Origin of the sequence: Mangrovimonas yunxiaonensis, assembly GCF_000733475.1 — a bacterium.
In the GTDB taxonomy this organism is placed as follows: domain Bacteria; phylum Bacteroidota; class Bacteroidia; order Flavobacteriales; family Flavobacteriaceae; genus Mangrovimonas; species Mangrovimonas yunxiaonensis.
In genome coordinates, this window is record NZ_JPFK01000003.1 from 1 (window position 1) to 397861 (window position 397861).

Below are 397861 nucleotides of genomic sequence, written 5' to 3' on the forward strand. Positions count from 1 at the left end.
GGTGGTTTTGGCGGTGGCTTTGGCGGTGGCGGATTTTCTGGAGGAGGCGCTGGCGGCAGTTGGTAACATTAATCCATAATAAATATCCCACCTTTACCGGTTTCACCTTTTTTACCAAGGCTGTTAAATTTCCAGCTTAAACTTAACATAAAGTACTGCTTTAACACAGTGCTTTGGCTGTCTTGAATATAATTTTGTGTTGCAGTTCTTTTAGCATTTGTATTTTGGTTTAATAGATCGTACACTTTTAATGTGGCCGACATTTTATCGTTTAAAAAAGCATACGCTAAAGTGGCATTCCAGAACCAAGCACTCTTCTGGAAACCTGCGGCTACATTAGGATTGTAAACATAATTTATGTCGTTTCGCCACTCGAAATTTTTAGGTAAGAAAACCGCTGTTCGCAGTCTAAGTTCATGAGATAAAAACTCACGATCGTCAAAAGCTTCGATGTCGTAGGTGTTTTTTGTGAAATTAAGACTGTACCTTGGTCTTATTTCAAAAATGTCCTTCCACTCGAAAGTAACATCTAATTCTGGCGATAGCGATCTTACCTTTCCAGCGTATTGTACCTCGTTATTATAATTTATATGTCTATCCAAATTACCATAAATGCCTACCCCCACTTTTACGGCTCTTAAAGAATCCAGTTTTATGCGTTTATCATAATCAAATCCGCCATAAACATGGTAGTTACCATTAACATTAGTGTAGGTGGTTTCGCGAACCAAATCCTCGTTAATGGTTGTTTTAGAGATCACTTGGTTATCGGTAATTTGCGCACCAAAATAACTGTAAAAGCCTGTTCTCTCCTGAAAATTGTAAGCGTTAAACCCAAGATAAATTTGGTGGTTGTTTGAAGGGGCTAAATTGGGATTACCAACAACGGTATTTAAAGGGTTAGATACATTTTGAAAGGCCTGTAATTGTGACAACTGAGGCGCCTCGTTACGCAAACGGTAATTAAAATATATCGATGAATTTTCACCAAACCTATAGTTTAAATACGAGCTTAACTGCATGTTCTCAAACTTGCGCTTAATGGAAAATTGTGGTCTTAAAAAGTCGGTATTTGCCATGGTTCTAAACAAATAACTCACCCCCACACTAGAGTAAAACTTGTCTTTATTGTAGTTAACAGACATTCCCGGGGTGCTCTCTTCATCTAAATACTCAAAATCCGTGCTTAAGGCTTCATTAAAATCGGTATACCCAAAACCTGCATTATTTCTGTTTAGGGTTGTTTTAACATCGTTGGTTTTACTGCGGCTATAATTGTAATTAACGTTTAAAAACAAGGTTTTTGCAATAATGGGGAATCTATAGGTCACACCAGAGCTTATCCTGTTCATCTCATAATCAGAATTGGTATACTGGTCTCTTGTTTCCTGATCTATTAAAACATAATCGGGATTATTAGGATTGGCCACATCCTCACCATAAATATGGGTTTCAGAATTTAAGTAATCATCGCCCGCCCGGGTGCTTATTTCATTGTTTAAATTAAACCTTACATACCCACCTTTATCCCCAAAACGCTTTGTAATACTTAAGCGGTTACTAAAGCTTCTTGCCTGATTTTCTACGTAAGAATCGGTATGTGATTCATTGGTTAATTGCCCGGCCTGACTTTTGGAATTCTCACGACTGTTGTAGGTGGTTTTTCCATCTGAAAATCTAAAAGATGGTGCCACATTAATGAGAAATGTCGAGTCTATTTCCACATCAAACCCCATGTTTACATTATGGCTATTACTATCGCTTTTAGACGCTGAACTGCTATTGGTAAAGTACCTTGAGTCTGGTAAAATATTTTCGCGCTGCGAGGCGGTTTCGTTTTCAGAGCTGCTTCCTGAATGAAAATAATCGGCAGAAATATCGATATTTTCTTTTTTACCAAACACATCGGCATAATTGGCTCCTATGCTTCTTGATGTGGTAATGCCTTGCCCACCACCAAATGTTCTTCCATCTATGGTAAATGTGCCGTTACTAGACCTAGACATGCTTCTTGCGCCACCAAACATTTTACGTATTTCGCCAAAACTAAACCCCGGCGAATTAATGTTATTCCCGCCCGCCAAAACACTTATTCGCCTGTCGTTATTAAAGTAATTAAACATTCCGGCGGCTTCGTAACGCTGGTCTGTACCTATACCGGCGGCAGCACGCCCAAAAACACCTTTGTTCTTCTCCTCGCTTATTGTTAAGTTAATGGTTTTATTTTCGCCATCGGTGGTTTCTCCTGTAAAGGCTTCCGATTTTGTTTTTGTATCAACCACTTGAACTTTATCGATAATGTCCTTGGTTAGGTTTTTGGTGGTTATGGTAGGATCATCACCAAAAAACGGTTTACCATTGACCAATATTTTGTTTACAGACTTACCATTTACCGTAATCTGCCCCTCGTCATCTACCGCTACGCCGGGAAGTTGTTTCAGCAAATCTTCTACCGTTGCATCTTTTTTGGTTTTAAAGGACTTTACATTAAACTCCAGTGTATCCTTTTTAATGGTTACAGGAGCCGATGAGGTTAAAACAACTTCGCTTAAAGCATTGGAATTTACCTGCATTAAAAGCTCTTTAAAATGGATTTTGCCCTTGCTTAAATCAACTTTTTTAAAGTAGGTGTTATAGCCAACATACGACACAAACATGTTGGCCCATTTTTCGTTCGTTTTATTTTTCAGCAGAAAATTACCATTCTTATCAGAGATGGTGTAGGTAATTAAAGTACTGTCTTTTGCTTTCTGCAAGTATACGGTTGCCGATTCTAGTGGCGTACGGCCTTCTTCGGTGAGTAAGGTTCCTGAAATTTCGAACTGCCTAGATTGGGAAAAAGACATGGACACGCAAAGCAAGGCCACGGCAACTAATAATCTGCTCATACGGTTTTGGTTGGATGTATTTCGTTTAGCTTAGTTAGATTAAGTAACGAATATATGACCTTTTTCGTATGACTTTTCTTAACAAATGTTTAAAAAAGGCTATTTCTTACGCATATAAACGGTTACGGGAACCCCGTGAAAATCGAAATTCTCGCGAAGTTTATTTTCCAGAAAACGCTTATAGGGCTCTTTAACATATTGTGGCAAATTACAGAAAAACGCAAACTGCGGCTGCGGTGTTGGCAGCTGGGTAATAAACTTAATTTTTACGTATTTCCCTTTGTAGGCCGGCGGTGGGTAACGCTGAATAATAGGCAACAACACATCGTTAAGTGTTCGGGTTTTTATTTTCTTGCTGCGGTTTTTGTAAACCTCAACTGCCGTTTCTATCGCTTTGTATATCCGTTGTTTGGTTAAAGCCGACATGAAAATAATTGGCACATCGGTAAAAGGCTCGATTTCCTTACGAATTTGTTTTTCGAAGGCTTTCATGGTCGAATTGTCTTTTTCTACCAAATCCCATTTGTTTACTAAAATTACAATGCCTTTACGGTTGCGTTCTGCCAGCCAAAAAATATTCTGTACTTGACTATCAAACCCGCGTGAGGCGTCTAGTACCAGTAAACATACATCGCTATGCTCTATCGCTCTAACACTTCGCATTACCGAGTAAAACTCTAGGTCTTCTTTAACTTTTGCTTTACGACGAATTCCTGCCGTATCGACCAAATTAAATTCAAACCCAAAACGGTTGTATTTGGTATCTATAGAGTCTCTTGTTGTGCCTGCTATGTCGGTAACAATATAACGGTCTTCGCCTATAAGAGCATTGATAAACGACGATTTTCCAGCATTAGGTCGTCCTACAACAGCAAATCTGGGTAGCTCTGTTTCTTGTACCGCTTCTTTTTCTGGCAAAGCTGCTACCAAAGCATCTAACAAATCGCCGGTACCGCTTCCGTTTATACTGGCTATGGTGTAATACTCGCCTAGGCCTAATGCATAAAACTCGACCGCATCTTCGGCACGTTTGGCATTGTCAACCTTGTTTATAGCAAGAAAAACAGGTTTTTCAACCTTTCTAAGCAACTTAGCAACGTCTTCATCCATGCCTGTAACGCCAGCTTCTACATCAACCATAAAAATAATGGCATCGGCTTCATCTATGGCCAACTCTACCTGCTTGTCTATTTCTGCTTCAAAAACATCGTCGCTTCCAACAACATATCCTCCTGTATCGATTAACGAAAACTCTTTTCCATTCCAATCGCTTTTGCCATAATGGCGGTCTCTGGTTACACCACTTACCGCATCGACAATAGCTTCGCGACGTTGAATTAATCTGTTAAAGAATGTAGACTTCCCTACATTTGGCCTTCCTACTATGGCAACTATGCTACTCATAAACTTTATATTGTTGGCAAAGGTACGGTTTCCTGTTCTAAGAAAAAATACTATTTTACACACTTAAAAAATTCAACCCACAACATGTCCAACATAAACGATCTTGTTTTAAGGCCCAGGTTTAAAAAAACGCTGCCTAAGCCCAACACCGTTGTATTAGAAACCTTTGAGGAATTAAAAACCACACAAAAGGCCTTTATAGTAACTAGGATAGACGATCATATTTTTATTAAACTCCCTAAAAGCGAGCAGCATTTTTGGACTCCACAACTACATTTGGAAGTTAATGCTATAACTGCTTCAAAAAGTATGCTGCATGGCCTTTTTGGCCCCAACCCTACCGTTTGGACCATGTTTATGTTCTTGCACTTTATTGTAGCTTGCCTGTTTATGGGCTTTGGCATTTGGGCCTATACCAACTGGAACCTTAACCAAGGTTTTGCCATGCAACTTTTAGTTATGTTTTTAATGGTTGTGCTTTGGTTTTTACTTTATTTTATAGGACGTATGGGCAGACAAAGAGGAAAACCAGACATGTACCGTTTGTATCATTTTATGGAGAAAACCTTAAACTTGTCTTAATAAAATAATTTTTAATCTTAAAGAACGTTACCTTTACTTACAAAACCTTACTTATGAAAAATAGTATTACGGCCATTATATTCTCTATAGCGATTGTTGTTTCGGCATTTTTATTGGGCGACGCGTTTATGAACAGAAATAAAGCAGATGGCACCATTTCGGTGACAGGACTGGGAAAAGCCGATTTTAGCTCGGATTTGATTGTCTGGGAAGGCTCGTTTTCTAAAGAAAGTTATGACCTACAACAGGCGTATAGCGACCTGGAAGAGGATAAAAAAATCATTTCAGATTATTTGTTTTCAAAAGGCATTACCCAAGACGAATTGGTTTTCGATGCTGTAAAAAGCCGTAAAAACACCCGCGGAAAATACAGTAATGACGGGAAATACATGGGCGAAGAGTTTTTAGGCTACGTGCTTACCCAAGCCTTACAAATAGACAGTAAAGACGTAGAAAAAGTTGAGGCTATTTCTCGTGAAATTACAGAATTACTAAACAAAGGCATACAGTTTTACTCGCAACCACCAAGGTACTACTACACCAAGCTTTCTGACCTAAAGATTGAAATGATCTCACGGGCAACCGCCGATGCCAAAGAACGTGCCGAGAAAATTTCGATAAATTCTGGTGGCAAGCTAGGCAAATTGCTTTCTGCAAAAATGGGGGTGTTTCAAATTACCGGACAAAATTCTAACGAAGAATACTCTTGGGGCGGCACTTACAATACCTCATCTAAAGAGAAAACAGCCTCTATTACCATGAAATTAGATTACGAAGTAAATTAAAACTACGCCTACTTTTGGTTGTACCCAAAACGCCTTAGCTGATTTTGGTTGCTGCGCCAGTTTTTGTTCACCTTTACGTAAAGCTCAATATGTATTTGCTTACCAAAAAAGGCCTCTAAATCTTTTCTAGCCTCGGTACCAACACGCTTTATGGCTGTGCCCTTATGGCCTATAATAATGCCTTTTTGGGTGTCTCTTTCAACCATAATTACCGAACGTATCCTGATGATGTCCTCATCTTCAAAAAACTCTTCGGTTTCTACCTCTACGGCATAGGGGATTTCTTTTTTATAGTGAAGAAGGATTTTTTCACGTATGGTTTCGTTTACAAAAAAACGTTCTGGCTTATCGGTTAGTTGGTCTTTGGGATAAAATGCCGGCGATTCTGGTAGCAATTCAACAAGGCGGTTAAACACATTTTCTACATTAAACCCTTCGAGGGCCGAAATGGGATAAATCTCGGCATTGGGCACTTGGTCTTTCCAGAGCTCTACCTGGGCTTCCAACTGCTCCTGGTTAGAGGTATCTATTTTATTCAACAGCAACAATACCGGAATCTCTGAATGGGTAATTTTATTAAAAAACCTTTCATCCTTTAAGGACTTCTCCCCAACCTCTACCATATACACCAACACATCGGCATCTTCGAAGGCCGATTTTACAAAGTCCATCATCGACTCTTGCAACTCGTAAGCTGGTTTTATAATGCCTGGGGTATCGCTTAAAATGACTTGAAAATCTTCGCCATTCACAATCCCTAAAATACGATGTCTCGTCGTTTGGGCCTTAGAGGTAATAATAGATAGTTTTTCCCCCACAAAGGCATTCATTAATGTAGATTTCCCCACATTTGGGTTGCCTATAATATTTACAAAGCCTGCTTTATGCGCCATCGTTCAACGTTTAAAATTACTGCAAAGTTACGACCTTGGTTTGTTTATTCCCCTATCATACATCACAATACTTCCTGCAACAGACACATTTAGGCTTAATTGCGACTTAAATTTCACCAAAAAATGGCTCTTTTCAATGGCTTGCTTGGACAGTCCGTGGTCCTCGGCGCCCAATAAGTACACACAACGCCTAGGGTGGTGAAAGGTTTCCAAAGCTTCAGCTTCGTTTGTTAGCTCTACTCCTACCAACCGCGCGCCCTTGGGCAGGTTGTTGTAAAATTCCTCGAAAGTCTCGTAGTGAAAATACGGCATGGCCTTTACCGCATTATGGGTATCGCAAGCTTGCTTGGCGTAACGGTTGCCAATGGTAAAAATAAAACTGGCGCCTAAATTTTGTGCCGATCGCCACAGAACGCCCAAGTTTTCTGGCGTTTTACCATTTTGTATTCCAATACCGAAAAACTCGTTTGTAAAGTTATCCATAGAACGCAAAAATAAGAAAGTCTGTAAGCTATGGCAAAATAACTTCTGGGTTAGATGCCGCTTTTAATTTAACACCAAAAAAAAAGAGCCCTCAACAGGGCTCCAGTTTGTTTTATTAATGGTTGTGCCCGTGGTGTGGGTCTTCAGACGCTTTAGTACCAGATTGGTTCATTTCCATAGCGTGGTCGTACTTGCAGCATTCAGGTAAATTTTCATAGGCATCTAAATTGCCCGCTACTTGCTCTGTATCGTACCCAGAGGCCGCAATAGCATTATGAATGGCCGCCACATCGGTTTTTGTATCATCAAAAGAAACATCGATTTTCTTTTTGGCTACATCCCAGTTGGCGCTTGCCACACCGTCTACACCATTGGCTGCTTTCTCTATGGTTCGTTTGCACATGCCGCAGTTTCCTCTTACACCAAAAGCAGCACTTGCCATAGCTATGTCGCTTTGTGTTGCTTCCGTTTCGGCTGTTGCCGTTTCTCCGGCTTGTTTTGCTTCATTTTTGCAGCTTGTTAATCCCATAGCCGCAATAACAGCTAGGCTTAAAATTACTTTTTTCATGTTTAAAAATTTAATGGTTATTGTTTACTTATTCTATAACTTGTTTGACTTCGCCGCACTTTAGCATCTGATCGCCAAAATACGGATTTAACACCTCTTTTTCCTTACTTAGCCAATAGGCGCCTTTATCGCTATTTGCCATTGGACAATATTGTTTATAGGCTGTTTCGTTAATTCCAAACGATTGCACGGCCGTAATAAAATAATCTGATAATGTTTTAAAATGTTTGCGTTGGGCTTCTATGTTCGCCGCTTGTGCTATGGCATTGTTGTTTGTGTTTATTGGTTTATACAGCGCCATCCACTGTTCATGAGCAGCTTCGTTGGTCAGCAGCTTCATATCCATTCGCCCCAAATCTTTTTTTAGAGATTTAGCACTAGTAGTCGCCAATGCCATATCGGTTTTTACCAAGGCGTCTTTCAGGCTAATATAACTATTATACACTTGCTGTAATTGTGTTTTAAATTCCTGAGGAACTTCAAAATTAACAGCTATTTGCTTGGTGTGGTTCATCATCGATTTTTTACCTTGCAACTGCGCAGCAGCATCTACAGTAAAGGTGCCATTGGTTACCACTTGGTCGCCAACATTCAACCCCTTAAGCACTTGGTATCCGTCGCCTATTTGATGGCCTAAAACAACCTCACGCATCTCGAAAACAGGTTGATCTAAACTAGATTTTACATAAACCACAGAGCGTTCTCCTGTCCATAAAACCGCCGATGTTGGCACAGTTATGGCCTCTTGATCCTTATTCGCTACCCCTTCTAAGCGTGCCGAAACAAACATCCCCGGTTTAAATATTTGGTCTTGGTTGTTTAGTACCACGCGCAAAACTACAGTTCGGGTTTGGGTGTTTAAAATGGGATCTATAAAATCGACTTTGCCCTTAAATACCTTATTAGGGTATGCGGCTGTACTTACCGAGATGTTTTGTCCCGTTTTAAATGCATTTATCTGATTTTCATAAACATCAAAATTAGCCCAAACCGTATTAAGGTTAGCAATCTTTAACAAAGGCTGTCCTTGTTTTATATAATCACCTTGGGCCACCAGCTTTTCGGTTACCGTTCCCGAAACCGTAGCATATACCGGAACATGCTCTTTTACATTACCCGTCTCTTCTATTTGATTGATTTGATTTTCTGAAAGCTTCCAAAGCTTAAGTTTGTTACGTACAGCTTGGTACAATGCGGGTTGCGATTCTTTTAACCCGGCTGCCGTAAGCAGTTCCTGTTGCGCAGCATACAACTCTGGCGAATAAATGGTCGCTAACAGCTGCCCTTTACGAATGTCTTCGCCCGTAAAATTGACATGCAAACGCTCTATGCGTCCCGAAAAGTAACTGGCTTGAACGGTATTGGCTTGTTCGTTTGCTACAATCTTCCCTGATAATTTAATGCCGTTCTGCCCAACATGTCCTGCTCCAACTTCTGTTGTTTGGATGTTGGCTAAGGCCATGGCATTTTTGGTTAGTTTAAACTGCTCTGCCGACACCCCTTCTGCCCCGGCTTCTGCTGGAATTAAATCCATGCCGCAAATGGGGCAATCGCCTGGTTCTGGCTGCATGATTTGTGGGTGCATAGAACAGGTCCACATTTGTTTGGTTGCCGATGCCTCGTGGTCGTGCGTTTTTGTGTTGTTTGAAGCCCCACCAAAAAGCAACCACCCTAAAAATAATCCGACAATTAAAATGGCTATGTAAACGATGTATTTTTTCATGTTACTATAATTTTATGTTTTTTAATCGTAAAGCATTGGTTATAACCGAAACCGAGCTAAAGCTCATGGCCAAGGCCGCTATCATTGGAGACAATAAAATCCCGAAGAAAGGAAATAGCACTCCTGCCGCTACCGGCACGCCCAAAGCGTTGTAAACAAGTGCAAAAAATAGGTTTTGTTTAATGTTTTTCATCACAGCGCCACTTAGTCTCTTAGCCTTTACAATACCGTGCAAATCGCCTTTTACCAGAGTTATCATGGCGCTCTCTATAGCAACATCGGTACCGGTTCCCATGGCAATTCCCACATCACTTTTGGCTAGTGCTGGGGCATCGTTAATACCATCGCCAGCCATGGCTACTACTTCGTTTTTGGCTTGTAGTCTTTCCACTTCTTTTAGCTTATCTTCGGGAAGCATGCCAGCCTTGAAATCTGCCAGATTTAGTTCGGATGCTACGGCTTGAGCTGTATCGTGATTGTCGCCCGTAAGCATGATTACTCCTACACCTTGATCCTGAAGTGCTTTAATGGCTTTTTTGCTCGTTGCTTTAATTTTATCACCTATTGCCACATACCCCACAACAATTTCATCTACTGATAAAAAGGAAACGGTCTTGCCTTGTTGCTGATATTTCTTGGCTTCGGTTTGCATTTCGGGTGTTATTTTGGCCTTGGCATGCGCCATCATTTCCGTATTGCCCAAAGCTACTGGCTTGGTGTTTATAACTGCTGCGACACCCTTTCCTGTCACCGCCTTAAAACCTTGAGCGTTTTGCCCTTTTACCTGCTGCTCTTTACCATAACGAACAACAGCTTCGGCCAAAGGGTGCTCGCTATTTGCGTTTAACGACACCATATATTCCAACACCTCCTTATCGTTAAAATGGCTATTGAATGCTCCAACTTTTTCCACCGTTGGCTTGCCCTCGGTAAGAGTACCCGTTTTATCTACAATTAAAGTTGTTACTTTATCCATGCGCTCCAGAGCTTCGGCATTTTTTATCAAAATACCATTCTGGGCACCTTTTCCAACCCCAACCATAACAGACATAGGGGTTGCCAAGCCTAAAGCACAGGGGCAGGCAATAATTAATACAGCAATGGCATTTACCAGAGCATACACGTACGCTGGTTCTGGCCCCCAAATAGCCCAAACACCAAAAGTTAATATGGAAACCCCAACTACAATGGGTACAAAGTACGCCGATATTTTATCGGCTAGTTTTTGAATGGGCGCCCGACTTCTGCTGGCTTCATTCACCATATGGATAATTTGGGACAGCAAGGTATCGCTGCCTATCTTTTCGGCTTTCATTAAGAATGCTTGGTTGCCATTAATGGTCCCACTACTAACCTTATCGCCTATTGATTTGTCTACTGGAATGGGCTCGCCCGTAATCATCGACTCGTCTATACTAGCGGTGCCTTGGGTGATAACACCATCTACGGGAATTTTATCGCCAGGCTTTACTTTTAGAATGTCGTGTAACACAATACTGTCTATGCTAACCTCTACATCTTCGCCATCAACCACTTTTACAGCTTTACTGGGCGCTAATTTTAACAACTCCTTTACTGCCGAATTGGTTTTACTATGCGCACGCGCCTCTAACAGTTGGCCTAGTAATACTAAGGTTAAAATAACCGTTGCCGCTTCGAAATACACATGTACAGCCCCCGATTCGGTTTTAAACTGTGCCGGAAACACGTTGGGAAACAACATACCAACCACGCTAAACAACCAAGCCACACCTGCCCCTATACCGATAAGAGTAAACATGTTAAGGTTGCCTGTTTTAATGCTTTTGTAGGCCCGCTCGAAAAACATCCAAGTGGCATAGAATACTACGGGAATGGACAACGCAAATTGTATCCAGTTCCAATATTTTTGCTCTAAAACAGCATACAAAGGGTTGTTGTTAAGCATTTCGCTCATGGCAATTATAAAAATGGGCAACGTAAATGCCATGGCCAACCAGAATTTTTTTAGCAGCTTTTTATAGGTTTTTTCTTCTGCCGAAAGGTTTGCTTTGGGCACCAAATCCATCCCGCAAATCGGACAAGAACCCGCCTCGTCCTTTACAACCTCCGGATGCATGGGACAGGTCCACTCTTGCCCTGTACCTGAGCCTATTTTTTGCTCTTCTACCAAATCCATTCCGCAAACGGGGCAATCGCCTGGTTTGTTATAGGTTTTATCGCCTTCGCAGTGCATGGGGCAATAAAATGTGCCTGTTCCCATGCCTTTTGGTTTTTCTTTTTTCTCTTCCTTTATCTGGTGGCGCGCTTCTAACTTGTGAATGCTATACCGCCCGCCATCATTTTTCAGTGCGTCCTGAAAAACTTCAATGGGTAAATGTTTATCCATTTCAATGGTCGCTTCGGCCTTTTTTAAATCGACCGTTGCCTTTAAAACGCCTGCAACCTTAGACAGCGTTTCTTCAACGTGGCTGCGGCATCCGTTACAGGTCATTCCGTGTATGTGATAGGTGTGTTTCATGATGTTTTCTTTTTAAATTAACCCTCTAAACTACTGCAAAACGCCAGGTGTCGTTTTTCTAATTCTGGTTAATTTTTATACAATTTTATCCAGTCCTTTTCTGTCGCTTTCTTGCAACTTTTTATAGGCTGTCATCGACATTCCGGTTATACTTTTAAACTGTTTTGCCAAATGACTGCTGCTCTTATAATTAAGGCTGTATGCTATTTCTGAAAAATTTAATTGCTTTAACTGAATGTATTCTTTTACCTTTTCTATTTTTAAATTAATTAAGTACTTCTCTAAAGTTATTCCTTCTAACTGGCTAAATGTTTTGCTGAGAAAAGAATAATGCTTTCCTAAATCTTCGGCGATTTTTGAAAGGATAAAATCGGCATCTCCTTTATCCATCTGTTTAATTAACGCCAGTTTCATTTTTTCTACCAACACATCGGCTTCTTCCTGTATCAATTCAAAACCTATTGCTTGCAAAGCCGTTTTTAGCCTGATATCGTCTTTCTTTGAAGCGTCTTTTACAACCACCTCTCCCAAAGCTACCGATTGCACCTTAAAGCCTTCGGTTTTTAACAACTCTAGAACAGTTGTTTTACACCGATCGCAAACCATATTTTTAATCAATAATGTACGTTCCATGTTTATTGAATTAAATAATTGATGATTGCACTTTGCTCATAATAGGCTTTTACCGCTTCAATTTGATTGATTTGAAACTTCAATTGCAGCTCTTGAATATCCAGAACGTCGTTAAAATCAATCGTTCCTGTTTCGTAGGTTTTAACAAGTATACGCTCTGCATCTTGGGTTTGCTTTAAATTATCGGCCTGCGCATAATATGTAATGCGCGCTTGGTTGCGTTGCGAAACTGCTTTTGACAAATCGGCCCTTAACCCGTTTAGGCGGGCTTCTTTTTGAAACTGAAGCTCTTGTTTACGCCACTGGTTCTGTTTGGTTTGCGACTTATATTTTTTATTAAAAATAGGGATAGAAACCGATAGCATGGGCATGACCATATCTTTATACGAACTGGTAATCATTGGGCTGTCTTCTTGGTTAATGTAGCCAACCCCAACCCCTAGCATGGGGCCACTTTCTTTTTGGTTTAATGCTTCGGCTTGCTCGATAGACCGATACAGTTTATCATACCTAAGAAGCTCTGGGTTTAAAGCCAACGAATCGTAATGGACAACCGCATCTGTTTTAGGCATTTCCATAACGGGTACCACAGTCACCTCGCTATCATAATCCCTATTCAACAAACTGTTTAGTGCTGCTTGTATGCCTTTATCCTGCTGCATTAAAACCGCTTTTTTTTCCTGCAATTCGTTCTGCCTTACCTGCAACCGCAACACATCTACCGCCGATGCCTTTCCAACTTCTACAGCCGTAAGTGCAAGCGTTTCATAAGACTGTAAAAGGCTCATGTTTTTATCCAGCACCTGCTGTTTCGCCCTAATGTTATAAAGCTGGTAATACCGTTGGGCAACAGCAAGTACAAGTTTGCGCTTTGCTAGGGCAACCTCGACGTATTGCGCATCGGCCATTGAAGTTACATAATTTTCCCGCGCCGTTATGGTACCAAACCAAGGTAACATTTGCATGACAGAAACCCGATAACGTTCCATGGGCATTTCCATTTCTGGAGATACTGCCATAACACTAAAATTGAATTCGGTATTGGGCAACGTATTAACTTCGTTTACTTTCTCTGAAGCAATTTTATATTGAACATCGACCTTTTGAATCTCGGGGTTGTTGCTCAAGGCCTCTTGAATGTACCCTTCCAACTCTTGCGCATGCCCTTGAATCGCAAAAAAGAAAGATGCCAAAAACCAGCCTGTTTTTATATAGGTTTTCATCTGTTTTATTTTATTTTTTTCACTTTTAATTCTGCTTTCCAGCTATACAGTACCGGCACCACAAATAACGTTATGAGCGCGATAAGCATGCCGCCAAAACTTGGTATGGCCATTGGGATCATGATGTCGCTCCCTCGTCCGGTAGATGTTAATATGGGCAACAGCGCCAAGATGGTCGTTGCCGTAGTCATTAAACACGGACGGATGCGTTTTTCACCGGCTTCGACCACAGAAGCTCTAATGTCTTGTTCCGTTTGAGGTATGTTTTTATTAAACGTCTGGGTTAAGTAGGTCGCCATAACAACGCCATCATCGGTTGCAATTCCAAAAAGGGCAATAAACCCTACCCAGACAGCAACACTTAAATTAATGGGATGTATTTGAAACAAGTCCCTAAGATTTTCCCCAAAAAAGCCCACATTTAAAAACCATTCTTGTCCATATAGCCAAATCATTAAAAACCCGCCGGCAAAAGCAACAGCAATGCCCGTAAACACCATTAACGAAGTGCTTACCGAACGAAACTGGAAATAGAGGATTAAGAAAATAATCAGTAAGGCTAAGGGCACTACCACCGACAAGGTTTTTTCTGCGCGCAACTGGTTTTCATAGCTTCCTGTAAACTGATAACTTACTCCCTTAGGAACCACTAATGCCCCAGAGGCTATGTGTTCATGAATTAGTGCTTGTGCATTTTCGATAACGCTCACTTCGGCATAACCTTCCATTTTATCGAACAGCACATAGCCCACTAAAAAGGTGTCTTCACTTTTTATAACTTGCGGTCCTTGCTCATACCTAATGGTGGCCAATTCGCTTAATGGTACTGGGCTGCCATTTTCTACAGGCACATAAATTTTTTGCAAATCGGTTGGATTGGCACGCAATTCCCTTGGGTAGCGCACCCGTATACCATAGCGTTCCCGCCCTTCTACCGTTTGGGTTAATTCCATACCGCCAACGGCCACTTGAAGCACGTTTTGCACGGCTTCTATGGTAATGCCATAACGAGCCACTTTATTCCTATCGATGTCGATTAACAAATAGGGTTTTCCTACAATACGATCGGCAAAAACAGCTTCGGTCTTTACACCTTCGGCTTGTTTTAGCAGGTCTTCCAACTGCATTCCAAAAGCTTCAATCTGTTTTAAATCCTGCCCTTTAACCTTAATACCCATTGGCGCACGCATTCCTGTTTGCAGCATGACCAATCGGGTTTCTATGGGTTGAAGCTTAGGGGCAGAAGTGACGCCTGGTAATTTGGTTACCTTTACGATTTCGTTCCAAATATCGTCGGGCGATTTGATCTCCGGGCGCCAATTGCGATAAAATTCGCCGTCATCATCTGGAATAAGCTGTTCTTTTGCATTGATGGCTTGCCACGCTTGGTACTGATTGGCCCGCAATGCCTGCCCGTTTTTTAAGACATACTCTCCATTATCATTTACTTTGTAGCGTTGCCGCTCGCCATGTGCATTAAGCATATACTCGGGTTTGTACTGAATAACATTCTCGTACATGGACAACGGTGCCGGATCTAGAGCCGATTCGGTACGGCCCGCTTTTCCTACCACGGTTTCAATTTCCGGAATGTTGGCAACGGCCATATCCAATTGCTTTAGCACCCGCTTGTTCTCTTCAATGCCCGAGTGTGGCATAGACGTTGGCATGAGCAAAAAGGAACCTTCGTTTAACGAGGGCATAAACTCCTTGCCCGTATGTTTCATAATAAAAAACCCTGCAACTACAATGGCTGTCGGCACAGATAGGAACAGTAATTTATTGTTTAAACACCAATTTAAAATACGGGTGTAAAACCTAATGAACAAGGAAAAAACGCCTAATAGGCCAAAACAGATGACTCCAACAAAAACCAAGTTCCAAAAAAGGCTTTTGTCTACTCCTAATGGGCGCCAATATTCGGCCAATAAAAACACAATGGCCGCTGCCGAAATAATAATATTTATTGTATTTACAGAAATGGCACCCCTGAAAAACGGGAGTGAAACACGAAACGCATCCTTTTGAAAATACAAACTTAAGAGGGCAACCCCTGCAAAAGCCATCATTATAATGCCTAACCCATTACCATAGAAAAGCGCAACCACACCCAGTGCCATTAACCCCACATGTAACACATATTTTATAGGCGTTTTAACGGATTTTTTTCCGAATAAAAAGGCGGCAAAAGGTGGGATTAAAAACAAGGCCACAATAATTGAAGCCGTTAAAGCGAAGGTTTTGGTAAACGCCAATGGGCGGAACAGTTTTCCTTCGGCCCCAATCATGGTAAATACAGGGATAAAACTGATAATGGTTGTCATTACCGCGGTAACAATAGCCCCAGACACTTCTGCCGTAGCGTTGTAAACAACCTGATTGATTGGTAACTTGCCATACTGAGTTTTGCTCGGCATCTTTCTTTGAGATGCCTCATCACTTGCTCCTTGTTCTCTCGGGATGATCTGATTATTATCATCCAAATGCCTGATGATATTTTCTGAGAGAATAACCCCCACATCGACCATGGTTCCTATTGCAATGGCAATTCCCGAAAGGGCTACAATATTGGCATCTACCCCAAAGAGTTTCATGGCAATAAATACCATTAACACTGCTACTGGTAACAAGCCAGAAATTAGTACCGATGCCCTTAAATTAAACACCATAACAATAATAACCAAAATGGTGATTAATATCTCTAAGGTTAACGCCTCGTTTAGGGTGCCTAAGGTTTCTTGAATAAGCTCGGTTCTATCGTAAAAAGGCACTATGGTAAGTTGTGAGGTTCTTCCATCGGCCAATACTTTTGAGGGCAATCCTGCACTCAGCTCGTTAATTTTATCCTTAACGTTGTTAATAACCTCCATGGGGTTTGCCCCATAGCGCGCTACAACCACCCCGCCAACAACTTCGGCGCCTTCTTTGTCTAAAATCCCCCTACGTGCGGCAGGCCCTAGCGATACCTTGGCGATGTCTGAGATTTTGATTGCCGTAAACGTTTCTGAAGCCACTAAAGCATTCTCGATGTCGGCTATGGATTTTACATACCCCAAACCGCGCACCAAATATTCGGCTTGGTTGATTTCTAAGGTTTGGGCACCAACATCCCTATTGCTCTCTTTTACAGCTTTAACCACTTGGTTTAGCCCAATATTATATTGGCGCATTAGTTCTGGGTTAACATCGATTTGGTATTCCTGAACATACCCCCCAATAGACGCCACTTCGGATACCCCGCTTGCTGCCGACAAGGCATATTTCACATAAAAATCCTGAATACTCCTTAGTTCGTGAAGGTCCCAACCACCTGTTACCTGGCCTTTTTCGTCGCGCCCTTCTAAGGTGTACCAATATATTTGGCCTAGTCCTGTTGCATCGGGGCCTAAAGCGGGGTTAACACCATCGGGCAACAGACCACTTGGCAAGGCGTTGAGTTTTTCGAGAATGCGACTGCGGCTCCAGTAAAACTCCACATCCTCCTCAAAAATGATGTAGATACTAGAGAAGCCAAACATAGAAGAGCTGCGTATGGTTTTCACCCCAGGAATTCCTAAAAGCGTGGTGGTTAACGGATAGGTGATCTGATCTTCGATATCTTGGGGAGACCGGCCGTTCCACTTGGTAAATACAATTTGTTGGTTCTCGCCAATGTCGGGAATGGCATCGACCGCCACAGGGTTGCTAGGCAAAAATCCGGTATCCCAATTAAAAGGGGCGTTTACGGTTCCCCAACCGATAAAAAACAGCAGCAGCAAAACTGCTACAAGTTTGTTTTCTATTAAAAATTTGATGCTTTTGTTTAGCATTGCTAAGTGTTTTAGTAGTGAGTACAAAGTATTGAACCTAATGTGTACCAATGCGTTTTGAGGTTATAACACATAACTTCAAAACACAAAAAGCCGCAACACAACACCTGTTGTATTACCGCCCATTACTAAAATCAAATTAAATATGTCTCATCAAGCTTAAAAATGGGCTTGACGACGTGTGGAGGTTTGTACTGTTTGTAAGTAGATGCCTTATTGTCTACATGCTCTAGAAGATTTAGATACGTATAAACAAACGACGTTATGAATACTTGCTGTTGAAAGGAAATTTTATCTATAGACAGCTGCAATTCGTCTTGACCATCGACCACCAACTGCTTATCGTCGCAGCAGTTTTTTTTGGTGATTTCGCAATCATTCGCCAAAGGTGTTTTCATGTCCATGCCACAACCTTTGGCTTTTTGAAACACCGCTGTTTCTATCAGCATATCGCCACAATAATGCATGTTTACTGTAAATGACAATGTAGAGCACAGCACTACAAAAGCCATTACCATTGACATTATTTTATGAGATATTTGTTTCATACCAAAAACAAAGATACAAAATTTAAAAAAACATTGGTTTTATTAACAAAAGTTTAGCCTGCGTTACAACCTTTGTAGTAATGCTTAACTAAATTTTAAGCTTATACCCAAAAGCCAATTTGGCCATAGACAAATTAAACAGGTACTTATTATCGCCCCCCAATTGGGTTGAATAGATACCGGTATCGTACATTAGGTTAATGTAGTAGCGTTCCACATTGTAGCTTAGAGCCAATGAGACATCCAGCTTGTACAGCATGGGTTTTGAAGGCCTATAATTTCCTTCCTGCAAGATTACATTTTCGTTGATTACTGCAATTCCGGGCATGATGTTGCAGGTTGCTATTAAGTTTTTAGGTAAGATAAATGCCGATAAAAGGCCCGTTAAAAGACCAACTGCACGCCCATTATAGCGTTTAATGTTGGCTTTCTCGTTAAAATAGAGCAACCCATTTTCGGGCAAGACAGAGCCGTCTGCCGAGAAATAATCAAAAACCGCAAAAGTACCTATCCCGCCAGTAATGTACACATTCTTATTTGTTTTAGACAAGCCGGCCTTTAGCAAGGAATACGAAAATTCGATTTCTGAAAATGTGTAAAGGTAATTAAACCCTATGGTTTTAGATTTTATATCGCGTCGAAACAAACTAGGATCGCCATAATTGTTTTTGGTATTAAAACCTTTGTAAAGCTGCAAGTAGCCATTAAAATAATGCTGGTTTTTAAGCACCAAACTGCCTTGGGCGTCGAACCGCTTGGTAACCTCCTGCTGCCCGCTTTTTATATTAAAAGCAACATCGATTAAAATTTTACTGTTGGCAATACCAACCCCTAAACCGTAACGGTTTTTAGGGACATACTGCATTTTAAAGTGGTCGTTTACCAATCGAAACCGCTTGACCTTATAATTAGAAAATACACGTGCTGAATAATTTCTGAGGTCGTGATCGATAAAAAGGGAATCTACTATTTCAAAAAAACTTAAGGGGGCCTTTTTTTCTGTTTGCGCGCGCACTGAGAATGAGGCCAAACAAAAAACAGCAAGAAATAAACATCTACTAATCATGTAATCTTAAACAACTTATTTTTTCGGGATTTATTATGCGAGTCTTGCGAAAGGCTAAAATTACACTAATTAACACAAAATACAAGGTGTTTAACGTTATTGTCACACGAAAGGATTGTGTGGAAAATTCGTGCGAGAGTTAAGTGATTTTTATAGCTGTTTTAGTAGAAAATCTTTTAATCTTCTTTAAAAAAGAAATCATGGATATCTATAATATCACCACGGCCTATTTGTACTAAATCCATGGTTTCCTTTAAATAAATGCCTAACGACCGCTCATTATAAAGTAGTTTAAGCCTTGGAGAATAATCTGTTACTACATACATATCTCCAGACAATTTAAAGAACGGGACAGCTACTTTACCTTCGGCCTTTACTCCTCGATTAACAATTTTACCTTGTTTTAAAATAGCTTGTAATTGCGCATCGTCTTTTTCGTTTGATGCTACTTTAGTGTAAGCTGTCATCATACTCATCCATTCACTTTCATCAATTAAAAACCAATTTACTCTATCAAAATCAATTCCGTAATCACTTATCCACCCAGGACTAGTAAACCCAAACAGCACTTGTTTTTTACCATTGAGCACTGGGGTCATTTCTGGCACAAACTCCTGAATTTTGTATATAATAACTGTAGCACGAGACATATCCTTTACTTTTTTGCCATTGAAAGACAATGTCTTTAATGAAAAACTTGTCAATTCAGGATTATTATAAAGTATCCATTGGGTAGCATTAAGTTCTGCCTGCTCTTCCATTTGTTCTATTGATGCAATAGCCGCACCAATGGCAGCCATCCCTCCTACAGCTGCTGCAATAGCAACACCATCATTTTGGGCATTAACAGGTTTGGATATTATAAAAATGGCAAGTAAGATAACAATGCTTCTTGGCAAGATATAGTTTTGTCTAGGTAAATTAAAAGTTAAGATTTTCATGCTATTTTGAGTTTAAATTATTATTTCGTTCTTACCTACCTCTGCTACCTTACGAATCCTTTCGTGTGGGCTTATATTACTTTACAAAATAGTCCCTAAATACAAGCAATGTGCTTTACCTTAATAAGCATTAACAACTAATTGTGTTATAAATTATAATGCTTCAATAGAAGTTAATTTAACTAAATCGAAACTATAACTTGCATTGCTTGGAGGAATGTAGCATATTTTTTTTAGCTTCCCAGAAAAGGCAATTTGAGGACGTTCACCTTCATAAGTTTCCTCTTTAAGGTAATCAAATTCATTATTTAAAAAATCTTCATTACATACAACTATAATCCATATAAGGTTTGACGGTTCAGAAGTTCTGACAACTATCATAAAATGGTTGTTATATTCAACATCATAAGCGCTATAAAATTCTTCATTATGCCTATATCCAATAGTAGCTACTAGATTATCAACTTCCGCTACAGAAACATCATTAATAGTTTTAGAATCACAACCACAAGTTGGTGGGGTATCGTCGTCATTATTGCAAGAAACGAATACAAAAAATAATGATAGTAAAGATATAATTAAATATTTTTTCATGTTAATACTTTAGGTTAATCTTATTCCCAAACGAATTTTTCGTGTGGTTTTATAGCACTTTATAAATCGCCCTCAAACATAAGCAATATGCTTTAATAACGACTACGTTGGCTTCAATTTTAAATTATAAATTGCCTGAAATCTTATTTACAAAAAAAGCCAAACACTTTCGTATTTGGCTTGTTGTAGCGGGAACTGGACTCGAACCAGTGACCTTCGGGTTATGAGCCCGACGAGCTACCTACTGCTCTATCCCGCGATATTGGACTGCAAATATACCATGTTTTTTTGGTTTCACAAGAAAATTTCTAAAAAACTATGTTATAAAAAAAGAGCGATCGCAATCGCTCCTTAATTAAACACAAAATTAGGCAGGGTAATTTTTTTATTAAACTGTTATTAGGCTGGTTGAAAGGGTTGCTTTTTAAAAACATTAAAACGTCTGCCCAGCCAACACATGTCACTACAGATAGTTTTGCGTAGCAATAAAAGCAACCATCCATTCGTGAGTCAATTTCTTCAATGTTATTTAAACCGATACATGGGTCATGACCAAAGGAATATCCATGTACCCTCCTCTTCGGTCTGTTAAACGCCACGCGTCTAAATGCATAAGCTTGCAAATTTCGGTTGGAATTTCTCCTGTTATAAAATTGCTCCCCTTTAAAAACATTTTCAGTTTTGATAAGTTTTTAAAGGCCGTAGGCATATCACCATAAAACGTATGGTCGTACAACTGTAGGGCCTCTAAATGGTTGGTAATAGGGGCATGCTGCACTTTAGGACTTGAATGCCATGGGCTAGCATAATCATTACCATGTGTTGTCTGATGAAAAACCGGCAGGGGGTCTTTTTCCTGTGCAGATGTGGTTACGAACGTTAATAATGCTAGTGAAAACAATAAAAAAACAAGCGTATTTTTTTTCATGGCTATCTGGGGTTTTGTCGCTATGTAACATGTTTAAAAATAGCCTTATTATTGGTAAAATGCAATTTTTTTCGATGAACTACACGAGTGTTTTCTATGGGCGGGCTTATTGTTCTTACTGCCATACCATTTCGAAAAAAAAAAGAGGATACCCGCTCTGGAATATCCTCTCTAATAAATAATGGTATGTGCTTTTTCTTAATCGTCGAAATAATCTGTAGCCAAAACACCGTCATCCTCTGGAATAATCATTAATCCTGGAGGGGTTGTTTCGTGTCCGGTTACAGTAACATATTCTTGGTCTAAATTATTGTCGCTAATCATCATAACATCTAAATGTCTTAATCGGGCAACTTCAAAAGGAAGTGTTCCTGTTAGCTGGTTGCTGGAGATTACCAATTCCTTTAAGCCTTTTAAACGACCAATCTCTACCGGTATCTCACCTTCAATATTATTATCTAACAAAACCAATTTTTCCAATTGGGTTAAATGCCCTATAGTTTGCGGAATGGTTCCTGTTAAATGGTTGCTGCCTAAAGAGAGTTCTTTTAAATTTGTAAGTGTCATTAAGCTTTCTGGAATGGTTCCTTCTAAGGCATTGCTGTAAAGTTTTAAAACTTCTAACTGCTTTAGGTTTCCTAGGGTTTCTGGAATTTCACCATCTAACCTATTCATAAAAAGCGCTAAAGTTTTAAGTGCTTTTAGCTGGCCTAGTGCTTTAGGCAAGTTTCCAGATAACTTATTAAATCCTAAGTTTAATTCTCTTAAATAGATAAGGTCTTTAATGGCATTAGGCAGAGTGCCTTCTAGATTATTCATATGAAGGTTTAGCCCCACAACATGGTTGTTTTCTACAACAACACCATACCATGTACTTACCGGTGTGTTTAAATCCCATGTGTTGGTCCACTGCTCGCCCTTGGTTGTTTTGTACAGCTGCTCTAAAGCTGCTTTTTCTGCATTGGGCACACTAGAAAAAGATAAAAAAGGCACTAACAGAAACAAGTAGATTAGTTTTGAAGGCTTCATTTCTAGTAGGTTAATTGGTTAAACATGACCAAATTAAACAAATTAAAAGCTTAAAAGCAAAAAAAATCGATGAAATGCATCTGAAAGTCAGATATTTATTGAAATATATGCCGTTTAAAAGTGCTCTAGGCCTTCTTGTATGGTTTCCCATTCCTCCATTAACGTTTCCAAACGCGCCTTCTTTTCTTGATAAGCTTCAAAAAAACCTGGTTTAGAGACAGTTTCGTCGTAGTTTACAGCCAATTCCACATCAATTTCCTTAATATCTTTTTCCAATTGGGTGATTTGTGCTTCTACTTTACTTAGTTTATTCTTTAAGGATTTTTGTTGTTTCTGTGCTTCGTAAGATAAATTGTTATCCACTTGCTTGGGTTGTTCCTTCACCACATCGCGCTTTTCAACCTCGCGAAGGTTTTCAACATTGCGCTGTTGCAAATAAAAATCAATATCGCCTAAATACTCTTTAATTTTCTGGTCCTTAAATTCGTAAACCAGATTGGTAAGCCCTTGTAAAAAATCACGGTCGTGCGACACTAAAATTAACGTGCCCTCAAAACGGTTAAGGGCATCTTTTAACACGTTTTTAGATTTGATATCTAAATGGTTGGTGGGTTCGTCCATAACCAACACGTTAAAAGGCTGTAGCATCAGTTTGGCCAAAGCCAGACGGTTCCGCTCGCCCCCAGAAAGCACTCTAACATACTTATCCACCTCTTCACCTCTAAACAAAAAAGCACCCAAAATATCACGGACTTTGGTGCGGTTGGTTTCGTTGGCGGCATCAATCATGGTATCGTGAACGGTTTTGTTACCGTCAAGGTACTCGGCTTGGTTTTGGGCAAAGTAACCTATTTGTACATTATGCCCTAGGGCTAGGTGTCCTTGGTGCTCAATTTCATTAACGATAATTTTTGCCAAAGTCGATTTTCCTTGACCATTTTGCCCAACAAAAGCAATCTTGCTATCACGAGCCACGGTAAGGTTAATGTTGTTTAGCACTTGTAATTTACCGTAATGCTTAGACACATCGTTCGCTTCTATAACCACTTTTCCCGGGGTAATCGAAATTGGAAAATTTAGCGTCATAACGCTGTTGTCCTCTTCGTCTACCTCAATACGGTCTATCTTATCCAACTTTTTAATAAGCGATTGGGCCATGGTGGCCTTAGAGGCCTTTGCCCTAAACTTTTCAATAAGTTTCTCGGTTTGCTGAATTTGCTTCTCTTGGTTTTTATGGGCGGCCATTTGCTGCTCGCGAATTTCCTTACGCAAGATTAAAAACTCGCTGTAAGGTTTTGGGTAATCGTATATTCTTCCCAAAGAAATCTCTATGGTACGGTTGGTAACATGATCTAAAAACATCTTATCGTGCGATACGATAACCACTGCGCCGGAATAGCTCTTTAAAAAGCCTTCTAACCAAATTATCGATTCGATGTCGAGGTGGTTTGTAGGCTCATCCAAAAGCAACACATCGTTGTTTTGCAAAAGCAGTTTGGCCAGTTCTATACGCATGCGCCATCCGCCAGAAAACGTATCGGTAAGCTTGTTAAAATCGTCACGTTTAAAACCTAAACCCTGTAAGATCTTTTCGGTATTGCCCTGGTAGTTGTACCCACCTAAAATTTCGTACTGGTGCTGGGCTTCGTTTAAATCTACCATCAACTGGTTGTAGCTCTCACTCTCATAATCGGTACGCTCTGCCAACTGCACATTAATGGCCTCCATGTTGGCTTCCAAGGCCTTTATTTCCTTAAAAGCTTCGTAAGATTCTTCTAAAACGGTTTTTCCAAACTCGAAATCGATATCCTGCTTTAAAAAGCCAATGCTTAAATTCTTATCGGCCGCTATTTGGCCAGAATCGGGTTCTAACTCTTTAGACAGAATTTTTAGCATGGTCGATTTTCCTGCACCATTTTTTCCTATTAACCCTACCCGATCACCAGCACCCAGCTTAAATGTAATTTCCTCGAAAAGATATTCGCCTTGAAAACTAATGGAAAGATTATGAATGTTGAGCATTTGTGATATTTGTTACAGTTAATGAAGGATAATGTTGTAATTTTGTAGGACAATATCCAGCGCAAAAGTACAGTTTTAATTATGATTAAAAAAGGCACAAAACTTTATAGCATTTTTACGGGGAGTTGCCCAAAATGCCATCAGGAATCGATGTATCAAACCAAAAACCCGTACATTTTAACCGATGTTTTAAAAATTAATGAGGCCTGCTCGCACTGCCACACCAAATACCGTATTGAGCCCTCGTTTTTTTATGGGTCTATGTATGTAAGTTATGCTGTAGGGATTGCGTTTGGTGTCGCTGCCTTTGTAATTAGCTTCTTGTTTCTTGGCAGTAGTTTAAAAACAGCCTTTTTTGCCATTATAGGCACCTTAGTGGTTTTTGCGCCTATTATTATGCGCTTGTCCAGAAACATTTGGATAAATATTTTTATGCATTACGATAAGAGCTTGGCTAAGCCGTAAAGCGTGCGATATTAATTTCGGGATCTAAGGCTGCGTGTTTCTCTATAAAATTAAACAGCTGTTGGGCAACGTAAGGCGCAATCATAACACCACGTGTTCCCAAACCATTTAACACATAAAGCGCCTTGTGGCTGCTGTGCTGGCCAACCAAAGGGCGGCGGTCTTTTACCGTTGGACGAATGCCTGCTTCGTGGCCTACAAGATTAAAATCGCAATTTAAAAACGTTTTCACCTTTGTTAACAATTCGGTTTTTCCTGCCTCTGATGGCCGATTGGTTTTATCGGTCCAATTGTAAGTAGCCCCCAGCTTGTATAAATCCGCTCCCAATGGAATGAGGAATGCATTAGACTTTAAAACAAAGTCTATGTTTAAATCTGGGGCGTGTATGGTAAGCAACTCCCCCTTGGTTCCGTTTAATGGCAAGGTGTTAAAATACGGGTTCTTTTTAAGTCCGAATCCCTCGGCAAACACCACATTCTTGGCCTTTATCCCCTTATAGGAAACGCTGTTTTCTAAAAGCTGTAGACTGTCGTAATCGAATGCTTCTGCTATAAAAGCATCGGCTACATACTGTTTAAAGCTGCTTATTAAGCCGTCGGTATCTATTCTTCCAGTATGAAGGACTTCTCCCAACCCGTAAGGCGCTGTTATGCTGCTATTGGTATTGGATATTATGTTTGGCGATAAATACTTTTGTAGGCCGTATTTATCAGCTGCTACGAACCAATTATTTTGTTCTTCTACCGAGTGAAACAATCGCTTAACCGGAAGCTTATAATCTAGTTTAACCGCTAATAAACGTTCCAAATCTGGATAAACTTGGGCTGCTAAAGTTAATTGTTCGTCGCTTTTCCAAACAGGAGTAAACCGCTTTAAGACTACGGGATTATACAGCCCCCCGGCTACCGTTGATGATTGCTGCGACCCATTGTCGAAAACTACAAAGCTTTTTTGGTTTTGCTTAAGGGTATGGCAAAAATGTACGCCCGCTAGCCCACAGCCTACTATTAAATAATCTACCGTCATGTTTTATGTTATATAAAAAAACGCCCACTTTTCAGTGAGCGCTTTTGTTTTATTTGCTGCTGGCTTAGTAAGCCCACATGTCCAATTCGAAGTTTCGAATTTTCTCTTTAATTCTTTCAGATTCTAAAAGCTGCATTAAAGCGTTATCAGAAATATACTCGGTAACTTTTCTGTCGCCATAAACGTTTTCTTCTTTGTACACGTAGCCGTTAAAGCGTCGTGAGTTTAACAAATGGTCGAAAGAAAACGGCATAGCACTGTTCTCGTTATTAAACGATTTGGCTTCGTGCAATACTTCTCTTGCATCTGGATAGAAAATCCAGAATAAAGGGATGGGTTCTTTGTTAGCCTCGTCGTCCGATTCTAAGAAGTTCACATCTGGTGCTGCTGGTGCAATACCTAGAAGTCTGTACTTTAATTCGCCTTGACGCTTGTCGAAATACCACAAACCTTTAATTAAATACGCGCTAATATGGTAAGATGTAATATCGGTTTTTACCACATACTCTGGGTCTACGTAGCCATCGGCATTGAACTGCTCGTAACCGATATCTAAGGTATCAACTTTAGACATTGAATAACGCAGGTCTTTTAATGTGCGTTCTGCTGTGAAGTAAGAATCGTCGTAAATTTTTTCGATTTTTCCTTCTTTAATAGATTTCCAAAGCACATCAAATAAAGAGCGTCTGTTTTTACCGATGTTATTTGTATCTATTGGATAATACAATGGAAAGTTGGCACGTTCGTCTAGAACGACTCTTTCCCAAGTCATTTTAGAGAACATGATGTCTCTATCATCTACATAACCATATTCTAATGGTTTATCATTATCCACAGCTATTTGAGCCTCTGTTTTCACTCCAATTTCTTCTGGAGTGGTTGCATTCAGGATATTTGCTTGAGAATAAGCAGATACGGCGAATGTAAGGCCTAAAACGGTTAATACAATACTCTTTAATTTCATCTTTTGTTTTTTAATATTAGGGCTGATTAAAAATCAAGCTTTTAGTTTGTAATTTCAACCACTACAGGCGAAACGCTTTTTAACTTGTAGCTAGAGTTTCCTCTAATCTGGGCTTTAATATCAAAGATTGCAACTTGGTCTCCACGTCTTGCTTTACGTAAGGCGTTCTTTGCTTGAGAGTTTAACTTGGTTCCTCCAATTCTTACAGAAGGTTGTCCAGGTACTTTAATTTTAAACTCGGTAACTTGAATTGGTAATTCGAAGTCGAAATCTTCTAAAACTGCTCCAATGGTAGATATTTCTACACTATTTCTAGGCAATTTAACAATACCTGTTTGTCCTGAAATAGATCCTGTTGGCTTAGGAATGTCTTTAATACGGAATGTTTTTCTGTCTGATACTGCAGATCCATCGTCTAAGGTAGCGGTTACGTTAATGGTAACTTCTCTACCTGTTCCTGGGCGCATTTCAAACTTGCCATTTCCTACTTTTTTCAATCCAGCGGCACTAGCATTTACTTTGTGATCTGGCACACCGGCAAATGAGATGGTCATTGGGTTTACAACCCCTCTGTATACCACATTCATTTTATCGGCAGAAATAGTTGCTGAATTTGGACGTGGTACTACTACATACTTACCGTTGTAAGAAATTTCTAAATCTTTTCCGTCTTCTAAGAATGTGAAGCTTCCTTCTACATCGTGCTCGCCTACGTTACCTACGGTAAACTCGATACGAGCTGCACCAGTAGAATCGATAGCACCTTCTCTATCTAAGTCTAAAGCCTCGCCACCTACGCTTAATTTTGTTGGGGTAACGTTAGCGTATTTACCTAACACTACTTTTCCTGTAAATTTCTCGCCAGCGAAAAAGGCATTCTTATCTGGAATTACAATAGCGGTGTAGTTTTTTAAAGATACTGCTTCGTCTAGTGTATTTCCTAAGAAAAGGTTGTACATATTGGTTTCGGTAGCCTTTACGTCGTTTTGCATAGCGGTAAGCTTCGTGTACGATGCAATGGCTGGGAAGCCTTGGAAGTGGTAATCTAACCAGTTAAGTTTTTTTCCTTCTTGGTTGGTAATTGGTGCTGTACTAAAACGCTCTTCGAAGTTTTCGATAGCTTTTTGGTACTTTACATCATCGCCTAAAACGGCTTCGATATCTGTTTTGTATTTGTTTAAGCGATCCATAAAGGCTTGACCATCTTTTGTAAGACGATCACCTGTAAACCAAGCTTCATCTAAAAAGTCGCCTTTATCCATCTTTTCTGATGGTAGGGAACCATCTTCTTCTCTTTCAAAGTTTCCTTTTTCAAGGATCATTGTTTTTTGAGCCTCTAAAAAGGTAAAGAAATCTTCAGAAATCTTGTTTATTTGTTGGGCGTTGTTCGACGCTACTCTAAACTCTTCTGGTTTTTCTTCAGCCTTTTGTTTTAGGCCTTCAAGCATACCTACATTTGATGTTGATGCTAATTCGTTTGCTCTTACAAATTTATCATTCATTAACCCAAATGCAGAAAGTACTTCTTTACTCATGGTCATTGCGATCATCGCAATAAACACCAAGTACATTAGGTTAATCATTTTCTGTCTTGCAGATAATTTTCCTCCTGCCATGTCTTAATTAGTTTTAATCGTTAGAATTGTTGTTTTAATGACTCTAGTATATTAATACTAATTACGACTTGTTCATTGCAGAAAGCATTCCTCCATATACACCGTTTAACGATGATAGGTTAGACGCTAAAGATTGCATTTGCTCTTTTAACTTTTGTGCATTTTCTACAGTTTCTTCGTTGATGGCCGCTTGGCGGTTAACGCTATCTAACTGTACTTTGTACAAGCTGTTTAAAGATTCCATTTGAGCTGCTGCTAAAGATAGCTCTTCACCATACTTTTTAGTGGCTGCTATAGAGTCTACCGTTGGAGAAATTCCTTTGGCAGCACCTTCAAAATTCTTGATGCTATTTCCTAAGCTTGACATTAAGTCGGCGTCAATCTTAGCTTCTTTTAATAAGTTGTCTAATTTTTTCGATAACATACCGTCTGCATCTTTAGGCTCTTCTTTCTTGGCTTTCTTGCCAGTAGCTTGCCCACCTGCTAATTCTGGGTAAACTAAAGACCAATCTAAATCGCTCTGTTGTCTTTCAAACGCCGAGTATGTAAATACTAGAGCTTCAACGATCATACCGATGGTAAGAATTAAAGATCCGTAAGGCCAGTGCTGAATTTTGAATAACGCTCCAACAATTACAATTGCTGCCCCTAATCCGTAGATCATGTTAGTCATAGTTAATTTCCCTTTTTGTGCCATAATTTTAGTTTTTAGTCTTAAGCCGTTACGCTTAATTTGGTTTAATATTTAGTTAATTGTTAATTGATTTAATGTTTGTGCTGTTATTAGTTGCTCGCGTTTAAGGTTACATCTGTTCCCATGTAATCTTGTACGGTTCTAAAGCCTATATAGCTTCTAGCTGAGTCTGCATATTCGTAGTCACGAGAGCTTACTTGTAAGAAATAAGCAACGTCTTTCCAAGATCCACCTCTAACAACTTTACGTTGGTTGTTTACATCGTTAACACTTGGGTTAATTGTTGAAACAAATTCGTAAGATGACGGATCGTAAGAGGCGTTTACCCACTCTGATACGTTACCTGCCATATTGTACAGGTTAAAATCGTTCGGGTCGTAAGACTTCGCTTCTACAGTATATAGGGCTTGGTCGGCAGCATAATCACCACGTAATGGTTTAAAGTTTGCCATAAAGCACCCTCTGTCGTTTTTAGTGTAATACCCACCCCAAGGATAGGTTGCTGCTTGCAAACCACCTCTAGCGGCATATTCCCATTCTGCTTCTGATGGAAGACGGTAAGAATTTACAAAGTGTTGTCCTCTATCTTTTCTGTATGCATTGTGGTATAAGGTTCGCCATTGGCAAAACGCTTTAGCTTGTTTCCAAGACACGCCTACTACTGGGTAGTCGCTATAGGCATCGTGCCAAAAATAGTCGTTGTGCATTGGTTCGTTATAAGAATATGCGAAGTCGCGTATCCAAGCGGTTGTATCTGGGTAGATTTCAACCTCTTCTTTAATAATGAACTCCGAGCGTTTTTTTCCTTTGTTGGCTGCTCTTGCTGCTTTTTCGATATCCATATAAGAGTACTGGAACTTAAACTTGGTTACATCCCAAGTTCTTTGCCCGTTGTACGACTCCTCTATAGGAAGGTACATGGTATCCATAACTTCTGCATAGTACTCGTCTGGGTAGTCCCCGGTATCGAAAATAATATCAACATCGTGGTTTAACTTACGCCCTTCGTACCCTGTTGGGCCCAAACCGGCATAATTGTCGTACATGTACTTTTCATAAACGGTCATTTCTTCTTCATTTGCGTCTTTAAACGCAAATTCACCTATACCGCCGTCGCCAGGGGTAGCCCCAACTTCATCGGCAAGAATGGCCAGCTTAGTTCTAATAGTTGAGTCTCTTACCCATTCAACAAATTGACGGTACTCACTATTTGTGATCTCAGTTGCATCCATATAAAAGGATCTTACGGTAACTGTCTTAGTAGGTGCATCTTGAATTCCAGCAAGATCATCATCTGCCTTACCCATAATAAATGCGCCCCCTGGAATTAATTCCATACCGTAAGGTTTTTCGGGATGCCACTTTTTCCCTTTAACTCCTACTAGCTGCCCTCTATCTCCAGAGCCACAACTAGTTAGTAAAGCTAAAACTGCGATTAATAACGAAATTTTTTTCATATCCATAGAAAACTCGAGGTTAAATTTTATGCCTTAAATTTTTAAGAGCGTAAACATATCTATATATTTTTTAAAAAACAACTTTTTTATCAAAAAAATGCACATTTCGTCGTGAAAAAATGCATTTCACCGATGTAAAGTCTTAAATTCTTCCCATATTTACATCAAACACAATTCTTCTTAAAGGCCTTGTACCAACGCTCTGGAACCACATTACCACACGCCTCTATATAGTCTTGATGTGTGCATGGTAATAACGTATGTTTTTTTAGTTTATTATTAACATCTGATAAAAAAGGAATTTCTACCCACCAACGCCCTGTCATATTGCTTTTAAAAAAGACCAGTTCTTGCTCCTCGACAAGGGTTATAAATTTTTGGTAATGGGCTTCTTTTGAAAAATCGTCGTCCTCTACCCTAAAACTAACCCCTTCTATAAAATACCATAGCATTTGAGCCATTAGCATTGGGGTAATCTCATCGTCATAAGAAGGTTTGTACTCGTAAATACCAAACGAAGATACTTTATTGCTTATACCAGCATATCTTGCAATAGCACATATTTCTTTACCATCCAAACCATTTGGCGATATGCGTTGTCGCATGCCCAGCTCCGATGCCTTTACACTATTTATGTCGATACTTACAATATTGGCGTCTCTTAAAACGGGCTCGACTAAAGAAATGTCATGCGACACCTCTCCCAACCGATACGATTCGAAATAGAGCTTCTCCATTAAATCTATTTCTTCTTGCGAATTAAAATAGGTCTGGTAGCCAATGGTCGCATAATTAAATAGGTTATACGGTTGTTCTATTATAATCTTCCCTATAAAACTGTCGTTTTTTATAGACTTATCAGAATCTCCTAAATCGAACTTCGCATCGACATTAACAATATTGACCATGGGTACAATATTATCGTAAGCCCGATAATTAACATAGGTTAAATCCTGACTACCGCCAATAATAACGGGAATAATTTTTTTTTGAATAAGAATCTCAAGGGCGGTTCTTAAAGCGAAATACGTATCTTCTACGGCTTCTCCTTTATTAATGTCACCAAGATCTGCTAGGTGCAATTGCCAGTTCCCAGGGAATAATTGGTATAGGGATTTACGAACGCTGTCCAAATCGAGGTCTTCGCCCAAGTAATCGATATCGTTTCTGTTTTCCAGAACACCTATTAATGCGACTTTTACCTGACTTAAATCTGGAAGCCCTCCTTGCTTGGAGTGTATTTTAATTTTCCTTCCCAGTGCTTGTTGCGGCAGCAAAGCTGTATGCGCCATTACCGAATCGGAAACAGGAGAAAGGAAATCAAAATTCATAAGCTATTTTACTTCTTTTTGGTCGTTTTTTTTCTGGCAGTCTTCTTCTTAGGCGCATTCTTCTCTAAATGTGCCTCGGCTTCTTCCAAGGTCATATCTGTTACATCTACTGTTTTTGGCAGCTCTACTTTGGTTTTTCCTTTTATAATATTGTGGCGCCCCCAACGTGCTTTTTCAACTCTAATGCCTGCTTCTTCCCAGTTATGTATAAGCTTGTCGCGCTCTTTTTGAAGTTTATCTTCTATTAGGGTTTCTATATCCTCGTTGGATAAGTTATCCCAATCGTACTTTTTATTTACGTTAATAAATATGTTGTTCCATTTTATAAATGGCCCAAAACGTCCTTTTCCTTTGGTTACATCATGACCATTATAATGGTATATAGGCGCATCGGCCTTCTGCTTTTCTTTAATAAGCTCTATGGCGTCGCTCATTTCAACATCCAATGGCTCCATACCCTTAGGCAGTGAAATGTATTTCTTCCCAAATTTTACATAAGGACCAAAACGCCCGTTATTAACTTCAACCGTTTCGTCTTCATAAGTTCCTAATTGCTTAGGAAGCTTAAACAAATCCATAGCCTCCTCAAACGTAATGGTATTTAATTGTTGGTCTGGACTTAAACTGGCAAACAAGGGTTTCTCCTCTTCATCAACAGTACCTATTTGAACCATTGGCCCAAACCTACCCAGCCTAACACTTACTTGGCGTCCTGTTTGGGGGTCGGTACCAAGAATGCGTTCTCCCGATTCGCGTTCGGCGTTTTCCTGAACATCTTCTACCGTTGGATGAAAGTCCTTATAAAACGCTTTCATCATTTTCTCCCAATCGACCTTTCCTTCGGCAATCTCATCGAAATCCTCTTCAACTTTTGCTGTAAAGTTATAGTCTAAAATGGTTTCAAAATGGTTTACTAAAAAGTCGGTTACGATCATCCCGATATCGGTTGGCACCAACTTCCCTTTGTCCGACCCTACGTTTTCCGTTAAGGTAACATCTGCTATGGCACCATCTTGCAACGTTAGTTGCGAATATTTACGTGCCACACCTTCTACAGTGCCTTTTTCTATATAGCCTCTATTTTGAATGGTTGAAATGGTTGGGGCGTAGGTAGAAGGTCTACCAATACCCAACTCTTCCAGTTTCTTCACCAACGATGCTTCCGTAAATCGGTAAGGCGGCCGCGTAAAACGCTGGGTTGCTGTTATTATATTGTTTAATAGTAATTCGTTTACCGTTAACTTAGGCAACATGCCATCTTGCTCGTTATCTTCATCATCTGTTCCTTCAAGGTAAACTTTTAAAAACCCATCAAACTTAATCATTTCGCCATTTGCGGTAAACAATTCGTTATGGGTTGTTGCGTTAATTTTCACATTGGTACGCTCCAATTGAGCCTCACTCATTTGCGACGCTATGGCGCGTTTCCATATTAGTTCGTACAACCTCGCTTGGTCGCGGTCGATGTTTACGGTATGTCTTGAAAAATCGGTTGGGCGAATGGCTTCGTGAGCCTCTTGCGCCCCTTTGGCTTTTCCTTTGTAATTTCTTGGTTTGCTGTATTCCGAACCATAAGCAGCTTCTATCTCGCGTTGCGCACCATTTCTGGCTTCGTCAGATAAATTCACACTATCGGTTCTCATATAAGTAATTAAACCAGCCTCGTATAAACGCTGTGCCATGGTCATGGTTTTGCTTACAGAGAAATACAGCTTACGTGAAGCTTCCTGTTGCAACGTTGACGTTGTAAACGGAGGTGCCGGTGCTTTTTTGGCGGGTTTTTTCTGCAGGTCGGCCACCTTAAACTCAGCCGCTACATTAGCCTCTAAAAAGGCTAAGGCTGCTTCTTTTGTATCGAAATTCTTCGGAAGTTTAGCCTTAAACGTTTGCCCTTCTTGAGTTGAAAATTCGGCATCTATTCTGTAAGAGGCTACCGGTTTAAAACCTTCTATTTCGCGTTCGCGCTCTACAATTAACCGCACCGAAACCGATTGCACCCGACCAGCCGATAGCCCGCCCTTTACCTTGCGCCAAAGTACTGGCGACAGCTCGTAACCTACTATCCTATCCAGTACACGGCGTGCCTGTTGGGCGTCTACCAAATTGTAATCTATACCTCTAGGGTTCTCGATGGCTTTTTGTATGGCCGTTTTAGTAATCTCATGAAAAACAATACGTTTTGTCTTGGCCTTGTCTAATCCTAACGATTCTGCCAAATGCCATGCAATAGCCTCTCCCTCGCGATCCTCATCACTTGCCAACCAAACCATTTCGGCTTTCTTAGCGAGATCCTTTAGCTTTTTTACAACCGCTTTTTTGTCTTTAGAGACAACGTATTTTGGTTTAAAATCCCCGTCTACATCTACCCCTAACTCCTTAGAAGGCAGGTCTGCAATATGCCCAAAACTCGACTCCACTTTAAAGTCCTTTCCTAGGAACTTTTCAATAGTTTTGGCCTTTGCAGGGGACTCTACGATTACTAAATTCTTCGCCATAAATCAATTTTTAAGGTTACAAATGTAATTGAAAAAAAACTTAAGTTCCTAATTTTTGAACACCTCCAACCCAAAATGCAGCCATTTTTAATAAAAAAACACAGCCGTTTTTATGAAAATCTCATTCTGCCACTTTGTCACAATTCCATAAATAAATTGTATCTTTGCACACTTATTGACTATCAAAAATTATTCAATATTGAATATGGAGAAGATTATAGATGAAACCCAACAAGGCAACAGCCTCGTCCTAGAACAAAAAGCAGAAAACACCCGTAAGCTGTTTATAGAAAGCTACGGCTGCCAGATGAATTTTAGCGATAGTGAAATTGTGGCTTCCATTTTATCTGAAAATGGATTTAACACCACCCAAAACCTCGAAGATGCCGATTTGGTTTTGGTAAACACCTGCTCTATTCGCGACAAAGCCGAACAAACCGTTAGAAAACGCCTCGAAAAATACAATGCCGTAAAACGCCAAGGCAACCCAAACATGAAAGTAGGGGTTTTAGGTTGTATGGCCGAACGCCTAAAAAGTAAGTTTTTAGAAGAAGAAAAAATAGTAGACCTTGTGGTTGGCCCAGATGCCTACAAGGACCTCCCTAACTTATTGGCCGAAGTTGAAGATGGCCGAGAAGCCATAAACGTTATTCTTTCTAAAGAAGAAACCTATGGCGATATTTCGCCGGTACGCCTAAACACCAATGGCGTAACAGCATTTGTTTCCATTACCCGTGGTTGCGATAACATGTGTACCTTTTGCGTGGTACCTTTCACCAGAGGCCGTGAGCGTAGCCGCGACCCGCAAAGCATTATCGAAGAAATTAACGATTTGGCCAACAAAGGGTATAAAGAAGTTACGCTTCTTGGGCAAAATGTAGACAGCTACCTATGGTATGGGGGCGGCCTGAAAAAAGATTTCGAAAAAGCCACCGACATGCAAAAAGCTACAGCCGTTAGCTTTGCCAAGCTTCTAGAACTCTGCGCCCAGGCACAACCAAAAATGCGTTTCCGATTCTCGACTTCCAACCCACAAGACATGACCTTGGATGTGATTGAAACCATGGCCAAATACCAAAACATTTGCAAGTACATTCATTTACCTGTGCAAAGCGGTAGCAACCGCATTTTAAAAGCCATGAACCGGCAACATACCCGTGAAGAGTATTTTGAAATGATTGACAACATTCGCCGTATTATTCCAGATTGCGCCATTTCGCAGGATATGATTACCGGATTCCCCACAGAAACCGAAGAAGACCATCAAGACACTTTAAGCTTAATGGCATATGTAAAATACGACTTTGGGTTTATGTTTGCCTACTCTGAAAGACCTGGCACCTTGGCCGAGCGTAAACTAGAGGACGACATTCCTGAAGCGACAAAAAAACGCCGTTTACAGGAAATTATTCAATTACAACAAGAACACAGCCATTATAGAACACAACAACACCTAGGCAAGATTGAAGAAGTTTTGATTGAAAAAGCTTCTAAAAAATCGGATGCCCATTGGTCTGGACGAAACAGCCAAAACACAGTAGTTGTTTTTCCTAAAGGCCCCTACAAACCAGGCGATTTTGTAAACGTAAAAATAACCGATTGCACCACAGCCACACTTATAGGCGAAGCTGTAGGGTGCTCTAATAATAATTAACAACATTATTCCCTTGAAAAGGAAAAATTAAAAAGCCCCACTTCGTGGACAATTATGATGGAATCAGTACAAGCCATAAAACAACGCTTTGGCATTATAGGCAACGACCCCAAACTTAATCGTGCCATAGAAAAAGCCATACAAGTAGCACCAACCGACATCTCTGTATTGGTAACGGGTGAAAGCGGTGTTGGTAAAGAGAGTATTCCAAAAATTATCCATCAGCTATCGCACCGTAAACACGGCAAATACATTGCCGTAAACTGTGGCGCCATACCAGAAGGCACCATAGACAGCGAATTATTTGGGCATGAAAAAGGCGCTTTTACAGGAGCCACACAAACCCGAAGTGGTTATTTTGAAGTGGCCGATGGCGGGACCATCTTCTTAGACGAAGTTGGTGAGCTCCCCTTAACCACCCAAGTGCGTTTGTTACGTGTTTTAGAAAATGGCGAGTTTATAAAAGTAGGCTCTTCAAAGGTTCAAAAAACCAATGTGCGCATTGTGGCCGCCACCAATGTAAACATGTTCGAGGCCATTGAAAAGGAAAAATTCCGAGAGGACCTGTATTACCGTCTAAGCACTGTAGAAATAAACCTTCCGCCCCTTCGCGAACGCAAGGACGACATTCATTTGCTGTTTAGAAAATTTGCCAGCGACTTTGCCTTAAAGTACAAAATGCCAACCATTAAACTTGCAGACGAAGCCGTTAACGCACTTTTAAAGCACCGTTGGAACGGTAATATTCGTCAACTGCGCAACGTAGCAGAACAAATATCGGTTTTAGAGCAAAACAGAACCATCGCACCCGAGGTGCTTCGCGGGTATTTACCAAATACAGGAAGCAACCTGCCTGCCGTAGTAAACCAAACAAAGGCCGAAAGCGATTTTAGCAACGAACGCGAAATCTTATACAAAGTCCTGTTCGATATGAAAAGCGACCTCAACGATTTAAAAAAGCTCACCATGGAGCTTATGAAAAGCGGAAACACTTCGGAAGTCGCTAAGGATAATGAAAGTTTAATTCAGAAAATTTATGGCGACGACGACGACACCGAAGCCACCATAGAAAATCTGGAGGTGCTTTCTATACCCGAAAAATCGGTACCCCAACCTGTAGAGCAAGACCCTATAGACGACAAATATCATTTTGCCGAAGATGTTGAGGAGGAAGAAACCCTATCGCTTCAAGACAAAGAACTAGAACTTATTAAAAAATCCTTGGAACGCCACAACGGAAAACGTAAATTGGCAGCACAAGAATTAGGGATAAGCGAACGCACCCTATACCGAAAAATAAAACAATACGACTTGTAAAATGACACAGCTACCCAAATTTATTGTTGCTGCCTGTACCGCACTCCTACTCTTAGGATGTGGGTTTTACTCCTTTACCGGCGCCTCTATTCCTTCTGGCACAAAAACATTTCAGGTCAATTACTTTCAAAATAACGCCATACTAATAGAACCTGGCCTAGACAGAGACTTTACAAATGCCTTAACCGATTTGCTTTTAAATCAAACCAACTTAGATCTTGTAAAAAGCAATGGCGACCTAGTTTACGAAGGCGAAATTACAGAATACCGCATATCGCCTACCACAGCGACATCGGACAATACAGCGGCTCAAAACCGGCTGACCATAACTGTAAACGTGCGGTTTTTTAATAGAAAAGCCGAAGACGACGACCTAGAACAACGGTTTTCATTCTTTTACGACTACGACAGAAACCAGCAGTTAATTGGCCCCCAAAAGGATGCTGCTCATGAAGAAATTTTCGAACGCCTAACACAAGATATTTTTAACGCCACTCTGGCTAAATGGTAATATGGGAGAGTTTAATTTTAAAGACATATTGCAAAACCCACAGCACATGCTTCCGGCTCATACAGAAGATTTGCTTGCAATAATTAAAGCCTACCCATACGCCCAGTCGCCCAGAGCACTGTTACTTAAAGCCCTAAAAGATAAAGGCAGTTTTAAGTACAACCAAGCGCTTAAAACAACAGCCGCCTACACCACAGACCGCAGCATATTGTTCGATTTAATTACATCTGAAATCTTTCTTCAGAATGAAATTTCAGAAGCCATAAAACAATCCAACTCCAGCATTAAAAAACTAGATGTAACGGCCGAGGATATTTCGGTTGATAAAAACACCACTATCGACGATGTTCTAAAGCAGCAAATCCTAGAAACCAAAAATGTTTTAGACCCAGAGCTGTTCACGCCAAAAACGCAACCAGACCAAGTTGCCCCTGTGCAACCAGCGCCTAAAACCACTGCCCAAGAAGCACAACAAACCTCATTAACGGCTAACAACACCGCTGAAGAAGCCGCTAAAGACACCTTAAAAATAGGCACACCGCTTGAGTTTACTCAAAACGAAAAACACTCGTTTGGTGAGTGGCTTAAACTTACTCACTTTTCTGCTATTGAAAGGGAAGACGCCCCAAAACCAGAAAAAGAAGAGGAGCTTACAAAACACACTGCTCCTACAGAGCGCGATAAGAAATTTCAGCTTATAGACCGGTTTATTTCTAAAAACCCCAAGTTAAAACCAGAAAAAACTCCCGGAAAACACCAAAACCTCGCCGAGCAGCAAATGATCCAGCCAGACATGCTAATGACCGAGACTTTGGCCAGAATTTATGTCGAACAAAAAAATTACAAAAAAGCCATTCAATCTTATAAAATTTTAAGTTTGAAATATCCAGAAAAAAGTGGTTTCTTTGCAGACCAAATTAAAGCAATACAAAAATTACAAGAACAAAATAAATAATACATAATGAGTACGTTTACTATATTTTTAGCATTAATTGTTGTGGTAGCCTTTTTATTGGTTGTCGTAATTATGGTACAAAACCCTAAAGGAGGTGGCTTATCATCATCTTTTGGCGGTGGTGGTACACAGCAGTTAGGTGGCGTGAAAAAAACTACAGATTTCCTAGACAAAAGTACTTGGACACTTGCAGCTTTAATGCTTGTTCTAATCTTGTTATCTAACGTTGCCATAAACAGAGGCCCTAAAGCCGAGTCTAAAGCCTTAGATCCAAATGCTACAACATTGCCTGTAACACCTCAGGAAACGCCTGCTACACCAAGCGAAACAGAAACCAACAGCAACAATGCTGAGTAACAATACCGATTAAAATAAAAATGCCAACTTGTTTAAGTTGGCATTTTTTTTACCCAAAAATGAAAATTTGTCAGTTAGCTTTCGTTGGCACATTTTTAGCTTAAAGCCTAGCATTAATTAATAAAACAATCTAAAAAAAATAACACAAATGGCATTAAACATTAAACCTTTAGCAGACAGGGTTCTTGTAGAACCTGTTCAAGCTGAAACTAAAACTGCTGCTGGGATAATCATTCCTGATAACGCCAAAGAAAAACCACAAAAAGGCAAAGTAGTTGCTGTAGGTAACGGCACTAAAGACGACCCTATAACGGTTAAAGTTGGAGACACTGTACTTTACGGAAAATATTCTGGCACAGAGTTAAAACTTGACGGTAAGGACTATTTAATTATGCGAGAAAGCGACATTTTCGCAATTATCTAGAAGCCTGAGGCAACTAACAGAATGCTATAAACAAAACGTATTAAAAACAAATTAAACGCCTAAAGCATCACGCTTCAGGCATAAAACACTTAAAAAATTATGGCAAAAGATATAAAATTTGATATTGAAGCACGCGACGGCCTAAAACGCGGTGTCGATGCTTTAGCAAACGCAGTAAAAGTAACTTTAGGCCCTAAGGGACGTAACGTTATTATTTCGAAAAGCTTTGGTGCGCCTTCAGTTACCAAAGATGGTGTTTCTGTAGCAAAAGAAGTCGAGCTTGAAGACGAGCTTGAAAACATGGGCGCACAAATGGTAAAAGAGGTGGCCTCTAAAACCAACGACCTTGCCGGTGACGGTACAACAACTGCTACCGTTTTAGCACAAGCCATCGTAAAAGAAGGTCTAAAAAACGTTGCTGCCGGAGCTAACCCAATGGATCTAAAACGCGGAATAGACAAAGCTGTCGAAGCCATTACGGCCGATCTTGAAAAGCAAGCAAAAAAAGTAGGAAATTCTTCTGAAAAAATTCAGCAAGTTGCCTCAATCTCTGCCAATAACGACGAAACTATTGGTGAATTGATTGCTACAGCTTTTGGAAAAGTAGGCAAAGAAGGTGTTATTACCGTTGAAGAGGCCAAAGGAACCGATACGTATGTAGACGTTGTTGAAGGGATGCAATTCGACAGAGGCTACCTGTCGCCTTACTTCGTAACCGATGCCGATAAAATGATTGCCGATTTAGAAAATCCGTACATTTTATTATTCGATAAAAAGATTTCTAACCTACAGGAAATTCTTCCTATTCTAGAGCCTGTAGCACAATCTGGCCGCCCATTATTAATCATTGCCGAAGATGTTGAAGGACAAGCCCTAGCCACTCTAGTAGTAAATAAACTACGTGGCGGATTAAAAATCGCCGCTGTAAAAGCGCCTGGCTTTGGCGACAGACGTAAAGCCATGCTAGAAGACATCGCTATTTTAACTGGCGGTACCGTAATTTCTGAAGAACGCGGCTTCTCGCTTGAAAATGCCGATTTAAGCATGTTGGGTACAGCAGAAACTGTAACCATAGACAAAGACAACACGACTATTGTAAACGGTGCTGGTAAAGCAGCTGATATTAAAGCTCGCGTAAACCAAATTAAAGCACAAATAGAAACCACAACCAGCGATTACGATAAAGAAAAACTTCAAGAGCGCTTAGCCAAATTAGCTGGTGGTGTTGCCGTACTTTATGTTGGTGCTGCCAGTGAAGTGGAAATGAAAGAAAAGAAAGACCGCGTAGATGATGCCCTACACGCCACAAGAGCGGCTGTAGAAGAAGGTATTGTTGCCGGTGGTGGTGTAGCCTTTGTAAGAGCTAAAAAAGTGCTTGAAAAACTACCTACCGAAAACCTAGATGAAACAACCGGTGTTCAGATTGTGAACAAAGCTATTGAAGCCCCTATTAGAACAATTGTTGAAAATGCAGGTGGCGAAGGCTCTGTGGTAATCAACAAGGTTTTAGAAGGTAAAAAAGGCTTTGGGTACGATGCCAAGAACGAACAGTATGTAGACATGCTAGAAGCTGGTATTATCGATCCTAAAAAGGTAACCCGTGTAGCCTTGGAAAATGCCGCTTCGGTTGCTGGCATGATCTTAACTACCGAATGTGCTTTGGTCGATATTAAAGAAGACGAACCGGCTATGCCTCCTATGGGCGGCGGTATGCCAGGCATGATGTAGTCGAGAGTCTCGACACGCAAATAAAAAAAAACGCCTTGAAATATTTCAAGGCGTTTTTTTATTACACAATGGTGTTCTTTTTGTCTAAAACCAATAAATCTGCACTTTTTAAGCCTTTGTTAGCTTATGATAATAAAACGCTGGAAGTAACAGCAGTAACATTATAGGTTGAATTAAAAACCGTCTAACATTAAAAAATAGATAGTAATCTTCTTGTTTTGGGTTAATTACAAAATACAAAAACACCCCAATCAATACAAAATAAGCAAGGCTGTAAACCACAGCCGAAAACTTCACAACAGACACATCCTTAAAAAACAAATACATAATGCCTAAAGAAATTACCGTATTTAAAACATACCGTATGGTTGTAAAAAGGGTAAGCTTAAACACTTCGCGCCTTGGGCTATCTATGTAGAGATAATCATTTTTGAAAAACTGTAAATACGGATCATAAAACAACACATCTTCAAAAGCCCTGATAAGGATTAAAAACAAAATTAAAACGGTTATTAACACATACTTCATCATCACTTACTTCTTGCCTCTTTAACTTTTAAACTAGAAAACCTATTTACCCACACCATCCAAAGCAAAAACATCATCCCATAAATCATCAGCGGAAAAACCACTTCATGCAGTAAGTCCTGGTATTGCGGAAAATGGTACAAACACATAATAATAATTGCAATGCGCAACACATTTGCCGCATATAAAATAACCGCTCCTGCTAGGATAAAAAGAAAAGTAGATTTAAACCTCCCAGAAAAAGCCACTACAAAAGCAATAAAAAGGTTAATAACACTTATTGCATTGCACCCCTCTACTATTCTAGACAAGTACTTTCCATTTACAATTAGTTTCATCGAAGGCTCATCGGGATGCGGTATTGCCGTTGTATGGTAACCAAACCCATTAAGTATGTCGGCAGTCTGGTGTGCCACAAGATTGGTCACGTAATCTGGATAATAAGTCATGCCAGTAGAAAACTTTAGGTAAGCCCTGTACCCTACCGTTAAAACACTGTAAACAACCAAAAAGGTTATTATAAACTTTACAACAGGCCTATATGTTTTAACCAAACTTTCCAATTAAAAATATTTTGATGTTAAAGTTATATAAAATCAATTTTTAAATAATCGCTTTTAAATACTTTTACATAAAGTTTTTAACAATGTCTTTTAACACATTAAAACCAGAAGTTTCCCAAATTATAGCAAGCAACAAAACCGTAGACCAGCGTTTACTGGATCTATGCACCCTTTTAAAAACACATGTCTCCTATTACGATTGGGTGGGGTTTTATTTTAAAAACGGCAACAAAAACGAATTAAAACTTGGCCCCTATGCGGGCGCCCCAACAGACCACACCATCATCCCTTTTGGAAAAGGCATTTGCGGACAAGTAGCGGTAAGCAACCAAAACTTTGTGGTTCCAGATGTTACAGCCCAGGACAACTACATTGCCTGTAGCATTACGGTTAAAGCAGAAATTGTAATCCCCATTTTTGTTGATGGTGAAAATATTGGCCAAATCGATATCGACTCCAACACCAAAGATCCATTTACAAAAGCAGACGAGCATTTCTTGGAGTTTGTCTGTCAAGAAGTTGCTGCCATTTTATAGCTTAAACACCCCTACCGATCACAAATAAAAAAAAGTCTGTTTTTTTACACAAAAACACCTCTCATTTTCAGTTTGAAATAATTACTTTTGCACTCGAAAACAAGCCTTTCAACCGTATTGAAAGCCTATTAAATGCCACACTCACCAAAGGTGGGAATAAAACACACAACAAAACTAAAATGAGTACTACAAAAACCATTAAATCGGCCTTAATTTCCGTATTTTCAAAAGACGGATTAGAACCTATTGTAAAACAGCTAAACGAGCAGGGTGTTACCATTTACTCGACTGGAGGCACCGAAAAATTCATTAAAGACCTCGGTATCGATGTTGTACCAGTAGAAGATGTAACCTCTTACCCATCCATCCTTGGCGGACGTGTAAAAACCTTACACCCAAAAGTATTTGGTGGCATTTTAAACAGACAGCACAACCCTAGCGATGTTGCCGAATTGGCCGAATTTGAAATCCCTCAAATCGACTTGGTTATTGTAGACCTTTACCCCTTTGAAAAAACTGTAGCCTCTGGCGCCAACCACCAAGATATTATCGAGAAAATCGACATAGGTGGTATTTCTTTAATTCGTGCAGCAGCCAAAAACTACGCCGATGTAGTTTGTGTATCTTCGGTTAACGATTACAACGAATTCCTAGAATTGCTAAAAGCAAAAAATGGCGAAACCTCCGAAGCAGACAGAAAGCGCTTTGCAGCAAAAGCCTTTAACGTGTCATCGCATTACGACTCGGCCATTTTTAACTACTTCAACGCCAACAACGACATTACCTCGCTAAAACTAAGCGAAACACAAGGGCAAGCCCTACGCTATGGCGAAAACCCGCACCAAGAAGGTTTTTTCTTTGGCGATTTCGAAGCCATGTTCACCAAGCTGCACGGCAAAGAACTAAGCTACAACAACCTTTTGGATGTTGATGCTGCCGTTATGCTCATGAACGAATTTAAGGGTGAAGCACCTACTTTCGCTATCCTAAAGCACAATAACGCCTGTGGCCTAGCACAACGCGATACCCTGCACCAAGCCTATACCGATGCACTTGCCGGCGACCCCGTTTCTGCTTTTGGCGGTATTTTAATTAGCAATACCGAAATCGATAAGGCGACGGCAGAAGACATTCACAACCTATTCTGCGAAGTGGTTATTGCACCTGCCTTCTCTAATGATGCTTTAGAGATTTTAAAAGGAAAGAAAAACAGAATCCTACTTGTTTTAAATGATATCGAGCTTCCTAAAACAACCGTTAGAAGTTGTTTAAACGGTGTTTTAGTTCAAGACAAAGACAACAAAACCGATCGTCTTGAAGATTTAACCGAAGCCACAAACAATAAACCATCGAAAAACGAATTAGAAGATTTAATTTTTGCTTCAAAAATCTGTAAGCACACCAAGTCTAACACTATTGTACTTGCTAAAAACAAGCAATTATGCGCTAGTGGAACAGGACAAACCAGCCGTGTTGATGCGCTAAACCAAGCCATTCATAAAGCAGGCTCGTTTAATTTCGATCTTAATGGCGCTGTTATGGCAAGCGATGCTTTTTTCCCCTTTCCAGACTGCGTAGAAATTGCCCATACAGCCGGAATTACTGCAGTAATCCAACCGGGCGGGTCGATTAAAGACCAATTAAGCATTGATTATTGCAACACCAACAATGTGGCTATGGTGTTTACAGGAACACGTCATTTTAAGCATTAATATTTCCGTTTTTACGGAAATCTCGTTAAAATGTAGAAATTAAAAAGTGGGGCAATTGTATGGTGCATATATTGCCGAACTTTTATTACATTTACAAGATTTGATTTTTAAACCTCAAAAACTACGTTAAAACGAATGGGATTTTTTGACTTCCTAACTGAAGAAATAGCCATAGACCTTGGTACTGCAAATACACTTATTATACACAACGACAAGGTTGTGGTTGATAGCCCATCTATAGTTGCCCGTGATCGCATTTCCGGAAAAATCATCGCCGCTGGAAAAGAAGCCAGCATGATGCAGGGAAAAACGCACGAGAACATCAAGACCATTAGGCCATTAAAAGACGGGGTAATTGCCGATTTTGATGCTTCAGAACAAATGATAAGCATGTTCATTAAGAACATACCCGCTTTAAAAAAGAAGTTATTTAGCCCTGCCTTACGTATGGTTATTTGTATTCCTTCGGGAATTACAGAGGTAGAAATGCGCGCCGTAAAAGAAAGTGCCGAGCGCGTTAACGGAAAAGAAGTTTATTTAATACACGAACCTATGGCTGCGGCCATAGGTATTGGTGTAGACATCATGCAGCCAAAAGGAAACATGATTGTTGATATTGGTGGAGGTACCACCGAAATTGCCGTAATTGCCCTAGGGGGCATTGTATGCGATAAATCGGTTAAAATTGCCGGTGATGTGTTTACCAACGATATTATTTACTACATGCGCACACAACACAACCTTTATGTTGGTGAACGCACTGCCGAAAAGATAAAAATCCAAATTGGTGCAGCTACCGAAGACCTTGAGTTGCCACCAGATGATATGAGCGTTCAAGGAAGGGATTTGCTTACCGGAAAACCAAAACAGGTACAAATTTCGTATAGAGAAATAGCAAAGGCTTTAGACAAGTCCATTTTACGAATTGAAGACGCCGTAATGGAAACCCTTTCGCAAACGCCACCAGAATTGGCAGCAGACATTTACAACACGGGTATTTACCTAGCAGGAGGAGGCTCGATGCTACGCGGCTTAGACAAACGTTTATCGCAAAAAACCGATTTGCCGGTTTACATTGCAGAAGATCCCTTAAGAGCCGTTGTACGTGGCACAGGAATAACCCTTAAAAATTTAGCGAAATACAAAAGCGTCTTGATAAAATAGCGGTAATACATGCAACAAATCATAAATTTTTTAATAAGAAACAAAACCTTTTTGTTGTACTTATTGTTGCTATCTATATCGTTCGTATTTACCATTCAGTCGCATTCATACCACAAGAGTAAGTTTATAAATTCGGCTAACTTTTTGTCTGGCGGGGTTTACAATTCTGTAAACAACATCTCGGAATACTTTAAGCTAAACGAGCAAAACGCCTTGCTTCAACAAGAAAACAACACCTTAAGAACCCTTATTTACAATACCACAAGGAAAAACGATTCGATCCAAATTACGTATACAGACAGCACCAACATATCTGCTACTACCTATACTTTTACCCCAGCTGTAGTGATTAAAAACAGTTACTCGGCCACCGACAATATTTTATTGCTTAACAAAGGGAAACGCGATAGTATAAAACAGGATTTTGGTGTTATTACGCCCAGAGGCGTTTTAGGTATTGTAGACCGTACCAGCAAAAAATATGCTACGGTTATCTCTATTTTAAACACCAATAGCAGAATAAGTGCCAAGCTAAAGCACACCAACCATTTTGGTTCTTTACTTTGGGATGGCAAATCTCCGTACACCGTTCAGCTTAAGGAAATCCCTAAAATTGCCCCCATAAAACAGGGCGACACCATTACGACATCTGGACTTTCGGCTATTTTCCCAAAAGGAATTCCCATTGGTACAATAACCGATTTTACTCTAGACCACTCAAAAAACTTCTATACCATAAATGTCGCTTTGTTTAACGACATGACCAATGTAGAGCATGTTTACATTATAGAAAACAAAGACCAACCAGAGATTAAACGCTTGTTAAACCCAACATCCGATGAATAGTTTGATTTCTGGACATACCGTACGCTTTATTAGCTTAGTTTTTTTGCAGGTTTTGGTATTAAACCACATTAACTTTTTAGGCTACCTTAACCCCTATTTGTACGTTTTGTTTGTCGCCCTTTACCCAATTAAGAATAATCGTGCGTTGTTTTTAATTTTAAGCTTTTTATTGGGGCTGCTTATCGACATTTTTTCAGACTCTGGGGGCATTCATGCTGCTGCTACGCTTACCATAGCTTATGCGAGACCTATTATTTTAAAGTTTTCTTTTGGCACAGCATACGACCACCAAACCGTAAAATTTAACACCATAGAATTCGGCGCACTGCTCGTGTACTTTTTCATCTTAATTTTAGTGCACCACTTCGTCCTGTTTTCGCTTGAAATTTTTAACATTAAAAGCATACTTTTAATACTCCAAGAAACGTTATTTTCTAGTATTTTTACGATAATACTAGCCATAATAATAACCATAATTTTTAGCAGAGGACGTTAAATGAGACAACTATTACTGTTTATCTCCATTATTGTTGTTGGACTTGTTTTTATTTTCAGGTTGTTCTACTTGCAAGTCTATAATGCAAACCACTATGATTTGTTTGAGGATCCTGCCATTAGAAAGGTTTACGATTATCCCAAACGCGGTTTTGTATTCGATAGAAATGGAGAGTTGTTGGTTTCTAACCAACCTTCATACGATGTGATGGTTATTCCTAGGGAAGTAAAACCTTTAGATACTTTAGAGTTTTGCTCGTTGTTAAAAATAGACAAAGACCAATTCATTAAAACCTATAACAAGGCCTATCATTATTCGCCCCGATTGCCTTCGGTGTTTGTTTCGCACCTCTCTAAAGAAGACTATGCCGTACTTCAGGAGAAAATGCGCAAATACGAAGGGTTCTACATTCAAAAGCGTTCTTTGCGGGATTATCAAACCTCTATAGGCGCCAATGTTTTGGGGTTTATTGCCGAAGTTAACCAAGGGCAAATCGAGAAAAACCCATATTATAAAATGGGCGACCTTATAGGCAAGCAAGGTGTCGAGCTCTCCTACGAAAAGGAATTACGTGGCGTAAAAGGGGTTAAGTTTATTCAGAAAGATCGTTTTAACCGCGATTTAGGCCCTTATAAAAACGGCAAGTTCGATACTGTTCCTGTCCCCGGAAAAGACATTGCCATTACCATAGACGCCAAGCTACAAGCCTATGGCGAAAAACTTATGGTAAACAAGCGTGGCGGTATTGTTGCCATAGAGCCTAAAACCGGCGAGATTCTGGCTTTGGTCTCGGCACCGTCCTACAACCCTAATCTTTTGGTAGGCAGGCAGCGCTCTAAAAACTACAACAAGCTTTACAACGACTCTATTTACCTTCCTTTAATCGATAAAGGGCTGTTGCGTGTTCATGAGCCTGGCTCGCCTTTTAAAGCTTTGGTCGCTCTGGCTGCACTGCAAGAAAACGTTATAACCCCAGACTATACCATTACTTGTGTTGGTGCTTACCATTATGGCGGAAGGCGCCCAATGGGCTGCCATTGCGGTGGCGGTCGCAGAAGCTTAATTAAAAGTATTGCCCGCTCTTGCAACTCGTATTTTGCCACAGCCTTTAGAAGATCGCTTGATAAATACGACAATGCCAGCATGGGTATGGATGTGTGGAGCAACCATATGAAAAGCTTTGGTCTAGGCCAATATCTGGGTACCGACCTCCCTATTGGAAAAAAAGGAAACATGCCCAATGGTGCTTATTACGACAAATGGTACCCCGATTTTAGATGGGGTGCTACCACCATTATCTCAAATTCTATCGGGCAGGGCGAAATTTTAACCACACCCATTCATATGGCAAACTTTACAGCAGCCATTGCCAACAAAGGGTATTATTACACCCCACATATTATTAAAAGCATTTCCAATCAAGATATTAACAAGGACTTTGTTACCAAACACAACACCACCATAAACGAAGAACATTTCGATCCGATTATTGAAGGCCTTTTTGATGTGTATGAAAACGGAACAGCACGATTTTTAAAAGTGCCTGGAATTGAAATTTGCGGAAAAACAGGTACCTCCGAAAATTTTATAAAAATCAATGGCGAGCGCATGCAATTACAAGATCACTCTATTTTTGTTGCTTTTGCACCCAAGGACGACCCCAAAATTGCCATAGCGGTATTGGTTGAAAACGGACATTACGGATCTATTTATGCCGGGCGAATTACCAGCCTTATGATTGAACAATACCTAAAAGGCAGCATTACTAGAAAAGACCTAGAGAATTGGATTTTAACCCATAGCCTAGAAGAAGAATATTTAAAACCTTACTCAGGAAAACCCTTTACCATCAATTAATAATGCAACGAGAAACCAATAGATATTTTAAATTTGATTGGATAACCATTATTCTTTTTTTATTATTGGTGGCTTATGGCTGGCTGAATATTTTATCGGCTTCGCATACAGGACAAACCATTGATTATTTGGACTTCTCACAGCCGTACGGCAAACAGCTGATGTTTATATTTTTAACGTTTGCACTTATTGTTGTTATCCTCGCCATAGACACCAAGTTTTACGAACGCTTTGCCAGTCTTATTTACATCGTTTCCCTGCTCTCCCTTGTTGGGCTTTTTATTTTTGGAAAAAATGTAAATGGAGCCACATCCTGGTACGCCTTTGGCGGCATGACCATACAACCTAGCGAGTTCGCAAAAACAGCAACTGCCCTAGCCGTAGCAAAATATATTAGTGACCTGCATACCGATATTAAAACGTTTAAAGACCAAATTAGAACCTTTATCGTTATTGCCATTCCAGCATTTTTAATCCTCCTACAAAACGATGCCGGCAGTACCATTGTTTACGCCGCCTTCTTTTTTGTATTATACCGCGAAGGCCTACCCAAAATATATTTAACCATTGGTATTTTATTGGTGCTTATTGCCATATTGGCGTTAAAGTTTGGCGCATTAGCAACTAGTCTTGGCGCTACAACACTTATTTTAACCTACCACTTTACACGAAAGCGAAAACCAGCATTTTACAACACGTTGTTTACCATAATAATTTGTGGTATTCTGGCATTTGGCATTAAGTTTTTTTATAGCAATATTTTACAGCCCCACCAACAAAACCGAATTACGTTATGGCTGCGTTTAGAAAAAGATCCTGTAAAACTCGAACGCATGAAAAAACGAGAAGCCTACAACCTTATCCAATCGGAGCAGGCTATAAGTTCTGGCGGTTGGACAGGAAAAGGCTTTTTAGAAGGCACCAGAACCACGGGGAAGTTTGTTCCCGAACAACACACCGATTATATTTTTAGTACCGTTGGCGAAGAATGGGGTTTTGCCGGAAGCGTTTTTGTTATTCTTCTGTTTGTGCTACTCCTGTTAAGAATCCTGCATCTGTCTGAACTTCAAAAATCGCAGTTTAGCAGGGTGTATGGTTACAGTGTTGCCGCTATTATGTTTATACACTTCATGATAAACATTGGTATGGTTATGGGGCTAATTCCAACCATTGGTATCCCGTTGCCATTTTTTAGTTATGGAGGTTCGGGGCTTTGGGGCTTTACCATACTGCTTTTCATCTTTATTAAATTAGACTCCAACAGAATAAACGAGTGGTAGCCCTTAGTCTTTCTTCAGCTCTAATTTTTCTGCAAAGTAATCGCAAAAATCCATCATGGTCGCGCTCATTTTCTCATCTTGAGTCGCCCTTTTAAAGGTGTTGCTCATAGAGACCAATGTTTGATGAAAAAAAACTTTCATCTCATCTACAGGCATGTCTTTGGTCCATAAATCTATACGTAAGGACTCTTGCTTGTTGCTATCCCACACCGAAAGCATCATGGCCTTGGCCGCTTCATTATTAATACCACCATCTTCTGCTGTCCAGGACAATTTCTCAGGAACGCGGTTCTCGTCTAACTCTATATTCAGTTCTATTGTTGATTTTATATTGGCCATTATCGTTTGGGTTTAAATTTTGAATTGTTAAAAATAACTTCGGTAGGCTGCAACAGCATATTGTTTAGGGTAACGGCATTGTTTTCCATATAGGCGTTTACAATTTGCCACCCCAAATATTGCCCTATTTGCCCGGGAGACGCTTTGTCTATTTCCTCCAGTTGAAACTTAGAGAAAGGTGCAGGATTAATAAACCTACCCGGTAATTTCGAATCGGTGCTATAAAGCAATTCCCGCTCTAAAAAGTACCGCCATATGTTGCTTTCGTTGCTTTCTGCCCATTGAAAATCCGCTTCGGTATAGCCCATTATTTCAGCATTAGACGTATTGGGCAGCATGCTTTTGGCAAAGTAAAGTTGCTTGCCATAATACACCATTTCATCTAACAAGGTTTTATTTTGTTCTTGCTGAATATGCTTTTGCGCATAGGCCTTGGCCAAATCGACGGGTATTTGCTTACGCTCAAAATTAGCACGAAGGTACTTTTGTATGCCTTGATAAAACTTATGGTCTTTCCCCAAATACGTGTCTAACGAAATAAGCACAATGGTATCGGTTACAATCACCTTGTTCCTATAATCTACGTTAGATGTTGTTGTAACCACTCTAGGAGTCTTAAAATTGGGGTAGTAGTATTTTAAATGCTGAAACACGCCTTTCAGCGCTAATTTTTCCTGCTTTAAATCTGGAAATTCCTTTTTGGTCTCTTGGCGAAGTTCTACCTGAATGGTATCGGTCATTCTATCTATCCAAAATGCATCTTCATAACGATCTGAAAACATAAACGGATAAGCCTTCTTTAGTTTTGGAAGCTCTTGAGGAGTTGCTGCACCAAAAGCCAGATCGAACCGCTCTATAGTAAAATCAACTTGTATTCCTGCAACCTCTGCTTCTATTTTGCTTTCGGTATTGCAGGCCAATAACACTCCTATAACAACCAAAAAGATCATGTATTTTTTCATGTAAACTTCCCTAAGTTAATTTTTTATTAATACAACGATTACCCTATTTTTGTGACGCAAAGGTAATATTCTTTGCCTTAACTTTATTAAATATGCAAACAGAAAAAGTTATCGATCATATTGTAAATTGGCTAAAAGACTATGCCACTAACGCTAAAGTAAGTGGTTTTGTTGTGGGGATTTCCGGCGGAATAGATTCTGCCGTAACCTCTGTCCTTTGTGCCAAAACCAAGTTGCCGGTACTTTGTTTGGAAATGCCCATTCACCAAGCCCAGACCCATGTTAACAGGGCGCAAGAGCACCTTACTTTCTTAACGCACCAGTACAGCAATGTCTCTAGCCAACACGTCGACTTAACACCTACTTTCGAAACGTTTAAAACCAGCGTTACCCTAGAAGGTTCACAAGCGGTTGTCGATATGGCTTTGGCCAACACTAGGGCTAGGCTTCGCATGACGACGCTTTATTACTATGCAGGATTAAACAACCTGCTTGTTGCCGGCACCGGTAATAAAATTGAAGATTTTGGCGTTGGATTTTACACCAAATATGGCGATGGCGGTGTCGATTTAAGTCCGATAGCAGATTTATTGAAATCTGAAGTATACGCCCTTGGCGAAGCGCTTGCTGTGCCGCAATCCATTATGAAAGCCGCTCCTAGCGATGGCTTATTTGGTGATGCAAGAAGCGACGAAGACCAAATAGGCGCCTCGTACCCAGAGTTAGAATGGGCCATGGCCATGACAGAACAAGGTAAATTAGCGCATGATTTTTCGGGAAGAGAGCAAGACGTCTTTAAAATTTACACCCGATACAATGCTAACAATCAGCATAAAATGCGTCCAATTCCCATTTGTAAAATTCCAGAAGATTTAAAATAAAGGATTATTTTTTGTAAAAAATTTATTACCTTTACGTAAGAGCGTATGCTAAATACTTTTTTTGCCCCAACAGTCTAACTAATTAAAAAAAACAATTATGATTAAGCTGTTGGTAGTCGATAACCACCCCATAGTACGAAAAGGAATAGAACTCCTATTTCTCTCCTCACCAAACATAAAAGTTGTTGGTGGTGTAGGAAATGGCGAAGCTATTTTTGAATTCTTAAGATACAATCCAGCCGATGTTATTTTATGCGAAGTCGATCTGCCAAAACTCAATGGCATAACGGCTTTACGCAGGCTAACAAAAGAGTTTCCTAATATTAAGGTGCTTATGTTTACCTCGCAACCCGAGGAGATTTACGCCTTAAACACCATAAAGGCAGGAGCTGCTGGGTATTTGTCTAAAACCGCAAATATTATTACGCTAAAAGAAGCCATTACCAAAGTTAGCCAAGGCGAAACATTTTTAAGTCCTAATTTAAACGAGCAACTCACTTACAGAAGAAAAATAAACAGACGATCGGGGTCGTTTTATAAAAAACTGTCTACTCGCGAAATTGAGGTTTTAAAATTATTATCGGCAGGAAAAAAGAACAAGGAAATTGCTCAGGAGCTTGAAATAAACGAAAAAACTGTAAGCACTTACAAATCGCGGCTCATGAAAAAGCTGGATGTTAACAACATTGTCGATTTGGTTAACCGTGCCAAGTTGTTAGACGTTTAAAGTGGCTTGTCTAGCTTTCTAGACAATAAATTATCTAATTTTTTATAATTCATCACGTCTTCCAGGATATTAGGGTGCTGTTCGTGTAGGTTTTCCTTAACTTCCTGAATTAACTCGTCTATTTTTTTTGAAATTAAAAAGCTACGCAAGTTTAAAATGGTTTGGTTTACCAGTTGCGCTACGGTATCGGTTTTTTCTTTGGGAAAAATATTTTGCACCTGCCAATTAGAAAGCTCATACCTTTCATCTTCCATAAGAATGGTTGTTATTTCTGAGGCTACGTCTGGCGTTACATCGTTTACGAGGTTCTCAATAGCGTATTCCGGGTCTTGGTTAAGCTTTTCAATAATATTGTAGTAAAGTGTTTTAAAATGGTCGTTTGTAAATTCCATTTCATCTTCCTGCAAATCCAAATATATTTTCTGGAACACCTTGGCTTCCATTTCTTCCGATTCTAGAACCAGCTCGCTTTCGTCGTTTTCCTTCAACAACAAATCGTCGAAGATTTCGGTTCGATTGCCATACAGCAATAAAATTTGAATGATTTTTCGCTCGAGCTCGTATTGCACATCGACCGTTTGTTTTTGCGGTTCGTTCTTAACCACTTCAAAAACATTTTTTTGCTGCTCTTTTTTGTAGGCCTTGTTGGCATTACTAAGTGCTTTTTGGGTAAGCTGCTGAAGCGTGCTAAACAGGACTGTTTCACTAATATCCATAATTTTGGAACACTCCCTTAAATAAATCTCCTGCTTAATCCTATCGGGAATTTTTGAGATGCTAACCACAATATCCTTTATGGTTTCGGCGCGCTTTATGGGATCGTTCTTGGCTTCGTCTACCAAAACAGAGGCCTTATACCGTATAAAATCTGTGGCGTGTTCTTCTAGGTAAGTCGTTAACTCCTCTAAGGTATTCTCCCGAGCAAAACTATCGGGGTCTTCACCTTCTGGAAAACCACACACTTTCACATTCATGCCCTGCTCCAGAATTAAATCGATTCCTCTTAAAGATGCTCGTATACCTGCTGCATCGCCATCAAACAGTACGGTAATGTTATTGGTTAACCGGTTAATTAGCCTAATTTGCTCTGGGGTTAAGGCTGTACCAGAAGACGAAACAACGTTATGAATGCCTGTTTGGTGAAATTGAATAACATCGGTATAGCCTTCAACTAGGTAACAGTTGTCTTCTTTGGCAATGGCCTGTTTGGCGTTATAAATACCGTAAAGCACTTTGCTTTTATGGTAGATATCGCTTTCTGGCGAATTAAGATACTTGGCGGCTTTTTTATCGTTGGTTAAAATGCGACCACCAAACCCAAGCACTCGCCCACTCATACTTTTTATAGGGAACATAACACGGCCTTTAAACCTGTCGAAATGTTTATCGCCTTTAACAATGGTGAGCCCCGTTTTTTCCAGAAATTCTATGTTGTAGCCTTGTTTTAGGGCTTCGTCTGAAAACGCTTGCCATTCATCAAGCGAATACCCCAAATCAAACTTTTTAATCGTTTCTGGGGTAAAGCCCCGCTCTTTAAAATAGCTTAATCCAATGGCTTTTCCTGGATTGGTTTTATGTAATGTTTTCTGAAAATAGGTGTTTGCAAACTCGCTTACCAAATACAAACTTTCTCGGGCGTTAGCTTTTTCCTTCTGTTCGTTAGTTTGCTGGGTTTCTTCAATTTCAATGTTATACTTTTTGGCCAAGTATTTTATGGCTTCTGGATAGGTAAAATGCTCATGCTCCATTAAAAAAGCGACGGCATTTCCGCCTTTTCCAGTACTGAAATCTTTCCAGATTTGCTTTACAGGCGATACCATAAAGCTAGGTGTACGTTCGTCGCTAAACGGACTTAACCCTTTAAAGTTACTTCCGGCTTTTTTTAATTGTACAAAATCACCAATAACCTCCTCTACGCGAGCGGTTTCAAACACTTTATCTATGGTGGATTTCGAAATCAAAACAAGTAAGCCTTTAAGGGTGTAAAAATATAAAGATAAAAACAATATATGTAAAAAGGCTTCATTTAAAATGCGGCCTTAAACAGGATTATTTTTTTCTATCGATAACATAATTCACCATAAGTTGCAGTGAATCTTTAAACTGAGAGTCTGGATAACCATCTAAAATGACTAGCGCATCTTTTTGGAATGCTTTCATCTTGTCTATGGCATAATCTAACCCATTATGTGCTTTTACAAAAGCAATCACTTCTTTTACCCGCTTTTTATCCTTATTGTGATTTTTAATGGAGTTAATAAGCCATTTTTTTTCTTTTGGCGAGCAATTATTAAGCACATGAATTAAGGGTAGGGTCATTTTTTGCTCCTTAATGTCTATGCCCGTTGGCTTGCCTATTTGCGCGTCGCCATAATCAAACAAATCATCTTTTATTTGAAAAGCCATGCCTATAAGTTCGCCAAATTTACGCATGGTTTCCACCTCTGGAGAGTTGGGTTTTACCGAGGCTGCTCCCAAACTACAGCAGGCTGCAATTAAGGTTGCTGTTTTTTGACGGATAATCTCATAGTAAACCGTTTCGGTAATGTCGAGTTTTCTAGCCTTTTCTATTTGAAGCAGTTCGCCTTCGCTCATCTCACGAACGGCTACTGAAATAATTTTAAGCAGGTCGAAATCGTTGTTATCGATAGAAAGTAATAAGCCTTTAGACAGCAGGTAATCGCCAACCAAAACGGCAATTTTATTTTTCCATAGCGCATTGATAGAGAAAAACCCCCGGCGTCTATTACTATCATCCACCACATCGTCGTGTACTAAAGTGGCTGTATGGATTAATTCGATTACCGAAGCACCGCGATAGGTTCTTTCGCTTACCTCGCCATTGTTAAGCATTTTGGCCACCAAAAACACAAACATAGGGCGCATTTGCTTGCCCTTACGGTTTACAATGTAGTGCGTAATGCGGTTTAACAACGCCACTTTAGAGGACATGGAAAGTTGGAACTTTTGCTCGAAAAGCTCCATTTCAAAAGCAATGGGTTGTTTTATTTGTTCAACGACCTTCACAAAACTTAGCTAAAAAATCCTCACAAACCTACTAAAAATATCTTTTAAAAATTGCAACTGCACGACACAAAAAAGAAATTTGAGAAAAGCCCTACTGTTTATATTAAAATATTCCATATCTTTAATACATTAACAAACATCTAATTACAACACCTATGAAAAAAATTACACTACTACTTATTATGTTAACCCCTTTCATCTTTTTCGGCCAAACTGTGGTATGGTCTGATGATTTTAACGACGAAGACATTTCGGATTGGACCTTGACTGATAGCGATGGAGATGGTTTTAATTGGTCAGCTGTACAAATCATTGATGCAAACAACGTTCCTGTTGGGACTCCTGTTTTACGCTCGGCTTCATGGAGTAGTGCTATTGGCGCCCTCCAGCCAGATAATTGGGCTATTTCTCCCGTAATAGATTTATCGACTGCTTCTGGCAACATAACATTAAATTATGAAGTCATGGCTATAGATGCTTCTTGGGATATGGAACACTATACGGTTTACGCAGCTACAGGCAACACAATTAATGACTTTACCTCATCGGCTATAAGCTTTAACGAGCCTAACCTAGATGGCGTAAACAGCTTATCCCCAAGAACTTTAGACCTTTCTAGTTTTGCAGGACAGGCTGCGGTATACATTGCCTTTAGACACCATAGCGTTTCTGACCAATTCACCATTGAAATAGACAATGTATCCGTAAATTATACACTAAGCACCGAGGAATTTAATGCTAAACAGGCCTTTTTTATAGGCTGTAAAGACGATATCATTACCGTTTCTAACATTAAGGGCGAGGCGCACTACAGGATTTATAACATTTTAGGAAAATCTGTTATGAGCGGAAACACCAGATTAGAATCGCAAGACATTCATGTTTCTAATTTATCGTCTGGCATTTATGTTGTTGAAGTAAGTGATCCGTCGAGAAACATTACCACAAGAAAGAAAGTTGTTATAAATTAACGCCTAAGATTTAAACACAAAAAAGCCACTTAATTAAGTGGCTTTTTTATTTAGCTTTTATTGGCCAATTGCCCACAGGCGGCATCAATATCCTTACCGCGCGATCGCCTTACCGTTACGGTTATATTGTTTCTTTCTAATGTGTTTATATACATTTGAATGGCTTCTTCGTTGGCTTGCTGAAAATCGCCATCATCTATGGGGTTATACTCGATTAAGTTCACCTTACTTGGCGCAAATTTACAGAACTGTACCAAGGCATCAACATCTTTTTGTTTGTCGTTAACACCCTTCCAAACCACATACTCGTAGGTAATTCTATTTTTCGTTTTGGCATACCAATGCTCCAAGGCTTCTCTTAAGTCTTTTAACGGGAAGGTGGCATTAAAGGGCATGATAGACGTACGAACCTCATCAATAGCAGAATGTAACGATACTGCTAATTTGAATTTCACTGCTTCGTCGGCCATTTTTTTAATCATTTTAGGCACACCAGAAGTTGAAACGGTAATTCGTTTTGGCGACATGCCCAATCCTTCGGGAGATGTTATTTTATCAATGGCCTTTAAAACATTATTGTAGTTCATTAATGGCTCGCCCATACCCATAAAAACAATGTTGCTCAATGGGCGATTAAAATACAAACGGCTTTCGTTGTCGATGGCCTTTACCTGATCGAAAATCTCATCGGGGTTTAGGTTACGCATGCGTTTAAGCCTGGCAGTAGCACAAAATTTACAATCTAAACTACATCCTACCTGAGACGACACACAGGCCGTGGTTCGCGTTGCTGTTGGGATTAATACTGATTCGACAATCAACCCATCGTGAAGCCTTACGGCATTTTTTATGGTCCCATCGTTGCTTCGTTGCATTTGGTCAACCTCAATGTGGTTGATTACAAAATTATCGTCCAACATTTGGCGTGTTTCCTTAGAAATGTTGGTCATATCGTCAAAGCTATGGGCGCCTTTATTCCAAAGCCACTCGTAAACCTGATTGCCACGAAAGGCCTTGTCGCCTTCAGCAACAAAAAAATCGCGTAACTGCGTTTTATCTAATGCGCGTATGTCTCGTTTTTTTGTTTCCATAAATGTGCTACAAAAGTACTATTTACAAATGGCATAAAAAAAACCTTGTTGGCTAACAAGGTTTTTTATGTTATTGGTTTTTATCTTCTTAAAGAATTAACATGGCATCGCCATAAGTGTAAAAGCGATATTTTTCCTTTACAGCCTCTTCGTAAGCGCGCATTATAAAATCATGCCCAGCAAAGGCAGACGCCATCATTAGCAAGGTAGACTTAGGCGTATGGAAATTGGTTACCATACAATTTGCTATACTGAAATCGTAAGGTGGGAAAATAAATTTATTGGACCACCCTTGAAATTCATTTAGTGTTCCGCTAGAAGAGACCGAACTTTCTACAGCACGCATAACTGTGGTTCCAATGGCACATACTTTTCTACCTTCAGCAATCCCTTTGTTAATGGTGTTAACAGCCAATTTATCGATAATAATTTCCTCGCTGTCCATTTTGTGTTTAGATAAGTCCTCTACCTCAACAGGGTTAAATGTCCCTAACCCTACATGCAGGGTCACCTCGGCAAAGTCAATGCCTTTAATCTCCAGTTTTTTCAGCAGGTGCTTTGAGAAATGTAGCCCGGCTGTTGGTGCTGCTACGGCACCTTCGGTTTTGGCAAAAATGGTTTGGTAACGCTCTTCGTCTTCTGGCTCTACCTCTCTTTTAATGTACTTTGGAAGCGGGGTTTCGCCCAGTTCCTTTAATTTATTTCTAAAGTCTCTGTACGGGCCGTCGTATAAAAAACGTAAGGTTCTTCCTCTAGAGGTTGTGTTGTCTATAACCTCTGCTACCAAAGACTCGTCTTCTCCAAAATAAAGCTTATTTCCTATTCTAATTTTTCGTGCAGGATCGACCAAAACGTCCCATAAACGTTGCTCTTCGTTAAGCTCTCTTAATAAGAAGACCTCTATTCTAGCACCCGTTTTTTCTTTATTCCCATAAAGTCTAGCAGGAAACACCTTGGTGTTATTTAGTATTAACACATCATTTTCATCGAAATAATCTACAAGATCTTTAAAAAGCTTGTGTTCAATGGTTTGTTTTTCTCTGTTCAAAACCATTAAACGGGCTTCATCTCTATGTTCTGATGGGTATTCTGCCAACAACTCCTTAGGGAGGTCAAAATTAAAATTAGATAACTTCATTTGTTTGTTTTAAATTTTTTCAAAGGTGCAAATATACAATCTGAATACAGGGGTTGTCAAGTAATTAGCCAATTATTATTGGGAGACCTTAAACCCCAATTGTTTTAAGTCGTCCCAAAAAGCCTTATAAGATTTTGTTACCACAGCAGCATCTTTAATAACCAAAGCGGTTTTAAGGGCTAGTGGCGCAAAGGCCATGGCCATTCTATGGTCGTTATAAGTCTCTATTGCGGTGTTGGGTCTCATCTCTTTTGAAGGCTGTAATGTTAAGGACTCGTTAGTAATGGTTAGCTCTCCACCTAATTTTTCAAGTTCATTTTTTAGAGCCTGTAATCTATCGGTTTCTTTTATACGCAAGGTATGCAACCCTGTTAACTCACACGAAACGCCTAACCCAAAACAAGTAACGGCAATGGTTTGGGCAATGTCTGGGCAATTCACTAAATTAAGTTCGATGCCTTTTTTAAACATCACTTCTGCTGTTTTTTCAAGGGTTATTGTATGCGATTTAAACTGCGTTTGCACCCCGAATTGCTCGTATATGGTTGCCAAAACCGAATCTCCTTGTAAGCTGTTCGCGTTATAAGATGCCAATGTTATTTTTGTCCCGACAGGCGACAGCGCCAGTATGCTATAAAAGTAGGATGCCGAAGACCAATCGGATTCGACCACAATGTCTATCTCATTATCTAAACTAGGCTTGGGGCTAATGGTAATTATGTTATCCTTAAATGTGGTCTTCACCCCTATTTGCTCTAATAGCGACAGGGTCATTTTTATGTAAGGCACAGATGTTATCTCTCCTTTTAATGTTAGCTCTAACCCATTTTTTAATTTAGGTGCAACCAATAATAACGCAGAAATATACTGACTGCTTACATTGGCATTAAGGGTTACCTTATCTTTTACAAGTTCCTTTCCTAAAATTTTTAATGGCGGACACCCTTCATTCTCCAGATAGGTAATGTGGGCGCCAAGACTTTTTAAAGCATCGACTAATATTTTTATGGGGCGCTCTTTCATTCTTTCAGAGCCTGTTAAAACCACCTCTTTTTGTGGTTGGGTGGCGAAATAGGCTGTTAGAAAGCGCATGGCCGTACCTGCATGATGAATGTCTATAACGTTAGCCTGCCCAGACAGGGCGTTTTGCATGACCTGCGAATCGTCTGAATTAGACAGGTTCGTTATTTTTATTTTGGGGTATAAGGCCTGTAAAAGCAGCAGTCTATTCGATTCGCTTTTAGAGCCAGAGATGGTTATCTTACTTGCTTTGTTAACTTGTGCGTGATGTAGCTTTAAATGCATTATAAGGTATAAGGCTATTTTAACTTTTCGTTGCTATGGTGCCTATCGTGGTCGCGTTTGGTTTTTTTATCCATTTTTTTGTTAAAGGCGTCTTGTAGGTCTATCCCTGTTTGATTGGCTAAACACAAGACCACAAAAACAACATCGGCTAGTTCTTCGCCCAGGTCTTTATCTTTATCGCTTTCTTTTTCGCTTTGTTCGCCATAGCGGCGTGCTATAATTCTTGCTACTTCCCCAACCTCTTCGGTTAGTTGGGCCATATTGGTAAGTTCGTTAAAATAACGAACCCCGTGTTCCTTAATCCAGTTATCGACCTCTTGTTGGGCGTTTTTTATGTTCATCGTTATACTTTTTTTAACACGACTTGTTCGTTCATCTTCTCGATTACTTTGGTGTAAAACGTTTTAAAGTGCTCGTAGTGACTTGGCAAAACCAAAGCGTCTTTAAAATCAAAATTAATCAACAATTGTAAGGTCTCGCCATTGTTTTTTAAAAGATATGAAAACATGCCCGAATCGCCGTTAAACACAATCTTTTCATTTTGAGGTAAAGACTCGATATGGTAGCCTTCCGGCAGTTTAATGTTTACCATGCTTTTTATTACTTTCGGGTAATTAAACTGTATGGGATACAACCGCTCACTGTCCTTATACGGGTTGTTTATTTGCCCCAAAAAGAATAAAGGCGAAAAATATAGTTTTCCTCCTATTTCCTCTATGGCATTTTCTAATTTATAATCATAGCTTACCGTTACTGGCTTAGCGCTTGTTTTACTGTGTTTAAAAGCTAACTCTGAAATAACAACATCTCCTTTTTCTTTTTCTAGCTGTTTTATATGGTCATCTTTATTAACGTTTAAAAAGTTTTTGAGATACTCGTGGGCTAAATAGTTTGTATAGTTGCTTCTGGCCTTTCCCGATATTGCCAAATCGCTATTAATATTAACATTTAGCAATGATGTTTCAGACGATAGGGGCAATTCTGAAAGGCTCACCCAATCTGAACTCTCATCCTTTCTTATAACCCTTCCTTGCCAATTTAAAGCATGTTGTGGCAAAACATTAGGGCTTCCATAAGGGTCTGAGGCATCTAGGAGGGTCCTAAAGTTTTCTTCCTCTACCAAACATATAACGTAATTAAACCCACTAACCGTTGGTACTAAAGGAATACCATTACTTATTGTACTTAACAAAACGGGATTGGCGTTAATTCCTGCTTCCCTAAGCATAGCGACCAACAACAAATTTATATCGGCTACGTTTCCTGAACCCTCAACATAGGCTTTTTTTATCCCGTTTTGAGAACCATAGCCTACAAAACTATTCCATTTTACTTTATTCTTTACAAAACTATAAATGTTCGCTGCTGTTTGCATTTTATTTTCGGCAACTGTTAAGCTTTGTAAATCTTTCTTGAAAAAGTTGTTTCTATCTAATTGCTTTCCAAAATCATCATCTTCATAAATTGTTTCAGCAACTTTTCCCCAGCTCGTAGAAAACGACTCTGTTGGTTGGTTTGGAAACCTTTTTGCGACCAGTTCTAAAATTAATTTAGACCTATAATTATCTATGTTGCCTACCATAGGCTCTTGCTTAAGCGCGGGCACATCGCTTGCCTGACTTTTTATTACATTTACGTTGTAATCGGTTTTGCTTTGGGTGAATTGCGAAGCATGGCCGTACATGCTTCTTTCTGTCTTAGATAAGGTTCTTGTTATTTGGGTTTTCTGCAATTCGGGCAAATAAAAAGCTCTAGGATTAAGGTGCTCTCTATAAACATAAAATTCTGGAGTATTAACGCTCAAATCAAACGTCTTTATTGGTATTGTATATTGTAAATCTATATCATCGATACTTAAATAAGGGGAGACAATTTTGTACGTAAACTCTATAATACAGCCTTCTTTAATGTTGGGCATGGTAAACGAGGTTTTTTTCCAGTACTTATTTTGTTTTTCCTCAAATACTCCTTCATTTCGAAGCTTTTCTTTTTCTACCTTACCGTCTACCAAATTGTACGTATACCCTTTTAAGCCTATTAAATTTTCTTCTTTTGAAGCCGAATAATCATACAGTTTTACTTTTTTTGTGGCCCAATCAAAGCCTTCTTTATTATAAATAACAATACGTTCGTGTATTTCGTTTTCTTGCTGAAAACCTTCTCCTTCAACATACGTAAAGTCTATGGTTTGGCTTTTATACAGTACTACTGCGTTGTGTGAACTACTGGGAGTGCCGTATTTTTTAAAATCTTCTTCTGATACTTTTCCAAACTTGTAATTTTGCGAAAAGCCAGACGTTATGGCTAGCAAACAAAAAACTACTTGTAAAAAATTTTTCATTGGTTATGGGGTTATTTTTAATACTATTTTAGCGTTGTCGTATTTTACAATTTCGGCCATAAAGTCCCTAAATGCTTTATAGTCTTCTTTTGGGTAATGGCCTTTATTTAACGCGTAAGCTCGTTTATAAAGCAAGGTTGAATCGTTAATTTGCGAAATGCTATAACGATACGTTCCAAACGCATTAGAAATGGTTACGGGCTCGGGCATGGCTTCTACCATTAATTCGGGGGCTAGGGTTAGCTTAAATTCATCATAATCCTCAAAACCGCGTTCAATTTCAAAGTTTAATGTTCTGCTATCGTACCTGGTTGGTATGGTTGTTACCCTATTAAACGTATTTGGTGCCATTAAAAGTCTTGGACCACTTTTTTTGGCGTGATTGTTTATTGTAATCTTTAAATTTTCAGTAAAGGTAATGGCTTCTTTGTTGTTGTTTAGCGTTACGGCATTTATTTCTAAATTATTTAAATAATCCCAATGTTGTTTATAGAAATAGGCTAATTTCTTCTCAGGAATGGTTTGAATATCTTTATGCATGGCATATTGATATCCGTTTGTTTCAATAGTAACCTCGCCAGTAACATGGCCCGTCGCAAAGATGTTTAGAGTACCCGATGTTTTTTGTGTGTTCTCCTCCCGATTGTAAATTGTTGTGCGAACAATTTCACCTCCTTCGGGCGTTATAATCAGAGCATTCCTATCGTCTGTAAAACCTGCTATAAAACCAAAGGGATTGGTCTGGCTGGTGCACTCTAGCCAAATATAGTCTTCTTCATGAGGTAAACACAAAATGGCATGATTACCTTGTGTTGCAGAAAACTCATCATCTATACTTTTTAGGTTTTTGTCGCCATAAATCACCGTGTAATACGATTCGACACCGACTTCTTTTAACAACGCTTTTGTATAATTGGTAAGACCTTTACAATCGCCATACCCTAGCCTATCTACATCTTCTGCTTTTATAGGTTTCCAGCCACCAATACCAACCTGTACACTTATATAGCGTGTTTTATCTTGCATGTATTGGTACACTATTTTGGCTTTTTCTATGTTGTTGTCAACCCCTTCTGTTAGTTGTTTTATTGCAACCTTAGTTTCATCGGGAAGTTCTTGGGTGTCTTTTAAGAGCGCTTGGTTAACCCACAAACCAAAATCTGCCCAAGTATTATTAACCCCTTTTACACCATTCATATCAAACTCTGTTAAAGCGGCTCTTAAAATAGGGGCATATGTTTTAAAATCTGGACTGTAAGCTTCTGGTTTTATAGCGTTAAGATGCTCCGCCATAAAATGGGTCTCGCTTACCTTTTTAATCTTATAGTTTTCAAAGTTTGACGTCTTTATTTTAAGCGGCACCCCAGAGGTATTGGTAATTTTATACTCGGCGTGTTGAGTGCTTGTATAAAATCCTTCAATAGGTCTCCAGCCAGGAATAAATGCTGTTGAGCTATAAACCACTTCTGTCTCAAACAAAACAGTATAGGGGTAATGTATTGGCGTGTAGTCTAAATACTTAACCCGATTATCGGAGTATAAAGTTCCTCCTGGCACAGCGCTTACATCTTTAAAATCGTTTTTCTTAATTTTTTTGATTTCCTTACCCTGGGCGTTAAAAATACGCGCTTCTAACGATTTAATTTTAACGTTCTCGTCGTAATACTGAAAAGCCCCGACCTTTAAATCGCCTTCTTTATTTAAAACCGTAATTACCCTTTGGTTACTATAAACAAGATTGTTATAGCTTGAAATATCAATATGAATGTGGTCTGATCTTACAACAGCATTCGATTTTTTTCTAAGTTCTAAAGGCACAGTGCTCACTTTAAACAGATCAGTATCCTGTGCTATTGTTTGGGTATAAATTAATATGAAGAATATTAAAAAAAATAGTCTTTGCATGGGGCAATTTTTCACTTGCTTAAAATTACACTTATTTCATTAAAATACCACTTACTCTTTATTTTTAGTATCTATAATTATAGTTACTGGGCCATCGTTTAATAATGCTACTTTCATATCGGCACCAAATTCCCCGGTTTGAATGGGTTTTCCCAAATGGGCTTCAAATTGTTTTACAAAAGTGGTATACAACGGTATGGCAACATCGGGCTTGGCCGCCTTTATATAGCTAGGGCGGTTGCCTTTTTTTGTATTGGCATGCAATGTAAACTGACTTACAACAATGGCTTGGCCGTTAATATCGATTAACGACTGGTTCATGACTCCGTTTTCATCGTTAAAAATTCGGAGGTTGTTAATTTTTTTAGACAACCATGCGATGTCTTCCTCAGTATCGGCATGTTCAATCCCTAATAACACCAAAAGTCCTTCATCTATCTTGGCCACTGTTTTGCCTGCTATGGTAACGCTTGCTTTAGAAACCCGTTGAATAACCGCTCTCATTTACTCCCAGTTATCGGTTCGGTAATGTTCGTCTTCGCCTTCTAAAATCTGCAAATAACTGCGGTATCTTGAATAGGCTATCTCATCATTATCTAAAGCTTGTTTTACAGCGCATTTTGGTTCATCAACATGAATACAATTATTAAATTTGCAGTCTTGCTTTAATTTAAAAAACTCTGGGAAATAATCGCCCACTTCTTCCTTATCCATATCCACAATGCCAAAGCCTTTTATCCCTGGGGTGTCTATCAGTTTGGCCCCAAAACCTAAATCGAACATTTCGGCAAAGGTGGTGGTATGTTGCCCTTGTTGGTGTTGTGCCGATATACTTTTAGTTTTTAACTCCAGACCGGGCTCTAGGGCATTAGCCAACGTTGATTTTCCCACACCAGAATGGCCTGCAAACATGTTTACCTTACCAGCCATAAGCTGCTTTACCGTTTCGATTTTCGTTCCCGTTTCGGCCGAAATTCCAACACACTCATAACCAATGTCACGATACACATGTGCCAGATACCTAACTTCATCTAGCGTGGCCTCGCTATACGTATCGATTTTATTAAACAGCAAAATTGTTTTTATGCCATAAGCTTCGGCCGTTACCAAAAAACGGTCTATAAAACTGGTAAATGTTGGCGGATTATCGATTGTGACTAATAAAAAAACCTGATCGATATTGGCCGCAATAACGTGGGTTTGCTTTGATAAGTTTACCGATTTTCGAACGATATAGTTTTTTCTTTCGTGAATGTTATGGATAATGCCTGTGGTTTCATCGTTTTTGGTTTCCAATTCAAAATCTACAACATCGCCTACGGCAATGGGATTGGTACTTTTAATACCTTTAAGTCGAAACCGCCCTTTTATGCGGCATTGATAACGCCCACCTGTGTTGGTTTTAACGGTATACCAACTTCCTGTAGATTTATAAACTGTTCCTGTCATGCTTTATTTCAATATTTAGCAAAGTAAAGAATATTATTGTTTGCACCTAAACGCATGGTCTACTTATCTTTTAACAATCTTGTCTTGATGGTTAATAGACTCTTGGTGAATGGCTTTAAACACTTTTAAAATAAACTCTTCGCTTAACTTTTTCTCTTCGCCTTGCAGGATCATTTTCCCGAGAATTTCATTCCAGCGCTTGGCCTGTAAAACAGCGACATTGTATTGCTTTTTTAAGCGCCCTATATCACCGGCTATCTGCATGCGTTTTCCCAACATTTCTATTAACTGGTGGTCTACAACATCAATTTGTGTTCTTAGGGTATTTATCTTGTTTTTAAATTCGGCGGCCTCACCTATTTCTTTTCTAATACGCAAATCTTCGGTGTACTTTTTTAATGTTTGTGGTGTGATTTGCTGCGCGGCATCGCTCCATGCGTTGTCCGGATCGTAATGGGTTTCTATCATTAAACCGTCGTAATTAAGATCTAATGCGGTTTGGCACAGATCGAAAATAATATCACGACGTCCAGCAATGTGCGATGGATCTAAAATTAGCGGCAAATCGGGAAAGCGGTTTTGCAAATCGACAGCCAACTGCCATTCTGGGTTGTTCCTATATCTGGTTTTTTCGTAGGTTGAAAACCCCCGATGAATAACCCCCAGGTTTTTTACGTTTGCGGCATACAACCGCTCTACGGCACCTAACCATAAGGCCAAGTCGGGATTTACCGGATTTTTCACCAACACCGTCTTTTGGGTGCCTTTTAGGGCTTCTGCTATTTCCTGAACCACAAATGGGCTAACCGTTGTTCTGGCTCCTATCCATAAAATATCGACATCGTGCTTTAAGGCCAAGTCTACATGGTGGGCATTGGCCACTTCTGTTGTGGTTAGCAAGCCCGTTTCTTCTTTGGCTTTTTGCATCCATTTTAAGCCCAGCGCCCCAACGCCTTCAAAATTTCCCGGACGCGTTCTAGGTTTCCAAATACCTGCCCTAAAAACAGTCGTATCGGTTTGTTTTAGCGCATGGGCAATTTTTAACACTTGCGCTTCTGTTTCTGCACTGCAAGGCCCGGCAATTACCAATGGGTGGTCTAATCCAAAATTATCCAACCAACCTCTTAATTCCTTCTTGTTCTCCATAATCTACCTCTGTTATTCCTTTCCGTTAAGAATGTGTTTTATATAATTTGTGTTTTTCATGTCTTGATAAATAGCATCGAATGCATTAGCCTCCATAAAGTTCTTAAAAGTTTTTAGGTTTTTTATATATTCTTCCAAAGTTTCTATAATGTTTGCTTTATTTTGTTGAAAAATGGGCGCCCACATATCTGGCGAGCTTTTTGCCAATCTTACTGTTGAAGCAAAACCACTGCCTGCCATATCAAAAATATCACGTTCGTTTTTTTCTTTTTCCATTACTGTTTTCCCAAGCATAAAGGCACTTATATGCGATAAATGCGACACATAAGCAATGTGCTTGTCGTGCGATGCCGGGTCCATATACCGTATTTGCATGCCCATGATGTTAAAAATGGCCATCGCAACTTTTTGAAACTTAAACGCTGTTTTTTCAACCTCGCAAATAATGTTCACTTTGCCTTTAAACAGGCCGCTATAGGCAGCCTTGGGCCCCGAAAACTCGGTCCCTGCTATGGGGTGTGTGGCCATAAAATTACGGCGTTTAGGGTGCTGGGCCACAGCATTGCAAATCTCCAGTTTTGTTGAGCCCGACTCCATAACCAAAGCCTCATCTGGTATCAAATCCAATATTTCAGGCAACAACACTACTGTTGCATCAACGGGAATGGCCACAATAACAACCTGAGCCTTTACCACATCCTCCAGCACCGCTTTTTCATCGATAATGCCTAATTTTAAGGCCGTCTCTAAATGCGCTTCGTTTTTATCGATGCCGTATAGTTTAATGTTTGGGTTTAGGCACCTAATGTCTCTAGCAATGCTGCCGCCAATTAAACCCACGCCTACTATGTATATGCTTTTAATATCCTTCATTACCTTACGCGTGCTATAGCTTCTTCTAATACTTCTGTCGATGCACATAGTGAAAACCGCACATAACCTTCACCCTGACTTCCAAAAACGGTTCCTGGCGCTATAAAAATAGCACTCTCCTTTAATAAGAGATCGGTAAACTCTTCTGCCTTTACCATGAGGGGCAATTTTGCCCAAACAAACAACCCAACGCTCGTACTGTTATAGGTGCAATTTAGCAGTTTTGCCAATTGCCATACATACTCGCGCCGTTGCCTATACACGCTGTTCATGCTTTGGTACCACATAGCCGAACAGGACAAAGCCGCTACCGCTCCCTTTTGTACCCCGTAAAACATTCCCGAGTCCATATTGCTCTTTACTTTTAGAATGCTATTAATGTATTCCGATTTTCCTAAAACCATACCAACGCGCCACCCTGCCATATTAAAGGTTTTGCTTAAGGAGTTAAGTTCTAGGCAACAATCTTTTGCGCCTTCGAAAGCCAAAATACTCTTTGGCGTTTCATTTAAAACAAAACTGTACGGGTTGTCATTAACAACTAAAATGTTATGCCGCTTGGCAAAAGTTATAAGGGTTTCAAAAAGGGTATCGTTCATTTGTGCGCCCGTAGGCATGTGCGGATAATTTACCCACATGATCTTAACCTTGCTCAAATCTGTTTTTTCCAAAGCCTTTAAATCGGGAAGCCACTGGTTTGTTTCGGTTAAATTATAGGTTACTGGCTTTGCCCCCACCAATTTAGCTACCGAGGTATAGGTTGGGTAGCCGGGATTAGGCACCAAAACCTCATCGCCAGGGTTTAAAAACGCCATGGAAATATGCATAACCCCTTCCTTACTGCCCATTAACGGCAGGATTTCGGTTTGCGCACTTAGCCATACACCATAATGTTTTTTATAAAACAATGCCATAGCTTCGCGAAGCTCCAGCAGGCCTTGATACCCCTGATAACTATGCGCCAATTCGCTAGACAAACTATGGGTTAAGGCCTGTACAACCCGCTCTGGGGGAGCCAAGTCTGGACTTCCTGTGCCCAAATTAATTATGGGCTTTCCCTGCGCCTTTAAAAAGTTTACCTCCTTTAATTTCCTAGAGAAATAGTATTCCTCTATGGCCTGCAATTTTTCTGCTACTAAAATCATAAGTGCGCTTTTTTATATTCTCCTAATATTTTAAAATCTTCAGTCATAATTGCCATAATGGCAATCGCTTTTTTATAGTCTTCAAAGGCATCAAAAGTCACATCTACAAAAAAAGCATATTTCCAAGGCGTTTCTATAATTGGCAGCGATTGTATTTTGGTTAAATTTAATTTACAATCGCTCATCACATTCAACATGGCAGCCAGACTCCCTTTTTTATGTTCTAATTCAAATTTTAAGGATGCTTTGTTAATCTCACTTTCAGGAATTTCTTGATGCGCTCTTTTAACAATTACAAAGCGTGTTTCGTTATGTTTAATGGTTTGAATGCTTTCTGAAAGAATGTTCAATGCAAATAATTCAGCAGCCAGTTTACTGGCAATGGCTGCAACGCCTTTTAACTTTTTACGTTGAATGCGTTGGGCCACTTCGGCTGTATCTTTATCTTCAATAAGCTTTATGTGTGGGAAATTCTTAAAAAATTCCTTACACTGCAATAACGCCATTGGGTGAGAATGCACCGCTTTAACATCGGCTATGGTTTGGTTTGGCAAAGCCATTAAATGGTGTTGCACATTTAAATAATGCTCCCCCACAATGTGTAAATGATGGGTGTCTATTAACGCATAATTTGGGATTATGGAACCCGCTATAGAGTTCTCCAAAGCCATGACTACAGCCTCGGTTTTGCCAGAAATCAAACGCTGTACAGCTTCGTTAAACGTTAAACACTCCAGTATATGGACTTGACTTTTAAAATATTGCTGAGACACAATATGATGAAAAGACCCTGCGATACCTTGTATGGCAATTGTTTGATTCAATTTTGATTATATTTTAAATTTTTCCAAAAAAAAAGTCCCGATTTATATCGAGACTTTTTTTATATACTTTATTAATTATAGGTTACATATACGCATACAAGGTCTCGTTTCTTTTGTTAAAAAAGAAATAATACCAATTGTTATATGCAAAATGTAATGTTGCGTTCATAATGAGCTGGTAAAAGTAATCAATATTTTAAAAAAACAAACTTTTTTTTAGTAGGATTCCCAAGCTAAGCTATTTTTCCCTGCTCTTGGCTAAACAATTATGCTTATTTTTGACAAAATCATTAATTAGAGAAATATGTCTATAGAAGTAGAACACCTTTCAAAATTTTACGGCCAACAAAAAGCGCTTAACAAGGTCTCTTTTAAAATAAACAAAGGAGAGGTTGTTGGTTTTTTAGGTCCTAATGGTGCCGGAAAATCGACCATGATGAAAATTTTAACCACCTACATTGAAGCCTCTCAAGGCATTGCAAAAATTAGTGATTACGATGTGGTGCTAGACGCCAAGGATGTCCAAAAACGTGTGGGCTACCTACCAGAACACAACCCGTTATACCTGGACATGTACGTTAAGGAATACCTAGCGTTTAATGCTGGAGTTTACAACATTCCCAAGTCTAGAATACAGGATGTTATCGAACTTACGGGATTGGCCCCCGAAGCCCATAAAACCATTGGGCAGCTTTCTAAAGGCTATAGGCAACGTGTTGGGCTGGCCAATGCCCTATTGCACGATCCTGAAGTGCTAATTCTGGACGAGCCAACCACCGGCTTAGACCCCAACCAGTTACTGGACATTAGGAACCTGATTAAAAGTATTGGAACAGAAAAAACTGTTTTTCTTTCCACACACATCATGCAAGAGGTTGAAGCCATGTGCGATCGAGTGATTATTATTAATAAAGGGGAAATTGTAGCCGATAAGAAATTAAACGAACTTCGTGAAGGTCAGCAACAAATAGTGGTTGTAGAATTTGATTACAGGGTTGAAGATGCCTTTTTATTGAACTTGCCAAAAGTAAAACAGGTTGTAAATACACACGATTTTATTTATGAAATCACGTTTTCTACTACAGAAGACATGCGTTCCCATGTGTTTGATTTTGCACATGACAATCAGTTGAAAATCCTTCAGCTAAATCAGAAAAATACAAGCTTAGAAAGTTTGTTCAGGGATCTGACCTCTTAAGGGGCTTATTGAAAAATAAGTGTTCCGGTATACAGTTGCTCTATGGTTACAATTGGTGGGTGGTTTACCGCAATTAAATCGCCTATACCCCGCAACACCCCTTTAAGTTCTTGTTGCGGATTAACCTTAATATCGTTACTGCCTCTGTGGTTTATGGTAACCTTTTGTGCCATTAAACCTGCCCCCTCAAAACGTCCGGTTCCGGCATAAAATGCAACGGTTAGCTCGTTAACGGCACCCGACAGGTAAAAGGAGGAAATGTTGTTCGATACAATACTTACTTGGTTACAATTAAGCTGCATCCTAAAATCGCCTACTGTAAAGGTCTCGCTTTCATTAAAATCTTCGGAATACAGCTTTAGGCTATCGTACCCCAAAACGCCTTCCGATACAATTTCGAACTGGGTAGACGTTCTTATCTCGCTAATGTTTGGGGCTGTAACATACACCTTGGTCGGGGCATAATCCCGCACAAAATTACAGGCATTGTTGTCCAGAAGCACCAATTTAGAATTGACCACACTAACCGCTATATCGCCCATTAAGTTCTTACCTGTTTCAACAACAACTTCGGTATCTGGTCCTTGCTTGAGAATAAGCTGGATGTTTTTGTTTACCAAAATTTTATCAAACCCTGCCACGGTTACTGTTTTTTGCACTGTGGTGCCCGTGGTTTGAAAGCAATCGTTTGCCTGTTCGCTATCGCAAGCAAACACAACCGCTAACATCATTATATATAATAATTTTTTCATCTTACAACCGTATGCCTACGCCTAGTTCAACCGCTTCTGCTTTTGCACCGTGCGACTTAAGTGTTAATGCGCCGAAAATTTGCTTGCTAAAATAACGTTTTAGACCTATTCTAAAATAGGTCTGCCCTTCAAAATCGTAAGGGTAATACACATAATACCCCAATTGGCTAACCACCGACATTTTATTAATAAACAATTCGTGTCCCACAAAAACCCCTAAACGCTTCCAATCTTCATCGCCGCTAACTTGCTCTTCGGGATAGGCCACCGACTGGTAATAAATAAGTTCTTTTAAAAACTCCGAAAAAAAGGCATCTGCGCCCAATTGCAACGCACTTTTGTACCCCAAACGCTTATCGGCATAGGCCGATACCACTAAAAAAGGATATTGCCCACTCCCCACAAAATCGCTTTCGTTAAGGCCACCACGCAATACCAAATTGAATTTTATAGGCTCGGCATACGAAACATCGGTTTCTGTATACAGGTACTCTGGCTCCGTTTCTTCTAGGCTATAGGTTACCCCTACATTAAATGCTATAGAATTTACACTGGTATTTGGCGCCTTTACATTGGCATTGGAATAATGAATTAAACTCAGCCCTGCCTGTAGTCCAAAACGGTCTATCAAGCGCGGTTTTTGGTAATTAAGCATTAAATAGGTACTGCTTAACAAGCGTGACCCAAAAGCCACATTTTTATGATTCTCGACCTTGTGATACGGATTGGTTGTATAGGCCAACCCCTGCCCTATGCGAAACATAACACGCCGTTTTAAAAAATAAAAATTGTAATGCGCATATAAGGCGTAGTTGTTGCCCAAAACGTCGTTCTTTAAATTTTGAAAAGCAAACGACACGCCATAATCGGGGTAATTAAAGCGTTGCTCCCAGGCCTTATGGCCAAACGTTTTTTTGTTCCAACTTAAAATAACCCCTTCTGGGTGGCCTTTTATTAGGTGCAGGATGTCGTTATTATGAAGCGCAATGTTGCCCTTAAAGTAATTAACATCTATTGTTGATGCGGATTGCTGTTTTTGGGCAAACAGTGTTCCCGTAAACAATACTATTATATAGGTTAAAACTTGCTTCATAATTGGGTTTGGAACGCAAAAATAACAGAATATTTAAAACAATTCTGAAGCAATGGCTTTAATATTATCGCTCTTCCCCATAGAATAATAATGCAGCACTGGCACACCGGCGGCCAACAGTTCCTTAGACTGCGCGATACACCACTCTACCCCCACTTGCCTTACCGCCTTGTTATCCTTACAACTCTCTACAGCCTCTATTAACGCTTCTGGCAAATCTATTTTAAATACTTGCGGCAAGAGCTGTAAATGCTTTTTTGTAGCAATGGGCTTTATTCCCGGAATTATGGGTACGTTAATCCCCGCCTGTTTAGCCGCCGTTACAAACTCGAAGAATTTCTTTTTATCGAAAAACATTTGCGTTACCACATAGTCTGCCCCGGCATCTACTTTTTCTTTTAAGCGTTTTAAATCGCTTTTTAGTGAAGGTGCTTCGATGTGTTTTTCCGGATACCCCGCCACGCCAATACAAAAATCGGACTTATCGCCGGCATCAATGACTTCGTGCAGGTACTTTCCTTTGTTTAGGTTCTGAATTTGCCCAACCAGCTGGCTCGCATAGGAATGCCCACCTTGCGATGGCTGGAAGTACTTTTGGTGACTCATGGCATCGCCCCTAAGCGCCATCACATTCTCTATGCCTAAATAATGGCAATCTACCAGCAGGTATTCGGTTTCCTCTTTGGTAAAGCCACCACACAGCACATGGGGTACAGTATCTACATGATACTTATGTTTTATGGAAGCGCAAATCCCTACAGTTCCGGGGCGCATGCGGGTTATTTTTCGGTCTAACAAGCCGTTTTTCTCAATGTAAACATGTTGCTCCCGCGAGGTGGTAACATCAATAAAAGGCGGCTTAAACTCCATTAACGGATCGATTTTGTTGTAGAGTTCTTTAATGCTGCTCCCCTTTTGCGGTGGGATAATCTCGAATGAAAATAATGTTTTACCGTTGGCTTGCTTAATATGCTCTGTTACCTTCATAGTTTCTTATAGCCTCGAAACATTAGGCTATAAGATACGCAATCAATAAGGAAACAGTAGTCATTAAGGCTACTTGAACGGCAAAGCGAATTTCTAATTTTAATTTAGTCATAACGTTCCTTTTTTTTGACAGTACAATATTAGTCTAACATCAAGAGTTTTATTTTAATTTAATTGCAACTATTAGTTAAGTTTTTGTTTTCTATAGTTTTTATTTTGGGCTCTCCCATTTGCTTTACAGGCTGTCTGCCAAATTGGGGTTAAGCCACTTTCTGGCGTGGTCTTCACTTATCTTTCGGCGGTTTGTATAATCTTGCAATTGGTCTTCGGTTATTTTTCCCAGACCAAAATACTTGGCTTCTTTGTTACCAAAATAATAACCGCTGACACTAGCTGCTGGCCACATGGCTAAACTATCGGTTAGCTCAACACCAATGGTTTCTTCAACTTTTAAAATATTCCAAATGGTCTTTTTCTCTAAATGATCTGGACAAGCTGGATAACCTGGTGCCGGACGAATGCCTTTGTAACTTTCGGCAATTAATTCTTCGTTGCTTAAGCTTTCTTCGGAAGCGTAATTCCAATGTTTGGTTCGTACTTCTTTATGTAAATACTCGGCAAAGGCTTCTGCCAATCTATCGGCCAAAGCTTTTATCATTATGGCATTGTAATCATCGTGATTCGCTTCAAAATCTTTGGCTAATTGCTCTGTTCCAAAACCAGCCGACACGCAAAAACAACCTATATAATCCTGCCTACCACTTTCTTTAGGCGCAATGAAATCGGCTAATGCGAAATTGGGAACGCCTTCGCGTTTTTTGAGTTGTTGACGCAGTGTTAGGAATTTTGCAAGACCTCTCGACTGCGCTCGAGGTGACAGTTCGCTTGTCTGTTCGAGTGCGGTCGAAAACTCAATATCATCATCGTTAACTGAATTAGCTGGAAACAGCCCAAAAACTGCTTTAGCTTTCAAAAGCTTTTCATCAAACACTTTTTGAAGCAACAGCTTGGCATCTTTAAACAATTCGGTTGCTTGTTTGCCAACAACATTATCAGTTAAAATATCAGGGTATTTCCCGTGCAAATCCCAACTTCTAAAAAATGGCGACCAATCGATATAATCTTCTAAAATTGTGATGTCGAAATCTTGAATATCTTGTATTCCTAATTGCTTCGGTTTTACAATTTCAGTAGCGTTCCAATCGATTTTAAACTTACGTTTTCGAGCTTCTTCTATAGAAACATATTCTTTCTTTTTACCACGTTTTAAAAACTGCTCACGGAATTTTTCGTATTCCTCACGAATCTGTTCTTTATAAGCTTTGTTATTCTTTTGAAGCAAATTACCAACCACCGTTACAGCTCTTGACGCATCATTTACATGCACTACCGTATTTCCATAATTTGGCGCAATTTTTACTGCCGAATGTGCTCTGGATGTTGTTGCTCCACCAATTAACAAAGGAATATTGATGTTTTTCTTTTCCATTTCTTGGGAAACGTATACCATTTCGTCCAACGAAGGCGTAATTAGGCCGCTTAACCCAATAATATCGACATTTTCCGTAATGGCCGTTTCTATAATTTTTTCTGGCGGCACCATAACACCAAGATCAATGATTTCATAATTATTGCAACCCAAAACCACGCTCACAATATTTTTACCAATATCGTGCACATCGCCTTTTACGGTTGCCATCAGTACACGACCAGCAAATTCTTGTTTTCCATCTTTTTCGGCTTCAATAAAAGGCTGCAAATAAGCAACGGCTTTTTTCATGACACGAGCCGATTTTACCACTTGGGGCAAAAACATCTTTCCGCTTCCAAACAAATCGCCTACCACATTCATACCAATCATTAAGTGACCTTCAATAACCTCAATAGGTTTGTTTACAGCTTGTCGCGCTTCTTCAACATCGTCAATGATAAAGGTTTCAATGCCTTTTACCAAAGCATGCGTAATTCGCTCCTGAAGTGGGTCATTACGCCATTCTAAAACTTTGGCTGCGTCCTCTTTTTTATTGTTTTTTACAGTTTCGGCAAAGTCCAACAACCGCTCGGTAGCATCGTCTCGTTTATCAAATAAAACATCTTCTACGTGTTCTAATAAATCCTTCGGAATTTCGTCGTACACTTCCAACATGGTTGGATTTACGATTCCCATGTTCATGCCGTGCTGAATGGCGTGGTATAAAAATGCGGCATTAATGGCTTCGCGAACGACGTTGTTTCCGCGAAACGAAAAGGACACATTACTTACACCACCAGACACGCTGGCATAAGGCAAGTTTTCCTTAATCCATTTTGTGGCATTGAAAAAATCCAGCGCATTTAAACGATGTTCTTCCATGCCGGTAGCGACCGGAAAAATATTGGGATCGAAAATGATGTCTTCTGGTGGAAAGTTGACTTGATTGACCAAAATACCATAAGAGCGTTTACAAATTTCAATCCTACGCTCATAAGTATCGGCTTGACCATCTTCATCAAACGCCATAACGATTACTGCTGCACCATAACGTTTGATAAGTTTTGCGTGATGAATAAAAGTTGCTTCTCCTTCTTTTAAACTGATAGAATTTACAACCGATTTCCCTTGAACAACTTGCAGTCCGGCCTCGATAATGTCCCATTTAGAGCTATCGATCATAATTGGCAATTTGGCAATATCAGGCTCGGAAGCAATAAGGTTTAAGAAGGTTACCATCGCTTTTTTTCCGTCAAGCATGCCTTCATCCATGTTCACATCGATGATTTGTGCGCCGCCTTCAACCTGATCTCTGGCTACATCCAACGCTTCGGCGTAGTTCTCTTCTTTTATCAATCGTAAAAACTTACGCGATCCCGTAACATTGGTGCGTTCACCGACGTTTATAAAATTGCTTTCGGGAGTTACGACTAGTGGTTCTAACCCTGATAATTTCAAGTATTTTTTACAGTCACTTTCTTTCATTGACATATATTAAGAGATTCCTGCCTGCGCAGGAATGACACGTGGTTTATATTTAGCTGCCACTTCGGCAATGGCTTTTATGTGTTCTGGCGTGGTACCGCAGCACCCCCCAATAATGTTTACCAAGCCATCTTTTAGATAGCTTTCTATAAGCTGCTGCATTTGTTTGGCGGTTTGGTCGTATTCGCCAAATGCATTGGGCAAGCCTGCATTGGGATGTGCCGATGTAAAAAATTCGGTATCGTGAGACAAACGCTTTAAATACGGTTGTAATTGGTCTGCTCCAAGCGCACAATTAAAACCAACACTTAATAACGGAATATGCGAAATTGAAATTAAAAACGCCTCTACGGTCTGACCAGACAAGGTTCTTCCCGATGCATCGGTAATGGTACCAGACACCATAATTGGAATGTCTATTTGACGTTCGTCTTTTACTTCTTCAATAGCGAACAAGCAAGCTTTTGCGTTTAAGGTATCAAAAATGGTTTCGACCAAAAGTACATCTACACCGCCATCAATTAAGGCTTCAACTTGCTGTTTGTAAGCTACGTGTAATTCGTTAAAAGTTACCGCACGAAACTCTGGCCTGTTTACATCTGGGCTTAAACTTGCTGTACGGTTGGTTGGGCCAATACTTCCTGCTACAAATCGTGGTTTGTCTGGATTGGCTTTTGTGAATTCTTCGGCAACTTGTTTGGCTATTTTAGCCGATTGGAAGTTGAGCTCATACACCAAATCTTCCATGTGGTAATCGGCCATACCAATGGTGGTTCCCGAGAAGGTATTGGTTTCTACAATGTCTGCGCCAGCTTCGAAATACTTTCGGTGTACTTCGGCAATAGCTTCTGGTTGTGTTAGAGACAACAAATCGTTGTTGCCTTTTAATGGATAAGGAAAATCCTTAAAGCGCTGGCCACGATAATCTTCTTCTGAAAAATTATAGCGTTGCAACATGGTTCCCATAGCGCCATCGAGCACGAGAATTCGTTTTTGTATTTCTTGATAAATGTTTGACATTCCTGATATTTGGTGTTGTGTTATCAGGAAAAGAGCGAGGAAAATTCTTTTCGTTATCTCTCTGCAACATGCAGTAGAATGTAGCACCTTCTCTGTTTGCACAAAGGGTTGCTAAGGTTTCAAAGGGTCTATTCCCTCCACCTTTCTTGATAACATCAATACGTTAATGAACGGGGCAAAGTTATAGCATTATTTTTTATTTACCCAATTTTTTATTTTAGAATTGGATGTGCGACAGGTTAAAAAGTGTGATTTACCAACCCCGACTAAAACAATTTTGTTTTATATTAGGTGTTATAACGATATAACGAAACCGCCCCACTTCATAATAACCACCCCATAACCAATGATAAAATTCTTTAGGAAAATTAGACAACATTTGATTTCGGAAGGAAATACTAAAAAGTATCTGAAATATGCCATTGGAGAAATTATTCTTGTGGTTATTGGCATTTTAATAGCACTACAAATCAATAATTGGAACAGCGAAAAAAACAGAAAAAAAGCTGAAAAAGTGATTATTGAACAGCTGATAGAAGACCTTAAAAAATCGCAAGTGGAACTTAAGGAGGTAAGAGAATCGCGTGAAGAACAAGCTAAAGCAAGTGCCAAAGTGTGCCATGCTTTCTTTAAAAACGATGTGCCAAACGACAGTATTTATAAATACATGCGCATACCATTAGGCACCGCAGTATATAGCCCAACACTAGGAACTGCCCGATCGATAATTAATTCTGGTAATTTAACATTAATAAGATCTAATGATTTAAAAATTAAAATCACTGCTTATGTAGAAACAGTTGAATATAAACTAAAGGACATAGACCGTTATGAAGAAACCTATTTTAGAAATGGACAATTGTTACTAAAAGAAGCTGTACAATTTACAAATTTAGTCCCTAAAGCATATTTATTCCATCAAACAAAAGGAAGCGACACCTTAAAAACCGACGAATTAAGAGCCATACCGTATGTGATAGAAAAAGTACCTTTTGAAACAGATTTGGAGGAAATATTTCAAAATTACAGCGTATTTTCAGCTTACAATTCTCTACTCGTTGCACATAGAAATAGTGCTTTTAAATATCGTGAGATATTGAAAATCACAAACGAATTATTGAATACATTAGAAGAAAATTAAGAAAGCACAAGCTCTAATTACAAAATCATAAAAGGCAAAAAATAGCGAACACAGCACACTGTATAACGGCAATTATTTCGAATTTCAAGGCATCAAAACCACACACAAAACTCTAGCAACCAACGAAATAAACACTTCAAAAAATGAAAGGCAACTTCTATATTAAAAACAGGCAAAAACTATTGTTTATGGCTCAAGAAATACATAAACGTGGGTTTGGAAAATTGCGAATAATCCCATCAGTATCGCCATCTGGAATGTATTGGCGTTGTAATTTCGTTGATGAAGCAAAAAGAAACTCGTTTATTGCCTCTAACTGGCTGCTTAACTACGAAAAAGAAGATTCTGAGCAAGAAATTGAACTAACAGCACAAGAATTGGCGGACTTGTTTATGAAAGAGAACATAAAATTTATTGACCATTGCAAAGGCAGAAATCAAGCGTATGAAAAATGGTATGCTAACATGTTGGAACAGCTAACAGCAGATGAATTACCATATGCATTTGCAGATTGGGAAATACCAGAAAACACATGGCAAACATCAAAAGGAAACGAAATAAAAACGCTCCCAAACGAGCACAACCATTATTAAGCGTAACAAGGCATGCAACCATGACGAAATGTTCTTGTTTTTTTAGTTAACTTAGTATCAAAACCAAGCAACGACAGCATAGCCAAATCCCTTGGCTGTTATAAAAAAGACCATGCAACTAAAAGAAAAAACAGTTTTAATTACCGGTGGAGCATCTGGAATTGGTAAAATTATGGTGCGTTTAATGTTAGAACGAAAAGCCAAAGTTATTATCTGGGACATTAATCAAGAAAGCATTGATAAAACCATAGCCGAATGTTCAAACAAAGGAGTACTATTTGGTTACAACGTTGATGTTTCAAACCTTGAACAAATTCAAGATACCGCTAAAAAAGTTAAAGCAGAAATTGGGGTTGTCGATGTTTTAATCAACAATGCAGGAATAATCGTCGGTAAATATTTTAAGGATCAGACGACATCCGAGATTTCAAAAACAATGGCCATTAATGCAAATGCGCCCATGTTTATTACCAGGGCGTTTCTTGATGATATGTTGCATCAAAATTCGGGGCATATTTGCAATATTACTTCGTCTGGCGGATTAGTTTCAAACCCTAAAATGTCTGTTTACGTAGCGAGCAAATGGTCGCTCATCGGTTGGTCGGATAGTGTGCGCTTGGAGATGAAACAAATGGATAAAAACGTGCATGTTACCACAATACTGCCTTACTACATTAATACAGGTATGTTTGATGGTGTAAAATCTAAAATTCCAATTCTCGAACCCGAAGCAACAGCATTAACCATTGTTAAAGCGATTGAAAAGAATAAAAAACTAATCAGTATTCCTGGCTACATTTATAGGTTTACGCGTTTTGGCCAAGCGGTCATGCCGATTGCCGTTTTCGATTGGTTTGCTGGAGAGGTGCTTGGGATTTATAACACCATGGCACATTTTACAGGGCGCAAAAAGTAGCTTTTAAATGTTTGGCATTAATTAAAGGGGTTTATCCAATAAAAAATCACGCCTGCCAACACGCACCACACATAAAGACTTGCTCTCGCCTAGCCTTCTTGCTGACCCCGTGCTTAACCAAAACCCACCATCTTTTTCTCCATAACTAGAGGCCACACAAAATAGTTGTGTTATGGCATTAAATGGAAATAATTGTTTTTATTGAAACAGGTCTGAGGATATGTACCGATCGCCTATATCGCATATAACCGTTACAATAACACCCGACTCTAAGGTGTTGGCTACTTGCAATGCCGAAGCGACTGCCCCGCCACTACTCATGCCAGCAAACACGCCCTCTTCCTTAGCCAGTTTATTGGCAATGTTACGGGCATCTTCTTCGCTAACCTCAACAACGGCATCTACTTTTTCCTTATTGAATATTTTGGGCAAATAAGCTTCCGGCCATTTTCTAATTCCCGGTATTTTGGCGTCATCTTTGGGCTGGGCTCCAATTATTGCAATGTTGGGATTTTGTTCTTTTAAATACGTAGAAACCCCCATAATGGTTCCTGTTGTGCCCATAGCCGAGACAAAATGGGTGATTTCGCCCTGGGTGTCTCGCCATATTTCTGGCCCAGTGGTGTTGTAATGGGCTTTCCAATTATCGTCATTGGCAAATTGGTTAAGCATAAAGTATCCGTTTTCTTTATGCAATTGTTCGGCCAAATCACGAGCCCCTTCTATGCCGTCTGCTTCTGAAGTTAATATAAGTTCGGCGCCATAGGCACGCATGGTTTTTATACGCTCTTTGGTAGCATTTTCAGGCATAACCAATATCATATGCACCCCTAGCAATCGTGAAATAAACGCCAGGGCAATACCGGTATTGCCGCTAGTAGCTTCAATTAGGGTATCTCCTTTTTTAATATCGCCACGCTTTAAAGCTTCCGAAATCATGTTATGGGCCGCACGGTCTTTTACGCTGCCTCCAGGGTTTTTACCTTCCATTTTTAAAAACAAACGCACCCCTTCTTTTTTAACAAGGTGCTTAACCTCTATTAAAGGTGTGTTTCCTATTAGGTCTAATACAGACTGGCTATTTATCATGTTTTCTAGTGCTTATTTTTATTTCGGATTGGTAGGTTACCAAGGCGTTTGGAGGCACCGATTTGGTAATCCATACATTTGCCCCAATAATGCTGTTGGCTCCTATAACAATGTCGCCGCCCAAAATTGTGGCATTGGCATAAATGGTCACATTGTCTTCAATTGTAGGATGCCGCTTGGTTTGCGACAGGCTTTTTTTAACCGACAACCCGCCCAAGGTTACCCCTTGATAAATTTTCACATTATTCTTTATAATGGTGGTTTCACCTATAACAATTCCCGTACCGTGGTCTATAAAAAACGACGTTCCAATGGTCGCTCCTGGATGGATATCGATGCCGGTCTTGCCATGAATGCATTCGCTCATCATACGTGCCACAATAGGAAGTCCTAACCTAAAAAGCTCATGGCTCATACGATGAATGGCTATGGCGTGAAAACCAGGGTAGGCCAAATACACCTCATGCAGTCCTTTGCATGCCGGGTCGTTTTTTTCTGTAGCTAGGGCATCAAGCTCTATGCTTCGTTTAATCTCCGGCAGCTTTTCCCTAAAGGCCTGCCATAAATCGTCTGGTTTGTTGGTTGTAATCTCTGAAACCACATTCTTAAAAATATGCTCCAAAGCATCCAATTCCTGTTGCTGGTGCTTCTCCTCATCAAACAAGGCATAAAACAACCGCTTTGTAAAGTTGGCAACGTCCTCTTTGATTCGTAAATTAATTCGCATAGTTATGTTTTATAACCGCTAAGGTACTATTCAAAGTTAGGATTTATAATTTTTTTTTACGAATAATTAAAATAAAACCCCGAAGCACCAAAGCCTCGGGGAATTATCTACTAAAAATCTAGTTTATGGCTTGTACTACGGCTTTAGGTGCTTCTTTTCTTGTGCCATCGAAACCATTAATCCCGCTAACGGTTGTGTATTTAAGCACATATTTTTTTCCGGGGTTAATGATTTTATAAGCCGATTGGCACATTAAAGTTGCCTCATGAAACCCACAAAGGATAAGTTTTAATTTGCCCTCGTAGGTATTTACATCACCAATGGCAAAAATTCCAGGGATGTTGGTTTGATAGTCTAGCGTATCTACTTTAATGGCATTTTTCTCTATCTCCAAGCCCCAGTCTGCAATAGGGCCTAGTTTGGGAGACAGCCCAAACAAGGGGATAAAGTGATCTGCTTCCAGAAGGATGTTTTCGCCTTCTTGCACTATGGTTAGGGCTTCTAATGATTCATTTCCATGCAGGGCTGTTACTTCGGCCGGGGTAATTAGGTTAATTTTTCCTAGCAGTTTTAATTCCTTAACTTTCTCTACAGAATCTAAAGCGCCACGAAACTCATTCCGTCTATGCACCAAAGTAACCTCTTCTGCTATGTCGGCCAAAAAGATGCTCCAGTCTAATGCCGAATCGCCACCACCAGAAATAACCACTTTTTTACCTCTGTATTTTTCTGGGTCTTTAATAAAGTACTCTACGCCCTTATCTTCGTAATGGGCAATGTTATCAATTAAAGGTTTTCGTGGTTCAAAAGATCCTAACCCACCAGCTATAGCCACTATAGGCGCTTGGTGCTTGGTGCCCTTGTTGGTAGTTACCACAAACGACCCATCGTCAAGTTTTTCTATGGTATCGGCGCGTTCACCTAAGGTAAACCCTGGCTTAAACTGTTTGCCCTGCTCCAATAGATTTTTGGTTAAATCGCCCGCCAAAACTTCTGGAAATCCCGGGATGTCGTAAATAGGTTTTTTAGGGTATAGTTCGGAACACTGCCCTCCAGGTTGTGGTAAAGCATCAATTAAATGGCACTTTAATTTTAACAATCCTGCTTCAAAAACAGTAAATAATCCTGTTGGTCCCGCTCCTATTATAAGGATATCCGTCTTAATCATAATACGTTTCTTTTTTGTGTAATTAATCCTTTGGTAATTTTGTTTAACGTACTCACTTTGTACGCAAAATCCCCTTTAATGGTTTGTCTATATAAGTTTAAATTTTGAACCAGTTGATCTATGTTTTCTGGGATAACTTCCTCGAAAAACTGTCGCAAACGTTTGGCTGTTGTTGGTGATTTCCCATTGGTTGAAATGGCGACCTTCACATGTCCTTTGGTAACAATACCGCCTAAGTAAAAATCACATAGTTCGGGGGTGTCGGCGACATTTACCAAAAGGTTTCTGGCCTTGGCATCGTCGTGGATTTGTTTGTTTACCAAAACCCTATCGGTTGCAGCAATTACCATATCCATATCTACCAAAAATGCTCTGTCGTAAGACATTCGAATGATTTTCACATCAAATTGTTCTGCCAATGTTAAAACCGCATCATTAAAAGTATTGGCCACCATAGTAACCTGGGCGTCTGGACTGGACTTTAATAAAAAGGTGAGCTTTTCCAGTGCCACATTACCTCCACCCACAATAAGGGTGTTAATACGATTCATTTTTATAAAGATGGGATATAAATTATTTCTTCCTTCCATTATTTCATATCGTTTTTACAAGATTTTAAATCTGTGTTTCTACAGCTTTTTAAGATGATAATTTATACACCTGCTTTGTTATGGCGCCCAATGCGGCTCTTTCCTTAACCACTTCGCCCACTACGATAATGGCTGGATTGGCCAATTTTTTTTCTGAAACAACCTCAGCAATAGTCGCCACGGTACCCTCGCCATATTTTTCGTTTTCGGTGGTGCCGTTTTGTATGATGGCTACTGGTGTTTCTCCCCGGCCTTCTGCCGCAAAGACATCCATGATGTTTTGCAATTGCCCCATGCCCATTAAAATAACTACTGTAGCGGTTGATTGTGCTGCCAACAGAATGTCGTTGGACATGTGGTGCGATTTGGTGGTTCCGGTAATGACCCAAAAACTTTCGGAGCTGCCTCGTTTGGTTAACGGAATGCCTTGATAGGCGGGCACAGCCAATGCCGATGAAATGCCTGGAACCACATAGCCCGCTACACCGTATTGTTGCGCATAGTCTATTTCTTCGGCACCACGACCAAAAATAAATGGATCGCCGCCCTTAAGGCGTACCACGTGACCTTTAGTCTGGGCGCGCTGTAAAATTAGCTCGTTAATTTGCTCTTGCTGATAGGCATAACAGCCTTTTCGTTTGCCAACAAAAATCAATTCGGCACTAGGAGCTGCATATTCCAATAAGCTTTTATTAACCAAAGCATCGTAAAGCACCACATCTGCCGAAGCTAAGGCTTTAATCGCCTTTAAGGTAATTAATTCTGGGTCTCCAGGGCCTGCGCCTACTACCGTTAATGTTGGTCTGTTATTCTCCTGCTTCATGTATTAAATCCTCCTTTCTATAGCGTTCTATCATCTCAAAGAATGTTATGGCCTTACTTAAGTAATCTGCGGCAAACGCAACGGTTGGTTCGTTTTTATTGATTTGGTACACCACCTCTGAAAAGGTCCCGTTGTGTGCGATCTTTTCAGCAGCAACAAAATGCTCGTCGAATAGAGTGACAATATTGGCTTGGGTGTTGGTTTTAATATCTTCTGCCGTTAGCAGGGCCTTGGCGCCATTAATAAAGGCCGTATAGGCATAATAAATGGCATCGGCATAGGCTTTGTTATCGTAGGCATCTTTAGCATAATCCAGTTTTTCTTTGGCCTCGAACAACAAGGTTTGCACTAAGTCGATAACCACCCCTGCACATTCGCCTACACCAACTTCCTGTACATATTTAGAGGTGTTTCCCCAATCGATAAAATCTGCATCCTGCAAACGATCGGTATTGGAAAGGCCTACCAGAAAATCGTAAAAGTATTTTTGTCCCTGCCTATCGTAATAGCTTAAAAAGGCTTCGTCGTCTATTCTATTTTCAGAAAAGTCGTCCAAAATTAGGCGTAAGGCTTGCGGCCCCTGTTTAGAAGGCAATTTAATAACCTTATCGGCAAATCGCCCGGCGCCGTTTCCTAAAACCCCACCCCCCAAAAGTACTTGTACTGCTGGTGCCACACGTTTATCTTTGGTTCTGATGGACATGCCCTGAAACCCAATGTGCGCCATATTATGTTGCCCACAGGCATTCATACAACCACTAATTTTTATGGCTATTTCTGTATTGCCCACATATTGCGGATACTCCGTTTGCAGCACACGCTCTAGTTCGTCTGCCAAACCAGTACTGCTGGCAATTCCCAAATTACAGGTGTCTGTACCTGGGCAGGCCGTTATATCGGTGGTAGCGTTGTAGCCTAACGCTGTAAACCCTAAGGCTTTTAATTCGTTATAAAAATGCGGCAACAAGGCGGCTTTTACATGGCGGATTAATATGTTTTGACGCAGGGTAAAACGCAGCTCGTTAGCGGCATAGTCTTTAATTAAACTCGCTAATTTTCTGGCTTTTTCTGTTGAAAAGTCGCCCAATTTTACTTTTATGCCTATGGCAAAAAGACCATCTTGTTTTTGTGGAAACACATTAAGCGATTTCCAATGCTGAAAAGCTTCCTTATCTGCTATAACCGTTGTGGGTACATTGGCTTCTGCCAAGACAAATCCGAAGCCTTCGGTATCTATGGCAACCGTGTGCTGCGACAAGGCTTTGGTTTCGGCTTCTACTAACTGTACGAAAGCTTCTAAGCCAATGTCTTTGATTAAAAATTTCATACGGGCTTTTAATCGTCTTGAACGCTCGCCGTGCCTATCGAAAACACGTAAAACACTTTCGATTACCGGAATGATTTTATCGGTTGGTAAAAACTCATACAGCACATCGGCTTCACGGGGCTGCGACCCTAAACCGCCACCTAGCATAACTTTAAACCCTCTTTGACCATTTTGCACTTTTGGAATAAACCCCAAATCGTGAATGTAGCTTAAAGCAGTGTCCTCATCGGAGGAGGAGAATGCAATTTTAAACTTTCTACCCATTTCCTGGCACACTGGATTTCTTAGGAAAAACTGAAATGTTGCATGCGCATAAGGCGTTACATCGAAAGGCTCGTTAACGTCTATCCCAGCCTTGGCACTTGCCGTTACGTTTCTAACGGTATTACCACACGCCTCTCTAATGGTGATATCGTCTTTTTCCAGATCGGCCCAAAGTTGTGGTGTTCGATCTAAACTAACATAATGAATTTGAATGTCCTGACGGGTGGTGATGTGCAATCTCCCCCTAGAGTACTCGTCGGATACCTCTGAGATACGCAACAATTGCTCGCTTGTTACTTTTCCGTAGGGTAATTTAATTCGTACCATTTGAACCCCCTGTTGCCTTTGGCCATAAATACCTCTTGCCAGACGCAGGCTGCGAAACCGCTCTTCATCGACGCTTCCTTCTCTAAACAATCGAATTTTTTTCTCTAATTCGATAATGTCCTTCTCTACAAATGGGCTTTCTATTTCGGTTCTAAAACTTTGCATGGTTTTGTTTTATATGCTTCTTTTTTTACTTTCTATTGAAAATGTATGCCACATTCCCGATTGCTTAAAGCCTTGATGGGATCGAAGTAATCGTAGTTTTTTGGCAAATCGTGTTTTTCTAAATAATCATCTAACTCGCTATCGCTCCAATAATAAAAAGGGCTAACCTTTAAAATGCCATCTTTGCTATAGCTTAAAATGTCTTTTTTATTTCTGTACTCGGTTTGTCTTACCCGAATGTTGGTAAACCACAAATCCGGCTTGAGTTCTTGCAGGGCCCGTCTAAAAGGTTCTAGCTTTACGACTTCTGAAAATTCATCGAAATTGTCATCTTCTAACGAAGGGAATCCAATGGTGGCTTCAATTTCTGCTTTACTTTTTAGCGCCTGATATTTCTGGATGTTTAAATTGAAACGCCCTATTAGCTGAGCCGCATGCTCGTAAGTGCTTGGTAAGTTGTAAAGGGTATCGCACCAAACAACCTTTATGTGTTCGTCTTTTTTTGAGATAGAACTCAACAATACCGCCGAATACACCCCAAAACTGGTGGTTACAATTTTATTGGTCGTTTGGGCTAAGGCCCAATCTATAATATCTTCGGGGGTTTTGTCTCTAAGTTGTTTGTTCCAGTATTCAATATCAATATGCTGTATCATTATGCTTTGTTTTAATACTCCCATAGGAATAATAGGAATTGAGGGCAAAGGTAAAAAAACATTCTTTAAATCCTATTTATTGGGTAGGAAAATCTAAATTAAATCGGCAAGTGATTTATTATTGAAGATATTTAGCGTGCTATCCCGTACTTCTAGCATTAACTTATTTACAGAGCATGTATTCTCATCTGGGCAGTCGTCGCACTTTTCATAAAAATTTAAGCTTACACAAGGCACCATAGCAATGGGGCCTTCCAGAATACGCATGACAGCCACCATTTTTATATCCTTAGGATCTTTTAAAAGATAATACCCACCAGTTTTGCCTTTTTTTGATCCTAAAAATCCATTTTTACGAAGGGTAAGCAAAATACTTTCCAAAAATTTTCTAGAGATATTCTCATGCTCAGATATTTCACTAATCTGAACTGGTTTATCACCTTCCTGTCTCGCTAAATAAGTGAGGGCTTTAAGGCCGTATTTGGTTTTCTTTGAAAGCATGCACCAAATATAACCAAAATCTTAATTCATCCTAACGCCTGTTTTAAATCGTTAATAACGTCTTCTACATTTTCTAAACCTACCGAACATCGTACCAAGCCGTCTGTAATTCCAACTTCTAATCGGTCTGCTTCACTTAACTTACTATGTGTTGTAGATGCTGGATGTGTTACAATTGTTCGTGTGTCTCCTAAATTTGCTGTTAATGAGCATAGTTTTATGCTATTCAAAAAATTGCGTCCAGCTTCAATACCTCCTTTTACTTCAAAAGCTACAATGTTTCCTCCCAATCGCATTTGTTTTTTTGCAATTTCATACTGCGGATGCGATGTTAAAAATGGATACTTTACCAAGTTCACCTTTGGATGTTCTTCTAAAAACTGCGCTACTTTGAAGGCGTTTTCACAATGTTTTTCTACTCGGATTGCTAAGGTTTCTAAACTCTTAGACAACACCCAAGCATTGAATGGTGACATGGCTGGTCCAGTGTTTCTTGAAAACAAATAAATTTCTCTTATCAGTTCCTCTTTTCCTACCGTTACTCCTCCTAAAACGCGTCCTTGACCATCTATCAACTTTGTTGCTGAATGAATTACCAAATCTGCTCCAAATTTGATTGGGTTTTGTAAGTACGGCGTTGCAAAACAATTGTCTATCACCAATAACAAATTGTGCTTCTTTGCAATGTTTCCTAACAACTCCAAATCTAAAATATCAACTGCTGGATTGGTTGGTGTTTCTGCATATAATATTTTGGTATTCGGTTGAATCAAACTTTCAATCTTAGCTACTTCATTAATTTTAAAATAACTCGTTTCGATATTCCATTTAGGCAAATACTTTGTAAACAAGGTATGGGTTGACCCGAAAACAGAGCGACACGATACAATATGATCTCCCGTATTCAACAAAGCTCCAAAGGTTGAAAACACTGCTGCCATACCCGTTGCAAAAGCATATCCTGCTTCTGCTCCTTCCATTGCTACCATTTTATTAACGAATTCTGTGGTATTCGGATTTGAAAATCTACTGTATAAATTCTTCTCCTTTTCTTCGGCAAACGATGCTCTCATATCTTCAGCATCATCAAACACAAAACTTGAGGTTAAGTATAAGGGTGTTGAATGTTCTGAAAATTGAGTGCGCTCTGTTTGCGTTCGTATGGCTTGGGTTTCGAAATGTTGACTCATGTTGTTTTTTTAGATGTTAGACCGCTTCGCTGTTAGAACAAAGAAGTGAGACGCTCTTATTTTTTTTCTCTCTATTCTCACTTCTTTATTCTCTAGTCTATCTAGTTATTATTCTTTGCTAATCGTAAAATATCTCCAAATACGCCTCTTGCAGTAACTTTTGATCCTGCTCCTGCTCCTTGAATGACAATAGGCTGTTCTCCGTAAGACTCCGTATAAATTTCAAAAATTGCATCAGACCCTTTTAAACTTCCTAAAGGCGAACTCTCTGGTACCGATACTAATTTTACATCTAATTCTCCTTTTGATTGTTGTAAGTCTCCGTGTAAATCACCAATGTATCTCAGTACATGCTTCTCTTCTTGTGATTCTTTTTGTTGTTGGAATGTAGTATCTAACTTCTCTAAACTTGATAAAAATTCGTCAGAAGATATCTCTCTAAACTCCTCTGGAATCAGGTTTTCTATCTGAATATCTTCAAATTCATTTTCTAAATCTAATTCACGAGCTAAAATCAATAGTTTTCTGGCAACATCATTTCCACATAAATCTTCACGAGGATCTGGTTCTGTAAATCCTTTATCAATGGCTTCTTGTAACACCCTTGAAAACGGTACGTCTTCCGCAGAAAACTTATTAAACAAATAACTTAAAGATCCTGAGAATACGCCTCGAATTCTGGTTATATTCTCTCCTGAATCGTGCAATAATTTAATCGTATCAATCAATGGCAACCCTGCACCAACATTGGTTTCATATAGGTAACTCTTCTTATTTTCATCTAAGGTTTTACGTAACTCCTTATAAAAATCGTACGAAACGGTATTGGCTATTTTGTTAGAAGAAACTAAATCGAATCCGGCATTGACTAACGGAATGTAATTCTCAATAAAATCTAAACTCGCCGTATTATCTATTGCGATTAAATTTTCTAAATGATGCTCTTTCGCATAGTCAATTACACTGTCAACTATGTACTTATCTTCTACTGCTTTATCAAGCTCGTTTGACCAGTTTGTATCAGCTCCGTTTTTAGTCAACAACACTTTTTTAGAGTTGGCAATGGCAAAAATGTTCAGGTGAATTTTACGTCTTTCTAAAATTGATTTTGAGTTCTCTAGAATTTGTTCAATCAAAGTTCCTCCAACTAACCCCTTACCAAAAACAGCAATATTTATCTTTTTAGCAACCCCAAATACCTGACCGTGAATCACATTCAACGCCTTGTGTAATTGCTCTTTCTTCACTACCAAACTCACATTTTTACCTGTAATGGTATTGTTAAACAATAACGGTACTATTTGGTTCTTAATTAAAGCGTTGTATGGATGATGAAACTCACTTAAATCTTGACCAATTATTGAAATTACCGATACTTCATCTTGAATCGAAATCTGGTTTACATCTTTCGTTTGTATATCGTTTTCAAACTCTTGCTCTAAGGCTTTTACAGCAGCAGTTGCATTCGATTTGTCGACCACTAAACCAATTCCTCTTTCTGAAGAACCTTGCGAAATAATGCTCACACTAATTCCGTGATTGCTCAATGCTTTAAAAATACGTGCATCCACTCCTACTTTTCCTAGTAATCCTCTTCCTTCGAAGTTTATTAAAGCAACCTCGTCTAATACTGATAAGGATTTGATTCCTTTTGAAGTTGATTTCGCTGTAATCAACGTTCCATTATCATTAGGATTGAAGGTGTTTAATATTCGAAGATTGATATTCTTCTCTAACAACGGAATGATGGTTTTTGCATGCAAAATAGTTGCTCCGAAGTTGGCTAACTCATTTGCCTCAGAAAATGATAACTCTTCTATCTTTTTAGCATCAGCTACCAAATCAGGATTTGCAGTAAAAATCCCATCTACATGCGTATAGTTTTGCAACTCTTCAGCATCTAAATAGTTCGCTAACAACGAGGCGGTATAGTTACTTCCGTTTCTACCCAACGTAGTTGTTTCGTTTTTTAGGTTTGATGCTATAAATCCTGCGACTACATTAACCGTTGTTCCGTTGTGCTGCTTAAAGTGATTTAGCACATTTTCTTTAGATGCCTCTACAATCGACTGCCCTTTGCCAACTATCTCATCTGTTTTTAACAACGCTCTTGAATCCGTTGCATGCGCGTTAATTCCTTTTTGTTGCAACAAGTCGGTTACCGTTTTTATAGACAATAACTCACCTTGTGCTAGTACTTCGTCCTTTATTTTTTGACTATAATCACCTAACAAGCTTACTCCTTCAAACAACTTCTCCAAGCGATTAAATTCCGTAGAAAAATCTACCAACGGCGTTAACTTAGTTTGCTCAAATCGAAACGCTTCTAATTGTTCTTTAAAAGCTTCATTTTTAGCAGCTCTTTCTAACAGTTCTTCCAACTCATCCGTAGCATTTCCTCTTGCAGATACTACTACTGCTATGTTTTCTCCTTCATTAATTTTCTGTTCTATGATAGATACTACATTTTGTATTCCTTCATTCGACAAAGATTTTCCGCCAAACTTTAAAATTTTCATTCTCTTATTTGTTGATTTTTGATTGAATATCGGTTCAATAATTTTTTCTAATTGCTTGTATTCTATTAAGAAAGCATCATGCCCATGATCTGAATTAATTTCATTATAGGTTACATTCGCATGAGCAGATGCCAGTTGTTTGTGTGTTTCTCTGTTTTCTTCCGCTGTAAAAAACAAATCGGAATCTACGCCTACAATATGGATGTCTGCCTCGATTCTCTCTAATACATCTAGCTCTTCTCTTCCTTTTATTACATCGATGGTTTTTAATAACTGATTCATCAATTTATAGGATGCTAACTGATAGCGTTCTTGTAATTTTTTTCCGTGATGTAGCAGCCAGCTTTCTACATTAAAAAGCGCTGATTCTTCATTTTTTGAACGCTGAAAACGTTTTTTAAACGACTCTGGTGTTCTGTAACACAACATGGCGTGCATGCGCGCGTCGTGCACCGGATTACTAGAATTGGTTAAAAATTGTTCTTGAATTTGACAATTCGCTATCAACCAATCGGTCGATTTCCAATCAGTTGCTACCGGAATTAAATGCTCAGTAATTTTCGGATTCAACACAGCCATTTCCCATGCAATTCCTCCTCCTAAAGAACCTCCAATTAATGCAAATAACCTGTCTATTTGCAACTGTTGTAATCCTTGTAAAAAGATGTTGGCAATATCGCGTGCTTCAAAACTTTTATAGTCATCAATTAAAAAATCGTCATACCCATTTCCTGGTATGTTAAAGCACAAAATGGTATATTCATTAGTGTCTATAACCTTGTTGTCTCCTATTAAATCTTGCCACCAACCTTCGGCTCCTGCAACATTGCTATTTCCTGTAAGTGCATGGTTAACAAGTACAATTGGCGCCGTACCCAAAGGTTTTCCAAATAATTGGTAAGACAATTTTAACGTAATTGTCTTACCAATTTCTAATTTGAAATTTGGAATTTGGATGTGTTTTAATTTTGACATTTATTAAATAGCATATTGTTTTTCAACCTCAAGACTTACTGGGGTGGCGTTCAATAAATTATCCTTAACCGGACAGCGCTCTTGAACTATTTTCAACCAAGTTACAAGCGTTTCAATAGATGCTTCTGTTTCTGGAATTAGTTTTAAACTAATTTCCTTAAATCCTGCTCTTTCCTTATTTGAAGTTCCAAATAGTTTATCAGGATTTATATTTCCTTCTACTTCAATTTTTAAGGAATTAATTGTAAACCCTAATTCTTTGGCAACCAAATGCCCAACTACATTTACACAGCCAGCCAATCCAGCTAACAGATATTCTACAGGATTTGCATGTTCATCAGTTCCGCCTAAATCTTCAGGTTCGTCTATAATTAATTTGAAATTCCTTGTTTTTGCAATGAATTTTGCTGGAGATGCACTTTCTCCATGTACTTTAAATATTAAATCGCTCATTAGTATCTTTTTTATAAGTTAGATTCAATTTCCAAAACAGTTTCTTTAACTATTTTGAAGGTTGCTTTTAAATCGGTTTTTAAATCTTCAATACTTTCCAAACCAACCGATAAACGGATTAAGCCTTTCGTAACACCTGTACTTTCTTGTGCTTCGTCACTTAATTGTTGGTGTGTAGTACTCGCTGGATGGATAATTAAGGATTTAGTATCGCCGATATTGGCTAGTAATGAGAACAATTTTGTGTTATCAGCAATCGTTTTAGCGGCTTCGTAACCTCCTTTTACACCAAAAGTTACCAATCCACTTTGACCTTTTGGTAAGTATTCATCTGCTAAAGTTTTGTATTGATTTCCTTCCAATCCTGGATAGTTTACCCAAGCAACTTCTTCTTGCTCTTGTAACCACTTAGCTAATTCCAAAGCACTTTCACTATGCTTTTTAATTCTCACGTCTAAGGTTTCCAATCCTTGAATGATGTTGAATGCGTTTGTCGGACTTAATGCTCCTCCAAAATCACGTAAACCTTCTAAAATTAATTTAAACGTGTACGATGCTGCTCCTAAAGCTTCGTGATATACCAATCCGTGATATCCTGCTGAAGGCTCTGTAAACTCAGGAAACTTTCCATTTGCCCAGTTAAAAGTTCCTGCATCAATGATTGCTCCACCTAACGAATTTCCTTGTCCGCCAATATATTTTGTTAACGAGTGAATTACAATATTAGCTCCGTGTTCAATCGGATTTAACAAAGCTGGAGTTGCTACGGTATTATCTACAATAAAAGGTACTTCTGCTTTTTTAGCGTGAGCAGAAATCGCTTTTAAATCCAATACATCCAACTTCGGATTCCCTAAAGATTCTACAAAGAAAGCTCTGGTATTCTCTTGTACTGCTGCTGAAAAATTATCAGGGTTTGAAGCATCTACAAAGGTTGTGGTAATTCCTAATCTTGGGAGAGTAACATTTAATAAATTGTAGGTTCCACCGTACAAACTACTCGAAGCTACGATATGATCTCCTGCTTTTAACAAGGTTAATAATCCTGTTGAAATTGCTGCCGTACCTGAAGCAAAAACTACAGTCCCAATACCACCTTCTAAAGCAGCTAAACGATCTTGTAAAATTTGATTGGTTGGGTTGTTTAATCGGGTATAAATAAACCCGAGTTCCTTTAACGAAAATAAATTTGCTGCATGTTCTGCATCGTTAAAAACATACGACGTAGTTTGGTAAATTGGAACTGCTCTTGTTCCACTTGTTTGTGTTACATCGTGACCTGCATGCAACGCGTTTGTTGCGAATTTTTGTGTACTCATTTTTCTTGTTTTTGAGTTAATACTTGATTCCCGCTTCCGCGAGAATGACATTTTCAAAGGAAACCCAATACTGCGTATTGTGAATCGTTTTGAGATTAAACCAAAAGCCAAAACACATCTTTGTTAGATGTTGCTTACTAGAAAAATGTTATTAAGAAATTATAAGGAGTTTCTTGTAGTTATTAAAGAAACTTCTTTGGGTTATCTATCCTTGAGTTTTGCACTCTGGTAGAATTTAGCACCTTCTTTGTTTGCACAAAGGGTTGCTAAGGCTTCATAGGGTCTAATCCCTCCACCTTTCTTGATAACATCGTCAATAAGTGTTTGAACTTTTACGAGCGCAAATATTCAATTATAAAAATGGATTTTCCAAATTTATTTTAAATTTTATTTCAAAACTAAAAAACAAATAAACTTAAACAAATAAACTTATTAGTTTTCTTTTTTTATGGTGTTAATTTTATTGAACGAAGCAATCATTCCTTGTATTAAAGCGGCGCTTAACCCTTTGTGCTCCATTTCATTCAAGCCTTCAATAGTACAACCTTTAGGAGTAGTTACTTTGTCTATTTCTTCTTCAGGATGATTTCCCGTTGCGATTAATAAGCTGGCAGCACCTTCGCTGGTGTGCATCGCTAATTCTTGTGCTTCTTTGGCATCAAAACCTAGCTGAATGGCTGCCTGAGTGGTAGCACGTATCAAACGCATCCAAAAAGCAATACCGCTGGCACAAATCACGGTAGCTGCTTGCATTTGACTTTCTGGAATTACCATTGAAGTACCTAATTGATTGAAAATGGCCATAGCCGTTTGCTGGTGTGCTTTTCCATGAATATTACTACAAATACAGGTCATCGATTTTCCAACAGCAATAGCCGTATTAGGCATCGCTCTCATAATAGTGGCATTAGCACCAATAAGACTTTCCATTTTTTCTATAGAAAACCCGGTAACAGTAGAAATCACTATATGGTTATTAGATAATAGTGGCGCCGTTTCTTTTAAAACTTTTTCAAAATGTGCAGGTTGCACGGCAAAGATTAACACCTTAGATTGCACGATTGCTTCCTCGTTGTTTGAACGTATAAAAATGTTTGGTAAATCTTTAAATTCATGTAATTCATCAATATTTCTCTTGGTTAAGAAAAGTTGAGTGAACGAATTGTTTTGTATCAATCCTTTGGCAATCGATTTCCCTAAATTTCCTGTCCCTATAATTGCTATTTTCATATCTTTTATTTTAAAAAATAAGTTGTTTTTAGTTGTCGTCCTGTGCCTTCTTAAAAATCAAACATCAGGTTCTTGTTTTTATATTTTTTTACGTTGCCTCCATTGTGTAGACGTTGTGTTTAGTTTTTTTTCTTCGGAAGAGAAGAGTCGGACTCACCTAAACTCCATAGCAGAATCGTACCCTTACGGACGACGATTATCACCAATGAGAATTAACGGTCGATTGAAGTCAACTGTTAAATGCTTTAAAAATATTATTTGGAAAAGATGTTTCAAGATTAAAAGAATATACGTTATACAATTGCAAATAAGAGACTAGCAAAAGCAGCGACGCTTGCTAATCTGCAAACTGGGCTGTAACGGACGTATATTTTTTTGTGGTAAAAACATGAGGCAAATATATACTTTTTTAAAAATGCAACATGTGTTATCAACTATATATTTACAAAATATAATCTAAACCAAAAAAATTAGGGGTTGCTTACAAGAAAAATGCTGCCAAGAAATTAAAAGAAGAGTCTTATAGGCTTAAATTCTTCTACTTTTAAAACATGCGCTCAAACTTGTTGTAATTTGCATAAAAACCCACGTTTACAAAGCTTTTATAAAAAAATTCTTAACCACAAAAAAAGCCTTATTTGCTTTTACAGGAAAAGAAAGGCCCTAACTTTTAAAAGAATAATTTTTATTTGTATTTTTGCCCTAAATATTTTTTGAGGAAAGATTTGAACTGATTGCAACCTCATTAAAAAAATGCTAAAGCAGTAACCTTTCTACGCTTTTAGCATGCTCTTGCAGTCCAGTTAACATTTAAAACGTATAACAATGCCATACTTATTCACATCGGAAAGTGTCTCGGAAGGACACCCAGATAAAATTGCAGACCAAATAAGCGATGCTTTAATTGATAACTTTTTAGCATTTGACAAAGACGCTAAGGTTGCCTGCGAAACCTTAGTTACCACGGGACAGGTTGTCCTTGCTGGCGAGGTAAAATCGAACACCTATTTAGATGTTCAACAAATAGCCAGAGACGTGATTAACAACATAGGGTATACCAAAGGCGAGTATATGTTCGATGGCAATTCCTGTGGGGTGCTATCGGCTATTCATGAGCAATCTGAAGACATTAACCGAGGGGTAGACCGCGCCACCAAAGAAGAACAAGGTGCCGGAGACCAAGGCATGATGTTTGGCTATGCAACCAAAGAAACCGAAAACTACATGCCATTGGCTTTAGACCTGTCGCATACCATTTTAAAGGAACTGGCCGTATTGCGAAAAGAACATAAAGACATCACCTATTTGCGCCCCGACTCTAAGGCACAAGTAACCATTGAATATAGCGACGACAACATCCCACAACGCATAGAAGCCATTGTTGTCTCGACACAACACGACAATTTTGACAAAGACGATGTGGTCATGCTGGAAAAAATACGCAACGACATTAAAACCATTTTAATGCCCCGCGTTATTGCCAAACTGCCAGAACACATTCAGGCCTTATTTAACGAGCAGATAAAGTACCACATTAACCCTACGGGGAAATTTGTTATCGGGGGTCCACATGGCGATACCGGTTTAACAGGACGAAAAATTATTGTAGATACCTACGGCGGAAAAGGCGCCCATGGCGGCGGTGCTTTTTCTGGAAAAGACCCCAGTAAAGTAGACAGAAGCGCGGCCTACGCAACAAGACATATAGCCAAAAACCTTGTTGCAGCAGGGGTTTGCGACGAAGTATTGGTTCAGGTAAGCTATGCCATTGGCGTTGTAGAGCCTATGGGAATTTTTGTAGACACCTACGGCACCAGCCATGTTAAGCTAACTGACGGGGAAATTGCTTTAAAGGTTTCTGAAATTTTCGACCTAAGACCGGCAGCCATTGAAAGCAACCTAAATTTACGTCAACCCATGTACAGCGAAACCGCAGCATATGGCCACATGGGAAGAGAAAATGAGGTTGTTAAAAAAACCTTTACACAACCCAACGGAGACAGTGTAACTATAGATGTGGAACTTTTTACTTGGGAAAAATTAGACCGAGTAAGCGACATAAAAAAGAGCTTTCATCTATAACACTTAAGACCTCCCTAAAAGGAGGTCTTTTTTTACCTTGAAAAAGACGCCTCTTGTATGAGGCTTTTTTTGTAATTTGCCCATAACGATTATCAAAAGTATTTCCGGTGAAACACTGTCTTTTTCTCTTGGTTTTTATCCCATCGCTCTTGTATGGCCAAAAGGTTATAGAAACCAAACTTATAATCCATACCCCGATACAATCGGCAGAGCTGTTGGCAATCGATAATTTTGAAACCCGTTATCACGTTACCAACAACACCCTTTACAAAACTACCGAAACCGCAACCTTAAGCTATCACAATTTCCAACTGGGAAACCTCACAACCATTAATGTCTTTAACCCCTTAAAAACTGTCTTGTTCTACAAAGACTTTAATACTGTAATACTCCTAGACAACAGGCTTTCAGAAATTTTCAAAATCGATTTTAATACCATACAACCCTATAAAAATATTTTATTGGCAAGCCCAGGAAACGACAACCACCTGTGGCTCTTTAACCTAAACACACAAGCCGTTGAGCGGTTTGACTTTAAACACCAAGAAACCAAGGCCAAAACACTGCCCATAAACGACACCCCGCTTGATTTAATTAGCGATTACAACTATTGCTGGCTGTTAACAGAAACCCATCTTTATAAATATAATTATTTTGGCAGTTTGGTCTATAAAATTGAAAACAAGGGCTACAAAGCCATTAAACAATTTAACGGGCGCTTGTTTGTATTAAAAGGCAATACCCTACTCACCTATTTAGAAAACGACAACACATTTGCCCTTATAGAAACCCCCGATTTGTTAATAAAACAGTTTTTTGTAACGGGCGAAAGCTTGTATCTTTACACCGATAAAACCTTAAGCAAATTCCACCTAAAACTTTAATCTATGCACTTTGCCGTAGCAGGAAATATTGGCGCAGGAAAAACCACCCTAACCAACCTTTTAGCCAAGCATTACAAATGGGAACCTCAATTAGAAGATGTTGTAGACAACCCTTATCTCGATGATTTTTACAACCAAATGGAACGCTGGAGTTTTAACCTACAAGTGTACTTTTTAAATTCCAGATTTAGGCAAGTACTGCAAATACGCAAAAGCGGAAAAGACATTATCCAAGATAGAACCATTTACGAAGATGCCCATATTTTCGCTCCTAACCTGCATGCTATGGGGTTAATGACCAATAGAGATTTTGAAAATTACCGTTCCCTATTTGATTTGATGGAATCTTTAGTACAAGGCCCCGATTTATTAATTTACTTAAGAAGTTCTATCCCAAACCTTGTAAAGCAAATCCACAAACGCGGCAGAGATTATGAAAACTCTATAAGCATTGATTATCTGAGTCGTTTAAATGAACGCTATGAAGCTTGGATTCACGGTTACGACAAAGGCAAACTGCTTATTGTTGATGTTGATGATTTGGATTTTGTTAGCAATCCAGAGGATTTGGGGAGCATTATAAATAAAATTGACGCCGAAATTCACGGATTATTTTAATACCATTATTACCATAAAAAAACGGCCACACTTTTAAAAGCGTGGCCGTTTTTTTATGTTTGAGCATCTTAGCCTTCTTCATTTACAAAAGCGCCATTCTTTTTTAATTGAAATGTTACAGCATCTGCTTTTAGTGCGTTTAACCTAGCTTCAACTTCGGCTAACGAACCTGCGATTACTTTTTCATTTACTTCTGGAATACCATTTTCATTTTGGTATACATAGGTAACCACTTCTGCCTTGGCAACACCTTCTTGTTCATCAACTTCCATATCTACAGAAACTTTTTTAATAACCTCGCTGCTTGCTTCAACACGAGTGGTTTCAGTTGCCACTCCAGTATCCGTCTCAGCACCGTGATTGCCTAAAATAGGCGCAATGACCAACCCTACCAAACAGGTTAATTTAATAAGAATGTTCATGGATGGTCCAGAGGTATCCTTAAACGGGTCGCCAACGGTATCGCCTGTCACGGCTGCTTTATGGGCATCCGATCCTTTATATTCCATTTTACCATCAATCTCTACACCTGCTTCAAACGATTTTTTGGCATTGTCCCAAGCGCCTCCTGCGTTGTTTTGAAAAATGGCCCACATTACGCCACTTACACACACTCCAGCCATGTAGCCGCCTAACGGTTCGGCACCAAATACCAACCCGATAATTACTGGTGTAATGATGGTAATTAGTCCGGGAACAATCATTTCCCTTAAAGCTGCCTGCGTAGAAATATCGACACATTTGGCATATTCTGGGGTGCCTGTCCCTTCCATTATACCCGGGATTTCTTTAAACTGGCGACGTACTTCTTTCACCATTTCCATGGCTGCTTTTCCTACCGACTGCATGGCTAATGCAGAAAAAATGACAGGAATCATACCGCCAACAAATAACATGGCCAACACATCTGCTTTAAAAATATTAATCCCATCAATACCTGTAAAGGTAACGTAAGCCGCAAATAAAGCTAAAGCTGTTAATGCCGCCGAGGCAATAGCAAATCCTTTACCAACAGCTGCTGTGGTATTTCCTACCGAGTCTAGAATGTCTGTACGCTCACGTACATGTGGCTCCAGTTCACTCATTTCGGCAACGCCACCAGCGTTATCGGCTATAGGGCCAAAAGCATCAATAGCTAACTGCATGGCTGTAGTAGCCATCATCGCAGATGCTGCCAAAGCAACACCATAAAATCCAGCCAAGGTATAAGAACCATAAATGGCTGCAGCAAATAAGATTACCGATAAAAAAGTAGATTTCATACCTACTGCTAAACCAGCGATAATGTTTGTTGCGGCACCTGTAGAACTGTTTTGTACAATATCTAAAACTGGTTTTTTACCCAAAGAGGTGTAATAAGCCGTCACCATCGATATTAAAGCCCCAACGGCCAAACCAATCATGGCGGCATAAAAAACATGTCGCGAAGGAACTACTACGGCTTCTTCTACGCCAAAGAAATTCATTTCCATGGTCATGGGTAGCATCCAACGAATTAAAAACCAACTTGCAATAGCCGTTAAAACTATGGCAGCCCAGTTTCCAGTATCCAGTGCTTTTTGTACTTGCGCTTCTTTGGCATCGTTAGAGGAAATCTTAACTAAAAATGTGCCTATGATGGATGCCAAAACCCCTACACCTGCGATTACCAAGGGCAATAAAATAGGCCCCATATTATTAAAGGCATCGGTAAAAGGCGCTGCGGCCGACATGTCTTTTATTACATAATTCCCCAACACCATGGCAGCCAATACGGTGGCCACATAAGACCCGAACAAATCGGCACCCATTCCTGCAACGTCGCCTACATTATCCCCTACGTTATCGGCAATGGTAGCCGGATTACGTGGGTCGTCTTCTGGAATACCCGCTTCTACCTTTCCTACCAGATCGGCACCAACATCGGCAGCCTTGGTATAAATACCGCCACCCACGCGAGCAAACAATGCTATAGACTCTGCCCCTAGCGAAAAGCCAGCCAAGGCTTCTAGGGCAATGGTCATTTCAGTATAAAAAGAGGCATTGCCAGTAATAAACATTTTCACAAAAATGAAAAACAGCAAACTTAGTCCTAATACGGCTAGGCCAGCAACGCCTAAGCCCATTACTGTTCCACCACCAAACGACACTTTTAGTGCATTTGGCAAGCTTGTTTTTGCAGCTTCTGCGGTTCTAGCATTTGCTTCTGTGGCGATTCGCATGCCTACATTTCCTGCTAGGGCAGAGAAAAACGCCCCTATAACAAATGCGATTATAATAATCCAATGTGTAGTATCTACCAGCATAGAAATCACGCCAAGTGCTATGGCTGCTATGCCTACAAAAACCAAAAGGAGTCGGTACTCGGCAACAAGAAACGCCAAGGCGCCCTCTTTTATAGATTTGGATATACTTTGCATCCTTTCATCTCCTGGTGCTTGCTTTTTTACCCAAGCCATTTTGACGAACATAAACAGTAGGCCCAAAATCGCTAATGCCATAGGCACAAAAATCATGTTTGATTCCATAAATTATAAGTTGATTATTAGTTAAACGGAAGTAAATGTAGGAAAAACAATGAAAATAAAAAACCTCTTAAATTTATTAAGAGGTTTTTTGATAATATCGCAATATTTTAAAGCTTAGATTGCAAAGCTTCCTTTTTTGCTATGCTCGCTGTTGTTGTAACGTTCTACACATTTGTAATAAATGCTGTACGCTTCTTCGGCATCGCCCCAGCCGCCTACATCTACTTTCTTTTTTTCTAGATCTTTATAAACCTGAAAAAAGTGCTCAATTTCTTTAATACGGTGTGGGTTAAGGTCGTTAATGTTTTCGTAACGGTTCCAGATCGGGTCTGAAATAGGCACACAAATTAATTTTTCGTCTGGCCCTTTTTCATCTGCCATATGGAATACACCAATTGGCTTAACTTCCATCACACACATTGGGAATGTTGGTTGGTGTCCCATAACCAAAACATCTAGAGGGTCGCCATCTAAAGCTAGGGTTTCTGGTATAAACCCGTAATCGCCAGGGTACATCATTGATGAAAACAACATTCTATCGAATCTAATTTTCTTCAATTCAAAATCGTATTCGTATTTATTTCTACTTCCCTTAGGAATTTCTATTAAAACATCAAAAGTCTTGTTCTCTACGTCGTTCATAATAAATTTTTAAGGCTGCAAATATACGGTAAGCTGTCTATTTAGGCAACGTTTTGGCTGTTGTGTTTTTATTAAAAAAACGTTATTTTGAAAAGGCTTAAAAATTAAACCCAAAACTTCCTGTAATGCCAAATTTTCTGGCATCGGGGCGGTCTAGATAATTACCCCTAAAATTAAAGTCTAAACGAAATACCTTAAAAATGTTTCCTATTCCGAAGGCATACTCCCAATAGATCTTATCTTTTGGCGCAATAGCGTTTGCGGTTAACGCATTAAATTCCAATATGGACAAGGAGGGTTGGCTCATGGCGATGTTCGCTTCAGACAAGTCGCCCCAAACACCTCGTACACTTACAATTTCGCGCAGGTTTAATTTTCTTAGCAACGGAATTCTTGAAAACAGTCTCCCGTTAAAATTATGTTGCAGGTGCAACGTGGTGTAGGTATCTGTTATAAACTCGTAATAGTTCATTTGTGAAAACGTGTTGTAAACGGAAAAGTACGACTGGTTGCCGGGCACCACACTTAAAAGTCCCAGCGGTACCTCGCCAAATATTTTTCCCGCTTCTATGGTAGAGTACAACACCCCAAACCCGCCTACCTGCCAGGGTTGCATAAAGGAAAATTGAACTTTGGTATAATCGAAATCGCTACCAAATACGCCCTTATCTGCCCGGGAAACTTGGGCAAACAAACTGGTATAATAATCGTTGGAAACCAGCCTTTCTACGCCATAGCCCGACATTCTTCGATTTGGAAAAAAGGATACCGAAAAGGCTGTTTCGAATTGTTTTATATGCGAACGTATGTTGCCGTCCTCATCAAAATAGTCCAAGCTAAATGTTGGCGAGGCAGACTCTAAGGTTTTGTAGCCTCCTGCCACCCTAAAGATTAGGTTTTTTGCGGGTTCTATTTCTAGTGCAGCCCCTGTTACCGAGATTGTAGTAAGCTTGTCGTTAACCCCTGTACCTATAATAGAGGATGATATTAGGCTTCTTCCCAAAATATCGGTCGAGGTGGTAAGGCTTGCTCCTATTTGCTCTACATCTTTTCGGTAACCTGCCGAAACAATTAACCTATTTTCTTTATTAATTAACCATTTTCCTGTTAAACCGTATTTTACTTTTTGGTCCTTAAAACCATAGGCTGTAAAACCTTCTACACGCCACATATCGTTAGGCCCAAAATAGGTTCGGCCGCCGGCTCTTAAACGAATGCCCTCTACATCGTTATAGCCTACGGTTGAGAATACTGGCCCGTAATCGAGATTAAGCGCATCGAACTCGACATAACCAGAGACTAAAACGGTGCCTAAATTATACAGTTGCTTAAACTTTTTTACGGTTTTTAGGGTATCTAACATGGCGTAAACCCCTTTTTCATCCTTGCTTAGCGCTTCCATACGGTTTTTATCCCAAAAGGACTCGTCTCTGCTATAAGCCGCATCGTTAGGGTTAAAGACGTCTTCGTTATAAAAACTTTCTGCTTTCTCCTGATTAAATTCGTAATTGTTATAAAGGGTTGTACGCTTGCCATAAACCCCTCTGGCGGCTTCTTTTTTCTGAAAGGAGAAATCGGACATAAAATAGTCGCGCTTAATAAGAAAAATGCTGTCGTTAAGGACTTCAAATTCTTGTTCGATATAAATGTCCTTTACCCAGTTAATGTTGGCACTTTTAGAGGCGTGCATGTTAATTTCCTTAATGGCATAAGTGGTGTCGGCAACCCAAAAGTCGCCTTTAAAGGTCAGCTCGTTTTTACGTCTTGGATAATACACAATGTTATAGCACCACTTGTTATCGATATAGGTACTATCGGACAACACATAATTGTAGGTGTTAATGCCTGTTCTAGAAATAGGGCTTACAAAGCTCTTATCGAAAAACTTTAAATAATTATCGTATATGTTGTAGTCGGTATAAAGATCTTCTATAAAATCGACTACAAATTGGTTGTTCTCAAAACCCGAATTCTTGTTTCCTTTAAGTTTTTCTTTCTTTTTATTTAGCTTGTTGTCGCCATGCACCTCGCTAACCGATTCGTTTATAAAAATAGGCAAGTAGGTTTTTCCGGTAACTCTAGAGGTATCGACTTCGTTAAAAATAAATTCCATACCTTTAAATACGCGGCTTTTCATTAAGGCACTATCTACATTATTCAAATCGAATTCTACCTTCTCGTACTTATCGTAACGGTATTGGTTAAATTGATTTAACCCGTTTTTTCGTTTGCGTTCCCATATTTTTTTCAGAATGGCAATGGCGGGGTTCTTTTCTTCGTCTTTAGATTGCTTGCCCGCAACAATAACGACTTCTTTTAAAGCATCGGCGGCTTCTTTTAAGGTGAATTTTAAATCGTAATTCACTCGCTTTTTTAAAGGAAATTCTATATCCTCGTACCCTACGAACGTTACCTTAAGAACCTCCCAAATGTTATCGGATTCTAAGTAAAACCTACCATTCTCGTCGGTAATGGTGCCTTCCGATGAGTCTTTAAAAAACACATTAGCATAGGCCACCGGCTCGTTAAGCTCGTCGTATACATACCCGCCAACCTTGGTTTGTGCCAAGGCGACACATGAGCACAGTAGTAAATATGTTATAAGTAGATTACGTTTCATTTTAAGCAAAAAAAGCCTCATCAACAGTCATGCCGATGAAGCTTTTTAATATGTAAAAATTACAAATTATTTATACAACACCTTCTTAACCGCCTTAACAACATCGTTGCTGTTTGGCAACCATTCCTCTAAGAGAACTGGAGAATAAGGGGCTGGGGTATCTGCGGTGTTTATTTTTTCTATTGGTGCATCTAAGTAATCGAATGCTTGTGATTGTACTTGGTAGGTAATTTCTGTGGCAATGTTCCCAAAAGGCCAAGCTTCTTCTAAAATGACCAAACGGTTGGTTTTCTTAACGGAATTTAAAATCGCATCGTGATCCATTGGCCTTACGGTACGCAGGTCGATAATTTCGCATGAAACGCCTTCTTTCTCTAACTCATCGGCTGCTTTATAAGCTTCCTTAATGATTTTCCCAAAAGACACAATCGTCACATCGTCACCTTTACGCTTAATATCGGCAACGCCTAACGGAATTAAATATTCGCCTTCTGGCACCTCGCCCTTATCGCCATACATTTGCTCACTTTCCATAAAAATTACCGGATCGTCATCGCGAATGGCCGATTTTAATAACCCTTTTGCATCGTAAGGATTTGATGGCACTACCACTTTTAGCCCAGGGCAGTTGGCGTACCAACTTTCAAAAGCTTGGGAGTGCGTTGCTGCCAATTGCCCAGCCGAAGCTGTTGGCCCGCGAAACACTATAGGACAATTAAATTGCCCACCAGACATTTGACGGATTTTTGCGGCGTTATTTATAATTTGATCAATTCCAACTAAAGAGAAGTTAAAGGTCATGAATTCTATAATAGGACGGTTACCGTTCATGGCAGAGCCAACACCTATTCCGGCAAAACCAAGTTCTGCGATTGGTGTATCGATAACACGTTTTGGACCAAACTCATCCAACATACCTTTCGATGCCTTGTAAGCACCATTATATTCAGCCACTTCTTCGCCCATAAGGTAAATACTTTCATCACGACGCATTTCCTCGCTCATGGCTTCGGCAACAGCTTCTCTAAATTGAATTGTTTTCATTTATATACATCTTTAAATAGGAAAGCAAAAATAGGAATAATTCACAAAAAATACCGTTTTAAAAAAACATTTGTTTCTTCCTTAAAGACAACGCCTAATCCAGTTTAAAATACGGGTTTTTTATCCCTAAAACCCCTACCAAAATTTGGGCAAGGCTCTATTTCAACATTCAAATGCATTTTTTTTGGCTAAAAACCCACAATTTATTATGCGCGCATAATAAATATTTCAATTAAAATACCTAACTTCGTGGTCTCAAAAAAAGTAACATTCAAAAATCATAAAATCGATATGAAAATATTAGTATGTATTAGCCACGTGCCTGATACGACTTCCAAGATTAATTTTACCGATGGTGACACGAAATTTGATACCAACGGCGTGCAGTTTGTTATTAACCCTAATGATGAATTTGGCCTTACACGAGCCATGTGGTTTAAAGAAAAACAAGGTGCTAGTGTAGATGTGATAAATGTTGGTGGTCCAGAAACCGAACCAACCTTAAGAAAAGCTTTGGCTATTGGAGCAGATACTGCCATTAGAGTGAACACCGAAGCTAAAGACGGTATGCAAGTTGCCAAGGAATTGGCAAAAGTAGTACAAGATGGCGGCTACGATTTGGTGATTGCCGGTCGCGAATCTATAGATTACAACGGCGGCATGGTACCAGGCATGCTAGCAGCTTTATTAGACGCTAATTTTGTAAATAACTGCATTAGCCTAGAGGTTGAAGGCACTTCGGCCAAGGCTGTTCGTGAAATTGACGGCGGTAAAGAGTCTGTTGCTACAAGCCTACCGTTAGTTATAGGAAGCCAAAAAGGCTTGGTTGAAGAAAGCGACCTTCGCATTCCTAACATGCGTGGTATTATGATGGCCAGAAAAAAGCCATTAAACATTGTTGAACCTGCTAACGCATCAGCCGAAACAACATCTGTATCGTTCGAAAAACCTGCACCTAAAGGTGAAGTGAAATTGGTAGATGCAGACAATGTAGCCGAATTGGTGAATTTACTTCACAACGAAGCCAAAGTAATATAAATTCAAATCCTAAGAGAAATCATGTCAGTTTTAGTATATACAGAATCCGATAAAGGAACATTTAAAAAAATAGCTCTAGAAGCTGCTTCTTACGCCAAAACCATTGCCGACAAGATGGGCACCACCGTTACAGCGGTTACCATTAATGCTGAAGACAGTTCGGTTTTAGGGAATTATGGTGTAGATACCGTTTTAAAAGTAAACGATTCCAGTTTAGACACTTTCAATGCCAAGTCTTACGCCAGCGTTTTACAACAAGCCGCCGAAAAAGAAGGTGCTAAAGTTGTTGTTGTAAGCTCTAGCGCAGACAGCAAGTACATGGCGCCTATATTGGCCGTAAACCTTAACGCAGGCTACGCATCTAACGTTGTTGAAGCACCTTCAAGCACAACGCCGTTTACCGTAAAACGCAACGTATTTACCAACAAAGCATTTGCAAACACATCTATAGATACCGATGTAAAAGTTATTGGCCTATCAAAAAACGCTTTTGGTGTGGTTGAAAACACAGCAAGTGCAACAGAAGAAGCTTTTTCACCATCATTACCAGAAAACACAGTAACTGTAGAAGCTGTCGATAAAGTAACCGGTAAAGTTACCATTGCCGATGCCGAAATTGTTGTTTCAGGCGGCCGTGGTCTTAAAGGCCCAGAAAATTGGAATATGATAGAAGATCTTGCCGAAGTACTTGGTGCTGCTACCGCCTGCTCTAAACCCGTTAGCGATTTAGGGTGGCGACCACACAGCGAACACGTAGGACAAACTGGTAAGCCCGTAGCTTCTAACCTATACATTGCCGTAGGTATTTCGGGAGCCATCCAGCATTTAGCAGGAATTAACGCCTCTAAAGTAAAAGTAGTTATCAACACCGACCCAGAAGCACCGTTCTTTAAGGCTGCCGATTACGGAATTGTTGGCGATGCTTTTGAAGTGGTTCCGAAACTTATCGAAGAATTAAAAACATTCAAAGCACAGCAATAAGTATTTTTTTTATAAATTGTATTTATAAAAGAACTGTTTGAATTGCGCTTTACATCTTGTAACCGCTATCGTTTTATATAAAATTTACATCTAGCAGTTGGTAAAGTCTTAATTTAAACAGTTCTTTGTGTTTTTATATTTCTATGAGTTTAGTTCGTCTTAACATAAAGGGCATTTCATACAGCCAAACCCAAAACGGCGCTTACGCCCTAATATTAAACGAAGTAGATGGCGACCGAAAACTGCCCATCGTAATCGGTGCTTTCGAAGCCCAATCCATTGCCATTGCACTGGAAAAAGAAATCCGCCCACCAAGACCACTTACCCACGATTTATTTAAAAGTTTTGCAGACCGTTTCGATATTGTTGTAAAACAGGTTATTATCCATAAGTTGGTCGATGGCGTTTTTTATTCCAGCTTAATTTGCGAGCGCGATAAGATTGAAGAAATTATAGATGCCAGAACCAGCGACGCCATAGCTTTGGCCTTACGCTTTAACGCCCCTATTTTTACCTACAAAAACATTTTAGACAAAGCTGGCATTTACCTAAAAGTCGAACCTAAAAAAGACGATGAAGAAAGTGAAGACAACATTTTAATGGACGACTTCTCTGCTGGCGAACTAGAAGCCGAAACGCCATCCTCTAGAGACGACTACAAACACAAAACCCTACAAGAGCTTCACAATCTCTTAGATGAAGCCGTTGCTATGGAAGACTACGAAAAGGCTGCTAAAATACGTGACGAAATCTCTAAACGATAACAAACCCATGAAACAGTTTTTACTAGCGCTTTTCGCTATTTTTTTAGGGCTAAATGCAACGCTTCATGCCCAAGAGTTAGAAAAAAAATGGCAGTTCGAATCCATAACAAACCACGCTGGTAAAACCCTATTTAACATCGACTCGACCGATGTTTTAAACCTAAACGAAAACACCTTTTCCTACTCCCTGTTAGCCAAGGACACCTTAAACGCCTCGGGCGATTTTATTCGGCAAAACAACCTGTTGGTACTGTATTACAACCAACCTCACGACACCATAAGACGCTACAAAATTAACGAACTCACAGATTCGACTTTGGTCTTTTCTGAAAACAGCATTAAATATGCTTTCACCGCAGTATCGCAACCTATTGCCAATTTAAAAACAGCTCCCGAAAATAGCATTATACCCAGCCAAGGCTTTACGTTTAATGGCTTTTGGCGTGGCGCTTTAGGCATGTTTGTCCTGTTGCTCCTGGCCTTTCTTTTAAGCAAAAATCGAAAAGCCATCAATTGGAAAATTGTAAGTTTTGGTTTGGCCTTCCAGTTGCTAATAGCCATTGGCGTTTTAAAAATAGATCTGGTTAAAGGCGTGTTTGAATTTGTAGGCGGTCTTTTTGTAAGCGTGTTGGATTTTACAAGGGCTGGTAGTAAATTCTTGTTTGAAGGCCTTGTTGTAGACATGGATACCTTTGGATTTATTTTTGCCTTTCAGGTGTTGCCTACCATTATTTTCTTTTCTGCTCTTACCTCTGTTTTGTTTTATTTGGGCATCATTCAAAAAGTGGTTAAAGCCATGGCTTGGTTGTTGTCTAAAACCCTAAAAATATCTGGAGCAGAGAGCTTAAGTGTTGCCGGAAATATCTTTTTGGGGCAAACCGAAGCCCCGTTATTAATCAAGGCCTACCTCGAGAAGATGAATAAATCTGAAATGCTCTTGGTCATGATTGGCGGTATGGCCACCGTTGCTGGTGCCGTTTTAGCAGCATATATTGGGTTTCTTGGTGGCGACGATACCGAATTAAGGTTGTTTTATGCAAAGCACCTATTGGCCGCTTCGGTGATGGCTGCACCCGGTGCCATTGTAATCTCTAAAATCCTTTACCCACAAACCGAAAAAGTAAACACCGAAGTTTCCGTTTCGCAAGAAAAAATAGGATCTAATATTTTAGACGCCATTGCCAACGGCACTACCGAAGGCTTAAAACTGGCCGTAAATGTTGGTGCCATGCTACTTGTTTTTGTGGCGTTTATCGCCATGTTTAACGGACTTTTAAGTGGCATAGCAAGTTTTGATGGCATAACAATAACAGCCTTAAACATCAATTGGCAATTCACCTCACTTAACGATATTATAGCCAGCAACACCCCTTACAAAGAAGGGCTTACCTTAGAGTTTATTCTGGGCTATCTTTTTGCGCCATTAATGTGGTTAATAGGTGTCGCAAAAGAAGACATGGCCCTTATGGGGCAGCTTTTAGGCATTAAACTAGCCGCCAGCGAATTTATAGGATACATTCAATTGGCAGAGCTTAAGAATGTTGCCAGCGTTACCCATTTAAAGTACGAAAAATCGATTATCATGGCGACCTATATGCTTTGTGGATTTGCCAACTTTGCCTCTATTGGCATACAAATTGGTGGTATTGGCTCTTTAGCCCCAGGGCAACGCAAAACCTTATCGCAATTTGGTATGAAAGCCTTAATTGGAGGCACCATAGCCTCTTTAATTTCGGCAACCATAGCAGGAATGATTATTGGGTAAAAGCAACAACTTGTTTTTATAACATAACTATCTCTAGCTCCCAAAAAACCGTTAATAACTTTTAATAGAATACTCAGGTTAAATCATGTTGATGTAGCCCTTTTTTATATTTTTATCTTCGGTGTAAAACCCATTTACATCCTCAATTAAAGTTGTACAATTAAAAGAAGGCTCCTGCCTTCGCAGATGATAATTATGAAGCAGTATTTAGATTTGGTTAAGCACGTTATGGAAAACGGCAATGAAAAAGGCGATCGTACAGGAACGGGCACAAAAAGTGTTTTTGGTCACCAAATGCGGTTTAACTTAAGTGAAGGGTTTCCTATGGTTACTACAAAAAAGCTTCACCTAAAATCTATTATTTACGAATTGCTTTGGTTTTTAAAAGGCGATACCAACATACAGTATTTAACCGAAAATGGCGTGAAAATCTGGAACGAATGGGCCGATGAAAACGGCAATCTGGGCCCTGTTTACGGTCACCAATGGCGCAACTGGAACAGCGATGAAATCGATCAAATTAAAGATATTGTCGAGACCTTAAAAAACAACCCTAACAGCAGGAGAATGTTGGTTTCTGCCTGGAACCCTTCGGTATTGCCCGACACCTCTAAAAGCTTTTCGGAAAATGTAGCCAATGGTAAAGCCGCCCTTCCGCCCTGCCATGCGTTTTTTCAATTTTATGTTGCCGATGGCAAACTGTCGTGTCAACTGTATCAACGCAGCGCCGACATTTTTCTTGGCGTGCCTTTTAACATTGCCTCCTATGCCTTGCTAACCATGATGATGGCTCAAGTATGTGGCTACGAAGCTGGAGAGTTTATCCACACCTTTGGCGATGCGCATATTTACAGCAATCACTTCGAGCAGGTTAAACTGCAACTAACCCGCCAGCCAAGACCATTGCCTAAAATGATGATAAACCCAGAAGTAAAAAACATCTTTGATTTTACGTTTGAAGACTTTACCTTGGTAGATTACAATCCGCACCCGCACATTAAAGGTGCTGTTGCGATTTAATTTATAACGCTATGTTCGGAAAAAAGAAATCAAAACCACAAATAGACCAAGCGCAATTAGAGCTTATTGAAAATGCCCAACGCCGTATAAAACAAAAAAAACGCCTGTATGTTCACTTTGTTGTGTTCCTTATTGGCGCCATCTTTTTAATTGTTGCCAATACAGTTTTAGGTATAGGTCAAGACCTCAAAATCTTAGGTGTTGATTGGTTTGTTTATGCCATACTAATCTGGTTGTTTTTATTTGTTTACCACCTGTTTAATGTGTTTGTAACCCACAAATTTATGGGAAAAAACTGGGAAAGGCAGCAGCTGGATAAATTGGTGGCACAACAACAGCAGCGCCTTGAAAAACTTAAGCAACAACTGGACAAGGCAGAAAAAACAACTCTAGAGCACAACACCGCCAACAAAGAACTTCAGCAACAAAAAAAAAGCCCTAATACCAAAACCTTAACAATAATTGTTGCAGCAGGAGAAGACAATGCCATTGGCAAGGACAACGATTTAATTTGGCATTTAAGCGACGACTTAAAGCGTTTTAAGCAACTTACCTCGGGTCACCACATAATTATGGGCCGCAAAACCTTTGAAAGCTTTCCTAAGCCATTGCCCAACCGTACACACATTGTTGTTACCCGACAATTGGACTATAAGGCGCCCGATGGCGTTATAGTGGTTAACAATATGGAAGATGCCTTAGATGCCGCAAGAACAGACCTTCAGCCGTTTATTATTGGCGGGGGTGAAATTTACAAGCAAGCCATGGCTTTGGCCGATAAAATAGAGCTAACCCGCGTACACGACACCTTTGAAGGCGCCGATACGTTTTTCCCCGAAATAGACCATACCATTTGGAAGGAAGTAAACAAAACCTCCCACCCCAAAGACGAAAAGCACGCCCATGCCTTTTCATTTATCACCTACTTAAAACAGTAATCATGACATCTTTACCAAGGCTTATCCTTTGTTTAAGTTTGGCCATATTAGCCTGTAGTTGCGCCACAACAAATCGCTTAACCCTTAGTGTTACCGAACCTGCTCCCGTTTACATCGATAAAAACATCACTAAAATTGGACTGTTAAACAGAAGCCTAGCCTCTGATGATAATAAGCTACTGGATAAAATTGACCAAATCCTTTCAATAGAAGACAAAAACCTAGATGAAGACGGTGCAACATACACCATTCAAGCCATTAAGGACCAATTAGCCAAAGACACGAGGTTTGTCTCGATAAGTACCATAGAAAGCGATAAAATTGAAAACCCTGGACTTGGCATTTTTCCGAGTGCCATTCCTTGGACTTTGATAGACGACCTATGCACAGAAAATAATGTAGACGCCATTATAGCTCTTTCTTTTTACGACACCGACGCGACCGTAAATTACACCACCAATACCGTACAAAAGGTAAATGCCTTAGGCATTAAAGTCCCCATTATTGAACACCAAGCAACCATAAACACCTTAATTAAAATTGGCTTTCGGGTTTACGACAACACCTCCAGACAAATTCTAGATGAAATTATTGTCAACCAGACCAGCACTTCCTCAGGAAGAGGCATTAGCCCTACAAAAGCTATAGAAGCGCTTAAAGGCCGAAAAGAAGCCGTCCTGCAAATAAGCACGTTGTTAGGACAAGATTACGCCCTAAGAACACGCCCCTATAGCATTAGAGTTGCTAGAGATTATTATGTAAAAGGCACCGATAATTTTGAAATAGGCAAACGCCGAGCCCAAACCGGCAATTGGAACGGTGCTGCCGAATTATGGGAAAAAGAACTTAACAACCCCAAATTAAAAATAGCGGGCAGGGCCTGTTACAACATGGCCATCATTAACGAAATTAATGGCGATTTGGAGCAAGCTTTAAAATGGGCCTCTAAAGCCTATACCGATTACAACGATAACATTGCCCTACGCTATGTAAACATCCTAAAACAACGCATTCGTACAAACGCCATGCTCAATCAACAGCATCAAGACTAGTTCTTTTTGGCACATAAAACTTATTATTCCTATTTTTGCAGCTATAAACAATTGAAAACAATGAACGCATATATATTTCCGGGTCAAGGGGCCCAATTTTCGGGTATGGGCTTAGACCTTTACGAAAACGCGCCAATGGCACAAGATCTTTTTGAAAAAGCCAATAACATTCTAGGGTTTTCCATAACAGATATTATGTTTGAAGGTTCTGCCGAAGACCTAAAACAAACCAAGGTAACCCAACCGGCCATTTTCCTACACTCGGTAATTTTAGCAAAAACCTTAGGCGACCAGTTTAAGCCCGATATGGTTGCTGGGCATTCCCTTGGAGAGTTTTCTGCCTTGGTTGCCAATGGCACCTTAACTTTTGAAGATGGTTTAAAACTGGTTTCACAACGGGCTCAAGCCATGCAAAAAGCGTGCGAATTACAACCCAGCACTATGGCTGCGGTTTTAGGGCTAGACGATGCTGTGGTTGAAAGCGTATGTGCTTCGACCGAAGGTATTGTGGTTGCCGCAAATTACAACTGTCCTGGGCAATTGGTAATCTCTGGCGAAATAGACGCTATTAACAAAGCCTGCGAAACCTTAAAAGAAAAAGGAGCGCGTCGTGCTTTGGTCTTACCCGTTGGAGGAGCGTTTCATTCACCATTAATGGAACCCGCAAGAGAAGAATTAGCTGCTGCAATAGAAAATACCACATTTAATAAACCCAACTGTCCCATTTACCAAAATGTGACTGCAAATGCCGTGATTGATGAAGCGGCCATAAAAACCAATTTAATCTCGCAATTAACAGCGCCTGTAAAATGGACTCAATCGGTGCAACAAATGATAGCAGACGGTGCCACTTTATTTACAGAAGTCGGCCCTGGAAAAGTACTGCAAGGATTGGTAAAGAAAATTGATCGCACTGCCGGAGCCACTTCAGCAACTTTAGACACCAACGCCTAATGAAACTATCCCGATCTGTATTTATTATTGGTCTTATTGTATTTAACATTGCAATAGATCAGATAAGCAAGGTTATTGTTCGCGCTACTGTAACGCCTTACCAAGAAAGCGACATTATAGGCAAATACCTTATTTTAACCAATGTAGAAAATAGAGGGGCATTTTTGGGCATGGGAAGCGATATGAACCCAACCTTACGCCTTATTTTCTTATTGCTTTTACCTATAGTTGTTTTGGGCTACGTAGTGTATTATATTTTTAAGCACAAAACCTTAGACAAAGCCTCGCTTGTTGGGTTTTGCTGTATTGTAGGTGGCGGTATTGCCAATGTTTTTGACCGGATTGTTTTTGGGTCGGTAACAGATTTTCTTCACATTGATTTAGGAGGCGTTTTTAGAACCGGCATTTTTAATGTGGCAGACATGTCTGTTATGCTTGGGCTTGGACTTTTACTTTACGCTAATTTTAAATATAAAAATGCCCCAGAAAGCAACTAGCTTTTGGGGCATTTTTTAAATTTTATTTTTTTGATATTATCTTGCTAAACGGCAGGCTTGACAATCCTTAACCTCGCCATAGTAGGTCTCTCTATATTTGTGTAATGTTTTAAAAGGAATGCTTAAAAAGCGCTTTTTAATGTACGTTACTTTGGTAAACAATTCGCCCATTTTTGGCGTGTACCTTTTTTCTTCTTTGGTTTCTCTTTTTACTGTAATCAATTTCATAAAATCAGTTTTCATTAGAGACAAAGATAACAAAGGTTTGGGGTAAAACACAAATTTAAAAGTTAAGTCATTGTTAATCAATTAATTATTAACATATTATTAATGTTAAACAAAAAAAATTGCCGAATTGACAACTTTTAACCGGAATAACTCCTAATATATAAACCGAAGTAAAATCTTACAGCTTAGAAAGCTTTTTCTGCCAATTCCAAGCAGAAAGCAAAGCGTCGTCTAGAGATAAAGTTGCTTTCCAACCCAATTCTTTGTTCGCCTTTTCTGTATCGGCATAAGCTGCAATAACATCTCCTGGTCTTCTATCGGCAATACTGTAATTCAATTTTTTGTTAGATACCTTTTCAAATGAATTGATAACTTCCAGCACCGAGCTGCCTTTGCCTGTGCCTAAATTAAACACTTCAAAGCTGGACTTATTGCTTCCCGAAAGCAAACGCTCTAAGGCTACAACATGGGCTTTTGCTAAATCGACAACATGAATATAATCGCGTACGCAAGTTCCATCTTCGGTAGGGTAATCATTTCCAAAAACCGATAGCTGGGTTCTAATACCAGCAGCTGTTTGGGTTATAAAAGGCACTAGGTTTTGGGGTACTCCAATAGGTAGTTCTCCAATATAAGTAGACTCGTGCGCTCCAATAGGATTAAAATAACGCAAGGCAATTGCCGTTACGTTGTTGTGGGCACTGCAGGTGTCCTTAATAATTTCCTCCCCTATTTGTTTGGTATTGCCATAAGGCGATTCGGCAGGTTTAATGGGGGCGTGTTCTTTAATTGGCAACTCGTCTGCTTGCCCATATACGGTGCAAGATGAGCTAAAAATAACATTTGCAGCAGGCATTTCGCAAAATTCTTGCAATAAATACACTAAGGTATTAATGTTGTTTTCGTAGTAAAGCAACGGCTTATTTACACTCTCGCCAACGGCTTTACTTGCCGCAAAATGTATCACCCCCGATAGGTTATTGTATTTTTTAAAAAATGCTTGAACCTTAGACCGATCCCTCAAGTCTATTTTTTCAAACTCAGGAAGTTTCCCGGTAATGTTGCATATACCATCTAAAACAGCTATTGACGAATTGGACAAATTGTCGATAATAACCACATCGAACCCTTTGTTTTGCAATTCAACAACCGTATGCGACCCTATAAAGCCGAGCCCTCCTGTTACTAATACTTTTTTAGCCATTGATAAATGTCTTCACATGATTGGCTATAAAGGCTATCTGCTCATCATCAAGCTCGGTATGCATGGGCAAAGAAATAACATCTTTCACCAATTGATTGGTTACCGTAAAATCGGCTTCGTTATATCGCGTGTCTTGGTAAGCCTTTTGGTTGTGCAACGGAATGGGGTAATACACCCCGCATGGAATATTGTTATCGTTTAAATATTGCACCAAAGCATCTCTATCTACTCCTGATAACTTTAATGTATATTGATGGTATACGTGGTTATCGGCAGTACCATACTCGTAAGGCGTTGTTATTTCGCTTACGTCTTTAAAGTGCTCGTTATATGTATGGGCTGCGTTTCTTCTTGCAGCATTGTAATGATCTAAATGCACCAATTTAGCATCTAAAACAGCGGCTTGTATTGTATCTAATCGTGAATTCACACCAACAACATCATGGTGGTAACGTTTGTACATCCCGTGGTTTACAATTCCTCTAATGGTATGGGCCAAATCGTCATCGTTTGTAAAAATCGCACCGCCATCACCATAGCACCCTAAATTCTTGGAAGGAAAAAACGATGTAGACGCCACATGACCAATGGTTCCCGCTTTGGCTTTCTTGCCATTGCTATAGGTATATGTTGCGCCTATGGCCTGGGCATTGTCCTCTATAACATAAAGGTTATTTGCCTGGGCAATTTCCATAATAGCTTCCATATTGGCGCATTGCCCAAACAAGTGTACAGGAACAATAGCCTTGGTTTTTGGTGTAATGGCCTTTTTAATAGCCGCTATGTCTATATTAAATGTATCTGGTTCTACATCGACCAAAACAGGGGTTAAGCCTAAAAGAGCAATAACCTCTACAGTTGCCGCAAATGTAAAATCGGCAGTAATAACCTCATCGCCGGGTTTTAAGCCAAGTCCCATCATGGCAATTTGCAATGCATCGGTGCCATTGGCACACGGAATAACATGTTTAACGTTTAAATAAGTCTCTAGGTTCTTCTGAAACTCGTGAACCTTAGGACCATTAATAAATGCCGCTGTATCTATAACCTCCTGTATTGCAGGATCTACAACATTTTTTATACCGGAATATTGACCTTTAAGGTCAACCATTTGAATTTTTTTCATACCTGACGAAATTACAAAATTCACCAACGCTAACCAATGATTTTTTATGAAAGAAACGTATTTTAGCAACAAAGTAAAAACCTTGCATTTTCTTTATAACATTCTAATTATTTTGGTGCCATCTGTTTTAAAAACAGTAGCGCTATTCAATAAAAAAATAAAACTGGGCGTTGCGGGCAGAAAAAAAACGTTTCCTCTATTAAAAGCGCAACTTTCCCCAAATGACAACACCATTTGGTTTCACTGCGCATCTTTGGGCGAATACGAACAAGGCTATCCTGTTTTTAAAAACATTAGGCACTTATATAAAAACCATAAAATTGTCCTTACCTTTTTCTCGCCTTCGGGATACGAGGTTAAAAAAAACACCGATATTGCCGATGTGGTTTGTTACCTCCCATGGGACAGCAAGGCAAATGCCAAACAATTTGTCTCCCTGATAAACCCCGAACTAACCATATTTGTTAAGTACGATATTTGGCCAAACTTACTATCCGAATTAAAGTCTAAAAACAGAAAAGCCCTTTTAATCTCGGCACTTTTTAGAAAAAACCAGCACTATTTTAAATATCGGTTTATGCAAAAAGCCTTATTTGCGTTCGATCATATTTTCACTCAAGACGAGGCTTCAAAACATTTGCTTGAAAACATAGGCTATCGTCATGTTACCATAAGTGGCGATACGCGTTTCGACAGGGTTTCCAGCCAATTAAACATGGACAACAGCTTAGCTTTTATTGAGCGGTTTAAGCAAGATAACTTGTGTTTGGTAGCGGGTAGCACATGGCCGGAAGACGAAGCGCTTTTAGTCGATTTTATAAACAATAGCCCTGATGGCATTAAATTTATCATTGCCCCACACAATATTAAAGCCGCACAAATTGAAAAACTAACCCTTGCCATTACCAAAAAGGTCGCATTGTTCTCCAATAAAGCGCAGGCCAATCTAGAAGAGAGCAACGTCTTTATTGTAGATACTATTGGCTTACTTTCAAAAATTTACAACTATGCCGATATTGCCTATGTGGGTGGAGCCGTTGGCCATACCGGGCTGCACAATACCTTAGAAGCCGCCGTTTTTGGTATACCCATTATAATTGGCAGTCATTACGAGAAATTTCCAGAAGCATCCCATATGATTGCATTGGGCGGCATGTTCTCTATAAAAACTAAAACCGAACTTACCCAAACTTTAACCCAACTTATCCAAGACAGCAATAAGAGACAACAAGCTGGAAATCAAAACGCCCACTATATTAAAAAAAACACAGGGGCGGTCATCCAAATTATGGACTTTATACGTAATTAAAAGCAAAACACTTAAACAACCAACCTCTATTGTTAAAATATGTTAAATAATTCTTGCATAGTTACCCAATAAGTTGTTAAATTCGTGTTTATTAAATTTTTAACACTAAAACTTTAGACTAATGAAAAAATTATTATTAAGCGTAGCTTTATTAATGGCTTTAGGATTAACATTCACTTCTTGTAGAGACACTAAAAAAGAAGATGCTGGCGAAGCTATAGAAAATGCAGCTCAAGATGCTCAAGATGCTATTGAAGAAACAGCACAAGACGCTCAAGATGCAGTAGAAGAAGCTGCTGAAGAAGCTGGCGAAGCTGCCGAAGGCGCTATGGAAGAGGCTGGTAAAGCTGTTGACAACGCTGTAGAAGAAACTAAAGAAGCTGGCGAAGCTGTTCAAGATGCAGTAAAAGAAGCTGGTGATCAATTAAAAGGTGACGAATAATTTTCGTTCTTTTTTACCTTAAAAACAAAAAGCCCCTAACTACATTAGGGGCTTTTTGTTTGTTAACGTTTTAATGCGAAATGTGCTTTAAACTGTTTTTGCTGTATACTACAAAACAACCTGCGGATAAGCACTTACCGCTCTGCTACTGCTTCTTTACCTTGTGCACTACCTTATATCTAACACACACTCTTAAAGTCTCTACAGCCCTTTCCTAGCCGTTTCTTTTCAAACCTATAGTTCTGCTATTATACTGTTAAATACTTGACCGTATCTGTTTCCTAATAAAAGAATATCGTTCGTAAACTTTAATGGCGACTTCGCACGCTCCTCTTATCATTGTTTATCAGCCCCAGGGAACCATTGTTTTTAGCCTTCAACTCCTCAAACTATCTATAGTTCAGTCCAAAACTTAAAACGAATAGTTTGTATAAGAATCTAATTATGAAAATAAGCAACTAGCCTATAAATAGTATTATTTAACTTAGAAATACAACACCCTATTTTTACTAAATCAGATGTATCAAAACTTTCCAAAAAAGTGGTGCAATAAAATGTATTCATACCAAAAAATTGCATCGTACATGTCAATTAGACGTTAATCACTTAATATTCCATGAAAATGAAAGCTGGATGTGGTATAATCGATTAGGTAACATGAAATAAATTTAAACTCATGTTTCAAATTTAGAAGATTTTTTGGCTTGGAAACACCATCGCTTTTAAGCTGTACAACTTGTTAAAAACTAATTTAGCATTTGACATATCTACAACAAAAGTTTCTTTAATGTTAGGTTCAATCGTAATCAATTACATTTAACTAAACCATCTTTTAGACTGTTTTAGTTACATATTTCAAAAACAGCAACAGAGATATAACTAGAGTGAAAGTAATTATAAACAATAATATAAGGAATTTTAGAATCTAAAGTAATTTTAGGCAAGGCTTTAAATTTACTTTACTTTTTGACCGTTTTTTTTTACTTTTTAATGAAGGCGCACAACAATTCTACTATAATTTCTTGGTGCTTTTGGTGCTATCTATTCTTGCCTACTCTAAAACTTTTAACACAATAAAACTTCTTAACTAATAGACTAAAAATAAATTATTTATTCATTATTTAGAATCAGACGCAAAAAATGAAAATGACTCTTATTTAATCATACACCTTAAAACATAACTCCTTGTTGGGTTTACACATAAAAAAGGCCTCAGAAAACTCTAAGGCCTTTAAAAACAAAAAAACCTGTAACTAAGTTGTTACAGGTTTTTTACAGTACAGAAGGCGGGACTTGAACCCGCACGACCAAATGGTCATTGGATTTTAAGTCCAACGTGTCTACCAATTCCACCACTTCTGCTTGGACTATTCTTGTCTCAGAGCGAAAGACGGGATTTGAACCCGCGACCCTCACCTTGGCAAGGTGATGCTCTACCCCTGAGCTACTTTCGCATGTTATAAAATGAACGTTTCTTTCATTTGCGAGGGCAAATTTAATACAATTCTTAGAATTCCAAAGGCTTTTTCAATATTTTTTTCAATAAAAGAATTCCCCGTTTCCAACTGCCTCTCTCATAGGTCGTAAAAATATCGTTTCAGGTTTTTTGTTTTCTCTAAAATGCTTCATTAAAAATTTCTAAAACGTATTAGGCGCCTTATTTCCTACTAGGCCTGCTTCTTTTTAACAAGCATCCGTTTTATCTCGTTTAACTTCATTAAAGCCTCCACTGGGGTTAACGTGTCGATATCGGTATGGAGGATTTCCTCTTTAATTTGCTCCAACAAAGGATCATCTAAATTAAAGAAACTCAATTGCATGTCATCATCGGCCAAAGTTTTAACCTTATCGGTCAGTTCTTCACTAGAATGCGACTTCTCCAGTTTTTTCAATATTTTATTAGCCCGTTGTATGACGTGTTGTGGCATTCCGGCCATTTTGGCCACGTGAATACCAAAGCTGTGCTCACTACCGCCCGCTACCAATTTCCGTAAAAAAAGCACATTGTCTTTTAGCTCCTTAACCAATACGTTGTAATTTTTAATCCGACCAAAGGTTTCGGTCATTTCATTCAGCTCGTGGTAATGCGTTGCAAACAGGGTTTTTGGTCTTGCCGGGTGCTCGTGCAAATACTCGCTAATGGCCCAAGCAATCGAAATCCCATCGTAAGTACTTGTACCCCGACCAATTTCGTCTAACAGCACCAAACTGCGGTCTGAGATATTGTTCAATATTGAAGCCGTTTCATTCATCTCTACCATAAACGTCGACTCGCCCATAGAAATGTTATCGCTGGCTCCTACGCGTGTAAATATTTTATCGACCAACCCAATGTTTGCCGCTTTGGCCGGCACAAAACTCCCTATTTGCGCCAACAGCACGATTAAAGCCGTTTGGCGTAAAATAGCCGATTTACCAGACATGTTTGGCCCGGTTATCATGATAATCTGTTGCTGTTCGCGATCTAAGTGCACATCATTAGCAATATAGGCTTCGCTAGCGGGTAACTGCTTTTCTATTACCGGGTGGCGTCCTTCTTTTATCTCCAACCCAAACGAATCATCGATGGTTGGGCATGTATAATTGTTTGTCTTGGCCAAGACCGCAAACCCACATAAACAGTCTAATGTTCCTATTAAAAATGCATTTTGCTGTACGGGCTTAATAAACTGCCCCATCCAGCTTACCAGCTCAGAGAACAGCTGCTGTTCAATGGCCAGAATACGCTCTTCGGCGCCTAATATTTTGGCTTCGTATTCTTTAAGTTCCTCGGTAATATAGCGTTCGGCATTTACCAAGGTTTGCTTGCGCACCCAGGCTTCAGGCACCTTGTCTTTATGCGCATTTCGCACCTCTATGTAGTACCCAAACACGTTGTTAGAGGCTATTTTTAACGATGGAATCCCCGTACGCTCACTTTCGCGTTCCAACATCTCATCTAGATATTGTTTTCCTGAAGTGGCTAATGTTCTAAGCTCGTCCAATTCCGTAGAAAACCCACTGGCTATCGTATGGCCTTTTAAAATATTTACAGGAGCATCTTCGCTTAAGCTCGCCTTAATTTTTTCCCGCAAGGTATCGCACTCCTGAAGCGTATCGCCCAAAACCCGCAAAGCCTCATTATCGCTTTGCATGGCCAAAGCCTTAATGGGCACTATGGCTTCTAAGGAGTTTTTAAGCTGAATAACCTCGCGCGGACTCACCTTTGCTGTTGCCACCTTAGAAATTAGCCGTTCGATATCGCCAATATGCTTGATGTGGTTTTGCATTTTTTGAAGCACTGTATGATGCTCCAGCAAATGCTGAACCACCTGATAGCGCTGCTTTATCTTTTCGATGTTTTTAAGCGGCAAGGCCAACCAACGCTTTAGCAAACGCCCACCCATAGGCGTTATGGTATGATCTATAACATCCAGTAAGGTTACGGCATTTACGTTGGTAGACTGGTACAGCTCTAAATTGCGAATGGTAAAGCGGTCCATCCACACATATTCGTCTTCGGCTATACGGCCAATGGCGGTAATATGCTCCAACTTGTTGTGTTGCGTTTCCGATAAATAATGCAGCACTGCCCCCGAAGCAATAACGCCTTCATATAAGTTATCAACCCCAAAACCTTTTAAGGATGTGGTGTTAAAATGCCGTGTTAGGGTCTCGTTGGCATAATCGGGCTGAAACACCCAATCTTCTAAATAAAAGGTATGGAAATCCGCTCCAAAAGCAGCTTGAAAACTGGCCTTGGATTTTTTAGACACCAACACTTCACTGGGGTTAAAATTCTGAAGCAGCTTATCAACATACTCGGCGTGACCCTGCGAGGTTAAAAACTCGCCCGTAGACACATCTAAAAACGACACCCCTATTGCTTTCTTATCAAAATGTACGGCACACAAAAAATTATTCGTCTTCGAGCTTAGCACCTCATCATTCAGTGCCACACCGGGAGTCACCAACTCGGTTACACCGCGCTTTACAATTTTCTTGGTTTGCTTAGGGTCTTCCAACTGGTCGCAAATCGCAACGCGCTGTCCCGCTTTTACCAATTTAGGCAGATAGGTGTTTAACGAATGGTGCGGAAACCCTGCTAGTTCTGTTTTTTCGCCACCATTATTCCTATTGGTTAGTACTATGTCCAGAATTTTGGCGGCCTTAACGGCGTCGCTCCCAAAGGTTTCGTAAAAATCTCCCACCCGAAACAATAACATCGCATCTGGATATTTCGCCTTAATAGCGTTGTACTGTTGCATTAACGGGGTGACTTTTTTTGCTTTTTTTGCCATAATTTTGCTGCTCCGAACTTGGTACAGAATCTATTACCTTTGTCGTGATTTGTAATCACGCAAGTTAATTATTATTATACGCTTTTTAAAACATAAAATTGGTATAGTTATTTACAGCTGTTGAAAAGATGTTGGGCAATTGCAAACATCATTTAACCAACATAACCTCAGCTTAATTTGAAGATTATAAAAAGAAATAACAATAGAACATCCGCTTTCGCGGAAGACAACTATGAGAAAACTAAAAAACAGCGAATTGGACCGCTTAAGTGTTGAAGGCTTTAAAACGTCGAAAAAAACACCGCTTATCATCATTTTGGACAACATTAGAAGTCTAAACAATATTGGATCGGTGTTTAGAACTAGTGATGCGTTTTTAATTGAAAAAATCTACCTCTGCGGCATTACCGCAACACCGCCACATAAAGACATTCATAAAACGGCCTTGGGCAGCACCGAAACCGTTGTTTGGGAACATGTAGAAGACACACTAACCCTGATAAAAGACCTACAAAACAACCACGTAAAAATTGTATCGGTCGAGCAAGCCGAAAATGCCACCATGCTAGATGCTTTTACCCCAGAGGCAAACACAACTTATGCCCTGGTTTTTGGCAATGAGGTGAAAGGCGTGCAGCAAGAAGTGGTATCGGCTAGTGATGTGGTTTTGGAAATCCCCCAGTTTGGCACCAAACACTCCTTAAACATTTCGGTAAGCTGTGGTGTTGTGGTTTGGGATGTGTTTAGCAAGTTAAAAGCCGTCACGCCATAAGCTTTTTAGCCGTTACTTTTTTTTAATAAAACAAGCTGGCTAACCGTTACTTATCTGGTTTAACAACCAAAGATAATCTTCGCGATGCACGACAAAATCACGCTCCGAGATGTCAATTATTTTTACGTTGAGCTCGGTTTGTTTTTTTAAAAAGTCCAAATACCCAGAATTGATTTTCTCTAGGTAGGCATTTTCGATGTTTTGTTCGTAATCGCGGCCCCGTTTTTTAATGTTTTCCTGCAACCGCTCGGTATTTTGATAAAGGTAAACATACAATTCGGGCTTGGCAATATCCTTATACATTAAATAAAACAGCTTTCGGTAGAGTTTAAATTCATCTTCCGGCAAGGTAATTTTAGAAAAAATAAGGGATTTGTAAATATCGTAATCGCTCACAATAAAATCCCGAAAAAGATCCAATTGCGATAGGTCATCGCTAATTTGCTGGTAACGATCGGCTAAGAAAGACATTTCCAAAGTAAACGCATACCGCTGTTGGTCTTCGTAAAACCTTGGCAAAAACGGGTTATCGGCAAACCGTTCTAAAATTAATTTCGCATTAAAATCTTCAGAAATCATCGTTGCCAAGCTGGTCTTTCCTGCGCCAATATTCCCTTCTATGGCAATGTAATTAAACTTAGACAGCTCGTATTTTTTTATAGGATGTTTTATCCAAACATTTGCTGGAGTCAAGGTGCTTTTGTCGGGACAGGCCGTTAAGAGTTCTGCAATGGACGTTTTAATAACCGGATGGTGAAATTTACTAGCAATGTCGGCCAGTGGCTGCAATACAAACCGACGTTCGTGCATTTTAGGGTGCGGCACCAGTAACGCTTCGCTTGTTATTTGTTCGTCATTAAAAAACAACACATCCAAATCTATGGTGCGCGACTCGTAACCCAGTGTGTTTGTACGTTCACGGCCTAGGCGTTTTTCTATCTCTAAGAGTGTTTTTATAACGGTTTGGGCATCTTGGGTGGTTTGCAATAACAAACAGGTATTAAAAAAATGGTCGCCCTCAAAACCCAAAGCCGGAGTGCTATATACTTTTGCAATTGCCAAAACGCTGCCCAATTTTTCAAAAATCAAATCAACGGCATCTTGCAGGTGTTTTAACCTGTCGCCCTTATTGCTCCCTAATGCTATGTATACGTTATGAATGCCTGCCATAAGAAGTGCCAAAATAACTAAAAGTATTTTTAATAGTTTATATTTACAAAACCTATTTATCCACAATCTTCTTTATGAGCAAAAAAGACACCCTAGCAGCACAACGTATTTACCTTATCTTGGCTGCTTTGTTTATTACCTCGCTAGTGGTATCCAACCTTATTTTTCAGAAATTCTTTTACTGGCACCCGTTTAACTTGACGGTTTTTAACGCCTCCCTATTTGAAGTATCGGTAGGCATTTTACCCTACCCCATTACATTTTTAATCACCGATTTAATAAGCGAGATTTATGGCAAAAAACGCGCAAACCAAATAGTTATCACCGGTATTTTTGCCTCGTTTTTCTCCATGCTTATTATTTATGTCGCTAATGCTGTTCCGGCAACCAAATGGTCGCCCGTAAACGACCATTTGTTTTCTACTGTTTTTGGCAGTACAGCCATTGCTGTTTTTGCAAGTATGATGGCGTATTTACTGGCACAATTTGTCGACATACAGATTTATCATTTCTGGAAGCGCTTAACCAAAGGTAAACACCTCTGGTTGCGCAACAATTTTTCGACCTGGCTATCGCAATTTGTCGACACCTTTACGGTCTTGTTTCTTTTGTGTTCATTCGGGAAAATTGAATGGGATCTCTTTTTAGGGCTGCTGTTAAGCGGATTCATTTTTAAAGTGCTCGTTGCCCTGCTCGACACCCCATTTTTATACCTAGGCGTTTATGCCTTTAGAAAGCGATTCAACTTAAAACCCAACGAAGAAATTAGCTTGCTATAATGTTAAAGTTTATTTAACGCATTAACCTTGTTGCGTTAAATGTGTCTTAAGAGTATTGTTTAAATTTGCAGATTAACCTCCAAAGGTTACTTTTATACGTATATACTTACGCAACATACAAACCAACTATGAAAAAAGCACTTAAAATACTAGGCCTTTCCTTAGGAATTATCCTTCTGTTATTAATCGTAACGCCTTTTATTTTCCAGGGACAAATAAAGGATATGGTTAAAAACTTCATGAATGAAAACCTCAATGCCAAGGTTGCGTTTTCCGATGTCGATTTGAGTTTTATCAGTAGTTTTCCACAAGCCTACGTAAGTGTCGATAATTTAAAAATCACCAACAACAAACCATTTGAAGGCGAAACTCTGGTTACGGCAAAGTCCATTGCGTTTACCATGTCTATTAAAGAGCTTTTTAAAAAAGCTGGCGACAGCCCTATTGTTGTTAATAGCATTGCCATAGACGAGGCTTTGCTCACCTTAAAAACCAACGCCAGAGGGCAAACCAATTACGACATTGCCCTAAAAGATACAGAAACCGAAATACCTTCGGAAGAAAACAAATCTGGCAATAGCTTTGCTTTTGATATAAAAGATTATGCCATTTCTAACAGTGCCCTAACGTATATTGACGAACCTTCGAAAACAGAGCTCTTTATTACCGAGCTCAACCACCAAGGTACAGGCATTTTTTCTGCTGAAAAATCTGAACTGGACACCCAAACCCAAGCCAACATAAGTCTGAGCCTCGACAGCACAACATACCTAAACAACAACCTTATTAAGCTTGACGCCCTACTAGGCCTAGATTTAGAAAACCAGAAATACACCTTTAAAGACAACAAAGCCTATATAAACCAGCTTCCACTGGAATTTAAAGGCTTTGTACAGCTATTGGACGACGGGCAACTTATTGACATGTCTTTTGAAAACCCTGGTTCAGATTTTAAGGATTTTCTAGCGGTCATTCCAGAAAGCTACACCAAAGACATAGCCAATGTAGAAACCACAGGGAATTTTAAGGTCTCCGGTATTGTAAAAGGGATGATTACCGATACAACCATTCCAACCATGGACATCAACATCGCCTCTAACCAAGCTTCGTTTAAATACCCCGATTTACCAAAGCGTGTAGAAAATATTAGCATAAACACCAGTATAAAAAACACCTCTGGAAATGCAAACGACACTTATGTCGACATACAAACATTAAATTTTAAAATCGATGAGGATGTTTTTAAATCCTCGGCCACATTACAAAACCTAACCGAAAACATGCAGGTCGATGCCCATGTTGATGGCACACTAAACCTTAGCAACATAACCAAAGCCTATCCCGTAAAATTAGAAAACGAATTAAGCGGCATCTTAAAAGGAAAGTTGCAAACCAATTTCGACATGAAAGCTCTAGAAACTAATGCCTACAACCGCATAAAAAACAACGGTAATGTAAGTGTTAGCGACTTTATTTTTTCTTCTGAAGATGTTGTAAACCCCATTCAAATCAACCAAGCCAACATCGACTTTAAGCCCGGCCTTATCACACTTAAAAGTTTTAACGCCGCAACCGGACAAAGCGATATAAAAGCCACAGGCACTATTGAAAATCTTCTAGGGTTTCTATTAAGCGACAAAGACCTAAAAGGAAATTTTAACGTGAACTCAAACAAGTTTGTAGTCAGCGATTTTATGGTCCCTAACGAGGAAACCGGCGAAGCCAACAAAACTACCAGCGATAGCGAATCTTTAAAAATTCCTGATTTTTTAGACTGCACCATTAATGCCCATGCTAAAGAAGTGGTTTACGACAACCTAACCCTTCAAGACGTTAAAGGCGCCTTATTAATTAAAGACCAACAAGCCACTTTAAAAGACATGACCTCTAAATTGTTTGATGGCGGCTTGGCCATAAACGGCTTGGTAAACACAAAAAACGACACCCCAAACTTTAACTTAAACCTCGGGGTAAACGGCTTCGACATCTCGCAATCGTTTAATGGCCTTGAACTTTTTGAAGCCCTTGCTCCTGTTGCCAAAGTCCTGCAAGGAAAATTAAACTCTACCTTAAACCTTACCGGCGATTTAGACAGCACATTTTCTCCAAAGCTAACCAGCATTTCTGGCGATGCCTTTGCCCAATTGCTAACAAAAGAAATTAACGCCAACAACTCGCCCCTACTTAGTAAACTTGGCGACAACCTTCAGTTTATCGACTTTAAAAAGCTAAACCTAGACGACCTAAAAACCAAGATTACATTTAACAACGGGCAAGTAAACGTAAAACCCTTCAACCTAAAATACGAAGACATCGACATTCAAGTGTCTGGTGCGCACAGTTTTGACAAGGCACTAGATTACAATGTTGTGTTTCAAGTTCCCGCGAAATATTTAGGAAGCGACATAAACAGGCTTATTGGCAAAATTAACGACAACAACGTTAACAACATTGCCATACCGGTTACCGCAAACATTGGTGGCTCGTTTAGCAACCCCAGCGTACAAACCGACCTGTCTAGTGCCGTAACCAATTTAACAAACCAGCTGATCGAAATTGAAAAGAAAAAGCTGTTAAACCAAGGCTCCAATGCCATTAAAGATTTATTGGGCGGCATAGGCAATACCCAGCAACAAGACCAAGAGACGACCTCTACCAGCACAGACACCACAAAAACAAACAGCAATGCTGTAGAAGAAGGCGTTAAAGATTTAATAGGAAATTTTTTCAACAAAAAGAAAACCACTAAAGACACCATTAACTAAACCCAAAAGCTTGCAAAAATGTTAAGGTCTTCATAATTTTTGTGCATTTCCACCAGCTTTTTAAAAAGAAATCGCACTTTTTTTGGATTTTCCGTAAAAAAAGTTATGTTATAGGGTTCATACATAACACTAAATTCAGGAAAGTTCATGAGGCAGTTAAAAATCACCAAGCAGGTTACGAATAGAGAGTCGAAGTCTCTAGATAAATATCTTCAAGATATTAGTAAAATGCCCTTAATTACAGCCGATGAAGAAGTTGAATTGGCGCAACGTATTCGTGAGGGTGACCAACAGGCCCTAGATAAATTAACAACCGCCAACTTGCGTTTTGTGGTATCGGTTGCCAAGCAATACCAAAACCAAGGGTTAAAATTACCCGACCTTATAAACGAAGGCAATGCCGGCTTGGTAAAAGCCGCCAAAAGGTTTGACGAAACCCGAGGTTTTAAATTTATATCGTATGCCGTTTGGTGGATCCGTCAATCCATTTTACAAGCCTTAGCAGAGCAAGCCAGAATTGTACGCTTGCCCCTAAATAAAATTGGCTCGATAAACAAAATCAACAAAGCCTTTTCTCATTTAGAGCAAGCCCACCAAAGGCCTCCTAGCGCAGAAGAGATTGCTAAAGAGCTGGACATGACCGTTAGCGACGTTAAGCAATCCTTAAAAAATTCTGGCAGACATTTATCTATGGATGCCCCCCTTAAGGAAGGTGAAGATTCCAGTCTTTACGATGTGGTTAAGTCTGGCGAATCACCCAATCCCGATAAAGAGCTCATGAAAGCCTCTTTAAACGTAGAAGTTAACCGAGCCTTAAATACGCTTTCCCAACGCGAGGCAGATGTTATTCGTTTGTATTATGGCATTAGCAGCGAGCAACCTATGAGCTTAGAAGAAATTGGCGAAACCTTTGGCCTAACACGCGAACGCGTAAGGCAAATTAAAGAAAAAGGCATTCGCAGACTACGTCATAGCTCAAAAAACAAAATATTAAAAACGTACTTAGGATAACCTTAAGTATTAAAACCCTAAAACCCTTATATGATTAAAATTGAAGTAAAAGAAGGCGAAAAAATTGAACGCGCATTAAAACGTTATAAGCGCAAGCACCGTAACGTAAAAATCATGCAACAAATTCGCGAAAATAAACACTACACAAAAAAATCTGTCGAAAGAAGAAAAGAAATTCAAAAGGCCGCTTACATACAATCTATTAGAGACGAAGAAGCCATTTAATTTATGACTGTATTTAAAATTTACAACGCCAACACCAAACCCTCTAAAGAGGAAAAAGACACCATTATTAATTTCCTACACACCCACCTACAAGAATTTGGAGACAACAAAGAAGACATCTCTAAATGCTTGGATTATGCCGTAAAAGACAACATTTCGGCCCACGGTGGATTTGTTTTGGTTATTAAAGACAAACAAGGCATTCAAGGCATAACCATTATTAACGAAACAGGCATGGGCGGGTACATTCCCGAAAACATTCTTGTTTACATCGCAGTACATCAAGAGGCTCGCGGTAAAGGTTATGGCAAGCAACTTATGCAAAAGGCCATAACGCTGGCCCAAGGCGATATCGCCCTTCATGTAGAACCCAACAATCCTGCTATACACCTTTACGAAAAACTAGGATTCGAAAACAAATACCTAGAAATGCGACTGAAAAAATAAGCCGTCTGTATGAACATTATAGATAGCATTGTTTTTATTGTATACATGATTGTCGTCTTGGCAATCGGGTTTTATTACTACAGAAAAAACAAAAACGCAAGCGATTACTATGTTGGCGGCAACAATATGGGCAGCTGGCACATTGGGCTGTCTGTGGTTGCCACCGATGTTGGTGGCGGATTTTCCATTGGCCTTGGCGGTTTGGGCTTCGTTATGGGGCTTTCTGGCTCTTGGATGCTGTTTACCGGACTGGTTGGAGCATGGCTAAGCGCCGTGCTTCTTATTCCAAAAGTTATTAAACAAGGCCACGAGCTCAAGCTGTTAACCTTCCCAGAACTTTTAAAGCACAACTACGGCAAACACGTTGCTATGGTTGCCGGCGTAATTTCCTTTATTGGTTACCTTGGGTTTACAGCATCGCAATTACTAGCTGGAGCAAAACTGGCCGTTGGAACGTTTCCAGAACTTAATTTAAACCACGCCCTCATTATTATGGGCGGTATTGCTTTATTGTACACTGTTTTTGGCGGGATTAAAGCCGTAATATACACCGATACCTTTCAATGGATTATTTTAATGATTGGATTGATTTTTGTCGGTATTCCTATGGCTTACAGTGCCCTTGGCGGTTTTGAAACCATCTCTAAAACCCTACCCAAGGAATTTTTTAGCCTGACCAATATTACCTGGATAGATCTTCTAAACTGGAGCATTACCATCATTCCTATTTGGTTTGTTGGCATGACCCTATACCAACGTATTTATGCCTGTAGGGACGAAAAAACCGCTAAAAAAGCATGGTATATTGCCGGTATTTTCGAGTATCCGTTTATGGCATTTATGGGGGTTGCCTTAGGGCTTTTGGCTCGTGTCGCTGCCGAACAGGGTCTGTTTGCCGCTGAAGGGTTTGTTTCTGCAGCTGGTATGGATCCAGAAATTGGTCTGCCCATGTTATTAAAAAACGTGCTCCCTATTGGCTTAATGGGACTAATGCTTTCGGCTTACTTTTCGGCAATTATGTCTACCGCAGACAGTTGTCTGTTGGCAGCCTCTGGCAACTTTACCACCGATATTTTAGGACTGAAAAGCGACAACCCAAAAACCATCCGGATGTCGCAAATCATAACGTTTGTTATTGGTTTTGCCGCCATTTTGTTGGCCACTGTTATGACCAGCGTTTTAGACTTAATGCTTAGTTCATATGCCTTTATGGTCTCAGGCTTATTAATCCCTGTATTGGGCATGCTTTACGCCAAAAAAAAGAAACCGTTAGCTGCCTTATTGGCCATGTTGCTTGGCGGGTTTTCAACCCTGCTTATCATGTTATTCAAGATTGATATTCCTTTCGGGTTCGACCCCATACTAATTGGGGTTACAATATCGTTGTTAACCTATCTTAGTGTTAAAAAATAAGCCCTATGAATGTTAGCCCGTTAACCACATATCGCAAGCAGCTGCATCAAAACCCGGAACTTTCCGGACAGGAGACGAACACCGCCAAACAAGTCATCGAAACCCTAAAAACGTTTCATCCAACCAACATTATTTCTGGTATTGGCGGGCCTAGCTTTGTTGCAATTTTTGATAGTGGCAACCCAGGAAAAACAATTATGTTTCGAGCAGAATTAGATGCGCTTCCAATTCATGAGGTAAATTCGTTCCAGCACCGTTCAAAGGTTAAAGGTGTTTCACATAAATGTGGGCACGATGGCCATATGGCCATACTCCTTGGGCTTGCCGAACAACTTTACAGCACCCCCATTGCAACAGGAAAAGTAATGTTGCTGTTTCAATCGGCAGAGGAAACCGGTGAAGGTGCAAAAACCGTTTTAAATAACACACTGTTCGAGCCGCTAAAACCCGATTTTATTTTCGCCCTTCACAATGTTCCCGGCTATAAAAAAGGAACCATTATTTGCAAATCTGGCACGTTTACACCCGAAGTGGTAAGCCTAGCCATTACATTGCACGGCAAAACAGCTCATGCCGCCGAACCCGAAAAAGGCATTAACCCAGACGAAGCCATACAACAGCTTATTTACAACATAAAACGGCTGGCTAACCCCAATGAAGCTTCCGATAGCTTTTCGACCATCGCTACGGTTTTCGCCACATTAGGCACTAAAAATTACGGCATTTCGGCAGGCCATGCCGAATTGCATTTTACCCTACGGTGCTGGCAACCAAGGCAACTTAATGCCCTAAAACAAACCATCGCCAAGACCACAGCTAAAATTTGCGACGAGCAACAATTAAAATATACCTTAGATTGGTTTCAGGAATTTTCGGCAAACCAAAATAACAACACAGCCACCAAGCACATAGAAAACGCTGCAAACACTTTAAAATACCAGTACATTTCTAAAGCCCAACCCTTTAAATGGGGTGAGGATTTTGGTCTGTTCACTCAGCATTTTAAGGGCGCTATGTTTGGCCTTGGCGCAGGAGAAAACACCCCTGCCCTACACAATCCAGATTACGATTTCCCCGATGAAATTATAGCAAATGGGGTTTCTATGTTTTACCAAATCTTATCACAAACCAATGCCTAACTCGATTATAGAAATTAACTCGAACGCTTTAAAAAACAACATAAGCTACATTAAATCGCTCTTAGACGAGCACGTTACCATGTCCTGCGTTTTAAAAGGCAATGCCTATGGTCATGGCATATCGGTTATGGTGCCTGCCTTGCAAGCCATTGGCATGAACCATTTTTCGGTGTTTAATTCTTTAGAAGCACGCCAAGTTTTCGAAAAAGCGCAAAACGACTTCTGCATTATGGTTATGGGCGATATTAGCGAAGAAGATGCCGAATGGCTTGTTGAAAACCATATTGAATTTTATGTTTTTAACCTGTATCGCCTTCAATACATGCTAAACATTGCCAAAGCTAAAAACATCCCCTTACAAATTCATCTGGAAATAGAAACCGGCATGAACAGAACAGGCTTTAATAAAAGCGATTGGCAAGAGGTGGTGAACATTATAAAAAACAACAGCAAATACATTAACGTTAAAGGAATTTGCACGCATTATGCGGGCGCAGAAAGCATTAGCAATTACATGCGTGTAAAATTACAGCGCAACATTTTTAAAAAAGCGCTTAAGTACTTTAAAAACGAAGCCATCATTCCAGAACGCATACACAGTTCGTGTAGTGCTGCCATTTTAGCTTTTCCAAAGGACAACTTTAATATGGTTCGCATTGGTATTCTGCACTATGGCCTTTGGCCAAGTAGAGAAACCTTTATCTCCCACATGACCAAGTACAACCTGTCTCAATCGCCTTTGCAGCCTATTTTAACATGGACTTCATACATTATGGACATTAAACATGTTAATAAAGGCGCCTATATTGGGTACGGAAATTCGTATCTTGCGGAAAACAATATGACCATCGCCTCCATTCCTATTGGATATGGATACGGATACAGTAGAAGCCTAAGCAATCAAGGTCGCGTTATTGTAAACAACAAGCGCTTTAGCGTTATTGGCATTGTTAACATGAACATGCTTTTAATTGATATTACAGCCGACCAAAACATAACTATAAACGACAAAGTCATTTTAATAGGAAAACAAGGCGATTACGAAATTACCGTTTCGTCATTTGGAAACCTAACAGACCAACTTAACTACGAAGTACTCTCAAGGATAGACAAAGACATCCCTAGAGTCTTAAAATAACATTATGGCCTATTTTACACTAAACCAAGCATCACTAACCCATAACTACAGATTTTTACAAAAGCTTTTCAACAAAAAAGAGATGTCTTGGGCACCCGTTCTCAAACTGCTCTGCGGCAATGAAAAGTACATCGATTTTGTACTCTCTTTAGGCAAGGAACAAGTTTGCGACGCCCGTATAGCAAACCTTAAAACAATTAAAAAGCTAAAGCCCGAGGTAGAAACCATCTATATTAAACCACCGGCAAAACGCAGCATAAAAAACATTGTTAAATATGCCGATGTGAGCTTTAACACCGAGTTTACAACCATAAAATGGCTTTCTGAAGAAGCCGGCAAGCAAAACAAAGTGCACCGCGTAATTATCATGATTGAGCTGGGCGATTTGCGCGAAGGTATTATGGGAGACCACTTAATGGATTTTTACGAGAAAATATTCGAACTGCCCAACATAAAGGTTGTAGGCATTGGTACCAACCTTAATTGTTTAAGTGGGGTAATGCCCAGCAAGGACAAACTTATACAACTGTGCCTATACGAGCAACTAATCGAAGCTAGGTTTAACCAAAAAATTGAGGGGGTAAGCGGCGGCTCTTCTGTTATGGTACCGCTATTGTTAAAAGGTATCGTACCACAAGGCATTAACCATTTTAGAGTTGGGGAAACCTTGTTTTTTGGCACCGATTTGTTTGAAAACAACACCATAGAAGGCATGAAGGACGATGTGTTTACCCTGCACTCCGAGATTATCGAAATTACCGAAAAACCCAGTGTGCCCTATGGCGAATTGGACAAAAATCCCTCGGGAGAAATGTTTGAAGTAGATGAAAACAAGTTTACCGAAATTCAAAAAAGAGCTATTTTAGACATTGGCCTACTGGATATTTCTAAAGTCGATTTCCTAAAACCACAGGACCCCTCATTAAACTTTGTTGGTGCCAGCTCTGATATGCTGGTCATAGACATCACCAAAGCCAACAGAACCTATAAAATTGGAGACATTATTAGCTTTAGAACCGATTATATGGGAGCCCTTCGTGTTATGAATTCAGAATATATTGAAAAACGCCTAATATAAATGTTTTGACACGGGTGCGTCTTCATAAAAATCTTCGAATGTCTTGTTGGTTTTATAGGCATCTTTTAACACCCTAAAAACGGTTACAACAACCATTATTTGCCCTAGAACCACAACAAAAAACACCCTGCCAAAGGACAAATCTAAGGCTGCCATAATGGTTACCACAACCAATAACAATGTGGTAATAACAACATAAAAAATGGCCGAAAGTTTCATTTTTCTTCTTAAGTTAAGAAAAATGACGTAAAATTTAGCTTAATCCTATGTTAAACATTTACTGAAATAGCAACGACCAAACCTTCGTTCCCCCTAACATTAAACACCGTATTGTCTTCAAAAATTAAATACTGTCCCTTTATGCCCACCAATTTCCCTGTGTAGTGTTTGGATTTTTCCAGATTAAGACTTTTGGGTTTTTCGGGGTATTGGCTAACGGGAAATTGTAAAAGCGTTTCGGTATTGCTTTCAATAACATACGCTAACGCCTCATTGGGGATGTAGGGCTTTAAACGGTCGCGCCAAACCACCAAATCCTCGTCCTTTATATCGTTCTTAAGCATGGTACGCCAATTGGTCTTATCGCTTATATGTTCTTTTAAAGCCACCTCGGTTATTCCAGCCAAATAGCGGTTTGGTACCTCAACAATCTCAATAGCCTCATGGGCTCCCTGATCTATCCAGCGTGTTGGCACCTGGCTTTTTCGGGTAACCCCCACCTTTACATTGCTCGAATTGGCCAAATACACAATATGTGGTTGTAGCTGCGCCTTTTTTTCGAACGCTAGGTCGCGATCTTCCTTACCTAAATGTGCTTTACTTAATTCTGGTCGCATAACCCAATCGGCTGCTTGTGGCACATCAAAAAAGCAACTTTTGCAAAACCCCTGACGGTAAATTGGCTTGTTTAAACCACAGTTTAAGCACTGGTATTCAACAAACGCCAGTGTAATGGTTTTATCCAGCAATTGGTTTACGTTTATAAAATCGGTTTCAAACACCAAATAATATTGAATGGGGTCTAAAAATTCGCTAGCCATTTTTGTAAGCACACCTTGGTAGGTCATAAAAAAAAGTATTATTTTTATTTTTTAAAGATAATGCAAATATGCCAATTCCTTTAGTAAATTCTATTGCTTCCTGGTTTTTAAAAAAACGGTTTCACCAAATTGAATTGTTTTTAAAATACCCTAACGAAGTCCAACAGGAATTGCTATTCCACCTACTTTCAAAAGCCAAAGATACCGAGTTTGGTAGGGCGTACGATTTTAGTTCGATTAAAGATTACGCCACATTTGCCGAGCGTATTCCTATTTCTTCTTACGAAGATTACCACGATGCTATTGAACGCTCACGACAAGGCGAACACAACATTTTCTGGCCTCAGCCCATAAAATGGTTTGCCAAATCCAGCGGCACCACTAATAGTAAAAGTAAGTTTATTCCTGTTAGTGAAGACTCCCTAGAAGACTGCCACTATGCTGCGGGTAAGGATCTGCTATGCATGTACCTTAACAACAATGAGGATTCGCAGTTATTTACAGGAAAAAGCTTACGACTTGGCGGCAGCAAGGAATTGTATAAGGAAAACGGAACGGTATTTGGCGACCTGTCTGCCATATTAATAGACAACATGCCATTTTGGGCCGAATACAGCAGTACACCAAGTAACAAAGTGTCTTTAATGAGCGAATGGGAATCGAAGATGGCGGCTATTGTAAACGAAACCATTCAGGAAAATGTTACCAGCCTTGCTGGCGTGCCTTCTTGGATGCTGGTTTTGCTACACAACGTTTTAGAAAAAACCGGAAAAGACAGCCTGTTTGATGTTTGGCCAAACTTGGAGGTTTATTTTCATGGTGGGGTAAGTTTTGTGCCTTACAAAGCGCAATACAAGCGTATTTTACCAAGAAAGAACTTTAGATATTACGAAATTTACAATGCCTCGGAAGGTTTTTTTGCCATTCAGGACCAAAATACCTCTAGCGAACTCTTGCTAATGCTAGATTATGGCATTTTTTATGAGTTTATCCCCATGGAGACTTATGGCACAAAAAACGAGCGCATCATTCCATTAAGTGGTGTTGAGAAAGATAAAAATTATGCCGTTATTATTACCACAAATGCCGGACTGTGGCGTTATCAAATTGGCGATACCGTAAAATTCACCTCAACACACCCCTATCGTATAAAAATTACAGGCCGCACAAAACACCACATTAATGCCTTTGGCGAAGAATTGATTATTGAAAATGCCGAAGAAGCTCTAAAAAAAGTCTGTAAAAAAACCCAGTCTGAAATTGTAGATTACACCGCTGCTCCTATTTTTATGGAAGGCAAAGAAAAAGGTGCTCACGAGTGGCTGATTGAGTTTAAAACACCCCCTAACGATATTGATTATTTTAACGAGCTCTTGGACAACGCCTTAAAATCACTAAACTCCGACTACGAAGCCAAGCGCTACAACAACATGACCTTAAACAAACCAAAAGTACATCTGGCCAAAGCCAACTTGTTTTACGATTGGCTAAAACAGAACAACAAATTAGGCGGGCAACATAAAGTCCCTCGTTTATCGAATACCAGAGAGTATATGGATGAACTTTTAAGGATGAACTTTTAAATGCTTTTTACCGAAAAAAATAACCCCGTTTTTTCTCTTAACGAAAATAACGAGGCGTTTATCTAAAAAGCAATAAGGTAATTTTTTTCTTACATTAAAAAGGCTAGTTTTACAATAGCCTTGATAAAATAGCAACGCTTAATAAAAGCGTATTTATATCATGCATTATTAATTAACGTATCCATAGCATAAAAAAAGCCACTTAAAAGTTTTTAAGTGGCTTTTTCTTTTAAACATTCTATAAAGTCTCTAGGGCTCTTTAGATAAACAACCTGCTCTTCATTAATATCATCCTCAATATTCTCTACATTTCCTGAAATGTATAATGGCACATTAGAGCTGGAACAAAATGCATTTATTTTTTCAAATGTTACTTTTTGTATTGGAGTTATAACCATGGTTAACATAATATCTGGAACAACATCTTGAATAATTTGACTTATATTTTCTAACGGCACATTTTGCCCTAAATAATAAACTTTCCACCCTAATTTTCTAGCTAAATAATACGCTAAAAGCAAGCCTATTTCATGGTACTCATCCTCTATTAAAAACATCACGACAGAAGGTGCCCCTTTAGATGGATATGGTAGTAAGTCTATCTCAGTAAATATTTTTTTCTTAATTAAATTTGAAACAAAGTGTTCTTGAAACGGCATAACTTTATCTACACTCCATAAAACTCCTACCCGATTTAAAAACGGGTATACAATCTCCAACACCGTTGTCAACAAGCCTTTATTAATGATTTGAGTTTTTAAAACATTATCAAAAGCTTGCTCATTCATATCTAGCATGCTCGATATCAAGGCATTTATCTCCACCTCATGAGTCTCGTTAGAAATCTGATTGGTTACAGCTTTGTGAATTTCATCCTCAGACATCTTATCAATTTTTGATATTCTATAACCACTCTTGGTGAGCAAACTAATATTTAAAAGTTTTTTTAGAAGACTGCCCGAATAGTATCTAATGTTTGTGTCTGTTCGCTCCGGTTCAATTAAAGAATAACGCGTCTCCCATTTTCTAAGTGTATGAGCATTAATTCCTGTAAGAGTTACCACTTGAGCCATTGTATATTTACTCATGTCTAATTTTTTACACCATAAAATTATACATTTTTTTTAAAGAACGGCTAATAAAAAATATTTTGTCTACTTTTTAATGTGATTTTTTAGACATATTGTATTTTTTTATATATTTGTCTAAGTTTAACTTAAAAAAAAGAGACAAAATGAAAACAAAAAAACTATTATTCCTATTATTAAGTGTCGTATTCATTGGCACCTCTTGTAGTAGTGACGACGATAACTCCATGCCTTCAACACCTCCAAGTCAAAAGAATATTGTTGAATTAGCTGTAGATACACCAGAATTATCCACTTTGGTTGATGCGCTCTCAAGAGCAGATGGCAATTTAGTTAGCGTGCTTAGCGGCGATGGACCTTTTACAGTTTTAGCACCAACTAACGATGCTTTTTCAAGCTTTTTAACTGCTAATGGCTTTAATTCCGTAAACGAAGTTCCAAGTGATGTTCTTTCACAAATCTTATTAAATCATGTTATCATGGCTGATGTTGAATCATCAGATTTAATAACTATGGGATCTGGATACACCTCAGGAAGCGCAACCGGAGCTGGCGGTAATAATATTAGTATTTATTTTGACACCTCTAATGGCGTTACTTTTAACAATTCTGGCATGGTTACAACAGCAGATATTGAAGCAAGTAACGGAATTATTCATGTTATAGATGGTGTTTTAGGCTTACCTGACGTTGTTAGCCATGCAGCTAACAATCCAGTATTCTCTAGTTTAGTGGCCGCACTTGGTGCTGCCGATGGTAATTTAGTGTCCGTACTTCAAGGAGATGGACCTTTTACTGTCCTTGCTCCTAACAATAATGCTTTTGACGTATTTTTAGATGGTGCCTCATTAGGAGATGTTGACACGGCTGTGTTATCACAAATTTTATTAAATCATGTTATTGCAGGATCTGCTATTTCTTCAGAAACACTTGTAAATAACAGTGCTGGGTACACTAACACAGCAGCAACTGGTGCTGGAGGGAATAACATGAGTTTATATTACAACACTAATGACGGTGTAACTTTTAATGGTATTTCAACTGTTTTTCAAGCCGATGTTGTTGGAACAAACGGAATTATTCACGCTGTAGATACTGTAATTGATATTCCTACAGTAGTCACATTCGCAACAGCCGACCCTAATTTTTCTACATTAGTTTCTGCTTTAACCGAATTAACCCCAGGAACCGATTTTGCTTCAATTTTATCACGTACCGAAGGAGGAAATGGTGATGGTATAAATCCAGATTTTACAGTCTTTGCACCAACAAATGCTGCTTTTGACGCATTAATTGACAATTTAGGTGGCTTACCAGATGAAAGTACTTTAACAACCGTGTTATTATACCACGTAGCAGGAAACGCAAATGTAACGTCTGGAGATCTTAATACTGGTGCAAATCCAGTAACATCATTACAAGGTGGAAGCTTTACTGTAAACTTACCAGGAACAGGCAGTAATATAGCCGATATAACAGATGGCTCTGGAGCTACAGATATTGGCATTATAGCTGTAGATGTACAAGCTGGAAATGGTGTTATACACGCCCTTAATAAAGTTATGCTCCCTAATTAATGGCCTCGCTAATTTAATTAAAGCCGATAGACTACACGCTATCGGCTTATTTAAAAATCATTAAATGAATTCAAAAAAAATTGTTGTCATTGGATCAGGATTTTCTTCGCTCTCTGCAGCCTGTTATTTAGCAAAACAAGGTTATAAAGTGACAGTCCTTGAAAAAAACAACACCATTGGTGGGCGTGCGAGGCAATTAAAAAAAGAGGGGTTTACTTTTGATATAGGCCCAACATTTTACTGGATGCCTGATGTTTTTGAACGGTTTTTTAATGATTTCAATAAAACGACATCAGATTTTTATACCTTAAACAAGCTCAACCCTGCATATCAAATTTATTTTGGCAAGAAAGATTCCATAAGCATATCTGAAAATTTTAATGCTATAAAGCAAACCTTTGAAAATCTTGAAAAAGGAAGCGGAAAGAAGCTAGAACTATTTATTAACAAAGCTGAGGAAAATTATAACATTGCTATAAAAGACTTGGTTTATAAACCAGGTGAAAATCTTTTTGAAATTATTAACCTTAAAACGGTTTTTAAGTTGCATGAGTTCATTTTAACCATTTCAAAACAAGTTTCTAAATCGTTTAAAAATAAAAAACTAAGAAAAACATTAGAATTTCCTGTATTATTTCTTGGTGCGAAACCCAACAACACACCTTCTTTCTATAATTTTATGAATTATGCCGATTTTAAACTTGGCACATGGCATCCAAAAGGAGGCATGTACCAAGTTATTGAAGGTATCGTAAAACTAGCTAAAAGTTTAGGTGTAGATATTCGCACCAATTGCGAAGTCAAAAAAATAATTACCAAAAACGACAATACCGTTACTGGAGTAAACACAAACTCTGGTTATTTTGATTGCGATATTTTATTAAGTGGCGCAGATTATCATCATACAGAAACGCTACTTCCTAGTCGTTTAAGACAATACACTAAAAACTACTGGAACAACAAAACATTTGCGCCCTCTGCATTGTTATTTTATGTTGGCATAAACAAGAAGCTAAATAACGTATCTCATCATACCCTATTTTTTGATACTGATTTTGAAACTCATGCTAAGACCATTTACGACACTAAAGAATGGACAGAAAAGCCTTTATTCTATGCCAGTTTCCCAAGTATATCAGACGACACAATTGCCCCTAAAAACAAGGAAGCAGGTATTTTTTTAATTCCTATTGCACCCGACATAAAAGACACTCCAGAGATTAGAGCCACCTACTTTAATCAACTACTTGACCGCATTGAAAACATCACAGAGGAACCTCTTAAAGAACATATTCTTTTTCACGAATCGTATTGTGTAAATGATTTTAAACAAGACTATAATTCCTACAAAGGAAATGCTTATGGATTAGCAAACACTTTAATGCAAACCCACATTCTTAGACCTAAACTAAAAAGCAAAAAACTAAACAATCTTTATTTCTGCGGACAATTAACTGTGCCAGGGCCAGGCGTTCCACCATCTTTAATTTCTGGTAAAATTGTTAGCAATTTAATTAGTAAACACCATGTGCAATGAAAGCCTTATTTGACACCTCTAGCTTAAAATGTAGTGAAATTATCACTAAAACCTATAGTACATCTTTCTCTTTAGGCATTAAGTTATTTGCGCCTTCAATAAGGCCTAATATATATGCTATTTATGGTTTTGTTAGATATGCTGATGAAATTGTAGATTCGTTTACAAATTATAATCAAGAGACTCTTTTTAAAGACTTCGTTGAAGATTACCATAAAGCTCTTAAATATAAAATTAGCCTAAATCCTATTATTAATGCTTTTCAAGAGGTTGTTCATAAATACAAATTACATGCTTATGTTGAAGATTTTCTTAAACGTATGGAAGCCGATTTAACGGTTTATGATTACACAACTAAAGAAGATTTTGAAAATTATATTTATGGATCTGCTGATGTGGTAGGATTAATGTGTTTAAGGGTTTTTGTAAATAATGATGAAACTAAATTTCAAGAGTTAAAACAAGCCGCTAAACATTTAGGATCAGCGTTTCAGAAAGTAAATTTTTTAAGAGATTTCAAAGACGATACACAAACCCTTGGTAGATCGTATTTTCCTAATCTTCAAAATAACACCCTAAACAACTTAACCAAACAAGAAATTATAGATGATATCGAATTGGATTTTAATGAAGCTTATAAAGGTATTATTCAATTGCCTATAGAAAGTAGACTTGGTGTTTATATTGCTTACAGGTATTATTTAAAACTTTTAAAAAAGCTAAAAAGCACCGATTCAGAGCATATTACAAACAAACGCATACGCATTTCTAATGGCATAAAGTTATTCATCCTTACAAAATCGTACATACGCTATAAACTTCATGCTTTTTAAAACTACGTATTAATTCTTAAATTTAATCATGTTGATCTTAATTTATATTATAGCAACTATTGCAACCTTTATAAGCATGGAAGCTGTAACTTGGCTAACACACAAGTATATCATGCATGGCGTTTTATGGTTTTTACACAAAGATCATCATCAGCCAAAGTACACACATCCTTTTGAAAAAAATGACGCCTTTTTTGTAATATTTGCCATCCCTAGTATTCTATTGTTTTATTTTGGACTAGCACCAAACTTAAATATTTTATTTTTTATAGGTTTAGGTATTCTTTGTTACGGTATTGCTTATTTTTTAATTCATGATGTACTCATTCACCAACGTTTTAAATGGTTTAAAGACACAAAAAACAAGTTCCTTTTAGGATTAAGAAAAGCTCACAAAATACACCACAAGCATTTAGGGAAAGAAGACGGCGAATGTTTTGGCATGCTGTATGTCCCTAAAAAATATCACAATCAATATAAATAATGCATTCCTATACCTACTTACTAGTAAATTTAAGCTGTATTGCTATCCCTTTAATAGCTAGTTTCTACCCAAAACACCCGTTTTACAAAGATTGGAGCGCCTTTTTAAAAGGCAACATTTTAACAGCTACATTATTTATTGCTTGGGATGCTATGTTTACCCAAATGGGTATTTGGGGCTTTAACAAACACTACTTAATCGGTTTTCAAATAGGCAATTTGCCTCTTGAAGAAATTCTATTTTTTATTTGTATTCCTTTTGCTTGTGTATTTAGTTATTTTGCGCTTAAACACCTTATTAAACAAAACCCTTTAGAAAAAATTCAACATTCTATCACTCTCATTTTAATTGTTGTTTTTCTATTGCTAGCTATCTTTAATTACAACAAACTATACACAAGTGTAACCTGCTTAAGTACAAGCTTGTACTTAAGCTTCCTAAGTATAAAAAAAGTTAATTTATCTTATTACTACTTAGCCTTCTTATTTGTCCTTCCTTTTTTTTATTTAAGTAATGGCATTTTAACCGGCAGCCTTCTTGTTAATCCTATTGTTTGGTATAATGATGCAGAAAACTTAGGTTTTAGAATTAGCAACATCCCTATTGAAGATAGTATTTATGGTTTACTTTTAATATTTATGAATATTAACTTTTACACCTACTTTAAAGCAAAAAAGTCTACTTAAAATTAAGTAGACTTTTTACTGCTTTTTTTGTTATCTAAGAAACTGCTTTCAACTTTTTAAGCGTTGTTTTCGACAACTTATCCTCGGCATAGGCCTTGGTTACTTTCAGTTCTTTTTCATCGCCACCAGGCATTTCAAACATGGCGTCGGTTAAAATCTCTTCACATAACGACCTAAGTCCCCTTGCACCTAATTTATACTCTACGGCCTTCTCTACAATAAAGTCTAAGGCTCCATCGGTAATACTAAATGCTATCTCGTCCATTTCAAACAGCTTTTTGTACTGTTTGATAATGGCATTTTTAGGCTCGGTTAAAATGGCTCTAAGGGTTTTATCGTCTAACGGATTCATGTGTGTTAACACTGGTAAACGCCCTATAATTTCAGGGATTAATCCAAAATCCTTTAAGTCTTTAGGAATAATGTACTGCAACATGTTCTCCTGGTCGATAACCTCTTCCGATTTTGAAGCACTATACCCAACCGCTTGCATGTTTAGACGTTTGGATATAATTTTTTCAATCCCATCGAAGGCCCCTCCTGCAATAAACAGAATGTTTTCGGTATTAACCTCAATAAACTTTTGGTCGGGGTGTTTTCTCCCGCCTTTTGGCGGCACATTAACAACAGTTCCTTCCAATAGTTTTAACAAAGCCTGCTGCACACCTTCACCCGAAACATCTCTTGTAATGGATGGGTTGTCGCTTTTACGGGCAATCTTGTCGATTTCGTCTATAAACACAATGCCTTTTTGGGCTTTGTCCAAATTGTAATCGGCGGCTTGTAACAATCGGGTTAAAATGCTCTCTACATCTTCACCCACATAACCCGCCTCGGTTAGTACCGTAGCATCTACAATGGCCAAAGGCACGTTAAGCATTTTGGCTATGGTTTTGGCTATAAGGGTTTTTCCGGTTCCTGTTTGGCCCACCATTACAATATTGCTCTTCTGGATTTCAATATCGTCATCGGTAGGGGTTTGTAACAACCTTTTGTAGTGGTTGTAAACGGCTACCGACATGATTTTTTTGGTCGTTTCTTGACCTATAATATACTCGTCTAAAAAGATTTTTATTTTTTGTGGTTTTCGCAATACAAGCTCGGCGCTAAGGTCGCTATTATCGGACTGTCTGGATTCTTCCAGAACAATGCCGTGAGCTTGCTCGATACAGCGGTCGCAAATATGCGCATCTAAACCGGCGATCAACAAATTGGTTTCTGGCTTTTTCCTACCACAAAACGAACATTCTAATTCTTCTTTTGCCATAAAATTTTATTCTTGTTTTCTTTAAAGCACGATTAGCTACGGGTTAAAATCTCGTCTATCATACCGTACTCCTTTGCTTTATCTGCTTTCATCCAATAGTCACGATCACTATCGGCATACACTTTGTCGTAATCTTGCCCCGAATGCTTACTGATGATTTTATACAGTTCTTCTTTTAAGGTTAAAATTTCCCTAGCTGTAATTTCAATATCACTGGCTTGCCCTTGTGCGCCTCCAAGTGGTTGGTGAATCATAACACGCGAATGGGTTAACCCGCTGCGCTTGCCATGAGCTCCTGCACAAAGCAACACTGCACCCATAGAGGCTGCCATACCTGTACAAATGGTTGCCACATCTGGTTTAATAAACTGCATGGTATCGTAAATCCCCAACCCGGCATACACACTTCCTCCTGGCGAGTTGATATAGATTTGAATGTCTTTTGAAGCATCGGTGCTTTCTAAAAATAGCAGCTGTGCCTGAACAATGTTTGCCACTTGGTCGTTTATACCGGTTCCCAAAAAAATAATGCGATCCATCATTAAACGGGAGAACACATCCATGGCAACGGCATTCATTTGGCGCTCTTCAATAATGTTAGGTGTTAGACCTACAGGGTACATGCTGCTTACAATTTTATTGTAATACGTGCTGCTTACACCTTGGTCTTTTATAGCGAACTTTTCAAATTCTTTTGCGTAATTCATAGTTGTTTATTGAGTTTTTATAAAATAAAAAGGCGTTGAAACCTTAAAAAATTTCAACGCCTAAATATAAGCAATTATTCTTTTTTAAAGCTTAGTGGATTATTTATCGCCATAAACCTCTTTTACAAACTCATCGTAAGTAACCTCTTTGGTTTTAAGGTTTGATTTTTCCTTGTAAAGCTCTAACAATTTTTGGCTAATGATTTGCTCTGAAATGCGTCTGGCTTCATCTTGGTTAGATAAAACTCTAGCAGCGATATCGTCTAACTCTTTCTCTGAAGGATTCATTTGGCCAAATTGTGCCATTTGCGCTTTAATCATTTGTTTTGCATGGTCTTTAATATCGTCCATGGTTACCTTAATGTCGTTATCGACAATTAGCTTTCCTTCTATTAGTTGGTAGCGCAAGCTTTTTTCAGACTTTTCGTACTCTTCTTTTGCTTCTGCTTCGTCCAATTCTTTTTCGCCTGCGGTTTGCATCCACTTTTGTAAGAACTCGGCTGGTAAGTCAAATTTGGTATTATCTACTAAATATTCTGTAACATCGTTCAATAATTTTTGGTCTGCCTGTTGCTTGAATTGCTTTTCGGCATCTTCTTTTATTTTATCTTTAAGTTCGGTAACGCTAGTTACAACGTCTTTACCAAAAAGCTTATCGAACAAATCTTGATCTAAATCGGCTAATTGGCGCTCATTAATTTCGGTTACTGTAAAGGTTACATCTATATCTAAATCATGTACCTCATCATGGGTTAGCTTAAGCGCGTGCATTAACTCGTGATCGTCGCTGTAAAGGCCTTTTGTGTTAAGTGCGATAACATCGCCTGGCTTGGCGCCAATAAACTTCTTTTCTGTGGCTTTACCTTTAAACTTATCTAATGTTAACGTTACTGTGTTCTCGATTTCGCGAGCTTCATTTTTGAATGTTCCCGTAACTTCGCTCTCTTTTTCAATTTTATCTTGCGATACTAGCTTGCCGTATTGCTTCTGGATATTTTCAACTTGCTCATTAATCATCTTATCTCCAGCTACAATATTGTAATGGGTAATGGCTTTTTTAGGCTTGATGTTAACTTCAAACTCTGGCGTTAACCCTAGCTCGAACTCAAACGTTAGCTTTTCGGCATCCCAATCAATATGATCTTGTGGTTTTGGTAGTGGCTGCCCTAACACATCTAACTTTTCTTCGGTTAGATATTTGTTTAAGGCATCTTGTAAAAGCTTGTTAACCTCATCTACCAATACTGCCTTGCCGTATTGCTTCTTTACCATTCCCATAGGCACGTGTCCTTTTCTAAAACCGGGAATGTTAGCTGTTCTTCTATAATCTGATAAGATTTTCTCTACCTTATCGTTATAATCTGCTTTCTGGATGTCAACTTTTACGACCGCATTTAATGCATCAATGTTTTCTCTTGTAATGTTCATGCTCGAAAATTATATAGCCAAATTGGCGCTTGTATTTTTTAATTAAAAAGGGATGCAAAAGTATAACTTTTTTTGCATCCCAACAAAGTTTTTAACGTATTGAAATTCAGCCTATTTTTAATCGTCTTTTAAAAGCGAATGAAGGATGGATTGTAGGATGGATAACAGCACACTAAAAAGGATGGCAATCCAAACACTACTTACAGAAAATCCCGCGATAAGATTGTCTGCTATAAGAATGATAAACGCATTGATAAACAGCAGGAAAATTCCAAAAGTTACAACGGTTACCGGCAGGGTAAGTATCACTAAAATGGGTTTAACAAACAGATTGAGAACCGCCAGGACCAAGGCTACAATAGTTGCCGTTAGGTAACTGTCTACATGCACCCCCGATAACAATTTAGACAACAGCACCACAGCCAAGGCATTGAGTAATAATTTTAAGATTAATTTCATTTGCTTGCTTTTTTGGGTTTCTTAAAGTTAAGAAATAAATTGGATTACTGCTGTATAAAAATCTTTTGGGTTTTCGGCATGCAGCCAGTGACCGGCATTTTCAATCGTTTTTATTACGGCCTTTGGAAAATGGGTGTGTATTAAAGCCTCGTCTTGTGGTGAGATATACTCCGACTTGTCGCCTCGCAAAAACAAGGTGTCTTTTTCAAATTTAACCTGCATGGGCAAGGCCTCGCCCACTTCGCCTACGTGTTCCTTTAAAACAGGCAAGTTAAGACGTAGTGCCAACTGCCCTTTGGTTTTCCAATAGAGGTTTTTTAATAAAAACTGCCGTGTTCCAAAATCTGACACATAGTTTGAAAGGACTTTGTCTGCTTGGCCCCGGCTTTTAATTTCAGTAAAATCCAAACGGGACAGCCCCTCTAAGATCCGGTCGTGATGAACGGGGTAAAATCTCGGGGAAATATCGGCCACAATTAATTTTGAGACGTATTGGGGGTAATCAACAGCAAATAACATGGCAGTTTTACCCCCCATGGAATGGCCAAGTAAAATAATATTGCTTAAACCATGCGTATCGCAGTAAGTTTTTAAATCCTGTGCCAACACATCGTAATTAAACACATCGCTATGAAAGCTTCTACCGTGGTTGCGCTGGTCTATTAGGTGCACTTGATAGCCATCTTCTGCCAATTGCTTGGCATGGGTTTTCCAGTTATCGCCCATACCTAAAAACCCGTGCAGAATAACAAACGGGGTGCCTTGCCCCATAACATTTGCATGAAGTTCCATTTACTTTAACTTGTTTAAATACATTTGTATTACATTCTCCACCCCTAAATACAAGCTTTCTGAAATTAAGGCATGCCCTATAGAAACCTCTAACAGCCCAGGGATGTTTTCCTTAAAAAACTTAATGTTTTCTAACGATAAATCGTGCCCTGCATTAACCCCCAAGCCCAGTTGGTTAGCCAGCTCGGCACAGGCTATAAACGGCGCTATAGCTTTTTTGTTTCCTTGTGCATAATCATGCGCATAACTTTCGGTATACAATTCAATTCTATCGGCACCAGTTGCTTTGGCGCCTTCTATTTGCTTAACATCGGGGTCGACAAAAATAGAAGTGCGAATACCGTTTTGTTTAAACTCCTGTATTTTTTCAATTAAAAAATCTTTATGCTTTATGGTGTCCCAGCCAGCATTACTGGTTAATGCATCAACCGCATCGGGCACCAAGGTTACCTGTGTTGGCTTTATGTCCAGAACCATTTGGGTAAACGTATCAATAGGGTTTCCTTCTATATTGTATTCGGTATATACTTCCGGCTTTAAATCGTATGCATCTTGGTATTTAATGTGACGCTCGTCTGGCCTAGGGTGTATAGTAATGCCCTGCGCACCAAACCCTTGAACATCTTTAGCAAACGCAACCACATTGGGCACATTGCCTCCTCTGGAGTTTCTTAGAGTGGCTACCTTATTTATGTTTACACTAAGTTTTGTCATTTTTCCTATTTTATAGTTACAAAAATACAAAGTCGTACACGCTTATTGTAGCATTTTTTAATTAATTTGCAAAAGCTTAAACCCCTAATATGAATTTAAAGGAATACATAATTAACGATATTAAACCCTTTACTACAAAGGACAAAATCGCCGATGTTCAATTGCTTTTTAACCAATTGACCTATTCGCATATTCCTGTTAAAAATACCGAAGGGCAATACATAGGCTGCCTGTCTGAAACCGATGTACATTGCTACGATGGCGATAAGGAAATTGTAGAATACATACACTCTGTTGAAGGCTTTTTTGTAAGGAACACCACCGTTTGGCTAGATGTTTTAGAGGCATTTGCCCAAAGCAACGCCAACATTATGCCTGTTTTAAGCGAAAACAACAACTATTTAGGGTATTACGAACTAAACGATATTATCACCCTGTTTAACGAAACTCCATTTTTTGCCGAAATGGGTGGGATTTTAATTGTTGAAAAAGGCATAAACGACTATTCGTTTAGTGAAATAAGCCAGATTGTAGAGTCGAACGACGGCAAATTACTTGGGGCTTTTATTTCAAAAATTGAAAACGATTTGGTACAAATCACCCTTAAAATTGGTAATTCTGGGCTTAACGACATTATGCAAACCTTTAGACGGTACAGCTACAACATAGTATCTGGCCATGAAGAGGACTCCTACATACAAAGCCTAAAAGAGCGCTCGGAATACCTTAAAAAATACCTAAACATCTAATCATGAAAATAGCCATATTTGGACAGTTTTTCCATAAAAATGCCGATAAGGCTATAAACATTCTTTTTTCCTATTTAAGCAAAAAGGCATGCCATGTTTTTATAGAAGAAACCTTCTTTAACACCATTAACCAGCATACCAACAAGCTAGACATTAAATCCCTTAACACGTTTAAAACCCTAGACAGCAGTTACGACCTGCTAATAAGCATTGGAGGCGATGGCACCATACTAAGAGCCATTACCCATGTAAAAAACCTAGGCATTCCTATTGTGGGCATTAATGCGGGCAGGCTTGGTTTTTTGGCAACCATACAAAACGAGAACATCCCAGCGGCCATGGACGATATTCTAACCGGAAACTATAAAATTTCGGAAAGAAGCCTGCTGCAAATACACACCACCCCCGAACACCCAGATCTGACAGAACTTAATTTTGCCCTAAACGAAATTGCCATTAGCCGTAAAAACACCACATCTATGATTACCGTTGCCACAAAGCTCGACGGCGAGTACCTCACCTCGTATTGGAGCGATGGGTTAATCGTCTCTACACCAACGGGATCTACCGGATACTCCTTAAGCTGTGGCGGCCCAGTAATTGCCCCTACCACAAAAAGCCTGATATTAACCCCCATAGCCCCACACAACTTAAACGCTAGACCATTGGTTATAACCGATTCTACCGAAATCGAATTAAAAGTTGCCGGGCGCGAAGAGCATTATCTTGTCTCGTTAGACTCTAGACTTGCCACGCTTAACAACGATGCCGTACTAACCATAAAAAAGGCGCCTTTTAAAATAAAAATGATCGAACTGCATAACGAAAGTTTCTTAGACACCCTGCGAAAAAAGCTTCTTTGGGGAGAAGATCGCCGCAATTAGGCAATAATTCCTTGTAAAATTTGTTTTATCGTAATACTATTCCAATCAAATTGTTATAGGCTAATCTTATTTATTATATTTGCAAACTTTCAAAAGCATATGAGACATCTTATTGTAATCATATTTATTGTTTTTTCTATTAAAAGCACCGTTTCACAAACCCACGAAATAGGTGTTTTTATTGGTGGTAGCAACTTTATTGGCGATGTTGGTGCAACCACCTACATTGCGCCTAACAGTCCCGTTTTTGGTGGACTGTACAAATGGAACAGAAGCCCAAGGCATGCCTTCCGTTTTTCACTACTCTACTCTAACCTTGAAGGGGACGATCTAGATAGTGACGACCCCAGAAGACTTGAAAGAGGTTATAATTTTGAAAATGACATTATCGAAGCTTCCCTAGGTTTAGAATTTACTTTTTTGGATTTCGATTTGCACGATGGTCGAAACAAAATAACCCCATATCTGTTTTCTGGTATTTCTGTAGCCCATCACGACAATTTCTTTTTTAATCACCAAGGCAGAAAAATAACCGAAAACACCACTAGCCTAGCCTTTGGCATCCCTATGGTTCTAGGTATTAAGGCAAGGTTTATGCAACATTTCGTGATTGGTTTTGAAGTGGGTGCCAGATACACGTTCTCTGATGAGATTGACGGCAGCGTACCCGATTTCGATAACGAACACCCCATAGCTTTTGGAAACACAAACAATAACGACTGGTATATGTTTACTGGCTTAACACTAACATACACCTTTGGCAGAAAACCTTGTTTCTGCGTTTTTTAATATGAGTTTAAAAGAGCACATAAACACCAAAAAGCTACCTAAGCACCTAGCCATAATTATGGATGGTAATGGGCGATGGGCAAAACAAAAAGGCAGACTTCGGGCTTTTGGCCACGAAAATGGCACAAAATCGGTAAGACAAACCGTAGAGGCTTGTGCCGAACTAGGTATAGAAAATCTAACACTTTACGCCTTCTCTACCGAAAACTGGAACAGGCCAAAACTAGAAGTGCAAACCCTAATGAAACTTTTAGTGTCCTCGCTTAAAAAAGAGATTAAAACCCTTCAAGACAACCATATAAAGTTACAAGCTATAGGCGCTTTAAATCAACTTCCCAAAAAAGTTTTTGACGAGCTTAACTATGTTATTGAAAAAACCAAAGCCAATAACAGAATGACGCTAACACTTGCTTTAAGCTACGGTTCTAGGGAAGAATTGATCAACAGTATTAAGAACATTAGCCTTAAAGTTAAAAATAATATAATTTCTCCAGAAAAAATTGATGAATCAGTTATAAATGAGCATCTTTACACGCAAAATTTGCCAGACGTCGATTTACTAATAAGAACAAGCGGCGAGCAGCGAATAAGTAATTTCTTGTTATGGCAAATTGCCTATGCCGAATTGTACTTTACACCAGTACTATGGCCAGATTTTACCAAGCAGCATTTATATGAAGCAATTATCGAATACCAAAATAGAGAACGTCGCTTTGGGAAAACCAGTGAGCAAATCAGTTAAAATTACATCATTGAAAACATTACTACAAGCACTTACATTTTTCATTCTGTTTTTTGTTAGCCTTAACACTTCTGCACAAGAACTTAATTACGAAACAGGCCAAAAATACATCATAGAAGAAATAACCGTAGCTGGAGAAACCTCCTTTAGCGAACAAACCATAATCACTTATTCCGAGCTGCGCAAAGGCCAAGAAATAAAAATTCCTGGCAAGGAAATTAGCAAGGCCATTAAAAAACTCTGGAACTCTAACCTGTTTAACAACATCGAAATTTATGTTAAAGAGATTAAAGGAAGTGCCGCTTTTCTAGAAATTAGATTAAGCGACCTACCAGAATTAAATCAGGTTGAAATAACAGGCATAAAAAAATCGAAAAAAGAAAAGGTAATCGAAGAAAACAACCTTGATAAAGGTGTAAAAGTAACCGAAAACCTTATCACAACCACAAAAAACTATTTGGTAAACAAATACCAAAAAGAAGGGTACCTAAACTCTAAGGTAACCGTAAGCACCCGTGAGGTAAAAGACTCTATACAAAAATCCAGAGTAGACATGTCGGTGTTTATCGACAAGGGCAAGAAGGTTAAAGTTAAAAGCATCCAATTTAACGGTAATGCCATTTTAAAGGACAGCGAGCTTCGTGCCGCCATGAAAAACACCAAGAAAAAGAAACTGTACCGCCTGTTTAAACGTTCGAAATACATTGAAGCAGATTACAAAACCGACCTTAAAAGTGTTATAGACAAATACAAAGAAAACGGCTATAGAGATGCCAGAATTGTTTCTGATAGCTTAGAAATTTTAGACAGCAAAAACATCGCGCTTCACATAAATGTTGAAGAAGGCGAGCTGTATACGTTTGGTAACATCGACTTTATTGGAAACACGGTATATTCTGATGACGCTCTAAGACGCCTTTTAAGAATTAAAAAAGGCGACACCTACAATGGTGTACTTCTTGAAAAGCGCATATCGGACGAAACCAAACCAGATGCACTCGACATTACCAACCTATACCAAAACAACGGTTATTTATTTTCTACCATAAACCCTGTTGAAGTAAGTGCAGAAGGCAATGTTATCGATTTAGAAATACGAATTGTAGAAGGTAAACCAGTATATTTTAACGACATTACTGTAGTTGGTAACGAAGTAACCAACGACCGCGTGATCTACAGAGAACTACACACGCGCCCAGGGCAATTATACAGCAAAGCAAACGTTGTAAGAACCATTAGAGAATTAAGCCAGTTAGGCTTTTTCGATGCCGAACAAATAGGCACCAACTTTTTAAACCCCAACCCTAACGAAGGGTCTATCGATTTGGAATATGCTGTTGTCGAAACTGGATCTAGCCAAATTGAACTACAAGGTGGCTACGGCGGTGGTGGTTTTATTGGTACCTTAGGACTGTCGTTTAACAACTTCTCCCTAAGAAACATTTTAAACCTAGACGCTTACAAACCGGTTCCTAGAGGAGACGGCCAAAAGCTATCTTTAAGATTACAAGCCAGCCAGTTCTTCCAAACGTATAGCTTCTCGTTTACAGAACCATGGTTAGGCGGTAAAAAACCCGTACAATTTTCAACATCTTTATCGCATACCAAACAGTTTTTATACGACTACCAAAGCCGAGAAGCCGATAGAGACAAACGTTTTAACATTACAGGGGTAACCGTTGGTTTAGCTAAAAGACTTACCGTGCCAGACGATTTCTTTACCCTGTCGCAAGCGTTAACGTTCCAGCATTACAACCTTAAAAATTACAACACAGGGCTGTTTACCTTTGGCGATGGTTACTCAAACAACCTAGCCTATACGGTTGGCTTAACTAGAAACAATACCGCTAACGATCCCATTTACCCTGTTAGAGGCTCTAACTTTTCTGTAAGCGCCAAGCTTACCATACCCTACTCTTTATTTAACGATGTAGACTATGCCGCTCTAAAAGACGAGCGTAACGAACTGTTAGATGTTATTGCAGATGCTAATAATACAGACGCTCAAAGAACCGAAGCCAGTAATCGCGTTGGCGAAATAGACCAAGAACGCTTTAAGTGGTTAGAGTTTTACAAAATTAAATTTAAAGCCGATTGGTATACCGAATTGGCCAAGAAATTAGTTCTAAGACCAAGTTTAGAGTTTGGGTTCCTAGGTGCTTACAACAACGACAGAGGCGTTATTCCTTTCGAAAGATTTTTCTTAGGAGGAGACGGTCTAGGCTCGTATAGCTTAGATGGTAGAGAAGCCATTGCCCTACGTGGTTACCCCAACCAATCTATCCAACCCGTTGATAAATACGGCAACGTTAGTAACGACGGTGGGACCATTTACAACAAATTCTCTTTAGAATTAAGATACCCCATAACCCTAAACCAATCGGCTAAAATATTTGCCCTTGGGTTTTTAGAAGGCGGAACGTCTTACAACAGTTTTAAAGATTACAACCCGTTTAACATTAAACGATCGGCAGGTGTAGGATTGCGTATTTTCATGCCAGCCTTTGGTTTATTGGGTATCGATTTCGGACATGGTTTCGATCCTGTTCCTGGAGGATTAACCAAAAACGGATGGGAAACTCACTTTATTATTGGACAGCAATTTTAATTTGGCACGATATTTTCTTTAACCTTTTTGATTATTTAAACCGCTATTTTGAAATTTTTCAACATTAATTTCGTTAATTTTGAAATGTAACATGCACCATATTGGCGTGGAGTTTAAATAATCCGCGGTCATGTTTTAAAATGTATAGCAAATCATAAATCATTAAAATATGATACAAATGACACAAAAAGTTCTTTTTTTCTTGATAGTGTTTTCCTTTATAGGCCTTACCCAGTCCCAAGCGCAAAGAGGCGTACGAATTGGCTATATCGATACCGAATACATCCTAGAGAACATTCCAGAATACCAAGCTGCCACAGCTCAATTAGATGGTAAAGTTCAAAAATGGAAAGGTGAAATAGAAGCCAAACTAAGCGAGATTGAACAAAAGAGAAAGGATTTAAGCAACGAAAAACCGTTCTTAACCAAAGAACTTATAGAGGAACGTGAAGAAGACATCGCTTTTGAAGAAAAGGAAATTTTAGACTACCAACAAAAGCGTTTTGGCCCTAATGGCGATTTAATCATACAAAAACAACAATTAATCAAGCCCATTCAAGACCAAATCTTTACCGCGGTACAAGACATGGCCGAAAAAAGAAAATACGACTTCGTCTTCGATAAATCGGCCGATGTTGTTATGCTTTACTCGGCAGATCGTTTCGATTTTAGCGACGAAGTTATAAGAAGCATTAGCCGAAGTGCCAAACGCAAACAAGCACAATCTAGAGCCGAAAAACGCGAAGCCGATGAAGAAGAAATGCTTCCTGAAATTAATGAGGAGTTAGAAGCTAAAGAAGCCGCAGCCGATGAGCGTCGCCAGAAAATTCTAGACGAACGCGAAGAAAAAAAGTTGGCCATTCAAAAAAGAAGAGATAGCATTATTGCGGCAAGACAACAAGAACGCGAAGCTAAGCTTAAAGAACGGGAGCAACAAAATGAAGAGGGCGATAACGTTGAAGCAAATAAAAGTGAAGACGATAATGATGCTAACACCAAAACAAGAGAAGAAATTCTTGAAGAACGCAGACAAAAAAAGTTAGAAGACCGAGCCAAAAGAAAACAAGAGCTTGAAGAACGCAAGCAACGTATACTAGACGAAAGAGAAAAAGCTAAACAAGAACGCGAACAACAACAGCAAGAACAACAACAAGAAGAAGAAAGCCCAGACAATTAATTTTTATAACACAAACACACATTAATACTATTTTAACAATGAAAAATTTTAAAACCCTTTTATTTACAACAGCCTTATTTATTGGAACTATGGCATTTGCCCAAGCGCAAAGTAAAGTTGCACATATTAATGCTCAAGAATTAATCTCTTTAATGCCAGCTACCAAAGCTGCCGAGGCTGAAATTGAAAAATTAGGAAAAACCTACGAGGCAGATATTCAATCTATGATTACAGAATATCAAAACAAAGCCAAACAATACGAAGCTGAAGTTGATACCAAAACCGACGAGGAAAACCAAAAACGCGGTTTAGAGTTACAAACCATGCAACAAAACATTCAGCAATACAGAGGTCAAGCACAACAAGACATGCAAAAGAAAGAGCTTGATTTATTAAAACCAATTACCGAAAAAGCCAAAGCCGCTATTTTAAAAGTAGCCAGAGCCCAAGGATTTGAATACGTTTTAGACTCTACCCAAGGTGGTGGCGTTATTATGGCTGATGGTAAAAACCTGTTAGACGACGTAAAGAAAGAACTTGGTTTTTAATCTATTTCAGCATAAGAAACTCTTAAAAGCTGCCACTTATTGGGCAGCTTTTTTATTTTTGTAGTTATGAGTAACAAACCTATTGGCATATTCGATTCTGGTGTTGGTGGCACATCGGTGTGGCGAGAACTCCACGCCTATTTGCCCAACGAAAACACCATATACCTTGCCGATAGTAAAAATGCACCTTATGGCCCTAAAGGAAAAGACAGTATTATTGCACTTAGCATAAAAAACACAGAGTTACTTATAAACAAAGGCTGTAAACTTATTGTTGTGGCCTGCAATACAGCAACTACCAATGCCATAAAAACCCTTCGCAGCACTTACAACATTCCTTTTATTGGCATAGAACCCGCCATAAAACCAGCGGCCCTACAAACCAAAAACAACACCATTGGTATTTTGGCAACCCGAGGCACCTTAAGTAGTGAGCTGTTTCATAACACGGCCGCCCTTTACGGAAACAACATTACTATTTTAGAGCAAAATGGCGATGGTATTGTTGAGTTGATTGAAAATGGCCAAATACAATCCAACGAAATGAAGGCCCTCCTTAAAGCCTACCTCTTGCCTATGGTAGAAGCCAATATAGACTACTTGGTTTTAGGATGCACCCACTACCCCTATTTAATGCCTTTACTGCTGGATATTCTGCCTAAATCGGTTAAAATAATCGATTCTGGAGAGGCTGTGGCCAAACAAACCAAAAACGTTTTAAAGCAATACGCCTTAGAAAACACCCAAATAAGCACTCCCAAAAATGAATTTTTCACCAATGGCAATCCAGAAGTGATAAAACAGCTTTTGGGCGAAACGTATAACGTTAAATATCTAGACTTTTAATCTGCTTTAAACCAACTGGAATAAGTAATGTAGTTGTTTGCAATTCGGTCTATTTCTCCAGCAATTAATTCGGGGCTAACATCTTTAACCTTCTTTGCCGGAACTCCGGCATAAATACTCCCCGACTCTACCCTTGTTCGTTGGGTGACTACTGCTCCCGCAGCAATAATACTATGGCTTTCTACAATACAATCATCCATAACAATACTCCCCATACCTATTAGCACATTGTCGTGAATGGTACAGCCATGAACAATTGCATTATGGCCTATAGACACATTATTACCAATGGTTGTTGGTGATTTTTGATACGTCGCATGAATTACGGCCCCATCTTGAATGTTAACCTTATTCCCTATTTTTATGGTATGCACATCGCCCCTAATAACGGCGTTAAACCACACGCTGCATTGTGCCCCCATAGTAACTTGGCCTACAATAGTCGCATTTTCTGCAATAAAGCAATCGTCTGGGATTTCTGGATGTATCTTATTTACGGGTTTTATAATAGGCATACTAATTCCTTTGAAAAAAGGAATCTCATCTATTGAATTGAGAATCCTTTTTGATTAATCTTTGGTTATTTAAATCGCAATACGAAGCTACTAATAAATTTAACAAAAATGGTTTCTCGTTTTACTTTTAAAGCTATTGTCTTTTACAGATTAAAAAATGTTATATGGTATTCTTTTATCTTATAAGATTCCTGCCTACGCAGGAATTTGTCATTTAAAATGTGATAATAACTCTGATTTTTTTGAGGCAGACACCAAAACTTCCTTGCCATTACTCAAGATAACGCTTCCCCCCTTGCCCTTTACATATTTTACAATTTCATTAACGTTAACCAAATAACTTTTATGAACCCGGGAAAACGTATAGTCTTTTAACGTTTCTTCTATGTGCTTTAATGTTTTGCTAACCACTTTTTTGGTGTTGTTCGTTAAATAAATTTCGGTATAGTTATCGTCTGCCTTACAATACAGAATTTGGTTGGTGTTAACAACCTCAAAACCATCCTGCTGCGGCAGGGTTATTTTACCATGTACCATGTTCGATTTTGAAGCCAACACCTGTCCGTGCAAGGCATCTTCCTTGCGCTTAATTTCGGTAACATGATCAACAGCTTTAATGAGTTCCTCTATAGAAATAGGTTTCATTAAGTAATACGACGCGTGGGCATTTAGAGCCTCTATAGCATAATGTGTATAGGCCGTTACAAAAACTGTTTCGAAAGTAATGTCGCCTACCTTCTCCAACAAATCGAAAGCATTTCCAAAAGGCATTTCTACATCTAAAAAAACCAGATCCAAATCCAACTGCCTGATTAACGTCAACGCTTCGTTTACATTTGCAGCTTCCCCTAAAACCGTTACATTAGGGCAGTACTTGTTTAAATAGTTTTTTAAAATATCGCGACTCGACTTTTCGTCTTCTACAATAATCGATTTTAACGTCATGTTTAATCCTTTTTTAAAATTACGGTGACTTTAGTACCAACATCTTCTTGTAAACGGTCTAAATCATCTATATAAACATCCACCTTATCCTTGTGCATTTTATTTAGAATCTCGACCCGCTTTTTAATATTGCTCATCCCTTTTGAATTGTGCTTTTCTTGGTGCTTTGTTTTTAGGGCTTTCGACTTTTCCCTTCCTATACCATTGTCTGCAATAATAATTTGCAGCTCATTTTTACCCAGTTGCTCTAACGTAATCCTTAACATGCCCTTTTGCGTTTTATAACGCAGCCCGTGCCAAACGGCATTCTCAATAAACGGCTGCAATAGCATAGGCGGAATTTGATAGTCTTCAACAGTAATTTCTGGTGCTACAAGAATTTCATAATCAAATTGGTCCTTAAACCTAAAATGTTCCAGTTTGGTGTACAGCTGCAATAATTCCATCTCTTTTTTCAACGGAATAAAATCGGCTTCGCTATTTTCTAAAACGGCACGCATTAAGAAAGAAAAATCGGTTAGGTATTTATTGGCGGTTCGTTCGTCATTTAAAGCTATAAAGCTGTTAACAGAGTTTAATGCATTAAATATAAAATGAGGATTCATTTGGCTTCGCAACGATTTTAAGGCTAGTAAGTTATTGGCCAAGCGTTGCTGTTTGATGTACTTATACATAAAATAAGCCAAAACCATTAAAAGCATGACGCCACCTATAAGCGAGTAAATTACTAGCTGTTGGCGCTTGTTTCGTTCGGATGTGAGTTGGTACTTACTTTCAGAAAGTTCGCGGTCTTTTTCAAGACTTGCGATCCTGTTTTGTTTGTTTGCAATGTCTCGGCTAAATTTTGCTGCCTGAACAATTTCCTGTTCTTTTTTAACATAAAGCGCCTCTACAACCTCGGTGTATTCTTTATAAGCCTCTAGGGCTTTTTCATCGTTCCCAGCTTGGCTATAAACTTCCGACAGCTTTCGCTTGGCGTCTTTTTTAATAACCAAATCGGCCTTTTCATCGGCTTCTTTTATACTTTTCTCTAAGTAACTAACAGCACTGTCGTAATCTTTTTTTAAGAAATAGGCATTTCCTATTTTGTAATTCTGTTTTTGTGGTGTTAGGGCACTTTTGTTATCAATTACAGAATCGGTTTCAATGTCTCTTATGTTCTGAAGGGCTTCCTTTCGCAACTTAATTTCCGCTTCAAAAGCGTGGTTGGTATGTTGGAAATCGGCAACGGTTATTTTTTCTTCTAAAGCCCTTTTTTTATTTTCTTTCGAAGCCAACTCTAGAGCATTATCGAAAAAAAGCTCTGCTTTTTCTATTTGCCCACTTTGCGTATAGGCCTTAGCGATTTTTGAATTTAAATCGGTCACTTTAGGAGACACCAAATGCTTTTTTGCTATATCCAGCCCACTTTTATAGGTGTTTACAGCTTTTGTATAATCCTTCTTACCCAAATAAGCATCGCCCAAGCCTTCAAAAAGCGCAATGGTTTCCCAGGTTGAAAGGGTTTGGTTCATTAGCGCTTTAAACCCTTCAATGCTTTGTTCAAAATTTTTGTTTCGCTCGTAAGCTTGAGCCAACTTTAGTTCAACATTGGCAAGCCCTCTGCTTTGTAAGCTTATTTTATAGTTTGAAATGGCCAAATCGTATTGTTGCCACTCAAAATAAATATCTGCTATAACCTCGTAGGCCATAGCATTCTGCGCTTTAGAATTGCTTTTGGCCAAGGCCTCTGTAGCATAGCGAAGGCTTTTCTCGACATCTTGCTTTTTATAGGCTCTAGCCGAATCTAGCCCCCGTTCAAAGGCCAATGCTTGCTGTTGGTCATCTACAAAATTAGCTGAAGGACTAGCGGCGACCACATCAATAATAATTTTGTCGTTGCCATAAACCATATAAAAAACGGTATTAAAGCTTGGGTGCGATACAGTTAGTCTATCGCCTTTTTTCGCTTTAACCTTAAACTCCCCAAAACGGTCGGTCGTTACAGAAGCTCCGCCCTGTACATCTACCCTAGCATGCCTAATGGGCGTAAAGGTTTCCCGTTCTCTTACAAGGCCTTCAATGGTAAAATGTGCTTCCTCCGCAACGGTACTCTTAAACAGAGTTTCTTGAGCGATAAGAAGCCCAGTATTAAAACAAACTCCCATCAAGAGCAAATATTTTATGACCTGCGTTTTCATACATGTAAAATCACTTTTATAAACATACGCACTTTTAGCGTATTGAAAAAACCAAAGGCTGCTACTTTTTACGCCTGGCCGTAATAAAAAAGCGCCTTTACTCATTTAGCGTCATGGTTTGCTAAATGCTATGGCGCCTTAGCTAATTGTGCCTTTTTATTTTAAAAAAACCACGATAGCTTTAAAACAAAAATAACTTATGAAACGCATGCCGTATTACCTCGGTTTAATCGCTTTACTTACTAGTTTCACATCTAGGTCTTTTAACTTTAGTATGGAGCATAAAACTCCGCTACCTAAAGAAACTACCACATTTATAAAAGTTGCTTTACTGCTAGATACCAGCAATAGTATGGATGGTTTAATCGATCAAGCTAAAGCCCAGCTCTGGCGTATTGTAAATCAGCTATCGTATGTAAAATGCCATGACGAACATCCTCGTTTACAAATTGCCCTTTACGAATATGGCAACGATAACCTAAGTAAGGAAAAAGGGTATTTAAGACAAGTCTTGGCTTTTAGTGAAGATTTAGACGACATCTCCGAGCAACTTTTCTCCCTAACCACCAATGGTGGAAATGAATACTGTGGTGCCGCCATACAAGCCTCCCTAAACGATTTAGACTGGGGAATAAGCTCATCCAACCTCAATCTAATTTTCATTGCCGGGAATGAACCGTTCAACCAAGGAGCAGTTGCTTATCAGGATGCTGCCATAAATGCTATTGAAAAGGGCATTACCATAAACACCATTTTTTGCGGGGATTATGCGCAAGGAATTCAATTGCATTGGGAAGATGCCGCTAAGTTAACCCAAGGGAATTACCTAGCCATCAACCATAATAAAGAGACCGTTCATATCGCAACGCCCTATGACAATGAAATCTTAGACCAAAACAAACAACTTAACAACACCTACATGCCATACGGACACAGGGGCACAGAAAAATTAAACCGGCAACAGAAACAAGATCAGAATGCTTATAACCACAGCAAGGCCAATGCCGTAAGCAGAGCTTTAAGCAAGAGTTCTCATGCATACAAAAATACGAGTTGGGACTTGGTCGATGCCGTTATGGAACATAAAATAAACCTGAATGATATCAGTCGGGAAAACCTCCCTAAACAGCTTCAAAACATGAGCAAAAAAGAACTTTCACGCTACATAACAAAACAGTACAACAAGCGGCTTAATATTCAAGACAACATTAAAACCTTAAACCTAAAAAGGCAAGATTACTTAACAACGCATACCATAGAAAGCCATAACCCATTAGAAAAGGCCATGCTAAGTGCCATAAAAGAACAAGCTAAAAAAAGGCATTGCAACTGGGAGTAAAATGCTATAAAAAGAAAAAGCCTTGGTGTTTTTCCAAGGCTTTTTTGTATTGTTAATTAACTGCAGGACAATTACAGTGGTAACGTTCCTTTCTACAATTAAAGTTAAATCCTAAAGTAATTTGGTGAAAGCCTCCGTTATTAAAAACAACCGAATTGGCTTGGTAAGAGTAGGTATAGGCAAACATAAATTGCTTGTAATCTATTCCTAAAATAGGAGTAATATACTGTAGTTTTTGGCTGCTAACGCCATTACCTTCATAGTAATCGGCACCATCTAGACTTCTTCTGTACGATAATCCTCCCCAAAGTTTACCAAACTCCAGCTCTTTATATGCCTTGGCATTAATGTCGATAGAAGATTCTTTAGTACCGTCTTTGTACTGAAACATCACCGAAGGTTCAAAAGCCCAAGTGCTGCCATATTTTGCAAACACATAACCTGCCGAGCCTAAAAACTGACGCGGGTTATCATAGGCAAAAAGGCCATTTTCGTTAGCGTTTATACCATCGTTTTTAAGCATGTTCTTAACTGTTGCATGCGCATAAAAATTATACAAGTGGTACGAAAACCCAAAATCTAAATTAAAATTTGTAGCACTTTGGTCTACGCCAGCTATAATAGGATCAAAAGGCTCGTTAATAAAAGCACTTTCGTCTAGTTTATATTGAATAGCGCCCACGCTTAATCCAAAAGAAAGCATGTTTAAATCTACATCACTTCTCGAAAACATAATATGATGAGCATAAGTAATGTACCCGCCAGTTTGCGAATGATATCCATTTTTATCGGTATACAAAATGGCACCAATACCAGATTGCGAATCGCCAATTCTACCATTTGCACTTGCCGTTAATAACCTTGGGGCATCATCATCTCCAAACCATTGCTGTCTACCCGTAATTCTAACCTTTGCACAATTTGAAGCACCCGCCATTGATGGGTGTATTAAATAATAGTTGTCTGTTAAATAATCAGAATATATCGGAAGTCCTTCCTGCGATTGAGCATTAAAAAATCCTAGCAAGGAAATTACTCCTGTTAAAAAAATCTTGTTTATTAATTTCATGAGGTTAAGTATATATTATCGTTTCAATGTGAAATGTGCTTTAAACTCCTTGGTGTTTCCACTAATATCTCCTGGCTCGCGGTACTCTACCGTAAACCAATAATCATTGGAAGGCATGTGCTCGCCATTAAAGGTTCCGTCCCAACCTGCTCCAGTAGGGCTAAGCTGCTTTAATAACTTGCCATAGCGATCAAAGATATAAATTTTAGCGTTAAGTTGGTTGCCTATACCGGCAATCTGCCAAGTATCGTTATATCCATCGTTGTTAGGCGTAAAGTACAGCGGGTAGTCCATAACAAATACGGTAGTACTAGACACACCACAACCATTGGCATCTCTTACCATTATCTCATGCTCGCCAAAGGCTACATCGGTAAAAGTATAGGTATTGGTACCGTTGCTTACCCAAGGCCCATGGTCTATACTAAACTCATAGATGCTATTGCCCGTGGCCGTGGCCACAACAACATGGGTATCGGCAAAGGCCTCGGTGGCCACTTCTGCCGTTACTGCTGGTGGAGCGCTCTCTATAACCGTGGTTGTAAGACTGCTGTTACAACCCGTGGCCAAGTCCTCCACATAAACGGTATAGGTGCCGCCTATTAAAGGTTCGTAGCTAGGGTCTGTACTTAATACGGTTGCTGGGTCACCTGCTTCGGTCCATTCAAAAGCGTACAGCGTAGCATCTAGTCCAGTGTCCATAACCGGTACATTGATGACTTCTGTCCCGTTCGTGCCCACACAAAGTACGTATGTGTCTTCTAGAACAAAGGCCGGAACTGGGTTCACCTGAAGGTCAAAAGAGGTCACTTCATAGCAGATGTCCTCTGGTCTGGTATCGTTGTCCACACGTACCCAGATGGTCTGTGGGTTTACGGTATTGAAATACGATGTTGCTCCAGCTATGGCATTGCTGCCTGCTAGTGCATCGGCTTCACTCTCGTAATAGGTCACCGTATAGTCGGTAGCAGCTTGAGCTCCTAGAACCGTAGCATCCTGAGTCGTTAGGTCGAACATCACTGAGTCGTTGCTCGGGTTGCCATCAAATTCCATATTGTCGTCACAGCTAACCAATGGCATCAGTGCATTGGCATTGGCGGCTTCTTGTACTTCTACAAAGAAGCTGGTCGCCACCACGTCACAGCCGGTGGTTAGGTTTCTAATTGCTACAAAGATCTCCTGTGGGTTGGCATTGTTGTTTGCATAAGCCGATGGGGTTGCAATTCCGCCAAGGCCAGATTCTGCAGCTGCCAAGGTCTCGTAATAGGTCACCGCAAAGTCCGTAGCGCTCTGACCGTTCAAGGCAATCGCATCCTGAACCGTTAGGTCGAAGGTATATATGCCATCGGTATTGTCCTCACAGGCAATCATATCTTCCAGCACCGCGGTGGCGTCTGGAAGTGGGTGTACCATAATCTCGAACGAGGTGATGTTATAACAGCCTGTGCCCATATCGTTTGCATTGTTGGGGTCGCCTGTGTTTGTAACGCGCACATAAATGGTCTCTGCCGGATCTGTGTTCTGGTACGCTGTTGGGTCTGCAATAGAGCTGTCCCCAGATGCGGCTCCCGAAAAAGTAGTATGGTAGCTTACCGTTACGTTGGGCTCGCCATTCAATACGGCTTGTTCGTTGATTGTTAGGTCGAAGGTCTCTACCAGGTCGCCAGGGGTATTGTCGTCACATAATTCTATGGGAGACAGGTCTGCGCTGTCGGCTGGTGTAGGCAACGGATCTACTTCTAGGGTCAGTGTTGTTAAGTCGAAACAGCCTGTATCGGTGTTGGTCACCTTCACCCAGATTGTCATTGGTGCTGGCATCGGGTTTGTATAGGCTGTGTAGTCTGCTATAGGCGTATCCGATTGCACATCGGCAAGGGTCTCATAGTAGTCCACTGCCCAGTTCGATACCCCACCGGTGATGGTGCCACTCTGACCGGAAAGGTCGAACGTCGCAATCGCATCGTTGGCGTCGGTATCGTCACAGATGGCCAGCGATAGGGCCTCTACCGTGGTTACCGGTACTGGTAATGGGTTAACAATCAAGTCTAGGGTTGTTGTGCTGTAACAGCCTGTTGCTAGGTTTTCTACACGAACGCCCAATGTTGTTGTTCCGCTTGTGTAAGCGCCTGGTGTGGCAATGTACGAAGGGGCTGTTGTCCCAATCTCTGCATCGGAAACTAGGCTGTAATAGGTTACCTCATAGTCTGCTGCGTTTAGCCCATCTAAAATCTCGGCATCCATGGTCGGCAAGGCAAAGGTTGTCATGCCGTCTGCGGTGCCGTCGTCATCACAAAGCTCATAGGGCTCTGGGTCGGCTATCTCGGGGGTGGGCAGTACCACTAGGTTTAAGGTAACTATCGTTGGGCAGTTGGTTGCGCCATTAACATAGTCTACCCGAACATGAATGGTCTGGTTTACTACGTTTGACAACGGGCTGCTTTGGGGCAGCACATCGTTTGCGGCATCTTCTGGTGTTAGGTGAAATGTCACATCCAACGTTGGATCGCCACCGGTAATCTCATTTATTGTACTGTCTAAATCAAAGATTCCTAAACCATCATTGTCTGGATCGCAATATTCTAAGTCTGCTGGAACATTGGCCGCCGGAGCGCCCACCACTTCAAGGGTAAGTGTGGTTGTATCGAAACAGCCTGTCGCGGCGTTCTCTACACGTACGTGTACCACCTCGCCGTTCGTGCCAATATAGGCCGCAGCCGATGGGGCTACTTCTGGGGTGCCAATCTGAGCCGAGGCTAGGTCGTTGTGGTAGGTTACCACATAACCCGCATTGCCGCCGGTAATCTCATTGTTCTTTACCGTAAGGTTCATCTCCGTAATCCCATCAGGGATGTTGTCGTCGCATACAGCCAATGGTGTTGGGGCCACAAGGGTTGGTAATGGGTTAACCACAACCGTGGCCGAGGCTGTTAACATACTTAAGCATGTTGTTCCAAGGTTCTCTACCTGCTCTAGGGTAAGGACTTGGTCTACCGTTACAGCAGCTGCCGTAACTATGGCTTCTCCTGCGGCATCTAAGGTTACTTGAACACTCCCACCGCCATTAATGTTGTAGTCTACAACATCGCCAGCATCGCCCGTGATGGTAAACGAGGCGTCGCCGTTAGGACAGATATCGCCATTGGCCACCACTGTGGCTGTTGGGTTGGGGTTTACTGTTATTGTAGCCGTATCGGTTAATGGGGTGCTACAGCCTGCTGGGCTTGTAACTAGTTCTAACGTTATTGTTTGGTCTGAAACGGCACCTGCTATGGTTACAAGCCCCTCGCCTGTGGTGGCGTCTAGGGTAACTTGTTGGGTGGCACCGCCATTAATAGTATAATCTACAACATCGTCTGGTGTACCGGTTATTGTAAAGATCGCATCCGAACCACTACAAATGTCTGTGTTGGTGGTTAAGGAGGTAATGCTTGGCAAAGGTACTATTGTTACTGTTGCTGTGTCTGTTAAACTGCTGCTACAGGTCGTTGTAGGGTTAGTTACTTGGGTTAGTGTAATGGTTTGGTCCATTGTGGCACCTGCTACGGTTACCACTCCCTCGCCTGTAGTGGCGTCTAGGGTAACTTGCTGGGTAGCGCCTCCGTTTACGGTATAATCCACGACATCGCCTGGTGCTCCCGTGATGGTAAAGATGGCATCGGCACCGCTACAGATATCGGTGTTGGTGCTTAATGCGGTGATTACCGGCAGAGGGTCTACCTGAAGGGCCAGTTCGGTTACACTGTGGCAGTTTGTGGTAATATTCTCAACACGTACATAAACCGTTTGCGTGGTTGCTGTGGTATTGGTATAAGCCGTTGGTGTTAATATCTCGCTTGGCGTACCTGGGCCTGTCTCGGCATCTGTCTCATCTTCGTAGTAAGTAATCGCATGGTCTGCGGCTATCAGGCCGTTTAAAATCCCGCCCTCGGATAGGGTCAGGTCGAACGTCCCAAAACCGTCATCGCCAGGGGCGACGTTGTCACAGATGGTCTGGGTCTCCGGTAAAATCTCGGGGACTGGGTTTAAAACCAAATTGAAAAGCGGTCCTACAGACACATTGCTACAGCTGGCATCGCTAGCCAGTTCCACACGCACCCAGATGGGCTGACCGGAACTCGCAAACGGGCTACTTAACCAGCCTGTACCAGCATCTGCCGAAGTTTGACTGTCGTAATAGGTCACCACAAAATCACTTGAGGGCTGCGCTCCCAAAATTGTGGCCGATTGACTCTCTAAATCGAAGTCTGCGATGCCATCACTACTCGGATCATCACATTGCACTAAATCACCCACTGGGTTTATCGTGGGCTCTGGTGTTATGTTTAATGTAAAAGATGACGTCTCGTAGCAATCTGATCCAGGGTAATCGATACGTATGTATATTATCTCACCATCGGTTCCTGAGTAATTGTCTGGGGTTGTAATTGCCGCTACATCTGTTTCTGCTTCGGTTAAATCGTTGTGGTAGGTTACTTCAAAATCGGCGGCATTGGGCTGGCTTCCTATTGCTAAGGGCGTATTTTCTGTTAGGTCGAAAATATAAGGAGCTGCTCCTGGGTTACATAAAAATAGGTTGTTAAGGGATTCAATAATAGGGTTTGGATAAAACTCAACACTTACTGTATCTGTCATTTGGCAATCGGCAGATAAAACAACCTCTACCGTATAGTCTCCAGGCTCTGTTACTGTAAGGGTCGAGTTGGATTCTCCCGGGATAACATCGTCGCCCAAATACCATATGTGGCTCCCATCGGCGCCTACAATTTCGGTATCTAGAACAATACTATCGCCATAACAAACGGTATTGGATGCTGCAATCGTAATATCATCGCCCAAATCACCTCCTAAATTAAAACTTCCTCCTTCTAAGAAAACAGCCGAGTTTAAAATACTATCATTTCTATCGGCTACTACTAATTTAATTCTATATGTGTTATTAGGCACAACGGTTGAAGAGGCTGTCATGGGCACTGTTTGCCCGTTGAAATTTATTGGAGCCGTAGCTGCAAGTGCTCCTGTACCACCATAATACACATCGAAAAATTCGGGGTTTACGGAAGCACAACCAGGATTATGCGCATTGTCCCTTACCGTAATTACGGATACTGGATCTGTGGTTCCAGGAACTAACGCTAAATTGGTGGTCACACCTGTTGATAAATCTGTTAGAAAGAATGCGAAGGCATCTGAAAATTGACACTGGTAACCTCCATATTCATCAGAGGCAAAAAGGAAATTAAAACTAATTTCATTGGCCAATGGTATAAAGTCGAACTCCATCCATGCAGCATCGTTATAACTTGTTAAGCCTGGATCTATCCCTAGGCCTTGCATGTAGTTAAACAAATCTGCATCTCCAGCCCAATTCCCAGCTGCCATAGTTCCTGTCGCAGGTCCTTCGGCGTCTTCGGCTGGTGCTGTACACAATATTATTCCTTCCTGAAAAGGAAAATCGGACCCACTTTTATTAAAATAAGCTATTCCTTGTGAGTTGGCGCCTCCTTGGTAAGCAAGGTTTGCTATGGAAGCACACCCACTATTAATAAGCACATCTTCTACCAGTTGTAATTCTGTATAGGCATTAGTATCTACGGTTACGAAATCGGAAAGAACATGAACCTCAACCGTTGTAGTGTCTGAACAGCCCGTTGGGTTGGGATCGGCAACTGTTAATGTTACCGTATACACTCCAGAGGTATTGTATGTATGTGAAACGTTTTGTCCGTTTTGCGGCCCACCTTCGCCAAAATTCCACGTATAGGTTGCTCCTGTACTATCATCAGAAAAAGTTCCACTCCCTGAAAAATCAACTGTTTCGCCAGGAAGAATTTCAATTACCCCATCTACAGCGGCTGGTGTTGTACTATCGATACTTGCCGTAATGTCTTGACAGGCCGTTCCACATAAAATTTCTGCAGCCCATCCAGGGCCATTAAAGTTTGAATCGGATACAAACTCTATGGTTAAACAGCCTGTGGGGTTGGTTTGAGACGCGGTTATTACCCCAGGGTTATCAGCAGGACTGCCCCCACTAAAAACCCCTATGAGGGGTGCGGTCACATCATCGCCATCATAAATTGTAAGGGTGTCCACCCCTAGCTGTGTAGCAAACTCTGTAAAAGTAAGTTGTATAAAGTCTCCCGAGGCATCGGGGCAAATGGTCATAACATAATTTTCGTCATTTTGGTAAAAAAATCCCGAATCGGTTGTTGCTCCTGGCCCACCAGAATCGTAAAACATCCCGGAACATTGGTTAAAGGTTCCACTTTGCATTAAAAGATCCTGACCAAAACCGACTATTGACAAAAGGCAAAAAATCGGTAACAGCCATACTTTCTTTGCAGAAGAACCATTAGTATAAGTAGAATTTGGCATCATTACTCTTAATTTTTTCACAATTAATAAAAAAACGCAAATTAATGATTTTTTAACAAACTCTTCAACTAAAATTGTTAATAGATAAAAATTCCACTTTTCCGGTTTTTAATCTATCGGCTATGCTTGATTTTAAGTAACTTTGTATAAAATAAAGATATATGAAAACCTATAGTGTTTCCATACAGGAAACGTCCAACGATACCATTATAAAGTTTGAGTTAAATCAGTTTATAACCAAGCACCAAAGTTTTGAGTACAACAATATTGACGAGGCCCAACAATCGCCTTTAGCCCAGCAATTATTCTATCTGCCTTTTGTAAAAAAGGTATATATTTCCAGCAATTTTATTGCTGTCGAACGATTTAACATTGTTGCTTGGGAAGATGTTAAAGACGAGGTTGCAGAACAAATCGAAACTTACCTAAACACTGGCGGTGTTGTGGTTAAAGAAACCGAACAAGCCAAAAAAGTACCCGTAACAATTTATGCCGAAAGCACCCCAAACCCAGGCGTTATGAAATTTGTGGGCAACAAAAAACTGGTTTCGGCACCTTTTGAGTTCACCTCTATAGACCAAGCCAAACTTTCGCCTTTAGCCACTGCTTTATTTCATTTTCCTTTTGTAAAAGAAGTGTTTATGGACGAAAACTACGTGTCGGTTTCTAAATATGACGTTGCCGATTGGAACGACATTACCATGGAGCTACGCGAGTTTATTAGAAGCTATATCGAGCAAGGCAAGGACATTCTGCTTCCCGAGGCTCCAGAGTTACTGAACAAAACCAACGAAAAATTAGATGCGAATTTCGAAGCCCTAGACGACATTTCCAAGCAAATTGTTAACATCTTGGAAGAGTACGTAAAACCTGCCGTACAGAGTGATGGTGGAAACATTGTTTTCGACTCTTACGATGCCCAAAGCAAGACCGTTAAGGTTATCTTGCAAGGGGCTTGCAGCGGTTGCCCATCGTCTACATTCACCTTAAAAAACGGCATTGAAAACATGCTTAAGGAAATGCTTAAAGACCAGGTTGCTACAGTTGAAGCCATTAATGGTTGATTGGTGTAATATTTTTTGCTATATTAAATGCGTAACCATAAAAACACATTTTCATGGCAGTATTAAAAGTTATTGAAGTCTTAGCCAACTCTAACGATAGTTGGGAAGACGCCACAAAGAAAGCCGTAAAGGACGCTTCGAAAACCATTAAAAACATTCGATCGGTTTATGTAAACGAACAAAGTGCCGTGGTAAACGGCGATGATGTTGTTGAGTTTCGCGTAAACGTAAAATTAACCTTCGAGGTTAAATAGTCTCCTTAAGGAGCCAAACAAACCAAGTGCTTTAATAAAGCACTTTTTTTGTTCGCTAACACATACATTCGCTTAAACAAAAAACATTTATTTTATAATTAACACTAAAACAAAACAATATGGATAACATGGAAAAATGGGCCGAAAGAGGCATTGCATTTGCATCGGAATACGGTATTAAAATTCTTGGTGCCATTGCCATTTGGCTTATTGGTGCTTGGTTGATTAAAAGAATACTGGGAACCACCAAGGTCATTATGCAAAAACGGGCTTTTGATGAAAGCTTAGAAAAATTTCTAATCAACCTATTGGGGTGGCTACTAAAAATATTGTTGGTGCTTGCCATTTTAGCAAAACTTGGCGTTGAAACGACCTCGTTTGCCGCTATTCTGGCTGCTGCCGGTTTGGCCGTTGGTATGGCTCTTCAAGGTTCGCTATCCAACTTTGCCGGAGGGGTTTTAATCATGATTTTTAAACCCATTAAAATTGGCGATCTTATTGAAGCACAAGGTGAAATAGGCGTTGTAAAAGAAATTGAAATTTTTACAACAAAGCTTACCGGGCTTTCCAACAAAGAAATCATTATCCCTAACGGAGCGCTTTCCAACGGAAACATTGTAAACTACTCCACCGAAGGCACCAGACGTGTTGACCTGGTTTTTGGCGTTGGGTATGATTCTGACATTAAGAAAACCAAAGACGTTTTAATGAATGTCCTAACATCTCACCCTAAAGTATTAAAGGACCCTGCGCCTGCCGTTACGGTACTGGAGTTGGCCGACAGTTCGATTAATTTTGCCACCAGACCATGGTGTAAAACCGAAGATTACTGGACTGTTTATTTTGATGTGACCGAAAACGTTAAAGAAGCCTTAGATGCTGCTGGTATTGAAATTCCTTACCCACATCAAGTTGAAATTCAGAAAAAGGAGTAGGCTGTAGGCTGTAGGCTGTAGGCTGTAGGCTGTAGGCTGTAGGCTGTAGGCAAAAATAAAAGGTTGGTGCTAAACTAAAGTTTGACACCAACCTTTTTATTTTCAGGCTTTGTTACTGCGCTAAACTTTATTTGATTTTAACGCCACAAAATCCTTTAAATAATAAGGTTCAAAATAGGCGACGTCTTCTGTATTGTTTGCTTGGTATTTTTTATACGCAATACCCCCCATCTCGTTTGCAGATGGTAATTTACCCTCTATAAAAATAGCATTAGGGTTATTTATAATGGTTTTCGTTTTTTCAACACCATTCCCTATAAAGTAAACTTTGTCTTTCTTTAAGTACTCCTGAAAGCTATTCTCCTCTAAAACTTCGGCTTTAATCTCACGCGATAAACTAAAATCGGCATTAAAAACGGCCGAATATACTTCCATGCGCCTAGCATCTAGCATGGGAACAATATAGCCGTCTTCAACATTAACTTGTCTTGATAACGACTCCAGTGTTGATACAGCTATTAAAGGTTTTTCTAAAGCATAGGCCAGTCCTTTAGCTGCAGAAACCCCAATACGCAAACCGGTGTAAGAGCCAGGCCCTTTGCTTACCGCTATGGCATCTAGCTGGGATTTTTTTATGTTGTTTTCATGCAAAATACGGTCTATATACACGTGCAATCTTTCGGCATGGGAATAGCCCTTGTCGTAATCTTCAATAACCGCAATGGTTTTTCCTTGTTCTGACAAGGCAACCGAACAATTAGTTGTTGCTGTTTCTATACTTAATATGATGGCCAAGTTATTCTGTTATTGGTTTACCAAGGTAGAAATCTAACACTTTTGTTGTAAAAACAAAATTATATTTCGCATTAATAAGATTGGCTTCAGCATTGACTAACCTATTTCTAACCTGTTCAAATTCAAAAGAATTCATAACTCCAAGATTGTAACTTTCTTGAGCATTTTTAAAGGATTCCTTTTGAGCATCTAAAGACACTTGTGAAGATTCAAACTGTTTAAACGCTGCTTTAGCATCAGCATAGGCTTGTTCAATGGTTGAGCGCAAATCTTGTTTAGCTTGATCTAATGACAATTCTATTCGCTTCTTATTGATCTCTGCTCTGCTGACATTAGCTTTTGTTTGGAATCTGTTAAAAATTGGGATATCTAATCTAAATCCAAAATTATATCCTAAATTGTCTTCAAGTTGTTGCATAAATCCATTATCTACAAGACTTATAGTTGGTGGGTTGGTTGATTGATCAACCACAGCTCTAAGGTCTTTTTGCCCTTGAAAATGCTGATACGATGTCCCCAATCCTGCTCCAAAACTTAAAGTTGGATAATACGCGCTTTTAGCAATATCAACTGACAGTTCAGAAGTTTCAATATCTAATTCGGCTTTTTTTATCTCTGGCCTGTTTTGGATGGCATAGTTGAAAATATCATTAGAGCTTTTATGTTCTACCAAGACTTCAGGAAGACTTAATTCTATATCTTCTACATCAAAACCTTCATTAGATATTTGTAACAATTGTGTTAATCCTAATAATGCTAAATCTAAACTATTTTGAACATTTGTTAGACGCTCCCTATCACTTGCCAACTGCGCTTGAACTTCATAAAGGTCAGCACGAGGTCTTACACCAGCATCTACCAAATCTGATAGTTGCTGAACTTGTTTTTCAGAAATGAGAATCTGCTCTTCAGCTACTTTTAAATTCTCTTTGTTGAGCAAAATATTTAAGTAGGAATTAACAACGTTAACCGAAATATTATCTTTTAAAATATCCAACTGCAATTGGCTTGACTCAATTCCAAGTTTAGCTTGTTGATACACACTAGTTTTTCTAAATCCATTAAACAAGGTAACTCCCGTATTCACACCAAAACTATTCCCTCTTGAGTCAATAGAAACCCTATTACCATCTTGCCCAATAAACGACCCAAAATTCCAATTTTGGGACGCATTGGCACTTAAATTGGGTAAAAAATCACCTTTAGCCGTAATCAGATCTTGATCTGCTATTTCAGTGTCCAACTCTGTTTGTTTGATACTTATATTATTCTCCAGCGCATAGTTTACACAGTCTTCCAATGTCCAGGCTTTTTTATCCTGTGCTTGGATAAAAACAGTACAGAGCGTTGCGAAAACCCATATTAAACTTTTTCTTTTATTCATCTTCATCATTGTCTTCTTTTGATGCTTTATTCCATACTTTTATTTTATCGCCTTCTTTTACTCCATCTACAATCTCTACGTTTATCCCATCGGAAATACCCAGTTCTACATTTTTCTTTTCATAGCTTTTATCGTCTTTTAAAACTTCGACAAATGGTTTTTCGGTAATGCGGTTAAACTGCAACAACGATTCTTTTATCACCAAAACACTGTCTTTGCTTTCCATTTCTATTTCGGCATTGGCACTATAACCGGCTCTAATTTTTGTTGAGCGTTCTACCTCTACATCGGCTTTAACGGTAAACTGTACAGCACCGCTTTCTTCGACACCTTTTGGCGCTACAAATGTTAATTTTGCAGGAAACTCTTTATCGTTAATTGCCCCAAGGACTACTTTTATGGCCTTGCCTTCTTCTAGTTTTCCTACTTCGGCCTCATCAACTTTACCTTCAAAAATCATTTTGCTCATATCGGCAACCATGGCTATGGTTGTTCCTGCATTAAAGTTATTGCTTTGAATAACCTGATCGCCTTCCCGTACGGGAATTTCCAATACGGTACCCGAAATTTGGGCAACAATATTTGTGTTTGCCGAGCTTCCGCCAGAGAGCGACCCGCGCTTAATAATTTGGTAATCGTTTTGCGCCTGGCTTAAGGCTTCTCTTGCTTGGTTTAACGACAGCTCGCTATTCTCGAAATCCTGTTTGGATATCACGCCTTTTTCAAAAAGGGTTTTGTTTCTATCGTACAAGGTTTTGGCATTGTTAAACGACAATTGCGACGATTTAATCCTGCTGCTTGCACTTGCCAAGCTTTGCTCGTTTGGTACAACTCTAATCTTGGCAATTAAATCGCCCTTTTCAACAATATCGCCTTCCTCAACAACAATTTGGTCTACAATACCAGAAATTTGTGGCTTTAGTTCTATTTCTTCTTCGGGGTTTAACTTTCCCGTTGCCACCACTTTTGTTTTTAATGAGGTATAGAAAGGTTCTGCCAGCTTAAATTCCTGTACTGCTTCAGAATTTGAATCCTTAAAATATTTTATCACCCATACAAAAAGTACTAGCAATACAATTCCGATAATGATTTTTAACGTTTTACTCATTTTTTTGGTTGTTTATTCTTCTCTTAATGCTTCAATTGGTTTTACACTTGTGGCTTTAAAGGCTGGTATAAGTCCTATTAGGGTTCCTAAAACCACCAATATAATTAATGCGATAAATACAACAGCTATAGATACCGAGGCATTTACCAGAACAGCATCTTCGCCTTGGCCAAAGAAGGTATCGATGGCTATTAAAATCCACCCGCCTGTCAGGATGCCGAAAAACCCTGCTAGCAGGGTAATAAATACCGCTTCGACAACAATTTGGCGTTTTATTTCGAAAGGTGTGGCGCCTAGGGCACGGCGTACGCCTATTTCTTTAGTGCGCTCCTTAACGGTAATTAACAAAATGTTTCCTATGGCAAAAACTCCTGCAATTAGCGTTGCTATGCCAACAAACCACGTTAAAAACTGCATGCCTATTAAAAAGCCTGTTACCTTGGCAAACTCTTTCCCTAGGTTAAAGCTCCCAAAGGCACGGTTATCTTTTGGATGGATGTGGTTTAGGTTTTTTAAGATAAGCTTGGCATCGTTCTCTATTTGCTCGATATCGTATTCTGCCTTACCTGTTATCATCATCCAGCCTATGTTGTTCCCTTGGTTGTAAATTTGCTGAAAGGTGGTAAAGGGAATGTGCATATCGCTTGTGGGCCCCATATTTACGTTGCCATTTTCAAACATGCCCACAACCTTAAAGTTCATGCCGTTTATTTGCACGTACTCGCCTATCATTTCGGCATCTTTTTCGAACAACTGTTTGTACAGATCTTCTGAAATGACCACTACTTTTCTATTCTCGTCAATATCGGTTTGGTTAATAAACCTACCGCGCATCATTTTTTTCTTCTGAACCTTGTCCAACAAGGGGTAATCGCCGTTTACCATAAAGGTTCCCGAAAGAAAGTTTCTTACCACCGTGGCTTGGTTTTGGTTTCTTGGCACGACAAATTCTATGCCTTCTACATTTTCTTCAACCTTTTTGGCATCGGAAAGTTTTAGCCTAACCTGCCGCCCTTCTTGAAACCCTTTAAAGGGTTTACTGGTGCTTTGCCCCCAAACAAACACACTGTTGGTGGCAAAATTACCAAAGAGTCGATTAAACGAGTTCTCCAATCCTCTTGCCGACCCCAATAACCCAATAAGCAGTAAAATGCCCCACCAGACACCCACCATGGTTAAAATAGACCTTAGTTTATTTTTGCTAAGGCTATCCCACACTTCCTGCCAAGTATCTCTATCGAATAAAAATTTAAACATGCTAATCGTCTCTTAAGGCTACTATGGGTTTTATTTTTGATGCTTTTTTTGCCGGCAGATATCCAGCAATGGCTCCTGCTATAATTAAGGTAATGGTTGCCCCAAAAACCAGTCTTGGGCTTACACTTGGATCTTTTATAAAATAGGTCTCTAGACTAGATCCCACAAGCTCTAGCACGCCTATTCCTAAAACCAGCCCCAACCAACCAGCAATGGCGGTAATAATTATCGATTCCAGTAAAATTATGGATACGATTGCTTTTGGTGGGGCCCCTAAGGCTTTTCTAATGCCTATTTCTTTGGTGCGTTCCTTAACAATAAAAATCATAATGTTACTAATGCCCACCACTCCTGCAATTAAAGTTCCAAAACCAATAACCAGAATAATAACTCCCAACCCAAACGTCATTTGGTTAATAGACTTAGACTCGTTTGCCAAGTTTCTAACCCGTATGGCACGCTGGTCGTTTTGCGAAACCTCAAACCTATCCTTTAGGTCGCGTGTTAGCTCATTGCTAAAAGCGATGGCTTGGTTGTAATTCATTTTTGGGTTGTAGGTTAGGTTTATCTGATCGATATAATCGTTATTACCATAAATGCGCTGGGCTGTGGTAACGGGCATATAAATCATGCGTTCTTCGTTATCGCCGCCATCGTCTGTAAATGTCCCCACCACCTTATATTGAATGCCGTTAAGGTTAATGTATTTTCCTAAAGCGGTTGTTTTTAAAAACAGGTCTTCCTCTACCAAACGACCAATAATCACGTTTTTGGCTCGGTTATCGATATCGAGTTGATTGATGTAACGCCCTTCTTTTATTAAGGTGTTTTCTAAGTACTGATGGTCTGGGTGAACGGCCCTTACGTTGTAGGTATTTTTTTCGTTTCTGAAAGTCGCATTAACGTTTTTATAAATCCTAGCGGTAATGTATTGTACGTTGTCGCCATATGCTTCCTTCACAAAATCGTAATCTTCATTTTTAAATTGAATGCGCCTTCCTGCCTGATGCCCTTTATGCGCTTTGGAGGTCATTCCCGAGAAAATAAAAATAGCGTTATTGGCATCATCTACAAAGGCTTCATCAAAGGTATTGTTAAGCCCGTTGGCAATACCAAAAAGCACAGCAAACAAGAGGATGGCAAAAGCCACGGTAAAGCCCGACAAGACACTTCTTGTGCGGTTTTTATTAATACTCTGAAATATTTCACGCCAAAGGTCCAGATCAAACATGGGCTGCAGCTCTTACTTGTTCTACTCTGGTATCTTCCATAATAACGCCGTCGCGCAATTTTACAACCCGCTTACACATGGCCGCAATATCTTCTTCGTGGGTTACAATTAAAAGGGTTTTGCCTTCGTCGTTTAACTGCTGAAGGAACGCCATAATTTCGTAAGATGTTTTGGTGTCTAGGGCACCTGTTGGCTCATCGGCCAATAGCAGTTTAGGATTTGCTGCCAAGGCTCTAGCAATGGCCACACGCTGCTTTTGCCCTCCAGAAAGCTCGTTAGGCAAATGGTGTGCCCAATCTTTAAGCCCTACCTTTCCTAGGTGAAACAAGGCCTTCTCCGACCGTTCTTTTCTATTCATGCCTTGGTAGTACAAAGGCAACGCCACATTTTCGAGGGCATTTTTGTAGTTGATAAGATTGAACGATTGAAAAATAAACCCCAAGAATTTATTTCTGTAAATGGCGGCTTTTTTTTCGGTAAGGTTTTTAATAGGAACCCCATCTAAGACGTACTCGCCTTCATCGGCCTCGTCTAGCATGCCTATAATATTAAGCAGGGTAGATTTTCCCGAACCCGACGACCCCATAATGGCAACCATTTCGCCTTCTTCTACAGAAAGGTCTATACCTTTTAAAACGTGTAAACTTGAATCGCCTATGGGATAGGACTTGTGAAGTTTGCTTATTTGTAACATATCGTCTTTTTGGTTGATCTTATGGGAAACCCCATGTGTTAGACTTAAATTCGAGGAAAATGTTACACTAAATTTACTTTTTTATGATGGGTTATCTTTTTTTGAGCTGTTAAACTTTTTATAAATAACAACGCCTACAACCGCTACCAGTATATAAGGTACAGCCATAAGGTAAACAATTCCGTTATTTATGCCTTTGGCCGCGCCTTGGCCCTCTTCGCTTTCTAGAACCGCCCTACACATGGCACATTGAGCCTCTGCGGGTAAGGCCATCCAAAGTAATACAAACAATAAAAGCCACTGTTTTTTCATGGGATTAATAATAAGGTGATATCATAATATAAACCATAACGCCAGATACTGCCACATACAGCCACAACGGAAATGTAATGCGTGCAATTTTTTTGTGCCGCTCGAAATTACCTGTTATCGCCCTTACGTAGGTAATAAGCACAAAAGGGATTATGACAATCGATAAGATTATGTGCGTGATTAAAATAATGAAATACAGGTATTTTAAAACCCCTTCGCCGCCGTATTTTGTCGAGTCGCTGGTCATGTGGTAAGCCACATACATAACTAAAAAGGCTACAGACAAAGCCAATGCGGTTTTAATTAACCTTTCGTGTAAAACCACTTTCTTGTTGCGTATGGCCCAAAAAGCTGCAACCAATAATATGGCTGTTATGGCGTTGGTGGTTGCATAAATGGGAGGTAAAAATGTTAACGGTTCTGCATTAGGAATTTTTATCCCAAACAATGCCGCAACGGCCAAAGGGATTATTACCGACAACACAACAATCCATTTGTTATACTTCTTTTCGGCGTTTATGTTTTCTGCGTTACTCATTAAGTAGTTTTTTAATGTCTTCTTTTAGCATGGTTATCTCCTCGCCCTGCCCATCTTCATCTACTTTCTCCTCTATACTGGTTACGCCTGAATAAAATATTTTAGGATTTCCAAAGTGATCGCGTCTGGAGCGGATGAATCCGTTTTTATCGATTAGGGCAAAATTCCCCGAATGCTCAAACCCGCCTTCTACATTAGGGTTTTCTCCAGCGTAGATGTTAAACCCTATGTTTGCCAAGTTGTAAATGGCTTCTTTTTCTCCGGTCATTAAATGCCAATTGGGGCTTGTAATGCCATACTGTTCGGCATAGGCTTTTAGAACCTCTTGGGTGTCGTGCTCTGGGTTTATTGTGAATGACGCTATACCAAAATCCTCATTAGCTTGAAAGGCCTTTTGAACATGAACCAAATTGCGGTTCATTCGTGGGCAAATGGTTGGGCAGGTTGTAAAGAAAAACTCGACAACATAAACTTTACCCAAATAGTCTTTTTCTGTAATGGTATCGCCGTTTTGATTAACAAATGTAAAGGCAGGGACTTGCTTTTTTTCACCATTAATTTCCAGGAATGTCAATGCAGTTTCGTTAGAGAAGTTATTGTCCTGCTCTTGGGTCATTCGATCGCTTCTGGTAATGTCGTTATTCTTAATTCTATCAACAATTTTTGGTATAAAAATGATGCCAAAAACCAGAATGATAAAGGCCACCCCTACATAAGAATATTTTGTTTTCTTGCTCATACTATTGCTTTATGTCGTTTTCGCGACGTGATGTTGAATTAAAGTTCCCTTTGCGTTTTTGCCTGTATTCTGTAAACAATATGCGCAAATCTTCGCTCATTTTGTTTTTTATTTCTGCTACCTTAATGGTGTTGTACGACAACAACGGATATGTGGGTTCGTTTTTTTCTATTTCGCGGTCTTCCCTATCGTCTAGGCGCCCTCTTTGGTCTTTATTCTTATCTACAATAAAAACGTGTTGTGTGGCCAATGTACTATCCAAGTTTAACGTTGTTTTAAGGCTTTTATAAAGCGCGCTTATTTGTTCTTGGTTGCCATATACCAAATGAAGGTGTTCTAAACTTTCGTAAGTCGCAACTTCTGTTCTTAGCTTTTGGCCTTCAGCTTCGCTGCCTGTTTCTAACACAAACACGATTTGAAAGTTTTTAAAGCCTTTAAACTTATCGTAGATTAGCTCTTTTAGGTTTAGTGTTTCTACCAGCTTATCCATGGGCTTGTTTCCTAAAAAAGCTAGGACGGTTAAGTGCCCTTCTAGCACAACCGGGGTTTTCGACTGAAAGCCGTCTAGTTCTACCACCTGAGTTTTAACCACATCGAGGGTGGTGTAATTATGTTTTGCAGGATATAAAAAAAGCAAGAACATAACCGGAAGGAAAAACAAAATACTAAGGACGATATACTTTTTATAGGGCGATAATTTCATAAGTGCAAAAATAAAAAAAGACGGTTTAAAAACCGTCTTTTAATATCTATTTAACGTAGTCGTTAAAAATCTTGTTTTACAAATCCGTTAGAGAAAACGCCTTGTACGTAGTCGCCTTCTTGCAGGAGGATGAAAATTAAATAACAAATTAAGAAAACACTTGTCCATACCACGGCTCTTCTTAGGCCTTTGGTTTCATCTCTCATGTGCATAAAGTCCCAAGTAATGTAATATGCTTTAACTATGGTTAGGATAATAAAAATCCAGTTTAAAAGCTTCATGCCAATAAACTTGGCGTTTAAAGCGTCTGGTTTATAAATTCCTAAAACGACTTCTACTGCGGTTACAATGGTTAATAGGATTAATACGCCCCATATTTTTTGGGTGTTCGATTTAAATTTAATTAAACCTCTTAATATTTCAAGTTTATGTGCGTGTGCCATGTGTTGTTTTTTTAATCGCTTTAAATTAAACTAAATAGAAGAATGTAAATACAAATACCCATACCAAATCTACAAAGTGCCAGTAAAGTCCAACTTTTTCTACCATTTCGTAGCTATTTCTTCGCTCGTAGGTTCCTAAAATAACATTAAAGAATATAATAATGTTAATTATAACCCCTGTAAGTACGTGAAACCCGTGGAATCCGGTAATAAAGAAGAAGAAATCTGCAAATAATGGCGAACCGTATTCGTTTACATGCAGGTTAGCACCTTCTACTACAGCCTTACCATTTGTGGTTAATTGTTTTATAGATTCAGCTCTAGACAACACGGTTTTCTTACCATCTTCTGTAAGTTGTTGTGTTCTTATCAGAATGTTGCTATTTGCTTCGAAACCTTTTATAACTTCGTCCAGCGTATAGGTTGTTAGCGACTCGTTATCGGTGTACCAAATACCACTTTTACGTTGGTCTTCTACCCGTACTTTATGCTCGTTTACAATAGCAAAATCCTTTAAGGCTACACGTTTCCCATCGGTATCTACAAACTGTAAAATGTTTCCGCCATTGGTTTGAACGGCACCATAGTCGCCTTTAATAAACGTTGCCCATTCCCAAGCTTGCGACCCTACGAAGATTACCCCGCCTATTATGGTTAAAAACATGTAAAAGGTAACCTTGGCCTTATTCATTTTATGTCCTGCATCTACGGCTAATACCATGGTTACAGACGACATAATTAAGATAAAGGTCATAAAGGCCACATAAATCATGGGTAATTCCTGACCGTGTAAAAACGGAACGTGCGTAAACACCTCATCGGCTATTGGCCATGATTCTATAAACTTAAATCTAGAAAATCCGTAGGCCGCTAAAAAACCTGAAAACGTTAATGCATCCGACAAAATGAAGAACCACATCATCATTTTACCATAGCTTGCTTTTAACGGTTCGTTTCCGCCACCCCAAGTTTTAGTTTCGGTTCCAGTATTTACAACTGTAGTGTCCATATAATTGGTTTAGTTATTAAAAGTTGCACAAAAATAATCAATTTATTCATCTAAAGAAATATGAAGTTTCTAATTTTTCCTTCAACACTTGGCTTAAGCCCCTAAGGTGTTGCATACCAACGCAGCCTAATTGCTAAAATTAGCTGAGGTAATTCAGGAATAAAAACAGAAATAACCAAAGAATATCAACAAAATGCCAATAGGTTGCAGACAAGTCGATTCCCAACATATTGCTTGCCGAATATTTTTGTTTAAAATGATTATAAATTACTATTGAAATTGAAATAAGCCCCACAAGCAGGTGTAAAATGTGTACAAAGGCTATAATGTACACAAAGCTCATGGTTACATTACTGGTTGGACCAGTAAACCTATACCCAAGGTCTATTATTTGTCCAAAGCCAACAAACTGCATAAAAACAAAGGCCAAGCCTAACGCTAATGTGGCCAATAACAGGGTTGTTGCCATAGGTCTTTTACCTTGCTTAACGGCGCGTTTGGCCATAAAAAAGGTTATGCTACTAAGTATTATAATTACCGTACTGGTTATAAAGGCTTTTGGCAAGGCAAAATCGGTTAGCCAATCTGGCCTAGAGCTACTCACTACCACGGCACTCGTTAAACCGGCAAACGACATGGTTAGGGAAATGATCCCGAACCAAAGCATCATTTTTTTTGCTCTAATATTTTTTTCTTCGTTTGTTCCTTGAGTTAAATCCATAAGTCTCTTAAAAATTTATCGGCCACATACACAATTTGCAGCAATGTAATATAAGAAACGCTTGCCAGCATAAGCTTTTTGGCTGCAATGGCACTCATTTCTTTAAATAACCTAAAGGCAAAATAAACCATTGCCAATCCTAAAAGCCCAACAACAACTGCTGCTATGGGCGAGAGGTAGAGTTTTCCTGTAAATCCAAAAACCGGGATGATGGATACGAGTACGGTCCAAATGGTATACATAATGGTTTGTACGGCAGTTCCCCTATCGCGTTTTCCTGTTGGAAGCATAAAAAAGCCTCCTTTTTTATAATCGTCGTACAAAAACCAACCTATGGCCCAAAAATGCGGAAATTGCCAAAAAAACTGAATGGCAAATAAGGTGCCTGGCTCAATGCCAAAATTATTTGTTGCGGCAACCCACCCTAACATAAACGGGATGGCCCCTGGAATGGCGCCAACAAACACAGCCAATGGGGTTTTGGTTTTTAAAGGGGTGTAAACACTGGTGTATAAAAAAATAGAAATAGCCCCAAACATCGCCGTTTTGGGGTTAATAGTATACAAAATACCTATGCCTAAAATTGTAAAAATAACGGCTATAATAAAAGCGGTATTAACCGTCATTCTGCCTGCGGGAATGGGCCTGTTTTTGGTACGATCCATTAGCACATCTAAATCCCTCTCTATAATTTGGTTAAAAGCATTCGATGCCCCCACCATAAAATAGCCTCCTAAGGCCAAAAGCAAAAGGATTTTTAACGACACCTGGTCTGCGCCCAGTAAATACCCTGCAACAGAAGAAAACACCACACTTAGGGACAGCCCCATTTTGGTTATTTCCTTAAAATCTGAAACAATTGTATGTTGTTTTATTGAAGTTTCTATAACAGCCAAAGTTAATCTGTACTTAGTCGCCAAAATAGCGACTGCAAAGATACTTTGAAAAGTTTATATTACAAATCGAAATACCAATTAAAAAGGCTGGTTCTTAAACCCAGGTTAAACCAAACGGTGTTGCTCTCGAAGGTTGTATTGGTTTGTGCATCAGGATTAAAGTTTCTAAACGTTATATCGGCAAACAACTGTAAGTTTGATGATGGGTTAACAATATAACCGGCTTGCAAATTGGCAAAAAGCGATGTCGCTTTATTGCCTTGCCCTATGGTAACGCCTGTATCGGAAGGTCTTTCGTTGTAGTCTCTAAAAATATCGCCCCCATAACTATAATTATCGGTACCATCGTTAAAATCTAAGCCTCTTTCTCCAAAGACAACTTTAGCATTGGCAAACCAACGCTTGTAATAATAGCGCCCTATTAATACAGCTTCGCTAAAATTAGCGCCCCAAAGGTGGGCCATAGATTGGTTGGCATGCCCATAATTTAAGGCAATGGTATTATGCGAATAGGTATATGGCCTAATCCTGTTATACTCGGCCTGCAGGTAGAGGTTCTTTACCTTAAAGGCATCGTAGTATTTAACCCCCAATTGGTAGCCATACTTATTTTTCCAGCTTTTTTCGCCTCCCGTAATATCGCTTTTAGAAAACTCGTCTAGCACAAACTGCCCATACACATTTACCCGGTCGCTTAATTTATATTTTGCCGACATGCCCAAAATGGCGTTCCCGGCATCTTGCCCGGTTTCAAACTCTATAGCCCTGTAAAAAATAATGGGGTTAATGTAATTTATATCGAACGAACGGTTTTCGGTCTTGGCCCAAATTACAGACTCAAAAAAACCAATGTTCAAGCGTTTTGTAGCATTCCAACTTAAAAAATGCGTGGCCATGTACTTGTTTAAATACGCCCCATTAGCATCTACAACATCTGGCCTAACGTCCCGCAACCACATCCAAGTATTGGTATATTTAATTTTCCAAAATGTGGTGTTCAATTTAAAATACGTCGATGGGCTAGCCACATCACTTATAAATAGCGAACGGTAACCATCGCCAATAAAATTTTTGCCATGGCCCAATTGCACATTTAAGAAATTTGCGGGCGAATAAGACAGATAGGCTTCGGCCACTGGATAATCGAACCCACGATCTTTAAAGGCTTTTGCTATGCCACGCCCGGGGACTACCCCTGCTTCGTCGGCAGCCTTTATCGAAATTGCATATTGGTTATAATACTGTGCAAATCGCCCTTGACTTTCGTAAACTGCTGTAAAGAAATTAAATTTTTTCCCTAGGCCGCCCTGCACATATAGTCCTCTTGTGTTGTTGTAGGTAGAGCTAAAATCGGTATCGGTATCTTTTCCTACTTCTAAATCGAAAATAGGATCTACCGTAAACCAATAGTGTTTGGATTGCACCCGTACCAGATGCTCGTTCCATAATTTTCGTCCAAGCAATGAAGACCTATCCTCCAGCAGGGTTTCTTTTTCCGCTTTAAAGTCGTAGTAATTAGAAACATCGCTATACAACAATGGTTTAGATGCCGTGTGGGCATTTGTACCAACAAGGTTGATGCTTTTATCAAATTTGGCGTAATAACTATGCGTAAACGGAATATTCAGCTCGCTTGTTAATGCCTTTTGTGTGTAAGGCACAAGCTTTAAACCCACGCTATCGTATTGTGTTTTGGCAGCTTTTTCTAAAGCTGTTAACCCGAGGTTATTTCCGTTTACACGGTCTACAGAAACACTTTTAGCAACTGTTTGATCTTGTAATGGTATTTTAATCACCACCGAATACTGCTTAAAAACAGGATTCCCGTTATACGTCGCTGGTTGTATTTTTGGCAATTCTGAAAAGACTCTTTTGGCTTCTTCTTTTAATGCCTCGTATATGGCATCGACATAAATCACACGAAATTCCCCCTCTTGATCCACTTCGAACAATATGGCCATATCGCCTTTATAATCGTTCTTAACAACATCTGGCAGTTTAAATGTTTTAAATACATGCCCCAAGATTTGATTGTCGAAACAGAGTTTGATGTCTGCAACGGCCGCATCCTCACATGCTGGAAACACGGGCGGCTTTTCGTATAGCTGGGATTGAGAAAACGACAGAGCGCTAAATAGTAACAGGAACAAAAAACAACATGACTTCATGTTAAAGAGATAGGTTAATTTGGTTTGAAAGATACTATTTTTTTAAGAATGGCTCTAAAAAAAAGCCGTTGTCTCGAAACAAGGGCTTTTAAAAAATTTAGGGCAATGCGATTCGTTTTTTACGTGAAACATCATTGACAAACCATAAATAACCGCAACCGGTGTTTTATCTTGTTTCCCAGGCTGCATGTGGGGCAACTTACCGATAACCCGTTTTGCTTCTTCATCTAACAAAAAAACGTCCCGATGCTTGGGCATCGGGACGTTTTTTTTATGCGTTATTTTGCCTTAGGGCATTTTAGTCTTGTACCTGGAATTTAATTGGTAAATAATATGGTACTCTTACAGCTTTACCTCTTTGTTTACCTGGCTCCATTTGTGGTAGCATACCTACTACACGTCTGGCTTCTTCTTCTAATTTTGGGTGTGGTGCTCTAGATCTTACATCAACAATCTTTCCTGTTTTATCTATTTTAAAGAACACGCTAATTTTCTGTACACCGCTTAACCCTAAATCACCTGCTAGATCGGTATTGAATTTTCTTGCGATAAACTTGTTTATTTTCTCGTTCATACAAGCTTTCTTTTGCTCGTTGGTTCCTTTTTCACAACCTGGGAAAACTGGTACGTTTTCAATAACGGCAAACGGTACTTCAATATCTTCTTCTACTTCTTCTACCTCTACTTCTTCTACCTCAACGATTTCTTCTTCTTGGCTCGTTTCGGTAGACTCGATTACGGTTTCTTCTACTTCTTCCTCATCTTCAACAACCTCGATAACCTCTGGTGCTGCTGGTGGTGGTGGTGGTGGGGGTGGCGTTTGTATTTGCTCTGTGATTGGAATTTCTTCTTCCAACTCCTCCTCCATATCCAGTTTTCCTATATCAATGCTCTCTTTGTCATAGGTTTTATAGTTAATAGCATAGTTTGTTAAAAATAACATTAATGCTAAACCTACGGCAAAGTACAATGAACTGTTTCTTCCTACGTTCGCTTTTGAATTCTTCTTAGGTTCCATAAATTGTTGTTTTTCCAGATTGCTAAAATAACCATTTATTTGGTAATAAAGCAAGCGATTAATATTTTTTAACGAGTCCCAAAACTTGACTTAGCCAACAATAAAAGCGCTAAAAACGCCCCCGATATGTTCGATACAATATCCCAGAAATCGAAACTTCGGGATGTGGTTAAGGTCATTTGTAAAACCTCAATAATTATACCAAAAATCACAGCGACCACAACGGCCATTAACAAAGCGCGCTTTTTTGGCAAACTAAAGTTAAAAAACAAGGCTCTTACCCATAAAACCGTTAGTACAAAATATGCTGTAAAATGAAATATTTTGTCGCTAAATTTTGGCGTAACATCTTTTATGTTGCCCAAATCTAAACTTACTAGGCTTATTACAGTTAAAAAAACGGTATAACAAACCGCTAAAAGAGCTGGTTGTTTTTTAAGCACCTATTAAGTCCTTGTACTGCTCTGGATCTAGTAGTGCTTCAATTTGTGAGGCATCAGAAATTTTAACCTTAATCATCCAGCCATCACCATAAGGATCGGCGTTTACTTTTTCGGGTTCGTCCTCTAGAATTTCGTTAAACGCTACGATTTCGCCAGATAAAGGCAAATACAAATCAGATACTGTTTTAACAGCTTCTACTGTACCAAAAACCTCTTCAATGTCTAAGGTTTCGTCTACGGTTTCTACCTCAACATAAACAATATCACCTAGCTCGCTTTGCGCAAAATCGGTAATTCCTATAGTCGCTACATCACCTTCTATTTTAACCCACTCGTGGTCTTTGGTGTATTTTAAATTTGATGGAATATTCATTGGTTTTATTATTTTATATTTTTCAGCAAATGTATCTATTCAAATGATAATTTCAAACTGGTTGAAAGTTAATTCCCAAAATTGTACCTTAACGTTATTCCGCCGCGAATGCTTGTTTGTGGGAATGCTGTTGAAATTGCGTATTCTGAGAAGGCATAATCGAAAAAGAAAATACCCATAAGGTTTTTACTAAACGCATAATCGGCTGTAAACTTAGCAGACCACATGGTTTGCCCAGAGGTTACTTGGTTGTTGTCCAAATCCAGGTACCTAATAATGGTTTTATTCTCTCTTAAAGAGACATCTGCCTTAAGGTTAAGGTCGCTTACAATCATTTTTCTTGGCCCGGCAAGTTTAGATTTTATTCGCACGTCCTTTACGCGGTATCCAAGCCCCAGAATGTATTCCATACCTTGTATTTCGGTCATTAAATTGTTATCAAAACTCAATGAGAGCATGCGGTCTTTTTTAAGCTCTGCCAAGATTTTTATCGAATTGTTCATCTCCATATCAATACGTACAAGCGGGCTAAACATCTCGGTTAAACTAATGTTGCTATACAACATTTTGCTTTTAAAGTTTCCGCCTTGATCTAATTCTGAAGGGTTTTGGTCGTTGTAATTCAAATTAGACCTAAATTGGTTAATGGTATAGTTTGACCGGTAACCGTGGGTTAATGAAAAACGCTTAAAGCGGTCCTTAAACCATTTCACCTTCATAAGTCCGGTATACTTAATGTCCCAGTTAGGAATGGGCACATCCCTAAAGGCCTTTAAGCTAATTTTCCCGGCATCGGTTCCTGTATACGCCGAAAGGAAGGCCGGAAGCAACACCGCTTGACTGCCTTTACCAAACCCTACCGGATACCCATCTTCTGGGTTTACAGGAAAGCTCGATGTCCCGTAATGACGCTCTGCCAGTCTGTTGGCAATTTCCAGTCTGTTATCCCTAAAGGTTTGGAACGCTTCGGAAGCTTTCTCATCGCTACTGCTAAAGGCTGTTTTAATTAATGCTGTTGAAATATTAAAGTTTCCAAAGGTGTTTGGTGTTAACGATTGGTACTCCAAATCGCCATTAATATCATCAACACGATAGTTTTCGGTGTAATTTTCTGCCATGATTCTATTACCAACCAAATCGATTTTCAAATCGCCTATAGGTTCTAAATTGGCCGAAAAGTCCAATTGCTTATTTCTGTTAATGGTGTACTGCTCGTTAAAATCGGGGTAAAGGGTTAGCCACCCATTTCTAGCGGCCAGCTGCCTAACATCGCTTTGACTACCAAAAGTAAAGCCTACGGTTGGTTTCATGGTTCCAATAAAACCTGGTGTTCTTAAATACCCCGGCAAATAGGTTCCGTTGGTTTCGGCATAATTTATCTGCATACGCTTTAGACTTGTAAGCAGGCCTATTCCAAAGTTTACAATTCCAGAACCGTCTTTTTTGGCTTTTTGGGCATTGCCCCTTTCGTTGTCTTGCGAAGGTGCGCTTATTTTTCTAGTAGGACCACTACCTCGCCTAGCAACACGTTTCTTTTTAAGCCCTATAAAATTATAAAGCTTACTCATGTTTAAAGACGCATTAATGTTATGCTGATTGGCGTTGGAAATCGAGTGCCCTATACTGTAGCCTTCAACCTCAAGATCTGGCCCTTTTTGCCACTGAAACTCACCGCTATACGAGTACGTCGCATCAACAAAACTAAACACAGGAATTTTGTTTATTGGCAATTGGTAGTTAACACCTAATTGTTGGTACTGCCTGTTTGGGTCTCCAAAATCGAAAAAGCCATCCCAAACATCCAAGGTTGGATCTTGCTCGCCATTAACAACAATATCGTTTTTAAAATAATTGCGCACAATGTTGTTGTTTGATGCCGAAAAGTTAACCTGAAGCGATTTGGTAAGGTTGTAATTTATCGCATACTGATAATCGAATGTATAATTTCTGCGGAAAAAATCGTCTAACCCAATGTTTTGCCCCGTTAAATCGGTATCTCTAAAACGTTGCTTATTGTACTGTCTGTTTATATCGGTGTTTACGGTAAAACTAGCAGGAAGCGGATTAATGTTAAAGTCTTTTAGTATTTTCCAATATTTCCCAGTAAACAGCGAATCGTTCTTTTTAAATGGTTCTATGGAAATCGGCTCGAAGTTGTAAGCGTAATTAACCCCTGCCCGCACCGATTGATCGATGGCGTTTTCTATTTCGAAATCGCGATGTTTAACTTTGTTATAGGAATAGTTAAAGGTTAAGTTCTCCACATCGTAAAAGCGTGGTTTGGAATCGCCGGTTTTAACTTTTCTAACGCCTATAAAATTAATGCTTCGGCGTTTTGTATAGTTCTCCGATTGTTCTCTAATTTGTTCTGCCTCGGCATCGGTATTGGCGGCATCTATGCGCGATTCCAGCGTTAAATCTTTATAATATTCATCGTATTTTGGTGTGATAAGTTCTTCACCCTGCCCATAGTTAAACGGTATTTGCATGCCCCATTTTTTTGGAAGCAACTGCCCTAGGTTAACATTGGTTACCACATCGTACTGCACAACATCTTCGCGACTTCTTTCGTTAGGCCCTTGTTCTAAGGTTCCAAAGCCTGTCGTGCTTTTTCTTCCGGTAGCACTTATGTTGGCAAAATCGGCAATGTTGGAGTCCATGCTTAAAATGGCTGCCCAACCGCCTTCGTTATCCATATCGGACAAACGCAATTCGTTATACCATAATTTAGCGCATTTGTTGCTTGACGCACGGTTTTTAACCCCAATCATAAGGGTTCTAATATCTCCAAAATTAGGGTTTCCTTTAATTCCCACCCTGTGAAATCTGTCTCTACTGGCTGCTGGTGGCAACGCAGCAAATTCGGCTACAGGCATGCTGCTTAACCCCTCGCCATTAACATCGTAAAAAGTTGGCGTTGGACTGCTTAATGCCCCATCGCTAATGGCCTTGGCCTTGATGTCCTGAAGCAAAGACAAGGGCAAGCTAATTTCGTTTTCTACTGGCCACAACAAGGTTCTGTTTCTGGTGCCTGAAGGACTTACCTTCAAGGGAATTTCTATCTGGTAATAGTTCTGGGTTAAATCGTTACCCATACGTATAAACCCTACCAAATCATCATCTACCAAACCTGCGGTTTCACCTTCTTCGGCATGCATAAACATGCGTAGTTTTTTGTATTGCCGCATGTCTACATTAATGTTTTTAAACACCGCTCTAGCATCTTGGGGCTCTAAATCGCAGACATTAACAAGTAACGATTGTTCGTTTTGTCGCACCACCGTATTGTTGTTGTATAGTTCTTCTGGTTCTACCCCTGGTGGCGACTCGTAGCTCCCTTCATTTTCTATGGTGCTAACCACCCCTACACTAAACTCGGTATTGTCATCGTCTGGATTGGGGTCATTTTCCTCTAGGGTTTGGGTGTATCGTCTCCAATCGCTACGTACTAAATCTAAAGTACCAAAACGGAATACGGTAGTCTCGGTAAATTCTTTTAAATAAAGTCGCGCAAACCTAACAGACCTCAAGTCGTTAATTCCTCCAATTGCATCTGTAAATTCGGTTACTGGAATTCTAAATTGGTACCATCTTGGCGTAAGGGTTTGCCCATTTGGTAAATTTCTTGGTTGCGAAGCCTTTACATCGGCAATTAAAGGGTTATTCTCGTTTAAAGTGGCAGGCGTTACGTCTATTTCATATTCGAAGTAACTGTCTATGGTATTCATGGTATTGTCGCGGTTTATGTCCTCGACATCCGGTTGGGTTGTGCTCCCGCGATTGGTATCAGAAAAGGTATCTGGCGAGTTGCCATCTACACCATTGTATTGCCTGTATCTTTCAAAAATATCACCGCTTGTATTTAAGAAGTAGGTATAATTATCTCTTGCTGGGTCATTTAAGCCTGCGTAATCTGTAAAGATTTGTCGTTCTTCATTATCGCTATAACCATCGTAACCTACATCTTGATTTGTTCGTTCCTGTCCTGTAGTATCGAACGCATAAATTAAGGATTGATTTTGAGGATAAACCGTTTCCCATGATGGCGAGGTTGGTAATACGCCAACCACATTACCGTCTTGTGGCAGCCCGTTTTCGTAAACTTTTCTACCGTCTTTTATAACATCCTCGGAGATGTTTCCTAAGTTAAACACCAATTTCCCTCCTGAATTAGCAGGGTTATCCTGAAAGGGATCCTGAAGCCAAAACTCGATATATTCGACATTGGCTTGTTCAAAATCGGTTGACGTTATGGCTCGTGTAATTCCTGCCCAGCTATTTTGCGGTGATGTAAGGGTGTTTGTACTAGGGTCTACATTGGTTGTTTGAAAGTTGTAAGGCCCTCGTTCTTCTGGGTAATACACCAAATCCAAGGTGTTTATTACAGCACTTTGCCCTTGAGCAATGTCTTGATTTGGGAACAGCTCTTCGCTAAACACACGGCTGGTATACAAGGTTGAAATGTCGTCGTCTGAAATATCGCTAGGTTTTCTGTTGCCATAAAATATAGGATCAATATTGTACCAGTTTAAAAGCGCGCGATCAAAACCATTTTGAATGCCATTATCATCTTCATTGCCTTGCCCATAGGTTCTGCCCAAGTTTCTTGGCCTACTGGAAATAAACCAAGATTGTGGCGATTTTAAATCGATGGCATTTTGCGAGCCTTCAAAATCGTCTACATAAGAGGTAGGTTCGCTATTAAAATCGGTGCCTTTAGGTTGCCCTGGCGCCAAATAAGCAAACTCGCCCCGAACAGAAATATTTGATGGTGCATCGGTATCGATATTGGGCAGCTTATTAACCAATCGTGTTAAAAAAGGCACCTCGGTGGAATAGTTCCCGTTAATTCCAAAAATATGGTTGTTAATGGGTTCTTGGCTGTAATTGGCTTTTTGGGTGATGGGTCTTTCGTTTAGGTTTAACCAGGTTGCCCCCAACACAAAGTTTTCGTTAAACTTATGTTCTACATTTATTCCTGTAAAACGCTTGGTTTGTTGGCCAAACACGGCATTGTTTTCGGTAGAAACCTGTATGGGTGTATTAGAAGCCTTTAAGGCCTCGTCTAGAATTTGCACCGTCCCCAACGAATAGTTTACCGTATAATCTATCCCTTCTACCAAAACACGCCCGCCGGCAGTTACCGTAACAGAGCCTCTAGGCACGTTAAATGCCCCTATGGGAATACCATCGCTACCTGTAGATTTATAGCGTCCTTTTAATAAGAATTTATTTTTTTCTGCAGCTTCTAAGGCTGCTGTTTTGGTTTCCTTATAAAGCACATCGTAAACGTACTTTGTTTGGTTATCGTTATATGTTGTGGTATTCAGGTAACTCTCTGCATTGTTAAGCGACAGCACATCAAACAAGTATTCTCCAAAAGGCTCTACTTTGGTAAAGATGATTTTCCCGTTTTGTGGTGTAACCGTAATTCTTGGCACATAATCGAAAAAGCCATCGCCGTTTGCCTGAGGGTCGTTGTTGTAGTTTAACCTATCTAAATGAAACAGCTTTAACAAGGTGGTTTCCTGCATGGCATTACCATTAAATGCTGGAAAAGGCGTTCCGCTTACTGGGGTTATAAAGTTTAACGGAGAAGCCTCGTTATAAAAGATATTCAGTTTAAAATCTTCCTGACTTAATTGGTAGGCTCCGGTGTCGTAAATATTTTTCATCATCAAATCCCAAATGGGCTGATCGACGTTTGTTACCGGGGCTTTTAACATTTTAAGCACCAAACTGTTGTTGGTTACAATCTCTATTGCCGAAGTATTGTCTACAGCAGTGGCATCTATCCCATCGTTAGCAAATTCACCTACTTGGTATACTTGTCCGCCAACGGTATATTGGTAAGCTACCGCCAAGATTTCATCGTTTGCCAACCTTTGGTTTAAGGAAATGTACCCCAACTGTGGGTGCAGTGTAAACTCTCTGCCTTCTTGCAGTTTTCTGGCGTTTTCTAGTTTTCCAAAATCGGAACCTTCATTTACCGAGCCCGACAACGTACCAAAACCTTGGTGAGCCGTTGCTATGTCGCGAATGGCCTCTGTAAGAACCGATCCCGAACCAATGGTTACAGGGTTATACCTGTTGTTGCCATTGTCTGGATATGCGTTAGGTCCCGCAGTAACAAAGCCCCCGGGTACAGGCTGTAGGTAAAAATTATTTTCAGTAGGGTCTGTATTGGACTCTCCCAAATCCTGAAGCGCCACAACATTTCTTACATTTTCTGTTGTATTGTTTCGGTTGGTTACCCAAACTTCTATTCTGGTAATTTGAATGTTGTTGCTAATGTAGGGGTAGTTCTCTAACGATTTGTCGTAATTATCCCTAAAGTAATGGGCTAAAAAATAGTGGCGATTTTCGTCGTAGTCTCTTACGTAAAACTCAAACTCCTCTAAGGTACCACCACCTTGTGCGACTACCGTTCTGGTATCTGACTTTTGTTCTGAAAACACCCCAGTTATGGTTGTTTTTCCAAACTTAAGCTGTGTTTTTACCCCAAACAAGCTTTGCGCCCCAGAAATTAACGAACTGTTAAGCGGCATGTTTACGTTACCCACTTCTATTTTTTGAATGATATCGTCTTCTGTAGGGGTGTATTCTAGCTTTATTAAGTTTTGAAAATCGAAGGTCGACTCGGTATCGTAATTAGCGGTTACCTGCAAACGTGTTCCTACTTTACCCAACAAGCTTAGGCTAATTCTCTGGTCGAAATCGAAGGTGAAATTACGTCTGTTTCTAGGAGAAAACGTTGGGTTGTCCTGCTTTGTAAACAACACACCCAAATCCATTTCTACCGATCCTTGAGGCACCACATTAATGGTATTGCCTCCAAAAATGGTCTCAAACAGGCCAGATCTAACATAAAACTCTGGCAACAGGTTTTTTTGCTCTTCTTCTGTACCTTCTTTTTTGCCATCGTAAGCATCAACTTTTTCTTTATAATAAGCTTTTAGGCTTTCTCTTAATACAAAATCCTGATACTCTTCTGGCGTTAGGATTATGGGGTAGTTTATATTGAAATTTCCAACCGTTTCGGTGTAAATGTACCTATCTGTAAACGGGTCGTACGTATATTTAGACTCGATGCTATTGGGATTTGGCATGGTCATATTCCCAAAGGAATGCCCGGTTTTAGTACTGTCTTGCGGTATTGGCGTTTGCTGCGAAACAGCATAAACACTAGACAATAAGGCTACAATTAACACAAAATATTGCCTTACTGCTTGGTACGTATGGTTGGTTGTCGTCAAAATTGTTCTATAAATTTTTTAAAGCCTCTTTAATGATGTGCTCCACATCAGCATCAGGGGTGTTTTTCAAAACTTTATCTATAACACGTTCGGATTGCTTTTTATTAAATCCAAGAACCTCTAAAGCAGATAACGCTTCATCTTTGTTTGTATTGTTTTTAGACACTGAAAGTTCATCTATATCGTAAACTTTCAAAATTTTATCTTTCAAATCCAAAATTACTCGTTGAGCGGTTTTGGCGCCAATACCTTTAATGGATTGTATTAAGGCAACATCTTCCTGAACAATACCTTCCTTTACTTGTTGCGGGGTTAATGACGATAGCATGGTTCTAGCCGTACTGGCTCCTACGCCGCTTACAGAAATTAACAACCTAAAAACCTCCCGCTCTGCCATAGACGAAAACCCAAATAAGGTATGGGCATCTTCCTTTACCTGTAAATGGGTGTATAATTTTAAGTTTTCGTTGTTTGGAATTTGCGAATAGGTATGCAACGAAATATTAAGAAAGTAACCAACCCCATTACAGTCAATAACAACATTTGTTGGATTTTTCTCTACAAGTTTTCCTTGAATATGTGTAATCATTGGCTATAAGGCGATTGGTTCTCAAATGTAATAAAATTATTCACATGTCATGCGATTAACTTTCTACGGCTGTTTTGGTTTGTTGGGCTATTTTTTCTTTTTGCTGCGCATCTATTACCGCGATGGCGGTCATGTTAACAATTTCATCTACGCTGGCGTCTAGCTGCAAAATATGAACTGGCTTACGCATGCCCATCATAATAGGCCCGATAGATTCTGATTTGTTAAGCTCCTTGAGCAACTTGTATGTTATGTTTGCCGATTCTAAATTTGGAAATATAAGCGTATTGACTTTTTTACCAGCTAGTTTAGAGAACGGAAAAATATCCTGAAGCATCTCGCTATTAAGGGCAAAATCTGTTTGCAGTTCGCCATCTACAGCCAAATTGGGGTGGCGTTTATGAAGGTAGCTTACCGCCTCTCTTACCTTTACGGCTGTTTCTGTTTTAGACGATCCAAAATTAGAGAATGAGGTCATGGCCATAACAGGCTCCATACCAAACATTTTCACCACACCAGCTGTCATTTGCGTAATCTTGATAAGATCTTTTGCTGTAGGGTTAATATTAATAGAGGTATCGCTTAAAAACATAGGGCCTCGCTGGGTCATTAAAACATTAGTGGTTGCCACTCGTGTTGATCCAGGTGCTAGGCCAACCAGTTCCAACATTGGTTTCACCACTGTTGGATAGCTTCTTGAGTAGCCAGAGATTAGGGCGTCTGCATCGCCTGTATTCACCATCATAGCAGCAAAATAGTTGCGTTCACGCATTAGCTTTTCGGCCGAGTAAAGAGTCACTCCTTTACGCTGGCGTTGCTGCCAATACACTTTTGCATACTTATTTTTACGCGCTTCCTCCTCATCGGATTTTGGGTCTATAATAGGCACATCGTCTGCTTCGAACTCAATTTCTTTCATTAGGGCTTTAATCGTTTCCCTTCTTCCCAATAAAATGGGGTGTGCTATGCCCTCGTCGTGTGCTATTTGTGCAGCCTTTAGCACGTCTAACTGATCGGCCTCTGCAAAAACCACACGCTTAGGATTAAGCTTCGCTCTGTTTAAAAGCAGTCTGACCATTTTGTTATCTGACCCCAAACGCTCCATAAGCTGGTTTTCATAGCGCTCCCAATCGTCAATAGGCTCTTGGGCAACACCACTGTCCATAGCGGCTTTGGCCACCGCTGGCGGCACTTGTGAAATTAACCTAGGATCGAAAGGTTTTGGAATGATATAGTCGCGCCCAAATGTTAGTTTGGTTTCGCCATAAGCTATGTTTACTTGTTCTGGCACGGGCTCTTTGGCTAATTTTGCCAAGGCACTTACCGCGGCCATTTTCATGGCTTCGTTAATCTTGGTTGCACGCACATCTAATGCGCCTCTGAAAATAAACGGAAATCCAAGCACATTGTTTACCTGGTTAGGGTGGTCGCTTCGGCCTGTGGCCATAATAATATCGTCGCGTGTTTTTATGGCCAGATCGTAATCGATCTCTGGATCTGGATTAGCCATGGCAAACACAATGGGGTTATTGGCCATAGACAGCAACATGTCTGGCGACACCAAATCGGCTGTAGAAAGTCCAATAAACACATCGGCATTTTTCATGGCTTCCTCTAGCGTATTAACGTCTTTATCTGTCGCAAATTCGGCTTTTTGTGGGGTTAGGTGTTCTCTATCGTTTCTAATAACGCCTTTGCTATCCAACATAACCATGTTCTCTCTTTTAGCGCCACAGGCTTGATATAACCTAGAGCAAGAAATTGCCGCAGCACCGGCACCGCTTATAACAATGCTCACCTCATCAATCTTCTTTTCGGCCAATTCTAACGCGTTAATTAAGGCTGCTGCCGAAATTATGGCGGTTCCGTGTTGGTCGTCGTGCATTACAGGAATATCTAATTCCTCTTTAAGGCGGCGTTCTATTTCAAAAGCTTCGGGAGCTTTAATGTCTTCTAAATTTATGCCTCCAAAGGTTGGGGCAATATTTTTTACCGTTTGAATAAACGCTTCAATATCCTCGGTATCTACCTCTATATCAAACACATCTATATCGGCAAAGATCTTAAACAAAAGGCCTTTGCCTTCCATAACAGGTTTGGAGGCCTCCGGCCCAATATTGCCTAGCCCTAAAACTGCGGTTCCGTTAGAAATTACAGCAACCAAATTGCCTTTGGTGGTATATTTATAAACGTTGTTAACATCTTTAGCGATTTCTAAACAAGGTTCTGCTACTCCTGGCGAATAGGCCAGCGACAAGTCTCTCTGGCTAGCATATTTTTTAGATGGTACTACTTGAATCTTCCCTGGGGTTGGTTTTGCGTGGTAAACCAACGCTTCTCGTCTTTTTCTTGGGTTACTCATAAAAACAGATTAATTATGAACTACAAAAGTAAGAATACTGTGGTTTTAACCTAATGTTTTATAAACTGAATATTTCGTTGTAGTCCAGAAAATTTGGTTCGTTTAACTGCCGATTTTTTAAACACTTTCCTAAAGGTCTCTTCGGTGATCTCTTCCCAATCGCGTTTGGTCATGTCCAGCAGCTCTGGGTGCGGGTTAAACAAGGGTTCTTGGTGTGGTTTTGAAAACCGGTTCCAGGGGCATACGTCTTGGCACACATCGCAACCAAACATCCAATCGTCCATTTTACCTTTAAATTCTGATGGAATGCTGTCTTTTAGTTCAATGGTTAAGTACGAAATGCACTTACTGCCATCTACTACGTACGGGGCTACAATGGCTTCGGTTGGACATGCATCTATACAGGCTGTACACGTCCCGCAATGGTTGGTTGTTGGGGTGTCGTACTCGAGTTCTAAATCGATAATTAGTTCGGCTATAAAAAAGAAAGACCCTACTTGTTTGCTTAATAAATTACTGTGTTTACCTATCCACCCGAGCCCACTCTTGGATGCCCAAGCTTTATCTAGCACCGGTGCCGAATCGACAAAGGCGCGGCCATTTACTTCGCCTATTTCCTCTTGAATAAACTGTAGTAATTGCTTTAGCCTGTCCTTTATTACAAAGTGGTAATCGGTACCGTAAGCGTATTTGGATAGTTTGTAGCTTTCGGTTGGTTGGGTTTCGGTGGGGTAATAATTTAAAAGCAATGAAACGACACTTTTGGAGCCTTCGACCAGTTTTGTGGGGTCTAAACGTTTATCGAAATGGTTTTCCATATATCCCATCTGGCCGTGCTTTTGCTCGTTTAGCCAATTCTCGAGCCTTGGGGCTTCTTCTTCTAAAAAAGCTGCCTTACTAATGCCACAGGACATAAACCCGAGGCGTTTGGCTTCGGATTTTATTAAAGCAGAATAATGTTCTTTTCCCACACATCTAATTTATAACAATCTATATCAATAAAAAGCTTTTCGCAAAAAATAAAACTGGTGTACGCACCAGTTTTATAATGTTTCCGTGTTAAAAATGCGGTTTCTATGCCATCCTATTATTCATGGTTTATGGCACAATACACTTAATCGATAAGTGGGTTTATGGGTGTAAAAACACCATTTGGGTTTTCTGAGCCAACCCAGGCATGCAATGTCCAAAATAAACCAATATAGCCCATTAGTCCTCATTCCCAACAAAGCCTTCGGGTGGAATCGAGGGATCTTCTAAGAGGCCCATAGCCACTAAATACGCTACCCTTACAAAATTTAAGCATTAGTTTGCCGGATTGTTTTTTATTGCTAAACCTCTTTTTGTAAAAGAGTTGTTGATAAATTATTACCGTGTATTAAGCATAAAAAAGCCGATAGTTTCCTACCGGCTTAAACGTTAAAAGTGATGAACAAAGGTTAGTGCAATATTCCAGCGGCATCAATTTTTAGGTTTTTTCTTCTTCCATCTTTTTCTATTCTTGCAAAATAGGTTTTCTCTACCTTTTTATTTTGAAAATAGGACACCTTATAAGTTGTCTTTGCTAAGGTCCACCCGTCATATTCTTTAAAAATGGCATTGCGCACCGCACTTGGCAAAAAGATGTTGTTGTGTCTTTCGAAAGAGGTTAAGATTTTGCCTTCCTTATCAAAGGTTGCAATAATACGGCTTTTATCACCGCCTTTTTCTTTAAACAAGACATCGTAACTTTCCATTTGGGAGTCGAAGACATCGGATTCTTTGATGTCGTAATTTGCAACTTCCCGTTGAAGTTCTTTCACATCGTTTGGGCTATTTCTGTCGTAGACATTATCAAAATAGCTCGCGTTAATTGGTTTTAAATTAACTTCTGTTAATTGCACCCCGTAAAAGTCTTCTACAGGCTCTTCAACTTGCGCCGGCACTTGGCTGGTTAGGCCAAAAAATAATAAACCAATACATAATTTTTTCATAACTGATCGATTTTAAGATTAATGAATGATTGATAACCTAAACAGGGTAACATCATGCTAACAAGGGGTCTTAGAGAATTAAGCTTAACTCGTTTATCTTATCTTGCTACCGCAAACCAGTTTACTTAGAAACAAGCTGTTGTGTTTCTTCGTTTTGCCAAGCGACAGCAGTCACTTTAAAACTATGCTTTAAACTATTATGATGGGAAGTGTGTTGTAAATTTAGCTATTAAATTTCATCCAAACTGTTAACGTTAAACCAATTAATGTTAATTATTTATCAATTTTTACTTTACCAAAAGCTCTGTTTTCGAACTTGTTTTTATCAGGTTAAAAAATATACATTAACATATAATCTGCTTGATTTAACACCGGCACTAAATTAAATAATACACCTTAAAACGGCTTTTCTTTAAAGCCAAAAAAGTTATCTTAGACGTTTAGCGGTCAATGTTATTGTTTCTAAACACAGATGGCGGTTGGCCAAACCTTTTTTTAAAGACACGGCTAAAATGCGTTAGGTTTTCAAAACCGCTATCGTAGGCTGTTTCGCTAATACTCTTTGATGTTGTAAGCAAAATTTGCTTGGCGTAATCTAACCGCTTGCTTAAGAGCCATTTTCCTGGGGTTGTTTTATAATGGTCTTGAAAATCCACCTTAAATTTAGACAAGCTTCTGTTGGCTATTTGCGCAAATTCTGGCAAGCCTAAATTGTACATAAAATTGTTTTCCATAACTTCCCATATAGGGGTTAGATAGCCTTTTGAAATGGCATTGACATAAGCTAGAATATGTTTGTTTTTAGGATGGATAAAAATGTTGTAGAGCAGCTCCTTAAACTTCATTTCTATGATGCCTTCAGGATGTTTGTCGCCTTCATTAAAATAAGGTATCATGCTTAAATAGCATTCCCTTATTCTATCGTTTAAATATATGTTCAGCAGCATTTCTTTTGATGGCTTTGGCAAGTCTTTAAAATTAAGAAATGCCCTGTACTCATCTAGCACATATTTAAAATAATCGTCCTTTATATAAAAGGCCAGTACCTCCCAACCTTTTATATCATCTTCTATTTCCTGATGAAATGCCATGCGCTTTAACATGAACGAAGTGTCCTCGGTGACGGTCCATTCTTGGTCACCCCGATGAAATGTACGTTTGCCTCTAATAGAAAATACTAATTGGTTATGCGCTGTATATAAACTAACTATTTTATCTAACTGCGGACAGTTATAAAACACAAATAGTTGCTCTTTAATACTAAAGTGCTTAAACACCTCCTGATTGGATTGGTGAATTTCGTATAAATTATAAGTTTCCATTTTAGTTGCTTTAAGTTGTCACACCACGACACCATAAAATGAATTATAGCCAAATGCCATAAAGATCTTATCTACGCTTAGGCTAAGTATCAAAAAAAACTACGATATGAAACTCTACTACTTACTTAGGGAACAAGAACCATTTTATACGTACTATTGAGGTTTTATATTTTGGTTTATATGGAAAAAATTGTTGGGGTCGTACTTGGTTTTCACCTGCACCAATCTTTCATAATTATCTTTGTACGATGCTTTAATACGCTCTTGGCCTTCATTCATCATAAAATTCACATAAGCTCCGCCCATCGCATGAGGTATTAGGGCATCGAAATAATTCTTGCACCAGTTTGTTATGGTTTCGGCATTGGCCGGATTGGGATCTACCCCAACAATAACCTGCGCCCAACGTGCTTCGCGATTTGCCCAAGCCGTTTCGGAGTTGGCCACGTCATGGCAAACCCCATCTATTGGGTAAAGGTGCATGGTAGAGTGCATGGTAGGCACTTTAGAGCCATGTGTTACGTTTACCTTAATGGCTTCTGGCGTTAATTCCTTAATATAATGGGCGCGCCAATACCATTGCAATCCCGGCGGGTAAAGCGCATCGAACATGCCGTTAAGAGCCGGCATGGGAATTTCGCTTACAAAGTCTAGAATTGGCGTACCAAACTCGCGTATGGGTTTAAATACCTCCTCGGCTTTTTCGATAGGCCCTGTATAATTCCATACAACACCGCATACGTTTTGGTTCCATAGGTGCTCTGGAAACGGCGCTGCAGGCGGCACGATTAAAAAAGCAAAAAAGCCATATAAATCGTTGGAGGCCGTTTTTAAAATGGTATCATAAAATACCATGGCTTCTTCGGCTTGTTCTATAGGCCAAAACATCGGGCCGGCATATACGTTTTTAATATCGATTAAACTGAATTTAAAAGACACAACCACCCCAAAATTACCGCCACCGCCGCGTAGCGCCCAAAACAAATCGGGATTGGTATCTTTATTGGCTACAACAAGGTTGCCGTTAGACAAGACCACCTCGCACTCTAAAAGATGGTCTATGGTGAGGCCGCCTTTTCTGCTTAAATACCCCAAACCTCCGCCTAAAGTAATGCCTCCAATGCCCGTAGTTCCAATAATACCACTAGGCAAGGCCAGCCCAAATTCGTGGGTTGCGGCATCTACATCGGACAAAGTGTTGCCTGGTTGTACAATAACTGTTTTTGATAATGGATCTATGGCTATAGCTTTCATTTCTGAAAGGTCTACCACCAAGCCCCCGTCTACTAGAGCCAGTCCGGCGCCATTGTGCCCACCGCTTCTAACAGATACTTCTGTATTGTTATCCCTAGCAAAATTAACGACATTAATAACATCTGCTTTTGTTTTACATGTTACAATTACGGCTGGCTTTTTATCGATCATCGCATTGTAAATCGTCCTGGCCTCATCGTAATTAGGGTCTTTTGGGACAATAACCTTACCTGTTAAATCTTGATAACTCATCGTGCTTACTTTTTTAATTGGTTATTATTTTAAAAACAGTTGCTATTGATTTTTCTGCGCCGCTAATATCTTATTGATATCGGTTAGTAGTTCCAGCATTTCCTTTTCTGGACTAAAGTCTATAATTCTAGCATCTTCTACCACTATAACGGTATGCCCGGGCGGCATATAAAAAACTTCGCCTGCGCTTACGGTTGTTGTAGAATGATCTTGATGGGTCGTTTCTAGGCTACCTTTTTCTAAATAGCCCCAATGAGGCACTTGGCATAAATTATCTTTTTGACCTTTTAATAAAGGGGAAAAATCTGTTCCTGCAGGCACTTCGTTTATGGCTACAACCATATGCCCCCAACCTTTTAGCACATTAACCGCATTGCCTTTTGGAAAATTGGCCTTGGCCACATGAATGGTTTTGGTTATTGCCGCTGCATTTGATTTTTTGGTACTTAAAGGTGACCGGTGTTCGTGTACAATCTTCCAATCGCCTACTTCGTTCTTTACAAACAATAGGGTTATTTGGTCGTTTACGGCTACGGGTGTTTGCTCGTCCTTAAATTTCAAAAGAAAATCGGAGTGGAAAGTAACATTAGCCACTTCGTTAAAATAAACCGCTATTTTTAGGTCGTTTAAATTAAACCTATAAACCTCTGCTATGTTGCTAAAAACTTTTCTTTTATAGGTTTCGTTTTCTTTGCTTCCCTGCCTTGGTGTTTCTGGCTTAAACCCTGTAAATTTCAAGCTTTTATCGTGAAAAGTCATTAACCGGTCTACATCGCCATCTTTAATGCTTTGCACAATGTTGTTTAAAGTTTTTTTTACGTTATCTTGGCTAGTTGAATACTCCTTATTGGAGATATCGCCCTTTAGGGTTTGCGAGACTAAAAGCTGTGCTTGCAAGAACAGCAGCAGTATAAAGAGTTTCTTGAAAGGTACATTTTTATGGCTCATGTCTCCGTGCTTTACCGTGTGTTTTACACTGTTAATGGTTTCTTTTTATGTGAAGCATACAACCGATTTTGGTGATACGTCTTCTAAAAAAATTCACATAATTATTAAGCTAATGGAGATTTTATGGCAAATGGTTTTATATTGTTTATTTTACTTGTGGTTAACTTCTTTTGGCAGGCTTTAGAGCGGTATTAGGGCTGCCTGAATTTTCTACAGAGGCTTCTGCACAATATTGCTTTTACTTGTTGATAGACGCCCATTTTTGGCGTGATCGCCTTCAAAATTTCTAGCTTACTTACTTGCTATGCAAGTTTTAACATCCATAACAAAACTGGTTAAACTTGGGAACAGTAATGGCTAGGCAGAGCAAGCCTGCTTAAATTCTAAATGCTATTAATTAAGGAAAGAGAGTATTTAAAGATACAGAAAAAAAACTATATTTTTCTGTTTTTACGCCTAAAAATAACGTTGGTATCTTTAGGTTTAGGGGTTTAAAAAATCGCTTCTGTAACCTGTTCTACTAATTGCATTTAATAACCAAACTTCTTACATTCAATGTTGCCTCGCCCCATTTTATGATTTATTATTAAGTTCAAAAAATCAATTCCTGCTCAAAAACTCTGTTATGGCCTTATCGCAAGCCTGTGGATTTTCAAAATAGAGTCCATGCGAGGAATTTTCAATTGTGATAAGTTCGCTTTGTGGCAATGAGCGATGTAATTCTTTAATAATTTCTCCAAACCATGCAGGTGATTGGTCTCCCATAAGCAATAAAACAGGTATTTCTAATTCTTTGATTTTTGACATTTCCAAAGGAAGCTCCCATTTTACGGTGGTCACTCCCGAAACTTCAGGTAGATTATCCATCCATCTTTGTTTTACTTTAGGAGGAACTTGGTTTATTGAAAAGTCATCGCCCATCACGCCTTTAAGGAAGGATTCCACTCCTTTTTCATTTTCACCAGTACTAAAAGCTTCTCCTGCTGGCTGAATATAATGTTTCTTAAATTGATTAAAACTTGCCTTTCCGCTAGAAGAATTTTCTAATAAGGATGAGGCTGGTGGTTCTCCTAAAACCAATGATTTCACCAATTCTGGATGGTCTAATGCCATAGTTAAAGCCGTGAAAGCACCATACGAATGTCCAACCAGATTTACTTTTTTAAATCCAAGTTTCTTTATTAAAGCATAAAGGTCATCTGCATGAATGCGTGGTGAATAATCGGCTGTTTGGTCGAATACTTTTTTATTTGGATACGCATACCTACGGCTATATGCAATCACTTCAAAATTCTTTGAATATTCTTCAACCCGCGGAATCCAGACCCTATAATCGCCTACAGTTCCATGTATAAAAATTAAAGGCTCGCCAGAACCTTGTATAATATAATGAAGCTTTTCGCCATTAACATAAACTGATTGTGGTTTGTCTGTAGCAACAGAGACGGTTTGTGTTTGTACATCTAGCTTTTGAGTTTTGCATGCAAAAAGTCCCAAAACCAAGAGAGTGGAAACAAGTAAATTTTTCAATGTTTTCATGTGTTTCACGTTTTATTTTTTTATCAAAGTGCTTTCGTTTCGTTTTGTTATCATTAATCTGTCTTATCCCATTTTCCTGTTAAAAATTCAAGTGAAACCCTCATGAATTCAGCTTGAAAATCGGTATTTAGGTGTGGTAAATGCCCGCCGTTGGGCACAATCCAAAGTCGGCTATTGGAGACGTTTTGATACAACTCCATACCAATTTGTATAGGAACGAAAAGGTCATTGTCTCCCAATACCACAAGCCATTTGGCTTTAATGGCGCTCAACTTATCAGGTGTAAATGAAGGATCACCGTCAGACAACTCCTTGTTTTGCCAGAACACCTTTGCCAAATATTCCTGTTTTTCCGGGTCATGGTGTTTAGCCAATTCCATAATTTGATTTAGTTCGGCATTTGCCAGCCATTCACGGGCTGGCTTACTATAATAAATATGTGCACCCACTGTAATGACCGATTTAAACCTATCTGGTTGTATGGTATTAAGATAAAGTGCAGTTGTTCCGCCACCGCTTACACCAATGACATTCACTTTGTCCAATTTCAAAGAGTCCAGTAATGCATGAATTATCTTTGCGTAATCCTTATGGCTAAAATCGGGATTGTCCTTATCATAAATATCCGATCGTCCATGACCGACCATATCAACTGCAATAGTTCTAAATTGCTTTGAATAGACTTTCACAAAAGGTTTCCATGAGTCCGCAGTTTTAAAAAAGTTATGCAGTAACAGAAGCGGTTCTCCGCTGCCTGTATCTTCATAATAAATCTTGGTTCCGTTATAATTGAAAAATTTTCCGTTAGGGTTCACCTTTACTTGACCATAAGCGGTAAAGCAGATCATTAAAACTAAAACTTTAAGTACGTGATGTTTCATTTTTCTTAAGTTATGTTAGTATTGGTGATAACTTGTGTTTGGTGTCAGTCAATTCAGTTATTCAAATTCTAAATAGGAATCAAAAAAAGGAAGCAAATCATTTAATACCCTTCCATTATCTGTCCAAAGTTTATTGCTATGGTTTCCTATGTATTCTTCGGCATAATGGTTAACTCCTAAATCTTCCAATTTCTGACTTAACTCTCTACAGCCAAGCAAAACAAAATCCATTTGATCATTTCTACCCCAATCAATTTTTATGGCAGTTAACTTTTTTAGATTATCAACATGGTCGTCTACCATATTTGGCAAAAAATTATTGCTCCATTTTTTTATGGTTTTAGCATCAGTAACCAAACTGTCATTTATATAATAATAAGGCAAGTCAGCATAAAACGGTGGTTTGTTAGGATTTGGCGAATATGCTTGACCAAATGCAATTAAAAAATTTTCTAAAAAGTACTTCTTTCCGGTTACTAATTCTTCACTTGATTCGACGTCTTGCAATCTTTTGTATATATATGAATTTGCACCTATTTCTTTATACAAATTCATACAGCCAGATAATGAATATACACTGCTAAACGTGTCTGGGTACAACATAGCCAATTTGGTTGCACCATAACCACCCATGGAGTGTCCAGAAATGCCACGACTATCTTTGCTTGCTATGGTTCGATAGGTTTTATCCACATAAGTTACCAGATTTTTAGCAGTAAAATCGGCCCAATTTCCTGTGTAAGAAGAGTTCGTATAAAAACTCCCTCGATAAATGGTATGCTCATTGGGTGTAACTACTATTACAGGTCTTATTTTTCTGGTTGCAATGGCCCGATCCAGTAATTTATTAAGCTGAAGTTCATTATAGTACATATTGTTGCTATCTGTAAAACCATGTAAAAAGTAAATAACAGGATACCTTTTATTCGTGTTTTCATAACCTGGCGGAAGGTATATATGCACACTTCTGGTTGGGTTTTCGCCCGCAGGATTTTCTAAAACTTCCGAATATAAACTATCTACCTTAACTGTTCCTTCAGGGTATTGACCAAAGGCATTAACTCCTACACATAATAAAACTAGTAATTGAATAATTTTTTTCATCGGTGTTGTTTTAAGATTAATCTGGCTTAATATTTTGGTTAATATGAAAGAAATTTGTTGGGTCGTATTTGGTTTTGACTGCTACCAACTTTTCATAATTATCTTTATAGGATGCTTTAATACGTTCTTGCCCTTCTTCCATCATAAAATTCACATAAGCCCCTTGGTTTGCCGCATAGGGTATCAACTCATCGTAGTAATTTTTACACCAATCGGTAATTATTTGGGCATTTTCTGGTTGTGGGTCTACCCCAACAATAACTTGTGCCCATCGTACACCTCTGTTAGCCCAAGCTGTTTCATGGTTTGCAACCTCATGCACTTTACCATCAATGGGGTAAAAATGGGTGGTGGTATGCACATTGGGGATGGCTTTTCCATACTTAATGTTTATGGCCAAGGATTCATCTGACACCTCGTTAATAAAATGTGCCCGCCAATACCATTGCAGGCCTTTAGGGTAGAGCGCATCGAACAAGGTGTTGAGTTGGTGCATGGGCATTTCGCCTACAAAATCGATAATGGGGTTGGTTTTTTCGCGCATAGGACGCAATATTGCTTCGGCTTTGTCTAGTGGCCCCGTATAATTCCATACCACGCCACAGCATCGTTTGTTCCAATGTTCTTCAGGGAAAGGTGGTGCTGGTGGCACCGTTAAGAAGGCATAAAAGCCGTACAGATCTTGATCATCTGTTTTAGTGAACTCATCATAGAGTCTAAATGTTTCTTCGGCATCGTCCATTTCCCAAATCATTGGCCCACCGTAAACAGTCCCTACAGATAGGAGCTTAAATTGAAATGAAACTACTACGCCAAAGTTTCCACCACCGCCACGCAAGGCCCAAAACAAATCGGGATTTGTATTTGTATTGGCTGTAACCACATCGCCATTGGCCAAAACCACTTTGCATTCCAATAAGTTATCAATGGTCAAGCCTCCCTTTCGACTTAAATACCCCAAGCCACCACCAAGCGTTAAGCCACTAATTCCCGTAGTACCATTAATACCGAATGGTAAATAGAGGCCATACTCTTGTGTAATTTCTCCTATTTCACCAAGTGTAAAACCGGGATCAACACGAATGGTTTTGGCGTTAGGGTCGATATCAAACGCTTTCATTTCCGACAGGTCTATCACTAGACCATCATCAACCAATGCCAAGCCTGCCCCATTGTGACCACCACTTTTAATGGACACTTCTATATTATTTTCTCTAGCATGGTTTACAGCATTAACCACATCTTGTGTGTTTTTACATTTTACAATTACTGCCGGTTTTTTGTCTATCATGGCATTGTAAATGGCGCGTGCCTCGTCGTAATTGGTGTCTTGAGGAGTGATAACTTCTCCTGTTAAATCTTGATGGCTCATAATGTGTGGTTTTATGTTGGTGTTACACTTTTTTTTAGTTTTTAAGATCCTTTTTGCTGGTTTAATGGCGAATGGTGCTCATGTACAATTTTCCAATCACCGGTATTGTCTTTTACAAAGAGCAATGAAATTTGGTTGTTTACCACAACCAGCTCGTCACCAAATTTTAAATGAAAATCCGAATGGAAGGTTACGTTAGCTACATTCCCATAATACACGGCAACTTTTAAATCGTTGGCATCAAATTTTACTACCTCAGTTACATTGCCAAACACATGGCGTTCTGTGGCTTCGTTTCCTTTACTCCCAACTCGAGGCTCTCCCATATTAAACTCGGTAAACTTTGGGCCATAAGCATGAAAAGCTATAAGTTTTTCTATATCGCCATCTTTTATGCTTTGTACAATACCTCCCATTGTTTCCATAACTTCTTCTTGAGCTTTTGGATACTCTAGATGAATGGCACTTTGAGCTTGTGCTATTAAAGTTTGAACGTTTAAGAACAACAACACAAATAGCCATTTACATAATGTTAAAAATTGAGTTTTCATAATTTTTGAATTTAGATCTACTCAAAACTATTGATAATCAACACAAAACATCAACTCGTTTTATTCAAAGAATGCAACATTTGTTTCAAAATGCCATTATTTTATAGCACTAATTTAGTTGATAAAAACAAAGGCTACTATTCTTAAAAGTCCAATACTTTTACTTTAAAGTCTGGCTGTTTTTATACGTTGTAGGCGAAGTATTATAGTAGTTTTTAAACACACGGCTAAAATGTGAGGCGTTGTTAAAGCCACAATCAAATGCAATTTCTTGAATGGATTTTTTTGAGGTTGTTAATTGCGATTTAGCTAGTTGCAATCGGCGTTCAACGAGCCATTTGCCTGGAGTGGTTTTATAGTAATCGTAAAAATCTCTTTTAAACTTGGATAGGCTTCTATTGGCAATATCGGCAAACGCTTCTAATCCTAAATTAACCCGATAATTATTTTCCATGACTTCCCAAATTGGGGTTTCGTAATGGTCTACAATGCTCAATATAAAAGCTAAAATGTGCTTGTTGTCTGGATGCGCAAAAATAGTAAACAACAACTCTTTAAATTTATTTTCCAAAATGCCTTCGGGAAGCTTTATGTCTTTTCCAAAATAAGGCAAAAAACTAGTGTAACAATTACGTATTTGGTCATTGACTTCAAAAGAAAGGTTTACTTCAGAGGTTACTTTTGGCAAATTGTTTAATTCCAGATGAGGCTTGAACTCATCAAAAATACTTCGCAAATAATCATCCTTTAAATAAAATACTAGCACGTTCCATCCTGAAAAATCGGATGTCATTTCCTGTAAAAATGCACACCGTTTAAGTAGATACCCATTATTTTTATTGGCAAAATATTTTCGGTCGCCAAAATGCATGATACGTTTGCCGCTTATGGTAAAGTTAAATTGAATGTATTTGGCATAGAGTTTTAAAATTTTTTCTTTCTGCGGACAGTTATAATACAAAAACAAAGTGTCCTTTAAGTTGTATTGCGGAAAAGTATCCGGATTTGTTTTATGTGCTTTATACAGGTCCATTTATTCAATGTAACACGTTAATCGTTTAAGTTGTTGCCTTCTCCACTTTGTAATTTGATGGTGACATGTTGAACTGCTCTTTAAACACGCGGCTAAAATGAGAGGCGTTATTAAAGCCACAATCAAATGCAATTTCTTGAATGGATTTTTTTGAGGTTATTAATTGCGATTTGGCTAGTTGCAATCGGCGTTCAACGAGCCATTTGCCCGGTGTGGTTTTATAATAGGTATAAAAATCTCTTTTAAACTTGGATAGGCTTCTATTGGCAATATCGGCAAACGCTTCTAGGTTTAAATTAACCCGATAATTGTTTTCCATAACCTCCCAAATCGGGGTTTCATATTCGTCCACAATACTCAAAATATACGCCAGTATGTGCTTGTTATTTGGATGAGAAAAAATGGTAAAAAGCAACTCCTTAAATTTATTTTCCAAAATACCTTCGGGCAATTGCGTTTCTCTTCCAAAATAGGGGATAAAACTATTGTAACAGTTACGTATTTGGTCGTTTATTTCAAAAGAGAGTTTTACTTCAGAAGTTACATCTGGTAAATTGTTCAACTTTAAATGTGGTTTAAAATCGTCAAAAATGCTTCGTAAATAATCATCTTTTAAGTAAAACACCAAGACGTCCCACCCTGAATAATCTGATGTCATTTCCTGCAAGAAAGCACAGCGTTTAAGCATAAAACCTGTATTTTCATTGGCCAAATATTTTTGATTGCCAAAATGCAACACACGCTTACCGCTAATAGTAAAATTAAACTGAATGTGTTTTGAATAAAGCTTTAAAATGTTGTCTTTTTGTGGGCAGCTATAATACAAAAACAGCGTGTCCTTTAAGCTATACTGTGGAAAAGTATCCGGATTTGTTTTATGTGCTTTATACAGGTCCATAACAAACCAAATTTTAAGATGCGACTAACATTTTTGAAGGCGATACGCCATATTTACTTTTAAAATTCTTGGTGAAATAAGATGGGTTAGAATACCCCAACAGGTAGGCAATTTCAGAGATTGAATGTTTATTTTCCTTTATTAAGCTCAAAGCCTTGTTCATTTTTATATCCCGAATAAACAAAATAGGTGATCTACCTGTTAATGCTGTAATTTTTCGGTACAATTGCGGACGGCTTACACCCAAATCATGGCTAATGTTGGCAACATTAAACGTTTCGTTGGACAGGTTTTTCTCTGTATAGTCAAAAAAGTTTTCTATAAATTTTTGTTGTGCTGCTGTTACAACTTTTATACCTGAACGACTCTCATCGCCTTTTTCTGTAAGTAATTTAGAAAAGTTCTTAGAGAGGACTATCTCGCCATTATTTGCCATTAAAGCCAGTTGCTTGGTAAAATCTATGGCGTCTTTAAAAAAACCATCACTATGCGTTATGGGTTGGCCTTCGGCTAAACCCATTCTAAATTCAATGGTATCTCTTTCGGAAAGTAAATTCTGAATATTTAAAGCGCAACGATAAGCATCTGTTGTGTTGCTGAATACTGCAATAATACTATCGTCAGTTATATTTTTAACTTCGGTTCCCTTGTGTTTCTCTAGAGATTTAAACACTTGATTTTTAGAAACTACAGGCACCTTAAACCTACTCATGTTATCTGTATTGGCTTGATTTGTTTTTGCTAAAATATCTACAATAAGAATAAATCGAAACCCTGTATCCAGGTTGCCGTTATTGTAATAAACAATGCCATGGTCTACCTTATGGTTCTTCCCCATAAATGCATTAATCAGGCCCATTTCAACTTCAACAATATTACAAGCTACATTGCCGTGAGCTTCTTTATGGACCTTTTCACAAGCCTCGGCGTTGGGGCCTTCAATTAAACAGAATATGGTTCCTGCATCTTGGTTAATCCAAAACTGATGGTACTTTACGCCATACTTGCTTTGGGTTTGCTTATCGGCCATGTGGCCCTGTTTTACATCTTCTACAGTTACTCCTGGAAAATGATGGTAATCCATATAAATGGGCATAGCAAAAACAGTTTAATTACTAATCAGTTAAGCTATCGATCAAGGAAAGAGGAACTTAAAGATACAGAAAAAAAAACTACACCTTGCTGTTTTTAAGCTTAAAAATAACGTTGGCATTTTTAGGCTTAAGGGTTATTAAAGGATTTATTTCTATGGTTTGCTTGGTTGGATGAATGCTGAACCGTAGTAAAAGCTCGGAAATTGCCAGAGTCATTTCGTACATCGCGAAATTATTACCAATACACTTTCTTGGGCCAGCACCAAACGGAAAATAGTGAGAAGTGTAGTGTTTGGCCTTTTCTGGTGAGAACCTATCTGGATTAAATTGCTCTGGCGATTCCCAAAGCTCAGGGTGCTTGTGGATTTCTAAAATAGAGAATAAAAAATTGGTGCCTTTTTTAAATTGGTAACCATGGCAAACATCGGGTTCTATGTTTACCCGATCTATAAAATATGCTGGGGGATATAGGCGCAGCGTCTCTTCTATTAGCTGTTTGGCCAATTGCGATTTTAACAACTCCTCCATCACCGTTGGGTTTTGACTTAAAATATCTTGATGTTGGTCTGCCACTTTTTCTTGCCATTCGGGGTGGTGTGCTAATAATTGTACGGCAAAACTTAACGCATTGGCTGTGGTCTCGTGGCCCGCCACAAACAGCACCAAAATTTCATCGATTAGCTGCTCGTTTCCCATAACAGAACCATCGTCATACCTGGCGCCTAACAACATATCCAGCAAATCGTTGTTTTGCACTTTAGATTGTTTTCTTCTTTCGATAATGTCCTGTAGGATATCTCTAGACGCTTGGGTACGCGCTAATTGTTTTTTTATAACCCCAAAGGATTTAAAGTACCATTTCAAATAAGGTTGCCGCAACTCTTTTACCAGCATCTGTTGGTTTTCTTCGGTCACGTCTTGAAGGGTTTTTATTTCTTCATCTGTGGCTGCATTGCTAAACAACGCCTTTACCACAACCTTAAATGCCAGATTGCTAAAAAACGGCAACACATCAAACGCAACGTCTTCCTTTAGTTGGTTTAATTCCTCTACAATGGTTTGTTTTATGGTTACAACAAGGCTTTCCAGGTGTTTTTTATGAAAGGCAGGTTGAATTAATTTCCGTTGTCTTTTCCAATGGTCTCCCTCGGCTGTTAACAAGCCTTTACCTAAATACTTGGCGAGGTCTTTTGTTTGAATGGGCGATTTTTTATAGTTTTTCCAATGTTTTTGAAGCACATGTTCTGCCAAAACAGCGTCTCTAGAAAAAACGGCATAATTCCCAAAGCCTAAGTTAAGCTTAAAGGTGTCGCCATAACGTTCAAAATTCTTATGGTGAAAGGGTAAAGGGTTATTAAGAATGCTTATGGCTTGCCTTAAAAAGGTAAAGGTTGATACTTCTGGTATTTTTTTAATACCCTCCATTAAAATAGCCCACCCTGTGTGTCTTTAATTTTCCCTAAATGCTTGTAAGCCAAAGCTGTTACTTCGCGACCCCGGGGTGTGCGCACAATAAACCCTTGTTGAATAAGGAAGGGTTCGTATACTTCTTCTATGGTTTCTGCACTCTCCGATACGGCAGTAGCCAAGGTGGTAATGCCTACTGGGCCACCCTTAAACTTATCGATAATGGTTGTAAGTATTTTATTGTCCATTTCATCTAGACCATGGGCATCTACATTTAAGGCCTTTAAGGCAAACTTCGCAATCTTAACATCTATATTGCCATCGCCTTTAATTTGTGCAAAGTCTCTAACACGTCTCAATAAAGCGTTTGCTATACGTGGCGTACCACGGCTACGCCCGGCAATTTCTATTGCGGCTTCCATAGAAATGGGCACCTTTAAAATAGAAGCACTACGCTGTACGATGTTGGTGAGCAAATCGGTGTTATAGTACTCCAGCCTACTGCTAATACCAAAACGGGCTCTCATAGGCGCTGTAAGCAAGCCTGAGCGGGTTGTTGCCCCTACCAAAGTAAATGGGTTTAGATTGATTTGTACCGTACGTGCATTAGGCCCCGTTTCTATCATGATATCAATCTTATAATCTTCCATAGCAGAATACAGATATTCTTCTACTATGGGGCTTAAACGGTGAATTTCGTCAATAAACAACACGTCCCGTTCGTCTAGATTGGTTAATAAGCCTGCTAGATCGCCTGGTTTGTCTAAAACGGGTCCTGAGGTAACTTTTATGCCGACATCCAGTTCGCTGGCTAAAATATGTGCTAGCGTTGTTTTACCAAGACCTGGAGGGCCATGAAACAAGGTGTGATCTAAGGCTTCATCTCTTAAATTGGCAGCCTTAACAAATATCTGAAGGTTTTCTAGAACTTGATCCTGTCCTGTAAAATCGTTAAATGACAGTGGCCGTAGTTTTTTTTCTACATCAACTTCATCAGAGGAATAGTTAGTATTTGTTGGGTCTAAATGTTCGTTCATCATACTACCTATATGGCTAAGGTCTATTTTAATTACGCGACTTCCTCACTTTTTAAGGTTTACCAGATAAGTTTGGAAAGACAGAAAAGCTTTAGACAAATATAAAGAAAAAGCCTTTCCCAATTGGGAAAGGCTTTTTAAATATTCGTTTTATCAGCATTAGTGCTGTAACTCTTCTTCGCCTTCTTTTAAAGGCACTGTTTGCGGCACAAAGTCTGTGTCTTGCCCTGGCTTGCTGTAATCGTAAGCCCAACGGTGTACGTGAGGAATTTCTCCTGGCCAGTTACCGTGTACATGCTCTACAGGGGTAGTCCACTCTAGTGTGTTGGCTTTCCATGGGTTTTGTTCGGCTTTCTTTCCGAAGAAAATACTGTGAACAAGGTTGTAAATAAACACCAATTGGAACGCCCCACCTACTAAGGCAAATATTGTAATAACAACGTTTACGTTGGCTAAATCGTCGAATAATGGGAAATTAGAGTTGGTATAGTAACGTCTTGGTAACCCTGCCATACCAATAAAGTGCATTGGGAAAAATACCCCGTAGGCACAAATTGCGGTAATCCAGAAGTGAATGTAGCCTAGGTTTTTGTTCATCATTCTACCAAACATTTTAGGGAACCAGTGGTAAATACCAGCAAACATACCATATAAGGCAGAAATACCCATTACCAAGTGGAAGTGTGCTACCACGAAGTAAGTATCGTGAACGTTAATGTCTAGGGCACTATCTCCTAAAATAATTCCTGTTAATCCACCTGTTATAAACGTAGATACCATACCTATAGAAAACAACATGCCTGTGTTCATTTGTAGGTTACCCTTCCATAGGGTTGTAATCCAGTTAAAGGCTTTTACGGCCGAAGGTATCGCGATTAATAAGGTTGTAAATGTAAATACCGATCCTAGGAATGGGTTCATTCCTGATACGAACATGTGGTGTCCCCAAACAATGGTTGAAAGGAAAGCAATGGCTAATACCGATGCAATCATGGCTCTATAACCAAATATTGGCTTACGTGAGTTTACAGCTAAAATTTCTGAAACAATTCCCATAGCAGGTAAGATTACAATGTATACCTCTGGGTGACCTAAAAACCAGAATAAGTGTTCGAACAATACCGGCGATCCGCCTTGGTAATGTAAAACCTCACCTTGAATAAAGATATCTGATAAGAAGAATGACGTTCCGAAACTTCTATCCATGATTAATAACAATGCAGCCGATAATAATACTGGGAACGATACCACACCAATAATTGCTGTTACAAAAAACGTCCAGATGGTTAAAGGTAAACGTGTCATAGACATGCCTTTTGTTCTTAAGTTAAGAACGGTAACGATGTAGTTAAGCGACCCTAATAAAGAAGACGCAATAAATATCGCCATAGAGATTAACCACATGGTCATTCCTGCACCAGAACCTCCTTGCGCCATTGGTAAGGCACTTAGCGGTGGGTAAATGGTCCATCCTGCTGCGGCTGGTCCTGCTTCTAAGAATAATGAGAAAATCATTAATACACTAGATAGGAAGAACAACCAATAAGATACCATGTTAAGGAATCCTGAGGCCATATCGCGCGCACCAATTTGTAACGGAATTAACAGGTTACTAAAGGTACCACTAAGTCCAGCGGTTAGTACAAAGAATACCATGATTGTTCCGTGAATGGTCACTAATGCTAAGTAAATATCAGCATCCATAACACCATCTGGTGCCCACTTTCCTAACAAGGCTTCGAAAAGCACGTTAGGTTCCTCTGGCCAGGCAATTTGTATTCTGAACAATAAAGACATCATAACCCCAATAACGCCCATTATAGTCCCTGTAATAAGGTACTGCTTGGCAATCATTTTATGGTCCTGACTGAATATATATTTTGTTATAAACGTTTCCTTATGATGATGCCCGTGGTCGTCGTGTGCGTGAGTATCTGCGTGTGCTGACATAATCTTTTCTCGTTTTAGTCTATTGGTTTAGTTAATTAAAGAATTTTTAAAGGTCTTTTGCTCTTTTATCCAAGCGTCATACTCTTCTTGAGTTTCTACGATAATTTTCATTTGCATGTTATAATGTGAAGTTCCACAAATCTTGTTACAAATTAACAAATAATCGAACTCGTATCTTAGATCTTGCCCTTTAGCTTCTATCTCGTCTTTGTTTTCAACTCTAATCTTATTGATGTTCGCAACTTTATCAATAATATCAGGGTTTTGTCTCATTTCTGCTGTCGTTACCGAAGGTGTAAAACCAAATTGGGTAATCATGCCCGGAACACAGTTCATTTGTGCTCTAAAGTGTGGCATATAAGCCGAGTGCAATACATCTTGCGAACGCATTTTAAACAGTACTGGTCTGCCTACAGGCAAGTGCAATTCTGTTGTAATGATATCGTCTTGTGCATTAGGGTCAGACTCGTCTACACCCAAAATGTTCGCTTTATCGATATCTATTAAACGTACGTTAGCTTTACCTAATACGTTGTCTTGACCAGCGTATCTAGCTTTCCAGTTAAACTGTTGTGCGTATAATTCTATAATTAATGGATCTTCATCTTCATTAACGTTCATAATGCTAGACCAAGTAAACAACCCGTAAATAATTAACCCGGCAAGGGTAATAACTGGTATAATGGTCCAAATGGCTTCTAGCGTATTGTTATCGGCATAAAACAAGGCTTTCTTCCCTTTCTCTCCTTTGTATTTAAAGGCGAAATAATGCAGTAAGAATTGTGTTATGGTTTGAACAATAAAAATAAGAACCAATGAAATGATCATTAACGTATCTATCTGAGAACCATGTTCTGAAGCCGCATTAGACAACAATGGTAAGTCACCCCATTTACAAACAGAAACAATTGTTATGGCGTAAATAAAGACAAGGAAAGCCATCATTAAATACCCATTAATCTTATTGTCCTTGTCTGTTGCAATCTGTCCGTTATCTGAACCTATATTGGCTAAATCGAAAATCTTAACCATTTGCCAAATAGCAACAGCTACAAAAAATACTATTAAAATTGTTAATAAAGCAGTCATCTTTGTTTCTCTTCTTTACTTATTGATATTAATAATGGAAATTTTCACTTTCCTTAATAAATGGGTTTCTCTTGGCTAATAATGGGGCCTTTGAAAGTGCTGTAAACGTTACCAGCATAAATAGTCCTGCAAATAACAGTATGGCACCTATTTCTGGTACGCCTATAAACCATCTATCTCCTACTGTTGCTGGCATAATCATGTTAAACACATCTAAATAATGCCCGAATAAAATAACAACACCTGCCATTACTATAAACCATGGTATACGTTTGTAATCGCTATTCATTAAGATTAATAATGGGAAGATAAAGTTTAAGGCTAGCATGCCAAAGAACGGTAGTTTATAATCGTTTATTCGTGTTATAAAGTAAGTTACTTCCTCTGGAATGTTAGAGTACCATATTAGCATAAATTGTGAGAACCATAGGTAGGTCCAGAAAATACTAATGGCAAACATAAACTTGGCCAAATCGTGTAAATGGCTGTCGTTTACAAACTCCATTAAACCTTTCGATTTTAGGTACATGGTAATAAGTGCAATAACGGTAATACCACTTACAAACATACTTGCAAACACATACCACCCAAATAAAGTACTAAACCAGTGTGGGTCTACACTCATAATCCAATCCCATGACATCATAGATTCTGAATAAATATAGAATACTAGGAAAGCAGCAGCCCAACGGAACGATTTTTTAAAGTTCTTATCGTCTTCTGCATTGTCTTGTGCTAAAGAGAACTTACGTGAGAAGTGTCTGTATAACGCCCAACCTGCAATAAATATAAGACCTCTTAAGGCAAACATCCCTATGTTTAACCACCCAGCTTTACCCTGGATAAGTTTATCGTGTGCTACAACATCTGGGTTCATCCAGATAAATAAATTGTAATGTCCAATAGTTCCCGATGCTAAGGCAATGGCTAGTACTATTAGTCCTCCTGGTAACACATAGGCGGTAATGGCTTCCATGACTCTAAACAATACTGGAGACCAACCGGCTTGCGAGGCCCATTGAATGGCATAAAATGCCAATACACCAAGGGCAATCATGAAAAAGAAAAATGCTCCTACATATAATGCGGCCCAAGGGCGGTTAGCCATTTGGTGCTGAACGTGCTCTACATGTTCTTTATGGGCATCTACTACTTCGTGCGCACCGTCTTGGTGTGCCGTTTCGGCAGCGTGTTCGCCATGAGCGGCTTCTTCACCATGACCTCCATGATGCGAAGCTTCTTCGGCTAAAATAGTTTCAACTTCTTCAAAGGACTTATGGGATGTCATAAAACCATAACCAACACCTAATAATCCTATAATAATTAGGGCTATTGAAAATGTTTTTAATTTATTCGAGAATGTGTACATATCTATATAAATAAACTTTATCTATCTTACTTTTCTAATTTGGCTTTTAGTTCCATAACGTAAGCCACTACTTGCCAGCGCTCTTCTTCATTAAGCTGGTTGGCATAGGATCCCATAGCATTTTTTCCGTAGTAAATGGTATGGTAAGTACTTCCCTCTGTAATCGCTCTACCGGCATCGGCATAACTAGGAATTCCTAAAATCTTTTCGCGCTTTACCAAGTTTCCTTGACCAGCACCTTTGTTACCATGACAAATACCACAATAAATGTCGTATAGCTCTTTTCCTTTAGCCATATCGACTTGGGTTGAATCTAGCGGCGACTTTAACGTTGTCTTGGCCAATTCAAAACCTTCTATGGTATTGTCTATATCAAATGGCTTATACCCTCTTGGAATGGTTCCTTCTACTGGTAATTGTCCTTCTTTTCCATTTCTAAATGCGTTCGATTCTGAATAGGTTTCATAGCCTACAGACTCGTACATGTTTGGCATAAATTGGTAGTTGGGTCTTGTGTCCTTTTTACAAGCTACTAACAATACCATAAGAAATGCTATAAGTGATATTTTTGTTAAGCCTTTCATCTGTAACTTTATATTTTTTCGTGTGTTATGCGTGTTGCTCTTTTGCTTTTTTTTGGCTAGGCAACCTCTTAATGTGCGTCTTTTTCTACAATGTTAATTTCAACAGCTCCGGTTTCCTGTAATAACTCTTGAAGGGCGGCTTCGTTGTTATGTACTGGAATTTCCATTAAAAAGTGGTCGTCTGTTGTTCTTGGATCTGGGTTTTCAGCATTCTTAAATGGCCACATTCTACTGCGTAAGTAAAACGTTATTACCATTAAGTGGGCTGCAAAAAATACGGTCATCTCGAACATAATTGGCACAAAAGCTGGTAAGTTTTCTAAAAAGCTAAAACTTGGTTTACCACCAATATTTTGCGGCCAATCCTCGATCATGATAAAATTCATCATTGTAATGGCTACTGCTAACCCTAAACAGCCATACAAGAAAGACGTTATGGCTAATCTTGTTGGTGCCAGTCCCATGGCTTTGTCTAGGCCGTGAACTGGAAAAGGGGTGTATATTTCTTCTATATGATGTTTTTCTGCCTTTACTTTTTTTACAGCAGACATTAACACATCGTCGTCTGTATAAATCGCGTGAATTACTTTTGATGCTTCCATTGTCTACGTTATTTTATAAGGTTTTTAGCTTGACCAGACCAATCATCACGCTCGGCTCTTCCAGGGAAAGATCCTGTAATTTCATCTAGTAAGTCGTATTCTTTTTTCGTCATTTTACTAACTTGTAAGAACGTATAAATTCCTATAGCATTTAGCGCTTCTTCCATTTTAGGACCAACGCCACTTATTTGTTTTAGATCGTCTGCCGTTTGAGTACCGGCGTCGAAAGTTCCTAGGCTAGCTAAAAGGTCTTTTACCTTCTCGGTATTATCTGCCTTAGGGGCTTGTGCCGCCTTTACCGCTACTTTTTTACCAGAAGTTCGTTCGTCTGCTCCTGTACCGGCTAAGCTTTCGCCAGCTTCTCTAATACGCTTATAACGCTCGCCCGAAGATTTAAGAATGGTCTTAACCTCGGCCTGTGCAATTACAGGGAATGTTCTAGAGTATAATAAGAACAGTACAAAGAAGAAGCCTATGGTTCCTATAAAGATTCCTATATCTACAAACGTTGGAGAGAACATAGTCCAAGACGATGGCAGGTAATCTCTGTGTAACGAGGTTACAATAATTACAAAACGCTCAAACCACATCCCTATGTTTACCACAATAGAGATAAAGAACGAGAACATAATGCTTGTTCTAAGTTTCTTGAACCACATAAACTGTGGCGAGAACACGTTACAAGTCATCATGGCCCAGTACGCCCACCAGTAAGGTCCTGTTGCTCTATTTAAGAAGGCATATTGTTCGTATTCTACACCAGAGTACCATGCAATAAATAGCTCGGTAATATAAGCCACACCTACTATAGATCCCGTAATCATGATTACGATGTTCATTAGCTCGATGTGTTGTACAGTAATATAATCTTCAAGGTTACACACTTTTCTCATAATAATAAGAAGGGTGTTTACCATGGCAAATCCAGAGAAAATTGCTCCCGCAACGAAGTAAGGCGGGAAAATGGTGGTATGCCATCCAGGAATTACCGAAGTGGCGAAGTCAAACGATACAATGGTATGTACCGAAAGTACAAGTGGTGTTGCCAAACCTGCCAATACCAAAGATACTTCCTCGAAACGTTGCCAGTCTTTAGCACGGCCTGTCCACCCGAAACTTAATAATGAGTATATTTTCTTTTGAAAAGGTTTAACAGCACGGTCGCGAATCATGGCGAAATCTGGTAATAAACCTGTCCACCAGAATACCAACGATACCGATAAGTACGTTGAAATCGCAAATACGTCCCAAAGTAGTGGTGAGTTAAAGTTTACCCAAAGCGAACCAAATTGGTTTGGTATGGGCAGTACCCAGTATCCTAACCACGGACGCCCCATGTGAATGATTGGGAACAATCCCGCTTGCACAACCGAGAAAATGGTCATGGCCTCTGCCGAACGGTTAATGGCCATACGCCATTTTTGACGGAATAATAAGAGTACTGCAGAAATAAGAGTTCCTGCGTGACCAATACCTACCCACCAAACAAAGTTGGTGATATCCCAGGCCCAACCTACGGTTTTGTTTAATCCCCAGGTACCAATACCTGTAGAAATGGTATATAAAATACAGCCAATTCCCCAGAGAAAGGCAACTAGTGAGATTCCAAATACTATCCACCATTGCTTGTTGGCTTTACCTTCAATTGGTCTAGCGACATCGATTGTCACATCGTGATACGATTTTTCGCCAGTTACTAGAGGTCTTCTAATAGGTGCTTCGTAATGAGACGCCATAATTTGTTTATAATTGTTTCGTAATTAGTTTATGCTTCGGTTGTATTTCTCACTTTGGTTTGGTACATCACGTTTGGTTTTGTGCCTACGTGCTCCAATAAGTGGTACATACGGTTATCTTCTGTAAGGTGTGCTACCTTGCTGTCTTTATTGTTTATGTCTCCAAAAACCATAGCACCACTACTACAAGCTGCAGAACATGCTGTTTGGAACTCATCGGCCTTAACCTCACGTCCGTCACGTTTTGCATCTAAAATGGTTTTCTGGGTCATTTGAATACACATCGAACATTTCTCCATAACCCCACGAGATCGCACTACAACATCTGGATTAAGAACCATACGTCCTAAATCGTCGTTCATGTGGTAATCAAACTCATCGTTTTCGGCATATAAGAACCAGTTAAAACGACGCACTTTGTAAGGGCAGTTGTTCGCGCAGTAACGTGTTCCTACACAACGGTTATACGCCATGTGGTTCTGGCCTTGGCGCCCGTGCGATGTTGCCGCAACAGGACAAACAGTCTCACAAGGAGCATGGTTACAGTGCTGACACATTACTGGTTGGAAGGCCACTTGCGGATTGTCTGATGGGTGTTCCATCTCTCCAAACTCACTTAACGAGCTACCCAATCCTGAAATGTTGTTTTTCTTATCGTTATCACCTTCAAAAGAAACTTCAGAAGAATAGTATCTATCTATTCGTAACCAGTGCATATCACGGCTACGTCTTACTTCTTCCTTACCTACTACAGGTACATTGTTTTCTGCGTGACATGCAATAACGCAAGCCCCACAACCTGTACAAGCATTAAGATCGATAGAAAGGTTAAAATGATGCCCAATAGAGCGATCAAATTCATCCCAAAGGTCTACATCTGGCGATGTTACCGGAGTTTCTTTATGATCTAAAGACACCACTGGAATGGCATTCCAGTAATCTTTATCTTTTGTGTTGAAAATTTCTAAGCTCGTTTCCTTAAGAATGTCACCACGTCCCATTAGGGTATTGTGCAACTGAACACAAGCAAACTCATGCATACCAGAAGCAGCAGAAATACTTACATTTTGTACGTTGTTAAAACCTTGGTATAATTTAAAGGCGTTAACCCCTGTTTTCATCTCATCTTTCAGTCCAGCTTCTCTACCGTAACCAAACGATAAACCTACAGAGCCTTTGGCTTGTCCTGGCTGAATAAGCACAGGCACGTTATTTAAGGTTGTTCCGTTTACTGTAATGTCGGCATAGCTTCCGTTTAAAGCTCCAGTAGCTACATGCTCGTTCTTTAATCCTAAAGCTTCTGCATCGGCACGCGATACTGTTAAGTAGTTATCCCAAGACACTCTTGAAATTGGATCTGGAAACTCTTGCAACCATGGGTTATTGGCTTGTTGGCCATCGCCCATACCGGTTTTTGGATAAAGCGATAATTCTAAACCACTAGATGTGGCAGCAGCCAAGGCTCTAACAGCCTCTGAAGCCGATATGCCTGCTACTGTTGCAGCCGCTGCATCTTGGTCTTCTTCTTTAAGGCCTAACCCTACAGCAGCATCGTGAATAATACCACCAACTAAAGTTCGGTCTTGTCCTTCTGTTTCTTCTGTTACGGCTTGCGCACCACCAGAAACAAACACTCCATCGTGCAACGCTTGGCTAAACGACGTTCCTGCTAGAACGGTATTTGTCCAAACATCTTTAATATAATCGTTAAGAGTTGCTGTGTTCTCGGTCCATTTTAACAAGGCTTCTTGGAATTGTCTTGTATCGAACAACGGACGAATGGTTGGCTGCATTAAAGCAAAATGCCCTGTTTTAAACTGCACATCACCCCAAGATTCTAGGTAATGCGGTGCAGCTGCAATATATTGTGCTAAAGAAGAGGTTTCGTCTTCTTTTAATGAAAAAGCAATTGATAAATCGGTTTTGGCAAGACCTTCGGCAAATGCATCGGCATTAGCAAGGGTATACATTGGGTTTACACCACTCATAATAAGCGCCCCTACCTTACCCGAATTCATATCAGAAATCAACTGGTTTACGGCCTTATCGCTTCCTTGTCTAATTAAAAGTGGGCTTGTTGTATTAAAGGCCTCACTATTTAAGGCTTCGTTAATAGCTAAAGCTAAGGTTTGTGCATTAACATCTTGTATGCCTGTAACTAACACCCCTTTGCTACCTGCATTTTTAAGTTGTGAAGCAGCGTTTTGAACCGCTTTTTCTACAGCTTCTGGCAATTCGCCATTGGCTGAACCTCCAACAACTAAACTGTACAGCTTAGCCAAGGCCACCTTTTGTTGCGATGGTGTTAACGGCACACGCTTATCGGCATTGGCACCAGATAAAGACATGTTAGACTCGAATTGGATGTGTCTGGACATTTTACCGTTTGTAGGCACACGTCCTTTTGCATAATCGCTATCAAAGCCACCGCCTTGCCAGTCGCCAAGGAAATCGGCACCTACAGATACGATTACCGAGGCTTTAGAAAAATCGTAATCTGCTAAAGCACGTGTTCCGTATTTTGCTTGGAACGCATCTAAAGCAGCCGATTCCGACACGGCATCATACACCACATGGCGCACGTTTCCGTATGTATTTTTAAACTCAGAAATCAACTTTGATGTTGATGGGCTTGCAAAGGTTTGCGTTAATAGCACCACTTGCTTCCCTGAGTCTTTAATTTCGTTTAATTTTTGAGAGGTTTCCTCATCAAATGTGCCCCAAGAAATGTAAGCACCACCTTTTTTAGGCCCTTGCACTCTTAAACTATCGTACAATCCTAAAACCGATGCGTTTACTCTGGCATTGGCACCACCATGGGTTGTTGCGAGGTTGTTGTTCTCGATCTTAATTGGACGACCTTCTCTTGTTTTTACTAAAACACTAGCAAAATCGTACCCGTTTGCTATGGTTGTTGCGTAATAATTCGCAACGCCAGGAATAATTTCCTCTGGCTGAACCACGTAAGGTATCGATTTAATTACTGGACCTTCACAAGCAGCTAATGATGCAGCAGCTGTGCTAAACCCAACATACTTTAAAAAGTCACGACGTGATGTTTTCGAACCCTCTAAAGCATCTTTATCGCCTAAAAACTCATCTGTTGGTATTTCCTCAACAAACTCGTTGTGTTTTAGCGTCTCAACAACAGAGCTGCTTTCGTTAAGCTCTTCAACACTTTTCCAGTATTTCTTGTTTGATGACATATATAATAGAATTACTCTTTTATTAATTATTTTAGTAGTGGCACTTACCGCATTCTAATCCGCCCATTTGAGCAGCTGTCAGCTTTTCTACGCCATATTTTTTAGACAACTCTTCGTGTATTTTCTTGTAATACCCGTTGTCTTTTACTTTTACTTCTGTATCTCTATGACACTCAATACACCATCCCATTGTTAATGGTGAATGTTGGCGCATAATTTCCATCTCCTCTACAGGTCCGTGACATGTTTGGCACTCAATACCGGCCACAGTAACGTGTTGCGAGTGGTTAAAGTAGGCAAAATCTGGTAAATTATGAATTCTTACCCATTTTACAGGTTGGCTTTCTCCAGTATATTTTTGCTCTGAATCATCCCAACCGGCAGCAGCATAAAGCTTCTTAATCTCGCCATCGTAAAATTCTTTTGTATACTCTTCGGTTGTTTCACCATTGTATTCGTAAACCGATTTATGACAGTTCATACAAACGTTTAACGATGGAATACCTGAGGTCTTACTTACTCTTGCAGATGAGTGACAATATTTACAATCGATACCGTTATCTCCGGCGTGTATTTTATGTGAGAAGTGAATAGGCTGTACTGGTTGATACCCTTGGTCTACACCAATTTGCATCATATACCCATATACGTAGTAACCACTCACCAACAACAAGAATATACTTGCTACTAGTACCAAGAACTGGTTTTTAGCAAAAGCTTTCCATAATGGCAGTGCTTTTTCGTCTTCAGGAACTTCAACACCTTTAGCTTCTGCAAATTTGTTTAATGTGCTTCTTACTAAAATTAAAGCCATTGCCAACAAGGCAAAAAGCAAGGCCAAAGCCCCAAGAACTAATTTATTAGAAATACCGCCTTCCCCAGACTGCGCTGCTCCAGCTCCAGCTGCACTAGCCGTTTCTTCTTGCTTAGGAGCATCTTGTGCTGTATAGGCTAAAATATCTGCAATATCTTGATCGGACAATTGCGGAAAAGCCGTCATGGCTACTCCATTGTACTCATCAAAAATTTTGTTTGCGTAATCGTCTCCCGACTTAATTAATGCCGCACTGTTGCGAATCCAAGAGGCCATCCATTCTCTATCCAAGCCCTGCTCATCGGCCAGTTTCTGCTCGATATGTCTTAAAGCAGGCCCTGTCATCTTACGATCTAGACCGTGGCACGAAGCACAGTTGGTATTGAACAATGTTTTCCCTTTAGCAGGGTCTCCTTCTTGCGCGAATAATGAGGTTGAACATGTTAGTAGAAAAATTAAACTCAATTGGAGTATATTCTTGCCTAACTTACGGCGAGTCACCTGTTTCATATTATTGGTTGAATTAACTTCTAAACTTTGGTACGATTTTTTCATCTAAGAAATAAAAAAACACAGTTATAAAATCTCTCGCAAAAGTAACACTTAAAGTCCATTCTAGAAATGTTAGTGAAGTGTTAATTGCTAATTTAGAGAAATTCTAAATAATAATTTTTAAAAACCAAAGTTAAATAAAGTACCTTTGTATTAACTACTAATTTAAGCATGAGACAATTAAACAATTACAGAAACGCCTTACTAATTTTAGCATGTATTTCAACCTCAGCGCTTTGCGCACAGAGCGGTGATTTAGTGATAAATCAAGACAAAAAAATTGAAACGCTTATCGAATTGAAGAAGGCGCTCAACACCTCGGAAAACACCTCTAAAAGATATAAAATTCAAATCTTTTCCGGCAACCGGTCTAGTGCCGAAGCAGCAAAATCGAAGTTCAGTACAGAGCTCCCCAATTGGACCTCTAAAATGGTATACGAAACCCCTAATTATAAGGTATGGGTGGGCAGTTTTAGAACACGCCTAGAAGCCGATAGAGCCTTGGTGAAGATTCATAAAGAATTCCCTACGGCTTTTATATTTAAGCCAAAAATTAAAGAATAAAGAAAGTGGCTCATGGGCCACTTTTTTTATTGGATGATTATTTTTAATAGTCCTACTTTTTGCGTGTATCTTCATTTCAATTAAACACTTCCCTACTTTTTTACACGCTTAGTTTTATTTGCTAAAAATGGCTTGTTTGCTGCTTGATTGTTTTGCCGTTCAAGTCGAATGATTTTATGGCTGCAATAATACTATTAGGACGGCTTATTGCGGTTACGCTTTTGGCTAAAACCGGATAAATCTACACCATCCCCTCATCTTTACAATCCCCTCGCATTATGGCCGTGTGTTTTTTTCATAGCTAACGCCTTTAAATTGTTTGTAACCTTTCAACAAAACATGAATGAATTGGACCTTACACACAAAAAAAGCGACCTAATTGGTCGCTTTTAAATAGTCGTATAACGTAAATGTTATTTCAATTTCTTTTTAACTTCTACTTCTTGGAAGGCTTCTATAACATCACCTTCTTTAATGTCGTTGTAGTTTTTAACTTGCATACCACAATCGTATCCTTTAGAGACTTCCTTAACATCGTCTTTAAAACGTTTAAGCGAGGCTAGTTCTCCTGTATAGACTACAACACCATCGCGTATTAAACGAATGCCCGAGTTTCTGTAAATCTTACCATTGGTAACCATACATCCTGCAATCGTTCCGATTTTAGAGATTTTAAAGGTTTCTCTAATTTCTGCTGTTCCGGTAATCTCCTCTTTAAGCTCTGGAGACAACATGCCTTCCATAGCGTCTTTAAGATCGTTTATGGCATCGTAGATAATCGAGTAAGTTCTAATGTCGATTTCCTCTTTATCTGCTATTTGGCGCGCATTACCCATTGGTCTTACGTTAAAGCCTATAATAATAGCATCGGAAGCCGAGGCTAGTAACACATCACTTTCTGTAATGGCACCTACACCTTTATGAATGATGTTAACCTGAATCTCTTCTGTTGACAGTTTCTGGAACGAATCGGTTAAGGCTTCTACAGAACCATCCACATCACCCTTAAGAATAATGTTTAGCTCCTTAAAGTCGCCTAGTGCAATACGACGTCCAATCTCATCAAGAGTAATATGACGTTGTGTTCTTACCGATTGCTCACGTTGTAGCTGTGTTCGTTTGGCCGCAATTTGTTTGGCTTCACGCTCATCTTCAAACACATTAAATTTATCGCCGGCTTGTGGTGCACCATCCAGTCCTAAAACAGATACTGGTGTTGATGGGCCCGCGGTTTCTATATCGTGGCCGCGCTCATCGTGCATGGCTTTTACTTTTCCACTGTGTTTTCCTGCTAAAACATAGTCGCCAATCTTTAAGGTTCCGGCTTGTACCAACACGGTTGCTACATACCCTCTACCTTTATCTAGGAAGGCTTCTACTATGGTTCCTACAGCTGGCTTAACTGGGTTGGCTTTAAGCTCTAACAATTCGGCTTCTAAAAGCACTTTTTCAAGTAATTCCTTCACCCCTTGACCTGTTTTAGCAGAGATGTCGTGCGATTGTATTTTACCACCCCAATCCTCAACTAAAAGGTTCATGCTGGCAAGACCTTCTTTAATCTTATCTGGATTTGCCGTAGGTTTATCTATTTTATTTATAGCGAATACTATTGGCACACCTGCAGCTTGCGCATGCGCAATGGCCTCTTTGGTTTGTGGCATAATGGCATCGTCTGCGGCAACCACAATAATAGCAATATCGGTTACTTGTGCCCCACGCGCACGCATGGCGGTAAAGGCTTCGTGACCTGGTGTATCTAAGAAGGCTATTTTTTGGCCATCTTCTAGAGTTACACCATATGCGCCAATGTGTTGTGTAATTCCTCCAGACTCTCCTGCGATAACATTTTCTTTACGCACATAATCCAATAACGAGGTTTTACCGTGATCTACGTGTCCCATAACCGTAACTATAGGGGCACGGGATTTTAAATCTTCTGGCTTATCTTCTACTTCCTCTATAGCCTCCTCGATATCGGCGGTTATAAATTCTACTTGGAAACCAAATTCATCGGCAACAATAGAAAGGGTTTCGGCATCTAAACGTTGGTTCATGGTAACCATCATCCCTAGCGACATACAGGCTGAGATAATTTGTGTTACCGGAACGTTCATCATGGTGGCGACCTCGCTAGCTGTTACAAACTCGGTTACTTTAAGCACCTTGCTTTCGGCTTGTTCTGCCTGTAGCTCCTTTTCGGTCTGTTCTCTATGTAGATCTCTTTTCTCTCTACGGTATTTTGCACCTTTTCCTTTAGAGGATTTCCCTTGTAGTTTTTCTAGGGTTTCGCGAATTTGCTTTTGCACTTCTTCCTCACTTGGCTCTTCTTTAATGTGCGGCTTTTTCCCTTTGTTATTCGCTTTTCCTTTAAACTTATCGTTTCGGTTATTTTGAGGTGCGGTTTTGCTTATTCTTCGACGTTTTCTCTTGCCTTTCGAGGCATCGTCGCCATCAGCCTTTGGCTTCTCTTTTTTCTTCTTAGGTTTATTAAACTGAGAAAGGTCTATTTTCTCTCCTGCAATTTTTGGCCCGGTAAGTTTTTGGTATTTGGTTTCTACCACCCCAGATTCCTGCGAAGTTTCTTCCTTAGGTGCTTCTTCCTTTTTAGGAGCAGTTGGCTTAGCTTCCTGCTTAGGGGCCTTAGGTTTTGGAGCCTCCTGCGCTTTAGGCGCTGGTTGCTTTTCAGGGCTTGAGGCAACCTCCTTTTCTTCTACTTTAGGCTTAAGCGTCTCTTTAGGCGCTTCTGCTTTAGGGGTTTCTTCTTTGGGCGTTTCTTCTGGCTGCTCTGTTACTGCTTCAACCGCCTCTTCTTTTTCTTCTTTAGGCTTAGGCGCTTCTTCGGGTTCTTTTTCTGCTTTTTTATCAGCATCTAAATCAATTTTCCCTACTTGTTTTGGCCCAGACAACGTGGCTTTCGCTCTTACAACCTCTTCTTTTTCGGCAGCTTCCTTTTTTGCCTTTTCTTGCTCTTTTTTCTCAATTTCACGCTCGCGCTCTTCCCTTAAGGCTTCCTTTTCTTTCTGCTTAGCCTCGCTAACTTCTTTCGATGCCACTTTTTTATCGGCATCGGTTTGGAATTCATCGGAAAGTATTTGGTATATTTCGTCTGAAATCTTTGTCGTTGGGCGCTTCTCTATCTCGACACCTTTTGAATCTAAATATTCAACGGCACGATCTAAAGAAATGTTCAATTCGCGTAAAACTTTATTTAATCTAATTGTTCCAGCCATAAATTGCCTTTAAAATAACCTAATTAAATTTTATTCTTCAAATTCTTCTTTAAGAATTCTTCTTACTTCTTCTATTGTTTCTTGTTCTAGGTCTGTTCTTTTCACAAGATCTTCAACTTCCAGTTCCAGAACACTTTTTGCGGTGTCTAGACCCACACGCTTAAGCTCTTCTATAATCCAGTCTTCTATCTCGTCTGAGAATTCGGTAAGCTCGACATCTTCTTCGGCACCTTCTCTGTAAACATCTATTTCGTAACCGGTAAGTTGACCGGCTAAGCGAATGTTATGCCCACCTCTACCAATGGCCTTGCTTACTTCTTCTGGTTTAAGCACCGCTTCGGCACGTTTGTTTTCTTCATCGATTTTTATCGATGTTACTCGTGCTGGGCTTAGTGCTCTTGTAATGTACAATTGCAGGTTATTGGTATAGTTTATAACGTCTATATTCTCGTTACCCAGCTCTCTAACGATGCCGTGAATTCTTGACCCTTTCATACCAACGCAAGCACCTACAGGATCTATTCTATCGTCATACGAATCGACAGCCACCTTAGCTTTTTCGCCTGGAATTCTAACCACATTTTTAATGGTGATTAATCCATCGAAAACTTCTGGTATTTCCTGCTCGAAAAGCTTTTCTAGGAATACAGGTGATGTTCTCGACATAATGATTGACGGCTTGTTTCCTTTTAGGTCTACCGTTTCAATAATTCCTCTTACGTTATCGCCTTTTCTAAAGAAATCGGACGGGATTTGCCTGTCTTTTGGCAAGATGATTTCGTTGCCTTCATCGTCCAATAAAATTACAGCTCTGTGGCGTATGTGATGTACTTCGGCTGTATAAATTTCGCCTATTAAATCTTTAAACTGCTTGTAAATATTGGTGTTATCGTGCTCGTGTATTTTAGAGATTAGGTTTTGTCTTAAGGCTAAAATAGCGCGACGTCCAAGGTCTATTAATTTCACTTCTTCCGACACATCTTCGCCTACTTCAAAATCCGGTTCAATCTTACGGGCATCGGTTAAAGAAATTTCCTGGTTTGGCTCCTCTACTTCTCCATCGGCCACAACAACTCTATTTCTCCAAATTTCTAAATCCCCTTTATCTGGGTTTATAATGATATCAAAATTATCGTCATCTCCAAATTTTCTCTTAAGAGCCGTTCTAAACACTTCTTCTAGAATGGCCATTAACGTCACACGATCTATTAGCTTATCGTCCTTGAACTCCGAAAACGATTCAATTAACGCAAGATTTTCCATATCAACAAATTAAAATTTAATCATAACTTTAGCTTCAACTATATTTTCATAGGCAATATTAGCCTCTTTATTTACGGTATGTTTGCCTTTACCTACCGGTTTGGGCTCGCGGGCCTTCCACGCTAAGGTAATGGCCTGGTCTGTTGCTGCCACCAGACTGCCTTCAACTGCGCTGTCTGCTGTTTTTACGTTTAAAACCCTGCCTATATTTTTTTTAAACTGTCGCGGGATTACCAATGGCGAAGCTGCTCCTGCCGAAGTAACCACCAAGGAAAAATCCTGGGCTTCGCGGTCTAAATTGTGTTCGATGGCTCGGCTTACAAAAATGCAATCCTCTACGGTAACGCCCTTGTCGCCGTCAATCACCACTTTCACACCATAATCATCGCCAACAGAAAGCTCTATTAAAAACAGATCACTTCTTTCTTCAAGCGCTTTTTCGAGTAAATTTTCTACAGTCGTTTTAAACATTTTCGGTATAAAAAGAGGGGACTCTCCCGTCCCCTCGCTATTATTTTTTCCTAACAACGCTGCAAATATACGATAAATATATTGATTTTCACAATGATTGGTATGTCAATTTTTATTCTTAAATTTAGAGAACCCAACTAACAAACACTCAAAAATCACAAAAAAGTCAACATGAAAAAACTACTCGTACCAACCGATTTTTCGCAAGAAGCCGAAAACGCCCTAAAGGTTGCCGCTCAACTTGCCAAAAAACACCATTGCGAAATTCTTTTACTACACCTACTCGAACTTCCACTACAGCAAATAGACATGGTAAACAACCATAGCGAGCTCCCAGAAGCTATGTTTTTTATGAAACTTGCCCAACAAAAATTTGAAGACCTGGTTGATAGTGACTACCTTAAAGGCCTTACCGTACAGCATTTTGTAGAGTTTGGGGAGAGCTTTGCCAACCTTTCTGAAATTGGCAAGCGCAAAGGCGCCAATTTAATTGTTATGGGATCGCATGGCGCTAGCGGGTTTAAGGAAATGTTTATAGGCTCGAACGCCGAAAAAGTGGTTAGACACTCCGATATCCCGGTTTTAGTGATTAAAAACGAACACCAAAATTTTGACATTAAGGATTTTGTATTTGCTTCCGATTTTAAAAAAGACAACAAGGAAACCTACAAACAGGCCGCCGATCTTGCCCAAACTTTCAATGCTAAAATTCATTTGGTTATGGTTAATACGGCCAGCAATTTTACAACTACAGGAAAAGCGCAAGCCCGAATTAAGGACTTTATAAAAGATTATCCTTTCGACAATTACAGCATAAACATTTACAACGACACCAATGTAGAAAACGGCATTTTAAACTTTTCGCAAGACATTAATGCCGACCTTATAGGAATAAGCACTCACGGCAGGCAGGGCATTGCCCATTTCTTTAACGGCAGCATAAGCGAGGATCTAGTTAACCACGCCAAAAGACCCGTTATTACCTTTAAAATCTAGCCCTGTCGCGTACTAATTAAAAAACACAAACGCCCTAGATGTTCTAGGGCGTTTGTGTTTTCGCACCCCTAAACCAGTCAACACCTTAAAATTGAGCATAAAAAAATCCCGATTATAAAATAATCGGGATTTTAAACTTGTTGGCCTACTAGGGCTCGAACCTAGACTCTTCTGAACCAAAATCAGACGTGTTGCCAGTTACACCATAGGCCAATTTTGTTTTGAGGTGGCAAATTTACAACAAACTTTTTTATGCGCAAATATTTTTTGAATAAAAATACACCCCAACCCTTAACGTTTCCTTAAATATGGTTTTCGTTCCATAATTATTGTTAAATTCGCTGCATCTATCAAATTAAGAGAACATGACAGACTTCTGTTTTAAAAAATGGAATACCCTTTTAGGTTGGTTTTCCTTTTTAATTGCCCTAATTACATACACATTAACCGTAGAACCTACGGTAAGCTACTGGGATGCTGGCGAATACATTTTAACCGCCTCTAAACTACAGGTAGGCCACCCACCCGGAGCGCCACTTTTTCAAATGTTTGGGGCCTTTTTCTCGATATTTGCTTTTGGCGACCCTTCTAGAATTGGCTGGGTTATGAACATGATGAGTGCCGTAGCTAGCGCATTTACCATACTGTTTATGTTCTGGACCATTACCATTTTACTAAAAAAACTCATCACCCTTAACCAAACCGATTTTACAAAACCCAAACAAATGGCTGTTTTAGGAAGCGCCCTTGTAGGAAGTTTAGCCTTTGCGTTTACCGATTCGTTTTGGTTTAATGCCGTAGAAACAGAAGTATATGCCATGGCAACATTAATCATGTCGGTTTTATTTTACCTCGGGCTTCGTTGGGAACAGGACATGGACAAACCTCGTGGCAACAAATGGCTTATCTTAATAGCCTTTATTATAGGGCTTTCGTTTGGAGTACACTTTATGGGGCTATTAACCATTCCTGCTATCGGACTGATTTATTACTTTAAGAACTTCAAAACCATTACGGTTAAAAACTTCATTATTGCCAATGCAGTTTCAGTAGCCATTCTCTTATTTGTATTTAAGCTTTTAGCACCTAACATCCTTCGCTTTTTCAGTAGCATGGAAATTTTCTTTGTAAATACCGTAGGGCTGCCCTTTAATTCGGGAACCATTATTGCCGGGCTACTACTTGCTGCTTTCGTGTATTTTGGACTAAAGTACACCCGAGAAAAGCAATACAAACACCTTAACACCGCTTTGCTTTGCGTGACTTTTATTGTTATAGGGTTTTCCTCATGGCTCATGCTGCCTATTCGCGCCAATGCCGATGTGGTTGTAAACGAAAACGACCCCTCCGATGCGAGAGAACTGCTAGCCTACTACAACCTAGAACAATACCCAGAAACTCACCTGTTTTACGGCCCCCAGTTTACCGACCAATACTCTGGTCTTGATGCCAACGAACCGTATATTGACGATAAACCCAACTACGAAAAAGATTTAACCAAAGGCAAATATGTTATTGTAAACGATTGGAAAAACGCCAAACAAAACTACAATGCCAAACACGCCTCTATTCTTCCTAGAATGTGGAGCACAGAACATGCCGAAAACTACATGCTATTTTCGGGATATTTAGATTTTAATCTGAAGCCCGAGTACCAAATGGAAAACGAACTGAGGAGTGCGGTGATAGGCTTTAAAAACGATGTTGCCAAAGGCTTGGTCGATTATGAAGATTACCACAGCTTTTTAAAACAGTTTAGCCAATACATCGATATTGAAAAACCTTCGCTAGCCAGCAACGTTGCCTATTTACTAGAATACCAATTGGGCTACATGTACTGGCGTTACTTTATGTGGAATTTTGTAGGACGCCAAGACGATATTCAGGGCAGGTACGACAACCACGGCAATTGGCTAAGCGGCATTAAATTTATAGACGAATGGCACCTAGGTCTATCGCAAGACAACCTGCCAAGCGACGTAACAAAAAACAAAGCGAGAAACACCTACTATTTCCTGCCTTTTATTTTAGGGTTAATCGGGTTTTTCTTTTTATATAACAAAGACAAAAAACTGTTTTGGGTCATGTTGGTCTTTTTCCTATTTACAGGACTGGCCATTCAGGTATACACCAACGTGCGCCCCTTTGAGCCCCGAGAGCGTGACTATTCTGTTGTAGGATCGTTTTATGTCTTTGCCCTTTGGATAGGGTTTGGCGTGTACGCCTTATACGACATGCTTAAGAAATATGCGGCTTCAAAAATGTTAGCACCTGCCATTACTCTGGCTTGCCTAGTACTGGTCCCTGGTATTTTAGTTGCCAACAACTGGGATGACCACGACCGATCAGACAAATACACAGCCAGATCTATGGCAAGAAAATATTTGGACTCCTGCGACGAGAATGCCATTTTATTTACCATTGGAGACAACGATACCTTTGCCCTTTGGTACGCCCAAGAAATAGAAGGCTACAGGACCGATGTGCGAGTCGTTAACACCAGCTTGTTCCAGACCGACTGGTATATCGATCAAATGAAACGCAAAGCCTACGAAAGCGACCCCATTCCTTCACAGTTAACCCACGACCAGTACCGTTACGGCACCAGAGACTATATTATGAAGCGCGTTATCTCTAGAGACACTATGAACATTAAAGACTTTATAGACTTCGTTTCTAGCGAAAACCCTAAAACCAAGTTCGAGTATATCCTGAGACAACAAGGCGAAGACCCTAGTTTTTACCCGTCGCAGTTAACCAACTCGAATTATTTTCCCGTAGAAAACATTAGCGTACCCGTTAACAAAACCAACGCCTTAAAATATGGTATTGTTAAAGAAAAAGACGCCAACAAAATTGAAGATAGCCTACACCTTAAAATAACGGGTAGTGCATTATATAAAAACAGACTTCTTATGCTAGACATCGTTGCTAACAACGATTGGAAACGCCCCATTTATTTCACGGGCGGTGCCTTTGCCGATGAAGATTACATCTGGATGAAAGACTATTTACAACTCGACGGCATGTGCTACAAGCTTGTTCCTATAAAAACACCCGTAGATCGTGCAAACCCATTTGATATGGGACGTGTTGACAGCGACTTAATGTACAGCAAGGTTGTTAACTGGGACTGGGGTAATAGCGGTAGTGACAACATATACCACGATCCGGAAACCCGTAAAAATGCCATTACCTATCGTGGCAACCTAGCCAGATTAATCGAGCAGTTAATTAACGAAAAGAAACTTGACAAAGCCGAAGAAATTGCAGACATCGCCATGGAGAACATGCCTGTGGAGTACTTTAATTATTACACCCTTTTGGAGCCTTACATTGGCGCCTACTACGAAGTAGACAACAAAGAAAAAGCCCGAACACTATATAAACAAGTTGCCGAGAAATATCAGGAAAACCTTACCTATTACAGCAGCTTAGATATTAAAGTGCAATACGACCTATTAGAAGAGATCCTAACAGACATCGAAAAATACAAAGGCATTCTGGAGGTAACCAACGAATACGATAAAACATTCTATGAAACAGAGTCGAGAATCTTTTCAGATTACCTCAATCTGTTCGAACATTTTTATCGTGGGGAAGGCCAAGAAAGTCTGCCAAAAACAACGCCCGACCTAAACGAAGGCCTTGAATTAGACAGTGTGTTAATCCCTACAGAAGAATAAACCTATGGCCCGTGTTCCTGCTAAGCTTCCCAATATAGTAAAACACGTGTTTCCTAGTTATACATGGTCTAAACAGGTTGCTACCAAGACCATTTATTTAACGTTTGATGATGGTCCAACGCCCGAGATTACCCCTTGGGTTTTGGACCAACTTAAACAACACCATGCCAAAGCCACTTTTTTTTGCATAGGCAACAACGTGGCAAAACACCCAGAAACATACCAGCAACTAATAGACCAAGGCCACGCGGTGGGCAACCACACCTTTAACCACTTAAAAGGATGGAAAACCAGCCCAGAAGCTTATATAGACAATGTTTTAAAAGCTGCCACGGTAATACAGTCAAAGCTTTTTAGACCACCTTATGGGCAGTTAACAAGAAAACAAGGAAAAATGCTCATGGCCTTAGGCTACCATATTATTATGTGGGACGTACTTTCTATCGATTGGGATAAGCACCTCCCTAAAGAGCAGTGTTTAAAAAACATCTTGAAACATACGAAGCCTGGAAGTATTGTTGTATTTCACGACAGCATAAAAGCGCAGAAGAACATGCAATATGCACTCCCAAGAACACTAGCGTATTTTTCGGAAAAAGGGTATCAATTTAAGGCCTTGCCCCATTAAACGTACCCTTGTATAATACCTATAAGGGTATTGGCATCCTGCTCGCCGCTATGGCGCCATTTCATCTCGCCATTTTTGTAGATGATTAAGGTTGGCAGGCCTTTTACCCGCAGGGCTTCGGCAAGCTCCTTGTTTTTTTCAACGTCTATCTTTATTACCTTGGCCTTATCGCCCAAAGCTGCAGCAACGTCTCTTAGCACAGGATGCATTGCGGTAGATTGCTCGTTCCACTCTGTAAAAAAATCGAGTAAAACCGGCACGTCTACATCTATAAGTTCTCCAAATTTCGACATACATTTAAAGATTTAAGTCAAATGCACTATACAAACCTACATATTTTTTTTAAAACATGATGAAATCCTGTTTAATAGTTCACCTACAACACCTTAATTATAAATATAGTATTTTCTTATAACAAAATAACCTCTAAGCGCTTTTTCCTTTTTTAAGCTCGATTACGGTTACCTCTGGCCAAACCCCTACACGCCCTGGAAAAGCATGATACCCAAAGCCCCTATTAACATTAATAAAACGACCAAGCTCCTCATACAGTCCCGCCCATTGCTTATAAACGTATTTTGAAGGACTCCATTTTATAAGTCCCGGAATTTCAATACCCATTTGCAAACCATGGGTATGCCCGCTAAGCGTTAAGTGGTAGTGAAAATCGTCTTGTTTTACTTCGTACTCCCAATGCGAAGGGTCGTGAGTCATTAAAATTTTAAAATCGTTTTTATCAACCCCTGCCGAGGCTTTTGGCAAATCTCCAGCCTGATTAAACCCTTTCCCCCAATTTTCTACACCTATAAGCGCCAAACGGTCACCGTCTTTTTCTATGTAACGGTGCTCGTTCATCAACAGCTCAAATCCTATTTGGGGATGCACCTCCTGAATGGCCTTAAAATTGGCCGCTTTGTCTGCTTGGGTATTCCAATCAACATAATCGCCATAGTCATGATTTCCTAAAACAGAATACTTCCCCATAGGGGCTTTTAGTTTAGAAAACATGCTTATCCAATGGGTCATCTCGCTGGCCACGTTGTTTACAATATCGCCAGTAAACAGAATCACGTCAGATTCCTGCTCGTTAATCAAATCGACCCCATATTGAATTTTCTTGGCATTGGTAAAGCTACCCGAATGAATGTCGGAAATTTGGGTAATCTTAAAACCATCGAAAGCCGCTGGAAGATCATCAAAAGTCAGTTGGTATTTTAGCACCTTGTAATTGTATCGCCCTTGAATAATCCCATACAGAAAAGACGCCAAAGGAATGGCAGCAAGCCCCAAAGCCATTTTCGACAAAAACTCCCGCCTACCGCCTATGGGCTGCGTTTCTCCTGGCGTGATCCAGCTAAATAGCTTAGCAGCCATTCTAAACACATCCTCACCAAACATTACCGCTATTATAACGCCTTTGGGGATTAAAATGGTTAACATAAACCCAACGGCATACTGAAACTCCAGCGTTTGCCCAACACTTCTAGACGTAGAAAAAATAACGTATATTAAATTAATATAAACCAAGGCCGATACTACCAACCAAACCAGGCGTATATACCTGTTTTTGGTTACGGTTTTTAGCGCCTGAAACGCATAAAGCTCTACAATAAGTATAATTATTGAAAGCACCACCAACCTAAGAACCCATCGCGACATTGTGTATTTTTTATCAAAGGTAATTTAATTTGAAGGTTTTTTATACCCTAAGAAGCGCTTTAACGATACCTTAAGAATTAAGGACTTACAACTTACTGGACACCTAAACCGCAACATCCCGCACATAACACGATTTAAGAGCCATTTCCACCTCAACACATAACTCACTGAAAAACAAAGCTATGACAACATCCCTGTTTTAAATCGTGCATTTCATCGATGTTTTTTGAATTCGGATTCAGATTATCAAGAATTTTTACAGTACAGCCATTTTTTTGAGCAGATAAGGGTTTTGCATAGTTTCTTTGGCTTAGAAATTAGAATTAAACGTTTTATAACATGAAAACTTTAGCTGTAACTTTTGGATTTACATTATTCGCATTAACTGCTGTAGGACAAAATACACCCACTATAGTTAAAACAAGTGGCGATGCTACTAGTTCATTCATTATAAACACAACAACCCCTGCTAAAAAAATTAGCGACACCAAAACAACTCGCATTCTTTTAGAAGAGGATTTTAATAGAGCTGCCCTGTTGTTTAGAGCTAAAAAGTCTAAACAAGAGAAAATCTGCTAAGCGGTTAAAACCACTTAATTGTCCAGTCTACTATTTTTTGTTTTATGTTGGTATACGGCGGAAAAATAAACTCCGTAGCCCCTTTGGTATGCTGCTTTAACACCGCCCGGCGGTTAGAGAAAGCCTCAAACCCATAAAACCCGTGACTCTTACCAATACCGCTATTGTTGCTGCCTCCAAACGGCAAATAATGGTTACTATACTGCAACACATTATTGTTAATGGCCGTCGTTCCTGCTCTGGTATGTTTTATAATATAATTGGTGTTTTGCTTTCTCTTACTATAAATATAAAGCGCCAAGGGTTTGGGCTTTGTGTTGATATAAGCAATAGCTTCCGCTATGGTTTTATAGGTTTTTATAGGAAGAATGGGACCGAAAATCTCGTCTTGTAGTAAGCTAGCCTCTTCGGGCAAGTTAGAAATTACCGTAGGTGCTATAAACCGTTCTGCTTTGTTTAATGTGCCGCCCACTTCAATAGTGGCATTAAGCTGTTGGGCATTCTCAATGTAACCTTGCAATCTGTCGAAATGCGCCTCATTTACCACCCGACTATAAGCACTAGATTGCTCTGCATGCGCTGTATAAAACGTTTTTAAATGTGCTTTAATTTCTGAGATAAACGCATCTTTTACGGTTTCATCTATTAAAATATAATCGGGCGAAACACAAATTTGGCCATTGTTTAAAAATTTCCCCCAAGCAATTTTGCGAGCAGCCTTGCTAATATTAGCTGTTTTATCGATAATGGTTGGCGACTTGCCCCCAAGCTCTAAAGTTACCGAGGCCAAATGTTCTGCAGCGGCTTTCATAACAATTTTACCAACCGCAGGCGATCCCGTAAAGAAAATATGATTAAAAGGCAATTGCAGCAAGGCCTTCGAAGTTGCTACAGCGCCTTCTACCAAAGCCACTTCATCTTCTGTAAAGATATCGGCCACAATATCGGCCATAACTTTAGAGCTGTGAGGCGTCATTTCCGAAGGCTTTAAAACAACCGCATTCCCAGCTGCTATGGCACTTACCAAAGGGCCAAAAGTTAAATTAAAAGGGAAGTTCCAAGGCGATATAATTAGGCAAACCCCTTTAGGCTCGTAAGTTACCCACGAAGATGCCCCCAGCAACGCCATAGGGGTTTCTACCTTTTGGCGTTTCATCCAGGATTTTAAATTTGCCGAAACAAACTTAATCTCGCTTACTACGGGGTAAATCTCGGTAAGATCTACTTCTAGCTCCGGTTTTTTAAAGTCGTTATAAAGTGCAGCTCTTATCTTATCCTTATAAGTCACCTCAATGGCATGGCGCAAGGCTTTAAGCTTTTTTAAACGGGCTTTATACGTTGTATTGCCAACTTTAAACCGATTGTTTTTCTGATGGTTAAATAATGTTATGTATGGGTTTTCCAAAATGACAGTGAATTTACGCTTGTGTAAAATACAAATTGCAAATCAATTTCGTTATAATCTTTTATAGTTTTCGTAGTTTTACGCTTCTTACAAAACACAATTCATGTCAGCACAAAAACGTTTGTTCCTTGTCGATGCCTATGCCTTAATTTTCCGTGGCTATTATGCATTCATAAAAAACCCAAGAATTAACAGCAAAGGGGTAGACACCTCGGCTATTATGGGATTTATGAATTCGCTTTTAGATGTGATAAAGCGAGAACGCCCAGACCATCTAGCCGTTTGTTTTGACAAAGGCGGCAGTATTGATCGCGTAGAAATGTTCGAGGCCTATAAAGCCAATAGAGATGAAACTCCAGAAGCCATAAAAGTGGCCGTACCATACATTCAGGATATTTTAAAGGCCATGCACATTCCCATTATGGTAAAGGAAGGCTACGAAGCCGACGATGTTATAGGCACGCTCTCCAAACAGGCCGAAAAACAAGGCTACCAAACCTTTATGGTTACCCCCGATAAGGATTTCGCCCAATTGGTTTCAGACAATATTTTTATGTACCGCCCAAAAGCGTTTGGTGGCGGTTACGAAACCTGGGGCATTCCCGAAGTACAGAAAAAATTTGAAGTAGAACGCCCAGAGCAAGTCATTGATTTTTTGGGTATGATGGGCGACTCTAGCGATAACATTCCCGGCCTGCCTGGTGTTGGCGAAAAAACTGCCAAAAAATTCATTAAAGCCTATGGTAGCATGGAAGGCCTATATGCGCATATTGATGAGCTTAAAGGCAAAATGAAAGAAAAGGTAGCTGCCAATCAGGAGTTGGGATTACTCTCTAAAAAGCTAGCGACCATTATGCTAGACGTCCCTGTGGAATTTGACGAAAAAGACTTCGAAATGTCCGAGCCCGATATTGAAGGGGTAACACGTATTTTCCAAGAGCTAGAATTTAGACGCCTGACCGAAAACTTTTTAAAAACCTTCGCTTCCGAAGTTGAAAGTACAAACGCTTCAGCAAATCCTAATACAAATGGCGCTTCGAGCGCAGTTGAGAAAGCAACGTCCAAACCTTCCTCCAACTCAGGGCCAAAAACTGCAGGCGCGGGACAGTTTTCGCTATTTGGAAACGATGGCGATGCACCAACTAAAGCCCAAAGCCAATACACAAGAAACACAACCAAAACCACAAGTCATTTTTACCAAAGTATTAGTACTCCTTTAGCCAAACAGCTTTTTTTAGAAAAGCTCATGCTGCAAAAATCGGTGTGCTTTGATACCGAAACCACAGGATTAAACCCTTTACAAGCCCAATTGGTAGGCATAGCCTTTTCTTGGGAAACCGGCAAAGGATTTTACCTCCCTTTTCCCGAAGACCAAACAGCTGCCCAAAGTTTAATTGACGAGCTACGCCCGTTTTTTGAAAGCGAAGCCATAGAAAAAATAGGCCAAAACTTAAAATACGACATCAAAGTTTTAGCGAAATACAACATTGAGGTGAAAGGCAAATTGTTCGATACCATGCTCGCGCATTACCTTATCAACCCAGACATGCGCCATAATATGGATGTGCTTGCAGAAACCTATCTCAACTACACCCCTATTTCTATAGAGGCTCTTATTGGCAAAAAAGGGAAAAACCAGTTGTCAATGCGGGAGGTTGCCTTAGAGCAACAAACCGAATACGCCGTAGAAGACGCCGATATTACACTTCAGTTAAAAGAACATTTTCAAAATGAACTGGGCCAGGCCAACACCCAAACCTTGTTCGATGATATTGAAATCCCCTTGCTTCGCGTTTTGGCCGACATGGAGTTGGAAGGCATTAATTTAGACACCCCGTTTTTAAATGCCCTATCTGAAGATCTGGATAAAGACATCAAGGATTTAGAAGCTAAAATTTATAACGATGCCGGAGAAACATTCAACATTGCCTCCCCAAAGCAATTGGGTGAGATTCTATTTGGCAAGCTCAAATTGGTAGACAAGCCTAAAAAAACAAAATCGGGGCAATATTCTACCGCCGAGGACGTATTGAGCTATCTGGCAAAAGACCACAGCATTATTAGGCATGTATTGGACTACCGCGGCCTTACCAAACTTAAAAGCACCTATGTAGATGCCTTGCCAGAACAAGTCGATCCTACCACCAACCACGTACACACAGACTATATGCAAACCGTTGCGGCTACCGGGCGTTTAAGCAGCAACAACCCCAACTTACAAAACATTCCCATTCGTACCGAACGCGGCAGACAAGTGCGCAAGGCCTTTATTCCGCGAAGCGAAGACTACACCCTACTCGCCGCCGATTACAGCCAAATTGAATTACGTATTATTGCTGCCTTAAGCGAAGAAGAAACCATGATTGAAGCTTTTAAAAATGGTGAAGATATTCATGCTTCAACTGCAGCCAAAGTATTTAATGTTCCAATTTCTGAAGTAACCCGTGAACAACGTAGCAATGCTAAAACCGTAAACTTTGGAATTATCTATGGTGTATCGGCTTTTGGACTTAGCAACCAAACTTCTTTAAACCGTACCGAAGCCAAAGAATTAATAGATACCTATTACGCCACATATCCTAAATTAAAAAGTTACATAGGAAAACAAGTGGATTTTGCTCGCGACCACGGCTATGTACAAACCGTTTTGGGTCGTAGAAGATATTTAAAAGACATTAACTCTAGAAATGCCGTTGTTCGTGGTGCCGCAGAACGTAATGCCGTTAATGCGCCTATTCAAGGTAGTGCTGCCGATATTATTAAATTGGCTATGATTTCCATTCATAAAAAGTTAAAAGATGGTAACTTTAAAACTAAAATGCTATTGCAAGTACATGATGAGTTGGTATTTGATGTTTACAAACCTGAATTAGAAACCGTTTCTAAACTTATTAAAACCGACATGGAACAAGCTTACAGACTTGTTGTTCCTTTAGATGTTGATGTAGATACTGGCGATAATTGGTTAGAAGCACACTAACTCACTTACAAGTCGGTTAATAAAAATTTGTTCTCAAGTTTATCATAAGCCATTGTGTCCCATTTTTTAAGCACGTGAACATAATACCCGTATGGCTTGTGTTGAAAGAATGATTTTTCTTTATAGTAGTATTTACCTTCAACCTCTGTAAATTTTTCTCGGTCTCCAACCGTCATGTTAGAAACATCTACTTCCACCTGTGGAAACTCGAACGAATCAATTTCCATAATCTTCCCTGTTGGGTAATAATTTATGTCGTCTATAAACTCTGGCATCTCAACTTGCCCAAACCTAAAATCGACAAATTTATTAATAAGCGAATTTGAATGTTTAATATGGTTTTTTAATCCGTCTTCAAATAGCTTTACCAATATATGTTTCCCAAAATTCTTGACATCGAACTCCGCTTCGCCAAATATCCATGACGCAATGGTTTCTTTATGGAGGAGTTTGTCATCTTCATTATAATTAATAGGAAGTTCTGGAATAGGGTCTTCAGGATTTACAACTAAAAAACTGCTATCTTTAAAGAGCCGATTGTAATTGTTGGCAAATTCGTGATTGCCAGACATGGGCGCCGCAAAAGCATAGGTTTTAAACGTGGTAGCCTTGCTAAACGTATGTTTTGGCAAATGCTCGAGATAGGCGCGTGTTAAGGTTGCCAAAGCACCACCTTGACTGTGCCCTGTTATTATAATATGGTGTATGCCTTTTTGATTTAACCTTCTAACTTGTGCAATAATGTTCTCCGATAACATGATTACCGTTAAGGCATATCCGGAATGCACCGCAGCGCTATCGGTTTTTGAAAAGGTGTATTCGTACAATTTTTCCTTTACAGTCATAGAGCCTTTTGCCGGTATCATGGCAGCATAGCAATTTTCTACCCAGCTAATTATTTTATCTGTAGACCCACGAAAACTAATTATGCCATACACCCCATTATCGAACACTCTAAACTTATTATCCATAGCCATGACACCAGAATCGTAGTTAAGAGCAAACCCGGCAGGTAAAATATCTTGATGCTCTCCAAACTGCCTATCAAAATTAAAAGTATTGCACGCCGCAATACTAGAAACAACTTCCTGCGTATTAAACCCGTTATTAAACTGCCCAAAACACTTGGCTGTAACCAGTAATGTTATAATGATAATATGCTTTGCCATAACCCTATTTGTTTTAATTACACTGCTTAAAAGCATATAATAAAAACGTCGGCAAAGTGGAAGTTAGTCTTTTTTAGCTTGGTTTTTTTGTCGGTAAACCCCTTAGCTACTAAAAATTATGCCGAGTGTTTGGTAATCAAATAGATTATCGTAAATTTGCAAACTCTTTTTAAGAGAGGAATGTTTAATAATTAAATTTAAAAAGTGTGGACACATTAAGCTACAAAACCGTTTCGGCAAACAAAGCCACTGTAAATAAAGAGTGGGTTTTGGTAGACGCTGAAGGGCAGACTTTAGGTCGCTTAGCTTCAAAAGTTGCAAAACTTTTAAGAGGCAAGCACAAGCCTAACTTCACACCACACGTTGATTGTGGCGATAACGTAATTGTTATCAATGCTGAAAAAATCAACTTAACTGGAAACAAATGGAACGACAAGACGTACATTCGTCACACGGGCTATCCAGGTGGGCAAAGAAGTTTAACTGCCGAAGAACTATTCGCTAAAGATCCAGCGAGATTAGTTGAGAAATCTGTAAAAGGGATGTTACCTAAAAACAAGTTAGGAGCAAACTTATTCAGAAACTTAAATGTTTATGTAGGCGCCGAGCACAATCACGATGCTCAAAAGCCTAAAACAATTAACTTAAACGAATTTAACTAATGGAAGTAATTCACAAAATTGGCCGTAGAAAAACGGCTGTTGCCCGTGTATATGTTGCGCCTGGCAAAGGAAACATCACGGTAAACAAAAAAGAATTAAATACTTACTTCCCAACTGCAACTTTACAGTACAAAGTAAACCAACCATTGGCCATGACCAATAACCAGGAGAACTTTGATATTTCTGTAAACGTATTTGGTGGTGGTATTACAGGTCAAGCCGAAGCTGTTCGTTTAGCCATTTCGCGTGCTATGTGCGAGCTAGACGAGGAAAACAGAGGCATTTTAAAGCCTGAAGGTTTATTAACAAGAGATCCAAGAATGGTAGAGCGTAAGAAATTCGGTCAGAAAAAAGCGCGTAAGAAATTCCAATTCTCTAAACGTTAATATTTTAAACAAAATTTTAATCCGTTATTGTTGCCCCAGACCACTTGGTTTGGATTTAGTTTAGCATCTAAATGGTTAAGGCCGAAATCGCCACTTAGCCATTGCTAATTCAACAGAACGTAAACTATTACAAAAATGGCAAAAGCAGAAGTAAAAGAGTTATTAGAAGCAGGTGTACACTTTGGTCACCTAACTCGCAAATGGGATCCAAACATGGCTCCTTACGTATATATGGAGCGTAATGGCATCCATATTATCAACCTCTACAAAACAGCAGCTAAGATTGAAGAAGCAGGCGCCGCATTAAGCAAAATCGCTGCTTCTGGACGCAAAATCTTATTCGTTGCTACAAAAAAACAAGCCAAAGACATCGTTGCCGAAAAAGCAGGTAACATTAACATGCCGTACATCACCGAAAGATGGCCAGGTGGTATGTTAACAAACTTTGTAACCATTAGAAAAGCGGTTAAGAAAATGGCTGCCATCGACAGAATGAAAAAAGATGGCACCTTCGAATCTCTTTCTAAAAAAGAGCGTTTACAAGTAGACCGTCAACGTGCTAAACTGGAAAAGAACCTTGGTTCTATTACCGACATGACACGTTTACCGGGCGCGTTATTTGTAGTGGACATTAAACGTGAACACATTGCAATTAAAGAAGCACAAAAATTAAACATTCCTATTTTTGCTATGGTAGATACCAACTCAGACCCACGTCAGGTTGATTATGTTATCCCAGCAAACGACGATGCTTCAAAATCTATAGAGAAAATATTATCGCATGTAACAGATGCTGTTGCTAACGGGCTTCAAGAGCGCAAAGCAGACAAAGAAGCATCTAAACCTACTCCTAAAAAAGCAGCCGTTAAAAAAGCCGCTTCAGAAGAGGAAGAATAAACTAAACATAATATTTACTTAACACATTAAAAGTCGTTTGGTTTGTTTCTTAACAGAGTAAATTAAACGACTTTTTTTCAATTTTTTTAAACACACATTATGACAAAAATAACTGCCGCAGAGGTTAATAAATTAAGAAAAGCTACCGGTGCTGGAATGATGGACTGTAAAAAAGCATTGGTTGAAGCTGAAGGTGATTTTGATACAGCAATTGAGGTTCTTCGTAAAAAAGGCCAAAAAGTAGCTGCAAAAAGAGCCGATAGAGAATCTACCGAAGGTGCTGCTATTGCAAAAGTTAATGCAGACAACACTATAGGTGCCGCTATTGTTTTAGGTTGTGAAACAGATTTCGTAGGTAAAAACGAAAACTTTGTTGACCTAGCCAACAAATTAGCCGATTTGGCATTAACTGCTGCCTCTAAAGAAGACCTTTTAGCTGCCGATATAGACGGCATGACCGTTGCCGATAAATTGGTAGAGCAAACTGGTGTTATTGGAGAAAAAATAGATTTAAATGCTTTTGAAAAAATAGAGGCCTCTTTTGTAGGATCTTACATTCATGCCGGTAACAAAATCGCAACCCTTGTTGGCTTATCGGCCAATGTAGACGGTATAGATGTTGCTGCTAAAGATGTAGCCATGCAAGCTGCCGCTATGAACCCAATTGCTCTTAACGAAGAAGGTGTAGATGCCTCTATCGTTGAAAAGGAAATTGAAATTGCTAAAGACCAACTACGTGCCGAAGGGAAACCAGAAAACATGTTAGACAATATTGCAAAAGGCAAACTAAACCGTTTCTTTAAAGACAACACCTTAGTAAACCAAGCCTTTATTAAAGACAACAAACAAAGCGTTGCCGAATACGTAAAAACGTATGGCGATGTTGAAATTACTGCATTTAAACGTGTCGCTTTAGGGTAAGCTAACGTTTCAAATTTTTAAATTCAAAGCCTCAGAAATCTCTGAGGCTTTTTTATTGCTTGACTCTCAAAAATCCGCTAATAATCTAAAAAATTATGTAGCTTTGCCTAACTTTCTATCAGAGCTATGAAATACAACAGGATTTTACTAAAATTATCGGGTGAAGCCCTTATGGGAAACCGCCAATACGGTATAGACCCAGAGCGCTTGGCCGAATATGCAGACGATATAAAAACCATTACCGATAAAGGGGTAGAAGTGGCCATTGTTATTGGTGGAGGCAATATTTTTAGAGGTGTTGCCGGAGCTAGTAACGGCATGGACCGCGTACAAGGCGACCACATGGGCATGTTAGCCACAGTTATTAACGGGCTAGCCCTACAAAGCGCTTTAGAAAATGCCAATGTTCCCACCAGATTACAAACGGCTATAGAAATAAACGAAGTGGCCGAACCATTTATTAGAAGAAAAGCCATACGCCACCTAGAAAAAGGCCGCGTGGTTATTTTTGGTGCCGGTACCGGAAATCCTTATTTCACAACAGACTCGGCAGCCGTATTACGCGCCATAGAAATTGAAGCCGATGTGATTTTAAAAGGCACCCGCGTAGATGGTATTTACAATGCCGACCCAGAAAAAGACGAAAAAGCCACCAAATTTGATTATATTTCCTTTGACGATGTCCTTCGCAAAGGATTAAAGGTTATGGACACCACAGCCTTTACCCTTAGCCAGGAAAACGAATTGCCTATTATTGTATTCGATATGAACAAGAAAGGAAACCTGTTAAAAGTTGTTTCTGGAGAAAAAATAGGCACCAAAGTTAACTTGTAAACAATAACACCTTTGGTTTACTTTTTGAGGTAACGCTATAAAAATTAAATTTTTTAAAACATGAACGAAGATATTGATTTTATATTAGACACCACCAAGGAATCTATGGAGCAAGCCATAAAACACCTTGAAAAACAATTGGCAAACATTAGAGCAGGAAAGGCCAGCCCTAGCATGTTAGGCAGCGTTATGGTCGATTACTACGGCTCGCAAACACCGCTAAGCCAGGTGGCCAATATTAACACACCCGACGGAAGAACCATTTCTGTACAACCATGGGAAAAAGCCATGCTACAAGAAATAGAAAAAGGCATCATGATTGCCAACCTAGGGTTTAACCCCATGAACAATGGCGAAATGATTATTATTAATGTGCCGCCATTAACCGAAGAGCGCCGCCGCGACCTCGCCAAACAAGCCAAGGCCGAAGCCGAAGACGCCAAAGTGGGCATTAGAAACTCCAGAAAAGACGCCAACAACGATTTGAAGAAACTTGACATTTCTGAAGACCTACTTAAAAATGCCGAAATTGATGTACAAGGATTAACAGACCAATACATTAAAAAAATTGACGAGATCCTAAGCATCAAAGAAAAAGAAATTATGACAGTTTAAAATAAAGGCAACGTGTTTACGTTGCCTTTACTTTATCATTTACATTTAAGCGTCATGTTTAAATTCTGTGCCTTTAGCCTGTTTTTTGTTTTATGCTTTTTTAAGGCACAGTCGCAAACCCCCAAGCCTCAAACCGATACGGTTAAAGTAGTAAACGACTCCATAAAACGAGTTGCCTTTATTAAAAGCCTAGCAAATGGCTACCTCCCTACCAAATATGTCGACTTCGATTTAAAATACCTATTTAAGTACAACCAATACGAAGGATTTAGAACAGGTTTAGGAGGCGAAACCAACCAAACATTCTCGCAAAAATACAAGCTTGCCGCCTATGCTGCCTACGGCTTTAGAGACCAACGCCTAAAATATGGTTTCAGCGGCGGCATAAGACTAATTCCAAACACAAATACCTGGATTAACCTATCGTACACAGACGATTTACTAGAAAGTGGCAGCTCTAACTTTTTAACCGATAAAAGGTTCTTTCAAGTGTTTCAGCCTAGGCTATTAAACATCAATCTATTTCACAGGCATGTCACCAAAGCCCTATCGTTTAGCCACCAGGTATCGCCAAAATTGCTTAGCGAAATCCAGTTTGCCTTTAGCGATATAGACCCCACCTATAATTACAATTATTTTTATAAAAACAGGCTGTATCACAATTTCGACTTGGCCACCACAACATTGTCTTTTCAATGGAGCCCCTTTAGCATTTACGAATCTATAAATGATGTTATTAAAGAAACCAAAAACGGCTACCCTAAGTTTACCCTACAATACATGCAAAGCTATCGCAATGCCTTTGGAAGCGATTTTGACTTCTCTAAAATAGACTTTAGAACCCTACATCAAATCACTCACAAAAACACCTCTAAATCTGAATTTCTATTGCGTTCTGGCCTAGCATTGGGCCATGTACCCTTAACACATTTGTACCATGCCTATCCCAACAACATCAATAAAGAAACGCTGTTGCAACGCTTTTCTGTAGGTGGTTTTTACAGTTTTGAAACCATGTTTTTTAATGAGTTTTTTTCAGACCGCTATGCCACCTTACAACTCAAGCACTATTTTAAGGCCTTTAACATTGCCAACCGCTTTAAACCTCAATTGGTTGTTAGCACCCGTTTTGCCATTGGCAACATGAACCACATTGCCAGGCACCACAACATTACATTTAACACCTTAAACAAAGGCTATACCGAGTCTACCATAGAAATAAATAAATTACTTTTTGGCTTTGGCCTAAGCGGGTCGTACAGATATGGCGCTTACCATTTACCAAATCTAGAAGACAATATTGCTATTAAGTTTACATTTAACATCACTTTATAGCGAATTTAACCTTTGTAATCGTTCGCTTTTTTCTACCTTTGCGGCTGTTTTTCAATAACTATGTTTAAATTACTTACAAGGGGGTTTTGGGACGCTGTTGCAAGGATAATTTTAAGAAACAAAGTTGCCATACTACTGTTTGTTGTAGCAGCTACGGTTTTTTTTAGTTATCAGTGGAAAAACATGCGCTTTACCTATACCGAAGCCAACCTGCTTCCAGACGACCATCCAGTAAACCTTGTTTACGGTAACTTTCTGGATAAATTTGGCGAAGAAGGCAACCTCATTGTTTTGGGCGTTAAAGACACAACCCTATTTACTGTTGAAAACCTTAACGCTTGGAATGCCCTTTCCGACAAGCTTAAAACCTTTACCGAAGTTACATCTGTAATATCCATAAAAGACCTACAAAAACTCACCAAAGACACCGCGCAGCAAAAATTTGGGCTAACCCCTTTTATTGCTGGCGAGATTACCTCTTTAACCGAAATAGACACCCTAAAACACCAGCTGTTTTCGCAATACCCTTTTTACGATAATTTCCTTTTTAACAGCCAAACCCAAACGGTAAGAACGGCGATTTACATGAAAAAGGACATTGTTAACACCCCAGCTAGGAAAGACTTTGTATTCGATCATTTACAGCCTGAAATAGACGCTTTCGAAGCCAAAACAGGCCTAGACGTTAGAGTTTCTGGAATGCCGTATATACGAACCCTAAATGCGCAAAATATTGTTGATGAAATAGGAAAGTTTATCGGGCTTGCCCTTGGGGTGACCTCCTTAATTTTCTTTTTCTTCTTTAGGTCGTTTAGAGCCACCATTATTTCTATGTTGGTGGTATGTGTTGGAGTAATGTGGACCTTTGGTATTATTGGGTTACTAAACTACGAAATTACCGTACTTACAGCTTTAATCCCGCCATTAATTATCGTTATCGGGATTCCCAATTGTATTTTCTTAATTAACAAATACCAACACGAAGTTAAGTTACACGGCAACAAAGTTAGGTCGCTACAACGGGTAATAACCAAAGTAGGCAATGCCACTTTAATGACCAATGTAACCACAGCTTCTGGTTTTGCTACCTTTATCCTTACCGAAAGCCAACTACTAAACGAGTTTGGTATTGTGGCCTCGCTAAGCATTTTAGGGATTTTTATGCTATGCCTGCTTATTATCCCTATTATTTACACCTTTTTACCCTTCCCTAAGGACCGCCACCTAGAGCATTTAAACAAACGCTGGATTGGCGGATTTGTAGATTGGATGGAACGCATGGTAAAACACAAGCGCATTACAATTTACATTACCTCTTTAATACTGCTTATAGGTAGCATTATAGGCATTTACCAAATACGAATCTCCGGAAGCTTGATAGAAGACATGTCTAAGGAGGCCCAGTTTTTTAAGGACATCCGTTTTTTTGAAGAAGAATTTAACGGCATTATGCCCGTAGAGATTTTGGTCGATACCAAACGCAAAAAAGGGGTTATGAAACTCAGCACCCTAAAGCGCATGAATGAGCTGGAAGAGGTTATTGCCGAAATCCCCGAGCTCTCTAGACCTGTATCGGTTGTAAGCTTGGTAAAATACTCCAAGCAAGCCTTTTACAACGATAACCCAAAATACTACCAATTGCCCACATCGCAGGAGCGCAATTTTATTTTAAGCTACGTTAAAAACTCCTCGTCTAATGTCGACCTGCTAAAAAACTTTGTAGACAGTACAGGCCAATATGCTCGTATTACAACGTTTATGAAAGACATTGGCACCGATAAAATGGAGCGCATAGAGGAAACCCTTCAAAACAAAATACAAAAGGTTTTCCCCGAAGACCGTTACGAGGTTACCATTACCGGTAAAGCTCTGGTGTTTCAAAAAGGCACCAAATATTTGGTAAAAAACCTAGCCATATCGCTATCCTTGGCCATTTTGCTCATAGCCCTATTTATGGCCTATATGTTTAGGTCGTTCCGGATGATTATTATCTCTTTAGTACCCAACTTACTCCCTTTGGTAATTACCGCCGGATTAATGGGCGTAGTAGGTGTGCCTATTAAACCTTCAACCATTCTTGTATTTAGTATTGCCTTTGGTATTTCTGTTGATGACACCATCCATTTCTTGGCCAAGTACAGACAGGAATTACAGGCCAACCACTGGAAAATACGAAAATCGGTTTACGGCGCATTACGAGAAACCGGCGTAAGCATGTTCTACACCTCTATTGTGTTGTTCTTTGGCTTCTCGGTGTTTACTGTTTCCGACTTTGGCGGCACGGTAGCCTTAGGCGCCTTAGTATCGGCTACCCTACTGTTTGCCATGCTATCCAACCTACTTTTATTACCCTCGCTGCTATTATCTTTAGAACGCAATATTGCCAACAAGGAAGTCTTAAAAAAACCGGCTATCAATATTATTCCTGAAGATGAAGATGAAGACGAAAACGACGACGGCCTTAACAACACGCCATCGCATTAAACCATTTAAAGACGTATCTTTGAATTAAAATTTCAATTATAATGACATCTTATACCGTTGCAAAATTACTATCAGAAGAGCTCACCCTTCAGCCCATAGAAATTAAAGGCTGGGTAAGAACCTTTAGAGCTAACCGCTTTATTGCCTTAAATGATGGGTCGACCTTAAAAAACATTCAATGTGTCGTTGATTTTGAAAACACAGACGAAAACACCCTAAAGCGCATAACTACAGGAGCTGCCGTACATATTAAAGGCGAACTTGTAGAAAGCCAAGGCAAAGGTCAAAACGTAGAAATTACCGTTTCTGAAATCGATATTTTAGGCGATTCAGATCCCGAAACCTATCCCATTCAACCTAAAAAACACTCTTTCGAATTCTTAAGAGAAAACGCCCATTTACGCACCAGAACAAACACCTTTAGCGCTGTTATGCGCCTACGCTCTGCCCTATCGTTTGCCATACACAAGTATTTTAACGACCAAGGGTTTTACTACATGCACGCCCCTATAATTACAGGTAGCGATGCCGAGGGTGCCGGTGAAATGTTTCGAGTAACCAACCTCGATGCCAAAAATCCACCTTTAACCGATGATGGGCAGGTAAACTACAAAGAAGACTTCTTTGGTAAAGAGACCAACCTTACGGTATCGGGCCAGTTAGAAGCCGAGACCTACGCCATGTCGCTGGGCAAGGTGTACACTTTTGGCCCTACGTTTAGAGCCGAAAACTCGAACACCTCGCGACACTTGGCCGAGTTCTGGATGATCGAGCCCGAGGTAGCCTTTATGGATTTGGCCGGCAATATGGATTTGGCAGAAGACTTTATGAAAGCCGTTTTAAGCTACGTTTTAGAACACAACATGGAAGACTTGGAGTTCTTGGAAAAACGCTTGCAAGAGGAAGAAAAAACCAAGCCTCAAGCCGATCGTAGCCCAATGCCATTAATCGAGAAACTAAAATTTGTAGTCGACAATAACTTTAAACGCGTAAGCTATACCGAAGCCATCGATATTTTACGCCATTCGAAACCTAATAAGAAAAAGAAATTCAACTACCTTATTAACGAATGGGGCGCCGACCTACAAAGCGAACACGAGCGCTATTTAGTTGAAAAGCACTTTAAGTGCCCCGTAATTTTATTTGATTATCCGGCAGACATCAAGGCCTTTTACATGCGCTTAAACGACGATGGCAAGACCGTTCGTGCCATGGATATCCTGTTCCCGGGTATTGGCGAAATTGTTGGTGGCGCACAACGTGAAGAACGCCTAGACGTGCTTAAAGAAAAAATGAGTGCTCTAGGAATAGACGAAAAAGAACTTTGGTGGTACTTAGACCTCCGCAAATACGGTACAGCAGTACACTCTGGATTTGGCTTAGGATTTGAGCGTTTGGTTATGTTCGCTACAGGCATGACTAACATTCGCGACGTTATTCCGTTCCCAAGAACGCCACAAAATGCCGAATTTTAAAAAAACCATAACATAAAATCACCCGAAAACAATCTATGTTTGTATAGCAAAATATAGATTGTTTTTTTTTAAATTTATTGAAATCTTATTTTAAGTATGCTCAAACAACACTTACAGTTTAAGTTATCGCAAAAATTGTCGCCGCAACAAATTCAGTTAATGAAACTGATCCAATTGCCTACGCAAGCTTTTGAGCAACGTTTAAAACAAGAATTGGAAGAAAATCCTGCTCTGGAAAGCGGCAAAGAACAAGCCCAAGATGAGTTTGATGATGTGTTTGAAAACCAAGAGGACGATTATTCCGATAGCGAAGAAATTAATGCCGAAGACATTAACGTAGACGACTATTTAAGCGACGACGAAATACCCGACTACAGAACGCAGTCTAATAATTACAGTAGCGACGACGAAGATAAAAATGTCCCGTATGCGGCTGGCATATCGTTTACGCAACATTTAATAAACCAGTTAAACACCTTTAGGCTGACCGATGAAGAACGGGAAATTGCCGAATTCTTGGTAGGCAGTATTGATGAAGGTGGCTACATACGCAGAGCTTTAAGCGATATTGTAGACGACTTAGCCTTTACCCAAAACATCTATACCGACGAGGCTACCGTAGAAAAAGTCCTAAAAAAAGTACATCAGCTAGATCCTGCCGGCACCGGTGCTAGAGATTTACAAGAGTGTTTAAGCATCCAGCTTCACCGAAAGGAAAAAACAAAATCTATTGCGCTAGCACTAGCCATTATTGACGGAGCTTTTGAGCAATTCACAAAAAAGCATTATAAAAAGCTGCTTCAGAAGTTCGATATTACAGAAGAAGAACTTAAAGGAGCCATACACGAAATTGAACGCCTAAACCCCAAGCCAGGAGGATCTTACGCGGGTAACAACCGTTTAATAGAGCACATTGTCCCCGATTTTGCCATAAAAATTACTGATGGCGAATTAGAGCTTACCCTAAACGGCCGGAATGCACCCGAGCTTCATGTCTCTGGCGAGTACAACAATATGCTTAAAGGCTACAAGGAATCGAAGGACAAATCGAAATCGCAGAAAGATGCGGTCATGTTTATTAAACAAAAACTAGATGCCGCAAAATGGTTTATCGAAGCCATTAAGCAACGCCAACAAACCCTTTTTGTTACCATGAGTGCCATTATGCACTACCAAAAAGACTACTTTTTAACTGGAGACGAGCGCAATTTAAAACCCATGATCTTAAAAGACATTGCCGATGAAATAGACATGGACGTTTCTACAGTGTCGCGTGTGGCCAACAGCAAGTATGTCGATACCCCTTATGGTACCAAGCTAATAAAAGAGTTCTTTTCGGAGGCCATGAAAAATGACCAAGGCGAGGATGTTTCTACCAGAGAGATTAAGAAAATTTTAGAGACAGTCATCGATAAAGAGAACAAAAAGAAACCGCATACCGATGATGCGCTTGCCAAAATACTAAAGGAAAAAGGCTACCCCATAGCTAGACGAACAGTGGCTAAATACCGCGAGCAATTAGACATTCCTGTAGCCAGGTTGCGTAAAAAAATATGACACACCATATTTTAAAGAGCATATCGTTTATTTTCCATCCGGTAATCATGCCTCTATTGGGAGTGCTTTTTTATTTTTCGAAGACCAGAAGGTTTATCCCAAACGAAATTATCTATGCCAAGCTGGTTTCAATTAGTATTTTAACCGTGTTTTTACCCATACTGTTCTACTTCCTGCTTAAAACCTTGCGAAGGGTAGAAACCGTCTATTTAAAAACGTCTAAAGAACGCATTACCCCGCTACTTTTAAATGGTGTTGTTGTGTTACTAATTATTAATCGGGTGCTGCCGTTCTCTGAGATTGTCGAGCTGTATTATTTTTTTGTGGGCATACTCGTCTCAACCATTACTTGCTTACTTTTAGCCCTGTTTAATTTTAAGGCCAGCCTTCACATGGTGGGGCTTTCTGGTATAGGCATGTTTTTTCTTGCCTTAAGCCTTCATTTTAGCATAAACATAAATGGCACTTTGGCCTTGTTGGCTATTGTTTTTGGTGCTGTAGCAACTTCAAGACTGCACCTAAAGGCCCATAACTACAACGAACTTATTATTGGGGCACTTGTTGGTTTTATGCCGCAATTGCTTCTTTTAAAATATTGGTTATAAGATGTAGAAAATTAGCCCTGCTCGTACTTCGTTAATGGCTATTTGCTCATCGTTTACGTAAGCTTGGTCGTTAAACATGGGGTTTAGGGCATAATAAATATGAAAATTCCAGGTGTTATAACCAAAGCTAAGGGTTAGACCGTATTGAAACTTATTTAGCTGCTCTAGGTTTCGGGTTTTTATGCTTCCTAAGCTCCCTTCATACTTGGCCACATTATAAAAAGAATAGCCTAATTTTACCCCTGTATAAATGCGCCAAAACTTGTACGATTCGGCTGTTGATGTGCGCCATCTAAATTCCAGCGGCAGTTCTACCAAATAATTGATGAGTCTGTTTTTGGAGTGTGTGATGTCAGATTCGCTTAAATTAAGATACTCGTACTTCCCGCTTTCTGTTTTGGCAATAAGCAAGTTGTGGTTAAAGGCATTTCTGGCAAGCCCTAACCCTAGGCCTAAGGCCACATTTCGGCGTTTGTTTATGGGCATGTCCTTAATACCTCCTAAATGAAACCCACTGGAGAAGCCCGTTTGTGAAACATTATTGGGCTTTTGAGCCATAAGGTTATAGGTCACTGCAAAATAAAACTGGTCTTCTTTATAACGCTTATCTAAAGTTGCAATTGAATCTTGCAAGGGCTGCTCTTGGGAGGCTCCCTTGGTTATGGCAAACAAACAAAAAAAGGCTAGGCAAATAAACTTCATCATGGGTTATGCAAATACTGTAATATACTAATAAAGGCGTTAAGATTACTCAAAACGCCTTTATTATAAAATTAAGTGACTTATAAATAAACTAGTTTTTTAGTCCAGCTAAAGCGTCGCCTTTTCTGGTTGTGTAGTTTATTTTTAGAGCATTAACTTTTCTTAGCTCTTGTTTTATGTCGGTTACAATACCCATACTGGCATCGCTATCTACTTTTAAAGAGGTGGTTAAAAAAGGCACCAACTCTTCTCTTTTAGATGCCCGTTCTGCTTGTATAAAGGCAGCGATATCGTCAACATCGGCAAACTTATCGTTTAATTGTATTCTTGCCTCTGTACCAAATTTACTTTGGTAATTGCTGCTTGGTTTACCTACATAAATGTACATTACCAGGTCTTTTTTATCTAATTTTTCAACTTGGTCTGCGGCAGGTAAACTGTTTTGCACCTTCAGGGTGTTTTGTCTCATTACTGTTGCCACCATAAAGAAGAACAATAGCATGAATACAATATCTGGTAAGGATGCTGTAGAAATCGCAGGTAAATCTCCCGACTTTTTCTTTTTAAATTTAGACATATCTTGGTATGTTATCTAATTAGACTTAGGCTCTGCCTCTGAGAATTTTTGAGGGATTAAGAGTTTTATTTTCTCTAGTTTCTCTTTCAAATCTTCCTTAAGTTTCGAATCTGTTCGAGGGTCGTTGTACTTTCTCTCGGCCTCAACAAAACTCATTTGTAAATTAGGAAAATCTCTTTCAAATTCTCTGTTTCTTAATTGGTTGTATGCTGCAATAATTTCGTTCTGAACGGCAATATAAGTATCGTACTTAGTTGCTCTATCACTTTGTAATGACACAACTGCTTTTTGGAAATTATCGGATGATTTTGGGTTTTTCTTCCCTTTGCATCGCTTACAAGCATCTTCACCAGTACCGCCACCATTATCTAGAAATTTAACTGCTTCGGCTCTTAAATCCTTAATATTTAAAAGCTTTTCTTCTCCACCTGTTTTCACAAACAATTCGTTGTTTCTGTTTACGTTAAGCTGGAAAATGTTTTTCTGTTTAATGATAACGTCTTGTTCTTGGTTTTCCTCTATTGGAGGTAGTTTTCTGCTCAATCCAGAATCTGTCTCAATAGTTGTGGTTACCAAGAAGAAAATTAATAATAAGAAAGCAATGTCAGCCATTGAGCCTGCATTAACTTCTGGTGCTGATCTTTTTGCCATAATTAATTGTTATCTTATCTGTTAATCATTTTTTTAACTCCTGAGTACAACATGGCACCACCTGCTATAAATACTAAGAAGTAGAACATATAAAGTCCTGCTCCAACAAGTTTCGAGCCGCCCTCAGAAAGTACTTCTCCGTCGCGCAATGGGGTTTCTACACCTTCGGCAAAGGCAAAATAGCACACAAGCGCTAATAAAACGAAAGCGCCTACGCCTATAAGTGCATTTTTAAGCGACTTTGGATTTGTGAATAGGTTTTTTAATACAAAAATTAACACAAAACCAATTACCAAGGCCATAATAATGTAAGCAACATAGGCAATAGGATCGATAATAGCTGTATCTCCCATTAAGGCATCTGCTTTAATGGTATCGTCTCCAGTTGCAATAATGCGAACTAGGAAAACAATACCAGCAACGCCCAATACGGCAGCTAATATTTTAAATAGTTTATGTAAATTCATAACGTGTTTTTAATTAAAATTATTACTTCTTATTTCTAATTAACAAGTCCATTAAAGTAATCGAAGCATCTTCCATATCGTTAACGATACTGTCGATTTTAGCAATAATGTAGTTGTAGAAAATTTGAAGTATAATTGCAACGATAAGACCAAATACCGTTGTTAAAAGGGCTACTTTAATACCCCCTGCTACAAGCGATGGTTGCATATCTCCGGCAGCTTGAATTTTATCGAAGGCTTGAATCATACCAATTACCGTACCCATGAATCCTAACATTGGCGCCAAGGCGATAAATAATGAAATCCAAGACACGTTTTTCTCTAATTGTCCCATTTGAACGCCACCATAGGCAACAACGGCTTTTTCTGCAGCCTCGATACCCTCGTCTGTTCTGTCCAATCCTTGGTAAAAGATTGATGCTACAGGACCTTTTGTGTTACGACAAACTTCTTTAGCAGCTTCTACACCACCAGACTGTAAAGCGTCTTCAACCTCTTTTGTTAATTTTTTAGTATTTGTAGTTGAAAGGTTTAAAAAGATAATTCTCTCAATAGCGATGGCTAAACCAAGAATTAAACATAATAATACAATCCCCATAAATACTGGACCACCTTCTATAAAGCGCTTTTTAAGTTCTTGGTGAAATCCTGCTGATTCTTCGACAGCTGCAGTATCTTCGGCGGCATCGTCTTGAATTGTTGCTGCAACGGCATTAGCAGTAGTTGCGTAAGTAGTTGCATTAGCTGTTCCCATTACCATAAAACATAAAATGGCAAGGATAGAAAATAATCTTTTCATTGTTCTTGTTCTTAATTTTATTAGTTAAAAGTGTTTAAAGATATAAAAAAAATGTGATTATAAAACAAAATAACAGCAGAGAGGAAGGGATTCGAACCCTCGATACGCTTTTGGCGTATACACACTTTCCAGGCGTGCGCCTTCGACCACTCGGCCACCTCTCTGTATTTGTTGTATCGTTTTACAATACCAATAGGCAAATAACAAAAAAACTTTTGAAAGGTGAAAATTTTGACGGTTAATTTTATGTCATTTCCCCTCTTAATGATGTTTCGAAGATCGTTTTGAAGGTTTTTGAGGATATTTTCTCTCCTAACATGTACATTAATTTTGTTACTGCGGCCTCGGTAGTTATGTCTTTTCCCGAAATGACGCCCAACTGCTTTAATAGCGAACTGGTCTCGTAGCTCCCCATACTTACACTCCCTCCAGAACATTGGGTAACATTTATAATCTGTGCCCCTCTAGCTATTGCGGCCTTTATAAGGTCGATAAACCAGGCTTCTGTCGTGGCATTTCCTGCACCATAGGTCTCTAGAATTATTCCTTTTACCGTAGCATTGTGCATTAGGCACTCCAAAACAGCTTTCGAGATGCCCGGAAACAACTTTATTAGCGCGATATTGGTATTAAACTGTTTATGGACCACCAGTTTTTTTCGGGCATTAGGCCTAAACAAATCTTCGTAGTTTACGTTTAAATGCACCCCAGACTCTGCTAAGTGCGGGTAATTTAACGACTCGAACGCTTCAAAATGCTCGGCGTTTATTTTGGTTGTTCTATTGCCTCTATACAATTTGTATTCAAAATACAGCCCCACTTCCTTAATTACAGGCCGGCCGTTTTTTTGTAAAGAAGCCATTTGTATGGATGTAATTAGATTTTCCTTAGCATCTGTTCGCAAATCGCCAATGGGTAGTTGCGACCCAGTTAAAATAACGGGCTTTGCTAGGTTTTCTAACATAAAGCTCAAGGCCGATGCGGTATAACTCATGGTATCGCTACCGTGAAGCACAACAAAACCGTCGTAAATATGATAGTTTGTTTCTATTATTTCGGCCATTTGCACCCAATAATCCGGATTCATGTTAGATGAATCTATAGGATCATCAAACGAAATAGTGGAAATGTTGCAACTTATCAGCTTCAATTCGGGGATGCGTTTCAGCAAATTATCAAAATTAAAGGCTTTTAAGGCACCTGTGTTGGGGTTTTTAACCATACCTATGGTTCCACCCGTGTAAATTAGCAATATGTTTGGTTGGTTATCCATAAGCTAAATTTTAAAAATATCTTTAGAATTTTGCGTGGTAATTTCAGCAATGGTCTCTACAGGGCAGTCGTACAGTTCGGCCAATCTCTCCAGAATCTTTACCACATAGGCGCTCTCGTTGCGCTTGCCTCGGTATGGTTTTGGGGCCAAGTAAGGCGAATCTGTCTCTAGAACAATGTGCTTTAAATCGATTTGGTTGATAAACTGGTCGATTTTCCCATTTTTAAAGGTTACAACACCGCCAATACCCAATTTCATGTTAAACGACAGGGCGCGTTTGGCTTGTTCTAGGGTGCCAGTAAAACAATGGAAAATCCCAAAAAGCTGGTCGTCTTTTTCGGTTTCCAAGACTTCAAAAATTTCATCAAAAGCATCGCGGCAATGAATTACTATGGGCAAATGGTATTGTTTGGCCAGCTTAATCTGATATTTAAAAGCGTCCTTTTGAATGTTTAAAGTTGAAGTATCCCAATACAAATCTATCCCTATCTCGCCTACAGCACAAAATTTACGCGCCGCCAACTGCGCCGTTACATGAGCCAGTTCTTCTTTGTAATTTTCCTTTACCGAGGTTGGGTGCAGCCCAGCCATTAAATGCACATGCTCTGGAAAGTCGCTTTCCAACGCCAACATGGCGGCAGTATAGGTCGAGTCGATAGCGGGAACAAAAAACCTTTTAACTCCCAAATCTAACGCACGCTGCATCATGTCTGCCCTATCCTCATTAAACGCTTCACTGTATAAATGTGTGTGTGTATCGGTAATTATCATAAGACAAAAATATAAAAGTCCGCAGCAATACCTGTTTTTTTACAGACTATTTACACCGTAGAATAATCTTACAAAAAAGAACAGGCAATGCACCAAAACAACAGCTTCCTTTAATTTATTGGCATATTTCAACTTTAATCTTCTTCAAGCGTTGTATTTTTACAATTACAAACAACGTTAGGATACATGAAATTGCAGGAACATATACAATTAAAAGAATTTTTACTTGAAAGAGGCTATGTTAGAAAAAAATTACACCTCACAAAAACCAATCATTTTGAAATTAGAGCCTCTATAAACGGAGTTAAAGGATCTTTTATCTTGGATACTGGCGCTTCCAGCTCTTGTTTGGATTTTGAGAGCATAAACAGATTTAAGCTTAAGGCTAAAGACTCTGAAGTAAAAGCTGCGGGTGCCGGAGCTATAGATATGACAACCCAAATAGCACCAAAAAACAAAGTTAAAATAGGCAAATGGAAAAAAGACAAAGTAGCTTTAATCCTATTTAGCTTATCCCATGTAAATACGGCCTTGGTAAACCACAATGCAAAACCTGTTGACGGTATTATAGGCGCCGATATTTTAAAAAAGGCCAAGGCTATTATAGACTACGACAAGAAATATCTTTATTTAAAGCTTTAGTTTTTGGCTTGTTTTTGTTAAAAAACCCTTATTTTTAAAAAGCCAACTCCTACTAACTAACAATGCAAACACCTTCTATAATAATAGCTGACGACCACCCACTTATCCTTAAAGGCCTTGAAGATTTTTTAAAAGAACGCCAACACAATGTTGTTGCCAGTGCCGTTCATGGTAAAAAAGCCTTTCAACTTATCGAAGAACTAAAGCCAGACATTGCCATTCTAGACATACAGATGCCCTATTTAACAGGACTTCAAATTGCCGAAAAGTGCAAAACATTAGATTTCACAACGAAGGTTGTCCTTATTACAGTTGAAAAGGACGAAGCCATTTACCATCAGGCCAAGAGTTTAAATGTGTACGGTTATGTGCTTAAAGAGTTTGCCCTAACAGAAATTGAAAATTGCATTACCTCTGTTTCAGAGGGCACGCCTTATTTTAGTCCAGAACTGCTTTTATATTTAGAAAAGGAGCGTGTTCCTAAAGAACTCGAACTGCTTACTCCAACCGAAAAAGAAATCTTAAACCTTACGGCAAAGAATAAAACAGCCAAGGAAATTGGCGATTTGCTATTTATCTCCTACCGCACCGTAGAAAAACACAAAAGCAACATTTTAAAAAAACTTGACTTAACTTCGAAACACACTAGCTTAACCTTATTTGCCAAGGAAATTGAACCCTTTTTAAAGTAAAAATACGTGTTTCTACGTATTGTTTGGCATGCTTATTTTCACGACATTTGTAACAGCTATTAAACTATTTACTTAAAGGGAGTAAGAGTCCTGTTCTTTATCAAAAACAACAAAGAACAGGACTTTTTTTGTAGTCTTCCCCCTAAATATACGTGTTTCTACGTATTGTTTCGCTTTCGTTTTATTAGGATATTTGTTAAGCTATTAATCATTACCTTTAATTTCAAACCAATTAAGGGCTATATAAGAAAGCTCTGCTCCCGCAAAAAAGGAGCAGGGTTTTTAAAAAAACACTTGCACCATGCCAAATGAATTAGACAACCTACATCTTATGGACAATAACATGAAACCATTAAGCAAATACCTAATTATTGCCATTTTGGTTTTTGCTGTACTTATAATTTCATTAAATATTATCGTTAATTTTTTTAATTTTTAGTTAGTTAGTTTATTAAAAAAAGAAAAGGCGTTATCTAAATATTTAGATAACGCCTTTTTAAATGTGTTATAATCAACTTAAAGCTCCAAGGCTTTTTTAACGTCATTGCCCATCAATAATTCTACCGGATTTTCCAGAGCTTCTTTTACAGCTACCAAAAATCCTACAGATTCCTTACCGTCAATAATTCTATGATCGTAAGACAAGGCTAGGTACATCATGGGGTGTATTTCTACTTTACCATCAACCGCTATAGGGCGCTCTATAATGTTGTGCATTCCTAAAATACCACTTTGCGGTGGGTTAATAATTGGTGTAGACAACATGCTTCCAAACACACCACCATTAGAGATGGTAAATGTTCCGCCTGTCATTTCGTCTACGGTAATTTGTCCGTCACGAGCACGAATTGCCAAACGTTTAACTTCGGCCTCTACGCCTCTAAAGGTTAAGTTTTCGGCATTTCTAATTACAGGTACCATTAAACCTTTTGGGCCAGATACGGCGATACTGATATCACAAAAATCGTAAGAAATCATTTCTTTTCCGTCGATCATGGAGTTTACTGCCGGGAACTCTTGTAATGCTCTTACAACAGCTAAAGTAAAGAAACTCATAAACCCAAGACCAACACCATGCTTGTCCTTAAACGCTTCTTTGTACTGCTTACGAAGTTCGAAAATAGGCGTCATGTTGGCCTCGTTAAAGGTCGTTAACATGGCCGTTTCGTTTTTGGCAGACACCAAACGCTCTGCTACTTTTCTACGAAGCATAGACAGTTTTGAACGCGATTCGCCTCTATTACCACCTGTTGGTGTGCCCATAGATGGTTTTGCATTAACGGCGTCGTCTTTGGTTACACGTCCATCTTTTCCTGTGCCTTTTACTTCTGAAGCTTGCATGCCTTTTTCAGCCAAAATCTTTTTGGCCGCTGGGCTAGCTGTTCCCGTTGCGTATGTTTTATTTTCTGCAACTGGCTCGGGCTTTTTCTCTTCAGCTTTAGGAGCCTCAGCTACTTTTTCTTCTTTTGCTGGCGCAGCGGCACCATCAGGCTTTGCTGCACTTGTATCGATTAAACATACCACTTCACCTACCGCTACGGCATCGCCTTCTTCAGCTTTTAGCGTTATGGTTCCGCTTGCTTCTGCTGGAAGTTCTAGTGTTGCTTTGTCACTATCAACTTCGGCAATAGCTTGGTCTTTTTCTACATAGTCACCATCTTGCACTAACCATTCCGCTATTTCTACTTCGGTAATGGATTCACCTGGTGAAGGCACTTTCATTTCTAAAATCATTGTGATATAATTTTATGTTTGGATATTTTATCGTTGATTATTTTTTGTTTTATCGAACACATAGTCGATAACCTCTTGGTGGCGCTTTTTAGAGCGTATGACACTTCCTGCTGCTGGCGCTCCATAAGGGCGTCTCGAGGCAACCCTAAAGGTTTTAACCTCATCCATATGCATTAACATATGAGCGTAAGCTCCCATGTTTCTAGGTTCTTCCTGTGCCCACACCACATCGTCTACATGTGCGTATGCTTTTAATATTTTCCTGATTTGCTTTTCTGGAAGCGGGAACAATTGCTCTATTCTAATTAAAGCCACATCGTCTCGTTCTAACGTTTCGCGTTCTTCCAATAAATCGTAATAGAATTTACCGGTTAAGAAAACCAAGGTTTTTACCTTTTTGGGTTCGACCAAGGTGTCGTCTATTACCATTTGGAAACTGCCGTTAGCAAACTCCTCGACGGTTGAGACACATTTTGGATGACGCAATAAGCTTTTTGGCGTAAATACGATTAATGGCTTTCTAAACTTAGCTCTCACCTGTCTGCGTAATAAATGGAACATGTTAGCCGGTGTTGTACAATCGGCCACATACATGTTGTCCTTAGCACACAATTGCAAATAGCGCTCCATACGTCCCGATGAGTGTTCTGCTCCTTGCCCTTCGTAACCGTGTGGCAATAGCATTACTAGACCGTTTTGTAGTTTCCATTTATCTTCTGCTGCAGAAATGTATTGGTCCAACATAATTTGGGCACCATTACTAAAGTCTCCAAATTGAGCTTCCCAAATGGTTAGTGTTTTTGGGCTTGCCATGGCATAACCATAGTCAAAACCAACCACCCCATATTCTGAAAGTAAGGAATTGTATATAAAGAATTTGCCTTGTTTATCGTTTATGTTGTTAAGCAATACCACTTCTTCTTCGCTGTCCTCTACCTTTACTACGGCGTGGCGGTGCGAAAACGTACCACGCTCTACATCCTGCCCAGAAACACGCACATCGTGGCCTTGCGCCAACAAACTACCATAGGCTAAATGCTCTGCCATAGCCCAATCTAGCTTGTTCTCGTCGAACATGGTTTTTCTAGACTGCACCAAACGTTGGATTTTTCTAATAAACTTCTTGTCTTCTGGCAATGTAGAAATAACATTGGCAATATGTTCCAAATCCGCTACAGGATATGTGGTATTTACCGATTTCAACATTTTATCTTCTTCAACGGTAATATAATCTTCCCACTCATTTTGCATGAATGGTGTTATAACTGTTTTTTCCTGCTTACGAGAGTCTTCTAGGTTTTCTTCTAGTTTAGCTTTGTAAGCAGCTTCCAGCTCTTGAACATGTGCTTCGTCTATAACGCCTTGCGCTATTAATTTAGCAGCATAAATATCTCTTGGGTTTTTGTGCTTCGATATGGCTTTGTACAGTAAAGGCTGGGTAAATTTAGGTTCATCGCCTTCGTTATGTCCGTACTTTCTATAACCTAAAAGATCGATAAACACATCGCGTTTAAACTGCATTCTAAACTCTAGGGCAAACAACATCGCATGCACAACCGCTTCGGCATCGTCTGCATTAACGTGCATTACTGGCGACAGGGTTACTTTGGCTATGTCTGTACAATATGTACTAGAACGTCCGTCCAAGTAATTGGTGGTAAACCCAACTTGGTTGTTTACCACAATATGAATGGTTCCGCTGGTTTTATAGCCTTCTAGTTGGGCCATTTGAACCACTTCATAAACCAAACCTTGTCCAGAAATTGCGGCATCGCCATGAACTACTATTGGAAGAACTTGGGATGGGTTTTCTGGATATTTATCATCTTGCTTTGCTCGGGCAATACCTTCTACCACAGCACCAACCGTTTCTAAGTGCGATGGGTTAGGTGCTATGTTTAGGTTTATTTTCTTGCCTGTTTCGGTTTCACGATCGCAGGTCCATCCTAAATGGTATTTTACGTCGCCATCAAAAACTTCCTGCTCATAATCTTTACCGTCAAACTCGCTAAATATATCTCTTGCCGATTTTCCAAAAATGTTTGTTAGAGTGCTTAGGCGCCCTCGGTGGGCCATACCCATAACAAATTCCTTCACGTCATACTCGGCTGCTTTTTCAATAACAGCATCAAGGGCTGGAATTAAAGATTCGCCACCTTCTAAAGAGAAGCGTTTTTGCCCCACGTATTTGGTGTGCAAGAAGTTCTCAAACGAAACGGCTTCGTTAAGTTTTTTTAGGATGTGCTTTTTTTGGTCGCTTGAAAAAACTGGCTGGTTATCGTTAATGTTAAGCTTTTTCTGTATCCACTGAATTTCTTCTGGATTTCTTATATACATATACTCAACCCCTATCGAGTCGCAATAAATGCTTTCTAGGTGCCTAATAATTTCTTTTAGCGGTTGTGCGCCTATCCCCAATATTTCTCCGGCATTGAACACGGTATCGAGATCGGTTGCCGATAGGCCAAAATTCTCCAACGCTAATGTGGGGGCATATTTTCTGCGCTCGCGTACAGGGTTTGTTTTGGTAAACAAATGCCCTCTTGTACGATAGCCATCAATAAGCTTTACTATTTGGAATTCTTTTTTCAGTTCTTCTGAAATAGGCTTACATACCAAGTCGGTATCTATTTCAGTGCTGACATTCTCACCATATTCACTTCCAAAATCGCACCCTTGAAAAAAGGCTCTCCAACTAGGCTCGACTGAATCTGGATTTCTTAAATATTGGTCATATAAGTCTGCAAAATATGCCGTATGTGCCGCGTTTAAAAAGGAATATCTATCCATTATGCTTTAAAATGCTTCTAGCGATTTGAAAAATTTATACAAAAGTACAACTTTTGGCAAAATTCCCTTATCTTTTATTATATTTATAACATCTCTACTTTAAGGTTTTAGGTTATGGCCATTTTTACAGTAAAACCAAAGCGAAATTCAGCCGTCTTCTATGGGGTAATTCTGCTTTTTTTTAGCCTTGCCACCACCGCCCAAGAAAACAAAACACCCTTTTGGAATAACGTAAGATATGGCGGAAGCCTTGGCCTAAGTTTTGGCGATGGTTTTTTTAGCGGCACCATTGCGCCAAGTGCCATTTATAAATTTAACAACCATGTTGCTTTAGGCCTTGGGTTAAGAGCCAATTACAACAATAGGAAAAACTACTACAAATCTACCATATTGGGAGGGCGTATTATAGGAATTTTCTACCCTATTAATGAACTACAATTGTCCACCGAATTTGAAGAACTGCATGTTAACAGAAATTGGGACAGCAGTTGGAACACACAAACCGAAACCTATTGGTACCCCGCCTTATTTCTAGGTGCCGGATACCGCATATCGACCAGCAGGATCTCTACTGCTATAGGAATTAGATATGACGTTTTGTATGATGGCGATAAAAGCGTTTACGCCGATCCTTGGATGCCCTTTATAAGCGTTTATTTTTAACCCCTTTTTTAGACTTACACGATAATATATAGGACTCCCTATTTCCAATAAAACACCTCAAAAATACTCTTAAAAGACAAAAAAGTCCTAAATATGATTTAAGTCATGTTTTATCCTAAATTCTAGTTTTACTTTTGTGTAATTAAATAAATTAAAAATATGAAATCTACATTAAAATTACTGACACTTATCTTAGCCCTAATGGTATTTAACTGTGGTGGCAAAGAAGAAAAAAAGAAAGAAGGCTTTTCGTACCAACAAAAGGCCCCAACAGAGCAAACACAAAAAAAAGAAGCAGCCCCTGAAAAAGTTCCAGCCTCTAAACGCGTAGACTTATCTAACAAAGGCGTTGGACCAATTACCTCGGTAGCTTTAGACAGCAATATAGACCAAGCAATGGCAGACAAAGGTGCCGACGTATTTAAGAAAATGTGTACTGCTTGTCACCGTACAGAAAAGAAATTTATTGGGCCTTCTCCAAAAGACATTCTTGACAGAAGAAGCCCAGAATGGGTAATGAACATGATTCTAAATCCAGAAGAAATGGTTCAAAAAGACCCCTTAGCCAAAGAATTACTTATAGAATTTAACGGTTCTCCAATGGCCAACCAAAACCTAACGGAAGAAGAAGCCAGAGCCGTTCTAGAATATTTTAGAACCCTATAAAACAGGCTATTATGAAAACGCAACTTATCCCCTTATTTTTAATCGTAGCACTCGTTCTTTCAGGTTGCAAAAACCAAGCAACCAACGAAGAAGCCGGGAACAACACCCCTGCCGTTTCAGAAAGTGCCTCCCATGCTAAAAAGCAAGGACAGGCCTTTATAAAAGACGACGAATCGGAGCCCAACGTTCTAGACATAGCCCTAGGCTCTAAGGACCACACTACGCTAGTAAAAGCTGTACAAGCGACAAATCTAGAAAATGCTTTGGTAAACGCAGGCCCTTTAATGGTTTTTGCCCCAACCAACGAGGCGTTTAACGCCCTACCAGAAGGCACTTTAGACAATCTTTTGCTTCCTGAAAATAAGGCTAAGTTGGCGTTTATTTTAAAACACCACGTTACCCCTGGAAACTATAGCAAGGATTTTATTAAAAAATTCAAGCACCTAGGCCAAGCCAGTAACGAAAATGCTCCTGTAGAAGTAAAAGGAGATGACGTGTACGTGGGTGGCGCAAAAATAATTGCTAGCATTCCTGCTGGCAATGGGATTGTACATGTTGTAGACAAGGTTATTATCCCAGGAAATTAAACACTTTAAAACCCTATTATTATGAAAAACACGTTTAAATTAATGGTTGGGCTCCTCATGGCGGGTATTGTCATGACAAGCTGTAACAATCAAAATTCGTCAAACAATAAAGCCAACGGTGCCTTAAGTTCAAGTGCTGCCGAAAAAGTATACGTTGCCCCTGGAGAACACGACGAATACTATGCCTTTATGTCTGGTGGGTTTAGCGGTAACTTAACGGTTTATGGCTTACCCTCAGGAAGAATGTTCAAAGAAATTCCGGTATTCTCACAATACCCAACTAACGGTTATGGGTACTCTGAGGAAACCAAACCCATGCTAGAAACATCGTTTGGTTTTGTACCTTGGGATGACTCTCACCACCCCGACATCTCGCAAACCAATGGCGAGCTAGACGGGCGTTGGATCTTTATTAACGGTAACAACACCCCACGTATTGCTAGAATTAGCTTAAAGACTTTTGAAACCGAGGAAATTATCGAAGTTCCTAACAGTGCCGGCAACCACAGTTCTTCGTTCATTACAGAAAATACCGAGTATGTTGTTGCAGGAACACGTTTCTCTGTACCTGTACCACAAAGAGACATGCCTATTAACGAATACAAAGGAAACTTTAAAGGCGCACTATCTTTTATTTCTGTAGACCCAGAACACGGGCACATGGATTTAAAATTCCAAATATTAATGCCTGGTTTTAACTACGACCTATCACACCCAGGACGCGGAAAATCGCATGGTTGGTTCTTCTTCACAACATACAACTCTGAAGAAGCTAGCACCTTACTTGAAGTTAACGCCTCTCAAAACGACAAGGACTTTATTGCCGCCATTAACTGGAAGAAAATTGAAGAGTATGTAAACAACGGTGGCGGAACCATGATGCCTACCAACTATGCCCACAACGTTTACGACGAGCACACCCACACAGCAACTTCTACCATGAAAAAAGAAGTTCGCGTTGTTAACCCAACCGATGTACCTGGTGCCGTTTATTTATTGCCAACACCAAAATCGCCACACGGTTGCGACGTAGATCCTAGTGGCGAGTACATTGTTGGCAACGGTAAACTTTCGGCCAACCTAACAGTACACTCATTTACCAAAATGCTAGACGCCATAGAAAACGAAAAATTTGATGGTGATGCCTATGGTATTCCTATCTTAAATTTCGATGATGTTTTAGCTGGCACTGTAGAGCAACCTGGTTTAGGCCCTTTACATACCGAGTTTGACGACCAAGGTAACGCCTACACAACCTTCTTTATCTCTTCTGAAGTGGTGAAATGGAAATTAGGCTCTTGGGAAGTTATCGACAGAAAACCAACCTACTACTCTGTAGGACACTTAATGATTCCTGGAGGAAACTCACGTAAGCCATTTGGAAAATATGTGGTAGCCATGAACAAAATAACCAAAGACCGCTACTTACCAACAGGCCCAGAACTAGAGCACTCTGCACAGTTGTACGACATTTCTGGAGAGAAAATGGAATTGCTTTACGATTTCCCAACGCACGGAGAGCCTCACTATGCTGCTGCTATTCCAGCAAGTATTATAAAAGACAAAACACAAAAAATCTATAAACTAGCCGAAAACCAACACCCTAGAAAAGCATTAAGCGATAGCGATGCAAAAATTGTTAGAGACGGCAAAAACGTTCATGTTTACATGACCATGATTCGCAGCCACTTCTCGCCAGATAACATTGAAGGGATTAAAGTAGGCGACAAAGTGTTCTTCCACATTACAAATCTAGAGCAGGACTTCGATGTTCCTCACGGATTTGCCATGATTGGCGCCAACAATGCCGAATTGTTGATTATGCCAGGACAAACAAGAACATTAACCTGGGAACCAAAACAGGTTGGCGTATGGCCATTTTATTGTACAGATTTCTGTTCGGCTTTACACCAAGAAATGCAAGGCTATATTAGAGTATCGCCAGCCGATTCTGATATAGAATTATCTTGGTCTTTAGGCGAATAGATTAGGGGAAATTTTGTTTTAGTGTTTATTTCCCATTAAGGCGAGGGTTTTTTATGTCGCCCTCGCCTTTCTTTTTTATTAAACACTAAGAAAACCTACAAAAAAAACAATTGTCTTAAATTAAAATTCTCATGAAAAAGTCAAATATCATCATGCTCTTGGCCGCTATTCTTCCCTTAGGGCTCTTTTTATTCCCGCTGTGGAAAATTACCCTAGAAGCGCCACAATACCCTACCCCACTTGGCATGTACATATATATTAACGACTTTGCCGATGTTAACCCGCACGACATTAAAAACATAAACCTCATGAACCACTATGTGGGCATGAAATACATACCAGAAGCCATACCCGAATTTAAAATATTCCCAACCGTTATCATTATCACTTCCATCTTAGGATTGCTTATTGCCTTTAAAGGCAACTACAAATGGTTTTTGGGCTGGTTTATCCTTATGGTTGTATTAAGCGCTGCGGGCCTTTACGATTTCTACCTATGGGAACACGATTACGGTCATAACCTAGACCCCAAAGCCATCATGAAGTTTACCAACCCCGATGGCACACAAATGGGTTTCCAGCCACCACTATTTGGCACTAAATTGATTTTAAACTTTACCGCACATTCCTACCCAAGATTAGGATCTCTTTTCTTAGCTTTAGGAATTGCAGGAGCATTTGTTGCCTACTGGGTTGGAAAAAAAAGTAAAACCGTACAAGCGTCAACCGCTTAAAGCCTTTTACAACACCCTTAAAACACTAAAACATGAAAAACACTAAACAATTTTACGCAAACCTAGGCACTAAAAACCTCGGCCTAATTTTATTGCTTGTTCTAACAGGGCTACTTTCCGGCTGTAATGTTTCTCCCAAACCCATTATTTATGGAGAAGATGGCTGCCACTTTTGTAAAATGACCATTGTAGACAAGGTTCATGCAGCCCAAGTGGTCACCAAAAAAGGCAAAGCTTATAAATTTGATGCCACAGAATGTATGGTGAATTTCATGAACGAATTTGATGCTTCAGAAATCGAACTGTTTTTAAGTAACGATTACACCACCCCAGAAAGCCTAATAGATGCTACCCAGGCCACGTTTTTAATAAGCGAGAACATCCCTAGTCCAATGGGCGCATTTTTAACGGCCTTCAAAAACAAGACCGATGCCGAAAACGCTAAAGCCGAAAACGGCGGCACACTTTACACCTGGGAAGAACTTTTGGTTCATTTAAACCAGTAAATCCTAAACACCATGCTTTCCTCTATAAAACATAGCATTATCATGCTCTTTCTTGGCTTGGGCTTTTTTGGCCATGCCCAAACCATAGAAGTATGTCCTACTTGCCCTATTTCCTCAATTAAAGAAGCCATTAAAATAGCGCAGCCTAACGACACTATTATTGTTAAAAAAGGCACGTATAAAGCGTACGACATTGTTATCGATAAGCCTCTAACAATTATCGGGAAAGACCATCCTGTTATTGATGGCGATTTAAAAGGTGAAATCATTACCATTACTTCCGATTACGTGACCCTAGATGGTTTTTTCATTATTAACGTAGGCACTAGTTACACCAAAGATTACGCTGCCGTTAGGGTTAAACGAAGTCAGCATTTTGTTATACAAAACCTCGTATTGGAAAAGTTATTCTTTGGCATATATTTAGAAAAATCTAAAAACGGAAAAGTATTCCATAACAAAATTGTTGGCAATGCTGTAGCCGAGCACAATTCGGGCAACGGCATTCAGTTATGGTACAGCCAAAACGTTGAAATTGAACACAACTTTGTTGAAGGCGTACGCGATGGTATTTACTTAGAATTTTCGGACTATTGCACCATTAAAAACAATGTAAGCTCCAACAACCTTAGGTACGGTCTGCATTTTATGTTCTCTAACAACGACGTTTACGAAAACAACACCTTCGAAAACAACGGTGCCGGAGTTGCCGTAATGTTTTCAAAGTTTATAAAAATGTACAACAACATCTTTACCGAAAACTGGGGAACAGCCTCCTATGGTCTACTGCTTAAGGAAATTAACGATGCCGATATTCGCAACAACACCTTTAAGGAAAACACTGTGGGCATTAACATAGAAGGCTCCAATAGGGTTAATTACAGCAACAACGATTTTATTAGTAATGGCTGGGCTGTAAGAGTGCGAGGCGCTTGCTACACCAATAAATTTACCGAAAATAACTTTCTGTACAATTCTTTCGATATCTCTTACAACAGCAAGGTTAACGACAATATTTTTGACCGAAATTTCTGGAGCAGTTATACAGGTTACGATCTTGACAAAAACGGCATTGGCGATGTGCCTTATAGACCGGTAAAATTGTTTTCCTACATTGTAAACCGCACACCAGAAACCATCATTCTTTTAAGAAGCTTGTTTATTGATATAATTGATTTTTCCGAAAAGGTATCGCCGGTTTTTACCCCAGATAACCTTATGGACCAAAACCCCATGATAAAACAAATTCCATGATACAAATAGAGCAACTACATAAACAGTTTGGGAAAAACGTTGTGCTTAACGGTGTAGACCTCAACATTAACAACGGGGGGATTTTTGCCGTACTAGGCCCCAATGGCTCTGGTAAAACCACGCTTATAAAAAGCATTTTAGGCATGGTTGTTCCTAATAAAGGCACCATATCCATACAGGGCACCAACATAAAAAAGAATTCGGAATACAGAAAACACATCGATTACCTCCCTCAAATTGCCAACTTCCCTAACAACTTAAAAGTTAAGGAACTCATTCGTATGATTAAAGACTTACGTGGCGAAACAACCAACGAGCAAGAGCTTATTGCCCGCTTTAAACTAGAACCGTTTTTAGACAAAAAACTGGGCAATCTCTCTGGAGGTACCAAGCAAAAAGTAAACATTGTGCTTACTTTTATGTTTAACAGTCCTTTGGTTATTTTAGACGAACCCACTACGGGTCTGGACCCCATTGCCCTAATTCACTTAAAGGCACTTATTCAAGCCGAAAAAGAAAAAGGGAAAACCGTGCTAATCACCTCTCATATTATGAGTTTCGTTGAAGAAATTGCCGATGAGATTGTCTTTCTTCTGGAAGGTGTTATTTACTTTAAAGGCACCTTGCACGAACTAAAAACCAAAACCAGTCAACCCGATTTAGAACACGCTATTGCATCAATTTTAACTACCAATCATGCTTAAGATATTAAAATACAGTTTTTACGATTTAATGCGAAGCCGCTGGAGCTATGTGTACTTTGCATTTTACCTGTTATTAGGGGTTGTGCTATTGTTTCTTAACAACAACCTCTCTAAAGCCATTATTACGCTCATGAACGTTATTATTGTTTTGGTCCCCCTTATCGGAACCATTTTTGGCGTAATGTATTATTATAATTCTAAGGAATTCACCGAACTTCTACTAGCCCAGCCCCTAAAACGATCTTCCATCTTTTTGGGTCAATACTTGGGTGTTGCGCTATCGCTTTCCATGAGTTTAATTTTAGGACTGGGCATTCCCTTTATTTTCTACGGTTTGTTTAAATCTAATGTTATTTGGGATTTTAGTTTGCTGCTTATTACGGGCACCTTCCTCACCTTTATTTTCACGGCTTTAGCCTTTAATATCGCACTGTCCAACGAAAATAAAATTAAAGGGTTTGGTTATGCCATTTTATTATGGCTGTTCCTAGCGGTTGTTTACGATGGTATTTTCTTGATGTCCTTAATTCTTTTTGAAGATTACCCGCTGGACAAACTATCGCTTACAGGCACCATGCTTAACCCCATAGACCTGTCGAGAACCCTCATTCTTTTAAAATTAGACATATCGGCCCTATTAGGCTACACAGGCGCTATTTTTAAACGCTTTTTTGGCACAAACCTTGGCTTTATTGTTTCTTTAACCATGCTTTTAGTTTGGGTAATTCTGCCGGTTTTACGTATTGTTTCTAAATCTAAAAGAAAGGATTTTTAATGACAAAAATCATATACAACACCTGGCATTTGTTGTAAATTTGTCCTATGCAAATACCTGTATTCCATAAAGCCCTTTCCCTTTGCCTTACCTTGGTATTGCTGTCGCACCTATTTACCAATATTTACATTATTAGCGACTTTATTATAAACCAAGACGTTATTGCAAAAACGCTATGCGTACAAAAGGATGAACAAAAAGGGTGCTATGGAAAATGCCAACTTAACAAAACACTTTCTCAGGCTAACGATTCGCAAAAAGAAACGCCTATAACAGAGAGCAAACGCCTGTTGGAAATTGTTTTTATTGCTGCTGAAAGTTTCACTATGCCGGACGAGTTTTCTGCAAACTACGCCCCACAAACCTTTGTAAATACCACACGAAAAACCATCTGTCAATATTACGACATTGACACCCCGCCGCCATTGGCCTAGTTACATTTCACGTTTAATTTTTTTAGCCATGGCCCAACCATATCACGGATTGCGGTTTAAAGTGCTATACCCTTTTATTATCAAAAATGTAACTAAAATGAAATCAAAATATATCTTTCTTTTTATAATGTCGGCGCTATTTGCCGCTTGCTCATCAGACAACAACGACGATGATTATACCCCAACACCTAACGATGTTGAGAACTTAACCCTAGTTAGTGAAATCTCCAACGACAACCACACCATAGAGATTTACACCAAAACAGGAATGCTTTACACCGGCCATAATAACATAAGCCTAAGAGTAAAGAACAATGCCACCAATGCCTATTTTAGCCATGTAACCTTCGATTCTTGGATGCCCGTTATGCAAATGACAGAGATGTCGCATGCATGCCCAAAAACAGACATTTCAAAAATTGAAAATACAAATGCACTTTACGGCATGCAAGCCGTGTTCCAAATGACAAACCCCGACGCTAGCGGTTGGTCCTTTACATTTAATTACACCATAAATAACGAAGCCTACACAGCTCAAAACACCGTAGAGATTTGGCAAAACGACCACCAAAATGTAACCACCTTTATGGGAAGCGATGGCAGCAAATACATTTTAGCACTCATTCAACCAGAAAATCCAAAAATTGGCATTAACAACATGGTTGTTGGCTTGTATACTATGGAAAGCATGATGAGTTTTCCAAAAGTAGCAAACTATAGTTTAACGCTAGACCCGCGAATGCCTGGAATGGGCAACCACAGTTCGCCAAACAATACTGCACTTACATACAACACCTCAACAACACTGTACAACGGCGACCTTTCACTAACCATGACAGGGTATTGGAAACTAAACTTAAAATTACTGGATTCTGAAGGGACTATCCTTAAAGGCGAGGATGTTACAGACACCAACGAAGCCAGCTCCTTATACCTGGAAATAGAGTTTTAACATGGTAGGCTGCCTTTGTAAGGCACAAAAAAGCTACAAAGGCAGCCTATTACTTTATTCTTTTCAAAAATGAAATCATTATTAGCATGCATAGTATTTTGCTTTTGCTTAAGCAGCTATGCCCAAAACATACCGACCAACACCAAAGAAACAGACACAACAGAAATCACACATTTAAGTGAGGTTGTGGTTATTGGCCGACATAAACTAAACAACTACAAACAAGAAAAAGCACTATCTAGCATTGATGATTATCTAGAAAAATCGAGCAAGGTGAGCATGATTAAACGCGGAAATTACGCTTGGGAACCCACGATAAACAATATGACTTCCGAAAGAATTTCGGTAACCATAGACGGCATGCAGATTTTTGGGGCCTGCACCGATAAAATGGACCCCGTAACCTCTTATGTTGATGTTTCCAACCTTGAAAAAGTTACCATAAGTTCTGGGCAACAAGGCAGCCAACAAGCCAATAGTATTGGCGGCAACATTAACATGCAACTGCCCACACCAAAATATTACAACACAGGCTTAAAAAGCAGCATAGATCTAGGTTACGAAACCAATGGAAACTACAAAAGTAGCGGACTGGATCTGGAATATTCTGGCAACAAACTATTTCTTGCTTTTGATGGCATATACCGCGATTCAGACAACTACAAAGCTGGCAACGATCAGGAAATAAATTACTCGCAGTTTAACAAATACAACCTGTCGTTTTTGGCGGGATACAAGCTTTCTGAAAAGCACAGTCTAGAAGGACAGTTAATTTACGACCGCGCCACAGATGTTGGCTACCCTGCATTACCTATGGATGTGTCGTTAGCCGAAGCTACCATTGCCTCGATAACCCATAAATACCAAAGCGACACAACATTAATTCGCAAATGGGAAAGCAAGCTGTATCTTAATACCATTACACACATTATGGACGACTCCCAACGCCCAGACGTGCCTATTAGAATGGATATGCCCGGGTGGAGCGATACTTACGGCGGTTTTTCGAAAGCCGAATTTACCTTAGGCGCCCATCAGCTTCAAGCGTCGTTAAATGCCCACTACAACAAATCGTTGGCAGAAATGACCATGTATCCTAACGACCCCAACCAAAATGCCATGTTTATGTTTACTTGGCCCGATGTAAGAACCCTGTATTCTGGCTTCTTTTTAAAGGATAGCTGGCGTTTTAAAAAACAGCAACGCCTAGAGTTTGGCGTAAGAATAGGCTACCACAACAATAAAATAGGCAACACTACCGGCCTGGAAAGCTTACAGATTTTTTACCCCAACATGAGCGATTCTAAAAGCCGGTTATTAAAAAGCTTTAGCATTAACTACGTTTTAAAACATAAAGCATTAACCCACAATTTTGGGATAGGCTATGGTGAGCGAGCACCTTCTGTTAGCGAAGGTTACGGATTTTTCCTTTTTAATAGCTTTGACAATTACGATTACATTGGCAACCCCTACCTAAACAACGAAAAATCGTTTGAAGCATCCTGGACTTCCGGGTTTAGCAACGGCAAATTGGACGTTGCATTAGACGTGTCGTTTTTTCATATAAAAGATTATATCATTGGCGAAATAGACCCAACCCTAAGCGCCATGACCATTGGTGCTAGTGGTGTAAGACGCTATACGGCGCTAAGCCATGCTAACATGTTTAATACAGCTCTAGAAGCAACTTATAAATTTAGTAAAACCTTTTCGGCAAATGCCGCTCTTGGCTACAATTACGGAAAGGGCAGCGGGAACAAAAAGCTCCCTTTAATTGCCCCATTATCTTACTCGGCCCAACTGAGCTATAACACCTCTAAATTCTCTGCTGCATTGCAATTAAATGCGCATGGAAAACAGCATGAGTACAGCAAAGCATTTGGAGAAGACCAAACACCCGATTATGCCGTTTTAAACCTAAATCTCGGCAATTACATGACAGTTAAAGCCAACAGATTGGTTTTAAAATATGGTGTAGAAAACATATTTGATACGCTATACTCAACCTATGCCGATTGGAATAACGTGCCTAGACCGGGAAGAAATTTTTATGCCAATGTATCGTACATCATGTTTTAGCATTAGCGGTATTGGCTTTTTAGCCAAACTTTTTGCCATTCGCGCTGTAAAATTAAAAAAGCGACTTGCTCTGATAGTTTTAAGGTATCGTCTCCGGCCAATTGCTTGATTTTTGTTTCTGAAACATCAATAATGTATAACAGGTTAAGGTAATCTGCAAATTTTTCGTTTATAAGCTTATAAACGGTTTCGTGCAAGAGTACTTTTAAAGACGTTGGTAGGATATCGACATCGAAATCCAGATCAATGTTAGCGTACAAAAAATCTTTGTTCAACTGCAAAACCAATTGTTTATACAGTTTTTGCTTATTGGCCTCGGCGACTAAATGTTCAAAACTTTCAGGTAAATGCATTACACTTCGCGGTTCATTAAGGAGGCGCCAAATTGTTTTAAAGCGGCTTTTTTATGGTCGTCTACAGAGGTTAAACTGTCTAAAACCAAAAAGGCTTTTTCGGTATAATGTGCCACTTCTTTTTTAATAGCGTCGGCCGAGCCGCTGCTGGCAAAAATTTGTTTGGCTGTTGTTACTTTGTCTGTGGTATCGGTTGGGTTTAGGCTAAATAAATGTTGTAATTCTAGAGCTTCGTGGGCATTAGAGAACTCCAACGCCTTGATATACAAATAGGTTTTTTTGTTCTCTATAATGTCGCCTCCCACTTGTTTGCCAAACGTTTCGGGGTTACCAAAGGCATCGAGGTAGTCATCCTGCAACTGAAAGGCTATCCCCAAGTTTTTTCCAAACTCGTAAATTGCTATTTGGTCGTCTGTAGAAGCTTTAGATACAATGGCACCCATTTGCATGGCAGCGCCTACCAAAACAGCGGTTTTGTATTCAATCATTTTTAAATACTCATCAATTCCTACAACATCACGCGTTTCGAAATCGATATCGTATTGTTGCCCTTCACAAACCTCTAAGGCGGTTTTACTAAATAGTTTTGCTAGGGCTTGGAATGTGTTGGCGTCGTAGTTTTCAAACAGTTGATAGGCCAAAATTAACATGGCGTCGCCAGAGAGAATTCCCGTATTAATATCCCACTTTTCGTGCACAGTTTCCTTACCACGACGCAAGGGGGCATCGTCCATAATATCGTCATGTACCAACGAAAAATTATGAAACACCTCTATACTTAATGCTGCATTTAGTGCTTGGGTGTAGTCGCAATTAAACAATTCGGCCGTCATTAAAGTCAACACGGGCCGCAAGCGCTTCCCGCCCAAGTTCAAAATATAATTTACGGGATCGTACAACGTTTCTGGCTCGCGGCGCTTAACAAACGTTTTTAAAAACGTGCCAAAGGCCTCCTGGTAATATTCTACTGTTTGCATAAGGCAAAAATCGGTAATTGTTATCATTATACCAAGTACAACTTTCGATATTAAACAATTGTTAAAACTATGGAAACTTTTTTTGTTTTTAAAGTTTCCGCGTGTACATTTGCACTCTATTATGAAAGCGGATATTTTAAAAACAGCAGCAGATTTATTTTTAAACTACGGGTTTAAAAGTGTTACTATGGACGATATAGCCAACGCCAAAGGCATGTCTAAAAAAACCATATACCAGTACTTTGCAAACAAAACCGTATTGGTTAAAGAAACCGTACAGTACTTATTTGAAACCATTTCCTGTGGTATTGAAGACATTCGTCGCCAGGAAAAAAACCCCATAGAGGAGATTTATGAAATAAAACGGTTTTTAATGCACAATTTAAAGGATGAAAAGTCCTCGCCACAATTTCAATTAGAAAAATATTACCCTAAAATCTTCCACGACATTAAAGACAAACAATACTGTGTTATGAGCGATTGCGTAAGCTGCAACCTAGAACGCGGTAAAGCCATGGGGCTATTTAGAGAAGATTTGGAAGTGGGATTTATTGCCAAAATTTACTTCAATTCTATGATGGCCATGAAAGACAAAACCCTGTTTCCGTTAGAAGAATTTTCAATGCAAATGCTCATGAACAATTATCTGGAATATCACTTGCGGGGCATTTGCACCTTAAAAGGGCTCGATTATTTAAACAACTATTTGCAACGCAATCAAAAACACTAATTAATGACAAAATACATCACCTTATTTTTAGGACTGCTTTTAACTGTTCCCATCCTTGCACAGGAACAGGACAGCTATAGCTTTAGCCTACAAGAGGCTATAGACCACGCGCTCGAGAACAACCGTGCCGCTAAAAATGCTTCCCGCGATATAGAGGCCGCCGAAAAGCAAAAATGGGAAACCACAGCCACCGGATTACCACAATTAAATGCAGGTGTCGATTACCAAAACTGGTTAAAACAACAGGTGCAACTTTTACCAGCCGCTGCGTTCGACAACACCCAAAGCACCATCGATATTGTAGATACTTATTTTGATGGCGTAACAAGAAACAATACCGAAGTTACCACGCCCAGTGGTTTTATTCCCTTACGCTTTGGCACCAAACAGAATGTAAACGCTACCGCAACACTCTCGCAATTGCTTTTTGATGGCTCTTACTTAGTTGGTTTGCAATCGGCTAAAGTGTATTTGCAAATTTCAAAAAACGCCAAAACCAAAACCGATTTAGAAGTTAGAAAGGCCGTTATAGAAGCTTATGGCAATGTGCTCCTAGCGGAAGAAAGCTTGGCCATTCTTAACAGAAACATTGATGTTTTAACCAAAAACCTAGAAGAAACCACTAAAATCTACGAGAATGGTTTAGAAGAAGAAGAAAGTGTAGAGCAACTACAAATTACCCTGTCTAGTGTTGAAAGCAATTTACGAAACACCAAACGGTTAAAAAACCTAGCCTACCAAATGTTAAACATTACGCTTGGTATAGATTTGAATGCTACAACCACTTTAACAGACAACCTAGAAACCCTAACAACCAAAAACATAAACCTTGCTCTGTTAGAAACCGACACCGCTATTGAGAACACCATAGATTATCAAATTGCAGAAAACGATATGGTCTCTAAAGAACTTTTAGTAAAACTTCAGCAAAGCAAAGCACTACCAACGCTTAACGCTTTTATTAATGGAGGTTACGCAGCTTACAGCGATGATTTTTCGTTTTTAAACAAAGACCAAGACTGGTTTGGTTCGTCCTTATTTGGCGTAAGCCTTAACATTCCTATTTTTAGTTCTGGCATGCGCAGTGCCGCAACGCAACGCGCCAAAATAAACTTAGAAAAAGCCAAAACCGATTTAACCGAAACCGAGCAACAACTTAAACTGCAAATAGCAAATGCAAAAAGCGAATACCAATTTGCAATAGAAGAATACGACAACAAAAAGGAAAACCTCAACCTAGCCGAACGCATCGAACAAAAAAACCAAACCAAATTTTTTGAAGGTATAGGCTCTAGCTTTGAGCTACGACAGGCACAAACCCAATTATACACAGCGCAACAAGAGTTTTTACAAGCCATGCTAAACGTTATAAACGCTAAGGCCCAACTGGAAACCTTATTAAACGCTGTTAATTAAACCTAACAACAAACAAAAAAACACTTACAATTACATAAACACTTAACATGAAAAAAATATATGCACTAGTAATCGTTGCTTTAATCTTGGTCGCTTGCGGAGGGGAAAAGAAAAAGAACTCGATGGAATATGTTTTAAGTTCTAACAGCTTAGAGCTATTGCGCAAAAAACGCACCGAAGTGGTTGCCGAACAACATGCTGCTGCCAACAAGCTAAAGCAACTGGACGAAGCCATTTCAAAAATAGATACCGTAAAAAAAGTGCCTTTAATTACCACTTTTACGGCCAAAGAGAAGGTGTTTAATCACTATTTTGAAGTTCAGGGCAATGTAACCACAAAAGACCTTTTGGTTATTACCCCAGAATACAATGGTATTTTAACCCATGTGTATGTAAAAGAAGGACAAAAAGTAAGCAAAGGACAAACCTTAGCAAAAATAGACGATGGTGGATTAAGCCAACAATTGGCACAGCTTCAAATACAAGCAGAGCTAGCCAAAACCACCTTCGAACGCCAAAAACGCTTATGGCAGCAAAACATTGGTAGCGAAATACAATACCTTCAAGCAAAATCGAATTACGAAGCTCAGCAAAAAGCGGTAGACCAACTACAACAACAGGTGGCAAAAACCGTGGTTAAGGCGCCTTTTTCTGGTACTATTGACGATGTTATTACCGAAAAAGGCAGTGTGGTAGCGGCTGGGCAATCGGCGCTTATGCGCCTGGTTAACCTAAACAACATGTACATTGAAGCCGATGTACCCGAACGTTACATTAAAGATGTAACCAACGGGAAGCATGTAAGTGTTGCGTTTCCTGTATTGGGCGAAACCGTAGAGACTACCGTTAGGCAAACCAGCGACTTTATTAACCCCGCCAACAGAACCTTTAAAGTTGAAATCGGCCTTCCTAACAACAAAAAAACCATAAAACCCAACCTAACGGCCAAGTTAAAAATAAACGACTATACCAACCCTAAAGCCTTTTTAGTGCCCCAAAGTGTTATTTCGGAAAATGCCCAAGGCGAGCAGTACATTTATGTGGTAGAAAATAAGAATACCCAAAACAATGGGCTTGCCAAAAAAATCATTATTAAAACCGGCAAAACACAAAACGATGTTATAGAAGTCCTTTCTGGAATAGAAGCTGGTACCGAAATCATTCAAGAAGGCGCAAGAAGTGTTAAGGACCAACAACCCGTTAAGGTCATCGATATTGAAAAAGACAGCATTAACTAACGACTTATAAAGACCAGTAATGACCGATAGACAGAAAAAAGTCAATAAAGAATTTGGGTTGTCCTCATGGGCAATCAACAACAAGACAACAATTTATGTCCTTATTTTGGTGTTTTTCTATCTGGGACTCTCGGCGTTTTTCGACATGCCAAGAGAGAATTTCCCCGAAGTAAACGAAACCAAGATTTACGTGAGTACGGTTTTCCCAGGAAATACTGCCGAAGACATTGAAAAACTTATTACAGACCCATTAGAGGACGAGCTTAAAACAGTAAGCAATGTGGTCGAGATTACCTCTACCTCATCAGAAGACTATTCGATGGTTATTGTCGAGTTTGACGAAAACCTTACCGTCGAACAAGCCAAACAAAAGGTTAAAGACGAAATAGAAACCGAAACCTCCAGCGAAGACTGGCCAACCTTTAACGGTGCAAAAGTAGAACCCGATGTTTTTGAACTAAGCCTTTCTGAAGAAATGCCCATTCTTAACATTAACATCTCTGGCGATTATACCGTAGAAAAACTCAAGGAATACGGCGAGTACCTCCAAGATGAAATTGAAGAACTTCTGGAAATTAAGGAAGTGGCCATTCGTGGTGCCCAAGAAAAAGAAGTAGAAGTTGCCGTCGACATTTATAAAATGACGGCAGCCAAAGTAACGTTCAGCGATATTATAAATGCCATAAACGGCGGTAACGTTACCATGTCTGCTGGAAATATTAAAGCCAGTGGGCAACGACGTACCATTCGGGTTTTGGGCGAAATCCAATCCCCTTCCGAGCTTGAAAACTTTGTTGTAAAATCTGAAAACAACAACCCCATTTATTTAAAGGATGTTGCTACCGTAAGCTTTCACGAAGAAGACAAAACCACATTTGCGCGAGAGCACGGCAATCCTGTGGTTATGCTAGATGTTAAAAAACGAGCCGGCAAAAACATGGTAGCCGCCGCCAATCAGGTTCAGGCCATTGTAAAAGAAGCTATCGAAAACGAATTCCCCCAGGATTTACAAGTTTCCATTACCAACGACCAATCATCAGTGACCATAGGCCAAGTTGACGATTTGGTAAACAACATTATTTTCGGGGTGATTTTAGTGGTCACAGTCTTAATGTTTTTCTTAGGGTTTAAAAACGCCATTTTTGTTGGGTTTGCCATTCCCATGTCCATGTTTATGTCGCTCATGATTTTGAACATGTTTGGCATTACCCTAAACACCATGGTGCTTTTTGGGCTTATTATGGGGCTTGGTATGCTTGTAGACAACGGTATTGTAGTGGTTGAAAACGTATACCGCCTAATGGACGAAGAAGGCATGAGCAGAATTCAAGCTGCCAAAAAGGGCATTGGCGAAATTGCCTTCCCCATTATCATCTCCACCGCAACTACTGTAGCAGCATTTATTCCATTAGGGCTTTGGCCAGGAATAATGGGCGAGTTTATGATGATTTTACCCCAAACACTCTCTATTGTATTAGGATCGTCCTTGTTTGTTGCTATATTCTTCAACTCGGTATTGGTCTCCCAATTCATGAATATTGAAGACAAGAACATGCCCCTAAAACGCATTGTTATCTTAACAAGCATTATGGCGGTGTTGGGCCTAATCGTATTCTTTGTTGCTGGCGAATACCGTGCTCTAGGCTCTCTTATGGTGTTTACAGCGGTTATGCTTTGGGTATACCGCATATTCTTACGCAAATGGGCCAATAGTTTTCAAACCAAATTTTTAACAAAATTAGAAAACTGGTACGAACGCCAATTGCGTTACGCCCTAACCGGATGGCGCCCGTATGCCTTTAGTATTGGCACCTTTATTTTACTTATTGTCGCTTTTGTACTGTTTGGGATTTCATTAGCAACACAGCGTACAAAAGTGGAGTTCTTCCCAGACAATGTCCCCAACCAGATTATTGTGTACATCGAGTATCCCGAAGGAACGGCCATTGAAAAAACCAATGCCATAACCAAAGAGATAGAAAAAATTGTTTACCGTGTTATAGATCACGAACAATATAAGGATGGTCGTTATAATTTTATGGTAGAAAGTGCTGTTTCGCAAGTTGGCGAAGGTGCTGGAAACCCCCAAACCGATGGTGGATCGGCAGCCGAAATGCCTCATAAAGCCAAAATCACGGCATCCATGCGCGAATTTAAATACCGCCGTGGAGAAGACAGCGAATTGCTGCGCCAAAAGGTTCAAAAAGCATTGGTTGGCATCTTTCCGGGGGTCTTAATTTCAGTAGAAAAAGATGCTGCAGGTCCTCCCGCCGGTGCTCCAATTAATATTGAGCTGGAAGGCGACGATTACGACGAGCTGATTAACACAGCCGAAAAAATGCGCGATTTTATCAACAGCAAGAACATAACAGGAATCGATGAGCTTAAAATAGATGTTAATAAGGACAAGCCCGTTATGCGCGTTGTGGTAGACCGCGAAAAAGCTGGTGAACTAGGGGTTAGTGCCTCGCAGGTGGGGCAGCAATTACGCAACTCCATATTTGGCTCTAAGGCCGGAATTTATAAAGAAGGCGGCGACGATTATGATATTTACGTTAGGTTTAACGCCGCCAACCGTTATGATAAAAGCGCGTTATTCAATCAAAAAATCACGTTTAGAGACATGGCCAGTGGGCAGATTAAGGAGATTCCAGTCTCTGCCATTGCCCATGCCGAAAACACCTCGGGCTTTAGTGCCATAAAACACAAAGACGCCAGGCGTGTTGTTACGGTATACTCTGCACTGGCCCCCGGGCACACCGATGCTGGAGCCGTAGTAAGCCAAATTCAAAATGAAATGGAGAGCTACGAAGGCATGCCAACTAATGTTAAGGTAGATTATACCGGTCAAATTGAAGAGCAAAACAAGCAAATGGCCTTTTTAATGGGCGCCTTTTTTACCGGGTTAGGACTTATTTTCTTTATTCTAATCTTTCAGTTTAATTCCATTTCTAAACCAGCCATTATCATGCTGGCTATTTTCCTAAGTTTAATTGGTGTTTTTGGCGGTATTGTAATTACAGGAAGTGCCTTTGTTATTATGATGACCATGGTTGGTATTATATCGCTAGCAGGTGTAGTGGTTAACAACGGGGTGGTTCTCCTAGACTATGCGCAACTATTAATCGATCGCAAAAAGGTGGATAAAAACCTTGATGAAACCGATTTTCTAGACTTAAACGATCTTTTCGAATCGATTGTAAAAGCTGGGAAAGCCCGTTTACGCCCTGTACTGCTTACAGCCATTACCACCATTTTAGGCTTGGTCCCATTAGCTATTGGGTTAAACATTAATTTCTTTACCCTGTTTAAAGATTTTAATGCCAACATTTATATGGGAGGCGACAATGTGGTGTTTTGGGGGCCTTTGGCATGGACCGTGATTTACGGGCTGTTAATTGCGACCTTCTTAACTTTAATAATTGTTCCCGTGTTGTTCTTCTTGGTTACCAAGTTTAAAATGTGGCTTCGTAAGAAAACAAGCTCGGTAGTTGACACCCTAGACGAAAGCACACCTACCGGTTAATTAAAAATATTTGTACAACAGTAAAAGGCCTTGGCAATTGCCAGGGCTTTTTTATTTGATAATCGTTTAACTTCCTTAAATTTGCACATCTTAAAACAAAACTATGTACAGAAGTCATACTTGTGGTGAACTAAGAGCATCACACATCAATACAGACGTTACCCTTTCTGGTTGGGTACAAAAAGTCCGTGATAAAGGATTTATGGTTTGGATAGATTTACGCGACCGCTACGGCATTACCCAATTAATTTTCGATGAAGAGCGCACGTCAAAACCCATGATGGAACAGGCTCAAAAATTAGGGCGTGAGTTTGTTATTCAGATTACCGGAACTGTTATTGAACGGGCTTCAAAAAACCCCAACATCCCAACAGGAGATATCGAGATTTTAGTTAAAGAACTCACCGTTTTAAATACAGCCAAATTACCGCCTTTCACGATTGAAGACGATACCGATGGCGGCGATGAACTACGCATGAAATACCGCTATTTGGATATTCGTCGTAACCCTGTAAAAAACAGCTTGATTTTTAGGCATAAAGTAGCCCAAGAAGTTAGACGCTATTTGTCTGATAAAGATTTTATTGAAGTTGAAACGCCTTACCTTATCAAATCGACCCCAGAAGGCGCACGCGATTTTGTGGTTCCAAGCCGCATGAACGAGGGGCAGTTTTACGCCTTGCCGCAATCGCCACAAACCTTTAAACAGCTATTAATGGTTGGAGGTATGGACAAGTACTTTCAGATTGTAAAGTGCTTTAGAGATGAAGATTTACGCGCCGATAGGCAACCAGAATTTACGCAAATAGACTGCGAAATGGCCTTTGTGGAGCAAGAAGATATTTTAAACACCTTCGAAGGCTTAACACGCCATTTATTAAAAGAAATTAACGGTGTTGATGTTGCTGAATTTCCAAGAATGAGCTACGACGATGCGATGCGTAAGTATGGTAACGACAAACCAGACATTCGCTTTGGAATGGAATTTGGCGAATTGAATGATGTGGCGCAACATAAGGACTTTAATGTATTTAACTCGGCAGAACTGGTTGTAGGTATTGCCGTTCCTGGCGGAAACAGCTATACCAGAAAAGACATAGACAAACTTATAGATTGGGTAAAGCGCCCACAAGTTGGCGCTTTAGGTATGGTATATTGCCGTTGTAATGAGGATGGCACATTTAAATCTTCAGTAGATAAATTTTACGACCAAGACGATTTAGCCAAATGGGCAACAGCAACTGGCGCTAAAGCTGGCGATTTAATTTGCGTGCTTTCTGGCGATAAAAATAAGGTAAGGGCACAACTAAGTGCTTTACGTATGGAATTGGCCGAACGCTTAGGCTTACGCAAACCCAACGAGTTTGCCCCGCTTTGGGTTGTAGACTTCCCGCTTTTGGAATGGGACGAAGACACCGAGCGCTACCATGCCATGCACCACCCGTTTACATCACCAAAACCAGGGCAATTAGACTTATTAAACACCGCTCCCGGTGAGGTTAAGGCCAATGCTTACGATTTGGTTTTAAACGGAAACGAGATTGGTGGTGGATCTATCAGGATTTTTGATAAAGAGACACAGGCCACTATGTTCGACCACCTTGGGTTTACAGCAGAAGAAGCCAAAGCACAATTTGGGTTTTTAATGGATGCCTTTGAATACGGCGCCCCACCACACGGCGGTATTGCCTTTGGTTTGGATAGGCTTGTTGCTATTCTTGGCGGGCAGGAAACTATTAGGGATTTTATAGCCTTCCCTAAAAACAATGCCGGAAGAGACATCATGATAGATGCTCCCGCACCAATAGACCATGAGCAGCTTGAGGAACTTCGGTTAAAAATAGATCTTCCTTCTTAAAATGATTAAAATCCTGCTTATTGCAGGATTTTTTAGTAGCTTTAATCTATGCCTAAAAAACGGTCCTACCTAAAACGCTTTTTAATATGGAGATACAAGTCGATCTCCCAAAAAAACTTTGTGTTTTTATTAAGCATTCTTGTAGGGCTTTTGGCGGGCTTGGTTTCGGTAACCCTAAAAAATATCACCTTTGCCATAGAGGCACTTTTGGAAAAAGGCATTGCTTTTTCGCAAAACCAATTGTATTTCATTTTGCCTTTTATCGGGTTGCTATTGGTGTACCTATTTATAAAGTACATCGCCAAGCGACCTATTAATCTGGCCATCCCAACGGTTTTGCTCTCACTCTCAAAAAAAGGGGGTGTCCTTCATTACAAGAAAATTTATTATCCCTTAATAACCGTACCGCTAACAGTAGGTTTTGGAGGGTCTGTGGGATTGCTTGGCCCTGCTATTGTTTCGGGTGCCGCTTTAAGTTCCAACTTATCCCGTTTGTTTCATATTGATAAAAAAACACGCACCCTATTAATTGCCTGCGCTTCGGCTGGAGCAATAGCCTCTATTTTTAAGTCGCCCATTGCCGCAATTGTTTTTGCGGTTGAAGTGTTTAGCCTAGACCTCACTTTTGCATCGCTATTGCCGTTGTTAATTGCCTCGGTATCTTCGGTCCTAACCTCGTATTTCTTTTTAGGGAATGAAGTTTTGTTTAACTTTAAAATTACCGATACGTTTGCCATAAAGGACACCTTTTTTTATTTAGCCCTTGGTGTGGGAACCGCTTTTGGCTCTATTTATTTTTCTAAAATATATTTTGCTGTACTAAAATTTTTCAACCGGTTTAGAACAGCCAAACAGCGGTTACTTTTTGGCGGTTTAGCCATTGGGATTATGCTGTATTTTATTCCGCCGCTTTATGGTGAAGGGTTTGGTTTTATTAATAATTTGTTGGCAGGAGATCACGTTTCGGCCTTAGGGAAAACCCCTTTCGACAATTATAGTAACAACATTTGGGTTGTTATTGCCCTGCTTTTTGGGATTACGGTTTTTAAGGCCATTGCCATGACCACCACGTTTGCTGCAGGTGGTTCGGGTGGCATTATTATCCCTACGTTGGTTATGGGCAGTGCCCTAGGAAATGTTGTAGCAAAAATTATTAATAATCTGGGGCTTGGATTTCACGTTTCTGAAGCAAATTTTACTTTGGTAGGAATGGCAGGGTTAATTGCAGGCGTTTTACATGCCCCGCTTACCGCTATTTTTCTTATTGCTGAAATTACCGGCGGTTATGCGCTTTTTGTTCCTTTAATGATTACCGTATCCATATCATTTATTTTAACTAAAAATGCTATGGAGCATACCATTTACACTAGGGAGTTGGCCGAAAAAGGCGCCTTATTAACACACGACAAGGATAAAAGTGTGCTTACACTAATGAACATAGACAATGTTATTGAAACCAATTTTATAACACTCGCCCCAGAAATGACCTTGGGCGATATGCTACATAATGGCGTAGCCAAATCCAACAGGAATTTATTTCCCGTTGTTAATACCGAAGGGCAATTGGTAGGGATTATCCTTTTGGATGACATTAGAAACGTTATGTTCGACCAAACCCTGTACCAATGCACCTCTGTAGAAACCTTTATGCACAACCCACCCGATTACATCCTCTACGAAAAAGACAACATGCACCGGGTAATGAAAAAGTTTCAAAGTTCTGGAGCATGGAACTTACCTGTGTTAAAGGATGGGAAATACCTCGGGTTTGTATCTAAATCTAAATTACTTACGGCATACCGCAGAGAATTAATTAACTTTACATCTTAAATGAAACCGATTAAAATAATTACCGGAATACTTTTTCTTGCCGCCATAACAAGCATTGTTGTTGGCTATATTATTAGCAACCCAAAATGCATAGGCTTTGGTGTTATAGGCTTATTCTTTTTGGTATTCCCGCTATTCTCGTATTACCGCTGGAAAGACAAGGACATTAAAGACTACATGATTACCAAAGAGAATATTGAAAAAATGCGGAAAAATCAAAAACGTCATAAATACTGATTACCAGAAAATTAAAATAAAACGATTTCTTTACATTAGGTATTGATTAAAAGCCTACCTTTGGGCTTTAATTATTTATATTTTTTTTATTATGACTGGAACAGTTAAATTTTTCAATGAATCAAAAGGTTACGGATTCATTACCAACGACGAAACAGGAAAAGACATCTTTGTTCATGTTTCTAACCTTAACGGGGTAGAATTACGTGAAGGAGATAACGTAGAGTACACAGAAGAAGAAGGAAGAAAAGGAATGGTTGCTGCCAACGTGGAAGTAATCTAATCTAGATATCTTATTACAGTTTCAACGCTCAACATCGGTTGGGCGTTTTTTTTTGCCTTTTAATTAAGGTTTCTCTTTTCTATAAAAAAGCGCTTTAACAGTTGCGATGCCTCGTCTGCCATAACCCCGCCCTCAAGTTTTGTTTTAGGGTGCAGTTTGGTGTTTAGGGCAACGCAGCCCCGTTCTTTATCGCTCGCCCCATAAACCACTCGGCTTATCTGACTCCAATACAAAGCTCCAGCACACATTTGGCAGGGCTCTAAGGTGACGTACATTGTACAATTGTTTAAATACTTCCCCCCTAAAAAATTAGCAGCTGCAGTTATGGCTTGCATTTCGGCATGTGCCGTAACATCGTTAAGCATTTCGGTTAGATTATGTGCACGGGCAATAACACGATCGTTAGCCACAATAACAGCGCCCACAGGAATTTCGCCCTTATCGAAAGCAGCTTCTGCCTCCTGAAGGGCTTTTTTCATAAAATATGTATCGTCGAATGGAGATTTCATTTTAAACATTTAATCACTACAACATCAAAAATACAATTTCGCCCAGTATTATCTCTTATTTTTAAATAGTACTTTTGTAAAGCGTGAAAAATATACTTAACAACATACAAACCCCTAAAGACCTTAGGGAACTCGCTAAAATAGAACTCCCTCAACTTGCACAAGAGTTAAGGCAGTTTATTATTGACATTGTAGCGACAAAAGAGGGGCATTTAGGGGCCAGCCTAGGCGTGGTAGAACTTACCATTGCTTTGCATTATGTGTTTGACACACCAGATGATTTATTGGTTTGGGATGTAGGCCACCAAGCCTATGGCCACAAAATACTTACTGGAAGACGCGATGTTTTTCATACCAACAGACAGTTGGACGGCATAAGCGGCTTTCCTAAACGTAGCGAGAGCACATACGATACTTTTGGGGTTGGACATTCATCCACTTCTATTTCTGCGGCTTTGGGCATGGCTATCGCATCGAAATTAAACCATGAAAAAAAACACCATATTGCCGTTATAGGCGATGCTTCGATTGCTAGTGGTATGGCCTTTGAAGGCCTTAACCATGCTGGGGTTACCAATGCCAACCTGCTTGTTGTTTTAAACGATAATGCCATTGGTATAGACCCAAGTGTTGGCGCCCTAAAACAATATTTAACCAACGTAAAAAAAGGCACTCAAAAACAGGATAATATTTTTGAAGCCCTAAATTTTAATTACTCCGGCCCTATAGACGGCCATAACTTAGACGCTTTAATTCGTGAACTAGAACGTTTAAAATCTGTTGATGGCCCTAAACTACTTCATGTTATTACTACAAAGGGTAAAGGCTTAAAGCAAGCTGAAGAAAACCAGGTAAAATACCATGCTCCCGGCAAGTTCAATTCAAAAACCGGTGATCTTATACCAAAAGCCCACAATAGCAATGAACCTCCTAAATTTCAGGACGTGTTTGGTCATACTCTTGTAGAGCTTGCCCAAAGTAATCAAAAAATTATTGGCATAACACCTGCCATGCCTACAGGAAGTTCCTTAAAATTTATGATGGAAGCCTTTCCTGAACGTGCTTTTGATGTGGGTATTGCCGAACAACATGCCGTAACCTTAGCTGCTGGTATGGCAACCCAGGGCTTTACCGTATTTTGCAATGTTTATTCTACTTTCCTGCAACGGGCCTACGACCAGATTATTCACGATGTTGCTTTACAAGATTTACCCGTTATTTTTTGTTTGGACCGCGCCGGATTGGTTGGCGAAGACGGGGCTACTCACCATGGCGTTTTTGATTTGGCTTACTTACGGTGCATACCAAACCTTATTGTTTTTGCCCCAAGAAATGAAATAGCACTTAGGAACATTATGTATACGGCACAGCAAGGGTTAAAACACCCCATTGCTATTCGATACCCCAGAGGCAGAGGCAACACCGTAGACTGGAAGCAACCGTTTGAGACAATTACTATTGGAAAGGGAGTTGAACTTAAAAAAGGAACCGACATTGCTGTATTGAGTATAGGTAGTATTGCTCATAATGTAACAAAAGCTATTAATGAAATTGAGGATAACAGCAAAATAGCCCATTACGATATGCAGTTTGCAAAACCTTTAGACGAAACCCTGCTTCATAATATATTTAACACCTACACCACACTTTTCACGGTTGAAGAAGGCACTAAAATAGGTGGGTTTGGCTCTGCAATTCTAGAGTTTGCTGCTAAGCATAACTATAGCAATCCCATAAAAACACTTGGTATAAACGATGCCTTTGTTCACCATGGCAACATTAAGGAATTATATAATATTTGCGGGTTAAGCATCGAAAAGCTTTCTGCTTCTTTTTCTAAGGAACTGTAATAAAAAAAGGCTGGAATATAATTCCAGCCTTTTTTTATTTTGGTACTAAATAATTTATTTGATAATGAATTTTTTAGTCTCTTCAACATTATTATTAATCATTTTAGCTAAGTAAACACCAGAAGGCAATCTTAAATTAAACACCTTTCCTGTGCTGTTCAAATCAAATTGCGTGCTGTAAACCTGTCTTCCGCTAATCCCGTAAACGACTAGATCTGTTTTACCATAGGCTTTTTCACTTTTTATGGTAAACTCACCATGCGATACTGTAGGGAATAATTTAACTCCCGATAATGTTTCGGCAGTCTCATTAACACTTAGGGCATCCATAGTAAATTGTCCAGAGAAAATACCTCTACCATGCGTTGCGGCAAAGACCATATTATCATCTCTAACGTCTAAGTCGATAACCTTCACATAGCTCATGCCGTTGTAAGCCGATTGCCAGTTAGGAGAGGCATCGTCAAAATTGTTTGTGTACCATACCCCTACATCTGTACCTATAATAACCTCTTCTAGTCTAAGTGGGTTTTGTAAAATGGTTAGTACAGGCATGTCTGGTAAATCACCATCTTTTAAGGCCCATGTTGATCCGCCATCGTTGGTGTACCATATGTTATTTACACCATAGTTATACATGGTTACAAAAATATCATTTTCGGTTTGTCCAAATTCAATATCGGAAACACTCCCTACAAAACTAGGTCCAGAAATATCGGTCCAAGTTGGTGAGTTCCCATTGGCATTTTCAACCAATAACAAATCTCCTAAAACAGTTCCTACCATTAATTTTGTTGAGTTTGTTGTATAAGGCGATACTGTTAATGCTGTTGGTGTAGATGTTAACAAATCGTCTGTTAAATTAGTTCTGCTAATGAAGAACGAACTATGGTTATATCGTCTAACAATATAATTCCCATCGTAACTATAGTTTGTATACAGAATATCTAAATTAGAATCTAACGCTTGTTCACAAATAAAACTTCCTCTATTTGTATTTTCACTATTAAGAGATGTTACAGCACCTGTTCCTAAATTTCTTTTATTGATATTATTGTTATAAACATAGTTTGTAATATAATAAGTATCTGTCCCAACTTGGTCGAACATGACTGCAGCACCGTCGCCACCTTGTACTTCTACAGAAGAATTAATTCCCGTTGCAGCGTCTCCAAAAAACTGGGTACCGTTATCTTGTGTTCCGCCAGCAAAATGTTCTCCATCTGCAGCAGGAGCTACCCCTACAGAATAGAACTGGGTAACATTATAGCCATTATTTCTGGCAGTCGTGGTTGTACCACCATTGCTTGAGTAGTATACCCCACCATCGTTACCAAAAACTACTTTATTGGAATTGTTATGACCAAAGGCAATACCGTGTTGATCGGCGTGCACTTCTTGATGGCCAAACCCACCGTACCAGTGTGAGAATTGGCTCCATGATGTTCCGGCATTTGTCGATTTAAACAAATCTATCCCTCCTGTATAAAGGTTGTTCTCATTATTAGGATCTACAGCTATGGCCAAATCGAAGAATGCTTGTCCTCTAGTAAAGTCGTTGGCATCAATATTCGTATCAGCATCGTTTGGCAAGGCCATGTTTGTTGTTGTTGCAAATCCATCGTCTGTTTTAAACATAAAAACAGGTGTTGTACTATTTCCTTCTCCCAAAACAAAAATCTTGTTGGCATCTGTTGGTGATGTGGCGATTTGCGTTCTTGAACCATTAAACGAATGTTTTACAGTAAAGGTAATCCCGTCGTTAGAAGAGAATATAGTTCCTCCACCATCACCAAAAACTTTACTAGAAGTCGATGCTACCCAAATGGTATTATCGGCTCCAATTTCGATATCGTTTAAGGCATATTCGTTTCCATTAGGCGTTGTTGGCATGGCCATTCTGGTCCAAGTTGCGCCATCATCAACAGACTTGTACAATCCGAAAGTTAACCCGCCTTGAACTGTAGATGCATTGGGCGTACCATAAATAGCATCGGAAGCTGCTAAATAAATTTCTGAATTCCCACCATTATTCCTAACCACTAAATCATTAACATGCTGAACTCCAGGAACATTGATTGCTGTAAAGGATCCCGAGTCTGGGTTTAACGTTCCGTTTACGGCTCCTGATTGTAGGGCAGCCTCTATAAGATCTCCATCGTCTTTAGAAATCATTACGGCCGGGATGGTAATTGTTGGATCACTCCCTCCCATTGCGATTGGAGTTCCATCGATATTATTCATTACAATTGCAGCAATTGCACCAGCATCCTGAGCATTCTTCACTTTAGCAACAAAAGGGCAGTCCCCGCGTCTAATAAGGGCAATTTTTCCAGATACCTGGGCGCCATTAACTAAAGGATCACACCCTAAAGTTGGGGTTGCCGAAGCATCGTTAACAACAACAAGGTTACTCGTAATAGGATTTATTATTTCAGACCCAAAGTTACTTGTTGGAAAGGTAGCGTAGTCTGCCGCTATTGATCCTGGTGAGTTAATGGTTAATGTACTAGAAGCTTGAAAGAAACTATCGCCTGTTCGGCCACCAAATACATTGTTCCATGTTTCGCCTCCGTCTGTTGATTTCCATACACCGTTACCCGATATAGAACCTTTGGTATGCCCTACGTAAGATTCGCCTGTTCCTACATAAAAAACCGACGTATCGTTAGGATCGTAAGCAATGCTAGACACGTTTAGATTCTCTGGCAAATCAACACGACGCCATACAGAAGCTGGGTTTGAAATATTTATATTTACCCATAAACCTCCACTAACACCACCAGCGTAAACAGTTTCGTCTGTTGGGTCGTTAGGGTCAAACATCACTGCTCTGGTACGGCCTCCTACATTATTAGGGCCACGCTCTTGCCAACCATTATCTACGGCATCGCCTGGCACACGTCCTGAGCTTAACGCATTAAGAAAGGTTTGCTCTCTATCCTCAATAATCGTTTCAATATTTTCTACTGTAGGATATCCCAATTCTGGGTTCATGGTAAGTTCCCACATATCTTCCATATACTTATTTGGCGGAAGTCCCTTGCTGTAACGCTCCATCTTGGAAAGCCCTTCTTCTGAGTTTTTATAAGGGCTATTCTCTAAGTTTTCTTTGTGTAACGCTTTAATTTTGGCTACCTGAGCAACCTCTTCGGTGTTCGAACCCTTGTTATTAAAAACAATAGAAACTGCAGCAATTACCGCAACTATCGCTATAAACAGAATGGGTAATTTTTTTTTCATTCTTAGCTAGATTTGTTTAATTAGTTATAAAATAGTCAACAAATATAGTAAATTATGAAAGTTTTTTTTAACTAATACGCTGTTTTAACTAATTTATTTCAAAGGCCATTTTGCATTTACTCATCAAACACCGAATCGGTATAATATTCCTGGTTTTCTAACTGATTGTCACTTTCATTAAGCTCGACAAACACCAAAGCAAACGCAAATAGTACAAAGAGAATAACAAGTACGTTAAAAAGTTTTTTCATTTAAAAAATATTGATTTGGGACTTAAAAAAAGACAACCCTAATATTTACAAAAGTAAGAATCACAGGTTTTGCCCCATTAATTTAGCGTGCATGTCCTTGGCCTTTCCATCGGATAGTTTTGAAATGTAGTTACAAACAGACATGAGGTTATCATACGGTTTATCATGGTCTAAACACACGGTGTCTGGCAGGGACTTTAATATTAAGGCATCAAAATTTGTTAGGGTTCCATGGTGTTTATTCTCTATTGTTTTGGTATACACCCCCAACAGTTTATTAATAACCTCATAGCCTACTATTTCTTTATCGATTACCTCTTTTGATTGGTAGATTCTTATAATACTAATATCTATAATATCTTTAATCTGGGCCTGGTATTTACATTTGTCCATTAAAGCATGTTCAAACGTATTGTTTAAAATATCTGTTTCGTGCTTTAAAAACATATCTACCGCCTCGTTTATCAAGGTGTTTATCGCTAGAGCCCGCAAATAACTTATACGATCCTGAGTATTGGAAAGCTGTTGGTATTTTCCAGAGTTAATGCTATCCCGCACTAAATTAATTAAGTATTCTAAAGCATAAGCTTCTTCAATTAAACCTAAATTAATCCCATCTTCAAAATCGATAATGGTATAGCAAATATCATCGGCAGCCTCTACCAAATAAGCCAAAGGGTGACGGGAAAAGCTTACACTTCCGTTTTTCCCGGTACTCATTAAACCTAATTCCTGAGCAACATCAATAAACACTTCTTTCTCCGATTGAAAAAACCCATATTTCTTGTCGGCTATATGAGTTGTTGGTTTTTTTGGCAACGACTCTTTGGGGTATTTCATAAAGGCGCCTAAAGTAGCATAACTTAACCGGAGGCCGCCTGCTCGCCCTTCTCTGCTTTCGGTTAAAATTTTAAACCCATTGGCATTGCCTTCAAAATGGCATAGATCCTGGTATTCTTCAGAGGTCATTAAGGGTTTAAAAACACGTCCTGCACCATCCTTAAAAAATCCCCCTATGGCCTTTTCGCCAGAGTGTCCAAATGGTGGGTTCCCTATATCATGGGCCAAAGCGGCGGCGGCTACAATAGCTCCAAAGTCGTTGGCCTGGTAACCGTGAACCGTATTTAAATGTGGGTATTTCTCCAACAGCTTGGCTCCAACTTTTCGGCCTAGGGTTCTGGCCACCACACTTACCTCTAAGCTATGGGTTAGCCGTGTATGCACAAAATCGGTTTTAGACAATGGCACCACTTGGGTCTTGTCTTGAAGGCTTCTAAATTCTGAAGAGAAAATAATGCGGTCATAATCCACCTCAAACCCCAAACGGGTTTCATCTTGTTCTTTTCTTAACCGCTTATTGGTATCGCCAAAACGCTTTAACGAGAGTAATTGTTCCCAGTTCATTTTTACACTTTAAAAGGTGCAAGATAACCATTTCAATGTTAAATTAACGTTTACTAATTGTCCAAAAACTGGTACTGCTTAACATTTATGAAACCTTATCGTCACACAGGTTTAATTCCCAATTAACCTAGACTTTACAGTGTAGCTGTTTCTTTGCGCCATAATTTAATAGCAATTTACTATCATTTAATGAAACATCTAATTTTAACTCTATTCCTTTCGTTTGGAATAGCAACATTTGCCCAGCAAACTGGCTCAATCGTTGGGAAATTAACCGATAAAGAAGCAAGTGGAGAGCCTTTATCCTTTGCCAACATTCTTATAAAAGGCACCATTAAAGGTACCACATCGGATTACGATGGACTATATGCCCTTAACGACTTAGAACCGGGCACCTATACTTTAATATTTAGCTTTGTAGGATACGAAACCCAAGAAATAGAAGTCCTAGTAGAACCTGGGAAAGTAACCAATATTAATGTGCCTTTAGGCGCAAATGCCGCAGCTCTAGACGAGATTGTAATCACAACCACTACCAGAAAAGACAGTGAAGTCGCTTTATTGTTAGAACAGAAAAAAGCGGTGTCGTTAGAAACATCTATAGGAGCAGAAGAACTGTCAAGAAAAGGAGCTAGCGATGCAGCTGCAGCAGTTACCAAAATATCTGGTATTGTAAAAGAAGAAAGTTCAGGAAACGTTTTTGTTCGTGGTTTAGGAGATCGTTACAACATGACTTCGTTAAATGGACTACCAATTCCATCGAACAACACCTCTAAAAAGAACATTAATTTAGAGCTTTTCGATACTGAGATTATAGAATCTATTGGGGTAGACAAAACTTACAACGCTATAAACTATGGCGATTTTGGTGGTGCAAACATCAATATTCTATCTAAAAACTATACCGGCAAAGGCTTTGCTCAAGTAGACATAAAATCGGGTGTAAACACAGCCGCTATTGGTGCCGATGATTTTTACACAACCGATGGCCCAAACTTTACAGGGTTTTATAACGAAGAGATTCCTAACTCGCCTTTCACCAACGACTTTAACACAAGTTTCGACAGATCGAGAGCGGGCACACCTTTAAACTCAGCTATAGCCCTTAAAGGAGGAGACTCTTACGATGTTGGTGAAGACTCTAAATTCTCCTTTTTTGTAGTAGGTTCTTTCGACAATGGCTACTCCTACAGAGAGGGGATTAACAATGGTGCCCCTAACTTAAACAGTGGCTTACCAAACTCCGAATACAACTTCGACAAGTTCAGCTATAAGACAGCTACAACTTTAATGGGGAACTTAGGGTTTAACATGGACGATCACTCTAAGCTTAGGTACAACTTTTTAATGTTGAACAATTCTGAACAAAAACTAGAAGAATTTAACGGGATTTTAGACCGTGAAGACGACGCTCCAGAAGGCGGCGGGTTTATTAGACGTTCTACTTTTGAAAGAACCACTTTAATGATTCACCAATTATTAGGAGACCACGAATTGTCTGACAGACTTGACGTAAACTGGGCCATTGGATATAACGACATGACCAACTTGGTACCAGACAGACGCCAAAACACCCTATTGCCTTATAACAATAATCAACCAAACGGCCCAAAATCGTTTAGATTGGTATCGGCAGCTTCTGCTAACCACCGTTTTTTCCAAGAGCTAACCGAAGACGAACTAGTTGCCAACATAGCTACTAGCTTTAAGTTTAGCAAGAACGAAGAAGAAGAATTTAACGGCAAAATAACTTTAGGATATAACGGTAGATTTAAAAATGTAAACTTTGAATCGACCCAATTCAATTACCAATTCCTAAACCCTAACTCGCAACCTTTTGTAGACCCTTACAATATTGATGCCTACTTTAACGAGTACAACACAACCTCTGGCTACTACCAAATAAGAACCTTTAGAGGAACCGCTTCGTTAGCAGGTGCATTAGATCCACAAACCTATGGTGGCGAGCAACTAATCCATGCTGGATTTGCCACTTTAGAATACAAGTTGACACCTAAATTCACTCTTTTTGCTGGATTTAGAGTTGAGCAAATTGTGCAAAACATCGACTGGAACACCGTTATTCAAGGTATAGGAGAAAACGAACTCGACACCTTTGAATGGTTGCCTTCTTTAGCCTTAAAATATGAATTGAACGACAAGAACAACCTAAGGTTTGCCGCAAGTAAAACGTATACATTACCACAGTTTAAAGAAAGAGCCCCTTTCTTATTTCAAGAAGAAATCAATCAAGATTCTTTTGGTAATCAATACTTAACCAACTCCGAAAACTATAACGTAGATCTTAGATGGGAGTTTTTCCCTACAAAAAACGAGATTATCTCATTAGGCGTTTTTGGCAAGCAAATTAACAATGCTATTAATAAGTACTTGGTGGTTTCTGCCGCCAATAACCTAAGCTATGCCAATACTGGTGATGCTACTGCATTTGGAGCAGAACTTGAAGTGAGAAAAAACATTCTTCAACTTGAAAAAACAGTTAACGAAACAAGCTTAGAATCTAGATTGTCTGGTGGGTTAAATGTGTCGTATTTAAACACCAACCAAGACTTAGACTCTAAAAAAGTAAATGAAGAAACTGGTTACTCTGCAGCCTTTACAAATACCGAAGCCGCTTTAGAAGGTGCATCAGACCTTATTTTAAATGCCGACCTAAGTTACTACACCGAATTAGCTCCAGATAAAAACCTAAGAGCAACCGTGGTTGGGAACTACTTTTCAGATCGCATTTACGCTCTTGGTAGCACAGGTCGTGGTCACTTAGTAGACCAAGGGTACATCTCATTAGACTTTATCGCAAAAGCTGCTTTAAGCAAGCGCTTTAGCTTAGGCTTAACAGTAAACAACATTTTAAACCCTTTAATAGAAAGAACCAACGAAAATGCTGAAGGTGATTTAGACACCAACAACCCAGCCATTTCGGCATTCCTTGAAAAGGGCCCAATTACAACTTTATCTTATAAAAAAGGTACGAACGCGAGTTTAACCCTTTCTTATAAATTTTAAGACGCAAAAAAATTGCAATCGTGAATTTAAAAAACCACAATCTATTAATTATTAAACATTAAACACAATGAAAAAAACAATTTTTTCCTTTTTTGTTAGCGCATTGTCCCTTGCTTTTGTAGTGAGCTGTAGCAGTGATGACGACAACAACTCAACACCACCAAAAGTGGCTAGCGAGTTACTTGGTGAAGTAAACACAGCAACGTCTTTAGACGCTTCTATTGAATACTCTTTAACCGGAGCTTACATTGTAAAATCTGGTGCTTCTTTAACCATTCCTGCAGGAACTGTTATTAAAGCTACCGGTGGAACATCTGCCTACATCGCAGTAGAAAGAGGTGCCCAAATATTTGTAAACGGTACTGCTGCTGCTCCAGTAGTAATGACCTCTGCTAGCGACAACCCTGCTCCAGGCGATTGGGGTGGATTGGTAATTGCCGGTGATGCCCCAACAAACAAAGGTACAGATGTAACTACAGAAGTTGGTGACTTATTATACGGTGGTGCAGATGCTAACGATTCTTCAGGATCTATTAGATATTTAAGAGTTGAGTACACTGGTGCAACGTTCTCTAACGATAAAGAATTTAATGGTCTTTCTTTATTTGGCGTTGGTGCTGGTACAACTGTAGAGTACGTACAATCTTATTTTGGTGGTGACGACGGTATCGAGTTCTTTGGTGGAACTGTAGACGGAAACTACTTAGTATCTTACGGAAGTGGTGATGACTCTATCGATTTTGCTGACGGATGGCAAGGAAATGGTACCAACTGGTACATTGCTAACGGTGCCAAAGCTGGTATTGAAGGCTCTAACAACGGAGATAACGGTAATGCAGAACCTACTACTACAACAACGTTAACAAACATTACTGTTGTAGGTCCTGTAACTGAAGGTGCCCTTTACTTTAAAGAAGGCGGTGGTAACTTTACTATCGATAACTTTTACGTAAGTGATATTGACTTAGGTGTTAAGGTAAAAGATACAGACGCTGAAGCCAACACTAGAATTGATAATGGTGATTTAACCATTACAAACATTCAGTTTGCCGATGTACAAGCAGGTTTTGAAGTTTCTGATTACCTTGGAACGAACACCAACTGGTATACCGAAGGTATTGCTACTGGTGCTGGTAACGGTGCGTCTTCTCCAGACTGGGCTGCTGGCTGGACTACTGGTTTAGACAACAGTGGTTCTGAGCAAGAAAATCTTGCTGGTCAAATAACAGGAAATGTAACATTAAACGCCAATACAGAGTACCTTTTAACAAGTGCTTTAATCGTAAAAGCTGGAGGAACCTTAAACATTCCTGCAGGAACTGTAATTAAAGCAACTGGTGGTACTGCCGCTTTTATAGGAGTTGAAAAAGGTGCACAAATCTTTATTGATGGTGAAGCTGATGCTCCAGTAGTAATGACTTCTGGAAGTGCAACTCCTGCTCCTGGCGATTGGGGTGGATTGGTAATTGCTGGTAATGCTCCAACAAACAAAGGCACAGATGTAACTACAGAAGTTGGTGACTTATTATACGGTGGTGCAGATACTAACGATTCTTCAGGATCTATCAGATATTTAAGAGTTGAGTACACTGGTGCAACGTTCTCTAACGATAAAGAATTTAACGGTGTTTCTTTATTTGGTGTTGGTGCTGGTACAACTTTCGAATACGTACAGTCTTACAATGGTGGCGACGATGGTATCGAGTTCTTTGGTGGTACTGTAAACGGCAACCATTTAGTATCTATTGGTAGTGGCGACGACTCTATCGATTTTGCTGACGGATGGCAAGGAAACGGTAGCTACTGGTACATTGCTAACGGTGCTAAAGCTGGTATTGAAGGCTCTAACAACGGAGACAACGGTAATGCACAGCCTGTAACTACCACAACATTATCTAACATTACAATTGTAGGTCCTGTAACAGAAGGTGCCCTTTACTTTAAAGAAGGTGGTGGTAACTTTACCATAGACAATTTTTACACTTACGGTATCGATTTAGGTGTGAAAGTTAAAGATACAGACGCTGAAGCTAACACAAGAATTGACAATGGTGATTTAACCATTACAAACATCCAATTCGATGCTCCTGCTGCTGGGTTCATGGCTACTGATTACCTTGGAACCAACACAGACTTCTACACAGAAGGAACGACTACTGGTGCCGGAAATGGTGCTGCTATGCCAGACTGGACTGCTGGATGGACTTTAGCATTAGAATAATCTAACAGATTTTTATTCCATAAAAAAAGCTCCCGAAAATATCGGGAGCTTTTTTATTGAGGTTATTTTAGTTAATCTCTTACGGCTAATTTAGAAGTGTTTTTCCATTCGTTCACAACAGCTATTCTAGAGTCTTTATAATCCACTTCTTTTAAAGTATCTTCGGTCCAAAAGAACCACTTTCCTACTTTCTGACCATTATCGTATTCCCCAACGGCCAATTTATTACCTTGAAGATCAAAACTCGACCAGGTGCCTTCCAACTCGCCTTTTTTGTTAAAAAAACCGTGTTGTTTTACAACACCATTGTCATAATAGTAGGTCGCTTCAATTAAATCGCCTTTTTTTTCGTATTTTGGTTCAATAGTGGCATCGCTTTGAGCAAAGGTCAATCCAAAACTAAACACTAAAATAATTGATAATATATTTTTCATGATGCATGAGGTTTATGATTCGTTTCTATAACAAATATAGCATTTAATTTACATTAATGAAACATTTACGTAACATTAATTTAACATTGAAAGCGCAAAGCACTAAAAAACAAAGCGTTAAACCAACAAAAAAACTAACTTTTAATACGCACACCCACTAAATGCATGCCAGTGCCCGCCCAAAATTAAAGTTGAAATTTTGATTAAGAACATAACATTAGCTTAACATAACATTTTCAGTAATGTTGGAAATTTGCTGATTGATAATTTTTATTGAATTCGATGGAAAACATTTACATTTATATGCTTATCGCACTAGCTGTTTTGGCTGTTGCCGATTTGGTTGTTGGGGTAAGTAACGATGCAGTTAACTTTTTAAATTCAGCAATTGGATCAAAGGCCGTTTCCTTTAAAACCTTAATGATTGTTGCTAGTTTAGGGGTCGCCTTGGGCGCACTCTCGTCCAGTGGTATGATGGAGGTTGCCAGAAAAGGAATTTTTAATCCAAGTGAGTTTATGTTTAACGAGATCATGATTATTTTCATGGCCGTTATGCTAACCGATATTTTATTATTGGATTTCTTTAACACCCTAGGCCTCCCTACCTCTACTACGGTATCGATTGTTTTTGAACTTTTGGGTGCCTCTGTAGCCATGGCCTTGATTAAAATTTCGGCCGATGACTCGCAAACTTTGGTCGACATTGTAAACTACATCAACAACGAAAAGGCCATAGAGATTATACTGGGCATACTCCTTTCGGTCGTCATTGCTTTTTCTATTGGAGCCTTGGTACAATTTCTATCAAGAATATTCCTGTCGTTTAAATTTAACGAAAAGCCGTCGTGGTATGGCGCTACGTTTAGCGGGCTTGCCATTACCTCTATCATGTATTTTATCTTAATAAAGGGGTTAAAAAGTGCCGCCTTTATGAGCCCTGATTTTTTACATGCCATACAAGACAATACCACGGCATTTCTAGCAGTCAACTTTGCAATCTGGACACTGTTGTCCATGGTAGTTATTAAGGTCTTTAAAACTAACATATACACCCTTATTATCATTATTGGCACCTTTGCTTTGGCCATGGCCTTCGCAGGTAACGATTTGGTAAACTTTATTGGGGTTCCTATTGCGGCCTACAATTCGTTTGAAGCTTGGTCTGCCTCGGGCATGGCGCCTTCAGAATTTAGCATGGGCATCCTTGCCCAAAAGGTACCAACGCAGCCTTATCTGCTATTGGTAGCCGGCTTGGTTATGGTATTAACGCTTTGGTTTTCCAGCAAAGCAAAAGCTGTTGTAAAGACCTCGGTAGACTTATCGCGACAAGACGATGTAAAGGAACGTTTCGAACCTAATTTCTTATCTAGAAATGTGGTAAGACTATCCATGGGACTGTCCTTGGTATTTAACAACTTGTTACCAAATTCTGCCAAGCAGTTTATCGAAAAGCAATTTAAAAAGCCTGTTATTAATGGCCTTTCTAAAAACACCGATGACTTACCAGCATTCGACCTTGTACGCGCAGCGGTTAACCTTATGGTAGCCAGTGTTTTAATCTCTATAGCAACCTCAATGAAACTTCCGCTTTCTACAACCTATGTTACCTTTATGGTGGCCATGGGTACCTCATTGGCAGACAGAGCCTGGGGAAGCGAAAGCGCTGTATACCGTGTGGCTGGCGTATTTAACGTTATTGGCGGATGGTTCTTTACGGCCATTAGTGCGTTTATAGCTGCAGCAGTAACTGCTTACCTTTTAAACTGGAACGTAAAAGTTATGGTTCCGGTACTGTTGTTCTTTGCTATTATTTTACTGGTTAGAAATTACATCTCACACCGCAATAAATCTAGAGAAAGCAAAGCCGAAGACCGCTTAGAACGCACAGAGAGCAGCTCGGTACAAGGGGTAATACACGAAAGTGCTAATAACATTTCCAACGTTGTAAAGCGTGGTAACAAAATTTACACCAATGCTATCGATGGATTGGCCAGACAAGATCTAATCACCTTAAAGAAAAACAAAAAACAGGTTGCTAAATTAACCGATGAGATTGAGGATTTAAGAGATAACATCTTCTATTTTATAAAAAATCTAGACGAAAAGAGTGTTAGCGCCAGTAATTTCTACATCAATATTTTGGATTACTTAACCGACATGGCTCAATCGTTAGAGTACATCTCTAAAGCTAGCCATAAACACGTTAACAACAACCACAAAAAACTTAAGTTCAGCCAAATAAAAGAGCTGAAGGATCTAGACAAAACCATGGATAAATTGTTTAGTGATACCCAACACGCTTTCTCGTCTTACTCGTTTGAAAAAATTGAAGAAGTCCTTAGACATAAATCTACAATTTACGAACATGTAACACGTAAAATCCAGCTTCAAGTAGAACGTACACGCTCTGAAGAATCGAGTCCTAAAAACACCACATTATTCTTTAGTGTGTTGCTGGAAACAAAAGACCTGTTAGATGCGACATTCGATTTACTTGAAGAGTACGACTTAGCGCATGATGCTTCTGTAAAACCATTTAAAATTACAAGCGATAGCGAAGAATAACCAATAGCCTGAGTGATATTACAGGCGTGATTTAACCTAATAAAAAAGGCAACTTAAACACATGTTTATTTTGCCTTTTTTTATGGAAATACCCCCCCCAGTGAAAACTAAAATACAGCACACCAGAGAATCGCCTTCTAATTAAAGACGACAACCTATATGCAAAAAAAGCCATCTTGTAATGAAGATGGCTTTTTTAAATTATTAACACTTATAAATCTTTAAGAACCGCACATTAAGCAGTCGTCTTCTCCTTCGGCAGCCTTGGCTTGGGCAATTAAAGCCTTCATTTCCTCTGGTGTCATTGGTGCGACATCGTCTTCAGCAGACTCTTGTGCAAATTTAGCCGCAGTTTTTGCCGCTTGTTCCTTTTGTTTTTCTACAATAGCTTGCTCTGCCGTATTGGTGCTTTCTTGTACCACTGGCGCTGCTTTTTTCTTATTGTCTAATGTAAATTTAATGGCGTCTACGGCACTCTTAGTACGCAAATAGTACATGCCTGTTTTTAAACCACTCTTCCAAGCATAAAAATGCATAGATGTTAATTTTGCCATTGTAGCTCCTTCCATAAACAAGTTTAAAGATTGGGATTGGTCTATAAAATACCCTCTGTGCCTAGACATGTCTATAATATCTTTCATACTCAATTCCCAAACCGTCTTATAAAGGTCTTTAATATCCTGCGGAATGCCTTCTATATCCTGTATAGAACCGTTAGCCCTCATAATATCCTGCTTTAAGCCTTCGTTCCATAAGCCCAGTGCAACCAAATCTTCCAACAGATGCTTATTAACAACAATAAACTCTCCCGAAAGCACTCTACGCGTATAAATGTTAGAGGTATACGGCTCAAAACACTCATTATTCCCTAGAATTTGAGAGGTTGAAGCTGTTGGCATTGGCGCAACCAACAACGAGTTTCTCACACCGTTCTCGGCTACCTCCTTACGAAGTTTATCCCAATCCCATCGGCCGCTTAGCTCCTCGTCTTTCACGCCCCAAAGGTTGTGCTGAAATAAGCCTTCGCTAATAGGCGACCCTTGATATGTTTGATATGGGCCATCGGCTTTAGCCTCTTCCATACTTGCCGTTACGGCAGCGTAATAAAGGGTTTCGAAAATTTCTTGATTGAGTTTTTTGGCTTCATCGCTCGTAAATGGCATGCGCATTTTTATAAACGTATCAGCCAATCCTTGTACCCCTAACCCTACTGGTCTGTGACGGAAATTTGAGTTTTCAGCCTCCTTAACCGGATAGTAGTTTCTATCGATAACGCGGTTAAGGTTTTTGGTTACCCGCTTTGTAATTCGGTACAGCTCCTCATGATCAAAGGCGCCATCTTTTACAAACATTGGCAACGCAATAGAGGCCAAGTTACATACAGCAACCTCATCTGGCGAAGTGTACTCTAAAATTTCTGTACATAAGTTAGACGATCTAATGGTTCCTAAATTCTTCTGATTCGATTTGCGGTTGGCCGCATCTTTATACAACATGTACGGTGTACCTGTTTCTATTTGCGACTCTAGGATTTTCTCCCAAAGTTCGCGAGCCTTAATGGTTTTTCTCCCTTTGTTTTCTGCTTCATATTTAAGGTAAAGCGCTTCGAACGCTTCGCTATGGGTGTCTGGTAAACCTGGGCACTCGTTAGGGCACATTAAAGTCCATTGTCCATCTTCCTGAACGCGTTTCATAAACAAATCTGGAATCCACATGGCGTAAAACAGGTCGCGAGCACGCATTTCTTCTTTTCCGTGGTTTTTCTTCAAATCCAAAAAGTCGAAAATATCGGCGTGCCAAGGCTCTAAATAAATGGCAAAACTCCCTTTACGCTTTCCACCGCCTTGATCTACATAACGCGCCGTATCATTAAACACGCGCAACATTGGCACAATGCCATTGCTGGTCCCGTTGGTGCCAGCTATATAACTTCCGGTAGCTCTAATATCATGAATGGCCAACCCAATACCTCCCGCCGATTGCGAGATCTTAGCGGTTTGCTTTAAAGTATCGTAAATCCCATCAATACTATCGTCCTTGGCTGTTAAAAGGAAACATGACGACATTTGGGGTTTTGGCGTACCAGAATTAAACAAGGTTGGTGTAGCATGTGTAAAATATTTTTTCGACATGAGCTCGTAAGTTTCAATAGCGGCATCCAAATCATTTAAATGAATCCCTACCGAAACACGCATAAGCATGTGCTGTGGTCTTTCGGCAATCTGGCCGTTAAGCTTAAGCAAATACGAACGCTCTAAGGTTTTAAACCCAAAATAATCGTACCCAAAATCGCGGTTATATATTATGGTAGAGTCTAGTTTCTCTTTGTTATCCATAATAATGTTATAAACCTCATCTGAAAGCAAAGGCGCTTTTTTCCCAGTTCTCGGATTAACGTAGGTATAGAGGTCTTCCATAACCTCGCTAAAGGTTTTTTTGGTGTTTTTATGTAAGTTTGAGACCGATATTCTGGCTGCTAACCTCGCATAATCGGGGTGGGCGGTTGTCATGGTAGCCGCTGTTTCGGCTGCTAGGTTGTCTAGCTCGCTAGTGGTTACTCCATCATACAAGCCCTCTATAACGCGCATGGCTACTTTTACCGGATCGACAAGTTCGTTTAATCCGTAACACAATTTTCTCACTCGCGAAGTGATTTTGTCGAACATGACAGGCTCTCTACGACCGTCTCTTTTTACTACATACATATTTTACACAGTTTAAAATTTCCTGATACACCTTCAGAAAATGGGTTAATTCGTTTTTACCAATTTTTCAAATCGATTGAAAATCAGTTTATTATATTTTATTGCGTTCAACAACGGTACTTCTATGCAGAAGCCTCCTTTATGGAACTTTAAATGTTTTTAATGCTTGGAGCCAATTTAAAAATCGGCGTCAAATTTGAATTTATCTTCCTCTTCTTCTTTATTTAAAACACCTGCTTTTTGGTATTCCGACACGCGTTTCTCGAAGAAATTGGTTTTTCCTTGTAAAGAAATCATGTCCATAAAATCGAAAGGATTGGTAGCGTTGTACTCTTTTTCACACTCCAGCTCGGTTAAAAGCCTGTCTGTAACGAACTCTAAATACTGCGTCATTAGCTTAGCATTCATTCCTATTAAGCTTACGGGCAACGATTCTGTAATAAACTCGCGCTCTATGTTTAGGGCATCGACAATTATTTCGCGAATGCGTTCTTTTGGCACTTTGTTTACCAGGTGGTTGTTGTGAATGTGCACTGCAAAATCGCAATGCATACCTTCGTCTCTAGAAATAAGCTCGTTAGAGAAGGTTAACCCAGGCATGAGGCCTCTTTTTTTCAACCAGAACAGCGAGCAAAAAGCGCCCGAGAAGAAAATCCCTTCTACAGCGGCAAAGGCAATTAAACGCTCTGCAAAGCTTGGCGACTCGATCCATTTTAAGGCCCAATCGGCTTTCTTTTTAATTGCCGGAAAGTTTTCGATGGCTCTAAAAAGAATGTCTTTTTCCTTTTCGTCCTTGACGTAGGTATCAATTAATAACGAATAGGTTTCGCTATGGATGTTTTCCATCATAATCTGGAACCCGTAAAAGAATTTGGCCTCGCTATATTGCACCTCGTTAACAAAATTCTCGGCAAGGTTTTCGTTTACAATACCATCGCTAGCTGCAAAAAAGGCTAGAATATGTTTAATAAAATAGCGCTCATCGTCATTAAGCTTGTTGCTCCAATCGTTTAAATCCTGGTGAAGATCTATTTCTTCGGCAGTCCAAAAACTGGCTTCAGATTTTTTGTACCACTCCCAAATATCGTGGTGTTGTATTGGGAAAATAACAAAGCGATCTTTGTTTTCTTTAAGGATTGGTTCAATAGCTTGTTGAGACATATAAATTGGTTTTTTTGCAAAAATTATGATGAATTATTTCGTGTGATTTGGGACTAACAAATATTGGAATTTGGCGTTGAAAATGAAAAATTATTAATCAAACGTTTTCAACAAGTTTTTAACAAATCAAGCGCAGCCTAGCACGGCTCTGATTTTATTAAAATAAAACACCACTTACTTTACAATAAATTGTTTTTCAGTAATTTATCGCAACAAAAAACGCAGTAAAAAAACCTATGAAAAACACGACAACCCAAACAACCGTAACGGTTTACAGCATCTTTTAAAACTAAAAAAAGAGAGCCAAAAAGACCCTCTTTCTTTAGTATAAATGCATTCTTATTTAGAAATGCATACCCCTTTAAATAATTAATAGCGATACTAATATCTTGCAAAAAAAACAAAGCGCAAAAAACAATGTATGGTTGGTAATAAAAAGTGTATAATTGGCAAAAGCAAGGGTTAAAATGCCCACACACAATCTTCACCTTTTTATACAAAAAAAGTAACCAACAACACATTAACCCCACTTTATCAACCGATATATTATTATATTTGGTTCATGATAAAAGCAGTTATTGTTGACGATGAGCCTAAAGCGATACAAAGCCTATCTTGGGAGTTAAACACTTTTAAAGATGTTTTGAGTATTGTTGAAACCTTTACCAGGCCAGAAGTAGCAATACAGTATTTAAACACAAACAAAGTTGATTGCCTGTTTTTAGACATTAACATGCCTACCATGGATGGTTTTCAGTTTCTAGACAAACTGGAGGCCAAGGACTTTTCGGTAATTATTACCACAGCTTACAACGAGTATGCCTTAAAAGCCATAAAAAACGAAGCAATCGATTATCTTTTGAAGCCAATAGACTCTGATGATCTTGCACAGACCATAAAAAAAATAAAAAAGCATTACAACAACAACTTGGCCATTTCGAAGGTAGAAGACGCCCTAATTAATTTTAACAATACCCAGCAAAAAAAGAAAATCACCATAAATGCCGATGGTAAATTGATTTTCTTGGATATTGACGACATCTTGCACATAGAGTCTGACGGGAATTATTGCACCATTTTTTTAGAGAAAGACCAAAAAATCGTGGTTACCAAAAAGCTTAAGGAAATGAACGCCCTACTGCCCAACGATTCGTTTTTTAGAATTCACAATTCGTTTGTAATTAACCTGAATAAAATTAAAGAGTTTGTAAAAACCGATGGCTATGTTTTAATGACGTCCAACAAAAAAATTCCTGTAGCCAGACAACGAAAGTCCGATTTTCTTGACAAACTGTAACCCTACCATGAAGCAAGACCTTATAAAAAACTCGTCCACAACAAAACACTTAGCGCTCTTAGTGGCATTGTTTTTTGCGGTATTCAACATCCAAGCGCAAAACGATTCGATCGATAAGGCTTTTCAACAAAAAACAGCGGTTTTAATTGCAAAAAAGTCACCCTACTACCAGTTTTTAGATTCTGTACTAAGGCATCAGGACAAAAACGATTCGGTAAAAATGGCCTACCTGTTAAAAAAAACCACAGAAAACAAGTATCTGGAGGGCGAAAGCTTTGCTTACAACATGCTGGGAATTATAGACAGAAACCTCTCAAAATACAACCGCTCTACAGAACGACACCTTAAGGCCGTAGCGCTTGCCAAACAAGCAAACAACATAGAACTGGAAGTTTTTGGTCTTAACATGCTTGGGGTTACTTGCAGGCGACAGGATTTAATACGCCAGGCTTTAGACTACCATAAGAAGGCATTAGATTTGGCCGAAAATGCCAAAACCCCTTCAAAAACCTTAAAACAAAGCATTGCAGTTTCGCAAAACAGTATGGGGAACATCTATCTTGCTCTTAAGCAATACGACTTTGCCATAGAACAGTTTAAAAAGTCCCTAAAAATAGAAATAGCCCTAAACAACAATTTAGGCCTTGCCATTAACCACCACAACATAGGTTATGCCCAAGAAGCCAAAGGGCAGATTGACCTCGCTTTAGAGAACTACAAAACCTCGCTAAAACACAACAACATTATAAACTCTGAAATTGGCCGCATTATTTGCTACAACAGCATTGCCAAAATAGACATAAAAAAAGGACAGTATAAAAAAGCCCTCTCTTTGGTAACCGCTGCCCTAGAGAAAGCCAAAGTAGAAAAGGATCAATTTTATCTAGCCACATCGCATTTAAACTTAGGTCTTACCCTGCTTAAAATGGGCCAATTAGATTCGGCCGAGAGCAACCTTTATGAGGCGCTAAACATTTCTAAAGCCTATCATTTAAAATCCTCTAAATCTACCGCATACAACTACCTATCTGAAGTTTATGAGCTGAAAAAAGACTACCAAACCGCCCTAAAGTACAAAAAACTCTACCAAGACCTCGAAGCGTCGATTACCAACGAGCGGAACATTCAGTATGTAAACGGTCTGATTATTACATACGAAACCGAGAAAAAAAACAACCAAATACAGGCCTTAGCCAATGAAAATGAGATTGTAAAGCTTAAATTAAAACAACATAAAAATTTTCAACTGCTGGGGTCTTTAGGCGGGCTATTACTCATTATTATTTTGGTTATCCTGTACAGGCAGCACAAACTAAAAAACGAGAAAAAAATAATCACCCTAGAGCAGGAAATGCTGCGCAACCAAATGAACCCTCATTTTATCTTTAATTCCTTAAACTCCATAAAGCTTTACATTATAAACAACGAAAAGGAAAATGCCGTTTACTACCTAAACAAATTCTCTAAACTTATTAGAAAAATCCTAGTTGCCTCGACCGAAAAGGACATCTCCCTTGAAGAAGAGCTAGAAACCATGGGGCTTTACATGAACATTGAGAACATTCGCCTATCGAACCAAATAGAATACGCCGTTTTTGTTGACAAGCACATTAACACCTCCGCCATAAAAGTACCTTCGTTAATTTTACAGCCATTTTTAGAGAACGCCCTATGGCATGGTCTTTCCTCGAAAAAAGGTGATAAAAAAATAACCTTGAATATAACAAAACACAGCCCGGAGCATATTACCATAACCATTACAGACAATGGCATAGGCCGAGCCGCCTCGCAAAAAATAAAATCTCAAAAGAAATTAAAACGAAAATCTGTGGGGATTGCCATAACTAAAGCCAGGCTATCCAACTTTTCTAAAGCCTACACCAGCGATTATAAAATAGATATTGAGGATTTGTTCGAGAATGGCACTCCTAGCGGGACTAGGGTTGTAGTGAACATTCCCATTAGAGCAACAGCCCTTAAAAGCGCGTAGATTACTTATGCCCTTGGGCTACTTTTTCCAGCTCTAGGTACCAATCTTCGCCAAATTTTCTAATAAGCGCCTCCTTTACAAACTTGTAAATAGGCACTTGCAACTCTGCTCCAAGGCTACAAGCATCGTCACAAATTGGCCAACGGTGGTAGTTTACCGCAGAGAATTCGCTATAATCCTTAACTCGAATGGGATACAAATGGCAGGAAATGGGTTTTTTCCAATCAATTTTTCCTTCATTATACGCCTGCTCTATACCGCACAAGGCCGTATTGTTTTTATCAAAAGTAACGTAAGCACATTCGGCCTGGTTTACCAATGGTGTTTCCAAATCGCCTGCTTCTGTGGTTATAAATACGCCTTGTTTTTCAATGGCAGCAATACCTTCCGGCCTTAAAAAAGGCTTTACGGTTTCGTAAATATCACCTAGTATTTTGGCTTCAGAAGCCTCCAACGGCGCCCCAGCATCTCCTTCTACACAACAAGCGCCCTTGCATGCCGATAAATTGCACACAAAATCCTTTTCTATAATATCTTCCGATACAATGGCCTTCCCTAATTGAAACATGCTGCAAAGGTAATTGTTATTGCTGACAAATTCAGATAAAAAATATTGGTTATTTTAGCCATGCATTACATCTTAAATTCCGAGATTTGCAAAAAAATACAAAACACTAAAAAACATGCAATTAGACGTTAAAGAAATATTTACCGCCTTCATGGTACTTTTTGCTGTAATAGACATTGTTGGCAATGTACCTATTGTTATCGACCTAAGAAAAAAAGCTGGGCACATACAAAGCGAAAAAGCTTCGATTATTGCCGGTATTATTATGATTGTCTTTCTTTTTGTGGGACAAAACATTTTGTCGCTTATTGGTATTGGCGTGAATAGCTTTGCCGTTGCTGGTGCCTTTATCCTGTTTTTTATTGCCTTAGAAATGATTTTGGGCATTACCCTGTACAAAGAAGATGAAAGCAGCGCCATGACAGCTTCTGTTTTCCCACTCGCTTTTCCTTTAATTGCAGGCCCAGGAAGCTTAACAACCCTACTTTCGTTAAGGGCTGAATTTAAACTAGAAAACATTATTGTTGCCGTTATACTAAACGTTATTATTATTTACATTGTTCTTAAAACATCCACTAAAATCGAGCGATTAATTGGACAAAACGGCATTAACATTATACGAAAAGTTTTTGGTGTGGTATTATTAGCCATTGCCGTTAAACTATTTGCTCATAACATTAAAGCCCTTTTACTTTAAATATGAAAATTTTCACCCTTATTTTAACGGGCATCGCCATTGCTTTAATTATTTTTAATGTTACCAAAATAAATTTTGAAGCACCTTTTGAAGACGACAGCATTGTTGCACTAATAACCATTGCATGTGCACTGTGCGCGGTTGTTCTGCTTCAAATTTTAAGGATTTCCAAAAAAATTGAACGCAAACAAAAAACCAAATAAGCATGTACGACGCTTTAATTATTGGAGGCGGCGCATCTGGCATGTCCTGCGCTTTGGTTTTGGGCTCTGCCAAAACCAAGGCATTTGCAAAAGACAAGCGTATTGGTCTTATTGCCCACCAACGCAGTTCCCATTTGCAAAGCGCCTTATTTAACAACGTTTTAGGACTTCCTCCCGGAACCACAGGCCAATCTATTTTAAGCTCAGGAAAAACACAATTAGCAACATTGTACCCACATGTTGAACAGATTGAAAAGGAAAAGGTGCTTTCTGTTTTAGAAACCGATGCTGGTTATTTTGAAGTTAACACCAACAAACAAAGTTACCACGCCAAAATGGTTGTTGTTGCCGTTGGTTATACCCATTTAATAAACATTACCGGGTTAGAGCCCTATATAGCACCACACCCAAGAGCCAAGGCAGAAAAAAATAGGATTTGGTTAAAAAACGAGGATCATTTGGTTAAGAAGAATCTTTACGTAGCAGGCACACTAGCCGGATGGCGCAGTCAATTTGCTATTGCTAGTGGTAGTGGTGCCCAAGTCGCTACAGATATTTTAACCCTATGGAATCATGGCGAACACACCAAAATTCACGATAAGCTAGAGCCTTAAGGCGCCTTACTTAATGTTAGAACCTCCTCTATCATAACATCAAACTTATTAATAACTTCGTAGTAGGCTCCGTTGCCATACAATTGGTTTGCCAGCGTGGCCTTAATGTACTGCTTAATCTCGTTATTGTACGCTACAAAAGTAATGTTGGAATCGGTTTTTTCCCTAAGATAGCTTTCAAACGCAACAACAATATCGTCGTTCAATTCAAAATCGTTTATAAATGCATCTCTAGACACACTATCGTAAGCATGGCGGTTCTCATCTAAATACTCGAACACAAAATTACTTATAAACCCACGCCTTTCAAGAAACATTATGGTCTCATTTTGCATGCCTTTATCTATAGGCACAAACACATCGGGGATAATGCCCCCTCCGCCATAAACCACTTTCCCCTTTGGGGTTTTAAACTTTAACGAATCGGCTACTTGGATTTTTTCCTCGTCTATCAACTCACCACTTTCAATACGTTCAAAATACTCATCGTAATAGTCTTTACTCCCATTTTTATACGCCCGCTGTATGGAGCGTCCTGTTGGGGTATAATACCTAGACACCGTAAGCCTAACGGCACTACCATCGCCTAAATCCATTTCTCGCTGCACAAGACCTTTTCCGTACGACCGTCTACCTACAATGGTGCCTTTGTCGTTATCTTGAAGTGCCCCTGCAATAACCTCGCTGGCAGAGGCCGAGTTTTCATCGATGAGCACATAAAGTTTGCCGGTTTCAAAATCCCCTCGTTTGGTTGCAAAGCTTTTTTTAATGTTTCCTCGTTTGTTTTTGGTAAACAGAATGAGCTTGCCGTCTTTTAAAAACTCATCGACTATACGCTCTGCCACCCCCAGGAACCCGCCAGGATTACCTCTTAAATCTAAGACCAGTTCGGTCATGCCTTGCTTTTGTAGGGTGGTAAGTTCTTTTTTAAATTCGTTATAGGTCGACTCTGCAAAGCGGTTAATTTTTATGTACCCCAAAGCTTCGTTTAGCTTGTAGGCCGCATCGACACTTTTAATGGGCACATGGTCCCTTTTTACGGTAAAGTTTAGCAGTTGGCTTTCTCCTTTTCGGTACACCCCAAGTGTTACTTTGGAATGTATTGGGCCTTTAAGCTTTTTAATCACTTCGGCATTGTTAAGGTTTTTACCATAAACGGTATCTTGATTGGCAAATAAAATCCTGTCGCCGCCTTTTATACCCACTTTTTCGCTGGGGCCACCCTCTACGGTTTTTATTACGGTTATGGTATCTTTATATGTGTAAAAATTAATGCCAATGCCTACAAAATCTCCTTTCATATTATCGGCTACCCGCTCCATGTCTTCTTTTGGAATGTATACAGAATGAGGGTCTAGGTTGTCTAAAATTCCATTAACGGTAACATCTACAATGCTATCGGTATTTACATCGTCTACGTATTCGTAATCAATGTAATCAATTAGCCTGTTTAGTTTGTCTTTTTTGCTGTTTACACTAAACAGCCTATCTGAAGTGTCTGTAAAATTTAGTTTTTCTCCAATAAAAATCCCTGCTGCTATGGCAACGCCCACAATTAACGGCACGTATTTTTTATTGAAACGCATGATGTTATACAGTTGTATGTTCGACTAATTCTAGTTTAATGCCTGCTTTTTTAAGAAATTTTAATCCCGAATCGTCTTTATAGGCTTTGCTATAAACGACCCTTACAATTCCTGCCTGATGGATAAGTTTACTACACTCCTTACATGGCGATAACGTAATGTATAACGTAGCGCCCACACAGGATTGTGTTGAGGAGGCTACCTTTAAAATGGCGTTGGCTTCGGCATGAAGCACGTACCACTTGGTATAGCCTTCGTCGTCTTCACAAAAATTCTCAAACCCTGTTGGCGTGCCATTGTATCCATCGGAAATAATCATTCTATCCTTAACAATTATCGCGCCAACTTGTTTTCGTTTACAGTAGGAGAGTTTTCCCCATTCTTCTGCAATTCTTAAATAAGCTTTATCGTATTTAAGCTGTTTGTCTTCTTTCATAGAGCTTTAGGTATACTAATATAATTGGTTGATGTTTTAAAAACAACCATATGGAAAGTTTTCACAAAACTTTAGGCTTATGCTAGAAAGTCGCTTTCTAATATCATGGGGATAACCAAACCAACAACTATAGCCGAAATGACCATAATCCAATCTCTTTTAGAGAACCTAAAAATGGTTTGCATGATGTACCCCAGTATTAAAACCACAAAAACAATAATGATTTGTGCTATTTCTATGCCCAAAGCAAATTCGACTAAGGTAAGCAGTTTGTTGTCGGAGCCGCCCACAAGCATTCTAAACTCCCTGGCGAATCCCAAACCGTGCACCAACCCAAAAAACAACGTGGTAAAAAACAGAACCCCAACGCGCTCTTTTTGGGCGCCTTTTCCTGCTGTAAACACATTAAAAAGCGCTACTATTAAAATAGAAATTGGGATTAAAAACTCGACCAACTGCCCATTAACACGAACCACGCTATAAGCGGCCAATATTAAGGATAACGTATGCCCTACCGTAAATGTTGTAACCAAAAGCAAGACCCGCTTCCAGTCTTTAAATAAATAAGGCACTGTTAAAACAATTAAAAAAAGAACATGGTCGTAACCATTGATGTCCAATACATGATTTATACCATATTTTACATTAAACCAAAAATTATCGAGCATGGTAATTGTTATTAGGGTTGCACCAAAAATACATTTAATAACGAAAAATAGCATTATTTAACACGGATTAAAAATACGCCCTAACAAAAACATTTGGGGTTATGCCCAAGGACTTTTGAGTATAAGCCTTTACCTGACCATTTTCTACCCTATAAAACTTATTAATTTCATTGTCTTTATCGAATACATTCCAAACTGAAAAACCTACTTTCCCTCTTGATTTTCTATGCAATTTAAAATCGTACAGGGCAGAAACATCCATTCTTAAATAGTCTTGTAATGCTGCTTGGTTTGTTTTGCCAAATACCACTGCATTGTCTTGAGGAGTATTTTCTGCCGGTACGGATATGGGTTTTCCCGTATGCCAATTAAGTCCTGCCGAAACAGATAAATTGTTATAACTGTAAACCCCACCTAAAGTAATTGTATGGGTAATGTCGAAATTACTAGGAAAATCCTCCGGTTCTAAATCTGGAAAGGCATACAAATTTGTCATGTACGAATACCCAAGCCAAACGTTCATGTTTTTTATTTGTTTTCGGGTTAAAAAATCAATCCCGAAAACGTTATAATGCCCTATAGCCTTTACAAACTCATATTGGTTTTGAAACCCCTGACTTTGGGTGGTTATCCCATCTACAAACTTACAATACCCATCAACACTCACTAAAAATCCTTTGCGGTTATAGTTTATCCCCAAGCCACCCTGTTTGCTCCGAATAACCGGGACATCTTGATTGTTGGATAGTTGCCAACGCCTTTTTTCTATTCCTAAAAAATCGTTTTGGAAATTAATTAGCTGCGACATGCTTTGGTGCTTAAACTCTCCTAACAAGGCGACAGAAAAATAATCCGACAATTTATAATTAACACTCAGTCTAGGCTCTAAAATGCTCTTTTTAAACTTTGTTAAATAATCATATCGCAATCCAAATTGAGCATTTAGTTTGTTTTTAACGCCCTTGTAACTCATTTGGGAAAATGCCCCATGACTTCTTAAAACTTCAGAAATAAGCAGCCTGTAAATAGGGGTGTCTACATCGTCTAGATTACTTACTTTGGTCTCTACAAAGTGATAGCCAAACAAAAGGTTTAAATGATGTCCTATGTTTTTGTTGCCTTTTAATTTAATGCTGGTTTCCGAGATGTTGTTTTCCTGCAAATACCTCTGGCCATCTATAACGTTAACGTTAACCGATTTTAAGTTGTAATCTGTTTCGTAAACATCCAATTGGGTCTCGAAGGTTTTACTCCATTGCCTCGAGTAATGTATAGCTCCGGCAATGCTTTTTTGCGTAAGCTTACTCTCTCTAGACGTTTGAAGTCCGTTAACACTGGCATTTTCATTAAATGTCAAGGCGTTATTAACATAAATTACATTTAGCCGCAACCGGTCCTTTTTACTGGGTTGGTAAAGCCACCGCAAGGAGGCATCGTGAAAATCAAATTGCTTATCCGAACTTGTTCCTCCTTCCATGCCTTCAACTTCAGAATCTTGCGAAATCCTTTCAAAAAACGCCCTGTAAGTTGGTGTTTTTACAAGGTCGCTAATAGACTTTCTCACGGCTACCTGCACAGACGATTTTTCACCCAAAGGAATGTCGCCAAAGGCATTTGCATCTATTAAGCTCAGTCCAAAATTGGCCCTAAGCCCAGAGGTTATTTCAGGATTGGATTTCATTGAAATGGTTCCGGAAACGCCATCGGTAAGAGCTGCATTAGTACCGTTTTTAATTAACGAAACCTGCTCGGTAATTTGAGGATTGTAAATGGAAATAAGCCCAAAAAAATGACCCGATTGATACATTTTTATGCCGTCCCAAAGAATTAAGTTCTGATCGTTAGCACCGCCTCGAATGTTAATGTTCGATACGGTTTCATTAACACTCATAACCCCAGGAAAAGCTTGGATGGAATGCAGCACATCGGCATCGACCAGACCCGGTAGGATATCAAAATCGGAAAAATCGATGTTAAACGCGCCGCTACTAACCTTATTCACCCCTTTGACCAAAAAATTTGAAATCACAACCTCGTTCAAGGCCTGTAAATTTGGCTTAAGCAGCACCTCTCTACAACCCTTTAACATAAACTCATCGGCAAACCTCACCAAAGTACCATATCCCAAATGCCGTAGTGTAATTCTAGAAAATTGATTTTCGACCTCTATTTCGAAAAACCCCAAATCGTCACTAACCACATAATTGCCCGAAACTTGTATTGTTGCACGCGTTATGGGCTGTTTTGTATTGCCATCTAAAAGGTAGCCGCAAACCACCAACCTCTCTTGCCTTTGTATCAAAATAAACGCCCCATTCATGACCAAATAATTCAACCCGGTGGTCGTTTTTAAAAAGGCTAAGGTTTCTTGTAAAGTATAATGTTTAGGGGGCACTGGTGTTTTTATTCCTGAAATTACATCTTCGGCATAATTAAACTGAACCTCATGCTGCTCTTGAAGCAAAACAAGAACCTCTACCAAGGGCATTGCTGCTTTTTGCTCCGCTGGATTTTGTGTAAATCCCGAGAACGAAAAGCATAAAACAAGTAAGCAAACAACCCTCTTCTGGTTAATTGTTATTGGCATGTATGACAACTAATTTATCTGGCCCAATTTTGTAGGTCATGTTCATTGGGGTGGTTATTGAGATTAAGGCGCTTTCTAAATTCTCATGGGTAAACCCACCCGAGAAAAGCCGTTCTGGACCAACAGGTTTAAATTCTACCTCAACACCATATTGCCGCTCAAGCTCTGCCAGCACGTTCTTAAAAGGAACCTTATCGAAGCTACTCACGTTTTCCAACCACTTTGGGGCGCTTTCGGAGGTGTTCCCTGTTGTAAATTTTTGATGCATTAAACGGTAGGTTTCCCCTTTTACCAACTGCCTTACAATAGTATCTGACGCTACTCTAACTTGACCTTCGTAACAAACAACCTCAAAATAATCCTGACGCTGCCTTACATTAAACTGTGTTCCTACTACGGTTACCTTTCCTTGTTTGGTAACAACATCAAATGTCTGTCCGGGGTTTACCTTAAAAAAGGCCTCCCCTTTTAACAAAACCTCCCGATGCTTGTCCCAGTTACGCTTACTAAAAGCAATTTCGGAATAGGCGTTTAAGACAACTACAGACTGGTCTGGCAAAACTACTTGGGTCTTTTCGGCCACTTTTGTGTTTATTTCGGAGGGCGAATAATACAAAAACGCAGCAAATACCCCTAGGGCAACAATCAGCACAGCAGCAACCCGCCACATAACACTAATGCTTAAACGCTTCGGTCTAGAATGTGCTGCACAGGCTTGCTTTAACGCTTCAAAAGAATGACGTTTATCCGCGCTATTCGATTTAAAACGTTGAGCTGTTTCTATAATTTTTTGGTAGGCCTTAAAATCTGCTGTTTTTTCAAAAGCGGTCTGCTCAGCTTCACTCAACTCATGATTTAGCCATTTTTTTAAAAGGTCGTCTTGATCCATAACATATTATTCAATCTATTATATAACAACTGTAACCGCTTTTCTCCTGATTGTTATGCCTTAAAATGTTCTAATGCAGCTTTAAAAATCTTAAAAGCACTATAAATCCTGTACTCCACAACTTTTTGGGTAACCCCCAGCATGTTGGCTATTTCTTTGTGTTTTTTCCCTTCAACTTTGCTCAACAAAAAGGCCACGCGCTGTTCTTCACTTAATTGTTGCAAAACCTGCTGGTACCGTTTTAAGTACTCATCCTTTTCCAACAGAAACTGCGGGGTTTCCTGGGTGTGCACCTTGGGTGTTGCTTTCTGGTAGTTTAAAACCACTTTTTTATGCTTAATTGCATTGCGCATTAAATTATTGGCCACGGTAAAAAGAAACGCCCTCGCTTTGCCAAACGCCACCTTGTTGCAATTTTCCCATAGGGTTACAAAGGCCTCTTGAACCTTATCTTCAGGAGTTAAATCCTCGCCATACTTATAATACAAAAAATCGTAAAGGTCCTTTGAGCAGGCGTTGTAAACACGCTCGAAAACGGGTTCTTCACATACGTTTTGTGGCAAGTCTTTTTTCAATGGGCTTTTAATTACAAAACTAAAGGTATCGATTTTTTTTAGATTTTTTTCAGGAGTTTTTTAAAGTGGGTTGTTTTATTAACAAACAGCACCAAGACAATCAACATGATAAAAACATCGTATTTACTGCTTTGGCTTTTTAGTCTCTCCATAATCTTAACCGCTTGCAGAAAAGAGGAAATGGAACTTATAGAAACCCCTAATGACGACACCCTAAACCCGTCGTCTAGCGTAGCCAGTGTCATGAAAAAAGTCGCCATGAAAGACGGCTCTTCAGATAATATTATTGATCGGGCCAACTGCCTAACCGTCGAGCTGCCAGTTACGGTAATTGCCAACGGCATAACCCTAACCATAAATACGACATCGGACTACAACGCCATTGAAGCCATTTTTGATGACTCTTTTATTGATGTTGATACCTTAGATATTATTTTCCCCATTAACATTATACGAAACGACCACACTACGGTTACCGTAAACAACACAACAGAGCTAAGCGCTTATGCTGCAAGTTGTAACGGCGAAAATGAATTTGATGACGACATTGAGTGCATCGATTTTCAATACCCTCTAAACATTGCGGTTTTTAACATTAATAACGAATTAATCTACACGGACAGCTTGACAAATGATTACGACATGCACACATTCCTGGCTTCGTTAAGCACAGACATTGTTGCTCAATTCGAATTTCCAGTTACTTTGTTACTCCCTAACAATACGGTAATTACCGCCAATACATTTTCTGAAATTGAAACCAGCATTCTAAACCATATTGATGATTGCGATGAAGACGATGATTACGATTACAACGATGATGATTGTCCCGACTGCACCCCTATATACGTTATAGACATTTTAACGGGATGCTCCGATTGGGTGGTTGAAAAACTTGAACGAAACGGCAATGACTACGACGACCTTTACGCAGGCTATACCTTTAATTTTTACACCAACAACACCATATCGGCATACTATTCCGGCAACACCGTTTACGGCACTTGGACTGCCGACGAAAACAATGGTGTTACCACATTAACAATAGACATCCCTTCTTTACCATACTGCAACAACAACTGGACTTTACACGAGGTTAGCGCCCCACCAGGAGAAACCAAAGTTGACTTGCGGGTTGGAGACGACCGGATTAGGTACGAAAATTTTTGCAATTAACCATAAACCAATACCACAATGAAACATCATTTTTCTTACGGCCTTGTACTTTTGTTGAGCCTTACCTTACTTTCATCAACATGCTCATCGGATGACGATGATGGCGTACCCAACAACAACACACAAGCCATTAGCAACATTGCCAGATCTGGACACTGGACGATTACGAGTTTTATAGACTCTGGCCAAAACGAAACCCACCATTTTAACGGCTACACCTTTAATTTTGGTACTGGCGGAACTTTAACCGCTACCAACGGCACCAGTACCCTACAAGGAACTTGGTCGGTAACCACTAGCAATAGCAATGACGATAGCAACAACGATCTGGACTTTAACATCTTTTTCCCGGTAGACGACAACCACCCGTTCGAGGACTTAAACGACGACTGGGATATCGCCTCGTACAACACCTCGCTTATCGATCTTATAGATATAAGTGGAGGCAATGGCGGTACAGACACTTTAACCTTTGAAAAACTATAAATATGAAAAAGAAAACCAGCCCCATCCCAAATCAAACACAATAGTTTCTAGGCAACAAACTGCCCTAGAAGCACAAAGCGTTCTAGGGCAATTTATTAAAAATCACGACTCATGAAAAAAATTGGAATCATTATCGTTTTATTAATCGCAATAGGGCTTATAGGCTACAATTATGTTTTTCAAGAGCATAGAAATATTGAATCAGAACCCCCTTCGCACACATTAACATCAAAACAAGTGGCTCACGAGTTTTCTATTGATCCAGAAACCGCGGAAGCCAAATACCTGAATAAAACCATAGAAATTACGGGAATTATTTCTGAAGTCTCCCCTAACGAAATCGTCATCGACAACACCGTTGTTTGCCTATTTCAAACCCCAACAGAACAAGACCTTCAAACAAAACAAGACATTAAAATAAAAGGGCGCTTTATAGGCTACGACAACTTGCTCGAGCAAGTTAAACTAGACCAATGCTCAATAATTTATTAACTCTAAAAACCTTGTATTATGAAATCTAAATTACTTCTGTTGGCATGCATCTTTTCAGCAATGGCTTTACATGCACAGACCACCTATCACCTTAACTGGGAAACCGGTTTTAATAGTCCAGAATCCGATTTAACCATTGACGTTGGAGATACCGTGATTTGGACGTGGACAGACGATTTGCCACATACGGTAGAAAACGACCCCGACAACTCTGTAGAACCTTTTGAGAGTGGCTTTTTAACAGGATTGGGGCAAACCTTTATGCACACCTTTACCGTTATTGGTGTAAACGACTACATTTGTGGCGTTCACTCGAACATGTACGGCACCATTACCGTTGAAGAAGGCCTAGGTGTTAATACCATTAATGCCAGCACTTTTAACATGTACCCAAACCCCACCTCATCCTATTTTAAAATGGCCTTTACCAACACCTTAACACAAGGCACGATTACCGTATACAACCTGTTGGGAAAACCTGTATTCAACCAAGACATCCATGCTAACAAAACATTGGACATTCCTGTGTCTGCCTGGGCAAAAGGCATGTACTTGGTTAAGGTGTCGTCTAACGCCGACACCACTATTAAACGTCTTGTAATACAGTAATAACCCTTGCCTGTCACAATTTAGTGGCAGGCTTATTTTTTAACAGACTATGAAACCAAAACTATTATTATTACTGCTCTGCCTTCCTGTTTTGGGCTTGGCCCAAGAGGATCTCTTGAGTGAGATCGACACGACCACAACAACCGACCAAGCCGTTAGTGCGACATTTAAGGGCCTTAAGGTTGTTAATTTTGAATCGACAAAATTGGTCGCTAAAAAAGAATTTACCTTTATTGTTGCCCATCGTTTTGGAAGCGTTAAATACGGGTTTGATACTTTTTTTGGGCTGGACGATGCCGTTACCAGACTAAATTTTATCTATGGCATTTCAGAGGCCTTTAATGTAAGTGTTTCAAGAAGTTCCTACCAAAAAATTTATGAAGGTGCTATTAAATACCGATTGCTACAACAAGCCCCCCAAGGGTTTCCTTTTACCATTGTAGGCTACAACGCCATTTATATAAACTCATCGTTAGAGCAAGACAACCTTCCCAAACTAAAATTTAAACACCGTTTGGGATATACTTTTCAAGCACTAATTGCCAGAAAGTTCAACAAAAACCTTTCCTTAGAAATAGCCCCTACCCTTTTTCATGACAATTATGTGGTAATTAACGAGCAGGACAACACCCAATTTGCTTTGGGACTGGGCGGGCGCTATAAATTAGGAAAAAGATGGTCCCTAAACCTAGACTATGGCTGGCACCTAAACAGGGCTGATAGCTCGCCGTTTAAAAATCCTTTATCGGTTGGTATTGATCTAGAAACTGGAGGGCATGTTTTTCAAATGCATTTTACCAATGCACAACCTATGAATACCAATATGTTTTTAGGTCAGGCCACGGGAGATTGGCGTGATGGCAACATCTATTTCGGATTTAATTTAAGTCGCGTGTTTTAAAAAAAAGAACCATGAAAAAATTAGCTGTATTCTTAGTATTTTCCAGTCTACTAAACTGCACCAATACAAGTGAAGAAGATCTTATAGATCAAACACCGCTTGAACAGGGCGAGATAATCACCTATACTGTTCATGTTAAACCTATTATAGATGCCAATTGTTTAAACTGCCATGGCACGCCACCTACCAATGGCGCCCCAATATCCTTAGCGACATACAACCAAGTAAAACAGGCCGTAGAGAACAACAACCTTATTGGCAGAATCTCATCGCAAGACCCCGGTTTTCTTATGCCCTTAGGTGGGCAAAGACTACCCCAAAATCTTATTGACCTTATTATACAATGGGACAACGACGGATTACAGGAATAATTAAAAAAACAAACATCATGAAAAAGATTGTCTTACTAATCATCCTTTTTGGGCTACAAACCACGGCGCAAAACAAGTACCTAACCAAAACAGGACGTGTAGCATTTGAGGCTTCCGTACCTTCGTTTGAAGAAGTTAAAGCCGCTAACCAAGGCGTTACAGCCATACTTAATAGCGACACCGGAGCGTTTGCAGCCTTAGCGCTTGTTAAGGGATTTCGGTTTAAAAATGCTCTTATGGAAGAACACTTTAATGAAAACTATGCCGAGTCTGAAACATACCCCAAGGCAACCTTTAAAGGCAACCTAGAAGGCAGCAACCTTGCTAAAATTGAAAACGAACACACCTTAACCATCTCTGGCGAATTGACCTTTCATGGAAAAACTAAAACCCTAAACAACATTAAGGCAATCGTTACAAAAAACGGAAGCAACATTGTACTAACAGGGCATTTTACGGTATTGGCAGCAGACTTTAACATCAGCATCCCGAAAATAGTAAGGAACAAGGTCGCCGAAACCGTAAAAATAGATTTCGAATTTAACCTCGCCCCAAAATAAGCCCTGTTTAACCAAGCCTTAACTACGAATCAAATGCAAAAGAAGGTCTCTTCTGCTTTAAAAAAGGATGTACGTCGCTTTAATTTGAAACCCATTTAAGGTATATTGGCTCGTTTTTTCTGTTACAAGGCTACGGCTACTAACTTTAAAATCAACCTCTGGAAGATAACTAAGAGCGACATCTATTTTATGTTTACCTAAATTAAGATAAAACCCAGCAGATGCCGACAAACCAAAACCATTTTCTGTTTTGTACTTCATAAGCGGGGCGCCAATTTGGTTCCCTTGCGTATATAAGTATGAATTTAGCACAAAAACTGTACGGCCGCTAGCCCCTAAATAAGGTTGTATGGTACTGGATATGTTTTTAAAAGTGAAACGCGTTCCAGCTGCCACTTCAATATAGGATGCTTTTCCATCGATATAAGTTGAATTGGCAAAAGTGCTAAACTTATTGCCGAAAAGGTAATCTACCGATGCGATGAACCCTAATTGCTTTTTAATTAAATTTGAATTAAAATATACTTGTGCCCCAACAACTGGCGTTCCAAAGCTATTAGACACCCCTGGAGAAAGGTCCTCAAAAGACGATTTCATAAAATTATACCCTACCGAAATTCCCAATTCTAAAAACTCATTTGGCTTGTTAACCTCTTCAACAACCTCATCGGCAATTTGCACATCATCAGACAGGTTACAGTTATTGTAAATAGCTATAATGTCTTTCACTTGTTTTAACGTTAATTTATTCACATTTAAATAAGCCTCATTTTGCGCCGCTTTACATTTATTTATAAAAACCGATAACGTAGAAAACTCGAACTTATTCAACTCCAATCCATCGACCACTTTTTTAGGAAACTCGCGAATCTCGTAATCATCGTTCTCTAAATAATACATTTGTTTACCTTTAAAAAGAGACAGGTTACCTATCACGATTGGCTCAAATAAAGAAGGCTTACCCTTATAATTCTTAACGGCATACAAAACATCATCAACTCGCACTTTATTTACATTAATCAAATTCTCCTCACCACTATCACCAACATGATTAACCGTTCTTATGCGGCTTGCCAAGTCGCCATAATCATCAAATTTTAAAACAATTTTTTTTAATGATTTGGTTTCTCCATTGCTATAAAAAATCGTGTTTTGAGAGAAGCTTACCGTTGAAACAAATACAAACACGAGCGTAAGAATAATTCTTGTCATTATTAATGAGGTTAAGTTTAAAAAAGGCTAAATATAAAATTAAAAAACGGGCATAAAAAATTTTATGCCCGTTTAAAGTACCTTGGGTGGGAATCGAACCCACACTCCCGAAAGAACCGGATTTTGAATCCGGCGCGTCTACCAATTCCGCCACCAAGGCAAATGGATTGCAAAATTATAAAATAATTCATTATCTACAATTAAAATAGTGGCTTTTATACTTTTACAAACAAAATAAATTCATAAATTTGCACCTCATTAAAAACAACTCAATTTTTTAAGACTCAATAACAGAACGTTACAATGACTGAAATTAAAACCAAGGCCAAAATATTTGCCTGCTCACAAAGCCAAATATTAGCTGAAAAAATAGCCAAAGCTTACGGCGAAGATCTTGGAAAAGTAATTACATCTACGTACAGCGATGGCGAATTTCAACCCTCGTTCGAAGAGTCGGTGCGTGGCGCACGGTTGTTTTTAATAGGCTCGACCAATCCAGGCCCAGAAAACCTTATGGAAATGCTCCTTATGCTAGATGCCGCCAAGCGCGCCTCGGCCAGACACATTACGGCCGTTATGCCATACTTTGGTTGGGCCAGACAAGACCGTAAGGACAAACCACGGGTTCCTATTGCAGCCAAATTAGTAGCCAAAATGCTAGAAACCGCTGGTGCTACTAGAATTATTACTTTAGATCTGCATGCCGACCAAATTCAAGGCTTCTTTGAAAAACCGGTAGACCACCTATTTGCCTCGACCATCTTTTTGCCTTATATCCAACAAATGGGGTTAGACAACCTGACCATTGCTTCACCAGATATGGGTGGCTCTAAAAGAGCATATGCCTACTCTAAAGCACTAGAAAGCGATGTAGTAATTTGTTACAAGCAAAGAGCCAAAGCCAATGTTATCTCACACATGGAACTTATTGGCGATGTTACAGGCAAGAACGTAATTTTAGTAGACGACATGGTCGATACCGCCGGCACACTAACTAAAGCCGCCGATGTCATGATGGAAAAAGGTGCCAAAAGCGTTAGAGCCATTTGTACCCACCCTATTTTATCTGGCAATGCTTACGAAAAAATAGAAAACTCACAACTTGAAGAACTTATTGTTACCGACTCTATTCCACTTAGCCGAGAGAGCCGTAAAATAACTGTTCTAAGTTGCGCCGAGCTTTTTGCAAGTGTGATGCACAATGTGCACCACAACAAGTCGATAAGCTCGAAATTTATCATGTAATTAATAAACATAAATAATAACCCATGAAATCAATTACGATCAACGGATCTAAAAGAGAAAGCGTAGGCAAAAAATCAACAAAAGCCTTACGTAATGCTGGACAGGTTCCTTGCGTATTATACGGAGGAGACACACCAGTACATTTTGCAGCTGATGAAATCGCATTTTCTAAACTGGTTTACACCCCTAATGCACATACAGTTGTAATTGAACTAGATAACGGCGAAACCTATAACGGTGTATTACAAGACATCCAGTTTCACCCTGTTACAGACGCCATTTTACACATCGACTTCTACGAGTTACACGAAGGCAGACCAGTTACTATGGAAGTTCCTGTACACTTTGTAGGAAACTCTAGAGGTGTTAAAGCCGGTGGTGTATTACGTAAAAACTCACGCCGATTAAGAGTAAAAGCACTTCCTAAAAACTTACCAGATTTTATAGAAGTAGACATTACACCAATGAGAATTGGAAACAAACTTTATGTAGGTGACTTACAAAATGAGCTATACCGCATTATGCACACAGACAACACCGTTGTATGCCAAATAAAACGTGCAAGATTAGCTATGGCCATGGCCGCATTAGACGATGAAGACGAAGATGAAGACGATGCAACAGCAGATGCACCAGCAGCAGAAGGAGAGGCTCAAGAATAACCCCAACTTCTGAAAACTTTTTAAAAAAGCATCCTGAAATTTTCTGGATGCTTTTTTATTTTTACAAAAAACTTTTAAGCTTGAACATCTGCAACTTCATTTTTAACCTTTTCAACAAACCTTCAAAAGAAGACACACAAACAAATATGAAAAAATCCCTTATTGTTGGCTTGGGAAACATTGGCGAAAAATATAGTGACACCCGACACAACATTGGCTTTAAAATACTGGACTACCTCGCCGAACAAGAAGCGCTTACCTTCGAAACAAAAAAATTAGGCGACATGGCCACCTTTAAGTACAAGGGTCGGCAAATGCTACTCCTAAAGCCAAACACCTACATGAATTTAAGCGGCAAAGCCGTGCAGTATTGGTTAACAAAAGAAAAAATTGCACTAGAAAACCTTCTGATTATTACAGACGACCTAAACCTTCCCTTTGGCACCATTAGGCTAAAAGCCAAGGGCAGCGATGGCGGCCACAATGGCCTTAAAGACATTCAAGACAAGCTAAACACAACCAAATACAGCCGCTTTAGATTTGGCATTAGCGACAACTTTAACCAAGGCCACCAAGTCGATTACGTTTTAGGAAAATGGTCTGCCCAAGAAAACAGCGCATTAGAAAACCGGTTAAAAGTGGCCTTAGAGGCCATAAAGTCTTTTGGCACAACAGGCATAAACAACACCATGAACAACTTTAACGGCAAATAAACTTTTAACATTTTTATCGCTATTTTGTTAGTGTTTTTTGTAATTTTAGCGCCTTTAAACTTACTATTGTACAAAAAATAACTACAAATCATGAAAAAAATTACTTTGGCACTTTTTTCAGCAGCTCTAATTGGAGGCGTTTCCAATAGCTTTGCCCAGAAAAAAGCCCCCAATTCGAACAAACAAAGCAGCCAAGACCAGATTGCGTTAACCCAATCTAACCTTCGCAGCATTGAAGAAACAGGCGTTATTAGATGTCTTACAGACGAAAACGAACTTTTATTACAAGCTAAATACCCAAACCGCGCTAACAATCAAGAATTCGAAGCGTGGTTGGCTCCAAAAGTCCAAGAAGTAAAAAACAACTTGGCAAACCGAAACAACAGCCAACAGGTCGTTAAAACCATTCCTGTAATCTTCCACATACTTACAGATGGTGCTGGCTCTGAAAACCTATCGCAAGCAGCTGTTCAGGCACAAGTTGACCAATTAAATATAGACTATGCCGACTTAGCCGGTAGTACATACGCCGTGTCTGCAGATGCCGAAATTCAATTTTGTTTAGCACAACGCGATGAAAATGAAGGCCAATTAGCAGAAGCTGGTATTAATAGAATAACCACTTGGGGAGATGACTCGCTTACAAGAACCGACTTTGAGAACACCATAAAAGCAGCCACGCAATGGGACCCAACCAAATATTTAAACATTTGGGTTGCACGACAAGTTACTAGCCCTAGTGGCGCTTTATTAGGGTATGCTCAATTCCCTAGTGGCTCCGGACTTTCAGGACTTAACGATAATGGCGGCCCTGCCAACACAGACGGGGTTGTGGTTATTGCTAGCTCTGTAGGCTCTATCGCAAATCCAAACCCGTTTGGAGGGAGTACTGGAGCTGGTAGAACATTAACCCACGAAGTTGGCCACTGGTTAGGCTTAAGACACATTTGGGGTGATGGCGGCTGTACTATTGATGATTTTTGCGCCGATACACCAGCAGCAGCTGGCTCTAATTTTGGTTGCCCAACCGGTGCTGATTCTTGTGCTTTTGGCAACACTGACCCAGACATGATAGAGAACTATATGGATTATACCGATGATGGATGCATGCACACCTTTACCGCTGATCAGGTAGCACGAATGACAGCCGTAATGAACAACTCGCCAAGACGTATGGAGTTGGCGTCTTCTACAGCCTGCCAACCAGCCGCACCAACGGTAAGATTTGGTTCAACCAGCCCAGGAAATATTAACGAAGGGAGCAGCTGTAACTACCAAGATTACACCATCGATTTAACAATCACCCAAGCACCTTCTGCTAATGCCGTAGCATCTTTAGTTAATAACGGAACAGCTGTTTTAGGTTCAGATTTCGAATTGTTAAACAATTCCGTAACCTTTACCGCTGCAAACACGACTCCTAGCAACAATATTACGTTACGCATTTACGAAGACGGTTTGTTTGAAAACGATGAAACCATAAGCTTAAGCATTAACATAAACACCACTGGCGATGCTGTTGGTAGTGCACTTTCTTACGATCTTAATCTTGAGAATGACGATATCCAAACCACCGAAAATGCTACCCAAGTAATTTTTGAAGACGGTTTTGAAACGTATACCGATTTTACAACCAATCCTATTGGCGGCTGGACCATGCTAGATCTTGATGGAGATGGCACTTATGGGCACGAAACCAGCGATTGGACTAATGAGCATTACGACGGAACCTTTATGGTATTTAACCCAAGCCAAGCAGCACCTTCGTTAGCAGGATCTGAGTGGGACCCACACACAGGAGATAAAGGCTACTACTGCTTTAATTCTACTGGAAATGTTAGTGGAACACCTGCCAATAACGATTACATCTTTACACCACAAATCTCACTTTCGGGCACTGGATCTGAATTGAAATTTTGGGCCAAGTCTATTACAGACCAATGGGGCTTAGAGCGTTTCCAGGTAGGAGTTTCTAATACAGACACCAACCCTACAAGCTTTGAGTATTTAACGCCGTTCCCATATGCACAAGCACCAACTACATGGACCGAGTACACTTACGACTTATCAGATTACGATGGTCAAGACATCTATATTACCTTCCACGTGGTTTCTACAGATGCTTTTGTATTTATGTTAGACGATGTATCGGTTACCACCCAAACGTCTATAACCGTACAAACAGCAATCAACAGCGCAACATCTTTTGAGGCTCTAATTCCAGGTTCTGGTACCGCCTATGCAAGAGATAACGCTTCTGCAAACATTATGCTAGACATTACATCTAACACCGACCACAACTACGGTTGTGTAGAAGCCTACGTTTCTAACGATGCGGCTACAGCAGGTGCCGATGCCATCTCGTACGGAGGTAGCACAGACCCTGTTGATTTTGTTATGGCTAAAATGTTTACAATTACTGCTGCCAATACAAATACCTCTGCAAACAGCGCAATTGATTTTTACTTTACCGAAAGTGAAATTGCCGCTTGGGAAACTGCAACTGGAAACAGCAGAACGGCGCTTCATGTTAAAAAGGAAGGCACAAACGAAGTTTCTACCTTAACAAGCACCGCATTTGGCTCAGACCACAAGTTGTCTGGATCTTTTAGCACAGGTATTGATGGTACTTATGTTTTTGGAACCAACCAAGCCTTGCTATCTGTAAATCAAGTAACCCTTGAAAACAGCTTGTCGCTATATCCTAACCCAACATCTGGCGTGTTAAACATTAAAACAAGCAACAACATGCAACCAGAGCAGTACACCATTTACAACATGTTAGGACAAGTAATTGCCAAAAGAGCGATTACAAACCAAAACGACTTAACCATTAACACAAGTGCGTTAAGCAATGGTATGTACTTTATAAAACTTACTAAAGGAACTAACGAAGCGACCTTACGCTTTATGAAACAATAACCACAAACACCTTTAGGGGTTAAAAAGCGGGCTGTGAAAATTCACAGCCCGCTTTATTTTTTCACAGAAACAAGCTAAACCCCACTACGCTATAGGGTCAGGCTAATTATATCGGTGTCGTAGTATTAAAGACTATTAACCCGTTTTATAATGGGCTTTTATCTCTGTATTACTTCCCTAATACACCATGAAATATACTAACTGAAATGCTTTAAACCTACCACCACTTTAGCTATTACAACATCACTCAACCGTTCGCAACAGAATGCACAACAACAATAAACGCTTAGCTTGTAAGGCTGAAAAATACACTGCCACTTATACTGTTAAAAACACCTTGCCTTAATTCCTCCTTACATTAGACTTCTAATAGTCTGGCACATAATAAAAAAGGAATGGCTTTCGCCATTCCTTTTCTACTTTAAACTTACTCATGCGTTAAACTACTTAACGATCAGCTTTTTTGTTATGGTACTGTTTCCGCTAGACACTTTAAGCACATACATGCCAGATTGTGCATGCTCAAGATCTATTTCCTGGCTAAACTCTGATCCGCCGGAAAACACCTGATCATATATGCGTCGCCCTCTAATATCAAACACCTGTACCGCGACATCGTTTTGTCTTGTGTTATTCAACCCTATAATAAACGAGCCATCATTTGGATTAGGCCATATTGAAAAGTTCGAAATTTCTACCTCTTCAACAGATAATTCTGGCGCCACACAAACCTCTAAAGACCACGAGCTTAATTGCCCGCCATCTTGATTAAAAGCATCTACTACTTTTAACGTCCAATCGCCCTGAGCATCTTCTCCATTAAATGCGGCAAGGGCACTTTCTGGTAAATACAAATTGCCATCTGTTGGCGGACAAGGCAAGGCCGAACTGCTTGCTGCATCATCAAACCCTACATTAAAATTATCTTCATTAAAACAAATGTCTGAAAAAAGCACAACCTCAGTTCCCAAAGGACTTATAAGACTAAAGGTTAAATCGCTAATCCACGTATGGGTTCCTGTAATGTTAACAATATTCACATCGGTTACTTCACCTGTTGTTGGTATGTTAATTATGGATGTGTATTCGTTTCCTGCTCCAACTGGCGAGATGGTGACAGGCGTTGTATTGGCCAAGGTCGTACAGCTAGGGCAATCGTCTCCTTGCAATACAGTTATATAATCTGTTATGGTCATACTATCGCTACCATAGGAGTTAGACACCTGCAATGTTACATCGTAGGTTCCTGCTGCAGAATAGGTTACCGTAGGGTTTTGGTCGTTTGAAGTTGCTGGTGTTCCACCTTCAAATGTCCATGTCCAAGAGGTGGCATCTGGTATGGTTTCATCCATAAAGCTAACTGTATTGTCGGTATCTATACACAGTGTTGGCGTATCTGCACTAAAAGCGGCAACCGGTGGCCCAGGTAATGCTGGCAGTGTATAACCACAAGCAGTTAACGATGTATGTATAATTGCGCGTTGTGCCTCTGTATAGTTTAGGTTTATTGCTGCTTGGTAAACCGCATTGGCAGCATCGTTCTGGCTAGAGGAGTCATTGGTCATGCCTAAGCCTTCATAAAAAATGGTATCCATTTCTTGTTGTCCTATTTGGTCCCAAATACCCATAAGGCAGGTGGCCCAAATTTGACCATCGGTATGTATTTGCCCAACCAAACCACCTGGGTAGGTTGCAGCATGCGCGGTTGTTCTTCCGCCCCAACACACATTATGACCATCCCAGTTAAACACCCAGTTATACTGCGGGTCTGAAGATTGCCAATTGTTTAAACTTCTGTTATAAGACTGTGCCACATAATCGCCGCTACCTTCACTTAAACCTTCTACCTGCGACAAACCGCCCACGGTTACCCAATCGTGTAGGCCATGCCCCAACTCGTGATGTATCACATCTGAATCTTCGGCATCATCAACACAACCTTCTCCAAAGGCCAATTGTCCCGTTCCTGAGGTATAATAGGAATTATCTGCGCCTCCAGCGCCATGGGGATCGTACTTTACGCCTCCTGTATACTGATAGGGCATTAAAGTAATCCCTAAGGTGTTGTTAATGTAATTCATTAAAAAATCGATGTGATAATAGGCATTTACGGCTTCAAAAGCTTGGTCTTGGCGTGTATAGCTAAAATCTGATGATGCTTGTGTAAACAAACCTGTATTGGGCGTATCAAAATCAACAATCTGTGCTCTTGGCCCTACCAACGAATATTGCCCTGCAGACAAAGTAATGTCGTTAAGGGTTACGGCAATTCTAGCATTGTTTAATTCGGTGGTATTGGCATCGTTTCCATCTACATAGCCACCGCCATACGAAACTTGGTTAGACGACAATGGATCAGGATTGAAAACCATACCGTTACCCGTAGCATTCATTACAGCCATAGTCTCCTGCTTAGCCGCTGGTTCATGGTCGCAGTGTTCGTCATGTTCACCACCATTATTTCTACAGTAATGCCTTCCGTCTACGACTTTAAAAATCTCTCCCGTTTGGGCATCTACAAACACATGCCACTCCCCAAAAGGATTGTTGGTCATAATTACGACTTCGTGAGCAAATCGCGACATTTTATTGTTGGCGTAAACAACTAAGTTATTCGCCTCGTAAAGAATAGACGATTGAACATTTAAATACGTCTTAGCCAAGGTAAACGCTTGGTCTGCTGTAATACTCTGCTGTAAATTTACATGCTTAATGCGCTTAAAGGTATTTAAAACCATTACCACCTTGTTTTCAGGAGACATACTAATGGTCACTTCGGCTTTGTTCACCGGATATCCATCAATAAATTGGCGATAACGCACCACCGATCCCGAAAGACTTGTTCTGGTTGCATGGTGTTGTAATTGCTGTAAATTTTCTTTAGAGAGCCCCAGTGTTTTATGTTGCTCTTGCAAGTAAAACATAGCGGCTTGCTCTGGCGTACCGTCAATAGCCTGATAATTCATGCCGTAAATTGCAACCGGATAACCAGAATTTTGGTCTATACGCTTGTTGCCCTTCATTACAGAAACAATTTGCTCGTCTTTTTCTAAAGATATTTCAAAAGGCCTTTGGGCTTCTGGCTTTTGGGCTAAAACTGGTTTAATTCCAAAAAAAAGAAACACAACAAAAGAAACCTTAAAAATTCTTTGATTAAAGTATTTTTTTCTCATTTTTTAAGTTAAAAAAATTTATAATTACCAAAAATAAAACACCTTATTTAAATATCATTATAAAAAACACAAAAGTTATCATATAAAAACAGCCTATTTCGCAATAAAGCCGCAAACTCTTACACATTTGCCCTCCGATTGTTTATTTTTGCCTTAGCCTTTTAAACACACCCAACTTGAAACAAACCAATTTAAAAGATTGCTCGTTTAAAACACCTACCGTGCTAACTATTGGCACCTTTGACGGTGTTCATATTGGACATAAAAAAATTATTGAACGTTTAATTGCAACCGCAAACAAGCAAGCGCTTACCTCTATAGTCCTAACTTTTTTCCCCCACCCAAGAATGGTCTTGCAAAAAGATGCCAACATTAAACTGCTAAACACCATTGACGAAAAGTGCGGCATTCTTGATGCCCTTGGCCTAGACCACTTAATTATAAAAGAATTTACCCAAGAGTTTTCCCGATTAACAGCAGAAGCCTTTGTGCGCGACATTTTGGTAAACAAGCTAAACATTAAAAAAATTATTATTGGCTACGACCACCATTTTGGAAGAAATAGGACTGCAAACATTAACGATCTAAGGGCCTTTGGTAAAACCTACCATTTTGAGGTTGAAGAAATAAGCGCCCAGGATATTAACGAGGTTGCGGTAAGCTCGACAAAAATAAGGCAAGCACTAATAACTGGCGACATTAAAACAGCCAATGCCTATTTGGGCTACAACTACATGCTTAACGGCACAGTAATTAAAGGCAAATCGCTAGGCAGCAAACTAGGGTTCCCTACGGCAAACATTCAAATTAAGGAAACCTATAAGCTAATTCCAAAAGATGGGGTTTATGTTGTAAAAGCACTTGTAAACGACAACTGGGCTTATGGTATGATGAACATAGGCAGCAACCCTACCGTAGAAACCTCGAACAAACAATTTATCGAGGCACATTTTTTCAATTTTAAGGAAACCCTTTACAACCAACAACTAACCATCGAAATCTTACACAGGATAAGAGATGAAAAAAAATTCGACTCTGTACACGCGCTAAAAACACAATTACAGCAAGACCAAAAAACAGCAGAAGATTTCCTGAAAACCCATGAATAACATCCTTTTTAAACATATCGACAACAGCCCACTTATTGTCTTCAGGATAATTTTTGGGCTGTTGTGCTTTCTAGAATCGGTGGGGGCCATTTTTACCGGCTGGGTAAAACGCACGCTTATCGCACCCGATTTTACCTTTTCGTTTATTGGACTGGAATGGCTCCAACCCTTGCCAGAGCACCTTATGTACGCGTATTATGTGCTTATGGGCGTTTTTGGGTTTTGTATTATGCTGGGTTACAAATACAGATTAAGCACCCTGATGTTTACCCTTATGTGGGCCGCTACATATTTTATGCAAAAAGCTTCCTACAACAACCATTACTACTTATTAATTATTTTAAGTGCCATAATGGTTTTTCTACCAGCCAACAGATACCTTGCCTTAGACGCAAAACACAACCCAAACATAAAACAGCTCTCTATGCCGCAGTGGTGCAGCTGGGTGTTTATTATTCAAATGTTTATTGTTTACACTTACGGTGCTATTGCCAAAGTGTACCCAGATTGGCTAGACACCTCTGTTATAGAACTTATGATGGCATCCAAAAAACATTACTACCTCATAGGCGACCTCCTGCAACAAAAATGGGTGCATTACTTTCTGGCCTATGGCGGTATTTTATTTGACGGGCTGGTTATCCCATTATTACTATTTAAACCAACACGAAAACTGGCGTTTTTCGCTTCGATTTTTTTCCATTTGTTTAACTCCATCGTTTTTCAAGTAGGTATTTTCCCATATTTATCCTTAGCCTTTGCTTTGTTCTTCTTCTCGCCGGAAACCATTAGAAACATTTTCTTAAAAAAGAAACCGTTATATACAGCGGGTAGCGTTATTGTTCCTGCTTACAACAAACCACTAATAGCATTATTTGCCATTCACTTCTTAATTCAACTGGCCTTGCCTTTAAGGCATCATCTTATTAAAGACGATGTGCTTTGGACCGAAGAAGGCCACCGCATGTCTTGGCGCATGATGTTACGCTCCAAACACGGAGTAGCACAATATGTTGTTATGGATAAGGCCACCCAAAAAAAAGAATCCATAACGCTCTCAGACTACCTAAGTCCTAAACAAATTAGACTGGTCTCATCAAAACCCGATGTTATTTGGCAATTCGCACAGCACCTCAAAAAAAGCTATGCCCAAGCAGGCAAAGACATTGCCGTTTATGTAGAATGCCAAGTAAGTATTAATGGGAAACCCTACAAACCACTTGTAGACCATAACGTTGATTTGGCCTCGGTAAAATGGGACCCTTTTAGGCACAGCCCTTGGTTACTTCCTTCAAAATAAGTCCCCTTTTATTTAAAAAACTTGTTACTTTTGTTTTCAAAATTCCTTATAAAGCAAAAGCATGTTACAAGTACCTTACATTAGAGAGCACAAGCAATACGTTATAGACGCATTAAAAAAGCGCCATCTTGATGCTACCGAAATGATCGAGCAAGTCTTACAATTAGATGAAGACCGCCGAAAAACACAAACCAATCTAGACAACACCCTAGCCGAATCGAACACCTTATCGAAAGAAATTGGCCAGTTATTCAAGTCTGGTCAGGCAGACCAGGCCAACGAAATAAAAGAAAAAACCGCTGCTTTAAAGGAAGAATCCAAAACGCTATCAGAAACCTTAAACAACATATCACAGCAATTAAACACCTTGTTGTACACCATTCCCAATGTACCACACCCATCGGTACCAGAGGGCAATACAGATGAAGACAACGAAGAAGTGTTTAGAAAAGGCAACATTCCTACTTTAGGCGACCATGCACTGCCACACTGGGAGCTTGCAAAAAAGTACGACATCATTAATTTCGAGCTAGGCACCAAGATTACAGGAGCTGGATTTCCTGTTTATAAAGGCAAAGGCGCCAAATTACAACGGGCTTTAATTGCCTATTTTATAGACAAAAACACGGCTGCTGGCTATACCGAATACCAACTCCCCCTTTTAATTAACGAAGCATCGGGATTTGGCACCGGGCAACTACCAGACAAGGAAGGCCAAATGTACCATGTTACAGAAGACGATTTGTACCTGATACCAACCTCTGAAGTTCCTGGAACCAACATTTTTAGAGATGTTATTTTAAACGAAAACGAACTTCCTATTGGCATTACGGGGTATACACCATGCTTTAGGCGCGAAGCGGGCAGCTATGGTGCCCATGTGCGCGGACTAAACCGCTTGCACCAATTTGACAAAGTTGAAATCCTTCGTGTAGAGCACCCTAACAATTCCTATAAGGCCTTAGACGATATGGTAGATCATGTAAAAACCATACTGGACGACCTTAAATTGCCCTACAGGATTTTACGCCTTTGTGGTGGCGACCTTGGGTTTACCTCGGCCCTTACTTACGATTTCGAAGTGTTCTCTACAGCACAAGATCGCTGGTTGGAAATTTCTTCGGTATCTAATTTCGAAACCTTTCAGGCCAACCGCCTTAAACTAAGGTATAAAACACCTGAAGGCAAAAAGGAGCTTGCCCACACATTAAATGGTAGCTCACTAGCCTTGCCGCGGGTTTTAGCTGGTATTTTAGAAAATTACCAAACAGCAGATGGCATAAAAATCCCAGAAGTACTAGTGCCCTACACTGGCTTTGACATGATCAATTAACTTGTAGGATTTTTCCCTTTTTTAAGATGAAACGCAAAAAAATCGGTTATTTTGTCGATTTTTTTGCGTTTTATTTGGTTGTTCCCTTTATTTTACAGAAGTTAGTTAACAAATTATAACCTACTTTGTTAATGAAAAACCTGAAACGCCTTTTCCTTCTAGCCGCATTGGCTTTTTTGGCTGGGAAAGTTTTGTCTTCCGACTTTGACTTTGATTTCGATAAATCGGATAACAAAACCGCTGCCATTTCTGCCGAAAAGTAGCACGTAAAGCAAGCCCCAAATTACTTCGTCTTTACGTAACCTTTGCCCATCTGTTGGGCAACAGCTAGACTTTGGGTTAATTTTTATCAAAATTTTCACAAGATCCCGAGTCTCATTGTTTATATTTATTCCATAAAACAATTCATGAGACTTCTATTGCTTCTTTTATGCTGTTCCATCCAACTTGGGTTTGCCCAGGACGAGGATTTATTGGCTAAAGAATACTATAAAAATGGGGCCTTCGAGAAAGCCATCATCTCATACCAAAACCTCCTTAAAAAGGCGCCAACCAACAACAATTACTTGCTTGCCTTGGTTAAGTCGCACCAACAATTAGAACAGTTTACCGCCGCCCAAGAACTGCTAAGCAGTCAATTGGAAAAAATCACCTATCCGCCATTGTTTATTGAACTAGGTTTTAACTACCAACTTCAAAACAAACAAAACAAAGCCCTAGAAAATTACGATAAAGCCTTAAGCTTTATTGACGAAAACCCGCGTTACGCCTACATTATTGGCAGAACCTTTGAAGATAGGTCGCTTTTAGATTACGCCATTACCACCTACCAAAATGCCATGACCCTTAATCCCGATTTAAAATTCCACGTGCAACTGGCCAGGATTTATGGTGAAAAGGGTGCTATAGAAGACATGTTTAACAGTTATCTGGATTTTTTAAACAACAACCTTAACGCATCGTACTTAAGCAACATTAAACGTGCTTTTAATGACTTTATCAGTGAAAACCCTGAACACGAAAACAATCAAATCCTAAGAAAAATCCTCCTAAAAAAACTACAGGAAAGCCCAAACTTATTATGGAACGAAATGTTAAGCTGGCTTTTTATCCAACAAAAAGACTACAACAAAGCGTTTATGCAAGAAAAGGCCATTTTTGCCAGAAATCCCGAAAGTTTAGGACGCATTCTGGAGCTTGCCAACAACACCAAAGAGGATCAACAATACAATACGGCCATTAAGGTTTTTACCTACATAACCGAAACCGCCCAAGATGCCGAAACCATTCTAGAGGCCGAAAACAGCCTGATTACTCTTAAAACCCAACTAGCAGACAAACAAGAATACAGTCACATCGACAAAAAATACCAAGCCCTGTTTAACACCTACGGCAAATTTACATCAACCCTAGAACTGCAGCTGTCGTATGCCCATTTTCTGGCATTCAATCAAAACGAAACCCAACGCGCCATTAATCTGCTAAGGGAAAGCCTTAGCTTGCCATTAAATAAGTTTCAAGAAGCAAAAGTTAAATTAGCCTTAGGCGACATCTTGGTTTTTGAAGAAAAATTTAACGAAGCCTTGATTTATTTTTCCCAAATACAAAAAGCCCTAAAAAACAACCCCATTTCGCAGGAAGCCCGGTTTAAAGTAGCCCAAACCAGCTATTATAAAGGCGATTTTAAATGGGCAGAATCCCAATTAAAAATCCTTAAATCCTCAACCACACAACTTATTGCTAACGATGCCCTAAACCTCATGTTGCTCATTACAGATAATAAGTATGAAGATTCCACCCAAACAGCACTAAAACTCTATGCCAAAGCCGATCTAATGGCCTACCAAAACAAAACCACCGAGGCCATTGCCTTACTGGATAAAATCTTATTAGAACACCCAGGCAAAAGCATTCAAGATCAAGCCCTGTTTAAGCAAGCAACCCTGTTCGAAAAAACCAAACAATACGACAAAGCCGTAGCAAATTACCTGAACATTATCTCTCAGTATAGCGACGACATTCTCGCAGACGATGCCTATTATTTTTTAGCACAACTGTATTACCTCACTCTAGAAGCACCCGAAAAGGCCAAACCTCTTTACGAAAAAATTATTTTTAATTACCAAGACAGCATTTACTTTGTCGAGGCCAGAAAAACCTATCGCCTGCTACGGGGCGATGCCATTAACTAGCACCCTATGATTGTTGCCGAAACGCCACGCCTAATCATTTCGACTTTCACCACAGCCGATGCCCCTTTTTTAATATCCCTATTAAACACCCCCAGCTACTTAAAATATGTTGGCGACAAAAACATAAAAACATTAACGGCTGCTAAAAACCACATTAAAGAACGCCATCTTAAAAGTTATAAAGAACACGGTTTTGGGTTTTACAAGCTGCAACTTAAAACAACGCAGGAAACTATTGGCAGCTGCGGTCTTGCCAGAAGGGCAGAACTAGACCATGTAGATTTAGGCTTTGCGTTTTTACCAGAACACGAAGGCCATGGCTATGGCCACGAAGCTTCATTAAAAATCATGCAGCTGGCCAAAACACAATTCAACTTAAAAAAACTTGTGGCAATTACGCTACCAACCAACCAAAACTCCATAAAGCTTATTACAAAATTAGGGTTTGCACTTGAAAAAAAGGTAAAACCCTTTGAAGACGACGAAGAACTTCTGTTATTTGCAAAAACTTTGTAGTTATGATTATTTACAACGTTACCGTAAATGTAGATGCCAGCATTCATGAGCAATGGCTTAACTGGATAAAAGCCCACATCCCATTAGTTCTGGCAACAGGACATTTTACCGAGGCCAAACTAACCAAAGTACTGGTTGAAGAAGAACTGGGCGGTACCACCTACTCCATACAATACCGCGCAAAATCCAGAGAAGCACTAGACCTTTACTACAAACATCACGCAGAAGCCCTTCGCCAAGATGGCCTAAAACAATTTGCAGATAAAATGCTAGCTTTTAGAACAGAACTAGAGGTTATTGACGAATTTTCTGTAACTTTCAACTAATTGTCTTTCTGTGGCACCCCACATCCCTTTTTTGACAATTAAAATTCAAAACCAATCGCAAACTGGCTTATGGCAAACAACAACCAAGTTCGTGCAAAAAAACACCTCGGGCAGCATTTCCTAAACGACGAAAATATTGCTAAAAAAATAGCCGACACCCTATCGCTAGAGGGTTATAAAAATGTTTTGGAAATAGGCCCCGGCATGGGCGTGCTCACAAAATATCTATTAAAAAAAGACATCACAACCTACGTGATAGAAATCGATACCGAATCGGTAGCCTACTTAAAAAACAACTACCTTAACCTTGCCAATAGGGTTATCGAGCAAGATTTCCTAAAATACGACATCACAGAGGTCTTTAACGACCAACCCTTTGCCATTATAGGAAATTTCCCCTACAACATCTCCTCGCAAATTGTGTTTAAAATGTTGGACATGCGAGACCAAATACCAGAATTTTCGGGTATGTTTCAAAAAGAAGTCGCCCAACGTATTTGCGAGAAAGCAGGCAGCAAAACCTACGGCATCCTATCGGTTTTAGTACAAGCCTTTTACAATGCCACCTACTTATTTACCGTTCCTCCAACGGTCTTTAACCCCCCACCAAAGGTCGACTCTGGCGTTTTAATCTTAAAAAGAAAGCCCGACTACACCCTCCCTTGCAACGAAAAATTGTTTTTTAGGGTGGTAAAACAAGCCTTTCAGCAACGCCGAAAAACATTGCGTAACAGTTTAAAAACATTCAATTTAAACGATAATTTAAAAGCAAATGCTATATTTGGCAAGCGTCCAGAGCAATTAAGCGTTCAGGAATTTATCATGTTAACCCAAGCCATCGAAAACCAATAAACCATTTTTCATTTGTCTGAAGAGAGAGAGCACATACAATTCGAACTTACAACAGAACTTGTAACACAAGTAGAACAGCTTATTGAACAACATAACGATAAAGCCTTAAAACAGCTGTTGCAGGACTTTCACTATGCCGATATTGCCGAAATCCTGGACGAATTGCACCTTAAGGAAGCCATGTACATCATTAAGCTTCTCGATTCTGAAACCACTTCAGAAGTGCTTATGGAACTCGATGAGGACAACCGCGAAAAAGTCCTCGAAAACCTCTCCATTAAAGAAATTGCCGAAGAGGTTGAAGAACTCGACACCGACGATGCCGCCGATATTATTGCCGAACTTCCCGAAGAACGCCGCCAAGCGGTTATCTCTAACATTGAAGACGCCGAGCACCAAGCCGAAATTAAAGAACTCCTCGCTTACGACCAAGACACCGCCGGTGGACTCATGGCCAAAGAGCTTGTAAAAGTATACGAAACCTGGACCGTAGCCGGTTGCCTACGTCGCATTCGCGGCCAAGCCAAAGAGGTTACCAGAGTGCACTCCATTTACGTAGTTACCAAAGACGAAAAACTTATTGGACGCTTATCGTTAAAAGACCTTATTACGGCCAAAAACGAACAAAAAATTGCCGACATCTACATCTCCAATGTCGACTTTGTGTACGTAGACGAAGATGTCGAAGAAGTTGCCAGAGTCATGCAAAAATACGACCTCGAAGCCATTCCGGTTATAGACCAGAACAAAACACTACTAGGCCGTATTACCATCGATGATATTGTTGATGTTATTCGCGAAGAAGCCGATAAAGACTACCAATTGGCCGCAGGTATCTCGCAAGATGTCGAGGCCGACGACAGCATCTGGCAGCTTACCCGTGCCCGCTTACCTTGGCTGGTTTTAGGCCTTTTTGGCGGTTTGGGCAGTGTGTTTATCATGGAAGGCTACGAAGACGCCCTAAACCATTACAAAGAGCTCTTTTTCTTTACCCCGCTTATTGCCGCCATGGCAGGCAATGTTGGCGTGCAATCCAGCGCCATTATTGTACAAGGTCTGGCTAACGATGTGGTTAAAGGCAGCCTGCTTAGCCGTTTGCTTAAAGAAATTGGCCTAAGCCTTATAAACGGAGCCGTATTGGGCATTTTGGTCATCCTTTTTGGCCAACTCATGGGCATGCCGCTCAAGTTTAGCTTGACCATAGCCATTTCAATGATGTCGGTTATTATTATCGCCGCCCTAATTGGCACCTTTGTCCCCATTATTTTAGACAAACGCGGCATCGATCCCGCCATTGCTACCGGGCCGTTTATAACCACTAGCAACGATATTTTTGGTATTTTTCTGTTTTTCTATATCGCCAAACTTATCCTGGGGTTTTAAAAGGGCGTTCCCCTATGGGTCGCGCTTTCGCCAGTCGCTTTTTTCCCTAAAAAAGAGCTCCAACAAAGGCGCAATCGCTAACGCAAAACTTCGTAAGTTTACAATTTCTAACTTGGTTATTTAAAATTACACCAAAAAATCAATCTAATTTAAACAGAAAAATCAAAATTTTTATTAAATTTGGACAATATTTGTCTAAAACTTTTTTGACCAATGAAAACATTAGGTGAAACTTTAAAATGTGCAAGAGAGGAAAAAGAAATGATTCTGCGAAAAGTTGCGGCTGAAGTAGATATTGACCAATCTCTGATAAGTAAATTTGAAAAGAATGAGCGAAAACCAACAATGGAACAACTCGTTAGGCTTGCAAAATTTTATGCCCTTTCAGAAAGTGATCTGATTATAAATTGGTATTCAGAAAAAATTGCAGATAAATTAAAATACACAGAATCAACTTCTGAAATACTAAAAGTAGCGGAAGAAAAAATTAAATATTATAAAACTCAAGCAAATGAAAAATAAGACATTAAAAGTAGCAGAATTGTTTGCAGGAGTAGGTGGTTTCCGTCTTGGACTTGAAAAAAGTAATTACAAAATTGTCTGGAGTAATCAATGGGAACCTTCAACTAAAATGCAACACGCTTCAATGGTTTATGAAGCAAGATTTGGTGAAGAGAATCATTCAAATCAAGATATTGCGACTGTTCCAACAGACGAAATCCCAGATCACGATTTACTTTGTGGCGGATTCCCTTGTCAAGATTATTCAGTTGCAACAACATTACACAATTCAAAAGGCTTAAAAGGTAAAAAAGGAGTGCTTTGGTGGTCAATTCACCGAATATTAGAAGAGAAAACGAACAAACCAAAATATCTTTTTTTAGAAAACGTAGATAGACTTTTAAAATCACCTGCCAAACAAAGAGGTCGAGATTTTGCCGTGATGTTACAAAGTTTAAACGAACTTGGATATGCAGTAGAATGGAGAGTAATAAATGCAGCTGAATACGGAATGCCTCAAAGAAGGAGAAGAGTTTTCTTTATTGGCTATCACAAATCAACAGAAATATATAAAAGACTTAAAAAAGCAGACAAAATTGATTGGTTAATAAAAGAAGGAACAATTGCAAATGCTTTTCCTGTTAACAATACGAACTCAATTCAAGAAATTGAACTAAAAGGAGATTTAGTAGAAATTACCAACAACTTTAACAAAACAGGTAAATTATCGCCTTTTCAAAATACAGGACTACTTGTAAACGGCAAAGTTTATACTACTAAAACAGAAGCTAGTTACGAAGGTAACTTCACAGTTTTAGGAGACATTTTGCAAAATGGAGAAGTTACGAAAGACTTTTTTATAGATGATAAAGATAAGGACAAATGGGAATATTTAAAAGGTTCAAAAACCATTGAAAGAATTTCAAGCGAAGGACATAAATACAAATATTCAGAAGGTGGAATGATTTATCCAGACGCTTTAGATAATGCTTCAAGGACAATTATAACAGGAGAAGGTGGAAAATCACCTTCAAGATTCAAACACGTAGTCGCTTCCGACAGAGGGTTGCGAAGATTAACACCAGTTGAATTAGAAAGATTAAATATGTTCCCAGACAATCACACCAAACTTGAAGGAATTACAGATACAAAACGTGCATTTTTTATGGGCAATGCGTTAGTTGTTGGTGTAATCGAAAAAATAGGAGAAGAACTTTACAAACAAATAAACCAATTTGAATATGCTTGATGTTACTTCGGCAGATTCAATAATCGAGTTTGCTAAAAAGTTGAAAGGACAGACTTTACGAGAAGCTTGTGGCGAGGAAATTGAAAAACACAATTATAAAGGAAAAGGAAATTTTGGTCAAATTTTAGAAAAATTCTATTTCGGATATGAACCAAATTCAGATGCAGAACCTGACTTTAAAGAAGCAGGGATTGAACTTAAATCAAGTCCATTAAAAACTTTGAAAAATGGAGAATTTAGGTCAAAAGAAAGACTTGTCTTAAATATTATCAATTATTTAGAAGTACATAAAGAGGACTTTGAGAATAGCTCGTTTTGGAAGAAAAATGCTCATTTACTTTTAGTGTTTTATCTGCACGATAAAGATTTAGACTTGCTTGATTACCTTATTAAATTAGTTGACGGTTGGCAATATCCAAACGAAGATTTGAAAATAATCAAACACGATTGGGAAACAATAAACCAAAAAATAAAAGACGGAAAAGCACACGAATTATCAGAAGGAGACACATTCTATCTTGGAGCTTGTACTAAAGGTTCAACAGCTTTAAAGTCCTATCGTGACCAACCTTTTAATGATGAAAAAGCAAAACAAAGAGCATATTCGCTTAAACAAGGTTATGTAAATCATATAATTGCAAATATCGCTCAAGAAGAAACTGCGGTTTACGGAAAAATTATTGAGCAACCTGAAATCCTTGATGTAGTTGAATCAATTGAAGATATTGTAATTTCAAAATTCCAACCGTTTTATGGAAAATCAGCAGAACAAATTGAACAAGAACTAGGCTTGAAATTAAATCAAAAAGCTAAAAGTTATTTTGCCAATTTGACAAACGCAATCCTCGGACTTGAACTCGGACAAAAAATTGAAGAGTTTGAAAAAGCTGATATTCAAGTAAAAACTATTCGTTTAAAAGAAAACAATTTACCAAAAGAAGATATTTCGTTTCCAACTTTTGAGTACCAAGAATTAATCGAAACTGATTGGGAAGATTCGGATTTTAAAAACATTTTGGAAAGCAAATTTTTCTTTGTTTTCTACCAGTTTGAGGGAGAAAATTTAATCTTAAGAAAGGTTAAGTTTTGGAATATGTCGCATTCAGACATTTTAGAAGCTAAATCTGTTTGGGACAAAATGAAAACAACCGTTTCTAAAGGAGAAATTGTAAAAGAAGTAACTGACAAAGGTGTCCGAAAGACTTATTTCCCAAAGAAAACGGAAAATAGAATTAGTCACGTCAGACCACACGCAAGAAATGCAGATGATACTTATGACTTACCAATTGCGGACGAACTAACGGGGTTGACTGAATTTACAAAACATTGTTTTTGGCTAAATGCTAGTTACGTGAAAGATGAAATTTATTTAAGTTAATCTAACTTAACATTATATATTAAATGAAAGTCCTACACCTCGACACCAACCACCCTTTGCTTATCGACCAACTAACAGCTTTGGGCTTTAAGAACGATGAGGATTACACCGCTACCAAACAACAAATAGAAGCCAAGCTACACCAATACGATGGCCTTGTAATTAGAAGTCGTTTTACTATAGACAAACCGTTTCTTGATGCTGCTACCAACCTTAAGTTTATTGGCCGTGTAGGTGCCGGTCTGGAAAACATCGATTGTGATTATGCTAAACGCAAGGGCATTCATTTAATATCGGCCCCAGAAGGCAACCGCAATGCTGTTGGCGAGCACGCCTTGGGCATGTTGCTATCGCTCTTTAACAAACTTAACAAAGCCGATAAAGAAGTAAGAAACGGCAAATGGCTGCGGGAAGCCAACAGAGGCCTCGAGCTTGATGGCAAAACCGTAGGGCTAATAGGCTACGGCAATATGGGAAAAGCCTTTGCCAAAAAACTACGCGGTTTCGATGTAGAAGTGCTGTGCTACGATATAAAACCTCATGTTGGCGACGAAAACTGCAAACAAGTCCCTTTAGAAACCCTGCAACAACAGGCCAATGTATTAAGTTTACACACCCCACAAACCCCCTTAACGATTAACATGGTTAATGAGGCGTTTATAAATAAATTTGCAAACCCATTTTGGCTAATCAATACGGCAAGAGGGAAAAGTGTGGTGACCTCAGACTTGGTTTCAGCCCTAAAAACTAAAAAAATCCTAGGTGCAGGACTGGATGTCCTGGAATACGAAAAGGCCTCGTTCGAGTCGTTGTTTTCCAACAACATGCCAGAGGCATTTCAATATCTTATAACTGCCGAAAACGTATTGCTAACCCCCCATGTAGCCGGGTGGACCGTTGAGAGCAAGGAAAAATTAGCACAAACCATAGTCAACAAAATAAAAGCACATTTCGTGACCCCTTGACCATCAAATTATTACCTTAAAAAAAATCGCATTACTGTAAGTTAATCCTTATATTTACAAGTACACCAACCCACTGTATGCTTTGAGGTCTTGTATTGTACTTTTATGGTTATCGTTTTTAGGCCACGCGGTATTGGCCCAACAAAACACATTAAGCAGTCAGGAGGCATTAACGCAGTTTAACCACTTATGGGAAGACATGAACCGCACCTTCCCAGAGGACGACTTTAAAACCTACCGTAGAACCTCTTTTACAGAAGCGCAACTACAAACGTACTTATCTCAATATTACCAGCTTATGGACTTGCTAAACAGTGTTACTGGGCACCACAAGCTAAAGGTAGATACCTATTTACACTTTGGCTATTGGTTTCATCAAATTGAATTCCCGCAGCAAGCCATTACCGCCTACAACCATTTTTTTGATTATTCTGCCACCTTTAGCTCCAGTCTTGAAATATTAGACCAAGAAAGCTATATAAAAAAGCAAAATTATGCCTATAGTGCCACAGCAGAAGACTATGCCAAGTTAAACCAGTTGGATAAAGCTTCGCAAATGCATTTGGCCAACATTGCTTTTTCTAAAGCATATCCCGGGATTTCCTTTCCCTCTGCCCTAAACAATTACGGGTTGTTTTTTTACTGGCACAAACACGATTTAGAGAACGCCCTTAAGTACTTTAAGGAAGCACAAAGGGCAACCTTAGACTACAACCCAAACCACACCCTTATAGGCAGTATTAGGGACAACATTGCCGATGTTTATGTAGACCAAGGGCAATATGCCTTGGCCTTGCCCCTTTACAAAACAAATTTTCATTTTTTCCAGCACACACCTATCGAAACCACCCAACAATTGGACAGCCGCCGCCTTATTAGCGCAGGTGCCCAATTGGTGTCTACCTACGTAAAACTTAACCGCATAACAGAAGCCGAAGCCACATTTAAAACCCTACAGGAAATCAAGGCGCAGCAAGACCAACAGCTGCATCCATATTCAACCATCGAAATCCTACAAGCCAAAGAGGATCTCGCATTAGGCCAGGCCAACCCTATGACTGCCTACCACGCCTCAAAAGCTATTTTAACACTGTCTGACAGCATACATGAAGCTTCGAAAAAAATTGACGAAAGATGGGTGAATGAATTTAACAAAATCACGTTCGATCGGGTGGCTTTAAACCATAAAATCGACCAAATGAACAAGGAGAGCAAAATTAAAAGCCAAAGGATTAACCTTTGGTTGTTTGCCCTGGTATTTTCCATCATCCTCATCCTTTTAGCCTCTCTCTTTGTACGAAGAAGGCAGCACCTTATCAATGCAAAAAACAAACAGCTGCTAGCCGAAAAAACGTTGGAAAACTCAACCCTAAAAGTAAAGCAACTCAACTTTAAAATCGCATCCAAAGAACGGGACTTGTCAGATTTCGCCATTAATCTGAGTCAAAACCAAGAATGGGTGGCCCTTCTGGCGCAAAAAATTGAGGCTTTAAAACAAGCTAATCAACAAGAAAAGAACAAACTGCTGGAAGACCTTGAAAATGAAATCAACAACAAGGTAACCTTCGATAAGAATACTAAAGATTTCTTTGAACGCTTAGACAAACTTAGCGATGCCTTTTACAGCAAACTTACTAACGACTTTCCTTCTTTAAGCAAAAATGAAATAAGGCTATGCTCCCTTATCCGCCTTAAAATTGACAGCAGAAGCATTGCTACACTTCAAAACATTACATTAGCATCCTTAAACACCAGCCGCTACCGCTTGCGAAAAAAATTACGATTAAAAAAGCATAAAAATCTGGACACCTTTATCCAAAATATTTAACCAATTCTCCTGCTATTGTCTATCAATTGTCTATATCCTGTTCATTATCTGTCTATACCTTTTTTAACTGAATTAATGCCTTTGTTTGTAATTTAGCCTACAGTTATCACAAGCTATTTTAACTACTCCCCTAATATACGTTATAGCAGCAATTAATTTTTTAACTTAATTCAGTTATTATGAAAACATGTATCATTGGTTTATTACTATTAGGGCTAACCAACCTAACACAAGGTCAAAACAACTTAGCGTATACAAACACGCACATAGACCATGCGCCTCAACATTACACCAGCAACGTATCCTCTCTAAAAAACAAGGCTTTTGTAACGGCCTTTAATAAAAAGGCACTTCCCATAGTGGTGCAAAAAATGCGGGATATTGCGGCGCGATTTAACATCGAGCATTTAGACTCTTACACTCAAAAGGAAAAAGCGGTTTACGATGTTGTCTTTAACGAAGGCTCTCATAAAATTGAAGCCGTATACAACCACAAAGGCGAGTTAATGGCCAGCAAAGAACACTATAAAAGCATTAGCTTGCCATATAGCATAAGCGCAAAAATAAGTCAAGAAAACCCGGGCTGGGCATTTAGCGACACCAGCTGCATGATTACTTACAAAAAATCGGAACCCAACCAAGTGGTTTACAAGGTTACCCTAAAAAAGGACCAAGAAAAAAAGACGGTTACACTAAGCATGTAACACCCATGGTTAAATAAAAAAACAGCGGTTGATTTTCAATCGCTGTTTTCATTTGTAGTGGCATTCTCCCCGCTCCTTAGATTGGTTTACTGTTCAAAATTTAGTATTTTGCCTATAAAATCTTGCAAAATGCAATACAAAGCTACCTCGCCAGAAGATTATATTAATCAGGTCCCAGAAGACAGGCAACAAGCCTTAGCAAAACTTCGGAAAACCATTGCAGACCACCTTCCTGAAGGTTTTGAGGAAGGCATACAATATGGCATGATTGGGTACTATGTGCCACATCGCAAATATCCCAACGGTTACCATTGCGATCCCAAACAACCTTTACCGTTTATGAGTTTTGCCTCGCAAAAAAACTCCATCAACCTATACCACAGTGGCCTTTATGCCGTACCAGAAATTCACGCCTGGTTTATTAACGAATACCCCAAACACTGCAAGCGTAAACTGGATATGGGCAAGAGCTGCGTTCGGTTTAAAAAACCCGACGACATTCCTTACGACTTAATCGCCGAACTTTGCAAAAAACTTACCGTAGAAGAATGGATAAACATTTACGAAACCAACATAAAAAAGACATAATACGAGTTTAACCAAAATAAGACACCCGCTTTCTCGGGTAATGGATTATGAAAAAACGCGTTACAGGCATAGGCGGTCTGTTTTTTAAAACCAACGACCCCGAAGCCACAAAAGAGTGGTATAAAAAACATTTAGGCTTTAACACCGATGCTTATGGCTGCACTTTTTGGTGGAAGGATAAAGACGGAAACGACTGCTCGACCCAATGGAGCCCATTTCCTGAAGACACCGAATATTACAACCCTTCTAAAAAGGGATTCATGTTTAACTACCGTGTAGAAAACCTTGAAACACTTTTAAAAACCTTAAAAGACGAAGGCGTTACCATTGTTGGGGAAATGGAAGAATACGACTACGGCAAGTTTGGTTGGATTATGGACAACGACGGCAATAAAATTGAACTTTGGGAACCTAAAGACAATGCTTTTTTATAAAACGACCTACTTTTTTTATTACATTTAAGGTTTGTAACCATTAAAAAAAAATAAAATGTCTGAAGAAAACAAATCAAACGATATGTTTGACGATGCCAAGCAAACCGCCAAAGATTTTTCTAACGATGCTGAAAAAGTATTGAGCGACGGCAAGAACGTTGCCATTATTGCCCACATTACATTAATTGGATGGATTATCGCCATTGTTATGAACAGCGGTGAAAAGAAAACCGAGTATGCCTCATTTTATATTAGACAAATGCTAGGCATTATTATTATTGGTTTTGTATTGAGTATGATTCCCATTATAAACATTATTGGTTGGATATTGGTACTTATCCTATGGATTATGAGCTTGGTTGGCTCGCTTAGCGGCGAGAAAAAGCCTATTTTCTTATTAGGCACTCAATTTCAAGACTGGTTTAAATCGATATAACCCACCTTTAAAAACGCATAAAGCCGCAAACTAAGTTTGCGGCTTTTCTTTTTTATTTAAAATACTTTCGTCTTAACCAAAAAGCAACCTTAACCAGCAATATTAACGCCGGCACCTCTACCAATGGCCCTATAACCCCAGCAAAGGCCTGCCCAGAGTTCAATCCGAAAACAGCAATGGCAACGGCTATTGCCAATTCAAAATTATTCCCTGCCGCAGTAAAAGCAACTGCTGTTGTTTTATCGTAATCGGCGCCCATGGCTCTGGTAACAAAAAAGCCAATAACAAACATAAGCGTGAAATACAACAACAACGGAATGGCTATAATAACAACATCCATTGGAATTTCAACTATCAATTCACCTTTTAGCGAGAACATCACGACTATGGTAAACAACAAAGCTATTAATGTTAGTGGTGAAATGGTGGGGATAAACGTGTTATTATACCACGTTTCCCCTTTTAGCTTCACTAAAATTAATCGGCTTAATATTCCTAGCAAGAAAGGCAAGCCCAAATAAATGGCCACACTCTCGGCGATGGTTGCAATAGAAATGTCTACAATAGCACCTTCAAACCCAAAATAAGGCGGTAAAACCGTAATGAAAATCCAAGCATAAAAACTATACGCAAACACCTGAAAAATACTGTTTAAAGCAACCAGTCCGGCACCGTATTCACTACTACCCTCGGCCAGATCATTCCACACCAAAACCATGGCAATGCAACGCGCCAGCCCTATTAAAATTAAGCCAAACATATACTCGGGATAATCTTGCAAGAACACCATGGCCAAAACAAACATTAAAATGGGGCCAACAACCCAATTTAACAGCAATGAAATAGACAGAATTTTTACATTCTTAAACACTTTTGGCAATAATGCATAGTTTACTTTTGCTAGTGGTGGGTACATCATTACGATTAACCCTATAGCAATAGGAATGTTGGTTGTACCTTGGCTTAAACTGTTAATTTTGTCTGGAATACTTGGCATAAAATAACCCAAGGCAACACCTATAGCCATGGCTAAAAAAATCCATAAGGTTAAGTTCTTATCTAAAAAACTGAGTGATTTTTTTGCGCTCATATTTATCGTTTAATTTGTGAAAACACATGATACATTTCTGCAGCTATTTGCAAGCTGCGCTCTTGGTATTTTTCTTCTTGAAGCGGGGTGCCATCGAACGCTTTGGGGTCGTCGTAAGTCATTGGCAAGCGGCATTCGGCCCCTGGCACAAACGGGCAACCGGCATCGGCCTGCGAACAGGTCATAACAGCTGCAAAATTACTTGCGGGGTTAAAAGCATGGTCCATTATTTTTGAAAATCCCATAATAGGCGGTTTGTTTTGGGCGTATTTTATAGCGTAAACCGGATTGCTTCCTTCTGATAATTGCTGAATATCAAACCCTGAATTTTTAAGCGTCTTTATAACCATAGGGTAAATGGCCGTTACTTGTGTACCGCCAGAATAACAAGCCACATTAGGCACCTTAAAATACGACGCTAGGGCTTGTGCCCAAATTTGCGACAGGTGGCTACGCCTAGAATTATGCGTGCAAATAAAGTTAATGTTTACATCTTGGTTATGGGTGATTTTGTCTTGAATAAAAGCTGTAAGTGGCTGTAAGGTTTGTTGTCTTTCCTTTGAAACAGGAACATCCTTCAAACCTTCAATAGCAGAGGCTAGTGCTGAAAACATATACTCTTTTTTTAATTAACAACACCCACTCTCTGGCGTACAACAACTGCTTGTTGTTTGTATTTCTGAAAGTTTCACCTTAGGCTTTTCTGGAATACCACAGGCCTCTTTCGCCAAGCAATCGGTATGTTTTGTCGTTAATAAGAGAGTCCCAGCTTCAAAATCCAATCCAAATTTTTGAATGGTGGTGCCTTGGTACTCCACTTCAACCTCAAGATCTTCCAAACCAAGCTTATCTTCAGAAAGAGTTATAATATGTACTAACTTTTCGGGGTGTAGTCTATGGTCGTAATCATTTGCACTCCACAGCTGTAAGCTAATAACACGTTCGTTGCGTATGGTTCCACCACAGTCAATAAAGTTTTTATCGATCTGCCCAACTTCGGTAACATGAAAGTGTCTTGGTACCAGCTCGCCGTTTGGCAATTTAAATGCCACTTCTTTTAAGGGCTCTAGTACGGTTTTTAATTCTGAAAGTTTCATAATCCTTATCTTTTTATTGTAATATTACGATTAAATGGTTCAAAATTTTTTTAGCAACAATCGGTTGCACAGCTCACGTCTTGATCTAAAAACGTCAATAACAACTGTTTCATTTGTGCCCAATTGGTTTTGTCTATACAATAACAAACACTGGTTCCTTCGATCGTGCCTTTAATTAATCCTAGCTGTTTCAATTCTTTTAGGTGCTGCGAGATGGTGGCCTGTGCTAAGCCTATTTCGTTCACCAAATCGCCACACACACAGCTATCTATCTTAAACAAATGCTCTAAAATAGCAACACGAGCGGGATGGCCAAACACTTTTGCCAGCTGGGCAATTTGATTCTGCTTATCGGTAAATAACTCTGACTTGGCTAAGCCCATAATTGCTTTATCGTTTAATTGCAATATTACGATAAATGATGTTTTAGGCAAAACATTTTAACGTTTTTATGCGTTTACTCTGATTTGCTGTCGTTTTGTTCGGAAAGTTTGCGCTCTAATTCTGCCTGAAACTCTTCCATAACGGGCTTTACGGTGCTTTCGGGCAAATCGGCGATTTTAATATACATCAAACCATCTACCGAGTTGTTAAACAAGGGATCCACATTAAACGCGACCAATTTGGCATTTTGCTTAATGTACTTTTTAAGCAAGACCGGCAAACGCAATGCTCCGGGTTCTACCTCATCGATAATTTTATCGAATTTGTTTAAATCTGCTTCGGTCTCATCAAACACAAATTCTTTATCGGCATCTTTAAGCTGTACTTTAAACTCTTTTTTAGGCCGAACAAATTGCGCCAAATAGGGATCGTAATAATGCGACTTCATGAACTCGATCATTAACGATTTTGAGAAATTGGTAAACTGGTTGCTTATGCTTACACCGCCAATTAAAAATTTATGCTCCGGATAACGCAAAGTGGTGTGCACTATGCCTTTCCACAGTAAAAAAAGCGGCATGGGCTTTTGTTGGTACTCCTTTATTATAAAGGCGCGACCCATTTCTATAGATTGGCTCATCATGGGGTACAATTCCTGCTCGAAACGAAACAAATCCTGCAGGTAAAACCCATTTATCCCATACGCCTCGAAAATTTGTTTGCCCAACCCCATGCGGTAAGCGCCAGCAATAACCTTGGCGGTATTGTCCCATAAAAACATGTGGTGGTAATAAGTATCGAAACGGTCTAAATCGATGGCTTCGTTTGTCCCTTCGCCAACTTCGCGGAAGGTAATTTCGCGCAAGCGACCTATTTCCTGTAAAATGTTAGGCACCTCATCGGCAGCTGCTAAAAACACCTCGAAATTCTTGCTCTCCAACAGGCGTAAGTCCTTTTCACGAAGGTTTTCAACCTCTTTTTCCATAAGCGCTACGTCTACTGGTGTGACTATACGCTTAGGCGGCTTAGGGATTTTTAATGTAGATGGTATGCTGCTTAAAAATTTTCCTTTTTCATCGAACGAATTGGAAAGCATGTAGGTTTTTCGGCGTATAAATTCTGAAAACTCTTTTAAATCCTTATACTCGGTTTGATCTTTAACCGAAATAGGGCGCCCTATTCTAACCTTAATGGTTCGGCGTTTTTGTGTTAGCAATTCCGAAGGCAGTTTGGCCGTTCTAAAGGTATCGTTAATTTTAGAGAGCTTATAAAACAGCTTGCTGTTTTTGGCGTGGAAATAAATAGGCACGATGGGCACTTCGGCCTTTTGGGCCAACTTCATAGCAGCTTCTTCCCATGGGCGATCGACCACCAGTTTACCATCGCGGTAGGTAGACACCTCGCCGGCGGGGAAAATGCCTAATGGGTGACCGTCTTGCAAGTGTTTTATGGCGTTTTTAAAACCTAAAATACTGGATTTGGCATCTTTTCTGGTTTCAAACGGATTTACTGGCAGGATGTAAGGCTTTAAAGGAGCGATACGGTGCAATAAAAAATTGGCAATTATTTTAAAATCTGTACGCTGTTCCAACATTAATTTCAACAGTAAAATCCCATCTATACCACCAAGTGGGTGGTTAGATACCGTAATATACGCCCCGTCTTTTGGCAAACGCTTAAGGTCTTCCTCTGGGATTTCAAAATTAATTTGAAACTCACTAAGGATGCTATTTAAAAAATCCAGTTCCTTTAGGTGCTTGTTGCGATTATAGATTTTATTTAATGTCGATATTTTAAGCACCTTCATTAACAGCCAACCTACAAATGTGCCCAAAAACCCATACCGATCCATTTGTATGGCTTTGGCAACTTCTTTGGCGGATACCAAACCCGAATTGGTTGATTTACTCATGCCTCAAAAATAGTAAAAACTTTATTTAGTTACGATTTGCATTGTTGTGGGGGTTAACTGTTTTAATAAAACGTGTTTCCCTTGCTCTATTTGCTTAACAGCCGCATCGTTATAGTGCCTAATGGTGTACAGCGATACATTTTCCCGACACTCTACCTTAAACTTGGCTCTTAAATGCTGAAGCAACTTCTCTAAATTATTATATATATTATCGACACATACCGAAAAACTAATGGCCGAATTTTGAATAACATCAACCTTCATTTTATACAAATGCAACAAGTTAAAAATGTCGCTAATGTTCTCTTCTACAATGTAAGAAAAGTCTAAGGATGATAGCGAAATAAGTACTTGCTGCTTTTTAACGATAAAACACGGTATGGTTGGCAAAATGCCCTTGGTTTTACAAACGGTTGTTCCCGGCTGATTTGGGTTTAAAAACGATTTTACATTTAGCGGAATTTCCTTTCGCTGCAATGGCTGCAAGGTTTTAGGGTGAATAACCGAAGCCCCGTAAAAGGCAAGTTCTATTGCCTCGCGATACGAAATGGTGTTTAACAATTGGGCGTTTTCAAAATAGCGTGGGTCGGCATTAAGCACCCCATCTACATCTTTCCAAATGGTTACCTTTTCGGCATTTAAGCAATAGGCAAAAATGGCCGCTGTATAATCACTCCCTTCACGCCCCAATGTTGTTGTAAAGTTATTTGAATCGCTTCCTAAAAAACCTTGGGTAATGTTTAGAGCCTGGGGGTTGTACTCAGCTTGTATTTGTGCTTGGGTTGTATGCCAGTTTACATGGGCATTTCTGTAATAGCTGTCGGTTTTAATACAATCGCGCACGTCTAGCCAATGGTTTTCTATACCAACCTCCTTTAAATAAGCACTAATAATTGTGGTCGATACCAGCTCGCCATAGCCCACAGCTTGGTCGTATACAAAATTATAATCGGGTGATTTGTTTCGGTCGAAAAACAAGGCCAAATCATCAAACAAAGCCGCCACATTTTTAAATACGGCATGTTGTTCGTTATCGAACAAATCCAACAAAATGGCATTGTGAAACTTTTTAACGTCCTGCATGGCACTTTGCAACGCGCTTTTGTTATTAAAGTAGTTTGACACCACCCGCTCTAGGGCGTTAGTGGTTTTTCCCATGGCAGAAACAACCATCATGGTATGGTTATACCCTGTAGCATTTAGTACTTTTACCAAATTTCTAACCCCATTGGCGTCTTTTACCGAAGCTCCTCCAAATTTAAATACCTGCATGCTATAATGTGGATAAATATTGTTCTATACCGTTTTCGTCCAGCTGTACCACATCCCAATCGCGCATAACCTTAGCCCCATTTTTTTCGTAAAAGGCAATGGCTGGGGCATTCCAATCTAAAACCTCCCAACAAATACGTTTTACGCCCAACGTTTTTCCGTATTTTACCACCTCATCCAACAAGGCTTTCCCTAGACCATAACCGCGCATGTCTTGGTTTACAATTAAATCTTCTAAATGCAGCACGGGTCCTTTCCATGTAGAAAAACGCATATACACTAAAGCAATACCAACAATTTCTTGTTCAACTTCGGCAACAAAACAATGAAACGCGGGCTTAGGGTTAAACCCGTAATGTTCTAAATCTGATACAGTAACCTCGACCGCGTCGGGTTCTTTTTCGTAAACTGCAAGCGCTTGGATAAGCTCCAAAACCTGCGGCATATCGCCTTTATTGGCCGAACGAATGGTAAATGTCATAATCGTGTTTAGTTATCTCAAAGATAATTCAAACTTAGTCATTAAACCGTACAATTTTAATGAAAACGTTGTAGTTGACTAAAAAACTGCGATATTTGTACCATAAACAGCTCAAACCCATAATATGTTATTAAAAAAGCAAACGCTTGGCGAGTTTATTATTGAAAACCAAGCGTCCTTTAAATATACTTCTGGAGAATTATCGCGATTAATTAATTCTATTAGGCTGGCCGCCAAAGTTGTTAACCACGAGGTAAATAAAGCCGGATTGGTCGATATTATTGGCACTGCCGGCGATACAAACATTCAGGGTGAAGACCAACAAAAACTAGATGTTTACGCCAACGATAAGTTTATACAAACCCTAACCAATAGAAATATTGTTTGTGGGATTGCCAGTGAAGAAGAAGACGATTTTGTTGCCATTAACAGCCAAGACGAAAACAACCAGAACAAATATGTTGTTTTAATCGATCCGTTGGATGGCTCGTCTAATATTGACGTGAACGTTTCTGTAGGGACTATTTTTTCCATTTACAGACGGGTTACCCCATTGGGCACACCGGTAACCATTGAGGATTTCCTTCAAAAAGGCAATCAGCAAGTAGCTGCCGGTTATGTGGTTTACGGCACCTCTACCATGTTGGTGTACACTACTGGTCACGGGGTAAACGGTTTTACATTAAACCCGGCCATTGGCACCTTTTACCTATCGCACCCCAACATGCAATTTCCTGAAGACGGGAAAATTTACTCGGTAAACGAAGGAAATTACATTCATTTCCCTCAAGGTGTAAAAGATTACATTAAATACTGCCAAATGGAAGAAGGCGACAGACCTTATACCTCAAGGTATATTGGCTCGTTGGTATCCGATTTCCATAGAAACATGATTAAGGGTGGCATTTACATGTACCCCAAACACTCTAAAAACTCGAACGGTAAACTGCGATTGCTTTACGAATGCAACCCCATGGCCTTTTTGGCCGAACAAGCCAACGGAAAAGCCAGCAATGGCCACACCAGAATAATGGATATTGAACCAACCGAGCTACACCAACGCGTGCCCTTTTTCTGCGGAAGCAAAAACATGGTTGAAAAAGTTGAAGAATTCATTCAAAAACACGAATAACAAAAAAGCGAACCAAATGGTTCGCTTTTTTTATCTGTTTAAAGTCCCTTTTTACAAGTAACCTCTTATTTGTTCATGGTTTTAATCTCTTCTGTAAACACATCTAAGTCCACACCTTGATGCACTAAGCTTAACGCTTTATCGGTGATGTACTTGGCATTGTCTGCTCTAAACCCTAACCCGATACACAGTTTTTCCAACAATTTAATTTGGGCTTCAGTTTCCATTTGGTCTACCCAAACCATACGCGCCAAATCGTATAAACGCTCTAAACGGCTATCGTAAGAAGTTGGTGGGTTTATGGGATGTGTGTTATAGTCTTTTAAAATCTTTTTGTAGTCAAGCTGGCTAATATCTAGGTTGTTTGCCAACCTATCCAAAAACTTACGTTCTTCTACAGAAATTACACCATCGCTCATTGCAACCCTTACAATGGCTGCAAAGTGGTCTTCGTTACGTTTTCTAAACCCGCTATCAAATAAATCTGAAATTGACATATCTTCTTGTTTTTAAAAGTCGTGCAAATATACTATTTATTACTAGCAAATAAACACAAAGTAGCTAACAAAAATTCTATCTTTGCACAAAATATTTTGCTTTGAGTAAATCTTCCCTCTCGCAAACCTTTGCACAGACTTTGCAAACGCAAAATCTGCAAACTGCTATTGCCCAACCGCAAACCAAGACACATTTAAAAGGCCTCGCGGGCTCGTCTTTATCCTTTGTCCTATCGGCCGCCTTTAAAACGGCAGACAAGCCTTTTCTATTGGTTTTTAACGACAAAGAAGAAGCTGCCTTCTATTTAAACGACCTTGAAGTGCTCTTAAACGACAAGGACGTGCTGTTTTACCCCGGCAGTTACCGCAGGCCCTACCAAATTGAAGAAACCGACAACGCCAATGTATTGCTGCGTGCCGAGGTGTTAAACCGCATTAATTCCAGAAAAAAACCTGCCGTAATTGTAACCTACCCCGATGCCCTGTTCGAACAGGTTGTTACCCGGCGCGAATTGGAACGCAACACCTTAAAAGTAACCGTAAACGACAAACTGTCTATCGATTTTGTTAACGAGGTGCTCTTCGATTACAAATTTAAGCGGGTGGATTTTGTAACAGAACCCGGAGAGTTTTCGGTACGGGGTGGTATTGTAGATGTGTTTTCGTTTTCGCACGACGAACCCTACCGCATTGAATTTTTTGGCGATGAGGTAGACAGCATTCGCACCTTTGATGTAGAAACCCAACTGTCTTTAGAGCAGGTAAAAAAAATAAGCATCATACCCAATGTGGCCAACAAACTTTTAGAGGAAAGCCGCCAGAGTTTTCTTAAGTACATCGCACAAAAAACGGTGGTGTTCTTAAACCATTCCGAATTGCTATTTTCTAGAATTGACACCCTGTTTAAAAAAGCCGAAGAAGCTTTCAGCACCCTTTCTAAAGACATTAAGCACGCACAACCCGAAGAGCTGTTTTGCAACGCCCAACTGTTAAAAAAGCAATTACTGGACTTTACCTTGGTTGAGTTTGGACAACAAGCCCTGTTTTCACCAGAACACAGTATCGCTTTTAATACCTCGCCACAACCAGCCTTTAACAAGCAGTTTAATTTGCTTATTGATGACCTAAACCAGCACCACCACAAAGGGTACACCAACTACATTGCTTGTGTAAGCGAGCAACAGGCCAAACGGTTTCACGATATTTTTGACGATGTTGAAACAGAGGTCCATTACCACACGGTTGTGCTGTCGTTATACCAAGGTTTTATAGACCACGACAACAACATTACCTGCTATACCGATCATCAAATTTTTGAACGCTACCATAAATTTCACCTTAAAAACGGCTATGCCAAAAAACAGGCCATAACGCTTAAGGAACTTACCAATTTAGACATTGGAGACTATGTTACACACATAGACCATGGGATTGGGCGCTTTGGCGGACTTCAAAAAATAGATGTTGAAGGCAAAAAGCAAGAAGCCATAAAATTAATTTATGGCGAACGCGACATCCTGTACCTAAGCATTCATTCCTTACATAAAATCACCAAATTTAATGGCAAGGACGGCAAGCCACCTAAGGTGTACAAACTTGGCAGCAAGGCCTGGAAAACCTTAAAGCAAAAAACCAAAAAACGCGTTAAGGAAATTGCGTTCAACCTAATAAATCTCTATGCCAAGCGCAAACTTGAAAAAGGACACCAATACAACCCAGACAGCTACATGCAACACGAGCTAGAAGCGTCTTTTTTGTATGAAGACACCCCAGACCAAAGCACAGCTACCGCCGATATTAAAGCCGATATGGAAAGTGAACGCCCTATGGACCGCCTAGTGTGTGGCGATGTTGGTTTTGGTAAAACAGAAGTCGCCATTCGGGCAGCTTTTAAAGCTGTAGATAACGGCAAACAAGTCGCCATACTCGTGCCTACAACCATCTTGGCCTACCAACATTATCGCACCTTTAAAGAACGTTTAAAGGATTTTCCGGTAACCATAGATTATATCAACCGCTTTAGAACGGCCAAAGAAAAACGCATCACCCTAGAAAATTTAGAAAAAGGCCATGTCGATATTATCATTGGCACCCATCAATTGGCCAACAAAACGGTTAAATTTAAGGACTTGGGTCTCCTCGTTGTTGATGAAGAGCAAAAATTTGGCGTTTCAGTAAAAGAAAAACTACGTACCCTAAAAGAAAATATAGACGTATTAACATTAACGGCAACGCCTATTCCGCGTACGCTGCAATTTAGCTTAATGGCTGCGCGGGATTTATCGGTTATTTCTACGCCACCACCCAACCGCTACCCCATTGAAAGTCATGTGGTGCGCTTTAACGAAACGACCATTCGCGACGCCGTAAGCTATGAAATACAACGAGGCGGACAGGTGTTTTTCATCCACAACCGCATAGAAAACATTAAAGAGGTTGCAGGTTTGCTACAACGCTTGGTCCCCGATGCCAAAATAGCCATTGGTCACGGCCAGATGGAAGGCAAAAAACTAGAACAGTTAATGCTAGCGTTTATGAATGGTGAGTTTGATGTGCTTGTAAGTACCACCATTATTGAAAGCGGCCTAGACGTGCCCAATGCCAATACCATTTTTATTAACAACGCCAATAATTTTGGGCTAAGCGATTTACACCAAATGCGGGGGCGTGTGGGACGAAGCAACAAAAAGGCCTTCTGTTATTTTATTACGCCAGACTATTCGGCTATGACCGAAGACGCCAGAAAACGCATTACCGCTCTAGCACAGTTTACCGAGCTAGGCAGTGGGTTTAACATTGCCATGAAAGATTTAGAAATTCGCGGTGCAGGCGATTTGCTTGGGGGCGAACAAAGTGGTTTTATTAATGATATAGGATTCGATACCTATCAAAAAATCCTTAACGAAGCTATTGAAGAACTGAAGGAAAACGAGTTTAAAGAACTTTATAAAGACGACAAAAAACCAAAACAGTACGTTAAGGATGTTACCATTGACAGCGATTTTGAACTCCTCTTCCCAGACGATTACGTTAATAACATTGCCGAACGCTTAAACCTGTACACCAAACTAAACGAGCTTAAAACCGAAACCGAGCTGCAAACCTTCGAAAAAGAGATTATCGACCGCTTTGGAGAACAGCCCACTCAGGTGGCAGACCTGTTTAACAGTGTGCGTATAAAATGGCTGGCAGAGCACATTGGGTTAGAAAAAGTGGTCATGAAAAAGGGCAAGCTCATTGGGTATTTCATTACCGACCAACAAAGCGGGTTTTACCAAAGCAATGCCTTTACCAAAGTGCTAAAATTTGTTCAAACCCACCCAAAAAGCTGTAAAATGAAAGAAAAGCAAACCCGAAACGGATTGCGTCTTTTGCTTACCTTTGATAATATTACTACTGTAGACAAAGCCTTAACGGCCTTAAAGCCTATTTTAGAAGATTAAACAATCACAAAAACCGCCGTATTATGCATAAAAAGCTGTGCCTTCTATTTATTTTCATCCACGCCTTGTCTTGGGGGCAACATACCATAAACGGTACCTTTATGCCGCCTGAGCAATTCTCCTATGTGTTCTTGTACAAATCAACTCCCGAAGGTGCAGATTACGTTGATAGAAGTGAAATCTCTCCCGAAGGGAAATTTAGCATTCCTGTTGACTCTACTAACACTCCCGGTATTTATAAACTGGTTTATGCACTGCCTCCTGAGGATTATAATTTTGACATTTTTTACAACGGAAAGGAAGATATTACCGTACATTTCGATTTTGAAAAAGGGCTTGATTTTTCGCAATCAAAAGCCAATAAGCTATGGGTGTCCTACCAAAAAAGCATGGAAATGGCCAACACCACCATCACCAATTTTTATACTGAAAATGGAACAGACCAGACCACCTTTACAACCATATTCAACATTTTAAAAGAAGCTCAAAATGCTTTTGAGAACGCTGCTGAAAACGCCCCCATGGCCTTAGCGTTTATAAAAGCCAACAGGCCGTATATTCCAACACAATACGAAGATTACAAAACCTATACCGCCAATGTTAAAGCAGATTTTTTAACACATTTAAACTTTGATAGCCCCCTGCTGCTCAGCTCCGATTTTTTAACCAATAAGGTTTTAGCCTATGTGTTTGGCATGTCTAACAGTAACAGCGACTACCAAACACAAATAGACCTTTTGGCTCAAAACATTAAAAACCCCAAGGCCAAAACCACTTATTTAGGACTGCTCTGGCAAGAATTTGTTAACCGGGAGCACGATGCCATGGCCAACTACATTACAGATACCTATTTGCTAGATCTTGCCACAGCACAGAACAACACAGAACTAGCTGCTGTAATTACAGCTTACAAAAGAACCTCTAAAGGCCAATTAGCTCCTAATTTTAACGTGACCGTTAACTCCAAAAACACAACGCTTCACGACTTAAACCAAGCAAACAAATACCTTGTTGTTTTTTGGAGCAGTACATGCACCCACTGTTTAAAGGAATTACCTCAATTAGAAACCGTTATTGCAACTATAGATAAGAAAGCCCTTAGGGTTATTGCCATAGCGCTGGAAGATAGTCGCACACATTGGCAGGAAACCATAACAATGCTCCCAAGCTTTACCCATGTTCTAGGACTGCAAAAATGGGACAACCCTATTGCTAGAAGTTACAACGTTCACGCTACCCCATCTTATTTTTTGCTAGACGCAAACAAAACTATCATTGCCAAGCCTAACGACATTGAAACTTTAAAACCCCTTTTAAATAACTAGTGTTTTAAAAATGAAAAAACGCATCTTCAAGATGTTCAATCTCGAAGGTATTGTTCTGCTTTATAATGGCAATAATATCGAAACGCACCTCAACATCCAACGCGTTTTTGGTAACGTATTCGTCAACAGCCATGACTAGGTTTTTAATTTGTTTGGGTTTTACAAAATCTTGCGGATTGCCAAAATCGGCAGTCGATCGGGTTTTAACCTCTACTACGGCCAATGTATCGCCATGTTGCGCCATAATGTCTACTTCGGCCTTATTAAACCGGTAATTACGCGCCACAATGCGGTATCCTTTTTTCAAAAGAAAATCCACAGCTAGCTGCTCTCCTTTTTTTCCTAAGGCATTGTGTTGCGCCATATTGTTTTTTTAAGATTTAAAAAGTATCATCTACTTAAAAGTACAAAACAAATCTTTACCACTTTATAAAAATTTTAATACTTGCCCTAAAAGCAATTAGTATCTTTGAAAGATTAAAAAAGGGAACCCTCATGAAAAAAATTATCGTATTCCTATGTTTCGTTATAGGAACCCAAATTAGCAACGCACAACAACACATGACCCCCGAAACGCTTTGGAGCTTAAACAGGCTAAGTGTTTTAGGGCTTTCTAACGACCAAAACCACATTTTTTACAAAACAAGCACCCCAAACATTACCGAAAACGGTTTTGACACGGCTTATTACAAAATGCCTATCGATGGTGGAACGCCTATTAAGATTGATGAAGCCCAAGTACAGGTTACCGACAAAAACCTTTCGCCAGATGGCACGCACAAGTTATTTCATAAAACAGTGCATCTTACCCCCATTAAAAGCACCGATATTTATAAAGACCTCAACAAGTCAGACGCCTATGTGTATACCGATTTAGACATCCGCCACTGGGATACTTGGCAAGATGGCGCTTACGAACATGTGTTCTACAAAAAAGCCACTGCCAATAACGACACCGCAACAGATATTATGCCCAACGAGCCTTACTATACACCCCAGCGCCCGTTTGGTGGCAACGAAGACTACATTTGGGGACCAAACGGCAAGAGCATTTACTATGTGAGCAAAAAGCTAAAAGGAAAAGCCTATGTGCTAAGCACCAATACAGACATCTACAAATACGATATCGATACCAAAACCACAACAAACATTACCCAAGACAACAAAGGGTACGACACCCAACCTGCTTTTAGCTCCGATGGTGCCTTGGCTTGGTTGCAAATGGCTACCGATGGCTATGAAAGCGATAAGAACGACATCGTTATTTTAGAACGCGGCATTAAGCAAAACCTTACCCAACAATGGGACGGCACCGTTAACAGCTTTAAATGGGCAAACAATGGTAGGCAGTTGTATTTTACAGCCCCGGTAGACGGCACTGTACAACTGTTTAAAGTAAACTACCCCGGAAAAAAGCGTATTGCCCCAATAGTAACACAGCTTTCTGAAGGCCCTTTTGATGTAAGAAGCATTGTTGCCGAACGCGACAACACCCTTATTGTTACCAGAACAGACATGAATCAGGCGAGCGAAATATTCAGCTTCGATTTAAAAACCAAGGCGTTCACCCAACTGTCCCATGTTAACACCAAATTGTACAACAATTTAGCATTGCCTAAAATTGAAAAGCGCTATGTTACCACAACAGATAACAAGCAAATGTTGGTTTGGGTTATTTTACCTCCAAACTTCGATGCCTCTAAAAAATACCCAACGCTACTTTACTGCCAAGGAGGCCCGCAATCGCCCTTAACACAGTTTTATTCTTACCGATGGAATTTTCAACTAATGGCCTCGCAAGGTTATATTGTTGTAGCACCCAACCGTCGTGGCATGCCCGGGCATGGTGTAAAATGGAACACCGACATTAGTAAAGACTGGGGCGGCCAAGTTATGGACGATTACCTATCGGCTATTGACGCGTTGGCCAAAGAACCTTATGTTGACAATGATCGCCTTGGAGCTATTGGAGCAAGCTTTGGCGGGTATTCGGTGTTTTATCTGGCCGGCATACACCAAGGCCGCTTTAAAACCTTTATCTCACACGATGGGGTATTTGACAACAGAACCATGTACGGCACAACCGAAGAACTGTTTTTTGTGAATCACGATTTTGGTGGCAATTACTGGGACAAAAGCAATGTTGCTGCTCAGAAAGCCTATAACGAGTTTAACCCCATAACCCATGTTGGCAAATGGGACACTCCAATTTATATTATTCAAGGTGGTAAAGATTATCGCGTACCAATTGAACAAGGGCTTAGCGCTTACCAAGCCGCACAAATGAGAGGTTTAAAGAGTAAATTGTTGTATTTACCAGACGAGAACCATTGGGTTTTAACCCCACAAAATGGTTTGGTATGGCAACACGAATTTTTTAAATGGCTAAAAGAAACCCTGTAAAAAACTATAAGCGGTCACTTAACAGTTTAAGTGGCCGTTTACTGCTAGTTTAAATTAATTTCAGTGCTTTAAAATGACCATTATTAAGTGTCCTAATTGTGGTATTTACAATACAGACAGCGATTATTGTAAAGAATGTAACACCATTCTTTCCTATAAATTAAGGCGGGAACACGCTTTTAAAAAAGCCCAGGAAGAGCGCCAAAAACAAAATGCTGCTAAAGAAGAAAAGCCCGCTTTTTTCGAAAAATACCTCAACCACCGGTATTTTTTAATCCGACTTATCGCCAAAACCATTCGTTCCATCTGGTTGGTTTTTATGGCTATTGGTATGTTTATCGCTTGGGTGGTTTCAGCCATTGCCGCATGAAAATTCTTAAAAACCCCTTTTTTATTATTTTTGGCTTCATGGCATGCTGCATTTACTTGGCGCCAAAAATGGCTTTGCCCCTACCAAAATGGATTGCTTTTTATGCCAACGATTTTTTATGCATGCCCCTTGTTTTAAGCATTAGCTTGGCGGCCATTCGTTATATTAAAAAAAGCGCTGCAATCTATGTTCCTTTAAGAGTTGTGTTAGCTATAACCACTTACTATGCCGTTTATTTCGAATGGATCATGCCAAAGTTTAGTTCGCGTTATACCAGCGACCCCATAGACATCCTCTTGTATTTTCTTGGCGCTATTTTATTTGTAGTGGTTCAAAAGCGGCTGTATTAATGTGCAAGATGCCACTATTCGAAAACAACCGTTGTTTGGGCTTTGCCTACCGTTAGTTTAACGTTTCGTCCTAAAATTAGGGCTCGGTTATCATCTTCATGCCCGGTTGGCATGTTAAATGCGACGGGGAAATTGTACTCGGCCAGCACATCTAAAATTAACTGTTCAACAGAGGTGCCCCAGGGCGTCGTGTTTTTTCTAAGTTTGGTCATATCGCCTACAATCACTCCGGCACAGTCCTCAAAATACCCTGCGCGTTTTAGGCTTTGCAGCATGCGATCAATATGGTATTTGTACTCGCCTATTTCTTCAAAAAAGAGGATTTTACCCTTCGTATCCAAGCTTGTACTAGACCCCAACATGGTATGCAAAATGGTTAAATTCCCGCCTACTACAGGTGCAGAAACCACACCTTCTTTATTGTATTTAGAGCCTTTTAAAGTATAGCTTAACGCTTCGCCAAAAAGGGCTTTTTTAAACGTGGCAATAGTCTGTTCTAAATTGGCCTGATCCTTAGTCATACTCGTGCACATCATGGCGTGAATGCTTTCAACACCCAACACATTTAGTTGGTTGTGCAAGGCCGTAATGTCGCTATAACCAATAAGCCATTTGGGGTGTTGCTTAAATTTGGTGTAATCTAGTTTATCTAAAATCCTAACGGTGCCATACCCGCCGCGTGCTGCCCAAATGGCACTAATACTCGGGTCGTCCAGAGCTTTCTGCAGGTCTTCACAACGCTCATCATCGGTTCCCGCAAAATGGTTGTCTTGCTTAAAAACGTGTTCTCCAACAATAGCGTGTAGCCCCCAACCTTTTAATAAGGCTACAGAGCGATTAACCTCATCTTGCCTGTGTTTTAAAATTCCGGAAGGCGCTACAATAGCAACGGTATCACCTGCTTTTAAGTATGGCGGTTGTATCAATGTTTTGGAGTGTTTTTGCGCAGCATCTTGTGCTTTTACCATGGTATTTCCAAAGAAAGCAAACAACACAAAAATGCCAATAGTTAGTATGTTTTTAGTCATATGGGTAAATGTACATTTTTTTTCAGAAACGCTCTTAATTTGCGTACTTTTGTAGCTTGTAAAACAACTCGTCGTTACGAGTGAAACGAAGTAATCTATTAACTTAATCCTAAAACAGATTGCCACGTCACGTTGTGCCTCGCAATGACAGGAAATATTTCAATTAAAAAATGAGTCAACCAAAACGTTATACCATTACAGCAGCATTACCTTACACCAATGGCCCCATTCACATTGGGCACTTGGCCGGTGTTTATGTGCCTGCCGATATTTATGCCCGCTACCAACGCTTAATTGGCAACGATGTGGCCTTTATTTGCGGTAGCGACGAACACGGTGTACCCATTACCTTAAAAGCCAAAAAAGAAGGTGTTACCCCACAAGATGTTGTCGATAAATATCACGCGATTATTAAAACGTCGTTTGAAGATTTTGGTATTTCATTTGACAATTACTCGCGTACTTCTGCGCCAATTCATCACGAAACTGCCCAAGCATTTTTTAAAACCCTTTACGACAAAGGTGAATTTATAGAAGAGGTAACCGAACAACTTTACGATGCCCAAGCCAATCAGTTTTTAGCCGACCGCTTTGTTGTGGGCACCTGCCCGAAATGCGGATATGAAGAAGCCTATGGCGATCAGTGCGAAAAATGTGGTACCAGCCATAACGCCACCGATTTAATTAACCCTAAATCGGCCATTACCGGAAACACGCCCACCCTAAAAGAAACCAAACACTGGTTTTTACCTTTAGACAAACACGAAGCCTTTTTAAAAGAATGGATTTTGGAAGGCCATAAAAAAGACTGGAAACCCAATGTTTATGGGCAAGTAAAATCGTGGATCGATGACGGCCTGCGCCCACGTGCGGTAACGCGCGATTTAAACTGGGGCATTCCTGTACCTGTTGAAGGCGGCGAAGGCAAAGTGCTTTACGTATGGTTCGATGCGCCTATTGGCTACATTTCTGCCACTAAAGAATGGGCCGCACGCGAAGGCAAAGATTGGGAGCCCTATTGGAAAAACAACGACACCAAATTGGTGCATTTTATAGGAAAAGACAACATTGTATTCCACTGCATTATTTTCCCAAGCATGTTAAAGGCCGAAGGCAGTTACATCCTGCCCGACAATGTTCCAGCCAACGAATTTTTAAATCTGGAAGGCAACAAGCTGTCCACCTCTAAAAACTGGGCCGTTTGGCTGCCAGAATACCTAAAGGATTTTCCAGACAAACAAGATGTGTTGCGTTATGCCTTAACGGCCAACGCTCCTGAAACCAAGGATAACGATTTTACTTGGAAAGATTTTCAAGCCAGAAACAACAACGAATTGGTAGCTATTTTAGGGAATTTTATCAACAGAGTGGTGGTATTAACCCATAAATACTATAGTGCGGTGGTGCCCGAAGCATCAGAATTTACTGCTGTAGATGAAGAAACTTTAGCGACTTTAAAAGCCTATCCAGCCGTTATTTCTAGCGCTATAGAAAGGTATCGCTTTCGCGAGGCCAGTCAAGAGCTAATGAATTTAGCTCGTTTGGGCAACAAATATCTCGCCGACGAAGAACCTTGGAAAGTCATTAAGGAAGACGAAGCACGCACCAAAACCATTATGTTTGTGGCCCTTCAAATCGCTTCGGCTTTGGCAACTTTAAGCGAACCGTTTTTACCGTTTACATCTGCGAAGCTAAAAACAATACTTCGTCATGCTGAACTCGATTCGGAACCTACTTGGAACACCATTTCAGAAAAAGAAACACTGCTTCCGGCAGGGCATCATATAGGAGAAGCTGAATTATTATTCAGCAAGATTGAAGATGAAGACATTCAAGTGCAACTCGACAAACTAGAGGCTAGCAAAAAGGCCAATGAGGCCGCCAATAAAACCGCAGAGCCTCAAAAAGATGAAATCACCTTCGAGGACTTCACCAAACTAGACATGCGTGTCGGCACCATTATCGAAGCCGAAAAAATGCCAAAAACCAAAAAGCTGCTCGTATTAAAAGTAGACACTGGAATAGACATTCGCACTGTTGTTTCCGGCATAGCCGAAAGCTACAATCCGGAAGATGTTGTTGGCAAAAAAGTAACCATATTGGTAAACCTAGCTCCAAGAAAGCTTCGCGGGGTAGAAAGCCAAGGCATGATTTTAATGACCGAAACAACCGATGGTAAATTAGTATTTGTTAATCCAGATAATGCCCTTGAAACCACCAACGGCTTACAAATAAGCTAATGCCCTCGTTAAAAGCACACTGGAATACGGTTTACAAAACCAAAACCGACAACCAATTGGGGTGGTACGAGGCACACCCCAATAAAACCATGCAATTGGTCAACTATTGCCAGTTGCCAAAATCGGCCAGTATTTTAAATGTTGGTGCTGGCACCACCACACTTATCGATGCTTTACTAGAGGACGGCTACCACAACCTTATAGCCAACGACATTAGCGATGTTGCCCTAGCCCAGCTTCAAGAACGTGTTAAGCATACATTTAACTACGACTTAAGCGTTTTGGCAGCAGACATTACCCAACCCAAACAGCTCGACACCCTTAAAAATGTCGATTTATGGATAGATCGTGCTGTTCTGCATTTTTTTCTTTCAGAAGAAAGCATCACGGCCTATTTTAATTTAATACAATCCCTCGTGACCAAAAATGGCTATGTCTTGCTGGCCGTTTTTGCAACCAATGGCGCCAAGATGTGTGCTGGCCTAACCTTGCAGCGCTACAACGCACCCATGCTACAACAACGTTTAGGCAACAATTTTAAGCTTGTTAAAAGTTTTAATCACACCTATATTAACCCGTTTGGGGGCGAGCGTCCGTATATTTACACTCTTTTTAAACGCGTTTCCTAACACGGGTTTTACTTTTTCTTCATTTTATGATTAAAGTCATGTTTTGAAAGCCTCCCATCTGTTACTTTTGAAATCAAGACAAATTTGTCCTTTTTTAACTAATCCTGAAAACATATGTTATCAAAAAAACAAGCAAGGGCTTTCTTTCTGGGAGGTACTCTGGTAACGTTTCTAATCTTTATTGGCCTTACCATTTACTCATTTAGCAAGCCCCAAGACCAAACCAATGCCGAAAACATCACAGAAGCTGTGGTTCGCGGCAAAGACCTCTGGGAGGCTAACAACTGTATGGGTTGCCATACCATTTTGGGCGAAGGCGCCTATTATGCTCCCGAACTTACTAAAGTTATGGAACGCCGCGGGGAAGGCTACATTAAAGCCGTATTAATGACCCCAAATGCATGGAACCCCAACGGCCGTAAAATGGTTGCCTACGGGTTTTCTGAACAGGAAGCCAAAGACTTAATCGCCTTTTTTGAATGGATTGGCGAAATAGACCTCAACGGCTTTGATCGGGTTGTTTCTCCTCTAGCAAAAGACAAAGACTAACACCACCTTAAAAATTATACCTTATGAAATATAAATCTCAAAAAGTAGCGTATTGGTTCTTTGCCTTGTCTATGCTACTCTTAGTACTACAAATCACCTATGGGTTTATCATGGGCTTTGCGCGTTTAGGCTACGACGGCTTACATGATTTTATCCCCTTTAACACGGCACGTGCCGTACACACCAATTTATTGGTTGTTTGGCTGTTATCGGGCTTTATGGGTGCCGCCTACTACATTATTCCAGAAGAAGCACAGCGCGAACTGGTAAGTGTAAAACTCGCCTATGTGCAGTTAATCTCCTTAGCAGTTGTTGGTGTTACAGCAATAGTAGGCTACCATTTTAACTGGTGGGAAGGCCGTAAATTTTTAGAAATCCCAAGACAATTAGACTATCTGGTTGTTGTTAATGTCCTCTTATTCTTGGCCCTCATTTTAGCCACCTTGTTTAAAGGCAAACGAAAAACCACGACAGCTTTAGTGCTCACCATGGGGCTGCTGTTTGCGGCCTTACTATACATTCCTGGTATGCTCCCTTTTGACAGCCAAGTAACCGATTCGTTTTTCCGTTGGTGGGTTGTTCACCTTTGGGTTGAAGGTGTTTGGGAGCTTATCATGGGTGGTATTCTGGCCTTCTTACTTATAAAATTAACAGGGGTTGACCGTGAGGTTATCGAAAAATGGCTGTATGTTATTGTCGGTCTAACCTTTCTCTCTGGAATTTTAGGTACAGGGCACCATTATTATTACATTGGTGTAAACAAAATTTGGTTAATTGTTGGGGGAATCTTCTCTGCCCTAGAGCCACTGGCATTTTTAGCTATGGCCTTATTTGCCGTTAACATGTACCGCAAGGGCGAGAAAAAACACCCTAATAAAATGGCGTTATTCTGGACCTTAGGTTCTGCCATCGTTTCTTTTGTGGGTGCTGGCTTACTTGGGTTTGCCCATACCTTACCGCAAACCAACATCTATACCCATGGTACTTTGGTAACCGCCATGCATGGCCACCTGGCCTTCTGGGGCGCCTACGCCATGATTGTATTGGCCATTATAAGCTATGCCTTGCCAAACCTTACAGGACGTAAATTTTACGATAAGCCCCTTGGACGCTTTTCCTTTTGGGCCTCTAACATTGGTATGGTAGGCATGACGGTAGCCTTTGGTGTTGCCGGTGTGGCTCAAGTGTATTTAGAACGTAAGTTTAAAATGGACTTTATGGAAGTACAAGATGAAATTAGCATCCACTTCCTGGTTTTAGTCCTTTGTGCGTCCTTGTTCGCTTCGGGTATTATAAGCTACATTATCGAGTTCTGGAAACACGGTAAGCCTACAGACGAAGCCTTAGAGGTACAATTAAAGTAATCCATTTATATAGAAGATCTTTTTAGGGCTTTGGATGTTTAACGATTTGCTCATACCTAACCCCTGTTAAGCCATTCTCTCCCTAGAGATCTTCTTCTTTTTTTAAAAAAACACGTGCTTATGAAAGCGACAACAACAAATACCCATGCTGCCCCGACCATGACTAAAACACCTTACTACAAAAGTATTGGCAAAGAAGAAGACGTGTTTACACACGCTTACAACAACAAACTGCCTTTACTCTTAAAAGGCCCTACAGGTACCGGGAAAACACGCTTTGTAGATTACATGGCCCACCAGCTTAACAGCACCTTAATTACCGTGTCTTGTAACGAAGAAACCTCTTCGACCGATTTAATTGGGCGCTACCTCATTAAAGGCGCAGAAACCCTTTGGATTGACGGCCCTTTAACCACCGCTGTAAAAACGGGTGCCATACTTTATTTAGATGAAATAGCCGAAGCTCGACCCGATGTTATTGTTGCCATACATGCTCTTACAGATCATCGTAAAGAGCTATACATCGATAAATTGGGGCAAACCATTAAAGCCCACCCCGACTTTATGCTTGTTGCCTCGTTTAACCCAGGCTACCAAAAAGGGTTTAAAGAACTAAAACCTTCTACCAGACAACGGTTTGTTGCCTTAAGCTTTGTATATCCAAATCTTAAGGACGAAGTCGATATTTTAGTGAACGAAACCCAAATAGACACTGCCACGGCCAAAAAACTGGTGACCATTGCGCACAAAATTCGAAACCTCACCGAGTTGGGCCTTACCGAAACGGTATCGACACGTTTGCTGGTCGATGCAGCCAAACTTATTGGCACAGGCCTACCCAAACGATTGGCGGTAAAAGTAGGTATTGTAGAGCCTTTAACCGATGACGAAGACATTATTACAGCCCTTACCGATTTGTGTGATTTAATGATATAGTCCCATGTTTGAACCCGATGAGTTTCTATACAAAAAAGTGGTCACCTTCCTTAAACGGAGGCGAAAAACAGCCGAAGCTGCCCTATCTCATGCCGTAGGCTTAGACGAGCTTAAACCTCGACTAACCATTATTGCAAGAGCCATTACTGGTGCGCCAATCGATATTTTCGAGGCCGAACGCGAAGGCGGCTACAAAAACAACAGCTTTTTTCTTCCCAAACGGTTCTTACAATTTCCTACTTTAGAGGACAACACGGCTTATTACCTGTTTCGCACCTTATTTTTGTGCATTCAAAAAGAGCTCGGGTTAAACTTTACCAATGCGGTCAACCCTGCTATAGAAGTGGCTCGCGAGGAGGCTGCTACCCACGCCCCAAAGGTGCTTAACACACTTTTTAAAACGTTTCCAACCACACAAGGGTTTTACGATAAGCTAATAATCCACTACCAAAACACAAGCAAGGCTAATCAACCACCCGATTACAGTTTTATTTATGGCAAGTGGATGTACAACAACCCTAATGCCACAAAAAAGGACGTTTTACAAAACATTTCGACCAAAGCCCAACAAGCCATAGCCGATGAGATAAAAACCATTAAAAAAGCACAAGCCGTAGAAGAAATTCAATCGGTGACTATCGACAAAAAGCAACAGGAAGACTATGTTTTGCTTCATAACTTTGAAAAGATTGAAACTGCTGAAGAATGGGAAGGCGGCTGGCGCGATTTTGATGGCGAAGACGATTTGGACGACCATGCCAATGCCCTAGACGAAATTACCATGAAGCATACGGTTAGGGTAGACGACCCCGTACACTCGGTATACCAAACCGATTTTATTGAGAACACCTCCATTTCGGAAAGCACCGAAATCGCCACAGAAGCCCCTTGCCTTACGTATGATGAATGGGACTACAAAAAACGGCGCTACAAACCGGACTTCTGTAAGGTATTCCCCAAAACCCAAACAGAGACCGATGGCGCCTATTACAAAAACACCATTAAGGAAAATGCCGCAACCCTTATGGGCTTGCGTAAAATGCTCACCTCTGTTAACAACAAGTACAAACAACAACGCAGGCAAATACAAGGCGATCTGTTCGATTTGGATGCCTTGACCGATTTGTATGTCGATTTGCACATTGGCAACACGCCTTCAGAAAACATCTACCTGTCTAAACGCAAAAAAGAGAAAGACCTGTCCATTCTTATCCTTTTGGATGTTAGCCTATCTAGCGATGGATATGCCGGAGGCAACCGTGTTATTGATGTTGAAAAGCAGGCCGCTTTAATATTTGGTGAAATTCTAGAGGAATTTAACGTTGATTTTGAAATTGACGGCTTTTATTCCAAAACCAGAAACCACACCACCTATTTGGCCGTAAAGCATTTTGACGACCCTTGGAACACGGCCAAACACCGCATTGGCTCTGTACAACCACAGGGATACACCCGAATTGGCACTGCCTTAAGGCATGCTGGAGCGCGGCTGCATACACGTCCTTCAAAAAACAAATGGGTCATTTTAATTTCCGATGGCAAACCTAACGATTACGACAGGTACGAGGGAGCTTATGGCATTAACGATGTTAAGCAGGCCCTGCGCGAACTAAACCAACAACAAATAAACTCTTACGCCTTGGCCATAGAAGCCGAAGCCAAGTATTATTTACCCCAAATGTTTGGGCAAAACCACTATCAAATATTAACCACTCCCGTAGAGTTGTTAACCTCATTAGTAAAACTTTACGACAAAATAAAACACCAATAAATGAACACACTTACAAAACCTACCATTTCATATCCTCCAGGCGGTCTCCTTATCTGGATTGTTATTTATTTAGAACTGTTTACTTTTGGAGCAGCCTTGCTAGCCTTAGTATACCAAGCGCATGAAGCCCCGGATCTGTTCCATGAGTCGCGGCTTCTCCTGCACCCCATTTACGGTACTGTAAACACCATTTTTCTGCTGTGCAGCGGTTATTTTATGGCCAAGACCATTAGCCGCATAAAAGACAAACAATTTATAAAAGCCCGTCTAAACTTGGTATTTACCATTATAGGAGGCGTGCTGTTCCTTGGGTTAAAATCTTTGGAGTATTTCGAGAAAATTCAGGAAGGCCTTACCCTTGGGTACAACACCTTCTTCTCTTTTTACTGGATGCTTACCCTGTTTCATGTTATACATGTTGTTGTGGGGCTTGTTATCCTGCTTTGGCTTTTAGCCACTTTAAAAAAGGCTCCCGAACGCTTAGAAATCATCGATGCCGAAGCCAGCGCCGCATTTTGGCACATGTGCGATTTAATTTGGCTGCTACTATTTCCTTTACTCTATTTAATTTTTTAACACATGACATCCCGAAACTCACTATACATCCTAATAGCTTTAATTGTATTAACCTTAATCGCAGCCCTTGCTTTTAACGGCGCGTCGGCCTTAAGTGCGTACCTTATTCTACTTATTGCAACAATAAAATTTAACTTAGTAGGGTTTTACTTCATGGAATTAAAGCACGCTCATACGTTTTGGAAACTGCTCTTAGGAAGCTTTTCCATCGTTATTTTAATGGTCTCTGTGGTTTTATTGTAACCGTTTTTTGGCATGCCGCATTGGGGCATGCCGTTAATTTTAAGGACTAAAACAGAAAGCTGCAATGTTGTGTTTTACGCGCTAAAAACGTTAATACTACGTTAAAAGCACTATTGGCGTCATCTTTGGGTTCTTTTTTGTTCGTACAACAATAAAAATTACAACCCATATGAAAATTTTAACGCTAAACTTGACCATTGCCACTTTACTTTTATGTACTAGTTGCAACAACACGCCCAAAAATACAACTCAAGAAATTTCTGCCGAAACAGCACAAACAACCGCCCTAACAGAAACACCCCATGAAGGCATCACTTTTACCGATACCAAATGGACCTTAGTGCGTATTATGGATAAAGACGTTGCCGACAGCAATGCGTTTATCTCGTTTGCCACGGATGAAAACCGTGTGTTTGGCAACGCTGGCTGCAACAACTTTTCTGGCACTTACGAGTTGCGTGACGGCAATCAGTTTAGCTTATCGCCTTTAGCTGCCACTAAAAAGATGTGTGTAGACATGAGTATTGAAGATCAGTTTTTAACCCTATTGGGCAAGGTAGACAATTATACTATTAAGGGCAACCAATTAACCTTACAAAAAGCTAAAACAGCACCTTTAGCTGTTTTTAACGCGGTTGAATAGACCATTTCATATCCATTTAGAAAGCCTCGCAATCGTTGTATTGCGGGGTTTTTTATTATTTTTACCCCGCTAAAATAAGTTTATGGTTTCTTACATTGTTAAACATACCCAACTCCCCGAGGCGGCGATACAAAACACCCTTACGTTATTAAACGAAGCCTGCACCATTCCGTTTATTTCGCGTTACCGCAAGGAGCGCACCGGCAATTTAGACGAGGTTCAAATAGCCGATATCGTAAAATTTAAAGCCCTATTTGAAACCCTTGAAAAGCGCAAGGAAACCATTTTAAAAGCCCTGGCCGACCAAGAGGTTTTAACCCCCGAGCTAGAGCGCAACATACAACAAGCCCAAGACCTCACCACATTAGAAGACCTTTACCTGCCGTATAAAAAAAGCCGAAAGACCAAAGCCGAGAAAGCCCGACAACAAGGGTTAGAGCCTTTAGCAAAAATTATCATGGCCCAAAATGCTTCAGACATAGAAGCGATTGCCTTTAAATATGTAAAAGGTGAGCTTACTTCTGTTGACGCTGCTCTGGAAGGTGCCCGACACATTATTGCCGAATGGCTTAACGAACGTTCCGATTTTAGGAACCACATGCGCTACCAGTTAGAACGGTTTGCGACCATAGCAACCAAAGTTGTAAAAAGTAAAACCGATGAGGCTGGCGCACAGAAATTCCGCGATTATTTTAATTGGAGTGAAGCCTTAAACCGCATCCCTTCGCACCGACTGCTAGCCATTTTACGTGCCGAAAATGAAGGCTTTATCCGGGTAAACATTGCCATTGACGACCAGCGTGTTTTAGATTATATGGCACAGCGCAGCATACGCTCTAACAATGCGTGCTCTAAACACATTGAATTAGCCATTAAAGATGCCTACAAACGGTTGCTTTTTCCGTCGCTCTCTAACGAAGCCTTACAAAATGCCAAAGCAAAAGCCGACGATGCCGCCATTACCGTTTTTGCCAAAAACCTAAAACAACTCCTTTTGGGCGCTCCTTTGGGCGAGCAGCGTGTATTGGCCATCGATCCTGGGTTTAGAACAGGCTGCAAGGTGGTTTGTTTAGACGAGCAGGGCCAGTTAAAGCACAACGAAACCATATACCCCCATGCGCCAAAACACGACAGCAAAGGCGCCATGAAAAAGCTTAGCACCCTAGCCGAGGCCTATGGTATTACGGCTATTGCTATTGGTAACGGCACAGCCTCGCGGGAAACCGAAGCCTTAATTAAGCGCATTCGGTTTAAAAACGACCTGCAGGTTTTTGTTGTTAGCGAGGCTGGTGCCAGTATTTATTCGGCTTCTAAAATTGCCCGGGAAGAGTTTCCTAATTACGATGTTACCGTTCGTGGGGCAGTATCTATCGGGCGACGCTTACAGGATCCTTTAGCCGAATTGGTGAAAATTGACCCCAAGAGCATTGGCGTTGGACAATACCAGTACGATGTTGACCAAACCAAGCTTAAAAACGAACTGGATCGGGTGGTAGAAAGTTGCGTTAATGCCGTAGGCGTTAACCTAAATACCGCCAGTAAAAGCCTGTTAAGCTATGTTTCTGGAATTGGCGACAAGCTTGCCCAAAACATTGTGGATTACCGCGCCAAACATGGTGCTTTTGCTTCTAGGAAAACCCTTTTAAACGTCCCCCGATTGGGGCAAAAAGCTTTTGAGCAAGGTGCGGCCTTTTTACGGATTAAAGGCGCGACCAACCCCTTAGACGATTCGGCGGTACACCCTGAAAGCTATGCCCTTGTTAAGCAAATGGCCTCTGACCTAAAAAAAACCGTACACGACCTTATAGGGCAACCCGAAACCATAAAACACATCCCGTTAAGTGCTTATTGCACCGCGGCTATTGGTTTGCCTACCTTAGAAGATATTGTAACCGAATTGGAGAAACCCGGCTTAGACATACGAGAAAAAGCCAAGGTTTTTACGTTTAACCAAAACATAAGAACCATAGACGACCTTCGGGAAGGGCAACTCCTCCCCGGAATTGTAAACAACGTCACCAATTTTGGGGCTTTTGTAGATGTGGGCATTAAAGAAAGTGGCTTAATTCATATTTCCAATTTATCGGACGGTTATGTTAGCGATGTTAGTGCCCATGTTAGCCTGCACCAACAGGTTATTGTAAAAGTATTGGAAGTAGACGTTTCTAGAAAACGCATTCAATTAAAACTTCACAACTAATGGCTTGGATTATATTAGTTATCGCCGGTCTTTTTGAAGTGGCTTTTGCCTTTTGCCTAGGCAAGTTTAAAGCCACTTCGGGTTCTGTATCGTTGTATTGGTTTGGGGGCTTCTTACTGTGTTTGGCGGTAAGCATGTGGTTGTTGGTAAAGGCTACACAAACCTTACCCATAGGCACGGCTTATGCTGTTTGGACTGGCATTGGTGCCGTGGGCACTGTTTTGGTGGGTATTTTTTTCTTTAACGAACCAGCTACATTTTGGCGAATATTCTTTATTACCACCCTTATTTTTTCCATCGTGGGGCTAAAGGTAGTCGCTTCTTAAGGGCTGAAAAAAAATTAACACCATTTTAGACTTTAGGGTACTGGTTCGCATGGTTTTATAATGTAATTTTGCCGTTTGATTTTTTTGATAAATGGTAGCTTATGAAAAAAGCAAGATTAGCTTTGGTTATAGGAATTGTTTGCATTTCTATATTCCCTGTTTTGGTTAAGTTGAACTTAACCCCTGGGGTTATTTCGGCCTTTTACAGGATGGGCTTTTCGTTGTTGCTTTTATTGCCTTATGTTTTGGTAAAAAAGGCCTTTAAAAAGCCCAGCACCAAGGGAGCACTTTTGGCTATTTTGTGCGGCATTATTTTTGGCACCGATGTAGCCGTTTGGAACATTGCCATACAAGGCTCTACAGCCACACAGGCCTCTTTGCTTACCAACCTTTCTCCGGTATGGGTAGGTATTTTGGCGTTTTTGTTTTTAAAGGACAAGCCCAAATCTAATTTTTGGATAGGCACGCCTGTTGCGGTATTTGGGATGATTTTGCTGGTAGGTTTTAAGGTGTTTAAACATCTGGATTTTGATCTGGCCTTTACTTTTGGCATCCTCTCTGGGGTGCTGTACGCCTTTTATATGCTCATTAGCAAACACGTTTTAAAAAGCATGGACGTTTTAACGTTTATGACCCTTAGCCTAATCGCATCGACCATACATTTAGGCCTTGTAAGCTATGCGTTAAACGAGCCTTTTTATGGGTTTAGCAATACGGGGTGGTTGGTCTTGGTTGTACAGGCCTTGGTTTGCCAGTTATTGGCCTGGCTACTTATTAGTTATGCTACCAAGCACATGCGCGCTACTAGGGTTTCGGTAAGTTTGCTTGGTCAGGGCATGTTGGCGGCTTTATTGGCTTGGATGTTTATTGGCGAGCAGATTACCATACAAATGGTTTTTGGCGGACTTATTTTGTTATTGGGCATACGCATTACATTTATAGAGCAACCTTTAACCCGTTTTAAAGCAAAACCCCATAAGAACAAACGTTTTAAGCTGGGCTAGCACGGGATTAATTTAAATTAATTCTATGGGAATTAATGTGTAACTTTACATAAAACAACCCATTATTATGTTATCAAAAAGAATAGAAAAAGCTTTAAACGATCAAATACGTATTGAGGCCGAGTCCTCGCAAATATATTTAGCCATGGCCTGCTGGGCCGAAGTAAAAGGTTTGGAAGGTGTTGCCGGTTTTATGTACTCGCAATCTGACGAAGAGCGTGAACACATGCTTAAGTTAATTAAGTTTGTTAACGAGCGTGGTGGTCATGCCCATATTTCGGCATTAAAGGCGCCCAATGTTACGTTTAAGTCGTTTAAGGAAATGTTTGAAAAACTGTTTGAGCACGAAGTATTTGTTTCGGAAAGCATTAACAATCTGGTTCATATTTCGCTAGAAGAAAAAGACTATGCGACCCACAACTTCTTACAGTGGTATGTTTCTGAACAAATTGAAGAAGAAGCTGTAGCCCGTACCATTCTGGATAAAATTAATATGATTGGCAACGACAAGGGCGGCTTGTATTTGTTTGATCGGGATATTGAACAAATTACGGTAAATACGGCAGCCTCTAACAACTTGCCTTAGGCTTCCGGATTTTTATTCGTTTGCAAAACAAAACCTATTACCCCCCTTTTTATCAGGGGGTTATTTTTAACACTTAATTTTATTTAGAATTAATTAAAATAACTTACTTTTGCCTGAATTTCTTTAACTACTGGATTTGGGCAAAAAAAAGAAAGCGAAAAAGGCGCAAAAAAAGGCTTTAAAAACCTTACACGAAGCAGGGGTTGTTAATGCCGCTAAGGTAAAGAGCAAGTGCTGTAAAAAATATAAAAAGGGCGAACATAAACGCTGTGGCAAGTGCCCTTGTTTTGATTTGCTTAAAAAGGTGGCCTAAAGAACCATGCTGCTGTTTTTTAGAACCACACGTGGTTTTAACTTGGGCACCATAAACAAAATGCCTTTCCCTATAACATCTATTTTACCACAAATAAGATATTAAAAGCGCTATTAGGGTGTAAAGCACCACTAAAAACCCTTCTAGCTTATACTTTTCAAGTAATTTAAGGACATTCCATGTTAATCGCATTATTGTGCTACTTCAATATATTCTATGCGTAATAGTATGGGTTCTTCGGTTTCAACTTGGGGAACCTATGTGAGCGAATTGGATAAAATTCAGTTTTAAAAATAATTGCAACCTATTTTAACACCATACGCTATAAGCACATGCCCTACTCTGGTAAAAAAAAATGCGTTAGTGATGTTCTAACGCATTTTTTTAACAAGCTACTGCTTATTTCCCCAGCATTAACAACTCGTTGCAAACAATTTCGGTAATGTAACGTTTATTACCATCTTTGTCTTCCCAAGATCTATTGGTTAATTTACCTTCTAGGGCAATCTCTTGTCCTTTGGTTACATAGTTTTCCACTACGTTTACCAGCCCATTGCGAACCACGATATTATGCCAATATGCGCGCTCTACCTTGTTGCCCTCTTTGTCTTTGTAGCTGTCATCTGTAGCCAAGGAAAACTTGGCCATTTTATTACCATCTTTAAAGTTTACGATTTCTGGGTCTTGCCCCAATCTACCAATCAACTGTACTTTGTTTCTAAGTGTGTTCATGTTACTAATTTTTAAGGTTAAACAGTTAATACTATTGAACCACAAGCGATTCAACGGTACAAATATGATTGGTTTTCAAGAGTTTATTCGGTGTTTACCCAATTAAATTCGTTTGTAAACGAATACTATCGTTTGTTGTCGTTTAATATCTTTTATAGGTCGCTCTGCCCAATGGGGCACTTCTTTCAGAAAAGCGTCTTCTGCCTTTCTGGGCTATTACTGGCTTTACAGGGGTTTTGACTGTTAAAAAATAGACCTACACTTGCTTAAGAATCGCTAAACAACTTCAGCTTAACTCATTAAAAACACTCATTTTCAAAAATTTACTTCTTGTTTTTGTACGGCTTTTATTTGTATCTTTCCTTATATGAAACCTGTTATTACCTTATCGCCATTAACCCATAAAAATGCGTCGCAGATTGCTATTGGCTTTGATTTTGATGTTGCTGTAAAGGCCGATGTTAAGTTGTTTCCGGAGGTCTATTGGTCGTCTACCCACAAAACGTTTTATGTGGCCAGAACGGGCGGTACCATGCATCGTTTGTTTAAGCATTTTAGGGCGAAGGGGTACTATGTAGACTACCAGGCCATGTTGCCCGACAGGCCCAACATTAAGCCTACCTCTAGCCGTAAAGCCAAGGCGCCCATGACCAAAAAGGCCTTTTATGAGGCCTTGCCACAAGCGCATAAAACGATGTTGCAGGGGTATGTTTCTTATTTGCGCGGCAAACGGTTAAGCGAACAAACGGTAAGTACTTATGGGTATTTTGTTTTGCGTTTTATTTATTTTAACCGCGATTGTACGCCTGGGCAGTGGCGTAATACCCATATAGATTTGTTTATGAGTGCGGTGATGTACCAGGAGCACTATAGCATAAGCAGCCATAGGCAATGTGTTAGTGCGTTAAAGTATTTGACAGCATTTTGCGAGATGGCCGATTTTGATGCTACGGAATACAAGCGTCCTAAGAAGGATAAGAAATTGCCCCGAGTGGTATCGAAAGATGCTGTTTTACGTTTAATACAGGTATGTAAAAACCTTAAACACCGGGTTATTATTGGGCTGTTATATTCTGCTGGGTTACGGGTTGGTGAATTGCTAAGCTTAACTCCTTCCGATTTGGATTTTGAGCGGATGCTTATTTTTGTAAAGTGTGGCAAGGGTCGCAAGGATAGGATGGTGCCCATGGCCGAGGTTATGGTGCCTATGCTTAACAATTACTTGCATACGTACCAGCCTAAGGCGTTTTTAATTGAAGGGCGTTTGGGGGCGGATTACAATGCCAGTTCGGTACGCCACATGCTAAAGCGGTGCTGCAAGCTTGCCCAAATTAGCCCTAGTATTTCGCCACATGCCCTACGCCACAGTTATGCTACCCATATGTTGGAAAACGGGGTGGGTTTGCGCCACATTCAAACGTTATTGGGGCATAGCAAACCCGAAACCACCATGATTTACACCCATGTTGCGCAGGAAGATTTAATGCGGATTAGCAATCCGTTGGACGTTGTGGTTAAGGACATTATGGACGGTGTTGGGCGTGACAAAAAAGTCACGATATCCCGCCTATAATATAAATTAATGTGTATATTAGTACGCATATAACGAGTTGCCAGCAATGGCGTCTAAAAAATCGCGGAAGCGATTTTGAGCATCCTTACGCGGACAAAAAAAAGCGGATTAAAAACAAAACTAAAAGAACTTCATAACTATTCGCAAGCAGTACGCAAGCAGTACGCTGAAAAAGAATAAAAGGACTTCCAAGCTTTGCGCTGACATCACTCAGACTAAAAACTTACGGATATAAACCACAGCAGGCAACAACGGCTATAGTTCATTGCTGCGTCTTTTTTTGCCTGATATTCCAGGATATTTGTTATCTTTCGTCCACGGCGGAAAAACCTTAACCCTTTTCCCCCGCAACAAACCATAGCCACACCCGTTGGCAACAAGCTAAAAAAAAACTAACTAAATGAAAATATCCAGAATTAAAATAGAAAATTTTAGGTCCATCAAATCGACCGAATTCACAACGGATAACTTCAATATCGTTGTCGGACAAAATAACTGTGGAAAAACAAATTTCTTCGAAGCAATTCAATTTTTCTTCAACGGAGCTGGTCGTGGTGGATTATCAAACGATTTGAAATTTAAACGACAATCTGATTTAGAAATTTTAGTTGAATTGGAATTTTCGGGTGCACAAGATGGTGCAGAAAGAATGCGTAATGAAGCTAATAAAACAAAAATACTAAACATATTGGGAGAATCTGATACAGTAACAGTTTCCCGTTCAAGTGTAAATGTAAAAAAACGTAAAGTATTTGTTAACGGAGAAGAAGTAAATCCAGGAACAGGATTTGACCCAGCCTTAAATGATTTCTTACCAAAATTTGAATACATAAATACTAAACAATATTATGATTCTGTTGCAAAGTATTCTAAAATAACGCCAATCGGTATTATGCTTTCAGGTGTTTTATCTGCTATTTTAGAATCAAATGAACAATATCAAGATTTTCAGCAAAGATTTACAGATTTATTTGAGGGAGAAGAATCAGAAATTAAAACTCAATTCGATTTAGTTGGTGGTAAAGTAAAAGTTAATCTTCAAAAGCAGTTTCCAGATACTTCGAAAGTCAACTTTGAAGTTACAGCGCCTGTATTTGACGATTTACTTAAAAACTTTGAAACTACAATTGATGATGGAATAGAAACAACCGCAGAAGAAAAAGGAGATGGAATGCAAAGAGCTCTAATGCTTGCGATTATTCAAACTTATGCGGAATTTCGAAAAGAAAATGAAGACCAAGGTAAGTCATTCTTATTCTTTATTGACGAGGCAGAATTACATCTTCATCCAACAGCTCAAAGAAACTTAAAGAATGTATTATATGAACTTTCAGAATCTACCGACCAAGTTTTTATAAATACACATTCATCTGTATTTGTTGCAGATAATTATCCAAATCAAAAAATATTTAAAGCCGAAAAAAACGAGGGAGAAACGGAATTGGAATCGGCAGATGATTTTACAAAACCGTACATAGTATTTGAACTTTTAGGCGGAAGTCCGTCAGATTTATTGTTGCCAAGAAACTTTCTTATCGTAGAAGGGTTAAGTGAATTTGAGTTTTTAACACGAGTAATAAGACGATTTTATTCGGACAGACCAATAATTCAGATAATTAAAGCAAACGGAGATATTGACCAAGCAGAAAGAACAATTAATGCAATTGAAAAAGCGTTCACGCCTTTAAATTCAAGTATTTACAGAGATAAACAAATTATCTTAATTGACTTGCCAAGTGAACAAACTCAAGGTGGTGTAACTGACTTTCTTCAAAGAAATCCGAGTTTAAATGCGAACAACCAATTTTTTCAAATACCAAATCGAGATTTAGAGCAATATTATCCAAATCAACCAGATGAAACTTACGGAAATTGGAGAAAAACGCAAGCTGAATTGGATGCAGTAAATGCAGCAGGTAATAAGTCATTTACGGGAAAAAAGAAAAGACAATTAGCAAAATTTGTAGGAGAAAATATTACTCAATTACAATTCGAACAGGAAATGCCAATAATATTTCAGGCATTAGAACGGAGTTGGGAATTAGCATTTTGAAAAAAGCCAGTTGCCAACAACGTATAACAACAATTGCGGCTCTGTTTCCTGCGGACACAACCGCGCAAGCACAAAAGTCGGGAATTTTAGCTATCTTAGTTTTTAATCAATCCGCAACTGATTGTTATACAAGAACGTTACCTTGCATTTGACCAAATCACAAACTAAATGAATTCTGAAATCAAAATACCCTTGAATAAATTTAAAATATCCTTGCTAACTTTTGGTTCAATTCTGTTTGTTATTGCTGGCTATTTTATGTTGTGGAATTTTATCGGAATTATTGCAATCATTTTTTTTGGAGCCACTGGAATTTACGGATTAACAAAATTATTTGACTCAAAAACTGGATTGAAAATTGACTCAAGCGGAATTACGGACAATACAAACGCAACTAGCATCGGACTGATTAAATGGAAAGATATTTATCAAATTAGAAGTGAGCAAGTAGCTTCCGAGAAATTCATAATGATTGACTTAATTGACCCAGAAAAATATTTGGACAAAGTAAAAAACGGACTTAAAAAAAGGTTAATGAAAACAAATATGAGAATGTACGGAACACCAATTTCAATAACCTCTCGAACTTTGAAATACAATTTTTCGGAACTTGAAAAAATATTACGAACTGAATTTGAAAAAAATAAAAACGCAAGGTAACAACGGCTATAGTTCATTGCTACGGATTTTCTGCCGAAAATCCTCGCACTTTTGCTATCTTTGGTTCACGGCGGAAAATCCTCGCGGATTTTCACGCAACGAAACCATAGCCAAAACCGTTGGCAAACAGTTGAAAAATGACTTATAAGGAATCTAAAAGAATTGATTTAATACTTTCCGAATTTCTTAAAGAAGATAGAATTGAAATATCATCTTCTATAAACGAGGTTAATTTTGTGAAAAAAGGTCGTGTACATAAATTAACCGAAACGGAATTAAAGAAACTTTTACACCTAATAAAAAAAGAACAAACTGCAATCGGAATTGAATTAATAACTGGACATGATATTATTCATGTAGAGTTCAAAACAATTTCTGACTTTTTAGCCGATGGTGGATTTGAAAAAATAATACGTAAAAGACTAACTAATAAAACTATTAAAATTACAACATTCGTATTATCAGTTTTTACCTTTTTAATATTATTTATCAAAAACATTATCATTGACCCAATATGGGCAACCAAAACCGAGAAAATAATTCAAGAACCTTACCAACAACATAAGCGAATGGAAAAGCAAGAAATAAAATCAACGGAGCAAATGAAACCCAACATTTCCAAGAAAAAGGATTCATCCACCCATTTTCAAGTAAATACTCCAAAGAAATGAAAAAAGCGTCTTTAATTTTTTCCTTCAAAACAAAACCGATTTGCCAACAATGGCTATAATTAATTGCTACTCTTTGCAACACCTTAATTACTGTTTCTATACATCAGCTATTACTAATACGAAAAAACAATCCTTGTTTAATCGCAACTAATCATAGCCTAAGCCGTTAGCTTTCATTTGACCAAAAAATGGATATTGATTTATTAAATAGACTAAGAAAAGAAACTGAAAGCGGAATTCAGAAAGTTTTTGATGAATTAGAAAAACAATCTGTTGAATTTGGCACAGACGAATTTAATGGAAACAACAGAGAGGAATTCATAATTAAATTTGACGGTTTCGGAATTGATTTGAACGAAAATGGAGAGAAAGAAATTATTCGTGTCAAATTGGGAATTTATCTTGAGGATAAAGAAAATATATGGGTTAACTCTCTTGAGCCGATTGGAGACTATTTAACACTTTATGATTTAAAAGGGGAATTTATCGATGAATTCATAACGATAAACAAAAGAGGAATTGAATTTGAGATTGACTTTTGGATTGAAACCCTTAATAAGACTGTGCCAAAACGTTATTTCAGAAGAAATATTCCTGAATACACTTTAGTCTCTTATATAAATCATTCTATTTTTCTTTTTCAAGGCAAAGATTTTGACGGAGTTTTTGTTTTCATAAAAAGGTGTCTCGATTATTTGGAGACTTCAGAAAACAATGAACGAATTGAAACCGAATATCTTGACAAAGTGAATTCATATCTTGAAACAATCTTTTACCATTTGAAAAATAATGATTTAGTAAATAAAGAAAAGATTAAAAAATACGATATTGTAAAACGAATAAAAACGAAAAGCTAACAATGGCTATAAGTAATTGCTTGTTCTCGCCTACTTCTGAAAATCCTCGCGGATTTTCAGTTTGGTATGTACTTGCAAAGTTAACCGCTAAACCACGCAACTACTCATAGCCGAGACCGTTGGCAGTCATTTAAAACCACTCTAAAGAACAAAAAACAGATATGAACGATTTATTTATTTCAATCGAATACAACAATCGAGAATTTGATGGAATTGAGGAGTTCAAATCAAGTTTAGACGAAAACTACCATCATCAAATTAGACCTAAATGGATTCCTGCTTGTTCAGAAGGTGCAGAATTTTGGATGACCGTTTTTGTGAATACAGGAATTGCGGACTTTATTAAAGGCGCAATTGCTGGTGGTTTAGTCTGGGATTTAATAAAATTTGGAGGAAAAGAATATGTTTTTTCACCACTTTATAAAGCTTTAGAAAAACTGAATAAAGACAATTCAAAAAATTGGGGCGGACTGAAAGTGTTGAAATATAAACTTCAATTTGATGATTGTGAAATACACGTTGGAGGAGTTAATAAAAACTTCACATCTATTTTCTCTACTGTATTCAATGAAATAGCAAAGAGAAAACCTGAATTTGAAAAAGAAATCGGACAGGAAGTAATTAAAATCGAATTACCAATAGAATTTATGGAACATTTTGAAAATGTGAACGAACAATTTTCGCTTGATATTTATAACGAAGATTATTCTATTAAAGCTTTCAAAAATTTATGGAGAGTAACTTTTTCAACTGAATTTCCGATTATGATTTACAGCTTTCCCGAAAAGAAATTATTTGAACCAAAAGAAATGTCAGACAAATTAAAAACGCCTGCCAACAATGTATAACCGCAATTACGGCGGATTCGACTACGTCCGAATCCACTCGGAATTGCTAACGTCTGTGCTAAACCGAAAATTATTAACTTTAAATCCGTAACTGACGGTTATACGAGATCGTTGGCAACAATGGTGCTAAAAAATCGCGGAAGCGATTTTGAGCCTCTTTACGCGGACAAAAAAACGGATATAAAAACGCAAAACTGCTCGGATTTTAAGCAGGGTGGATTCAAAACAAAATTAAAAGAACTTTATAGCTGCTCGCAAGCAAAGCGCAAACAGTACGCTGAAAAAGAATAAAAGAACTTCCAAACTTTACGCTGACAACACTCAGGCTCAAAAAAAACTTACGGATTAAAACCACAGTAGCCAACAACGGCTATGGTTCATTGCTGCGTCATTTTTTGCCCGATATTCCGGGATATTTGTTATCTTTCGTCCACGGCGGAAAAACCTTAACCCTTTTCCATCGCAACAAACCATAGCCAAACACGTTGTAACACATTAGAAGCAAAAACTGTGGAAGAATTTCAAATAAGATACAATAAGACATCTGAATTAATTGAAAAAGTAGTAGATATGTATTATAACGGAAATTCTTGCGCTTGTGAATATCCGAGATTTATACAAATTGTTGGAATTAATTGTGTTGACTACGGAGAATCCTTTAAGACGTGGGAAACAACATTATTAATTGATAAAGCAAAAAAACATTTTGAAACTGAAACTCTGGAAAACGGACCTGAATGTTCAAATGAAAAGTGGACTTGCAAAAAGTGTAAATCTGAATATAATTATGGTTGGTCGGATTTTAGCATCGCAGTGGAAAGAGAAGTATTATTACCAATAAATATAAAGGCAACAGAAAAAGGAAAAAAAACTATTAAACCGATTCCTCTTTACGCAGGACTTTATGGACATAGTTATCCTTCAAAAAAGGAAATTGAAAGCGTTACATTTGACAGTTTTGAAAAATATATAATGGAAAAATAACGTGTTACAACAATGTATAACCGCAATTACGGCGGATTCGACTACGTCCGAATCCACTCGGAATTGCTAACGTCAGTGCTTAACCGAAAATTAGTAACTTTAATCCCGTAACTGACGGTTATACGAAACCGTTGCCAATAATTAAAACCAACCCATATGAAAACAACAATCAAATCAATCCTAACCGCTATTTTATTTATTGCAACATTTAATTCTTACGCACAAAAAACAGGAGAATTAATCAAACTTAAAACTTATAATAAAGTAATTAAAGCTGAATTTTTGACTGAATCAAATGATAGTTTAATTAAGTTTCTTGCACCAAATATTATATACAGAATTAACAAGATTAATGGTGATTCAATACAATTAAAGGCATTAAATTTCAAAAAAGGTTCTGAAAAAGGAAATTACTATAATGATAAAATTTATTATGTAAGTAAAAGTGACTTTGACCAAAGTTATGAAGAGTACATTCCTGATGATAAACTATCTGTAGGACTTTTAACATTACCATTTAAAGCGAGACCACAAGATGATTTTTCATTTGACACCGAATTTAATTTAAGTACAACTCTAAATTGGAATTTCGCTAAAATCTATAACTCAAAAGTAAATCTGCAAGCAGGTGCAGGAATTGGTAGTGTTAATTTGAATTCAAGTAATGCTAGTGGAATTGAAGATGGAAAAGCCCAAGATGTTGCTACTCTAAATTTCTTTGGAGGACTAATGTTAGAATACAAAAAAGTTCAAGCAGGTTTTTATGTAGGTGTTGACCAAATTAATAATCAAAGTGAATATAATTGGATGCATAATGGTAATTTATGGTTTGGCTTTGGTATTGGATTTAACGTATTTAAAATTTCCTTGGGAGAAAAAGATAATCAATAACTATTGGCAACAATGGCTATAAGTAATTGCTTGTTCTCGCCTACTTCTGAAAATCCTCGCGGATTTTCAGCTTCGGGTATACTTGCAAAGTTAAGTGCTAAACCACGCAACTACTCATAGCCGAGACCGTTGGCAACAATGGTGCTAAAAAATCGCGGAAGCGATTTAAGCCTCTTTACGCGGACAAAAAAACGGATATAAAAACGCAAAACTGCTCGGATTTTAAGCAGGGTGGATTCAAAACAAAATTAAAAGAACTTTATAGCTGCTCGCAAGCAAAGCGCAAACAGTACGCTGAAAAAGAATAAAAGAACTTCCAAACTTTACGCTGACAACACTCAGGCTCAAAAAAACTTACGGATTAAAACCACAGTAGCCAACAACGGCTATGGTTCATTGCTTCGTCATTTTTTGCCCGATATTCCGGGATATTTGTTATCTTTCGTCCACGGCGGAAAAAACTTAACCTTTTTCCCCCGCAACAAACCATAGCCAAACCGTTGTACGCAAGCTTGAAAAAACAGAACTAATTGAGAATTTTAGATTGGATAAAGAACAGAGAAGTTAAATCGGAATTTGAAAAAGCATTTTCTGACTTAAAGAGAATGGGAGAAATTGAACCTAGTGCAAAAAGAACTTATGAATTACTTCGCGAATTGGACTTTGACACTTCTGACTCGCAATCTGAATTGTTAATTTCGGAATTTAACAAGATTCAATATCAATCGAACACAAATAGTTTCTTTTACTTCTATTTTCCGATTGTAACGCACATATTACATTACAAACCAAAATACGAGAAAGATATTTTAGGATATTTAATCGGACCAAATTTTGCGAATGGCGACACAGAAACGAAAGACTTGATTCCATTAATCAAAAACGCAATGGAATTCAAACTAACTGAAAATAAAAATTATCTGACCAAAGAAAGTAAAAGCTGGATTCTGAATGAATTACCAAAAATGGAAAAAGAAGTTGAACGAGAAGTACAAAAATGTTGGAAAGAACTGAACGAATAAAAAGCCAGCGTACAACAATGTATAACCGCAATTACGGCGGATTCGACTGCGTCCGAATCCACTCGGAATTGCTAACGCCAGTTCTTAACCGAAAAACATTATCTTTAAATCCGTAACTGACGGTTATACGAGACCGTTGCCAGCAATGGTGGTAAAAAAATCGCGGAAGCGATTTTGAGCTACTTTACGCGGACAAAAAAAAGCGGATTAAAAACAAAACTAAAAGAACTTCTTAGCTATTCGCAATCAGAACGCAAGCAGTACGCTGAAAAAGAATAAAAGGACTTCCAAACGTTGCGCTGACATCACTCAGACTCAAAACTTACGGATATAAACCACAGCAGGCAACAACGGCTATAGTTCATTGCTACGTCATTTTTTGCCTGATATTCCGGGATATTTGTTATCTTTCGTCCACGGCGGAAAAACCTTAACCCTTTTCCCCCGCAACGAAACCATAGCCAAAGCCGTTGTAGCCAATTTGAAAAATGGCATCGTCCTGAAATAGGTTGACTAAAAAATCATTTAAAATTAGTCAACATATGGAACAACAATCAAAATCATCCTGCCAA

Annotated in this window: 342 protein-coding genes, 6 tRNA genes, 1 pseudogene and 2 riboswitches; of the genes and pseudogenes, 171 read left to right on the forward strand and 178 right to left on the reverse strand. The window is 39.6% G+C overall.

Going from position 1 to position 397861, the window contains the following annotated elements; all coding sequences use genetic code 11:
* Positions 1-68 precede the first annotated feature (68 nt).
* Both IA57_RS02190 and der read right to left on the reverse strand, forming a co-directional pair.
* The gene (locus IA57_RS02190; RefSeq protein ID WP_036118778.1) at positions 69-2888 is read right to left on the reverse strand and encodes an outer membrane beta-barrel protein; all 2820 of its coding nucleotides are present in this window, start codon (positions 2886-2888) and stop codon (positions 69-71) included.
* 99 nt (positions 2889-2987) lie between these two features.
* Entirely contained in the window at positions 2988-4292 is a 1305-nt protein-coding gene (gene der / locus IA57_RS02195; protein ID WP_036118780.1) for a ribosome biogenesis GTPase Der, read from the reverse strand.
* An 84-nt stretch (positions 4293-4376) separates the two neighbouring features.
* On the opposite strand from der, the gene IA57_RS02200 reads away from it, so the two are divergent.
* Positions 4377-4874 carry a hypothetical protein gene (locus IA57_RS02200; protein ID WP_036118782.1) on the forward strand — a complete coding sequence of 166 codons (498 nt, stop codon included), beginning with the start codon at positions 4377-4379 and terminating at the stop codon, positions 4872-4874.
* Positions 4875-4927: 53 nt separating this feature from the next.
* On the forward strand, positions 4928-5659 hold the full coding sequence (locus IA57_RS02205; protein ID WP_036118783.1) for an SIMPL domain-containing protein: 732 nt from the start codon (positions 4928-4930) through the stop codon (positions 5657-5659).
* An 8-nt stretch (positions 5660-5667) separates the two neighbouring features.
* On the opposite strand, the gene era is transcribed toward IA57_RS02205, so the two are convergent.
* The 16 genes from era to IA57_RS02285 all read right to left on the reverse strand — a co-directional run bounded on the left by era (position 5668) and on the right by IA57_RS02285 (position 24619).
* A complete protein-coding gene (gene era, locus IA57_RS02210; protein ID WP_036118784.1) occupies positions 5668-6552 on the reverse strand; it encodes a GTPase Era in 885 nt (294 codons plus the stop codon).
* A gap of 27 nt (positions 6553-6579) precedes the next feature.
* The gene (locus tag IA57_RS02215; RefSeq protein WP_036118786.1) at positions 6580-7035 is read right to left on the reverse strand and encodes an RNA methyltransferase; all 456 of its coding nucleotides are present in this window, start codon (positions 7033-7035) and stop codon (positions 6580-6582) included.
* A 115-nt stretch (positions 7036-7150) separates the two neighbouring features.
* Positions 7151-7603, reverse strand: coding sequence for a heavy-metal-associated domain-containing protein (locus tag IA57_RS02220; RefSeq protein ID WP_036118788.1), 453 nt, complete (start codon positions 7601-7603; stop codon positions 7151-7153).
* Positions 7604-7631: 28 nt separating this feature from the next.
* A complete protein-coding gene (locus IA57_RS02225; RefSeq protein ID WP_036118790.1) occupies positions 7632-9326 on the reverse strand; it encodes an efflux RND transporter periplasmic adaptor subunit in 1695 nt (564 codons plus the stop codon).
* Between the two features lie 4 nt (positions 9327-9330).
* On the reverse strand, positions 9331-11826 hold the full coding sequence (locus tag IA57_RS02230) for a heavy metal translocating P-type ATPase (protein WP_036118792.1): 2496 nt from the start codon (positions 11824-11826) through the stop codon (positions 9331-9333).
* A 75-nt stretch (positions 11827-11901) separates the two neighbouring features.
* Positions 11902-12459, reverse strand: coding sequence for a helix-turn-helix domain-containing protein (locus IA57_RS02235; RefSeq protein ID WP_036118794.1), 558 nt, complete (start codon positions 12457-12459; stop codon positions 11902-11904).
* 2 nt (positions 12460-12461) lie between these two features.
* Positions 12462-13682: a TolC family protein gene (locus IA57_RS02240; RefSeq protein ID WP_373283074.1), complete on the reverse strand. Its 1221-nt coding sequence runs from the start codon at positions 13680-13682 to the stop codon at positions 12462-12464.
* A 5-nt stretch (positions 13683-13687) separates the two neighbouring features.
* The gene (locus tag IA57_RS02245) at positions 13688-17491 is read right to left on the reverse strand and encodes an efflux RND transporter permease subunit (protein ID WP_036118798.1); all 3804 of its coding nucleotides are present in this window, start codon (positions 17489-17491) and stop codon (positions 13688-13690) included.
* Positions 17492-17625: 134 nt separating this feature from the next.
* Positions 17626-18039 carry an HYC_CC_PP family protein gene (locus IA57_RS02250; protein ID WP_036118800.1) on the reverse strand — a complete coding sequence of 138 codons (414 nt, stop codon included), beginning with the start codon at positions 18037-18039 and terminating at the stop codon, positions 17626-17628.
* Between the two features lie 88 nt (positions 18040-18127).
* Complete coding sequence (locus tag IA57_RS02255) at positions 18128-19069, reverse strand: DUF4421 family protein (RefSeq protein ID WP_229730276.1); 942 nt, start codon at positions 19067-19069, stop codon at positions 18128-18130.
* 212 nt (positions 19070-19281) lie between these two features.
* Positions 19282-20046, reverse strand: a complete 765-nt coding sequence (locus IA57_RS02260; protein ID WP_051880953.1) for a hypothetical protein — start codon at positions 20044-20046, stop codon at positions 19282-19284.
* A 153-nt stretch (positions 20047-20199) separates the two neighbouring features.
* Positions 20200-20640, reverse strand: coding sequence for a hypothetical protein (locus IA57_RS02265; protein ID WP_036118805.1), 441 nt, complete (start codon positions 20638-20640; stop codon positions 20200-20202).
* Between the two features lie 186 nt (positions 20641-20826).
* Positions 20827-20899 (reverse strand) — tRNA-Met (locus tag IA57_RS02270).
* A 270-nt stretch (positions 20900-21169) separates the two neighbouring features.
* Positions 21170-21568, reverse strand: coding sequence for a hypothetical protein (locus IA57_RS02275; protein ID WP_036118807.1), 399 nt, complete (start codon positions 21566-21568; stop codon positions 21170-21172).
* Between the two features lie 198 nt (positions 21569-21766).
* Positions 21767-22597 (reverse strand): leucine-rich repeat domain-containing protein, encoded by an 831-nt coding sequence (locus IA57_RS02280; protein ID WP_036118809.1) that lies wholly within the window; start codon positions 22595-22597, stop codon positions 21767-21769.
* A 114-nt stretch (positions 22598-22711) separates the two neighbouring features.
* Positions 22712-24619 (reverse strand): ABC-F family ATP-binding cassette domain-containing protein, encoded by a 1908-nt coding sequence (locus tag IA57_RS02285; RefSeq protein WP_036118811.1) that lies wholly within the window; start codon positions 24617-24619, stop codon positions 22712-22714.
* 81 nt (positions 24620-24700) lie between these two features.
* Between IA57_RS02285 and IA57_RS02290 the strand changes: the two genes are divergently transcribed.
* On the forward strand, positions 24701-25084 hold the full coding sequence (locus IA57_RS02290) for a DUF983 domain-containing protein (RefSeq protein ID WP_036118813.1): 384 nt from the start codon (positions 24701-24703) through the stop codon (positions 25082-25084).
* Here the strand turns inward: IA57_RS02290 and IA57_RS02295 are convergent.
* From IA57_RS02295 to topA, 7 genes are all read right to left on the reverse strand, one after another.
* A complete protein-coding gene (locus IA57_RS02295) occupies positions 25074-26111 on the reverse strand; it encodes an NAD(P)/FAD-dependent oxidoreductase (RefSeq protein ID WP_036118815.1) in 1038 nt (345 codons plus the stop codon). The two genes, IA57_RS02290 and IA57_RS02295, sit on opposite strands and share 11 nt — an antisense overlap.
* Before the next feature lie 64 nt (positions 26112-26175).
* Positions 26176-27075 (reverse strand): type IX secretion system ring subunit PorN/GldN, encoded by a 900-nt coding sequence (porN, locus tag IA57_RS02300; RefSeq protein ID WP_036118817.1) that lies wholly within the window; start codon positions 27073-27075, stop codon positions 26176-26178.
* A gap of 41 nt (positions 27076-27116) precedes the next feature.
* Positions 27117-28691 (reverse strand): type IX secretion system motor protein PorM/GldM, encoded by a 1575-nt coding sequence (porM, locus tag IA57_RS02305; protein WP_036118819.1) that lies wholly within the window; start codon positions 28689-28691, stop codon positions 27117-27119.
* A gap of 61 nt (positions 28692-28752) precedes the next feature.
* Positions 28753-29388, reverse strand: coding sequence for a type IX secretion system motor protein PorL/GldL (gene porL / locus IA57_RS02310; RefSeq protein WP_036118821.1), 636 nt, complete (start codon positions 29386-29388; stop codon positions 28753-28755).
* Between the two features lie 86 nt (positions 29389-29474).
* Entirely contained in the window at positions 29475-30842 is a 1368-nt protein-coding gene (gene porK, locus IA57_RS02315; RefSeq protein ID WP_051880954.1) for a T9SS ring complex lipoprotein PorK/GldK, read from the reverse strand.
* Positions 30843-31006: 164 nt separating this feature from the next.
* Positions 31007-32173, reverse strand: coding sequence for a formimidoylglutamase (locus IA57_RS02320; protein ID WP_036118826.1), 1167 nt, complete (start codon positions 32171-32173; stop codon positions 31007-31009).
* A gap of 8 nt (positions 32174-32181) precedes the next feature.
* Positions 32182-34668, reverse strand: a complete 2487-nt coding sequence (gene topA, locus IA57_RS02325; protein WP_036118829.1) for a type I DNA topoisomerase — start codon at positions 34666-34668, stop codon at positions 32182-32184.
* A gap of 205 nt (positions 34669-34873) precedes the next feature.
* Here topA and miaB point away from each other — a divergent pair, with 205 nt between their 5' ends.
* From miaB to groL, 7 genes are all read left to right on the forward strand, one after another.
* Positions 34874-36322, forward strand: coding sequence for a tRNA (N6-isopentenyl adenosine(37)-C2)-methylthiotransferase MiaB (miaB, locus tag IA57_RS02330; RefSeq protein WP_036119436.1), 1449 nt, complete (start codon positions 34874-34876; stop codon positions 36320-36322).
* A gap of 57 nt (positions 36323-36379) precedes the next feature.
* Positions 36380-37639 carry a sigma-54 interaction domain-containing protein gene (locus IA57_RS02335; RefSeq protein ID WP_036118831.1) on the forward strand — a complete coding sequence of 420 codons (1260 nt, stop codon included), beginning with the start codon at positions 36380-36382 and terminating at the stop codon, positions 37637-37639.
* A 1-nt stretch (position 37640) separates the two neighbouring features.
* The gene (locus IA57_RS02340; protein WP_036118834.1) at positions 37641-38150 is read left to right on the forward strand and encodes an LptE family protein; all 510 of its coding nucleotides are present in this window, start codon (positions 37641-37643) and stop codon (positions 38148-38150) included.
* Between the two features lies 1 nt (position 38151).
* Positions 38152-39105 (forward strand): hypothetical protein, encoded by a 954-nt coding sequence (locus IA57_RS02345; RefSeq protein WP_036118836.1) that lies wholly within the window; start codon positions 38152-38154, stop codon positions 39103-39105.
* 6 nt (positions 39106-39111) lie between these two features.
* Positions 39112-39462 carry a preprotein translocase subunit SecG gene (gene secG, locus IA57_RS02350; protein ID WP_036118838.1) on the forward strand — a complete coding sequence of 117 codons (351 nt, stop codon included), beginning with the start codon at positions 39112-39114 and terminating at the stop codon, positions 39460-39462.
* A gap of 148 nt (positions 39463-39610) precedes the next feature.
* Entirely contained in the window at positions 39611-39886 is a 276-nt protein-coding gene (locus IA57_RS02355) for a co-chaperone GroES (RefSeq protein ID WP_036118841.1), read from the forward strand.
* A 99-nt stretch (positions 39887-39985) separates the two neighbouring features.
* The gene (groL, locus tag IA57_RS02360) at positions 39986-41614 is read left to right on the forward strand and encodes a chaperonin GroEL (RefSeq protein ID WP_036118843.1); all 1629 of its coding nucleotides are present in this window, start codon (positions 39986-39988) and stop codon (positions 41612-41614) included.
* A gap of 108 nt (positions 41615-41722) precedes the next feature.
* Here the strand turns inward: groL and IA57_RS02365 are convergent, their stop codons facing one another.
* Together IA57_RS02365 and xrtF are read right to left on the reverse strand one after the other, a co-directional pair.
* Entirely contained in the window at positions 41723-42145 is a 423-nt protein-coding gene (locus IA57_RS02365; protein WP_036118845.1) for an exosortase F system-associated membrane protein, read from the reverse strand.
* Positions 42145-42705: an exosortase family protein XrtF gene (gene xrtF / locus IA57_RS02370; protein WP_036118846.1), complete on the reverse strand. Its 561-nt coding sequence runs from the start codon at positions 42703-42705 to the stop codon at positions 42145-42147. Before xrtF ends, IA57_RS02365 begins: the two co-directional genes overlap by 1 nt.
* Before the next feature lie 83 nt (positions 42706-42788).
* Here xrtF and IA57_RS02375 point away from each other — a divergent pair, with 83 nt between their 5' ends.
* The 7 genes from IA57_RS02375 to rodA all read left to right on the forward strand — a co-directional run bounded on the left by IA57_RS02375 (position 42789) and on the right by rodA (position 50596).
* On the forward strand, positions 42789-43241 hold the full coding sequence (locus IA57_RS02375; protein WP_036118847.1) for a GAF domain-containing protein: 453 nt from the start codon (positions 42789-42791) through the stop codon (positions 43239-43241).
* 179 nt (positions 43242-43420) lie between these two features.
* Complete coding sequence (gene purH / locus IA57_RS02380) at positions 43421-44953, forward strand: bifunctional phosphoribosylaminoimidazolecarboxamide formyltransferase/IMP cyclohydrolase (RefSeq protein WP_036118848.1); 1533 nt, start codon at positions 43421-43423, stop codon at positions 44951-44953.
* Positions 44954-45088: 135 nt separating this feature from the next.
* Positions 45089-46117, forward strand: a complete 1029-nt coding sequence (locus tag IA57_RS02385; protein ID WP_036118850.1) for a rod shape-determining protein — start codon at positions 45089-45091, stop codon at positions 46115-46117.
* A gap of 9 nt (positions 46118-46126) precedes the next feature.
* The gene (gene mreC / locus IA57_RS02390; RefSeq protein ID WP_036118852.1) at positions 46127-46963 is read left to right on the forward strand and encodes a rod shape-determining protein MreC; all 837 of its coding nucleotides are present in this window, start codon (positions 46127-46129) and stop codon (positions 46961-46963) included.
* Positions 46956-47459, forward strand: coding sequence for a hypothetical protein (locus tag IA57_RS02395; RefSeq protein ID WP_036118856.1), 504 nt, complete (start codon positions 46956-46958; stop codon positions 47457-47459). Before mreC ends, IA57_RS02395 begins: the two co-directional genes overlap by 8 nt.
* Complete coding sequence (gene mrdA / locus IA57_RS02400) at positions 47460-49316, forward strand: penicillin-binding protein 2 (RefSeq protein ID WP_036118858.1); 1857 nt, start codon at positions 47460-47462, stop codon at positions 49314-49316.
* A 2-nt stretch (positions 49317-49318) separates the two neighbouring features.
* Positions 49319-50596: a rod shape-determining protein RodA gene (gene rodA / locus IA57_RS02405; protein ID WP_036118860.1), complete on the forward strand. Its 1278-nt coding sequence runs from the start codon at positions 49319-49321 to the stop codon at positions 50594-50596.
* Between the two features lie 3 nt (positions 50597-50599).
* Here the strand turns inward: rodA and gldC are convergent, their stop codons facing one another.
* Positions 50600-50935, reverse strand: coding sequence for a gliding motility protein GldC (gene gldC / locus IA57_RS02410; protein WP_036118861.1), 336 nt, complete (start codon positions 50933-50935; stop codon positions 50600-50602).
* Entirely contained in the window at positions 50935-51897 is a 963-nt protein-coding gene (gene gldB, locus IA57_RS02415) for a gliding motility lipoprotein GldB (RefSeq protein WP_036118862.1), read from the reverse strand. The genes gldC and gldB overlap by 1 nt, the downstream gene beginning before the upstream one ends.
* A 92-nt stretch (positions 51898-51989) precedes the next feature.
* Between gldB and nadE the strand changes: the two genes are divergently transcribed.
* Complete coding sequence (gene nadE, locus IA57_RS02420; RefSeq protein WP_036118872.1) at positions 51990-52778, forward strand: NAD(+) synthase; 789 nt, start codon at positions 51990-51992, stop codon at positions 52776-52778.
* Positions 52779-52875: 97 nt separating this feature from the next.
* Positions 52876-53505 (forward strand): response regulator, encoded by a 630-nt coding sequence (locus IA57_RS02425; RefSeq protein WP_036118874.1) that lies wholly within the window; start codon positions 52876-52878, stop codon positions 53503-53505.
* Here the strand turns inward: IA57_RS02425 and dnaG are convergent.
* Together dnaG and IA57_RS02435 are read right to left on the reverse strand one after the other, a co-directional pair.
* Complete coding sequence (gene dnaG, locus IA57_RS02430; RefSeq protein ID WP_036119438.1) at positions 53502-55466, reverse strand: DNA primase; 1965 nt, start codon at positions 55464-55466, stop codon at positions 53502-53504. The two genes, IA57_RS02425 and dnaG, sit on opposite strands and share 4 nt — an antisense overlap.
* 88 nt (positions 55467-55554) lie before the next feature.
* Positions 55555-56532 carry a polyprenyl synthetase family protein gene (locus IA57_RS02435; protein WP_036118876.1) on the reverse strand — a complete coding sequence of 326 codons (978 nt, stop codon included), beginning with the start codon at positions 56530-56532 and terminating at the stop codon, positions 55555-55557.
* Positions 56533-56687: 155 nt separating this feature from the next.
* On the opposite strand from IA57_RS02435, the gene IA57_RS02440 reads away from it, so the two are divergent.
* Entirely contained in the window at positions 56688-57503 is an 816-nt protein-coding gene (locus IA57_RS02440; protein WP_036118878.1) for a T9SS-dependent choice-of-anchor J family protein, read from the forward strand.
* A 50-nt stretch (positions 57504-57553) separates the two neighbouring features.
* Here IA57_RS02440 and rlmN read toward each other — a convergent pair whose 3' ends face one another.
* From rlmN to IA57_RS02500, 12 genes are all read right to left on the reverse strand, one after another.
* Positions 57554-58594, reverse strand: coding sequence for a 23S rRNA (adenine(2503)-C(2))-methyltransferase RlmN (gene rlmN, locus IA57_RS02445; protein ID WP_036118879.1), 1041 nt, complete (start codon positions 58592-58594; stop codon positions 57554-57556).
* Between the two features lie 88 nt (positions 58595-58682).
* Positions 58683-59732: a tRNA preQ1(34) S-adenosylmethionine ribosyltransferase-isomerase QueA gene (gene queA / locus IA57_RS02450; protein WP_036118880.1), complete on the reverse strand. Its 1050-nt coding sequence runs from the start codon at positions 59730-59732 to the stop codon at positions 58683-58685.
* A 75-nt stretch (positions 59733-59807) separates the two neighbouring features.
* Complete coding sequence (locus IA57_RS02455; protein WP_036118881.1) at positions 59808-61037, reverse strand: 3-phosphoshikimate 1-carboxyvinyltransferase; 1230 nt, start codon at positions 61035-61037, stop codon at positions 59808-59810.
* Between the two features lie 14 nt (positions 61038-61051).
* Entirely contained in the window at positions 61052-61378 is a 327-nt protein-coding gene (locus tag IA57_RS02460) for a nucleotide pyrophosphohydrolase (RefSeq protein ID WP_036118882.1), read from the reverse strand.
* Between the two features lie 2 nt (positions 61379-61380).
* Positions 61381-63378, reverse strand: coding sequence for a transglutaminase domain-containing protein (locus IA57_RS02465; protein ID WP_036118883.1), 1998 nt, complete (start codon positions 63376-63378; stop codon positions 61381-61383).
* Between the two features lie 3 nt (positions 63379-63381).
* Positions 63382-65283: a DUF3857 domain-containing protein gene (locus IA57_RS02470; protein WP_036118884.1), complete on the reverse strand. Its 1902-nt coding sequence runs from the start codon at positions 65281-65283 to the stop codon at positions 63382-63384.
* 51 nt (positions 65284-65334) lie between these two features.
* Positions 65335-65787: a D-aminoacyl-tRNA deacylase gene (gene dtd / locus IA57_RS02475; RefSeq protein ID WP_036118885.1), complete on the reverse strand. Its 453-nt coding sequence runs from the start codon at positions 65785-65787 to the stop codon at positions 65335-65337.
* Complete coding sequence (rsgA, locus tag IA57_RS02480; protein WP_036118886.1) at positions 65788-66732, reverse strand: ribosome small subunit-dependent GTPase A; 945 nt, start codon at positions 66730-66732, stop codon at positions 65788-65790. It lies immediately after the preceding gene.
* Between the two features lie 63 nt (positions 66733-66795).
* A complete protein-coding gene (locus tag IA57_RS02485; RefSeq protein ID WP_036118887.1) occupies positions 66796-67878 on the reverse strand; it encodes a bifunctional 3-deoxy-7-phosphoheptulonate synthase/chorismate mutase type II in 1083 nt (360 codons plus the stop codon).
* 12 nt (positions 67879-67890) lie between these two features.
* Positions 67891-68742, reverse strand: a complete 852-nt coding sequence (locus IA57_RS02490) for a prephenate dehydrogenase (RefSeq protein WP_036119440.1) — start codon at positions 68740-68742, stop codon at positions 67891-67893.
* Between the two features lie 8 nt (positions 68743-68750).
* Positions 68751-69896 (reverse strand): pyridoxal phosphate-dependent aminotransferase, encoded by a 1146-nt coding sequence (locus tag IA57_RS02495; protein WP_036118888.1) that lies wholly within the window; start codon positions 69894-69896, stop codon positions 68751-68753.
* Positions 69893-70720: a prephenate dehydratase gene (locus tag IA57_RS02500; RefSeq protein ID WP_036118889.1), complete on the reverse strand. Its 828-nt coding sequence runs from the start codon at positions 70718-70720 to the stop codon at positions 69893-69895. The genes IA57_RS02495 and IA57_RS02500 overlap by 4 nt, the downstream gene beginning before the upstream one ends.
* Positions 70721-71024: 304 nt before the next feature.
* On the opposite strand from IA57_RS02500, the gene gldA reads away from it, so the two are divergent.
* Positions 71025-71918 carry a gliding motility-associated ABC transporter ATP-binding subunit GldA gene (gldA, locus tag IA57_RS02505; RefSeq protein WP_036118891.1) on the forward strand — a complete coding sequence of 298 codons (894 nt, stop codon included), beginning with the start codon at positions 71025-71027 and terminating at the stop codon, positions 71916-71918.
* A 5-nt stretch (positions 71919-71923) separates the two neighbouring features.
* On the opposite strand, the gene IA57_RS02510 is transcribed toward gldA, so the two are convergent.
* The 5 genes from IA57_RS02510 to IA57_RS02530 all read right to left on the reverse strand — a co-directional run bounded on the left by IA57_RS02510 (position 71924) and on the right by IA57_RS02530 (position 78726).
* The gene (locus IA57_RS02510; RefSeq protein ID WP_036118893.1) at positions 71924-72670 is read right to left on the reverse strand and encodes a head GIN domain-containing protein; all 747 of its coding nucleotides are present in this window, start codon (positions 72668-72670) and stop codon (positions 71924-71926) included.
* 1 nt (position 72671) lies between these two features.
* Complete coding sequence (locus IA57_RS02515) at positions 72672-73763, reverse strand: acyloxyacyl hydrolase (RefSeq protein WP_036118895.1); 1092 nt, start codon at positions 73761-73763, stop codon at positions 72672-72674.
* Between the two features lie 33 nt (positions 73764-73796).
* Positions 73797-74750 (reverse strand): methylenetetrahydrofolate reductase [NAD(P)H], encoded by a 954-nt coding sequence (gene metF / locus IA57_RS02520; RefSeq protein ID WP_036118897.1) that lies wholly within the window; start codon positions 74748-74750, stop codon positions 73797-73799.
* 235 nt (positions 74751-74985) lie between these two features.
* Positions 74986-77706, reverse strand: coding sequence for a methionine synthase (gene metH / locus IA57_RS02525; protein ID WP_036118899.1), 2721 nt, complete (start codon positions 77704-77706; stop codon positions 74986-74988).
* Positions 77707-77715: 9 nt separating this feature from the next.
* Positions 77716-78726 carry a homocysteine S-methyltransferase family protein gene (locus tag IA57_RS02530; RefSeq protein ID WP_036118904.1) on the reverse strand — a complete coding sequence of 337 codons (1011 nt, stop codon included), beginning with the start codon at positions 78724-78726 and terminating at the stop codon, positions 77716-77718.
* Between the two features lie 50 nt (positions 78727-78776).
* Positions 78777-78882, reverse strand: a riboswitch (SAM riboswitch).
* A gap of 190 nt (positions 78883-79072) precedes the next feature.
* Here IA57_RS02530 and IA57_RS12290 point away from each other — a divergent pair.
* From IA57_RS12290 to IA57_RS02545, 3 genes are all read left to right on the forward strand, one after another.
* A complete protein-coding gene (locus tag IA57_RS12290) occupies positions 79073-79867 on the forward strand; it encodes a DUF6090 family protein (protein ID WP_131505666.1) in 795 nt (264 codons plus the stop codon).
* Between the two features lie 143 nt (positions 79868-80010).
* Entirely contained in the window at positions 80011-80460 is a 450-nt protein-coding gene (locus tag IA57_RS02540; RefSeq protein ID WP_036118906.1) for a hypothetical protein, read from the forward strand.
* A 112-nt stretch (positions 80461-80572) separates the two neighbouring features.
* Positions 80573-81376 (forward strand): SDR family oxidoreductase, encoded by an 804-nt coding sequence (locus IA57_RS02545; protein WP_036118908.1) that lies wholly within the window; start codon positions 80573-80575, stop codon positions 81374-81376.
* Between the two features lie 198 nt (positions 81377-81574).
* Here IA57_RS02545 and cysM read toward each other — a convergent pair whose 3' ends face one another.
* The 13 genes from cysM to proC form a co-directional block, all read right to left on the reverse strand.
* Complete coding sequence (gene cysM, locus IA57_RS02550; RefSeq protein ID WP_036118910.1) at positions 81575-82465, reverse strand: cysteine synthase CysM; 891 nt, start codon at positions 82463-82465, stop codon at positions 81575-81577.
* Positions 82455-83192, reverse strand: coding sequence for a serine O-acetyltransferase EpsC (epsC, locus tag IA57_RS02555; RefSeq protein ID WP_036118913.1), 738 nt, complete (start codon positions 83190-83192; stop codon positions 82455-82457). The genes cysM and epsC overlap by 11 nt, the downstream gene beginning before the upstream one ends.
* Before the next feature lie 118 nt (positions 83193-83310).
* Positions 83311-84360, reverse strand: a complete 1050-nt coding sequence (locus IA57_RS02560) for an NAD(P)/FAD-dependent oxidoreductase (protein WP_036118915.1) — start codon at positions 84358-84360, stop codon at positions 83311-83313.
* Positions 84357-84950, reverse strand: a complete 594-nt coding sequence (locus IA57_RS02565; RefSeq protein ID WP_036118917.1) for a precorrin-2 dehydrogenase/sirohydrochlorin ferrochelatase family protein — start codon at positions 84948-84950, stop codon at positions 84357-84359. Before IA57_RS02565 ends, IA57_RS02560 begins: the two co-directional genes overlap by 4 nt.
* Positions 84951-84999: 49 nt before the next feature.
* Positions 85000-85773, reverse strand: a complete 774-nt coding sequence (gene cobA, locus IA57_RS02570) for a uroporphyrinogen-III C-methyltransferase (RefSeq protein ID WP_036118920.1) — start codon at positions 85771-85773, stop codon at positions 85000-85002.
* On the reverse strand, positions 85757-87856 hold the full coding sequence (locus IA57_RS02575; RefSeq protein WP_036118922.1) for a nitrite/sulfite reductase: 2100 nt from the start codon (positions 87854-87856) through the stop codon (positions 85757-85759). Before IA57_RS02575 ends, cobA begins: the two co-directional genes overlap by 17 nt.
* A gap of 32 nt (positions 87857-87888) precedes the next feature.
* Positions 87889-88512 (reverse strand): phosphoadenosine phosphosulfate reductase domain-containing protein, encoded by a 624-nt coding sequence (locus IA57_RS02580; protein ID WP_036119445.1) that lies wholly within the window; start codon positions 88510-88512, stop codon positions 87889-87891.
* Between the two features lie 93 nt (positions 88513-88605).
* Complete coding sequence (locus IA57_RS02585; RefSeq protein WP_036118924.1) at positions 88606-89013, reverse strand: RrF2 family transcriptional regulator; 408 nt, start codon at positions 89011-89013, stop codon at positions 88606-88608.
* Positions 89014-89039: 26 nt separating this feature from the next.
* Positions 89040-90203: a trans-sulfuration enzyme family protein gene (locus tag IA57_RS02590; protein WP_036118929.1), complete on the reverse strand. Its 1164-nt coding sequence runs from the start codon at positions 90201-90203 to the stop codon at positions 89040-89042.
* 101 nt (positions 90204-90304) lie between these two features.
* Complete coding sequence (gene thrA / locus IA57_RS02595; protein ID WP_036118930.1) at positions 90305-93697, reverse strand: bifunctional aspartate kinase/homoserine dehydrogenase I; 3393 nt, start codon at positions 93695-93697, stop codon at positions 90305-90307.
* Between the two features lie 3 nt (positions 93698-93700).
* Positions 93701-94150, reverse strand: coding sequence for an OsmC family protein (locus tag IA57_RS02600; protein ID WP_036118932.1), 450 nt, complete (start codon positions 94148-94150; stop codon positions 93701-93703).
* An 11-nt stretch (positions 94151-94161) separates the two neighbouring features.
* Positions 94162-95469, reverse strand: coding sequence for an O-acetylhomoserine aminocarboxypropyltransferase/cysteine synthase family protein (locus IA57_RS02605; RefSeq protein WP_036118934.1), 1308 nt, complete (start codon positions 95467-95469; stop codon positions 94162-94164).
* A 198-nt stretch (positions 95470-95667) separates the two neighbouring features.
* Positions 95668-95780, reverse strand: a riboswitch (SAM riboswitch).
* 121 nt (positions 95781-95901) lie between these two features.
* Positions 95902-96699 (reverse strand): pyrroline-5-carboxylate reductase, encoded by a 798-nt coding sequence (proC, locus tag IA57_RS02610; protein WP_036118936.1) that lies wholly within the window; start codon positions 96697-96699, stop codon positions 95902-95904.
* An 825-nt stretch (positions 96700-97524) separates the two neighbouring features.
* Between proC and metK the strand changes: the two genes are divergently transcribed.
* From metK to IA57_RS02625, 3 genes are all read left to right on the forward strand, one after another.
* Positions 97525-98781, forward strand: a complete 1257-nt coding sequence (metK, locus tag IA57_RS02615; protein ID WP_036118938.1) for a methionine adenosyltransferase — start codon at positions 97525-97527, stop codon at positions 98779-98781.
* A 107-nt stretch (positions 98782-98888) separates the two neighbouring features.
* Positions 98889-99665, forward strand: coding sequence for a hypothetical protein (locus tag IA57_RS02620; protein WP_036118939.1), 777 nt, complete (start codon positions 98889-98891; stop codon positions 99663-99665).
* 3 nt (positions 99666-99668) lie between these two features.
* Positions 99669-100283 (forward strand): deoxynucleoside kinase, encoded by a 615-nt coding sequence (locus IA57_RS02625; RefSeq protein ID WP_036118941.1) that lies wholly within the window; start codon positions 99669-99671, stop codon positions 100281-100283.
* A 68-nt stretch (positions 100284-100351) separates the two neighbouring features.
* Here IA57_RS02625 and IA57_RS02630 read toward each other — a convergent pair whose 3' ends face one another.
* From IA57_RS02630 to IA57_RS02645, 4 genes are all read right to left on the reverse strand, one after another.
* Complete coding sequence (locus IA57_RS02630) at positions 100352-102790, reverse strand: sodium-translocating pyrophosphatase (RefSeq protein ID WP_036118943.1); 2439 nt, start codon at positions 102788-102790, stop codon at positions 100352-100354.
* Between the two features lie 114 nt (positions 102791-102904).
* Positions 102905-103432: an inorganic diphosphatase gene (locus IA57_RS02635; protein WP_036118945.1), complete on the reverse strand. Its 528-nt coding sequence runs from the start codon at positions 103430-103432 to the stop codon at positions 102905-102907.
* A 97-nt stretch (positions 103433-103529) separates the two neighbouring features.
* Positions 103530-106052 (reverse strand): DUF5686 and carboxypeptidase-like regulatory domain-containing protein, encoded by a 2523-nt coding sequence (locus IA57_RS02640; protein WP_036119447.1) that lies wholly within the window; start codon positions 106050-106052, stop codon positions 103530-103532.
* Positions 106053-106118: 66 nt separating this feature from the next.
* Positions 106119-107096, reverse strand: coding sequence for a pyruvate dehydrogenase complex E1 component subunit beta (locus IA57_RS02645; RefSeq protein ID WP_036118947.1), 978 nt, complete (start codon positions 107094-107096; stop codon positions 106119-106121).
* A 291-nt stretch (positions 107097-107387) separates the two neighbouring features.
* Between IA57_RS02645 and IA57_RS02650 the strand changes: the two genes are divergently transcribed.
* From IA57_RS02650 to lspA, 9 genes are all read left to right on the forward strand, one after another.
* A complete protein-coding gene (locus tag IA57_RS02650) occupies positions 107388-108134 on the forward strand; it encodes an electron transfer flavoprotein subunit beta/FixA family protein (RefSeq protein ID WP_036118949.1) in 747 nt (248 codons plus the stop codon).
* A gap of 21 nt (positions 108135-108155) precedes the next feature.
* Complete coding sequence (locus tag IA57_RS02655; protein ID WP_036118951.1) at positions 108156-109115, forward strand: electron transfer flavoprotein subunit alpha/FixB family protein; 960 nt, start codon at positions 108156-108158, stop codon at positions 109113-109115.
* Between the two features lie 143 nt (positions 109116-109258).
* Positions 109259-109879, forward strand: coding sequence for a bifunctional nuclease family protein (locus tag IA57_RS02660; protein WP_036118954.1), 621 nt, complete (start codon positions 109259-109261; stop codon positions 109877-109879).
* 7 nt (positions 109880-109886) lie between these two features.
* A complete protein-coding gene (locus IA57_RS02665) occupies positions 109887-111644 on the forward strand; it encodes a nucleoside transporter C-terminal domain-containing protein (protein ID WP_036119450.1) in 1758 nt (585 codons plus the stop codon).
* Positions 111645-111839: 195 nt separating this feature from the next.
* Positions 111840-112664 (forward strand): thymidylate synthase, encoded by an 825-nt coding sequence (locus IA57_RS02670; RefSeq protein ID WP_036119453.1) that lies wholly within the window; start codon positions 111840-111842, stop codon positions 112662-112664.
* Positions 112665-112675: 11 nt separating this feature from the next.
* Positions 112676-113602, forward strand: a complete 927-nt coding sequence (locus IA57_RS02675; protein WP_036118956.1) for a dihydrofolate reductase — start codon at positions 112676-112678, stop codon at positions 113600-113602.
* Positions 113603-113604: 2 nt separating this feature from the next.
* Positions 113605-114654 carry a DUF6340 family protein gene (locus tag IA57_RS02680; protein ID WP_036118957.1) on the forward strand — a complete coding sequence of 350 codons (1050 nt, stop codon included), beginning with the start codon at positions 113605-113607 and terminating at the stop codon, positions 114652-114654.
* A 60-nt stretch (positions 114655-114714) separates the two neighbouring features.
* The gene (gene fabD, locus IA57_RS02685; protein WP_036118959.1) at positions 114715-115608 is read left to right on the forward strand and encodes an ACP S-malonyltransferase; all 894 of its coding nucleotides are present in this window, start codon (positions 114715-114717) and stop codon (positions 115606-115608) included.
* Positions 115608-116105: a signal peptidase II gene (gene lspA, locus IA57_RS02690; RefSeq protein ID WP_036118961.1), complete on the forward strand. Its 498-nt coding sequence runs from the start codon at positions 115608-115610 to the stop codon at positions 116103-116105. The genes fabD and lspA overlap by 1 nt, the downstream gene beginning before the upstream one ends.
* Before the next feature lie 36 nt (positions 116106-116141).
* On the opposite strand, the gene IA57_RS02695 is transcribed toward lspA, so the two are convergent.
* The 3 genes from IA57_RS02695 to IA57_RS02705 all read right to left on the reverse strand — a co-directional run bounded on the left by IA57_RS02695 (position 116142) and on the right by IA57_RS02705 (position 118663).
* The gene (locus IA57_RS02695; RefSeq protein ID WP_036119457.1) at positions 116142-116333 is read right to left on the reverse strand and encodes a hypothetical protein; all 192 of its coding nucleotides are present in this window, start codon (positions 116331-116333) and stop codon (positions 116142-116144) included.
* 178 nt (positions 116334-116511) lie between these two features.
* The gene (gene galE / locus IA57_RS02700; protein WP_036118964.1) at positions 116512-117537 is read right to left on the reverse strand and encodes a UDP-glucose 4-epimerase GalE; all 1026 of its coding nucleotides are present in this window, start codon (positions 117535-117537) and stop codon (positions 116512-116514) included.
* Entirely contained in the window at positions 117530-118663 is a 1134-nt protein-coding gene (locus IA57_RS02705) for a DegT/DnrJ/EryC1/StrS family aminotransferase (protein WP_036118965.1), read from the reverse strand. Before IA57_RS02705 ends, galE begins: the two co-directional genes overlap by 8 nt.
* Positions 118664-118709: 46 nt before the next feature.
* Here IA57_RS02705 and IA57_RS02710 point away from each other — a divergent pair, with 46 nt between their 5' ends.
* Together IA57_RS02710 and IA57_RS02715 are read left to right on the forward strand one after the other, a co-directional pair.
* Positions 118710-119972 carry a 3-deoxy-D-manno-octulosonic acid transferase gene (locus IA57_RS02710; RefSeq protein WP_084176707.1) on the forward strand — a complete coding sequence of 421 codons (1263 nt, stop codon included), beginning with the start codon at positions 118710-118712 and terminating at the stop codon, positions 119970-119972.
* A 121-nt stretch (positions 119973-120093) separates the two neighbouring features.
* On the forward strand, positions 120094-120414 hold the full coding sequence (locus tag IA57_RS02715) for a hypothetical protein (protein ID WP_036118966.1): 321 nt from the start codon (positions 120094-120096) through the stop codon (positions 120412-120414).
* A gap of 1278 nt (positions 120415-121692) precedes the next feature.
* On the opposite strand, the gene IA57_RS02720 is transcribed toward IA57_RS02715, so the two are convergent.
* From IA57_RS02720 to mutS, 3 genes are all read right to left on the reverse strand, one after another.
* A tRNA-Leu gene (locus IA57_RS02720) sits at positions 121693-121776 on the reverse strand.
* A gap of 20 nt (positions 121777-121796) precedes the next feature.
* A tRNA-Gly gene (locus tag IA57_RS02725) sits at positions 121797-121868 on the reverse strand.
* A gap of 213 nt (positions 121869-122081) precedes the next feature.
* Positions 122082-124694, reverse strand: a complete 2613-nt coding sequence (gene mutS, locus IA57_RS02730; RefSeq protein ID WP_036118968.1) for a DNA mismatch repair protein MutS — start codon at positions 124692-124694, stop codon at positions 122082-122084.
* Positions 124695-124926: 232 nt separating this feature from the next.
* Between mutS and IA57_RS02735 the strand changes: the two genes are divergently transcribed.
* A complete protein-coding gene (locus tag IA57_RS02735) occupies positions 124927-125466 on the forward strand; it encodes an RNA methyltransferase (protein ID WP_036118969.1) in 540 nt (179 codons plus the stop codon).
* Positions 125467-125505: 39 nt separating this feature from the next.
* Here IA57_RS02735 and folK read toward each other — a convergent pair whose 3' ends face one another.
* Entirely contained in the window at positions 125506-126636 is a 1131-nt protein-coding gene (folK, locus tag IA57_RS02740; protein WP_036118971.1) for a 2-amino-4-hydroxy-6-hydroxymethyldihydropteridine diphosphokinase, read from the reverse strand.
* 74 nt (positions 126637-126710) lie between these two features.
* Between folK and IA57_RS02745 the strand changes: the two genes are divergently transcribed.
* The 9 genes from IA57_RS02745 (at position 126711) to IA57_RS02785 (ending at position 136631) form a co-directional block, all read left to right on the forward strand.
* Positions 126711-127415: a queuosine precursor transporter gene (locus IA57_RS02745; protein ID WP_036118973.1), complete on the forward strand. Its 705-nt coding sequence runs from the start codon at positions 126711-126713 to the stop codon at positions 127413-127415.
* A 128-nt stretch (positions 127416-127543) separates the two neighbouring features.
* Positions 127544-130180, forward strand: coding sequence for an AsmA-like C-terminal region-containing protein (locus tag IA57_RS02750; protein WP_036118975.1), 2637 nt, complete (start codon positions 127544-127546; stop codon positions 130178-130180).
* A 147-nt stretch (positions 130181-130327) separates the two neighbouring features.
* Entirely contained in the window at positions 130328-131191 is an 864-nt protein-coding gene (locus IA57_RS02755) for a sigma-70 family RNA polymerase sigma factor (RefSeq protein WP_036118977.1), read from the forward strand.
* A gap of 30 nt (positions 131192-131221) precedes the next feature.
* Positions 131222-131416 (forward strand): 30S ribosomal protein S21, encoded by a 195-nt coding sequence (gene rpsU / locus IA57_RS02760; protein ID WP_036118979.1) that lies wholly within the window; start codon positions 131222-131224, stop codon positions 131414-131416.
* A gap of 3 nt (positions 131417-131419) precedes the next feature.
* On the forward strand, positions 131420-131863 hold the full coding sequence (locus IA57_RS02765) for a GNAT family N-acetyltransferase (RefSeq protein WP_036118981.1): 444 nt from the start codon (positions 131420-131422) through the stop codon (positions 131861-131863).
* Between the two features lie 9 nt (positions 131864-131872).
* Complete coding sequence (locus tag IA57_RS02770; protein ID WP_036118984.1) at positions 131873-133276, forward strand: sodium:solute symporter family protein; 1404 nt, start codon at positions 131873-131875, stop codon at positions 133274-133276.
* Between the two features lie 5 nt (positions 133277-133281).
* Positions 133282-134415, forward strand: coding sequence for an amidohydrolase (locus IA57_RS02775; RefSeq protein ID WP_036118986.1), 1134 nt, complete (start codon positions 133282-133284; stop codon positions 134413-134415).
* Entirely contained in the window at positions 134408-135553 is a 1146-nt protein-coding gene (gene alr / locus IA57_RS02780) for an alanine racemase (protein ID WP_036118988.1), read from the forward strand. The genes IA57_RS02775 and alr overlap by 8 nt, the downstream gene beginning before the upstream one ends.
* 4 nt (positions 135554-135557) lie before the next feature.
* The gene (locus IA57_RS02785) at positions 135558-136631 is read left to right on the forward strand and encodes an alanine racemase (protein WP_036118990.1); all 1074 of its coding nucleotides are present in this window, start codon (positions 135558-135560) and stop codon (positions 136629-136631) included.
* On the opposite strand, the gene IA57_RS02790 is transcribed toward IA57_RS02785, so the two are convergent.
* Entirely contained in the window at positions 136623-136850 is a 228-nt protein-coding gene (locus IA57_RS02790; RefSeq protein ID WP_036118992.1) for a hypothetical protein, read from the reverse strand. The two genes, IA57_RS02785 and IA57_RS02790, sit on opposite strands and share 9 nt — an antisense overlap.
* 50 nt (positions 136851-136900) lie before the next feature.
* On the reverse strand, positions 136901-137698 hold the full coding sequence (locus tag IA57_RS02795) for a DUF2797 domain-containing protein (RefSeq protein ID WP_036118994.1): 798 nt from the start codon (positions 137696-137698) through the stop codon (positions 136901-136903).
* A gap of 41 nt (positions 137699-137739) precedes the next feature.
* Here IA57_RS02795 and IA57_RS02800 point away from each other — a divergent pair, with 41 nt between their 5' ends.
* Entirely contained in the window at positions 137740-139254 is a 1515-nt protein-coding gene (locus IA57_RS02800) for a GH3 auxin-responsive promoter family protein (RefSeq protein ID WP_036118996.1), read from the forward strand.
* 212 nt (positions 139255-139466) lie between these two features.
* Here the strand turns inward: IA57_RS02800 and IA57_RS02805 are convergent, their stop codons facing one another.
* A complete protein-coding gene (locus IA57_RS02805; RefSeq protein WP_036118997.1) occupies positions 139467-140342 on the reverse strand; it encodes a MerR family transcriptional regulator in 876 nt (291 codons plus the stop codon).
* Positions 140343-140569: 227 nt separating this feature from the next.
* Here IA57_RS02805 and IA57_RS02810 point away from each other — a divergent pair, with 227 nt between their 5' ends.
* The 5 genes from IA57_RS02810 (at position 140570) to IA57_RS02830 (ending at position 145459) form a co-directional block, all read left to right on the forward strand.
* The gene (locus tag IA57_RS02810) at positions 140570-141919 is read left to right on the forward strand and encodes a fasciclin domain-containing protein (protein ID WP_229730277.1); all 1350 of its coding nucleotides are present in this window, start codon (positions 140570-140572) and stop codon (positions 141917-141919) included.
* Between the two features lie 64 nt (positions 141920-141983).
* A complete protein-coding gene (locus IA57_RS02815) occupies positions 141984-143456 on the forward strand; it encodes a phytoene desaturase family protein (protein WP_036118999.1) in 1473 nt (490 codons plus the stop codon).
* Complete coding sequence (locus IA57_RS02820; RefSeq protein WP_036119001.1) at positions 143453-144289, forward strand: phytoene/squalene synthase family protein; 837 nt, start codon at positions 143453-143455, stop codon at positions 144287-144289. Before IA57_RS02815 ends, IA57_RS02820 begins: the two co-directional genes overlap by 4 nt.
* Before the next feature lie 28 nt (positions 144290-144317).
* On the forward strand, positions 144318-144773 hold the full coding sequence (locus IA57_RS02825) for a sterol desaturase family protein (RefSeq protein WP_036119004.1): 456 nt from the start codon (positions 144318-144320) through the stop codon (positions 144771-144773).
* Positions 144773-145459 (forward strand): lycopene cyclase domain-containing protein, encoded by a 687-nt coding sequence (locus IA57_RS02830; protein WP_036119006.1) that lies wholly within the window; start codon positions 144773-144775, stop codon positions 145457-145459. The genes IA57_RS02825 and IA57_RS02830 overlap by 1 nt, the downstream gene beginning before the upstream one ends.
* Before the next feature lie 34 nt (positions 145460-145493).
* On the opposite strand, the gene clpX is transcribed toward IA57_RS02830, so the two are convergent.
* The 6 genes from clpX to IA57_RS02860 form a co-directional block, all read right to left on the reverse strand.
* Complete coding sequence (gene clpX, locus IA57_RS02835; protein WP_036119007.1) at positions 145494-146726, reverse strand: ATP-dependent Clp protease ATP-binding subunit ClpX; 1233 nt, start codon at positions 146724-146726, stop codon at positions 145494-145496.
* 32 nt (positions 146727-146758) lie between these two features.
* The gene (gene clpP / locus IA57_RS02840; RefSeq protein ID WP_036119008.1) at positions 146759-147433 is read right to left on the reverse strand and encodes an ATP-dependent Clp endopeptidase proteolytic subunit ClpP; all 675 of its coding nucleotides are present in this window, start codon (positions 147431-147433) and stop codon (positions 146759-146761) included.
* Between the two features lie 99 nt (positions 147434-147532).
* Positions 147533-148861, reverse strand: coding sequence for a trigger factor (tig, locus tag IA57_RS02845; RefSeq protein ID WP_036119010.1), 1329 nt, complete (start codon positions 148859-148861; stop codon positions 147533-147535).
* Positions 148862-148978: 117 nt separating this feature from the next.
* Positions 148979-149320, reverse strand: a complete 342-nt coding sequence (locus tag IA57_RS02850) for a phage holin family protein (RefSeq protein ID WP_036119012.1) — start codon at positions 149318-149320, stop codon at positions 148979-148981.
* Positions 149321-149347: 27 nt separating this feature from the next.
* The gene (locus tag IA57_RS02855) at positions 149348-150112 is read right to left on the reverse strand and encodes an alpha/beta fold hydrolase (RefSeq protein ID WP_036119014.1); all 765 of its coding nucleotides are present in this window, start codon (positions 150110-150112) and stop codon (positions 149348-149350) included.
* Positions 150113-150826 (reverse strand): pyridoxine 5'-phosphate synthase, encoded by a 714-nt coding sequence (locus tag IA57_RS02860; RefSeq protein WP_036119016.1) that lies wholly within the window; start codon positions 150824-150826, stop codon positions 150113-150115. It abuts the gene before it with no gap.
* An 89-nt stretch (positions 150827-150915) separates the two neighbouring features.
* Between IA57_RS02860 and IA57_RS02865 the strand changes: the two genes are divergently transcribed.
* From IA57_RS02865 to murI, 8 genes are all read left to right on the forward strand, one after another.
* Positions 150916-151575, forward strand: a complete 660-nt coding sequence (locus IA57_RS02865; protein ID WP_036119018.1) for a CBS domain-containing protein — start codon at positions 150916-150918, stop codon at positions 151573-151575.
* Between the two features lie 2 nt (positions 151576-151577).
* Positions 151578-152459, forward strand: a complete 882-nt coding sequence (locus IA57_RS02870; RefSeq protein WP_036119019.1) for an NAD kinase — start codon at positions 151578-151580, stop codon at positions 152457-152459.
* 99 nt (positions 152460-152558) lie between these two features.
* Complete coding sequence (gene porG / locus IA57_RS02875; RefSeq protein WP_036119021.1) at positions 152559-153248, forward strand: type IX secretion system protein PorG; 690 nt, start codon at positions 152559-152561, stop codon at positions 153246-153248.
* A 1-nt stretch (position 153249) separates the two neighbouring features.
* The gene (locus IA57_RS02880; protein ID WP_036119023.1) at positions 153250-153990 is read left to right on the forward strand and encodes an isoprenyl transferase; all 741 of its coding nucleotides are present in this window, start codon (positions 153250-153252) and stop codon (positions 153988-153990) included.
* Positions 153923-156598, forward strand: coding sequence for an outer membrane protein assembly factor BamA (gene bamA / locus IA57_RS02885; protein WP_084176709.1), 2676 nt, complete (start codon positions 153923-153925; stop codon positions 156596-156598). Before IA57_RS02880 ends, bamA begins: the two co-directional genes overlap by 68 nt.
* A gap of 178 nt (positions 156599-156776) precedes the next feature.
* Positions 156777-157775, forward strand: a complete 999-nt coding sequence (locus tag IA57_RS02890) for an OmpH family outer membrane protein (protein WP_036119470.1) — start codon at positions 156777-156779, stop codon at positions 157773-157775.
* 38 nt (positions 157776-157813) lie between these two features.
* Positions 157814-158323, forward strand: coding sequence for an OmpH family outer membrane protein (locus IA57_RS02895; RefSeq protein ID WP_036119025.1), 510 nt, complete (start codon positions 157814-157816; stop codon positions 158321-158323).
* Between the two features lie 66 nt (positions 158324-158389).
* The gene (gene murI / locus IA57_RS02900; protein ID WP_036119026.1) at positions 158390-159169 is read left to right on the forward strand and encodes a glutamate racemase; all 780 of its coding nucleotides are present in this window, start codon (positions 158390-158392) and stop codon (positions 159167-159169) included.
* Here the strand turns inward: murI and IA57_RS02905 are convergent.
* The 3 genes from IA57_RS02905 to IA57_RS02915 all read right to left on the reverse strand — a co-directional run bounded on the left by IA57_RS02905 (position 159166) and on the right by IA57_RS02915 (position 162809).
* Positions 159166-159684 (reverse strand): gamma carbonic anhydrase family protein, encoded by a 519-nt coding sequence (locus IA57_RS02905; RefSeq protein WP_036119028.1) that lies wholly within the window; start codon positions 159682-159684, stop codon positions 159166-159168. The genes murI and IA57_RS02905 overlap by 4 nt on opposite strands.
* Positions 159685-159894: 210 nt before the next feature.
* Positions 159895-160629 carry a LytR/AlgR family response regulator transcription factor gene (locus IA57_RS02910; RefSeq protein ID WP_036119029.1) on the reverse strand — a complete coding sequence of 245 codons (735 nt, stop codon included), beginning with the start codon at positions 160627-160629 and terminating at the stop codon, positions 159895-159897.
* Positions 160630-160631: 2 nt separating this feature from the next.
* Entirely contained in the window at positions 160632-162809 is a 2178-nt protein-coding gene (locus tag IA57_RS02915; RefSeq protein WP_084176714.1) for a tetratricopeptide repeat-containing sensor histidine kinase, read from the reverse strand.
* Between the two features lie 274 nt (positions 162810-163083).
* Here IA57_RS02915 and IA57_RS02920 point away from each other — a divergent pair, with 274 nt between their 5' ends.
* Complete coding sequence (locus tag IA57_RS02920; protein ID WP_229730278.1) at positions 163084-164148, forward strand: vWA domain-containing protein; 1065 nt, start codon at positions 163084-163086, stop codon at positions 164146-164148.
* A 52-nt stretch (positions 164149-164200) separates the two neighbouring features.
* Here IA57_RS02920 and IA57_RS02925 read toward each other — a convergent pair whose 3' ends face one another.
* Together IA57_RS02925 and IA57_RS02930 are read right to left on the reverse strand one after the other, a co-directional pair.
* A complete protein-coding gene (locus IA57_RS02925) occupies positions 164201-165217 on the reverse strand; it encodes a PorP/SprF family type IX secretion system membrane protein (protein WP_036119031.1) in 1017 nt (338 codons plus the stop codon).
* Between the two features lie 15 nt (positions 165218-165232).
* Entirely contained in the window at positions 165233-171457 is a 6225-nt protein-coding gene (locus IA57_RS02930; protein ID WP_236625364.1) for a choice-of-anchor L domain-containing protein, read from the reverse strand.
* Positions 171458-171753: 296 nt separating this feature from the next.
* Here IA57_RS02930 and IA57_RS02935 point away from each other — a divergent pair, with 296 nt between their 5' ends.
* From IA57_RS02935 to IA57_RS02945, 3 genes are all read left to right on the forward strand, one after another.
* Positions 171754-172656, forward strand: coding sequence for a NifU family protein (locus IA57_RS02935; protein WP_036119034.1), 903 nt, complete (start codon positions 171754-171756; stop codon positions 172654-172656).
* Between the two features lie 53 nt (positions 172657-172709).
* Positions 172710-172910, forward strand: coding sequence for a dodecin family protein (locus IA57_RS02940; protein ID WP_036119035.1), 201 nt, complete (start codon positions 172710-172712; stop codon positions 172908-172910).
* A gap of 119 nt (positions 172911-173029) precedes the next feature.
* Positions 173030-173845 carry a mechanosensitive ion channel family protein gene (locus IA57_RS02945; protein ID WP_036119036.1) on the forward strand — a complete coding sequence of 272 codons (816 nt, stop codon included), beginning with the start codon at positions 173030-173032 and terminating at the stop codon, positions 173843-173845.
* Positions 173846-173965: 120 nt separating this feature from the next.
* On the opposite strand, the gene tsaB is transcribed toward IA57_RS02945, so the two are convergent.
* From tsaB to IA57_RS03175, 44 genes are all read right to left on the reverse strand, one after another.
* Positions 173966-174640: a tRNA (adenosine(37)-N6)-threonylcarbamoyltransferase complex dimerization subunit type 1 TsaB gene (tsaB, locus tag IA57_RS02950; RefSeq protein WP_036119038.1), complete on the reverse strand. Its 675-nt coding sequence runs from the start codon at positions 174638-174640 to the stop codon at positions 173966-173968.
* A 1-nt stretch (position 174641) separates the two neighbouring features.
* Positions 174642-176024: a TolC family protein gene (locus IA57_RS02955; protein ID WP_036119476.1), complete on the reverse strand. Its 1383-nt coding sequence runs from the start codon at positions 176022-176024 to the stop codon at positions 174642-174644.
* Positions 176017-177132: an efflux RND transporter periplasmic adaptor subunit gene (locus tag IA57_RS02960; RefSeq protein ID WP_036119039.1), complete on the reverse strand. Its 1116-nt coding sequence runs from the start codon at positions 177130-177132 to the stop codon at positions 176017-176019. Before IA57_RS02960 ends, IA57_RS02955 begins: the two co-directional genes overlap by 8 nt.
* Positions 177133-177144: 12 nt before the next feature.
* Complete coding sequence (locus tag IA57_RS02965; RefSeq protein WP_036119040.1) at positions 177145-178389, reverse strand: ABC transporter permease; 1245 nt, start codon at positions 178387-178389, stop codon at positions 177145-177147.
* 1 nt (position 178390) lies between these two features.
* Positions 178391-179620, reverse strand: a complete 1230-nt coding sequence (locus tag IA57_RS02970; RefSeq protein ID WP_036119041.1) for an ABC transporter permease — start codon at positions 179618-179620, stop codon at positions 178391-178393.
* On the reverse strand, positions 179613-180314 hold the full coding sequence (locus IA57_RS02975; protein WP_036119042.1) for an ABC transporter ATP-binding protein: 702 nt from the start codon (positions 180312-180314) through the stop codon (positions 179613-179615). Before IA57_RS02975 ends, IA57_RS02970 begins: the two co-directional genes overlap by 8 nt.
* 81 nt (positions 180315-180395) lie before the next feature.
* The gene (locus tag IA57_RS02980; RefSeq protein WP_036119043.1) at positions 180396-180626 is read right to left on the reverse strand and encodes a hypothetical protein; all 231 of its coding nucleotides are present in this window, start codon (positions 180624-180626) and stop codon (positions 180396-180398) included.
* A gap of 4 nt (positions 180627-180630) precedes the next feature.
* Positions 180631-181164, reverse strand: a complete 534-nt coding sequence (locus IA57_RS02985; protein ID WP_036119044.1) for a DUF420 domain-containing protein — start codon at positions 181162-181164, stop codon at positions 180631-180633.
* Entirely contained in the window at positions 181157-181903 is a 747-nt protein-coding gene (locus IA57_RS02990; protein ID WP_036119045.1) for an SCO family protein, read from the reverse strand. Before IA57_RS02990 ends, IA57_RS02985 begins: the two co-directional genes overlap by 8 nt.
* Before the next feature lies 1 nt (position 181904).
* A complete protein-coding gene (locus tag IA57_RS02995) occupies positions 181905-182606 on the reverse strand; it encodes a hypothetical protein (protein ID WP_036119046.1) in 702 nt (233 codons plus the stop codon).
* Positions 182607-182668: 62 nt separating this feature from the next.
* Positions 182669-183049, reverse strand: coding sequence for a cytochrome C oxidase subunit IV family protein (locus IA57_RS03000; RefSeq protein WP_036119047.1), 381 nt, complete (start codon positions 183047-183049; stop codon positions 182669-182671).
* Positions 183050-183074: 25 nt separating this feature from the next.
* Positions 183075-184058: a cytochrome c oxidase subunit 3 gene (locus tag IA57_RS03005; protein WP_036119048.1), complete on the reverse strand. Its 984-nt coding sequence runs from the start codon at positions 184056-184058 to the stop codon at positions 183075-183077.
* A gap of 139 nt (positions 184059-184197) precedes the next feature.
* Positions 184198-184779: a cytochrome c oxidase subunit 3 gene (locus IA57_RS03010; protein ID WP_036119050.1), complete on the reverse strand. Its 582-nt coding sequence runs from the start codon at positions 184777-184779 to the stop codon at positions 184198-184200.
* Positions 184770-185675: a heme o synthase gene (gene cyoE / locus IA57_RS03015; RefSeq protein WP_036119052.1), complete on the reverse strand. Its 906-nt coding sequence runs from the start codon at positions 185673-185675 to the stop codon at positions 184770-184772. Before cyoE ends, IA57_RS03010 begins: the two co-directional genes overlap by 10 nt.
* 59 nt (positions 185676-185734) lie before the next feature.
* A complete protein-coding gene (locus IA57_RS03020; RefSeq protein WP_036119054.1) occupies positions 185735-187843 on the reverse strand; it encodes a hypothetical protein in 2109 nt (702 codons plus the stop codon).
* Positions 187844-188141: 298 nt separating this feature from the next.
* Positions 188142-188861, reverse strand: coding sequence for an energy transducer TonB (locus IA57_RS03030; RefSeq protein WP_036119479.1), 720 nt, complete (start codon positions 188859-188861; stop codon positions 188142-188144).
* Positions 188862-188929: 68 nt separating this feature from the next.
* Positions 188930-189226, reverse strand: coding sequence for a VanZ family protein (locus IA57_RS03035; protein WP_160171681.1), 297 nt, complete (start codon positions 189224-189226; stop codon positions 188930-188932).
* A gap of 70 nt (positions 189227-189296) precedes the next feature.
* Positions 189297-189677 carry a glycine cleavage system protein GcvH gene (gene gcvH / locus IA57_RS03040; RefSeq protein WP_036119057.1) on the reverse strand — a complete coding sequence of 127 codons (381 nt, stop codon included), beginning with the start codon at positions 189675-189677 and terminating at the stop codon, positions 189297-189299.
* A 68-nt stretch (positions 189678-189745) separates the two neighbouring features.
* Positions 189746-196933 (reverse strand): T9SS outer membrane translocon Sov/SprA, encoded by a 7188-nt coding sequence (gene sov, locus IA57_RS03045; protein ID WP_036119058.1) that lies wholly within the window; start codon positions 196931-196933, stop codon positions 189746-189748.
* Between the two features lie 7 nt (positions 196934-196940).
* Positions 196941-197522, reverse strand: coding sequence for a Holliday junction branch migration protein RuvA (ruvA, locus tag IA57_RS03050; RefSeq protein ID WP_036119059.1), 582 nt, complete (start codon positions 197520-197522; stop codon positions 196941-196943).
* Between the two features lie 55 nt (positions 197523-197577).
* Entirely contained in the window at positions 197578-199884 is a 2307-nt protein-coding gene (locus IA57_RS03055; protein ID WP_036119060.1) for an NADP-dependent malic enzyme, read from the reverse strand.
* Between the two features lie 50 nt (positions 199885-199934).
* A complete protein-coding gene (gene queG, locus IA57_RS03060) occupies positions 199935-200855 on the reverse strand; it encodes a tRNA epoxyqueuosine(34) reductase QueG (protein WP_036119061.1) in 921 nt (306 codons plus the stop codon).
* Positions 200856-201323: 468 nt separating this feature from the next.
* Complete coding sequence (locus tag IA57_RS03065; protein ID WP_036119063.1) at positions 201324-201857, reverse strand: hypothetical protein; 534 nt, start codon at positions 201855-201857, stop codon at positions 201324-201326.
* 440 nt (positions 201858-202297) lie between these two features.
* Positions 202298-203179 (reverse strand): helix-turn-helix domain-containing protein, encoded by an 882-nt coding sequence (locus tag IA57_RS03070; protein WP_036119065.1) that lies wholly within the window; start codon positions 203177-203179, stop codon positions 202298-202300.
* Between the two features lie 153 nt (positions 203180-203332).
* Entirely contained in the window at positions 203333-204685 is a 1353-nt protein-coding gene (locus tag IA57_RS03075; RefSeq protein WP_036119067.1) for an FAD-binding oxidoreductase, read from the reverse strand.
* Between the two features lie 42 nt (positions 204686-204727).
* Entirely contained in the window at positions 204728-205633 is a 906-nt protein-coding gene (locus IA57_RS12455; RefSeq protein ID WP_084176710.1) for a nuclear transport factor 2 family protein, read from the reverse strand.
* 600 nt (positions 205634-206233) lie between these two features.
* The gene (locus tag IA57_RS12300; RefSeq protein WP_051880959.1) at positions 206234-207172 is read right to left on the reverse strand and encodes an alpha/beta fold hydrolase; all 939 of its coding nucleotides are present in this window, start codon (positions 207170-207172) and stop codon (positions 206234-206236) included.
* 53 nt (positions 207173-207225) lie between these two features.
* On the reverse strand, positions 207226-208053 hold the full coding sequence (locus tag IA57_RS12305; RefSeq protein ID WP_051880960.1) for an alpha/beta fold hydrolase: 828 nt from the start codon (positions 208051-208053) through the stop codon (positions 207226-207228).
* 57 nt (positions 208054-208110) lie between these two features.
* Positions 208111-209157, reverse strand: a complete 1047-nt coding sequence (locus tag IA57_RS03100) for an alpha/beta hydrolase (protein ID WP_036119069.1) — start codon at positions 209155-209157, stop codon at positions 208111-208113.
* Positions 209158-209173: 16 nt separating this feature from the next.
* Positions 209174-210529, reverse strand: coding sequence for an FAD-dependent oxidoreductase (locus tag IA57_RS03105; protein ID WP_036119071.1), 1356 nt, complete (start codon positions 210527-210529; stop codon positions 209174-209176).
* A gap of 41 nt (positions 210530-210570) precedes the next feature.
* Positions 210571-211080 carry a YybH family protein gene (locus IA57_RS03110; protein WP_036119073.1) on the reverse strand — a complete coding sequence of 170 codons (510 nt, stop codon included), beginning with the start codon at positions 211078-211080 and terminating at the stop codon, positions 210571-210573.
* A 160-nt stretch (positions 211081-211240) separates the two neighbouring features.
* The gene (locus tag IA57_RS03115) at positions 211241-212113 is read right to left on the reverse strand and encodes a helix-turn-helix domain-containing protein (RefSeq protein ID WP_036119075.1); all 873 of its coding nucleotides are present in this window, start codon (positions 212111-212113) and stop codon (positions 211241-211243) included.
* A 25-nt stretch (positions 212114-212138) separates the two neighbouring features.
* A complete protein-coding gene (locus IA57_RS03120) occupies positions 212139-213011 on the reverse strand; it encodes a helix-turn-helix domain-containing protein (RefSeq protein ID WP_036119077.1) in 873 nt (290 codons plus the stop codon).
* 13 nt (positions 213012-213024) lie between these two features.
* Entirely contained in the window at positions 213025-214107 is a 1083-nt protein-coding gene (locus tag IA57_RS03125; protein WP_036119079.1) for a nickel-binding protein, read from the reverse strand.
* 76 nt (positions 214108-214183) lie between these two features.
* Positions 214184-215530 (reverse strand): cytochrome P450, encoded by a 1347-nt coding sequence (locus tag IA57_RS03130; RefSeq protein WP_036119080.1) that lies wholly within the window; start codon positions 215528-215530, stop codon positions 214184-214186.
* Positions 215530-216549, reverse strand: a complete 1020-nt coding sequence (gene ruvB, locus IA57_RS03135) for a Holliday junction branch migration DNA helicase RuvB (protein WP_036119081.1) — start codon at positions 216547-216549, stop codon at positions 215530-215532. Before ruvB ends, IA57_RS03130 begins: the two co-directional genes overlap by 1 nt.
* 159 nt (positions 216550-216708) lie before the next feature.
* Positions 216709-218499: a cytochrome c oxidase subunit I gene (locus tag IA57_RS03140; protein ID WP_036119082.1), complete on the reverse strand. Its 1791-nt coding sequence runs from the start codon at positions 218497-218499 to the stop codon at positions 216709-216711.
* A 27-nt stretch (positions 218500-218526) separates the two neighbouring features.
* Positions 218527-219588 (reverse strand): cytochrome c oxidase subunit II, encoded by a 1062-nt coding sequence (locus tag IA57_RS03145; RefSeq protein ID WP_036119083.1) that lies wholly within the window; start codon positions 219586-219588, stop codon positions 218527-218529.
* 28 nt (positions 219589-219616) lie between these two features.
* Complete coding sequence (locus tag IA57_RS03150; protein WP_036119085.1) at positions 219617-220957, reverse strand: quinol:cytochrome C oxidoreductase; 1341 nt, start codon at positions 220955-220957, stop codon at positions 219617-219619.
* A 26-nt stretch (positions 220958-220983) separates the two neighbouring features.
* Complete coding sequence (locus IA57_RS03155) at positions 220984-221541, reverse strand: c-type cytochrome (protein ID WP_036119088.1); 558 nt, start codon at positions 221539-221541, stop codon at positions 220984-220986.
* 68 nt (positions 221542-221609) lie between these two features.
* Entirely contained in the window at positions 221610-222143 is a 534-nt protein-coding gene (locus IA57_RS03160; protein WP_036119091.1) for a DUF3341 domain-containing protein, read from the reverse strand.
* 8 nt (positions 222144-222151) lie between these two features.
* Positions 222152-223879, reverse strand: coding sequence for an NrfD/PsrC family molybdoenzyme membrane anchor subunit (gene nrfD / locus IA57_RS03165; protein ID WP_084176711.1), 1728 nt, complete (start codon positions 223877-223879; stop codon positions 222152-222154).
* Positions 223880-223908: 29 nt separating this feature from the next.
* The gene (locus IA57_RS03170) at positions 223909-227085 is read right to left on the reverse strand and encodes a TAT-variant-translocated molybdopterin oxidoreductase (RefSeq protein WP_036119092.1); all 3177 of its coding nucleotides are present in this window, start codon (positions 227083-227085) and stop codon (positions 223909-223911) included.
* 31 nt (positions 227086-227116) lie between these two features.
* Positions 227117-228409, reverse strand: coding sequence for a cytochrome c3 family protein (locus IA57_RS03175; RefSeq protein WP_036119499.1), 1293 nt, complete (start codon positions 228407-228409; stop codon positions 227117-227119).
* A 213-nt stretch (positions 228410-228622) separates the two neighbouring features.
* On the opposite strand from IA57_RS03175, the gene IA57_RS03180 reads away from it, so the two are divergent.
* Complete coding sequence (locus tag IA57_RS03180) at positions 228623-229015, forward strand: SPOR domain-containing protein (protein ID WP_036119093.1); 393 nt, start codon at positions 228623-228625, stop codon at positions 229013-229015.
* Between the two features lie 413 nt (positions 229016-229428).
* On the opposite strand, the gene infB is transcribed toward IA57_RS03180, so the two are convergent.
* Genes infB through rimP form a run of 3 tightly spaced genes read right to left on the reverse strand, consistent with a single transcriptional unit; the run spans position 229429 to position 233979 of the window.
* On the reverse strand, positions 229429-232245 hold the full coding sequence (gene infB / locus IA57_RS03185; RefSeq protein ID WP_036119094.1) for a translation initiation factor IF-2: 2817 nt from the start codon (positions 232243-232245) through the stop codon (positions 229429-229431).
* A gap of 30 nt (positions 232246-232275) precedes the next feature.
* A complete protein-coding gene (nusA, locus tag IA57_RS03190) occupies positions 232276-233508 on the reverse strand; it encodes a transcription termination factor NusA (protein WP_036119095.1) in 1233 nt (410 codons plus the stop codon).
* A gap of 9 nt (positions 233509-233517) precedes the next feature.
* The gene (rimP, locus tag IA57_RS03195; protein ID WP_036119098.1) at positions 233518-233979 is read right to left on the reverse strand and encodes a ribosome assembly cofactor RimP; all 462 of its coding nucleotides are present in this window, start codon (positions 233977-233979) and stop codon (positions 233518-233520) included.
* Positions 233980-234150: 171 nt separating this feature from the next.
* Here rimP and IA57_RS03200 point away from each other — a divergent pair, with 171 nt between their 5' ends.
* Positions 234151-234975 (forward strand): universal stress protein, encoded by an 825-nt coding sequence (locus IA57_RS03200; RefSeq protein WP_036119100.1) that lies wholly within the window; start codon positions 234151-234153, stop codon positions 234973-234975.
* A gap of 140 nt (positions 234976-235115) precedes the next feature.
* On the opposite strand, the gene IA57_RS03205 is transcribed toward IA57_RS03200, so the two are convergent.
* Positions 235116-235188: transfer RNA gene (locus tag IA57_RS03205), tRNA-Gln, on the reverse strand.
* Between the two features lie 152 nt (positions 235189-235340).
* On the opposite strand from IA57_RS03205, the gene IA57_RS03210 reads away from it, so the two are divergent.
* Together IA57_RS03210 and IA57_RS03215 are read left to right on the forward strand one after the other, a co-directional pair.
* Entirely contained in the window at positions 235341-238661 is a 3321-nt protein-coding gene (locus IA57_RS03210; RefSeq protein WP_036119103.1) for a glycosyltransferase family 117 protein, read from the forward strand.
* Between the two features lie 4 nt (positions 238662-238665).
* The gene (locus IA57_RS03215; protein ID WP_036119106.1) at positions 238666-239289 is read left to right on the forward strand and encodes a polysaccharide deacetylase family protein; all 624 of its coding nucleotides are present in this window, start codon (positions 238666-238668) and stop codon (positions 239287-239289) included.
* On the opposite strand, the gene IA57_RS03220 is transcribed toward IA57_RS03215, so the two are convergent.
* On the reverse strand, positions 239286-239582 hold the full coding sequence (locus IA57_RS03220) for a thioredoxin family protein (RefSeq protein ID WP_036119109.1): 297 nt from the start codon (positions 239580-239582) through the stop codon (positions 239286-239288). The two genes, IA57_RS03215 and IA57_RS03220, sit on opposite strands and share 4 nt — an antisense overlap.
* 133 nt (positions 239583-239715) lie before the next feature.
* A complete protein-coding gene (locus tag IA57_RS03225) occupies positions 239716-240948 on the reverse strand; it encodes a metallophosphoesterase (protein ID WP_036119111.1) in 1233 nt (410 codons plus the stop codon).
* A gap of 339 nt (positions 240949-241287) precedes the next feature.
* On the opposite strand from IA57_RS03225, the gene IA57_RS03230 reads away from it, so the two are divergent.
* Positions 241288-241527, forward strand: a complete 240-nt coding sequence (locus IA57_RS03230) for a hypothetical protein (protein ID WP_036119114.1) — start codon at positions 241288-241290, stop codon at positions 241525-241527.
* A 4-nt stretch (positions 241528-241531) separates the two neighbouring features.
* On the opposite strand, the gene IA57_RS03235 is transcribed toward IA57_RS03230, so the two are convergent.
* Positions 241532-242932: an aldehyde dehydrogenase family protein gene (locus IA57_RS03235; protein ID WP_229730294.1), complete on the reverse strand. Its 1401-nt coding sequence runs from the start codon at positions 242930-242932 to the stop codon at positions 241532-241534.
* 103 nt (positions 242933-243035) lie between these two features.
* Between IA57_RS03235 and polA the strand changes: the two genes are divergently transcribed.
* Complete coding sequence (gene polA / locus IA57_RS03240) at positions 243036-245912, forward strand: DNA polymerase I (protein ID WP_036119118.1); 2877 nt, start codon at positions 243036-243038, stop codon at positions 245910-245912.
* A 5-nt stretch (positions 245913-245917) separates the two neighbouring features.
* Here the strand turns inward: polA and IA57_RS03245 are convergent, their stop codons facing one another.
* The gene (locus IA57_RS03245; RefSeq protein ID WP_160171682.1) at positions 245918-247081 is read right to left on the reverse strand and encodes a lipase family protein; all 1164 of its coding nucleotides are present in this window, start codon (positions 247079-247081) and stop codon (positions 245918-245920) included.
* Between the two features lie 206 nt (positions 247082-247287).
* Here IA57_RS03245 and rplM point away from each other — a divergent pair, with 206 nt between their 5' ends.
* The 11 genes from rplM to IA57_RS03300 all read left to right on the forward strand — a co-directional run bounded on the left by rplM (position 247288) and on the right by IA57_RS03300 (position 258852).
* Positions 247288-247743: a 50S ribosomal protein L13 gene (gene rplM / locus IA57_RS03250; RefSeq protein ID WP_036119123.1), complete on the forward strand. Its 456-nt coding sequence runs from the start codon at positions 247288-247290 to the stop codon at positions 247741-247743.
* Positions 247743-248129: a 30S ribosomal protein S9 gene (gene rpsI / locus IA57_RS03255; RefSeq protein WP_036119126.1), complete on the forward strand. Its 387-nt coding sequence runs from the start codon at positions 247743-247745 to the stop codon at positions 248127-248129. The genes rplM and rpsI overlap by 1 nt, the downstream gene beginning before the upstream one ends.
* A 135-nt stretch (positions 248130-248264) precedes the next feature.
* The gene (gene rpsB, locus IA57_RS03260; protein ID WP_036119128.1) at positions 248265-249026 is read left to right on the forward strand and encodes a 30S ribosomal protein S2; all 762 of its coding nucleotides are present in this window, start codon (positions 248265-248267) and stop codon (positions 249024-249026) included.
* A 99-nt stretch (positions 249027-249125) separates the two neighbouring features.
* Complete coding sequence (tsf, locus tag IA57_RS03265) at positions 249126-249947, forward strand: translation elongation factor Ts (protein WP_036119131.1); 822 nt, start codon at positions 249126-249128, stop codon at positions 249945-249947.
* Between the two features lie 126 nt (positions 249948-250073).
* Complete coding sequence (gene pyrH, locus IA57_RS03270) at positions 250074-250781, forward strand: UMP kinase (RefSeq protein WP_036119134.1); 708 nt, start codon at positions 250074-250076, stop codon at positions 250779-250781.
* Positions 250782-250841: 60 nt separating this feature from the next.
* A complete protein-coding gene (gene frr, locus IA57_RS03275; protein ID WP_036119136.1) occupies positions 250842-251396 on the forward strand; it encodes a ribosome recycling factor in 555 nt (184 codons plus the stop codon).
* 54 nt (positions 251397-251450) lie between these two features.
* A complete protein-coding gene (locus IA57_RS03280; RefSeq protein ID WP_036119138.1) occupies positions 251451-252731 on the forward strand; it encodes a hypothetical protein in 1281 nt (426 codons plus the stop codon).
* A 60-nt stretch (positions 252732-252791) separates the two neighbouring features.
* Complete coding sequence (locus IA57_RS03285; RefSeq protein ID WP_036119140.1) at positions 252792-255215, forward strand: efflux RND transporter permease subunit; 2424 nt, start codon at positions 252792-252794, stop codon at positions 255213-255215.
* A 41-nt stretch (positions 255216-255256) separates the two neighbouring features.
* Positions 255257-256690 (forward strand): asparagine--tRNA ligase, encoded by a 1434-nt coding sequence (gene asnS / locus IA57_RS03290; protein WP_036119143.1) that lies wholly within the window; start codon positions 255257-255259, stop codon positions 256688-256690.
* 96 nt (positions 256691-256786) lie between these two features.
* Positions 256787-258247: an RNA polymerase factor sigma-54 gene (rpoN, locus tag IA57_RS03295; RefSeq protein WP_036119146.1), complete on the forward strand. Its 1461-nt coding sequence runs from the start codon at positions 256787-256789 to the stop codon at positions 258245-258247.
* Positions 258244-258852 (forward strand): hypothetical protein, encoded by a 609-nt coding sequence (locus IA57_RS03300; protein WP_036119148.1) that lies wholly within the window; start codon positions 258244-258246, stop codon positions 258850-258852. Before rpoN ends, IA57_RS03300 begins: the two co-directional genes overlap by 4 nt.
* Here IA57_RS03300 and IA57_RS03305 read toward each other — a convergent pair.
* The 8 genes from IA57_RS03305 to IA57_RS03340 all read right to left on the reverse strand — a co-directional run bounded on the left by IA57_RS03305 (position 258847) and on the right by IA57_RS03340 (position 264092).
* Positions 258847-259557 (reverse strand): porin family protein, encoded by a 711-nt coding sequence (locus tag IA57_RS03305; protein WP_229730295.1) that lies wholly within the window; start codon positions 259555-259557, stop codon positions 258847-258849. The genes IA57_RS03300 and IA57_RS03305 overlap by 6 nt on opposite strands.
* A gap of 88 nt (positions 259558-259645) precedes the next feature.
* A complete protein-coding gene (locus IA57_RS03310) occupies positions 259646-260131 on the reverse strand; it encodes an ExbD/TolR family protein (protein ID WP_036119155.1) in 486 nt (161 codons plus the stop codon).
* A 15-nt stretch (positions 260132-260146) separates the two neighbouring features.
* Positions 260147-260782: an ExbD/TolR family protein gene (locus tag IA57_RS03315; RefSeq protein ID WP_036119158.1), complete on the reverse strand. Its 636-nt coding sequence runs from the start codon at positions 260780-260782 to the stop codon at positions 260147-260149.
* A 14-nt stretch (positions 260783-260796) separates the two neighbouring features.
* Positions 260797-261249: a hypothetical protein gene (locus IA57_RS03320; protein ID WP_036119159.1), complete on the reverse strand. Its 453-nt coding sequence runs from the start codon at positions 261247-261249 to the stop codon at positions 260797-260799.
* Positions 261250-261271: 22 nt separating this feature from the next.
* The gene (locus IA57_RS03325; RefSeq protein WP_036119162.1) at positions 261272-262048 is read right to left on the reverse strand and encodes a MotA/TolQ/ExbB proton channel family protein; all 777 of its coding nucleotides are present in this window, start codon (positions 262046-262048) and stop codon (positions 261272-261274) included.
* Between the two features lie 76 nt (positions 262049-262124).
* A tRNA-Ser gene (locus IA57_RS03330) sits at positions 262125-262212 on the reverse strand.
* A gap of 80 nt (positions 262213-262292) precedes the next feature.
* Positions 262293-263321, reverse strand: coding sequence for an asparaginase (locus tag IA57_RS03335; RefSeq protein ID WP_036119165.1), 1029 nt, complete (start codon positions 263319-263321; stop codon positions 262293-262295).
* 3 nt (positions 263322-263324) lie between these two features.
* Positions 263325-264092, reverse strand: coding sequence for a TatD family hydrolase (locus IA57_RS03340; RefSeq protein ID WP_036119168.1), 768 nt, complete (start codon positions 264090-264092; stop codon positions 263325-263327).
* Between the two features lie 186 nt (positions 264093-264278).
* Between IA57_RS03340 and IA57_RS03345 the strand changes: the two genes are divergently transcribed.
* Together IA57_RS03345 and IA57_RS03350 are read left to right on the forward strand one after the other, a co-directional pair.
* Positions 264279-264734, forward strand: a complete 456-nt coding sequence (locus tag IA57_RS03345) for a retropepsin-like aspartic protease family protein (protein ID WP_036119171.1) — start codon at positions 264279-264281, stop codon at positions 264732-264734.
* A gap of 62 nt (positions 264735-264796) precedes the next feature.
* On the forward strand, positions 264797-265426 hold the full coding sequence (locus IA57_RS03350) for a response regulator transcription factor (RefSeq protein ID WP_036119174.1): 630 nt from the start codon (positions 264797-264799) through the stop codon (positions 265424-265426).
* Positions 265427-265942: 516 nt separating this feature from the next.
* Here IA57_RS03350 and odhB read toward each other — a convergent pair.
* Complete coding sequence (gene odhB, locus IA57_RS03355; RefSeq protein WP_036119177.1) at positions 265943-267160, reverse strand: 2-oxoglutarate dehydrogenase complex dihydrolipoyllysine-residue succinyltransferase; 1218 nt, start codon at positions 267158-267160, stop codon at positions 265943-265945.
* A 27-nt stretch (positions 267161-267187) separates the two neighbouring features.
* Positions 267188-269950, reverse strand: coding sequence for a 2-oxoglutarate dehydrogenase E1 component (locus IA57_RS03360; RefSeq protein WP_036119180.1), 2763 nt, complete (start codon positions 269948-269950; stop codon positions 267188-267190).
* 114 nt (positions 269951-270064) lie between these two features.
* Between IA57_RS03360 and IA57_RS03365 the strand changes: the two genes are divergently transcribed.
* The 12 genes from IA57_RS03365 (at position 270065) to IA57_RS03420 (ending at position 281290) form a co-directional block, all read left to right on the forward strand.
* Positions 270065-270613, forward strand: a complete 549-nt coding sequence (locus IA57_RS03365; protein ID WP_036119182.1) for a hypothetical protein — start codon at positions 270065-270067, stop codon at positions 270611-270613.
* A gap of 159 nt (positions 270614-270772) precedes the next feature.
* Positions 270773-271279 (forward strand): c-type cytochrome, encoded by a 507-nt coding sequence (locus IA57_RS03370; protein WP_036119185.1) that lies wholly within the window; start codon positions 270773-270775, stop codon positions 271277-271279.
* Positions 271280-271290: 11 nt separating this feature from the next.
* A complete protein-coding gene (locus IA57_RS03375; protein ID WP_036119188.1) occupies positions 271291-271866 on the forward strand; it encodes a fasciclin domain-containing protein in 576 nt (191 codons plus the stop codon).
* Between the two features lie 21 nt (positions 271867-271887).
* On the forward strand, positions 271888-273852 hold the full coding sequence (gene nosZ / locus IA57_RS03380; RefSeq protein ID WP_036119190.1) for a Sec-dependent nitrous-oxide reductase: 1965 nt from the start codon (positions 271888-271890) through the stop codon (positions 273850-273852).
* Between the two features lie 131 nt (positions 273853-273983).
* Entirely contained in the window at positions 273984-274586 is a 603-nt protein-coding gene (locus tag IA57_RS03385) for a hypothetical protein (RefSeq protein ID WP_036119193.1), read from the forward strand.
* A gap of 32 nt (positions 274587-274618) precedes the next feature.
* Positions 274619-275092, forward strand: coding sequence for a nitrous oxide reductase accessory protein NosL (locus tag IA57_RS03390; protein ID WP_051880962.1), 474 nt, complete (start codon positions 274619-274621; stop codon positions 275090-275092).
* Positions 275093-275104: 12 nt separating this feature from the next.
* Positions 275105-276346 carry a nitrous oxide reductase family maturation protein NosD gene (locus IA57_RS03395; RefSeq protein ID WP_036119197.1) on the forward strand — a complete coding sequence of 414 codons (1242 nt, stop codon included), beginning with the start codon at positions 275105-275107 and terminating at the stop codon, positions 276344-276346.
* Positions 276343-277050, forward strand: a complete 708-nt coding sequence (locus IA57_RS03400; protein ID WP_036119199.1) for an ABC transporter ATP-binding protein — start codon at positions 276343-276345, stop codon at positions 277048-277050. Before IA57_RS03395 ends, IA57_RS03400 begins: the two co-directional genes overlap by 4 nt.
* Positions 277043-277825 carry an ABC transporter permease gene (locus tag IA57_RS03405; RefSeq protein ID WP_036119201.1) on the forward strand — a complete coding sequence of 261 codons (783 nt, stop codon included), beginning with the start codon at positions 277043-277045 and terminating at the stop codon, positions 277823-277825. The genes IA57_RS03400 and IA57_RS03405 overlap by 8 nt, the downstream gene beginning before the upstream one ends.
* A 47-nt stretch (positions 277826-277872) precedes the next feature.
* On the forward strand, positions 277873-278259 hold the full coding sequence (locus IA57_RS03410) for a hypothetical protein (protein ID WP_036119204.1): 387 nt from the start codon (positions 277873-277875) through the stop codon (positions 278257-278259).
* Between the two features lie 97 nt (positions 278260-278356).
* Positions 278357-279211 carry a hypothetical protein gene (locus tag IA57_RS03415; protein ID WP_036119504.1) on the forward strand — a complete coding sequence of 285 codons (855 nt, stop codon included), beginning with the start codon at positions 278357-278359 and terminating at the stop codon, positions 279209-279211.
* Between the two features lie 69 nt (positions 279212-279280).
* On the forward strand, positions 279281-281290 hold the full coding sequence (locus tag IA57_RS03420) for a TonB-dependent receptor plug domain-containing protein (protein WP_036119207.1): 2010 nt from the start codon (positions 279281-279283) through the stop codon (positions 281288-281290).
* A 2-nt stretch (positions 281291-281292) separates the two neighbouring features.
* On the opposite strand, the gene IA57_RS03425 is transcribed toward IA57_RS03420, so the two are convergent.
* Complete coding sequence (locus tag IA57_RS03425) at positions 281293-281643, reverse strand: hypothetical protein (RefSeq protein ID WP_036119210.1); 351 nt, start codon at positions 281641-281643, stop codon at positions 281293-281295.
* Positions 281643-282620 (reverse strand): polyprenyl synthetase family protein, encoded by a 978-nt coding sequence (locus IA57_RS03430; RefSeq protein ID WP_036119506.1) that lies wholly within the window; start codon positions 282618-282620, stop codon positions 281643-281645. The genes IA57_RS03425 and IA57_RS03430 overlap by 1 nt, the downstream gene beginning before the upstream one ends.
* A gap of 121 nt (positions 282621-282741) precedes the next feature.
* Between IA57_RS03430 and IA57_RS03435 the strand changes: the two genes are divergently transcribed.
* The 8 genes from IA57_RS03435 (at position 282742) to IA57_RS03470 (ending at position 293738) form a co-directional block, all read left to right on the forward strand.
* Positions 282742-283350: a TetR/AcrR family transcriptional regulator gene (locus IA57_RS03435; RefSeq protein WP_036119212.1), complete on the forward strand. Its 609-nt coding sequence runs from the start codon at positions 282742-282744 to the stop codon at positions 283348-283350.
* Positions 283351-283353: 3 nt separating this feature from the next.
* On the forward strand, positions 283354-284766 hold the full coding sequence (locus IA57_RS03440) for a TolC family protein (protein ID WP_036119215.1): 1413 nt from the start codon (positions 283354-283356) through the stop codon (positions 284764-284766).
* Between the two features lie 47 nt (positions 284767-284813).
* On the forward strand, positions 284814-286004 hold the full coding sequence (locus IA57_RS03445) for an efflux RND transporter periplasmic adaptor subunit (RefSeq protein ID WP_036119218.1): 1191 nt from the start codon (positions 284814-284816) through the stop codon (positions 286002-286004).
* A 19-nt stretch (positions 286005-286023) separates the two neighbouring features.
* Positions 286024-289530, forward strand: coding sequence for an efflux RND transporter permease subunit (locus IA57_RS03450; RefSeq protein ID WP_036119221.1), 3507 nt, complete (start codon positions 286024-286026; stop codon positions 289528-289530).
* 103 nt (positions 289531-289633) lie between these two features.
* On the forward strand, positions 289634-291388 hold the full coding sequence (gene aspS, locus IA57_RS03455; protein ID WP_036119225.1) for an aspartate--tRNA ligase: 1755 nt from the start codon (positions 289634-289636) through the stop codon (positions 291386-291388).
* 48 nt (positions 291389-291436) lie between these two features.
* The gene (locus IA57_RS03460; RefSeq protein WP_036119228.1) at positions 291437-293218 is read left to right on the forward strand and encodes a chloride channel protein; all 1782 of its coding nucleotides are present in this window, start codon (positions 291437-291439) and stop codon (positions 293216-293218) included.
* Complete coding sequence (locus IA57_RS03465) at positions 293219-293455, forward strand: hypothetical protein (RefSeq protein WP_036119230.1); 237 nt, start codon at positions 293219-293221, stop codon at positions 293453-293455.
* Positions 293456-293546: 91 nt separating this feature from the next.
* Positions 293547-293738 (forward strand): cold-shock protein, encoded by a 192-nt coding sequence (locus tag IA57_RS03470; protein ID WP_036119232.1) that lies wholly within the window; start codon positions 293547-293549, stop codon positions 293736-293738.
* Positions 293739-293797: 59 nt separating this feature from the next.
* Here the strand turns inward: IA57_RS03470 and IA57_RS03475 are convergent, their stop codons facing one another.
* Entirely contained in the window at positions 293798-294247 is a 450-nt protein-coding gene (locus IA57_RS03475) for a nucleoside deaminase (protein WP_036119510.1), read from the reverse strand.
* Positions 294248-294330: 83 nt separating this feature from the next.
* Between IA57_RS03475 and IA57_RS03480 the strand changes: the two genes are divergently transcribed.
* The gene (locus IA57_RS03480; RefSeq protein ID WP_036119234.1) at positions 294331-296097 is read left to right on the forward strand and encodes a 1-deoxy-D-xylulose-5-phosphate synthase; all 1767 of its coding nucleotides are present in this window, start codon (positions 294331-294333) and stop codon (positions 296095-296097) included.
* 54 nt (positions 296098-296151) lie between these two features.
* Here IA57_RS03480 and IA57_RS03485 read toward each other — a convergent pair whose 3' ends face one another.
* The 3 genes from IA57_RS03485 to dgt all read right to left on the reverse strand — a co-directional run bounded on the left by IA57_RS03485 (position 296152) and on the right by dgt (position 300995).
* Positions 296152-299340 carry a T9SS type A sorting domain-containing protein gene (locus IA57_RS03485; RefSeq protein WP_051880963.1) on the reverse strand — a complete coding sequence of 1063 codons (3189 nt, stop codon included), beginning with the start codon at positions 299338-299340 and terminating at the stop codon, positions 296152-296154.
* A 116-nt stretch (positions 299341-299456) separates the two neighbouring features.
* Complete coding sequence (locus tag IA57_RS12740; RefSeq protein ID WP_262493257.1) at positions 299457-299591, reverse strand: hypothetical protein; 135 nt, start codon at positions 299589-299591, stop codon at positions 299457-299459.
* Positions 299592-299651: 60 nt separating this feature from the next.
* Positions 299652-300995 (reverse strand): dGTP triphosphohydrolase, encoded by a 1344-nt coding sequence (dgt, locus tag IA57_RS03490; RefSeq protein WP_036119236.1) that lies wholly within the window; start codon positions 300993-300995, stop codon positions 299652-299654.
* Between the two features lie 189 nt (positions 300996-301184).
* Between dgt and IA57_RS03495 the strand changes: the two genes are divergently transcribed.
* The gene (locus IA57_RS03495; RefSeq protein WP_036119239.1) at positions 301185-304022 is read left to right on the forward strand and encodes a TonB-dependent receptor; all 2838 of its coding nucleotides are present in this window, start codon (positions 301185-301187) and stop codon (positions 304020-304022) included.
* A gap of 67 nt (positions 304023-304089) precedes the next feature.
* Positions 304090-306243 (forward strand): hypothetical protein, encoded by a 2154-nt coding sequence (locus IA57_RS03500; protein WP_051880964.1) that lies wholly within the window; start codon positions 304090-304092, stop codon positions 306241-306243.
* A gap of 71 nt (positions 306244-306314) precedes the next feature.
* On the opposite strand, the gene IA57_RS03505 is transcribed toward IA57_RS03500, so the two are convergent.
* On the reverse strand, positions 306315-306677 hold the full coding sequence (locus IA57_RS03505; RefSeq protein WP_036119242.1) for a toxin-antitoxin system YwqK family antitoxin: 363 nt from the start codon (positions 306675-306677) through the stop codon (positions 306315-306317).
* A gap of 282 nt (positions 306678-306959) precedes the next feature.
* Here IA57_RS03505 and IA57_RS03510 point away from each other — a divergent pair, with 282 nt between their 5' ends.
* Positions 306960-309242 (forward strand): inorganic phosphate transporter, encoded by a 2283-nt coding sequence (locus IA57_RS03510; RefSeq protein ID WP_036119244.1) that lies wholly within the window; start codon positions 306960-306962, stop codon positions 309240-309242.
* 221 nt (positions 309243-309463) lie between these two features.
* On the opposite strand, the gene IA57_RS03515 is transcribed toward IA57_RS03510, so the two are convergent.
* Positions 309464-311947, reverse strand: coding sequence for a ribonucleoside-diphosphate reductase subunit alpha (locus IA57_RS03515; protein ID WP_036119247.1), 2484 nt, complete (start codon positions 311945-311947; stop codon positions 309464-309466).
* A gap of 177 nt (positions 311948-312124) precedes the next feature.
* Positions 312125-313108 carry a ribonucleotide-diphosphate reductase subunit beta gene (locus IA57_RS03520; RefSeq protein WP_036119249.1) on the reverse strand — a complete coding sequence of 328 codons (984 nt, stop codon included), beginning with the start codon at positions 313106-313108 and terminating at the stop codon, positions 312125-312127.
* A 562-nt stretch (positions 313109-313670) separates the two neighbouring features.
* On the opposite strand from IA57_RS03520, the gene IA57_RS03530 reads away from it, so the two are divergent.
* On the forward strand, positions 313671-314405 hold the full coding sequence (locus tag IA57_RS03530; protein WP_036119255.1) for a LytR/AlgR family response regulator transcription factor: 735 nt from the start codon (positions 313671-313673) through the stop codon (positions 314403-314405).
* Positions 314406-314412: 7 nt separating this feature from the next.
* On the forward strand, positions 314413-316395 hold the full coding sequence (locus tag IA57_RS03535; protein ID WP_036119257.1) for a tetratricopeptide repeat-containing sensor histidine kinase: 1983 nt from the start codon (positions 314413-314415) through the stop codon (positions 316393-316395).
* Between the two features lies 1 nt (position 316396).
* Here IA57_RS03535 and IA57_RS03540 read toward each other — a convergent pair whose 3' ends face one another.
* Positions 316397-316963 carry a DUF3109 family protein gene (locus tag IA57_RS03540; protein WP_036119260.1) on the reverse strand — a complete coding sequence of 189 codons (567 nt, stop codon included), beginning with the start codon at positions 316961-316963 and terminating at the stop codon, positions 316397-316399.
* A gap of 115 nt (positions 316964-317078) precedes the next feature.
* Between IA57_RS03540 and IA57_RS03545 the strand changes: the two genes are divergently transcribed.
* From IA57_RS03545 to IA57_RS03555, 3 genes are read left to right on the forward strand one after another with little or no spacing between them, the layout of a single operon-like run.
* Positions 317079-317660: a MarC family protein gene (locus tag IA57_RS03545; protein ID WP_036119263.1), complete on the forward strand. Its 582-nt coding sequence runs from the start codon at positions 317079-317081 to the stop codon at positions 317658-317660.
* A 2-nt stretch (positions 317661-317662) separates the two neighbouring features.
* Complete coding sequence (locus tag IA57_RS03550) at positions 317663-317863, forward strand: hypothetical protein (RefSeq protein WP_036119266.1); 201 nt, start codon at positions 317663-317665, stop codon at positions 317861-317863.
* A 2-nt stretch (positions 317864-317865) separates the two neighbouring features.
* A complete protein-coding gene (locus IA57_RS03555; RefSeq protein ID WP_036119269.1) occupies positions 317866-318477 on the forward strand; it encodes an FAD-dependent oxidoreductase in 612 nt (203 codons plus the stop codon).
* Here the strand turns inward: IA57_RS03555 and IA57_RS03560 are convergent.
* The 6 genes from IA57_RS03560 to IA57_RS03585 form a co-directional block, all read right to left on the reverse strand.
* On the reverse strand, positions 318474-320063 hold the full coding sequence (locus IA57_RS03560; RefSeq protein WP_036119272.1) for a S41 family peptidase: 1590 nt from the start codon (positions 320061-320063) through the stop codon (positions 318474-318476). The two genes, IA57_RS03555 and IA57_RS03560, sit on opposite strands and share 4 nt — an antisense overlap.
* Before the next feature lie 4 nt (positions 320064-320067).
* Complete coding sequence (locus tag IA57_RS03565) at positions 320068-320499, reverse strand: deoxycytidylate deaminase (protein WP_036119275.1); 432 nt, start codon at positions 320497-320499, stop codon at positions 320068-320070.
* Positions 320500-320576: 77 nt separating this feature from the next.
* Positions 320577-321167, reverse strand: a complete 591-nt coding sequence (locus tag IA57_RS03570; RefSeq protein ID WP_036119520.1) for a HupE/UreJ family protein — start codon at positions 321165-321167, stop codon at positions 320577-320579.
* A 67-nt stretch (positions 321168-321234) separates the two neighbouring features.
* Positions 321235-323754 carry a TonB-dependent receptor gene (locus tag IA57_RS03575; protein WP_229730296.1) on the reverse strand — a complete coding sequence of 840 codons (2520 nt, stop codon included), beginning with the start codon at positions 323752-323754 and terminating at the stop codon, positions 321235-321237.
* Positions 323738-324643, reverse strand: coding sequence for a FecR family protein (locus IA57_RS03580; protein ID WP_036119277.1), 906 nt, complete (start codon positions 324641-324643; stop codon positions 323738-323740). The genes IA57_RS03575 and IA57_RS03580 overlap by 17 nt, the downstream gene beginning before the upstream one ends.
* 53 nt (positions 324644-324696) lie before the next feature.
* Positions 324697-325218: an RNA polymerase sigma factor gene (locus IA57_RS03585; protein ID WP_036119280.1), complete on the reverse strand. Its 522-nt coding sequence runs from the start codon at positions 325216-325218 to the stop codon at positions 324697-324699.
* 105 nt (positions 325219-325323) lie between these two features.
* On the opposite strand from IA57_RS03585, the gene IA57_RS03590 reads away from it, so the two are divergent.
* From IA57_RS03590 to IA57_RS03620, 7 genes are all read left to right on the forward strand, one after another.
* Positions 325324-326394 carry a hypothetical protein gene (locus IA57_RS03590; protein ID WP_036119283.1) on the forward strand — a complete coding sequence of 357 codons (1071 nt, stop codon included), beginning with the start codon at positions 325324-325326 and terminating at the stop codon, positions 326392-326394.
* 18 nt (positions 326395-326412) lie between these two features.
* Positions 326413-326880, forward strand: a complete 468-nt coding sequence (locus IA57_RS03595; RefSeq protein ID WP_229730297.1) for a hypothetical protein — start codon at positions 326413-326415, stop codon at positions 326878-326880.
* A gap of 111 nt (positions 326881-326991) precedes the next feature.
* A complete protein-coding gene (locus IA57_RS03600) occupies positions 326992-327372 on the forward strand; it encodes an OB-fold protein (RefSeq protein ID WP_036119286.1) in 381 nt (126 codons plus the stop codon).
* 18 nt (positions 327373-327390) lie between these two features.
* Complete coding sequence (locus tag IA57_RS12310; RefSeq protein WP_084176713.1) at positions 327391-327981, forward strand: T9SS type A sorting domain-containing protein; 591 nt, start codon at positions 327391-327393, stop codon at positions 327979-327981.
* A 49-nt stretch (positions 327982-328030) separates the two neighbouring features.
* Entirely contained in the window at positions 328031-328882 is an 852-nt protein-coding gene (locus tag IA57_RS03610; protein WP_036119290.1) for a DUF5777 family beta-barrel protein, read from the forward strand.
* An 11-nt stretch (positions 328883-328893) separates the two neighbouring features.
* Positions 328894-329253 carry a hypothetical protein gene (locus tag IA57_RS03615; protein WP_036119293.1) on the forward strand — a complete coding sequence of 120 codons (360 nt, stop codon included), beginning with the start codon at positions 328894-328896 and terminating at the stop codon, positions 329251-329253.
* A gap of 17 nt (positions 329254-329270) precedes the next feature.
* Positions 329271-329813, forward strand: a complete 543-nt coding sequence (locus tag IA57_RS03620; protein WP_036119531.1) for a YceI family protein — start codon at positions 329271-329273, stop codon at positions 329811-329813.
* Positions 329814-329870: 57 nt separating this feature from the next.
* Here IA57_RS03620 and IA57_RS03625 read toward each other — a convergent pair whose 3' ends face one another.
* Together IA57_RS03625 and IA57_RS03630 are read right to left on the reverse strand one after the other, a co-directional pair.
* The gene (locus IA57_RS03625) at positions 329871-331025 is read right to left on the reverse strand and encodes a porin family protein (RefSeq protein WP_036119295.1); all 1155 of its coding nucleotides are present in this window, start codon (positions 331023-331025) and stop codon (positions 329871-329873) included.
* A gap of 78 nt (positions 331026-331103) precedes the next feature.
* Positions 331104-331185: transfer RNA gene (locus tag IA57_RS03630), tRNA-Leu, on the reverse strand.
* A gap of 143 nt (positions 331186-331328) precedes the next feature.
* Between IA57_RS03630 and IA57_RS03635 the strand changes: the two genes are divergently transcribed.
* The 4 genes from IA57_RS03635 to IA57_RS12315 all read left to right on the forward strand — a co-directional run bounded on the left by IA57_RS03635 (position 331329) and on the right by IA57_RS12315 (position 336567).
* On the forward strand, positions 331329-332270 hold the full coding sequence (locus IA57_RS03635) for a ribose-phosphate pyrophosphokinase (RefSeq protein ID WP_036119296.1): 942 nt from the start codon (positions 331329-331331) through the stop codon (positions 332268-332270).
* Positions 332271-332293: 23 nt separating this feature from the next.
* A complete protein-coding gene (locus tag IA57_RS03640; RefSeq protein WP_036119299.1) occupies positions 332294-332932 on the forward strand; it encodes a 50S ribosomal protein L25/general stress protein Ctc in 639 nt (212 codons plus the stop codon).
* Positions 332933-333078: 146 nt separating this feature from the next.
* Positions 333079-333645, forward strand: a complete 567-nt coding sequence (gene pth / locus IA57_RS03645; protein WP_036119534.1) for an aminoacyl-tRNA hydrolase — start codon at positions 333079-333081, stop codon at positions 333643-333645.
* 90 nt (positions 333646-333735) lie between these two features.
* Positions 333736-336567: a M43 family zinc metalloprotease gene (locus IA57_RS12315; RefSeq protein ID WP_051880966.1), complete on the forward strand. Its 2832-nt coding sequence runs from the start codon at positions 333736-333738 to the stop codon at positions 336565-336567.
* Positions 336568-337010: 443 nt separating this feature from the next.
* On the opposite strand, the gene IA57_RS12320 is transcribed toward IA57_RS12315, so the two are convergent.
* Positions 337011-339740: a T9SS type A sorting domain-containing protein gene (locus IA57_RS12320; RefSeq protein ID WP_051880967.1), complete on the reverse strand. Its 2730-nt coding sequence runs from the start codon at positions 339738-339740 to the stop codon at positions 337011-337013.
* 176 nt (positions 339741-339916) lie between these two features.
* Between IA57_RS12320 and IA57_RS03660 the strand changes: the two genes are divergently transcribed.
* From IA57_RS03660 to IA57_RS03740, 18 genes are all read left to right on the forward strand, one after another.
* Positions 339917-340849 (forward strand): bifunctional riboflavin kinase/FAD synthetase, encoded by a 933-nt coding sequence (locus IA57_RS03660; protein WP_036119302.1) that lies wholly within the window; start codon positions 339917-339919, stop codon positions 340847-340849.
* The gene (locus IA57_RS03665; protein WP_036119305.1) at positions 340842-342149 is read left to right on the forward strand and encodes an HTTM domain-containing protein; all 1308 of its coding nucleotides are present in this window, start codon (positions 340842-340844) and stop codon (positions 342147-342149) included. Before IA57_RS03660 ends, IA57_RS03665 begins: the two co-directional genes overlap by 8 nt.
* Before the next feature lie 61 nt (positions 342150-342210).
* A complete protein-coding gene (gene serS, locus IA57_RS03670) occupies positions 342211-343482 on the forward strand; it encodes a serine--tRNA ligase (protein ID WP_036119307.1) in 1272 nt (423 codons plus the stop codon).
* A gap of 131 nt (positions 343483-343613) precedes the next feature.
* Positions 343614-343745, forward strand: a complete 132-nt coding sequence (locus IA57_RS12745) for a hypothetical protein (protein ID WP_262493260.1) — start codon at positions 343614-343616, stop codon at positions 343743-343745.
* 144 nt (positions 343746-343889) lie between these two features.
* Entirely contained in the window at positions 343890-345674 is a 1785-nt protein-coding gene (locus IA57_RS03675; protein WP_036119310.1) for a tetratricopeptide repeat protein, read from the forward strand.
* Positions 345675-345680: 6 nt separating this feature from the next.
* Positions 345681-346190 carry a GNAT family N-acetyltransferase gene (locus IA57_RS03680; protein ID WP_036119312.1) on the forward strand — a complete coding sequence of 170 codons (510 nt, stop codon included), beginning with the start codon at positions 345681-345683 and terminating at the stop codon, positions 346188-346190.
* Between the two features lie 2 nt (positions 346191-346192).
* Entirely contained in the window at positions 346193-346516 is a 324-nt protein-coding gene (locus IA57_RS03685) for a DUF4286 family protein (RefSeq protein WP_036119315.1), read from the forward strand.
* Positions 346517-346585: 69 nt separating this feature from the next.
* Positions 346586-347368, forward strand: coding sequence for a 16S rRNA (adenine(1518)-N(6)/adenine(1519)-N(6))-dimethyltransferase RsmA (gene rsmA / locus IA57_RS03690; protein WP_036119316.1), 783 nt, complete (start codon positions 346586-346588; stop codon positions 347366-347368).
* Positions 347369-347401: 33 nt separating this feature from the next.
* The gene (mgtE, locus tag IA57_RS03695; RefSeq protein ID WP_036119541.1) at positions 347402-348751 is read left to right on the forward strand and encodes a magnesium transporter; all 1350 of its coding nucleotides are present in this window, start codon (positions 347402-347404) and stop codon (positions 348749-348751) included.
* 213 nt (positions 348752-348964) lie between these two features.
* On the forward strand, positions 348965-349273 hold the full coding sequence (locus IA57_RS03700) for a helix-turn-helix domain-containing protein (RefSeq protein WP_036119318.1): 309 nt from the start codon (positions 348965-348967) through the stop codon (positions 349271-349273).
* A complete protein-coding gene (locus IA57_RS03705) occupies positions 349263-350501 on the forward strand; it encodes a DNA cytosine methyltransferase (protein WP_036119320.1) in 1239 nt (412 codons plus the stop codon). The genes IA57_RS03700 and IA57_RS03705 overlap by 11 nt, the downstream gene beginning before the upstream one ends.
* Positions 350494-351879: a Sau3AI family type II restriction endonuclease gene (locus IA57_RS03710; RefSeq protein ID WP_036119321.1), complete on the forward strand. Its 1386-nt coding sequence runs from the start codon at positions 350494-350496 to the stop codon at positions 351877-351879. Before IA57_RS03705 ends, IA57_RS03710 begins: the two co-directional genes overlap by 8 nt.
* A 23-nt stretch (positions 351880-351902) precedes the next feature.
* A complete protein-coding gene (locus IA57_RS03715; protein WP_036119323.1) occupies positions 351903-352844 on the forward strand; it encodes a 2-hydroxyacid dehydrogenase in 942 nt (313 codons plus the stop codon).
* 82 nt (positions 352845-352926) lie between these two features.
* The gene (locus IA57_RS03720) at positions 352927-354672 is read left to right on the forward strand and encodes a tetratricopeptide repeat protein (RefSeq protein ID WP_036119325.1); all 1746 of its coding nucleotides are present in this window, start codon (positions 352927-352929) and stop codon (positions 354670-354672) included.
* A gap of 179 nt (positions 354673-354851) precedes the next feature.
* A complete protein-coding gene (locus tag IA57_RS03725) occupies positions 354852-355376 on the forward strand; it encodes a hypothetical protein (protein ID WP_036119328.1) in 525 nt (174 codons plus the stop codon).
* A gap of 129 nt (positions 355377-355505) precedes the next feature.
* On the forward strand, positions 355506-355964 hold the full coding sequence (locus tag IA57_RS03730) for a DUF1801 domain-containing protein (RefSeq protein WP_036119330.1): 459 nt from the start codon (positions 355506-355508) through the stop codon (positions 355962-355964).
* A gap of 47 nt (positions 355965-356011) precedes the next feature.
* Complete coding sequence (locus IA57_RS03735) at positions 356012-356398, forward strand: VOC family protein (protein WP_036119331.1); 387 nt, start codon at positions 356012-356014, stop codon at positions 356396-356398.
* Positions 356399-356453: 55 nt separating this feature from the next.
* Positions 356454-356834 (forward strand): hypothetical protein, encoded by a 381-nt coding sequence (locus IA57_RS03740; protein WP_036119333.1) that lies wholly within the window; start codon positions 356454-356456, stop codon positions 356832-356834.
* Between the two features lie 52 nt (positions 356835-356886).
* On the opposite strand, the gene arsB is transcribed toward IA57_RS03740, so the two are convergent.
* The 7 genes from arsB to IA57_RS03775 form a co-directional block, all read right to left on the reverse strand.
* Positions 356887-357924: an ACR3 family arsenite efflux transporter gene (gene arsB, locus IA57_RS03745; RefSeq protein WP_036119336.1), complete on the reverse strand. Its 1038-nt coding sequence runs from the start codon at positions 357922-357924 to the stop codon at positions 356887-356889.
* 2 nt (positions 357925-357926) lie between these two features.
* Positions 357927-358538, reverse strand: coding sequence for an arsenate-mycothiol transferase ArsC (locus IA57_RS03750; protein ID WP_036119338.1), 612 nt, complete (start codon positions 358536-358538; stop codon positions 357927-357929).
* A gap of 15 nt (positions 358539-358553) precedes the next feature.
* Complete coding sequence (locus tag IA57_RS03755; protein ID WP_036119339.1) at positions 358554-359021, reverse strand: DUF6428 family protein; 468 nt, start codon at positions 359019-359021, stop codon at positions 358554-358556.
* A gap of 50 nt (positions 359022-359071) precedes the next feature.
* Positions 359072-359404 carry an ArsR/SmtB family transcription factor gene (locus IA57_RS03760; RefSeq protein WP_036119545.1) on the reverse strand — a complete coding sequence of 111 codons (333 nt, stop codon included), beginning with the start codon at positions 359402-359404 and terminating at the stop codon, positions 359072-359074.
* Positions 359405-359478: 74 nt separating this feature from the next.
* A complete protein-coding gene (locus IA57_RS03765; protein ID WP_036119342.1) occupies positions 359479-361317 on the reverse strand; it encodes a GNAT family N-acyltransferase in 1839 nt (612 codons plus the stop codon).
* A gap of 21 nt (positions 361318-361338) precedes the next feature.
* Positions 361339-362589: an aspartate kinase gene (locus IA57_RS03770; protein ID WP_036119344.1), complete on the reverse strand. Its 1251-nt coding sequence runs from the start codon at positions 362587-362589 to the stop codon at positions 361339-361341.
* A gap of 1 nt (position 362590) precedes the next feature.
* The gene (locus tag IA57_RS03775) at positions 362591-363070 is read right to left on the reverse strand and encodes a GNAT family N-acetyltransferase (protein ID WP_036119347.1); all 480 of its coding nucleotides are present in this window, start codon (positions 363068-363070) and stop codon (positions 362591-362593) included.
* A 124-nt stretch (positions 363071-363194) separates the two neighbouring features.
* Between IA57_RS03775 and fbp the strand changes: the two genes are divergently transcribed.
* Positions 363195-364202, forward strand: coding sequence for a class 1 fructose-bisphosphatase (gene fbp, locus IA57_RS03780; RefSeq protein WP_036119350.1), 1008 nt, complete (start codon positions 363195-363197; stop codon positions 364200-364202).
* Between the two features lie 65 nt (positions 364203-364267).
* On the opposite strand, the gene IA57_RS03785 is transcribed toward fbp, so the two are convergent.
* Positions 364268-364699, reverse strand: coding sequence for a tellurite resistance TerB family protein (locus tag IA57_RS03785; protein ID WP_036119354.1), 432 nt, complete (start codon positions 364697-364699; stop codon positions 364268-364270).
* Between the two features lie 101 nt (positions 364700-364800).
* Here IA57_RS03785 and mfd point away from each other — a divergent pair, with 101 nt between their 5' ends.
* Both mfd and IA57_RS03795 read left to right on the forward strand, forming a co-directional pair.
* Positions 364801-368142: a transcription-repair coupling factor gene (gene mfd, locus IA57_RS03790; protein WP_036119358.1), complete on the forward strand. Its 3342-nt coding sequence runs from the start codon at positions 364801-364803 to the stop codon at positions 368140-368142.
* 23 nt (positions 368143-368165) lie between these two features.
* Positions 368166-369467 (forward strand): TlpA family protein disulfide reductase, encoded by a 1302-nt coding sequence (locus IA57_RS03795; RefSeq protein WP_036119361.1) that lies wholly within the window; start codon positions 368166-368168, stop codon positions 369465-369467.
* A gap of 4 nt (positions 369468-369471) precedes the next feature.
* On the opposite strand, the gene IA57_RS03800 is transcribed toward IA57_RS03795, so the two are convergent.
* Positions 369472-369831 carry a YraN family protein gene (locus IA57_RS03800; RefSeq protein ID WP_036119364.1) on the reverse strand — a complete coding sequence of 120 codons (360 nt, stop codon included), beginning with the start codon at positions 369829-369831 and terminating at the stop codon, positions 369472-369474.
* A gap of 131 nt (positions 369832-369962) precedes the next feature.
* Between IA57_RS03800 and IA57_RS03805 the strand changes: the two genes are divergently transcribed.
* The 3 genes from IA57_RS03805 to IA57_RS03815 all read left to right on the forward strand — a co-directional run bounded on the left by IA57_RS03805 (position 369963) and on the right by IA57_RS03815 (position 372590).
* Positions 369963-371870, forward strand: a complete 1908-nt coding sequence (locus tag IA57_RS03805; RefSeq protein ID WP_036119367.1) for a S9 family peptidase — start codon at positions 369963-369965, stop codon at positions 371868-371870.
* Between the two features lie 73 nt (positions 371871-371943).
* A complete protein-coding gene (locus IA57_RS03810) occupies positions 371944-372240 on the forward strand; it encodes a hypothetical protein (protein WP_036119370.1) in 297 nt (98 codons plus the stop codon).
* The gene (locus IA57_RS03815) at positions 372237-372590 is read left to right on the forward strand and encodes a hypothetical protein (protein ID WP_051880968.1); all 354 of its coding nucleotides are present in this window, start codon (positions 372237-372239) and stop codon (positions 372588-372590) included. The genes IA57_RS03810 and IA57_RS03815 overlap by 4 nt, the downstream gene beginning before the upstream one ends.
* A gap of 14 nt (positions 372591-372604) precedes the next feature.
* Here IA57_RS03815 and IA57_RS03820 read toward each other — a convergent pair whose 3' ends face one another.
* Complete coding sequence (locus tag IA57_RS03820) at positions 372605-373618, reverse strand: S66 peptidase family protein (protein WP_036119371.1); 1014 nt, start codon at positions 373616-373618, stop codon at positions 372605-372607.
* A gap of 170 nt (positions 373619-373788) precedes the next feature.
* On the opposite strand from IA57_RS03820, the gene metG reads away from it, so the two are divergent.
* The 13 genes from metG (at position 373789) to IA57_RS03885 (ending at position 386685) form a co-directional block, all read left to right on the forward strand.
* Positions 373789-375858 (forward strand): methionine--tRNA ligase, encoded by a 2070-nt coding sequence (gene metG / locus IA57_RS03825; protein WP_036119373.1) that lies wholly within the window; start codon positions 373789-373791, stop codon positions 375856-375858.
* Positions 375858-376487 (forward strand): class I SAM-dependent methyltransferase, encoded by a 630-nt coding sequence (locus tag IA57_RS03830; protein WP_036119376.1) that lies wholly within the window; start codon positions 375858-375860, stop codon positions 376485-376487. The genes metG and IA57_RS03830 overlap by 1 nt, the downstream gene beginning before the upstream one ends.
* A gap of 114 nt (positions 376488-376601) precedes the next feature.
* A complete protein-coding gene (locus tag IA57_RS03835) occupies positions 376602-377036 on the forward strand; it encodes a c-type cytochrome (RefSeq protein WP_036119379.1) in 435 nt (144 codons plus the stop codon).
* Between the two features lie 23 nt (positions 377037-377059).
* Entirely contained in the window at positions 377060-378400 is a 1341-nt protein-coding gene (locus IA57_RS03840) for a cbb3-type cytochrome c oxidase subunit I (RefSeq protein ID WP_036119382.1), read from the forward strand.
* A 120-nt stretch (positions 378401-378520) separates the two neighbouring features.
* Entirely contained in the window at positions 378521-379336 is an 816-nt protein-coding gene (locus tag IA57_RS03845) for a CbbQ/NirQ/NorQ/GpvN family protein (RefSeq protein ID WP_229730298.1), read from the forward strand.
* Positions 379337-379340: 4 nt separating this feature from the next.
* Positions 379341-381107: a nitric oxide reductase activation protein NorD gene (locus tag IA57_RS03850; protein WP_036119385.1), complete on the forward strand. Its 1767-nt coding sequence runs from the start codon at positions 379341-379343 to the stop codon at positions 381105-381107.
* Positions 381108-381683: a cytochrome c oxidase subunit 3 gene (locus IA57_RS03855; RefSeq protein ID WP_036119388.1), complete on the forward strand. Its 576-nt coding sequence runs from the start codon at positions 381108-381110 to the stop codon at positions 381681-381683.
* Between the two features lie 3 nt (positions 381684-381686).
* Positions 381687-381926: a cytochrome C oxidase subunit IV family protein gene (locus IA57_RS03860; RefSeq protein WP_036119392.1), complete on the forward strand. Its 240-nt coding sequence runs from the start codon at positions 381687-381689 to the stop codon at positions 381924-381926.
* A gap of 169 nt (positions 381927-382095) precedes the next feature.
* A complete protein-coding gene (locus IA57_RS03865; protein WP_051880969.1) occupies positions 382096-382569 on the forward strand; it encodes an META domain-containing protein in 474 nt (157 codons plus the stop codon).
* Between the two features lie 82 nt (positions 382570-382651).
* A complete protein-coding gene (locus IA57_RS03870; RefSeq protein WP_036119396.1) occupies positions 382652-384769 on the forward strand; it encodes a Tex family protein in 2118 nt (705 codons plus the stop codon).
* Positions 384769-385095: a DMT family transporter gene (locus IA57_RS03875; protein ID WP_036119400.1), complete on the forward strand. Its 327-nt coding sequence runs from the start codon at positions 384769-384771 to the stop codon at positions 385093-385095. Before IA57_RS03870 ends, IA57_RS03875 begins: the two co-directional genes overlap by 1 nt.
* A 101-nt stretch (positions 385096-385196) precedes the next feature.
* On the forward strand, positions 385197-386099 hold the full coding sequence (locus IA57_RS03880) for a DMT family transporter (RefSeq protein ID WP_036119405.1): 903 nt from the start codon (positions 385197-385199) through the stop codon (positions 386097-386099).
* Between the two features lie 67 nt (positions 386100-386166).
* Positions 386167-386685 (forward strand): ferritin, encoded by a 519-nt coding sequence (locus IA57_RS03885; protein ID WP_036119408.1) that lies wholly within the window; start codon positions 386167-386169, stop codon positions 386683-386685.
* Between the two features lie 712 nt (positions 386686-387397).
* Here IA57_RS03885 and IA57_RS03890 read toward each other — a convergent pair.
* On the reverse strand, positions 387398-387730 hold the full coding sequence (locus tag IA57_RS03890) for a single-stranded DNA-binding protein (protein WP_036119556.1): 333 nt from the start codon (positions 387728-387730) through the stop codon (positions 387398-387400).
* A gap of 367 nt (positions 387731-388097) precedes the next feature.
* On the opposite strand from IA57_RS03890, the gene IA57_RS03895 reads away from it, so the two are divergent.
* The 9 genes and pseudogenes from IA57_RS03895 to IA57_RS03935 all read left to right on the forward strand — a co-directional run bounded on the left by IA57_RS03895 (position 388098) and on the right by IA57_RS03935 (position 397289).
* Positions 388098-389303: a tyrosine-type recombinase/integrase gene (locus IA57_RS03895; protein ID WP_036119411.1), complete on the forward strand. Its 1206-nt coding sequence runs from the start codon at positions 388098-388100 to the stop codon at positions 389301-389303.
* A gap of 400 nt (positions 389304-389703) precedes the next feature.
* Positions 389704-390714, forward strand: a pseudogene (locus tag IA57_RS12795) (ATP-dependent nuclease); the annotation flags it as partial.
* An 810-nt stretch (positions 390715-391524) separates the two neighbouring features.
* On the forward strand, positions 391525-392016 hold the full coding sequence (locus IA57_RS03905) for an STM3941 family protein (protein ID WP_036119417.1): 492 nt from the start codon (positions 391525-391527) through the stop codon (positions 392014-392016).
* A 137-nt stretch (positions 392017-392153) separates the two neighbouring features.
* Positions 392154-392687, forward strand: a complete 534-nt coding sequence (locus IA57_RS03910) for a hypothetical protein (protein WP_036119420.1) — start codon at positions 392154-392156, stop codon at positions 392685-392687.
* Between the two features lie 188 nt (positions 392688-392875).
* Positions 392876-393544: a hypothetical protein gene (locus tag IA57_RS03915; RefSeq protein ID WP_036119423.1), complete on the forward strand. Its 669-nt coding sequence runs from the start codon at positions 392876-392878 to the stop codon at positions 393542-393544.
* Between the two features lie 161 nt (positions 393545-393705).
* Positions 393706-394392, forward strand: a complete 687-nt coding sequence (locus IA57_RS03920) for a hypothetical protein (RefSeq protein WP_036119425.1) — start codon at positions 393706-393708, stop codon at positions 394390-394392.
* A gap of 510 nt (positions 394393-394902) precedes the next feature.
* Positions 394903-395376, forward strand: a complete 474-nt coding sequence (locus IA57_RS03925) for a hypothetical protein (protein WP_036119427.1) — start codon at positions 394903-394905, stop codon at positions 395374-395376.
* A 156-nt stretch (positions 395377-395532) separates the two neighbouring features.
* Positions 395533-396267: a hypothetical protein gene (locus tag IA57_RS03930; protein WP_036119429.1), complete on the forward strand. Its 735-nt coding sequence runs from the start codon at positions 395533-395535 to the stop codon at positions 396265-396267.
* Positions 396268-396797: 530 nt separating this feature from the next.
* Positions 396798-397289 (forward strand): hypothetical protein, encoded by a 492-nt coding sequence (locus IA57_RS03935; protein WP_036119431.1) that lies wholly within the window; start codon positions 396798-396800, stop codon positions 397287-397289.
* The last annotated feature ends 572 nt before the right edge of the window (positions 397290-397861 follow it).

Coding starts and splice junctions, on each gene's coding strand:
- IA57_RS03125 (WP_036119079.1), bottom strand. CDS start 214,107: ATGCCCATTTATATGGATTACCATCATTTTCCAGGAGTAACTGTAGAA.
- IA57_RS03175 (WP_036119499.1), bottom strand. CDS start 228,409: ATGAAACAGGTGACTCGCCGTAAGTTAGGCAAGAATATACTCCAATTG.
- IA57_RS03830 (WP_036119376.1), top strand. CDS start 375,858: ATGCCCTCGTTAAAAGCACACTGGAATACGGTTTACAAAACCAAAACC.
- IA57_RS03105 (WP_036119071.1), bottom strand. CDS start 210,529: ATGAGCCATCAAGATTTAACAGGAGAAGTTATCACTCCTCAAGACACC.
- mrdA (WP_036118858.1), top strand. CDS start 47,460: ATGAGACAACTATTACTGTTTATCTCCATTATTGTTGTTGGACTTGTT.
- IA57_RS02755 (WP_036118977.1), top strand. CDS start 130,328: ATGAGGCAGTTAAAAATCACCAAGCAGGTTACGAATAGAGAGTCGAAG.
- IA57_RS03870 (WP_036119396.1), top strand. CDS start 382,652: ATGGTTTCTTACATTGTTAAACATACCCAACTCCCCGAGGCGGCGATA.
- IA57_RS02335 (WP_036118831.1), top strand. CDS start 36,380: ATGGAATCAGTACAAGCCATAAAACAACGCTTTGGCATTATAGGCAAC.
- IA57_RS02585 (WP_036118924.1), bottom strand. CDS start 89,013: ATGCTTTCAAAGAAAACCAAATACGGCCTTAAAGCCCTCACTTATTTA.
- IA57_RS02425 (WP_036118874.1), top strand. CDS start 52,876: ATGATTAAGCTGTTGGTAGTCGATAACCACCCCATAGTACGAAAAGGA.
- IA57_RS02930 (WP_236625364.1), bottom strand. CDS start 171,457: ATGTTTTACGATTCTGGTGGGCCAGGAGCAACAACCGATTCGGGATTT.
- IA57_RS02515 (WP_036118895.1), bottom strand. CDS start 73,763: ATGAAGCAAGTTTTAACCTATATAATAGTATTGTTTACGGGAACACTG.
- IA57_RS02655 (WP_036118951.1), top strand. CDS start 108,156: ATGTCAGTTTTAGTATATACAGAATCCGATAAAGGAACATTTAAAAAA.
- IA57_RS02965 (WP_036119040.1), bottom strand. CDS start 178,389: ATGTTTAAATTTTTATTCGATAGAGATACTTGGCAGGAAGTGTGGGAT.
- IA57_RS03410 (WP_036119204.1), top strand. CDS start 277,873: ATGCAAATACCTGTATTCCATAAAGCCCTTTCCCTTTGCCTTACCTTG.
- IA57_RS02770 (WP_036118984.1), top strand. CDS start 131,873: ATGAACATTATAGATAGCATTGTTTTTATTGTATACATGATTGTCGTC.
- IA57_RS02320 (WP_036118826.1), bottom strand. CDS start 32,173: ATGAATTTTGATTTCCTTTCTCCTGTTTCCGATTCGGTAATGGCGCAT.
- IA57_RS03570 (WP_036119520.1), bottom strand. CDS start 321,167: ATGCTCGATAATTTTTGGTTTAATGTAAAATATGGTATAAATCATGTA.
- IA57_RS03715 (WP_036119323.1), top strand. CDS start 351,903: ATGAAAGTCCTACACCTCGACACCAACCACCCTTTGCTTATCGACCAA.
- IA57_RS12740 (WP_262493257.1), bottom strand. CDS start 299,591: ATGAAAAAACTTTTTAACGTACTTGTTATTCTCTTTGTACTATTTGCG.
- serS (WP_036119307.1), top strand. CDS start 342,211: ATGTTACAAGTACCTTACATTAGAGAGCACAAGCAATACGTTATAGAC.
- queA (WP_036118880.1), bottom strand. CDS start 59,732: ATGAAGTTATCTAATTTTAATTTTGACCTCCCTAAGGAGTTGTTGGCA.
- IA57_RS02910 (WP_036119029.1), bottom strand. CDS start 160,629: ATGACGTTAAAATCGATTATTGTAGAAGACGAAAAGTCGAGTCGCGAT.
- galE (WP_036118964.1), bottom strand. CDS start 117,537: ATGGCTAAAAAAGTATTAGTAACAGGAGGGCTCGGCTTTATAGGGTCG.
- IA57_RS03510 (WP_036119244.1), top strand. CDS start 306,960: ATGGAAAACATTTACATTTATATGCTTATCGCACTAGCTGTTTTGGCT.
- IA57_RS02635 (WP_036118945.1), bottom strand. CDS start 103,432: ATGAACGACGTAGAGAACAAGACTTTTGATGTTTTAATAGAAATTCCT.
- IA57_RS02540 (WP_036118906.1), top strand. CDS start 80,011: ATGAAAGGCAACTTCTATATTAAAAACAGGCAAAAACTATTGTTTATG.
- IA57_RS03845 (WP_229730298.1), top strand. CDS start 378,521: ATGAAAGCGACAACAACAAATACCCATGCTGCCCCGACCATGACTAAA.
- tig (WP_036119010.1), bottom strand. CDS start 148,861: ATGAACATTACAAGAGAAAACATTGATGCATTAAATGCGGTCGTAAAA.
- mreC (WP_036118852.1), top strand. CDS start 46,127: ATGCAACAAATCATAAATTTTTTAATAAGAAACAAAACCTTTTTGTTG.
- IA57_RS02260 (WP_051880953.1), bottom strand. CDS start 20,046: ATGAAAATCTTAACTTTTAATTTACCTAGACAAAACTATATCTTGCCA.
- IA57_RS03685 (WP_036119315.1), top strand. CDS start 346,193: ATGATTATTTACAACGTTACCGTAAATGTAGATGCCAGCATTCATGAG.
- IA57_RS03595 (WP_229730297.1), top strand. CDS start 326,413: ATGAAACATCATTTTTCTTACGGCCTTGTACTTTTGTTGAGCCTTACC.
- IA57_RS03815 (WP_051880968.1), top strand. CDS start 372,237: ATGAAAATTCTTAAAAACCCCTTTTTTATTATTTTTGGCTTCATGGCA.
- IA57_RS02510 (WP_036118893.1), bottom strand. CDS start 72,670: ATGAAAAAATTATTATATATAATGATGTTAGCGGTTGTGTTTGCTTGC.
- IA57_RS03640 (WP_036119299.1), top strand. CDS start 332,294: ATGAAATCAATTACGATCAACGGATCTAAAAGAGAAAGCGTAGGCAAA.
- IA57_RS03560 (WP_036119272.1), bottom strand. CDS start 320,063: ATGCGTTTCAATAAAAAATACGTGCCGTTAATTGTGGGCGTTGCCATA.
- IA57_RS02905 (WP_036119028.1), bottom strand. CDS start 159,684: ATGCCTATTATAAAACCCGTAAATAAGATACATCCAGAAATCCCAGAC.
- IA57_RS03325 (WP_036119162.1), bottom strand. CDS start 262,048: ATGAAAAGATTATTTTCTATCCTTGCCATTTTATGTTTTATGGTAATG.
- IA57_RS02945 (WP_036119036.1), top strand. CDS start 173,030: ATGGATAACATGGAAAAATGGGCCGAAAGAGGCATTGCATTTGCATCG.
- IA57_RS03180 (WP_036119093.1), top strand. CDS start 228,623: ATGAGACAATTAAACAATTACAGAAACGCCTTACTAATTTTAGCATGT.
- IA57_RS03800 (WP_036119364.1), bottom strand. CDS start 369,831: ATGGCGCAACACAATGCCTTAGGAAAAAAAGGAGAGCAGCTAGCTGTG.
- IA57_RS03280 (WP_036119138.1), top strand. CDS start 251,451: ATGTTTAAATTCTGTGCCTTTAGCCTGTTTTTTGTTTTATGCTTTTTT.
- IA57_RS02625 (WP_036118941.1), top strand. CDS start 99,669: ATGCACTTTGCCGTAGCAGGAAATATTGGCGCAGGAAAAACCACCCTA.
- IA57_RS03225 (WP_036119111.1), bottom strand. CDS start 240,948: ATGTCGCGATGGGTTCTTAGGTTGGTGGTGCTTTCAATAATTATACTT.
- IA57_RS03880 (WP_036119405.1), top strand. CDS start 385,197: ATGAAAAAAGCAAGATTAGCTTTGGTTATAGGAATTGTTTGCATTTCT.
- IA57_RS03425 (WP_036119210.1), bottom strand. CDS start 281,643: ATGCATTTACCTGAAAGTTTTGAACATTTAGTCGCCGAGGCCAATAAG.
- IA57_RS02925 (WP_036119031.1), bottom strand. CDS start 165,217: ATGAAATTAATAAACAAGATTTTTTTAACAGGAGTAATTTCCTTGCTA.
- IA57_RS03170 (WP_036119092.1), bottom strand. CDS start 227,085: ATGTCATCAAACAAGAAATACTGGAAAAGTGTTGAAGAGCTTAACGAA.
- metG (WP_036119373.1), top strand. CDS start 373,789: ATGAGTCAACCAAAACGTTATACCATTACAGCAGCATTACCTTACACC.
- topA (WP_036118829.1), bottom strand. CDS start 34,668: ATGGCGAAGAATTTAGTAATCGTAGAGTCCCCTGCAAAGGCCAAAACT.
- IA57_RS02355 (WP_036118841.1), top strand. CDS start 39,611: ATGGCATTAAACATTAAACCTTTAGCAGACAGGGTTCTTGTAGAACCT.
- IA57_RS03405 (WP_036119201.1), top strand. CDS start 277,043: ATGCTTAAGATATTAAAATACAGTTTTTACGATTTAATGCGAAGCCGC.
- IA57_RS03785 (WP_036119354.1), bottom strand. CDS start 364,699: ATGTCAATTTCAGATTTATTTGATAGCGGGTTTAGAAAACGTAACGAA.
- IA57_RS02235 (WP_036118794.1), bottom strand. CDS start 12,459: ATGGAACGTACATTATTGATTAAAAATATGGTTTGCGATCGGTGTAAA.
- IA57_RS03735 (WP_036119331.1), top strand. CDS start 356,012: ATGAAAAAACGCGTTACAGGCATAGGCGGTCTGTTTTTTAAAACCAAC.
- IA57_RS03675 (WP_036119310.1), top strand. CDS start 343,890: ATGAGACTTCTATTGCTTCTTTTATGCTGTTCCATCCAACTTGGGTTT.
- IA57_RS02650 (WP_036118949.1), top strand. CDS start 107,388: ATGAAAATATTAGTATGTATTAGCCACGTGCCTGATACGACTTCCAAG.
- IA57_RS02865 (WP_036119018.1), top strand. CDS start 150,916: ATGAATTTAAAGGAATACATAATTAACGATATTAAACCCTTTACTACA.
- IA57_RS03145 (WP_036119083.1), bottom strand. CDS start 219,588: ATGACTGCTTTATTAACAATTTTAATAGTATTTTTTGTAGCTGTTGCT.
- IA57_RS02375 (WP_036118847.1), top strand. CDS start 42,789: ATGTCTTTTAACACATTAAAACCAGAAGTTTCCCAAATTATAGCAAGC.
- IA57_RS03385 (WP_036119193.1), top strand. CDS start 273,984: ATGAAAAAGTCAAATATCATCATGCTCTTGGCCGCTATTCTTCCCTTA.
- IA57_RS03210 (WP_036119103.1), top strand. CDS start 235,341: ATGACAGACTTCTGTTTTAAAAAATGGAATACCCTTTTAGGTTGGTTT.
- IA57_RS02735 (WP_036118969.1), top strand. CDS start 124,927: ATGAGAAAACTAAAAAACAGCGAATTGGACCGCTTAAGTGTTGAAGGC.
- IA57_RS02745 (WP_036118973.1), top strand. CDS start 126,711: ATGAGCAAAAAAGACACCCTAGCAGCACAACGTATTTACCTTATCTTG.
- IA57_RS02190 (WP_036118778.1), bottom strand. CDS start 2,888: ATGAGCAGATTATTAGTTGCCGTGGCCTTGCTTTGCGTGTCCATGTCT.
- IA57_RS02880 (WP_036119023.1), top strand. CDS start 153,250: ATGAGTTTAAAAGAGCACATAAACACCAAAAAGCTACCTAAGCACCTA.
- lspA (WP_036118961.1), top strand. CDS start 115,608: ATGAAACTATCCCGATCTGTATTTATTATTGGTCTTATTGTATTTAAC.
- metF (WP_036118897.1), bottom strand. CDS start 74,750: ATGAAGGTAACAGAGCATATTAAGCAAGCCAACGGTAAAACATTATTT.
- IA57_RS02985 (WP_036119044.1), bottom strand. CDS start 181,164: ATGAGTAACGCAGAAAACATAAACGCCGAAAAGAAGTATAACAAATGG.
- IA57_RS12455 (WP_084176710.1), bottom strand. CDS start 205,633: ATGAGCCATAAAAATGTACCTTTCAAGAAACTCTTTATACTGCTGCTG.
- pyrH (WP_036119134.1), top strand. CDS start 250,074: ATGAAATACAACAGGATTTTACTAAAATTATCGGGTGAAGCCCTTATG.
- IA57_RS03555 (WP_036119269.1), top strand. CDS start 317,866: ATGTACGACGCTTTAATTATTGGAGGCGGCGCATCTGGCATGTCCTGC.
- porL (WP_036118821.1), bottom strand. CDS start 29,388: ATGGCACAAAAAGGGAAATTAACTATGACTAACATGATCTACGGATTA.
- IA57_RS02275 (WP_036118807.1), bottom strand. CDS start 21,568: ATGAAAAAAAATACGCTTGTTTTTTTATTGTTTTCACTAGCATTATTA.
- IA57_RS02245 (WP_036118798.1), bottom strand. CDS start 17,491: ATGCTAAACAAAAGCATCAAATTTTTAATAGAAAACAAACTTGTAGCA.
- porG (WP_036119021.1), top strand. CDS start 152,559: ATGAGACATCTTATTGTAATCATATTTATTGTTTTTTCTATTAAAAGC.
- IA57_RS03110 (WP_036119073.1), bottom strand. CDS start 211,080: ATGAAAACTCAATTTTTAACATTATGTAAATGGCTATTTGTGTTGTTG.
- IA57_RS03700 (WP_036119318.1), top strand. CDS start 348,965: ATGAAAACATTAGGTGAAACTTTAAAATGTGCAAGAGAGGAAAAAGAA.
- IA57_RS03430 (WP_036119506.1), bottom strand. CDS start 282,620: ATGCAAACAGTAGAATATTACCAGGAGGCCTTTGGCACGTTTTTAAAA.
- IA57_RS03545 (WP_036119263.1), top strand. CDS start 317,079: ATGCAATTAGACGTTAAAGAAATATTTACCGCCTTCATGGTACTTTTT.
- IA57_RS03220 (WP_036119109.1), bottom strand. CDS start 239,582: ATGTCGAAATTTGGAGAACTTATAGATGTAGACGTGCCGGTTTTACTC.
- IA57_RS03420 (WP_036119207.1), top strand. CDS start 279,281: ATGAAATCATTATTAGCATGCATAGTATTTTGCTTTTGCTTAAGCAGC.
- IA57_RS02995 (WP_036119046.1), bottom strand. CDS start 182,606: ATGAAATTATCGCCCTATAAAAAGTATATCGTCCTTAGTATTTTGTTT.
- bamA (WP_084176709.1), top strand. CDS start 153,923: ATGAAGCAATTATCGAATACCAAAATAGAGAACGTCGCTTTGGGAAAA.
- IA57_RS03470 (WP_036119232.1), top strand. CDS start 293,547: ATGACTGGAACAGTTAAATTTTTCAATGAATCAAAAGGTTACGGATTC.
- IA57_RS03115 (WP_036119075.1), bottom strand. CDS start 212,113: ATGGACCTGTATAAAGCACATAAAACAAATCCGGATACTTTTCCGCAA.
- IA57_RS02710 (WP_084176707.1), top strand. CDS start 118,710: ATGAAAGAAACGTATTTTAGCAACAAAGTAAAAACCTTGCATTTTCTT.
- IA57_RS03895 (WP_036119411.1), top strand. CDS start 388,098: ATGAAACCTGTTATTACCTTATCGCCATTAACCCATAAAAATGCGTCG.
- IA57_RS02805 (WP_036118997.1), bottom strand. CDS start 140,342: ATGAGTAAATATACAATGGCTCAAGTGGTAACTCTTACAGGAATTAAT.
- IA57_RS03885 (WP_036119408.1), top strand. CDS start 386,167: ATGTTATCAAAAAGAATAGAAAAAGCTTTAAACGATCAAATACGTATT.
- IA57_RS03310 (WP_036119155.1), bottom strand. CDS start 260,131: ATGTCTAAATTTAAAAAGAAAAAGTCGGGAGATTTACCTGCGATTTCT.
- IA57_RS02915 (WP_084176714.1), bottom strand. CDS start 162,809: ATGAAAACGCAGGTCATAAAATATTTGCTCTTGATGGGAGTTTGTTTT.
- nadE (WP_036118872.1), top strand. CDS start 51,990: ATGCAAACAGAAAAAGTTATCGATCATATTGTAAATTGGCTAAAAGAC.
- IA57_RS03600 (WP_036119286.1), top strand. CDS start 326,992: ATGAAAAAAATTGGAATCATTATCGTTTTATTAATCGCAATAGGGCTT.
- porN (WP_036118817.1), bottom strand. CDS start 27,075: ATGAAATTAAAGAGTATTGTATTAACCGTTTTAGGCCTTACATTCGCC.
- gldC (WP_036118861.1), bottom strand. CDS start 50,935: ATGGCCAATATAAAATCAACAATAGAACTGAATATAGAGTTAGACGAG.
- IA57_RS02640 (WP_036119447.1), bottom strand. CDS start 106,052: ATGAAACGTAATCTACTTATAACATATTTACTACTGTGCTCATGTGTC.
- IA57_RS03495 (WP_036119239.1), top strand. CDS start 301,185: ATGAAACATCTAATTTTAACTCTATTCCTTTCGTTTGGAATAGCAACA.
- IA57_RS02695 (WP_036119457.1), bottom strand. CDS start 116,333: ATGAAATTGATTACAGTAAAAAGAGAAACCAAAGAAGAAAAAAGGTAC.
- IA57_RS02600 (WP_036118932.1), bottom strand. CDS start 94,150: ATGAGCGATTTAATATTTAAAGTACATGGAGAAAGTGCATCTCCAGCA.
- alr (WP_036118988.1), top strand. CDS start 134,408: ATGCCTAACTCGATTATAGAAATTAACTCGAACGCTTTAAAAAACAAC.
- clpP (WP_036119008.1), bottom strand. CDS start 147,433: ATGAATTACGCAAAAGAATTTGAAAAGTTCGCTATAAAAGACCAAGGT.
- IA57_RS02815 (WP_036118999.1), top strand. CDS start 141,984: ATGAATTCAAAAAAAATTGTTGTCATTGGATCAGGATTTTCTTCGCTC.
- IA57_RS03850 (WP_036119385.1), top strand. CDS start 379,341: ATGTTTGAACCCGATGAGTTTCTATACAAAAAAGTGGTCACCTTCCTT.
- IA57_RS03460 (WP_036119228.1), top strand. CDS start 291,437: ATGCCTAAAAAACGGTCCTACCTAAAACGCTTTTTAATATGGAGATAC.
- IA57_RS03230 (WP_036119114.1), top strand. CDS start 241,288: ATGAAAACTTTAGCTGTAACTTTTGGATTTACATTATTCGCATTAACT.
- IA57_RS02935 (WP_036119034.1), top strand. CDS start 171,754: ATGAAAACCTATAGTGTTTCCATACAGGAAACGTCCAACGATACCATT.
- IA57_RS03345 (WP_036119171.1), top strand. CDS start 264,279: ATGAAATTGCAGGAACATATACAATTAAAAGAATTTTTACTTGAAAGA.
- IA57_RS03160 (WP_036119091.1), bottom strand. CDS start 222,143: ATGGAAGCATCAAAAGTAATTCACGCGATTTATACAGACGACGATGTG.
- IA57_RS03535 (WP_036119257.1), top strand. CDS start 314,413: ATGAAGCAAGACCTTATAAAAAACTCGTCCACAACAAAACACTTAGCG.
- IA57_RS03805 (WP_036119367.1), top strand. CDS start 369,963: ATGAAAAAAATTATCGTATTCCTATGTTTCGTTATAGGAACCCAAATT.
- IA57_RS02590 (WP_036118929.1), bottom strand. CDS start 90,203: ATGAGTCAACATTTCGAAACCCAAGCCATACGAACGCAAACAGAGCGC.
- IA57_RS02470 (WP_036118884.1), bottom strand. CDS start 65,283: ATGCAAAGACTATTTTTTTTAATATTCTTCATATTAATTTATACCCAA.
- IA57_RS02575 (WP_036118922.1), bottom strand. CDS start 87,856: ATGCAAAGTTTTAGAACCGAAATAGAAAGCCCATTTGTAGAGAAGGAC.
- IA57_RS02990 (WP_036119045.1), bottom strand. CDS start 181,903: ATGAGCAAGAAAACAAAATATTCTTATGTAGGGGTGGCCTTTATCATT.
- IA57_RS03000 (WP_036119047.1), bottom strand. CDS start 183,049: ATGGCACACGCACATAAACTTGAAATATTAAGAGGTTTAATTAAATTT.
- IA57_RS03520 (WP_036119249.1), bottom strand. CDS start 313,108: ATGTCTCAACAAGCTATTGAACCAATCCTTAAAGAAAACAAAGATCGC.
- IA57_RS03370 (WP_036119185.1), top strand. CDS start 270,773: ATGAAATCTACATTAAAATTACTGACACTTATCTTAGCCCTAATGGTA.
- IA57_RS03300 (WP_036119148.1), top strand. CDS start 258,244: ATGACACACCATATTTTAAAGAGCATATCGTTTATTTTCCATCCGGTA.
- IA57_RS03010 (WP_036119050.1), bottom strand. CDS start 184,779: ATGGATTTAACTCAAGGAACAAACGAAGAAAAAAATATTAGAGCAAAA.
- IA57_RS03445 (WP_036119218.1), top strand. CDS start 284,814: ATGAAAAAAATATATGCACTAGTAATCGTTGCTTTAATCTTGGTCGCT.
- IA57_RS02895 (WP_036119025.1), top strand. CDS start 157,814: ATGAAAAATTTTAAAACCCTTTTATTTACAACAGCCTTATTTATTGGA.
- IA57_RS02440 (WP_036118878.1), top strand. CDS start 56,688: ATGAAAAAAATTACACTACTACTTATTATGTTAACCCCTTTCATCTTT.
- IA57_RS03285 (WP_036119140.1), top strand. CDS start 252,792: ATGTTTAAATTACTTACAAGGGGGTTTTGGGACGCTGTTGCAAGGATA.
- IA57_RS02345 (WP_036118836.1), top strand. CDS start 38,152: ATGGGAGAGTTTAATTTTAAAGACATATTGCAAAACCCACAGCACATG.
- IA57_RS03440 (WP_036119215.1), top strand. CDS start 283,354: ATGACAAAATACATCACCTTATTTTTAGGACTGCTTTTAACTGTTCCC.
- IA57_RS03705 (WP_036119320.1), top strand. CDS start 349,263: ATGAAAAATAAGACATTAAAAGTAGCAGAATTGTTTGCAGGAGTAGGT.
- IA57_RS02795 (WP_036118994.1), bottom strand. CDS start 137,698: ATGACCTACCAAGGTGTGCTTACAAAAATGGCTAGCGAATTTTTAGAC.
- IA57_RS12305 (WP_051880960.1), bottom strand. CDS start 208,053: ATGAAACATCACGTACTTAAAGTTTTAGTTTTAATGATCTGCTTTACC.
- IA57_RS02295 (WP_036118815.1), bottom strand. CDS start 26,111: ATGACGGTAGATTATTTAATAGTAGGCTGTGGGCTAGCGGGCGTACAT.
- IA57_RS03710 (WP_036119321.1), top strand. CDS start 350,494: ATGCTTGATGTTACTTCGGCAGATTCAATAATCGAGTTTGCTAAAAAG.
- gcvH (WP_036119057.1), bottom strand. CDS start 189,677: ATGAATATTCCATCAAATTTAAAATACACCAAAGACCACGAGTGGGTT.
- IA57_RS02765 (WP_036118981.1), top strand. CDS start 131,420: ATGACTGTATTTAAAATTTACAACGCCAACACCAAACCCTCTAAAGAG.
- nusA (WP_036119095.1), bottom strand. CDS start 233,508: ATGGAAAATCTTGCGTTAATTGAATCGTTTTCGGAGTTCAAGGACGAT.
- IA57_RS03635 (WP_036119296.1), top strand. CDS start 331,329: ATGACTGAAATTAAAACCAAGGCCAAAATATTTGCCTGCTCACAAAGC.
- IA57_RS03075 (WP_036119067.1), bottom strand. CDS start 204,685: ATGAGTTATCAAGATTTAACAGGTAAGGTTATTGTCCCAAAAGACCCT.
- IA57_RS02250 (WP_036118800.1), bottom strand. CDS start 18,039: ATGAAACAAATATCTCATAAAATAATGTCAATGGTAATGGCTTTTGTA.
- IA57_RS03615 (WP_036119293.1), top strand. CDS start 328,894: ATGAAAAAATTAGCTGTATTCTTAGTATTTTCCAGTCTACTAAACTGC.
- IA57_RS03920 (WP_036119425.1), top strand. CDS start 393,706: ATGAACGATTTATTTATTTCAATCGAATACAACAATCGAGAATTTGAT.
- IA57_RS02285 (WP_036118811.1), bottom strand. CDS start 24,619: ATGCTCAACATTCATAATCTTTCCATTAGTTTTCAAGGCGAATATCTT.
- IA57_RS02580 (WP_036119445.1), bottom strand. CDS start 88,512: ATGATACAGCATATTGATATTGAATACTGGAACAAACAACTTAGAGAC.
- rodA (WP_036118860.1), top strand. CDS start 49,319: ATGCAACGAGAAACCAATAGATATTTTAAATTTGATTGGATAACCATT.
- IA57_RS02675 (WP_036118956.1), top strand. CDS start 112,676: ATGTTCGGAAAAAAGAAATCAAAACCACAAATAGACCAAGCGCAATTA.
- IA57_RS03625 (WP_036119295.1), bottom strand. CDS start 331,025: ATGACAAGAATTATTCTTACGCTCGTGTTTGTATTTGTTTCAACGGTA.
- nrfD (WP_084176711.1), bottom strand. CDS start 223,879: ATGGCGTCTCATTACGAAGCACCTATTAGAAGACCTCTAGTAACTGGC.
- IA57_RS03765 (WP_036119342.1), bottom strand. CDS start 361,317: ATGAGTAAATCAACCAATTCGGGTTTGGTATCCGCCAAAGAAGTTGCC.
- IA57_RS03910 (WP_036119420.1), top strand. CDS start 392,154: ATGACTTATAAGGAATCTAAAAGAATTGATTTAATACTTTCCGAATTT.
- IA57_RS02820 (WP_036119001.1), top strand. CDS start 143,453: ATGAAAGCCTTATTTGACACCTCTAGCTTAAAATGTAGTGAAATTATC.
- IA57_RS02960 (WP_036119039.1), bottom strand. CDS start 177,132: ATGAGTAAAACGTTAAAAATCATTATCGGAATTGTATTGCTAGTACTT.
- IA57_RS02810 (WP_229730277.1), top strand. CDS start 140,570: ATGCCTTCAACACCTCCAAGTCAAAAGAATATTGTTGAATTAGCTGTA.
- aspS (WP_036119225.1), top strand. CDS start 289,634: ATGTACAGAAGTCATACTTGTGGTGAACTAAGAGCATCACACATCAAT.
- gldA (WP_036118891.1), top strand. CDS start 71,025: ATGTCTATAGAAGTAGAACACCTTTCAAAATTTTACGGCCAACAAAAA.
- IA57_RS03305 (WP_229730295.1), bottom strand. CDS start 259,557: ATGATGAAGTTTATTTGCCTAGCCTTTTTTTGTTTGTTTGCCATAACC.
- arsB (WP_036119336.1), bottom strand. CDS start 357,924: ATGAGCGCAAAAAAATCACTCAGTTTTTTAGATAAGAACTTAACCTTA.
- IA57_RS03350 (WP_036119174.1), top strand. CDS start 264,797: ATGCAAACACCTTCTATAATAATAGCTGACGACCACCCACTTATCCTT.
- IA57_RS03890 (WP_036119556.1), bottom strand. CDS start 387,730: ATGAACACACTTAGAAACAAAGTACAGTTGATTGGTAGATTGGGGCAA.
- IA57_RS02395 (WP_036118856.1), top strand. CDS start 46,956: ATGAATAGTTTGATTTCTGGACATACCGTACGCTTTATTAGCTTAGTT.
- IA57_RS02560 (WP_036118915.1), bottom strand. CDS start 84,360: ATGATTAAGACGGATATCCTTATAATAGGAGCGGGACCAACAGGATTA.
- IA57_RS02750 (WP_036118975.1), top strand. CDS start 127,544: ATGAAAAAAGCACTTAAAATACTAGGCCTTTCCTTAGGAATTATCCTT.
- IA57_RS03580 (WP_036119277.1), bottom strand. CDS start 324,643: ATGGATCAAGACGACCTTTTAAAAAAATGGCTAAATCATGAGTTGAGT.
- tsf (WP_036119131.1), top strand. CDS start 249,126: ATGACAAAAATAACTGCCGCAGAGGTTAATAAATTAAGAAAAGCTACC.
- IA57_RS03855 (WP_036119388.1), top strand. CDS start 381,108: ATGAACACACTTACAAAACCTACCATTTCATATCCTCCAGGCGGTCTC.
- IA57_RS02225 (WP_036118790.1), bottom strand. CDS start 9,326: ATGAAAAAATACATCGTTTACATAGCCATTTTAATTGTCGGATTATTT.
- IA57_RS02940 (WP_036119035.1), top strand. CDS start 172,710: ATGGCAGTATTAAAAGTTATTGAAGTCTTAGCCAACTCTAACGATAGT.
- IA57_RS03065 (WP_036119063.1), bottom strand. CDS start 201,857: ATGAAAAAATTATGTATTGGTTTATTATTTTTTGGCCTAACCAGCCAA.
- IA57_RS03540 (WP_036119260.1), bottom strand. CDS start 316,963: ATGTTTCAATTAGGGAAGGCCATTGTATCGGAAGATATTATAGAAAAG.
- IA57_RS03760 (WP_036119545.1), bottom strand. CDS start 359,404: ATGGGCTTAGCCAAGTCAGAGTTATTTACCGATAAGCAGAATCAAATT.
- infB (WP_036119094.1), bottom strand. CDS start 232,245: ATGGCTGGAACAATTAGATTAAATAAAGTTTTACGCGAATTGAACATT.
- IA57_RS02860 (WP_036119016.1), bottom strand. CDS start 150,826: ATGACAAAACTTAGTGTAAACATAAATAAGGTAGCCACTCTAAGAAAC.
- IA57_RS03515 (WP_036119247.1), bottom strand. CDS start 311,947: ATGTATGTAGTAAAAAGAGACGGTCGTAGAGAGCCTGTCATGTTCGAC.
- IA57_RS02385 (WP_036118850.1), top strand. CDS start 45,089: ATGGGATTTTTTGACTTCCTAACTGAAGAAATAGCCATAGACCTTGGT.
- IA57_RS03930 (WP_036119429.1), top strand. CDS start 395,533: ATGAAAACAACAATCAAATCAATCCTAACCGCTATTTTATTTATTGCA.
- IA57_RS03415 (WP_036119504.1), top strand. CDS start 278,357: ATGAAATCAAAATATATCTTTCTTTTTATAATGTCGGCGCTATTTGCC.
- IA57_RS03740 (WP_036119333.1), top strand. CDS start 356,454: ATGTCTGAAGAAAACAAATCAAACGATATGTTTGACGATGCCAAGCAA.
- cysM (WP_036118910.1), bottom strand. CDS start 82,465: ATGATAAATAGCCAGTCTGTATTAGACCTAATAGGAAACACACCTTTA.
- IA57_RS03340 (WP_036119168.1), bottom strand. CDS start 264,092: ATGATAATTACCGATACACACACACATTTATACAGTGAAGCGTTTAAT.
- IA57_RS02290 (WP_036118813.1), top strand. CDS start 24,701: ATGATTAAAAAAGGCACAAAACTTTATAGCATTTTTACGGGGAGTTGC.
- IA57_RS02630 (WP_036118943.1), bottom strand. CDS start 102,790: ATGGAATCAAACATGATTTTTGTGCCTATGGCATTAGCGATTTTGGGC.
- nosZ (WP_036119190.1), top strand. CDS start 271,888: ATGAAAAACACGTTTAAATTAATGGTTGGGCTCCTCATGGCGGGTATT.
- IA57_RS03775 (WP_036119347.1), bottom strand. CDS start 363,070: ATGACATTTACCATTCGTTCGGCCAATAAAGGCGATATGCCGCAGGTT.
- asnS (WP_036119143.1), top strand. CDS start 255,257: ATGACATCTTATACCGTTGCAAAATTACTATCAGAAGAGCTCACCCTT.
- metH (WP_036118899.1), bottom strand. CDS start 77,706: ATGAAAGAAAGTGACTGTAAAAAATACTTGAAATTATCAGGGTTAGAA.
- fbp (WP_036119350.1), top strand. CDS start 363,195: ATGTTATTAAAAAAGCAAACGCTTGGCGAGTTTATTATTGAAAACCAA.
- folK (WP_036118971.1), bottom strand. CDS start 126,636: ATGGCAGGCATTCATAACGTATACATAGCATTAGGGAGCAATAAGGGC.
- IA57_RS02670 (WP_036119453.1), top strand. CDS start 111,840: ATGAAGCAGTATTTAGATTTGGTTAAGCACGTTATGGAAAACGGCAAT.
- IA57_RS12320 (WP_051880967.1), bottom strand. CDS start 339,740: ATGAGAAAAAAATACTTTAATCAAAGAATTTTTAAGGTTTCTTTTGTT.
- IA57_RS02660 (WP_036118954.1), top strand. CDS start 109,259: ATGAGTTTAGTTCGTCTTAACATAAAGGGCATTTCATACAGCCAAACC.
- IA57_RS02970 (WP_036119041.1), bottom strand. CDS start 179,620: ATGTTTGATCTGGACCTTTGGCGTGAAATATTTCAGAGTATTAATAAA.
- IA57_RS02955 (WP_036119476.1), bottom strand. CDS start 176,024: ATGAATAAAAGAAAAAGTTTAATATGGGTTTTCGCAACGCTCTGTACT.
- IA57_RS12310 (WP_084176713.1), top strand. CDS start 327,391: ATGAAATCTAAATTACTTCTGTTGGCATGCATCTTTTCAGCAATGGCT.
- IA57_RS03820 (WP_036119371.1), bottom strand. CDS start 373,618: ATGACTAAAAACATACTAACTATTGGCATTTTTGTGTTGTTTGCTTTC.
- fabD (WP_036118959.1), top strand. CDS start 114,715: ATGAACGCATATATATTTCCGGGTCAAGGGGCCCAATTTTCGGGTATG.
- IA57_RS03155 (WP_036119088.1), bottom strand. CDS start 221,541: ATGAAAGGCTTAACAAAAATATCACTTATAGCATTTCTTATGGTATTG.
- IA57_RS03435 (WP_036119212.1), top strand. CDS start 282,742: ATGAAAGCGGATATTTTAAAAACAGCAGCAGATTTATTTTTAAACTAC.
- IA57_RS03590 (WP_036119283.1), top strand. CDS start 325,324: ATGATAAAAACATCGTATTTACTGCTTTGGCTTTTTAGTCTCTCCATA.
- IA57_RS02920 (WP_229730278.1), top strand. CDS start 163,084: ATGGAGCATAAAACTCCGCTACCTAAAGAAACTACCACATTTATAAAA.
- IA57_RS03575 (WP_229730296.1), bottom strand. CDS start 323,754: ATGCCAATAACAATTAACCAGAAGAGGGTTGTTTGCTTACTTGTTTTA.
- IA57_RS02200 (WP_036118782.1), top strand. CDS start 4,377: ATGTCCAACATAAACGATCTTGTTTTAAGGCCCAGGTTTAAAAAAACG.
- IA57_RS03840 (WP_036119382.1), top strand. CDS start 377,060: ATGAAATATAAATCTCAAAAAGTAGCGTATTGGTTCTTTGCCTTGTCT.
- IA57_RS03005 (WP_036119048.1), bottom strand. CDS start 184,058: ATGGACACTACAGTTGTAAATACTGGAACCGAAACTAAAACTTGGGGT.
- rpsU (WP_036118979.1), top strand. CDS start 131,222: ATGATTAAAATTGAAGTAAAAGAAGGCGAAAAAATTGAACGCGCATTA.
- ruvB (WP_036119081.1), bottom strand. CDS start 216,549: ATGAACGAACATTTAGACCCAACAAATACTAACTATTCCTCTGATGAA.
- dgt (WP_036119236.1), bottom strand. CDS start 300,995: ATGAACTGGGAACAATTACTCTCGTTAAAGCGTTTTGGCGATACCAAT.
- rlmN (WP_036118879.1), bottom strand. CDS start 58,594: ATGGAAACAAAAAAACGAGACATACGCGCATTAGATAAAACGCAGTTA.
- IA57_RS02485 (WP_036118887.1), bottom strand. CDS start 67,878: ATGGAGAACAAGAAGGAATTAAGAGGTTGGTTGGATAATTTTGGATTA.
- IA57_RS03725 (WP_036119328.1), top strand. CDS start 354,852: ATGAAAACATGTATCATTGGTTTATTACTATTAGGGCTAACCAACCTA.
- metK (WP_036118938.1), top strand. CDS start 97,525: ATGCCATACTTATTCACATCGGAAAGTGTCTCGGAAGGACACCCAGAT.
- IA57_RS02850 (WP_036119012.1), bottom strand. CDS start 149,320: ATGAAATTAATCTTAAAATTATTACTCAATGCCTTGGCTGTGGTGCTG.
- clpX (WP_036119007.1), bottom strand. CDS start 146,726: ATGGCAAAAGAAGAATTAGAATGTTCGTTTTGTGGTAGGAAAAAGCCA.
- thrA (WP_036118930.1), bottom strand. CDS start 93,697: ATGTCAAAATTAAAACACATCCAAATTCCAAATTTCAAATTAGAAATT.
- rpsB (WP_036119128.1), top strand. CDS start 248,265: ATGGCAAAAGCAGAAGTAAAAGAGTTATTAGAAGCAGGTGTACACTTT.
- IA57_RS02825 (WP_036119004.1), top strand. CDS start 144,318: ATGTTGATCTTAATTTATATTATAGCAACTATTGCAACCTTTATAAGC.
- IA57_RS03315 (WP_036119158.1), bottom strand. CDS start 260,782: ATGGCAAAAAGATCAGCACCAGAAGTTAATGCAGGCTCAATGGCTGAC.
- IA57_RS03140 (WP_036119082.1), bottom strand. CDS start 218,499: ATGTCAGCACACGCAGATACTCACGCACACGACGACCACGGGCATCAT.
- IA57_RS02530 (WP_036118904.1), bottom strand. CDS start 78,726: ATGTCAAACATTTATCAAGAAATACAAAAACGAATTCTCGTGCTCGAT.
- IA57_RS03215 (WP_036119106.1), top strand. CDS start 238,666: ATGGCCCGTGTTCCTGCTAAGCTTCCCAATATAGTAAAACACGTGTTT.
- IA57_RS02230 (WP_036118792.1), bottom strand. CDS start 11,826: ATGAAACACACCTATCACATACACGGAATGACCTGTAACGGATGCCGC.
- IA57_RS03500 (WP_051880964.1), top strand. CDS start 304,090: ATGAAAAAAACAATTTTTTCCTTTTTTGTTAGCGCATTGTCCCTTGCT.
- rpoN (WP_036119146.1), top strand. CDS start 256,787: ATGCTCAAACAACACTTACAGTTTAAGTTATCGCAAAAATTGTCGCCG.
- IA57_RS03335 (WP_036119165.1), bottom strand. CDS start 263,321: ATGGATAACCAACCAAACATATTGCTAATTTACACGGGTGGAACCATA.
- IA57_RS02460 (WP_036118882.1), bottom strand. CDS start 61,378: ATGAACATAAAAAACGCCCAACAAGAGGTCGATAACTGGATTAAGGAA.
- IA57_RS03485 (WP_051880963.1), bottom strand. CDS start 299,340: ATGAAAAAAAAATTACCCATTCTGTTTATAGCGATAGTTGCGGTAATT.
- IA57_RS02645 (WP_036118947.1), bottom strand. CDS start 107,096: ATGAAAACAATTCAATTTAGAGAAGCTGTTGCCGAAGCCATGAGCGAG.
- IA57_RS12290 (WP_131505666.1), top strand. CDS start 79,073: ATGATAAAATTCTTTAGGAAAATTAGACAACATTTGATTTCGGAAGGA.
- der (WP_036118780.1), bottom strand. CDS start 4,292: ATGAGTAGCATAGTTGCCATAGTAGGAAGGCCAAATGTAGGGAAGTCT.
- IA57_RS02365 (WP_036118845.1), bottom strand. CDS start 42,145: ATGATGAAGTATGTGTTAATAACCGTTTTAATTTTGTTTTTAATCCTT.
- murI (WP_036119026.1), top strand. CDS start 158,390: ATGAGTAACAAACCTATTGGCATATTCGATTCTGGTGTTGGTGGCACA.
- IA57_RS03795 (WP_036119361.1), top strand. CDS start 368,166: ATGCATAAAAAGCTGTGCCTTCTATTTATTTTCATCCACGCCTTGTCT.
- ruvA (WP_036119059.1), bottom strand. CDS start 197,522: ATGATTACACATATTCAAGGAAAACTTGTAGAGAAAAATCCAACAAAT.
- IA57_RS12300 (WP_051880959.1), bottom strand. CDS start 207,172: ATGAAAACATTGAAAAATTTACTTGTTTCCACTCTCTTGGTTTTGGGA.
- IA57_RS02705 (WP_036118965.1), bottom strand. CDS start 118,663: ATGAAAAAAATTCAAATGGTTGACCTTAAAGGTCAATATTCCGGTATA.
- purH (WP_036118848.1), top strand. CDS start 43,421: ATGAGTACTACAAAAACCATTAAATCGGCCTTAATTTCCGTATTTTCA.
- IA57_RS03915 (WP_036119423.1), top strand. CDS start 392,876: ATGGATATTGATTTATTAAATAGACTAAGAAAAGAAACTGAAAGCGGA.
- IA57_RS03450 (WP_036119221.1), top strand. CDS start 286,024: ATGACCGATAGACAGAAAAAAGTCAATAAAGAATTTGGGTTGTCCTCA.
- IA57_RS02545 (WP_036118908.1), top strand. CDS start 80,573: ATGCAACTAAAAGAAAAAACAGTTTTAATTACCGGTGGAGCATCTGGA.
- IA57_RS03730 (WP_036119330.1), top strand. CDS start 355,506: ATGCAATACAAAGCTACCTCGCCAGAAGATTATATTAATCAGGTCCCA.
- IA57_RS03020 (WP_036119054.1), bottom strand. CDS start 187,843: ATGAAGTCATGTTGTTTTTTGTTCCTGTTACTATTTAGCGCTCTGTCG.
- IA57_RS02830 (WP_036119006.1), top strand. CDS start 144,773: ATGCATTCCTATACCTACTTACTAGTAAATTTAAGCTGTATTGCTATC.
- mutS (WP_036118968.1), bottom strand. CDS start 124,694: ATGGCAAAAAAAGCAAAAAAAGTCACCCCGTTAATGCAACAGTACAAC.
- frr (WP_036119136.1), top strand. CDS start 250,842: ATGAACGAAGATATTGATTTTATATTAGACACCACCAAGGAATCTATG.
- IA57_RS02785 (WP_036118990.1), top strand. CDS start 135,558: ATGGCCTATTTTACACTAAACCAAGCATCACTAACCCATAACTACAGA.
- era (WP_036118784.1), bottom strand. CDS start 6,552: ATGGCGCATAAAGCAGGCTTTGTAAATATTATAGGCAACCCAAATGTG.
- rimP (WP_036119098.1), bottom strand. CDS start 233,979: ATGTTTAAAACGACTGTAGAAAATTTACTCGAAAAAGCGCTTGAAGAA.
- IA57_RS02715 (WP_036118966.1), top strand. CDS start 120,094: ATGAAAAAATTATTATTAAGCGTAGCTTTATTAATGGCTTTAGGATTA.
- IA57_RS03505 (WP_036119242.1), bottom strand. CDS start 306,677: ATGAAAAATATATTATCAATTATTTTAGTGTTTAGTTTTGGATTGACC.
- IA57_RS02205 (WP_036118783.1), top strand. CDS start 4,928: ATGAAAAATAGTATTACGGCCATTATATTCTCTATAGCGATTGTTGTT.
- IA57_RS03100 (WP_036119069.1), bottom strand. CDS start 209,157: ATGAAAAAAATTATTCAATTACTAGTTTTATTATGTGTAGGAGTTAAT.
- IA57_RS02790 (WP_036118992.1), bottom strand. CDS start 136,850: ATGAAACTTTCGGCCATTTTTTATGTTGTTATTACCACATTGTTATTG.
- IA57_RS03200 (WP_036119100.1), top strand. CDS start 234,151: ATGAAAAAACTACTCGTACCAACCGATTTTTCGCAAGAAGCCGAAAAC.
- IA57_RS02870 (WP_036119019.1), top strand. CDS start 151,578: ATGAAAATAGCCATATTTGGACAGTTTTTCCATAAAAATGCCGATAAG.
- IA57_RS03620 (WP_036119531.1), top strand. CDS start 329,271: ATGAAAAAGATTGTCTTACTAATCATCCTTTTTGGGCTACAAACCACG.
- IA57_RS03390 (WP_051880962.1), top strand. CDS start 274,619: ATGAAAAACACTAAACAATTTTACGCAAACCTAGGCACTAAAAACCTC.
- IA57_RS03750 (WP_036119338.1), bottom strand. CDS start 358,538: ATGTTTTCAGCACTAGCCTCTGCTATTGAAGGTTTGAAGGATGTTCCT.
- IA57_RS02220 (WP_036118788.1), bottom strand. CDS start 7,603: ATGAAAAAAGTAATTTTAAGCCTAGCTGTTATTGCGGCTATGGGATTA.
- IA57_RS03400 (WP_036119199.1), top strand. CDS start 276,343: ATGATACAAATAGAGCAACTACATAAACAGTTTGGGAAAAACGTTGTG.
- IA57_RS03835 (WP_036119379.1), top strand. CDS start 376,602: ATGTTATCAAAAAAACAAGCAAGGGCTTTCTTTCTGGGAGGTACTCTG.
- IA57_RS02495 (WP_036118888.1), bottom strand. CDS start 69,896: ATGATTTTAGTAGCAGAAAAATTGCAGGCCATAGAGGAATACTATTTC.
- IA57_RS03320 (WP_036119159.1), bottom strand. CDS start 261,249: ATGAATTTACATAAACTATTTAAAATATTAGCTGCCGTATTGGGCGTT.
- IA57_RS03475 (WP_036119510.1), bottom strand. CDS start 294,247: ATGAAATCTCCATTCGACGATACATATTTTATGAAAAAAGCCCTTCAG.
- IA57_RS03395 (WP_036119197.1), top strand. CDS start 275,105: ATGCTTTCCTCTATAAAACATAGCATTATCATGCTCTTTCTTGGCTTG.
- IA57_RS02280 (WP_036118809.1), bottom strand. CDS start 22,597: ATGAAGCCTTCAAAACTAATCTACTTGTTTCTGTTAGTGCCTTTTTTA.
- IA57_RS03810 (WP_036119370.1), top strand. CDS start 371,944: ATGACCATTATTAAGTGTCCTAATTGTGGTATTTACAATACAGACAGC.
- odhB (WP_036119177.1), bottom strand. CDS start 267,160: ATGATTTTAGAAATGAAAGTGCCTTCACCAGGTGAATCCATTACCGAA.
- IA57_RS03465 (WP_036119230.1), top strand. CDS start 293,219: ATGAAACCGATTAAAATAATTACCGGAATACTTTTTCTTGCCGCCATA.
- IA57_RS02605 (WP_036118934.1), bottom strand. CDS start 95,469: ATGAGTACACAAAAATTCGCAACAAACGCGTTGCATGCAGGTCACGAT.
- IA57_RS03865 (WP_051880969.1), top strand. CDS start 382,096: ATGAAAATTTTAACGCTAAACTTGACCATTGCCACTTTACTTTTATGT.
- IA57_RS03070 (WP_036119065.1), bottom strand. CDS start 203,179: ATGGAAACTTATAATTTATACGAAATTCACCAATCCAATCAGGAGGTG.
- IA57_RS02565 (WP_036118917.1), bottom strand. CDS start 84,950: ATGGAAGGAAGAAATAATTTATATCCCATCTTTATAAAAATGAATCGT.
- miaB (WP_036119436.1), top strand. CDS start 34,874: ATGGAGAAGATTATAGATGAAACCCAACAAGGCAACAGCCTCGTCCTA.
- IA57_RS03860 (WP_036119392.1), top strand. CDS start 381,687: ATGACATCCCGAAACTCACTATACATCCTAATAGCTTTAATTGTATTA.
- IA57_RS03755 (WP_036119339.1), bottom strand. CDS start 359,021: ATGAAACTTTCAGAATTAAAAACCGTACTAGAGCCCTTAAAAGAAGTG.
- IA57_RS03360 (WP_036119180.1), bottom strand. CDS start 269,950: ATGGATAGATATTCCTTTTTAAACGCGGCACATACGGCATATTTTGCA.
- IA57_RS02980 (WP_036119043.1), bottom strand. CDS start 180,626: ATGAAAAAACAGTGGCTTTTATTGTTTGTATTACTTTGGATGGCCTTA.
- IA57_RS03120 (WP_036119077.1), bottom strand. CDS start 213,011: ATGGACCTGTATAAAGCACATAAAACAAATCCGGATACTTTTCCACAG.
- polA (WP_036119118.1), top strand. CDS start 243,036: ATGTCAGCACAAAAACGTTTGTTCCTTGTCGATGCCTATGCCTTAATT.
- IA57_RS03150 (WP_036119085.1), bottom strand. CDS start 220,957: ATGTACACATTCTCGAATAAATTAAAAACATTTTCAATAGCCCTAATT.
- IA57_RS03245 (WP_160171682.1), bottom strand. CDS start 247,081: ATGGCAAAGCATATTATCATTATAACATTACTGGTTACAGCCAAGTGT.
- IA57_RS03665 (WP_036119305.1), top strand. CDS start 340,842: ATGAATAACATCCTTTTTAAACATATCGACAACAGCCCACTTATTGTC.
- IA57_RS03610 (WP_036119290.1), top strand. CDS start 328,031: ATGAAACCAAAACTATTATTATTACTGCTCTGCCTTCCTGTTTTGGGC.
- IA57_RS03565 (WP_036119275.1), bottom strand. CDS start 320,499: ATGAAAGAAGACAAACAGCTTAAATACGATAAAGCTTATTTAAGAATT.
- IA57_RS03530 (WP_036119255.1), top strand. CDS start 313,671: ATGATAAAAGCAGTTATTGTTGACGATGAGCCTAAAGCGATACAAAGC.
- IA57_RS02265 (WP_036118805.1), bottom strand. CDS start 20,640: ATGAAAAAATATTTAATTATATCTTTACTATCATTATTTTTTGTATTC.
- IA57_RS02240 (WP_373283074.1), bottom strand. CDS start 13,682: ATGAAAACCTATATAAAAACAGGCTGGTTTTTGGCATCTTTCTTTTTT.
- IA57_RS03055 (WP_036119060.1), bottom strand. CDS start 199,884: ATGAGTAACCCAAGAAAAAGACGAGAAGCGTTGGTTTACCACGCAAAA.
- proC (WP_036118936.1), bottom strand. CDS start 96,699: ATGAAAATAGCAATTATAGGGACAGGAAATTTAGGGAAATCGATTGCC.
- IA57_RS02680 (WP_036118957.1), top strand. CDS start 113,605: ATGACATCTTTACCAAGGCTTATCCTTTGTTTAAGTTTGGCCATATTA.
- IA57_RS03875 (WP_036119400.1), top strand. CDS start 384,769: ATGGCTTGGATTATATTAGTTATCGCCGGTCTTTTTGAAGTGGCTTTT.
- groL (WP_036118843.1), top strand. CDS start 39,986: ATGGCAAAAGATATAAAATTTGATATTGAAGCACGCGACGGCCTAAAA.
- IA57_RS03375 (WP_036119188.1), top strand. CDS start 271,291: ATGAAAACGCAACTTATCCCCTTATTTTTAATCGTAGCACTCGTTCTT.
- IA57_RS03905 (WP_036119417.1), top strand. CDS start 391,525: ATGAATTCTGAAATCAAAATACCCTTGAATAAATTTAAAATATCCTTG.
- IA57_RS02890 (WP_036119470.1), top strand. CDS start 156,777: ATGACACAAAAAGTTCTTTTTTTCTTGATAGTGTTTTCCTTTATAGGC.
- IA57_RS03770 (WP_036119344.1), bottom strand. CDS start 362,589: ATGCAGGTATTTAAATTTGGAGGAGCTTCGGTAAAAGACGCCAATGGG.
- IA57_RS02855 (WP_036119014.1), bottom strand. CDS start 150,112: ATGGAACTTCATGCAAATGTTATGGGGCAAGGCACCCCGTTTGTTATT.
- cobA (WP_036118920.1), bottom strand. CDS start 85,773: ATGAAGCAGGAGAATAACAGACCAACATTAACGGTAGTAGGCGCAGGC.
- epsC (WP_036118913.1), bottom strand. CDS start 83,192: ATGCGAATTAATTTACGAATCAAAGAGGACGTTGCCAACTTTACAAAG.
- IA57_RS02455 (WP_036118881.1), bottom strand. CDS start 61,037: ATGCATTTAAAGCTACATCACGCACAAGTTAACAAAGCAAGTAAGATA.
- IA57_RS02665 (WP_036119450.1), top strand. CDS start 109,887: ATGAAACAGTTTTTACTAGCGCTTTTCGCTATTTTTTTAGGGCTAAAT.
- IA57_RS02215 (WP_036118786.1), bottom strand. CDS start 7,035: ATGGATAACTTTACAAACGAGTTTTTCGGTATTGGAATACAAAATGGT.
- IA57_RS03130 (WP_036119080.1), bottom strand. CDS start 215,530: ATGGAGGGTATTAAAAAAATACCAGAAGTATCAACCTTTACCTTTTTA.
- IA57_RS02800 (WP_036118996.1), top strand. CDS start 137,740: ATGCCAATTCCTTTAGTAAATTCTATTGCTTCCTGGTTTTTAAAAAAA.
- dtd (WP_036118885.1), bottom strand. CDS start 65,787: ATGAGAGCGGTTATTCAACGGGTTTCTAAAGCAAGCGTTACCATAGCA.
- gldB (WP_036118862.1), bottom strand. CDS start 51,897: ATGAAAAAATACATGATCTTTTTGGTTGTTATAGGAGTGTTATTGGCC.
- porM (WP_036118819.1), bottom strand. CDS start 28,691: ATGGCAGGAGGAAAATTATCTGCAAGACAGAAAATGATTAACCTAATG.
- IA57_RS12315 (WP_051880966.1), top strand. CDS start 333,736: ATGAAAAAAATTACTTTGGCACTTTTTTCAGCAGCTCTAATTGGAGGC.
- rsmA (WP_036119316.1), top strand. CDS start 346,586: ATGGCAAACAACAACCAAGTTCGTGCAAAAAAACACCTCGGGCAGCAT.
- IA57_RS03030 (WP_036119479.1), bottom strand. CDS start 188,861: ATGGAACCTAAGAAGAATTCAAAAGCGAACGTAGGAAGAAACAGTTCA.
- IA57_RS03550 (WP_036119266.1), top strand. CDS start 317,663: ATGAAAATTTTCACCCTTATTTTAACGGGCATCGCCATTGCTTTAATT.
- porK (WP_051880954.1), bottom strand. CDS start 30,842: ATGAAAAAAATTTCGTTATTAATCGCAGTTTTAGCTTTACTAACTAGT.
- secG (WP_036118838.1), top strand. CDS start 39,112: ATGAGTACGTTTACTATATTTTTAGCATTAATTGTTGTGGTAGCCTTT.
- IA57_RS02975 (WP_036119042.1), bottom strand. CDS start 180,314: ATGTTACAAATAAGCAAACTTCACAAGTCCTATCCCATAGGCGATTCA.
- IA57_RS12745 (WP_262493260.1), top strand. CDS start 343,614: ATGAAAAACCTGAAACGCCTTTTCCTTCTAGCCGCATTGGCTTTTTTG.
- pth (WP_036119534.1), top strand. CDS start 333,079: ATGAAAAAATCCCTTATTGTTGGCTTGGGAAACATTGGCGAAAAATAT.
- IA57_RS02465 (WP_036118883.1), bottom strand. CDS start 63,378: ATGAAAAATTTTTTACAAGTAGTTTTTTGTTTGCTAGCCATAACGTCT.
- rsgA (WP_036118886.1), bottom strand. CDS start 66,732: ATGACAGGAACAGTTTATAAATCTACAGGAAGTTGGTATACCGTTAAA.
- IA57_RS03680 (WP_036119312.1), top strand. CDS start 345,681: ATGATTGTTGCCGAAACGCCACGCCTAATCATTTCGACTTTCACCACA.
- rpsI (WP_036119126.1), top strand. CDS start 247,743: ATGGAAGTAATTCACAAAATTGGCCGTAGAAAAACGGCTGTTGCCCGT.
- IA57_RS02340 (WP_036118834.1), top strand. CDS start 37,641: ATGACACAGCTACCCAAATTTATTGTTGCTGCCTGTACCGCACTCCTA.
- IA57_RS03365 (WP_036119182.1), top strand. CDS start 270,065: ATGGCCATTTTTACAGTAAAACCAAAGCGAAATTCAGCCGTCTTCTAT.
- IA57_RS02775 (WP_036118986.1), top strand. CDS start 133,282: ATGAATGTTAGCCCGTTAACCACATATCGCAAGCAGCTGCATCAAAAC.